The sequence below is a fragment of the Sphingomonadaceae bacterium OTU29LAMAA1 genome (assembly GCA_024072375.1).
Lineage (GTDB): Bacteria > Pseudomonadota > Alphaproteobacteria > Sphingomonadales > Sphingomonadaceae > Sphingomonas.
In genome coordinates, this window is record CP099617.1 from 1,620,890 (window position 1) to 2,082,262 (window position 461,373).

General features: G+C 67.1%; 405 protein-coding genes, 3 tRNA genes, 1 other RNA gene and 1 pseudogene (2 of these 410 only partly in view). 194 read left to right on the forward strand and 216 right to left on the reverse strand.

Annotated features, from left to right (window positions below):
• The 4 genes from NF699_08075 to NF699_08090 all read left to right on the forward strand — a co-directional run.
• Positions 1-545, forward strand: partial view of a hypothetical protein gene (locus NF699_08075; protein USU06601.1) — the 3' portion only. It extends 7 nt beyond the left edge of the window; the window shows 545 of its 552 coding nt (coding positions 8-552); the start codon falls outside the window, past its left edge; its stop codon occupies positions 543-545.
• 3 nt (positions 546-548) lie between these two features.
• Positions 549-1,661, forward strand: a complete 1,113-nt coding sequence (locus NF699_08080) for a hypothetical protein (protein ID USU06602.1) — start codon at positions 549-551, stop codon at positions 1,659-1,661.
• A 198-nt stretch (positions 1,662-1,859) separates the two neighbouring features.
• On the forward strand, positions 1,860-3,317 hold the full coding sequence (locus tag NF699_08085; GenBank protein ID USU06603.1) for an alpha/beta hydrolase: 1,458 nt from the start codon (positions 1,860-1,862) through the stop codon (positions 3,315-3,317).
• A 41-nt stretch (positions 3,318-3,358) separates the two neighbouring features.
• Entirely contained in the window at positions 3,359-4,651 is a 1,293-nt protein-coding gene (locus tag NF699_08090; GenBank protein USU06604.1) for a hypothetical protein, read from the forward strand.
• Here NF699_08090 and NF699_08095 read toward each other — a convergent pair.
• The 8 genes from NF699_08095 to NF699_08130 form a co-directional block, all read right to left on the reverse strand.
• A complete protein-coding gene (locus NF699_08095) occupies positions 4,648-5,454 on the reverse strand; it encodes a site-specific integrase (GenBank protein ID USU06605.1) in 807 nt (268 codons plus the stop codon). The two genes, NF699_08090 and NF699_08095, sit on opposite strands and share 4 nt — an antisense overlap.
• 420 nt (positions 5,455-5,874) lie before the next feature.
• Complete coding sequence (locus NF699_08100) at positions 5,875-7,923, reverse strand: TonB-dependent receptor (GenBank protein ID USU06606.1); 2,049 nt, start codon at positions 7,921-7,923, stop codon at positions 5,875-5,877.
• Between the two features lie 55 nt (positions 7,924-7,978).
• Positions 7,979-9,022, reverse strand: coding sequence for a HoxN/HupN/NixA family nickel/cobalt transporter (locus NF699_08105; GenBank protein ID USU06607.1), 1,044 nt, complete (start codon positions 9,020-9,022; stop codon positions 7,979-7,981).
• Positions 9,019-9,411 (reverse strand): DUF302 domain-containing protein, encoded by a 393-nt coding sequence (locus tag NF699_08110; GenBank protein ID USU06608.1) that lies wholly within the window; start codon positions 9,409-9,411, stop codon positions 9,019-9,021. The genes NF699_08105 and NF699_08110 overlap by 4 nt, the downstream gene beginning before the upstream one ends.
• Complete coding sequence (locus NF699_08115) at positions 9,408-10,115, reverse strand: aquaporin (protein USU06609.1); 708 nt, start codon at positions 10,113-10,115, stop codon at positions 9,408-9,410. Before NF699_08115 ends, NF699_08110 begins: the two co-directional genes overlap by 4 nt.
• On the reverse strand, positions 10,115-10,450 hold the full coding sequence (locus NF699_08120; GenBank protein ID USU06610.1) for a nitrile hydratase subunit beta: 336 nt from the start codon (positions 10,448-10,450) through the stop codon (positions 10,115-10,117). Before NF699_08120 ends, NF699_08115 begins: the two co-directional genes overlap by 1 nt.
• Positions 10,450-11,124, reverse strand: a complete 675-nt coding sequence (locus NF699_08125) for a nitrile hydratase subunit alpha (protein ID USU06611.1) — start codon at positions 11,122-11,124, stop codon at positions 10,450-10,452. Before NF699_08125 ends, NF699_08120 begins: the two co-directional genes overlap by 1 nt.
• Positions 11,124-11,453 (reverse strand): nitrile hydratase subunit beta, encoded by a 330-nt coding sequence (locus NF699_08130; GenBank protein ID USU06612.1) that lies wholly within the window; start codon positions 11,451-11,453, stop codon positions 11,124-11,126. The genes NF699_08125 and NF699_08130 overlap by 1 nt, the downstream gene beginning before the upstream one ends.
• 304 nt (positions 11,454-11,757) lie before the next feature.
• Here NF699_08130 and NF699_08135 point away from each other — a divergent pair, with 304 nt between their 5' ends.
• Positions 11,758-12,777 (forward strand): MBL fold metallo-hydrolase, encoded by a 1,020-nt coding sequence (locus NF699_08135; GenBank protein ID USU06613.1) that lies wholly within the window; start codon positions 11,758-11,760, stop codon positions 12,775-12,777.
• An 89-nt stretch (positions 12,778-12,866) separates the two neighbouring features.
• Here the strand turns inward: NF699_08135 and NF699_08140 are convergent, their stop codons facing one another.
• Genes NF699_08140 through NF699_08155 form a run of 4 tightly spaced genes read right to left on the reverse strand, consistent with a single transcriptional unit; the run spans position 12,867 to position 15,886 of the window.
• Entirely contained in the window at positions 12,867-14,036 is a 1,170-nt protein-coding gene (locus tag NF699_08140; protein ID USU06614.1) for a ThiF family adenylyltransferase, read from the reverse strand.
• Entirely contained in the window at positions 14,011-14,316 is a 306-nt protein-coding gene (locus NF699_08145; protein ID USU06615.1) for a hypothetical protein, read from the reverse strand. The genes NF699_08140 and NF699_08145 overlap by 26 nt, the downstream gene beginning before the upstream one ends.
• A 50-nt stretch (positions 14,317-14,366) precedes the next feature.
• Positions 14,367-15,200 (reverse strand): hypothetical protein, encoded by an 834-nt coding sequence (locus tag NF699_08150; GenBank protein USU06616.1) that lies wholly within the window; start codon positions 15,198-15,200, stop codon positions 14,367-14,369.
• Positions 15,201-15,256: 56 nt separating this feature from the next.
• Entirely contained in the window at positions 15,257-15,886 is a 630-nt protein-coding gene (locus NF699_08155; GenBank protein USU06617.1) for a hypothetical protein, read from the reverse strand.
• Between the two features lie 392 nt (positions 15,887-16,278).
• Between NF699_08155 and NF699_08160 the strand changes: the two genes are divergently transcribed.
• Entirely contained in the window at positions 16,279-17,085 is an 807-nt protein-coding gene (locus NF699_08160) for a hypothetical protein (GenBank protein USU06618.1), read from the forward strand.
• 306 nt (positions 17,086-17,391) lie between these two features.
• Here the strand turns inward: NF699_08160 and NF699_08165 are convergent, their stop codons facing one another.
• From NF699_08165 to NF699_08180, 4 genes are all read right to left on the reverse strand, one after another.
• Positions 17,392-18,042 carry a CHC2 zinc finger domain-containing protein gene (locus tag NF699_08165; protein USU06619.1) on the reverse strand — a complete coding sequence of 217 codons (651 nt, stop codon included), beginning with the start codon at positions 18,040-18,042 and terminating at the stop codon, positions 17,392-17,394.
• A gap of 121 nt (positions 18,043-18,163) precedes the next feature.
• Complete coding sequence (locus NF699_08170) at positions 18,164-18,832, reverse strand: hypothetical protein (protein USU06620.1); 669 nt, start codon at positions 18,830-18,832, stop codon at positions 18,164-18,166.
• A 457-nt stretch (positions 18,833-19,289) separates the two neighbouring features.
• Complete coding sequence (locus tag NF699_08175) at positions 19,290-20,342, reverse strand: hypothetical protein (protein ID USU06621.1); 1,053 nt, start codon at positions 20,340-20,342, stop codon at positions 19,290-19,292.
• 268 nt (positions 20,343-20,610) lie between these two features.
• Complete coding sequence (locus tag NF699_08180) at positions 20,611-21,822, reverse strand: hypothetical protein (protein ID USU06622.1); 1,212 nt, start codon at positions 21,820-21,822, stop codon at positions 20,611-20,613.
• 223 nt (positions 21,823-22,045) lie between these two features.
• On the opposite strand from NF699_08180, the gene NF699_08185 reads away from it, so the two are divergent.
• The 14 genes from NF699_08185 (at position 22,046) to NF699_08250 (ending at position 43,046) form a co-directional block, all read left to right on the forward strand.
• Positions 22,046-22,429 carry a hypothetical protein gene (locus NF699_08185; protein ID USU06623.1) on the forward strand — a complete coding sequence of 128 codons (384 nt, stop codon included), beginning with the start codon at positions 22,046-22,048 and terminating at the stop codon, positions 22,427-22,429.
• 47 nt (positions 22,430-22,476) lie between these two features.
• Positions 22,477-22,818, forward strand: a complete 342-nt coding sequence (locus NF699_08190) for a hypothetical protein (protein ID USU06624.1) — start codon at positions 22,477-22,479, stop codon at positions 22,816-22,818.
• Positions 22,819-23,007: 189 nt separating this feature from the next.
• The gene (locus tag NF699_08195) at positions 23,008-23,760 is read left to right on the forward strand and encodes a hypothetical protein (protein ID USU06625.1); all 753 of its coding nucleotides are present in this window, start codon (positions 23,008-23,010) and stop codon (positions 23,758-23,760) included.
• A gap of 538 nt (positions 23,761-24,298) precedes the next feature.
• Positions 24,299-26,515: a transposase family protein gene (locus NF699_08200; protein USU06626.1), complete on the forward strand. Its 2,217-nt coding sequence runs from the start codon at positions 24,299-24,301 to the stop codon at positions 26,513-26,515.
• Positions 26,516-26,682: 167 nt separating this feature from the next.
• On the forward strand, positions 26,683-27,510 hold the full coding sequence (locus NF699_08205) for a TniB family NTP-binding protein (GenBank protein ID USU06627.1): 828 nt from the start codon (positions 26,683-26,685) through the stop codon (positions 27,508-27,510).
• Positions 27,503-29,416, forward strand: coding sequence for a hypothetical protein (locus NF699_08210; protein USU06628.1), 1,914 nt, complete (start codon positions 27,503-27,505; stop codon positions 29,414-29,416). The genes NF699_08205 and NF699_08210 overlap by 8 nt, the downstream gene beginning before the upstream one ends.
• An 831-nt stretch (positions 29,417-30,247) precedes the next feature.
• Positions 30,248-33,826 (forward strand): hydantoinase B/oxoprolinase family protein, encoded by a 3,579-nt coding sequence (locus NF699_08215; GenBank protein ID USU06629.1) that lies wholly within the window; start codon positions 30,248-30,250, stop codon positions 33,824-33,826.
• Positions 33,826-34,479, forward strand: coding sequence for a DUF969 domain-containing protein (locus NF699_08220; GenBank protein USU06630.1), 654 nt, complete (start codon positions 33,826-33,828; stop codon positions 34,477-34,479). Before NF699_08215 ends, NF699_08220 begins: the two co-directional genes overlap by 1 nt.
• Complete coding sequence (locus tag NF699_08225; protein USU07033.1) at positions 34,476-35,375, forward strand: DUF979 domain-containing protein; 900 nt, start codon at positions 34,476-34,478, stop codon at positions 35,373-35,375. Before NF699_08220 ends, NF699_08225 begins: the two co-directional genes overlap by 4 nt.
• The gene (locus NF699_08230) at positions 35,372-36,376 is read left to right on the forward strand and encodes a DUF2891 domain-containing protein (protein ID USU06631.1); all 1,005 of its coding nucleotides are present in this window, start codon (positions 35,372-35,374) and stop codon (positions 36,374-36,376) included. The genes NF699_08225 and NF699_08230 overlap by 4 nt, the downstream gene beginning before the upstream one ends.
• Positions 36,377-36,670: 294 nt before the next feature.
• Entirely contained in the window at positions 36,671-37,099 is a 429-nt protein-coding gene (locus NF699_08235; GenBank protein USU06632.1) for a hypothetical protein, read from the forward strand.
• Complete coding sequence (locus NF699_08240; protein USU06633.1) at positions 37,096-38,352, forward strand: efflux RND transporter periplasmic adaptor subunit; 1,257 nt, start codon at positions 37,096-37,098, stop codon at positions 38,350-38,352. Before NF699_08235 ends, NF699_08240 begins: the two co-directional genes overlap by 4 nt.
• Positions 38,353-38,438: 86 nt before the next feature.
• Positions 38,439-41,627, forward strand: coding sequence for a multidrug efflux RND transporter permease subunit (locus NF699_08245; GenBank protein USU06634.1), 3,189 nt, complete (start codon positions 38,439-38,441; stop codon positions 41,625-41,627).
• Positions 41,628-41,639: 12 nt separating this feature from the next.
• Complete coding sequence (locus NF699_08250) at positions 41,640-43,046, forward strand: TolC family protein (GenBank protein USU06635.1); 1,407 nt, start codon at positions 41,640-41,642, stop codon at positions 43,044-43,046.
• Between the two features lie 3 nt (positions 43,047-43,049).
• Here the strand turns inward: NF699_08250 and bla are convergent, their stop codons facing one another.
• From bla to NF699_08280, 6 genes are all read right to left on the reverse strand, one after another.
• Positions 43,050-43,916, reverse strand: coding sequence for a subclass B3 metallo-beta-lactamase (bla, locus tag NF699_08255; GenBank protein ID USU06636.1), 867 nt, complete (start codon positions 43,914-43,916; stop codon positions 43,050-43,052).
• 86 nt (positions 43,917-44,002) lie between these two features.
• On the reverse strand, positions 44,003-44,419 hold the full coding sequence (locus NF699_08260; GenBank protein USU06637.1) for a MarR family transcriptional regulator: 417 nt from the start codon (positions 44,417-44,419) through the stop codon (positions 44,003-44,005).
• Positions 44,416-45,603, reverse strand: a complete 1,188-nt coding sequence (locus NF699_08265) for an HlyD family type I secretion periplasmic adaptor subunit (GenBank protein ID USU06638.1) — start codon at positions 45,601-45,603, stop codon at positions 44,416-44,418. The genes NF699_08260 and NF699_08265 overlap by 4 nt, the downstream gene beginning before the upstream one ends.
• On the reverse strand, positions 45,600-47,738 hold the full coding sequence (locus NF699_08270) for a type I secretion system permease/ATPase (protein USU06639.1): 2,139 nt from the start codon (positions 47,736-47,738) through the stop codon (positions 45,600-45,602). Before NF699_08270 ends, NF699_08265 begins: the two co-directional genes overlap by 4 nt.
• Entirely contained in the window at positions 47,735-49,042 is a 1,308-nt protein-coding gene (locus NF699_08275) for a TolC family protein (GenBank protein USU06640.1), read from the reverse strand. Before NF699_08275 ends, NF699_08270 begins: the two co-directional genes overlap by 4 nt.
• A 114-nt stretch (positions 49,043-49,156) precedes the next feature.
• Entirely contained in the window at positions 49,157-58,639 is a 9,483-nt protein-coding gene (locus NF699_08280) for an Ig-like domain-containing protein (protein USU06641.1), read from the reverse strand.
• 237 nt (positions 58,640-58,876) lie between these two features.
• On the opposite strand from NF699_08280, the gene NF699_08285 reads away from it, so the two are divergent.
• The 3 genes from NF699_08285 (at position 58,877) to NF699_08295 (ending at position 59,754) form a co-directional block, all read left to right on the forward strand.
• The gene (locus NF699_08285) at positions 58,877-59,125 is read left to right on the forward strand and encodes a hypothetical protein (GenBank protein USU06642.1); all 249 of its coding nucleotides are present in this window, start codon (positions 58,877-58,879) and stop codon (positions 59,123-59,125) included.
• A 125-nt stretch (positions 59,126-59,250) separates the two neighbouring features.
• Complete coding sequence (locus NF699_08290) at positions 59,251-59,430, forward strand: hypothetical protein (protein ID USU06643.1); 180 nt, start codon at positions 59,251-59,253, stop codon at positions 59,428-59,430.
• Between the two features lie 51 nt (positions 59,431-59,481).
• Entirely contained in the window at positions 59,482-59,754 is a 273-nt protein-coding gene (locus NF699_08295; protein USU06644.1) for a hypothetical protein, read from the forward strand.
• 135 nt (positions 59,755-59,889) lie between these two features.
• On the opposite strand, the gene NF699_08300 is transcribed toward NF699_08295, so the two are convergent.
• Positions 59,890-61,728, reverse strand: a complete 1,839-nt coding sequence (locus NF699_08300; GenBank protein ID USU06645.1) for a YihY family inner membrane protein — start codon at positions 61,726-61,728, stop codon at positions 59,890-59,892.
• A gap of 204 nt (positions 61,729-61,932) precedes the next feature.
• Between NF699_08300 and NF699_08305 the strand changes: the two genes are divergently transcribed.
• The gene (locus tag NF699_08305) at positions 61,933-63,252 is read left to right on the forward strand and encodes a DUF418 domain-containing protein (GenBank protein USU06646.1); all 1,320 of its coding nucleotides are present in this window, start codon (positions 61,933-61,935) and stop codon (positions 63,250-63,252) included.
• Between the two features lie 21 nt (positions 63,253-63,273).
• Here NF699_08305 and NF699_08310 read toward each other — a convergent pair whose 3' ends face one another.
• Positions 63,274-65,154: a rhamnogalacturonan lyase gene (locus NF699_08310; GenBank protein USU07034.1), complete on the reverse strand. Its 1,881-nt coding sequence runs from the start codon at positions 65,152-65,154 to the stop codon at positions 63,274-63,276.
• A 428-nt stretch (positions 65,155-65,582) separates the two neighbouring features.
• On the opposite strand from NF699_08310, the gene NF699_08315 reads away from it, so the two are divergent.
• The 9 genes from NF699_08315 to NF699_08355 all read left to right on the forward strand — a co-directional run bounded on the left by NF699_08315 (position 65,583) and on the right by NF699_08355 (position 79,579).
• Positions 65,583-68,840: a TonB-dependent receptor gene (locus NF699_08315; protein USU06647.1), complete on the forward strand. Its 3,258-nt coding sequence runs from the start codon at positions 65,583-65,585 to the stop codon at positions 68,838-68,840.
• Between the two features lie 107 nt (positions 68,841-68,947).
• Positions 68,948-69,742 carry an IclR family transcriptional regulator gene (locus NF699_08320; GenBank protein USU07035.1) on the forward strand — a complete coding sequence of 265 codons (795 nt, stop codon included), beginning with the start codon at positions 68,948-68,950 and terminating at the stop codon, positions 69,740-69,742.
• 18 nt (positions 69,743-69,760) lie between these two features.
• Positions 69,761-70,522, forward strand: a complete 762-nt coding sequence (locus tag NF699_08325) for a glucose 1-dehydrogenase (GenBank protein ID USU06648.1) — start codon at positions 69,761-69,763, stop codon at positions 70,520-70,522.
• Positions 70,523-70,736: 214 nt separating this feature from the next.
• A complete protein-coding gene (locus tag NF699_08330) occupies positions 70,737-72,194 on the forward strand; it encodes a glycoside hydrolase family 28 protein (GenBank protein ID USU07036.1) in 1,458 nt (485 codons plus the stop codon).
• 52 nt (positions 72,195-72,246) lie between these two features.
• A complete protein-coding gene (rhaM, locus tag NF699_08335; protein ID USU06649.1) occupies positions 72,247-72,561 on the forward strand; it encodes an L-rhamnose mutarotase in 315 nt (104 codons plus the stop codon).
• Positions 72,554-75,538: a beta-galactosidase gene (locus NF699_08340; protein USU06650.1), complete on the forward strand. Its 2,985-nt coding sequence runs from the start codon at positions 72,554-72,556 to the stop codon at positions 75,536-75,538. The genes rhaM and NF699_08340 overlap by 8 nt, the downstream gene beginning before the upstream one ends.
• The gene (locus NF699_08345; protein ID USU06651.1) at positions 75,535-76,746 is read left to right on the forward strand and encodes an arabinogalactan endo-1,4-beta-galactosidase; all 1,212 of its coding nucleotides are present in this window, start codon (positions 75,535-75,537) and stop codon (positions 76,744-76,746) included. Before NF699_08340 ends, NF699_08345 begins: the two co-directional genes overlap by 4 nt.
• Positions 76,747-77,862: a glycoside hydrolase family 88 protein gene (locus NF699_08350; GenBank protein USU06652.1), complete on the forward strand. Its 1,116-nt coding sequence runs from the start codon at positions 76,747-76,749 to the stop codon at positions 77,860-77,862. It begins immediately after the preceding gene.
• 163 nt (positions 77,863-78,025) lie between these two features.
• Entirely contained in the window at positions 78,026-79,579 is a 1,554-nt protein-coding gene (locus NF699_08355) for an MFS transporter (GenBank protein ID USU06653.1), read from the forward strand.
• Positions 79,580-79,947: 368 nt separating this feature from the next.
• Here the strand turns inward: NF699_08355 and ssrA are convergent.
• Positions 79,948-80,327, reverse strand: a transfer-messenger RNA (tmRNA) gene (gene ssrA / locus NF699_08360).
• A 42-nt stretch (positions 80,328-80,369) separates the two neighbouring features.
• Between ssrA and NF699_08365 the strand changes: the two genes are divergently transcribed.
• The gene (locus tag NF699_08365) at positions 80,370-80,801 is read left to right on the forward strand and encodes an Rrf2 family transcriptional regulator (protein USU06654.1); all 432 of its coding nucleotides are present in this window, start codon (positions 80,370-80,372) and stop codon (positions 80,799-80,801) included.
• 41 nt (positions 80,802-80,842) lie between these two features.
• Here the strand turns inward: NF699_08365 and mscL are convergent, their stop codons facing one another.
• A complete protein-coding gene (gene mscL / locus NF699_08370; protein USU06655.1) occupies positions 80,843-81,286 on the reverse strand; it encodes a large conductance mechanosensitive channel protein MscL in 444 nt (147 codons plus the stop codon).
• Positions 81,287-81,395: 109 nt separating this feature from the next.
• Between mscL and NF699_08375 the strand changes: the two genes are divergently transcribed.
• From NF699_08375 to NF699_08390, 4 genes are read left to right on the forward strand one after another with little or no spacing between them, the layout of a single operon-like run.
• Entirely contained in the window at positions 81,396-82,001 is a 606-nt protein-coding gene (locus NF699_08375) for a LemA family protein (GenBank protein USU06656.1), read from the forward strand.
• Between the two features lie 5 nt (positions 82,002-82,006).
• Entirely contained in the window at positions 82,007-82,915 is a 909-nt protein-coding gene (locus NF699_08380; GenBank protein ID USU06657.1) for a TPM domain-containing protein, read from the forward strand.
• 1 nt (position 82,916) lies between these two features.
• Positions 82,917-83,588, forward strand: a complete 672-nt coding sequence (locus NF699_08385) for a hypothetical protein (GenBank protein ID USU06658.1) — start codon at positions 82,917-82,919, stop codon at positions 83,586-83,588.
• Positions 83,585-84,112 (forward strand): NUDIX hydrolase, encoded by a 528-nt coding sequence (locus tag NF699_08390; protein USU06659.1) that lies wholly within the window; start codon positions 83,585-83,587, stop codon positions 84,110-84,112. Before NF699_08385 ends, NF699_08390 begins: the two co-directional genes overlap by 4 nt.
• A 27-nt stretch (positions 84,113-84,139) precedes the next feature.
• Here the strand turns inward: NF699_08390 and NF699_08395 are convergent, their stop codons facing one another.
• Positions 84,140-84,421, reverse strand: coding sequence for an ETC complex I subunit (locus NF699_08395; protein USU06660.1), 282 nt, complete (start codon positions 84,419-84,421; stop codon positions 84,140-84,142).
• An 11-nt stretch (positions 84,422-84,432) separates the two neighbouring features.
• On the reverse strand, positions 84,433-86,892 hold the full coding sequence (hrpB, locus tag NF699_08400; GenBank protein USU06661.1) for an ATP-dependent helicase HrpB: 2,460 nt from the start codon (positions 86,890-86,892) through the stop codon (positions 84,433-84,435).
• 87 nt (positions 86,893-86,979) lie between these two features.
• On the opposite strand from hrpB, the gene NF699_08405 reads away from it, so the two are divergent.
• Entirely contained in the window at positions 86,980-87,309 is a 330-nt protein-coding gene (locus NF699_08405; GenBank protein USU06662.1) for a hypothetical protein, read from the forward strand.
• 139 nt (positions 87,310-87,448) lie between these two features.
• Entirely contained in the window at positions 87,449-88,375 is a 927-nt protein-coding gene (locus NF699_08410; GenBank protein ID USU06663.1) for a cation diffusion facilitator family transporter, read from the forward strand.
• A gap of 47 nt (positions 88,376-88,422) precedes the next feature.
• Here NF699_08410 and NF699_08415 read toward each other — a convergent pair whose 3' ends face one another.
• Positions 88,423-89,433 (reverse strand): polyprenyl synthetase family protein, encoded by a 1,011-nt coding sequence (locus NF699_08415; GenBank protein USU06664.1) that lies wholly within the window; start codon positions 89,431-89,433, stop codon positions 88,423-88,425.
• Positions 89,434-89,534: 101 nt separating this feature from the next.
• Here NF699_08415 and NF699_08420 point away from each other — a divergent pair, with 101 nt between their 5' ends.
• From NF699_08420 to tmk, 3 genes are read left to right on the forward strand one after another with little or no spacing between them, the layout of a single operon-like run.
• The gene (locus tag NF699_08420) at positions 89,535-89,813 is read left to right on the forward strand and encodes a chorismate mutase (GenBank protein USU06665.1); all 279 of its coding nucleotides are present in this window, start codon (positions 89,535-89,537) and stop codon (positions 89,811-89,813) included.
• Between the two features lie 22 nt (positions 89,814-89,835).
• Positions 89,836-90,225 carry a DUF2147 domain-containing protein gene (locus NF699_08425; protein USU06666.1) on the forward strand — a complete coding sequence of 130 codons (390 nt, stop codon included), beginning with the start codon at positions 89,836-89,838 and terminating at the stop codon, positions 90,223-90,225.
• On the forward strand, positions 90,225-90,863 hold the full coding sequence (gene tmk, locus NF699_08430; GenBank protein ID USU06667.1) for a dTMP kinase: 639 nt from the start codon (positions 90,225-90,227) through the stop codon (positions 90,861-90,863). Before NF699_08425 ends, tmk begins: the two co-directional genes overlap by 1 nt.
• A 53-nt stretch (positions 90,864-90,916) precedes the next feature.
• On the opposite strand, the gene NF699_08435 is transcribed toward tmk, so the two are convergent.
• Both NF699_08435 and NF699_08440 read right to left on the reverse strand, forming a co-directional pair.
• Positions 90,917-91,693 (reverse strand): enoyl-CoA hydratase, encoded by a 777-nt coding sequence (locus tag NF699_08435; protein USU06668.1) that lies wholly within the window; start codon positions 91,691-91,693, stop codon positions 90,917-90,919.
• 11 nt (positions 91,694-91,704) lie between these two features.
• Positions 91,705-92,748 (reverse strand): enoyl-CoA hydratase/isomerase family protein, encoded by a 1,044-nt coding sequence (locus NF699_08440; protein ID USU06669.1) that lies wholly within the window; start codon positions 92,746-92,748, stop codon positions 91,705-91,707.
• 104 nt (positions 92,749-92,852) lie between these two features.
• Here NF699_08440 and NF699_08445 point away from each other — a divergent pair, with 104 nt between their 5' ends.
• Complete coding sequence (locus tag NF699_08445) at positions 92,853-95,849, forward strand: PAS domain-containing protein (protein USU06670.1); 2,997 nt, start codon at positions 92,853-92,855, stop codon at positions 95,847-95,849.
• 127 nt (positions 95,850-95,976) lie between these two features.
• Here the strand turns inward: NF699_08445 and NF699_08450 are convergent, their stop codons facing one another.
• The 4 genes from NF699_08450 to NF699_08465 all read right to left on the reverse strand — a co-directional run bounded on the left by NF699_08450 (position 95,977) and on the right by NF699_08465 (position 101,270).
• Positions 95,977-97,593, reverse strand: coding sequence for an NAD-dependent malic enzyme (locus tag NF699_08450; GenBank protein ID USU06671.1), 1,617 nt, complete (start codon positions 97,591-97,593; stop codon positions 95,977-95,979).
• A gap of 12 nt (positions 97,594-97,605) precedes the next feature.
• Positions 97,606-99,096, reverse strand: a complete 1,491-nt coding sequence (locus tag NF699_08455; protein USU06672.1) for an alginate export family protein — start codon at positions 99,094-99,096, stop codon at positions 97,606-97,608.
• A 131-nt stretch (positions 99,097-99,227) separates the two neighbouring features.
• Positions 99,228-100,565, reverse strand: a complete 1,338-nt coding sequence (locus tag NF699_08460) for a dicarboxylate/amino acid:cation symporter (GenBank protein ID USU06673.1) — start codon at positions 100,563-100,565, stop codon at positions 99,228-99,230.
• A gap of 207 nt (positions 100,566-100,772) precedes the next feature.
• Entirely contained in the window at positions 100,773-101,270 is a 498-nt protein-coding gene (locus NF699_08465) for a methylated-DNA--[protein]-cysteine S-methyltransferase (protein ID USU06674.1), read from the reverse strand.
• Between the two features lie 276 nt (positions 101,271-101,546).
• Between NF699_08465 and NF699_08470 the strand changes: the two genes are divergently transcribed.
• The 4 genes from NF699_08470 (at position 101,547) to NF699_08485 (ending at position 107,814) form a co-directional block, all read left to right on the forward strand.
• Positions 101,547-102,311, forward strand: a complete 765-nt coding sequence (locus NF699_08470; GenBank protein USU06675.1) for a histidine phosphatase family protein — start codon at positions 101,547-101,549, stop codon at positions 102,309-102,311.
• On the forward strand, positions 102,308-103,171 hold the full coding sequence (locus NF699_08475) for an NAD(P)H-hydrate dehydratase (GenBank protein ID USU06676.1): 864 nt from the start codon (positions 102,308-102,310) through the stop codon (positions 103,169-103,171). Before NF699_08470 ends, NF699_08475 begins: the two co-directional genes overlap by 4 nt.
• 170 nt (positions 103,172-103,341) lie before the next feature.
• Complete coding sequence (locus NF699_08480; GenBank protein USU06677.1) at positions 103,342-104,952, forward strand: DUF5597 domain-containing protein; 1,611 nt, start codon at positions 103,342-103,344, stop codon at positions 104,950-104,952.
• A gap of 9 nt (positions 104,953-104,961) precedes the next feature.
• Positions 104,962-107,814 (forward strand): DUF5110 domain-containing protein, encoded by a 2,853-nt coding sequence (locus NF699_08485; GenBank protein ID USU06678.1) that lies wholly within the window; start codon positions 104,962-104,964, stop codon positions 107,812-107,814.
• Positions 107,815-108,002: 188 nt separating this feature from the next.
• On the opposite strand, the gene NF699_08490 is transcribed toward NF699_08485, so the two are convergent.
• The 3 genes from NF699_08490 to NF699_08500 are packed head-to-tail and all read right to left on the reverse strand — an operon-like array spanning position 108,003 to position 112,952.
• Entirely contained in the window at positions 108,003-109,589 is a 1,587-nt protein-coding gene (locus NF699_08490) for an alpha-L-fucosidase (GenBank protein ID USU06679.1), read from the reverse strand.
• On the reverse strand, positions 109,586-110,575 hold the full coding sequence (locus NF699_08495; GenBank protein USU06680.1) for an alpha/beta hydrolase: 990 nt from the start codon (positions 110,573-110,575) through the stop codon (positions 109,586-109,588). The genes NF699_08490 and NF699_08495 overlap by 4 nt, the downstream gene beginning before the upstream one ends.
• Before the next feature lie 43 nt (positions 110,576-110,618).
• On the reverse strand, positions 110,619-112,952 hold the full coding sequence (locus NF699_08500) for an exo 1,3/1,4-beta-D-glucan glucohydrolase (protein USU07037.1): 2,334 nt from the start codon (positions 112,950-112,952) through the stop codon (positions 110,619-110,621).
• 293 nt (positions 112,953-113,245) lie between these two features.
• Here NF699_08500 and NF699_08505 point away from each other — a divergent pair, with 293 nt between their 5' ends.
• Genes NF699_08505 through NF699_08515 form a run of 3 tightly spaced genes read left to right on the forward strand, consistent with a single transcriptional unit; the run spans position 113,246 to position 117,517 of the window.
• Positions 113,246-115,270 (forward strand): glycoside hydrolase family 97 protein, encoded by a 2,025-nt coding sequence (locus NF699_08505; GenBank protein USU06681.1) that lies wholly within the window; start codon positions 113,246-113,248, stop codon positions 115,268-115,270.
• Between the two features lie 16 nt (positions 115,271-115,286).
• A complete protein-coding gene (locus tag NF699_08510; GenBank protein ID USU06682.1) occupies positions 115,287-116,048 on the forward strand; it encodes an SGNH/GDSL hydrolase family protein in 762 nt (253 codons plus the stop codon).
• Entirely contained in the window at positions 116,048-117,517 is a 1,470-nt protein-coding gene (locus tag NF699_08515) for a carboxylesterase family protein (protein ID USU06683.1), read from the forward strand. The genes NF699_08510 and NF699_08515 overlap by 1 nt, the downstream gene beginning before the upstream one ends.
• Before the next feature lie 33 nt (positions 117,518-117,550).
• Here NF699_08515 and NF699_08520 read toward each other — a convergent pair whose 3' ends face one another.
• The gene (locus tag NF699_08520; protein ID USU06684.1) at positions 117,551-118,456 is read right to left on the reverse strand and encodes an ROK family protein; all 906 of its coding nucleotides are present in this window, start codon (positions 118,454-118,456) and stop codon (positions 117,551-117,553) included.
• 190 nt (positions 118,457-118,646) lie between these two features.
• Here NF699_08520 and NF699_08525 point away from each other — a divergent pair, with 190 nt between their 5' ends.
• Both NF699_08525 and NF699_08530 read left to right on the forward strand, forming a co-directional pair.
• On the forward strand, positions 118,647-119,888 hold the full coding sequence (locus NF699_08525) for an ROK family protein (GenBank protein USU06685.1): 1,242 nt from the start codon (positions 118,647-118,649) through the stop codon (positions 119,886-119,888).
• Positions 119,885-121,732 (forward strand): glycoside hydrolase family 9 protein, encoded by a 1,848-nt coding sequence (locus NF699_08530; protein USU06686.1) that lies wholly within the window; start codon positions 119,885-119,887, stop codon positions 121,730-121,732. The genes NF699_08525 and NF699_08530 overlap by 4 nt, the downstream gene beginning before the upstream one ends.
• Here the strand turns inward: NF699_08530 and NF699_08535 are convergent.
• Both NF699_08535 and NF699_08540 read right to left on the reverse strand, forming a co-directional pair.
• Positions 121,707-122,729, reverse strand: coding sequence for a cupin-like domain-containing protein (locus NF699_08535; protein ID USU06687.1), 1,023 nt, complete (start codon positions 122,727-122,729; stop codon positions 121,707-121,709). The two genes, NF699_08530 and NF699_08535, sit on opposite strands and share 26 nt — an antisense overlap.
• 113 nt (positions 122,730-122,842) lie before the next feature.
• Complete coding sequence (locus NF699_08540; GenBank protein USU06688.1) at positions 122,843-126,187, reverse strand: TonB-dependent receptor; 3,345 nt, start codon at positions 126,185-126,187, stop codon at positions 122,843-122,845.
• Positions 126,188-126,467: 280 nt separating this feature from the next.
• Between NF699_08540 and NF699_08545 the strand changes: the two genes are divergently transcribed.
• From NF699_08545 to NF699_08560, 4 genes are all read left to right on the forward strand, one after another.
• Positions 126,468-127,907: a tryptophan 7-halogenase gene (locus NF699_08545; protein USU06689.1), complete on the forward strand. Its 1,440-nt coding sequence runs from the start codon at positions 126,468-126,470 to the stop codon at positions 127,905-127,907.
• The gene (locus NF699_08550) at positions 127,904-129,346 is read left to right on the forward strand and encodes a tryptophan 7-halogenase (protein USU06690.1); all 1,443 of its coding nucleotides are present in this window, start codon (positions 127,904-127,906) and stop codon (positions 129,344-129,346) included. Before NF699_08545 ends, NF699_08550 begins: the two co-directional genes overlap by 4 nt.
• The gene (locus NF699_08555) at positions 129,343-130,815 is read left to right on the forward strand and encodes a tryptophan 7-halogenase (GenBank protein ID USU06691.1); all 1,473 of its coding nucleotides are present in this window, start codon (positions 129,343-129,345) and stop codon (positions 130,813-130,815) included. The genes NF699_08550 and NF699_08555 overlap by 4 nt, the downstream gene beginning before the upstream one ends.
• A gap of 67 nt (positions 130,816-130,882) precedes the next feature.
• Positions 130,883-133,489: an EAL domain-containing protein gene (locus NF699_08560; protein USU06692.1), complete on the forward strand. Its 2,607-nt coding sequence runs from the start codon at positions 130,883-130,885 to the stop codon at positions 133,487-133,489.
• Here NF699_08560 and NF699_08565 read toward each other — a convergent pair.
• The 9 genes from NF699_08565 to NF699_08605 all read right to left on the reverse strand — a co-directional run bounded on the left by NF699_08565 (position 133,486) and on the right by NF699_08605 (position 144,686).
• Positions 133,486-135,210: a carboxypeptidase regulatory-like domain-containing protein gene (locus NF699_08565; protein ID USU06693.1), complete on the reverse strand. Its 1,725-nt coding sequence runs from the start codon at positions 135,208-135,210 to the stop codon at positions 133,486-133,488. The two genes, NF699_08560 and NF699_08565, sit on opposite strands and share 4 nt — an antisense overlap.
• Positions 135,207-137,327, reverse strand: a complete 2,121-nt coding sequence (locus NF699_08570; protein USU06694.1) for a DUF4175 domain-containing protein — start codon at positions 137,325-137,327, stop codon at positions 135,207-135,209. The genes NF699_08565 and NF699_08570 overlap by 4 nt, the downstream gene beginning before the upstream one ends.
• Positions 137,324-138,433: a BatA domain-containing protein gene (locus NF699_08575; protein ID USU06695.1), complete on the reverse strand. Its 1,110-nt coding sequence runs from the start codon at positions 138,431-138,433 to the stop codon at positions 137,324-137,326. Before NF699_08575 ends, NF699_08570 begins: the two co-directional genes overlap by 4 nt.
• Positions 138,430-139,302 carry a DUF58 domain-containing protein gene (locus NF699_08580; protein USU06696.1) on the reverse strand — a complete coding sequence of 291 codons (873 nt, stop codon included), beginning with the start codon at positions 139,300-139,302 and terminating at the stop codon, positions 138,430-138,432. The genes NF699_08575 and NF699_08580 overlap by 4 nt, the downstream gene beginning before the upstream one ends.
• Positions 139,295-140,281, reverse strand: a complete 987-nt coding sequence (locus NF699_08585; protein ID USU06697.1) for a MoxR family ATPase — start codon at positions 140,279-140,281, stop codon at positions 139,295-139,297. Before NF699_08585 ends, NF699_08580 begins: the two co-directional genes overlap by 8 nt.
• Positions 140,282-140,288: 7 nt before the next feature.
• A complete protein-coding gene (locus NF699_08590; GenBank protein USU06698.1) occupies positions 140,289-140,984 on the reverse strand; it encodes a DUF4159 domain-containing protein in 696 nt (231 codons plus the stop codon).
• A 95-nt stretch (positions 140,985-141,079) separates the two neighbouring features.
• On the reverse strand, positions 141,080-142,414 hold the full coding sequence (locus NF699_08595; GenBank protein USU06699.1) for a TldD/PmbA family protein: 1,335 nt from the start codon (positions 142,412-142,414) through the stop codon (positions 141,080-141,082).
• 12 nt (positions 142,415-142,426) lie between these two features.
• Positions 142,427-144,061, reverse strand: coding sequence for a TldD/PmbA family protein (locus NF699_08600; GenBank protein ID USU06700.1), 1,635 nt, complete (start codon positions 144,059-144,061; stop codon positions 142,427-142,429).
• Between the two features lie 214 nt (positions 144,062-144,275).
• The gene (locus NF699_08605) at positions 144,276-144,686 is read right to left on the reverse strand and encodes a DUF3597 domain-containing protein (GenBank protein ID USU06701.1); all 411 of its coding nucleotides are present in this window, start codon (positions 144,684-144,686) and stop codon (positions 144,276-144,278) included.
• 122 nt (positions 144,687-144,808) lie between these two features.
• Here NF699_08605 and NF699_08610 point away from each other — a divergent pair, with 122 nt between their 5' ends.
• Positions 144,809-145,405 carry a DUF4142 domain-containing protein gene (locus tag NF699_08610; GenBank protein USU06702.1) on the forward strand — a complete coding sequence of 199 codons (597 nt, stop codon included), beginning with the start codon at positions 144,809-144,811 and terminating at the stop codon, positions 145,403-145,405.
• 123 nt (positions 145,406-145,528) lie between these two features.
• Here NF699_08610 and NF699_08615 read toward each other — a convergent pair whose 3' ends face one another.
• From NF699_08615 to NF699_08625, 3 genes are all read right to left on the reverse strand, one after another.
• Positions 145,529-145,822, reverse strand: coding sequence for a CsbD family protein (locus NF699_08615; GenBank protein USU06703.1), 294 nt, complete (start codon positions 145,820-145,822; stop codon positions 145,529-145,531).
• Between the two features lie 71 nt (positions 145,823-145,893).
• Positions 145,894-146,277, reverse strand: coding sequence for a reverse transcriptase-like protein (locus tag NF699_08620; protein ID USU06704.1), 384 nt, complete (start codon positions 146,275-146,277; stop codon positions 145,894-145,896).
• Positions 146,274-147,140: a type 1 glutamine amidotransferase gene (locus NF699_08625; protein ID USU06705.1), complete on the reverse strand. Its 867-nt coding sequence runs from the start codon at positions 147,138-147,140 to the stop codon at positions 146,274-146,276. Before NF699_08625 ends, NF699_08620 begins: the two co-directional genes overlap by 4 nt.
• 161 nt (positions 147,141-147,301) lie before the next feature.
• On the opposite strand from NF699_08625, the gene NF699_08630 reads away from it, so the two are divergent.
• Genes NF699_08630 through NF699_08640 form a run of 3 tightly spaced genes read left to right on the forward strand, consistent with a single transcriptional unit; the run spans position 147,302 to position 149,793 of the window.
• A complete protein-coding gene (locus NF699_08630) occupies positions 147,302-148,351 on the forward strand; it encodes an alpha/beta hydrolase (protein ID USU06706.1) in 1,050 nt (349 codons plus the stop codon).
• 39 nt (positions 148,352-148,390) lie between these two features.
• A complete protein-coding gene (locus NF699_08635) occupies positions 148,391-148,717 on the forward strand; it encodes a hypothetical protein (GenBank protein ID USU06707.1) in 327 nt (108 codons plus the stop codon).
• On the forward strand, positions 148,714-149,793 hold the full coding sequence (locus NF699_08640) for a radical SAM protein (GenBank protein USU06708.1): 1,080 nt from the start codon (positions 148,714-148,716) through the stop codon (positions 149,791-149,793). The genes NF699_08635 and NF699_08640 overlap by 4 nt, the downstream gene beginning before the upstream one ends.
• 65 nt (positions 149,794-149,858) lie before the next feature.
• Here NF699_08640 and NF699_08645 read toward each other — a convergent pair whose 3' ends face one another.
• Both NF699_08645 and NF699_08650 read right to left on the reverse strand, forming a co-directional pair.
• Positions 149,859-152,357 carry an ABC transporter permease gene (locus NF699_08645; GenBank protein ID USU06709.1) on the reverse strand — a complete coding sequence of 833 codons (2,499 nt, stop codon included), beginning with the start codon at positions 152,355-152,357 and terminating at the stop codon, positions 149,859-149,861.
• Complete coding sequence (locus NF699_08650; protein USU06710.1) at positions 152,354-153,016, reverse strand: ATP-binding cassette domain-containing protein; 663 nt, start codon at positions 153,014-153,016, stop codon at positions 152,354-152,356. Before NF699_08650 ends, NF699_08645 begins: the two co-directional genes overlap by 4 nt.
• Between NF699_08650 and NF699_08655 the strand changes: the two genes are divergently transcribed.
• Positions 153,015-153,746, forward strand: a complete 732-nt coding sequence (locus NF699_08655) for an arylesterase (GenBank protein ID USU06711.1) — start codon at positions 153,015-153,017, stop codon at positions 153,744-153,746. The genes NF699_08650 and NF699_08655 overlap by 2 nt on opposite strands.
• 70 nt (positions 153,747-153,816) lie before the next feature.
• On the forward strand, positions 153,817-154,071 hold the full coding sequence (locus tag NF699_08660) for a glutathione S-transferase N-terminal domain-containing protein (GenBank protein USU06712.1): 255 nt from the start codon (positions 153,817-153,819) through the stop codon (positions 154,069-154,071).
• 54 nt (positions 154,072-154,125) lie between these two features.
• On the opposite strand, the gene NF699_08665 is transcribed toward NF699_08660, so the two are convergent.
• Positions 154,126-156,852, reverse strand: coding sequence for a Tat pathway signal sequence domain protein (locus NF699_08665; protein ID USU06713.1), 2,727 nt, complete (start codon positions 156,850-156,852; stop codon positions 154,126-154,128).
• Positions 156,852-157,520: a DUF6250 domain-containing protein gene (locus NF699_08670; GenBank protein ID USU06714.1), complete on the reverse strand. Its 669-nt coding sequence runs from the start codon at positions 157,518-157,520 to the stop codon at positions 156,852-156,854. Before NF699_08670 ends, NF699_08665 begins: the two co-directional genes overlap by 1 nt.
• A 171-nt stretch (positions 157,521-157,691) precedes the next feature.
• Here NF699_08670 and NF699_08675 point away from each other — a divergent pair, with 171 nt between their 5' ends.
• The 8 genes from NF699_08675 to treY all read left to right on the forward strand — a co-directional run bounded on the left by NF699_08675 (position 157,692) and on the right by treY (position 169,607).
• Entirely contained in the window at positions 157,692-158,477 is a 786-nt protein-coding gene (locus NF699_08675) for a rhamnogalacturonan acetylesterase (GenBank protein USU06715.1), read from the forward strand.
• The gene (locus NF699_08680; GenBank protein ID USU06716.1) at positions 158,468-159,742 is read left to right on the forward strand and encodes a rhamnogalacturonan acetylesterase; all 1,275 of its coding nucleotides are present in this window, start codon (positions 158,468-158,470) and stop codon (positions 159,740-159,742) included. The genes NF699_08675 and NF699_08680 overlap by 10 nt, the downstream gene beginning before the upstream one ends.
• Position 159,743: 1 nt before the next feature.
• Entirely contained in the window at positions 159,744-160,691 is a 948-nt protein-coding gene (locus NF699_08685) for an alpha/beta hydrolase (protein USU06717.1), read from the forward strand.
• 49 nt (positions 160,692-160,740) lie between these two features.
• Positions 160,741-161,295, forward strand: coding sequence for a DNA-3-methyladenine glycosylase (locus NF699_08690; GenBank protein USU06718.1), 555 nt, complete (start codon positions 160,741-160,743; stop codon positions 161,293-161,295).
• Between the two features lie 69 nt (positions 161,296-161,364).
• The gene (gene glgX, locus NF699_08695; protein ID USU06719.1) at positions 161,365-163,476 is read left to right on the forward strand and encodes a glycogen debranching protein GlgX; all 2,112 of its coding nucleotides are present in this window, start codon (positions 161,365-161,367) and stop codon (positions 163,474-163,476) included.
• Positions 163,473-165,167 carry a malto-oligosyltrehalose trehalohydrolase gene (gene treZ / locus NF699_08700; GenBank protein USU06720.1) on the forward strand — a complete coding sequence of 565 codons (1,695 nt, stop codon included), beginning with the start codon at positions 163,473-163,475 and terminating at the stop codon, positions 165,165-165,167. Before glgX ends, treZ begins: the two co-directional genes overlap by 4 nt.
• A 259-nt stretch (positions 165,168-165,426) precedes the next feature.
• Positions 165,427-167,322: a 4-alpha-glucanotransferase gene (malQ, locus tag NF699_08705; protein ID USU06721.1), complete on the forward strand. Its 1,896-nt coding sequence runs from the start codon at positions 165,427-165,429 to the stop codon at positions 167,320-167,322.
• The gene (treY, locus tag NF699_08710; GenBank protein ID USU06722.1) at positions 167,319-169,607 is read left to right on the forward strand and encodes a malto-oligosyltrehalose synthase; all 2,289 of its coding nucleotides are present in this window, start codon (positions 167,319-167,321) and stop codon (positions 169,605-169,607) included. Before malQ ends, treY begins: the two co-directional genes overlap by 4 nt.
• Before the next feature lie 63 nt (positions 169,608-169,670).
• Here treY and NF699_08715 read toward each other — a convergent pair.
• Both NF699_08715 and NF699_08720 read right to left on the reverse strand, forming a co-directional pair.
• A tRNA-Val gene (locus NF699_08715) sits at positions 169,671-169,745 on the reverse strand.
• A gap of 59 nt (positions 169,746-169,804) precedes the next feature.
• Positions 169,805-170,182, reverse strand: coding sequence for a response regulator (locus tag NF699_08720; protein ID USU06723.1), 378 nt, complete (start codon positions 170,180-170,182; stop codon positions 169,805-169,807).
• A 96-nt stretch (positions 170,183-170,278) separates the two neighbouring features.
• Here NF699_08720 and NF699_08725 point away from each other — a divergent pair, with 96 nt between their 5' ends.
• Positions 170,279-171,139, forward strand: coding sequence for an N-formylglutamate amidohydrolase (locus NF699_08725; GenBank protein ID USU06724.1), 861 nt, complete (start codon positions 170,279-170,281; stop codon positions 171,137-171,139).
• 224 nt (positions 171,140-171,363) lie between these two features.
• Here the strand turns inward: NF699_08725 and NF699_08730 are convergent, their stop codons facing one another.
• From NF699_08730 to NF699_08740, 3 genes are all read right to left on the reverse strand, one after another.
• Entirely contained in the window at positions 171,364-171,909 is a 546-nt protein-coding gene (locus tag NF699_08730; GenBank protein ID USU06725.1) for a cytochrome b, read from the reverse strand.
• Between the two features lie 115 nt (positions 171,910-172,024).
• The gene (locus NF699_08735; GenBank protein ID USU06726.1) at positions 172,025-172,786 is read right to left on the reverse strand and encodes a SapC family protein; all 762 of its coding nucleotides are present in this window, start codon (positions 172,784-172,786) and stop codon (positions 172,025-172,027) included.
• 55 nt (positions 172,787-172,841) lie between these two features.
• Complete coding sequence (locus NF699_08740; protein USU06727.1) at positions 172,842-174,275, reverse strand: FAD-binding oxidoreductase; 1,434 nt, start codon at positions 174,273-174,275, stop codon at positions 172,842-172,844.
• A gap of 65 nt (positions 174,276-174,340) precedes the next feature.
• Between NF699_08740 and NF699_08745 the strand changes: the two genes are divergently transcribed.
• The 3 genes from NF699_08745 to NF699_08755 all read left to right on the forward strand — a co-directional run bounded on the left by NF699_08745 (position 174,341) and on the right by NF699_08755 (position 176,603).
• The gene (locus tag NF699_08745) at positions 174,341-174,811 is read left to right on the forward strand and encodes a hypothetical protein (GenBank protein ID USU06728.1); all 471 of its coding nucleotides are present in this window, start codon (positions 174,341-174,343) and stop codon (positions 174,809-174,811) included.
• Positions 174,812-174,915: 104 nt separating this feature from the next.
• Positions 174,916-176,376 (forward strand): DEAD/DEAH box helicase, encoded by a 1,461-nt coding sequence (locus tag NF699_08750; protein USU06729.1) that lies wholly within the window; start codon positions 174,916-174,918, stop codon positions 176,374-176,376.
• A complete protein-coding gene (locus tag NF699_08755) occupies positions 176,376-176,603 on the forward strand; it encodes a DUF1289 domain-containing protein (GenBank protein USU06730.1) in 228 nt (75 codons plus the stop codon). Before NF699_08750 ends, NF699_08755 begins: the two co-directional genes overlap by 1 nt.
• Positions 176,604-176,782: 179 nt before the next feature.
• Here NF699_08755 and NF699_08760 read toward each other — a convergent pair whose 3' ends face one another.
• From NF699_08760 to NF699_08775, 4 genes are all read right to left on the reverse strand, one after another.
• Entirely contained in the window at positions 176,783-177,406 is a 624-nt protein-coding gene (locus NF699_08760; protein ID USU06731.1) for a glutathione S-transferase family protein, read from the reverse strand.
• A 57-nt stretch (positions 177,407-177,463) separates the two neighbouring features.
• The gene (locus tag NF699_08765; protein USU06732.1) at positions 177,464-178,330 is read right to left on the reverse strand and encodes a dienelactone hydrolase family protein; all 867 of its coding nucleotides are present in this window, start codon (positions 178,328-178,330) and stop codon (positions 177,464-177,466) included.
• Between the two features lie 110 nt (positions 178,331-178,440).
• Positions 178,441-179,106, reverse strand: a complete 666-nt coding sequence (locus NF699_08770) for a DUF1013 domain-containing protein (protein ID USU07038.1) — start codon at positions 179,104-179,106, stop codon at positions 178,441-178,443.
• Positions 179,107-179,226: 120 nt separating this feature from the next.
• Positions 179,227-180,225, reverse strand: a complete 999-nt coding sequence (locus tag NF699_08775) for an NAD(P)H-quinone oxidoreductase (GenBank protein ID USU06733.1) — start codon at positions 180,223-180,225, stop codon at positions 179,227-179,229.
• A 73-nt stretch (positions 180,226-180,298) separates the two neighbouring features.
• Here NF699_08775 and NF699_08780 point away from each other — a divergent pair, with 73 nt between their 5' ends.
• The 3 genes from NF699_08780 (at position 180,299) to NF699_08790 (ending at position 183,538) form a co-directional block, all read left to right on the forward strand.
• Complete coding sequence (locus tag NF699_08780; protein ID USU06734.1) at positions 180,299-180,493, forward strand: DUF1192 domain-containing protein; 195 nt, start codon at positions 180,299-180,301, stop codon at positions 180,491-180,493.
• A gap of 146 nt (positions 180,494-180,639) precedes the next feature.
• A complete protein-coding gene (gene clpA / locus NF699_08785; protein ID USU06735.1) occupies positions 180,640-182,952 on the forward strand; it encodes an ATP-dependent Clp protease ATP-binding subunit ClpA in 2,313 nt (770 codons plus the stop codon).
• Positions 182,953-183,118: 166 nt separating this feature from the next.
• Positions 183,119-183,538 (forward strand): hypothetical protein, encoded by a 420-nt coding sequence (locus NF699_08790; GenBank protein ID USU06736.1) that lies wholly within the window; start codon positions 183,119-183,121, stop codon positions 183,536-183,538.
• 24 nt (positions 183,539-183,562) lie between these two features.
• Here the strand turns inward: NF699_08790 and NF699_08795 are convergent, their stop codons facing one another.
• Complete coding sequence (locus NF699_08795) at positions 183,563-183,838, reverse strand: NUDIX domain-containing protein (GenBank protein USU06737.1); 276 nt, start codon at positions 183,836-183,838, stop codon at positions 183,563-183,565.
• A 161-nt stretch (positions 183,839-183,999) separates the two neighbouring features.
• Between NF699_08795 and NF699_08800 the strand changes: the two genes are divergently transcribed.
• Both NF699_08800 and NF699_08805 read left to right on the forward strand, forming a co-directional pair.
• Complete coding sequence (locus NF699_08800) at positions 184,000-185,700, forward strand: GGDEF domain-containing protein (GenBank protein USU06738.1); 1,701 nt, start codon at positions 184,000-184,002, stop codon at positions 185,698-185,700.
• A 58-nt stretch (positions 185,701-185,758) separates the two neighbouring features.
• Positions 185,759-185,953 carry a hypothetical protein gene (locus NF699_08805; GenBank protein ID USU06739.1) on the forward strand — a complete coding sequence of 65 codons (195 nt, stop codon included), beginning with the start codon at positions 185,759-185,761 and terminating at the stop codon, positions 185,951-185,953.
• A gap of 4 nt (positions 185,954-185,957) precedes the next feature.
• Here NF699_08805 and NF699_08810 read toward each other — a convergent pair whose 3' ends face one another.
• On the reverse strand, positions 185,958-187,316 hold the full coding sequence (locus tag NF699_08810; protein USU07039.1) for an NAD-dependent succinate-semialdehyde dehydrogenase: 1,359 nt from the start codon (positions 187,314-187,316) through the stop codon (positions 185,958-185,960).
• A gap of 75 nt (positions 187,317-187,391) precedes the next feature.
• Between NF699_08810 and NF699_08815 the strand changes: the two genes are divergently transcribed.
• The 10 genes from NF699_08815 to NF699_08860 all read left to right on the forward strand — a co-directional run bounded on the left by NF699_08815 (position 187,392) and on the right by NF699_08860 (position 197,398).
• On the forward strand, positions 187,392-187,631 hold the full coding sequence (locus NF699_08815; GenBank protein ID USU06740.1) for an exodeoxyribonuclease VII small subunit: 240 nt from the start codon (positions 187,392-187,394) through the stop codon (positions 187,629-187,631).
• A gap of 4 nt (positions 187,632-187,635) precedes the next feature.
• Positions 187,636-188,526: a polyprenyl synthetase family protein gene (locus NF699_08820; GenBank protein ID USU06741.1), complete on the forward strand. Its 891-nt coding sequence runs from the start codon at positions 187,636-187,638 to the stop codon at positions 188,524-188,526.
• A 20-nt stretch (positions 188,527-188,546) separates the two neighbouring features.
• Complete coding sequence (gene coaD / locus NF699_08825) at positions 188,547-189,053, forward strand: pantetheine-phosphate adenylyltransferase (protein USU06742.1); 507 nt, start codon at positions 188,547-188,549, stop codon at positions 189,051-189,053.
• Positions 189,054-189,219: 166 nt separating this feature from the next.
• Positions 189,220-189,933 carry a peptidylprolyl isomerase gene (locus NF699_08830; protein USU06743.1) on the forward strand — a complete coding sequence of 238 codons (714 nt, stop codon included), beginning with the start codon at positions 189,220-189,222 and terminating at the stop codon, positions 189,931-189,933.
• The gene (gene queA / locus NF699_08835; GenBank protein USU06744.1) at positions 189,930-190,955 is read left to right on the forward strand and encodes a tRNA preQ1(34) S-adenosylmethionine ribosyltransferase-isomerase QueA; all 1,026 of its coding nucleotides are present in this window, start codon (positions 189,930-189,932) and stop codon (positions 190,953-190,955) included. Before NF699_08830 ends, queA begins: the two co-directional genes overlap by 4 nt.
• Before the next feature lie 129 nt (positions 190,956-191,084).
• Positions 191,085-192,590 (forward strand): AAA family ATPase, encoded by a 1,506-nt coding sequence (locus NF699_08840; GenBank protein ID USU06745.1) that lies wholly within the window; start codon positions 191,085-191,087, stop codon positions 192,588-192,590.
• Position 192,591: 1 nt separating this feature from the next.
• Entirely contained in the window at positions 192,592-194,571 is a 1,980-nt protein-coding gene (locus NF699_08845; GenBank protein ID USU06746.1) for a response regulator, read from the forward strand.
• Positions 194,572-194,669: 98 nt separating this feature from the next.
• A complete protein-coding gene (locus NF699_08850) occupies positions 194,670-195,659 on the forward strand; it encodes an acyltransferase (GenBank protein ID USU07040.1) in 990 nt (329 codons plus the stop codon).
• Positions 195,656-196,888, forward strand: a complete 1,233-nt coding sequence (locus NF699_08855) for an alpha/beta hydrolase (GenBank protein ID USU06747.1) — start codon at positions 195,656-195,658, stop codon at positions 196,886-196,888. Before NF699_08850 ends, NF699_08855 begins: the two co-directional genes overlap by 4 nt.
• Before the next feature lie 51 nt (positions 196,889-196,939).
• Positions 196,940-197,398 (forward strand): EF-hand domain-containing protein, encoded by a 459-nt coding sequence (locus NF699_08860; protein USU06748.1) that lies wholly within the window; start codon positions 196,940-196,942, stop codon positions 197,396-197,398.
• A 7-nt stretch (positions 197,399-197,405) separates the two neighbouring features.
• Here the strand turns inward: NF699_08860 and NF699_08865 are convergent, their stop codons facing one another.
• Positions 197,406-197,570 (reverse strand): hypothetical protein, encoded by a 165-nt coding sequence (locus NF699_08865; protein USU06749.1) that lies wholly within the window; start codon positions 197,568-197,570, stop codon positions 197,406-197,408.
• Positions 197,571-197,637: 67 nt separating this feature from the next.
• On the opposite strand from NF699_08865, the gene tgt reads away from it, so the two are divergent.
• The 4 genes from tgt (at position 197,638) to NF699_08885 (ending at position 203,315) form a co-directional block, all read left to right on the forward strand.
• Positions 197,638-198,771 (forward strand): tRNA guanosine(34) transglycosylase Tgt, encoded by a 1,134-nt coding sequence (tgt, locus tag NF699_08870; GenBank protein ID USU06750.1) that lies wholly within the window; start codon positions 197,638-197,640, stop codon positions 198,769-198,771.
• A gap of 2 nt (positions 198,772-198,773) precedes the next feature.
• A complete protein-coding gene (locus NF699_08875; GenBank protein USU06751.1) occupies positions 198,774-198,962 on the forward strand; it encodes a hypothetical protein in 189 nt (62 codons plus the stop codon).
• 333 nt (positions 198,963-199,295) lie between these two features.
• A complete protein-coding gene (locus NF699_08880) occupies positions 199,296-202,130 on the forward strand; it encodes an insulinase family protein (GenBank protein USU06752.1) in 2,835 nt (944 codons plus the stop codon).
• A gap of 141 nt (positions 202,131-202,271) precedes the next feature.
• Positions 202,272-203,315, forward strand: coding sequence for a cell wall hydrolase (locus NF699_08885; protein ID USU06753.1), 1,044 nt, complete (start codon positions 202,272-202,274; stop codon positions 203,313-203,315).
• Between the two features lie 9 nt (positions 203,316-203,324).
• On the opposite strand, the gene NF699_08890 is transcribed toward NF699_08885, so the two are convergent.
• Positions 203,325-205,220: a S9 family peptidase gene (locus tag NF699_08890; protein ID USU06754.1), complete on the reverse strand. Its 1,896-nt coding sequence runs from the start codon at positions 205,218-205,220 to the stop codon at positions 203,325-203,327.
• Between the two features lie 104 nt (positions 205,221-205,324).
• On the opposite strand from NF699_08890, the gene NF699_08895 reads away from it, so the two are divergent.
• Positions 205,325-205,486 (forward strand): hypothetical protein, encoded by a 162-nt coding sequence (locus NF699_08895; protein ID USU06755.1) that lies wholly within the window; start codon positions 205,325-205,327, stop codon positions 205,484-205,486.
• Positions 205,487-205,502: 16 nt separating this feature from the next.
• On the opposite strand, the gene NF699_08900 is transcribed toward NF699_08895, so the two are convergent.
• From NF699_08900 to uvrA, 6 genes are all read right to left on the reverse strand, one after another.
• Positions 205,503-205,904 (reverse strand): glycine zipper 2TM domain-containing protein, encoded by a 402-nt coding sequence (locus NF699_08900; GenBank protein ID USU06756.1) that lies wholly within the window; start codon positions 205,902-205,904, stop codon positions 205,503-205,505.
• Between the two features lie 65 nt (positions 205,905-205,969).
• Positions 205,970-206,425 carry a hypothetical protein gene (locus tag NF699_08905; protein ID USU06757.1) on the reverse strand — a complete coding sequence of 152 codons (456 nt, stop codon included), beginning with the start codon at positions 206,423-206,425 and terminating at the stop codon, positions 205,970-205,972.
• Positions 206,426-206,664: 239 nt separating this feature from the next.
• Positions 206,665-207,075: a hypothetical protein gene (locus NF699_08910; GenBank protein ID USU06758.1), complete on the reverse strand. Its 411-nt coding sequence runs from the start codon at positions 207,073-207,075 to the stop codon at positions 206,665-206,667.
• A 121-nt stretch (positions 207,076-207,196) separates the two neighbouring features.
• On the reverse strand, positions 207,197-207,373 hold the full coding sequence (locus NF699_08915; GenBank protein USU06759.1) for a stability determinant: 177 nt from the start codon (positions 207,371-207,373) through the stop codon (positions 207,197-207,199).
• A gap of 37 nt (positions 207,374-207,410) precedes the next feature.
• Complete coding sequence (locus tag NF699_08920; protein ID USU06760.1) at positions 207,411-208,601, reverse strand: hypothetical protein; 1,191 nt, start codon at positions 208,599-208,601, stop codon at positions 207,411-207,413.
• A gap of 56 nt (positions 208,602-208,657) precedes the next feature.
• The gene (gene uvrA, locus NF699_08925) at positions 208,658-211,549 is read right to left on the reverse strand and encodes an excinuclease ABC subunit UvrA (protein USU06761.1); all 2,892 of its coding nucleotides are present in this window, start codon (positions 211,547-211,549) and stop codon (positions 208,658-208,660) included.
• Positions 211,550-211,642: 93 nt separating this feature from the next.
• On the opposite strand from uvrA, the gene NF699_08930 reads away from it, so the two are divergent.
• Positions 211,643-212,065, forward strand: coding sequence for a hypothetical protein (locus NF699_08930; protein USU06762.1), 423 nt, complete (start codon positions 211,643-211,645; stop codon positions 212,063-212,065).
• Here the strand turns inward: NF699_08930 and NF699_08935 are convergent.
• Genes NF699_08935 through NF699_08945 form a run of 3 tightly spaced genes read right to left on the reverse strand, consistent with a single transcriptional unit; the run spans position 212,062 to position 213,813 of the window.
• Positions 212,062-212,496, reverse strand: coding sequence for a DUF488 domain-containing protein (locus tag NF699_08935; protein USU06763.1), 435 nt, complete (start codon positions 212,494-212,496; stop codon positions 212,062-212,064). The two genes, NF699_08930 and NF699_08935, sit on opposite strands and share 4 nt — an antisense overlap.
• A gap of 12 nt (positions 212,497-212,508) precedes the next feature.
• Positions 212,509-213,099: a DUF488 domain-containing protein gene (locus tag NF699_08940; GenBank protein USU06764.1), complete on the reverse strand. Its 591-nt coding sequence runs from the start codon at positions 213,097-213,099 to the stop codon at positions 212,509-212,511.
• Positions 213,100-213,108: 9 nt separating this feature from the next.
• Entirely contained in the window at positions 213,109-213,813 is a 705-nt protein-coding gene (locus NF699_08945) for a hypothetical protein (protein USU06765.1), read from the reverse strand.
• 586 nt (positions 213,814-214,399) lie between these two features.
• Here NF699_08945 and NF699_08950 point away from each other — a divergent pair.
• Both NF699_08950 and NF699_08955 read left to right on the forward strand, forming a co-directional pair.
• On the forward strand, positions 214,400-216,274 hold the full coding sequence (locus NF699_08950; protein ID USU06766.1) for a PDZ domain-containing protein: 1,875 nt from the start codon (positions 214,400-214,402) through the stop codon (positions 216,272-216,274).
• Between the two features lie 115 nt (positions 216,275-216,389).
• Complete coding sequence (locus NF699_08955) at positions 216,390-218,774, forward strand: membrane-bound PQQ-dependent dehydrogenase, glucose/quinate/shikimate family (protein ID USU06767.1); 2,385 nt, start codon at positions 216,390-216,392, stop codon at positions 218,772-218,774.
• 214 nt (positions 218,775-218,988) lie between these two features.
• Here the strand turns inward: NF699_08955 and NF699_08960 are convergent, their stop codons facing one another.
• On the reverse strand, positions 218,989-220,686 hold the full coding sequence (locus tag NF699_08960; GenBank protein ID USU06768.1) for a cation acetate symporter: 1,698 nt from the start codon (positions 220,684-220,686) through the stop codon (positions 218,989-218,991).
• Positions 220,683-220,994, reverse strand: coding sequence for a DUF485 domain-containing protein (locus tag NF699_08965; protein USU06769.1), 312 nt, complete (start codon positions 220,992-220,994; stop codon positions 220,683-220,685). The genes NF699_08960 and NF699_08965 overlap by 4 nt, the downstream gene beginning before the upstream one ends.
• A gap of 271 nt (positions 220,995-221,265) precedes the next feature.
• Between NF699_08965 and NF699_08970 the strand changes: the two genes are divergently transcribed.
• On the forward strand, positions 221,266-222,120 hold the full coding sequence (locus tag NF699_08970; protein USU06770.1) for a CoA ester lyase: 855 nt from the start codon (positions 221,266-221,268) through the stop codon (positions 222,118-222,120).
• A gap of 108 nt (positions 222,121-222,228) precedes the next feature.
• Here NF699_08970 and NF699_08975 read toward each other — a convergent pair whose 3' ends face one another.
• The 16 genes from NF699_08975 to NF699_09050 all read right to left on the reverse strand — a co-directional run bounded on the left by NF699_08975 (position 222,229) and on the right by NF699_09050 (position 243,116).
• Entirely contained in the window at positions 222,229-224,319 is a 2,091-nt protein-coding gene (locus NF699_08975) for a PAS domain-containing protein (protein ID USU06771.1), read from the reverse strand.
• Between the two features lie 27 nt (positions 224,320-224,346).
• Entirely contained in the window at positions 224,347-224,589 is a 243-nt protein-coding gene (locus NF699_08980) for a hypothetical protein (protein USU06772.1), read from the reverse strand.
• 72 nt (positions 224,590-224,661) lie between these two features.
• Positions 224,662-226,029, reverse strand: a complete 1,368-nt coding sequence (locus NF699_08985; protein ID USU07041.1) for an efflux transporter outer membrane subunit — start codon at positions 226,027-226,029, stop codon at positions 224,662-224,664.
• A 530-nt stretch (positions 226,030-226,559) separates the two neighbouring features.
• The gene (locus tag NF699_08990) at positions 226,560-227,714 is read right to left on the reverse strand and encodes an HlyD family secretion protein (protein USU06773.1); all 1,155 of its coding nucleotides are present in this window, start codon (positions 227,712-227,714) and stop codon (positions 226,560-226,562) included.
• Positions 227,711-229,369, reverse strand: a complete 1,659-nt coding sequence (locus NF699_08995) for an MFS transporter (protein USU06774.1) — start codon at positions 229,367-229,369, stop codon at positions 227,711-227,713. The genes NF699_08990 and NF699_08995 overlap by 4 nt, the downstream gene beginning before the upstream one ends.
• 32 nt (positions 229,370-229,401) lie before the next feature.
• Positions 229,402-230,409: a glycosyltransferase family 4 protein gene (locus tag NF699_09000; GenBank protein ID USU06775.1), complete on the reverse strand. Its 1,008-nt coding sequence runs from the start codon at positions 230,407-230,409 to the stop codon at positions 229,402-229,404.
• 10 nt (positions 230,410-230,419) lie between these two features.
• A complete protein-coding gene (locus tag NF699_09005; protein ID USU06776.1) occupies positions 230,420-231,982 on the reverse strand; it encodes an alpha-amylase family glycosyl hydrolase in 1,563 nt (520 codons plus the stop codon).
• The gene (locus tag NF699_09010; GenBank protein USU06777.1) at positions 231,979-233,091 is read right to left on the reverse strand and encodes a glycosidase; all 1,113 of its coding nucleotides are present in this window, start codon (positions 233,089-233,091) and stop codon (positions 231,979-231,981) included. The genes NF699_09005 and NF699_09010 overlap by 4 nt, the downstream gene beginning before the upstream one ends.
• Positions 233,092-233,457: 366 nt before the next feature.
• The gene (locus tag NF699_09015; protein USU06778.1) at positions 233,458-234,306 is read right to left on the reverse strand and encodes a TorF family putative porin; all 849 of its coding nucleotides are present in this window, start codon (positions 234,304-234,306) and stop codon (positions 233,458-233,460) included.
• A 159-nt stretch (positions 234,307-234,465) separates the two neighbouring features.
• Complete coding sequence (locus tag NF699_09020) at positions 234,466-235,980, reverse strand: SulP family inorganic anion transporter (GenBank protein ID USU06779.1); 1,515 nt, start codon at positions 235,978-235,980, stop codon at positions 234,466-234,468.
• A 246-nt stretch (positions 235,981-236,226) separates the two neighbouring features.
• Complete coding sequence (locus NF699_09025) at positions 236,227-237,537, reverse strand: ATP-binding protein (protein ID USU06780.1); 1,311 nt, start codon at positions 237,535-237,537, stop codon at positions 236,227-236,229.
• Between the two features lie 28 nt (positions 237,538-237,565).
• On the reverse strand, positions 237,566-238,276 hold the full coding sequence (locus tag NF699_09030; GenBank protein ID USU06781.1) for a response regulator transcription factor: 711 nt from the start codon (positions 238,274-238,276) through the stop codon (positions 237,566-237,568).
• A gap of 152 nt (positions 238,277-238,428) precedes the next feature.
• Positions 238,429-239,961 carry a DHA2 family efflux MFS transporter permease subunit gene (locus NF699_09035; protein USU06782.1) on the reverse strand — a complete coding sequence of 511 codons (1,533 nt, stop codon included), beginning with the start codon at positions 239,959-239,961 and terminating at the stop codon, positions 238,429-238,431.
• A 124-nt stretch (positions 239,962-240,085) separates the two neighbouring features.
• Positions 240,086-241,249: an efflux RND transporter periplasmic adaptor subunit gene (locus NF699_09040; GenBank protein USU06783.1), complete on the reverse strand. Its 1,164-nt coding sequence runs from the start codon at positions 241,247-241,249 to the stop codon at positions 240,086-240,088.
• Positions 241,246-242,649: an efflux transporter outer membrane subunit gene (locus NF699_09045; GenBank protein ID USU06784.1), complete on the reverse strand. Its 1,404-nt coding sequence runs from the start codon at positions 242,647-242,649 to the stop codon at positions 241,246-241,248. The genes NF699_09040 and NF699_09045 overlap by 4 nt, the downstream gene beginning before the upstream one ends.
• Complete coding sequence (locus NF699_09050; GenBank protein ID USU06785.1) at positions 242,646-243,116, reverse strand: MarR family transcriptional regulator; 471 nt, start codon at positions 243,114-243,116, stop codon at positions 242,646-242,648. The genes NF699_09045 and NF699_09050 overlap by 4 nt, the downstream gene beginning before the upstream one ends.
• Before the next feature lie 261 nt (positions 243,117-243,377).
• On the opposite strand from NF699_09050, the gene NF699_09055 reads away from it, so the two are divergent.
• Both NF699_09055 and NF699_09060 read left to right on the forward strand, forming a co-directional pair.
• Positions 243,378-245,888, forward strand: coding sequence for a DegT/DnrJ/EryC1/StrS family aminotransferase (locus NF699_09055; GenBank protein ID USU06786.1), 2,511 nt, complete (start codon positions 243,378-243,380; stop codon positions 245,886-245,888).
• Positions 245,885-246,958, forward strand: a complete 1,074-nt coding sequence (locus NF699_09060) for a glycosyltransferase (GenBank protein USU06787.1) — start codon at positions 245,885-245,887, stop codon at positions 246,956-246,958. The genes NF699_09055 and NF699_09060 overlap by 4 nt, the downstream gene beginning before the upstream one ends.
• 59 nt (positions 246,959-247,017) lie before the next feature.
• On the opposite strand, the gene NF699_09065 is transcribed toward NF699_09060, so the two are convergent.
• Positions 247,018-247,524: an EF-hand domain-containing protein gene (locus NF699_09065; GenBank protein USU06788.1), complete on the reverse strand. Its 507-nt coding sequence runs from the start codon at positions 247,522-247,524 to the stop codon at positions 247,018-247,020.
• 214 nt (positions 247,525-247,738) lie between these two features.
• Here NF699_09065 and purB point away from each other — a divergent pair, with 214 nt between their 5' ends.
• The 8 genes from purB to NF699_09105 all read left to right on the forward strand — a co-directional run bounded on the left by purB (position 247,739) and on the right by NF699_09105 (position 256,220).
• Complete coding sequence (gene purB, locus NF699_09070) at positions 247,739-249,049, forward strand: adenylosuccinate lyase (GenBank protein USU06789.1); 1,311 nt, start codon at positions 247,739-247,741, stop codon at positions 249,047-249,049.
• 171 nt (positions 249,050-249,220) lie between these two features.
• A complete protein-coding gene (gene coxB, locus NF699_09075) occupies positions 249,221-250,186 on the forward strand; it encodes a cytochrome c oxidase subunit II (protein USU06790.1) in 966 nt (321 codons plus the stop codon).
• Positions 250,183-252,693: a cytochrome c oxidase subunit I gene (gene ctaD / locus NF699_09080; protein USU06791.1), complete on the forward strand. Its 2,511-nt coding sequence runs from the start codon at positions 250,183-250,185 to the stop codon at positions 252,691-252,693. The genes coxB and ctaD overlap by 4 nt, the downstream gene beginning before the upstream one ends.
• The gene (locus tag NF699_09085; GenBank protein ID USU06792.1) at positions 252,690-253,067 is read left to right on the forward strand and encodes a hypothetical protein; all 378 of its coding nucleotides are present in this window, start codon (positions 252,690-252,692) and stop codon (positions 253,065-253,067) included. Before ctaD ends, NF699_09085 begins: the two co-directional genes overlap by 4 nt.
• Before the next feature lie 101 nt (positions 253,068-253,168).
• The gene (locus NF699_09090; protein ID USU06793.1) at positions 253,169-253,735 is read left to right on the forward strand and encodes a cytochrome c oxidase assembly protein; all 567 of its coding nucleotides are present in this window, start codon (positions 253,169-253,171) and stop codon (positions 253,733-253,735) included.
• Positions 253,732-254,766, forward strand: a complete 1,035-nt coding sequence (locus NF699_09095; protein ID USU06794.1) for a c-type cytochrome — start codon at positions 253,732-253,734, stop codon at positions 254,764-254,766. Before NF699_09090 ends, NF699_09095 begins: the two co-directional genes overlap by 4 nt.
• A 57-nt stretch (positions 254,767-254,823) precedes the next feature.
• Positions 254,824-255,240, forward strand: a complete 417-nt coding sequence (locus tag NF699_09100; protein ID USU06795.1) for a cupin domain-containing protein — start codon at positions 254,824-254,826, stop codon at positions 255,238-255,240.
• A complete protein-coding gene (locus tag NF699_09105; GenBank protein ID USU06796.1) occupies positions 255,237-256,220 on the forward strand; it encodes an SDR family oxidoreductase in 984 nt (327 codons plus the stop codon). Before NF699_09100 ends, NF699_09105 begins: the two co-directional genes overlap by 4 nt.
• Position 256,221: 1 nt before the next feature.
• Here NF699_09105 and NF699_09110 read toward each other — a convergent pair whose 3' ends face one another.
• The 5 genes from NF699_09110 to NF699_09130 form a co-directional block, all read right to left on the reverse strand.
• Complete coding sequence (locus tag NF699_09110) at positions 256,222-258,834, reverse strand: glycoside hydrolase family 3 C-terminal domain-containing protein (GenBank protein USU06797.1); 2,613 nt, start codon at positions 258,832-258,834, stop codon at positions 256,222-256,224.
• Positions 258,834-260,450, reverse strand: coding sequence for a family 43 glycosylhydrolase (locus NF699_09115; GenBank protein USU06798.1), 1,617 nt, complete (start codon positions 260,448-260,450; stop codon positions 258,834-258,836). The genes NF699_09110 and NF699_09115 overlap by 1 nt, the downstream gene beginning before the upstream one ends.
• Entirely contained in the window at positions 260,447-261,700 is a 1,254-nt protein-coding gene (locus tag NF699_09120; GenBank protein ID USU06799.1) for a family 43 glycosylhydrolase, read from the reverse strand. The genes NF699_09115 and NF699_09120 overlap by 4 nt, the downstream gene beginning before the upstream one ends.
• A 104-nt stretch (positions 261,701-261,804) precedes the next feature.
• Complete coding sequence (locus NF699_09125) at positions 261,805-265,368, reverse strand: TonB-dependent receptor (protein ID USU06800.1); 3,564 nt, start codon at positions 265,366-265,368, stop codon at positions 261,805-261,807.
• A gap of 29 nt (positions 265,369-265,397) precedes the next feature.
• Positions 265,398-266,468 (reverse strand): pectinesterase family protein, encoded by a 1,071-nt coding sequence (locus NF699_09130; protein ID USU06801.1) that lies wholly within the window; start codon positions 266,466-266,468, stop codon positions 265,398-265,400.
• Positions 266,469-266,612: 144 nt separating this feature from the next.
• Here NF699_09130 and pelA (NF699_09135) point away from each other — a divergent pair, with 144 nt between their 5' ends.
• Positions 266,613-267,896 (forward strand): pectate lyase, encoded by a 1,284-nt coding sequence (gene pelA / locus NF699_09135; GenBank protein USU06802.1) that lies wholly within the window; start codon positions 266,613-266,615, stop codon positions 267,894-267,896.
• Complete coding sequence (locus tag NF699_09140; GenBank protein ID USU06803.1) at positions 267,886-269,529, forward strand: hypothetical protein; 1,644 nt, start codon at positions 267,886-267,888, stop codon at positions 269,527-269,529. Before pelA (NF699_09135) ends, NF699_09140 begins: the two co-directional genes overlap by 11 nt.
• 31 nt (positions 269,530-269,560) lie before the next feature.
• Here NF699_09140 and NF699_09145 read toward each other — a convergent pair whose 3' ends face one another.
• Both NF699_09145 and NF699_09150 read right to left on the reverse strand, forming a co-directional pair.
• Entirely contained in the window at positions 269,561-272,002 is a 2,442-nt protein-coding gene (locus NF699_09145; protein ID USU06804.1) for a glycoside hydrolase family 95 protein, read from the reverse strand.
• A 39-nt stretch (positions 272,003-272,041) separates the two neighbouring features.
• On the reverse strand, positions 272,042-273,007 hold the full coding sequence (locus NF699_09150) for a prolyl oligopeptidase family serine peptidase (protein ID USU06805.1): 966 nt from the start codon (positions 273,005-273,007) through the stop codon (positions 272,042-272,044).
• 122 nt (positions 273,008-273,129) lie between these two features.
• Between NF699_09150 and NF699_09155 the strand changes: the two genes are divergently transcribed.
• Positions 273,130-273,206 (forward strand) — tRNA-Arg (locus tag NF699_09155).
• Between the two features lie 68 nt (positions 273,207-273,274).
• A complete protein-coding gene (locus NF699_09160) occupies positions 273,275-273,721 on the forward strand; it encodes a hypothetical protein (GenBank protein USU06806.1) in 447 nt (148 codons plus the stop codon).
• Between the two features lie 15 nt (positions 273,722-273,736).
• On the opposite strand, the gene NF699_09165 is transcribed toward NF699_09160, so the two are convergent.
• The 7 genes from NF699_09165 to NF699_09195 form a co-directional block, all read right to left on the reverse strand.
• A complete protein-coding gene (locus tag NF699_09165; GenBank protein USU06807.1) occupies positions 273,737-274,021 on the reverse strand; it encodes a hypothetical protein in 285 nt (94 codons plus the stop codon).
• 52 nt (positions 274,022-274,073) lie between these two features.
• Positions 274,074-274,448: a hypothetical protein gene (locus NF699_09170; GenBank protein USU06808.1), complete on the reverse strand. Its 375-nt coding sequence runs from the start codon at positions 274,446-274,448 to the stop codon at positions 274,074-274,076.
• 11 nt (positions 274,449-274,459) lie between these two features.
• A complete protein-coding gene (locus tag NF699_09175) occupies positions 274,460-275,788 on the reverse strand; it encodes an HlyD family type I secretion periplasmic adaptor subunit (protein ID USU06809.1) in 1,329 nt (442 codons plus the stop codon).
• On the reverse strand, positions 275,785-277,614 hold the full coding sequence (locus NF699_09180) for a type I secretion system permease/ATPase (protein ID USU06810.1): 1,830 nt from the start codon (positions 277,612-277,614) through the stop codon (positions 275,785-275,787). Before NF699_09180 ends, NF699_09175 begins: the two co-directional genes overlap by 4 nt.
• 4 nt (positions 277,615-277,618) lie before the next feature.
• A complete protein-coding gene (locus NF699_09185) occupies positions 277,619-278,998 on the reverse strand; it encodes a hypothetical protein (GenBank protein ID USU06811.1) in 1,380 nt (459 codons plus the stop codon).
• Positions 278,999-279,055: 57 nt separating this feature from the next.
• The gene (locus tag NF699_09190; GenBank protein USU06812.1) at positions 279,056-279,316 is read right to left on the reverse strand and encodes a hypothetical protein; all 261 of its coding nucleotides are present in this window, start codon (positions 279,314-279,316) and stop codon (positions 279,056-279,058) included.
• A 234-nt stretch (positions 279,317-279,550) separates the two neighbouring features.
• Positions 279,551-280,543 (reverse strand): AraC family transcriptional regulator, encoded by a 993-nt coding sequence (locus tag NF699_09195; GenBank protein ID USU06813.1) that lies wholly within the window; start codon positions 280,541-280,543, stop codon positions 279,551-279,553.
• A 350-nt stretch (positions 280,544-280,893) separates the two neighbouring features.
• Here NF699_09195 and NF699_09200 point away from each other — a divergent pair, with 350 nt between their 5' ends.
• The 6 genes from NF699_09200 (at position 280,894) to NF699_09225 (ending at position 287,824) form a co-directional block, all read left to right on the forward strand.
• Positions 280,894-283,950 carry a DUF4982 domain-containing protein gene (locus NF699_09200; protein ID USU06814.1) on the forward strand — a complete coding sequence of 1,019 codons (3,057 nt, stop codon included), beginning with the start codon at positions 280,894-280,896 and terminating at the stop codon, positions 283,948-283,950.
• Positions 283,947-284,756 carry a sialate O-acetylesterase gene (locus NF699_09205; protein ID USU06815.1) on the forward strand — a complete coding sequence of 270 codons (810 nt, stop codon included), beginning with the start codon at positions 283,947-283,949 and terminating at the stop codon, positions 284,754-284,756. Before NF699_09200 ends, NF699_09205 begins: the two co-directional genes overlap by 4 nt.
• A 100-nt stretch (positions 284,757-284,856) precedes the next feature.
• A complete protein-coding gene (locus tag NF699_09210; GenBank protein ID USU06816.1) occupies positions 284,857-285,063 on the forward strand; it encodes a hypothetical protein in 207 nt (68 codons plus the stop codon).
• A 140-nt stretch (positions 285,064-285,203) separates the two neighbouring features.
• Positions 285,204-285,635: a hypothetical protein gene (locus NF699_09215; protein ID USU06817.1), complete on the forward strand. Its 432-nt coding sequence runs from the start codon at positions 285,204-285,206 to the stop codon at positions 285,633-285,635.
• A complete protein-coding gene (locus NF699_09220) occupies positions 285,632-286,948 on the forward strand; it encodes a sorbosone dehydrogenase family protein (GenBank protein USU06818.1) in 1,317 nt (438 codons plus the stop codon). The genes NF699_09215 and NF699_09220 overlap by 4 nt, the downstream gene beginning before the upstream one ends.
• A gap of 15 nt (positions 286,949-286,963) precedes the next feature.
• Positions 286,964-287,824 carry a hypothetical protein gene (locus NF699_09225; protein ID USU06819.1) on the forward strand — a complete coding sequence of 287 codons (861 nt, stop codon included), beginning with the start codon at positions 286,964-286,966 and terminating at the stop codon, positions 287,822-287,824.
• Between the two features lie 3 nt (positions 287,825-287,827).
• Here NF699_09225 and NF699_09230 read toward each other — a convergent pair whose 3' ends face one another.
• Positions 287,828-288,091, reverse strand: a complete 264-nt coding sequence (locus NF699_09230) for a hypothetical protein (GenBank protein USU06820.1) — start codon at positions 288,089-288,091, stop codon at positions 287,828-287,830.
• Positions 288,092-288,217: 126 nt separating this feature from the next.
• Here NF699_09230 and NF699_09235 point away from each other — a divergent pair, with 126 nt between their 5' ends.
• Both NF699_09235 and NF699_09240 read left to right on the forward strand, forming a co-directional pair.
• Complete coding sequence (locus NF699_09235) at positions 288,218-289,984, forward strand: copper resistance system multicopper oxidase (GenBank protein USU06821.1); 1,767 nt, start codon at positions 288,218-288,220, stop codon at positions 289,982-289,984.
• A complete protein-coding gene (locus NF699_09240) occupies positions 289,981-290,961 on the forward strand; it encodes a copper resistance protein B (protein ID USU06822.1) in 981 nt (326 codons plus the stop codon). The genes NF699_09235 and NF699_09240 overlap by 4 nt, the downstream gene beginning before the upstream one ends.
• A 19-nt stretch (positions 290,962-290,980) precedes the next feature.
• Here NF699_09240 and NF699_09245 read toward each other — a convergent pair whose 3' ends face one another.
• A complete protein-coding gene (locus NF699_09245; GenBank protein USU06823.1) occupies positions 290,981-291,739 on the reverse strand; it encodes an SDR family oxidoreductase in 759 nt (252 codons plus the stop codon).
• Between the two features lie 147 nt (positions 291,740-291,886).
• Between NF699_09245 and NF699_09250 the strand changes: the two genes are divergently transcribed.
• The 7 genes from NF699_09250 to NF699_09280 all read left to right on the forward strand — a co-directional run bounded on the left by NF699_09250 (position 291,887) and on the right by NF699_09280 (position 295,737).
• Positions 291,887-292,090: a hypothetical protein gene (locus NF699_09250; GenBank protein ID USU06824.1), complete on the forward strand. Its 204-nt coding sequence runs from the start codon at positions 291,887-291,889 to the stop codon at positions 292,088-292,090.
• Positions 292,091-292,180: 90 nt separating this feature from the next.
• Positions 292,181-292,501 carry a hypothetical protein gene (locus tag NF699_09255; GenBank protein USU06825.1) on the forward strand — a complete coding sequence of 107 codons (321 nt, stop codon included), beginning with the start codon at positions 292,181-292,183 and terminating at the stop codon, positions 292,499-292,501.
• Positions 292,502-292,537: 36 nt separating this feature from the next.
• Entirely contained in the window at positions 292,538-292,903 is a 366-nt protein-coding gene (locus NF699_09260) for a CsbD family protein (GenBank protein USU06826.1), read from the forward strand.
• 8 nt (positions 292,904-292,911) lie between these two features.
• Positions 292,912-294,432, forward strand: coding sequence for a PAS domain S-box protein (locus NF699_09265; protein ID USU06827.1), 1,521 nt, complete (start codon positions 292,912-292,914; stop codon positions 294,430-294,432).
• A complete protein-coding gene (locus NF699_09270; protein USU06828.1) occupies positions 294,429-294,635 on the forward strand; it encodes a CsbD family protein in 207 nt (68 codons plus the stop codon). The genes NF699_09265 and NF699_09270 overlap by 4 nt, the downstream gene beginning before the upstream one ends.
• Positions 294,636-294,651: 16 nt before the next feature.
• On the forward strand, positions 294,652-295,533 hold the full coding sequence (locus tag NF699_09275; GenBank protein USU06829.1) for a hypothetical protein: 882 nt from the start codon (positions 294,652-294,654) through the stop codon (positions 295,531-295,533).
• A gap of 63 nt (positions 295,534-295,596) precedes the next feature.
• A complete protein-coding gene (locus tag NF699_09280; protein ID USU06830.1) occupies positions 295,597-295,737 on the forward strand; it encodes an entericidin A/B family lipoprotein in 141 nt (46 codons plus the stop codon).
• A gap of 70 nt (positions 295,738-295,807) precedes the next feature.
• Here the strand turns inward: NF699_09280 and NF699_09285 are convergent, their stop codons facing one another.
• From NF699_09285 to NF699_09300, 4 genes are all read right to left on the reverse strand, one after another.
• A complete protein-coding gene (locus tag NF699_09285) occupies positions 295,808-296,521 on the reverse strand; it encodes a FadR family transcriptional regulator (GenBank protein USU06831.1) in 714 nt (237 codons plus the stop codon).
• 29 nt (positions 296,522-296,550) lie between these two features.
• The gene (gene pelA / locus NF699_09290; GenBank protein USU06832.1) at positions 296,551-297,870 is read right to left on the reverse strand and encodes a pectate lyase; all 1,320 of its coding nucleotides are present in this window, start codon (positions 297,868-297,870) and stop codon (positions 296,551-296,553) included.
• An 18-nt stretch (positions 297,871-297,888) separates the two neighbouring features.
• Positions 297,889-300,117, reverse strand: coding sequence for a glycoside hydrolase family 88 protein (locus NF699_09295; GenBank protein ID USU06833.1), 2,229 nt, complete (start codon positions 300,115-300,117; stop codon positions 297,889-297,891).
• 174 nt (positions 300,118-300,291) lie between these two features.
• Entirely contained in the window at positions 300,292-303,102 is a 2,811-nt protein-coding gene (locus NF699_09300; protein ID USU06834.1) for a TonB-dependent receptor, read from the reverse strand.
• A gap of 171 nt (positions 303,103-303,273) precedes the next feature.
• Here NF699_09300 and NF699_09305 point away from each other — a divergent pair, with 171 nt between their 5' ends.
• From NF699_09305 to NF699_09320, 4 genes are all read left to right on the forward strand, one after another.
• Positions 303,274-305,565, forward strand: a complete 2,292-nt coding sequence (locus NF699_09305) for a hypothetical protein (protein USU06835.1) — start codon at positions 303,274-303,276, stop codon at positions 305,563-305,565.
• A gap of 13 nt (positions 305,566-305,578) precedes the next feature.
• Positions 305,579-306,892: an oligogalacturonate lyase family protein gene (locus NF699_09310; protein USU06836.1), complete on the forward strand. Its 1,314-nt coding sequence runs from the start codon at positions 305,579-305,581 to the stop codon at positions 306,890-306,892.
• A gap of 95 nt (positions 306,893-306,987) precedes the next feature.
• Positions 306,988-308,547, forward strand: a complete 1,560-nt coding sequence (locus NF699_09315; protein USU06837.1) for a hypothetical protein — start codon at positions 306,988-306,990, stop codon at positions 308,545-308,547.
• The gene (locus NF699_09320) at positions 308,544-309,821 is read left to right on the forward strand and encodes a mannosyltransferase (protein ID USU06838.1); all 1,278 of its coding nucleotides are present in this window, start codon (positions 308,544-308,546) and stop codon (positions 309,819-309,821) included. Before NF699_09315 ends, NF699_09320 begins: the two co-directional genes overlap by 4 nt.
• Positions 309,822-309,833: 12 nt before the next feature.
• Here the strand turns inward: NF699_09320 and NF699_09325 are convergent, their stop codons facing one another.
• The gene (locus NF699_09325) at positions 309,834-311,966 is read right to left on the reverse strand and encodes a tetratricopeptide repeat protein (protein ID USU06839.1); all 2,133 of its coding nucleotides are present in this window, start codon (positions 311,964-311,966) and stop codon (positions 309,834-309,836) included.
• Positions 311,967-312,142: 176 nt separating this feature from the next.
• On the opposite strand from NF699_09325, the gene NF699_09330 reads away from it, so the two are divergent.
• From NF699_09330 to NF699_09355, 6 genes are all read left to right on the forward strand, one after another.
• Positions 312,143-314,326: a penicillin acylase family protein gene (locus NF699_09330; GenBank protein ID USU06840.1), complete on the forward strand. Its 2,184-nt coding sequence runs from the start codon at positions 312,143-312,145 to the stop codon at positions 314,324-314,326.
• A 356-nt stretch (positions 314,327-314,682) separates the two neighbouring features.
• On the forward strand, positions 314,683-315,162 hold the full coding sequence (locus NF699_09335; protein ID USU06841.1) for a DUF4142 domain-containing protein: 480 nt from the start codon (positions 314,683-314,685) through the stop codon (positions 315,160-315,162).
• 204 nt (positions 315,163-315,366) lie between these two features.
• Positions 315,367-317,496 carry a TonB-dependent siderophore receptor gene (locus NF699_09340; protein USU06842.1) on the forward strand — a complete coding sequence of 710 codons (2,130 nt, stop codon included), beginning with the start codon at positions 315,367-315,369 and terminating at the stop codon, positions 317,494-317,496.
• Positions 317,497-317,506: 10 nt separating this feature from the next.
• Positions 317,507-318,049, forward strand: coding sequence for a hypothetical protein (locus NF699_09345; protein USU06843.1), 543 nt, complete (start codon positions 317,507-317,509; stop codon positions 318,047-318,049).
• The gene (locus NF699_09350; protein ID USU06844.1) at positions 318,046-319,533 is read left to right on the forward strand and encodes a PepSY domain-containing protein; all 1,488 of its coding nucleotides are present in this window, start codon (positions 318,046-318,048) and stop codon (positions 319,531-319,533) included. The genes NF699_09345 and NF699_09350 overlap by 4 nt, the downstream gene beginning before the upstream one ends.
• Positions 319,534-319,723: 190 nt before the next feature.
• A complete protein-coding gene (locus NF699_09355) occupies positions 319,724-320,227 on the forward strand; it encodes a MucR family transcriptional regulator (protein USU06845.1) in 504 nt (167 codons plus the stop codon).
• A 108-nt stretch (positions 320,228-320,335) separates the two neighbouring features.
• Here the strand turns inward: NF699_09355 and NF699_09360 are convergent, their stop codons facing one another.
• The 13 genes from NF699_09360 to flgB all read right to left on the reverse strand — a co-directional run bounded on the left by NF699_09360 (position 320,336) and on the right by flgB (position 331,129).
• Complete coding sequence (locus NF699_09360; protein USU06846.1) at positions 320,336-321,241, reverse strand: OmpA family protein; 906 nt, start codon at positions 321,239-321,241, stop codon at positions 320,336-320,338.
• 1 nt (position 321,242) lies between these two features.
• Positions 321,243-322,106 carry a flagellar motor stator protein MotA gene (gene motA / locus NF699_09365; protein ID USU06847.1) on the reverse strand — a complete coding sequence of 288 codons (864 nt, stop codon included), beginning with the start codon at positions 322,104-322,106 and terminating at the stop codon, positions 321,243-321,245.
• A gap of 203 nt (positions 322,107-322,309) precedes the next feature.
• On the reverse strand, positions 322,310-323,212 hold the full coding sequence (gene flgL / locus NF699_09370; GenBank protein ID USU06848.1) for a flagellar hook-associated protein FlgL: 903 nt from the start codon (positions 323,210-323,212) through the stop codon (positions 322,310-322,312).
• A gap of 7 nt (positions 323,213-323,219) precedes the next feature.
• Positions 323,220-324,563: a flagellar hook-associated protein FlgK gene (gene flgK / locus NF699_09375; protein ID USU06849.1), complete on the reverse strand. Its 1,344-nt coding sequence runs from the start codon at positions 324,561-324,563 to the stop codon at positions 323,220-323,222.
• Complete coding sequence (locus NF699_09380) at positions 324,560-324,874, reverse strand: rod-binding protein (GenBank protein USU07042.1); 315 nt, start codon at positions 324,872-324,874, stop codon at positions 324,560-324,562. Before NF699_09380 ends, flgK begins: the two co-directional genes overlap by 4 nt.
• A 2-nt stretch (positions 324,875-324,876) precedes the next feature.
• The gene (locus NF699_09385; GenBank protein USU06850.1) at positions 324,877-325,974 is read right to left on the reverse strand and encodes a flagellar basal body P-ring protein FlgI; all 1,098 of its coding nucleotides are present in this window, start codon (positions 325,972-325,974) and stop codon (positions 324,877-324,879) included.
• A gap of 36 nt (positions 325,975-326,010) precedes the next feature.
• A complete protein-coding gene (locus NF699_09390; GenBank protein USU06851.1) occupies positions 326,011-326,748 on the reverse strand; it encodes a flagellar basal body L-ring protein FlgH in 738 nt (245 codons plus the stop codon).
• Positions 326,748-327,536, reverse strand: coding sequence for a flagellar basal-body rod protein FlgG (gene flgG / locus NF699_09395; GenBank protein ID USU06852.1), 789 nt, complete (start codon positions 327,534-327,536; stop codon positions 326,748-326,750). The genes NF699_09390 and flgG overlap by 1 nt, the downstream gene beginning before the upstream one ends.
• A gap of 12 nt (positions 327,537-327,548) precedes the next feature.
• Positions 327,549-328,301: a flagellar basal body rod protein FlgF gene (gene flgF / locus NF699_09400; protein USU06853.1), complete on the reverse strand. Its 753-nt coding sequence runs from the start codon at positions 328,299-328,301 to the stop codon at positions 327,549-327,551.
• Positions 328,302-328,326: 25 nt separating this feature from the next.
• Positions 328,327-329,610 carry a flagellar hook protein FlgE gene (locus NF699_09405; GenBank protein USU06854.1) on the reverse strand — a complete coding sequence of 428 codons (1,284 nt, stop codon included), beginning with the start codon at positions 329,608-329,610 and terminating at the stop codon, positions 328,327-328,329.
• 41 nt (positions 329,611-329,651) lie between these two features.
• Entirely contained in the window at positions 329,652-330,365 is a 714-nt protein-coding gene (locus NF699_09410; GenBank protein USU06855.1) for a flagellar hook assembly protein FlgD, read from the reverse strand.
• A 4-nt stretch (positions 330,366-330,369) separates the two neighbouring features.
• Entirely contained in the window at positions 330,370-330,777 is a 408-nt protein-coding gene (gene flgC / locus NF699_09415; GenBank protein ID USU06856.1) for a flagellar basal body rod protein FlgC, read from the reverse strand.
• 4 nt (positions 330,778-330,781) lie between these two features.
• The gene (flgB, locus tag NF699_09420; protein ID USU06857.1) at positions 330,782-331,129 is read right to left on the reverse strand and encodes a flagellar basal body rod protein FlgB; all 348 of its coding nucleotides are present in this window, start codon (positions 331,127-331,129) and stop codon (positions 330,782-330,784) included.
• Positions 331,130-331,447: 318 nt separating this feature from the next.
• Between flgB and NF699_09425 the strand changes: the two genes are divergently transcribed.
• The 8 genes from NF699_09425 (at position 331,448) to fliA (ending at position 337,786) form a co-directional block, all read left to right on the forward strand.
• Entirely contained in the window at positions 331,448-332,095 is a 648-nt protein-coding gene (locus NF699_09425; protein USU06858.1) for a MotA/TolQ/ExbB proton channel family protein, read from the forward strand.
• The gene (locus NF699_09430; GenBank protein ID USU06859.1) at positions 332,092-332,619 is read left to right on the forward strand and encodes a flagellar motor protein MotB; all 528 of its coding nucleotides are present in this window, start codon (positions 332,092-332,094) and stop codon (positions 332,617-332,619) included. The genes NF699_09425 and NF699_09430 overlap by 4 nt, the downstream gene beginning before the upstream one ends.
• Positions 332,616-333,137: a flagella basal body P-ring formation protein FlgA gene (locus NF699_09435; protein USU06860.1), complete on the forward strand. Its 522-nt coding sequence runs from the start codon at positions 332,616-332,618 to the stop codon at positions 333,135-333,137. Before NF699_09430 ends, NF699_09435 begins: the two co-directional genes overlap by 4 nt.
• Positions 333,138-333,224: 87 nt before the next feature.
• Positions 333,225-333,533, forward strand: coding sequence for a flagellar biosynthesis anti-sigma factor FlgM (gene flgM, locus NF699_09440; protein ID USU06861.1), 309 nt, complete (start codon positions 333,225-333,227; stop codon positions 333,531-333,533).
• Positions 333,520-333,834 carry a flagellar protein FlgN gene (locus NF699_09445; GenBank protein USU06862.1) on the forward strand — a complete coding sequence of 105 codons (315 nt, stop codon included), beginning with the start codon at positions 333,520-333,522 and terminating at the stop codon, positions 333,832-333,834. Before flgM ends, NF699_09445 begins: the two co-directional genes overlap by 14 nt.
• Before the next feature lie 241 nt (positions 333,835-334,075).
• Positions 334,076-334,930 (forward strand): lytic transglycosylase domain-containing protein, encoded by an 855-nt coding sequence (locus NF699_09450; GenBank protein ID USU06863.1) that lies wholly within the window; start codon positions 334,076-334,078, stop codon positions 334,928-334,930.
• Between the two features lies 1 nt (position 334,931).
• Positions 334,932-337,010, forward strand: coding sequence for a flagellar biosynthesis protein FlhA (gene flhA / locus NF699_09455; GenBank protein USU06864.1), 2,079 nt, complete (start codon positions 334,932-334,934; stop codon positions 337,008-337,010).
• On the forward strand, positions 337,007-337,786 hold the full coding sequence (gene fliA, locus NF699_09460) for an RNA polymerase sigma factor FliA (protein USU06865.1): 780 nt from the start codon (positions 337,007-337,009) through the stop codon (positions 337,784-337,786). Before flhA ends, fliA begins: the two co-directional genes overlap by 4 nt.
• A 39-nt stretch (positions 337,787-337,825) precedes the next feature.
• On the opposite strand, the gene msrA is transcribed toward fliA, so the two are convergent.
• Entirely contained in the window at positions 337,826-338,365 is a 540-nt protein-coding gene (gene msrA / locus NF699_09465; GenBank protein USU06866.1) for a peptide-methionine (S)-S-oxide reductase MsrA, read from the reverse strand.
• A gap of 86 nt (positions 338,366-338,451) precedes the next feature.
• On the opposite strand from msrA, the gene galE reads away from it, so the two are divergent.
• Positions 338,452-339,429, forward strand: a complete 978-nt coding sequence (galE, locus tag NF699_09470; protein USU07043.1) for a UDP-glucose 4-epimerase GalE — start codon at positions 338,452-338,454, stop codon at positions 339,427-339,429.
• A gap of 184 nt (positions 339,430-339,613) precedes the next feature.
• Here galE and NF699_09475 read toward each other — a convergent pair whose 3' ends face one another.
• The 3 genes from NF699_09475 to NF699_09485 all read right to left on the reverse strand — a co-directional run bounded on the left by NF699_09475 (position 339,614) and on the right by NF699_09485 (position 341,454).
• A complete protein-coding gene (locus NF699_09475; protein ID USU06867.1) occupies positions 339,614-340,294 on the reverse strand; it encodes a phosphatase PAP2 family protein in 681 nt (226 codons plus the stop codon).
• A gap of 283 nt (positions 340,295-340,577) precedes the next feature.
• Positions 340,578-340,784 (reverse strand): hypothetical protein, encoded by a 207-nt coding sequence (locus NF699_09480; GenBank protein USU06868.1) that lies wholly within the window; start codon positions 340,782-340,784, stop codon positions 340,578-340,580.
• Between the two features lie 469 nt (positions 340,785-341,253).
• Positions 341,254-341,454, reverse strand: coding sequence for a hypothetical protein (locus NF699_09485; protein USU06869.1), 201 nt, complete (start codon positions 341,452-341,454; stop codon positions 341,254-341,256).
• Positions 341,455-341,500: 46 nt separating this feature from the next.
• Between NF699_09485 and NF699_09490 the strand changes: the two genes are divergently transcribed.
• The 4 genes from NF699_09490 to NF699_09505 all read left to right on the forward strand — a co-directional run bounded on the left by NF699_09490 (position 341,501) and on the right by NF699_09505 (position 342,772).
• A complete protein-coding gene (locus NF699_09490; protein ID USU06870.1) occupies positions 341,501-341,722 on the forward strand; it encodes a hypothetical protein in 222 nt (73 codons plus the stop codon).
• Positions 341,719-341,919 (forward strand): hypothetical protein, encoded by a 201-nt coding sequence (locus tag NF699_09495; protein USU06871.1) that lies wholly within the window; start codon positions 341,719-341,721, stop codon positions 341,917-341,919. Before NF699_09490 ends, NF699_09495 begins: the two co-directional genes overlap by 4 nt.
• A gap of 103 nt (positions 341,920-342,022) precedes the next feature.
• The gene (locus NF699_09500) at positions 342,023-342,436 is read left to right on the forward strand and encodes a hypothetical protein (protein USU06872.1); all 414 of its coding nucleotides are present in this window, start codon (positions 342,023-342,025) and stop codon (positions 342,434-342,436) included.
• 93 nt (positions 342,437-342,529) lie between these two features.
• Positions 342,530-342,772, forward strand: coding sequence for a hypothetical protein (locus tag NF699_09505; GenBank protein ID USU07044.1), 243 nt, complete (start codon positions 342,530-342,532; stop codon positions 342,770-342,772).
• Between the two features lie 103 nt (positions 342,773-342,875).
• Here NF699_09505 and NF699_09510 read toward each other — a convergent pair whose 3' ends face one another.
• The 26 genes from NF699_09510 to NF699_09635 form a co-directional block, all read right to left on the reverse strand.
• Positions 342,876-343,190 carry a hypothetical protein gene (locus tag NF699_09510; GenBank protein ID USU06873.1) on the reverse strand — a complete coding sequence of 105 codons (315 nt, stop codon included), beginning with the start codon at positions 343,188-343,190 and terminating at the stop codon, positions 342,876-342,878.
• A gap of 486 nt (positions 343,191-343,676) precedes the next feature.
• Positions 343,677-344,204: a lysozyme gene (locus NF699_09515; GenBank protein ID USU06874.1), complete on the reverse strand. Its 528-nt coding sequence runs from the start codon at positions 344,202-344,204 to the stop codon at positions 343,677-343,679.
• Between the two features lie 124 nt (positions 344,205-344,328).
• A complete protein-coding gene (locus NF699_09520) occupies positions 344,329-344,712 on the reverse strand; it encodes a hypothetical protein (protein USU06875.1) in 384 nt (127 codons plus the stop codon).
• A 20-nt stretch (positions 344,713-344,732) separates the two neighbouring features.
• A complete protein-coding gene (locus NF699_09525) occupies positions 344,733-345,266 on the reverse strand; it encodes a hypothetical protein (protein ID USU06876.1) in 534 nt (177 codons plus the stop codon).
• 36 nt (positions 345,267-345,302) lie between these two features.
• Positions 345,303-345,548 (reverse strand): hypothetical protein, encoded by a 246-nt coding sequence (locus NF699_09530; GenBank protein USU06877.1) that lies wholly within the window; start codon positions 345,546-345,548, stop codon positions 345,303-345,305.
• Positions 345,549-345,554: 6 nt separating this feature from the next.
• Positions 345,555-347,636, reverse strand: coding sequence for a hypothetical protein (locus tag NF699_09535; GenBank protein ID USU06878.1), 2,082 nt, complete (start codon positions 347,634-347,636; stop codon positions 345,555-345,557).
• Between the two features lie 66 nt (positions 347,637-347,702).
• Complete coding sequence (locus NF699_09540; protein USU06879.1) at positions 347,703-348,464, reverse strand: hypothetical protein; 762 nt, start codon at positions 348,462-348,464, stop codon at positions 347,703-347,705.
• Positions 348,461-350,707, reverse strand: a complete 2,247-nt coding sequence (locus NF699_09545) for a hypothetical protein (GenBank protein ID USU06880.1) — start codon at positions 350,705-350,707, stop codon at positions 348,461-348,463. Before NF699_09545 ends, NF699_09540 begins: the two co-directional genes overlap by 4 nt.
• 3 nt (positions 350,708-350,710) lie before the next feature.
• Positions 350,711-351,121 carry a hypothetical protein gene (locus NF699_09550; protein USU06881.1) on the reverse strand — a complete coding sequence of 137 codons (411 nt, stop codon included), beginning with the start codon at positions 351,119-351,121 and terminating at the stop codon, positions 350,711-350,713.
• Positions 351,122-351,126: 5 nt separating this feature from the next.
• The gene (locus NF699_09555) at positions 351,127-351,756 is read right to left on the reverse strand and encodes a hypothetical protein (GenBank protein USU06882.1); all 630 of its coding nucleotides are present in this window, start codon (positions 351,754-351,756) and stop codon (positions 351,127-351,129) included.
• A complete protein-coding gene (locus tag NF699_09560) occupies positions 351,753-352,235 on the reverse strand; it encodes a hypothetical protein (GenBank protein USU06883.1) in 483 nt (160 codons plus the stop codon). The genes NF699_09555 and NF699_09560 overlap by 4 nt, the downstream gene beginning before the upstream one ends.
• A 108-nt stretch (positions 352,236-352,343) precedes the next feature.
• The gene (locus NF699_09565; protein USU06884.1) at positions 352,344-355,037 is read right to left on the reverse strand and encodes a phage tail length tape measure family protein; all 2,694 of its coding nucleotides are present in this window, start codon (positions 355,035-355,037) and stop codon (positions 352,344-352,346) included.
• Entirely contained in the window at positions 355,037-355,189 is a 153-nt protein-coding gene (locus NF699_09570; protein ID USU06885.1) for a hypothetical protein, read from the reverse strand. The genes NF699_09565 and NF699_09570 overlap by 1 nt, the downstream gene beginning before the upstream one ends.
• 32 nt (positions 355,190-355,221) lie before the next feature.
• On the reverse strand, positions 355,222-355,788 hold the full coding sequence (locus NF699_09575) for a hypothetical protein (protein USU06886.1): 567 nt from the start codon (positions 355,786-355,788) through the stop codon (positions 355,222-355,224).
• Positions 355,788-356,744: a phage tail tube protein gene (locus tag NF699_09580; protein USU06887.1), complete on the reverse strand. Its 957-nt coding sequence runs from the start codon at positions 356,742-356,744 to the stop codon at positions 355,788-355,790. Before NF699_09580 ends, NF699_09575 begins: the two co-directional genes overlap by 1 nt.
• A 14-nt stretch (positions 356,745-356,758) precedes the next feature.
• Positions 356,759-357,199: a hypothetical protein gene (locus tag NF699_09585; protein USU06888.1), complete on the reverse strand. Its 441-nt coding sequence runs from the start codon at positions 357,197-357,199 to the stop codon at positions 356,759-356,761.
• The gene (locus NF699_09590) at positions 357,199-357,822 is read right to left on the reverse strand and encodes a DUF6441 family protein (protein ID USU06889.1); all 624 of its coding nucleotides are present in this window, start codon (positions 357,820-357,822) and stop codon (positions 357,199-357,201) included. Before NF699_09590 ends, NF699_09585 begins: the two co-directional genes overlap by 1 nt.
• Before the next feature lie 40 nt (positions 357,823-357,862).
• Complete coding sequence (locus NF699_09595; protein ID USU06890.1) at positions 357,863-358,072, reverse strand: hypothetical protein; 210 nt, start codon at positions 358,070-358,072, stop codon at positions 357,863-357,865.
• Between the two features lie 16 nt (positions 358,073-358,088).
• Positions 358,089-358,433 (reverse strand): hypothetical protein, encoded by a 345-nt coding sequence (locus tag NF699_09600; protein ID USU06891.1) that lies wholly within the window; start codon positions 358,431-358,433, stop codon positions 358,089-358,091.
• A gap of 1 nt (position 358,434) precedes the next feature.
• Positions 358,435-358,773, reverse strand: a complete 339-nt coding sequence (locus NF699_09605; GenBank protein ID USU06892.1) for a DUF2190 family protein — start codon at positions 358,771-358,773, stop codon at positions 358,435-358,437.
• Positions 358,774-358,779: 6 nt separating this feature from the next.
• Positions 358,780-359,073, reverse strand: coding sequence for a hypothetical protein (locus tag NF699_09610; protein ID USU06893.1), 294 nt, complete (start codon positions 359,071-359,073; stop codon positions 358,780-358,782).
• Between the two features lie 62 nt (positions 359,074-359,135).
• Positions 359,136-361,298, reverse strand: a complete 2,163-nt coding sequence (locus tag NF699_09615; protein USU06894.1) for a Clp protease ClpP — start codon at positions 361,296-361,298, stop codon at positions 359,136-359,138.
• Positions 361,295-362,833, reverse strand: coding sequence for a phage portal protein (locus tag NF699_09620; GenBank protein ID USU06895.1), 1,539 nt, complete (start codon positions 362,831-362,833; stop codon positions 361,295-361,297). Before NF699_09620 ends, NF699_09615 begins: the two co-directional genes overlap by 4 nt.
• A gap of 3 nt (positions 362,834-362,836) precedes the next feature.
• Complete coding sequence (locus NF699_09625) at positions 362,837-363,061, reverse strand: hypothetical protein (GenBank protein USU06896.1); 225 nt, start codon at positions 363,059-363,061, stop codon at positions 362,837-362,839.
• Between the two features lie 2 nt (positions 363,062-363,063).
• Positions 363,064-365,232 carry a phage terminase large subunit family protein gene (locus NF699_09630; GenBank protein ID USU06897.1) on the reverse strand — a complete coding sequence of 723 codons (2,169 nt, stop codon included), beginning with the start codon at positions 365,230-365,232 and terminating at the stop codon, positions 363,064-363,066.
• Positions 365,165-365,827, reverse strand: a complete 663-nt coding sequence (locus NF699_09635; GenBank protein ID USU06898.1) for a hypothetical protein — start codon at positions 365,825-365,827, stop codon at positions 365,165-365,167. Before NF699_09635 ends, NF699_09630 begins: the two co-directional genes overlap by 68 nt.
• Positions 365,828-365,951: 124 nt before the next feature.
• Here NF699_09635 and NF699_09640 point away from each other — a divergent pair, with 124 nt between their 5' ends.
• A complete protein-coding gene (locus tag NF699_09640; GenBank protein ID USU06899.1) occupies positions 365,952-366,662 on the forward strand; it encodes a hypothetical protein in 711 nt (236 codons plus the stop codon).
• A 117-nt stretch (positions 366,663-366,779) separates the two neighbouring features.
• Here the strand turns inward: NF699_09640 and NF699_09645 are convergent, their stop codons facing one another.
• Positions 366,780-367,481 (reverse strand): hypothetical protein, encoded by a 702-nt coding sequence (locus NF699_09645; protein ID USU06900.1) that lies wholly within the window; start codon positions 367,479-367,481, stop codon positions 366,780-366,782.
• Between the two features lie 190 nt (positions 367,482-367,671).
• On the opposite strand from NF699_09645, the gene NF699_09650 reads away from it, so the two are divergent.
• The 3 genes from NF699_09650 to NF699_09660 all read left to right on the forward strand — a co-directional run bounded on the left by NF699_09650 (position 367,672) and on the right by NF699_09660 (position 368,778).
• The gene (locus NF699_09650; GenBank protein ID USU06901.1) at positions 367,672-367,941 is read left to right on the forward strand and encodes a hypothetical protein; all 270 of its coding nucleotides are present in this window, start codon (positions 367,672-367,674) and stop codon (positions 367,939-367,941) included.
• A gap of 156 nt (positions 367,942-368,097) precedes the next feature.
• Positions 368,098-368,451, forward strand: coding sequence for an STAS/SEC14 domain-containing protein (locus tag NF699_09655; GenBank protein ID USU06902.1), 354 nt, complete (start codon positions 368,098-368,100; stop codon positions 368,449-368,451).
• 84 nt (positions 368,452-368,535) lie between these two features.
• Complete coding sequence (locus NF699_09660; GenBank protein USU06903.1) at positions 368,536-368,778, forward strand: hypothetical protein; 243 nt, start codon at positions 368,536-368,538, stop codon at positions 368,776-368,778.
• A 131-nt stretch (positions 368,779-368,909) separates the two neighbouring features.
• Here NF699_09660 and NF699_09665 read toward each other — a convergent pair whose 3' ends face one another.
• The 5 genes from NF699_09665 to NF699_09685 all read right to left on the reverse strand — a co-directional run bounded on the left by NF699_09665 (position 368,910) and on the right by NF699_09685 (position 373,604).
• Positions 368,910-369,341 (reverse strand): hypothetical protein, encoded by a 432-nt coding sequence (locus tag NF699_09665; GenBank protein USU06904.1) that lies wholly within the window; start codon positions 369,339-369,341, stop codon positions 368,910-368,912.
• A 399-nt stretch (positions 369,342-369,740) separates the two neighbouring features.
• Positions 369,741-370,694: a YdaU family protein gene (locus NF699_09670; GenBank protein USU06905.1), complete on the reverse strand. Its 954-nt coding sequence runs from the start codon at positions 370,692-370,694 to the stop codon at positions 369,741-369,743.
• Complete coding sequence (locus NF699_09675) at positions 370,691-372,133, reverse strand: AAA family ATPase (GenBank protein USU06906.1); 1,443 nt, start codon at positions 372,131-372,133, stop codon at positions 370,691-370,693. The genes NF699_09670 and NF699_09675 overlap by 4 nt, the downstream gene beginning before the upstream one ends.
• Complete coding sequence (locus tag NF699_09680; GenBank protein USU06907.1) at positions 372,130-373,137, reverse strand: CHC2 zinc finger domain-containing protein; 1,008 nt, start codon at positions 373,135-373,137, stop codon at positions 372,130-372,132. Before NF699_09680 ends, NF699_09675 begins: the two co-directional genes overlap by 4 nt.
• On the reverse strand, positions 373,134-373,604 hold the full coding sequence (locus tag NF699_09685) for a hypothetical protein (protein ID USU06908.1): 471 nt from the start codon (positions 373,602-373,604) through the stop codon (positions 373,134-373,136). Before NF699_09685 ends, NF699_09680 begins: the two co-directional genes overlap by 4 nt.
• 17 nt (positions 373,605-373,621) lie before the next feature.
• Between NF699_09685 and NF699_09690 the strand changes: the two genes are divergently transcribed.
• The 4 genes from NF699_09690 to NF699_09705 all read left to right on the forward strand — a co-directional run bounded on the left by NF699_09690 (position 373,622) and on the right by NF699_09705 (position 376,827).
• The gene (locus NF699_09690) at positions 373,622-373,855 is read left to right on the forward strand and encodes a hypothetical protein (protein ID USU06909.1); all 234 of its coding nucleotides are present in this window, start codon (positions 373,622-373,624) and stop codon (positions 373,853-373,855) included.
• 282 nt (positions 373,856-374,137) lie between these two features.
• A complete protein-coding gene (locus tag NF699_09695) occupies positions 374,138-374,350 on the forward strand; it encodes a hypothetical protein (GenBank protein USU06910.1) in 213 nt (70 codons plus the stop codon).
• Between the two features lie 267 nt (positions 374,351-374,617).
• Complete coding sequence (locus tag NF699_09700) at positions 374,618-375,280, forward strand: helix-turn-helix domain-containing protein (GenBank protein ID USU06911.1); 663 nt, start codon at positions 374,618-374,620, stop codon at positions 375,278-375,280.
• Between the two features lie 146 nt (positions 375,281-375,426).
• Entirely contained in the window at positions 375,427-376,827 is a 1,401-nt protein-coding gene (locus NF699_09705; GenBank protein USU06912.1) for a hypothetical protein, read from the forward strand.
• 23 nt (positions 376,828-376,850) lie between these two features.
• Here the strand turns inward: NF699_09705 and NF699_09710 are convergent, their stop codons facing one another.
• Entirely contained in the window at positions 376,851-377,072 is a 222-nt protein-coding gene (locus tag NF699_09710; protein ID USU06913.1) for a hypothetical protein, read from the reverse strand.
• Positions 377,073-377,143: 71 nt separating this feature from the next.
• Here NF699_09710 and NF699_09715 point away from each other — a divergent pair, with 71 nt between their 5' ends.
• The 8 genes from NF699_09715 (at position 377,144) to NF699_09750 (ending at position 380,132) form a co-directional block, all read left to right on the forward strand.
• Positions 377,144-377,362, forward strand: a complete 219-nt coding sequence (locus tag NF699_09715; protein ID USU06914.1) for a hypothetical protein — start codon at positions 377,144-377,146, stop codon at positions 377,360-377,362.
• Entirely contained in the window at positions 377,359-377,859 is a 501-nt protein-coding gene (locus NF699_09720; protein ID USU06915.1) for a hypothetical protein, read from the forward strand. Before NF699_09715 ends, NF699_09720 begins: the two co-directional genes overlap by 4 nt.
• The gene (locus NF699_09725; protein ID USU06916.1) at positions 377,856-378,353 is read left to right on the forward strand and encodes a hypothetical protein; all 498 of its coding nucleotides are present in this window, start codon (positions 377,856-377,858) and stop codon (positions 378,351-378,353) included. The genes NF699_09720 and NF699_09725 overlap by 4 nt, the downstream gene beginning before the upstream one ends.
• A gap of 14 nt (positions 378,354-378,367) precedes the next feature.
• Positions 378,368-378,562 carry a hypothetical protein gene (locus tag NF699_09730; GenBank protein USU06917.1) on the forward strand — a complete coding sequence of 65 codons (195 nt, stop codon included), beginning with the start codon at positions 378,368-378,370 and terminating at the stop codon, positions 378,560-378,562.
• Between the two features lie 113 nt (positions 378,563-378,675).
• Positions 378,676-378,846: a hypothetical protein gene (locus tag NF699_09735; protein USU06918.1), complete on the forward strand. Its 171-nt coding sequence runs from the start codon at positions 378,676-378,678 to the stop codon at positions 378,844-378,846.
• Positions 378,847-379,132: 286 nt separating this feature from the next.
• Complete coding sequence (locus NF699_09740) at positions 379,133-379,519, forward strand: hypothetical protein (protein USU06919.1); 387 nt, start codon at positions 379,133-379,135, stop codon at positions 379,517-379,519.
• Entirely contained in the window at positions 379,516-379,719 is a 204-nt protein-coding gene (locus tag NF699_09745; GenBank protein USU06920.1) for an AlpA family transcriptional regulator, read from the forward strand. The genes NF699_09740 and NF699_09745 overlap by 4 nt, the downstream gene beginning before the upstream one ends.
• Before the next feature lie 116 nt (positions 379,720-379,835).
• On the forward strand, positions 379,836-380,132 hold the full coding sequence (locus tag NF699_09750) for a hypothetical protein (protein USU06921.1): 297 nt from the start codon (positions 379,836-379,838) through the stop codon (positions 380,130-380,132).
• Between the two features lie 185 nt (positions 380,133-380,317).
• On the opposite strand, the gene NF699_09755 is transcribed toward NF699_09750, so the two are convergent.
• The 7 genes from NF699_09755 to folK form a co-directional block, all read right to left on the reverse strand.
• Positions 380,318-380,887, reverse strand: coding sequence for a hypothetical protein (locus NF699_09755; GenBank protein ID USU06922.1), 570 nt, complete (start codon positions 380,885-380,887; stop codon positions 380,318-380,320).
• A gap of 158 nt (positions 380,888-381,045) precedes the next feature.
• Positions 381,046-381,423: a hypothetical protein gene (locus tag NF699_09760; protein ID USU06923.1), complete on the reverse strand. Its 378-nt coding sequence runs from the start codon at positions 381,421-381,423 to the stop codon at positions 381,046-381,048.
• Positions 381,424-381,508: 85 nt separating this feature from the next.
• Positions 381,509-382,009, reverse strand: coding sequence for a DUF4065 domain-containing protein (locus NF699_09765; protein USU06924.1), 501 nt, complete (start codon positions 382,007-382,009; stop codon positions 381,509-381,511).
• A 347-nt stretch (positions 382,010-382,356) separates the two neighbouring features.
• Positions 382,357-383,328 carry a hypothetical protein gene (locus tag NF699_09770; protein USU06925.1) on the reverse strand — a complete coding sequence of 324 codons (972 nt, stop codon included), beginning with the start codon at positions 383,326-383,328 and terminating at the stop codon, positions 382,357-382,359.
• A gap of 172 nt (positions 383,329-383,500) precedes the next feature.
• A complete protein-coding gene (locus tag NF699_09775) occupies positions 383,501-384,766 on the reverse strand; it encodes an integrase arm-type DNA-binding domain-containing protein (GenBank protein USU06926.1) in 1,266 nt (421 codons plus the stop codon).
• A 156-nt stretch (positions 384,767-384,922) separates the two neighbouring features.
• Positions 384,923-384,998: transfer RNA gene (locus tag NF699_09780), tRNA-Lys, on the reverse strand.
• A gap of 20 nt (positions 384,999-385,018) precedes the next feature.
• On the reverse strand, positions 385,019-385,495 hold the full coding sequence (gene folK, locus NF699_09785) for a 2-amino-4-hydroxy-6-hydroxymethyldihydropteridine diphosphokinase (protein ID USU06927.1): 477 nt from the start codon (positions 385,493-385,495) through the stop codon (positions 385,019-385,021).
• A 22-nt stretch (positions 385,496-385,517) separates the two neighbouring features.
• Here folK and NF699_09790 point away from each other — a divergent pair, with 22 nt between their 5' ends.
• Positions 385,518-386,180, forward strand: coding sequence for a uracil-DNA glycosylase (locus NF699_09790; GenBank protein USU06928.1), 663 nt, complete (start codon positions 385,518-385,520; stop codon positions 386,178-386,180).
• Here NF699_09790 and NF699_09795 read toward each other — a convergent pair.
• The 5 genes from NF699_09795 to rpsD form a co-directional block, all read right to left on the reverse strand.
• Positions 386,168-387,115 carry a hypothetical protein gene (locus NF699_09795; protein USU06929.1) on the reverse strand — a complete coding sequence of 316 codons (948 nt, stop codon included), beginning with the start codon at positions 387,113-387,115 and terminating at the stop codon, positions 386,168-386,170. The genes NF699_09790 and NF699_09795 overlap by 13 nt on opposite strands.
• Complete coding sequence (aguB, locus tag NF699_09800) at positions 387,090-387,950, reverse strand: N-carbamoylputrescine amidase (protein USU06930.1); 861 nt, start codon at positions 387,948-387,950, stop codon at positions 387,090-387,092. Before aguB ends, NF699_09795 begins: the two co-directional genes overlap by 26 nt.
• 73 nt (positions 387,951-388,023) lie before the next feature.
• Positions 388,024-388,998: an agmatine deiminase family protein gene (locus NF699_09805; GenBank protein ID USU06931.1), complete on the reverse strand. Its 975-nt coding sequence runs from the start codon at positions 388,996-388,998 to the stop codon at positions 388,024-388,026.
• A complete protein-coding gene (locus NF699_09810) occupies positions 388,995-390,638 on the reverse strand; it encodes a M28 family metallopeptidase (protein USU06932.1) in 1,644 nt (547 codons plus the stop codon). The genes NF699_09805 and NF699_09810 overlap by 4 nt, the downstream gene beginning before the upstream one ends.
• Positions 390,639-391,007: 369 nt before the next feature.
• Positions 391,008-391,622, reverse strand: a complete 615-nt coding sequence (gene rpsD / locus NF699_09815; protein USU06933.1) for a 30S ribosomal protein S4 — start codon at positions 391,620-391,622, stop codon at positions 391,008-391,010.
• A gap of 210 nt (positions 391,623-391,832) precedes the next feature.
• Here rpsD and NF699_09820 point away from each other — a divergent pair, with 210 nt between their 5' ends.
• Entirely contained in the window at positions 391,833-392,135 is a 303-nt protein-coding gene (locus NF699_09820) for a chorismate mutase (GenBank protein USU06934.1), read from the forward strand.
• Here the strand turns inward: NF699_09820 and NF699_09825 are convergent.
• From NF699_09825 to NF699_09845, 5 genes are read right to left on the reverse strand one after another with little or no spacing between them, the layout of a single operon-like run.
• Positions 392,105-392,854: an RNA methyltransferase gene (locus tag NF699_09825; protein ID USU06935.1), complete on the reverse strand. Its 750-nt coding sequence runs from the start codon at positions 392,852-392,854 to the stop codon at positions 392,105-392,107. The genes NF699_09820 and NF699_09825 overlap by 31 nt on opposite strands.
• A complete protein-coding gene (gene nrdR, locus NF699_09830; GenBank protein ID USU06936.1) occupies positions 392,851-393,327 on the reverse strand; it encodes a transcriptional regulator NrdR in 477 nt (158 codons plus the stop codon). The genes NF699_09825 and nrdR overlap by 4 nt, the downstream gene beginning before the upstream one ends.
• An 8-nt stretch (positions 393,328-393,335) precedes the next feature.
• Positions 393,336-393,509, reverse strand: coding sequence for a small multi-drug export protein (locus tag NF699_09835; protein ID USU06937.1), 174 nt, complete (start codon positions 393,507-393,509; stop codon positions 393,336-393,338).
• Positions 393,510-393,512: 3 nt separating this feature from the next.
• Positions 393,513-394,823 carry a serine hydroxymethyltransferase gene (locus NF699_09840; GenBank protein USU06938.1) on the reverse strand — a complete coding sequence of 437 codons (1,311 nt, stop codon included), beginning with the start codon at positions 394,821-394,823 and terminating at the stop codon, positions 393,513-393,515.
• Between the two features lie 4 nt (positions 394,824-394,827).
• The gene (locus NF699_09845; protein USU06939.1) at positions 394,828-395,262 is read right to left on the reverse strand and encodes an RpiB/LacA/LacB family sugar-phosphate isomerase; all 435 of its coding nucleotides are present in this window, start codon (positions 395,260-395,262) and stop codon (positions 394,828-394,830) included.
• A 197-nt stretch (positions 395,263-395,459) separates the two neighbouring features.
• On the opposite strand from NF699_09845, the gene NF699_09850 reads away from it, so the two are divergent.
• Entirely contained in the window at positions 395,460-395,942 is a 483-nt protein-coding gene (locus NF699_09850) for a DUF3429 domain-containing protein (GenBank protein ID USU06940.1), read from the forward strand.
• On the opposite strand, the gene hemA is transcribed toward NF699_09850, so the two are convergent.
• Both hemA and murI read right to left on the reverse strand, forming a co-directional pair.
• On the reverse strand, positions 395,939-397,153 hold the full coding sequence (gene hemA, locus NF699_09855) for a 5-aminolevulinate synthase (GenBank protein USU07045.1): 1,215 nt from the start codon (positions 397,151-397,153) through the stop codon (positions 395,939-395,941). The two genes, NF699_09850 and hemA, sit on opposite strands and share 4 nt — an antisense overlap.
• 151 nt (positions 397,154-397,304) lie before the next feature.
• Positions 397,305-398,099, reverse strand: coding sequence for a glutamate racemase (gene murI, locus NF699_09860; GenBank protein ID USU06941.1), 795 nt, complete (start codon positions 398,097-398,099; stop codon positions 397,305-397,307).
• 134 nt (positions 398,100-398,233) lie between these two features.
• On the opposite strand from murI, the gene plsY reads away from it, so the two are divergent.
• Both plsY and dprA read left to right on the forward strand, forming a co-directional pair.
• Positions 398,234-398,869: a glycerol-3-phosphate 1-O-acyltransferase PlsY gene (gene plsY, locus NF699_09865; protein ID USU06942.1), complete on the forward strand. Its 636-nt coding sequence runs from the start codon at positions 398,234-398,236 to the stop codon at positions 398,867-398,869.
• On the forward strand, positions 398,862-399,941 hold the full coding sequence (gene dprA / locus NF699_09870; GenBank protein ID USU06943.1) for a DNA-processing protein DprA: 1,080 nt from the start codon (positions 398,862-398,864) through the stop codon (positions 399,939-399,941). Before plsY ends, dprA begins: the two co-directional genes overlap by 8 nt.
• Here dprA and NF699_09875 read toward each other — a convergent pair whose 3' ends face one another.
• A complete protein-coding gene (locus NF699_09875) occupies positions 399,942-400,670 on the reverse strand; it encodes a TMEM175 family protein (protein ID USU06944.1) in 729 nt (242 codons plus the stop codon).
• A gap of 47 nt (positions 400,671-400,717) precedes the next feature.
• Between NF699_09875 and topA the strand changes: the two genes are divergently transcribed.
• On the forward strand, positions 400,718-403,321 hold the full coding sequence (gene topA, locus NF699_09880) for a type I DNA topoisomerase (protein USU06945.1): 2,604 nt from the start codon (positions 400,718-400,720) through the stop codon (positions 403,319-403,321).
• A gap of 260 nt (positions 403,322-403,581) precedes the next feature.
• On the opposite strand, the gene NF699_09885 is transcribed toward topA, so the two are convergent.
• Together NF699_09885 and panC are read right to left on the reverse strand one after the other, a co-directional pair.
• Positions 403,582-403,878 carry a hypothetical protein gene (locus tag NF699_09885; GenBank protein ID USU06946.1) on the reverse strand — a complete coding sequence of 99 codons (297 nt, stop codon included), beginning with the start codon at positions 403,876-403,878 and terminating at the stop codon, positions 403,582-403,584.
• A gap of 79 nt (positions 403,879-403,957) precedes the next feature.
• Positions 403,958-404,803: a pantoate--beta-alanine ligase gene (panC, locus tag NF699_09890; protein USU06947.1), complete on the reverse strand. Its 846-nt coding sequence runs from the start codon at positions 404,801-404,803 to the stop codon at positions 403,958-403,960.
• Between the two features lie 87 nt (positions 404,804-404,890).
• Between panC and NF699_09895 the strand changes: the two genes are divergently transcribed.
• From NF699_09895 to NF699_09930, 8 genes are all read left to right on the forward strand, one after another.
• Positions 404,891-405,763 (forward strand): division plane positioning ATPase MipZ, encoded by an 873-nt coding sequence (locus NF699_09895; GenBank protein USU06948.1) that lies wholly within the window; start codon positions 404,891-404,893, stop codon positions 405,761-405,763.
• Positions 405,763-406,023: a J domain-containing protein gene (locus NF699_09900; protein USU07046.1), complete on the forward strand. Its 261-nt coding sequence runs from the start codon at positions 405,763-405,765 to the stop codon at positions 406,021-406,023. Before NF699_09895 ends, NF699_09900 begins: the two co-directional genes overlap by 1 nt.
• Positions 406,024-406,033: 10 nt before the next feature.
• On the forward strand, positions 406,034-407,401 hold the full coding sequence (locus NF699_09905; protein USU06949.1) for a phosphomannomutase/phosphoglucomutase: 1,368 nt from the start codon (positions 406,034-406,036) through the stop codon (positions 407,399-407,401).
• Positions 407,402-407,432: 31 nt separating this feature from the next.
• A complete protein-coding gene (locus NF699_09910; protein ID USU03408.1) occupies positions 407,433-407,900 on the forward strand; it encodes a PH domain-containing protein in 468 nt (155 codons plus the stop codon).
• A 142-nt stretch (positions 407,901-408,042) separates the two neighbouring features.
• Positions 408,043-408,801, forward strand: a complete 759-nt coding sequence (locus NF699_09915) for an exonuclease domain-containing protein (protein USU03409.1) — start codon at positions 408,043-408,045, stop codon at positions 408,799-408,801.
• A gap of 54 nt (positions 408,802-408,855) precedes the next feature.
• Positions 408,856-410,367, forward strand: a complete 1,512-nt coding sequence (locus NF699_09920; GenBank protein USU03410.1) for a CHASE3 domain-containing protein — start codon at positions 408,856-408,858, stop codon at positions 410,365-410,367.
• The gene (locus tag NF699_09925; protein USU03411.1) at positions 410,364-410,810 is read left to right on the forward strand and encodes a response regulator; all 447 of its coding nucleotides are present in this window, start codon (positions 410,364-410,366) and stop codon (positions 410,808-410,810) included. The genes NF699_09920 and NF699_09925 overlap by 4 nt, the downstream gene beginning before the upstream one ends.
• A gap of 53 nt (positions 410,811-410,863) precedes the next feature.
• Positions 410,864-411,856, forward strand: coding sequence for a response regulator (locus tag NF699_09930; protein ID USU07047.1), 993 nt, complete (start codon positions 410,864-410,866; stop codon positions 411,854-411,856).
• Here NF699_09930 and NF699_09935 read toward each other — a convergent pair.
• Positions 411,853-412,350: a DUF1440 domain-containing protein gene (locus NF699_09935; protein ID USU03412.1), complete on the reverse strand. Its 498-nt coding sequence runs from the start codon at positions 412,348-412,350 to the stop codon at positions 411,853-411,855. The genes NF699_09930 and NF699_09935 overlap by 4 nt on opposite strands.
• Before the next feature lie 134 nt (positions 412,351-412,484).
• On the opposite strand from NF699_09935, the gene NF699_09940 reads away from it, so the two are divergent.
• From NF699_09940 to NF699_09955, 4 genes are all read left to right on the forward strand, one after another.
• Positions 412,485-413,345: an oxygenase MpaB family protein gene (locus NF699_09940; GenBank protein ID USU03413.1), complete on the forward strand. Its 861-nt coding sequence runs from the start codon at positions 412,485-412,487 to the stop codon at positions 413,343-413,345.
• Between the two features lie 118 nt (positions 413,346-413,463).
• Positions 413,464-415,032, forward strand: coding sequence for a DUF4173 domain-containing protein (locus NF699_09945; GenBank protein ID USU03414.1), 1,569 nt, complete (start codon positions 413,464-413,466; stop codon positions 415,030-415,032).
• 11 nt (positions 415,033-415,043) lie between these two features.
• Positions 415,044-415,757 carry a response regulator transcription factor gene (locus NF699_09950; protein ID USU03415.1) on the forward strand — a complete coding sequence of 238 codons (714 nt, stop codon included), beginning with the start codon at positions 415,044-415,046 and terminating at the stop codon, positions 415,755-415,757.
• Positions 415,742-417,316, forward strand: a complete 1,575-nt coding sequence (locus tag NF699_09955) for a HAMP domain-containing histidine kinase (GenBank protein ID USU03416.1) — start codon at positions 415,742-415,744, stop codon at positions 417,314-417,316. Before NF699_09950 ends, NF699_09955 begins: the two co-directional genes overlap by 16 nt.
• A gap of 57 nt (positions 417,317-417,373) precedes the next feature.
• Here the strand turns inward: NF699_09955 and NF699_09960 are convergent, their stop codons facing one another.
• From NF699_09960 to NF699_09970, 3 genes are all read right to left on the reverse strand, one after another.
• Positions 417,374-419,317, reverse strand: coding sequence for a CocE/NonD family hydrolase (locus NF699_09960; protein USU03417.1), 1,944 nt, complete (start codon positions 419,315-419,317; stop codon positions 417,374-417,376).
• Between the two features lie 116 nt (positions 419,318-419,433).
• Positions 419,434-420,714, reverse strand: coding sequence for an Hsp70 family protein (locus NF699_09965; protein USU03418.1), 1,281 nt, complete (start codon positions 420,712-420,714; stop codon positions 419,434-419,436).
• 14 nt (positions 420,715-420,728) lie between these two features.
• The gene (locus tag NF699_09970) at positions 420,729-420,872 is read right to left on the reverse strand and encodes a hypothetical protein (protein ID USU03419.1); all 144 of its coding nucleotides are present in this window, start codon (positions 420,870-420,872) and stop codon (positions 420,729-420,731) included.
• On the opposite strand from NF699_09970, the gene NF699_09975 reads away from it, so the two are divergent.
• Positions 420,871-422,244 carry an oligogalacturonate lyase family protein gene (locus tag NF699_09975; protein ID USU03420.1) on the forward strand — a complete coding sequence of 458 codons (1,374 nt, stop codon included), beginning with the start codon at positions 420,871-420,873 and terminating at the stop codon, positions 422,242-422,244. The genes NF699_09970 and NF699_09975 overlap by 2 nt on opposite strands.
• Positions 422,245-422,524: 280 nt before the next feature.
• Here the strand turns inward: NF699_09975 and NF699_09980 are convergent, their stop codons facing one another.
• The 3 genes from NF699_09980 to NF699_09990 are packed head-to-tail and all read right to left on the reverse strand — an operon-like array spanning position 422,525 to position 424,884.
• Positions 422,525-423,688: a glutathionylspermidine synthase family protein gene (locus NF699_09980; GenBank protein ID USU03421.1), complete on the reverse strand. Its 1,164-nt coding sequence runs from the start codon at positions 423,686-423,688 to the stop codon at positions 422,525-422,527.
• A gap of 7 nt (positions 423,689-423,695) precedes the next feature.
• A complete protein-coding gene (locus tag NF699_09985; GenBank protein USU03422.1) occupies positions 423,696-424,436 on the reverse strand; it encodes a PspA/IM30 family protein in 741 nt (246 codons plus the stop codon).
• Positions 424,437-424,449: 13 nt separating this feature from the next.
• Positions 424,450-424,884, reverse strand: a complete 435-nt coding sequence (locus tag NF699_09990) for a YjfI family protein (protein ID USU03423.1) — start codon at positions 424,882-424,884, stop codon at positions 424,450-424,452.
• 142 nt (positions 424,885-425,026) lie between these two features.
• Between NF699_09990 and NF699_09995 the strand changes: the two genes are divergently transcribed.
• From NF699_09995 to NF699_10020, 6 genes are all read left to right on the forward strand, one after another.
• Positions 425,027-426,010 (forward strand): potassium channel family protein, encoded by a 984-nt coding sequence (locus tag NF699_09995; GenBank protein USU03424.1) that lies wholly within the window; start codon positions 425,027-425,029, stop codon positions 426,008-426,010.
• The gene (locus NF699_10000; protein USU03425.1) at positions 426,007-426,648 is read left to right on the forward strand and encodes a YjfK family protein; all 642 of its coding nucleotides are present in this window, start codon (positions 426,007-426,009) and stop codon (positions 426,646-426,648) included. Before NF699_09995 ends, NF699_10000 begins: the two co-directional genes overlap by 4 nt.
• A 21-nt stretch (positions 426,649-426,669) precedes the next feature.
• Entirely contained in the window at positions 426,670-427,086 is a 417-nt protein-coding gene (locus NF699_10005; GenBank protein USU03426.1) for a DUF350 domain-containing protein, read from the forward strand.
• 10 nt (positions 427,087-427,096) lie between these two features.
• A complete protein-coding gene (locus NF699_10010; protein ID USU03427.1) occupies positions 427,097-427,738 on the forward strand; it encodes a DUF1190 domain-containing protein in 642 nt (213 codons plus the stop codon).
• 328 nt (positions 427,739-428,066) lie between these two features.
• The gene (locus NF699_10015; protein USU03428.1) at positions 428,067-428,432 is read left to right on the forward strand and encodes a hypothetical protein; all 366 of its coding nucleotides are present in this window, start codon (positions 428,067-428,069) and stop codon (positions 428,430-428,432) included.
• A gap of 50 nt (positions 428,433-428,482) precedes the next feature.
• A complete protein-coding gene (locus NF699_10020) occupies positions 428,483-428,821 on the forward strand; it encodes a hypothetical protein (protein USU03429.1) in 339 nt (112 codons plus the stop codon).
• Positions 428,822-428,881: 60 nt separating this feature from the next.
• On the opposite strand, the gene NF699_10025 is transcribed toward NF699_10020, so the two are convergent.
• The 6 genes and pseudogenes from NF699_10025 to tssK form a co-directional block, all read right to left on the reverse strand.
• A complete protein-coding gene (locus tag NF699_10025; protein USU03430.1) occupies positions 428,882-430,684 on the reverse strand; it encodes a serine/threonine protein kinase in 1,803 nt (600 codons plus the stop codon).
• A complete protein-coding gene (locus NF699_10030) occupies positions 430,681-431,433 on the reverse strand; it encodes a protein phosphatase 2C domain-containing protein (GenBank protein ID USU03431.1) in 753 nt (250 codons plus the stop codon). Before NF699_10030 ends, NF699_10025 begins: the two co-directional genes overlap by 4 nt.
• Complete coding sequence (gene tagF, locus NF699_10035) at positions 431,430-431,897, reverse strand: type VI secretion system-associated protein TagF (GenBank protein USU03432.1); 468 nt, start codon at positions 431,895-431,897, stop codon at positions 431,430-431,432. The genes NF699_10030 and tagF overlap by 4 nt, the downstream gene beginning before the upstream one ends.
• Positions 431,879-435,370 (reverse strand): type VI secretion system membrane subunit TssM, encoded by a 3,492-nt coding sequence (tssM, locus tag NF699_10040; protein ID USU03433.1) that lies wholly within the window; start codon positions 435,368-435,370, stop codon positions 431,879-431,881. The genes tagF and tssM overlap by 19 nt, the downstream gene beginning before the upstream one ends.
• 92 nt (positions 435,371-435,462) lie before the next feature.
• Positions 435,463-436,521 (reverse strand): annotated as a pseudogene (icmH, locus tag NF699_10045) (type IVB secretion system protein IcmH/DotU).
• A 299-nt stretch (positions 436,522-436,820) separates the two neighbouring features.
• Positions 436,821-438,125, reverse strand: coding sequence for a type VI secretion system baseplate subunit TssK (gene tssK, locus NF699_10050; GenBank protein ID USU03434.1), 1,305 nt, complete (start codon positions 438,123-438,125; stop codon positions 436,821-436,823).
• Between the two features lie 155 nt (positions 438,126-438,280).
• On the opposite strand from tssK, the gene NF699_10055 reads away from it, so the two are divergent.
• Both NF699_10055 and NF699_10060 read left to right on the forward strand, forming a co-directional pair.
• Positions 438,281-439,657 (forward strand): M23 family metallopeptidase, encoded by a 1,377-nt coding sequence (locus tag NF699_10055; GenBank protein ID USU03435.1) that lies wholly within the window; start codon positions 438,281-438,283, stop codon positions 439,655-439,657.
• Between the two features lie 80 nt (positions 439,658-439,737).
• A complete protein-coding gene (locus NF699_10060; protein USU03436.1) occupies positions 439,738-440,577 on the forward strand; it encodes a hypothetical protein in 840 nt (279 codons plus the stop codon).
• Positions 440,578-440,585: 8 nt separating this feature from the next.
• Here NF699_10060 and NF699_10065 read toward each other — a convergent pair whose 3' ends face one another.
• From NF699_10065 to tssF, 12 genes are all read right to left on the reverse strand, one after another.
• Positions 440,586-441,416 carry a CPBP family intramembrane metalloprotease gene (locus tag NF699_10065; protein ID USU03437.1) on the reverse strand — a complete coding sequence of 277 codons (831 nt, stop codon included), beginning with the start codon at positions 441,414-441,416 and terminating at the stop codon, positions 440,586-440,588.
• On the reverse strand, positions 441,413-444,544 hold the full coding sequence (locus NF699_10070; GenBank protein USU03438.1) for a CHAT domain-containing protein: 3,132 nt from the start codon (positions 444,542-444,544) through the stop codon (positions 441,413-441,415). The genes NF699_10065 and NF699_10070 overlap by 4 nt, the downstream gene beginning before the upstream one ends.
• On the reverse strand, positions 444,544-452,088 hold the full coding sequence (locus NF699_10075; GenBank protein ID USU03439.1) for a filamentous hemagglutinin N-terminal domain-containing protein: 7,545 nt from the start codon (positions 452,086-452,088) through the stop codon (positions 444,544-444,546). Before NF699_10075 ends, NF699_10070 begins: the two co-directional genes overlap by 1 nt.
• A 10-nt stretch (positions 452,089-452,098) precedes the next feature.
• On the reverse strand, positions 452,099-453,826 hold the full coding sequence (locus NF699_10080) for a hypothetical protein (GenBank protein USU03440.1): 1,728 nt from the start codon (positions 453,824-453,826) through the stop codon (positions 452,099-452,101).
• An 82-nt stretch (positions 453,827-453,908) separates the two neighbouring features.
• Complete coding sequence (locus NF699_10085) at positions 453,909-454,367, reverse strand: hypothetical protein (protein USU03441.1); 459 nt, start codon at positions 454,365-454,367, stop codon at positions 453,909-453,911.
• 11 nt (positions 454,368-454,378) lie between these two features.
• The gene (locus NF699_10090; GenBank protein USU03442.1) at positions 454,379-455,206 is read right to left on the reverse strand and encodes a TIGR02594 family protein; all 828 of its coding nucleotides are present in this window, start codon (positions 455,204-455,206) and stop codon (positions 454,379-454,381) included.
• 221 nt (positions 455,207-455,427) lie between these two features.
• The gene (locus tag NF699_10095) at positions 455,428-455,880 is read right to left on the reverse strand and encodes a hypothetical protein (protein USU03443.1); all 453 of its coding nucleotides are present in this window, start codon (positions 455,878-455,880) and stop codon (positions 455,428-455,430) included.
• The gene (locus tag NF699_10100; protein USU03444.1) at positions 455,877-456,728 is read right to left on the reverse strand and encodes a hypothetical protein; all 852 of its coding nucleotides are present in this window, start codon (positions 456,726-456,728) and stop codon (positions 455,877-455,879) included. Before NF699_10100 ends, NF699_10095 begins: the two co-directional genes overlap by 4 nt.
• Entirely contained in the window at positions 456,728-457,267 is a 540-nt protein-coding gene (locus NF699_10105; protein USU03445.1) for a hypothetical protein, read from the reverse strand. Before NF699_10105 ends, NF699_10100 begins: the two co-directional genes overlap by 1 nt.
• Positions 457,264-459,888, reverse strand: a complete 2,625-nt coding sequence (tssH, locus tag NF699_10110; GenBank protein ID USU03446.1) for a type VI secretion system ATPase TssH — start codon at positions 459,886-459,888, stop codon at positions 457,264-457,266. The genes NF699_10105 and tssH overlap by 4 nt, the downstream gene beginning before the upstream one ends.
• A complete protein-coding gene (gene tssG / locus NF699_10115) occupies positions 459,885-460,937 on the reverse strand; it encodes a type VI secretion system baseplate subunit TssG (GenBank protein ID USU03447.1) in 1,053 nt (350 codons plus the stop codon). The genes tssH and tssG overlap by 4 nt, the downstream gene beginning before the upstream one ends.
• On the reverse strand, positions 460,901-461,373 hold the end of the coding sequence (gene tssF / locus NF699_10120) for a type VI secretion system baseplate subunit TssF (GenBank protein USU03448.1). It continues 1,405 nt past the right edge of the window; the window shows 473 of its 1,878 coding nt (coding positions 1,406-1,878); its start codon lies beyond the right edge, outside the window; its stop codon occupies positions 460,901-460,903. Before tssF ends, tssG begins: the two co-directional genes overlap by 37 nt.

Here is a 461,373-nt window from a genome sequence, read left to right on the forward strand (position 1 = left end):
CGAAGGACTTCTACGAACGCATGCTCGACGGCCACGCCGCCAACGAGATCCTGCGCATCCTGGGGACGAGGACCGAGTATCGTGTCGCCTTCACCCGCAAGCTCGCGCGCAGGGCGATCGCGGAAGCGGCGCGCGGCGACTACGAGGTCCTGCACTTCTCCTCGCATGGCAACAGCGAAGGGGTGTTCCTGACCGACGAAAGGTTTCTGACCTGGGCCGAGTTTGTGGAACTGATCCGGCCCGCGGCAGGCGCGGACAAAGCGCTGGTTATGGCGACCTGCGGTGGCGGCGATAAAGCACTGACAAAGGCGCTGACTGCCGCCGGCGTCGTCTTTGGCTGGGTATTCGGGTCGACGGCGGACTCCGTCCACTTCTCGGATAGCTGCCTCGCCTGGTCGATCCTCTACAACCGCCTCTACGATTACGGTCTCAAGCGAGAAAAGCTCAAGATCACGCTCAAGGCGATCAACGCCGCCATCGTCGGCGACTTCGTCTATCGGCAATGGACCGGTAAGCGATATCGTCGCTTCCCCGCAAAGGCCTAGCACGTGCCGCTGTTCTCCCATCGGTTCACCCCCGCCTCCGCCTCCCCGCTCGGCACCTCGGTCGACCTGACGGTGCAGGAGGTCGAGGACGCGGGGCTGCGCGAGGTCCTGCAAACCCCCGGCGTGGCGCTCGGCAATTGGGGCCTGCTCAGTGCGCTGCTCCATCCCGGCAGCAGCCACTTCCTGTTCCACGCGCCGCTCGGCCAAGCCCGCGAGGTAAAAACCGCGGTCTCGGGCCTGTTCGGCCGCTTCGTCGCCCGCGCCTACGCCACCCGCTACCTGCGCTACTCCCACTTCGTGCACATCACCAAGCCGCCAATGATGCTGAGCGGCGCCATGAATGGCCTCCTGCGGCGTACGCCGCGGTTCCCGTCGGGCGACTTGCCCGACTGGGTGACGTGGGGTGCCGGCGCGGGTCTCGGCATCGTCGAGGCGAAAGGTTGCCATGACCAGGGCAGCCCCGCCGCCGCGCTGGAGCGCGCGCGAAAGCAGGCGCTGCGGGCGGAGATCACGGTCGGCGGCCGACCGGCGACGTTCAAGCGCTTCGCCATCGCCACACGCTGGGGATATGCGACGCCGACGCGCACCCAGCCGATGCTCTGGGTCCACGATCCCGTCGCCGAGGGCGGTGAAAGCCCGGAGGCTGCCGCAGCGCTCGCGCTCGGTGTTGCCCGCTACCACGCTGCGCGCCTGCTCGCGCCGCTCGGCTACCAAGAACTGGCCGATCAGCTGCTTGGCCTGGCGCGCGACCCGCTCCCCGCCAGCCGCAACCGTCGCCAGCGGCGCGGTCGCGAGGTTCTGGCCGAAGCGCCTGTGTTCGAGATGGACGACGTAGAGGGCGCGGCCGGCGAAGCGTTGCTCGGCGCAGTCGTGGTACGCGGATCGAAGCTGGCGCCGGCCGACCTGTCGCCATCCGACCGGGAAACGCTGGAGCGGCTCGACCTGAACCCGACTTTCGTCGGCATCGATCGCCAGGAGGTCAAGCGGCTGATCGAGGGCGAAACGACACCGCCCGCGCCACCCACCGACGCGCAGCGTGTTCTCGTAGGGGACGATGGCGCCGGCGGCCGCGTCGTTCGGCTCGGGAGAGACGGTGGGACTGTCCGGCTCGTCTGATCGCAACCCGGTGGCAGGGTACGACCGGACCTCTGCCGCTCCGGCACCGGTGACGCCGGGAGATTGAAAAGTGGCGGGGGTGTTCGGTTGGGATGGCGTTATGTTCGATGGCGGACCATGGACGTGGTGTAGACGCGGAGGAAAAGTGACGAGGCAGACCTTTCTCGAGCGCAACTTATGCGCGGCGGGATCATCGCAGTGATCGACGAAGGGGCCGCGCGGCTCGCGCTGTGCAACCTCATGCACCGGCTCGCTCGTCGCTACCACGAGGCGGCGCGGGCGATCACTACCGATCACCTGAAGCTGCTGTTCGAGCGCTGGAGCGAGGCGCGCGCATTGCTGGCCGCCGCAACCGGGCTCGAACCTGCCGAGGACGACGCGCTCGCGGCAGCCGAGACGGCGGACGTCGCGGCGCGAGTGGCTGCGGGACGCAACGCGCTGGTGGAGCTGATCCGGGCTGGTGAGGCGGAGCTTCGAGACACCGCCGAGGACGCACGCAGCGCCGGCATCGCGGCGGACCTGCTCGACCGGATCGACGCATCGCTGGCCGAGGTCAGCGACGACCTCTTCCGCGAACTCGGCACCCTGCGCGCCACCTGGGAGCCTGCGCCGGGGCGGTATGAGCGCTCCTTCGGGCTCGGTCGCATGACCACTGGTATCCCCGGACTGACCCAGCCGCAGTCGCGCATCTTCGACCTTTGGTACGCCACCAACCGGCGCGCGATCGTCCAGCAGGACAAGGTCGTCGGCTACGGCGCCGAGCGCGACGCGGAGACCCATCTTGGCCGCTGCGGCGTTATCATCCCTCAGGCGCACGAGATCGGCTCGACCGGCTCGCCGTGGTGGCGGCGGCTCTCGCGCGGTGACGATCGGCTGAGCATCGACAGCATCGATCCGGCAGAACCCGATGACTATTGGGCAAGCCTCGTCGATCGCGTCGGGGCCGAAGCCGGTCCGGGCGATGCCGTCGTGTTCCTGCACGGTTACAATGTCAGCTTCGATGGCGCCGCGCTCCGGGCCGCGCAGATCGGGGCCGATCTCGGTCTTACCGGTCCAATGGCGTTCTTCAGCTGGCCGTCGCGCGGCCGGATCCTGTCCTACGCGATCGACGAAGCTGCCATCGAGGCGAGCGAGGCGGCGATCACGCAGTTCCTCGTCGATGTCGCCACCAGGAGCACCGCCGCCCGGGTCCATCTCGTCGCCCACAGCATGGGCAATCGCGGGCTGCTGCGCGCGGTCAACCGCATCGCCGGGAAGGCCGCGGATCGAGCGGCAAAGCCCTTCGGTCAGATCATCCTCGCAGCTCCGGACGTCGACAGCGACCTGTTCCGCGATCTCGCCGGCGCCTACGGCGAGGTCGGCACGCGCACCACCTTGTACGTGTCCGCAGCGGACCTGGCGATCCGCTGCTCGCGCCTGTTCCACGGCGCCGCCCGCATCGGTTTCACGCCGCCGGTGGCGGTGATCGACGGGATCGACACGGTCAACGTGACCAACGTCGACCTGACGCTGCTCGGCCACGGCTATGTCGCGAGCTGTCGTCCGGTGCTCGGCGACATGCAGCAGCTGCTGGTCAACGACCTGCCGCCGCCCCAGCGCGCCTTTCTTAGAGAGATCGCCGGCGGCGGCACGCGGCACTGGGAGATCGCCGGCTGACACCCCATGTTGGCGGCCCGCCTTCTTCTTGATCGTCGATCATGCCCATTCGTTCGTCCATCCTGTTCCCGAACACCTCCGCTCGCGCGGCCTACTCGCCGCGCGAGATCATTGTCCACATCGAGGAGGAGTTCGATCCCGCGCGCGCCGACGAGGCCTATCGGCGCGACTGGTTTGAGGCGCACCTCCCCGTCCTCGTCCACGAGTTCCAGCACGGTCTCGACCATGTCGGCACGGTCGCCGGGCGCGAGCTGCTGACCTGCCTCTCGGACGCCCATTTCGGACTGGAGAGCAAGCTGGCTGGCGACAGCAGTCAGCTATGGCGGATGGCGGCCCTTCGCGACGCCGAGCGGCGGTTCGACCGAGGCGCCTATTTCCACGAATATGACCCCGACTATCGCTGGCTGACGCCGCGGCTGCCGCGATGGCGCTGGGAATCGTCGGTCGGGCTGGCGTTCGATCACGCCGGGCGCTCCGACGCGGCTGAGCCCATCTACTTCCTGCGGTTCACTGACGTCGACCAGAACCGCTTCGTCTCACGCCAGCCGATCACGGCCGCGGCCCTGTTCGAGACCAGGGCGATGTTCGTCGAGCTGGAGCACGCGGCGCTGATCGCCTTCCGGGAGGCGCAGGGCGATGAGGAGCGTCTGAGCGCGTTCGGCCGCGATCAGGCCCGGACCTTCTACGATCCTTCGCTGACTCTCTATTCCGCGCCGGCCCATCTCGCCGCGAGCCGGTGCGGCGACGGCGATCCGCTGACGGCGTACCGCATCGCCGCGCATGCTGCCGGCGTCGTCCTCAACCTCGCGCCCGACCTCGATCTCGACGTGAGGATTCCGGACGTCTTGCGCGACGAGCGCGGTATGGAGCGCCTGCAGCAGCTTGTCGCCCGGCGAGACCCTGGCTTCCTGTTCGTCGTCCTGATCTCGGCCGCTCCGCGCTACGACGGCGACACCGATCGCTGGCTGCGCGATGCCCTGGCGGCGGCAAACTTCCCGCCACTGGACGCGATCTACGAGGCGGCGCTCGGGCACCTCGCCTATCCGAGCGTCCGCCACGGCACGCAGTTCGACATGATCTACTTCGAGGGTTGCGCCGCCGGCCACACCAACGCCGCGCGCACCCGCCCCACCCGCGGGCTCCTGGACGTTCCGACCATGAGCAGGCTGAACACCATAGAGGGACCCTTTGCCCTGCCCAACTACTTCGCTGGCGACCGAGCGCTGTCGCCCCCGTGCGCCTCGATCCTTGAGGCCGATCGCCAGCGCGAGGCGGTGGAAGGTGCCGCGGTACTGAGCAGCCAAATGGCGGAGTTCCTGGCGGCGTGCCGTTAGCCGGCTGCCAGCGCCCGCGCGTGTGCTAGTCCGCGCCCGATGCGTTGCTCGCTGACCCGCGATGAGGTTGCCGCCCTGGTCCGGCGCGATGTCGGACGGATCGGCGGAGGGGCCCTGAGAGCAATCCGCGCCGCGGTCGCGGAAGTCGCGGCGGCCGACGCCGGCGCCCGACACGTCGAGCGAAAGCTCGCAGCTGCTGCGCTCGATCGCAACGAGGTTGTCGCCGCTGGTCGAGGAGACGGCCGCCACCCGATTGCAGGAAGTGCCGTTGCTCGCGGCCGTCGGCGCCATGGCGTTGCGATACCGCCCTTGCCGCGCTCGACCCGGAGCAGCATGCGCTCGCTGTCGATGTCACGGACCTTGAGGGCGGCGACCTCGGCCGCGCGCAGTCCCGCACCATAGGCGACGGACAGCGCCGCCTGATGCTTGAGGCACGTGGTCGCGTCGAGCAGCCGCGCTACCTCGTCCCGGCTCAGCACCACCGGCAGCTTGCGCTCATGCCGCATCCGGACCAGCTTGCGCGCCAGGTCCGGCCGGTCGAGCGTCTGCGTGAAGAAGAACCGCAGCGTTGACACGATAGCGTTCATGGTCGACGCCGGGACATCCAGCTCGCCTTGCTCGATCTGGAAGCGCCGGACGTCCTCCGCCGTTGCGGTGTCCGGTGAGCGCCCCAGGAACGTCGCGAACCGGCCGACATCGCGGATGTAGTTGCGTTGCGTCTCGCGGCCGAAGCGCCGTATCTCCATCTCGTCGATGAGACGCTGGCGTAGCGGGCTGACGGCAACAGGAATGAGGGTGGTCATGGCAGGACTCCTTCTGGTGGAGTCCCGATGCTCTGCCTGCCTCCTGCCGCGCTCAACCGGCGCGCAACGCTCGTTACATTACCTCAACCGTGCCCCGCACGCCCCTCCCGCGCAGCGGGTTCGTGCTTCCACCAGCGGTAGGCGTTCGAGCCCCCTGCCCTCACTGCTGAACGAACGGCAGCTTACCCCGGTGGGTCGCCCGAAACCGGACAGGCCGCTCTCCACCATGCGCGGGCGTTCGAGCCCCCTTCGCCGCCGCATGAACGAATGTCCGGTTTCTCGCGATCAACGTCCGAAAGCGGACAGGCCGCAATCCACCAAACCCTGATTAAAATGAACTTTTATCTCACAAGCGCCTGCGTGGCGAAGCAGAACTTGGGCGCAAGCCAAAGCACTTTTTTCCTTAAATCGACTGGCTCTCTATAAATAAATCTTTATTCCAATTCTAACCGTTCGCGGCTCAACTATTCGACTGATCCTACCTTCGACCGGCCCCCGGGTGTCGACTTTAGGGAGGTAAGACTCGTAGAGATAGGCAATGTCCTTGTCGCGGCTAGCGAGCATGTTCAGCACCTCGCCGTACAGTTCCACCCTGCCGCGCTTCCAAGCGACCCGCGTGTTCACGACCGTACTGCCACGGTCGCGAACGCTGTCATCCTCGATCAGCGGATACGGCCCGAGATGTCGCAGCCGCAGACTTCCTTCCCATGATCCGGCTGTAACCGCGGCGCCGATCGAGGCCGCGTTCTCGAACGCGTTCGGGATTCGGTCTCCATTGTCGTACCGAGCATGGCTAGCGGTATAGATGGCGTCCAAGGCCAGCCAGGACGTGGGTCGCCAAAAGCCGACGAGCTCGTAGCCACGCCGCCGGCTCGCTCCCGTCGGCTCGACCGAGTTGGCGTCCCCGACGAACCGGAGTTCGCTGTCCACGTCGAGCCACCAGTAGGTCGCGGTCAGGCTCACCTTTCCTCTCTGCACCCTCGCGCCCACCTCTCGACCGTCGCCGCGCACGAGCGGCGCCACCGCAGCTTCCCGGTTCACCGCTCCGCGAACGTCGTTCGAATGGAAGCCTCGCCCCCAGTTGCCGTAGAACTCGATCCAGGTCGCAGGCGCGTATGCGACCGACATCTTAGGCGAGACCTGCACCGCGTCACCCGTGCCGGTGCCGAGCGCTTCTGCCGCAGCGTCGCGCGCGCGCACGGCGAACGCATAATAGTCACCGCGAAGGCCGCCGACGAGGCGCAGACCAGGAGCCGGATTCCAGCGCACCTCCCCGTACAGCCCCGCCGAGCTCTCCTGCACACGGTAGCGGCCGAGGGAACCCAGAAGTCGTCGGGACGCGGTGCGATACACGCCGACATCGCCGACGTGGTCGTGGCGAACCTCGCCTCCGAGCATCATCTCCAATCTAGGCAGAATGCTCCAGTTCCGCTGCCCTCGGCCGCCTATGATCCACCTGCGGTCGAACTGCTCGATCTGCGCGTTCGTGCCGTCCGGGTCGGCATAGGTCGGGTTCGAGAACATCCTCCAGTCGTAGAACTGCCCGAAGACATTCGCCTTCCAGTCGTCGCCTTCGGCCGCGACGTTGCCGATCAGGCGCGTGGTCCTGCCACGCGCGCTGGGATCCGGGGAGCAGAAGACATCCGGACAGACCTCGGAGCCGATGGCGCGCTCGGGTATCTGCTCGGTCGGGCGCCAGGTCGCGTGATAGGCGTGGAGCGTGACCGCAAGATCGACTGCCCCGACCTGCCTGCGGTATTTCCCGAACCCGGCCAGATGCCGAAGTCTCTCCGGCTGCTGCCAAGGTCCGTCATAGGCCTTGCCCTCGCCGACCAGCGTCAGCGTCCCGGAACCGACGTTCTCGAGGGTCCCGCCCGCCGCGATGCGGCGCCAGCCGTAGGACCCCAGCTCGGCTGACGCCCAAGGACGATCATAGCTATCTATAGTCCTGAAGTAGGCCGCGCCCGCGAGTGCGAAGTCGCCGCCGTCCGCCCTGTACGGTCCCTTTCGGAAGTCCTCGCTGGCGACGATCTCAGGAATGAGGCCGTTCAGATCGAGATAGCCCTGACCGTGTCCGTGACTTCGAAGGTTCATCTGGACCCCGTCGACATAGGCCGTGAAGTCGGAGCCGTGATCCAGATTGAAGCCGCGCAGGAAGTACTGGTTCGCCTTGCCGCTGCCGGAGTGCTGCGCGGCGATCATCCCGGGCACTGCTTCGACCAGCTCAGCGACGCGCAGGAGCGGACGGACGAGCAGATCCGCTCCGCTCACCGTGCCCTCGCTGGCTGCCGCCGCAACCCCGATCTTTGCCTCCCCCCGACCGAAGACGACGATATCGTCCGGCTCCGGTCCGTTCCTCTCGGTCGAAGCAATGGGCGGATCGTCATCTCGGGTAGGTTCGGCAGCGGCTTGGCCACAGCTGACGAACGCTACCGCTCCGAGAGCTGCCAGGAGCGTCCCGTGACACATCAGGACTTGCCCCGTCGACTGGACGGGACCTGCATGCCTGTCGCCTCCGGTGTCATCAGGCGACCTGCGGCCGGCGCTCGATGAAGCGGAAGATCAGGAACGACGTGCCCCAGGCCGCGGCGAACACGCCGATGATGGCGAACCCCAGCGCGTTGAAGTTCTCGTTCAGCGCCATGGCTCCGCGGGCGATCGGTCCTTCCAGACCTAACCTGCGCACTGCAAGCGCGGCGATCTCCACGCCGCCGATGAACAGTGCGACCGCGATCGACATCAGCGTGATCGTCATGTTGTAGTAGAGCTTGCGCAGCGGGCGGACGAACGCCCAGCGGTAGGCACCCACCATCAGCACGCCGTCGGTGGTGTCGAGCAGCGACATCCCGGCGGCGAAGAGCACCGGATAGACGAGCGCCGCCTCGATCGGGACGCCCCGCCCCGCCTGGGTCGCGGAGAGGCCGAACAGGGTCACTTCGGTCGCGGTGTCGAAGCCGAGCCCGAACAGGAACCCCAGTGGGGCCATGTGCCAGGAGCGGCCGATCAGCCGGAACAGCGGCCGGAACAGGCGCGAGAGCGGCCCGCGAGCGGCGAACATGAGATCGAATGCACCGTTGTCGATCCGCTCGCCCGACCGCACGCGCCCGATCGTCCGCAGGATCGTGACGAGGATCATCAGGTTCATTGCAGCGACGACGAGAAGGAATAGCCCCGAGATACAGGTGCTCAGCGTGCCGCCCACTTCTCTGAAAGTCTTGAACGCCTCGAGATTGCTGGCTGCCGCAATCACGACGGCGGTGACCAGAATGACGACCGCGGAGTGGCCGATGGCGAACCAGAAGCCGACGGCGACCGGCTGCTGACGCTCCTGCATCAGCTTGCGCGTCACGTTGTCGATCGCCGCGATGTGGTCGGCGTCGACGGCGTGACGCAGGCCCAGGCCGTAGACTAGGACGGCCACGCCGAGCATCGCCGGCCTGTCGTGGAAGAGCAGCAGCGCCCATGCCCAGCCGCCGAGGTTCAGCACGGCAAGCGCGGCGTAGACGATCGCGAGATTGCGTCGAAACGCCTTATCGGCCGGCAGCAGCGCGGCGAGGCGCGCGATCATGCCGCTGCTTCCTGCGCGAGCGCCTCGAGCAGGTCGCGCATCGCGGATAGGATCGGCGAGCCGACATCCCCGCCATGCCGCTCGACCAGCCATGCGGGGTCGTTGTAGCCGACATGCACGCCGTCGGCGTCCTCCCAGACGATCAGCTTGAGAGGCAGATCGATGCCCAGCGTCGGACGGGCCTGCATGAGCCCGGTTCCGGCGCGCGGATTGCCGAACACGAACAGAATGAGCGGATGCAGCGCCAGCCCCGCATCTTCTGCCGCTGCGGCATGATCGATACGGGCCATCGGTACCATGCCGCGGGTCCCGAACGCTGCCTCGAGACGGGCTAAAACCTGAGCGTACCCGCCCTCGGCAGGTCGCGTGACGAGGCCGGGGACGCTCATGTCGCCGCTCCCGTCCTGTGAATGAACAGCGTCACTGCAGCGAGCGCGAGCAGCCCGCCGGCAGCTTCGCCAAGAAGGTACGGAGCCGCTGATGCACCCCCGAGTGCTAGAGGCCCTGCCGTGACCAGCGCCCCGAGCACCACGGCCGGGTTGGCGTAGGAGGTCGTGGGCGTGGCGATCACGCCGGCTACCAGCCAGGCGCCTACGGCGAATGGTCCGGTGGTCGCGCGGCCGCTGCGCGCACAGCCGAATACGACGAGCATCAGTCCTGCGCTCGCGACGAGCTCGCTCACGGCGCCATTCCAGCCCAGGCCGCCCGCTCCGGTGGCCGCGACGTGCCACACCTGACCTGCCAGCCAGCCGCCAAGGACGCCACCGCCCAGCTGCGCTGAGACGTAGGCTGCCGTGCAGATGCCGCCGCGTTCTCGGGCGAGCCACTGCATTACCGTGATCAGCGGATTGAAGTGACCGCCCGATACGGCGCCGAGCGCGACGATCAGCGACACGAGCGCGCCTGCGAGGACCAGCGCCACGACCGGCAGCACGAAGCCCGGCGCGGCGGCGAACAGCCGGCTCGCCGCGATGCCGCCGCCGCTCGCCGCCAGCACAAGCAGCAGGGTCCCGAGCGCTTCGACTCCTGACCGCCTCCAGAGCGACAGCGCCGGATCGGCCTCGTGGAAGCAGGTGAGCTGGGCGGGCCTCATCACGCCGCGTCCTGCTCCGCGAAGCGCGCGTCTATCTCGGCCATCTTCTCGGCCAGCTCGGTCGGCGTGAAGAAGCCCTTGGTGAACCCGATGTTCGCGAAGGCGACGATCCAGCGCTCGTAATAGGGCAGCTTGCCGATCAGCATCTCGCCGAGCGCCTCGACGCCCTTGCGCTTCTCCTCGGTGTTGATGAGCTTCCTGAAGTCGAGCACGTCGGCAAGCGCGTGGCAGCGCTTCTCCCAGGGCTCGAGCACATGCTCCACACGCATCACCGATCCGGCCTCGAAGCCGCCGATGTCGTTAGGCAGTCGGCTGACGAAGTCCTCGGTCGCCATCACGCGGCCTCCTTGTCCAGAGTAACGGGGATGACGCCGATCATCGCGTCACGAGTGACGAGAGCGGCGAGCCGTTCCTCCGACCAGCCCTCGGTGCCCTCGGGCCGACGCGGAAGGACCAGGTAGCGGACGACCGCAGTGGAGTCGCTCACGCGGATCTCGACGTCGTCCGGGATGAAGGTGCCGAATTCGGCGAGCACCTTGCGGGGTTCGATCACCGCGCGGGCCCGGTAGGGCTTCAGCTTGTACCAGTCGGGCGGAAGCCCAAGGACTGGCCGCGGATAGCAGGAGCACAGGGTGCACACGATCAGGTTGTGCACTTCGGCCGTGTTCTCGAGCACGATCAGCTGAGTGTCGTCGTAGAAGCTGATGCCCAGCTCCTCGCAGCCCTTTCGGCCGTCCGCGAGCAGGCGCTCCTTAAAGGCGGAGTCGGTCCACGCATGAGCCACGACGGCGGCGCCCAGCGCGGGCGTGCGGCTGTCGAGCACCTCGATCTGGTGCCGGATGTCGCTGGCGGTGATGAACCCCTTCCCGGTCAGGAGTTCCCGCACGGCGGTTTCCATGACCTCGTAGTACCCCGGCTTCGAGTCGGCGGTTATGGGGACGTGATCGTCGTGATCGTGGTCGTGGTCGTGATCATGACCATGATCGTGTGTATGCGGTCCGCCAGCCATCATGCGCGCTCCAGCCAGGTCTCGTAGATCTCGATGTGCAGCTCGTCGCGTGGGGAGCCGTCATACTTCTCCCAGAGCGTGGGCATCGGGATGGAGACGCGGTAGTAGTGCCGCCTGCTGCCGGCGTTCCGGCCGTATCCCTCCTCCTCGTTGTCCACGAGCGCCGGCTCGATTACGCGCTCTACGGTGCCTACGCTGCCGCGCAGGTAGATCGGCACACGGTAGTGACCGATCGGCGCGCGCATAGCGACGCGAACTCGCTCTCCTACGTCGAAGACCGGCATCTCGTTCAGGGCCGGCAGTACCTGCTGTAGTATCGAAGCGGTCATGGTTCGCTCCCTGTTGATCCATGACCAGGAAGTTGCAGAACAGCGATCCGGCCCGCCATTCTACCGTGTCAGGCATGACCCCATACGTGAGTACATGTCGGCACTCACATCTGCGAAGCGGAGGACAGGAAACGCCCCCATTCGTTCCTTATAGCGAAGTTCCGACCTGGCACAGAGAACCCGCTTGCCGTCCAGGTGCGGTGGACTCCGATACCGTCGTATGAATGTATTCGACCACCCGGTCGTGCAAGAAATCTAATGCGGCGCTCGACAGAACTCCGTCATATCTCTCCACGGCACCCACATGACGACGCAGCCAGCCCCGATCGAACCGGGCCGCACCCTGCATCGCTCCTGCGTTGACCTTGGACGATCACAGGGAAAGGTACGTAAAGTGATCACGCGACTGATGCAGTTCTTCCTCTTCGGCGCAGCCGTCGGAAGCACCCTTTCAGGTGCTTCGGCTTCTGCTCAGCAGACGCCCTACGCGACCATCAACGCGGCCGCCGAGGCATCGGCCATTACCGTCCAGCCGCTTCGCGGGGGCGTGTCGATGCTTCAGGGTTCCGGCGGCAACATGGCCGCATACGCAGGCCCGGACGGCATGTTCCTCGTCGACGACGGCATTGCGCTGTCGAAGGACAAGATCGAGGCGGCGCTTCGCGGCATTTCTCCGGTGCCGATCAGATATGCGGTGAACACGCACTGGCACTGGGACCATGCCGACGGAAACGGGTGGACGCATCGCGCCGGCGCAGTCCTGATCGCCCACGCGAACACCGCCAGGCACCTGGACCAGACCATCCGCGTCGAGGAGTGGGGGCATACCTTCACGCCCGTGTCGCAGGATGCACGGGTCGCGCAGCTGGTGCGGGGCGAGAGGTCGATGCCGTTCGGCGGCGAGACCATACGGCTACGCCCCTACGTTCCGTCGCACACCGACGGAGATCTGTCGGCCTACTTCATCAAGGCCGACGTGCTGCTGACCGGGGACACGTGGTGGAACGGCCTTTATCCGTTCATCGACTACGTTGCGGGCGGAGGCATCGACGGAATGATCCAGGCTGCCGAAGCAAATGTTGCCATGGCGGGCCCCGGTACGATCGTCGTTCCCGGGCACGGCCCTGTCGGCGGGAGAAAGGACCTCGTTGAATATCGTGACATGCTGGTTGCGATCCGAAACAAGGTCGCCACGCTGAAGAGGCAGGGTAAGTCGCTTGAGGAGACGATCATGGCGAAGCCAACTACCGAGTTCGACGACCGTTGGGGACAGATGATCATCAGCCCCGCCCTTTTCACGACTCTCGTGTATCGCGGGGTATAGTTTGTATCGGGATCTGGCGGGGTGGACGCAGGACGGCTTCGGACCGCGTGACTGGGCTGCTGATCGTGGAAACCCGTGACGACGAACTGTCATTCGGAGGCGGTGTGGATGCGTCCGCTCTCGACGTCGAAGACGCTCAGGTGCTCCTCGCCCGCGTTTCTGTAGAAGCCGGACAGGCGCTTCCACCTGATGACGGCGAGCGCCGCAGCAAGCGCGTTGAGGTCCGCGACCTGCACGTTCGACCGGTACGTGTCGTCCAGGCCTCCTAGACCGCCGGGTATGGTGTTAAGGGCGGCCTTCCGGGTACCGTCGGTGCTGGTGGTCACCCGCAGCAGGCCGAACACGCCGTCGGCGCCCCCCTCGACCCCGATGCCGGTGTCGACAAAGGGGACGCGGGCCCTCTCCAGGCGACGGCAGATCGCGCGCTTGGGCTCGATCTCGTCGATGCAGAGGAACACGAAGTCCATGGCGTCCAGCGCGCCCAGTCTCCCACGCTCCATCCGCTCCGCACGAGGTACGATGCCGCGATGCATGCGCGAGTAGATCGCCGCCAGATGGTCGACCTTGGTACGGCGAAGCAGAAGGTCGTCGAGCGAGGCGGCACCCGGCGCGCGAAACGCGTTGTGCTGATCGAAAGTGTCGTCGTCGAAGAGGTGGATAGCGGCCACCGGCGTCTTCGCGACGAGGTCGAGAACGTACGATCCAGTGCCTCCGAGACCTACGATCGCGACCGTCTGCCCCTCCAGCCTGCGGGAGAGCAGTTCGATGCCGGCTCTGCCGGAGGCCGTATCGATGTAGTTGAAGGGCGACGCCGCGTTGTGCTCCCTCGCGATCCCGCCGCCGGACCGGGCCGTGCAGGCGGGGTCGATCAGGACGGCCTGGGCTCCCATGACGTTGACGTAGGCGGTCACGAGCTCGTGGAAGTCCCGGAAGTCACGACCGACGGTGACCTGACAGAGTACCCTCAGCCTCCGGCCGCCGAAGTTGCAATCATGACCCACTCGCATCCCGGGCAGCGGAGCGCCTGTGGCGGTGTGCGGCGCGTCGCCGTCCCACCGGACGGTATGACCGTCCGGCGAGAGGGTTCGGTCGCCCGCCATGCGCATCGGGACCCACAGCGTGCCGTATCCGATCGCTAGCTGCCGGGTGACATAGGGAATGCCGCGGACGACGAGCAGACCGTCGACGAGGGCTATGTCGTAGCCCTCGTCCCGGAGCCGATCGAGATCCGCGCTACGACGCGACGGTGCGGCTGACAACGAAGGCCTCCCCCTGCGCGATCGGCGTGCGCTGATGCGTGGTGAGCAGGCCCTCCGCGGCATGGAGAGGACCGCCCCTGTACGTCACCGTCAGAGCGTTGGCCTCGGCCGCGTGGATGTCCGGAAACGCCAGGCGAACGAGCTCGGCGTGGTCGATGCTGCCTCCTTCGATCACGTGCATTCTCCCGTTCACGCTGATCTCGCGGGCATGTTCCGTACGGCGTGCGGGTTCGAGGGGGTTGCCCCTCGACGGCACGAGGCCGCGTCCGGTATCGTTCATCTACGTTCTCCTTGCAGTGTTGACTTGTCTTCCGCGCGGCGCCTGACGCTTTAGAATCTCGGCGCGTGCACCGCGCGGAGCAGCTTGCGCGCCACTTCCTCGTGCAGGGCGCCGGCGGAGCAGCTCGACATGGCGCTCCAGACGCCGTCGGGATCGTCGAAGATCGTCGCCAGGACGTCGGCGACCTCCTCGATCTCGAGATCATGATCGGCCATCACCTCCTCCGCCATCGCGATGACGCGGAGCATCCGCACGGTTTCGTCGACCGGCACGTCAATCGGGGTCGGAACCAGCCGGGTGAAGAGGCAGGTCGGGAGGGCGTGCTCGTGCGTCGTCGCAATCATCCAGCCGATGCCACCGAGGTCCAGAACGGCGTCCATGGAGCGGCAGAGCCAGCGGCGGCCCGTCTGGGCGTCCAGCATCGCCGCCAGGCCTTCGACGACGCCCGACGGGGCGCTTTCGGCGCCGAGCACGAGCACGAGGGGGTTCGCACATCCGGACGACGCCATCGCGAAAACCGGTTCCGGCGGAACGACGAGTTCGGGACCCAGGACGCCGGAACGGAGCAGAGCGTCAGGCTGCAGGGCTTGCGCGTTCATGACGAGCAGCGGCAGCCCGGCGCTGCGGGCGATGCGGCGGGCGACGAAACGGGCCTCGTCCACCGTCGCGCCGCAGAGTGCGAGCGGCGGAAGACGGAACCAGTAGGCATCGGCCGCCCGCTGACGGCGACACGCCTCGTCGACGATGGCGGAAAGGTCAGGTGCCCAGTCCATGAGGGGGCGACCCGCGGCGCCTTCCGGCACGAGGCCGTTGCCGCCGAGCAGCCGAAGCGGGCGGTCCAGCCCGAACGTCGCCCCTTTCCCCGCGCTCTGCATGACGGTCATCGTCGGCGCATCGGGCCGACCGGGCTGTGCCGCGACGAGTTCGTTCCTCGCGAGCATCATTCGTCTCCCCGCCAGAACCGCAGGGGCCGACGGCCTCCGGCCGACAGTCCGGCGAGCTTCACCCGCTTTTCGGTCTCCTGCATCTCACGGAGCAGCCGGCGCTCGAGCGCCGGCGCTCCGTGCTCGTCCAGGAAAGCGGCGAACTCCGCGAAGCGATGCGCCTGAGGCCGCCACCAGTCACGGAACCGCTCGCGCTCCCAGCTCTGCCGGAAGAAGATTGCGAAGAAGCCGTTTTCGTGACCGGCCCTGCGCAGATCGACGCCGAATTCGCCGCCCTTCTCCACGAGATAGGAGTTGATCGAGCGCGACCTCTTCCCCGCCTTCCGCGCCTGGGCGCGGCTGCGAAGCAGCTTCCGCGCCGCCTCGCTCCGCTCGTCGGCGACCTGTGCGACCGCCATGGTCAGGAGCCGCTCGGGACCGACCAGCTCGCTCAGGCGTCCCCATAGCAGCCACCGTTCCGGTTGACTGGTCATCCAGCCGAGAATCGCCTCGGCGTGACGCCGATGCGCGTAGGTCCGGCTCCACACGGGGATTTCCTCGACGCGTGCTTCGCCGCGCTGGACGATCCGGAACAGTTCCAGCCGAGCGGAATGCGCATCGTATCTGGGCTCGTATCCAAGGGTCATGCGATCGGAGGCGTCGCTGGTCCGACCGTCGCGATCTTGAATGGCTGTGTCTAGCATGTCCGCGATGTGGTTGCTTACCCCCCAAGTCTGCCAGCAATTCAGAGGCCCACCGAAGTGACAACGCGGCCCACGACATGTTCAACGCCCTTGTCCGTCGGGGACGCCACGCCTTGGCTAACGACCCGTTCCTGGCCTGCGGATCTGGCGTGGAACGTCGAGCCTGCGATGATCAAGACCATGTTCGCGCTGCGTCCGGCGCTCAGCAGACGGGCGATCGTTCCTATCCGCCTGCCTGCGTCGGCGCTCGCGGACGAAGGTAGCCCACGTGGATGGACGGCATATAATGCGACAGGCGGATAACGCTCTGGCGCCTCGAAGGAACTGGAACTTGCATGACCGACCAACGATCGCTGACGCCTCGATACGCTGCAGAGCTCGTTATCGTCTTCGACTATCGCCGCGAGCTGCTGGCGGCTGATCTCGGGAGTCTGCTGACGGCGCTAGCGAAGGATTACGCGCGTGCATACCGAGGGCGGACGCTGGTGGTCAGCAGGATCGAGAAGGGTTCGCTTCTCATTGCGATACACGACGCCGTGTCCGCGGCGTCGCCCTTCATCAAGGATGGCGTCGAGATCGCCAGGGGCATCAAGAGCATCACGGATTTCGCCGCATCGATACGCAAGCTCGTCTCGCGGAAGAAGGACGAGACCGATGGAGTGGAGGCGCCGGCGCCGAAGACGCGCGTCGACAGAAGCGTGCAGGAGATCGTTCGGATAGCGGCGGTCTCCGGCAGCGAGGTGACCATTCGGCAGGTGGAGGCGGACGGACGGATAACGGAGATCAGCCTCGCATCTCGTGAGGCGATCGAGATACGCGAGCGGGAGACGACGCGGCGAAGCGAAGCCGCTCCCGCAGGTCGCCGGGTTGCGCCGCCGACCTTCCCGCCCCCCCTGCCCGCGAGCTTTCAGCCTCTCGCGCTAGCGGACCAGTTCGAGAAGCTAGGTCAAGCCGGATCGCCCGGACGCGAAGCCGTCGTCAGCGCCATCTCCTCCGTCGCGGCCGTGGTTCGGGACACCGGCCATGGTCAGCTTCTGGAACCGCTTGCCCTGGAACTGGAGTCGAGAGGATTGCACGATCTGGCGGCTGCGGTTCGAGCCGAGGACGGAGGAACGGAAGAGCAGACTTTCACGACGGCGTGAGGGCCGTGGGGTCAGCCGGATCGAGGGAGTGCAAGCCATGGCCTGGCAGGGAGCCCCTCACGCCACCTGATCTTCGACGACATTGAAGCCGACGCGCCTGCAGCGACGTTCACGGACGCCCCCCAGTCTATTGCGCTCGACCATCCTGAAGTCACGTCCTGGAGGCGATGGAGCGCATCTTCCGAAGTTGCTCTGTCGAGGACGTGCACCGGGATCGTGGCCGCCAGCGGTGGTTCTATATGCTCTGATCAACGACAGCACAGTTGCTGGACGATGCACTGGGTTCTGGGGCCGGACGGAACGTCCCTACGTCCTGGATCTCAGTATGCTCGCAGCCTGCGAAGCCGAAAGTCCATGGCGGCGGACGAGCCAGTCGAGCTCGTCCCCTCCCCCGCCGCACGAGAAGCAGTGATAGCGGCTGCCGCCCCGATAGACGTAGAGGTCACGCTCTCGACCCGCGTGGAAGGCGCATCGGATCCGGATCGCGTTCACGTCCGGACTGACGGCGGCGTCCGATCTCAGCGCGTCGGCGAGCAGAGCGAAGGCCAGATGACAAGAGTCGCCCGGTTCGGATGCCAGTGCATCTGCGAGCGCGTCGTACCGCCTGGCATCCTTCGGGTGCCGTCGCCTCGCCTCTGCGTCGTCTTCCGACATGATGTAGCCGCGGCCGATGCGATCGCCGCGTCCGGACAGTCCCAGGGCGGCCGCGGCCGTGAAGACCGGCTCGCCACCATCCGCCGCGCCATGCAGTGCCATCGGGAACACGTAGGGTTGCGAGACCAGGCTGCTGCCGCGCGGAAGAAGACCCATCTCGATCCCGATGCGATCGAGATGGGATCTGCCCGGAGCGAGCGCCTGCAGCCGGGCGCCCTCGTCGACGACGCAGACGCCGCGGAAGGTGCCGTCGCGCATGGGGAGCTCCAGATAGCTCTCGAGGTCCGTGGTCAGGTACGGCATGGAACCTCTTCGGTCAGTCGGTCGGAGGATTCCGTCCCGGGGCACGGCACGCCGCGCGCCTGGGACGGGGTGGTCTGGATCGGAACGGCGCGAGGCGATGCCTCCCGACCTGTCCTTCGCCTCATCGTCGGCCCACGGCGCCTCGGCGAAGACCGATGCAGTCGCGGCGAAATGTGACGTAGCTGAAGGGCTTCAGCGGCAGATCGGGCTTCTCGTAGAACCGGTGTGCGCCATCGTTCACGGTCCGAAGGTCAGCGATGGCCTTCCGGTAGCCCTCCCTCATGCCGGTTCCGGACGCGTTCGTCCGGATCGCATGGTGTAGCCTCAGGCCGCGCACGACGCGGTTCGGACCCACGTCGCGCCTGCGCGGCGGGGGGCAGCGTCGACCGTCGCGACCGCGGCGACTCCGCTCGGTGCGCCAGCGCTTGACCGTGGACGGACTGGCTGGCTCCCCAAACCGGGCTCGGTGACCGCAGGACCAGTGCGCGTGAAGTGCGATGGATATGGCCTTGATGCCGTTCGGGACGTTCAGAGCGTCTAGGAGATTGCAGTGCGCCGCGATACGGTCGGCCTGCGCGGACCGAGCTTCATCGACGCCGAGGCGCAGGGGCCGAAACGTCATTTTTAGTACTTCGCCGTCGGTCGCGACATCCTCCGGGGATGAAAGCGAACCGTGCAGCTCGAAATCTACCTCCAGCAACCTGCGGAGCCGTTCTAAGACTAGTTCGATCGGCATCGTCTCGTCGTCACAGACGATCCTCAGGTCTACCTGCTTCTTCCGTTGAGCCACTTACGCCTCCTATACTGCCCAGACGCTTCGATTTGCTCGACGACATAGTTTCGGCGATGGCCGGCTCAACCGATCCTGCCAGATAAACGTTTACGCACTCGCTTGCTCGCAATGGCTAGATATGGCGCGCTATTCATTCTTCGCCCGCAACCGGATTATCTCGACCACACGCAGCGGCATCGACTAGACGGTTCTGAGGTTCGCCGAGGTCGGTGCGCAGGCGTCGGATACGCCGGCCAGGGCGCGGCCCAGGTAGGAGAACGCAGGCATCGGCCGGCTTCGCCCAATATCTTTGCGTGTTTCAGGTCGAGCGGGCTGACGCCGACCCAACCCGGGCGCCGGCTCGCCGACCGACCGGGGCGTCCGGCTTCCACTGCTGACCCGAGGGGTGCGCATGAACGAGGCGGGTCCCGTCGCATCGGCGGCGGCCTCGCGCGCGGTCAGGTCCCCGCATGGTTCACCGCGAACCGCGAACCGCCTGCTCACTGGCCTCGGCCGGACGCCTGGCCGCATCGACCAGCAGCCTCCGTAGACTGGCGGAGAGCCGGGCGCGCATATCAGGATCGGCGACGAGGGCCCGGCGTGGGCCGGGAAAGGCGAGCCGTAGGCGTCCGCGGACGATGTCCTCGGCGTCCTCCAGGCCGAGCGGACTTCCGCCCTTCGGAATGCGGGCGCGACGCTCCGCCGGCGGCCGACCGGCTAAGTCCGGCTTCAGCAGGAGGCCTGCGGGACGGTCCCCGAGGATGCGGGTGGCCTCGCGCCAGCGGCGGCTTCGCGGAGGAAGGACTTCGAGCTTCGTGCCCATCCCTGCGCTCTCGAGCGCGACGGCCAGCCGACCCCAGTCCCCGCCGACCTCGCCCATGAGCAGAGCGGACCATGGTGCGGCGGCAGCCTGAAGGTCGAAGCTCGTCAGCGCGTCGAGCAGCGCGGAGGCGGCGGCCGCCGGCGACGGCGTCTCTGTGGTCAGTGCCATTCCGAGAACGACAGGGCCATCGCGGACGTCGAGGACCAGTGCGGCGACGGGTGCCACGCTGCCCCCCTCGCAGGCGACAGGGACGTCGACCCCGCAGAACGTCAGCACCAGGGAGCGGTCCTGCACCTGCAACGGCGGTCGGGCGCGCTGCCTTCCCGTGGCCACCGCATCCGTTTCCCCGGAAACGGTCCGATCGACGCCGCCGTCGCTTGTCGGCTGTCCGGTTCGGGCGCGCGTCCTGCTCTGCGACGCGGACGGCTTCTCCCGCCTCGCCGGCTTCGGCGACGAACTCCGTTCGCCAGGCGACGTCGCCGCAGCCTTCAGACGCCCCGACCCCAGGAGCGCTTCCGGTCGACCCGTAGCTCTCCAAATCTTGGCGAGAAGGAAGAAGGTGGAACGTGCGATCTGCAGCTGCTCCATCGCCTCTGCGCTTGCGATCTCTCCCCTGATGTACCGATCGAGTATGTCGATCCGACGGTTCGTCTCCGCCAGTCGGTGAGGCGCGACACGAGTGATGTCGCGAGTAGTTTTGTTCATGTTTTGTTCCTTGGTTTGGCTGGTTTTGCTGGGCACGCCCGTTGCGCTTGACCCCGGATGTCGGCGGGGCGGCGTCGACCGTCGGTCTTCCGGAAATGCTCCGTCGCCTGTTCACGGGGCGCTGGCGGCGTCCCGCGCGAGCTGCGCGAGCTGCGCGAGGTAGCATGTGGCTATGGGATAAGCCCGGAAACCCTGCAGGGCCTCGATTTGCCCTCCATGGGCCTCACTGCTGCTGGGCGGCCTTGCCTCCAGTCGCGAGGCAGGTGCGTCAGGCGATGATCTTCTCGCCCTTTCCGGGCCGGGGGACGGTGATCGCCGCCTGGAGAGCCGCCTTCATCGGGGATCGGTGTCCCGGTAGTCTCTTGCTGACCGCTCCGGCGTCTCTGAGGCGTTTCAGCACCGGTCGGTTGTGCTCATCCACTGACAGCTGGACCAGATCGCTGGCGGTGGCCAAGTCGGTCACGCTGCGGCCGAGGGTTCGAACGGCGGCGGCCGTGGCCTTTCCCGTCGACGTCGACTGAGGTATGATCTTCACGCGCCCAAGCGACGGGCCGATCGTCTCCATCGTCAGGCGTGCGAAGCGCCGGGCACCGTGGCGGACTGCGCGGTTAGGTCCCAGATTCGAGACGAGAAGATATGCGAGCGCCTCGTCGCTCCGGGACGAGGCAAGTCCGATGACGGCCCTGACGTCGGTCGCCTCGGCCGCGACGGGCTCGAGCTTCTCCGCGGAGATCAGGCGGATCGCCTGCTGAACGGAGCTGAGCTGAGCCTCGACGCTCTCGTTCAGGAAGGTGGGTTCCGCCGCAAGGATCAAACCACTCCACTCCTCGATGACGAGGGCCAGCCCGAGCAGCTGGGGCTCGGATCCTTCCTCGCGACGCGCGACCAGCGAGACGGCGCTTATGTCGATGAGGATGCGCCGGCCGTAGTTATCGATCAGCCTCCGAGGCTCGTTCCGAACGTCCTGACGGATCTCACGAGCGATATTCTCCAGCGACGCGACCGATATGCGCTCCTTCATCTTGGACCGGACGTGCTCGACGATGGCTCCGACCGTCATGTCCGCGATGTCGCGGTCGGCAGCGAGCTTCGTCGCCAGCCTACGGGCCCGCTTCTGCGCCGGCCCGAAACCCGGACCGCGCACCCGACGGCCGGCGACGCCGGCCAGTTCCCGAAGATCCGGCTTCTCGGACCAGCTCTTCTTCAGTCGGAAGAAGTTCGAACGTCCCATCCCCGACATCGCGGCGGCGCCGGATGGTGCAAGTCCCTCCTTGAAGGCCACAAGTGCCCGGAGACGGCGCAGTAGCAGCTGGTTCTGCTCCGCGGTTAGGACCCGAAGAAAGCGCCGTTGTTCGCCGGAGGCGATGAAGCCCAGCCGCTCGAACAGCTGCTCATGCCCGCCGGGAAGGTCCGCATCCAGGCGATCGAGCCCCTGACCGGCGGCATTCTCCTCGTCCAACGTATGCGCATCCAGGGCCATGAGCCCCGGAATACATTCGCCAGCCAGGAGAGCGCAAGAACGGCCTCGACGGCTTTCCAACATGGCGTCGCACAGGACGTGAGTCCATTATTTTATGGTCCTGTGTTGACGGCCTGATGATCATACTTATCTTGGGCTCAGTCCACGGTCTAATCATCCTAAGGGTGACGGTGGATTCATCATCATCCTGACCTCAGGTCAGGAGCAGAAAGGGGACTGAAGCATGGATGCGAACGTCGAATATCCGGACGCACTCTCGTCGTCGAACACCGGCCAGTACGAAGCAGCGATGGCTTCCATCATTCGCGAGTGCGGCCTCCTCGTCGACGATAGCGAGCTCCTCTACACTATGCATCGCATCGGCACCCACGAGCCGTTCCTGCTGTTTGGCCAATGGCTGATGGCGACTGCGCAGCGCCCCGACGGAACGTACATCGCGATCTCGGTCGATCGGTCGGGGGACCGGGTCGACCTCAGGAGGTGGGAGCTCCCGGTTGAATTCATCTACGCGGTGCTCTGCGAAGACGGATTCCAGTTCCCGTGGCGTCCCGGTGCGCCGCCGTCGAATGGCCATGTCCCCGCGATGCTCAGGCCGATGGCTGCCTGACGCCGCTCCACGGACGGGCTTCCTTCATCTTCAGAAAGGAATTTTCAATGATCACCCTCACCCATCGCCTCTTCAAGCGCATCGTCTCGAGAACGAAGCGGATCATTCGCGAGGAGATCGACGGCGACTTCACGCAGCACGTTGTCGAAAGGGGCGTCGTGGCCGGCTTCGAGTTCGACAACTTCCACGAGATGATGTGCTCGGTTCCCTGCGACGCGCGCTGGAACGGCGACGCCTGCGCGAAGCTCTTCCACGAGGCCGGCTATCTTTCGCAGGAGGACGCCGAACAGGTCGTTGCCTGGCTCGACGAGGATCTCGGCTTCCTGCTGAAGGAAGACGTGGACCGCTCGCCGGTCTGGGACGACGGCGGGCAGGCGGAAGCCGCCTGACCGAAGCCCCGCGGGCGCAGGATCCCGCCATGTCCGCGGCGTGACGTGAACCCGCGACCGGATCCGCACATCCGCGATTCATCGACCCGTCCGGAACCGGCGGACCTGCCGCAGCCGCGTGGATGCGCTCGGCTTCATCGTCGAGGACCGGCCCCGGGAGTCCGGCCGGCCTCCAGCTAGGATAATAGGATGGCAACCGTGCTCGACCAGGTGGACGACGAGTTCACCGACATCTTCAGGCATACCGAGGTGCGACGCATCGTGTTCGACGCACGAGGCAATCAGCTCCGGCAGGCGCTCAGCGGTACCAGGACCCACGAGACCTGGAGCTTTCCGTCCAAGCGCTGGCGTAGGGCGCTGACGGGCGAGACGGCCCTCGAGCTCGTGATCGCGAAGCGTTTCGAGGCGGAGGCCGGAGTTCTGGACTTCAACCCTCAGCCCTGCCGCATCGAGGGCGAGGTTCGCGGCACGCCGACCATGGCGCTACCCGACTTCGCGGCCGTCGAGATCGGCTGCGTGCCCGTCCTGGGCGAGGCGAAACGCGACTGGCGGCAGTTCGATAAGACGGCCGCGCTTCGCCAGAAGGCGCTGACGATGAAGGGCGCGGAGCGGCTCGGCTGGGACTATCGGCAGGTCACGGCGGACTCGGTCGGGACGCTCGCCTACCGCGAGAACCTGGACGAGGTGACGGCCCATCGCTTCGCACACGTTCCCATCCGACAGGAGCAGGCGGCTGTCGCATCGCTTGCGCGCCATGGATCGATGACCGTGGCGGATCTCGCCGACGAAATTGGGGAGACCGCCTCTCGGGGCCAAGCGCTGATCTGCGCGCTGATGGTGCGCCGTCTGGCCGACATCGACCTGCGCGTTCCACTCGGTAGTCGGAGCGTCGTCAGGAAGCCCCCCCGGATGCCGTTCGCATTCCCCCGCATTCGGCTTTGAACCCACGCGCCGTACTCCGGCGCCCTCCCTTCTTCCTCATTCCACATTTTGCCGCACGGCGCCGAGCGACGCCGACCGCGGACTCACGCCTCGCGTCTGGAGCACGACCACATGGACTTCATCGATCCCGCCTTTCTTCTCGCCGACGCTTGCCGACGCTCGCCGGGACACCCCAAAGCACCGATCGAGCGTCAGCTTCGCCGGATGGCATCGCCGAGCAGTCCGCTGGTCGCTACGGGCGGCGGAGCGGACCGGCTCCATACGCCCCCCGCGGCCGATGACGGGAGCGACATAGCCTCGCCGGACCAGTGTCGTCAGGCTCTGGCGAAATGCCTCGACGGGTATCACCGGGAGCCCCCCCGTCCGCCGCGTGAGCGACTGTCACTACGTTGGCCGACGGGCTCGAAGACCCTCTGACATCGAGCCCTCTTTGAAGGCTCACTGACCACACGAACCAGGTCGTCTCGGACGACAATTGCCGTCCGGCGCCGCGCGACGCCGTACCGCGGATCCATTCCTCGCGCCCGGAGCACATCGAATGGACATTCATAGACAGCAGCCCCCGCTCAACATCGTCGGCCTCACCCCCGGCGCCATCGTCTCCGTCGACGGCAAGAAGCTCGTCTTCCGCGGAGAGCTCGGCGACGGCGACCTCAACGTTCAGGACTACGAGACGGGCGAGCTCTACCGGCCGCTCGACGCCTCGACCGGCACGCGGCAGATCGCCACCGTTCACTGGCTGCAGGACGCGCTCGCAAAAGGCGCGTTCCGCGTGCTGGTGCTCGCCGACGGAAGCAGACCGGATCCGGAGCGCGCGCCCGTTTCCGAGATGGATCGCGACGAGCTGCTCAAGTACGATCGGCAGGCAGAGGCACGGCAGACGCTGCTTCTCGACCTCGCCGCAATGGGCATGGACCGCAGCGATCCGAGGCTCGCCGAGGCGGTGGACAGGATCTGGACCGAGCGGCTCCTGTCCTTCGGCAAGTGCCCCGCGACGTCGACCGTACGCGAGTGGATGAGCTGGACCGACCCGAACCTCCCGGTGCTTTCCCAGCTCGTCTCGAACAGCGGAAGGGTACCGCGCGCGAGACGGCTCGATCCCCTCGTGATCGAGATCATCGATCGGTGGAAGGACTGGTACTGGGATCTGCGCGGCCGTCAGATCAAGGACATCGAAGCCGCCGGCAGCCGGGACCTCGTAAAGATCAACGCCGAGAGGCGCTCGCAGGGACTGCCTCCGCTGAAGCAGCCGTCGCGCGAAGCGTATCGACGTGCGGTAAGAGCGTCGGAAAGTCCCGAGAACTTCGAGCGAAAGTATGGAAAGGTCGCGGCGAAGCGCTACTGGCGTCCCTCCCGCGAGGGGCAGCGGGCCAAGCATGCGCTCGAGCTGGTGCTGATGGACGACACCGTTCTCGACGCGGTCGCCTGCATCGCGACCGTAAATGGCCGCCGGTATCCGGCGGGGCGCCCATATATTTGCGTGGCGATCGATGTCGCGACAAGATGCGTGCTCGGATTCGTCCTCAGCTTCAAGCCGCCGACGACGCATACCGCGGCGGAATGTCTGAAGCGGGTGGGCCTCGAAAAGACCGGTGTCTCCGCCGACTGGAAGCGCAGGTATCCCGTCCTGACGACGATGGCCGGAAAGCCGGTGGCGATCGGAAGCGACAACGGCTCGAACTACATATCTCCGAGTTTCCAGGAGGCCGCCGCCGAAGCGGGCATCACCATCCGCTACGCTCCGATCGGCGAGCCGAAGTGGAAGGCGATCATCGAGCGATTTTTCAGGAGTTTGAACACGTGGCTCCTGCAAAAATTGCCCGGGCATACTCTCGAACCGAAGACGCTCCGCGAACTTGACTATGATCCCTCAATAAAGGCGGTCCTCCTAAGAGAGGAACTCGAACAGCTCATCTCCGAGTTTCTGAACGTCTATCACGTGTCGCTTCATTCCACGCTGAACGAGCAGCCCGCGGCCGCCTGGCTGCGGTCTATCGAGACCCGCCCGCGCGCCATCCTCGACCAGGATGCGCTGAATAGGATGCTGCTCATCACGGTGCCGGGCCGGCGGCTCACGATCAACGGCGTGCGTTGGAAGAGCAGGACCTACCGGGTCGGCGACGTCGAGCGTCTGCTTCGCGCGAACGTTCCGAACAGCGCCATGGGCGACAGGATCAAGCCGAACGCCGCCTGCACGATGAAGATCAAGACCGACCCGAACAACGTTGGACACATCTTCGTCGAGGACCTCGAGACGCGGACCTACGTCGAGCTGCGGGCAACGGACTGCCAGTATTCCTGGGGCCTCAGCCTGGATCAGCACGAACAGGCGATTGTCTGGGCCAAGAAGCACAACCTGGCCTTCAACACCGAGGAGGAGCGACTGGCCGTACTGGACAATCTCAACACGTTCATCGAGGAGATGATTCCCTCCCTGCCCGCACGGGAACGTCGAGCGATCGCCCGCTTCACGGATCCCGTGGAGGAACGCGGGATCGATGACGACGTCGAAATCGTCCATGCGAACGCGTCGCATGACGGCCTCGGAGAGATCATCGAGCACGATCCGGCCGGGCCGGAGCGGCTGGATTACGACGTGGTGCAGGACCGTCCTTCGACTGGCAAGGTCGCGGACGGCGGCAGCCACGATTCCGATCCCCGCGAGGATCCGGACATTCCTGCAGTCGATCCCATTACAGGGCTCTTCCTGTCTCCCGACGACGAGGACGAACGCTTCGAGGAGGACTATTCGTGAGCGCGCGGCGACGGCGCGCCATCGTCCATCCGACGTTCTCCGCAGAGCAGCTGCGCCCCTCGACCGGCCTGCCGGTCGAGAACAACAGTCGGGAACGATCGATCGCAGCGGCGGAGGCCGTCGCGTCCTCCAAGGCGATCTATCTTCAGCATCCCGCTCATCGCGCCATGTTCGCGGCGTTCGACTACATTCGCGCCGTCGACAGGCTTTGCTCGGGACCCAAGTCCGCGATGCGCGTGATCGGAGCGAGCTCTTCCGGCAAGTCGACGGGGTTCGATCAGTACATCGAGATCGACCGCAGGCGCTCGGAACCACCGTCAGGCCATCTGCCGATCTTCCGCGTCAAGCTCGATCGGGCCTGCACGACCAAGCGGCTCGTGACCTCCATGCTCGACTGCTACGGCGACGAGTACTCAGACTCCAGCGTCGAGAGCACGCTGCGCAAGCGCCTGTACCGCTGCGTCGAGGTCTTCAGGACGGAACTCGTCTTCGTCGACGAGGTACAGCATCTCGGCTTCCGCTCATCGGAGCGGTCAGATCCCACGGATACGCTGAAGCGGATGCTCGACGATGGAGTCGTGTCGTTGGTTTTCGGCGGAGACGAGAGTGCCCTGCCCCTCATGAATCGCAACATACAGCTCGCAAACCGGATGATCGCTCCGGGCGACATCAACGCCTTGCGGATCGAGGTGCCGGAGGACCGCATGACATTCCGCACCTTCGTATCTAAGCTCGACGCGGAGCTGGTCGCTCGCGGGATCATGCAGAAACCGTCCGACCTGGCGGACGAGACGACGCTGCGATGCCTGTTCGTGGTATCCAGCGGATACCTTGGACGCGTCGTCAATCTCGTCAGGCAGGCCATCGCGATCGCAGTGCGCCGCTCCGCACCGCGCATCGAGCCGCACGACCTGTGGCTTGCGACCGATCGATGGGCGATCCAGCAAAAGATCGTCTCCTACAATCCTTTCAGCCAGGGGACGATCGATGACTGACCACGCTCGATGGACGAGGCCCGAGCGCGGCTCGGGACGCGTGCTGTTCCCACCCGCGGCCGATCCGCTGGAGTACCTGATGGGGCTCGTGCTCAAGGCGGCATCCGACAACATTCACATGAACGTCGGCGCCATCCTCGCGGCCGCCGGCTATCCTCACGCGAGATCGTTCGACCTGGCCCTTAGCCGCCTCGATTCGCTCGATCGACTGGCCGAGGTGCTGGGCATCGATCACGCCATGCTGAAGGGGCTGGCCTTCACGACCGTCCACTCCACGAAGGCGCTGACGACGGTGTCCTTCCTCGGCGGCAAGGCGTCATCGTTCGACATCGTCACGCGACGGCGGCGCCTGTCGGGCGAGACCTTGCTGCGTCAGCCTTTCCATAGAGCGGTCTGGACGCACGGTCTGCTTCCCTACTGCCCATCGTCGCTCGAACTGCTGGTCGATCGGTGTCCCGGATGTGGTGATCCACTGGACTGGTACCGGGCAACCCTTGCAGGTGAGCCGGAACGGCGCCCTGTCGACGTCAATGCCATTTTCCGGTGCGCCGAGCCTGATTGTGGCCTCGACCTGCGCAGGCTTCCCTCGCCGAAGCTGCCCGAATCCGTCGCCAAGTCGTATCGCAGGATGGCGGCGCTTGCCGCACCCGCGGACCGGCACGACGACCGATGGGACCTTCATCCCACACTTCGCGCGCTCCCCGCCGGCGCATGCTTCGAACTGGGCTGGTGCCTGGCAAGGGCATTTGCCGAGGATGCGGTACCCCGCGCGCGCTGCAAGCAGCTGCCTGCTGAAACGATAGCGCAGACCCTTCAACTGGCTGAAGGTCTTCTCTCTGGCTGGCCCGACCGCCTGCTGGAATTGCTTGCCGCCGACGCGCGTGCCGTGACTGTCGAGCAGATGACCCGCCGCCTGCGGTCGTGCAGGGCGCTGGCCGGATCGAAAGCGACCTGGCCGGGGCTCGCGGACCTCTTCAGAAGTACCTATCCCGAACTGATGAGGCGCGACCGCGAAGCCCTCAGGTTGCTGAACCCGGCCGTGGTGACCCGGACGGAAGCGGTCGAGATCGCCGGGATGCACACGGCCACATTCGCCAAGGCGGCCATGTCGAGCGGACTGGATGCACGGTCCTCGTCGGGCACAAGGCGAGTGTTCCAGGATTTCGACATCGGCGAGATCGAGCGACTACGCGATGCGAAGGACGGCAGCACTCCCATCGACGCGGTCGTGGAGCGCCTTGGTATCAGCTATCACGGCGTTGAGCAGCTCGTCGTCTTGGGACTGCTCGAGGTAGAAGGTCATGCCGCGCTCCCCTCCGTCTATCGGCTTTCGAGAATCACCCTGCAGTCGCTGGATGACCTGATCGCCGGGCTCCTCGCCGCTTCTAGTCTCGAGGACATCGAAGGACAGGTGCCTCTTCGCATCGCGGTTAAGTCCATCAGGGGGGAGAAGCCCTGGGGCGCGATAGCCGGAGCTCTCCTGAACGGCGCCTTGCCATTCAGGCTGCACGTGGACGTTCGACGGATCTTCCGCGGCATCGTGGTGGCGCCTGCAAGCGTCGATCTGCTCAGATCTTTTTCTTTCGAACGAGCCAATCACCCTGATTTCCGCTTCGAGCGGGACATGAGCAGGCGGGACGTGGAGGAGGCTCTGAACTTGGTCCCCGGCACTTTGAAGGCAGCTCTCGACCAGGAGCTCGGCCCTGACCGAAGCCGTGGCCGCATCCCTGTCGCAGACGTGGAAGCCATTGCGAGTCGCATGATCTCCGCAGCGGAGATCAGCGCACGCACCTGGCCGGGCACGCGACGCCTGCCGCGCGCCGTGACGCGATCAAGGCATCGAAGGCTCGGCGCAGCCGGGTGGCTTCGGAGCGATGTCGAACCTCTCCTCGGCACAGGACGCTGAGAGATAAAATCACGAGGAAATCTAGCATGTTCGATAACATCAAAGTCTACGCTGCCCGGCAACAATTCCACGGAACGATCTACCAGGTTTCTCATATAGAACGTTTAGCTCGAGGACTACATCATATACTACTTGAAGATCTTGGCCGTCAATTAAACATGAGGTATTGCATAGCAACTGTCGTGAAGGCATGCGCAATCTCCAAATACACGACGGGCGGCAGCGTAATCTATCTTGGCAGGCCTTGGTGTACGGCGGAAGCGTTGAAATACCTTGCGGGTATGGGGCATGTCTTCTCTCCTCGAGATGCACGCCGAGCTCTAACCCTGCTGGAGGACGCCTTCATAATCGACCGGCGGCGGCTGGAATGGCGCCGTAACAATGCCGACGGGCGGCCTCGTGCCCGCCGACCGCTCCCGTCTCTTCGCCGAGCTGACGGGCGGAAACGTTCCAAGGATCGTCTCCCGCAATCCAACCCGTTCGTGATGGGAGTCGGAAAATACCCGCTGGGCGACCAGCGTTCGAGCTAGCAAGGTCTACGCTGATGCTCGGATAGTAGCAAAATACATTACGCCGCACACAGGCCGACCTGAAATAGGTCGGCCTTTTTTTACTTTTTGAGAGGCTTCTAGTTTCTAAGCGTTTTACGCTTTCATCCTTGCGTCTGTAAGCGTGCCCCGCTTAGCGTGTATCAGGGTGGCCCCCTGTAGAGATATTGGCCCGTTAGCGTGCGGGATTAATGATCGATACTTGGGCTAACCGCCATGCGGCATGGCGTTCGCCCGACCGCGCGACATCGACAAGCGTCGACACCGCTGCGATAGGTGCAATATGAACCCTTCTGCCGACGTACCCGCTCCCCTGCGCCGTATCGCGATTGACCGGGGGGGCACGTTCACCGACGTCGTGGCGGAGCGCGCGGACGGGAGCATCGCGGTCGCCAAGCTGCTGTCGGTCGATCCCGGCCGGTACGACGATGCCGCGGTCGAGGCGGTGCGCCGGCTCAGCGGTGTCGGTGATGGGGCGCTGCCGGTCATCGAGGTGCGGATCGGCACCACCGTCGCGACGAATGCGCTGCTCGAACGCCGGGGCGAACCGACCGTGCTGGCGATCACGCGCGGCTTCGGCGACGCGCTGACGATCGGCTATCAGGACCGTCCCGACATCTTTGCGCGCGCGATCCGCAAACCGCCGCCGCTGCCGGACCGCGTGATCGAGATCGACGAGCGTATCCACGTCGACGGGCAGACGATCACGCCGCTCGATCCGGACACGGCAGAGGCGGCACTGCGCGCGGCCTTCGACGATGGGCTGCGCAGTATCGCCATCGTCCTCATGCATGGCTGGCGGCATGTCGCGCATGAGGAGGCGCTTGCGGCGATCGCCACGCGCATCGGCTTCACCCAGGTGTCGGTCAGCCACCGCCTGTCACCGCTCGTCCGGCTGATCGCACGTGGCGATACCACCACGGCGGATGCCTATCTGTCGCCGATCCTGCGCCGCTATGTCGATGGCCTGACGACCGCGCTCGGCGGCGCGCCGCTGTTCATGCAATCGTCCGGTGGGCTGGCGGAAGCGCATGCCGTCAGCGGCAAGGACGCGCTGCTGTCCGGCCCCGCCGGCGGTATCGTCGGCATGGCCGCTGCGGCAGGAGCGGCAGGGGTCGCCCGCGTCATCGGGTTCGATATGGGTGGCACCTCGACCGACGTGTCGCTGTGGGCGGGCAGCTTCGAACGGCGGCAGGAAGCAGTGATCGGCGGCATCCGCGTGTCGGCGCCGATGCTGCGGATCGACACGGTCGCGGCGGGGGGCGGATCGATCTGCCGCTTCGATGGCGGCCGCTTCCTCGTCGGGCCGGAGTCCGCCGGTGCCGATCCCGGCCCCGCCTCCTATCGACGCGGCGGCCCGCTGACCGTCACCGATTGCAACCTGATCCTCGGCAAGATCGTGCCCGCGCATTTTCCGGCGGTGTTCGGGCCGGATCGCGATGCACCGCTCGATCGGGCTGCCGCGCAGGCGCAACTCGATACGCTGCTCGACGCGGTGGAGGCGGCGACCGGTGCGCGTCCCGATCCGCACGCGGCTGCGCAGGGCCTGGTCGATATCGCCGTCGCCAGCATGGCGAACGCGATCAAGGCGGTGTCTGTGGCACGGGGCCACGATCCGTCCACCTATGCGTTGATGAGCTTCGGCGGCGCCGGCGGGCAGCATGCCTGCCTCGTCGCCGATGCGCTCGGCATGACCGAAGTGCTCGTCCATCCCCTTGCCGGCGTGCTCTCGGCGTGGGGGATCGCGCTCGCCGACCGGCGGGTGATGCGACAGCGGACGATCGGCCTGCCGCTGTCGGACGATGGTTGGCGCAGTGTCCTCGTCGAACTGGCCGCCGACGCGGTAGCGCAGCTCGGCAAGGATGCGGTCGTCGAGGCGGTCGCCACCTTGCGTTTCGCGCGCACCGATCAGGGGATCGACGTTCCGGTCGGCGATACCACCACGATGGCCGCAGACTTCGCGACCGCACATCGCGACCGCTTCGGCTTCGACGGCGACGATGCACTGGTCGTCGAGCGGCTGCAGGTCGAGGCGGTGCTGGCGACCGCACGACCGGCTGCGATCGGCGTAGGCGGCGGCACCGGCCCGGTCGAACACGTCGATGTGACGATGGCGGGTGACCGGCACCGCGCGCCGCTGCATCGCCGCGACACGCTGGGTGCGGGTGCCCGTATCGACGGGCCGGCACTGATCGTCGACGACACCTCGACCATCGCGGTGGAATCCGGCTGGACGGCATCGGTCCTGGTCGACGGCACGCTTCGCATCGTCCGGACCGCGCCGCGCGGCATCGCCCAAAGCGGCGCCGGCGATGCATCCGTCGACCCCGTTCGGCTCGCGATCTTCGCGGGGTTGTTCATGGGATTGGCGGAGGAGATGGGCTCCGCGCTCCAGCGCAGTGCGGCATCGGTCAACATCCGCGAGCGGCTCGACTTCTCCTGCGCGATATTCGACGCCGCCGGTCATCTGGTCGCCAACGCGCCGCACATCCCGGTGCATCTCGGCTCGATGGGCGATTGCGTCCGCCATCTCATCGCCAGTCGTGCCGCCGATGGACGCGGCATGCGACCGGGTGACGCCTATGCGGTCAACGATCCGTACCGCGGCGGCACCCACCTGCCCGACATCACCGTCGTCCAGCCGATCTTCGCCGGGCAGGACACCGCCCCCGCCTTTTTCGTCGCGGCACGCGGCCATCACGCCGACGTCGGCGGCACCAGCCCCGGATCGATGCCCGCCGACAGCCGCAGCATCCACGAAGAAGGCATCGTCTTCGACGACGTGCTGGTCGTCGCAGAAGGGCGGCTGCGCGATGCCGAGTTGCGCGCGCTGTTCGCCGGCGGCGCGCACCCGGCGCGCAACATCGACCAGAACATGGCCGACCTCGCCGCCCAGCTTGCCGCCTGCGCGCGCGGTGCGGCCGGCCTCGGCCGCCTCGTCACCGAACAGGGGCTGGCGGTGGTCGCGGCGTACATGGAGCATGTGCAGGCGCATGCCGAAATGCTCGCGCGCCGTGTCGTCCGCGACCTCGCCGACGGCAGCTTCGCCTACGCGACCGACGATGGCGCGTTCGTCCGCGTCGCCGTGCGGATCGATCGCGATGCGGGTGCGATCACGGTCGACTTCACCGGCACCAGCGAACAGCGTCCGGGCAACACCAACGCGCCGCTGGCGGTGACGCGCGCGGCCGTCCTCTACGTCCTGCGTACCCTGGTCTCCACCGACACCCCGCTCAACGACGGGTTCCTGCGCCCGGTCACCTTGATCGTGCCGGAGGGATCGATGCTCAATCCGCGCTTCCCCGCCGCCGTAGTCGCGGGCAACGTCGAGACGAGCCAGGTCGTCACGGATGCGCTGATGGGAGCGCTTGGAGCGATGGCGGCGAGCCAGGGCACGATGAACAACTTCACCTTCGGCGACGAAACGCGCCAATATTATGAAACGATCGCCGGCGGTGCCGGTGCCGGACCGGGGTTCGCCGGCGCGCACGCGGTACAGACGCACATGACCAACAGCCGCCTGACCGATCCCGAGGTGCTGGAAACCCGTTTCCCCGTTGTGCTAGAATCCTTCGCGATCCGCCGCGGTTCCGGCGGCGCAGGCGCATGGCCCGGCGGCGACGGTGCGACGAGGCGGCTGCGCTTCTGTCAGCCGATGCGCGCAAACATCCTGTCGAATCACCGCCGCATTCCTCCCTTCGGCATGGCGGGCGGTGACGAAGGTGCGGTCGGCGCGAACCGGATCGAGCGCGCCGATGGCCGCATCGAACCGCTGGCCGCCGTCGCCTCGGCGGACATGATGCCGGGCGACGTCTTCGTCATCGAAACGCCCGGCGGCGGCGGTTACGGGAGCGCGGGCTGATGCTGGTCCTTTCGGGTGTCGTCGTGATCGCGCTCGGCTTCCTGCTGCGCTTCAATCCGCTGCTTGTGATCGCCGCCGCTGCCCTTGTCACCGGCCTTGCCGCCGGGCTCGATCCGATGGCCGTGCTGGCCCGGTTCGGACACGCCTTCAACGAAACCCGCTACGTCACCGCCATCTACATGGTGCTGCCGGTGATCGGCCTGCTCGAACGCGCCGGCTTGCAGGCGCGGGCACGAGCCCTCGTCGCCGGGCTGCGCGGCCTTACCGCAGGTCGGCTGCTCGCCGGTTACCTGCTGTTCCGCCAGCTGTCCGCCGCGCTCGGACTCACCGCCATCGCCGGCCACGCGCAGACCGTACGGCCATTGGTCGCGCCGATGGCAGAGGCCGCGGCAGACCGTCAGGGCGGCGCCGACCCGGAACGGATCCGCGCGATCGCCGCCGCGACCGACAATATCGGCCTGTTCTTCGGCGAGGATATCTTCATCGCCATTGGATCGATCCTGCTGATGAAGGGCGTGCTCGACGGCTATGGCTATCATGTCGAACCGTTCCACCTCTCGATCTGGGCGATCCCCGCCGCCATCGCCGCATTCCTGATTCATGGCGCGCGCCTGTGGCTGCTCGACCGCAGGCTGGCGCGGCAGGCCCGATGATCGGTCTGAACCTCGTCTATCTGGTCGCAGGCGCGTTCTTCGCGGCCTGCGCCTTGCTGGGGCTGATCGACCGGCGCTGGGCCAACGCGCTGTTTCATGCGCTGCTCGCCACCTCGTTCTTCGCCGGCGACCGGATCGGCGATATCGGCAACGGCGTGCTCGTCCTCGCGCTGATCGCGACCGCCACGTCGGGGCGTATGCGGCGGGGCGAGCCGGTCGAACATCGTGCGCCGCATGGCCCGCTGCTCGTCCTCGCGCTCGCCATCCCCGCATTGACGCTCGTGGGAACCCTGCTGTTCAAGCAGGTGCCGACATGGATCGATCCCAGACAGGCGACGATGGTGGCGCTCGTCTGCGCCGTCCTCGTCGCGTTCGCCCTGTGCCACATCATCTTGCGGCCACCACCGCTCGCCGGCGTGCGGGCGGGACGGCGGTTGCTGGACGAAATCGGCTGGGCCGCGCTGATGCCGCAATTGCTCGCCAGCCTCGGCGCGGTCTTCGCGGTCGCGGGCGTCGGCAACGTGGTCGGCGGGCTGATCGGGCTGGCGATACCGGGGGGCAGCGTGTTCGGTGCCGTGGTCGCTTACGGCCTGGGCATGGCGTTGTTCACGATCATCATGGGCAACGCCTTCGCGGCGTTTCCGGTGATGGCGGCGGCGGTCGGCATCCCCTTGCTCGTCCACCGGTTCGGCGGCGATCCCGCGCCGGTCGCCGCGATCGGCATGCTCGCGGGCTTTTGCGGCACCTTGCTCACCCCGATGGCGGCGAACTTCAACATCGTGCCCGCCGCGCTCCTCGACCTGCGCGACCGCTATGGCGTGATCCGTGCGCAGGTCGCGACCGCGCTGCCGCTCCTGCTGTTCAATATTCTGCTGCTATGGTGGGTGATACGATGACGACACCGGACACCGGCCCGACCATCGGCCTCGACGCCGCGATGGCCAGCCGCTTCGCGCGGATCACGCTGGCGCATATCGGCCTGCAATATCCCTACAAGCTCGACCTCGTCCTTACCGGCCCGCAGGATGCCGTGCCGCCCGCAACGCTGCACCCGATCTTCCACGGCAGCTTCGACTGGCACAGCTGCGTCCACGGCTGGTGGCAGCTGCTGACGCTGCGGCGCCTGTTCCCCGACCTGCCGGAGGCCGCGGCGATCGTCGAACGCGCCGATGCGATGCTGACGCCCGCACTGGTCGCCGGTGAACTCGCCTATCTCGACCGCCCGATGAGCGGCGGGTTCGAACGCCCCTATGGCTGGGCATGGCTGCTCGCGCTGCATGCCGAGGCCGAGCGGCACGACGCACCATGGGCGGCGGCGCTGGCGCCGCTCGCCGCCGCCTTCGCCGCGCGTTTCTCCGCCTATCTGCCGAAACTCACCTACCCGATCCGGGTCGGCACTCACTTCAACACGGCCTTCGCACTGGTGCTCGCCCGCGACTGGGCGACCGGGCGGGACACGCCCCTTGCGGCGCTGATCGATGCGCGGGCGCGTGACTGGTTCGGCGACGATCGGGGCTGTCAGGCGTGGGAGCCATCGGGCGATGACTTCCTCTCCCCTGCCCTGACGGAGGCGCTGCTGATGAGCCGCGTCCTGCCGCCTGCCGAATTTGCCGCGTGGTTTGCGGCATTCCTCCCCGATCTCGCATCGGGCCAGCCAAAAACGCTGTTTCGCCCGGCGCACGTGTCCGACCGAACCGATGGCAAGATCGCCCACCTCGACGGCCTTAATCTCAGCCGCGCATGGTGCTGGCGCGCGATCGCGGATGCGCATTCCGGCACGGTTCCGCTCGAAGCCGTTGCGAACGACCATCTCCAGACAAGCCTGCCCCACCTCGACGAAGACTATATGGGCGCTCACTGGCTGCCGACCTTCGCCCTGCTCGCATTGATCCGCTGAGCCGCATCGGTTAAAACGTACCTGCCGGTACAGAAAGCTGTTGACGCAGCAGCGACCGGGTTTATATACCACTCAGTATAGAACGTGGCGCTTGCGAAGCGACAGCCACGCGCCACCCGATGCGTCGCCGTCCGAGTAAGGGACGGCAAACTGGATATTCAGCCGGAGCGATCCGACGGCGCACAGCCTGTGCGCCGATCGTAGCCGTTCGCCAACATCGACCATCAGCCTCGGACCGGGCGTCCGCGGGCAACGACCCGCCGTGTCCGCACGACATGATCAAGGGAGATCATCATGGCCTATCTTTCCTTTACCGAACTCGGCCCCGACGGCATCGTCGCAGTATCCGGCCCGGTCGCAGACCTCGTGCCGCGCATTGCGGCTGCGTCGCGTACCGGAGAACGGGCAACTGCCGCACGGCTCAGCGCACTCGAATGGTCGGTGGTCGCACTCGCCGCCAAGGACCCGCTGTCGTCGCTGCGCACGCCCGGCCGGATGGCGGTCGCCATGGCCGCCGTGTTCGGTGATCGCCGGCGCTCCGCGTTGGCAGACCCGCGACTGGAGGCGCTGCGCCGGATCGCAGTGCTCAGCCGCCATCAGGGTTACACCGTCGCCCCCACCGAAATTCGCGCGTTCGTCGCCGCCGGCTTCAGCGAGGATCACTACGAACTGATCGTCGACAGCCTTCGTGCCGCAACCCGCAGCGCTGGAGCCCGCGCATGAACATGCATGTTCCCATCGAAACCTCTGCAGCGGATACACCCGCCGCGGCACCGCATCGGCGTTGGCGCAAGGGTGCGCTCGTGCTCGTCCCGCTCGTGATCGCCGGGCTGGGCTATGGGCTGATCGACCATGATGCCCCCGCCGTCGCCGCGCCGCCGCCGCCCACCGTCACGGTATCGCAGCCGCTGGTGCGCGAGGTGAACGAGTGGGACGATTATGTCGGCCGGTTCGAGGCGAGCCGCAGCGTCGAGGTGCGCCCACGCGTGTCGGGCGCGGTCACCGCGATCCACTTCACCGACGGCGCAATCGTGCGGAAGGGCCAGTTGCTCTTCACGATCGATTCCCGCCCCTTCGCCGCCTCGCTCGCCGAAGCGCGCGCCGGTCTGGCGAGCGCACAGAGCGACGTCGCCCTTGCCCGCGCCAATCTCGACCGCGCCAACCGGCTCGTCGCCGATGACGCGGTGTCGAAGAGCGACGTCGACCAGCTCAACGCCCGCCTGCGTGCCGCCACCGCCAGCCTCGCCGCCGCGCAGGCCCGCGTCCGCTCGCGCGCGCTCGACGTGGAATTCACGCAGGTCCGCGCACCGATCGCCGGCCGCATCTCCGATCGCCGGATCGACGCCGGCAACCTCGTCGCCGCGGGCGATTCGAACGGTACGCTGCTGACCACGATCAACGCGCTCGATCCGATCTACTTCACCTTCGACGGGTCGGAGGCGCTGTTCCTCAAGACCAGACGCGCCGCCGCCTCGGGTGCCGACGTGACCCCGGTCGAGGTGAAGTTGCAGGACGAGGGCGACTATCGCTGGAAGGGTCGCCTCGATTTCACCGACAACGGACTCGACCCGAAATCGGGGACGATCCGGGGCCGCGCGGTGCTCGCCAACCCCGGCCTGTTCCTGACGCCGGGCCTGTTCGGCAACATGCGCCTCGGCAGCGGCGGCACCACGCGCGCGCTGCTGGTCCCCGATTCGGCGGTGCAGACCGACCAGGCGCGCAAGACGCTGCTGACCGTAGCGCAGGACGGCTCGGTCGCCGCCAGGCCGGTGCAGCTCGGCCCCGTGCTGGGCGGGCTGCGCGTGATCCGCGCCGGCCTGTCGCCCACCGACCGCGTCGTCATCAGCGGCACGCAGATGGCGATGCCCGGCACCAAGGTCACCGCCAGGCCCGGCCGCATCGCGCCGGCGTCCGAAGCCGCACCGCCCGGCGGTGGCGGGGCTCCGCTCGCGGGCGAAGTCACCTTCGCCCGGTAACCCCCACTCACCCTCATCAGGCGCACCGCCGGTGAGGGTGAGACCGATATGCCTGTCGAATTCCATCCTCTTCCGGGGAGCCTGCCATGCGCTTTTCGCGCTTCTTCATCACGCGCCCGATCTTCGCCGCGGTCATCGCGGTCATCATCACGATCGTCGGCGCGATCGCCTATTGGGGCCTGCCGGTCTCCCAATATCCCGACATCGTGCCGCCGACGGTGACGGTCACCGCTACCTATCCCGGCGCGTCGGCGGAAACCGTCGCGGAGACGGTCGCCGCGCCGATCGAGCAGGAGATCAACGGCGTCGACAACATGCTCTACCAGAGCAGCCAGTCGACCGGCGACGGCACGGTCACGATCACCGTCACGTTCAAGCTCGGCACCGACCTCGACGCCGCGCAGGTGCTGGTCCAGAACCGCGTCGCCGTCGCCGTGCCCCGCCTGCCGGAAGAGGTGCAGCGGCTGGGCGTCGTTACGCGCAAGACCTCGCCCGACTTCCTGATGGTCGTGAACCTCGTGTCGCCCGACCACAGCCTCGATCGCGGCTACATCTCCAACTACGCGCTGACGCAGGTCCGCGACCGGCTGGCGCGCATCGACGGCGTCGGCGACGTGCGGCTGTTCGGCGCGCGCGACTATGCGATGCGCGTGTGGATCGATCCCGGCCGCGCCGCCGCGCTCAACCTGACCGCGGGCGACATCGTCCAGGCATTGCGCGCGCAGAACGTGCAGGTCGCCGCCGGCACGCTCGGCCAGCCGCCCTATGCGAACGGCAGCGCGTTCCAGCTCAACGTCGAAACGCAGGGTCGCCTCGTCGATCCGGCGCAGTTCGGGCAGGTCGTGATCCGCACCGATGCGGACGGCCGCCAGGTCCGCGTCGCCGATGTCGCGCGCGTCGAACTGGGCGCGGCCGATTACGGCTCCAACACCTATTTGTCGGGCGAACCCACCGTCATCGCCGCCGTCTTCCAGCGCCCCGGATCGAACGCCCTCGCCGCCGCCGAAGCCGTCAGCGCGGAGATGAACGCGATGGCGAAGGACTTCCCCAAGGGGCTGGAATACCGCGTCATCTACAACCCGACCGAGTTCATCGCCCAGTCGATCGACGCGGTGAAGCATACTTTGGTCGAGGCGATGATCCTCGTCGTCCTCGTTATCCTCGTCTTCCTGCAGAAATGGCGCGCGGCGATCATCCCGATCGTGGCCATTCCCGTGTCGCTGATCGGCACCTTCGCGGTGCTGGCGGCGCTGGGATACAGCCTCAACAACCTGTCGCTGTTCGGGCTGGTGCTGGCGATCGGCATCGTCGTCGACGACGCCATCGTCGTGGTCGAGAACGTCGAGCGCAACCTGGAGCGCGGGCTCACCCCGCTGGAAGCGGCGCGTACGTCGATGGACGAGGTGTCGGGCGCGCTGGTGGCGATCGTGCTGGTGCTGTGCGCGGTGTTCGTGCCGACGCTGTTCCTTACCGGCCTGTCGGGCGCGTTCTACCAGCAGTTCGCGGTGACGATCTCGACCGCGACGATCATCTCGCTGCTGCTGTCGCTAACGCTGTCGCCGGCGCTCGCCGCGATGCTGCTCAAGGCGCATGTCCATGCGGAGCACGGCAACCGCCTGACCCGCACCGTGCACCGCGCCGGCGATGCGTTCAACCGCGGGTTCGAACGGATGAGCGCCCGCTACGCCGCGCTCACCGCCGCGCTGGTCGCCCGGCCGAAGCGGATGATGACGGTCTATGTCGGCCTGATCGCCGCCACCGGCGCGCTGTTCTGGGCGACGCCATCGGGCTTCATCCCGGCGCAGGATCAGGGCTACTTCCTGACCGTCGTCCAGCTTCCCTCCGGCGCGTCGGTCGAACGCACCGACGCTGTCGTGCAAAAGGTCGCCAAGCGCATCCTGCCGCTGGCCGGGGTAAAAGGCGCGGTGATGCTCGCGGGCTTCGACGGCCCGTCGCAGACGCTCGCCCCCAATGCCGCCGCCGCCTACATCCCGCTGAAATCGTTCGAGGAACGCGGCGAGCTCGGCGTCACCCTCGCCAGCATCATGGACGAGGCGCGCAAGGCAACCGCGGATATCGACGAGGCCCGCATCCTCGTCATCCCGCCGCCGCTCATCCAGGGGATCGGTTCGGCCGGCGGCTATCGCCTGATCGTGCAGGACAAGAACGGCGGCAGCTACCAGAAGCTGGGCGAGGAGACGGGCAAGCTGCTCGCCAAGGCGAACCAGACCGAGGGGCTGGCGCAGGTCTTCACCTTCTTCGATTCCGCCACGCCGCGCATCTTCGCCGACATCGACCGCGCCAAGGCGGACATGCTCGGCGTCCCCCCGGAACGCGTATTCGAAGCGTTGCAGGTCTATCTCGGCTCGGCGTTCGTGAACGACTTCAACCTGCTGGGCCGCACCTACCGCGTCACCGCGCAGGCCGACGCGCCGTTCCGCGCGACCACGGCGGACATCGCCAACCTCAAGACGCGGTCGAACAGCGGCGCGATGGTGCCGATCGGATCGGTGTCGACCTTCCGCGACAAGACCGGGCCGTACCGCGTCACCCGCTACAACCTCTTCCCCGCAGTCGAGGTCGATGGCGACACCGCGCCCGGCTATTCCTCCGGTCGCTCGCTGGTGACGATGGAAAAGGTCGCGGCCGAAACGCTGCCGGCGGGCTACGGCACCGAATGGACCGGCATCGCCTTCCAGCAGAAGGCGGCGGGCAGCACGGCGGCGATCGTCTTCGCGCTGGCGGTGGTGTTCGTCTTCCTCGTGCTGGCGGCGCAATATGAAAGCCTCGTGCTGCCGCTGTCGATCATCCTGATCGTGCCGATGTGCCTGCTCGCGGCGATGATCGGCGTGAACCTGCGGGGGATGGACAACAACGTCCTCACCCAGATCGGCCTCGTCGTGCTGATTGCGCTCGCCGCGAAGAACGCGATTCTCGTCGTCGAGTTCGCCAAACAGGCGGAGGAACAGGACGGCCTGTCCCCGGTCGAGGCGGCGGTGCGGGCGGCGCAGGACCGGTTGCGGCCGATCCTGATGACCAGCTTCGCGTTCATCCTGGGCGCGGTGCCGCTGCTGATCGCGAAGGGTGCCGGTGCCGAGCTGCGGCAGGCGCTGGGGACCGCGGTGTTCTTCGGGATGATCGGCGTCACCGGCTTCGGCCTGTTGTTCACCCCCACCTTCTACGTCGTGTGCCGCGCGCTGGGCGATCGTCTCGCCCGCCGCCGGCGCGCCCCCGCCCCAGACCAGACCGCGCCTCACGCGCTGCCGGCGGAATAAGGAGCCAAAACCATGCGTGCCATCCTCGCCACCGTCTCCGCACTGGCCACAGCACTGGCCCTCGCCGCCTGCGCGACCGGCCCAGACTATGTCGCCCCGCAGACGCCCGCCGCCGCGGCGGGGCCGTTCCTGTCGACCAGCACCGCGATCGACCCGACCGCCCCTGCCAGCGACCGCTGGTGGCAACTCTACGACGATCCCGTCCTCGACGGCCTCGTCACCGACGCGCTCACCGCGAACACCGACCTGCGCGTTGCCGCCGCCCGCCTCGCCCGTGCCCGCGCGTCGCTGCGCGAGGTTCGGGGCGACCGCCAGCCGCAGGGCAATGTCAGCGCCAGCGGCAATTACGGCCGCGTGTCCGAAATCCAGACGATCCCCGGCGTCGATCGAGAGGGCTGGCGCGTCGATGGCGGCCTCAACGTCTCCTACGAAGTCGACCTGTTCGGCCGCATCAGCCGCAACGTCGAGGCGGCGCGGGGCGACGTTGGCGCGGCGCAGGCGGACCTCGACGCGGTCCGCGTGTCGATCGCCGCCGAGACCGCCCGCGCCTATGCCGACGCCGCCTCCGCCGCCGAACGCATCGCCGTGGCGGAGCGGATCGTCGCGCTGATCGACCGCTCGCTCGGCGTCACCTCGAACCGGGCCAAGGTCGGCCTGACCACCGGCCTCGACACCGCGCGCATCGCCGCATTGCGCGATCAGCGCCTCGCCGACATCCCCGCGATCCGGGCGCAGCGTCAGGCGGCGCTGTTCCGGCTCGCGACGCTGACCGGACGTGCGCCCGCCGACCTGCCGCCGATCGCCGCCGCCCGCACGACGACGCTGCGCCTCGATCGCCCGATCCCCATCGGCGACGGAGCGCAGTTGCTCGCCCGCCGTCCGGACGTGCGCGCCGCCGAACGCCGCCTCGCCGCCGCCACCGCGCGGATCGGCGTCGCCACCGCCGATCTATACCCGAAGATCAGCCTGGGCGGATCGATCGGCCAGACCAGCACCGGCCTCGGCGACCTGTTCGGCGGCGGCCCCCTGCGTTGGCTGCTCGGCCCGCTCATCAACTGGAACGTCAACCCGACGAAAGCCCGCGCGCGCATCGCCGGTGCGGAGGCCGATACGCAGGCGGCGCTCGCGACCTTCGACGGAACCGTGTTGCAGGCGCTCGAGGAGAGCGAAACCGCGCTGTCCACCTATGCAAACGCGCTGCAACGCCGCACCGCGCTGCAATCGGCGCGCGATGCTGCCGCCGCCGCCGCACGCATCACCCGCGCCCAGCAACGCGAGGGCCAGATCGACAGCCTCGTCGCGCTCGACGCCGAACGCACGCTCGCGGATACGGAGGCGACGCTCGCGCTCGCCGATGCACAGATCGCCACCGCGCAGGTGGACGTGTTCAGGGCGCTCGGCGGCGGCTGGGCCGCCTGAGTGCTACCGGCTCCGCTCCTCGCGCAGTCGCATCGCCAGCGCCTGCCCGGAAGCGGCGGCATAGGCCTGGCACGCGCCGGCCTCCGTCCGGAACCGGTCCGTGCGTCCGCCCTGATCCGCATGCGCGGTGATCAGGATATCGCACGGGATACGGCGCATCCGGGCGTGGCTGCGGGCGAACGCCGCGACGATCGGCCGGCCAGCCGCCACGGTGTAGCGATATCCGTCCGCCGACACGGGGTTGAGGCTGGAGGCGAAGACGATCGCGCGGCACTGCGCGCGGGCGCACGAACGCCAGCTCCAGCTCATGCTGCCCATCGTATGGCCCGGTGTCGCCTCCGCGCGGATCGCCACGCTGCCCAGGCGCAGCACCTCGCCGTCGCGCATCACCTTTACCGTGCCGACCGCGGGAAAGCGGCTGTCGTATCCCCGCTGCGGGTCATCCGCCGCAAGCCTCCCCGAGCGCAACCCCTCGGCCCCGCGCACGCTGGCGACCACCGTCGCACCCGTATCGCGAGCCAGTGCTGCAATCCCCCCGGCGTGGTCGAAATGTGGCTCGGTGCTCAGAATGTAGCGGATGTCGCGCGGTCGAAAGCCCAGTTTCGCGACATTGGCGAGGATCGCGGGCGCGGCCTGCGGCAACGCCCCGTCGATCAGGATCAGGCCTTTACCGGTGTCGATCAGCGCCACGTTCAATCCGCCGAACCCGACCAGATAACTATTGCCGAAAACCCGTACCGGCGGCCGGGGCGCGAGCCATTCCGCGGTATGATCGCCGACGATCGGCCGGGTCAGCGGATCGGCCCGACGTTGTGCGTCGGCCGATCCCATCGGCGTCATGGCAAGAAGTACGGCTATGGCGGCGCGCATGGATCATCCCGTCGATCGGTGGAGCGCACCTTGAACCATGCGCAGCGCCGATACGCCAGTGCCGGGGTTCCAGCCTCGATCGCCGGCTACCCGCGCGTCGCTCCGGGCTGAAACGACTTCGGCGTGGCCGGCGCCTCTCCATCCTCGCCGCGGTGATCGAACAGGTGCGCCAGCATCGCCGCCATCGCGGTCTGGCCCGCTTCGGTCAAACCGACGTGGACGCGGCGGTGATCGGCGGGATCGGCCTGCCGTTCGATCAGGCCCGCGTGTTGCAGCCGGTCGATCCGCCGCATCGCGCTCGCCGGACTTTCGCCCGACAGCAGGATCAGGTCCTTCACGCACAATCGCTCGGCGGTGCATCTGGCGATGAACAGGTCGATCATCATGTCCCACGCCGGATCGACCAGCAGGTCGCGCGGCAGAAAGGCACTCATCGTCGCGCGCAATTGCCGCGCCTGACGGGCGCAGGCGAGCAGCGCGGGGGAATGCGCGATATCGGTCATCGTTCGCGCAGGGCCTCCTTTGCCCGGTTGAGCGGCTTCAGCAGATATTGCAGCACGGTCTTGCTGCCGGTGTGGATGTCGACCGTCGCGACCATGCCGGGCGTGATCGCGAACCGCTTTCCGGCCTTGTTGACCAGGCTGTCCGCCTTCGTCCGGACGAACACGCGATAGTACAACACGTCGGGTTTCACCTCGTCGCGGATCGTATCGGGCGAGATGCTGGCGACGGTGCCGTCGAGGCCGCCGTAGATTGAATAGTCGTAAGCGGTCACCTTGACGCTCGCCGACTGGCCCGGACGGATGAAGGCGATGTCGCGCGGCTGGATGCGCGCCTCGATCAGCAGGCGTTCGTCGAGCGGCACGATCTCCATCAGCTTGCCGTTGGGCGGCACGACGCCGCCGATCGTCGACACCTCGATATTCTTGACGACACCGCGCACTGGCGAGCGCAGCGTGAGGCGCGACAGCGTGTCGGACCGGCCGCGGACGACGGGAGCGAGGCTGTCGACCTCTTCGGTGACCTTGGCGAGGTCCTGCCGCGCCTCGACCATATATTGCGAGCGGAGGTCCGCCTTCTTGAGTTCAAGATCGGCCCGCTGGCGTTGCAGGCGCAGCACCTCGACGCTGCTCGCCGCACCGACCGCGATCAGGCGCTGGCCGATCGTCACCTCTCGCCCGATCAGCGCAAGGCTCTGGTCGATCAGCCCGATCGAGGATTGCAGGCTGCTTCGACGCGCCGCGTAGAGGCGACTTTCCGCCGCTTTCAGATCGGGAAAGCGGTCGAGTTCGGCGGGAAAGGACAGCGGTGTGCCGTTCGCCTCCGCCCGCAGGCGCGCTGCACTGGCGAGGGCGGCGCGATATTTGGCGGCGCTTTCCTCAACCGTCGATCCCGCCTGCGTCGGGTCGAGCTGGGCGAGCAACTGTCCGGGCGTGACGATGTCGTCCTGCCGCACGGTCAATTTGGTGAGGATGCCGCCCTCCAGCGACTGGATCACCTGCTCGCGGCTGGTCGGGACCACGCGCGCCTCTCCGGTCGCCACCTCGTCCAGGTCCGCGAACCAGGCCCACAGAAGCGCGGCGGCGAACAGCGCGGCCAGGATCCAGACCAACCGCGTCGCATGGACGAGGCGAGCCTCCCCCTCTCCGCCGAACAGATGGTCGTCGTCGATCGCGATGCCGGTCATGCCGCCGCACTCCGCGTGCCGCGCATTTGCGCGAGGATCTGATCCTTGGGTCCGTCGAGGACGACGCCGCCGTTGTCGATGACGATGATGCGATCGACGATCTCCAGCATCCGCATGCGGTGGGTGGCGACCACCAGCGTTCGCGTCCGGCTCCATCCGCCAAGCTGTTGAATGAAGTGACGTTCGGCCCCCTCGTCCATCGCCGCGGTCGGTTCGTCGAGCAGCGCGACCGTCGGCTGGCGGAGCAGCAGACGCGCGAGCAGCAGCGTCTGGATCTGTCCGCCCGACAGGCCGATGCCGCCCTCCTGCACGATATGACCGAGCCCCTCGCGCAGGCGGCGGACCATCGTATCGGCGCCGACCATTGCCAGCACCCGTCCGATCTCCGCGTCCGACGCGGCAGGCGCGCCCAGCGTCAGGTTCTCACGCAGCGTGCCGTGGAACAGGCGGCTGTTCTGGGTAAGCAGGCCGATGTCGCGGCGAACGTCGGCGGGATCGACCTGATGCAGCGCCAGACCATCGACCAACACCTCGCCCGCGACCGGCTGGAGCATGCCGGACAGCCCCTGCAGCAGCGTCGATTTGCCCGCGCCGTTCCGCCCCAGCAGCGCGATCCGCTCGCCCGCCCCGATATCGAGGCTGGCGACCGTGAGCGCGGGCGGGGCGTTGGGATCGCCATAGGTGAAGACCGCCGATCGCAGCGCGAAGTCGCCTGCTACCGCAGGCAGCGGGATACGGTGATCGGCATCCGCGCTGTCGACCGGCAACGCCATGATCTGGTTGAGGCTGCCCATCGCCACCTTGGCATGCTGCAACCGGCCGAGCAGCTGCGTCACCTGCGCCATCGGCGCCATCATCCGCGACCCCAGGATCGACGTGGCGACGAGGACGCCGGTGGTGATGGTCCCGGCGATGACCATCGGTGCGCCGACGAAGATGATCGCGGCATAGACACCGTTCTGCACGCTCTGCGTCCACACGGACAGGCCGTTGGTGAGGCCGCGCAGGCGCAGCTGTGCCTCGCCGGCGACGGCATTGTAGTGGTTCCACTGGTGGTGGAAGCGCTCCTCCGCCTGCAACGCCTTGATGTCCTCGATCCCCTGCACCGCCTCGACCAGCATCGCGTTGCGCAGCGAGGATTCGCGCATCGATTCGGTCGCGAGGATGCGCAACCGGCGCTGGGCAAGAAGGCCCGGTAACAATAGCAGGACAAGCGCCCCGACCGGCACCAGCGCCAGCCCGCCACCGATGTACCAGAGCAACCCCAGGAACATCAGGAAGAACGGCATGTCCGCGACCGTCGCGACAGTGGTCGAGGTGAGCATGTCGCGGACCTGATCTAGGTCGCGGAGCTGCGCGATGAAGGTGCCCGTTGACGCTGGCCGTGCCCGGTTACGCACACGCAGCGCGTGGCCGAAGACCCTGTCGGATATGCGCAGGTCCGCGCGCTTGCCCAGCACGTCCACGATATTCGTCCGCAACCGGCGCAGCAGGAAGTCGAATCCGATCGCGATCAGCACGCCGACGAACAGGATGGTCAGCGTCGGGATCGACCCGGCCGGTACGACCCGGTCGTACACCTGCATCGAGAAGAGCACGCCGGCGAGCCCCAGCACGTTGGTGACGACCGATGCCACCATGACGTGGCCGTAGGATCGCGCGTCCGCCATCAGGATGTCGCGCAGCCAATGGTCCTGAAACGGACGGATATAGGTGTCGATGCGCGCATCGGGCGTCGAACGCGAGGGACGTGGAATGACGAACCCCGTCGCGGCGTCGGTCAATTGCGTCAGCGGCAGACGGGTCTGGCCACCGCGATCGCCGGGCAGGATCATACGGGCATGGCCGTCGGCGTCGATACCCTCGATCAGTGCGATCTCGCCATCCGCCAGCCGGGCAATCACCGGCAGTCTCCAGCTGGTCACGCGCATGCCGTCCGCGGGCGCGAACTGCACGCTCAGCCCGGTGGCCCTCGCGAGCGTACGGATACGTGCCTCGTCGTCGCTGCCAAGGTCCCATTGCGCCGCCAAGCGCGCGCGCTGTTGCGATACCGGCAGCCGGTAATGCCCTGCAACGCGGCCGAACAGGTCGAGCCAGCCGTCGATCGACGGCACCGCAGTCAGATGCGCGGTCACAACGTCACCCCACGCACCGACGTGCCGGACAGGTGGAAGGCATCGCGCATCCGCCCCGACAGGAACAGGCAGTCGACCTGCAACCGACGCAAATTCTGCGTGATGTCGACCGCCTGAAAACGGACCTGCTGCAATTCCTGTTCGGCGTTGAGCAAATCGACCAGCGTCCGCGTACCCATCTCCAGATACTGGATGCGATACAGGCGCCCGGTCTCGCGCATGTTGCCCTCGCGCGACGCCAGCGTGGCGACGAGTTGCGACAGGCTGTCGATCTGCTGCTGCGCCTCAGCGAGGCGTTGGCTGGTCTCGTTGCGGACGCGCCGCTTCGCCGCTTCCGCCGCTTCCAGCTCGTAGGATGCGCTGCGCACCCTTGCTTTGGTGATGCCGCCACCGAAGATGTTGCCGCTGACGCGCAGCCCGAAATTGTAGATGCTTCGGTTGCCGAACGGCGACCCGATATCGGTGGACGCATCACCACCCACCGACAGCGTCGGATAGCGGTCGGCGCGGTTGCGCCGCAACGCGGCGGCGGCACGTTCCGCCTGTGCGTCGGCGACCATGACGGCGGGTACCATGTCCCACGTGGGCGCAGGTCCGGCGCAGCTGCGCATCAGCCAGTCCGGCACGTCCGCCGACACCGTCGCCGGCGGCGCGTCGCGGCCGAGCAGATAGGCAAGATTGCTCGCCCAGCGCCGCTCCTCCGCCTCCACCGATGCGAGATTGGCGATGGCGGCCTCGACCCGCGCCTGCGCCTGAAGCGCGTCCGAACGGGTCGCCGCGCCCAGCGCCGACCGTTTGCCGACCAGATCGCTGATCTCGCGGATACGGTTGGCCTGTTCGCGGGCGATCACATGCTGCGCCGATGCGCGCTGATATTCGACGACGGCATAGGCGGTGTCGCGGATCAGCCCATCGATCGCGAGCAGCATCTCGGCACGCCCGATACGGGTGCCGGCGCGCGCGCCCGCGACCTCGCTCGACACCTTGCCGAAGTCGTAGAGCATCTGCGACGCGCCGACCTGCGGCCGTGGTCGCCACGTCCCTGACACGCGGCTGTCATAGCCGCTGCCGACGCCCGCGCTGACCGTCGGCAGATAGCCGGCACGCGCCGCCTTCACGTCTTCCGCCCGTGCGGCCAGCGCACCGGCCGCCTCGATCACCGACGGATGCCATGCCACCGCTTCCCGGGCGGCGGCTTCCAGCGTGATCGCGGCAGTCGGACCCGCGGCGGCGCCACTGGTTCCGATGGTCAGCAGGATGCCCGCACCAAGCAGCCTGATACGGTCAGATATTGGATAGATCATGGTATCCCGGTCCTCTCCCGCGATCAGGAAAGGCCCGGGGGATTTAACAAACAGTGTAGAAGAACTGACCTTTATCCACTTGAAATCATTCGTAATAACACCCGGAATGAGCCCTTATACAACATGATTGGAGGCAGTTTCGTCGCGGTACTGTTCCGGTGTCGTAACCAGGTAGTCGAGCGGGTCGGCAACGGCAGGCATCGGCGCATCGAACGCCATCACTGGTCGCACCGTTTCGGCTGGATCGGTGGTTTCGACGCGGCCTTGGGTACCGAGATAATGCGACAGGACATCCTCGACCTCACCCCTGCCTTCGAACAGATCGTAGGTGGCGGCGACCGTCGCTCCCGCATCCGGCGTGCCGGGATGAGCCTCGACCGCAACGGGCGTCAACGCGTCCAGCGGGATCACGTCCGCCTCCACCGCCAGCGCATCGGCGGGGATGGTCGATGACGATGCCGACGATACGATAGCGGCACCATCCGCCGGCACGTCGATCGTCACGCTCAGCGTCGCCGTGGCGAGTACCCCGTTCGGCTGCACCAGCTGATAGGTGAACGTGTCGAGGAAGTCGGTCGCCGAATAGCCCAGCGTCGCGCTCGGCTGATAGACGTACCCGCCGGTCTCGTCGACGGTCAGCGTGCCATGCTGCCCGACCAGCGCGACGGGCGTATCGCCGACTTCGGTGAAGCCACCGCCGGCGTTAACGCGAATGGCGGCGAACGGCGTGTTGGCGACATCGTTGTCGAACAGATTGCCCGTCGCCGTCTCCCGCGTGGCGAGGGTGTAATCGTCGAGGAACGTGGTGGTCGATCCCAGCGACACGGCCGTCGTGAAGGTGCCGAGCGCCGCGCTGCTGCCGACCGTATAGGTGTAGCTGCCGCTCGGCAGATCGTCGATCGTGAAGGTTGCCCCGGTGCCGATCGGCAATCCCGCCAGCGACGGTATCGTCTGCCGCAGGACCAGTCCGCCCGCGCCGTCGAACACGCTCAGCGTATAGCTTGGCAACAGCGAGATCGACAGATTGGGCTGCCGCACGGCGGTGATCGTGATGTCCGCCAAGGCATCGGGCGCGACGACGAAACTCCCCGTACCAAGCCCCGTCGACGGTTGCAGCAGGCCGCCCGGCTGCGAGGTGAACGTGAACGCCTGCGTTACCGGAGCGGTCGTCACGACGTTGGCGAAGGTCACGTCGACCGCGGCGACATCGGCATTGGCGACCGGCGACCCCGTCACATCGGGGCTACCGATGGTGATCGACAGGTTCGCGCTCTCCACCTCCCCGTCGCTGGGATCCAGCAAGGTATAGGTGAACACGTCGGTCTGGCCGATCGCGGCCGCGCTCGCATCCGGCGTGTAGCTGTAGCTGCCGTCCGGATTGATCGTCAGCGTGCCCCACGCGCCATCGACCACGCTGCCGCCCGCCGAGACCGTGCTGGTCACGCCGTTGACCGTGACGCTGGTGACGCGCGTACCCGGCGACACCACGTCGACCTCGCCGTTCGGACCGGCATCGACGATGACGTTGCCGACTGTGGCGGCGGGCGTCGCACTGGCGATATCGGTGAAGTCGGAATCGACACCGGTCACGGTAAGATTGCCCAGCAACCCGATGCCGGCCGCGCCCTGGTAGGTCAGGAACGCGCGATATTGGCCCGGCCCCAGCGTCTCGGTCGCGCTGAGATTGCCGTTCAGCAGACCGATATCGAGCAGCGATGCGGGGCCGTTACCGCTGACCGCGACCCATTGCGTCCCTTCCAGCCGCTGGACCACGACGGCGTAATTGCTGGCGACGCCGATGTCAGCCAGCGCGTCATAGGTGAATCTGGCGTCGAGGGTGTGCCCTTCGGCCACGCTGAAGCGGACGTTGTCGACGGCGAGCACCTGCGCCTGCAGGTTGACCAGCCCGAGCGAGACGAGCGCGACATAATCGGCCCTGCCCAGATTGACCGGTGTCGTGACCGGCACGAGGTCGATCAAGGCGGTGTCGGTATTGTCGAACGCCCGGATATCGAACGGGGCGGCAATGTTGGCCGGTCCCGAGACATTGCCCGCGCCATCCGCCTGCGTCACCGACAGCGTGCCGCCAGCAGCCTGCGCCGGCGCCAATGTGACCGTGAACCCGCCATCGGCAGTGACGGTGCCGCTGCCGAGCAGGACGCTGTTCGCGCCCCTGACCTCGACGCGCGCACCCGGTTCACCGGTGCCGGTCAGCGTCGTGCCGTCGCCGGTCACCGCCAGAGCGGTGGGTGGCGGTGGCGCGGTAAGATCGGGCGCCACCGCGATCGTCCCGCCGGACGCATTGCCGGCGGGGTCCCGCTGCGTCGCGACGACGGATTCGCCGTTCCGCTGCAGGACATCCAGAACCACCTGATAACCGCCGCCACTGGCGACCACGCCCGTGCCGAGGACGGCACCCGCCGCGGTGGTGATGGTGACGGTCGCGCCGGGTTCGCCGATGCCGGTCACCACCCCGCCCGTCCCGTCGACCACCGCGGTCGGCGCCGCCGGGGCGGTCAGATCCGGTGCGATCGCCGGGATCGGGGGCGAGACGTTGCCCGCGGCATCCGACTGGACGACGGTCAGCACTTCGCCATTGCGCTGCGGGACGTCCAGCGTCGCGCTATACGTCCCGCCCGCACCGACGATGGCGGTGCCCAGCACGGTACCACCGGTGCCGGTTACGGTGATCGTCGCCCCGGTTACGCCCGCGCCGACCACGGCGCCACCATCTGCGGTAACGGCCGCGGTAGGCGCGAGCGGCGCAGTCGTATCGGGAGCGACCGGATTGGCCGGGGGCGATACGTTGCCGGCGCGGTCAGCCTGCGTGACGGTCAACGTCTGGCCGTCGAGCTGCGCCTGCGACAAGGGCACCGCATAATTGCCCGACGCATCGACCACCGCGTTACCGAGCGACGCCCCGTTCCCGCCGCTGACCGTAACTGTCGCACCCGGTTCGCCCCGGCCCGTGACTAGCCCGCCATCGGCCGAGACGCTTGCGGTCGGCGCAAGCGGCGCGGTCGTATCGGGAGCGACCGGATTGGCCGGGGGCGAGACGTTGCCGGCACGATCGGCCTGCGTGACGGTCAACGTCTGGCCGTCGCGCTGCGCCTGCGACAAGGGCACCGCATAATTGCCCGACGCATCGACCACCGCGTTACCGAGCGACGCCCCGGTCGGGCCACTGACCGTAACCGTTGCACCGGGTTCGCCTCTGCCAGTGACGAGCCCGCCGTCGGCCGAGATGCTTGCGATCGGCGCAAGCGGCGCGGTCGTATCGGGAGCGACCGGATTGGCCGGGGGCGATACGTTGCCGGCACGGTCGGCCTGAGTGACGGTCAACGTCTGGCCGTCGAGCTGCGCCTGCGACAGGGGCACCGCATAATTGCCCGACGCATCGACCACCGCGTTACCGAGCGACGCCCCGGTCGGGCCACTGACCGTAACCGTCGCACCGGGTTCGCCCCTGCCAGTGACGAGCCCGCCGTCGGCCGAGACGCTTGCGGTCGGCGCAAGTGGCGCGGTCGTATCGGGAGCGGCGATCGGCGCGATACCGGAGGCGTTGCCGGTCGGATCGCGTTGGCTTGCCCCCAGCTGTTCGCCATTGGTCTGCGGCGGCGTCAGCGGCACGACGAACGTACCGTCGGGGGCGACGATCGCCGAACCGATCGATACGCCGCCCGCGCCGGTGATCGTCACCGTCGCGCCCGGTTCGCCGGTGCCGGTGACACTCGTGCCATCGGCGGCTACGACCGCGTTCGGCAAACCCGGAGCGGTGAAGTCGGGCGCGACGAGCGGCGTGGCTGGCGAGGTATTGCCGGAGGAATCGCTCTGGCTGACCAGCAGCGACTCCCCGTTGCCCTGCGCCGTCGCGAGCGTGACGGCGTAGCTGCCATCCGCCGCGACGATCGCGCTGCCGAGCGGCGCGCCACCCGGACCGGTCACGGTGACGGTGGCACCCGCTTCGCCGACGCCCGTCACGGTCGCGCCATCGACACCGATCGCGGCAGTCGGCGCGGCTGGCGCTGTCGTGTCGAGCGCCGCGTCGAAGGTCGGTGGCGACACGTTGCCGGCGGCATCCGACTGGGTCGCCGACAATGTTTCGCCGTTGAGCCGCGGTGGTGCGAGCGCGATGGTGAAGCTGCCGTCGGCGCCGACCGGTACGGTGCCGATGATGCCGCCATCCGGATTGCGCAACGTGACGGTGGCGCCGGGTTCGCCGGTCCCGCTCGCCGACGCGCCATCCGCGGCGATCGACAGCGTCGGTGCGACCGGCGCGGTGAGGTCCGGCGCGACCGCCTCGACCGGTGGCGAGACGTTGCCACCACCATCGGTCTGCGTCGCGTTCAGCCGTTCGCCATTACGCTGTGCCGGATCGAGCGATGCGACGTAGCGGCCATCCGCGGCCACGACGGCGAGCCCGACGACCGCACCCGCGGCGTCGGTGATGACGATCCTGGCGTTTGGTTCGCCATTGCCGGTGACGCTCGTCCCGTCTGCGGCGACGCTGGCCGTGGGGGCTGCGGGCGCCGTAAAATCCGGCGCGACCAGCGCGATCGGGGGGGAAACGTTGCCGGCCGCATCCGCCTGCGTGACAGCCAGCGCCTCGCCGTTGGTCTGTGCCGGGGTCAGCACCGCCGCATAGGCGCCGTTGGCCGCGACAGTCGCGGTGCCGAGCGCGATGCCGCCGACGCCGCGTACGGTGATCGTCGCGCCGGGCTCACCGGTGCCCGTCACCACGCCGCCGGTGCCGTCCAGCGCCGCGGTTGGCGCAGCGGGCGCGGTGAGATCGGGCGCGACGGCGGTGGCCGGCGGCGAAACATCGCCGTCCGCCTCGGTCTGCGTGACCCGCACGACCTCCCCGTCGACACGCGCGGGGGCCAGTACGACGCTGTAATTGCCGTTCGCGTCGGCGATGCCGGTGGCGATCACCACCCCCGTCGCGTCATAGACGGTGATCGTCGCTCCTGCGATTCCGGCGCCGTTCACCGATGCGCCATCGGCACCGACGACAGCGGTGGGCGCGTCCGGATCGCTGTCCGCGACCAGATCGGGCGCGACTGTGCTGGTCGTCGGGGAAACGTTACCCGCCGCATCGGCCTGCCGCACCGACAACACTTCGCCGTCGGTCTGCGGCGGGGTCAGAGGTGCGACATAGCTGCCGTCGGCGGCGACGGTCGCGCTGCCGATCACGACACCCAGCGGATTGCGGATCGTCACGGTGGCGCCGGGCTCTCCCGCGCCGCTGACGGTCGTGCCGTCCGCCCCGACGATCGCCGCGGGCGCGGCGGGGGCGGTCAGATCGGGGGCCACCAAATTGGCTGCCGGCGACGCATTGCCTGCCGCGTCCGTCTGCACGACCGCCAGCGTCTGCCGATCGACCTGCGGCGTCGCCAGCGTGATGGTATAGCCACCCTGTGCGGTGACGATGGCGCTGCCCAGCGCGTTGCCGGTCGTATCGGTGACGGTGACGCGGGCGCCCGGTTCGCCGGTGCCGCTCACGATCGCCCCGGTCGCGTCGAGGGTCGCGACCGGCGCCGGCGGCGCAGTGATGTCCGGCGCGACCAACGAGAGCGGGGCCGAGGCATTGCCGGCCGCATCCGTCTGCACGACGGCGAGCGTCTCGCCGTTTGCCTGTGCCGGTGACAGGGGTGCGGTATAGCGGCCGTCCGATGCGACGTCCGCCGTGCCGATCACCGTTCCGGCTGCGTTCGTCACCACGATGCGGGCGCCGGGTTCGCCCGTTCCGCCGACGCTCACGCCATCGGCGGCGATCGTCGCGGTCGGCTGCGCCGGTGCGGTGAGATCCGGCGCGACTGTGCTCGCGGCGCCGGAGACGTTGCCCGCCGAATCTGCCTGCCTTGCCTCCAGCCGTTCGCCGTCGACCTGCGCCGGGTTCAGCGTCGCACTGTAGCGGCCATCCGCCGCCACCGTCGCGCTGCCGATACGCGTGCCGTCCGGATCGGTAATGGTCACGCGGGCACCGGGTTCACCGGTCCCGGTCACGACGGTGCCATTGGCATTGACGCTTACCGTAGGCGCTGCCGGCGCGGTGATGTCGGGGGCGGTCAGCGCGATCGTCGGCGATACGTTGCCCGCCGCGTCGGCCTGCGACGCCGTCAACGCCTCACCATTCGCCCGCGCGGGTGTCAGCGCAACCGTATAGCTGCCATCGGATGCGACGACCGCCGTCCCGATCACCCCGCCGCCGGCATCCGCGACGGTGACGGTGGCGCCCGCCTCGCCGATGCCGCTGACGGCGCTGCCGTTCGCGCTGACGATCGCGGTCGGTGCAGCCGGCGCAGTGATGTCGGGTGCCGCCGCAGCGGTGGCCGGCGAGACGTTGCCTGCCGCGTCGGTCTGGGTGACCGCGACCGTGCCTCCGTTCGCCTGCGCCGGTGCCACCGGAACGGCGAAGCTTCCGTCCGCGCCGACCACGCCGCTGCCGATCGTCGTGCCGGACCCATCGCGAACGGTGACGGTCGCGCCCGGCTCGCCAGTACCGGTCACGACGCTGCCGTCCGCGCCGACGTTCGCCACCGGCGCGGACGGCGCCGTGATATCTGGCGCGGCGACACTGGTCGGGGCGGACACGTTGCCGGCGGCATCGCTTTGGGTCACCGCGATCGTTCCGCCGTTTGCCTGTACCGGGTTCAGGATAACGGCGTAATCGCCCTGCGGATTGACGGTGGCTGTTCCGATCGCGGTGCCATCGGCGGTGCGCACGATCACCGTGGCGCCGGCTTCTGCGGTGCCGGTGACCACCACGCCCCCGGCGTCGACGGTTGCGGACGGCGCTGGAGGGGCCGTCAGGTCCGGTGCGATCGCGACCGTCGGCGGCGATATGTCGCCATCTGCGTCGGTCTGCGTGACGCGGATCGTCTCGCCGTCGATCCGTGGCGGGATCAGCGCGACGCTGTAACTGCCATCCGCGCCCGCGACGCCCGTGCCGACCACGATCCCGTCGCCATTATAGAGCGTGACCCTGGCGCCCGCGTCGGCGGTGCCGGTCACCGCGCCGCCATCGGCAGCCACCGCAGCCGTCGGTGCATCGGGTGCGGTGTCGACGATCAGGTCCGGTGCGGCGACGGTGACGACCGGCGACGCATTGCCGGCCGCATCGACCTGCCGAACGGACAATAGCTCGCCATCCGTCCGGGCGGTCGACAAGGTCACGACATACGTGCCTTCCGCGCCGACCACGGCCGTACCGATCACCGCGGCCAGCGGATCGCGGACGGTGACGGTGGCTCCCGCCTCGCCCGTGCCGGACACGCTGGTGCCGTCGGCGGATACGGTGGCGATCGGTGCGGGTGGCGCGGTGAGATCGGGTGCGGTGAGCGGCGTCGCCGCCGAGACGTTGCCGGCGGCGTCGGCCTGGGTCACGCCCAGCGTCTGACTATTCACCTGCGGCGTCGCGAGCGGGATCGTATAGCTCCCCTGCGGTCCGACGGTCGCGCTGCCGATATCCGCACCGCCCGCGTCGCGAACCACGACCCGCGCCCCTGGTTCCCCCAAGCCGCTGACGATGGCCCCAGTCGCATCCAGCGTCGCTACGGGAGCGCCGGGCGCGGTGACATCCGGCGCGGCGATCGTGATGCCGGGCGAATCGTTACCCGCGGGATCAGTCTGGCCGATCGTCAGCGTACCACCATTCGCCTGTGGCGGGCTCAACGCCACGACATAGCCACCCTCCGCCGTTACCACCGCGCTGCCGACCACCACGCCCGACGCATCGCGGATCGTCACCGTCGCGCCCGCCTCGCCACGCCCGGTGACGGTCGTACCCGTGACGTCGATCGCCGCGCTCGGTGCGGCCGGTGCCGTAATGTCCGGAGCCGCCAGCGTGACTGCGGGCGATACGTTGCCGGCGGTGTCGGCCTGCACGACCGACAGCGAACCGCCATTCGCCTGCGTAGGGGAAAGCGTCGCAGTGTATGTCCCATCGACTGCCACCACAGCCGTGCCGATCACCGCCCCCGATCCGTCGCGGATCGTCACCGTAGCGCCTGCTTCGCCGCGGCCGGTGACCGCAACACCCGTGGCGTCGATCGCTACGCTCGGTGCGACCGGTGCTGTGATGTCCGGAGCCGCCAGCGTCACCGCGGGCGATACGTTGCCGGCGGCGTCCGCCTGCACGACCGATAGCGAACCGCCATTCGCTTGGGCGGGGGAAAGCGTCGCGGTGTACGTGCCATCGGCTGCCACCACGGCCGTGCCGATCACCGCTCCCGATCCGTCGCGGATCGTGACGGTTGCTCCAGCCTCGCCGCGCCCGGTGACCGCCACACCCGCAGCGTCGATCGCCGCGCTCGGTGCGACCGGTGCTGTCACGTCCGGAGCCGCCAGCGTCACCGCGGGCGATACGTTGCCGGCGGCGTCCGCCTGCACCACCGACAGCGAACCGCCATTCGCTTGGGCGGGGGAAAGCGTCGCGGTGTACGTGCCATCGGCTGCCACCACGGCCGTGCCGATCACCGCTCCCGACCCATCGCGGATCGTGACGGTTGCTCCAGCCTCGCCGCGCCCGGTGACCGCCACACCCGCAGCGTCGATCGCCGCGCTCGGTGCGGCCGGTGCCGTAATGTCCGGAGCGGCAAGCGTCGCCGCGGGCGATACGTTGCCGGCGGCGTCCGCCTGCACCACCGACAGCGAGCCGCCATTCGCCTGCGTAGGGGAAAGCGTCGCGGTGTATGTCCCATCTGCTGCCACCACGGCCGTGCCAATCACCGCTCCCGACCCATCGCGGATCGTTACCGTAGCGCCCGCCTCGCCGCGCCCGGTGACGGTCGCACCCGTGGGATCGATCGCCGCGCCCGGCGTGTCGGGCGCAGTGATGTCCGGGGCGATCGCCGACGTGCCGGCGGACACGTTGCCCGCAGCGTCGGTCAGGGTGACGACCAGCGGTTCGCCGTTCGTCTGGGGTGGTTCGAGCGTCACGGCGTACGTGCCGTCCGGACCGACCACGCCGCTGCCGACGACGATGCCCGCGCCATTACGCACGTCGACCGACGTGCCGGGTTCGCCGCGCCCGCTCACCTGCACGCCATCGCCGCGCACCGCTGCCGTCGGCGCCGCGGGGGCATCGCGGTCGGGGGCGGTGTTGCCCGATCCGTTGCCCGGATCGGGCGGGCCACCGACGTCATCATCGTCATCGCCCCGGTCGTCGTCACCACCGCCGCCGCCCGCCACGGCGGCGACGGCGCCGGCCGCGGCCAACCCGCCGAGTAGCATCGCCGGCACTGCCAGCGACGATCCGCCGCCATCCCCGCCCGCCGCGAGCAGATCGTCGAGATCGGCCAATGTCGTGAAGCGTGGCGCACCCGTCCCGATGCGGGCATGCCATAACGTGCCGTCACTTTCGCGCAGCACGAGGTCGTTCGGTGCCGCCGCGCCCCCGTCCGGATAGAAATCGGCGATGCGAACCTGTTCGCCGGTGACCAGTCGGATGACGAGATCCTGCCCCTGCCGCTCGAACCCGGCGACCTCGGCACGCGCCAGATCCAGCCGGACGATGCTCGGCGCGTCCAGATCGATCGCATCCGCAGCCACCTGCACCACGGCACCCGTCGCCTTCGAGATCACTTCGACGTTCATCACTCGCTCCCTTTCGATCCAGCCCCGACGGGGTCGCCGCGCGACCCCGCTCGTCCGCCGCCCCCATTCGGGTGACGGCGGACGACACAGCTGATTTCTCTGAAGCAAAAACCGCGATGTCATGGCGCGGCTGCGTTCATTCCGATTTCGGAATCAATTCGGGTTGTGGCGCATCATCGCACCTTTACGCTGAGGGAACTTGGCCAATGCGATACGTCAGCGAAAGGATCAGATTGGATGTTGAACGACAACGATGATGGTTCGATTATCATCATGGCCGGCGACATCGAATACTATCGAAGGCGTGAATTGCATGAGCGCCGCATGGCGCGCCGCACGCGTTGCAAGCATGCCCGGCGCATCCATGCCAATCTCGCCGGTTTCTACGCCAGCCGCCGTGCAGCCATCGCGCCGGGGCCGCCGGCCGGCCCGTCATTCTGGCAAACCGTGCTCGACTGGTTCGCCGGCCTGCGGCCGCGCGTCTAGCGCGTCACCCCGACGCGACCGTCTTGTCGATCACCCGCAACCGGATGCGACGAATCGATCCATTTTGGTAGTTAACGGCAGGAACGGTGATTCGTCGGGCGGGTTGTGTGCCCATGAGTCATCCTTTGCCCCATCTGTTCGCGTTCGAGGAAGCAGACCATCTCACCCGCGTTCACCTCAAACTTGCACTTGAGGATATCGGTTTCGCCGTGGACGAACGGGAACGCACCATCGCGATACTCGGCCACGGCGGAACGGCGCAACCTGTCGCCAAGCCTCTGGATACCCCGCATAAAACGAGATAGGCTCACCATCGATCAACAGGCGGCGGCAACAGGTCGTCATCAGGAGGCGGTATGAAGACGGTGTCCTATATCTGCGCGGCGATATTGCTGGCGTCCGGTCCTGCCGCGGTCGCGCAACAGACGACCGCCACCCCCACCGTACCGGCGGACGCAACCGCGGCCGCAGCAGCGCCGACGCTAACCGAGGCGGAGCAGGCGACGATGAAGAAGTGCGCGAAAATGGCACCGGCGCAGCAGGCGCAGAGCTCGAAATGTTCGGCAGTCATGACAAAGGCCGGCAAGGACGATCCCGCCAAATCGCGTGGCCCCGGACCGAGCCGATAGGGCGAACTGCAGGGGAATTAGCGCCCCGCCTTGGGTGCTGTCCGTAGGACGGGGCGCCGGTCTCCGTAGTGACCAGTCGTATGCTTGTGCGCTAATCCGCGCCGCGACAAGTGAAATCGCGGCGCGTGTGCGTCATCAATGCGCGATTGGCGATGCATCGAACCCCGTCAGCAGCATCGCGATATCGTCGTAATGCGCGATGGCGCCCCCGAGCGCCCCATCGTCGAAGCCGCCCGATCGCACCGCGATCGCGGCGATCCCGCAGCGTTTTGCCGCCTCGATGTCATAAGGCGTATCGCCGATTACGATGGCACGTTCTGGGCGCGACCCAACCTTGGCCAATGCAGCGGCGAAGATGTCGCCAGCCGGCTTGGTCGTCGAGACATCGTCTTTGGACGTCGTCGCATCGACCAGGTCGCCGGCGGCCAGCAGGCGGACGTAATGATCCAGTTCCTCGCCGTTCGCCGACGAGGCCAGCACGACCTTGCGGCCGCTCTCCTTCGTCCGGCGGAGCATGTCGGTTGCGCCGGGGAACGGCCGGACGAGATCGAGATAGCGCGCCTTGAAGATCTCGCCATGACGCCGCGTGAGCGTCTCGCGCTCGGCTTGCGACACGCCCGGCAGCAACGCGGGTACGAGCAGGTCGCCGCCCTTGCCGATCTGGCCATGGATCGTACCGCGGTCGAAGACGTGACCGCTCTCGCGGAACGCCCGTTCCCAGGCGTCGACGTGAAAGTCGTTGCTGTCGACCAGCGTCCCGTCGAGATCGAACAGGACGGTCTCGATCCGGGCACGCTCGCGCATCAGCCATGCCGCCAGTGCACCCGCGCCCAGCAACGCCGCGCCGGCACGCGCGCGCCCTCGCTTGCGCATCAGGCGCAGGCCCACCGTCGCCACGGCACTGGTCGCCCAGCCGGCCTTGCCGATCCCCGCGGCGTGTCCTGCATGCGCGACCATCCGGCTGGCGGCGAATTCGGCCGTTACGCCTTGCCGGCGCCGGTGGCTTTCGGCGGGGACGGCACGCTCCACCCGGTCTCCTGCGACGTGATCCGCAACCCACGATCCACGCTCGCCGAGCGGTCGTGACGCGCCCGTGGTCGTATCCTGCGCGGTCTGATGTTCCAGTTCGGCGTTCAGCTCGGCGCCGAACACGAGGATGTAGCTCGACAGGTACAGCCACGTCATCATCACCACGACGGCGCTCAGCGAACCGTAGGTCGCGTTGTAATTGCCGAAGTTGGCGACGTAGAGGCCGAAGCCGATGCTGAGCAGCAGCCAGCCGACCGCGGCGAATGCCGATCCGGGCGTCAGCCACAGCCAGCGCGCCTGCGATCGCGATGGCCCGAAGCGGTACAGGGTCGCCGCCGCCCCGGCGCCAGCGGCGAGCAGCAGGGCATAGGTCGCGAGCTTGCCGATCACGACGACGACGCCCGGTGCACCCGGCAGCAATGCCTGCAACTGCCCCAGCGCGGCGATCGCCACCGCCGCGACCAGCGCGACGACGACGGCCGCCAGCGTGATGCCCAGCGCCAGCAGGTTGACCTTGATGAAGCCCCGCTTCTCCTCTTCCTCATAGGCGACGTTGAGCGACGTGATCACCGCGCCTGCGCCGTTGCGGGCGCCGAACAGCGCGAGGCCAAGGGCCAGCAACAGCCCGAACCCCTTCTTGCCATCTGACGACTGGACGACGTTCATCAACTGTTCGCCGACCAGCTTGGCCGCATCGGTCGGCATCACCGCGGTCAGCTGGTTGACGTTTGCGATCACCGTCTGCGGATCGGCGATCAAACCGTAACTCAGCACCACCGCACCCAGCAGCGGCACCAGCGCGAGGAATCCGTAGAAGGCGACGCCCGCGGCGATCAGCCCGACGTTGTCGCTGCTGGTCTCCGCCCAGGTTCGCCGTAGCACGGCCTTCCAGCCGCCCGCCGGCAGCGCCCATGGGCTAGTTGCCTGATGCCCTTGATCGTCCACGTTAGCTCGCCCCTTTTTACGTCACGTGGCAAGCGAACCGGCAGCGGCGAACAGTGTTCCGATGTCCGGTGCAAAGGTGGCAATTCCCGTTTCGGCACGGCGGTGGCTGCCGTTAATGGCTGGTGCCCCGCCGGCGGTGTGCGGCAAGGGCGGAGATGCCGGGGGGCACGTTTTTTAACGCGAATCGAAATATTTGGCATCGTGATGTTGCATCCCCCCGCCCCCTGCGATCCGACCACGTCGGCCGAGCGTATCCATACGCTCGACGTCCTGCGCGGAATAGCGATCTGCGGCATCCTGCTGATGAACATCCACGGCATGGGCGATGTCGCCGATTATCCGCTGACCCATTTTCCGGCCGCATGGAACCTCGAATGGGTAAGCTGGGGTATCCAGACGCTGTTCGTGCAGGGCGCGATGCGCGGCCTGTTCACGCTGCTGTTCGGGGCAAGCATGGTCATCATGCTACGCCGGGCGGAGGGCACCGGCGCTTCGGCACGCCCGCTGGACGTCTGGGCGCGGCGGTGCATCGCGCTGATGGGGTTCGGCGTGGTGCAATGGCTGGTCTTCCTGTGGCCGGGCGAGATCCTGTGGAATTACGGGATCAGCGGCCTGTTCCTGCTGGCGTTCCGCTCCGCACGCCCGCGAACGCTGCTGATCGCGGCGGCGCTGCTGACCGCCGGCCTTGCCGCCAACGGCGCATTCTGGACGCATCAGCAGGTCGTACAGCTGGAACAGGGCGACGCCGCCGCCACGCGGCTGCAAGCGGGTCAGCCGGTGACGAGCGACGATCGTGACGCGATCGCTGCCGAACGCGCTCACCGCAGCAGCATCCGCTTGACCGCCGTCGAGCGTGCCGAGCGCATCCGGCAGCGCACGCATCTGTTGTCGCTGCTCCACTGGAGCGGTGGCTATTGGATGCGCGAGAACCTGACCATCACCGGCTGGGTCGATATCGGCGAGAGCATCAGCTTCATGCTGATCGGCATGGCGCTGTTCCGGCTCGGCATCCTGACCGGCGCGGCATCCACCGGGACCTATCGGCGATTGCTGCTCTATGGCTATGCGGGCGGGCTGCTGCTGCGCGGCCTGCACGTCGCCCTGATGGCGCGCACCGGCTTCGACATGGGATCGCCGCTCGCGCCCGGCTGGGAATGGGTCTTGGCGGAGGCATCGTTCGAACCCGCACGCCTGCTCGTGACGCTGGGCCATGTCGGCCTGGCCGTGCTGCTGTTCCGCGGCGGGTTGTTCGGGCAAGCCGTCACGCTGCGGGCATTGGGGCGGATGACGCTGTCGGTCTATTGCCTGCAATCCATCCTCGGCGCGGCGATCTTCTACGTCGGCGGCTATGTCGGAATGCTGTCGCTGCCGCAGCTATGGCTGGTCGCGGCAGCGATCTGGGCGATCTCGGCCCTGGTGTGTCGCTGGTGGCTCGCCACGCACGCGATGGGACCGGCGGAGACGCTGCTGCGCACCATCGCTTACGGCAGCCCCGACGCCAGGGTCCATCCCGTACCCCTGTAAAGGCGCGGGATGGACCCCGGATCACTCGGCGGTGTCGCCGGGCGTCCGGCTACCCGGAAAATAGCCCAGATGCGGCGGCTGGTTGTAGGCGGTGTTCTGCCACGCCACGCCCATGCGATAGATGGGATCGTGCATCAGCGTCACCAGCCGGTGCGTCGTCGGATAGGGAGTGACATAGATCCGCAATTCGCGATTGTCCGCGGATCGCCACATCACCTCCTCGCGCCAGTCCCCCAGAATGTCCGCCTGCAACGCCGGGTTCGACTTGGTGCCGTTGTTCGATGCGACATCGTCGGGATGCAGCAACGGTATCGCGCTGCCGGTCCGCCAGTCCCATTTGCTGACGGTCGTGCCGTCGAGCAATTCCTGCAACAAATCGCCGTCCCAATAGAGCGCGAAGTTGGTCTGGCGTGGCGCCGGTCCGATCGCATTGCCCTTGACGTCGAACAGCTCGCGGCTGTTCGATCCCCAGAATTCCGCACCGACGTAGCGCGGATCGAGGTCGGCGGCGACGCCGCGGCCGGTGTCCTTCTCGGCGGGCTTGCTCCACAACACCTGACCCGTCCGCGCATCGAGCAGGGCCGATCCGATCTGGCCGTTGCGACGGATCTCCTCGTGCACGCCCCATTTCTCCAGACCCGGCCGCCCGGGATCGAGGTCGGCGACGTGCATCGCGTCGCCATGATACAGCGGCTGCGTCCACAGCCCCTTGCCATTGTCGTCGATCGCCATCGATCCGTAGATCACCTCGTCGCGACCATCCGCATCGACGTCGGCGATGCTGAGTTCGTGGTTGCCGCGGCTCGCATAATCGGCGTTTCCCGGCGCCGCGCTGTCGAACGTCCAGCGCCTGGTCAGCTTGCCGCCACGATAGTCGTACGCCGCGACCACCGTTCGCGCGTAATAACCGCGGCCGAAGATCATGCTCGGCAGCGTGCCGTCGAGATAGGCGACGCCCGCGAGGAAACGGTCCGACCGGTTGCCGTAACCGTCCCCCCAGGTGTCGCGCAGCTGTTCGAACGTCGGATTGCCGCCCGGAAACCGCGGCGGATCATAGGGTGCGCTCGCCAGGGCGCGGCCGGTCCTCCCCTCGAACACCGTCAGATATTCCGGGCCTTTCAGGATGCGGCCCTGCAGGCGCGCAACCTTCGTGCCGTCGGGGAGCAGCGTGGCCCCGGTGCGATCGGGTTGTGGCACCTCGCCGACATGACCGCGCCAGTCGGCCTTCGCATCGCCGATGGCCCTGCCCGTCCCGTCGACGGTGCCGTCGGCGGTCTTCACCGCGATCTCCGCCCGGCCGTCGCCATCGAAGTCGAAGACCTGGTACTGGGTATAATGCGCCCCAGCCCGAATATTGCGGCCGAGGTCGATCCGCCACAACCGCTTGCCCGCCAGCGTATACGCGTCGAGCAGCACGTTGCCCGTATAGCCCGCCTGACTGTTGTCATGGCTGTTGGTCGGGTCCCATTTCAGCACCACCTCGTACCGGCCGTCACCGTCGAGGTCGCCGACCGACGCGTCGTTGGCGGTGTAGGTATAGGCCTGTCCGTCCGGCGTGGTGCCCCCCGACGGCGGCGTCAGCGGGATCGACAGATAGCCGCGCGGCAGCATCAGGGCCGGCTTGCTCGTCGCAGCCGCGCCGCGCACACCGATCGCCTTGATCGTATAGCGGCTGGTGGCACTGCCCTGCGCATCGACGAACGATGTCGCGCCGCTCACCGCAGCCGGGTTGATCTTGCGACCGTCGCGGTAGACGTCGAACCCGAGCCCTTTCGGGTCGGTAGCAAGCAGCCGCCAGCTGATCAGCCAGCCGCCATCCTTGGCGGGTGCCGCGACGACACCGCGATCCAGCGTCTCCAGTACGCGTCCGGGCGCCGCGGCGGCGATCGCGCCACCGGGCATCGACAGCGATCCGGCCAGCAGGGCCGCCAGCATGCCATTGCGATTGATGACCTTCATGATCTTCTCCCATAACCGTTTCGTCGGTGCATCACGATCCGGCGAATCCGCATTGTCTCAATAATCATGATTGCATTTCAAATTTTGGCAACATAGGAACGGAACTCTGGCCCAGTATATGGACACGGGCAGGACGGCATGAAACGCCGCCGATGACGGTAACAGCCGCATCGTACTGGAGGGGACGCATGATGACATTGCCATTGCCGCGAACCGATCGATCCGCGCCGCACGCCAGCGTGCCCGCCGCCGGACCGCATCCCGCCGGGTAACGCCCGTATCTGGAACACGTCACACCACATCAGCATGGGGCGATTGCGACACGCAACGCCCACAGGCCGCTCCACGCGGCATCCAAGGGGAGATACGATATGACCATCAGCCGAGGCACCCGCCGCACGCTCGCGACCACCTCCGCGCTCGCCATCGCGCTGGGCTGCGCGATCGCACCCGCCGGCGCCCAGACGACCAACGGTCAGGCGCCCGCGCCGGGCGCGCGCCCGGAAACGGCCCCGCCGGAAGACCGCAACATCGCGCCGTCGTCTGCGGCCGTCGAGCCGAAGGCAGCAGCGGAAACCCCGGCCGCCAATCCCCCGGTGCAGGACGCCGCACAGGCCGCTCCCGCCGCACAGGATGCAGCACAGGCCAGCCCCGAAGCCTCGCCCGAAGACATCCTGGTCGTCGGCACCCGCGCCTCGCTGCAATCGGCCATCGCCCGCAAGCGCAACGCCGGCACCGTCGTCGACTCGATCGTCGCCGACGACATCGCCAGCTTCCCCGACAAGAACATTGGCGATTCGCTGTCGCGCGTCACCGGCGTGCAGCTGAGCCGCGATTTTGGTGAAGGCACGCAGGTATCGATCCGCGGCGTCGAACCGGACCTCAACCGCGTCGAGATCAACGGCGTCAGCCAGGTGTCCGCAACGGGCACCCGCGCCGGCGACTTCCGCGAGCTCGCGACCGAGCTGGTCAAGTCGATCGACGTCTACAAAGGTTATTCGGTCGACCTGACCGAGGGCGGCATCGGCGGCACTGTGTCGGTCGAAACGCGCAAGCCGCTGGAACTGAAGAAGCCCCTCGGGACGCTCGTCTTCTCCGAACAGCATCTCGACACCACGCAGGACTGGCGTCCGCGTGGCACGCTGGTGCTGGGCACCCCGAGCCTGTTCACCGACCGCCTCGGCGTCCTGCTGAACGTAACCTATGACGACAAGACGACGCGTCAGGATTATATCAGCAACACCAACTTCAACCGCTTTGCCGATTTCGATCGTACGGATCAGAAGACGGTAGCGAACTCGACGTATTCGGCATTCAACACCTATGGCAGCTGCGCGGGCGTCACGGGCACCACCGCGGCATCCGCGACGGCCAATCGCCTCGCCTGCGAAACCCAGTTCTTCGACTGGATCCCGTCGACGGTCCGTTATCGTAATCTTGTCCGCCGCGACAAGCGCATCTCGGCCGACTTTACGGCGCAGTATGAATTCACCAACAACTTCCGCGTGTTCGGCGAAGCACAGGTAAACAACCGCAACCAGCGACTGTCGGACACCAACTATGCCATCGATACGTCGCGGTTCGAACGCTTCCAGACCGACGCGCCACTCGCCGCCAATGCGTCCGGCGGCACCTCGCGTCCGCAGATCACGCGCGGCACCGCTACGGTGGACGAGAATCACGTCGTCACCAGCTGGACCAACGCGCTCAACTCGGTGAACATCGGCACCGCGGCGGCCCCCAATTTCAACGGGTCGAGCAACATCCTCAGCGTTCAGCGCCGCGATTTCGACTATGATCAGAAGTCCAAGTATTTCCTCGGCGGCTTCGACTGGAATGTCGATCGCATGCAGATGAAGGGCCTGATTTCCAAGGCGACGGCACGCACGATCAACAACACCAATCTGGTGTCCTATTCGACTGGCGTAGGCGGCATTGCGGTTGATCGCCGCAATGATCTCGGCCTGCCGGTCTTCATCTATCCGAGCGCGATCAACCCCGCCGATCCCAGCATCTATGCCGACTTCAATCGTCCCGGTAATGCGGGGCAGGCGGGACCGACGGTTCAGTACCGGCCGCAGGATTTCAACAACTCCGAATTCCAGTTGAAGCTCGATGTCGACTATGAAGTCGAAGCTGGTCCGCTGAAGAGCATTGAATACGGCGGTCAATACCGCGAGCAGAAGTTCCTGAACTACACCAACGGCGGCTTCCGCCTTCTGTCCGCGCCGGGCGTTACGCCACTGGTCTATCAGACGGACAACAACCAGTCGTTCACCACCACGATCGACCGCGTAAATGCGCAGGTGCCGGTGCGACGGAACGGCAACAACTTCAACATTACACAGGCCGAATATCAGCAGCTGATCGCCGGCAACAGCGGTATCAGCGGCGGTGCACCGCTGTTCACCGGTCTCAGCGTCGTTCCCGAAAGTGCCCCCAGCCGGATTGCGGTGCCTCTGTTCAATCAGGCGGTACTGGAGCGATATTACGACTTGTCGCGTTTCAATCAGGACACCGTGCGCTTCGCCGATGGCTTGCCGCAGATCCCGAACATCAAGATCGATGAGAACATCACCGCCGCCTATCTGAAGTTCAATCTCGATAGCGAAGTGCTCGGCATGCACCTGACCGGCAACGGCGGTATCCGCTATCTCAAGACGACGGATACCGGCACCGGCACCAACGTCAGCCGCATCACCCGGCGGAACGCGGCGAACACGGCCAACGAAACCGTCGTGCTGGCGGCACAGCAGTTGTCGCTGAAGAACAGCTACACCGACTGGCTGCCGGCGTTCAATCTCGCGCTGGAGATCACGCCGAACCTCGTCGCGCGCGCGAACTGGGCCAAGAACCTCGCACGCCCAAGGCCGACCGATCTGGTGCCGAACATCAACTGCCTCGACGACGTTACGATCGCGGCGGCGGACGACACCTGCACCGCGGGCAATCCGAACCTCGTCCCCTATCGCGCCGACCAGTGGGAAGTGAACCTCGCCTGGTATCCCAACCGCGATACGTTGCTGAGCCTCGGCTATTACAAGAAATACGAGAAGAGCTTCGTGGTGCCGAACGTCACCCGTTCGGGTGTCGACCTGTTCGGCGATGGCCTGCTCTACACCGTGCGCCAGCCGGTCAACGGCTTCGGCGCCCTCCTCGACGGTATCGAGGCGAGCGCGCAGACCGCCTTCACCTTCCTGCCCAAGCCGTTCGACGGGTTCGGCGCGTCGGGCAACGTCACGTGGGCGCGCGCGATCCGCACCAACCTGACCAATTCGGCGACCGGTTTGCCGCTCGACGAATATCCCGGCCTTTCGAAGTGGACGTATAACGCCAGCATCTTCTACGATAAGGGCTTCCTGAATGCCCGCATGAGCTACAACTACCGTTCCGACTGGCTGGTCACTGTCGCTGACGCGAACAACGGCAACCTGCCGATTTATCGTCAGGCCGAAGGCTATCTGGACGGCAAGGTGACCTTCCGCTTCCCGGAATGGCATTACAGCATCTTCATGGAGATGCAGAATATCGGGAAGGAATATTCCCGTTCGTATGTCAAAGGCATCGGGACGCAGGAAGTCTACTATCCCGGCCAGCGGTTCTTTGCCGGTTTCCAGCTTAAGTTCTGACCCGTTCCTCCCCCTCGGCCGGTCGTCGCTGCTGCGGCGGCCGGTCGCTTGTTACATTGCCAGGATGTAAGAAGGAGTCCTAAGGAGTGGACATGAGCACTACGGCAATGATCGACAAACCCGACGCCCCCAATCTGGCTGGCGGTTCGGTTGGCGCGGGCAGCCAGACGCTGATGCGCGGGCTCGACCTGATCGAGGCTGTCAGTCACGAAGTGCTGACGTTGAGCGAACTCGCGACGAGGCTCGACCTCACCAAGAGCACGACCCACCGGCTGCTGTCCGCGCTGGTCGATCGCGGCTACCTCGCCTTCACCCCGCGTGCCGGTTACCGGCTGGGGCCGAAGCTGCTGCTGCTCGGCACGCTGGCGCAGGCCCAGGCCGATCTGGTGCAAGTCGCGCGCCCGCATCTCGAGGAACTCGCCGCCTCGACCGAGGATACCGTGCACCTCGGCGTGTTCGACGGCGATTTCGCGCTCTACCTCGACAAGGTGCCGGGCCGGCGCCGCATCACCATCTCCAGCCGTGTCGGCGATCGCCAGCCGCTCAGTTCGACCGGACTCGGCAAGGCGCTGATGATCGACTCGCCTCCCGCCTATTGGGACGAGCGCTTCGCCGCGGATCAGGCGGCGGGATCGATGAAAGCGGACGCCGCGGTCTGGCGGGAGCGGATGGAAGGCTATGCCGCCTGCGGCCGCGCCTTCGACCTCGAGGAGAACGAGGACCAGATCCGCTGCGTCGCCGCACCGATTCGCGATGCCGCCCGCAAGATCGTCGGCGCCATCAGCGTGTCCACCGCCGCGCAATATATGAGCGACGATCGCATGACCGCGCTGTCCGACGAAGTCCGCGCCACCGCAGACGCGATCAGCCACGAACTCGGCTTCGAGCCGTCCACCGACTGAAGACCCAAGGAGAATAGGATGTTGCTCGAAGGCAAGACCGTGCTGGTCACCGGCGCGTCGGCCGGCATCGGCCGCGCCGTGGCGATCGGCTGCGCGAAGCACGGTGCGAACGTCGCGCTGAACTTCAGCCGCGACGTCGACGGCGCCAACGCCGCCGTCGCCGAGATCGAGGCGCTGGGCCGCAAGGGCATCGCGGTGCAGGGCGACGTGTCCGATCCTGCCACCGCGACCGATTTCGTCGGCAGGGCGGTGGCGGCGCTGGGCCGCGTCGACGTGTTCGTCAACAATGCCGGCATCTGCCCCTTCCACGCCTTTCTCGACATGCCGGTCGAGACGTTCGAGCGGACGATGAAGGTCAATCTGCACGGCGCCTATTTCATGGTTCAGGCGGCGGCGAACCAGATGGTGAAACAGGGCGACGGCGGCTCGATCATCGCAATGTCGTCGATCTCGGCGCTGGTCGGCGGCGAATACCAGACGCATTACACCCCGACCAAGGCGGGCCTGCATTCGCTGATGCAGTCCGTCGCGATCGCACTCGGCAAGCACGGCATCCGCTGCAACTCGCTGTTCCCCGGCACGATCCTGACCGACATCAACAAGGACGATCTCGCCGATCAGGGGAAGCGTTCGTACATGGAAGGGCGCATCCCGCTCGGTCGCCTGGGACAGCCGGAGGACCTCGTCGGGCCGACCGTCTTCCTCGCGTCGGACCTGTCGCAATATGTCACCGGCGCTTCGCTGCTGGTCGACGGCGGCGCCTACGTGAACCTGCAATAGGCAACATGGTGGTGCCGGCGCTCACCAAATCCCAGCCGTCACCCCGGACTCGTTCCGGGGTCCACCGTACCGCGAGGGAATCCCTCGCGGACGAGTGGATGCCGGAACAAGTCCGGCATGACGAGTGTGCGTGGTGACGATGCCGGTGACACGCAGGGACGTGGGGATCGCACTCGCCACCATCCTCCTCCCCTTTCCCGCTCACGCCGCGACGATGATCGACATCCGCGACCACGGCGCGAAGGGCGACGGCAAGGCGCTCGACTCCCCCGCGATCAACGCCGCCATCTCCGCCGCGGCATCGCGCCCGCAAGGCGGCACCGTCACCATCCCCGCCGGCCGCTACCGCTGCTACTCGATCCGCCTGCGCAGCCGCGTCACCATCGTGCTGGCCAAGGGCGCGGTGATCGAGGCCGCGACCGGCACGGGTTACGACCTGCCGGAAGACAACGGCGAGCAACTCTACCAGGACTTCGGCCACAGCCATTGGCGCAACAGCCTGATCTGGGGCGAGGATGTCGAGGACGTCGCGATCACCGGCCCCGGCCTGATTTACGGCCTCGGCCTCACCCGCGACGGCCCCGGCGCACGCTGGAAGGCACAGACCGGCGAACGCCCGCTGTCGATGCGCCAGATGACCGCAGCGGAGATCGCGAAACTCGAACCCGACGCCACCCGCATGAACGGCCTCGGCAACAAGGCCATCGCGCTGAAGAACGGGCGTAACATCCGCCTGTCCGGCTTCACGATGCACCAATGCGGCCACTTCGCCATCCTCGCGACCGGCACGCGGGGCCTGCACATCCACGACCTGTCGATCGATACCGATCGCGACGGCATCGACCTCGATTGCGTCGCCGACACGATTGTCGAACGCTGCCGGGTCAACACGCCCAATGACGACGCGATCGTTATCAAGAGCAGCTTCGCCCTCGGCCGCGCCATCCCGGCGGAAAATGTCGTCGTGCGTCACTGCGCGGTCAGCGGCTACGACCTCGGCACGATGCTCGACGGCACCGGCCGCACGACGCAAATCCTCGCCCCCGATCGCGACCGCCCCACCGGGCGCATCAAGCTCGGCACCGAGAGCAACGGCGGCTATCGCAACATCCTTATCGAGGATTGCACCTTCCACCATTGCCGCGGCCTCGCGCTGGAGACGGTCGATGGCGGCGTCATGGAGAACGTCGTCGCGCGCCGGCTGACGATGCGCGACATCACCACCGCGCCCCTGTTCCTGCGCATCGGCGACCGCCGCCGCGGCCCCGCCGGCACCGGTGTTGGGGCGATCCGGGGCGTGCTGATCGAACAGGTCGACGCCAGCGGCATCGATCATCGCTTCGCCGCCATCATCGCCGGCCTGCCCGATCGCCCCGTCGAGAACGTCCGCCTCAAGGACATAAGCCTCACCTACGCCGGCGGCGGCACCGCCGCGGACGCCGCCCGCCGGCCGGAGGAACTCGCCACGGCATACCCTGAACCGAGCATGTTCGGCGTCACCCCGGCGTGGGGCCTGTGGGTCCGTCACGCGCGCGGACTGGTGATCGTCGGCCTGACGCTCGACACCGCCACGCCCGACGCCCGCCCGCCATTCCGGGTCGAGGATGCGACCGACCTGCGTGTCACGAACACACCACTCTGGCGCGCTTACCGTTTGACGGCGACCGGATAACGGCTTACCAAATCCTACATACCAATTCCATATAATGGTCTGGAGGGGTTTCGTGTCGATCCACGCATTCAAGATGCAGCTGAAGCCCGGCGTCATCGACGAATATCGCCGCCGCCACGACGAAATCTGGCCCGAACTGTCGACGCTGCTCACCGACAGCGGCATCCATGACTATTCGATCTTCCTCGACGAAGTCACGCTGTCGCTGTTCGCGGTGCTCAAGCTGGCCGAGGACAACGACCGCGACGCGCTGCCCGACCATCCGGTGATGAAGCGCTGGTGGGATTACATGGCCCCGCTGATGGAGGTCGAGCCGGACAACCGCCCGGTCGAAACCCCGTTGCCGATGATCTTCCACCATGATTAAGCGCACTGCGGGCGGGATGCTCGCCTTCCTGCTCGCCACCACCGCGCACGCGCAGGTCGCCAAACCCACCGAAAACCTCGCCGCGCCGGTGAAAACCTTCGGCCGCGTTAGCTACGACGCGCGCTCGCTGATGATCGATGGGAAGCGCCAGGTGATCTGGTCCGCCGAATTCCATCCCTTTCGCCTACCCAGCCCCGACCTGTGGCGCGACGTCCTGCAAAAGCTGAAGGCGAGCGGCTTCAACACCGTCGCGATCTACTTCGACTGGGGCTATCACAGCCCGAAACAGGGTGTGTACGACTTCACCGGCATCCGCGACATGGACCGCGTCCTGCGCGAGGCGGCGGAAGAGGGCCTGTACGTCATTACCCGCGCCGGCCCGTACGTGAACGCGGAGCTGTCGCGCGGCGGCTTCCCCGGATGGCTGGTCAACCAGCGCGGCCGCGCCCGCACCGACGATCCCGCCTATATGGCGGCGGCCGACGAATGGCTGACCCGGATCGACGCGATCATCGCCCGCCACCAGATCAACAATGGTGGGACGGTCATCCTCCACCAGATCGAGAACGAGCTGGCCCTCACCACCCCGGCGCAGCGCCGTTACATGGACCACCTTTACGCCAAGGCGCGCGGCGACGGCATCACCGTGCCGCTGTTCCACAACGATCAGGGCCGCAACGGCTATTGGGTGCCAGAGAGCAGCAAGGTCGAGAACGTCGTCCACGGCCCCAACGACCTCTACGCCTTCGACGGCTATCCCGGCGGCACCTGCACCGTGGCTGGCAAGCCGACGCGCGGATCGGCCGCACCCGACTGGGGTTATTACGGCCCCGGCGGCGCCAAGGGCGGCGCCTCGGCCTCGCCGGACACGCCCGCATTCCTCGCCGAATTCGGCGGCGGCTGGTTCGATTACTGGGGATCGAACGGCGGCTACGAATGCAACGCGATCCAGCGCGGCAAGCGTTTCCAGCGCGTATTCTACGGCACCAATCTCGCCAACGGCATCGACATCCAGAGCGTCTACATGGGATATGGCGGCACCAGCTGGGGCTGGCTCCCGGCCCCGGTGGTGTTCACCAGCTACGATTACGGCTCCGCGATCTCGGAACCGCGTGAGCTGCGCGCGAAGGCGGAGGAGATGAAGCAACTGGGCGGCCTGATCGCCACCGTCCCCGACCTCGCCGGCATGGTCCCGGCGGGCGAGCCGGTCGTGTCGTCGCCCAACGTACAGGTCTATCACGATAAAAGCCCGGAGACCGACGCGCGCTTCCTGATGGTGACGCACAAGCCGTCGAACGGCAGCACCGACGATCGCTTCACGATCACCGCCGACCTGCCCGACGGCCGCTACACCTTCCCTGCCGCCGAGCCGATGCGCCTCAACGGCTTCGACGCCAAGTGGCTGGTCGCGGGTGTGAATGTCGGCAAGCAGCGGCTGGTCTATTCGACGTCCGAGCTACAGGCGGCGCTGTCCGCCGACGGCAACGACCTGATGCTGCTCTACGGCCGCGCCGGCGAAAACGGCGAGACGGTGCTGCGCTACGCCTCCGCTCCACAGGTCCGCGTGCTCGAAGGACAGGCGACCAGCCAGTTCGACGCAGCGAAGGGCGACCTGCGCCTCAACTACCCGCACCAGGGCCGCGCCGTCGTGCGGATCGAGGGCGGCGGCCGTCCGCCGCTGACGCTGATCCTCGCCGACGAGGCTGAGGCAGTCCGCTACTGGCGACAAGGTCCCGCCCTCGTCCGCGGCCCGGCGCTCGTCCGTAGCGTGACGGCGAAGGGCGGCACGTTGACGCTCACCGGCGACACGCGCGAAAACACCCCGCTCGAGCTCTGGGCACCGGCAGCGATCAGGTCGGTCCGCTGGAACGGCACCGCCGTCGTCACCAGAACCACGCCGATCGGCAGCCGTATCTCCACCCGCCCGCTTGCCGGCCCCGCCGCCGTCACGTTGCCATCGCTGACGTGGCGTGCCGCCTACGGCTCGCCCGAGACGCAGCCCGGCTTCGACGACAGCACATGGCAAGCGGCCGAGGGCAAGCCCTACGCCAGCATCACCGCGCGTCCCGATGGCCAGCCCAATCTGTCGATGGACGCCTACGGCTTCCACGACGGCGACGTCTGGTATCGCGGCCGCTTCACCGGCACGCCCGACGCGAAGCAGATCGCGCTCTACTACGGCGCAGGCGGCTCCGGTATGGTGCAGGTATGGGTTGATGGCCAGTTCGTCGGCCAGCACGAGCTGCCCGGCGGCCTCCCCCGCCCGATCACCACCGGCACCGCCCGCTTCGACCTGCCCGCCAGCGTCCAGGGTGGCGGCGAGCATGTCGTCAGCATCATGGTCCGCAACAACGGCCACAACTGGGATCTCGACAGCGACGACGCGCACAAGGAAGCGCGCGGGCTGATCTCCGCGTCGATCGAAGCCCCCGGCGGCCGCAGCTTCGCCGTGCCTATTGCATGGAAGATTCAGGGCAAGCAGGGCGGCGAGGATCTGCCCGATCCTGCCCGCGGCGTCGCCAACAACGGCGGCCAGTTCGGCGAACGCAATGGCTGGCACCTGCCCGGCTTCGACGACGCCAAGTGGCAGGCCGCACCTGCCAGCGTGCAGCCGGGGACGACATGGTATCGCACCCGCTTCGACCTCGCGCTGCCCAAGGGTCAGGACACGACGGTCGCCGTCGCGTTCGGCGATACGACGACACCGCGTTCCGTCGCCAGATACCGCGCATTGCTGTTCGTCAACGGCTGGAACATGGGCCAGTTCATCGCCCATGTCGGTCCGCAGCGCGTCTTCCCGATCCCGGAAGGCATCCTCAACCACCATGGCGCGAACACCATCGCGCTGGCGGTCACCTCCGACGGCGCACCCGGCGACGTACTGGAGCCGGTCAGGCTGGTCGAGATGCGCTCGGTCAAGGGCGGCCTGCCGGTGACGATGGTCGCCGCGCCGCAAAGCCCGGCGCCGCCGAAATGACCGCGATCACGCGCCGCACGCTCGGGCTCGGGGTCGCCGCCGCCGGTGTCGCTGGCCTTGCCCCCGCACGCGCCGCCGCGACCCGCCCGTGGCCCTATCTGCTCGGCGCGGACGTATCGTGGCTGCCCGAGGACGAGGCCGCCGGCGCGACCTATTTCGCCGATGGCAAACAGCGCGATCCGCTCACGATCCTGCGCGATGCCGGCTTCAACGCGATCAAGCTGCGCCTGTTCGTCGATCCGGCCAACGGCTATTCGAAGGGCAAGCCCGGCGGCCCGTGGTGCGACATCGCACAGACGGTCGCGTTCGGTCGCCGCATCAAGCAGGCCGGCTTCCACTTCTCGCTGACGCTGCACTATTCCGACACCTGGGCCGATCCGCAGCATCAGGACAAGCCCGCCGCCTGGGCGACGCTGCCCTTCGCGAAGCTGGTCGATGCCGTCCACCGCCACACCGTCGACGCGCTCACCGCGCTGAAGCGGGGCAACGCCTACCCCGACCTCGTCGTGATCGGCAACGAGACGACGTTCGGCATGCTGTGGCCCGACGGTCGCGTGCCGCTGACCATCCCGACCGGCAATCCACAAACCGATGCGGTGCACATGAACGTACCCGGCGCGGGCGGCTACGACCGATTCGCGGCGCTGCTGAAGGCCGGGATCGCCGGCGCGCGGGAGAGCACGCCCGACGCGAAGGTCGCGGTCCACAACCATCTCGGCCGGCACTGGCCGATCGTCCGCCACTGGATGGACCAGTTGATCGAGCGTGGCGTCCGCTTCGACGCGACCGGCTTCTCCTGCTACCAGCAGGCGGCACAGGGCGATTGGCAGCGAACGTTCGACGGCTTCACCAAAGCCTATCCGGACCACGGCTTCCTCGCGCTCGAATATTCGTCGCGCAAGCGCTACGTCAACGACCTCGTCCATGCCCAGCCGAACGGCTGGGGCAGCTTCATCTGGGAACCGACGCGGCATCAGGAGGCGATCTTTACCCGCGGCGGCATCAACGCCGGCGAAGGGCCGAAGCCCGACCTGCTCTCGCAAGGCATCAATGCGGCGGAAGCACCGGGCGCAGCACCCGCGCCCGCCGGCCCGAAGCCCCCGGAACACCACGGCGGCCGCTACGACGCCGATCCCGCCTTCCTCGACCTCTACCGACAGATGGGGCGCGATTATGCCGCCACCCCGTTCAAGCCCAGGAGACACTAATTGGCCGCCCTCACCCACGACATTCCCCGGCAGGAGGTCACCGCCGCCATCGCCAAGCTGATGGACAACCTCGTCAACATCAAGGACGAGACCGGCGAGTTCCTGCTCCATCTGGAGGATGGCCGCATCATCGACACCAAGGGCTGGGCCGGCTGGGAATGGACCCACGGCGTCGGCCTGTTCGGCATGTGGCGCTATTACGAACAGACCGGCGACACGGCCGCGCTGGCGATCATCAAGCAATGGTTCGAGGATCGCTTCGCCGAGGGCACGCCGACCAAGAACATCAACACCGTCGCGCCGTTCATCACGCTCGCCTACCTCTACGAACACGAGCCGGACCCGCGCTACATCCCCTATCTCGACACCTGGGCCGAATGGCTGATGGCGCCGGACGGCCTGCCCAAGACCGAAGAGGGCGGGTTCCAGCACATCGTCTACAACGACGAGAATCCGGGCGAGATGTGGGACGACACGCTGATGATGTCGGTGCTGCCGCTCGCCAAGATCGGCCTGCTGCTGAACCGCCCGCAGTACATCGAGGAGGCGAAGCGCCAGTTCCTCGTCCACATCAAGTATTTGTTCGACAAGAAGACCGGCCTGTGGTTCCACGGCTGGGACTTCAACGGCCGACACAATTTCGCCGAGGCGCTGTGGGCGCGCGGCAATTGCTGGGTGACGATCGCGATCCCCGAGATCATCGAGATCCTCGACCTGCCGCAGGGCGATGCGCTGCGCATGTTCCTGATCGACACGCTCGAGGCGCAGGTGAAGACCCTCGCCGAGACGCAGGATGCGGACACGGGCCTGTGGCACACGCTGATCATGGACCCGTCGAGCTACCTCGAAGCCTCGGCCACCGCCGGCTTCGCCTATGGCATCCTGAAGGGCGTGCGTAAGGGCTATCTGCCGCGCCATTACGAGGCGGTCGGCATCAAGGCGGTCCGCGGCGTCCTCGCCAACATCGACGAGGCGGGCGAACTGAAACAGGTCAGCTTCGGCACCGCGATGGGTGACACGCAGCAATTCTACAAGGACATCGCCCTCACCTCGATGCCCTACGGCCAGAGCCTCGCGATGGTCGCCCTCGGCGAATTCCTGCGCACGTACATCTGACACGAACATAAGCCCCTCCCCTTCAGGGGAGGGCACCTCAATTTCTCCCCTCCCCTTCAGGGGAGGGGCTGGGGGTGGGGGATGTCTCACCGAGACCGACGCCCGCGGACAGGCCCCACCCCAACCCCTCCCCTGAAGAGGAGGGGCTAACAGGACACAGCACATGGCCACCGACCCCCCAAAGACCTTTGGCGCCGCCGCACCCGTTCTGCCAACCGCACCATCACGCCCGGTGCATTGGTACAACCTCCTCGCCTATGGCTCGAACGACGTCCTCGGCGCCGGCTCGATGGCGGTCATCTCGACGTGGATCCTGATCTTCTACACCAGCTTCTGCGGCCTTTCCGCGGTGCAGGCGACGATCATCTTCGGCGTGGCGCGGGTGCTCGATGCGTTCACCAGCCCGCTGATCGGCCATGTCTCTGACAATATCGGCCGGACGTGGCTGGGGCGGAAGTTCGGTCGCCGCCGCTTCTTCATCCTCGCCGCGATCCCCTTGCTGCCCTCGTTCGCGATCATGTGGGTCGCCGGGCAGAGCTTCTGGTATTACCTCGTCACCTACGTGTTGTTCGAGATGGTCTACGCCATGGAGATCATCCCGTACGAAACGCTCGCGTCGGAAATGGCGACCGATTACAAGACCAAGGCGAAGTTCGCCGGCGCGCGCATCCTGTGCGGCCAGTGTTCCGCGATCGCCGCGGCGTTCCTGCCGGCATGGCTGATCGCGTATCTCGGACCGGATTCACCCGACACCTACCTCTATATGGGCATCATCTTCTCCGCCCTGTTCATGGGTGCGGCGGGGCTGCTCTATACCTTCAGCTGGGAACGCCAGCGCCCGCCGGAACTCGCCGAGGCCGAAGTCCACGACAAGCCGACGCTGGGCGCGGCGTTCGCGGCACTGTACCGCAACCTGTTCTCGACCTTGCGTATCCGTGCGTTCCGGTTGCACCTCGGCATGTATCTGGGCGGCTATATCAGCCAAGACATCTATAACGCCGCCTTCACCTATTTCGTGATCTTCGCGCTTGCCGGTTCGACCGCGATCGTCGGGCAACTGGTCGGCGTCACCTATATCGTCCAGCTCGTCGCCGTCGTCCTCGCGATCAACTTCGCGCTGCGCCTGTCGCCGGCCGCCGCCTACCGCTTCGCCGCACTCAGCTTCGCGATCGGTGTGGTGATCTTCCTCGCCATGTACGCCGCCGGCTATACCGCGACATCGGCCTTGTTCTGGCTCCCGGTCGTGTTCGCCGGCCTCGGCCGCGGCGCGCTCAACTACATCCCGTGGGCAACCTACAATTATATGGCGGATGTCGACGAAATCGTCACCGGTCGCCGCCGCGAAGGCGCATTTGCCGGCGTCATGACCTTCGTCCGTAAAATGAGTCAGGCACTGGCCGTAATCCTCGTCGGGCAGGTGATGGGCGCGTCCGGCTTCGTGTCGAAGGCGACCACGCAAAGCCCGACCGCCATCGCCGCCATCGTCGGGGTGCTCGGCGCAGGTACATTGGCGATGCTGATCTTCGGATCGCTGGTATCGACCCGCTTCCGCCTCGACCCGCGCACCCACGCGATCCTGCTCGACGAGATCGAGCGCTTCCGCAGCGGCGAACGCCAGCCCGCCGATCCGGAACATGCCGCGGTGGTCGAGGATTTGTCCGGCTGGTCCTATGACCGCCTGTGGGGCAACAACCCGGTGGCCGGGGCGCAGCGGTAGGGACAACCGCTAGCGATTCGTCCGATACCTGATTCCGTCATCCCGGCGAACGCCGGGACCCATGGAGGCGCTGGGCTGGTGATAGGATGGAACCGCAGCGATCTGGCAGCCATGGGTCCCGGCGTTCGCCGGGATGACGGAGGGGATAGGGCAAGACGGACGGCCTTCACACCACTCGTCATCCCCGCGCAGGCGGGGATCCATAGTCGCGACCGTAGCGACGGAGCCGTGAGGCCAGCCAATATGGATCCCCGCCTACGCGGAGATGACGAAATGAAGGTATGGATTCCGCCGGTGCGGGATAGCGGACCTACGGCATGATCCTCGCCTGCGCAGAGACGACCTAATGGTCCCGCCATATCGAAGAAGGTGGGGAGCTTCTGTTGCCCGGTGCTCCCCGTACCGCTGGAATCCCTTCTGTTGCCCGGTGGGTCCAACCGCGTAATCTTGGTATAACGTCAGGCCGTTAGGCCATCAGTTACGCCGCAATCGCGAGTGCTTCGTTATCGTTGGCACTTGTGTAATGGGCCGTTGCGGTGGTCCCATTCCGAGCGAAAGACAGCGCATTTCAACACACGTCGATCCTAGTTCGGCCCCGTCATCGCATCTGATCGCTCAGCTGCGGTGGTGGAGCCGCCGGGTACTGCCCCCGGGTCCGCTGCGTCTATGCAACGCCGCCGTTTATCGCCATAGCCGGCTGGAAGCCGGCCCGTCCTATATAGGCGAGACGACAAGCGTCTGCAATCCGCGCCTTTCACTCGCCACATTATGCGCTCATACGGCGGCCATCATGTTGACCCAGCGTTCCCGCTACGCGCTGCGCGCGATGCTGTTCCTCGCCGAAGCACCCGCCGCCACCCCGCCCATCCCGATGGGCCGGATCGCGATCGCCGCGAACGTGCCGCGCAAGTTCCTCGAACTCATCCTCGCCGATCTGCGTGACGCCGGCCTGCTGGCTAGCACCCGCGGCAAGATGGGCGGCTACGTCCTCACCCGCCCCGCGCATCTGATTTCTCTGGGCGAGGTGATCCGCGTGATCGAAGGCCCGCTGGCGCTCGTTCCCTGCGTCAGCCGCACCGCCTATCGTCCCTGCAACGACTGCAAGAGCGAAGCCGATTGCGCCATCCGCCACGCGATGATGCGGGTTCGCGATGAGACGGCACGCATTCTCGATGGCACCAGCCTCGCCGATGCGACGGCGGAGCACCTCGTCGCTGCATAAGATACTCCTCCCCCGCCGGCACGGGGGAGAATCACAGGACATCAAACCCGCGGGCGCGCCTTCAGTTCGTCCCGGATTTCACGCAACAGCGTCACGTCCGCTGGCTCTACCGGCGCCGCAGCTGCCGGCACTTCCGGCTTCGGCATCAACCGGTTCACCGCTCGCACGATCATGAAGATGATGAAGGCGACGATCACGAAATTCGCCGCCTGCGTGATGAACTCGCCATAGCCCAGCAACGGCACTCCTGCCTTCTTCAGCGCAGCGTAATCCGAAAGCGAACCGCCGTAATTCGCGGGCACCGGTCCCATGCGCAGGAAATAGCCGGAAAAATCCAGTCCGCCGAAGATCTTGCCGATCACCGGCATGATCACGTCCTCGGTCAGCGACGTCACGATCTTGCCGAACGCCGCACCGATGATCACCGCCACGGCGAGGTCGAGCACGTTACCGCGCGCGATGAAGATCTTGAATTCCTTGAACATGATCGCCCGTCCCTCGTTACATGCCTGACGAACCGAGGTTAGGCGGCGAATAGCCCTTCGCCAAGCCCGATCACTGTCCTATATGAATAGGACAGAGCCGTTCAGGAGGATGTCCATGTCGTCGCTTCGCCCCATTGCCGCCTTTGCCCTCGCCGCCACCGCATCGGTGTCGCTGGCCGGCTGTGGCATCAATTCCGTGCCGACTGCGGAAGAGAACGCGAAGGCGCGCTGGGCGGATGTGCAGAACCAGTATCAGCGCCGCGCCGACCTGATCCCCAACCTCGTATCGACCGTGAAGGCGGCGGGCGCGCAGGAAAAGGACATCCTTGTTCAGGTTACACAGGCCCGCGCCGGCGCCAATCAGGTCAAGCTGAGCGGCGATCAGTTGACCGACCCCGCCAAGATGCAGGCATTCGAGCGCGCGCAAGGTGCGGTGACGCTGTCCTTGCAACGTTTGCAGGAAGCGTACCCCGAGCTCAAAAGCCAGGGCAATTACACCACGCTGATGAGCCAGCTGGAAGGCACCGAGAACCGCATCACCATCGCGCGTACCGACTACAACACCGCGGTACAGGCTTATAACACCCGCATCCGCACCTTCCCCGACGCCGTCGGTGCCCGCATCTTCTACGGCGCCAAACCGCTGACGCCGTTCGCGGCGACCACACCGGGCGCCGAACAGGCACCGACCGTCAACTTCGGGAATGCGAGCTGACGGGGATGATACGCGGCGTCCGGCTACTGGGGACCGTACGGGCGGCGATGCTGCTGGTGCTGGCGTGGCTGATCGTCGCGCCGGCGGCGGCGCAGACCTTTCCGAAATTCACCGGTCTCGTCGTCGATGCCGCCAATGTCCTGCCCCCGGAAACGGAGGCGGCGCTGACGGCGAAGCTGGAGGCTTTGCAGAAAGATACCCGGCGCCAGCTGGTGGTCGCGACGATCCCGGACCTGCAAGGCTATTCCAACGAGGAATATGGTTACAAGCTCGGTCGCGACTGGGGCGTGGGGTTGCGCGATGTTAACAACGGCGTGGTATTGTTCATCGCCCCCAATGCACCGGCCGGTCAGCGCGGTGCGCGGATCGAGGTCGGTCGCGGCCTCGAGCCGATCCTGACCGATGCCCTGTCTGGCGTCATCATCAACACCGACATGCTGCCGCGGCTGAAGGCGGGTGACATTCCCGGTGGGGTCACTGCCGGCGTCGATGCCATCGCGACGCAACTCCGCGCCTCGCCTGAGGAAGCGCAGGCGCGGCTGGACGCGGCGACGAAGCAATTCGATCAGGTCCACCGCCGCTCCGCCTCGAACGACAGCGGTGGCGGTGTGCCGTTCGGACTCGTCATCTGGGGAATCATCCTGCTGTTCGTGCTGATCCCGCTACTACGCGGGCGAAAGCGGGCGGGACCATGGGGCAAGCGCTATCGCAGCGATGGCGACGGCGGCACGCTGCCGATCGTATTGTGGAGCATCGCCAACGAGATCGGCCGTTCGCGCGGCAGCAGTTGGACTGGCGGGGGTTGGAGTGGCGGCGGCTCCGGTGGCGGCAGTGACGGCAGTTGGGGCGGCGGCGGCTTCACCGGTGGCGGTGGTGGCGATTTCGGAGGCGGTGGCGCCTCGGGGAGTTGGTGACATGCGCCTGACCGAAGCCGATCGCAACCGCGTCGCCGAGGCCGTGACCGCAGCGGAACGCGACACCGCGGGCGAAATCGTTACGATCGTTGCCCGGCGATCGGACAAATATCACGACGTGGCGCTGCACTGGACGGTGCTCGCGATGCTCCTGATGCTCGCGTTCCTGGCGTTCCGTCCCGGTGTGGCGATCTGGCTGCACGGCCTCGTCGCCGATCCCTGGGATGGCGCGCCCTCGCCCGGCGGCCTGTTCACCGTCGCGCTGGTGTTGCTGGTGGTCACCTTTCTCGTCGTACGGCTGGTCCTGGCGTGGATGCCGCTACGCCTCGCGTTGACACCGGGCGGCACCGAAGCGCGCCGCGTCCATGCCCGCGCGCTCGCACTCTTTCGGGCAAGTGCCGAGACGCGCACGCGCAATGCCACCGGCGTGCTGCTCTACCTGTCGCTCGACGAACACCGTGCCGAGATCATCGCCGACGCGACGATCCACGCTCGCGTGGAACCGGATGTCTGGGGCGAAGCGATGGCCGCGTTGCTCGAAGCGACGCGCGACGGCCGGCCCGGCGACGGCATGGTCGCGGCGATCCGACGGATCGGCATCGTCCTTGCCGAACACGTCCCGCCCGCAGCGCACGACATCAACGAACTTCCGGACCGATTGATCGAACTATGACCATTGATACCGTGTGGCAGGGCAAATACCTTTCCGTTCGCAAGGCCGGCAGCTGGGAATATGCCGAGCGAGTCGGTTCGATCACCGCTGCGGTAATCGTCGCGATCGATGGCGAGGGCCAGTTGCTGCTTGTCGAACAGCATCGCGTGCCGCTTGGCCGCACCTGTCTCGAACTTCCCGCCGGACTGGTCGGTGACGAAAACGCCGGCGAAGACGTCGCCGATGCGGCACGCCGCGAACTGGAAGAGGAAACCGGCTATCTCGCGACGATCGTCGAGGAACGCGGCGAATTCTACTCCTCGCCGGGCATGACCTCGGAAAGCTTCACTCTCGTCGTCGCGACCGGCCTCACCCGCACCGGCGATGGCGGCGGCGATGCGCAGGAGAACATCACCGTCCACCGCGTCGCACCGGAAGCGGTTGCCGGCTTCGTTGCCGAAAAGCGCCGCGCCGGCGTTGCGATCGACGCCAAGATGCTGTTGCTGCTCGGCAGCGGATTGCTCGCCGAAATCGCAGGGCAATAACGCGTCTACACGCGAAAAATCTTGGCCTTACCGGAAATTATCGGCGTAAGCCTGCAGCTTCAACTTGCGCTCCGGCGCCGCGATCAGTTCGTAATCGAAGCCTTGCGCCTCGCAATACGCCACCGCAGCCTCTTGCGAGGGGAAGCTCAACTTCACCTGGTCGCGCGTGTCGCCACTGCCGGCCCAGCCGGTCAGCGGATCGGGCTGCTTCGCTTCGGCGGGTTCGAATTCGAGGGCCCAGGTGTGCGTCCGGGCCTTGCCGGACTGCATCGCGTTCTTGGGGCGCTGAAATATACGGGCGGTAGGCATAGATTGTTCCTTTAGCGTGTCGTGGAGGCACGCGCATCAGCCTTTTTGGTGCGGAGCGTCGCCGACGCCGCGGCTGGATCGTCTGGCCACGGATGTTTGGGGTAACGCCCCCGCATCTCCTTCGCCACCGCAGTCCAGCTGCCAGCCCAGAACCCGGGCAGATCGCGCGTCGTCTGGATCGGTCGTCCCGCGGGTGAGGTCAGGCTCAGTACCAGCGGCACCCGCTCCGATCCGATCGACGGATGCTCGCCGAGCCCGAACAGCGCCTGCACCCGCAGCTCTACCCGCGGTCCGCCCTCGGCCGCATAGTCGATGGCGTGCGTGCTCCCCGCCGGGCTAGTGAAGTCCGCCGGCGCCAGGCGGTCGACCTGCCGCATCGCATCCCAGCCGACCAGTCCACGAATCGCATCGGTCAACGCACCCGCCGGGATCGCGTCCAGCCGCCGCCGTCCCTCCAGCAACGGCGGCAACCATTCCTCAAGCCGTTCGGCCATCAAAGCCTCGATCGCAACGCCGGCATAGGCAGCCCGCGCCCGCAACGCCTGCGCCCCCGCGCTCCAAGGCAGCAGCGCAAGACCGTGCGCCCGCACTCCATCCAGCAACGCCGCCACGACCGCCGCAGGATCGGCCTGCGGATCGGGGCCGGACGACAGGCGCAACGCCCCCAGCCGCCGCTCGCGCAACGTCGTCACCCCGCCGCCGACCGGATCGAACTCCACCGTTCGCCGTGTCTCGATCTGCTGCCCGAACAGCCGCTCGATCGTCGCCAGTGTGATCGGCGCGGCGGCAAGAATGCGCGCAGCCGAAGCTGCGCCCTGCGTTTCGGCCACCGCCAGCCACTCCGCCCGTGCCAGCGCCGTCGTCGGATCAAGCCTGAATCCGCGGCCCCCGACCGAGGCCCAATATTCACCGCTCGCATCCCGTCGTCGCGCGATCCGATCGGGAAATGCGAGCGCGATCGGCACCTCCACACCCTCCCCGAACTCCCCGTCGCCACCACCTACGCCGCCGGCGCTTCCCGCAAAACCCGCCCAGCGCTCCGCCAGCCGACGCGCCGCCACCGCCTTGGTGCCGCGTTCGGTCCGCCAGCGCCGCAGCCGCGTGTCGAGATCGGGGTCGTCTCCACCCAACCCACGTTCCGACAGCAGCACCGCGACCGCCGCCGCGATCCGCCCCTGCCCGATGTCTCCTGCGCGCAGCAGCATGTGCGCGAGACGCGGGGACATCGGTATGCCCGCGATCCGGCGCCCGTGCGCGGTCGGCCGTCCGTCGCCATCGATCGCCTGCAGCGTCGCCAGCCGCTCGCGCGCTTCCGCCACCGCTGCGGCCGGCGGCGGGTCGATCCACGCCAGATCGCGCGGATCGCCGACGCCCCACAGGGCACTCGCCAGCACCAGCCCCGACAGATCGGCTTCCAGTATCTCGGGCGGATCGAAGCGCGGCAGGCCGCCGGTGGCCGCTTCTTCCCACAGCCGATACGCCACGCCGGGTCCCAGTCGTGCGGCCCGGCCCGCGCGTTGCGTCACCGCCGCCTGACTCGCCCGCTCGGTCACCAGCCGCGTCATGCCCGCCGCACGATCGTACCGAGGGCGGCGGGCGAGACCCGAATCGACGACGATGCCGATGCCATCCAGCGTTAGGCTCGTCTCGGCGATCGACGTCGCCAGCACCAGCTTGCGTCGCCCGTCCGGCTCCGGCCGGATCGCCGCGCGCTGCGCCGCGGGATCGAGGCTGCCGTGCAAGGCGTGAATGACGATATCCTCGGGCAGGTTGCCGAGCCGCTCCGCGGTCCGTTCGATCTCGGCGACCCCCGGCAGGAATGCCAGCACGCCACCCTCCGCCTCGCGCAACGCCTGCCGGATCGCGGCCGTCATCGCATCCTCGATCCGCACCTCGCTTGCCCGTCCGAGATGCCGCAACGCCAGCGGATAGCTCCGCCCCTCGCTTTCCACGACCGGCGCATCGCCCATCAACGCGGCGAACCGCACGCCGTCCAGTGTCGCCGACATAGCCACCAGCCGCAGGTCCGGTCGTAGCGCGCCCTGCGCATCAAGCGCCATCGCCAGCCCGAAATCACCGTCCAGGCTGCGTTCGTGTACTTCGTCGAACAGCACGGCCGACACGCCGGTCAGTTCGGGATCGGACTGGATCCGTGCAACGAAGATGCCTTCGGTCACCACCGTCACCCGCGTCGCCGCCGACCGCCGGCTGTCCATCCGCGTCGCATAGCCGAACGTATTGCCGATCGGCTCGCCCGCCAGCGTCGCCATCCGCTCCGCCGCCGCGCGCGCCGGCAGCCGCCGCGGCGACAGCACCAGCACTTCGCCGTCGCACCATGACTCGGCAAGCAGTGCCGGGGCGACCGCCGTCGTCTTGCCCGCCCCCGGCGGCGCGACCAGCACCGCATTGCTCCCCACGCACAGCGCGGCGAGCAGATCGGGCAAGACGGCAAGGATCGGCAGATCGGTCACGACGCGGCGCCCTTGCCACGGATCGCCACGCGACGCGACAGGGTGTGGCTGCTATGACTGTTCCCGCAATCATCAAGGAGACGCGCGATGGGCCTGTTGGACGGCATCCTCGGCCAGGTGGCCGGCAATCCCGAGATCGCCAATCTCGCAGCAAAGATAGGCCTGTCCCCCGAACAGGTTACCGCCGCCATCTCTGCCCTCGGTGCCGCGCACGTCCAGCCGGGGGACACCGTTAGCGGCGCGGCCGACTCGACCGGCCTGTCGCCCGACGTGCTGCAACAGATCCTCGCTCACCTCGGCGGCGAAGGTGCGTTGGGCAACCTGGGCGCGCTGCTCGGCGGTACGGGTGGAGCCGGTGGAGCCGGTGGGCTGGGCGGCATGCTGGGCGGCCTTGGCGGCATGTTCGGTAAGTCGTGATCCATCCTCTCGTCGCCCCGGACGTGTTCCCGGGTCACGGCAGGACGGGAGGCCGACGTTCGGACCTCGCCATCGCGTCCTGGCATTTGCTGCCCCCGCTCTGGTAGCGACAAGCGTACATCACGATCGGGCTGGACCATTGGGCGGACATCATCACCACGGGCATGGCCCCGGACACCATCACGGCCATGATCATGGTCACGGCCACGCCCCTGCGTCGTTCGATCGCGCCTTCGCGATCGGCATCGCGCTCAACATCGCCTACGTCCTCGCCGAAGCGGGCGCGGGAATGTGGACCGGCTCGGTGGCCCTGCTCGCCGATGCGGGCCACAATCTTTCGGACGTCCTCGGCCTCGCCGTCGCATGGGGCGGGGCCGCGCTCGCGCGCAGTGCACCCACCAAGCGCTTCACCTACGGGCTAAAAGGCTCGACGATCCTCGCCGCGCTCGCCAACGCGTTGTTCCTGCTCGTGGCGCTGGGCGCAATCGTGATGGAGGCGGTGCAGCGGTTCGACGATCCTCCCGTCGTTGCGGGCTTGACCGTCTCGATCGTCGCCAGCATCGGCATCGCGATCAACGCGCTGACGGCATGGCTGTTCGCGCGGGGGCGCAAGGGCGACATCAACATCCGCGGCGCCTATCTGCACATGGTCAGCGACGCAGCGGTGTCGGCGGGCGTCGTCTTTGCCGGCATCGTCATCTGGTTCACCGGAATCGGCTGGATCGACCCGCTGGTCAGTCTGGTGATCGCCGCACTGATCCTGTGGCAGACCTGGGGTTTGCTACGCGAAACCGTGGAGATGTCGCTCGCCGCCGTGCCGCGCGCGATCGATTACGACGCCGTCACCACCGCCCTGATCGCCTTGCCCGGCGTGACGAAGGTCCACGATCTGCACATCTGGCCGATGTCCACTACCGAACCCGTGCTGACCGCGCATCTGGTCATCCCCGGCGGCTCTCCGGGCGACGGCTTCCTCGCCGCCGCACGCACGATGCTGCACGACCGGTTCGCGATCGGCCATGCGACGCTACAGGTGGAAACCGGCGATCAGTGCGACGGCTGTTGAAAGGCATTCAGGCGCAGGGGCAGACGGCGTAGCCGTACCTGCGTCCGTCAGTACGCCCGCGCGACCGCGAACTCGACCGCTTCGATCATCGCATCCTTGGCCTTGCCGTTGGCGAAGCCACCGATCGCGTCGATTGCGCGTTGGCCGTAATGCCGCGCGCGCGCCAACGTGTCGTCCACCGAGCGTGTCCGCCGTACCAGGTCGATCGCGTGCGCGAAATCCTCGTCCGCCGCACGCCGCCCCTCGATCGCATCCTTCCAGAACTTGCGATCGTCGGCGTCGCCCCGCGCATAGGCCAGGATCACCGGCAGCGTCATCTTGCCTTCGCGGAAGTCGTCGCCCGCATCCTTGCCCATCGTTCCCGCGTCCGACACGTAATCGATCGCGTCGTCGACCAGCTGGAAGGCGATGCCCAGATTGCGGCCATAGGCGTCCAGCGCCGCCTCCTCGCCCTCGCTTCGCTCCGCCACGACAGCGGAAATGCGACACGCGGCAGCGAACAGCGCCGCCGTCTTCGCGTTGATGATATCGAGGTAGCGATCCTCGCCCAGATCGATGCGCCGTGCCGCGGTCAGCTGGTTGACCTCGCCCTCCGCGATCACCGCGGAGGCGTTCGACAGGATCTTCAGCACCTTCAGGCTGCCGTCCTCGACCATCAGCTCGAAACTGCGGCTGAACAGGAAATCGCCGACCAGCACGCTCGCCGGATTGCCCCAGATGATGTTGGCGGTGCGCTTGCCGCGGCGCAGGTCGCTGCCGTCGACGACGTCGTCGTGCAGCAAGGTCGCGGTGTGGATGAACTCGACCGACGCCGCCAGCCGGTGGTGGCGCGTGCCGGTGTAGCCGATCAGCCGCGCGCTCGCGAGCGTCAGCATCGGCCGCATCCGCTTGCCGCCCCCGGCGATCAGATGGCCGGCAAGCTCCGGAATCAGCGGGATCTGCGACTGCATGCGGTCGAGGATCACCTGATTGACGGCGTTCATGTCGCCCGCGACCAACTGGAGCATCGGCTCCAGCGAGGGCTCGCGGTTGTCGAGGCGGTGGATGGTAGCGGACATCTCGCCCCGCGCTCTGGCCCCTCGCCCGCGCGAACGCAAGTCTTGCTCGCAGCCGCAACACACCCCATGGGACAGGAAATCGGGCGGCAAAGGGCCACGACATGAGCGACGACGTGCTGCAGGGCTACCGCAAGAGCATCGACAATATCGATGCGGCGCTCGTCCACCTGCTCGCCGAACGCTTCAAGGTGACGCAGGCGGTGGGCCGGCACAAGGCGACATCGGGCCTGCCAGCCGCCGATCCGGGCCGCGAGGAACGCCAGATCGCCCGCCTGCGCCAGATGGCCGAAGAGGCGGAGCTGGACCCAGAATTCAGCGAGAAGTTCCTCCGCTTCATCATCGACGAGGTGATCCGCCACCACGAGAAGTTGCGCGGGTGAGCCGCGTCACCACGTGTCCGGCGTGATCGCCGCCCTGCTCCTCGCCGCCGTGGCACCGGCCGCCGTCGCCGATCCGCACGCGGCGATCCTAGGTATATGGCACAATCCCAAGAACAGCGTGGCGGTGCGCACCGGCCGCTGCGGTGACAAGCTCTGCGGCTGGGTGATCCGCGCGACTGAAAAGGCGAAGACCGACGTCGCCAGCAAGGGGTATCCGCCGCTGCTCGGCACCGCGCTGCTGCGTGAATATAGAAGGAACGGCAAGAATCGCTGGTCCGGGCAGATATACGTGCCCGATATGGGCCGGGCATTCGGATCGACCGTGACGATGATCGACGCCGACACGCTGAACGTGAAGGGCTGCCTGATCGGCGGCATGCTCTGCAAATCGCAAATCTGGCGCCGCGACTGATGGCCGGTGCGTTCATCGCGATCGAGGGCGTCGACGGGTCGGGCAAGAGCGGCGTCGTCCGCCACCTGATCGCCAGCTTGCGGGCCCAGGGGCACGACGTGCTCGGCACCCGCGAACCCGGCGGTACGCCGCAGGGGGAGGCGTTGCGTGGCCTGCTACTTGCGGGCGAAGACGAAGCCTGGGATCCGCGCGCCGAATTGCTGCTGATGACCGCCGCGCGCGTTCAGCATGTCGCCCGCATCGTGTTGCCGGCGGTGGCGGCGGGGCGTGTGGTGGTGTCCGATCGCTACGCCGGATCGACGCTCGCCTATCAGGGCGCAGGCCGTGGAATGGCCGAGCGGTTGATCCGGGATCTGCATGCTGCCGTGGTGGACGACGTGTGGCCCGACCTGACGCTGGTGCTCGACCTCGACCCGGCGGTGGGACTGGCACGCAGCCGCAAGCGGCTGGCGGTCGATGCGGTGGACGAGGGCCGGTTCGAAAGTCTCGACCTCGCCTTCCACCAGCGCATTCGCGCCGCCTTCCTCGCTCAGGCGGCGGCGGCACCGGAACGACACGTCGTGGTGGACGCCGGCGGCACGCCCGACGAGGTGCAGGCCGCGGCGCTTGCTACGTTGGTGCGGTTTCTGGAACGGTAGGTCACCCTCACCCCGCGCGAAAGGGTGAGGACGACAATCAGAGGTAACGCCGGTTACTTCCCCGTCCACGCCCCCGGACGTTTCTCGACGAACGCCGCCATGCCCTCCTTCTGGTCGGCGGTGCCGAACAGCCCGTGGAACAGCCGCCGCTCGAACTGCACGCCCTGCGACAGCGTCGTCTCGAACGCCGCGTTGACCATTTCCTTGTTCGCCAGCACCGCCAGCGGTGCCATGCCGGCGATCGTCGCGGCGGTCTTCACCGCCTCATCGACCAGATCGGCGGCGGGGATCACCCGGCTGACCAGCCCGGCGCGCTCCGCCTCGGCGGCGTCCATCATCCGACCGGTCAGGCACATCTCCATCGCCTTCGCCTTGCCGACCGCGCGCGCCAGCCGCTGCGAACCACCCATGCCGGGACTGACCGCCAGCTTCACCTCGGGCTGGCCGAACTTCGCGCTGTCGGCGGCCAGGATGAAGTCGCACATCATCGCCAGCTCGCATCCTCCGCCCAGCGCGTAGCCCGCCACTGCGGCGATGATCGGCTTGCGCGTCGCGGTCAGCCTTTCGTAGCCGCTGAAGTGGTTGCGGCCGTACATCGCGGCGAAGTCCATCGCCTGCATTTCCTTGATGTCCGCCCCCGCCGCGAACGCCTTGGCGCTGCCGGTCAATACCGCGCAGCCCTGCGAGTCGTCGGCATCGAACGCCGCGAGCGCCGCCAGCAGGTCGTCCAGCACCTGTGCGTTGAGGGCATTCAGCGCCTCCGGCCGGTTGAGCGTGATGAGCGTCACACGATCGCGCCGCTCGACGAGGATGGTCTGGTATTCGGCCACGGAAACTCTCCTTATGCGGGCGTCCACGCGTCCGCTTCCGGCAGCGGCGCGAAGATCTGGTCGATGACGTGATCGGTAACGCCGGCGGGCGTGGCGGGCTGCCAGCGCGGCGCATTGTCCTTGTCGACGATCACCGCACGCACACCTTCCAGAAAATCGTGGCGCTGCACGACGCGGCTGGCGACGGCATATTCCTGTGCCATCTCGTCGGCGAAGCTCTGCATCAGCCCGCCGTCGTATAGCAGCCGCAGCGACACCTTCATCGCCTGCGGACTTTTGGTCCGCAGCACCGCAAGTTGTGCCTGCGCGAACGCGCCATCGTCCGCCTCCAGCGCGGCGAACACCTCCTCCAGCGTGTCCGCAGCGAACAGCCGGTCGATGTCGGCGCGATGCGCCACCAGCTTCGGCTCGGGTGGCGCGATGCTCACTCGATCGAGGATCGCCTCGATCCCCTGCGGGTCGGCGACGATCCCCACCTTCGCCCCTTCCAGCGCCGTAGCCGGCAGATAATGCGTCGCCAGTCCCAGTGCGTGCGCTTCCGCACCATCCAGGCGGTGCCCGGTCAATGCCAGAAACTGGCCGATCCGCCCCGGCAGCCGCGACAGGAACCAGCCGCCGCCCACGTCGGGGAACAGGCCGATCCCGGTTTCCGGCATGGCGAAGCGCGTGTTTTCGGTCGCGATGCGATAGCGGCAGGGCAAGGCGATGCCGACGCCGCCGCCCATCGTCACGCCGTCCATGAAGGCCACCGTCGGCTTGGCATAGGCGAACAGCCGATGATTGAGGCGGTATTCGGTGTGGAAGAACGCCCGCGCTGCCAAACCATCGGCCGCGCCGCTCTCGCTCAGCATGCGGATGTCGCCACCGGCGCAGAAGCCGCGACCTTCGGCATGGTCCAGCATGACCGCCGCGACGTTAGCATCGGCGCGCCATGCCTCCAGCGCCGCCAGCATCCCCTCACACATCGAAAGGTTCAGCGCGTTCAGCGCCTTGGGTCGGTTCAGGCGAAGCCGTCCGACGGCGCCTTCGGTCGTGGTCAGCAGATCGTCGCTCATACCGGCAGCCTTTGACCCGCGGCACGCCCCACGTCCATACCGGACAGACGAAAACCTGCTCCAGGTGTTTGACACATATCGGGCAAGCGCTCATTTCACCGCCCATGTCCTCCATCCCCTCTGCGCCGACGCCCGCCCCTGCTGCCTGGCCGGTCGGCGGCGGCGAATGCGGCGCGCTGATTCGCGCATTCGACTGGAGCCGCACGCCGCTCGGTCCGGTCCACGACTGGTCGCCCGCGCTACGGACGACGGTGAGCAACATCGTCAATTCGCCGGTGCCCAAGGTGCTGATGTGGGGCGCTGGCCACATCATGATCTATAACGACGGTTACGCCCGCGTTGCCGGTGGTCGCCATCCGCAGGCGCTCGGTGCGGACGTCGGGTCGGTGTGGCCCGACCTGTGGGAGTGGAATCGCGATATCCTGATGCGCGGGTTCGCCGGAGAGGTCGTCGCCTTCCACGATCAGCCGATGATGCTCGCCCGTGACGACGGCGCGGCGCAACGTTTCTTCCTCGACCTGTTCTACACCCCAGTCCATCTCGACGACGGCAGCGTCGGCGGCGTCATGTGTACGGTCATCGACAACACCGCCCGGATCGGCGCGGAGGTCGCCGTCGCCGCCAGCGCGAAGGAATTGCGCGCGATCACCGATGCGTTGCCGGTGCTGATCTCCTATGTCGGCGCGGACCACGTCTATCGCTTCGCCAACAGCTACTACCTCGACTGGTTCGGCCTGACGCCGGACCAGGTGACCGGACGACACTTGCGCGACGTACTCGGCGCGGAGATCTACGCCGAGCGCCTGCCGCTGATCGAGCGTGCGCTTGCCGGCGAATCGATCCGGTCCGAAGGGCGCATGTCGCACCGCGACGGCAGCTTCCGCCGTGCCGACATCCGGTACCTGCCCCGCGCCGACGCTGACGGAACCATCCTCGGCTTTCACGTCCTCGTCACCGATGTCGAGGAACGGGCGCAGCGCGAGGCGGCGGTGCGGGTCAGCAACGATCGCTTCCGCGCGGCGATGGAGGCGGTGCACGGTGTGTTGTGGACCAACACCGCCGATGGCCGGATGCTGGGCGAACAGCCGGGCTGGAGCGCGCTGACCGGACAGGATGCCGAAGCCTACAGCGGTTATGGCTGGGCGAACGCCGTCCATCCCGACGATGCCGACGCGACCGTAGCGGCATGGAACGCCGCGGTCGCTGCCCGATCGATCTTCATCTTCGAACATCGCGTCCGCCGCCATGATGGCGCATGGCGCAACTGCCTGATCCGTGCGCTGCCGATCAAGGATGCCGCGGGCGAGATCGTCGAATGGGTCGGCGTCCACACGGACATCACCGAACAGCGCGCCGCCGAACAGACGCTGCGCGATCAGGCGGACCATCTGCAACGGCAGGTCCGCCATCGCGAGCGTGCCGAGGAACAACTGCGTCAGCTCAATGAAAACCTAGAAGCCCGCGTCATCGCCGAAATCGGCGAACGCCGCGCAGCCGAAGCGGCACTGGCACAGAGCCAGAAGATGGAGACGATCGGCAAGCTGACCGGCGGCGTCGCGCACGATTTCAACAATCTGCTCCAGGTCGTTTCCGGCAACCTCCAGTTGCTGTCGAAGGACATCGCGGGCAACGATCGCGCCGAACGCCGGGTATCGAATGCGATGGCCGGCGTCTCGCGCGGGTCGAAGCTCGCGGCGCAACTGCTCGCCTTCGGACGGCGTCAGGCGCTTGAGCCCAAGGTCGTCAACGTCACCCGCTTCGTACAGGGCATGGACGACATGCTGCGCCGTGCGATCGGCGAGGGGATCGAGGTCGAGACGGTTTTCGGCGGCGGCCTGTGGAACTGCTTCATTGATCCTGCGCAGATCGAGAATGCCTTGCTCAACCTCGCGATCAACGCGCGCGACGCGATGAACGGCACCGGCAAGCTGACGATCGAACTCGCCAACGCCCACCTCGACGACGCGTATGCGCTCCGTCACGAAGAGGTCGACGCGGGCCAGTACGTCATGCTCGCGGTCAGCGACACCGGCAGCGGCATGGCGCCCGATATCGTCGCCAAGGTATTCGAACCGTTCTTCTCGACCAAGTCGGAAGGCAAGGGATCCGGGCTTGGCCTGTCGATGGTCTATGGCTTCGTCAAACAGTCCGGCGGCCACGTGAAGATCTATTCGGAGGTCGGCGAAGGCACCACGATCAAGCTGTACCTGCCGCGCAGTCGCGAGGCGGAGGATGTCGAGGTTCAGGTCGACACCGGTGTGATCGAGGGCGGCACCGAAACGGTGCTGGTGGTGGAGGACGACGACGAGGTGCGCGCGACGGTGGTCGAGATGCTCGGCGACCTCGGCTATCGCGTGCTGAAGGCGGTCGATGCGCAAAGCGCGCTCAACGTCATCGAAAGCGGCATACCGATCGATATGCTGTTCACCGACGTGGTGATGCCCGGCACGCTCAAAAGCCCGGAACTCGCGCGCAAGGCGAAGGAGCGCCTGCCGGACCTCTCTGTGCTGTTCACCAGCGGCTATACCGAAAATTCGATCGTTCACGGCGGGCGGCTCGATGCCGGCGTAGAGCTGCTGTCCAAGCCCTATACCCGCGAGGCGCTGGCGCGGAAATTCCGCCACGTCCTTGCCAACCAGCGTCAGCGCAGCGCCGGGCTGGCCGCGCGAGAGCTGACCAGCGCCCCCGTCGCGTTACGTCCGCCGGCAGGCGCGAAGGGCCAGATCACCGTCCTGCTCGTCGAGGATGACGCAGTTATCCGGGCGACCACCGCCGAGCTGCTACAGGCCAGCGGCTATGTCGTGGTCGATGCGGCGAGCGCGGAGGATGCGATGACCGCGCTGCAAACCGTGCCGATCGATGCGCTGGTGACCGACGTCAACCTGCCCGGCGCCTCCGGCCCGGAATTCGCCATCACCGCTCGCGAGCTACGGCCAGGCGTCGGGATCGTCTTCGCGACGGGTGACACCGCCGCAGTACCGAGTGGCACCGGTGCGGTGCTGCTGGCCAAGCCCTACGGCATGGAGGCGCTTCAGGCTGCAATCGCAGCAGCCCTGCCTAATGGCGCGGCAAAGCCCCGGCAACTGGAAAAGGAAATATGATTCTCCCCGCGATGAGGGTCATGAAGCCGTGACGGAGGGGGAGGCAAGCTGCGCATTAGGCGAAGAACAGAGAAGCCTCCGCCATCGGTCGCATGTCCTCGTCCGCTAAAGCGCCGGTTGCGCCGGGTCAGCCATACGCAGCCTCCCACATCAGCGCCGTGATCTGCTCCTCGCCAACCGCGCTCATCGTCGTCACTCCATCCGCGATTGCCGCCTGCGCCACGACCATCGCGATCCGCAATGCCACATCCCGCAAGTTCTCGATCGGCGGCAGCAGCGTCTCCCCCTCTCCGCCCATTTCACCGAGCGCCCGCGCCGCCGCCATGAACATGCCGTCGGTCACCCGCGTCGCGCCCACCGCCAGTGCACCCAGTCCGACGCCGGGGAAGATGTAGACGTTGTTCACCTGCGTCACCCCCGCCACCCCGAACGGGCTGCCGGTGCCGACGATCGCACGGCCATCGGTCCATGCCAGCACGTCCGCGGGATGCGCCTCGGCCCGCGATACCGGATTGGAGAGCGGAAAGATCACCGGTCGGTCGCAGCCCGCAGCCATTGCCCGAACGACGGCTTCGGTGAAGCTGCCCGCCTGACCCGATGCGCCGATCAACACGGTCGGGCGCACCGCCTGCACCACTTCGAGCAATCCGAGATCGCCCTGCGCATCGCGTGCCCAACCCGCAACTTCGGCAGGATCGCGGGCCAGCAGCACCTGCGGCGGCGTCAGCTTCGCCATGTCCGACAGCACCAGCCCGTCGCGATCGACCGCCCATATCCGCGCCCGTGCGCCCGCCTCGTCCAGCCCCTCCGCGCGCAAGGCCTGCACCAGCAACTCGGCGACGCCGCTGCCTGCAGCCCCTGCGCCGAACAGCACGATCCGCTGCTCCGTCAGCGCCGCGCCGGTGCGACGGATCGCAGACAGCAGCGTCCCCACCGCAGTCGCTGCGGTGCCCTGGATATCGTCGTTGAAGCTCAGCAACCGGTCACGATAGCGCGCCAGCAGGTCGTAGGCGTTGTGTCCGGCGAAATCCTCCCATTGCAGCAGCACGTTCGGCCAGCGCGCCGCCACCGCCTCGACGAAGGTATCGACGAACGCCGCATAGTCCTCACCCCGGATGCGCGGGTTGCGCCAGCCGACGTAGAGCGGATCGTCGCGCAAGCCCGCATTGTCGGTGCCGACGTCGAGCAGGATCGGCAGCACCTCTGCCGGATGAATGCCCGCGCAGGCGGTGTATAGCGCCAGCTTGCCGATCGGAATGCCCATGCCGCCCGCACCCTGATCGCCCAGCCCAAGGATACGCTCGCCGTCGCTGACGACGATCACCTTCACCCGGTCTAGCGCGGGATCGGCGAGAATATCCGCGATCCGTTCGCGGTTGGGATAGCTCAGGAACAGCCCGCGCGGCTTGCGCCAGATCTCGCTGAACCGCTCGCACCCCGCGCCCACGGTCGGCGTGTAGACCAGCGGCAACATGCGCGGCAGGTCGGCCTGCACCAGCGCATGGAACAGCACCTCGTTCGAATCCTGCAATTCGCGCAGGAAGGCATAGCGATGGAAATCGTCCGCCATCCCGTCCAGCACCCGCCGCCGCCGCACGATCTGGCTTTCCAGCGTCCCCACATGCGGCGGCAGCAGGCCGTGCAGGCCGAGCCGGTCGCGCTCGGCTTCGGTAAACGCCGTCCCCTTGTTGGTCAGCGGATCGGACAACAGCGCGCGGGCGGCGGCATGGAATGCGGGGGACATGATCGATACCCTTCAGAAGCGAAAGCTGAGCCAGCCGGCGAGGAAATCGGAGCTCTTGAATCCCGCCTTCGTCAGCGACGGGCCGGCGGCGAGGTGTTCGTAGCGGCCGGTAAAGGACAGCCGCGGCGTGATCGACCAGATCGCCTGCAACCGGGCGACGTCGCCGATCTTGGCGTCGCCGATCCGCTGCGTCCCGGCGAAGGGCTGCCCGTTGGCGCGATAGACCGCGTCGGTGGTGCTGTCGCGCCAGGTCAGCTGGTATTCCGCGGTCAGCCGGACGTTCCTGATCGGCTGGAAGGTGACGTTTGGCGCCACCGCGATCAGGTTCGACGGGGTCAGGAAAAGGCCGTAGCTGTAATAGATATTGTTGCCGAACGGCGCATAGGCATCGCGCAGCTTGCCATTGCCATAACCGCCACCGCCACTCGCATAGTCGAAATGGACACCGACCCGCGGTGCGGTCTTCGCCTTGCCGATCCGGTACGTCTGCGCGAACAGCAATTGCCAGGCGTCGATGTCCTGATTGATGTAGTGGCCATATTGATGGTTGATCGTCCAGTCGATCGTCACCGGTCCGGCATCTCCCCAGATATGGGTGCCGATATAATAGCGCGTCGCCGGCCCGATCCGCCCGCCCCACGCGCCCACCGTGTTGCGCCGCCGCCAGAAAAAGGGGTCGATATACAGCTTCGATCCGCCCAGCCACGTCGTCGGTGCCGCAAAGCCCAGCGTCACGCCGGAAAACCGCCGCGCCGGATCGCTGACGTCGTCATCGGTGCCCAGATCGCCATATTGCGTCGGCTTCAGGTCGAACAGATCGGCTCGCACGCGGCTGCCCCGCGCCCATGCCCGGATGCCGTTCAGCGTATAGCGGATCGTATTGTTGTCGCGCTGCGACACGAGCAGGTTCGGCCCGTCGGTAAACTCCTGCCGGCCATAACGCGCGCCGATCGCCACGCCGGCGACCTCCGCATTGCCCTCGACGAAGGCCTGTTGCAGCACCAGATCGTTGCGCAACGTCGCCGCGGGGGCGCCGAGTTCGACGCCGGCGATGCCGCCGTGCGCGACCTCGGCGAAGGCGCGGAAATGCGGGCCGACGTGCAGATCGGCGCCCCCGACGATGCGGTTGATATCCTGCCGCTGGGCTCGCGCGTCCCGCAGGTTCGGGTTGGTGGTGTGATTGACCCGCAAGCGCAGCTCGCCCGACAGTGTCAGATAGACATCGCCATCGCCATCGAGCGGCAGGAACTTCAGCCGGTCGAGAATGTCGTCGCGCTTCTTGGGATCGCGCATCACCCGCCAATCCTCTGCCCAGCGCGACAGGTTGAAGCCGTTCGTCGTCGCACCGTCGCCCACGGCGGCGGAGGGATAGGATGTGACGATCGGCGTCGCGGGGTTGCGCGTCTGCCCGCTCTCGGTGGGTGCGACACTGGTTTGTGCATGGGCGGCAGTCGCGAGGGTGAGCAAGACGGTGGCGCCCAGGGCGCTGGTACGATGGAACATGGACGTGATCCTTTCTGGGGCGACCCGCGCCCTTACCCTTCCGCCGCCTTGCCGCTCTCTCCCTAATTCCGGCGGGAGAGGAGACGGACGCCAAAGGCGACGATGGATGAGGGTAAGCGGGGCGCGCTCCGTTATTCCGCGGGGACAGCGTCGGCGGGCATCTGGTCGACGCGCAGGGCCCGTCCCCGAAGCGCCGCATCCAGCTGCTCGCTGTCCAGCGCGCCTTCCCAGCGCGACACCACCACCGTCGCCACCGCATTGCCGATGAAGTTGGTCAGGCTGCGGCATTCGCTCATGAACCGGTCGACGCCCAGGATCAGCGCCATGCCCGCCACCGGTACGCTCGGCACGATCGACAGCGTCGCGGCCAGCGTGATGAAGCCCGCGCCGGTCACGCCCGCCGCCCCCTTCGACGACAGCATAGCGACCGACAGCAGCAGCAATTGCTGCCCCAGCGTCAGGTCGACGTTGCACGCCTGCGCGATGAACAGCGCCGCCAGCGTCATATAGATATTGGTGCCGTCGAGGTTGAACGAATAGCCGGTCGGCACGACGAGTCCGACGATCGACTTGGGGCAACCCGCCCGCTCCATCTTCTCGATCAGCGCGGGCAACGCACTTTCCGACGACGAGGTGCCGAGCACCAGCAGCAGTTCGGCCTTCAGGTACGAAATCAACCGCAGGATCGAGAAACCGCACAGCCAGCTGACGGTGCCGAGCACGACGAGGACGAACAGCAGCGACGTCAGGTAGAAGGTGCCGACCAGCATCGCGAGATTGGCGAGCGTGCCGACGCCGTACTTGCCGATGGTGAACGCCATCGCGCCGAACGCGCCGACCGGCGCCGCCTTCATGACGATCGCGACGACCTTGAAGAAGGCGAGCGATACGTCCTCGAGTACGTTCAGAACCTTCGCACCGCGGTCGCCGATCAGCGCCAGCGCGATGCCGAACAGGATCGATACGAACAGCACCTGCAGGATGTTGCCCTGCGTCAGCGACGACAGGAACGTGTCGGGGATGATCCCGGTCAGGAACCCGGTGATCGTGCTGTCATGCGCCTTTTCGGCGAACTCGGCGACCTTGCTGGTGTCCAGCGTGGCAGGATCGATGTTCAACCCTGCGCCAGGCCGTACCACATTCGCAACGATCAGCCCGACGATCAGCGCCAGCGTCGAAAAGAACAGGAAATAGAGGAAGGCCTTGCCCGCGACGCGGCCGACCGCGCCCAGGTCGCGCATGCCGGCGATGCCGGTGACGATGGTCAGGAAGATGACCGGCGCGATCACCATCTTCACCAGCTTGATGAACGCATCGCCCAGCGGCTTCAGCGCCTCGCCGGTCGCTGGCGCGAAATGGCCGAGCAGCACGCCCGCGACGATCGCGATCAGCACCTGGAAATAGAGTTGCGCATACCACGGCTTCGCGGCCGGCGGCGTAACGGGTGCTTGCGCGATGCTGATGGTCATGGGCAGCCTTTCATCCTCTGTGACGACGCGACCGGACTCTTGATGGCCCTGAGCGTCGACGGAGCATGCCGCGATAGAAGACGCCGCGGCAACGGCTGGACGAGATTTAGTTATCCTTGTTCATCAATAACTTAGCGTTATGGGACAGGGTCGATTACCGTTCGGGTCATGGCGTTGCCATGAAAGTGTGCCGAAAATTGCACACTGTCACAGCGGCAATTCTCCGGCGCGCCGCTCCAGCGCGAGCAGCGCCGCTTTCGCCTCCAGTCCTCCCGCGAAACCGGTCAGATGCCCGCCGGTGCCGACGACGCGATGGCAGGGCGCGACGATCGACAGCGGATTGCGTCCATTCGCCGCCCCGACCGCGCGGCTGGCACCGGGCCGCCCGATCTCGCGCGCGATCGCGCCATAGCTGCGCGTCTCGCCATAGGGGATCGCCAGCAGCGCCGCCCATACGCTCTTCTGGAAATCCGTACCCCGCATGTCGAGCGGCAGGTCGAACGTCGTGACCTCGCCGGCGAAATAGCCGCGGAGTTGACGCATGGTTTCCATCAGAACCGGATGGGCATCGTCCGGTGCAAGCGGCCCGAGCCGAACGCGTAAGGGGTCGTCGTCTTCCCAAAGCACCGCGACGAGCCCGACATCGCTCGCAACGAGCGTCAGCAGTCCGACGGGCGATTCGATCGTGGCGGAGGACAGGGTCATATCGCGAGATTACAGCACCCACGTCTCCGCGCCATGTCCGTCGTCCCGGACGTGGTCCGCGGCTACCCTCTTCGAACATGGACCTCGCCTGCAAAGCCCGGAGCCCGGCTTCGACTGCACGGCTATGGCGCGAAGCGCGTCGCGGAGGCTCGGTCGCAGAACGGGCGAGAGGTCCCTGTTCGAAAGGCACAAGCGCCGATGTGTTCCGGGATGACGGAGCGTGCGGGACCTGAGAACGCCGCGGGAACGCCCTTCCCCCACCCTCGTTCACCGCGCATGACCCAACGCTGGCCCGACACGCTCTGGATCGTCCGTCACGGCGAAAGCGCCGGCAACGTCGCGCGTGCGGCCGCCATCGCCGCGAGCGCGGACCGCATCCTGCTCACCGCGCGCGATGTCGATGTCGCGCTCTCCCCCCTCGGCGAGGATCAGGCGCGGGCACTCGGCCGCTGGTTCGCACGCGGCGAGGCGCATGGCCGACCCGACGTGTTGCTGTCCTCTCCCTATATCCGCGCCCGTGACACCGCGCGGCTGTTTCGCGACGCGGGCGGCTGCGACGCGGATGAGCCGATCTGCCTCGACGAACGGCTGCGTGAGAAGGAGTTCGGCATCGTCGACGGACTGACCACCAGCGGCATCGCGGCATTGCAGCCAGAACAGGCGGCGTTGCGGACATTGCTCGGCAAATTCTACCATCGTCCGCCCGGCGGCGAGAGCTGGTGCGACGTCATCTTTCGCCTCCGCGCGGTGATGGACACGATCGCGCTCCACTATCGCGGGCGCCGCGTGATGATCGTGGCGCATCAGGTCGTGGTGCTGTGCCTGCGCTACGTGATCGAGAATCTGACCGAGGACGAAGTGCTGGCGATCGACCGCGCCGGCAACGTCGCCAATTGCTCGGTCACCGAATACCGCTTCGATCCCGGCGCCGGCAAGGACGGCGGGTTGCGGCTGGTCCGCTACAACGCCACGGCACCGGTCGACGAAAGTCCTGTCGCGGTGACCACAGCCGACGACCCGATCGTGGGCGCACGCGGATGATCCCGTTGGACACGGCATGGCGCGCGGCGCATCCGCTACCGATGCCGTCGGGCGAGACGGACAAGAACAGCCGCGGGCAGGTGCTGGTCATCGGCGGCGCACGGCGGGTACCGGGTGCCGTGACGCTGACCGCCGAAGCTGCATTGCGGGTCGGCGCCGGCAAGGTGCGCGTCGCGACGATCGCCGCGGCCGCGATCCCGATCGGCCTTGCCATGCCGGAAATCGGCGTGCTCGCCCTGCCCGAGGATGACGATGGCAATATCGCGGTGAGCGAGGATGCGGCTCTGATCGCCACCCTCGACCATGTCGATGCGATCGCCATCGGACCCGGGATGGGCAGCCCCGCCGCTGCCGCTGCGATCGTCCGCTGGATGGCACCGCGCGTGAAGCGGAATAGCATCCTGTTGCTCGACGGCGCCGCGGTCGCCGGGGCCGGGACGCTCGATGACGTGCTCTTGCCACTGGCTGGCCGGCTGATCCTGACTCCGCATCCTGGCGAGATGGCGTCGCTGATGGGCTGCCCGTCCGATGCGGTCGGGCCTGCCATCGCACAGGACGCCGCCCGACGCTTCGGCGCCATCGTAGCGCTGAAAGGTGGCCAGACCGTCATCGCCGCTCCGGACGCCGAACCGCTGTGCTACGCAGGCGGTGGCATCGGGCTGGCGACCGGAGGCTCGGGCGATGTCCTTGCCGGGGCCATCGCCGGCCTTGCCACCCGCGGCACGTCGCCCTGCAATGCCGTTGCATGGGGCGTGTGGCTGCACGGCGAAGCGGGACGGGCGCTGGCGCGGGACCTCGGGCCGATCGGCTTTCTCGCACGCGAATTGCCGCCATTACTGACGACGCTGCTACCGCGCTGAGTCGTAGCACGGGCGCTGCGTTATTCCGAGTTCGCCGGGGTGACGGATGGGAGCGGCTCGCCCGACCATCCTCGCATTAACGAATTTCATCTTACTTAATCGCTGCGTCGCTGGTAGCGTCACCATCAACGTCGGCATCGCAAAGCCGGCGAGGGGGAGAGCGTCGCATCATGGCCGTCATACCACGTCACCTGACCGCGTTGCTCGCCCTCCTTGCCGCGACGCCCGCCGCCGCCCAGACCCAGCTGCCCCGCATGGTCAACCAGAACGGCCGCCATGCGCTGCTCGTCGACGGCGCGCCGTTCCTGATGCTCGGCATACAGGCGAACAACAGCAGCAACTACCCTGCGATGCTGCCCAAGGTGTGGCCGATGGTGGAGCGCATCCACGCGAATACGCTGGAGATTCCGGTCGCGTGGGAACAGATCGAGCCGGTCGAGGGGCGGTTCGATTTCAGCTATGTCGATGCTTTGCTCGCCGGCGCGCGGGAGCATGATACGCGGCTGGTGCTGCTGTGGTTCGGGACGTGGAAGAACACCAGTGCCGGCTATGTGCCGCAATGGGTGAAGACCGACGGCAAGCGCTTCCCCCGCATGCGCAAGGCGGACGGCACCGCGCATTACGCGCTGACGCCCCATGCCCGCACAACGCTGGAGGCGGACAAACGCGCCTTCATCGCGCTGATGCAGCATCTGAAGGCCGCCGATCCCGATCATCGCGTGATCATGGTTCAGGTCGAGAACGAGAGCGGCGTCTATGGCCAGAACCGCGACCTGTCGCCCGCGGCGCAGGCGCTGTTCCGGCAGCCGGTGCCGGCGGCGCTGAAGAAGCGCGGCGACTGGACTACCGCGTACGGCAAGCTTGCCGAAGCGGCGTTCAACAGCTGGTACGTCGGCCGCTATATCGACGAGATCGCCGCAGCGGGACAGGCGGTGCTCGACCTGCCGATGTATACCAATGCCGCGGTCGGCAGCCCGTTCGCGACGCCGGGCGAGGATGGCGGCGCGAGCGGCGGGCCGAACTGGCCGGTGATCGACGTGTGGAAGGTCGCGGCCCCGCATCTGGATGCGGTCGCGCCCGATATCTACAACCGCGATCCCAAGGCCTATGCCGCCTATTTGAAGCTGTACAACCGGCCCGACAATCCGCTGATGGTGCCGGAAACGGGCAATGCCGCGGATTATGCGCGCTTCCTGTGGAGCGTGCTGGGGCGCGGCGGCATCGGCTTTGCGCCGTTCGGGTTCGACGACACCGGCTACGTCAATTACCCGCTCGGCACCAAGGTTGTCGACGAGGCAACGGTGGCGGCGTTCGGCGACAAATATGCCCTGCTCGCACCGATCGCGCGGGCATGGGCGAAGCTCGCCTACGAACACCCGACCTGGGGCAGCGCCAAGCCCGCCGATGGCAGCGACGAAACCGCGACGCTCGGCCGGTGGAAGGTCGCCGCGCAATATGGCCTGTGGCAGTTCGGCGAAAAGGATTCGCCCTGGCTGAAGACCGATCCGCACCCGACCAGCGACCAGCCGGTCGGCGGGGCCGCGGTGATCCAGATCGCGCCCGACGAGTTCGTCGTCGCCGGTTCCGACGTGCGCATCCGCTTCGACCTCGCCACACCCGCGAAGGGCGAAAACACGCAGTTGCTGCGCGTCGAGGAAGGCAGCTTCGATGCCGCCGGCACGTGGCGCGCCTCGCACGGCTGGAACGGCGACCAGACGGACTATGGCCTCAATCTCACCCGACCCACGCTGATCCGCGTGACGCTCGGCACGTACCGCTAGGACCCGACGATGACCCGCACCCTCGCCCGCCTGACCGCCGCGCTCGCACTCTCCACCTCCGGCATCGCCATCGCCTCCGACGTCCAGCGCGTCGATCAGGGCGTCGTCGTCACCCCCGACAGCGGCCCCGCCAAGCGCGTCCGCGTCGTCGCTTACGGTGACGCCAGCTTCCGCGTCACCGCCGTCCCCGGCACCGACATTGCCGTCCCCGACAGCCTGATGGTCATCGCCAAACCGCACGGCGCGCCGCAGATCACCCGGACCGCGGCGATGGTCACGCTGAAGCTCGCCAAGGCCACCGCCGAAATCCGCCTGGCCGACGGCCACGTCCAGTTTCGCGACGCCGCCGGCAAGCTCATGCTCGACGAAGCGATCCGCGCCTATGCTCCCAGCGTCGAGGGCAAGGCCTATCTCGCCACCAGCCAGCAGTTCAACCGCGCCACCGACGAAGGCTTCTACGGCCTCGGCCAGCACCAGAACCGGCAGATGAATTACAATGGCGAGGACGTCGAACTCGCCCAGCACAACATGGACATCGCGATCCCGTTCGTCGTCTCGCCGCGCAATTACGGGCTGCTGTGGGACAACAATTCCATCACCCGCTTCGGCAATCCCAAGCCCTATGCGCTGGTGGGCGACGACATGAAGGTCAGCAGCGGCAGCAAGGCGGGATGGAAAGCCGATTATTACCTCGGCGACAAGCTGGCGGTCAGCCGGCAGGAACCGACGATCGCCTACCAGTTCATCCGCGATCAGGCACGCTGGCCGGCGGAGGCGAAGGCGCAGACCGTCGCCTCGGCGGACAGCGGCCAGAACACCGCGGGCAAGGTCGTCGGCAAGCAGCGCGTCGTCTGGACCGGCACCGTCCAGCCGACCGCGACCGGCACGCACAAGTTCCGCGTCTACGGATCGAGCTATTTCAAGGTCTACGCCGACGGCAAGCTCGTGATGGACCGCTGGCGGCAGAACTGGAACCCGTGGTTCCACAACATCGATCTGCCGATGACCGAGGGCAAGCCGGTCGCGATCCGGATCGAATGGGAGCCGAACGCCGGGTACATGGCGTTCTTCCACAACGATCCCCTGCCCGAACCCGACCGCCATTCGCTGTGGCTATCGTCGGAGGCGGGCAAGGCGGTCGATTATTATTTCGTCGCCGGACGCGACATGGACGATGTCGTCGCCGGCTATCGCGGGTTAACCGGCAGGGCGCCGATGATGCCGCAATGGGCCTACGGCTTCTGGCAGAGCCGCCAGCGTTACGAGACGCAGGAGCAATTGCTCGGCGTGGTGCGCGAATATCGCAAGCGTCAGATCCCGCTGGATAATATCGTGGAGGACTGGTTCTACTGGCCGCAGGACCAATGGGGCAGCCATCAGTTCGACAAGACGCGCTTCCCCGATCCGAAGGCGATGGTCGACGAGGTTCATGCGCTCAATGCGCAACTGATGATTTCGGTCTGGCCGAAATTCTATCCGAACACCGCCAATGCCAGGGAGCTGGCGGCTAAGGGGTTCCTGTATCAGGGCAATCTGACGGCGGGCAACAAGGATTGGGTCGGGCCGGGGTATCTCAACACCGATTACGATCCTTATTACCCCGAGGCGCGCAAGATCTACTTCCGGCAGGTGCGCGACAATCTGGTCAAGCTGGGCATCGACGCATGGTGGATGGATGCGACCGAGCCGGATATCCATTCCAACCTGTCGATCGACGAGCGCAAGGCGGTGATGGGACCCAATGCGCTCGGGCCGGGTGGCGCGTATTTCAACAGCTTCCCGCTGGTCCATGCGGCGGGGTTTGCCGACGGGTTGCGGGCGGCGACGCCGGACAAGCGGCCGTTCATCCTGACGCGGTCGGGGTTCGGCGGGGTGCAGCGGGCGAGTTCGGCCTTGTGGTCGGGCGATGTCGCGGCACGCTGGGACGATCTGCGCGACCAGATTTCGGCGGGCGTCAACCTGTCGATGTCCGGCGTCCCCAACTGGACCCACGACATCGGCGGCTTCGCCGTCGAGGATCGCTACACCAACGCCGAACCGGCGGCACAGCCCGAATGGCGCGAGCTCAACCTGCGCTGGTTCCAGTTCGGCGCCTTCAGCCCGCTGTTCCGTAGCCATGGCGAAAAGCCCAAGCGCGAGATCTACGAACTGGGCGCCGACGACCCTGCGATGGCGGCGTCGATGCTCTGGTACGACCAGCTCCGCTATCGGCTGATGCCCTATATCTACACCGTCGGGGCGGACACGTTCCACAAGGACGGCAGCATCATGCGCGGGCTGGTGATGGACTATCCCGCCGATCGCCGAACGTGGAACGTCGACGACGAATATCTGTTCGGCCGCGATCTGCTCGTCGCGCCGGTGACCACGTTCAAGGCGCGGTCGCGGTCGGTCTATCTGCCGGCGGGGGCGGATTGGTACGACTTCGCCAGCGGGGCGTTCCACAAGGGCGGGCAGAGCATAATCGCCGCTGCGCCGTATGAGCGGATGCCGCTGTTCGTGCGGGCCGGCGCGATCCTGCCGACCGGGCCGGCGGTGCAATATGCGCGCGAGCAGCCGGATGGGCCGATCGTGCTGCATGTGTTCACCGGGCGGGATGGTGCGTTCTCGCTGTACGAGGACGACGGCGTGTCGCCGGGGTATGAGAAGGGGCAGTTCGCGCGGGTGCCTCTGGCGTGGAACGAGGCGGCAGGCACGCTGACGATCGGCGCGCGCGAGGGGGGCTATCCGGGGATGCCGGCGAAGCGGGCCGTGTCGGTGCGGTTCCATACGCCGGGCAAGGCGGAGGCGGTGGACTTCGCCGAGAATGGCGCGACGGGGGTGGTGTATGAGGGTAAGGCGGTGACCGTGCGGATGCGGTGAGGGCAAGGCCGGGGTTGGGTGGCGATTGCCCTAAACTCCGGACGTGTTCGCTCCCCTCCCGGCAAGGGAGGGGTCGGGGGTGGGTAGAGGCCTGGCGCTACGGCTGGCCAAGACATGCGGTCCATCCGTATCGCCCGGACGCCACCCACCCCCAGCCCCTCCCTTGCAGGGAGGGGAGTCCGGCTGTCCTATACCAGCCCCGGTCCTTCGAGCATCACGACTGGCACCATCTCGCCCTCTCCCGCGCGTGGTAGCGTGAAGACATGGCCCCGCACCGCCACCGGTCCGCCGCCGACCAGCGTCGCACGGGTGATCCGTGCGTCCTTCAGCAGCGGCACCGCCACCGGCGCGTCGGGCCATTTCAGCAGCGTCATGAACAGCTTGCCGGCTTTGGTGGTAAAGCGCACGTCCTCCGCCCCGAAGGCGCGGGTCTTGCCTTCGCTCATCACGCCGGTGTCGACGTTGGTCGGGCCGCCGCCGTAGACGCGCCATGGCCGCGAGCCGTAGATCGCCTCCTCACCGTTGCGGGCCATCCAGCGGGTGATGCCGGCGAGGATTGTTTCCTCCTCGGCGTCGATCGTGCCGTCGCCGCGCATCGGGATCGACAGCAGCAGGTTGCCGTTCTTGGACACCACGTCGCAGAGGCGCTGGATCACCTGTTCGGCGGGGACGTAGGAGCGGTCGGTGAAGCGGGCGCGATTGTAATGCCAGTCGCCGATGCAGGTGCAGGTCTGCCACGGGTCGGGACGAAGGTGGTCGCTGAACCCGCGCTCGATATCCTCGGTCATCGCAGCCCGTTGATAGGGGGTGAGCAGCTTGGCGGTCAGCACGCCCTCGACGCGGCCGTGTCGGGCGATGCTGTGTTGATAGTAATGCGCGAGCGCCTCGACACCGATCGATCCGAAGGGCAGCGCGGTGTCGTCGAGGTAGACGAGATCGGGGCTGTATTTTTCGACGAGGTCCTTCTGGCGGAGCAGCCATTGCGCCGGGAAGGCCGGGTTGGCGGCGGGGGCGTATTCCATCCAGCGGCCGTCGTGCACCTCGTGCCATGCGTCCATCGCGGCGGTTGAGCGGATGCCGTCGGGGGCGGCGAAACTGGGGCCGGTGTAGAGCTCCTGCGGGTCGAGGCCTTCCCACCAGGTGCCCTTGCCGTCCGCCTTGCGCAGCCGGAACGCGTCATAGCGTTCGCCGGCGCGCGGACCTTCCGGGTCATAGGCATAAGCGGTCTGCCACCAATGCCACGCATGCGAGATGTGGTTGCTGACGCCGAAGCGCAGGCCGGCGGCGCGGGCGTGGCGTTCCCAGGTGCCGACGATATCGCGCTTGGGGCCGACGCGCAGCGTGTTCCAGGCGTGGTGTTTACTGTCGAACGTGTCGAGATTGTCGTGGTGGCCGGCGAGCGCAACGAAATAGCGGGCACCGGCGCGCTTGTAGAGGTCGATCAGTCCGGCGGGGTCCCACGCCTCCGCCTTCCAGCGATTCTCGATCTCCATGAAGCCGGTGTCGGCGGGGTGGCCGTAGGTCTTCAGGTGATGGTCGTAGAAGCGGTTGCCCTGCTGGTACATCTGGCGGCCGTACCAGTCGCCGTATTCGGGCACGCATTGCGCGCTCCAATGCGCCCAAATGCCGAATTTGGCGTCGCGGAACCAGTCGGGGTGGCGGAACACCTCGCGGATGCGCGACCAGTTCGGATCGAGCGGTGCGGCGGCGCGGGTGGCCGCGGCACTGGCGAGGCCGGCCGCCCCGGCGAGGACGCCGCGGCGGCCGATCCTCATGCCGGGAAGATGCCCTTGCGCGCCGCATAGGTCGCGAACAGCGTCGGCCATGCGGCGGCCGGCGTCGTCTTGGGCAGGCGCACGCCGAAACCGTGGCCGCCTTCGTCGAACAGATGCATCTCTGCCGGACGCTGCGCCGTCAGCATCGCCGTGTAGATGGACAGACTGTTGGCGACCGGCACCGTGCGATCGTCGCTCGCGTGCGCCAGAAAGACCGGCGGCGTCGCCGCGGTCACGCGCCCGTCGACCGATGCGGCTGCGACCTCCGCGGCGGTCGGCGTGGGGCCGAGCAGGTTGTCGCGCGATCCCTTGTGCGTGATCGCGGCATCCATGCTGACCACCGGATAGATCAGCCCGGCAAGATCGGGCCGCGCCGACAACCGGTCGGCGGCGTCGACCGGTGCATAGACCGTTTCGCCATGGCGCGTCGCCAGCGATCCGGCGAGGTGTCCGCCCGCGGAAAAGCCGATGATCGCCACCCGCGCCGGGTCGACTCCAAATCCGGAGGCGCCATGACGGATCACCCGCATCGCGCGCTGTGCATCCTGCAACGGCACCAGCCGCCGGTCGCCCCACCCCTCGCCCGGCAGGCGATACAGCAGGATGAAACAGGTGACGCCGAGTGCGTTTAGCCACCGCGCCTGCTCCGTCCCCTCGTTGTCATAGGCAAGGAAGCCATAGCCGCCGCCCGGCATCAGCAGCACGGCCGCGCCGTTCGGTCTTGCAGGCCGCTTAACCACCAGCGCCGGCGTATCGATGCCCGTCATCCAGCGATCGTTGAAGCCCGGCGTCTTCGACCGTTCGTTGACCTTGCGGGCGATCCGCGATCCCTGCCGCCCGGGTATCGCGCCGGGCCACAGCGGCACCATCTCGTCACCCGGATCGACGGGCGCGATAGTCTGCTGCCCGGTTTGCGCGACGGCCCTGCCCGCCAGCATCAGGGCGGCAGCCCCGCCGATCACCGTCCGCCGCGTCAGGTCCTGCATTCCATGTCACTCCACCTGTTTCACGCAGCCTGTTCTACGCCGCCTATTTCACGCCACACGTCACCGGTCCCGCCGGCGCACTCCCGACGCGAACGCCGGACACATCCACGCCCAGCGACCCTGTGCTGGCGAGCACGAACGGCTGCGTCACCTTGCCCATCGCGATCCCCTGATCCGCGAAACAGCGTAGCGGCACCGCGGCGGTCGTCCAGTCTCCCGGTGTCATCGCCCCGGTCAGCGGCACCGTTGCGGTCTTGCTGCCGTCGGCGATCCCCAGCGTCACCTGTCCCGCCGGCTTCGCGGTGACGCGATAGTCCACGATCAGGCTCAGCTGCCCGTTCGATTCCCGCGTCAGATCGATCGGCATTGCCTGCTCGATCGATACCGCCCCCTGTCCCTTCCACGTCAGGCGCAGGCTGTCCTCCTGCGCGGCGCGGTCGGTCCGTGTCTGGACCACGGCGCCGGCGGTGTTGATGCGCGCACCGCCCGCGACCCGGCCGCGCACGAACAGTGCGTTCTGATCGCCCGTCGTCACCTTCGGCCGGGTTTCGTCCAGCCGGCCGAGCGTGGCTCCGGCGGCATAGGTCAGGCCATAGCCCAGCGGGAACAGCGGGTCGTAGCCGGCATCGCGCCGGTTGAGCACGTTCTGGTCGATCCGCCTCGGCCAGCTGAAGCTCAGCTTGCCGCGGAAGTCGTTGGCAGACCGGCCGTCCTTGCCCGCGATCAGCACGTCGGCGACGCCGCCGCCCTCCGTTCCCGGCAGGAACGCCGCGACGAAGGCATCGGCGGCGTTCAGCTCCGGGTTCACCCACAGCGGCCGCCCCGACAGGAACACCGCGACCGTCGGCACGCCCGCCGCCTTCAGCGTCCTGAGCAGCGCCAGATCGCTCTTGTCGTCGGGGCTGTATTCCAGGCTGGGGCGATCGCCGGTGAATTCGGCGTAGGGCGTTTCGCCGAACACGACGATCGCGACATCGGGCTTGGTGGTGAAGGCACCGTCCGCCGCCAGCGTCGCCTTGCCGCCGCCGGCGCGTGCCGCCTGCTCGATCCCCGACCAGATCGACTGGCCGTTCGGAAAGTCCGCGTTGGTGACGTCGGTCCCCTGCCAGGTGATCGACCAGCCGCCGGATTGCACCCCGATATCGTCGGCATGGCGGCCGGCGACGAGGATGTTCGCGCCCGCCTTCACCGGCAGAACGCTGCCGTTGTTCTTCAGCAGCACCAGCGATTCGCGTACCGCCTGCCGGGCGATCGCGCGATGCTCCGGCGCCCCGAGCAGCGCGAACTTGCCCGACATCGGCCGCGACGACGGGCGGCCCGCCTCGAACGTGCCGGCGATCACCTTGACGCGCAGGATGCGGCGGACGGCATCGTCCAGACGCGCGGCGGGGATGATCCCGGCCTTCGCCGCGCGCAGCGTGTTGGCGTACAGTTCCTTCCACTTCGGGCCGGAATACATGAACATGTCGAGCCCGGCATTGATCGCGGGCGCGCAATCCTCGTTGGTGCAGCCCGTCACCTGACCATGCGCGTTCCAGTCGCCGACGGTGAAGCCCTGAAAGCCCCAGCGCTCCTTCAGCACGCCGGTCAGCAGGCTGGCGTTGCCCGTCATCTTCTCGCCGTTCCAGCTCGAAAAGCTCGGCATCACCGTCAGCGCGCCGGCGGGCAGCGCGCTCATATAGCCCGCCGCATGCACGTCGCGCAGCACGCTCTCGGGCACCCGCGCGTCGCCCTGATCGTGGCCGCCGGTGCCGCCGTCGCCCAGGAAATGCTTCACCGAAGCGATGACGTGACCCGGCGCCATGAAGTCCCGCCCGATCGTCCCCTGAATCCCCTCGACCATCGCGCCGGCATAGGAGGCGACGATCGCCGGATCCTCGGAATAGCTCTCGTAGGTGCGGCCCCAGCGGTCGTCCTGCACCACCGCCACCGTCGGCGCGAAGCTCCAGTCGATGCCGGTCGCCGCCGTCTCGGCCGCGGTTGCCGCGCCGATCCGCTTGATCAGCGCCGGATCGCGCATCGCGCCGAGGCCGATGTTGTGCGGGAACAGCGTCGCGCCGACGATATTGTTCGCGCCGTGCACCGCATCGGTGCCCCATATCACGGGCACGACCGGGCGACCGTCGCTGCGCTTCACCGAAGCGTCGTAAAAGGCGTCGAACAGCTTCAGCCATTCCCGCGCCGGCGCACGCTCGTCGTTGTTCGGCGCGCTGTTGCCGCCGTTGAGGATCGACCCGAGCTTGTACGTCTCGAGGTCCGCGGGGCTGATGCTGGCGATGTCGACCTGCAGCAGCTGGCCGACCTTGTCCTCGACCGACATCTTCGCCAGCATCGCTGAGACCCGCGCCTCGACCTTCGCATCGCGCTTCAACTGCATCGGCAGGAGCGGCCATTGCCCGGGATGCGCCTGCGCGGAGGAAACCCCCTGCTGCTGCGCGATGACCGGTGTCGCGCCCGTCGCCAACGCGATCGCCGCACAGGCGGTGCCGAACCTCAAAGCCATCACTCTCTCCTCACCAGCCGTACCGTATCGTTCGTTCGTGCCAGCAGCACCAACCCCGTCGCGCGACAGCTGTCAACAATACATATTTCAATTTGGCTTTTCCGGCCGGCTGTGCTTCGTGATCGGGAAGGACGCCGTTCGACACGCGCGGCGGCGGGAGGATGACGATGGCGGCATATGGCACGGCGATCACGTCGATCCGGGCCGGGACGGCACGGGCCGCCCTGCTGGACGTAGCACTGGGTACGGCACTGGTAGCGGCACTGGGCTCAGCCCTGCTCGCGGCACCTGCCGCCGGGCAGACGGTCGCCTCGCCCGACGGTCGGGTGGCCGTGACGCTCGGCACCAGCAGCGACGACCAGCCGACCTATGCCGTCAGCGTCGGCGGGCGCCCGATCGTCACCCCATCCCCGCTCGGACTGGAATTCGAACGTTACGCCAAGCTGTCGAACGGCCTGCGCGTCGCATCGACCGACGCCGGCCGTGGCGAGGATCGCTATGCGCTGCCGGCGGGCAAGGTGTCGTCGGTGGCCGAACGCTACAACCAGATCGTCGTCCATATGGCCGAAAAGGACGGCCGGCGCCGCCGTCTTGACCTGATCGTCCGCGCCTACGACACCGGCATCGCGCTGCGCTACGCGGTCCCGCGACAGCCGAACCTCGCCACCCTGCGCATCGCCAACGAGCTGACGCAATTCGCCTTCGCCGCCGATTACGCCTGCACCGGGCTCAACCTCGGCAGCTTCGGCACCAGCCACGAAGGCGAATACGATCCGGTCGCGGCATCGGCCATCCGCGCGCACAATCTCTACGAACTGCCCTTCGTCTGCCAGACCGGCAGCGGCGGCCCGGCGATCGCCATCGCCGAAGCGGCGGTAGAGAACTGGCCGGCGATGTACCTGACCGGCACCGAAACCGGCGCGCTCGGCGTCGCGGCGAAACTGACCCGCCGCCCCGACGATCCCGCCATCGCGGTAAAGCTGGACGTCGCCGACGGCGTGGTCTCGCCGTGGCGCGTGGTGATGATCGCACCCGATGCCGGCACGCTGATCGAGAACACGCTGCTCACCAGCCTCAACCCGCCGGCCAAGGGCGACTTCGGCTGGGTGAAGCCCGGCAAGACCGCATGGGACTGGTGGTCCGGCCCGCTGCTCGCCTGGGCGCCGCGGGCGGGATCGAACGCCGCCACCGAACGCGCCTTCGTCGATTTCGCAGCCTCGCTCGGCCTGCCGTACATGATGGTCGACGATGGCTGGTACGCCAACAGCGGCACCGGCCCGCTGGTGCTGCCGGGTGCGGATCCGACCCGTCCGCTTCCGGAAATCGATCTTCCCGGCCTCGTCGCCTACGGCAAGGCTCGCGGCGTCGGCCTGATCCTGTGGATCAACTGGGAATTGCTCGATCGCGACATGGAGCGCATCCTCGGTTCCGTCGCGGATAGCGGTGCCAGGGGGATCAAGGTCGATTTCATGAACCGCGACGATCAGGACATGATCGGCTTTTACCACCGTCTCGCCGAGGCGACCGCGCGCCACCACCTGCTGCTCGACCTGCACGGCGCGACGCATCCGTGGGGCATGACCCGCACATGGCCGAACTTCCTGACGCAGGAGGGCGTGCTGGGCGCGGAATACAACAAGTGGACCCGGCGGATCACCGCGCGGCACAACATCACCCTCGCCTATACGCGGATGCTGGCGGGGCCGCTGGACTATACCCCCGGCGGCTATCGCAACGCGACGCCCGCGACCTTCGCCATCGCCGCGACCGGTCCGCAGACGCAGACGACGCGCGCCGCCGAACTGGCGAAATACGTGGTGTTCGAAAGCCCGCTGCAATCGGTCGCCGACACGCCGGATGCCTATCGCGGACAACCCGGCCTCGACTTCCTCGCCGCAGTACCGGCGACATGGGACGAAACCCGCTTTCTGTCCGGCACGATGGGGGAATCGATCGCGATCGCCCGGCGCAAGGATCGGACATGGTATGTCGGCGCGATGACCGACGCCGCCCGCAGCGTGACCGTGCCGCTCTCGTTCCTCGGCAAGGGCAGCTATACCGCCCGACTGTGGAGCGACGGCGCGACGGCGACCGATCTCGCCACCACCAGCCGGCGGGTCGACGCGGCGGCGACGCTGACGCTCGACCTGCACGCCGCGGGCGGCGCCGCCGCCATCCTCGCCCCACGCTGATCCGGAAGACCGTCGCATGAAACTCGCCATCGCCCTGCTGCTCGCCGTCCCGACCGGCCCCGCTCTCGCACAGTCGTTGCCGACCGCCGAACAGAAGGCGCAATGGGAACGCGAGGGCGAAGAGCGGCTGCACAAGGATTTCGGCTGGCTCGGTCGTTATCAGGAGGCGAATGCGAAGGTGACCGCACCGGCGAAGGTCGTCTTCATGGGCGATTCGATCACGCAGGGCTGGTTCGACATGATGCCCGCCTTTTTCACACCCGGCCGCTACGGTCGCGGGATCGGCGGACAGACGACGCCGCAGATGCTGCTCCGCTTTCGTCAGGACGTGATCGACCTGCATCCGCAGGTGGTGCAGATCATGGCCGGTACCAACGATATCGCCGGCAATACCGGGCCGATGACCGCGGCGCAGACGAAAGCCAATCTGATGTCGATGGCGGAGCTGGCGCGCGCGCATGGCATTCGTGTCATCCTCGCCTCGATCCCGCCGGCGGATCATTTCCCGTGGCGACCGGGCCTCGACACGGCGACGCCGATCGCCGCGATGAATGCATGGATGAAGGATTACGCCGCGCGCACCGGCGCGACCTACGCCGATTACTGGACCGCGCTGCACGACGGCGACGCGCTGAAGGCCAGCCTGACCTATGACGGGGTGCACCCGAACAAGGCGGGCTATGCGGTAATGGCGCCGGTGGCGGAGGCGGCGATTCGCCGAGCGATGGCGAAACCCGCGCCCGTCCACACCCCTGCCCCCGCCCCGATCGCCCGGTGATGATCGCACTGGCGCTCGCACTCGCGGCGGCGGGACCGGTGATCCGTACCGACCACGGCCCCGTCCGCGGCGAGGCGCTGGCGAGCGGCGGTGCGGTGTTCCGCGGCATCCCCTTCGCCGCGCCGCCGGTGGGCGCCTTGCGCTGGCGCGCGCCCCGGCCACCGAAGCGCTGGACGCGAACTCGCGCTGCGATGGCCGAACACGCCGCCTGCCCGCAGGTCGTCTATGGCGACTGGAACCGGACCGCCGCCAACGCGAGCAGCGAGGATTGCCTGTTCGTCGACGTGCGCACCCCGTCACTGAACGGCGCGGCGAAGCTGCCGGTGCTGGTCTGGATCCACGGCGGCAGCAACCGGGCGGGGGCCGGCGGCGGCACGGTGGAATCGCGGATCACCGACAAGGGCATCGTGCTGGTCAGCGTCCAGTATCGCCTCGGCGCCTTCGGCTTCCTGTCGCACCCTGCGCTCAGCCGCGAACAGGGCGGGCGCAGCGGCAATTACGGCCTGATGGATCAGCAGGCGGCGCTTCGCTGGGTCCGGCGCAATATCGCCCGCTTCGGCGGCGATCCGGCGCGGGTGACGATCGCGGGCGAATCCGCCGGAGCGATGGACGTCGGCCTGCACATGCTCAGCCCCGGATCGCGCGGCTTGTTCGCTCAGGCGATCGCGGAGAGCGGCACGGCGGGCTTCGGCACCGCCCCGCGCACGCTCCAGGCCAATGAAGTCGTGGGTACGCTCATCGCAAGGGGGGGCGGCCTGCCTGCGGACGCGACGGCGGCGCAGCTCCGCAGGTTGCCGATGGCGGCGGTGCTGAAGGCGGACGCGCAGGTCGATGCACCCGGCCTCGACGACGACAGCTTCGTGTGGTTGCAGGCGGTGGTGGACGGCGCGGTGTTGCCCGACACGCCCGCGCACCTGTTCGCCAGCGGCCGGATCAATCCCGCGCCTCTGGTGATCGGCATCAATGCCCGGGAATTGACGCTCCACGGCGGTTTGCCTGCCGCCGCCGCGACGGTACGCCGCGAATTCGGCCGCTACGCCGATCGCGCGCTGCGCTTCTACGGGTTGCAGCCGGGCGGCACGCCGGTGTCGGACGCGCGTCTGGGCGACGTGACGCTGCAACTGGCGAACGACATCACCTTCCGCTGTCCCGCGATCGCCGTGTCGAATGCGCTTACCCGGCATGGCGGCACGGTGTGGCAATATCAGTTCGACTACGCCCCGCCCGGCGGCACGGTCAGTCATGCCAGCGAACTCGGCTATCTGTTCAACCCGCCGCAGCCCGGCCAGCCGCCGTTGCAGGCCTATTGGGTGAACTTCGTGAAGACGGGCGAGCCGAACGGCGCGGGGCTGGTACGCTGGCCGGCGTACGATCGGAAGACCCGCGATTACATGGCATTCGATCAGGACGGGCCGGTCGCCAGGCGCGACTTGCGGCGCGATATCTGCGACCTGCGCGATACGCCCTGATCGCCATTCCGCGCCTTCGTCGCTGCTGGCTTGTCAGTTGCCCCACAGCCGGGCCGCACCGCGCACACCCGAACTGTCGCCCCATTGCGCCGCGACGATGCGCCCCTCCCAATCTCCGCCGAAGCTGTAGCGGTCGATCACCGCCGGCAGCGCATCGTATATCTCCGATACGTTGCTCATCCCGCCGCCGATGACGAAGACGTCGGGGTCGACGATGTTGGCGATCATCGCCATCGCCCGTCCCAGCCGGTCGACATACGCGTCGAGCGCCGCCTTCGCATGGGGCGTTCCGGCACGCGCCGCGGCGACGATGGCAGGCCCCGAATGCGTCTCGCCGCTGCGCGCCGCCATATCCTTTTGCAAACCGGTTCCCGACACCAGCATGTCGAGGCATCCATGTTGTCCGCACCAACAGGCGGGACCGGGATATTCCGCGGCGGTCATCCACGGCAACGGCACATGGCCCCATTCGCCGCCCATGCCGTTCGCGCCCTCGACGATCCGGCCATCGACCACCAGTCCGCCGCCGACGCCGGTGCCGACGATCACCGCGAACGCCGATCGCGCGCCCGTCGCGGCGCCGTCGACCGCCTCGGACAAGGCGAGGCAATTGGCATCGTTGGCCATCCGCACCTCACGGCCCAACGCCGCCTCCAGATCCTCGCGAAAGGTCCGGCCGTTCAGGAACGTCGCGTTCGAATTGCGCATGCGCCCGTCGCGGGGGTTGATCGATCCCGGGGTGCCGATGCCGATCGTGCCGGCACTGCCCGCGTCTGCCTCTGCACGACCGATCAGATCGCGGACATCCCGGATCGCCTGATCGTAGTCGCCGGGGTTGGGCGTGCGGACCCGTGCCAGAAACGCACCATGGCGATCGAGCGCCGCGGCCTCGATCTTGGTGCCTCCGAAATCGATGCCGATCTGGATCACGTTCGTCATGCTCCTGCGCCGCTACTGCCGGCGACGGGTCGCCTCGGTCTGGATTGGTATTACATCGGCATAACAATAAGGCAAATTGAGATAATTCTGCTGGCATGCGGGCCGGATTACCGTACCCAAACGGGGTGACGAATTCAGCGAGTGGGGATAGGCGTTCCTGACCCTGATAAAGCATGGAGCCACACTCGATATGCCGATCAGCTTCGGTTCCAAACCCGGCCGCCGTATCGATGCACAGACCTCGGACGGCCGCGACGCGCGTTTGTCGCGCAGCTTGTCGGGCACCAATCTGGAACGTGCCGGGGACTATAACCTGCGGACCGTGCTGCAGGCCGTCCGGCTCAATCGCGATACGACGCGGGTCGCCATCGCGCAGCAGACCGGACTGACCGCGCCGACCATCGCCAACATCACGGGTCGGCTGATCGACATGGGCCTCGTCCGCAACGCCGGCAGGATGCAGGGCGGCCGGGGCCAGCCGGCGCTGCGCTTGCAGATCAATCCCGAAGGCGCTTTCGGCATCGGCCTCAATATCGATCGCGACCATCTGACGCTGGTTTCGCTCGATCTGGCGGGACAGGTCCGCAGCCGGGTGACGCGCGAGGTCGCGTTCGCGATGCCGGACGACGTCTCCGCCTTCGTTCGTGACGTCCTGGACGATGTGATCGCGCAGGGCGGCGTGGATCGCGACCGGGTGCTCGGCGTCGGCGTGGCGATCCCCGACGATCTCGGACGCATCCGCCTGCCGCACCAGCCCGCCGGTTACGACAAATGGAACGAGGTCGATCTGGCCGCGCTCCTAAAAATAGTCCCCTGGCCCATCCACCACGACAATGATGCCGCCGCCGCGGCTGTGGGCGAGGCAGAATATGGGACTGCGTTCGACAATCCCAGCTTCTTCTATCTGCTGATCAGCGCCGGACTGGGCGGCGGGCCGGTGATCGATCGCTCCTATCATCGCGGCGCGAACGCCCGCAGCGGCGAGATCGGCCTGATGCCCGACATTACCGGCCGGCCCGGCGCGACGGTACAGGATACCGTATCGCTCTCTGCCTTGCTCGCACGAATGGAAGCGGAAGGTTTCGCCGATCCGACCGTCGCCGATCTCGCAGGCGACGACGCAGGACTGGAGGATGTGGTGGCGGGCTGGCTGGCGGATGCGGTGCGCGCGCTCACCGCACCGCTGGTGGCGATCAATTGCCTGCTCGACCCCGACGCGATCCTGATCGGCGGGCGCCTGCCGATGCCATTGATCGACCGTCTCGCGGCCGGGCTGACCGCCGCGCTAGATGCCGTTCCGCAGCCCTCACGCGCCAAGATCATGCCCGCGGTGATGGCGCAGGATGCACCGGCGATCGGCGCCGCGATCCTGCCCTTCCTGGCGCATATCCTCCCGTCCGACGCGATCCTGATCCAGAGCGGCCGGCAATGACGACATGGCGGGTGCTGCTGCTCCTGATTGGGGCGGCACCCGTCGCAGCGGTCCCGGCCGAACCTTCGCCCGGCACGATCCGCATCGACCAGCTGGGTTACGAAACGACGGGCCCGAAGCATGCAATCGTCGCGACACCGGACCTGACGCCCCTGCCCTGGACGCTGGTCGACAGCACGGGCGAGCCGGTCGCGACTGGCACGACGCGGCCCTTCGGCCACGACCCCGCATCCGACGAGACGATCCAGCGGGTCGACTTCACCGGTTTCATGATGACGGGCGAAGGCTATCGCCTCACCATCGGACGGCTTGGCAGCCAGTTATTCAGCATCGCCGACCGCCCGTTCGCCGCAGCCGCGACGGCGGCGATGAGCTTCTTCTATCAGCAGCGTAGCGGTGTGCCGATCGAGGCGCGCTACGTCCAGCGCCCGGACCTCGCGCGCGCCGCCGGCCACGCGCGCGAGATCGTCACCTGTTTCCACGGGCGTGATCAGCGCAGCGTACGCTGGCCCGGATGCGACTACCGCCTCGACGCCACCGGCGGCTGGTACGACGCCGGCGATCACGGCAAATATGTGGTCAACGGCGGCGTGTCCGCCTGGACGTTGCTCGACCTGCACGAGCGGCTTGCGGCCCTGGGCGATGCCGATGCATTCGCCGATGGCCGGCTGGCGCTGCCCGAGCGTGGCAACGGCCGCGACGATCTGCTGGACGAGGCGCGGGTCGAGGTAGCGTTCCTGCTGGCGATGCAGGTGCCGCAAGGGCGACGGGTGACGGTGGCGTTCAGCACCGACACCGGCGCTCCGGCCAAGGATTTCCGGACGATAGATGCGGGTGGTCTGGTCCACACCAAGGTGGCGGACGAAGCGTGGACGGGCTTGCCGATGGCGCCGGCCGCCGATCCGATGCGCCGCTTTCTCTACCCGCCATCAACGGCTGCAACATTCAACATGGTCGCTGTCGCCGCACAGGCGGCGCGCATCTGGCGGCAGAGCGATCCTGCCTTTGCAGACCGGGCGCTGGCGGCGGCGCGCAGGGGATGGGAGGCCGCGGAGCGCATCCCCGGTCTTCACGCCAGTTCGGATTTCACCGGTAGCGGCGGCTATGGCGACCGTCAGATTGCCGACGAACGTTTCTGGGCGGCGGCACAGCTGTTCGTCACCACCGGCGAGGCACCGTTCCGCGCGGTCGTGACCGCGGCACCCTTCCTCCGCGACGGCAGCGTCGATCTTGGCTGGGGCAGCACCGCACTCGCCGGTGTGTTGACGCTTGCCACCGTGCCGAACGGATTGCCGCCCGACCTGCATGCCGTTATCCGGGACGAAATCGTCGCACGAGCCGACATGCTGCTCGCCGAGCGAGATCATAGCGGCTATCGGCTGCCCTTCTCCGGCGCGTATTATGGCTGGGGTTCGAATTCGACGCTGCTCAACCGCGCAATCGTGCTCGGTGTCGCCTATCAGATCACCCGCAACGCGGCCTATCGCGACGCCGTCGTCGATGTCGCCGACTACGTCTTCGGCCGCAATGCCCTCGATCGTTCGTTCGTCACCGGCTTTGGCGCGCGCACGACGCATCAGCCCCATCACCGTTTTTGGGCGCAGGCAGCAGATGCCCGCTATCCGGCGCCGCCGCCGGGTGTCCTTTCGGGCGGTCCGAACGACAGTGCCCGCTTGGACGATGGCGATCCCCTTAAGGGCCGCTGCGTCGGGCAGACGTGCTGGCGCGACGACTGGCGCGCCTTCACGATGAACGAGGTCGCGATCAACTGGAACGCGCCGCTGGTATGGGTGACGGCGTTCCTTGATGCTACGCGGATCAGGAGCGCCCGAGCGCCCGGATAAGATAGTCACGGATCCGCTCGGCCCGATCGGGTGACGCACGCCCAAGCACGCCGCGCGCCGGTTCCGGCAGGTGATCGGCGGCGCGTGACGCATCGGCGCCGAAAACATAGTGATCGAACCAGCCGCGAACCGCGTCGCGTTCGCCCTGCGGCAGGTCGCGCACGGCCACCAACGCGTGGATCAACGCCGCGAACGGCGACGCCATGGCCTGTTGCCCCCACCAATAATTCACCAGCACATTGAGCGGACCGATCGCCTTCACATCGTGCCACCAGAGCGAGGGGACATATATCGCATCGCCGGGTTCCAGCTCCGCGACCTGCATCTGCCCCATCGCTTCGGCGAAGCGGGGATAACGGTCGAGGTCGGGTGATTCGAGATCGACCATGCTGGTCGGCTGGCCGGCGATCGTCCGATCCAGCGGACCGACGTACAGATTGCTCCCCTGCTCCGGCGGGAACAGGACGAAGCGTCGGCGGCCGGCGACGACCGCGGCGATGTTGCTCGATATGTCGTAATGGGTCGACACGCGGCTGGCGTTACCGATCCAAAGGCGCGGCACGGCGTCGGGTGTGGCCAGCGGCAATGGGTTGGCCTCGACCCAGCCGGGAAACGTATCCGCGGCAGTGGCGGCGCCGGCATACAGAGCAGGTACGTCGGGATCGTCGGCCTGCGCGACGAGCTGGTCGAGCAGTACCGGCAGCAGCACCTGCGCCCGCTGGAAATTGAACCCCACCATATCGGGCGTGTAGAAGAACCGCCCGCGTTCCTCCGGCGCGGCAACCATGACATGCGCCGGACGGCCGCCGTTGAAACGCCGTATATAGGCGGCCATCGCGGCAGTTCCCCGCTGCCCTGCCTGCACAGCCGGCCAGTGTCGAACCAGTCCGCGCAGCACCGCGGGTTGATATGTCGGCACGACCTCTTCGGCGAAGCGCTGCGGCGTCATGTCACCGAATTCGCGGACGCGTGGGGCAAGATCGATGGCGCCTGTCATGTCTTGTCCTGTGAACGACCGGACGATTCCGTAGCCGCTTCCCGCCCCGATACAAAGAAGGGTGGAGCACCGCGAAGGTGCTCCACCCTTTCAGGGGGAGGAAAGTGAAAGGGTCAGAACGTCAGACGCGTCGTGATCGACAGCTGACGATCGCTCTTGAAGAAGGAGCGTGGGGCGGTGAGGCCTTGCGGGTTGAGCAGAAACACCGTCTTCGTCGTCGTATCGAGCAAGTTCTGCGCTTCGATGCCGATCTTGAAGTTTTTGTTCACCGTGAGGAATACCGATCCGTCAAGCTGACCGTTGCCGAGCGCATAGACCGGCAGGAACGGGAAGCAGCAGTCGCGGTTGGTCAGCAGGAACTTCGACCGCCAGCTATACGCGAAGCGGGTGTAGATCCCGCCCTTGTCATAGAAGGCGGCAACGTTGAAGTTGTACTTCGACAGACCGGCGAGCGGCAGGTTGTTGTAGATGCCGGTCACGTCGAGTGGTGGGCGCGATCCATCCGCCGAGCCATTGGTAGGCACGCCGTTCGGGATGTTGCTGGGATCGACGAAGGTAAAGGTCGCCTGCGTACCCAAGCCCGACAGCAATCCAGGCAGAAAGTCGTAGGTCTGCTGATAGCTTAGTTCTACGCCCTTGATCTTGCCATGGCCCGGCGCGTTCGCCGGACCGTTGACGGTCACGTCGAAGGTTTGGCCATTGTTGGTGTAGGGCCGCTGGAACCCGTAATTGTCCAGGATGATATTAGTGAGGTCTTTGTAGAAGAAGGCCGCCGTCAGCGAACCTACCTTGGCGAAATACCATTCGGCGGTCAGATCGAACTGCTTTGCCTCGATCGGACGGAGGTACGGGTTGCGGGCCGAAGCCTGGAAGCCATAGCTGCCCCTGGCGTTCGCGCCCGATGGCGAAACGAGGACGAAGTTGCGTAGATCGCCGAAGTTCGGCCGCGAGATCGCCTTGGACGCCGCAAAGCGGAACAGCAGCTTGTCGGTGGCTTGCAGCTTGACGTTCAGGCTGGGAAGCCAGTTGCTGAACTTTTGTGCCGCAATTTCGGCGCGGTTGCCGTTGGTTGTACCGGGCACGTAGTTTGAAAACGCCTGAATGGCGGACTGCTGTGCCGCTGTGAGTGTACAGATGACCGGGATGGTCCCTTGCTGCGTGGGGTTCGCGATCGAATAGGTGCAATAGTTTTGCAGGTTGGTGTAGCGGGGCGGGTTCTGCGTGTCCGGCGTGAACACGTCGTTTGCCGACGGGAACGTCAATCGTCCGAACGACTCATCCTTGGTGTGGACGTAGCGAACGCCGATGTTGCCCGACAGGCTCATGCCGTTGCCGAAATCCTCGACCCCGAAGTCGGCGCGGGCGTAGGCGCTCCACGTCGTTTCGGTGTTGCGATACTCGGGCAACGCGCCGCGGTCCTCGAGCGGCGTGTAGTTGCCGCCTCCGGCCTTGGTGACCGTGCGCAGCAGCGCGGTCAGGGCGTCATGATCGCGCATGATGCTGTCAGGGATGTAAAAGGCGTTGGGCGGCTGCACCGCCTGATTGCGATAGAAATTGTCGTACGCGAACAGCGATGCCTGATTGGCGGGCAGCGCGTTGAAGCCGACGGGGCCGCCACCGGTCCACGTGTCCGACACCGCGCCCCAATTGTTGTAGTCGTTGGTCCGCACGGTCTGATCGCGCTTGGCATAACGCCCGCCGGCCCGCACCTTGCGCAGGAAGCTGTCCTCGCTGACGTCGTAGCTCACGTCGCCGCGGAAGGCATATTCGTCGCCATCGTTGTCGGCGAGGTTGTTGAAGGCGTCGCGGAAATAGGTAGACGCCTTGCTGCCGAAATAGTCTGCGGTGTTACGACCGTCGGGACGCAGGTTGACCTGCGGCACTTTACCGCGCAGGTCAATGTCGACACCCGAATAGGTCGCCATGTCGACGATGTCGTCACGATTGACCGACTTCGACTTCACATATTGACCGTCGAGGTTGATGTGCAGACGATCGGTCGGGTCGATCTTGGCGTTGAGCGAAAAATCCTGTGTCGTCGCTTTCTGGTAGAATGCGCGATTCGAGAAGGTCGTGAAGATGCCATTGGGCGCGAACTGCGTCAGTTCGCCATAGCTGCCGTCGGCACGATTGCCGAACACCGCGCCCGAATTCTTGACGATCGATCCGCTGGTGAAAACGCCGTTCGCGTCATAGGTGTTGGTGGTACCGGGGCGCGGGAAAGTCGTGGTGACGTCGCCGTAATAGACGTTCGGCTCGATCGTCTTTTCCAGCCAGTTCTGCTGCCCTTCTGTGCGCAGATATTGCGCGGTCAGCAGGAACGTCTTGGCCGCATTCTCGAACTGCGCCGCTGCCGACACGCCGATTCGCTTGCGATCAAAGGACTGGGTGCGTGAACCGCCGCCGACCGGGGTATAGACCGGGCCGACGCCGCCATTGGGCACCGGGAACGTATCGAACAGCGTCGACGAGAACGGCGTACCCGCGTTGATCGTGCGACCTTCGCCGGCATCCTGGACACCGTTGCGGTTGCGATCGTCGTTGTAGCGCGGCAGCATCGACGACAGGAACACTGAGTCCGAGCGGCTGTACTGCTGCGAATAGCTGGCGCTGGCGAGGATGCCGAAGCGGCTGCCGCCGGCGGTGTCCCACTGTTGGCTGTAGAGGCCGACGACGGATGGCGCGCCGCGCTGCTCCATATCGCCCCAGTTCATGCTGCCCGACAGGTAGATCAGGCGCTGGTCCTGATCGAACGGCTTGCGGGTGTTGATGTTGACGGTGCCGGAGATACCGCCTTCGATCAGGTCGGCGGTCAGGTTCTTGAACACCTCGACAGAACCGATCAGTTCGCTCGGTACGTCGTTGAAGCCGATCTCGCGACCGCCCGACACCGCAAAGGTATCGCGGCCGTTGAATTCGCCACGCACATAGCTGAGGCCGCGGATGACGACGCCCGAGCCCTCGACCGAGAAGTGCTGCGAATCATTGGGCGCTGCGAAGCGACTGATCGCGACGCCGGGGACGCGCTGGAGCGCCTCGTTGACCGAGCGATCGGGCAGCGCACCGATATCCTGCGCTGTGATCGCGTCGACGACGGTGTCACTGTTCTTCTTGATGTTCTGCGCGGTGGCGAGGCTCTGGCGGACGCCGGTGACGACGATCTCGTCCCGCTCGGTCTCGGGCGGTGTGACCGCACCGTCCTGCGAACTGCCCGACGTGCCGGTGGTTGCGCCCGCCTGGTCGGTCGCGGTGGCGCCGGTGCCGGTATCGACGCCGGTGGTACCAGACGTGGTGCCCTGCGACCCGCCGGTCACCGGCTTGGTCGGTGTCGCGCTATCCTGCGGGACCGTCCAGGCAAGTGCGGGTTGCGCCGCGCACAGCATGGCAAGGGCGGATACACCGATGCTGAGGTCGCGCAATTTGGTGCGGCCCTCCCGACGCGTGTCACGAACGATCATGTCTACCCCTTTCAGTCCTCATCCCGAGACCGTCCTCCGGTACAAGCCGGAAGATCTGTCGCCGTATGCTCACGAGCTTGAGTGCCCGCCCTGTATGATCGCGTCGTATCCCGACCCAAATCTTGTCACAAGCAGAAATATCGCAACTTGATATAAGTATTCGATGAGGTAGGCTTTCCTGCAACAGGTACGGCCGCTCCGGCCCGGCCGCGGGGGAGTGGATGTGGAGGCAAACCATCGCATCAGGGTCGTCGTGGTGGGTGGCGGCACAGCGGGATGGATGACGGCAGCCGCCCTCGCCACGCTGATTCCGGGCGCGGCCCGGGTCCATCTGGTCGAGTCGGCGGAGATCGGCATCGTCGGCGTCGGCGAGGCGACGCTGCCGCATCTGCGTGCTTTCGTAACCCGGCTGGGGATCGACGAGGCCGCGTTCATGGCCGCGACCAACGCGACGTTCAAGCTCGGCATCGAATTCCGCGATTTCGGTGCGATCGGCGAACGCTACATCCATCCGTTCGGCACCTATGGGCGGCCGCTCGCCGGCGTCGGCTTCCACCATTATTGGTTGCGGCGCGACCGAGAGGCCACCATTCCTCCGATCGGCGCCTTTTCGCTGGGCGTTGCCGCGGCTGCGGATCACCGTTTCGCCAGACCCGGCGACGATCCGGACGATCTCGCGAACAGTTATGGCTATGCCTATCAATTCGACGCGACGCGGTTCGCGCCGTTCCTGCGCGCGCATGCCGAGGCCAGGGGGGCGGTGCGGACCGAGGGTACGGTGGCGACGGTCGAACGGCATCCGGAAAACGGCGACGTTACCGCCATAGTGCTTACCGACGGGAGCCGGATCGAAGGCGACCTTTTCATCGATTGTTCGGGCTTTCGCGCCCTGTTGATCGGCGGCACGATGGACGAGGCATGGGAGGACTGGTCGCACTGGCTGCCCTGCGACCGCGCGGTTGCCGCGCCGTGCGCATCACCGGAGGGCGGCATCGAGCCGTACACCCGCGCCACCGCGATGCCGGCCGGATGGCGTTGGCGTATCCCCCTCACCCACCGGGTCGGCAATGGATACGTCTATGCCAGCGCCTTTCTGTCCGACACCGACGCCATGGACACGCTGGTCGGGTCGATGGAAGGACGACCGCTCGCGGACCCGCGACTGTTGCGCTTTCGCGCCGGGCGGCGGCGGCGCAGCTGGGTCGGCAACGTATTGGCCGTGGGGCTCGCGTCCGGGTTCCTCGAACCGCTCGAATCGACCAGCATCTATCTGGTGCAGATGGCGATTACGCAGTTGATCGAGCATTTCCCGAACATCCGGGTGACGAACACGGATCGCGACGGGTTCAACGCTCTGGTCGATGGCGAATACGACCGGATCCGCGATTTCCTGATCCTGCACTATCACGCGACCCGGCGTGACGATTCGCCATTCTGGAATCATGTGCGGACGATGGCGATCCCCGCCAGCCTCGCCGAAAAGATGGCGCTGTGGCGGCAGACGGCACAGGTATCGCAATATCGGCACGGACTGTTCCTCGAGCCGAGCTGGATCGCGGTCTATCTGGGTCAAGGCGTAGTGCCCGAAGGTTGGGACCCGCGCGCCGACCTTCCCGACGCGGCGGCGCTGGATCGGGCGATGACGGCCCTGCACGACGGTATCGCCGCCACGGTGTCGGGCATGCCCGACCACGCAGCCTATCTGGCTGCCGCCGCGTGAATCGGCGCGAAGCCCTGCGCCGGATCGTCGTGATCGGCGGCGGCCCGACCGGCTGGTGCGCAGCGATCGGCTTCGCACGCGCTTTGCCGGGTGCCGAAGTGACGTTGCTCCCCCTGCCCCCGCCCCCTGATGCGTTGGCCGATCGATTGCCCGCGATCGGGCCGGACGCGATTGCGATGCTCGCCCAGATGGGCGTGGACGAGACGGCGCTGATCGCATCCGGTGCCGCGACGCATCGCGTGGGCGAACGCTTCGCATGGGGCGGCGACCCGTTCGCGATTGGCGATGGCGAGGGTGTGCCATCGCTTGCCGGAGCGGCGCTGCACCAGCTCTGGCTGACCCATGGCGAAGGGGCGTTCGGCGCATTGGTGCCTGGTGCCGTGCTCGCCGAGGCGGAGCGGTTCGTCCATCCGGTCGACGATCCCCGATCTCTGCTGTCCTGCATCGACTATCATCTGCGACTGGACGGCGCGAAGGCGACTCAGGTGTTCGCGCAGATCGCTGCCGCGGCGCGGATCCGCGTCGCTCCCGTCGTCTCCATCGCCGTTGAGCGGGCCGGCGATACGATCGCCGCGATCGAGGCCGGCGGCACGCGCTGGACCGCCGACCTGTTCGTCGACGCAAGCGGCCCCGCCGCGCTGCTCGCACCGCCGGACACGCGATGGATCGACTGGAGCGACAGCCTGTCGGTTGACCGGTTGTTGCTGAAGGTCGAGGGTGCACGCCCCTCACCGGTCGATCGGTACGAGGTAACGGGCAGGGGGTGGGCCGCACGCTGGCCATCGGGCACGCAGACGCTGGCGGCATTCGCGTATTCCAGCGCGACGACGACCGACGCGCGGGCCCGGCGACAGTTCGGCGATGGTGAACGGATCGTGGTGCGGGCGCGTCGCCGGGCGCAGCCGTACGCGGGCAACGTGCTGGCGCTGGGCGATGCAGCAGTAGCGACAGGGCCGCTCGGCTGGTGGGGGCTACCGCTCGCGCTGTCGAACCTGTCACTGGCGCTGGAACTCATGCCGGCGCGGACAAGCGAACCGCTGCTGATCGCCGAATACAATCGTCGGGCCACGCTGCGGGCGGACAGGATTCACGCCTATATCGCAGCCTTTTATCTGGCGGGCACCCGCCGTAGCGGCGATTTCTGGCATGCGATGCGGACCCGGGCGGCACCGGACGAGCTTGCCACCGCGCTGGCGCAATTCGGTCAGCGCGGCACGCTGCCGCCGCTGGAAGAGGAGATGGTACCGCGCGTACAATGGCGACAGGCGCTGATCGGCCTTGGTCTGCGACCGGTGCGGCACGATCCAGTGGCGCTGTCCATTCCGCGCGCAAGCGCCACGGCGTCTCTTGCCCAATTGCGCGCCGCGGTCGCATCGCTGCCCGGCCAACTGCCCCCCTATCCCGCGTATCTGGCGGCGATGATGCGAGAAACACGATGAGCGGCGAACCGATCGGACGGGTGGTGATCGTAGGCGGCGGCACTGCCGGATGGATGGCGGCAGCCGCGGCGGCGCGGTTCCTCGACGACGGACGGCGGACGATCACGCTCATCGAATCGGATGCGATCGGCACGGTTGGCGTTGGCGAGGCGACCATCCCGCCGATCCGCGGTTTCAATGCACGATTGGGAATCGACGAGGCGGAGTTCCTGCGCGCGACTGGCGGCACGCCGAAGCTGGGCATCGAGTTCGTCGGCTGGACCGACGGGCGCGACCGCTACATCCACCCGTTCGGCACCCACGGCCGCGATATCGAAGGGCTGAATTTCCATCAGTTATGGTTGAAGCTGCGCCATGAGGCAGGGATCGGCAGCATCGAGGATTATGCGATGTCGGCGGTGGCGGCGCGCGCGCATCGCTTCGCCCCGCCCTCGCCCGATCCACGTTCGCCCTTGTCCGGGCTGGAATATGCCTATCATTTCGATGCGGGTCTCTATGCCGGTTTCCTGCGCAGCCGTGCCGAAGCGCAGGGCGCGGTTCGTGTCGAAGGGCGGATCGTCGGGGTCGAGCAGGACGAGCACGGTCACGTCACCGCCGTCCGGCTGGAGGGTGACCGCCGGGTCGAGGGCGACCTGTTCATCGATTGCTCGGGCTTTCGCAGCATGCTGCTCGGCGAGACGATGGGCGTGTCGTTCGAGGACTGGTCGCATTGGCTGCCGTGCGACCGCGCGTTGGCGGTGCCGACCGAACGCAGCGCGCCGCTGCTTCCGTATACGCGCGCGACCGCACATGGTGCGGGCTGGCAATGGCGGATCCCGTTGCAGCATCGCACCGGCAACGGCCACGTCTATGCGAGCGCCTTTACCGACGATGCGGAAGCCGAGCGGGTGCTCATGGCGCATCTCGACTCCCGACCGACCGCGCCGGCGCGCCAGCTGCGGTTCAAGGCCGGACGGCGGGCGCAGATGTGGAAGGGGAACGTCGTCGCGCTCGGACTGGCGGGCGGATTTCTCGAACCGCTCGAATCGACGAGCATCCATCTGATCCAGACCGGCCTCTCGAAGCTGTTCGGGCTCTTCCCCGACATGCGGTTCACCGACATCGAGCGCGACGAATACAATCGCCTGATGAGCGACCAATATGTCGCCATCCGCGACTTCATCATCCTGCATTATGCCGCGACGATGCGCGACGATACGCCATTCTGGCGATACGTCCGCACCATGCCGCTGCCGGACACGCTCACCCGCAAGATCGCGCTGTTTCGCGAAAAGGGCCGCATCTTCCGCTACGACGACGAGCTGTTCGCCATCCCGAGCTGGGTCGCGGTGATGCTGGGTCAGGGTATCATCCCCGATGGCTACGACCCCGTGGTCGATGCGCTCGATACCGAACGCGTCGCAGGAGCGCTGCGGCGGATGCGCGGGGACTATGCCGCCATGGCGCAGCAGATGCCGATGGCGGGTTAACACGGCCTCCAAACACCCGAATTGGTTTTGTTACACATATTTAAGCCGCTCCACCCAAACCCGCGCCATGGAATTCGACCTGAAAGGGGTGGGGGTGGATCGATTGGGAGAGCGTGGTTTCGAACGGGACGATACGTTCGGGCCCGGCTATTCCGATGCCGCCGATGACGATACGGTGATGCGTGCGCTGACTGCGATCGCAGCGTTCGAAGACCGTACCCCTCCGCTGGGCGGCGTGCTCAGCCAGGCGCGGATCGGGCTGCTCCACCGCGACCGGCAGCGACGGGTGCTGTCGGTCAACGACCGTTTTTGCCAGCTGGCCGGCCGCAACGCGGCACAGCTTTCCGGTCTGCCGATCGAGGAACTGATCCACCCCGACGACCTCGCGCGCGTGCAGCGTTTGCATGCCGAGCACATGGCACGGTCGATGCCCTTCGCGATCGAGACCCGGATCGTGCATCCCGACGGCACCGTCATCTGGTGCGGGATCAACGTGTCGTTCGTCTGCGATGCGAACGGCACCGCCACATCGACGATCACCATCGCGCAGGACATCACCGCAAGGCGCTTTGCGGAGGCGGAATTGCGCGAGAGCGAGGAGCATTATCGCTACACGGTAGAACTCAATCCGCAGATCAGCTGGACCGCACGCGCCAACGGGCAGATCGATGCGGTGAGCTCACGCTGGACGGAAGTTACCGGCAACGATCCACGGCATGCGATGGGAGAGCAATGGCTCGCTGCCCTCCATCCCGACGATGCCGCGCGGACCGCAGCTGCCTGGAGCGACGCGATCGCGAGCGGGGAAGCAGTCGATCTGGAATATCGCCTGCGGACGCCCGCCGGCGAGTACCGGTGGTTCCGCTCCCGGGCCACGGCCAGGCTGGATGATACCGGAGCCGCCGTCCGGTGGTACGGTACGCTGGAGGATATCCACGACCGCAAGCTGGCCGAGCGGGCGCTGCGCGAAAGCGAAGAACGCTTCCGGCTCGCCGCGCATGCCGCAGGACTGGGCATCTGGGACTATGACGCGTTGGGTAATCGTCGCGAATGGTCCGACGAATTCAAGGCGATGCTGGGCCTGCCGCTCGAAACCCCGGCTACCGTCGCCACCGCGCTGGCGCTGGTGATCCCCGAGGATCGGCACCGGTTGCAGGCGCTGGTGTCAGCGGTGGAGGCCGGCGACGGCAACCACCGGTTCGAGACGATGCTGCGCATCCACCGCGCCGACACCGGCGAGGAACGCTGGATCAAGACCGGTGGCTGGCGGATCGAGGCGCCATCGGGACGGCTCAGCCGCGTGCTGGTCACCACCCGCGACGTCACCGAAGAGCGGACCGCGGAGGACCGCATCCGCTTCGCCGCGCTTCACGATACGCTGACCGGCTTGCCCAATCGTGCCGCATTCGGCGACCGGCTCGAATCCGCGATCGTGCGGGCGACGGCCACCGGCGACAGCCTGGCGCTGGTGCTGTTCGACGTCGATCATCTGAAAGAGACGAACGATACCGTCGGCCACGATGCCGGCGACGTCGTGCTGAGGACGTTCGGCGACCGTCTGCGCGGGGCGCTGGGAAACGACTGTACGCTCGCACGGCTGGGCGGCGACGAATTCGCGGCGGTCATCGCCGGCAGCGACGATCCGGCGGTGGTGCTCGACCGCGTCAAGGCAGCGTTGCGCCGGGTGCGCGAACCCCTGGCGCACGATGGCCGTATCCTCGACTGTCAGGCCACCGCGGGCGGGTCGCTGTTCCCGGCGGATGGTGCCACCGCCGCCGAATTGCTCAAATCCGCCGACATCGCGCTCTACGCCGCCAAGGACCAGCAGCGTGGCGGGCTGATGACGTTCCAGCCCTATATGCGGGCGGACCTGCAACGCCGGTCGTCGATGCTCAGCATCGCCCGTGATGCGGTGCGCGACGACCGGATAATGCCCTTCTATCAGCCGAAGGTCGCACTGGGCACCGGCAAGGTCTGTGGGTTCGAAGCGTTGCTACGCTGGCAGCATCCCTTGCTCGGCCCGCAGGTTCCGGCGATGATCGCCGCGGCGTTCGAGGATCTGGAACTCGCCGTCGGCCTCAGCGAGCGGATGCTGGCGGGGATCGTCGGCGATATGCGGCGCTGGCTGGACGAGGGCATCGAATTCGGCCGGATCGCGTTCAACCTGTCTCCGGCCGAGTTCCGCCGCGAGGATCTGGCGGACCGCATCCTCGGTCGGCTCGTGCGGGCCGGGCTGCCGCCCGAGCGGCTGGAGCTGGAAGTGACCGAGACCGTATTCGTCGGACGTGGCGCCGAATGCGTTGCGAGCACGCTGGAAACGTTCAACCGCGCCGGCGTGCATATTGCGCTGGACGATTTCGGCACGGGCTATGCCTCGCTGACGCACCTGAAGGCGTTCCCGGTCCACACGATCAAGATCGACAAGAGCTTCGTCAGCCATCTCGACCGGGATGCGGGCGACGCGGCGATCATCGATGCGGTCGTCGCGCTCGGGCACCGTCTGGGTATGACGGTGGTGGCCGAAGGAGTGGAAACCGTCCCGCAGGCTCGACACCTGCTGGCGCAGGGGTGCGATATGGCGCAGGGCTATCTCTTCGGGCGCAGCGTGCCGGGTGCGGCGGTTCCCGCGGCGCTGCACCAGGCCTACCGGATCGCGCAAGGCGACTGGCGCTAGGCGCGTCGGCGTTCGAACCACCACAATGCGCCCGCTGTGATCAGGAACGCGATGAACCATCGCCAGGAGGGCCGACGTTCCTGTTCCGGCGACGCCAACTCGCTGGGCCGGCGATCTCCTGCCAGCGCGAGCGTTGCCTCGCGACGGCTCGCGGCGCGCAAGGCCGGCAAGGCACCGGCCGGATGGACGTAGAAGGGCGTGACGCCGGCGCGATGCCAGCCGGCATGGACGGGCCAATATGCGGCGCAGCCTGCGGCAGCGGGGTCCGGCACCGGCACGGTGCGAGTGCCGTCCGGCGCGACGACACCGACAGGTCCGCCGGTTGCACAGATCGCGACGCGCTCCCCCGCCCACGCTAGCGGGTCGATCCGGATGTCCGCAGCAGGCGTGCCCCGGCCGACGGTCGAGGCGATCGCATTCCAGATGTCGGCATGCGCGTCGCCGTTGCCGCTGGTCGCGAGGGCGAAGCTGTCGAGAAGCGTGACGAGCGCGACCCGGCCGCGACCGACGTTTCGCCAGCCGGCGAACGGCGTGCCGCGCACGTCGCGGAGCAGCGGAACGCCGCTGATCGATGTGGCGAGCCGGGTGAGTTCGGGCACCTCGCCCAGCGGTGCGGCGATCGAGGCGGGCGCGTCGCGCGTACCCGGACCGCGGCGGGCCGCCAGCGCGGCCTTGCCGGGCGCCGCCGGCGGCAGGCGCAGCGGCACGACGGCGGAACCGCCGCCGGTGGCGAGACCCAGCACCTGCCACCCCTTCGCCACGGGTCCGGTGACCCGGACGACCAGTCCCATGCCGCCGCGCACCGCCTGCGCTAGCGCCGCGCGCGCGCCGTATCCGAGCCCCGCCCACATGCGATCGTCGAGGATGGCGATATCATAGCCCGCATAGCTCGCCGGCGGCTCGCCCAGCGTCAGCCCGCCGCCGACGGCGACCTGCGTCTGCGCCGCGACACCCGCATCAGCGGCCCAGCGGCGCAGAAACTTCACCTCGGGCCCCGGGGCCCCGGCAAGGATCAGCGCGCGGGCGGGCGCCACCGGACCCGTGACGAGCGGCACGGCGGCGCTCGTCTCGTCGGACAGGCGTAACGCGAACAATGCCTCGCCTGCGACGCGCGCAGTGCCGTGCAGGACGACGCTGCCGTCCGCCGCAGGCCGGGCGGTATCGACTACGCGCCCGGCCGGGTCGAGCAACGTCGCCGCGGCCCCGCCCTCCACCCGGGCGGCCACGGCGAAGCGCTGACCGGGGGCAACCGGCGGCGGCGGAACGAGCGCGACGAGGCCGCGGCGCTGCGGTGGCGCTACGTAGCGCAGCGTGACCGCCGCGGCGGCGACCCGGTCGCGGGCGACCAAGCCGCTGCCGACGACGCGGATCGCCGTCGCACCCGGATGGCGTCGCAGCGCGGTGCCCAGATCGGGTTGCCGGATCGCGCCGGCTACGTTCCCCGCCTCCGGCAGCGCCACCAGCGTCTCGCCAGCGCGCGTCGATACGAAACGCGGCGCGCCTTCCGTCGCGACGACCAGCGTCTTTGTCGTGTTCGCTGCGGTCGACCCGAACAGGGTGAGGTACAGCAAACCCGCCACCGCGATCTGCATCAGTCCCAGCACTGCCAATCGCCACGCCGGACCTTGAACCGTCGCGCGCCGCCGCCACAGCCACAATCGCACCCAAGCGATGGCGACGGCGAGCGACAGCAGAGTAGCGGCAATCCGGTCCGGCGTCATGGCAGGGCATCCAGATAGCGGCGCGCGACCGCGTCGCCGGCGTTGCGGCGGGCAAGGCCGGGTGCCGGACGCGGCAACGCCTGCCACAAGGCGCTGCGCAGGGCGTCGCGGCAGCGTGTGCAGTCCGGCTGGCGACGAAGCGTATCGATCGCGCCCGCCAGCACGAGCGGATCGGGAATACGGCTGCCCCCGGTGCGCATCCATCGGGTCAGGGCGTCGAGCGCAGCGTCCCGCCGCGGCCCGTCGAGCGCGCGCCAGATCGCGGCAGGAGTGGGGTCTATCGGATCGGCGGCGGCGGTCGGCAACATACGGTTACCCATCGCGCCGCGATCGCCGGTCATCCGCCGCGCCATGTCTATCGCAGGCAGGTCGGAGCCGGTCCGCGCCAGAAAGATGCGCGTCGCCTGCTGCACCTGCTTGATGAAGCGCAGCGCCTTATAGGCATAGGGCAACGCCGCCTTTGGGTCCCCCTGACGCAATGCGCGTTCGGATTGCCACATGTTGTCCAGCGCCTGACGCAGCGTCGCGCGCGTGCCGGGGTCGAGCAGCGTCGCGGCCTCCGATTCATCGTGGGTGTGGCCGTATTCGGCGGTGACATCCTCCGCCGCGCCGAACCCTGCCGCCGGTGCAGGCTCGGCATGATCATGCCCATCGGTCGGCGCGGCAGCGGTAGCATGCGCCGCGCCCTCCTCCTCGTCGTTGGTCGGCATGACGTTGGTCGCGCCGCCGCCCGTCTCCTCCCCCATGAACTGGCCGTAGCGCATGCGGAGCAGGCGCTGGTCTGCGCCGATCGCATCGGATCGCGATAGGAAGCGGTCGGCCGGCGGGCGCGGTCGTTCGTTGAGCAGCGCCTCGGTATCGATGATGATCTGCCGCTGGCTGCGGAAATAGGCGGGCATGACGCGGCGGGTCATCGCTTCGAGCCCGCCGCCTTGCGCCGCCACGGCGGGCTGGCGACGCAGGATGATGCTGGGGCCGCGCACCTCCTGCGGCGAGGGAGTGCGAGTGTCGCTGACGATCAGCTGCGCGACGATATCGCCGGGTTCTACGAAGCCCAATGCGGCAAAATTCAATTGCGCAGTGAAACGCCGCTCGCGGGGTGCGCCACTGCCACTGACGGTCAGCATCCGTTCGGAGAAGCGGACGTTCTCCCCCTCCCCCTGAGCGACGACGATGCGCAGCCGGGCGGTGGCGCTGACCGCGTAATCGTCGGTAGCGACGAACGCGATCGGGGCGCTGAGCTGACCGGGCATCAGCAGGGTCAGCGGCGTGCGCGGCATCGCGACTCGAACCTGCGGCAGGCGATCGGCGATCGTGTCGATCCGGTGGAGCGGAGGAACACCCGCCCGCTCGGCACCCATGGCGGTGACGCGGTAGAGCAAGGGCGTGTCGGCGCGATGGCTCGCGACCCAGTCGCCGCGGTCACGGACCAGCGGTATCGCCGGGCGACCGACCGTCGCCAGCACCGCACCGCGCGGCTCGGGCATGAACCGCAGCGTCCAGCTCACGCGCGAGCCCGCCGGGATGCGTGCATCCAGCATCCCGAGCAGGCGTGGCGGCAAGCCGGTATAGGCTGGCGGCGCGACCTCGATCGCCAGGGCGGTGAGACGGGGAACGCCGGGCAAGACCGGCAGTCCCTCTCGCGCCGGCACAAGCGAGGCGCCGGGGTGCTGCGGCCACAGCAGGATCGCGGCCGTCGCGGTCAGGCTGGCGCACACGATCGCGGCGATCGGCCACAGGCCGCGCGGCGCATCCAGCGCCGGGATGGAAGCGGCGTCGACGCGGGCGGCGATACGGCCGCGCTGGACACGCTGAAGCGGGGTGAGCGTGGCAGGATCGGCGAACAGGAGGTCGCTGCTGTCCTCCAGATCGCGGCGCGTCGCGTCGAGCGCGGCGATCAGCCAGCGGCGGTCGAAGCGCCGCGCCCGAAGGTGCGCTACCGTTGCCAGTGCGACGAGGCCAACGATCAGCAGCGTGACGGCGGTGGCGGGACCGGACAGTCGCCAGCCGATCGCCGCAAGCAGGATGACGAGCGGCACGCCGGTCGCGGCGTCCCGGCGCCATGCCCGCAGGCGGGTCGGGCGCGTCCAGGGCGCGATGCGGGGATCTGCGCTCATGGTGCGGGGGCCCGTCCGGCGCGCGTGGCGAGCCAGCGTTCGATGACGAACAGCGCTGCAACGGTGACGGCGAGCCATGGCGAGAGCGGCCGGGCGGGAGGGGTCGGCGCCAGCCCTCCGGCTTGTGGGGCATAGGCTTTCGCCGCGACGCGCGCCGGCTCCGGCGGACGGACGAACAGCGCGACGAGCCGGCGGGGAAAGTCGGGATCGAGCAGCTGCGGCATCGCGGCAGGGGAGAGCGCACGGGTGAAACGAAGGAGGCGCCCCTTGCCAAGGGGCTGCATGTCGACGAGCGGCGCACTCATGGTATCACGCCAGACGGGGACGGTGGCGCCGGCCGGAACGATCGCGTCGGGTGAGACGAGGATGGTTTCATCGGCCTCGATATGCTCGATGATGCTGCGGGGTATCGGGCCGGCACCCAGCCAGATGAGAGCGCGGCCCGCCGCTCCCCCCTGCACCGCCACGGATCGGTAGCCGATGTCCGTTCCGCCTAGCGCGCGGATCGCGGCGGCAAGGTAGCGGGCGCCGGGATGGGCCGGATCGTATCGCAACGCCGGGGGGGCAGCAGGCACGGCCGCGGCACTGCCCCTGCCGTCACCCGCGATCCGCCACGTCACGGTTCGCGACAGCGTCGGCCGCTCGGCGTCGGCACCGTCGAACAGGCGCGGTACGACGATCGTCAGCCGCGTCTTCGGCGGCAGTTCGGCATCGAGCTGACGGATCAGGCTGGCGATCGGCTGCCGACCGGTGGGCGGCGGGGTATCCACGGCGGGAAAGCCGGGCGCGAGCCAGATGCGGCGTGCTGCCGACGGCGGGGGGATGTCCGCACCGGGCGCGACAGCGATCACCGGCATCGCGGCATCGACGTCGGAGAGAACCGGTTGCGCCAGCACCAGCGCAACGGCCACGAGAAGCAGCAATCGCGTCGCCAGCAGCAGCCGCTCGTCGAACCGTGGTCGATGACGCGGTCGTGGCTTCTGGCTGAGCCAGCGCAGCGCCGCAAAGTCGGTCGGGCGCTGTTCGGTACGGCGGGCGAGATGAATCAGCAGCGGCAGCAACACGCTCGCGAGCGCCGCGAGGCCGAGGGGAAGGAGCAGGGTCACCGTTGGCTCCGTCCGAACAGTGTCTGCAACGGCGTGTCGAGCGGCTGGTCGAGGACCAGTGTAGCGTAGCGGATGCCCGCGGTAACGAGTGCGGCGGCGAGGTCGGCCTGTGCCGCGCCGAAGCGGGCGAGATACTCCGCACGCAACGCCGCGGCATCGCCGAGCAATTCCTCACCGGTTTCGGGATCGCGAAAGCGGTAACCGCCATCCAGCGCGAAATCGCGTTCGGTGACGGTGAGGATCTGGATCGCCAGCACCTCCCGGCCCGCGGCGGCCAGCTTGCGCGCGAGATCGAGGCAGGCCGGGTCGAACCAGTCGGACAGGATCGCAACCATGTCGCGCGCGCCGATCCGGTCCCAGATCGGTGCCAGCAACGTGTCGGCGGGGAAGCGTCCGCTGGCGTCGATCCCATGCAGCGCCAGATGAGCCCGGTCGCGCTGGCGGGCGCCACCGGCTGCGGGGATCAGGTCCAGTCCCGTTGCGCGCAGCGTCGCTAGCGCGAACCGGTCGCCCTGCGCCAGCGCCAGCTCGACGAGCGCGGCGGCGATGCCCTTGGCGGCATCCATTCGGCGGCCGGTCGCGTCCGCCTGATTCATCGATGCGCTGGCGTCGAGCAGGATCCACAGAGCGACCGGGCTTTCGCGCTCCGCTTCCCGCACGAAGAACTTGTCCGATCGGCCGTAGAGCTTCCAGTCGATCTGGCGCGGCTCGTCACCCTGTTCGTAGGGACGATATTGCGCAAATTCGAGGCCCGACCCGCGCGCGCGACTGGTATGCAAGCCCAGCCCGCGGTCGCCGATCGCGCGGCGGGCGACGATGGTCAGTCCCTTCAATCGGTGGCGGACGTCCGCCGGCAACAGGTCAGGCACCGGGTCCCCGGACGGCGGCGAGCAGGCGGTCGACGACGGCATCGGGGCTGACGCCATCGGCTTCGGCGGCGAACGCGAGGATCAGGCGGTGGCGCAACACCGGCGCGGCGAGCGCAGCGACATCCTCGCGCGTCGCCGCAAGCCGGCCTTGCAGCAGCGCGCGTGCCTTGGCGGCAAGGACCAGCGACTGGCTGGCGCGCGGGCCGGCACCCCAGCGGACGTAGCTGCGCAGCGTCTCGGGCATCGACGCACCCGGACGCGTGGCGCGCACCAGCCGCGTGATCCAGTCGACCAGGTCGGAACTGAGGTGGACGTCGCGCACCAGCGCTTGGATGGCCAGCACATCCTCGCCGTCCATCACCCGCGGCACCTGTGCAAAGCCGCTGCCGGTGGTCGCCGCAAGAATGTCGCGCTCCTCGGCTTCCGACGGATAATCGAGCCGCACGTGTAGCAGGAAGCGGTCGAGCTGCGCCTCGGGCAGCGGATAGGTGCCGGCCTGCTCGATCGGATTCTGCGTCGCGAGGACGAAGAACGGCTTCGGCAGCGTATAGGTCGTGCCGCCATAGCTGACGGTGCGTTCCTGCATCGCCTCCAGCAGCGCTGCCTGCGTCTTGGGCGGCGTGCGATTGAGTTCGTCCGCCAGCAGCAGGTTGGTGAAGACCGGCCCCTGTTGGAAGCGGAAGTGGCGCTTGCCGGTGCCGTGATCCTCTTCCAGCAATTCCGTGCCGAGGATGTCGCTCGGCATCAGATCGGGCGTGAACTGCACACGGCGGAAATCGAGGTGGAGCGCCTCGCCGAGCGAGCGCACCAGCAGTGTCTTGCCGAGCCCCGGCACGCCCTCCAGCAGGCAATGGCCGCCGGCGATCAGGCCGATCAGCAACTGCTCGACCACCGCCGCCTGCCCGACGATCGCCTGCCCGATCGCGGCGCGCAGATCGGTGAGCTTGGACAGCTGGGCCTCGATGTCTGCTTCGGTCATGCGGTCCTCACGAATTGAGCGCGTACATCACGATGTTGACGCCGAACTTCGTATTGTCCTGCGCGAGGAAGCGTTTGTTGCGCCAGTCGTAGTCCCATTCGCACCCGTAATCCTTGTTACTGTACAGCAAGCCGAGGCGGCCATCGATCGTGATGCCCTTCAGGTAATCGTGGACGAGGTCGTCGCCCCAGCCGTTCAATTCGAAGCCGGTGTTGGGCGGCCCGTCGAACTTGAAGAAGCTGGTGTAGATCGGGTGCTTCGGCGGCAGCTTCGCGAGCGCCTTCGGCCCGAAGATGGCGCGCATCTGCCGTTCGAAACTCTGCGCGAACAGGCCGTCGATATCGTGGTTGCAATCGTCGACCAGCACGAAGCCGCCGCTTCGGACGTAGCGTTCGAAATTGCGGCGTTCGGCTGCGTTGAACTCCACCAGGCGATGCCCCGCCATGTAGCAGAAGGGCGCGGTCAGCATCTTGGGGTCTGACAGCGCGACGACGCGTTCCTTCGGGTCGATGCGCAGATTGGTGTAATCGACCAGCGACGTCAGCAGGTTGCTCGGCATGCGCTGGTCGACGTCCCAGTCGCCACTGTCGTAGCGCAGCCGCGTGAACCAGAAGTCGTAGGCTCCTGCCGCAGCGGCGGCGCGGGGAATGAATGTAGCAGCAAGCGTAGCGATGCTCGCGCGCAGAAACTCCTGCCGGTTCACCCTCACCCTTCCGCGGCTACGCCGCTCCCTCCCTCTCCCGCCGGGAGAGGGAGAAGACGCCGAAGGCGGCGCAGGGTGAGGGTGAGCGCCACCAACTACACCGCGTCCGACAGCGACGTGAACGTGAAGTCCCGCAGCCGCATCGGCGGCAGCATCATCAACGTGTCGCCCTCGTCGCCCTTAACCCGCACCGGCTTGCCCAGTTCATCGATGTTGTTCAGCATGATCACCGGGCTTTCGTTGAAACGGAAGTTCTTCAACGGATATCTGATCTCGCCGTTCTCGATATAGAAGGTCCCGTCGCGGGTCAGGCCGGTGAGCAGGACGGTCTGCGGATCGACCATGCGGATGTACCACGTCCGCGTGACCAGAATGCCCTTCTGCGTGCCGCGCACCAGGTCGGCGGTCGACTTGGTGCCGCCCTCCATGATGATATTGCCCGGTTCCGGCGTCGCAGGCTTGCCCTGCTTCTGCGCCCAGTAGCGCGAGTAATCGAGGTTCGCGATCTTCCCGTTCTGGACGATCTGCATGCGCGTACGCGGCAGGCCGTTGCTGTCCCATGGCAATGCCGGCACGTCCGGGTGATTGGGATCGGCGTAGATGTTGACGCGCGGATCGAAGACCTGCTCGCCGATCTTGTTGCCGCCGCCCTTCTTCGACAGGAAGCTGCGGCCTTCATCGGCCTCGCGCGCACCGAAGAAGTTGAACATGAAGCCGATAAGCCCGGCTGCGGCGGCGGGTTCGAGGATGACGGTATACTTGCCCGGCTCCAGCGCGCGGGCGTCGACCGACCCCGCCGCCTTGCGCGCCGCGGTACGAACATCGGTGCCAGCCGAGAAGGTGTTCACGTCCTGCACGTTGCGGCCGACCCAGCCCGACCCACGGCCATCCTCGCTACGCACGGTGCAGGTGTAGTCGACACCGGACGCCCGCTGGTAGCCGAAATTGCCCTTGGAATTGGCGAAGGCGACGAAGCTCTGGCCGTCCTGTAGGAAACCCGCGGCGATCAGCTTCTGCGCCTTGCACGCGGCGATCGAATCGCCCGCCACCTTGGCGCGATACTCCGGCGTGATGTCCGCCGTCGTCTGGCTGAACGTCGGCGTCGCCTTGTACGCCTGCTTGCCGACTGCGGGGACGAACTCAGGGTTCTCGGGCGCAAGGCGGGCGAGCTCCTCCGCCCGGCGGACGACGCGCTCCAGTGACGCATCGTCGAACGCGTTGATCGTCGCGGTGCCGACGCGCTTGCCGAACGCGACCTGCACCGCGAGATCGGTGTTCGACACGATGCCGCTGGTCGAGATGTTGTTCAGCGCGAAACGGATGTTGCCGTCGACCGAACCGGTCAGTTCGGCGATACATTCGTCTGCCTTCGACAGCGCGACGCACTTGGTCAGAATGGCGCGTGCCTGTTCTTCGGTGAAGATTGCCATGATCCTGTCTCCTCAGCCGAGCGAACGGGCGGTGTTGATGACGTTGATGCCGTTGAAGCGCGCGGTCGAGGACCCGTGGCTCACCGTCGACACCTGCGACGGCTGGCCCTTGCCGTCGAAGAAACTGCCCCCCATCCGGTAATCGCTGGCATCGCAGACGCCGACGCAGGCATTCCAGAATTCCGGCGTGCGGATCTGGTAGGCGACGTCCTCGATCTGCTGCGTGATCTTGCCGTTTTTGATTTCGTAGAACAGCTGCCCGCCGAACTGCGCGTTGTAACGCTGCTGGTCGATCGAGAAGCTGCCGTCGCCGACGATATAGATGCCGTTCTCGACACCGCCGATCATGTCGGCGACGCTCTGCTTCTTCTTGCCGGGTTCGAGGCTGACGTTGGGCATGCGCTGGAACTGCACGCTCGACCAGCTGTCGGCATAGCAACAGCCGTCGGACGCGGTTTTGCCGAGCAGCTTCGCCTGGTCGCGGATCGCCTCCAGATCGACGAGCTTGCCATCGCGGATCAGGTCCCATTTCTTGGTCTTCACGCCCTCGTCGTCGTAACCGACCGCGCCCAGGCTGCCGGGTTGCAGCTTGTCGGCGACGATGTTGACGTTGGCGCTGCCGTACTGGAACCGCTCCTTGACCTTGTCGAGCGTGACGAAGCTGGTGCCGGCATAATTGGCCTCGTAGCCGAGCACGCGGTCGAGCTCGAGCGGATGGCCGACGCTTTCGTGGATCGTCAGCCAGGTGTGCGAGGGGTCGAGGACGAGATCGTATTTGCCCGGCTTGACCGATGGTGCCTTCAGCTTTGCGACCGCCTGTTTGGCGGCCGCGATCGCGTCCTCCTTCATGTCGTAGGACAGGCCGTAGTTGACGACGCCGTTGGGCGAGACGAACTTGTCCTTGGCATTGCCGTCGAGATACTCGAAGCCCATCCCCATCGGTGCCGACAGCCCTTCGCGGGTGCGGAACTTGCCGGTGGTCTTGTCAATCGCGGTCGCGGTCATCGGCGCCCAGATGCGGTGGACGTCCTGATCGATGTACGATCCGTCGGTGCTGGCGAAATACTTCTGTTCGTTGACTACGAACAGCATCGAATTGACGAAGTTCGCGCCCGCACCCTGCGCGGCGGCGTTGACGCCGAGCAGCAGGTCGACCTTGTCCTTGATCGGCACCGCCATCGCGTTCTTGACGATCGGCGTCTTCCAGCTGACTTCGCCGACGCCGGGCGTGGGGGCGAGCTGGACAGGCGCGGTCTGCGTCTTGGCGTTCGCCTTGGCGATGGCGACCGCCAGCTGCGCCGCCTTGGCAACCGCTTCGGGCGTCATGTCGTTGGTCGCGGAGAAGCCCCACGCCCCGTCGGCGATGACGCGGACGCCGGTGCCGAGCGATTCCGTGTTGACGACGTTCTGCACGTTCGCTTCGCGGGTGATGACGAACTGGCGCATGTAGCGGCCGACGCGGACATCGCAGTACGTCGCGCCCGCCGATTTGGCGGCGTTGAGCGCAGCATCCGCGAGCCGTTTCTTGACGGCAACGTCGATGGTCGATTGCAGTTCTTCCGCCGCGATCGCGCGACCGAGGAAGGACGGCACCACGCCGCCTCCGAGCGCCAGGCCGGTTGCGGCCAGGAAATCGCGTCTATGCAAGGCTGTCGTCCCCCCGGATGGACGCTGGCCGGCATGTTTGCCGTGAGCGCCAAGATGATGCGAGGCGAGCGACTTGCCCGCCTCATACACCGATCATTGCTTGGACCGGGGGATCGGTCAAGGTGCCTTTGCGTCCGACTGACGCCGCTGGGCCGGTCCCAATCGCTCCATCATCCCGGCGAACGCCGGGATGATGGAGTGAAGAGAGAAATGATCAGTTGCGCAGGCTGTCCGGCACGATGCCGCCATTCTCCGCGAGCTTCGCCATTACCGCCTTGTGGAGGGCGATATTCTGTTCTGCGCTGCCGTCGTCACCGGCGTGGACGCCGAGTTCCTGACCCAGTTCCTTGCGCGCGGCGAGGCTGGAATCCAGGTCGAGCAGCTTCAGCAAGTCGACGATCGACGATTGATAATTGCCGCCGCCGTTCTTCATCGCAGCCATTTCGGACAGCACTGCGCCGACGTCCACCGATTGGGTGGGCGCTGCCGCAGGGGTTGGGGCTGGCGCAGGCGTGGGTGCCGGGGCCGGTGCGGCTTGCGTGGTCTGCGGCGGCTGCTGCGGCGCGGCAGGCGCGTCCTTCTTATGGCCGAAGATCTTGCCCATGATATTGCCGAAAATACTCAACGTCGTTCTCCTGTCGAACCGAACCATGCGCCAACGTCGGGCGCGCCGGAACGCTCCCGTTGCGACGGCGGAACGGGTGGCGGGGCCGATACGTTGAGGACGCCGCAGCTAGGGAGACGAAAATGTTGAATAAAACCATGGTGATCCTGTCGGCGTCGGCACTGGCGCTCGCCGCCTGCGGGCAGAAGACGGACACCGCCGGCACCACCGATACGACCCTCGCGACCAATGACGGCGCGGCGTTCGACGCGGGCAACGTGGGTGCGGCCGATGCCAACATGACGGCGCCGGCCACCGGCGGTCAGGTCTTCGCCAACACGGCCGCCGCCAGCGACGCCTTCGAGATCGCCACATCGAAGCTGGCGCTCGACAACAGCAATTCCGCCGCGGTGAAGAAGTACGCCAACCAGATGATCGCCGCGCATACGACGTCGACCGACAAGCTGAAGGCGACCACGGCGGGCCTGACGCCGGCGATCACGCCCGATCCGGCGCTGAACGCAGAGCAACAGGCGACGGTCGATGCGCTGAAGGCCAAGAAGGGCGCCGACTTCGACACGGCGTATATCGCCGCGCAGCAGTCCGGCCATCAGCAGACGCTCGACGCACTGAAGGCCTATGGCGCGACCGGCGATGTGCCCGCGCTGAAGACCTTCGCCAGCGGGCTTGCGCCGACGGTGGCGGCACATCTGAACATGGCGAAGGGACTGAAGTCCTAAGCGCCCGATCCAATAACGATCGCCCTTACCCTTCCGCCGCGACGTGAGGGTAAGGGCCGAAGACGAAAAAGGGGGCGCCGGTCGAAACCGACGCCCCCATTTTTTTGTATCGGCTGCGAACGGTTACGCCGACTTCTTGCCGCGCAACGTGTTGAGGATCGCCAGCCCGACGACACCGGCAAGCGCGGCGGCGGTCCAGGGGCGGTCGTTCGCGAACTTGCGGGCCTTGTCCGCGAGCGGAGCAGCGGCGGCGGCGACGGTTTCCTTGGTATCGCCGATCGTCTTCTGCACCTTGCCGCTCAGCTGGTCGGCCACGCCGGCGTTCTGCGTTTCCGTATCGCCGAACGCATTGCCGATCGTTTCCTTGACCTTGCCGGTGAGGTCCGTGGCCGTGCCCTCGATCTGATCCTGGTTCATAACGTTTCTCCTGTGAAATGACTGCGCCGGTCAACGCACCGAAGGCCCACAGTTTCCGCAGGTGCGAACAATCAGCGCGGATGGCGCCGCGCCAGCGCGTGGCCGGCGAGGTTCTTGGACCGACCGACATGCTTCACATGAACGCGCGGAATGACCGCCACCGCTTCGCGATAGGCGGCAAGATGCGGCTTCAGCTGCGGGTTGCGACAGACCCAGCGCCCCAGCGCCTGTTCGACGATGGTCCGCGCATCGCCGACGAACAATACGTCCTGTGCTCCGGCCGCCAGCGCGATTTCGGCGGCATAGCGCAGCGCCAGCCATTCCGCCGTGCAATTGTCCCCCTCCCCCGCATCATCGCGGATGTAGCTGCGGCCGCCGGTTACGACCGCGATCTCCATCCGCCCGGGGTTGGGCCGGGCGCCGCCGTCGAAATACAGCGTCATCCGCGCCGTCATGCCGCCTGGCGACGCGGTGCGACGAGCGTATCGACGAAATTGCTCAGCTCGGTGCGGCGCTGCGCCTCATCGGCGAACTGCCGGTCGAGGCCCAGCTCCCACAGCAATGCGCGATCCTCGGGCGCATCGTGCAGCGCGTCGAGCAAGGCGGCGCGGCGTTCGACGCGGGCCTCGTCATGCGCCAGTCCGGCCGCGATCAGATCGGAGGCCTGTCGGCGCAGCGCGACAGCAATCTCTCCCGGACTGAGTTCGGGATGATATTGCACGCCCCAGAAGATGCCGCCGCCGTGACGGATTTCCGCGGCCTGCACCCGGGTGACGGCATTGCCCGCGAGCAGGGTCGCGCCCGCCGGCAGTTCCTCCACCTCGTCGCCGTGAATCGCGGGCGCATCCCACGCCGGCGCACGCCCGGCGAGCAACGGATGGTGACGCCCGGCCTCGGTCGGGGTGATCCGCCGCGCGATACCCGCCTCCATCCGCTGCGGCATCTTGCGGACCCGTCCTCCCGCCGCGGCGACGGCGAGTTGCAGGCCGGCGCACGATCCGAACGACGGGGTTCCGCTGGCGAACACCGTCCGCATGAAGGCGAGCTGACGGCGAACCTCCGGCGTGTCGTCATAGACGTGGAGCGGCGATCCGGTGATGAACACCGCGTCGAACCCACCGACCCGCTTCGGATCGAGCGGTTCGGCATCCTCGTCGGCGGGGGCGACGAGGGTGATCGTCGCGCCGGGATACATCTGTTCGAGGGTCGCGCCATAGCTTTCGCCCGAGCTGCGGCCGGCGTGTTTCCGCCGGGCCTCCCGCTCTTCGGGCGTTTCGCTCTCGGCGACGAGGAAATGGTACACGTGATGGACTTTCATGCGATGGGCCTCCCCTAACGCGCGAGCGGCGGCGACGGATCGGGCAGACATCAAATGTCATTCCGTCCCATGTCGCCGGTGTTCCGCTGACGGTCGGCGCGATATGGTCTTTGCCACGCGGCACCGGTACCCATGGGCCGGGACGCAAGGGAGAGATCGGGATGTTCAGCCGGCGCGAGATATTGATCGGTGGCGCTGCGGCGGCATTGCCGATTCCCGGCAGCCGGTCCGCCCGGGCGGCACAGGCGATACCATCCGATGCGCGCTTCGCCGCGGTCGATCCGCAGATGATCGACGACCTGAAGCTACTACGGCCGATGGACGTGTCGGCGGATAACCTCGCCGCGTTCCGCTCGCGCCCCGCGACGCGTCAGGCTCATCCGCTGCCCCCATCGCCGGTGTCGCGACTGCCGCTGAAGACCGTGACGATCCCGGGGCTGGCCGGGCAGCCGCCGGTCGGCACCGTGCAGTTCGATCCCGGGCCGCGGAAGGCGGGCCGCGGTGCCGTCGTCTGGATGCACGGCGGTGGCTATGTCGCCGGTGCGGCGGGCATTCCGGTGGCGCTGCGCGAGGCGGCGCTGGCGCATGGCTGGCTGGTCGTATCGGTCGACTATCGGCTCGCACCCGAGGCACGACTGACGGCATCGCTCGCGGACAATTACGCGGCGCTGCGCTGGGTGCACGGGCAGGCGGATGTGCTGGGTGTCGATCGCGCCCGGATCGCCGTCGGTGGCGCGAGCGCGGGCGGCGGTCATGCCGCGATGCTGGCCCTCGCCGCGCGCGATCGCGGCGAGGTGCCGCTCGCCTGTCAGGTGCTGATCTACCCGATGCTCGACGATCGCACCGGCAGCAGCCGGCCGGCGCGGCCGGGTACGGGCGAGTTCGTCTGGACGGCGGCGTCGAACCGGTTCGGCTGGTCGTCGCTACTGGATGTCCCCGCCGGCAGCGCAGGGGTATTGCGGGGCGTCGTGCCGGGCCGCCGCAACGATCTGGCCGGCCTGCCGCCGGCGTTTATCGGTGTCGGGACGCTCGACCTCTTCCTCGATGAGGATATCGCCTATGCCGGCGCCCTGGCGGCGGCAGGCGTCGCAATCGATCTCGCGGTCGTACCGGGGGCGTTCCACGCCTTCGACGGGATCGCACCGACCGCGCGGGCGTCGCGCGCCTTCACCGCGCGCTGGGTCGCCGGGCTGACGGCGGCGCTGACCTGACAGCGTGCACCCGATGCGGAGGTCGCGCGTTGCGCTCGCATGACCGATGCCATTCCCCTCACCACCCCGGACGGCCGTTATCTGGTCGTACGGGGCCGGTTGTGGCGCACCGCCGATCCGTCCCTGCCGCCGGACCGCCGCGAAGCGCTGGTGCACGACCTGATGCAGGCGCGACGCGATGTCGGAGCCGCCTTGCGCACCAGCGATGCGGCAGCGGAACGCGACGCGCGCCATCGCGTCGATGCCGCGAAACGCGCGCTGGGCGAGCGTGGCCCGGTGTGGTGGTGCGATGGCGCGCCCGACCTCAACCGCCACATGGCCGCCAATACGCCCTATGCCGACTGGTTCGCGGCGGCCGGTTCGTGAGCGACGACGTGCCACGTCGACTGAAGCTGTGGCTGCCGAAGCGCGTGATCGTCACCCGATCCGCGCAGGCGCAGGAGCATGGCCGCGCCATCGCCGCCCGCGCCGCCGCGCTCGGCGTCCCGGTGGACATCCTGTCGTCGGACCGGCTGGGACTGGCCCTGCCCGACGATCCCCGACAGGCCTATGCGGAGGCGAAGCGGACGCTGGCGGTGACGGTCGCGCCACCATCCAGGCTGCGCCTGCAACCGATTGCGCCCTCGGCGGACTGGCGGGTCGATCTGGCCGAAGGATGCCCCGCGCATTGCAGCTACTGCTATCTGGCCGGTTCGTTGAAGGGGCCGCCGATCACGCGCGTCTATGCCAATCTGGCGGAGATCGTCGGCATCCTGCCCGGCTATCTCGGCACCGGCACCGTGACCTCGCGCTCGAAAGCGCGGGCGAATGAGGGAACGACGTTCGAAGCGAGCTGCTACACCGATCCGCTGGCGCTGGAGCATCTGACCGGCTCGCTATCGGCGTTGATCGAGGCGTTCGGGCGGTGGCAGGCGCCGGTGCAATTGCGCTTCACCACCAAGTTCGCCGCGGTCGAACCGCTGCTGGCGCTGGAACATGGTGGCCGCACGCGGATGCGCGCATCGATCAATCCAGCCGCCTATGCGCCGTTCGAAGGGGGGACGGATCCGGTCGCGGCGCGGCTCGCCGCTCTCGCCCGGATGGCGCGTGAAGGCTATCCTATCGGGCTGACGATCGCACCGATCATCGCCGCGGACGGCTGGCAACGCGCCTATGCCGGGCTGATCGCACAGGCCGGCACGGCGCTGGCCGACGTGCCCGATGTCGACTGTACGATCGAACTCATCACGCATCGCTACACGCCGGGATCGAAGACGGTGCTGGACAGCTGGTATCCGGGATCGAAGCTGGACATGAGCGATGCCAACCGCGCCGAGAAGCGGACAAAATTCGGCTCGGTCAAGCACGTGTACGACGCCTCGACGATGAAGGAACTACGCAGTTTTTTCGAGGCGGAGCTGGCGAGCACATTGCCGTTCGCCCGGGTGTTGTACTGGACATGACACCCACGACCGCGCCTTCGCTGCGGCGCCTCGTGCAGGGCTAAAGGAAGGGAGGCGTTCGCGCCTCACACCTGTCGCAACGCCCGCGCCGGGCGGATGCTCAGGATCGGCCATGCGCCGACCAGACCGATCGTCAGCGTGATCCCCAGCCCTGCCAGCAGCGTCACCCCCACCGCCACCGCATCCGGTGCCCAGGCGAAGTCGAACATTCGCGCCACGACATACCATGCGCCGCCGAGGCCCAGCGCCAGCGCGACCAGCGTCACCACCGCGCCCAGCAGCAGATATTCCAGCGCCTGCATCGCGAGCAACTGCAACCGCGTCGCCCCCAGCGTGCGAAGGATCACCGCGTCGTAGGTCCTTGCCTCCCGCGCCGCCGCGATGGCGCCGACCAGCACCGCGATACCCGCTGCGACCGCGACGCCCGCCGCGGCGGCGATGGCGGCGGCGACCTGTCCGACGAGGTCGCGAACCTGCGCCAGCACACCGCGCACCTCGATCACCGACACCGATGGGAAGGGTGCCAGTAGTGCGCGCGTCACCCGTCCCTCTGCCCCGGTCGGCAGGTCGATCGTCGCGGCAAGGTTGTGCGGTGCATCGGCCAGCGTATTCGGTGAAAAGACCAGCACGAAGTTGAAGCCCAGCGTATCCCATTCGATCTTGCGAAACGATGCGACCCGCGCGGTGCGCTCGACCCCCAGCAGGCTGACGGTCAGCGGATCGCCGATCCGCAGCGTCAGCGCCTGCGCCAGCCGCTCGTCGACCGATACCAGCGGCGGGCCGGTGTAATCGCGTGGCCACCAGCGGCCCGCGGTGAGTGTACTCCCGTCGGGCAGGGTGGCGGCGTAGGTCAGGCCACGCTCGCCGCGCAACGCCCATGCCCCTTCGGGCAGCGTCTTGAGGTCGGCCACGCGGACGTCCTTGTACGCGGTGATCGTGCCGCGCAGGATCGGCACCGTCTTCACCGTTGCGGCAGGAGCGGCGGCGGAGACGATGCGGCGGAACTCCGCCTCGCGCGGACGCGGCACGTCGAGCGCGAACAGCGCCGGGGCACGGGCGGGAACGGTAGTGGCGATGTTCGCGTCGATGCTGGTGCGGATCGCGGCGAGCAGCACGAACAATGTCAGGCCGAGGCCGAGCGCCACGACCAGCGCCTCGGTGCGCGCGCCGGGCCGATGCAGCGCGGCGATGGCGAGGCGGAGCAGCGGCCGTCGCGATGCGGGCAATCGCCGTGCGGCGCTGCGCACCAGCCGTCCCAGGCCGGCGAGCAGCAGCAACGCCCCCGCCACCGCGGCGAGGAAGATCGCCGCCATCCCCGGTTGCGCCGACGTGGCGACGGCGAGCGCCACCGCGGTGCCCCCTGCTACCAGTGCGACAATACGCCCGCGCCACGAACTCGCCCGCATCGGCGCCAGCGCACCGCGCAGCAGGCCGGCGGCCGGCGTCGCCCCTGCGGCGGCGAGCGGGGGCGCGGCGAAGGCGGCGGCGATCAGCAGGCCATAGGCGGCGGCGCGGACGAGGGGCCATGCCTCCAGCGTGAGTTCGGGAACGACCGGCAATGCGCCCGCCAGTGCCTTGCCCAGCAGCGGCACCGAGAGGATACCGATGGCCAGCCCGCCGGCGACGCCTGCCGATGCCGCCGCACCGATCTCGATCGCATAGACGCGGGCGACGTCGGCGGTGGTGGCGCCGAGAACCTTGAGTGTGGCGATTCCACCGCGCCGGGCAGCGAGGAACGACGCGACGCCGTTGCCGACACCGATGCCGGCGATGGCGAGCGCGGCGAGGCCGACCAGCGTCAGGAACTCCCCCATCCGGTCGACGAAGCGCGACGCACCGGGCGAGGCGCGATTGCGCGTCTTCGCTTCCCAGCCGCCGGCCGGATAGGCGTCGCGGAACCGTTCGGATACCGCCGCAGGGTCCCGTCCCGCGGGCAGGCGAAGGCGGTAGCGGGTATCGTACAGGCTGCCGGGCTGGATCAATCGCGTGACGGGAAGCGTCTGCATCGCCACGATCGCGACCGGGCCGAGCGTGAATCCCTCCCCCAGCCGGTCCGGCTCGTCGGCGATGACGCCGGCGACGGTCAGCGTCGCCGCGCCCACCTTGAACGACGCGCCACGCTTCAGGCCAAGCCGCTCGGCCAGCGCCGGGACGATCCAGGCCTGTCCCGGCAACGGTCCGGCGACCCTGCGACCGTCCGTCAGCGTGATACGGCCATACAGCGGATAGGCGCCGTCGACGGCCTTCAGCTGGATCGGCGCCGCCACGCCGCCGGCAACGGCGTTCGCCTGCATCCGGATCGTCTCCGACACCGCACCCGCGCGCTGCATCGCCGCCAGTTCCGCACGCACCGCACGACGTTGCGACACCGCGAATTCGACGTCGCCACCCAGGATCACCGCACCGCGCGAGGCGAGTTCGCGGCCGACGGCATCGGCAAGCCCTCCGATCGCCGCCAATGCGCCGACGCCAAGCAGCAGGCACACGACCAGCAGCCGCAGCCCGCGAAACCGCCAGTCCAGCTCGCGCCGCGCCAGCGTCCAGGCGAAACCCCAGCGGCTCACACGATCCGCCCGTCGGCCAGCGTCACGACCCGGTCGCACCGCCCGGCAAGGCTGCGATCGTGCGTGATCACGACGAGCGTCGCACCGATCGCGGCGCGGCGGGCGAACAGCAGGTCCATGATCGCGGCACCCGTCGCCGTATCGAGATTGCCGGTCGGTTCGTCGGCGAACACCAGCGGCGGGCGTGGACCCAGCGCGCGGGCGATGGCGACGCGCTGCTGCTCGCCGCCCGACAATTGCGAGGGATAATGGTCGAGGCGGTGGCCAAGGCCGACGGCGGCCAGTTCCTCGGCCGCGCGGTCCCACGCATCGTCGGCACCGGCCAGCTCCATCGGCACCGCGACATTCTCGCGCGCGGTCATGGTGGGTAGCAGGTGAAAGGCTTGCAGGACGATGCCGATCCGTCCGCGGCGGGCACGGGCCAGCGCGTCTTCGTCGAGTACGCCGAAATCGAGCCCGTCGACGCGGACGCTGCCGCCGCTCGCCCGCTCCAGCCCGGCCAGCACCGCCATCAGCGACGACTTGCCCGACCCCGATGCACCGAGCAGCGCAACGCTTTCTCCGGGGGCGACGGACAGGTCGATACCGCGCAGGATCGTGGTTTCGCCCAGCGTCAGCGTGACATCGCGGGCAGCGATCACCATAGCGGATTGGGTCATGACGGAAGGAACAGCCTTGCAAGGGATGAAGCGCTATGCGGCAGGCGCCGCGATCGTCCAAGCCCTGTTGCCGGGTCTGTTGCTGGCGGGCTGCGATCGCACCGCGCCCTCCCCCGCCCCGACCGCGACACCGACCGAAGCCGCAGTGACGCGCCCGGCCGGACCGGAGCGACTGGTGCTGGCGTTCGGCGACAGCCTGTACGCCGGATACGGGCTGGACCGTGGGCAAAGCCTTCCCGACGCGATCCAGACGCGGCTGCGGCGCGACGGCATCAATGCGACGATCGTCAACGCCGGCGTATCGGGCGACACCAGTGCGGCCGGACGGCAGCGGCTGGGGTTCGTGCTCGACAATCTGCCGCGCAAGCCCGACCTTGTGCTGCTCGGCCTCGGCGGCAACGACGTCCTGCGGCAGATCCCGGCGGCGGAGACGCGGGCGAACATGACCGCGATGCTGGACGAACTGCGCAAGCGGGGCGTGCCGGTGATGCTCACCGGTATGAAGGCGCCACCCAATCTGGGTGCGGACTATGTCGCGGCGTTCGACGGCATCTGGCCCGATCTGGCGAAACGGGATCGGGCCGGACTGTACCCGTTCATCCTCGACGGCGTTATCGGCAATCCCGGGCTGATGCAGGCCGACCGGGTGCATCCGAACGCCGCGGGCGTGAACCGCATCGCCGACCGCGTGACGCCGCTGGTTGCGGAACGGCTGACGGCGGCGGAGTGACGGCGGCGGGGTGACGGAACGTCGCGGTTCGCGCTTCGCTTAACCCCCCGAACCCTCGAAAGGATTATCCATGGCCGAAAGCCGCAAAGCCACCCTGTACCGCATGGTGCTGCCCGATCACACCTGCCCCTTCGGCGTACGCGCCAAGCAGATCCTGCAGGCGGAGGGGTTCGAGGTCGACGACCGGATCCTGCGTTCGCGCGAGGAGGTCGAGGCGTTCAAGGCGGAACACGGCGTGGCGACGACGCCGCTGGTGTTCATCGACGGCGAACAGATCGGCGGCAGCGACGATCTGGAGCGCTATCTGGCGAGCGAAGACATCTGAGCCTTACGTCCCCGGCAGCGACCGGGGACGTGGGAAGGGGGACGCGCCGGCTTCCTAATCCCGCCCATTGTCCTTTGCACGCTTGCGCCCCGGCGCATCGGGCGCGACGATCGGTATCCGGTCCAGCGCCTCCGGCACCAGCGCGAGCGTCTGGATCGCCGCCAGTCCCCATTGCGACGCCGCGTTGGTCGATACGCCGGGCCATTCCAGCACCCCGGCGACCTCCCGCCGCGGATCGGCCGGCCACGTCCCCAGCCCCGCATCGCCCGACAGGAATTCCCCCGCCGCGCGCATCGCGAGCGCGGAATCCTTGTCCTCGAACGCGGCATAGGCGGTCAGCCGCGAATGCCCCTCGCGCAGGTTGCGCGGCCCGAACGGCGCACCGAACTTGGCGAGATAGTCGGCCTGTGGCGCATTGTACCAGCGACAATAGTCCAGCCACGCCGCGCGATATCGCGGCACGTCGAGCAACCGGATCAATTCGCTGTTGACCTCCACCGCGCCGAACACCGCATTCAGGTGCGACAGCCCGATCTTGCGGTTCTGGTCGATAAATCGCCCGGACGCCATGTCGAAAGGCGCGCTGCCGGTCAGCCAGCCGTGCGGCAGGCGGCCGATCGTGTCGAGCCCGGCGAGGATGCGGTCGCGCCAGCGGGTGTCGCCGGTCCGCTCCCACTCCGTCAGCCACGCCGCCGCCAGCGGGGACCACGTCGTGCCGAACGTCATCTCGATCGTCCCGGCGGGCAGGACGGGACGCTTCGCTCCGGGCACCTTGCGGCCGATCTCCACCCGCGTCAGCGCCTGATCCGAGGTGACGAGGTCGCGCAGCAGATCGCCGACGCGCTCGTCCGCGGTCAGATAGTAGAATATCCGGCGATAGCTGGCGTTGCTGACGCGCGGCTGTTTGGAGCTGTCACTCCAATGCTGGACCCCGTGCCGCGTGCCGAGCCCGCGGAAGCGGCCCGTGTGATAGACGTCGACCTCTCCCGTGTGCCGCGTCATCGCCTCGGCGAGGCGGAATGCCTGCGCGTCGCCGGTCCGCAACACCTGCGTCCACAGCCACAGGTCGGGAGACAATTCGCTGTTCGCCCAGGCGAAGCCGCCGATGTCGTAGCGCCACTGGTGCCGGTCGGCGTCATAGGTGTGCATGACGTCGCCGTGGTTCCAGAACCCGTACCACGACCGCCGGTCGACCTCGCCCGCATAGAAGTCGATCAGGTCGACCAGCTGGTCCTCGATCGCCGTGCGGTTCGGCGTCGTACGATCGGGCAGGTTCCAGTCGCCGAACACCCGTGCGGCGTGCAGATGCGCCGGCGCCGCCATCAGCTGCGGCGGCTGCGCCTGCATCGTCGCCAGCGCCGCGAGCGTCCCGGTCGGCGGCGTCGCGGGGAAGGCCCACACCATCAGCTCGCTGGTGCGCGCCACACCCGAAGCATCGTCCCAACCCGGCTCGTAATCCTCGTAGGTGACCGACAGCCCTTCGTTCTGCGCGTCATAGCCGCCCATGCCCATGACGCCGTGATACGGCCGCAGGTCCATCGCCGGAGCGTCCGGCGACCACAGCCAGGCGGTCAGCCGGGCGGTATCGGCGGCCGCGCCGTCGATGTGCAGCGCGGTCGGGTGGCGCTGCCAGAAATAGCGCACGCCGATGGCCGCGCCCCCGCTCGGCCCGCCGACATAGGCGAGGCCGGGCGCGCGGCTGCCCTCCGTGCTATCGACCCAGCCCTGCCCGGGCCCGGTGCGCTTGGTGATGGCAAAGCCGTTGGCGTTGGGCTGTTCGAGGCGAAAGTCGCCCCAGGCGGGGATACGTTCCAGCGTATCGCGCACAGCAGGCGCCATCTCGCCGAGCGGCGGAACGGCACGGCCGGCGATCTGCGCGTCGCGGAACGCCTTGCCGGGATCGCGACGCAGGCCGGTAAGCGGACGGACGCCCTCGGCGAACGTCTGGCGATCGGTGGCGATGCGGACGTGGCGGTCGTGCAGCGCGCCGGTCATCGGCACCGCCGCCTGAACACCGAGCGCCGACAGGAAATCCTTCGACACGTCGCCGTCGAAGATCACGCTGTGGACGATGCGCAATCCGGCCGAGCCCGCATAGGCGTAGAGCCGCACCGTGAACGGCATCCAGCGCCGTGTGCCGGCGGCATGATGCCCCTCGATCTTCACCACCGCGCGTACCGGCCCGCGCTGTTCGATCGTGACGCGGTCGATGCTGCCGCCGAAGGGGACGGGATCGCCATGCAACGGGTCGCTGCGCACCGCACCGACCAGCGACACCGGGCCGAGGACCGGCCTGCCGCCCTGGCTGGCGGAACGGATCAGCGCATCGCCCGATTTCGCGATGTCCCAGCGCAGATCCCCAGTCTGGATAACGATCGCGTCGGCCGTTTCGGACACGCGCACCGGTTGCTTCGGCGCGGTTTCCCGCCCGCGAGTGACCGTGAGGTCGGCCGCGGAGACGTCGGCGGGAATCGCATGCGCGGTCCATTTGACCGACCCGTCCGGCCATGTCGCGCTGATCCAGCTTTGCGCCGGCACCGCAACGCCGGCCGCCTGTACCGCAAGGCGGGTGTTGCGCTTCAGCACGCCGCGTGGCCACGCCACCCCGAACGTTTGTCCCGCATGCATCGCCGGTGCGGCGCCATCGATCCAGCGGACCGGGGCCGGGGCGAACGCTGAAACGGCGGCGGCGTCGGCTCCGGCCGGCAACCACATCGCGGCCCCGCCGAACAGCCCGGCCCTGATCGTGTCGCGTCGGTTGAGGTGCATGCGTCTCTCCATCAGCGCTGCGTCACCGACACGCGGCGGATACGCAGGTGGCTCCAGGTGGTGCGCAGCCCCCAGTGGCCACGCGAATAGGGTCGGTCGTCAGCCAGCGTGAACAGCCGCTTTCCGTCGCGCTCGACCGCCACGATACGTCCGTCGGCGATCAGCCGGATGCGCGTCCACACATTGGGCCGCAGCATGGCGGCCGGGATGCCGAGGTCGTGTTCGGGCAACAGCGGCCGGTTGCCCGGCTGGCCGATGTAGCGTCGGAAGCGCGTGGTCGTGTTCCGGTTACCGCCGATGCCGACATAATAGGTGCGAAGGTCGTCATATGCGGCAAAGGCGCCGCTGCGGGGATGCGCCAGAACCGATCCGCCATCCGCATCGGTCGCCATCCAGAACGCGTTGAGGTCGCTGACTGCGTCGTTCGGCCCGCCGGCGGACACCGCCATCGCCTCGAAACCGATCGTCACCGGCACGGTGATCGCCTGCCGCCACCACAGCGTCAGCCCCTTGGGCGTGTCGATATCGATGATGCCGCCGCGGACGTTGACGCGCGCATCCGGGGATTCCGCCTCGACACGCCAGTCGGACAGGCGCGGAGAGGCGGACACCGCAGCCGGTGTCGCCGCCATGATCGCCATGATCGCCAGGATCGCCAGGATCGCCAGTCGTCTGAGCAAGGCTCCATCTCCTTCGCAGCGCTCTGTCGGCGCAATACGATGCTTAGAACTCCCGATCGGGCATGCCAAGTCTATCCCGAATAATCGTTTTATGTTCCACATATTGACAGTTGCGCATCGTCGTGGCCGGACGCATGATGCGGGACAAAGACGTATGATGTGGAGAGTGGCATGAGGATGCGGTGGCTCGGCGCGGCGGCGATGATCGTGCTTACGGGAGCAGCGGACCCCGTCCCGCGGCGAATATTCATCGCCAGCGATTCGACGGCGCAGGACTACAAGCCGGAAAAATACCCGCAGTCCGGCTGGGGCACGATGTTGCGTTGCGCTGCGCCCGGCGTGACGATCGAGAATCGCGCGATCGGCGGCCGCAGCACCAACAGCTTCATCCGCGAGGGCCGGCTCGACAAGATCGCCGCCGATCTGCGCAAGGGCGATACGCTGCTGATCCAGTTCGGCCACAACGATGCCAGCGTCGACAAGCCGGAACGCTACACGACCATCGACCAATATAAGGCGAACCTCCGCCGTATGCTCGACGTCGCGAAGACGGCGGGCGCCAGGGCGGTGATCCTGACGCCGGTCGCGCGCCGCGATTTCCGGTCGGGTGTCGAACAGCCCAGCTTCCCGACCTATGCCGATGCCGCACGCGAAGTGGCGAAGGCCACGCACACGCCGCTGCTCGACCTCGGCAAGGCATCGCAGGCGATGGTGCAGGCGGCGGGGCCGGACGCGTCCAGGGCCTATTATTTGCATTACGACGGGGCGGCGGGTGCGCCCGGCTATCCGAACGGCGTGTCCGACGACACGCATTTCAGCGAACTGGGCGCGCGCAAGATCGCCGATCTGGTCGCCGTCGGCCTCAAGGCGACACGCCTGCCGGTCGCCAGGCGGATCACGCCGCACGTCCCCGCGCTGACGCGCACGACCCCGGCGGGCGGCCCGTCATGCGGGTAATGCTGGCCGGCGCCTTGCTGCTTCTCGCGTCACCGGCCGAAGCCGCAGCCCGGTCGAACGACGTCGCACCCTCCAGCACGAAGGCGGCGGTCCGCAGCTTCACCTTTGGCGACGCAGCGAAGAACCGCGGCGGCGCAGCGAGGAACGACCGCATCGCCGTGCCGGCAGGCCGCCCCTACGCGGATGGCTACGGCTACGAACCCGGCTCTGCCGCGCTGTTCTCCGTCGCAGCGGCACCCGGCAATTATCGCGTCACCGTGACGCTCGGCCGCCGCGGTGCGGCCTCCACCTCGACGATCAAGGCGGAATCCCGCCGGCTGATGCTCGACGCCGTTTCCGTTCCGGCCGGCCGCAGCATGACGCGAAGCTTCATCGTCAACGTCCGCGACGCGGCACTGACGCCGCCCCCCGCGAATGCCCCCGGCGGCACCAGGGTTCTGCTGAAGCCGCGCGAGCGCAACTCGCTCAACTGGGACGACCGGCTGACGCTGGAAATTCTCGGCGATCGGCCATCCGCGATCCGGATCGAACCGGTCGCCGTTCCCACGATCTTTCTGCTCGGCGATTCCACGGTCACCGACCAGCCGGCCGAACCCGCGGCCAGCTGGGGCCAGATGCTCCCCATCTTCCTCAAACCCGATATCGCGGTGGCCAACCATGCGGAATCGGGCGAGACGCTGAAATCGTTCATGGCCGAGCTGCGCTTCGCCAAGGTGCTGGAATCGGTGAAGCCCGGCGATATCGCGCTGATCCAGTTCGGCCACAACGACCAGAAGGTGCAATGGCCGCAGACCTATGCGGCGGCAGAGACGACGTATCGCGACTATCTGCGCGCATGGATCGCCGAATTCCGGCGGCGCGGCGTCACTCCGATCCTCGTCACCTCGCCCGAGCGGCGGGCGTGGACCGGCGACCGGATCAAGCCGACGCTGGGCGACTATGCGGCAGCGGTAAAGGCGGTCGGCGCGACGGAACGCGTACCGGTCATCGATCTCAACGCCGCAAGCATCGCCTTTTACGAAGCGCTGGGTCCGGCGCGGGCGCCGCTGGCGTTCAACGACGGCGGCAAGGATGCCACGCACCACGACAATTATGGCGCGTGGGTCCTCGCCCGCATCATCGCACAGGGACTGGCGGGGCAGCCCGCGGCGACGCACCTGCGCGACGATATCGGCCGGTTCGATCCCACGCATCCGCCCGATCCCGCGACCTTCCGGGTCGCCGCCAGCGTGACGCGCGATGCCACTCGACCCGACGGGAATTGAGATGACCGACCGACGCACCCTGATCGCCGGCGGCCTCGCCGCGCTGCTGCCGCTCCGCGTGTCGGCGCAGGCGACGGCCGACCGCTTCCCGCTCTGGCCGAAGGCGGCACCGGGCGGCGAAGGTCGCGCCATCGCCGACCAATGGGTCAAGCGCTCGCCCACCGGCGGCGCGGACGATATCGCCTGGCCGCACGTCGCGACGCCGATGCTTACCGTGGTACGTCCCACGAAACCGAACGGCGCGGCGGTATTGATCTGCCCCGGCGGCGGCTATGCCCGGGTCGCGGTGGGCCGCACCGGCGGCGGCATCGCGCGCGACTTCGCGAACCGGGGATTCACGGCGTTCGAGATGCTCTATCGCCTGCCGCACGATGGCTGGGCTGCTGGGCCGGACGTCGCGTTGCAAGACGCGCAGCGGGCGATGCGGGTGATCCGTGCCGGTGCGCAGCGGTTCGGAATCGATCCCGCGAAGGTTGCGGTCACCGGCTTTTCCGCTGGCGGCCATGTCGCGGCACGATTGGCCGCACGCGCGAGCGTGCGGGTCTACGATCCCGTCGACGCGGCGGATACGCTGTCGGCGCGGCCTGACGTGGCCGGGCTGTTCTTCCCGGTCATCACGATGCTCGACGACGGCGTCCATGCCCAGTCGCGTCGCGAACTGCTCGGCACGCACGCCGCCGGGGCCGACTGGCAGCGACGCTATTCCGCGCAGATCGACCTGCCCGCGGACATGCCGCCGACCTTCGTCGCGGCGAACGCCGACGATCCGGTGGTGCCGGCGCGCAATGCCGTGCTGATGTACGAAGCGTTGAAGGCGGCGAAGACGCCCGCCGAATTGATGATCTTCGAACGCGGCGGCCACGGTCCGCCCGCACCCTATCGCAACGGCAAGGCAGTGCCGTGGATGGACCTGTTCGTCGATTGGGCAGGCGATCACGGCTGGGCGTGACCGCGGCACCGACGTTGCACCTGCCTCGCGACCGCTTACCTGCGACACGATGCCGTTGCCCCGCGCCTTTTTCGACCGGGCGGTCGACCACGTCGCGCGCGACCTGATCGGCGCGACGCTGCTGGTCGATGGCGTCGGCGGGATCGTCGTCGAAACCGAAGCCTATGACGCCGACGACCCCGCCTCGCACAGCGCACGCGGTCCGACGCCGCGCAACGCCGCGATGTTCGGCCCGGCAGGCCATGCCTACGTCTATCGCAGCTACGGCATCCACTGGTGTTTCAACATCGTCTGCCGTCCGGGCAGCGCCGTCCTGATCCGGGCGATCGAACCGACCCACGGCCTCGATACGATGATTGCCCGCCGCCGTCTCGGCGACCCGCGCCTGCTGTGCGCCGGGCCGGGCAGGCTGTGTCAGGCGCTCGGCATCGACAAGACGCTGGATCATGCCCCGCTCGACGGCCCGCCCTTCACCCTCGAACCCGCACCCGCCCCGTCGTCGATCCACATCGGCCCTCGCATCGGCATTACCCTCGCCACCGATACGCCATGGCGCTTCTGCCGCACCGGATCGCGATTTCTCAGCAAACCACCACGCTCCTGAAACCGATACGGGACCTTCCATGCTGCACCTGCGTTCTCGGCCAGCAAAACCATCACGGGGGTTCCAGACTTGCACGCATTGCCCGACCGGCTCGATCCGGGCTCGCCCTACCCTCTCGGCGCCACATTCGACGGGCTCGGCGTTAACTTCGCGGTCTTTTCGGCCAACGCCGACGCCATCGAACTGTGCCTGTTCGATCCCTCCGGCAGGCGCGAACTGCAACGTATCCGCCTGCCCGAATGCACCGACGAGGTTTGGCATGGCTATCTGCCCGATGCCGCCCCAGGCCTGCTCTACGGCTATCGCGCGCATGGCCGCTACGAGCCGGAGAACGGCCACCGCTTCAATTCCAACAAGCTGCTGCTCGACCCCTATGCTCGCAAGCTGCACGGCCAGATCAAATGGACCGATGCGCTGCACGGCTACAAGGTCGGCCATGCCAAGGAAGACCTGAGCTTCGACAAGCGCGACAGCGCGCCGGCGATGCCCAAGGCGGTGGTGGTCGACGATCATTGGGACTGGTCGCGTGATACGAAACCGAACACCAAGTGGTCGGAAACGGTCATCTACGAGGCGCACGTCAAGGGGCTGACGAAGCTGATGGAGCTGGTGCCGCCGCGCGAACGCGGCACCTATGCGGCGTTGGGACATCCCGCGGTCATCAAGCATTTGAAGCATATCGGCGTCACCGCCCTCGAACTGCTGCCGATCCAGACGTTCACACAGGACCGTTTCCTCCAGGAAAAGGGCCTGAAGAACTATTGGGGCTATAACACGCTCGGCTTCTTCGCGCCCGAACAGGCGTATATGTCGACCGAGAGCCAGGACGAGCTACGCCGCGCCGTCCATCGACTGCACAAGGCGGGGATCGAGGTGATCCTCGACGTCGTCTACAACCACACCTGCGAAGGGTCGGAGAAGGGGCCGACGCTGTCATGGCGCGGACTCGACAATGCGAGCTACTACCGGCTGGTCAAGGATCAGCCGCGCTATTCGATCAACGACACCGGCACCGGCAACACGCTGAACCTTAGCAAGGCGCGCGTCATCCAGATGGTGACGGACTCGCTGCGGTACTGGGCAACGAGCTTCGGCATCGACGGATTCCGCTTCGATCTCGGCCTGACGCTGGGGCGTGAGGATCATGGCTTCGATCCCGGCGCGGCGTTTTTCGACGTGGTGCGGCAAGACCCGGTGCTCGGCCGGTTGAAGTTGATGGCGGAGCCGTGGGACGTCGGCCCCGGCGGTTACCAGCTCGGCAACTTCCCCCCCGGTTTCGCCGAGTGGAACGACAAGTATCGCGATACCGTCCGCCAGTTCTGGCGCGGCGAGCCCGGCCAGCGCGGCGACCTCGCCGCACGGCTGTCGGGATCGGGCGACCTGTTCGACCGTCGTTCGCGCCGGCCGTGGGCGAGCATCAACCTGATCTCCGCGCACGATGGCTTCACCCTCGCCGACACGGTGATGTACGAGGAGCGCCACAACGAGGCGAATGGCGAGGACAATCGCGACGGCCACGACAACAACCATTCGCGCAACTGGGGGGTCGAGGGGCCGACCGACGATCCCGCGATCAACGATGCGCGCGGGCGCGTGCAGCGGTCGATGCTGACGACGCTGCTCGCCTCGCTCGGCACGCCGATGCTGGTCGCGGGCGACGAATTCGGCCGCACGCAGCAGGGCAACAACAACGCCTATTGTCAGGACAACGAGATCAGCTGGCTCGACTGGAACGCCGCCGCGACGCCGGAAGGGCAGACCCAGATCGATTTCGTCGCCCGCCTCGCCGATCTGCGCCGCCGTTACCCCGTGCTCCGCGCCGCGACCTTCCTGTACGGTCAGGATTCGCCCGGCCACGGCATCGACGACATCGAATGGTGGGACGAGCGCGGCCAGCAACTATCGGCGGAGGACTGGCAGAACCCCGAAGGCCGCGCACTCATGATGCGCCGCGCAAGCTGCAACGACGTCGGCGAGATCGAGGCGGTGTCGCTGCTGGTCAACGGGTCGGAAGACCCGGTGACGTTCCATCTGCCCCCGCCGCACAGCCAGCGCACCGTATTGATCGACAGTGCCAGACCCGATCAGGGCGAACTCGCGATCGAGGACAGCTACGAAGTGTCGCCGCAGGGTGCGGTATTGCTGACCTGGACCGGCAGTTTCGAGGAGCCGTCGGCGTGAGCCGGCGCTGGGGCGCGGAGCTCCGCGACGACGGCACCACCCGCTTCGCGCTCTGGGCGCCCGATCGCGACGCGGTGATGCTGGAGATCGATGGGGCCACGACGCTGGCGATGAGCGCGGACGGCGACGGCTGGTTCACGGCCACCGTCGCTGCCCCGGCCGGCACGCGATATCGGTTTCGCTGCGGCGACCTGATCGTACCCGATCCGGCGTCCCGGGCGCAGTCGGGCGGCGTCCACGGCTGGAGCCTCGTGATCGATCCCGCCTACCCCTGGTCCGTCGCCGACTGGCGCGGCCGTCCGTGGGAAGAGACGGTGCTGATCGAGCTGCACGCCGGCGTGCTCGGCGGCTTCCGCGGGGTGATGGACCAGATACCGACGCTTGCCGCGCTGGGTTTCACCGCCATCGAACTGATGCCGGTCGGCGCGTTCGGGGGCACGCGCAACTGGGGCTATGATGGGGTCCTGCCCTATGCGCCCGCCGAGGCGTATGGCGCGCCCGCCGACCTCAAGGCGCTGGTCGACGAGGCGCATGCGCTCGGCGTGTCGGTGTTCCTCGACGTCGTCTACAATCACTTCGGGCCGGACGGGAATTACCTCAACGCCTATGCGGCGGACTTCTTCGACGCCGGGGTGGATACGCCATGGGGCGGCGCGGTCGCGGTCGCACGCGCGCCGGTGCACCGCTTCTTCGTCGACAACGCCTTGATGTGGCTCGGAGAATATCGCATCGACGGCCTCCGCTTCGACGCGGTGCACGCGATCGCCGATCCCGCCTTCCTCGACGCGATGGCGACGGAGGTGCGCGCAGCCTTCCCCGATCGCCACATTCACCTCGTCCTAGAAAACGAGGAAAACGACGCGGATCGCCTCGATCATGGCGGTTACGACGCACAGTGGAACGACGATTTCCACAACGTCATGCACGTGCTGCTGACCGGCGAGACCAGCGCCTATTACGGCGACTTCGCCGACAGACCCGCCGAACGCCTCGCCCGCTGCCTGTCCGAAGGCTTCATCTATCAGGGCGAGGGGTCGCCCAACCACGACGGCAAACCCCGGGGCAAGGCCAGCGCGCATCTGCCGCCGACGCACTTCGTGTCCTTCCTCCAGAACCACGATCAGGTCGGCAACCGCGCTTTGGGAGAACGGCTGACCGTCCTCACCGACACCGCACGCCTGCGCGCCGCCACCGCGCTGCTGCTGCTCGGCCCGCAGATCCCGCTGTTCTTCATGGGCGACGAACAGGGCAGCGAGAGCCCCTTCCTGTTCTTCACCGATTTCCACGACGAACTGGCGGACGCGGTGCGCGAAGGCCGGCGCAAGGAATTCGCCAAGTTCGACGCATTCGCCGACCCCGCCGCGCGCGAACGCATCCCCGATCCCAACGCACTGGCCACCTTCGACCGCTCGCGTCCGCAGCCGGGACCCGATGCGACCGGCTGGCGCGACCTGATCCGCGACCTCATCGCGTTGCGCCAGTCCGCGATCGTTCCGCACCTTTCCGGCGCGAAGGCATTGGGCGCGGAGGCCACCGGCGACGCCGCCGTCACCGCCCGCTGGCAGCTGGGCGACGGCAGCATCCTGACGATTGCCATCGACCTCGCCTACGATCCCGATCCGTTGCCACAGGGCGACGGCGAACTCCTCCACGCCGAAGGCGAACGCTTCGCCGCGTGGATCGCGCGATGATGTTCGCGCGGAGGCGCGGAGGGCGCAGAGAGGGTGCGGGCGGGGCCGGCGGCAGCCTTTCAAGAAGGTTGATCCACGCGGAGACGCGGAGACGCGGAGAGAAGAAGAGGAATGCCGGGGCCACGTTTCTCCTCCGCGTCTCCGCGTCTCCGCGTGAATCAAACGTCTTCGCTGCGCGGCTGAAGATCGCACCGCCGGCCCAGCAGACCAAACTCCTCTGCGCCTCTGCGCGAACCCAAGTATCCGAGGCGCAGACCCGATGACGAACCTCGCCGAAGACGCCGCAGCAGCCGGTCTCCAGATCGAATGGGAGGACGCCGACGGCCAGCAGCATAGGGTCGCCGACGGCACGATCCGCGCGATCCTCGACACGCTCGACACCCGTACGGACGGCATCCCCTTCGTCACTGCCGACGTCGGCAAGCCTGTCCCCATCGCCGCCAGACCCGGTCTCGCCACGCTGATCCTCGACGACGGCACCCGCACGACCGTCACCGTAGCGGCCGACGGCACGATCCCGCCGATCGCCGCTCCCGGCTACCACCGCCTGGAAACCGACGACGGCGCGATCACCGTTGCCGTCGCGCCGGACCGATGCGTCCCCCCGCCCCACGGCCATAGCTGGGGCCCGGCCGTGCAAATCCCGGCGCTGCGCGGCCGTGTCCCGACGCCTTATGGCGATCTCGGCACGCTCGTGGACGCTGCCCGGGCCTTTGCGAAGGCCGGCGCGGATGCGATCGCGATCAGCCCGACGCATGCCTTGTTCCCGACCGACGCCGGCCGGTTCAGTCCCTATGCGCCGTCGAGCCGCCTGTTCCACCACGCGCTGCTCGCCGATCCGACGCTGGCGGGCGTGTCGCCTGCGGCCGATGACGGCGGCGCGCTGATCGATTGGCGAAGCGCCCTTCCCGACCGCCTCACGCAGCTTCGCCGCGCCTTCGACACGGCGCCTGCCGATTTGCTCGCCCGCTTCGAAGCCGACCGCGCCTTGCGACAGGATTGGAACGAGCACGCACACTACGACGCGCTCCACGCGCATTTCGGCACCCGCGGCTGGCAGGACTGGCCGACCGAATATCACGACCCCGCCAGCGTCGCGGTCGAACGCTTCGCCGGAACCCACGCACAGGACGTGAGCTTCTACGCCTTCCTGCAATGGCTGGCCGAATGCAGCCTCGCCAACGCGCAGTCCGCCGCACGCGATGCCGGCATGCGGATCGGCCTGATCGCCGACCTCGCCGTCGGCATGGACGCGGGCGGCAGCCACGCTTGGAGCCGGCGCGGCGACCTGCTCACCGGCCTCTCGATCGGCGCGCCGCCCGATCCGCTCGGGCCGCAGGGGCAGAACTGGGGCATCACCGCGCTGTCGCCCTTCGCGCTGCGCCGCACCGGCTTCGACGCGTTCATTCGCACCGTCCGCGCCGCGCTGTGCCACGCCGGCGGCCTGCGCATCGATCATGCGCTCGGCCTCAAGCGGCTGTGGGTGATGCCCGATGGTGGCAGGGCGAGCGACGGCGCCTATCTGGCGATGCCGTTCGACGACCTGCTCCGTATCCTCGCGCTGGAATCGCACCGCGCCGATGCGATTGTCATCGGCGAAGACCTCGGCACCGTGCCACCCGGCTTCCGCGACACGATGGCGGCGAGAGGCATGCTCGGCATGCGCGTGCTGCCGTTCGAGCGCGACGCCAAGTGCTTCACGCCCTCGACCGATTGGGACGAACAGGCGGTGGCGATGACCGGCACGCACGACACCGCGACGCTGGCGGGCTGGTGGACCGGTCGCGACATCACCTGGAACCACAAATTGAAGCGCAGCGACGGAGACGAACCTTCCGACCGCCTGCGCCGTGTCGGCGAGAAGAAGGCGCTGTGGACCGCCTGCACGACCGCCGGCGTCGCCTCCGGGCCGGTGCCGCACGACGCAGCACCCGCAGTCGACGCGGCGATCGCCTTCACCACGCAGGCGCCCTGCCCGCTGACGATCGTGCCGCTGGAAGACCTGATCGGGATCGAGGAACAGCCCAACCTGCCCGGCACCACCGACGAACATCCCAACTGGCGTCGCCGCATGCCCGATACGACCGACGCGCTGCTCGCCCGTCGCGACGTCGCCCGCCGCACCGCGCTCCTCTCAGCAAAGACACCCCGATGACGCTTCCCCGCGCGACCTATCGCATCCAGTTCCACAAGGGCTTCACCTTTGCCGATGCGGAGGCGCTGGTCCCCTATCTCGATCGGCTCGGCATCAGCCACCTCTACGCCTCCCCCATCACGGTCGCCGCGGCGGGATCGACCCACGGTTACGACGTGATCGATCCGACGCGGATCAATCCCGAACTGGGCGGCGAAGACGCCTTCCGCAGCCTGGTCGCCGCGCTGCACGCGCGCGACATGGGCGTCGTCATCGACATCGTCCCCAACCACATGGGCGTGGCGGGCGGCGGCAATGCATGGTGGAACGACGTGCTGGCGAAGGGGCAGGACAGCGAATACGCGCGGTTCTTCGATATCGACTGGTCGCGCCGCCTCGTCCTGCCGGTGCTCGGCGATACGTTGGCCACGACGGTGGCGAACGGTGACATCGCCGTCGAGGGCGACCGGATCGTCGCTTATGGCGAACATCGCTTCCCGATCCGCGCAGGCTCCGACACGAGCGACCTCGCCGCACTGCTCGACCAGCAGCATTACCGTCTGGCCAGCTGGCGTGTCGCCAACGACGAACTCAACTGGCGCCGATTCTTCACGGTCAACGACCTCGCTGGCATCCGCATCGAGGACCCGGCGGTGTTCGACGCGACGCACGCGCTCTACTTCCGCCTGTACGACGAGGGACTGATCGAGGGCGTCCGCATCGACCATGTCGACGGCCTCACCGACCCGATCGGCTATTGCCGCAAGCTTCGCGACCGCCTCGGCCCCGACGCGTGGATCGTCATCGAGAAGATCCTCGGCGCGGGCGAAGGTCAGCCGGTCGGCTGGGGTATCGACGGCACCAGCGGCTACGACTTCATGGAACAGGTGGCGCTGCTGATCCACGATCCGCTTGGCGCGCTTCCGCTCGAGGAGCTGTGGCAGGATGTCAGCGGCCGTTATCAGGAGTTCGAAGCGGAGGAATTCGAGGCGCGGCAGGATCTGTTGTCGTGGCAATTCTCCGGCCAGCTCGACGCCTGCGTCGCCGCCTTCGCCGCACTCGACACCGACGAGGCCGTCACCACCGCCATGCTCCGCCGTGCGATCGAGCGGCTGTTGTGGGTATTCCCGGTCTATCGCACCTATGGCACCGGCGACGACGCCCCCGCCAGCGACGCGCGCATCCGCGGCATCGTCAGGGAACGCCTGTCATGGCTGATCCCGCCCGGCGAGGCGCATGTGGTCGACCGCATCCTCGCGTGGCTCGCCGGTGACGGGCCGGGTGACGCGGCAGAGGCCGTCCGCCGCTTCCAGCAGCTATCCGCACCGATCGCGGCGAAGTCGGTCGAGGACACGGCCTTCTACCGTTCCGGCCGCCTGCTCTCCCGCAACGATGTCGGCTTCGACGCCAACATTCTCGGTATCGGCCTGGACGAATTCCACACGCTGATGGTCGACCGCGCCCGCGACGTACCGCGTGCGATGCTGACCACCGCCACGCACGACCACAAACGGGGCGAGGACGTCCGCGCCCGGCTTGCGGTGCTCAGCACGATACCCGACGTCTGGCGCACCCGCGTCGAGGGGTGGGAGGCGATGTCCTTCGCGTGGAATCACGACGTCGATGGCGGCGACCGCTATATGCTGCTCCAGACCATCGTCGGCGCGTGGCCGGCTGAGGGGGCGTCGGGAGACTTCGCCGATCGTCTCAAGGCATGGCAGCAGAAGGCGTTGCGCGAGGGCAAATTGCGCTCGTCATGGGAAGCCCCCGACGAAGCCTACGAAGCCGCCGCCGCCGCGCTCGTCGACAGCTATCTGTCCGACGATCGCTTCGTTGCGGAGGTGACCGCCTTCGTCGCCGACATCGCGGCCGCCGCGGACGCGAACACGCTCGTCCAGACCCTGCTCCGCTACACCGTGCCCGGTGTGCCGGACCTGTATCAGGGCACCGAGCTGGCGGACCTCAGCCTCGTCGATCCCGACAACCGCCGCCCGGTCGATTACGCCGCCCGTGCCGCGTTGCTGGGGCGCGACGATGCTCCGGCCAAATTCCGCCTGATCGCCGATCTGCTGGCGTTGCGGCGCGCGCATCCCGGGCTGTTCGCCGCTGGCGATTACCGACCGGTGGCGGTCGAGGGCAGCGACCGCATCCTCGCCTTCACCCGCACCGCCGGTGGAAAGACGCTGAAGGTCGCGGCACTCGTTCGCGGCACCGCGATACCCGATGCGACCATCGCCTTCGACGACAAGCCCGTGTCTGCCCGCGACGCGTTCGGCGAGCGCGTCATCTGGTACGCCGTCACCTGATCGTCCGCGGCTCCCCAAAACAAAAGGGCCCCGAAAACCCGCAGGTTTTCGAGGCCCTTTCGATGGTGGGCGTGGCAAGGATTGAACTTGCGACCCCTGCGATGTCAACACAGTGCTCTACCACTGAGCTACACGCCCGCCGGAGGTGGGCCATTAGCCGGGGCTGGCCCGGCTGGCAAGCGGTCAATTCGGTAAAATTAGCTCAACCCACTAACACTACCCACCTCAAACACGCGGTCGACCTCGGCGACGAGATCGCGCAGGTGGAACGGCTTCGACAGGACCCGCGCATTTGGCATCTCCCGCCCGGCCTTCAGCGTCACCGCTGCAAAGCCGGTGATGAACATCACGCGCAGGCCCGGCACCATTTCGGCGGCGCGGCGCGCCAGTTCGATGCCGTCCATCTCGGGCATCACGATATCGGTCAGTAGCAGGTCGAACGTCTCGGTTTCGAGCAACGGGATCGCCGCCGTACCGCGATCCACGGGCGAAACGGCATAACCCGCGCGTTCCAGCGCCCGCGTCAGATATTCGCGCATGATCTGGTCGTCTTCGGCCAGCAGGATTCTGATCATCGCTTCGTCGGTCCCCATTCGCGGCCGCATCTATGACGATGAGGTGTGAAGATTTCCAGAGCGCCGAACGCGCGAAACCGCTAAGCCGTGCCACAGATGGACGCTTCGTTCGAACGGATCGGCGGTCAGGAGCCGGATGGCACACCGCTGAGCCCTGTAGTGCTGTCGGTGCCGCACGCCGGCCGTGATTATCCGCTGGCGTTGCGCACCGCGCTACGCGTGCCCGAAGCCGCATTGGTGGTGCTGGAGGATCGCTACGTCGATCACGTCGCGCAGGGCGCTCGATCGGTCGAGACGATGCTGGTGCAACATCGCGCCCGTGCGTGGATCGATCTCAACCGCAGCGAGGCCGAGCGGGATGCCCGCGTCGACGAGGGCGCGCGATCGCATAGTCAGCCCACCGCGTCGACCAAGTTGCGCAGCGGTCTGGGGCTCGTCCCCCGTCGCGCCGGGGCGGCCGGCGACCTGTGGCGACGCCGCTTCACCGGGGCGGAGGTCGCGGCCCGTATCGTCGAGGATTATCGCCCGTATCACGAAGCGCTTGCCATGACGCTGGCCGCAGCGCGGGACAGGTTCGGGATCGCGGTGCTGCTCGACATACATTCGATGCCAGCGGTCGGTCCGCATGCCCGGATCGTGTTGGGCGACCGGTTTGGCCAGGCATCCGCCGGTCGCTTCGTCACGCGACTGGAGGCGGCAGCGGCGCAAACCGGCGTACGCACCGCGCTCAACACCCCCTACGCCGGCGGTCACATCCTGGAGCGGCAGGGCGCGCCGTCGCGGAATATCCACGCGATCCAGATCGAGATCGACCGGACTCTGTATCTCGACCCTATGCTCGACCGGCCCGGCACCGGTATGGCGCAGACCATCGCGATGCTGCGCACGATGATCGACGCTGTCACGGATGAGGCACTGGCAGGGCAAGCAGGCGCCACCGCGCTGGCAGCCGAATGAACGACATAAAAAAACCACCCCGTGCTGTTCGCACGAGGTGGCCAAGGTTCAGGGAGGAGGCACACTGAAAGTGTGCCATACGGCGTCGCGAAAGGGGGGACACGAGCGCCGTACAGAAGTAAAATAGGTGAACCGTGGATTGGTTCAACCCCGACGTACCCGCCCGATGATTATTTTTGCGAATGCCCTGTTCCGCGAGCCGATGCCGTAATCTGCCGCCGGACCTATCGACGCAACGCAGGCGCCATGCGGGTAAGCACGGTGTCGCGCAGGATCAGGTGATGCCGCAAGGCCGCTGCGATATGGAGCACCACCAACGCCGCCATGAGCCAGCCGATCGGCCCGTGCGCATCATGGCCAAGATCGGCCAGCCCCTTGCCGACCGGCAGCGTCGGAACATCGAACAGGCCGAACCACAGCAGCGGTCGGTGCGGACCGGGCCCCGACACCATCAGCCAACCGGTCAGCGGCATCGCGATCATCAGCAGGTACAAGGTCCAGTGCGTCGCGTGGGCGACGCCTTTTTCCCATACAGGCGTGCCGGCGGGCAAGGCGGGCGGTCGATGGGCAAGGCGCCAGGCGACGCGCCCGGCGGTCAGCAACAGCACGGTGATGCCGATCGCTTTATGCGCGCCCATCAGGGATCGCAGCACCGGAATGGCGTCGTGGCCGATCCCGATAACCAGATTGACGATGACCAGCACCGCGATCGACCAGTGAAAGGCGATCGCGACACCGGAATAATATTCGCCGCGGGAAAATCCTGCCATGTCGAGTCCCTTGCCGTAAGGATCCGACAGTCCCCCGCGCGCATGGCAGGGTCAAGCGCGGACGATAGTCACCGGCGGCCGGTCGGGAGAGCCGCAGGCGCCCCCCCGCCGCGCATCAGCCGATCTGCGGCTGCGGCGTCTTGCCCAGCGTGACCTGGCGCGCGAAGATTTCGCGCATCAGCGACAGCGAGAACAGGTGCGCGTACAACAGCGGCAGCATGCCCGACTGCGACATCTTGCGCAGCTGGTCGCCGCGCAGGCCTGCAAGCTTTTCCTCGTTGATCATCTGGAAGCCGCGATAGACGAACGGCTGCTGGTTCTGATCGGCCTGGATCGTCACCTCGCCCTCCATCAGCAGCTCCTGCTCGCGCAGCTCGTTCATGAAAGCCTGCGTACGCGCACCGGCCTGTTCGAACTGCTCGGCGAAGTCGAGAATCGCCTTTGTCGTCTGGCTCGGCTGGCCGTTCTCGAACAGCACGTCGCCCTCGTCGAACGCGCCGAGCGCTTCGGACGTCGGATCGAAGCAGAGCGACAGCTCGTCTGAGTCGGGGCGCAGGCGGGCGAGCATATACGGATAGCGTCGCACATAGGCCGGCACGTAGAAGTTCGTCTCGGTCAGCTTGCCGTCGTCGCCCATGAAGACGTTGACGCCTTCGTTAAGGCCCATCAGCGCCAGCGGAATGGCATCTTCGCCAACCGAGAATACGATCGGCATGTGACGCTGCACCATCGGGAATTCGTCCGTGGTGATCGGCACCGCATGCTGCCCGACCAGGAACGGTGCACTGTCCTGCTGCCGCACGCGCCAGGTCGCGTGGGTCTCGCTCGAAAGCGGCTCGAGGCCATTGTAGAACAGGGGAAGCGGCGCGCTGGCCATCGGAACTCTCCACGTCGTAATGTGTTTGCGGCGCAGCCGCGGTTGGCGCGTTGCTCTATTGGGCCGCAGCCTCAGGCGCAAGCGCGACGAGCTTGCCCGGATTGAGGATGTAGAGCGGGTCCATCGCCGTTTTGATCGCGCGGAGCGTCGCCAGCCGCGCCGGTGACGATAGCCGCTCCAGCTCGCCGCGCTTCATCTGGCCGATGCCATGCTCCGCGGCGATCGACCCGCCCGCGGCAATGACCAGATCGTCGACGAATCGCGTCACCTCCGGCACGTTCTCGGCATACCAGACGTCCGGGTCGGTACCCGGAGCAGCCCGGACGTGGAAGTGGATGTTGCCATCGCCCAGATGGCCGAAACCGCTGGCGTGCGTCCCGGGAAAGCGCGCCTCGCACGCCGCCGCCGCCTCGATCATGAACCGCGGCATGGTCTCCACCGGCACCGACAGATCGTGCTGCGATGCCGGTCCCAACGCCCGTTCCGAGTCGGAGATCGACTCGCGGATGCGCCAGAACGCTGCCGCCTGTGCCTCGCTGGCGGCGATCGTTGCATCGGCGACCAGATTGTCCCCCAGCGCATCGGCTAGCAGGCGCTCCATCAGCGCAGCTCCCATGGCATCGGTATGCTCGATCAGGACATGCCACGCATGATCGCCAACAACCGGCGCCCGCGCGCCGGGAACGTAGGCGAGCACCGCGGCCAGCGATTCGCGTGGCAGGATTTCGAAACTTTCCAGCGCCTCGGTCGCCTGCTGGAAGCGGCGGAGCAGAATAAGGGCAGCCTTTGGGTCGGCGACCGTCACCCAGGCCGTCGCACGAATCTCAGGCACAGGCACCAGCCGGAGCGTTGCGGCGGTGACGACGCCCAGCGTCCCCTCCGCCCCGACCAGCAATTGTGTCAGGTCGTATCCGCGATTGTCCTTCTTCAGCGCCGCCAGACCGTCGTGGATGCTGCCATCCGCCAGCACCACTTCGAGCCCCGCGACCAGGCCGCGCATCGATCCGAAGCGCAGCACCTGCGTTCCCCCGGCATTGGTAGACACGAGTCCGCCGATGGTCGCGCTGCCCTTTGCGCCCAGCGTAAGTGGGAAACGACGCTCCACCGCCGATGCCGCGTCGTGCAGGTCGGACAGGATTACTCCCGCCTCCGCCACCGCCAGCCCGGCTTCTGCATCGACCGACCGGATGCGATTCATTCGCCGCAACGACAGGATCAGCGCCGAACCGTCCGCAGGCGGGGTCGCTCCGCCCACCATCGAGCTGTTGCCGCCCTGTGGCACCAGCGGAACCCGATGTCGCACCGCCGCCGCGACGATCGCCGAAACCTCCGCGGTCGAAGCCGGCGCCAGTAAGGCCGGGGACCGACCGTGGAAGCGCCGGCGCCAGTCGGTTTCCCATGGTGCGATATCGGCAGGATCGGTGATGATGCCGTTCGGTCCCAAATCGGGACGGAGCGCATCGAGCATGGCGGATTGCGCGGGCGTCATGCCGCGGTGCGCTAGGCCAAGTTCATCGCGTGTTCAACGACGGTGGCTAGGAACCGGAGCCTGCCATGCTGCATCCCGCCTTCCCCGTATCCCTCCTCGCCCTCGCTGCACCCGCCGTCGCGTTTGTCGGCGATGCGCTGGCGCAACTCGACGGGGTGCAATGGGCGCAGGCGACGATCCACGAACGCGTCGTGATTCGCGTTCCCCGTATGAGCATGAGCCGATCGGTCGGGCGCGTCGCAATTCCGGCACCGATCGTCCGCTACAAGGAAAAGAAGGGGCCGAAGTGCGTCGCCGTCGCCGATCTTGGCGGCGCGTTGATCACCGAAGCTGGTGCGGTCGATCTCGTGATGGCAGGCGGCAAGCGTCTGCGTGCGAAACTGGACGACGATTGCGGACCGATGGACTTCTATAGCGGCTTCTACCTGCGCCCCGCCGCCGACGGAAAGGTGTGCGCCGATCGGGACGTCATCCGGATGCGTTCGGGAGCCAGTTGCGGAATCAGCACGTTCAAGACGCTTCAGGTCTCTCGCTGACCGCCTTTTCTTGACTTTTGCTGGCAAATCCGCAAGCGCCCGGTTAGCGTTGCTGCGCGCGTGTGCGGCCGTTCTTTTCCGGACCTTTGCATGAGCCTTTTGGCATGAGCTTCGCCGACCTCGGCCTTTCCGACGAACTCCTGACGGCGGTCACCGACGCCGGCTATACGGAGCCGACCCCGATCCAGGCGCAGGCGATCCCGTCGGTACTGATGATGCGCGACCTGATTGGCATCGCCCAGACGGGAACGGGCAAGACTGCCGCGTTCGTACTGCCGATGATCGACATCCTGTCGCACGGCCGCAGCCGCGCCCGCATGCCGCGCTCGCTGATTCTGGAGCCGACGCGCGAACTCGCTGCGCAGGTTGCCGAGAATTTCGAGAAATACGGCGCGGGCACCAAGCTGTCGATGGCGCTGCTGATCGGCGGCGTGTCGATGGGCGACCAGATCAAGGCGCTGGAAAAAGGCGTCGACGTGCTGATCGCGACGCCCGGTCGCCTGATGGATCTGTTCGGGCGCGGCAACATTCTGCTCACCGGCTGCTCGATGCTGGTCATCGATGAAGCGGACCGGATGCTCGACATGGGGTTCATCCCCGATATCGAGGAAATCTGCACCAAACTGCCCAAGACGCGCCAGACTCTCCTGTTCTCGGCGACGATGCCTGCCCCGATCAAGCGGCTTGCTGACAAGTTCCTCGACAACCCCAAGACGATCGAGGTGTCGCGGCCGGCATCGACCAACCTCAGCATCAAGCAATATCTGGTGCCGGTGTCGGGCGTGGCGGCGAAGAAGCGCGACGCGCTGCGCCAGCTGCTGAACACCGACGAGGTGCGCAACGCGATCATTTTCTGCAATCGCAAGACCACCGTGCGCGAGCTCAACAAGAGCCTGAAGCAGCACGGCTTCAAATCCGGCGAGATCCATGGCGACATGGAACAGGCGCAGCGGATTGCCGAGCTGGACCTGTTCAAGGACGGCAAGATCAACATCCTGGTGGCGTCCGACGTCGCTGCACGCGGGCTTGACATCAAGGGTGTCAGTCACGTGTTCAACTTCGATGCGCCGTGGCATCCCGACGATTACGTCCACCGTATCGGCCGCACCGGCCGCGGTGGCGCGACCGGCATCGCGTTCACGCTGGTGACGTCGGAAGATGCCGAGAACATCCAGAATATCGAGAAGCTGACCGGGCAGAAGATCGATCGGCTCGAGATCGGCGCCGCTCCCAAGGCGGAAGCTCCGGCCACGGAAGAACCGCGTCGTGCCCGCCGCGAGCGTGCGCCGCGTGGTGAGGGCCGGCGCGAGCGCGCACCGCGTGCCGAAGTCGAGGAAGCGCCGCAGGTCGAGCGCGAGGCGGAGGTCGAGGCAGCTCCGCAGCAGACCGAACGTCCGCAACGCGCGCCGCGCGCCGGGCCGACGTTCACGCCGCCGCCGCGGCGCGACGTGCGCCGCGATGACCGCAATGATCGTCGTCCGCGTCGCGACGAGCGCGACGATGGTCCGGACGAAGGCTGGAACGGTCCGATCCCGGACTTCCTCAACGCGGTGATCGCGCTCTGATGCCGGGCGGCGGTCGCCCCCGCCGCCCGTCCGATGCCGTGATCCAGCCGGTGCCGCCGGTGGTGATCGTCAGTCCCTGCACCGGCGTATGCGCCATCGACGCCGGGGACCTGTGCCGCGGCTGCGGTCGCACGCTGGACGAAATCGCCGCGTGGAGCGTGATGACGCCGGCAGAGCGCGATGCGATCATGGTGGCATTGCCGACGCGACGCAGGGCGCCGCGATAACGGCGGTCACACCGTCGGCTTCGTGTCGATCGGCGTCAGGCCCTTGTCGTCACCTCGGGATGTTCCCCGACTGCTGTCCTCCGTGACCGGGAGAGGTGCAGACAACCCGTAGCCGTAGCAAGCGCCTTATCAAGACGCGCCGGGGCCTTCGGTTCGCTCGCACTGACCACAGTGACAGCTCAGGTGGCAGCCATCGCGGCCATTGCCGCGTCGTCCAGCGCCGCGGCCCGCTCATACGCCTCCCGCGCCGTCAGCCGCGCGATATAAGCATCGAACGCGTCGCGCTTCGGTAGCGAACCGAACTGCGCGCCCCAGATCACCTGCGACCCGACGTAGACGTCCGCTGCCGTAAACCGATCGCCGGCGATATATTCATGCGCCGCCACCGCCTGTTCCAGTACATCGACCATGCGGTCGTAGGTGCCATAACCAGCCATCCGCTGTTGCTGATCGGTCGGCGCGACACCGAGCGAGCGGTTGGTGATCGCGGCCTCGACCGGCCCGGCCGCGAAGAACAGCCAGCGATAATAGTCCGCCCGTTCGTCTTCGCGTGGGGCGAGGCCGGCACCGGGAAACGCCTCGGCAAGATAGGCGCAGATCGCGGCACATTCCGTCACCGTCTTGCCTCCGTGAATGATCGCCGGCACCTTCGCCATCGGGTTGACCGACAGGAACGGCTGCTCCTTCATCGTCGAGGCATAGTCGAGCAACACGGCATCGTAGTCGACGCCGGCCTCCTCCAGCATCCAGCGCGCAATCCGACCGCGCGACATCGGGTTCGTGTAAAGAATCAGGTCGGCCATTTGCAATTCTCTCATCAGACTCGCCGGAACAAAGATCGAACGATCCTGTCTCCAGTGTCAAGCGTGGCGATCGAGGTTGTTCGCGAACAGATCGAGCATCTTTCCCCACGCGCGCTCGGCCTGTGGCTGATTGTAGACCTTGCTGTCGATCACGCACCAGCCGTGCATCGCACCGTCATAGACCTCGATCTCGGCAGGGCGCTTCGCGGTCGTGAATGCCTCCCGCAGCGCGACCTTGTCGTTCGGGTTGCGTGCATCGTCGTTGGTGGCGATCGCGATCAGATAACCGCCGCGCAACTGCGGGACCAGCTTGTGCGGGCTGTCAGGGGCATCGTTGACCAGCCCTGCGCCGTGGAACGAGGCACCAGCCTTGATCCGTGATGAGGCTGCCGCGGTGCGGATCACCATCGGCCCACCCATGCAATAGCCGGCGCTGCCGATACCGCGTTTCGTATCCACTTCCTTCTGCGTGTCGAGGAAGGCGACGAAGGTCTTGCCGTCGCTGGTTACCGCCGCGGGCGTCAGGACCGCCCGCCATGGCGTGATCCGTTCGCGAACCGCCGGCTGGTCGAACGACTCGCCCGGCTGGACGATCGGCGACTTGGCCGAGCGGTAGAACTGGTTGACGACCAGCACTGCGTAGCCAGACTGGGCGAGCCGGTCCGCCATCGTGCGGAACGCGGGACGCAGGCCCATGATGTCGGGCCATATCAGCACCGCCGGATGCTTGCCGGCCGTCGGTGCGGTAAAATAGGCGTCGCACTGGCCATCGGGCGTGGTGATGACCACGTCGCGGCCCTTGATCGGCTTCGCGTTCGCCGGAGCGGGCAGCAGCACCGCCGCGCCGATCGCGCCCGCGGCGGCACCCAGTTGACGCCGGGACAGATGACGGTCGGTATCGGCGGCGGTCAATTCGTCGCACATGCGCGCTCTCCCAAGTATTCGGGGGAGGCTAGCCGAGACTCACCGCCGGTGCCAACGCATTACGTGTTCCTGCTCTCGCAGGATCGGAGACACAGTTCGGCCGGACCGCGTCAGCGCTTGAACGGATCGTTGAACAGTGCCGCCGCCGCCGCCGCGGGATCGTTATGATCGACATCGACACCGCGCGCCGCTGCGTCACGCTCAGCCCGCAACGATGCGATCAGCGCCTCGCGGTCGCCTTCAAGGCGCGTATCGGTCGGTGCGGCCTCGTTGCCCGATGCCTTCGACGCCTTGGCGACCGCGGCATCCAGTTCACGCTGCGTCGTCAGACCGAGCGTCACCGGATCCTTCGGCGTGATGTTGCCGATGTTCCAGTGGCTGCGATCGCGGATCGCGGCGATCGTGGTGCGGGTGGTGCCGATCAGGTTGCTGATCGCGCCGTCCGTGATCTCGGGATGGTTGCGGATGATCCAGGCGATGCCGTCGGGCTTGTCCTGACGCTTCGACACCGGGGTGTAGCGCGGCCCCTTGGTACGGCGGACCTGCTCGGGGCCCTTGATCATCTTCAGGCGATAGGCCGGATCGGCCTGGCCCTTGTCGACCTCTTCCTGCGTCACCTCGTGCGCACGGATCGGGTCGCGCCCGGTCAGCTTGGTCGCGGCGGTGTCGTCGGCGATCGCCTGCACTTCCAGGATGTGGAGACCGCAGAAGTCCGCGATCTGGTCGAAAGACAGCGACGTGTTGTCGACCATCCAGGAAGCGGTCGCATGAGGCATGAGCGGCTGGGCCACGGGAAAACTCCGTCGGAAATAAATAGGGCCGCCCCTTATCGGAGCGGCCGTGTCATAACCTGCGATGTACTGCGCACTGCTCGGAAGGGCAAGGTGCGACGGCAGCTATAGCGTCAGCACGATCTTGCCGACATGATCGCCCTCTTCCATCCGGGCGTGCGCGGCCGCGGCCTCGCCAAGCGGAAATACCTGATCGATCACCGGGCGCAGCCGGCCGGACTCGACATGCGGCCACACCGTACGGGCGATCTCGTCTGCCACCAGCGTCTTGAAGGCGGTGTCGCGCGGGCGCAGCGTCGATCCGGTCAACGTCAGGCGGCGGCGCATGATCTCGAACAGCGGGATCGTCGCCTGTGGCCCGCCCTGCACCGCGATCGAAACGTGGCGACCGTCGTCGGCGAGGCATTGAAGGTTGCGCGGCACGTAATCGCCGCCGACCATATCGATGACTGCGGTGACGCCCTTGCCGTCGGTGATCGCCTTCACCTGTTCGACGAAATCGTGCGTCTTGTAGTTGATCGCGTGATCCGCGCCCAGTTCCAGCGCCCGCGCGCACTTCGCGTCCGATCCCGCGGTGACGATGATCGTCAGGCCGAAGATGTTGGACAACGCGATCGCCATCGTTCCGATGCCGCTGGTACCGCCGTGTAGCAGCACGCTGTCGCCCTCGGTTGCGAAGGCGCGTTCGAACAGATTGGTCCAGACGGTGAACAGCGTCTCGGGTATCGCCGCCGCCTCGATCATCTCCAACCCCTCGGGGATCGGCAGACACTGACCGGCGGGCGCAACGGCGTATTCAGCATAGCCGCCCCCGGCGAGCAGCGCGCAGACCGGCTGACCCAATTGCGTGTCCTCCACTCCCTCGCCCACCGCGACGATCGTACCGGCGATTTCCAGACCGGGGATCGAGGAAGCGCCCGGTGGCGGCGCATAGCCGCCCTTGCGCTGAAGCACGTCGGGACGGTTGACACCGGCGGCGGCGACGCGGATCAGCACTTCGCCCGCACCCGGCTGCGGCACCGGTCGCTCGACCAGCCGAAGCACCTCCGGTCCGCCCGGCGCCTCCGGGTCGATCGCCTGCATCATCTGGGGCAGTTCGCTCATCCCGTCGCATCCTTCGCGTCCGATCCGCGCGCCTTATTGACATCACCGGGGCAAGGGTCAACGTTGATAGACGATGGATCTGGACGACGCCCCTTCGCGTCCCAACGACGCATTGACCGAGCTGCTGCGGCAGGACCTCGATCCGTTGTCTGTCGACGAGCTGGATTCGCGCATTGCCGCGCTGGAAGGTGAGATCGCTCGCACCCGCGCCGCGCGCGATCGATCGGTTAACCACCGCGCAAGCGCCGACGCGTTATTCAGGCGATGAGCCGTTGCCGCACCGGATGGGCACAGAGCCCTTCGCTCCGGTCGCGGTGTCAAGAGCTTGATGGACGCGCCCCCGATACCGACATTGGTGGAAAGGACGCGGCGACGCACCCCCGGCGCCTCCATAGTCCGACTGGAGTAATCTGAATGCCATCCTTCGCCCCCGCGCTCGAGACTACGCTCCACAAGGCGCTCGAAGCCGCGTCCTCGCGTCGGCACGAATATGCGACGCTCGAACATCTGCTGCTCGCGTTGATCGGCGACGAACATGCCTCCAAGGTCATGGAAGCCTGCCACGTCGACCTGGGCGAGCTCAAGACCACCGTCGCGCACTACCTCGACACCGAACTCGACGCACTGAAGGTCGATGCCTCGACCGACCCGTCGCCGACCAGCGGCTTCCAGCGGGTCGTGCAGCGCGCGATCCTGCACGTGCAATCGTCGGGCCGTGACGAGGTGACCGGCGCCAATGTGCTCGTCGCGCTGTTCAGCGAGCGGGAGAGCTATGCCGTCTACTTCCTGCAGCAGCAGGACATGAGCCGCCTCGATGCCGTGAGCTTCATCAGCCACGGCGTCGGCAAGGGCGGCACCGCCGACGCCACGCCGCCGAAAGGCGCCGAGGAGGACAAGCCCGCCAAGGGACAGGAGAAGGGCAAGACGGAAAGCGCACTCAAGCAATTCACCGTCGACCTCAACGAAAAGGCCAAGATCGGCAAGGTCGATCCGCTGATCGGGCGCGGGCCGGAGGTGGATCGCACGATCCAGATCCTGTGCCGCCGGTCGAAGAACAATCCGCTGTACGTGGGCGATCCCGGCGTCGGCAAGACCGCCATCGCGGAAGGGCTCGCACGCAAGATCGTCGAGGGCGAGGTTCCCGACGTGCTCAAGGAAGCGGTCATCTACAGCCTCGACATGGGGTCGTTGCTGGCCGGCACCCGCTATCGCGGCGATTTCGAGGAGCGGCTGAAGGCGGTCGTCAACGAACTCGAGAAGCTGCCGCATGCGGTGCTGTTCATCGACGAGATCCACACCGTGATCGGTGCGGGCGCAACGTCTGGTGGCGCGATGGACGCGTCCAACCTGCTCAAGCCCGCACTGTCGGGCGGCACGATCCGTTGCATCGGTTCCACCACCTACAAGGAATTCCGCAACCATTTCGAAAAGGATCGTGCGCTGCTGCGCCGGTTCCAGAAGATCGACGTCAACGAACCGACGATCGAGGATACGATCAAGATCCTCGCCGGCCTGCGCTCGGCGTTCGAGGATCACCATAACGTCAAATATACGCCCGATGCGATCAAGTCGGCGGTGGAGCTGTCGGCGCGTTACATCAATGACCGCAAGCTGCCCGACAAGGCGATCGACGTGATCGACGAGGTCGGCGCGATGCAGATGCTGGTGCCGGCGAACAAGCGGAAGAAGACGATCACCGCCAAGGAGATCGAACAGGTGATCGCGACGATGGCGCGCATCCCGCCGAAGTCGGTCTCGACCGACGACAAGGCGGCGCTGGAAAGTCTCGAGACCGATCTCAAGCGCGTCGTGTTCGGCCAGAACAGCGCGATCGAGAAGCTGGCGTCGGCGATCAAGCTCGCCCGCGCGGGCCTGCGCGAGCCGGAGAAGCCGATCGGCAACTATCTGTTCACCGGCCCCACCGGCGTCGGCAAGACGGAGGTCGCCAAGCAGCTGTCGTCGATCCTCGGCATCCCGCTCCAGCGGTTCGACATGTCCGAATATATGGAGCGGCATTCGGTCAGCCGGCTGATCGGTGCGCCTCCCGGCTATGTCGGGTTCGATCAGGGCGGGTTGCTCACGGATGCGGTCGACCAGAACCCGCATTGCGTGCTGCTGCTCGACGAGATCGAGAAGGCGCATCCCGATTTGTTCAACATCCTGTTGCAGGTGATGGATAACGGGCGCCTGACCGATCAGCACGGCAAGTCGGTGGATTTCCGCAACGTCATCCTCATCATGACCACCAATGCCGGTGCCTCGGACATGGCGCGCGAGACGGTCGGCTTCGGCAATCTGACGCGCGAGGGCGAGGACGAGCAGGCGGTGCAGAAGATGTTCACGCCGGAATTCCGCAACCGGCTCGATGCGATCGTGCCGTTCGGGTATCTGCCGACCGAGGTGGTCGCGCGGGTGGTGGACAAGTTCATCCTCCAGCTCGAACTCCAGCTTGCCGACCGCAACGTCCACATCAATCTGGACGATGCCGCGAAGAGCTGGCTGACCGAGAAGGGCTATGACAAGCTGTACGGCGCGCGTCCGATGGGTCGCCTGATCCAGGAAAAGATCAAGCAGCCGTTGGCCGAGGAATTGCTGTTCGGCAAGCTGGTCCATGGCGGCGAGGTGACGGTGCGGATGAAGGATGGCGCGCTGTCCTTCGCGATCGAAGCCGCGGCGCCCAAGAAGCCGCGCAAGAAAGGCAAGGCCGAGCCGGTCGATGCCAAGTAAGCGTTAGAACAACCTCCGAAACGGACCGGACTTTAGCCAGTTCGGTCCGCATCGGTGATAATGCTTTCGGGTGCCGACATTCGACGCCCCTACCCAACTGCTCCCCGACCCAGACGTTCGCGCCTCCAGCGATGCAAAGGCGCTGGCAGACGCGGCGGCCGGGCGGATGATCGACAGCAAGACGGTGGCCCGCTGGCTGGGTGGATGGCATCTTGCCCGGACCAGCTTCGACGACCTTTGCCACGTATCTCCCTTGCATCGTGATCGGCCTGCATCGCCCGATTCCGGCAGTGGGTTCCGCATCCGGTCGAACGACGCCGTCGGCGCTTTTCCCCTCATGTGGACCCAAACCGCGATAGACGAATGCAGTCGCATGCGACGGATATTCACTGTTATCAGCGACGAAGCGGAACCCCGTTTCGCCGCGGCCCTGGTTACGGTGATGGTGCGCCTGATCGTCGATGGCCCCGGTTGGGATAGCGGCATCGCGGACGTTCCGCTGCTGCCGCCATTCGCGCTACGTGTCATGATCGAGGACACCGGCCTGACGGTACTGGGCCCGCGACAGCCCCACATGCTGGTTTGAACGGTCGCACGCCGCCGGGCGGGTCTAGCGAAACGGCGGTTCCAGTGACTCCGTCCGCAGCGCGGTCATCGCAGCTTTCGTCGGGGTGGTCAGCGCATCGGGCATGGCATCCAGCGGAAACCATTCAGGTCCGTGGTGCTTCGCCGGCTCCATATTGCGCGGAGTTCCAGTGAAGGCATCGGCGCGATAGATCGGTGCGACCCAATGCGTCCCCCGCGCCACGTCGATCTGGTCGACGAAGCACAGCAAGCGTGCGGCGACCACGACGATGCCCAACTCCTCGACGATCTCCCGTCGCATTGCAGCCTAGGCTGATTCGGTCTGCACGTCCGGTGCAACGAACGCGTTCACCGGGATATCTGCCATTGGTATCGCCTGTCCTCGCCCGTTCCAGGCCAATCCTTCGTATCCCTGACATGCCGTTTACCAAAGCTTTGGAAACGATGACTTACTAGGGGTGCATGCCGAAGTGGCCTCCGATCCGGTGCATCGTTGCCACCCTGCTGCTGCTGCTGGCAAGCATCGTCGCTGCGCCGGCGGTCGCGGCTACCGGTACGCCGCTGCGGACCTGCATCTTGCCCGCAACATTGTTGTCCGGGATCGCTGGCGACGCGTTGCCAGGGGCGCTGTTCGCGCATCCCGACCGGTTCGATTGTACGACCAGAGCGACCGATTTCGGCGCGGGCGATTTCTGGGTCCTGTCGCAACCGCTGCCACAGGCTGCAGTGGGCGGCCCCGTCACCCAGGTCCGGCAGGCGAGCCTGTGGCAGAACCGGGTCACCCTCTACGTCCTGTATGCCGATGGCGCGATCCGGCATATCGGCTTCACCAGCGCCACCGCCGGTGAGCATCTGATGCTGGGCGCCGTGGTGCAGCTGGCATTGCCACGCCATCACGTCCACCCGACGCGGCTGCTCTGGCATATCGAGGGATCGCTCAATCGTCGTGGCGTACTGGTAGGACCGGCGCTGGTCGATCACCGCACCGCTGCCAATACCGAAATTACGATGGCGGCGCTCTATGCGGCCTTCGCCGGCATGTGCCTGGCATTGCTCGTCTACAATCTGGCGCTTTGGGCAGCACTGCGGCAGGCGTTCCAGCCGGCTTATTGCCTGATGGTGTTGTGCCTGCTGGCCTATGCCTTCACCTCATCGGGGCTGCTCGGCCAGTTGACCGGTATCGACAACAACGATCGGCAGCGGCTGAGCTATGTGCTGCTCGGCTGGTCCGCCGCGACCGCGATGGTGTTCGCCCGCGCATTTCTGGAACAGCGCGTCTTCGACGGCTGGCTGCGGCCGTACAGCAACCTCGTCATCGCGTTCCTGCTGATCGCCACCGGCAGCTACGCCATTCTGTCACCGCGCTTTGCGGACATTACCGATCCGCTGAGCACCTTCGCGTATCTGCTGGTGATCACCTGGCTGGTGCCGGTGCTTGTCCGCGCCTGGCGGCGGCGCAGCAACTATCTCTGGATCTTCGCCCTCGCCTGGGGCGCGCCGGTTGCGCTGGCCGGCGTCCGTGTCCTCGCCGCGTTCAACCTGATCGGCTGGCAGATGTGGATCGACAATTCGACGCTGCTGGCGATGGCGCTGGAGGCGGCGCTGTCGTCGCTCGGCGTCGCCTATCGCATTCGCCTGCTCAGCGTCGAGCGGGACGAGGCACGCGAGCAGGAGATCGCCGCCCGCCTGCTCGCCGCGACCGATCCGCTGACCGGCCTGCTCAACCGCCGCGCTTTTCTGGACAATGCGATCGGGCGGACGGAAGACCACCAGCTGATCCTGATCGACATCGACCATTTCAAGAGCATCAACGAGACGATCGGCCATGACGGCGGCGACGAGGTGCTGCGCGTGATCGCAAGGGCCTTGCGCGCCTCCGCGACGCCCGAGGCGCTGGTAGCGCGCGTCGGCGGCGAGGAATTCGCGATGATCGCTCCGGCCGAGGCGCCACTCGACGCGCGTGGCGTGCTCGACAGGCTGCGCATGGAGCGGATGCCGTTCGACCTGACCGTCACTGCCAGCATCGGCACCTGCATCGGCCCGCTGACCCGCGAGACTGACTGGAAGGCGATGTATCGCTGCGCCGATCGCGCCTTGTTCGAGGCGAAGGCGGCAGGCCGCGACCGCGTGCGTAACGGCGCGACGCTTGCCGACGCCGCCTGACGGGCCGCTGGCAGCCGCCTCGACTTTCTGCTACGCATCGTCGGGGAGGACATGCTGGATGACGGACCGTCGTAAATTGGCAATCGCCGCACTGGCGGTCGTGACGATCGTAGCGGTGCGCCACCCGACTCCGAACATCCGCCTGTTGACCCATGACGTTGGTGATACACAACCCCATCGCGTGCAGGCGGCGATCGACCTGGGGCTGATGGGCTTCTCCGTCCTTTATACCTGGACCGCGCGCCGTACCTGATTGATCAGCCGATCACGGTCTTCAGGTTCATGAATTCGTGCAGCCCGTATGGACCGAGCTCCCGCCCGTAACCCGACCGCTTGATACCGCCGAACGGGGCCTCCGGACTGGAGGCCAGCATCGCGTTCACCGCGATCATGCCAGCCTCGATATCCCGCTCGAACCGGTCGCGCTCGGCCGGGTCGCGTGTCCAGACCGACGATCCGAGGCCGAACGGCACGTCGTTCGCCAGCGCGATCGCGGCGTCGATATCGGCGGCGCGGAACACCATCGCGACAGGACCGAACAATTCCTCCTGCGCCGCCGGATGATCGATCGGCACGTCGACCAATATTCCGGCCGACATATAAGCGCCCCTGCCTGGCAACGCCTCGCCGCCGAACAACAGCTTGCCGCCGGCGCGCCGGATCGCCTCGAGCTGGCCGAGCGTGGTGGCGCGCTGCTCTTCGCTCGACAGCGGTCCCATGTCGGTGTCGCCGTCCATCGGATCGCCGGCCTTGACTGCGCGCATCGCCGTCGAGAACCGCTCCAGGAAAGCATCATAGACGTCGGTATGGACGATCATCCGTTTGGCGCAGATGCACGACTGGCCGGTGTTCTGCACCCGCGCCTTCACCGCCTGCTGGACCGCAGCGTCTAGATCGGCCGAGGGCATGACGATAAACGGATCCGACCCACCCAGTTCCAGCACCGCTTTCTTCAGGTGACGCCCCGCCGCCTCGGCGACCTTGATCCCCGCGCTCTCGCTGCCGGTCAGCGTCACCGCAACGATGCGCGAATCTGCGATCAGGGCATCAACCTTGTCGCTCTTGATCGCAAGGTTCTGAAACAAGCCGGCGGGCGCACCCGCCGCGACGATCATCCGTTCGATCGCCGCGCCGCACCCTTGCGTCAGCGAAGCATGCTTCAGCAACCCGACATTGCCCGCCATGATCGTCGGCGCGGCAAAGCGAACGACCTGCCAGTACGGGAAATTCCACGGCATGACGGCCAGTACCGGTCCCAGCGGCAGCCAGCGCGCGGTGGCGGGACCGTTTGGCGTCTGGAACGTTGCCGGCGCGAGCATCGCCGGTCCCTCCTGGGCATAGTGACGAAACGCCGCGGCGCATTTCTGCACCTCGGCGATGGCCGATGACAGGGTCTTGCCCATCTCGCGCGTCGCGATCTCCGCCAGTTCGCGCACATTGGCCTCGAACTGTTCCGCGATACGTTCCAGCAAGGCGGTCCGCTCGTCGTACGTCGTCGTCCGCCATCGCACATACGCGGCAGCGGCGCGGGCGATCTTGTCCTCCAGTTCGGCGGCGGTGAGCTCGGCAATGCTGGCGCCGGCGATGCCGGTAGCGGGATCGATACTTGTGAACATCAACGGCCAACGCGCCGCAATCGCGAGCGATCCCGCTTCTTGCACCCGCCCCGCCCGTGCCGCATAGCGACACGCATGGATACGCCGATCGAAACCCTGTCGTTCGAGGACGCCCTCAAGGAACTGGAACGCATCGTCGGCCGGTTGGAAAGCGGAGAGGCGACGCTGGACGAGTCGATCCAGCTTTACGAGCGGGGCGACCGCCTGCGCCAGCGCTGCGCGGAACGGCTCGACGCCGCGCAGGCCCGGATCGAGGCAATCCGTCTGGATGCCGACGGCAAGGCCGCCGGTACCCGCCCCTTTGCCGCGGGCTGAGGCGATGCAGCCTGCGTTAGCGGACGCCATGGCGACCGTGTCGGCCGACATCGACGCGCGGTTCGACCGATTGCTTGCGGTGCCGGACGATCCCCGGTCGAGCCTGTATGAAGCGATGCGCCATGCCGCGATCGGCGGCGGCAAGCGGCTGCGACCGCTGCTGCTGTGCGCCACCGCCGACCTGTTTGGCGTGTCGCGCGACTGTTCGGGCGAGGTCGCGACGGCTGTGGAAGCGATCCACGTCTATTCGCTGATCCACGACGACCTGCCGGCGATGGACGACGACGATCTGCGCCGCGGCAAGCCGACCGTGCACAAGGCGTATGACGAGGCGACGGCCATCCTCGCGGGCGATTGCCTGCACGCACTGGCATTCGAGATTCTCGCCGATCCCGATACGCATCCGGACCCGTTCGTGCGCGCCGATCTGGTGATGGAACTCGCTCGCGCGTCCGGCCCTTCGGGCATGGCGGGCGGGCAGATGATGGATCTGGTCGCCGAACGATCACGGTTCGACCTGCCGACCGTCACCCGGTTGCAGCAGATGAAGACCGGTGCGTTGATTTCTGTATCGGTCGAAATGGGCGCGATTCTGGGCCGGGTGCCGCCGGAGGGTCGCACCGGCCTGCGCGGCTATGCCCACGACCTCGGCCTCGCCTTCCAGATCGCCGACGATCTGCTCGATGCCGAGGGCGACGAGGCGATCGCCGGCAAGAAGCTGCGCAAGGACGAGGGCGCGGGCAAGGAGACGTTCCTGTCGCTGCTCGGCATCGACCGTGCGCGCGAACAATGCCGCATGCTGGTGGATCAGGCGGTGCAGCATCTGCATGGCCATGGGCCAGAGGCGGATGTGTTGCGCGACGTTGCGCGCTACGTGGTCGAACGGGACCATTGAGGCCATTCGGGGGCAACGAAATGAGTGAACGGATCGGCGTCTATCCCGGCACTTTCGACCCCGTGACGCTGGGGCATATGGACATCATTCGCCGCGGTGCGAAGCTGGTCGACAGACTGGTGATCGGGGTGACGACCAATCCATCCAAATCGCCGATGTTCACGATCGAGGAACGGATGGCGATCGTGCGCCGAGAGGTGGCAGATGTCGGGGGTGCGATCGACGTCGTCGCGTTCGATTCACTGCTGATGGATTTCGCCGAGCGCGAGGGTGCGAAGGTCATCATCCGCGGTCTGCGTGCGGTAGCCGACTTCGAGTACGAATATCAGATGGCGGGGATGAACCAGCAGATCAACCCGCGGGTCGAGACGGTATTCCTGATGGCAGACGTCGCGCTGCAACCGATCGCCAGTCGATTGGTCAAGGAAATCGCGCTGTTCGGCGGACCGATCGGGAAGTTCGTGACACCCGCCGTTTGCGAGGAGGTCGTTGCGCGAGTCGAGGTGCTGGGCCGCAAGGGCAGCTGATCCCCCCTTATCGTCGCTCAGGCTACATTGTTGTCAGAGCTCTTCCGACTGCCGGTTCCTTTCCCCGCCACCAGCAAGTCTCCGCCCCATTCCGGCCACGATGTTCAGTTTGGTGCAATCAGTGATTTGGTTTAAGCCGCCCGGCATCACCAGAGTTGGAAATTTCATGCGTCCGTTCGCCCGTTTGTTCGCGTTCCTCCTGTGCCTGTTCGCGGTGCCTGCATTCGCGCAGACGCTGCCGGTAGAGGTCGCCGGCCGCGCTACCCCGCCGCTGACCACCGACAAGGAAAATCTGTGGCTCCTCGACCTTTCCGACGGTGGACGGGTAACGATCTGGCTGCGTCCTGACGTGGCGCCGAAGATGGTCGAGCGGGTGAAGCTGCTGACCCGCCAGGGCTTCTACAACGGTCTTGCATTTCATCGCGTGATCGACGGCTTCATGGCGCAGGGCGGCGATCCCAAGGGCGACGGCACCGGCGGGTCGACGCTCCCCAATGTCGCCGCGGAGTTCAACTACCTCCCCCACGTCCGCGGCGTCGTGTCCGCGGCACGTGCCGATGACGAGAACAGCGCCAACAGCCAGTTCTTCATCGTCTTCCAGCCGCGCCTCAACCTGGACAAAAAGTACACCGTTTTCGGCCGTGTGATCGAGGGCATGCAATATGTCGACGCGATCGAACGCGGTGAGCCGCCGACGGACCCCACCAAGGTCATCCGCGCCTATATCGCCGCCGACAACCCTCCCCCCTACACGCCTGCCGCCGCGCCTGCGCCGGTAACGCTCGGCGCGCCCGTGACTCTGCCCGGCAGCAGCAGTCCGGCGGGCAAGGCCGTACCGAAGCGCGCGTCCGCCACCAGGGCACCCGCTGCCGCAAAGTGAAAGTCGACCTCTTCGATTTCGTGCTGCCGCCGGAACGCATCGCGCTGCGGCCGGCGGTGCCGCGCGACACTGCCCGGCTGCTGGTGCTTGATGGCAATGCGACGCGCGATCTGACGGTGGGCGATCTGCCCGACCAGTTGCGCGCTGGCGATTGCCTCGTCTTCAACGACACCCGCGTCATTCCCGCCCGGCTCGACGGCCGGCGTGGAGACGCGAAGATCGGCGCGACGCTGCACAAGCGCGAAGGGGCGCGACGCTGGCGCGCCTTCATCCGCAACGCCAAGCGACTGCGTGACGGCGACGCGATCGACTTCGGTAATGGTGTCACCGCTACCGCATCGGACCGTGCCGAGGACGGCAGCTTCGCGCTCGATTTCGCCGGTGACGAACCGGTCGAACTGCTGCTCGAGCGCGCCGGCCGGATGCCTTTGCCGCCCTATATCGCGGCCAAGCGGCCGACGGACGCACAGGACGCCGACGATTACCAGACGATGTTCGCCGCCGAGCCCGGCGCCGTCGCCGCGCCGACCGCCGCGCTGCACTTCACGCCGGACTTGATCGCCGCGCTCGATAAGGCAGGCGTCTCGCACGAGATGCTGACACTGCATGTCGGTGCCGGCACCTTCCTGCCCGTCAAGGCCGACGATACCGCCGATCACCGCATGCATGCCGAATGGGGCCGGATCGACGCCGCGACCGCCGACCGCCTGAACGCCGTCCGCGCCCGCGGGGGTCGCGTCATCGCCATCGGCACCACCTCGCTCCGCCTGATCGAGAGCGCGACGGGTGAGGATGGCGTCATCCGACCGCTCGCGGGCGATACATCGATCTTCATCACGCCCGGCTACGTGTTCAGGGGTATCGACGGACTGCTGACGAACTTCCATCTGCCCAAATCGACACTGTTCATGCTGGTATCGGCGCTGATGGGGCGGGAGCGGATGCAGGCAGCCTATGCGCATGCGATCGATCGGGGGTATCGCTTCTATTCCTACGGCGACGCTTCGCTGCTGATCCCTTGAGCGGGATCGCATGCCGGGAATGGCTATCGTCGTGCGGCGAAGCCGACTAAGCACATGCTACGATCGCAATTTCCTTTTGCGGACCCGGATTAGGCGCAGGAACCGTCAGTGTCGCAACAACAAGGATCAGTGTTCGCGTCCACCGGCATCGACGGGCTGGATGACATCCTCAACGGGGGTTTGACGCCCGAGCGGCTTTATCTGGTCGAGGGAACGCCCGGCACCGGCAAGACCACGCTGGGTCTCGGTTTCCTGTTGACCGGGGCCGCTGCCGGTCAGACCGGCCTGTATATCACGCTCGCCGAGACCGAAGTGGAACTGCGGGCGGTCGCCGACACGCATGGCTGGACGCTCGATCCGATCACGATCTTCGAGATGGTACCTGCGGACGGGCTGGGTGGCGATCACGAACAGACGCTGCTGCACCCCAGCGAGGTCGAACTCGGCGAAACGGTACGGGCGATCATGGCCAGGGTGGACGAGATCCGGCCGGCCCGCGTCGTCATCGACAGTCTGTCCGAGTTGCGGCTGCTGGCGCAAAGTCCGGTGCGTTATCGCCGGCAGATCCTGGCGCTGAAGCATTATTTCTCGACCCGCCAGTGCACCGTGCTGGTCCTCGACGACAAGAGCGCCTCGGGTGGCGACTTGCAATTGCACAGCATCGCGCATGGCGTCATCTCGCTGGAACAGACGCTGTCGGGTTTTGGGGCGCAGCGTCGCCGCATGCATGTGGTCAAGATGCGCGGCGTGCGCTTCCGCGGCGGTTATCACGATTTCGAGATCGAACGCGGCGGCCTGTGCGTCTATCCGCGGCTGGTGGCGTCGGAACATCACGATGATGGCGAGATGCCGTTCGTGTCTACGGGTTCACCGGCGTTCGATGCGCTGCTGGGCGGCGGCCTCGTCACCGGCACCGCGACGCTGCTGACCGGTCCGGCGGGCGTCGGTAAAACTACTGCAACGGTCCAATGCATGGTCGCCGCCCTGAAACGCGGCGATCCGGCGTCCTATTTCCTGTTCGACGAACGGGCGGCGACATTAAAGGCGCGATCGAAGGCGCTTGGCATGGATTTGCAGCCATTCATCGATTCGAGACAATTGACGCTGCGGGCGATCGATCCTGCGGAGCTGTCGCCAGGCGAATTCGCCGCGACCGTGCGCGCTGCGGTGGAGCAGGACGGCGCGCGAATGATCGTGGTCGACAGCCTCAATGCGTACCTGCAGTCGATGCCGAGCGAGCAGTTCCTAATCCTTCAGATGCACGAGTTACTGACCTATCTGGGCCAGCGCGGCGTGGTGTCGATGCTGATCTTGGGAATGCACGGCATCATGGGCGACGTGCGCGCCGACGTCGATCTCAGCTATCTCGCAGACACTGCGGTCCAGTTGCGCTATTTCGAGGCGTTCGGTGAGGTACGCCAGGCGATATCGGTCATTAAGACACGAACCGCGCGTCATGAACGGATGATCCGCGAATTCCGGATTGAGGAGGCGGGCCTGACGTTTGGCGAACCGCTGAAGGAGTTCCGTGGCGTGCTGACCGGCGTGCCGACGTTCCAGGGCGAAGGCGTTGCACTGCTGGCGTCGCACGATGCCATACCCGTGGGCGATCGTGGCGACGATATCGTCACCTGAGATGGACGGGGCCGTCCTGATCCTAGCTCCCCGCGGACGCGATGCGGCGGTGGCGGCCGACCTGCTACGGCGTGGCGGCATTCGGGCGGACGTCGTCGCCGATCTGCCCGCCCTGATGGCGGCATTGTCGAACGACGTCGCAGCCGTGCTCATCACCGAAGAAGCGCTCGCGGCAGAGGATCGGTCACCGTTGATCGCCTGGGTGGCGGCGCAACCCACCTGGTCGGACCTGCCGTTCGTTGTGCTCGCCAATGGTGCGCGTGGCCCCCGATCCGCAGCGGCATCGGAACGGGTCGGCGACCTTGGCAACGTCGTGCTGCTGGAACGCCCGCTGCATGCCGAGGCGATGCTCGGTGCGATCCGGTCGGCGATCAAGGCGCGAACGCGGCAATACGAAGTCCGCTGGGCAGCCTCGATGCTGGAAGCAGCGGTGAAGCAGCGGACCGCGGAGCTGGAGGCGGCGCGCGGCAGTCTGGAATTTGCGCTCGATGCCGCTGGCATGGGCAGTTGGGACCTCGACCTCGCCAGCGGCACAATACAGCGCAGCCTTCGCCACGACGAGATCTTCGGCTATGCCGAGCCGCAGCCGGAATGGTCGATCGAGCGGATGCTGTCGCATGTCGACCCCCGCCAGCGCGATGCGATCGCCGCCGCATTCGAAAACGCTCTCGTTATCGGCACGCTCGATATCGAATGCCCGATCCGTGGGGCGGATGGCAGCCAGCGGTGGATCACCAAAAAAGGCCGCATCCGCTTCGACTCGGCAGACCAACCGGTTCGTATGACGGGCGTCGTGACCGACATCACCACCCGCAAAGAGGCCGATGTCCAGCTGGCGCAGGCACAGAAGATGGACGCGATCGGCCAACTCACCGGCGGGGTCGCGCATGATTTCAATAATTTGCTCACGCCGATCGTCGGCAGTCTCGACATGGTCCGCCGCCGTCATCTGGATGACGAGCGCACGCAGCGGATGGTTGGCGGCGCGCTACAGGCGGCGGAGCGCGCGGCGACTTTGACCCAGCGACTGCTAGCATTCGCCCGGCGACAGGCGCTTCAACCCAAAGCGGTTGATATCGGTGCACTGATCGACGGTATGGTCGACCTGATTCGTCGTTCGCTCGGCCCGACGATCAAGGTGGTACTCGAGGTTCCGCCGAGCCTGCCGCCCGCCCGCGTCGATCCCAATCAGCTCGAACTGGCGTTGCTCAACCTCGCGATCAACGCACGCGATGCCATGCCCGGCGGCGGCCAATTGACCATTACGGTCGCCGACGCGTCGCTCACCCGACGCAACGCCATTGGCCTGGATGCCGGGCGTTATGTGCGGATCCTCGCGGGTGACACAGGCGTCGGTATGGATCAGGCGACGCTGGCTCGCGCGACCGAGCCGTTCTTTTCGACCAAGGGCGTCGGCAAGGGCACAGGGCTCGGCCTTTCGATGATTCACGGTCTGGCCGCGCAATCGGGCGGCACATTGACGCTGGCGAGCGAACCCGGTCAGGGCACCAGCGTGGAACTGTGGTTACCCGCGACGCAGGATGAGCCGACAGTCATTGCCGATCGGCGCAGTGAACCGATGCAGGCGCGGCGAGCCGCCCGGATATTGCTCGTCGACGATGAGGACATCGTCCGTTTGGCGACCGCCGACATGCTGCGCGATATCGGCTATCAGGTGGTCGAGGTATCATCGGGCAGTCAGGCGCTGACGGTGATCCGTAGCGGCGCCGAGGTCGATCTGCTGGTCACCGATTATTTGATGCCAGGTATGACCGGGGCGGCGCTGATCGGCGAGTTGCGCGGCCGCGGCCATGCCTTGCCGATGCTGTTGATCACCGGCTATGCGGCGACCGGAACGGACGTGCCCTCCGACGTACCGCGTCTTGCCAAACCGTTCCGTCAAGTCGATCTTGCGGCACAGGTCGACGACTTGCTGCACGTTGCGACGGACAGGAGCAAGGGACTGCGTATCGTCCGTTGAGCGACCGTGTCCATCCGGGCCTATCTCTCCTTAACCGTTTGCTTGCTAAGGCAGGCGAATACAGGGGCGATCTCGGGGCGGAGCGGGCGGTGGCATTGATGGGTTCGGCCGATCCAGGCCGCCGCAATACGGCGATCGACAGCGTCCGCGGGTTGCTCGTACTGGCCGTCATCCTGGGTCATTACGGAGAACTCGCCGATCGTACGAGCCTCTTGACCTGGCTCGGGACCGGGTTTCGCATGCCGCTGTTCATCGGTCTGTCGGGCTATCTGTTTAGCCTCGAACGCGCACGCGCGACGCCTCTGCCGCGATTGCTACGACGCTACAATGCGCGCCTGATCATGCCGTGGGTCGCTGCGTTGATCGTCTATCTAATTATCACCCAGCAGGTTGCGCTGCTGACGCCCTACACGATGCTGGTTCGTCCGCCGTATCACTTCTGGTTCGTGCCCGTACTGATGGCGTTCATCGTTGTGGCCGCGAGCAGCCGGCTGAGCCCGGTCGCGATGCTGGGGATTGCGATTCCCTTGAGTATTGGCGCGATGTACGTGTTTGGCGTAGGCCATGTCACGCAGGCGGCGCATGCGTCGCTGTTGGATCGTCGGTTTTTTATTTATCCGATCTATTTTTACTACGGCCTGTGGATTGCACGACGGGCGCCCGATCGCTGGCGTACTATCGCGGCAATTATGCTGGTCCCGATCGGTGTGGTCTGGTGGTGCAAGCTGTACGGTGAGCCGAACCTTGCGGGCGAGGTCGCCGCGAGCCTGCTGTCGTCGCTGGCGCTGATCTATCTGCTGCCACGCATCCGCACGATCCCGTACACCATTCCGGTGGTCGCGGAGATCGGACGCAACAGCCTGTTCTTCTATCTGTGGCACCCGATGTTGTTCGGCCTGTGGACGAACGCCGGGATGGTCGGCCTGCCGATGCTGGCGACGACGATCCTGAGCCTGATCGCCTTGCAGATGGGGCTGGCGCGTCATGCCGGGATCGCCGGCGTGCTGGGCATGATCCCGCGTCGGCCGGCGACGGCGGACGCGGCCACGCCGATACCGCTCGCCGCCGTATCGGGATCGACGACATGAACGCGGCGACGCGCTTGTTGCGGACCGGCACGATGACGGTCACGGGGCTGTTCGTCGCGGGCAGCCTGATCCTGCTATGGTCGGCGCTGGTGCCGGTGATCCCGATGCTGCGCCTGTATGCGATCGAGGTGGTACCCAATGCCGCGCCCTGGTTGCTGCTGGGCGGTATCGCCGCGCTGATCGTCGCGATCCTGTTCGACCTGCGCCGATCGACGCGTGCGACCCTTGGATTGCGGACGGCCGCCACGCTGATGGTGCTGACTGCGGGCGGGATCATCGGCCATTTCCTCGTCATCGCCTATCGCAACGACGTGCCGATCAGGATCGGCAAGACGTTGTCGTTGCGGCATTTCAGCGAAACGGGCGCGCCGGACGAAAGCCGCATCTATGCCGCGCCCGCCGGCGAACCGCTGTGGCTTGATATCTATCGACCGCCCGCCGCGCTGCGGCTGGAGCGCACACCGGTGATGATGATCGTCCACGGCGGCGGATTCGTCGGCGGCGATCGACGGGTCGGCGCGGCGAACATGCGGCATTACGCGCGGCGGGGCTGGACCGTCGTCAGCATCGACTATCGCCTGGCGCGGCCCGGACGGCCGACCTGGAATCTGGCGCTGGAAGACGTCCGGTGCGCGCTGGGCTGGATTGCCGGCAATGCGGATGCACTGGGCGTCGACGTCCGCCGGCTGACGCTGAGCGGCGTATCCGCAGGCGCGCATCTGGCGATGGCGGCAGCCTATTCCGCCGGCCCCGGTCGTGGCGCCACCGCATGCGGCGCGCAGGTGCCACGGCCCGCGGCGGTGTGGGTGCGGGCGCCCCTGATCGACCCGCGCAATTCCTGGCTGCATGACGGCGAGATGCAGGCGGTACAGCGCCATTACATGACGCTGTACCTCGGTGGATCGCCGGAGCGTTACCCGGAGCGCTATGCCGCGCTGGACCTGCGTCGCTATGCCGACCGCCGAAATCCGCCGACGCTCATCATGGCCGGACGCGAAGATCCGCTGTTGCCGGTTGCCGACGTACAGGAATTCGCGCGACGTTCGCAGGCCGCGGGCGCGACCGTGCGCCTGATCCTGTTCCCGTATTCGGGGCACGATTTCAACACGACCTATGGCGGCATTGCGAACCAGATCGTCAGGGGGGTCATACAGCAATTCAGCCGGGAGCATGGCGGCGGGCCGATGGAACGCAAGGCCACCGTCACGACGCAGGCCGGCCGCCGTTGACGGCATAATCGATCGCTGGCGATCCGGCGGCGATGCTGGCATCACGGTGGCATGCTGTTCGCCCTGCTGCTTCAAGCCGTAACGCCACCCCCGCCGGTCCTCCCGCCCGCCGGCCCCGGTCAGCCGCCGGCGACCTTCGTGGTCGAGCCGGTCGGCATGGCCCTGGCGGGGTTCGATGCCGATGGCGACGGGCGCACCACCCGCGCGGAGATGGAAGCGGGCGTGCGGCGCAGCTACGCCGCGATCGATACCGGTAATAGCGGATCGATCGGCTATATCGCCTTCGCCGACTGGGCGGAGCGCTGGCTGGGCGACCGCAACGCGCTGCCCAGCCCGTTCGAGGTGGACGGCGATGGCGACAACCGGATCACGCCTGCGGAATTGCAGGCGGCATTCCGCAAGGTGTTCGCAAGGCTCGACGCGGACAAGGACGGCAGCCTCAGCCGCAAGGAACTGCTGACGATCCGCGCCATGGCCGGACGGACGATGGGACCGCCCCGCAAGCGCTGAACCGCCGTCAGCCGCCGCCGATCCCCTCGATCACCACGCCGCTGCCGTCGCAGGCCGGACAGGCCGCATCGTCGATCCGGCCGCTGCCGTTGCAGCGCGGGCAGACATTCTCGCCCGTGCCGGGAGTGCCGGCGGGGGCCTGATCGCCCGGAGCCAAGGGTTGGTCGGTCATGTCCGTATCTCCTTCTGCCTCACCAACGCTCGACACCGCCCGCGGGCTTCGCCAAAGCGCGAGCGTCATGTCCCGTTTCGCCTTTTCCATCGCCGCCATGGATGGCCGCGCCCGTACCGGCACCATCAGCATGCAGCGCGGTGCGATCCGCACGCCCGCGTTCATGCCCGTCGGCACCGCCGCGACGGTCAAGGCGATGAAGCCCGCCGATGTCGCCGCGTCGGGCGCGGACATCATCCTCGGCAACACCTATCACCTCATGCTGCGACCGGGTGCCGAACGCGTCGCACGCCTTGGCGGGTTGCACGATTTCATGGGATGGGAGCGGCCCATCCTGACCGATTCGGGCGGATATCAGGTGATGAGCCTAGCCGACCTGACCAAGCGATCCGAAGAGGGCGTGTCGTTCAAGTCGCACCTCGATGGTACGCGGCATCTGCTCAGCCCGGAACGCTCGATCGAGATCCAGCGGCTGCTCGGGTCCAACATCGTCATGGCGTTCGACGAGCTGGTCCCGACCACCTCGACGCGGGAAGTGCAGGCAGCGGCGATGGAGCGGTCGATGCGCTGGGCGCAGCGATCACGCGACGCCTTCGACGGCGGCGGCGCGCATGCGGAGAACAACGCGATCTTCGGCATCCAGCAGGGCGCACTGGACGAAGGATTGCGCAAGGCATCGGCGGATGCGCTCATCCATATCGGCTTCGATGGCTATGCGGTCGGCGGCCTCGCGGTCGGCGAGGGGCAGGAGGCGATGTTCGGCTGCCTCGATTTCGCGCCGGGACAGCTGCCTGCCGACAAGCCGCGATATCTGATGGGCGTCGGCAAGCCCGACGATATCGTCGGCGCGGTGGAGCGCGGCATCGACATGTTCGATTGCGTGATGCCGACCCGGTCGGGGCGGACCGGACAGGCGTTTACGCGCACCGGACCGATCAACCTGCGCAACGCGAAGTTCGGCGAGGATCAGGCACCGCTCGATCCGGAATGCGCCTGCCCGGTGTGTTCGACCTGGAGCCGGGCCTATATCCATCATCTGGTCCGCGCCGGCGAAATCCTGGGTGCGATGCTGATGACCGAACATAATATCTGGTTCTACGAGGCCTTGATGGCGGACCTGCGGAGCGCCATTGCGGCCGGAGAGTTGACCCCGTTCGCGAACGCGTTCCGTGCGCGTTACCAGAGGGCCAAGGGAGAGTAAGCATGTCGGATCAGCCCAACGAGATCCTGGAAGCCGCCGCCGCCGCCAAGGCGCAGCAGGACGCCGCAGCGAAGTCGCGCGGCAAGGTGGACAAGAACCATTGGCCGATGCGCATCATCGGCGTGGGGATCGGATCGGCTGCGGTGGCGGCGGCTGTGTTGTTCGCTAATTCCGGGAAGAAGAAGGACTGATTTTCTCGCGAAGACGCGAAGACGCCAAGGCGCGAAGAAGGTTTTTTCGCGCGGAGGCGCGGAGACGCGGAGAAGAAGAGGGTGGCGTGGCGCCGCAGGCTTTACTCATGCTGGTCAGCGCGCGCGGCGCGCCGCGGTTTGTAAGCGGCTGCGCCGAGGGCATTGTGCCAATCTTCCTGTCTTCTTCTCCGCGTCTCCGCGCCTCCGCGCGAACCAATCTTCTTCTTCGCGGCCTCGCGGCTTCGCATGAATCACAGATACCCCGCATTGACACCACCCGCACAACCCGGTTGAACCGGCGGCATCGTCCCGCCTGAGCCGGAGCCTTTTTCCATGCGCCTCGTTCGTGCCGCCCTGTTGCTGGGGGCCGCGCTGCTGCCCATCGCCGCCACTGCCCAGACCAAGCCGCAGGCGAACACCGCTGCGGTGAAGCCGATCGCCTATACCGAGCGGACGCTGCCGAACGGGCTGCGCGTCTATGCGTTGCGCGACACGACGACGCCCAACGTCGCGGTGCAGGTGTGGTACGATGTCGGGTCGAAGGACGATCCGCAGGGCCGATCCGGCTTCGCGCACATGTTCGAACATCTGATGTTCAAGGCGACGCGCAATCTCGTGTCCGAACAGATGGATCGGCTGACCGAGGATGTCGGCGGCTACAACAACGCCTCGACCAACGACGATTATACGAATTACTACGAGGTCGTACCCGCCAATCACCTGCAACGGCTGTTGTTCGCCGAGGCGGACCGGATGGCCAGTCTGGTGGTCGAGCCGAAGAGCTTCGCGTCCGAGCGCGACGTGGTGAAGGAGGAGCTGCGCCAGAGCACGCTCGCGCGGCCCTATGGCAAGCTGTTCTCCACCTATCTGTCGGCCGCCGCCTACACCACGCATCCCTATGCGCGATCGACGATCGGCAGCATCGAGAATCTGGAAGCGGCGTCGATCGACGACGTTCGCGGGTTCCACGCGACCTATTATCGACCCGACAACGCGATCCTCGTCGTATCGGGGAACTACGATCCCCGGCAGCTCGACGCGTGGATCGACCAGTATTTCGCCGGAATCGCCAGACCGTCGACGGCGATCCCGCGCGTGACGGTGCAGGAGCCGCCGCGGACCAAGGCCGTGAGCTATACGGTGTACGAGCCGAACACGCCTTTGCCTGCGGTGCTGATGAGCTGGCACGTACCCGCAGACCGCGACGCGGACATTCCGGCGCTGACGGTGCTCCAGACGATCCTGTCCACCGGCGAGAGCAGCCGGATGTACGAAAGCCTCGTCTATCGCGACCAGCTGGCGCAGGATGCCTCGTCGTTTCTCGACAGCAAACAGGGCACCGGCAATCTGATCGCCTATGCGATCCTGGCGGGCGGCAAGACCGTCGATCAGGGCGAAACGGCGCTGAAGCGCGAGATCGCGCGATTCCGCGATGCGCCGGTGACGGCAGCCGAGCTGGCGGAAGCGAAGAACGAGATCCTGACGTCGGCCATCAAGAGCCGCGAAACGGCGGAAGGCAAGGCGCGCATCCTCGCCTCCTCGGTCATCGTCGACGGCGATGCCAGGGCGGCGGACCGGCAGCTCGCCGCGATCGCGCAGGTGACGGCAGCCGACGTGCAGCGCGTGGCCCGCCGGTATCTGGGCGACAACCAGTCGGCGACGATCCGCTATCTGCCCGATACGGCCAAGCCCGCCGGACAGAGCGGTGACACCATAGCCGTCGCATCGTCGGTGCAGACCGCGCCGCTGAAGGCACCGGCGAACATCGCCATCGTCACGCCGGCCCCCGAGGGCCAGCGGATCCAGCCGCCCGCCCCTGCCACGCCGATCAAGGCCAACCTGCCGCAGCCAGTGGAGACGCGGCTTGCCAACGGGCTGCGGGTCATCACCGTCGAACGCCACGACCTGCCGATCGCCACCGCCTATCTGGTCGCGACGGGCGGACAGGCGCTCGATCCCGCAACCCGGTCCGGCGTCAGCAGCCTTGCCGCCAGCCTGATGACCAAGGGGACGGCGACGCGATCGGCGACCGAGATCGCGCGCCAGATCGAAAGCCTCGGCGGGTCGATCGGAGCCGACGCGGCGAGCGAGGGCGGCACCGTCGCGGTGACGGTGAAGTCGGATCAACTCGCCCCGGCAATGGCGATCCTCGCCGATGTCGCCACGCACCCGACCTTCGCCGCGGAGGAACTCGAGCGGGCACGGGCGCAGCAGGTCGATGCCGTGACGGTCGCGTTCAAGAACCCGGCACAGCTGGCCGCGATGGTCGCCGATCGCGCGGCGTTCGGTGCCTCGCCGTTCGGCGCGCCGGGCAGCGGCACGCCCGCGTCGCTGAAGGCGATCACGCGGACCGACGTGACCGCGGCCTATGCCCGCACCTGGCGCCCCGATCAGGCGGCGCTGGTATTGGTCGGCGATGTCACGCCGGCGCAGGCCCGGGCGCTGGCCGAAGCGCAATTGGGCGGGTGGCGCGCGCCCGCGGCTGCGGCCGCGGCGTTGCCGACCGCGACGAGCTTCCCTGCCCCCCGCACGATCGTCATCGATATGCCCGGTGCGGGTCAGGCCGGGGTGGTGGTCGAGCGACCGGCGATCCCGCGGGCGGACGCGCGCTACTATCCCTTTGCGGTCGCCAACACCGTATTGGGCGGCGGCTTTTCGTCGCGGCTGAACCAGGAGGTGCGGATCAAGCGCGGCCTCGCCTATGGCGCGGGCAGCGGCGTCGATGCGGCACGGTCGGTCGGCAGCATCGCCGCGCGGACCCAGACGAAGAACGCGACCGCGGCGGAGGTGGTGACGCTGATGACGGCCGAGATGGCGCGGATGGGGGCGGCACCGGTGCCGGAAGCCGAACTCGCCACCCGCAAGGCGGTGCTGGTGGGCGGCTTCGGACGCGCGGTGGAGACGACCGACGGCATCGCCGGCATGATCGGCGAATATGTGCTGGACGGCGTGCCGCTGACCGAATTGCAGACCTATACCGCGAAGGTCGAGGCGGTGACCCCGGCGGCGGTGCAGTCGGCTTCGGCGGCGCTGCTCGACCCGAGGGCGGCCAGCGTTGCGATCGTCGGCGATGCCAAACAGTTCATCGCCCCGTTGAAAGCGGCACGGCCGGACGCCGAAACGCTGACGGAGGCGCAGCTCAATCTGGATAGCGCGACGCTGAAGTAAGGCCCATCGCCGGCGGCCCGTCGGTTCCTACCGGCGTTCGCATCCGTCCCACGACGGGACGGGTGCGAATCCGGGGCGGACGCTACACCGGATGTAAGCTATTCGCGGCGCATGCGAGTGGCGATGCGGACGGTTCGGACGATGACGCGGGTGTGGGCGGCGCTGGTAGCGCTGGGCCTCGCGCTGACCATCGCGCTGTCGGCGCAGGCCGCGTGGCGGGCGATCTCGGCGCATAGCGAGGTGGTGCCCCCTCCCCTGCCGGCGCCGGCCGGTTACGAGGCCGAGGATCATTTTCCGGGTGCGGCCCTGCTCTACACGGATGTAGTGGCGGCGGATCCGGCCGTTGCCGACTCCGCCGCACCGGCGAAGGGTGTGACCGGCACCACCGCCTTGCCTGCGCTGCCCGTTTCCACAGAGGTCGCGACGGCGGCGCTGCGGGCGGATGCCGGGATCACCGCGGCTCTGCCGTTTTCGCTGAAGGCAGCGACCGGCCTGGATCGTTCCCGTGCGCTGGAGTGCCTGACGACGGCGATCTATTACGAGGCCGCGTCGGAACCCGATGCCGGCCAGTCCGCGGTGGCGCAGGTGATCCTCAACCGGGCGCGGCACCCCGCCTTTCCGGCGACGGTCTGCGGCGTGGTGTATCAGGGATCGGAGCGGTCGGGGTGCCAGTTCAGCTTCGCCTGCGACGGCGCGATGGCGCGGGTGCCGGCGCGAACCGCGTGGGTGCGGGCGGCCCGCAACGCCGCGATGGCGCTGGCGGGCTATGTCTATGCGCCGGTCGGGCTGGCGACGCACTACCACACCTACGCCGTGACGCCGGTGTGGAACCGCAGTCTGGTGATGACCGACGTGGTGGGCGCCCACCTGTTCCACCGGTGGAAAGGGTTCTGGGGCACGCGGACCGCATTTCGGCAGGTCTATCGCGGCGGCGAGCCGGTGCCGGGACCGCACCGGCCGCTGGTCCTGCCGCCGGTCGCGGTGACGCCGGCGGTCATCGCCGCGGCGGCACCGCTGCCGGTCGCGCCGGTGACGAACGCGGCGCAGGTCCGCCCGGCCTATGCCGAGAGCGGCAGTTACGTGACGCCGGCACCGGCACCGGCGGTGACGAAGGCGGGCGACACCCTGCCGCCCGCATCCATCGTGCTCGACAAATGGAAGGATTCGGGCAAGCCGCTGTTCTGACGCCGGGCGTTACTTCGCGCCCTTCACATAGCGGTCGAACCACGCGATCGCCCGCCGCCGAACGTCGGCGGACTGGTCCGGGGCAGGCACGCAATGGCCGGCGTCGGGATAGATCACGAGGCTGACCGGGACGTTCCGGTCCTTCAATGCATGCCACCATTCGATCGACTGCGTCGGCGGCACTTCGATATCGCGTTCACCGACGTAGATGAAGGTCGGCGTCCTCGCCTTGCCGGCCTGATAGATCGCCGACACGTCCTCATAGGCCTTCATGTCGTCGTACATCGACTTGCCGAAGAACGGCAGCATCCACTGGTCGATGCCGTTGGTGCCGTAATAGCTGACCCAGTTGGACAGGCCCGCGCCGGCGACGATACCCTTGAAGCGGTTCGTCTGCGTATTCGCCCACATCGCCATGAAGCCGCCATAGCTGCATCCGCCGAGGCCGAGGCGATCGTCGTCCACCGGAGCGACGCGTTCGACCGCGTCGATGCCGGCAAGGATGTCGCGCAGATCGCCGCCGCCGAAATCGCGCCTGTTGGCGGCGGTGAACGCCTCGCCCTGACCATAGCTGCCGCGCGGATTCGGCAGGAAGACGTAATAGCCGGCCTGTAGCAACGCGGCGTTGAGCGAGGTCGGATAGAGGTAGTTGGGCATCGATGCCGAGGACGGTCCACCATGGACGATGGTGATCATCGGCGCCTTGCCAGCGGGAGCGGTGCGGGGTGCGAGTAGCCAGCCCTGAACGTCATACCCTTCGTTTTTCCAGCTGATGCTGCGGGCAGTGGCAACCGCGGGCGCCGCGTCGTTGTCGTGGGTGATCTGGCGAAGCGCGGCGATCGGGCCGGCATAGATGGCGGGGGCGTGTTCGTAATCCTGCACCACGGCGGCGGCGATGCGGCCATCGGCGGAGAAGACGGCGCGACCGTCGCCGGCGCCGACGCTGGCCGGCTTGGCGAAGCCGGCGACGACGGGACGGCCGGGAGTGAGCGTGCCGAGCTGGACCGAATCGCCGGCGAGCGTGACGGTGCGCAGCCCGGCGGCGGTCCAGTCGATCGTGGTGACGGTGGATCTGGCGCCGGCGGTGATGTTGCGCGGGGTGCCGCCGGTCAGCGGGACGGTGAAGACGTCGCCGCCGATCGAGCCGAAATCGCTCATCAGACCACCGACATAGGCGACGGTGCGACCATCCGGGGACACTCTGGGCTGGTTCAGCTGGGTCGTGGGTCTGGCGATGGAGCGAACCGCGCCCGTCGTCGCGTCGATGGCGTCGAGCGTCGCGACCCACCAATTGTTGTCGCCGTTGCCCAGCGCCGTGGTCGCGACGAAACCGCGACTGTCGGGAGTCCAGTCGTATTCGTAGACATAGCGGCCCGATGGCGACAGCGGAGTGACCTGTGCCGCCGGACGGGCGATGTCGAAGACCGCGAGGCGCTGTTCGTCGTTCCGCTCTCCAATCTCGCCGATCATCCTGACGCCGGCCTGGGTCGCGCCGGATTCCTTGGCGGCGCCGAGGGTCACCAGCAGGGCGATGCGCTTGCCGTCCGGCGAAACGCGCGGGGTCTGCGCGATGCCGGGGATGGTGGCGACGGTACGGGTCGAGCGGGCATCGGCATAGGTCAGGCGGACGGCGGCGGTGTCGCGGACCAGGAAGACGAGGTCGCCGTTGGGGGCGAAGGTGAGGCCGGAATAGCTACAGGTCTTGCAGGGATCGATCGTGCGGAGGATGCGGCCGTCGGCGACGGCCCGGATGGTCACCACACCGTGGCCGGCCGCGGCCTCTACCGTGGCGATGCGGTCGCCGGCCGGGGAGAGCGCGAGATTGCCGTATTGGTGGATCGTCTGCGCCGTTGCCGGAGCAGCGGTGGCGAGCAGGAGGGCGGCGGTGGTGAGGGTCAGGCGCATCGGGGCTCCGGGAACAATGTCCCGCCGATGCTAGCGGTTGCGGGGCAGGCCGCAAGCGGAACGGTGGCGGAGGGCCGGCCGTTGGAGCGGCAGAGGAGACGATCATGAAAGACGACATCAAGCCGACCACCGAAACCGACGCCCCCAATCTGTCGACCGAGCATCAGCGCCCCGGGGATGCTCGCCGGCCGAGCGAGACGCTGGACAAGGGACAGCCGCAGGGCGAGACGATCCCGCGCAAATCGTCGCTGCTGGGCAACGACTGACGCGGGACCATGCCGTTTACCGGCAGCGTACGTTGTTGCGGTCGACCGAGCGTCCGACCGCAGCACCGGCGGCACCGCCGAGCAGGGTGCCGAGGAGATCCGAACCGCCCGGCGCGATGATGTTGCCGAGCACGCCGCCGGCGATGCCGCCGACGATCAGACCGGTCGTGCCGTCGTTGCGGCGGCAGTAGTATTGGCCGTTTTCGCCGCGGTAGACGCGGTCGCGGGCAGACAGGCGGCGTTCGCGGTAGCGCGGGCCATCGGCGTAATAGCGGTCGGCGTAATAGCCGCCATAGGCCGGGTCGGCACGGTTGTAGTCATAGGCCGAATAGCCGCGATAGCGGGTATCGGTGCCATAGCTGGTACAGCCGGCCAGAGCGGTCGCTGCGGCCATCGCCGCGATCAGGGGTGCGCGCATTCGAACAAATCCTCCCATGATTGATGGATGTTAAGTCGAATGCGCGGCGTGCCGGAATGGTTGCGTCAGGCGGCCCCTGCCCCTTCGCTGAAACCGCTGCCGCGGTCGGCGACCAGCGTCGGCGCGGGGCCGGTGGCGGGGCGCAGCGCTTCGCGTTCCTGTTCGGTCGGGACCGCCGTCGGATCGGGGCGGAAGGCGTCGACGGCGCGGGTGTCGTTGCCGGGGTGGGTGTCGCCCATCAGGTCGGTGGGAACGTGTTCGGCGGCGGGGTTGCCGGGGCGTTCCTGAAAATGCTTTTCGGTTTCGGCCATGCCGACCGGGGCGGCGGCCATCGTCGCCGGACGCGGGGCGATCGGCGAGGTGGTGCTGTCGCCCGGCACCGCGCCTGCGCCGGTGTCGTCGTCGTTCGATGCGGGGCGGCGCGAACCGGGCTGCGGGCCGAAGGCCGCCGCTGCTGCGGTCCATGCCACCGCACCCGCCGCAAAGGCGCCGAGTCCGAAGCCGATCTTCTTGTAATCCATGCCGTTTTCCTTTGCCGATGGGGGCATCATGGCGCGGTCAACGGGCGGGCGGCGGGGGTGTTCCGGGTTTGCGGGGCGGTGGATCGATGAGGGCGGAATCGGCGGGGGCCGGCACGGCGTGGGCGGCGGGGCGGACGGCGCGTTCGCTGGCGCGATCCGGATTGCGGAAGATCATGGACAGCGGGGGACGTGGCGGATGGCGAGCATCCCGCAATGCGATCGGGACGATGCTCGTGAGATCAAGGGTGCTTGTAATCCACCGTCAACGCGCGGCGGGCGATCGCGATTGCGGCACGGACGGTGGCGGCGTGCGTGATCTCGCCGCAGGTCATCACCGGGAGCGGCACGGTCGGGGCTTGCGGACCATCCCCCTGCCCCTGCGGGATGCCGGCACGTTTCAGTTCTGCCGCGACCGCATCGGCGACCGGGCTCCATTGTTCCGGACTGCCGTGTCCGCGCTGGATCACCGCTCCGGCCCATCGCTCGCCCTGCTCTTTCAGGTAAGGCTGCGGCAGGGCGGCGAAGCAACTGGCGACGGCATAGGCCGCAAGATCGCGATCGAGCGCGGACGGCACGGTCGACGGCGGCACCGGCGCCGCGGCGCTGCATGCCGCGAGCGGCAGAACGGCAAGGATGACGGCGCGGATCATGCCAGCTCCCGGAGTTCGCCACACGATGTGCGGGCGTTGCCGTTGACGTAGCGTACGGCGATATAGTCGAGAATATCCAGCAAATCGGCCGTGGCTTCGTCCGTCCAGACCAGTGCGAGCGTCACTTTGGCCGATGTCGATCGATCACTGCGCGCGCCATCGCCATCACTTCGTCATGCGGGATGCGCGGGGCTTTGGATGCCATCACCCGCTCGACCTTGGCGCGGAACCACGCGTCATAGGCTGCGGCGCCCTCGCTGGTCGCGACCTCCGATTCAATCGGGGTGAACTCAAACATGGTAAATTACAAATTATGGCGGAATCACTATGACTGATCATTGCTCCACCTCATCAGCTGTGCTCGTTTCAAAGTAGTTTATACTGTTTTCTACTGACTCCCTTAAGCTGTCAAAAATTAGCAGTAGCTTCTTACGAGGCTTGGATAGCCGTTTTTTTGCTTTATTAACATCTGTAGACAGTCGCGGCAGAGTGTCTGTTGTATGTATAAGGCTTTGCAGTTCACCATATGCTGAGTTGATACCCCCTATTAACTGTTTAGCCGCATCAATATTTCCAGATCCGGATTCCATAGGATCGTCAAAATCAAGCCTGATGCGCAAATCTTTGTCAATCAAATCAGCCATTAGGCTTGCATCGCTCTCGACGGCATCAAGTAATGCCTCATACCTCGCAGCCAGTTCATTCATGCCGTCGGCAGCCTTGCGCATTATTGCTTTTATACCAGCGGCATCCGGCTGCCCAAACTTGAGTGCATCGCTTATTAATTGCGTACACTCATTGATTATAGCAGAATTGTCACTCTCATACTCGACTAAGCGCTGAAGTTTTTCGCTAAACTCTTCAACCAATCGCGTGAACGACTCTCCTAGCTCGATAAGGCCTTCCTCATCCTCATCATCCTGATCCTCTATCAACGAGATGGCTGGCAGGTTCACCGCTTCACCTCTACCCGTATCGCTCAAAAAAAAACTTGAGTATTTATCCTTATCTTTGGCAATCTGCTCGAATAAAAGATTTAAGATCGATCTTAAGGAGTTATCATCACTAAATTCACGATAAAAAGCACCTAAATCAGCGACTCTTTTCTTAAATTCCTGCACTTTAACTAACTGCACAGCATCTATCGTAGTTGGATCAATCTCGCCTTTCTTGAACATTGTTGCAATCCGCAATACCTGTCCACTTTGGCTTCTCTCCAGTGCCGCGTTAAATTCTTCTTCTGTTCCAGAGTCCGCGATGCCTGTCGGTGTACCAAACTTGGTCCACATCATACCTAAATAGACATCATAATTATTCCCGACTTGATCAATAACGGCATCTTGCGCTCTACCACTTAGAGCAGGAGCAACAAGATTTTCCCACGTCAGAACTGATAGAAAGCATCCCGTGCTTCTACTTCTTAATCTGTTCCATTCGTTAGCATATTGAACCACAAACTCTCGCTCCGGATTTACATCCGCGGGACTCGATAGAAATATCTCGATGACTACAGCTTGGTAACTCATCACCTACCCCGCCAAATTTGAAGCATAACAGCCTGATGTATGTCAATAAACCTCGGCTACTGAGAATTCGTACGCTTCAACAACGGCGCCAAATACTTCCCCGTAAAGCTGCGCGGTTCTTTCACCACCTCTTCGGGGGTGCCGACGGCGACGATTTCGCCGCCCTTGACGCCGCCTTCGGGGCCGAGGTCCACGATCCAGTCGGCGGTCTTGATGACGTCGAGGTTGTGTTCGATCACCACGACGGTGTTGCCCTGTTCGACCAGCGCGTGGAGGACTTCGAGGAGTTTGCGGACGTCTTCGAAGTGGAGGCCCGTCGTGGGTTCGTCGAGGATGTAGAGCGTGTTGCCGGTGGCGCGGCGGGCGAGTTCCTTGGCGAGCTTGACGCGCTGCGCCTCGCCGCCGGACAGGGTGGTCGCCTGTTGCCCGACCTTGACGTAGCCGAGGCCGACCTCGACCAGCATCTCCATCTTGTCGCGGATGGGCGGCACAGCCTTGAAGAATTCCGCGGCATCCTCGACCGTCATGTCGAGGACGTCGGCGATGCTCTTGCCCTTGAACTTCACCTCCAGCGTCTCGCGGTTGTAGCGGGCGCCGTGGCAGACGTCGCAGGTGACGTAGACGTCGGGGAGGAAGTGCATCTCGATCTTGAGCACGCCGTCGCCCTGGCACGCCTCGCACCGGCCGCCCTTGACGTTGAAGCTGAAGCGACCGGGCTTATAGCCGCGCGCGAGGCTTTCGGGCAGGCCGGCGAACCAGTCGCGGATCTGGGTGAAGCTGCCGGTGTAGGTCGCCGGGTTCGATCGCGGCGTGCGGCCGATCGGCGACTGGTCGATGTCGATGACCTTGTCGAGGTGCTGGAGGCCGGTGACCTTGTCGTGCTTGCCGGCGAGGATGCGTGCGCCGTTGAGGGCGCGGGCGGCGGCGGCGTAGAGCGTGTCGATGGTGAAGCTCGACTTGCCCGAGCCGCTGACCCCGGTGATGCAGGTGAAGGTGCCGAGCGGGATCGACGCGGTGACGCCGGTGAGGTTGTTGGCGCGCGCATTGTGGACGGTGAGCTGCTTGCCGTTGCCCTTGCGGCGTTGCGCGGGGACGGGGACTTCGCGGGTGCCGTTGAGGTAATCGGCGGTGATGCTGGTCCTGGATTTCAGGATCTGCTTGAGCGTCCCCTGCGCGACGATCTGGCCGCCGTGGACGCCGGCGCCCGGCCCCATGTCGATGACGTAGTCGGCGGTGCGGATCGCGTCCTCGTCATGCTCGACGACGAGCACGGTGTTGCCGAGGTCGCGCAGGCGGCGCAGCGTGGCGAGCAGCATGTCGTTGTCGCGCTGGTGCAGGCCGATCGAGGGTTCGTCGAGGACGTAGAGGACGCCGCTGAGGCCGCTGCCGATTTGCGATGCGAGGCGGATGCGCTGGCTCTCGCCGCCCGACAGCGTGCCGCTGGTGCGGTCGAGGTTGAGATAGTCGAGGCCGACATTGTTGAGGAAGCCGAGGCGCTCGACGATTTCCTTGAGGATGCGTTCGGCGATCGCGCGCTGCTGGTCGCCGAGGTGGTTGGGCATGTCGGTGAAGAAGGCGAGTGCGTCGACCACGGAGAGGTGGGTGGCGTAGGCAATGTCCTTCATCGCGATCTTGACCGCGAGCGCTTCGGGTTTGAGGCGGGCGCCGTGGCAGACCTCGCAGGGGCGCGAGGACTGGTACTTCGACAGCTCCTCGCGCATCCACGCGCTCTCGGTCTGGAGAAGGCGGCGGTTGAGGTTGCCGATGACGCCCTCGAACGGTTTCTTGACGTCGTACTTCTTCTTGCCGTCGACGAAGGTGAGCGTGACGGGCTTGCCCTTGCTGCCGTGGAGGATCGTCGCGTGGACCGACTCAGGCAGGTCGGACCAGGGCGTGTCGAGGCTGAAGTCGAATTCGCGCGCGAGGCTGCCGAGGACCTGCATGTAATAGGGGCTGGGCGGGTTGGATTTCGCCCAGGGGACGACCGCGCCCTTCTTGATGCTGAGCGCGTGGTTGGGGACGACGAGGTCTTCGTCGAACAGCAGCTTCTCGCCGAGGCCGTCGCAGGCGGGGCATGCGCCTTGCGGGGCGTTGAAGGAGAACAGGCGCGGTTCGATCTCGGCGATGGTGAAGCCGCTGATCGGGCAGGCGAACTTTTCGGAGAAGACGATGCGGCCGGCGGGGGCATTGTCGCCGAGAATTTCGGATTTGGGGGTGTGCGGTTCGACCGGGTCTACGGGGTCGATGTAGGCGAGGCCTTCGGCCAGCTTGAGCGCGGTTTCGAACGATTCCGCCAGGCGCGTGCCGATGTCGCCCTTCACGACGAGGCGGTCGACGACGACCTCGATGTCGTGCTTGAACTTCTTGTCGAGCGCGGGGGCTTCGTCGATCTCGTGGATTTCGCCGTCGATGCGGACGCGGGTGAAGCCGGCCTTCTGCCACTCCGCCAGCTCCTTGCGATATTCGCCCTTGCGGCCGCGGACGACGGGGGCGAGCAGATAGGCGCGGGTGCCTTCGGGCAGCGCGAGGACGCGGTCGACCATCTGGCTGACGGTCTGCGCGGCGATCGGTTCGCCGGTGGCGGGGCTGTACGGCACGCCGACGCGCGCCCAGAGCAGGCGCATGTAATCGTAGATTTCGGTGACCGTCGCGACCGTCGAGCGCGGGTTGCGGCTCGTCGTCTTCTGCTCGATCGAGATGGCGGGGGACAGGCCCTCGATATGGTCGACGTCGGGCTTCTGCATCAGTTCGAGGAACTGGCGGGCGTAGGCGCTGAGCGATTCGACGTAGCGGCGCTGGCCCTCGGCATAAATGGTGTCGAACGCGAGGCTGGACTTGCCGGAGCCGGACAGGCCGGTGATCACCGTCAGCGTATCGCGGGGGATGTCGACGTCGACGTCCTTGAGGTTGTGTTCACGCGCGCCGCGTACGGAGATCTTGGTCAGCATGTGGCTGGTTCTACTTCTGTTCTATGACCTAGGCTAGTCTGCGCAGGTAGGAACGCGCGGGGTGCATTGAAAGCACCCAAGAGGTGTCTTACGTTGGCGACACACAGTGATGAGGCAGGCGGCATGGGCAAGAAGAAGAAGGCGAAGCTCCCCAAGGAAGTGATGGGCGTGAAGCTGCCGAAGGAGGTGCGCGAGATCGGCGGGGCGCTGCTGGAGAAGGCGCAGAGCCCGCAGGGGCGCGAGATGCTGGCGGCGGGGCTGACGATGGCGGCTGCCGCCGCGACCGCGGCGGTGGCGAAGGGGCGCGCGAAACGCGAGGCGGCGGCGGCGCCCGTGCCCCCTGCCACGCCCGAAGCGCCGGTGCCACCGGTCCCGCCGGTGCCGCCCGTACCCCCTGTTCCCCCGGTATCGCCGCAGGGTACGCAGATGCAGCCCGATCCGCAGGCGATCGCGGAAGCGGTCGGCAAGGCGGCGGAGGCGATGCTGGGGCGGCTGTTCGGGGGGAAGAAGGCTTAAAGGTGGACGATGTCCAGGCCGCTGACCGCCTGCGCGAGGTAGTCGGAGGCAAGGCGGCGGTGGCAGTGATCGGGCTTCGCTTCGCTGCATAACAGGCAGGTGCGGTCGAGATCGTGCAGCGCGATGCGGTGTTCGACCTTGCGCGCGGCGAGCAGGTCGAGGTAGCGGCGGGCATATTCGTCCCAGCCGATCTCCTTCCTCCGATAGGCGTCGAGGATGTCGGCGGTGGGGGCGAGCAGCGCCTCGACCTGGTAACCGATGCCGCCGATCCGTTCTAGGAAGAAGGACAGGTCGTCCTGCTTGGCGAAACCGGCGAGTTGCGACACGCGGTTGAGGCGGGTGTCGTGGACGCGAGTGACGCCGGCGTGTTCGAGCCGGCCGAAGAAGTGTGCGGCCTTGCTCTTGGTGAAGCCGATCGTGAAGAGTTTCATGCCGGGGTCCCTTCAGCCGCGTTCGCGATACGCGATGGCGTCGGCCTGTTTCTCGTAGGCGAGCGCCAGTGCGCGTTCGTCGTCACCGGGCGCGCTGAGCAGCGGTGGCGGGGTCAGGCCATGGAGCGCGACCAGCCGGGCGTCGAACGTCGATTGGGGCTCCACCTGCCCATCCGTGTGGATGTGCGCGATCGTGTTGCGCAGGTCCTCCAACCGGTGCGCGACGAGGATCGCCCGATGGCATTCGACCGGGTCGCGTTCGGAGCAGACGAGCGCGAGCGTGGTCTTCGCGACGCCGTTGCGGACCCGGTCCATGCCGAGCCGGAACGGTTCGGTCGCGGCGATCCGGTCGTAGCGCGCCTGCCCGTCGACGTAGCAGGAGCGATCATCGGGGCGCGCGCCGAGCTCGCGGCCGAGGAAGACGTATTTGATGCCCGCGGCGTTGAGATGCGCGCGGAACGGCCCACGGGTGAAGTCGGGTTTGAACTTCGAGAACGGCGTCGAACGCACGTCGCACACGACCGCGATCCCGTTCTGCACGAGCCGGTCGATGAAGCCGGGCATGTCGAGCCCGGAATAGCCGATGGTGAACAGCCGTCCCATGTCACGCGCCTACGCCGGCACGATCACTCCGTTCAACTGCATGTAGCAGCGACGGGGATCATAATCGCCGTTCCGCCCTCGCCATGCCCGCGCCAGACCGATCCGGAGCGCCACGCGGTCATGACCGACAAGCCGATCGCGCAGTGCATGGAGCGCGTCATCGTCCTGTCCGTCGAAGGTGAGTTCGGTGACGCTGAGGTGATGGCGGACCCCATCCGGATCGTTGAACGAAACCCGGATCTTGTCGAACGGCTTGCTGACCGAAACGCTGTCGCCATCGACGATCAGACAGCCGAGTGAGCGGCAGTCGGCACGCTCCTCGACATATTTGTCATCGATCAGATTGTCGCCGACGATATCGGTAAGATCGTCGTCCGCCGTTTCCACACAGGCGTCGAACAGTTGCACCGCAGTCGCCGCGCCGATCCCGGTGACCCGGGCGACCCGCACATCTTCCGTACCGTGTGGCTTGTCCGATGCGGCCCCCGCGGCGAGCGACAGCGACAGGAGCTTGCCGACGCGAATGTGGCCGGCGTCGACCCATTTGTCCTCGGGCCAATTTCTGCCATCGGGTTGCAGTGGCCGGATCATCGCACCGGACGCTACGTCGATGCCGGCGACGCAGACCATGCCGTCGCCCATCCGCGTGACCTCCGTCACCAGCATCTGGCGGTGGCCGGCGGGTATCGCCTGTTTGAGATCCTGCAACGCCATCGCCCGTCCCTTTGACCCGGAGTGGCGACGTCATTGGCGGCATCGGCATGCGGACTGCAAAGCCAGACGCATCGGTTTCGGTGATCCGAAACGGATGCGCCTGAACGATCGCAATGCCGGCATCCGTGTCGGCCTGCTACGGCGGCAGCACGATGCCGGGGCGGCTGTTCCGGGGAAAAGCCGGCATGGCGCTTGCCTGACAGCTTGCGCGGCGTGTCGCGGGTTGAATGCCGAGGAGCAGGCAAGGTGCGCTGGCTGCGGTCCGACTATCAAATCGCCAAGGGGAGGCTGACCAAGCTGCCAACCGTGAAAACAGCCAAGCCTGAACAGTTCGAGGCGCTGTTACGGGACGCGACGGCACGCAAGCCGGGCTTTCCCCGGGATGCAACCGATCACACCGCGGCGGGTGCAGGCGACGCTGGAGGCGCTGGAGCGGCTGGGTCATGTCGCGGGCACCGATGGCGGCTATCTGTTGCGGCGCGCGGCCTGAGGTCAGGTCGCTGATTTGACGGCGTTCGTTCGCCGGCTACACAGACGGATCGGATCGATCGAAGGGGCGTGTCGCGTGCGGATGATGTCGGGATGTTTGGCGGGTTCCATTCTGCTGCTGGGAATGCTGGCAGGGAGCGGTGCGCAAGGGCAGACGGCGCAAGGTCTGGCCGCGAAGGCGATCGCCGCGCAGCAGGCGCAGGACCCCGGCACCGCCGCACCGGTGCAGTACGACATCGCCTTTGCCAATGCGGTGCATCACGAGGCGCAGGTGACGGCGACGTTCCGGCAGGTGCCGGCCGGGCCGCTGCGGGTGCAGATGGCGCGATCGTCGCCGGGGCGCTATGCGGTGCACGAGTTCGCCAAGAACGTCTATTCGGTGTCGGCGAAGGATGGCGCGGGGCGTGCACTGGCGGTGTCGCGCACCGATCCCTACGGCTGGAGCGTCGCCGGGCATGACGGGACCGTAGTGGTCACCTACACGCTGTTCGGCGACTGGGGCGACGGCACCTATGCGCAGATCGACGCGAGCCATGCGCATCTGAACATGCCGGCGACGTTCCTGTGGTCGCCGGGCTATGCCGACAAGGCGATCCGGGTGCGCTTCCGGCCCTTCGACCCCAAGTGGAAGGTGGCGACGCAATTGCCGGCGGCGCGCGGGACCGACACCTATTGGGCGCCGAACCTGCAATATTTCATGGATAGTCCGACCGAGCTGAGCGACTTCGCGCTGCGGGAGTGGCCGGTGACGGATGCGAAGGGGCGGACGCAGCTGGTGCGGCTGGCGGTGCATCATGCCGGGACCGACGCCGATCTGGATACCTATACCGCCAGGGTAAAGCGGGTGATAGCGCAGCATTACGCGCTGTTCGGGCAGGCGCCACGCTACGATTACGGCAGCTATACCTTCATCGCGGATTACCTGCCGCAGATTGCCGGCGACGGGATGGAACATCGCAATTCGACGATCATCACCGACAAGCGGGGGCTGCGCGAAGCGAATTTCGGCCAGCTCAACACGCTGAGCCACGAGTTCGTGCACAGCTGGAACGTCGAGCGGTTGCGGCCGGTGGAACTGGAGCCGTTCGACTTCACGCGCGCCAACCCGACGCCGAGCCTGTGGTTCGCGGAGGGCTTCACGCAATATTACGGGCCGCTGATGATCCGCCGCGCGGGGGAGATGAGCGTCGACGACTTCCTGAACGGGTTGGGGCGGACGGTGAGCGGCGTCGTCAACGGCGGCGGGCGGCGGTATGGCGGTCCCGAGGAGATGAGCCTGCGCGCGCCGTTCGTCGATGCGGCGAAGGCGATCGATCAGGTCAATCCGAACATCTTCATCTCTTACTATCCGTATGGCGCGGTGGTGGCGCTGGCGCTGGATATGCAGTTGCGGCAGCGGTATCGCGGCGTGTCGCTGGACACATACATGCGGCATCTGTGGACGACGATCGGCGATAGCGAGCGTGCCTATACGCCCGCCGATCTGGAGCGTGGCCTCGCCGAGGTGACGCGCGATCCTGCGTTCGCCAAGGCGTTCTTCGACGGCAGCGTGCATGCGAGCGGGTTGCCGGACTTCGCGCCGCTGCTCGCCCAGGCGGGGCTGACGGTGCGTCCGGTGGATGCGGCGCGCGGCTGGGCGGGGCTGACCGCGGTGGCGGGGGATGGCGGCGTGGTGGTGGGGGAAGCCCCCTCGCCTGCCGCACCGGCCTATGCGGTGGGGCTGGAGCGGGGCGACGTCATCCTGACGCTGGAGGGGGCAGCCGTGAGCGATCTGGCGGCGGTCAAGACGACGCTGGAAGGGCACAAGCCGGGCGACCGGGTCGCGGTGCGGTTCCGCCAGCGCGGTGTCGAGCGGGACGCCGTGTTGCGGTTGGCAGTGAACCCGGCGTTCGAGGTGGTGCGGAGCGAAACGGCGGGTGTGGCGGTGACGCCGGCGCAGATGGCGTTCCGGAAGGGCTGGATGGGCGAGTGAGCCCGGTGATCCTGCAGAGGCAGGGCCACCCGGGCAATCGCGCCCTCATGGATTAGTGTAACGGAACATTGCTGCGGCGCAGCGGTATACCCGGGGTAGAACCCGGAGTTGCCGCATGAACCACGTCCGCCATCCTGCCCGATGGCCCCATATCCTCGCCGTGGTGATCGGCGCGGTCGGGGCGATCAACCTTGGCGGCGGCGTGTGGCTGGCGACTCTGGGGGGCAGCCTGTTCTATGCCGCCGCGGGGCTGGCGATGCTGGCGACCGCGGTGCTGCTGTGGCGCCGGCGGGCGGTGGCGCTGCACGTGTTCGCGGCGTTGGTGCTGGGAACCGTCGTGTGGGCGTGGGCGGAGATCGGGGCGGACTGGTGGCCGCTGGTGCCGCGGGGCGACCTGATCTTCATCTTCGGTGCGTTGCTGGTGCTGCCGTGGACGGTCAGGCGGCTGGTGCCGGGCCCCGGCTGGCGGCGTGCGGCGGGGCCGTTGGCGGGCGCGCTGGGGTTGGCGGCGGTGTTCGGGATCGTGTCGCTGACGCGGGACGTGCACAATCTGGAGGGCACGCTGCCGGGGCCGCGCGAGGCGCTGGTGGCGAATGCTGGCGGGGTGCCGGACGACGATTGGTCGGCCTATGCGCGGAGTTGGCGGGGGGACAAGTTCTCGCCGTTGACGCAGCTGACGCCCGCAAATGTCGGCAATCTGAAGGTCGCGTGGCAGTTGCAGACCGGCGACGTGAAGCGCGAAGGCGATCCCGGCGAGACGACGTATGAGATGACGCCGATCAAGGTCGGCGACACGGTGTATCTGTGCACGCCGCATAATTGGGTGATCGCGGTCGATGCGGAGACGGGCAAGGAGCGCTGGCGCTTCGATCCGAAGATCGCGACCTCTTCGAAGAACATGCAGCATCTGACGTGTCGCGGCGTATCCTATTGGGATGGCGCGCGGGCGGGGGCCAGCGTCGGCGATTGCCCGCAGCGCATCTTCCTGGCGACCAACGACAGCCGGCTGATCGCGCTCGACCCGCGGACGGGGGCGCTGTGCCGCAGCTTCGGCCAGGGCGGGACGGTGAGCCTGCTGCCGGGGCAGCCGCACTACAACCAGGGCTGGTATCAGGTGACGTCGGCGCCGCTGGTCGCGCGCGGGTTGGTGATCACCGGGGGCGCGGTGTTCGACAATATCGCGACCAAGGTGCCGTCGGGGGTGATCCGCGGCTATGACGCCGTGACGGGCCGGCTGGTGTGGAACTTCGATCCGGGCAATCCGAACGACACCGCGCCGCTGGGTGCGGGTAAGCAGTATACGCCGTCGTCGCCGAACAGCTGGAGCACGCCGGCGACGGACGAGGCGCTGGGGCTGGTGTATCTGCCGATGGGGATGGGCGCGGTCGACCAATGGGGCGGCAACCGGCCGGCGACGACCGAGCGGTTCGCGACGTCGGTGCTGGCACTCGACATCGCCACCGGACGGCCGCGCTGGGTGTACCAGACGGTGCACCACGATCTGTGGGACATGGACGTGCCGGCGCAACCCGCGCTGGTCGACCTGAACCTGCCGGGGCGCGGGCGGGTGCCGGCGCTGATCCAATCGACCAAGACGGGCAATCTGTTCGTGCTCGACCGGCGGACGGGACGGCCGGTGTTCCCGGTCACCGAAAAGCCGGTGCCGACCGGCGCCGCGCCGGGCGACCGGACGGCGCCGACGCAGCCGTTCTCGTCGATCTCGCTGCTGCCGGCACCGGCGCGCGAGAAGGACATGTGGGGGGCGACGATGATCGACCAATTGTGGTGTCGCATCCGCTTCAGGTCGCTGGATTACAAGGGGCCGTTCACGCCGCCGTCGTTGCGTGGGTCGCTGGTGTTTCCGGGGAATTTCGGGGTGATGGACTGGGGCGGGATCTCGATCGATCCGGTGCGGCAGGTGCTGTTCGCGCATCCCAATTATATCGCCTTCGTCGACCGGCTGGTGCCGCAGGCGGGCGGCGAGCGTCAGAACGAACGTGGGCCGGCGGGCGGGTCCGACCGGCGCGGATCGGACGAGACCGGGTACAATCCCAATATTGGCGCGCCGTTCGCGGTCGACATGAACCCGTTCCTGTCGTTCGCCGGCCTGCCCTGCCAACAGCCGCCCTGGGGCTATGTCGCGGGGATCGACCTGACGACGGGCAAGAAGGTGTGGGAGCACAAGAACGGCACGATCCGCGACGAGACGATCCTGCCGCTGCCGTTCAAGCTGGGCGTGCCGTCGCTGGGCGGGCCGATCACGACCGCGGGTGGCGTCGCGTTCATGGCGGCGGCGATCGACAATTACGTGCGCGCGTACGACACGCGGACCGGCAAGGTGCTGTGGCGCGCGCGGCTGCCCGCCGGCGGGCAGGCGACGCCGATGTCGTACCGGTCGGCGGCGAGCGGGCGGCAGTTCGTGGTGGTGGTGGCCGGCGGGCATGGCTCGCTGGGAACGAAGCTGGGCGATCATGTGATCGCTTATGCCTTGCCGAAGTGATGGGCTGACCCGTTCCGCGCTTCGTCATCCCCGCGCAGGCGGGGATGACGGGGTGTGGGATGATCGCTCTCCCCTACCCGTCATCCCGGCGAACGCCGGGACCCATGGAGGCGCGCGGCTGGTGGTCGCGCGCGTCGCTGGCGAGGGGCTTCCATGGGTCCCGACTTTCGTCGGGATGACGGAGTGGGGGGGGCGGTAGGGACGATGGCGAGGTTCAGTGCGCCGAGGCTCCTTCCGCGCCGATGCCGGTTTCGGCGCGGATGCGTTGGGCGGGGTAGCCGGCGTGGTCGACCGCTGCCCTGGGGCTGCGGTCCAGTATGGACACCAGCCAGATCGTCAGGAAGGCCAGCGGCATGGAGACGATCGCGGGCGACGAATAGGGGAAGATCGCAGCCGAATGGCCGAGGATCGTGACCCAGACCGCGGGCGACAGGATCGTCAGCACGACCGCCAGCACCAGCCCCAACGTACCGCCCGCCACCACGCCTCGGGTCGTGCACCCCTTCCACAGCAGCGACAGGATCAGCACCGGGAAATTGCCCGACGCGGCGATCGCGAAGGCGAGGCTGACCATGAAGGCGACGTTCTGCTTCTCGAACACGATGCCGAGCAGGATCGCCGCCGCCGCGAGTACCAGCACGGTGCGGCGCGAGACGCGCAGTTCGGCGGTGCTGTCCGCCTGCCCCTTGCGGAACACGGTGGCGTAGAGGTCGTGGCTGACCGCCGACGCTCCCGACAATGTCAGGCCGGCGACGACCGCGAGGATGGTGGCGAAGGCGACGGCGGAGATGAAGCCGAGGAACAGGTTGCCGCCGACCGCATGGGCCAGATGGATCGCAGCCATGTTGCCGCCGCCGATCAACCCGCCGGCACCGTCCGCATAGCTGCTGTCGGTGGCGACTAGCACGATAGCGCCGAAACCGATGATGAAGGTGAGGAGGTAGAAATAGCCGATCCACCCCGTCGCCCACAGGACGGAGGTGCGCGCAGCCTTGGCGTCCGGCACGGTGAAGAAGCGCATCAGGATATGCGGCAGGCCGGCGGTGCCGAACATCAGTGCCATGCCGAACGAGATCGCCGACACCGGGTCCTTGATGAAATTGCCCGGCCCCATGATCGATGCGCCGCGCGTGGCGGCTTCGGATGGGGACAGGCCGGTCGCGGCGGCGAGGCCGGTCTTCACCTGCACCGCGCGGGCGAACAGCGCCTCGGGCGAGAAGCCGAACTGCGCGAGCACCATCAGCGCCATGAAGGTGGCGCTGCCGAGCAGCAGCACCGCCTTGATGATCTGGACCCAGGTGGTCGCGGTCATGCCGCCGAACAGGACGTACAATGTCATCAGCACGCCGACGATGCCGACGGCATATTCGTAGCGGAGGCCGAACAGCAGCTTGATGAGCTGTCCCGCGCCGACCATCTGCGCGATCAGGTAGAACAGGACGACAACGAGCGTGCTGATCGCGGCGAAGGTTCGGACCGGCGTCTGCGCGAAGCGGAACGAGGCGACGTCGACGAAGGTGAACTTGCCGAGGTTGCGCAGGCGTTCGGCCATCAGGAACAGGATGATCGGCCAGCCGACGAGGAAGCCGATCGAATAGATCAGGCCGTCGTAGCCGTCGTTGAAAATCTGTGCCGAGATGCCGAGGAAGCTGGCGGCGGACATATAGTCGCCGGCGATGGCGAGGCCGTTCTGGAAGCCGGTGATGCCGCCGCCCGCGGTGTAGAAGTCGGATACGGTACGCGTGCGCCGCGCCGCCCAGCGGGTAATGCCGAGCGTCAGCAGCGCGAACGCCGCGAACATGGCGATCGCAGTCCAGTTGGTCGGTTGTTGCTGCATCTGGCCCACCACCGCGTCTGCAAGGGCGGGCGTGGCGATCAGGGCAAGCGGTGCGGCGAGCAGCCAGCGCCTCACGGGCGGTAATCCGCGACAAGGGCGGCGAGCGCGGCGTCGTAATCGCGGTTGGCGCGCGCGACGTAGAGGCCGGTCAGCAGGATCGCGAGCAGGATGATCGCGAAGCCGATCAGGATGCCGAGCGAGGTGACGCCGCCGGCGACGATCGGCTGCGCGAGGAACGCCTTGTCGAAGGCGATGAGCAGGACGAAGCCGAAATAGGCGGCGAGCATGATGCCAGACAGCAGCCAACCGAAGCGGCTGCGCGTGCCGGTCAGCGCGATATAGCGCGGATCGTCGGCGATCCGGGTCAGTTGCTCTTCGGTCATGGTCCCCCTCCACCGATCCTATGATCGGGTCGATAGCGGCATCATGACGGATGACGGCCGCGGCGCAACCGGAAACCTGTCGGTATATGGTCGGTGGGCAACTCGGGTTGGAGGAACCGTGAGCCGTCATGGCGCCCTTACCCGGACGGTCGAAAGTTTACTGCGTCTTTCCCCTCCCTGCGAGGGAGGGGAGCCAGAAGCGTCACCGCCGATCCCGCGGGGCGATCAGGTAATGGAAGCCATCGATGGCGATCCGCGTTAGTGTTGCGGGATGAATGATGAGAACCAGCCCCGCCGGCGCCGCAGCGTGCTGTTCATGCCGGCCTCCAACCCGCGCGCGATGGCAAAAGCGCGGGAGCTGGCGTGCGATGCGGTGATCCTCGATCTGGAGGATGCGGTGGCGCCGGACGCGAAGGATGCAGCGCGCGGCTCGGCGCTGGCGGCAGCGGCGGAGGGGTTTGGCGCGCGGGACTGCGCGGTGCGGATCAATGCGCTGGACACGCCGTGGGGGCGGGCAGATGCGGCCGCAGTGGCGACCGTGCGCGGCGTGGCGGCGGTGGTGGTGCCGAAGGTGGGGCGTGCGGACGACCTGCATGATGTGCGGGCGCTGCTGGGCGCGGACGGGCCGCCGATCTGGGCGATGATCGAAACGTGCGGGGCGATCTTGCGGCTGGCGGAGATCGTTGCGGCGGCGGGCGAGACGCGGACCGAACTGCTGATCGCCGGGACCAACGATCTGGCGAAGGACATGCGCTGTCGGCCGGGCGTGGCGCGGGAGCCGCTGGTCCCCGCGCTGGTGCAGCTGGTGATCGCGGGGCGGTCCGCGGGGCTGATCGTGCTGGATGGCGTATGCAACGCGATCCGCGAGCCGGAGCGGTTCTCGGCGGAATGCGCGCAGGGGGCAATGCTGGGTTTCGACGGAAAGACGCTGATCCATCCGGGGCAGATCGAGGGGGCGAATGCGGCGTTCGGGCCATCGGCGGAGGAGCTGGCCCGGGCGCGCGCGGTGGTGGCCGCGTTCGCTGCGCCGGGCGCGGCCGGGCTGGGAGCGATCCAGCTGGATGGCGAGATGGTGGAGCGGCTGCACCTTGCCGAGGCGGAGCGGGTGCTGGGGTTGGCCGACTAAGCCCCTCCTCTTTGGAGGGGTTCGGGTGGAGGAGGCTGGGAGGGCTGATCTCGGTGAGACTTCCCCACCCCAACCCCTCCCCTGAAGGGGAGGGGATTATCTTGCGCTCTACCCTTCCAGCATCGCGGTGATACGGTCGGTGATGAGGTCCATCGCGAAGGGCTTCGTGACCAGCGCCATATTGGGATCGAGCGGGCCGCTGCCGATTACCGCATTTTCCGCATAGCCGGTGATGAACAGCACCTTCAGCGCCGGCAGCAGCGCCATCGCGGCGTCGGCGACCTGACGGCCGTTCATCTGGCCGGGCAGGCCGACGTCGGTGACGAGCAGGTCGACATGGGCGCCAGTGGCGAGCAGGCGGAGCGCGGCGGCGCCGTCGCCGGCCTCCAGCACGGTGTGGCCGAGTTCTTCCAGTATCTCGACGACGAGCATGCGGATCGTCGGTTCGTCGTCGACGACCATGACGGTGTGGCGGCCCTCACCCGGTATCGCGACCGCCGCGGGCATGGGTGCGCGCTCCTCCACCGTGTCGCCGTAATGACGCGGCAGGTAGATGCACATGGTCGTCCCCTGCCCCAGTTCCGAATAGATGCGGACCTGCCCGCCCGACTGGCGCGCGAAGCCGTAGATCATCGACAGGCCGAGCCCCGTCCCCTCGCCCATCGGCTTGGTGGTGTAGAAGGGGTCGAAGGCGCGCGCCTGAACCTCGGGAGTCATACCGGTGCCGGTGTCGGTGACGCAGACCGACAGATACTGGCCCGGTTCGAGGTCGCGCTCCTTCGCGGTGCGCTGATCGAGCCAGCGGTTCGCGGTTTCGATCGTGATGCTGCCGCCGTCGGGCATCGCGTCGCGCGCGTTGATGCACAGGTTGAGCAACGCGTTTTCGAGCTGGTTGGGATCGACCATCGCCGGCCATAGCCCGCCGGCGCCGACCACCTCGATGGTGATGCCGGGGCCGACGGTGCGCTGGATGAGGTCGCGCAGGCTGTCGATCAGCCGGTTGATGTCGGTCGGCTTGGGATCGAGCGTCTGGCGGCGGGAAAAGGCGAGCAGGCGGTGGGTCAGCGCCGCCGCGCGCCGGGCGGCGCCGTGCGCGGCATTGGCGTAGCGTTCGAGCTCGCCGATCCGGCCCTGACTGATGCGGACCTGCATCATCTCGATCGCGCCGGAGATGCCGGTGAGCATGTTGTTGAAATCGTGTGCCAGCCCGCCGGTGAGCTGGCCCACCGCCTCCATCTTTTGCGCCTGACGCAAATGCGCTTCGGCGACCATCAGTTCGCGGGTGCGCGCCTCGACCTGCTGTTCGAGGCTGGCGGTAAGCGCGGCGAGTTCCTGTTCGACCCGGCGTCGTTCGACGGCGTCGCGGACGCGTTCGGCGATGTCGCGGACGAAGGCGACCTCTTCGGGCAGCCACGGCCGGGGCACGGCGTTGTTGAGGTAGAGCAAAGCGACGAAGCCGCCCTGTTCGGTGACGGGCATGTTGATGAAGGAGAGTGCGGCGAGCCCTTTCAGCCCCTCTGCCGTATCGCGCGTGCGCGGGTCGTTATAGGCGTTGTCGATCGCCACCGTCTCGCCACGCTTCAGGTCCTCGATATACGAACCGTAATCGCGGAAGTGGAGGACGGAGGGCAGCGGTTCGATGCCGGGCGCGCACCACGGGCTTTCGGTGACGATCGTCTCCGCCTCGCGATCGATCGTGCCGTAGCCGCAGCGGCTGACGTCGAGCATGCGGCCGAGGATTTCGACCGCGGCATGCGCGATGTGGGCCGGATCGCCGGGTTCGCGAAGGGCGTCGTTGAGCTGGACCAGCGCCTGCAGCCGCAGTTCGGCGGATTTGCGCGCGTCGATGTCGAAGCTGATACCGGGGAAGCGGATCGCGTGACCGTTCGCGTCGAACTGCGCACGGCCGCGGGCCGCAACCCAGCGGGCGCGGCCGTCGGGCTGGCACAGGCGATAGTCGCTTTCGAAGGGCCGTCCGCTCGCGAGCGCTTCGGCGATTTCCGCGCGCACGCGCGGCGCGTCGTGAGGATGCATCGCAGCAAAGAAGCTGTCAAGTGCCGCACCCTCTCGCGCCGCCGCCGGATCGACGCCATAGAGGCGCGCGAACGCGGGATTGGCGGTGACGCGATCGGCGACCACGTCCCAGTCCCAGCTGCCGACGCTGATCGCACCGGCGGTTTGCAGGTCTTCGTCTGCCATTGGCGGCAACAGTCTCTCGTGTCGGGATCAGGAGGGATCGGTGGTCCGGGTGCGGGCTTCGCCGGCCGGTTCTTCCCCGGCAAGGCCGGTGTCGATCGGCGCGTTGGGCGCAGTGCCGTGCGGCACGGCGCCGGTGCTGGCGGAACGCGGGCCCAGGCCGCCGCCGCCCGGCTGCGTGTCCAGTGCCTCGTCGTTCAGGACGCCGGCCGCGGTGTCGGGGTCGCGGGGGGTCGGTCGATCGGGTGCGTTGTTCGGCTGTTCGGTCGGCATGGAGCTTCTCCTATGTTGGTCCGCCAACGATCCGGACAGCGGAGCGATCCTGCCCTTCCGACGAAGCGAGTGTCAGCGGCGCATGGCGTCGACATCCGTGCGCGACCAGCCGCCGCCCATCGCCTGATACAGCGCGACATAGGCGTTGAGCCGGTCGGCGCGCGCCTGCACCAGCGCGAGTTCGGCGGTCAGCAGGCCGCGCTGGGCGTCGAGCTGTTCGATGTACGAGGTGTAGCCGGCGCGATAGCGGTTGCTGGCGTTGCGGAGTGCGCCGGCGAGGGCGTCGACCTGAAGCCCGAGTGCGGTCGCCTGTTCGCCCGAACGGCGGACGCCGTCGAGCGCGTTGTCGACCTCCTGGAACGCGACGAGCGCGGTGCGGCGGTAGGCGAACGCGGCCTGATCGCGGCGGGCGGTGGCGACATCAGTCTGGGCGCGCAGGCGGCCACCGTCGAAGATCGGCGAGAGGATGCTGGCGCCGACCGAGAAGACGCCGATCGGGTTGGACAGCGCGGTCGAGAGGGCGACGCCGGCCGATCCGGTAAGCGCGAGGTTGGGCAGCATCGCCGCGCGCGCGCTGTCGAGCGTGCGGTCGGCGGCGACGAGACTCTGTTCGGCCTGGAAGATGTCGGGGCGGCGGCGGAGCAGGTCGGCGGGCAGGCCCTCGGGGATCGCGGGCGCGAGCAGGCGGTCGAGCGGCGCACCGCGTGGGATCGGGCCGGGACTGGTGCCGAGCAGCAGGCTGAGCGCATTCTCCTGCCGGCTGATCGCGAGCTGTGCGGCGGGGACGAGTTGCTGGGTGGCGCGATATTCCGCCTCCGCCTGCCGCAGTTCGAGGTTTGAGGTGTAGCCGGCCTCGGCGCGGCGACGGGCGATGCGGAGCGCTTCGGTGCGGGCGGCGAGCGTTTCCTGTGCGACCGACAAACGCAGGTCGAGCGCGCGCAGGGTGACGTAGCCGGAGGCGACGCCGCTGGCGATCGCGAGGCGGACGGTGTCGCGGGCGCCTTCGCTGGCGAGAAGCTGTGCCTGCGCGGCGCGGGTCGCCTGACGGAGGCGGCCGAACAGGTCGAGGTCGTAGCTCGCGGTGATCGCCGGCTGCGCGCCGGTCGCGTCGCTGGGGGTGCCGAGCGGACTGACCGTCTGGCCGGTGGTGGTCGGCAGGGTGCCGCCGAGCGTCGGCGTCTGCTGAGCGCGGGCGAGGCGGGCGGCGACGCGGGCCTCGTCGATGCGGGATGCGGCGGCGGCGAGGTCGACGTTGTCGGCGAGCGCCCGGTCGATCAGGCGGGTGAGGACGGGATCGCCGAACGCGCTCCACCAGTCGGCGCGGATCGGCTGGCCGTTGCCGAGGATGGTGCGCCATTGTGGTGGCGGGATGACGGCGCTGGCGGCGGGGGGCGCCGGGCGGGGTCCGATGCAGCCGGTGAGCGCGGTGCACAGGAGGATAGTGCCAGCAACGGTGCGGAGCGGCGAGCTGCTGAAGTCCTCCCCCGCAAGGCGGAGGTGGCGCGGCCGAGCCGTGGCAGAGTGGGAGGTGAGCGGCGAAGTTCGTTGCTTGCGGAAGCGCCCCCTGCACCATTCGGCTGCGCCGAACGGTCCCCCTCCCCCGCTAAAGCGAGGGAGGACTGAGAGGGGGGGGCCGGGTCGTCCCAATTCCTCCCCCGCAAGGGGGAGGTGGCGCGGCGGAGCCGTGACGGAGGGGGAGGTGAGCGACGGAGTTCGTTGCTTGTGGAAGCGCGCCCTCCACCATTCGGCTGCGCCGAACGGTCCTCCTCCCCCGCTGAAGCGAGGGAGGAATGAGAAGCGGGTTCCGGGGCGTCCCAATTCCTCCCCCGCGAGGGGGAGGTGGCGCCGCGTAGCGGTGACGGAGGGGGAGGTAGGCGACGCATCTGGTCGCTTGCGGAAACGTCCCCTCCACCAGCTTCGCTGGTCCCCCTCCCCCGCTGCGCGAGGAAGGAATACGAAAAACAGCCGCATCACTGCACCACCGGGCCGTCGCTGGTGTCCACCCTCGCCTGCACAGACATGCCGGGGCGGAGGCGCTGGATCAGGGCCTGGCCGGGGTCGATGCGGATGCGGACCGCTATGCGCTGCGGGACCTTGGTGAAGTTGCCGGTGGCGTTGTCGGCCTTCAGTACCGCGAACTCCGATCCGGCGGCGGGTGAGATGCGCTCGATGCGGCCGCGGAGCGTCGCGTTGGCGAGGCCATCGACGGTGAAGCTGGCGGGTTGGCCGACCGTCATGCGCGCGGTCTGGGCTTCCTTGAAATTGGCGATGACCCAGGTTTCGGGGGGAACGAGGAACATCAATTGCGAGCCGGCGGTGACGTACTGGCCGACGCGGACGCCGACTTCGCTGAGGCGGCCGCTTTCGGGTGCGCGGATGACGGTGTTGGCGAGGTCGATCTGAGCGAGGCGGCGCGCGGCTTCGGCACCAGAGACGCCGGCACGCTGACCGCCACGGCCGACCTGTACGGTGCGGATATCCTGTTGCGCGATCTGGCGGGCGGCGTTCGCCTGCTGCACCGCGGCCTGCGCCTGACGGAGCGCGGCGAGCGTCTGGTCGCGCTCGCGCTGGCTGACCGAGCCGTCGGTGACGAGGTCGTTGACGCGGTTCATGTCGGCCTGCGCGCGCATCAGCTGCGCCTCGGCGTTGGCGACGGCGGCGGTCTGCGCGGCGAGGCTGGCGGTGCGGCTGCGTTCGGATTGCTGCGCGTTGGCGAGCGTCGCCTGCTGCGCGTCGACCTGCGCGGTCGCCTGATCGACGCGCTGGCGGTAGATGCGGTCGTCGATCTGGACGAGCGGCTGGCCTGCCGTCACGTCGGCGAAATCGCGGACGTAGACCTGCGTGACGTAGCCGGACACCTGCGGCGCGATCACCGTGGTACGGCCGCGGACATAGGCGTTGTCGGTCGATTGATAGGCGTTGGCGAAGGGCGGCAGACGCCACGCCGCGAGCACCGCGAGCACGCCGCCGATCGCCAGCGCGACGATGACGAACAGCGCGGTGCGGCTGGGCGGCTGCGGTCGCCAGCCGGAACCCGCGGGGGCGCTGGGCGGGGTGACGGGCGCGGCGGCTTGCGCTTCTTCGGTGGCGGGCGTCGGATCGACGGGGCTGCGGGTGTCGGTCATGCTGGGGTCCCGGCGAGGGCGGCGCGACGTTCCCGGCGCGCACGGCGGATCATGAGGAAGACGAGATAGCAGAAGGTCAGCGCGGCGAGGACGGCGACCAGCCGGAACACGTCGTCGTAGGCGAGGACGTTGGCTTCGCGGGTGGCGGTCTGCGACAGGATCGCGCCGCCCTCCGCGCTGCGCAGCGCCGGATCGCCGACGACGCGCGACACCGCCGCGCCGCCGGCTTGCAGGCGTTGCGCGACGATCGGGTCGGTGGGGTCGATCGCCTGCACCAGCGCGGCGCTGTTCGCCTTCTCGCGGATCACCTGATAGCTGCCGAGCAGGGCGGTGCCGGCGAGGCCGCCGATCGAATTGATCATGCCGAACAGCGCGATGAAGCTGATGATGTGGCCGGAGCCTTGCTGGAGCGCCCTCGTCATACCGAATAGCAATGCCGGGCCGAGGAAATAGGTTGCGGCGAAGGCGATCATCGCCTGCGTGACGTAGAGCTGCGGCGCGCGGGTGAGGCTGGTCGACTGGCTGTCGACGAAGGCCGCGATGGCGACCAGGCCGATCGCGAGCATGATCGGGTGGGTCAGGCGGGTGACGTCGAGCGTGACCGCACTGAGCACGACGCCGGCCACCGAGGCGAGGAAGATGATCGTAAAGAACGGCACCAGCTGGTCGTTGTTCTGGCCCAGCACGGTGAGCAGGCCGACGGCGGCATAAGTCTGTTCGGACAGGACGATGCGCGCCATGATCGTGACGATCGTGAAGCGGACGATGTCGGCGCTGCCCAGCCAGCGGGTGTTGAGCAGCGGATTGACGCGGTGATGCTCGATATACAGCGCCGCGCCGAGCATCGGGATCGCGGCGATCAGCGCCCAGCCGATCCAGGCGACGTTGGTCCACCAGACGATGCGGCCGAGGCCGAGCACGGCGGCGAACAGCGCCATCGATCCGGCGAACAGGACGAAGGTGACAAAGTCGAGCCGCTCGAACGCCTTGGCCCGCGTCGTCGGCGGCAGGCGGAGGAAGGCGACGGCGGCGAGGCTGAGCAGTGCCAGCCCCAGTTCGAACAGGTACAGCGTCCGCCATTGCGACATCGCGAGCAGGTCGGGTGAGAACAGCCGGGCGAGCGGGGTCGCGCATTGCGGGATGCCGATGCCGACGACCACCGCCTTCAGCCGCCATTTCAGCGGTAGCGCCTGCATCATGTAATAGAGGCACAGGCTGCTGACCGCCGCCCCCGCCATGCCGCTGGCGGCGCGGACGAGGATGGCGGTGTCAAAACCGCGCACGAACAGGTGGCCGAAGGTCAGCGCGGCATAAATGCTGAGGAAGATCATCGCGAAGGGCCTGAGGCCGTATTGCGCGCGAAACTTGATGAGCAGCAGGTTGATGCTGACATTGGTCATCACATAGACCGTCGGCAGCCACGCGATCTCGGCCGGGTCGAGGCCCAGCGCGCCTTGCAGCGTATAGGTGTTCGCCGAGATCAGCGCGTTGCCGAAGCCGCCGGTCAGGCCGAGCAGCACCGCGATCACGCCATAGGCGATACGGTGGCGCGTCTGATGCTCCACCGACCCCGGCGAACCGGGGATCGCCGGGATCTCGTGGGGCAGGAAGTCCCAATGTTCTTCGGAGAGGAAACGGCGCAGCCGGGCGAGCATGGCTGTCCTATAAGCCCAAATATCGCGGCCGGTCAGCCGCCTATGATGGTTTCGTAGAGCGCGATGTAGCGATCGGCCATGCGTTCGACGCTGAAGCGTTCGGCGACGGCGGCGCGACAGGCGGCGCGGTCGATCTCCGGCAGGCGGGCGACGGCGGCAATGGCTTCGTCGACGCTGTTCACCAGGAAGCCGGTGACGCTGTGCTCGATCAATTCGGGCATCGAGCCGCGGTCGATCGCGATCACCGGCGTGCCGCAGGCCATCGCCTCGATGACGGACAGGCCGAAAGGTTCGTCGAAGTTGATGAGGTGGAGGAGCGCCGCGGCGCTGCCGAGGGCGCGGGTGCGGTCCTCGCCGCCGACCGCGCCGGGATGGGTGATGCGGTCGTTCAGCGCCGGAACGACGCTGCGCTCGTAATAGCCCTGATCCTGCACGATGCCGTACATGGCGAGGCTACGGCCGGTGGCGTTGGCGACGGTTATGGCTTCCGCGGCACCCTTGTCGGGGTGCATGCGGCCGAAGAAGAGGAGGTTTTCGCTGCCGGTGGCGTCGAAGGGGAAATCGTCGAGGACGATGCCGTGGTGGATGGTCGCGGCGTAGTTCAGCTTCGGCGAGCGGTCGGCATCGCTGATCGCGACGTAATGCACGCGGTCCTGATAGGGCTGGTACATCGGCAGGATGCGGTCGGACGAGAAGCCGTGGATGGTGGTGACCATCGGCGTATCGACGAGGTGTGAAAAGGCGTGGGCGGGGAAATCGGCCTGGTTGTGGATCAGATCGAATTCTCCGGCGCGTTCGAAGACATGGGCGAGGTGGCGGAATTCCCAGACCTTGGCGTCGATGCTGGGGTCTTCCGAATACGGCGCGGGGACGACGCCGGCGAGCGTGCCGGCGGTCTGGCTGTCCTGTGTGGCGAACAGGGTGACGTCGACGCCGCGCCGCACCAGCGCCTCGGTCAGCAGGCTGGTGACGAGTTCCCACGGGCCGTAGTGGCGCGGCGGGGTGCGCCACGAAATGGGGGCGAGCATCGCGATCTTCATGGGCGTGGGCTTAGCGGGTTGCGAGCAGGATGACAGCCGCGTTCGGCGCGAGCGTGTTGGGATCGGCCGCCGGGGCGGCGGTGAGGAGGATGGCGCCGGGCGGCAGGGCGAAGCGCTGCGGCGTATCGCCGAGGTTGAGCGCGATCACGATACGTTCGTCGTCGTGCCGGCGTTCGTAGGCGAGGACATCGCCCTCCGCCTCGATCAGCCGGAAGTCGCCGACCGCGAGCGCGGCGTGCTTGCGGCGGAGGGCGAGCAGGTCGCGGTGGAGCGCGAGCATCGATCCGGGGTCGGCCGCCTGCGCGGCGACGTTGCGGGTCGGCCAGTCGGGGTTGAGCGGCAGCCACGGTTCGGCGGTGGAGAAGCCGGCGTTGTCGCTGGCGTTCCAGGGCATCGGCGTGCGGACCGGGTCTCGACCAAGGCCGAGGCCGGGTTCGCGCAGTTCGCGGGGGTCCTGCACCTTGTCCGGCGGGATCGCTACGTCGGTCAGGGCGAGTTCGTCGCCGTAGTAGATCGTCGGCGTGCCGCGGAGGGTGAGCAGCAGGACGGCGGCGACGCGCGCCTGCGCTTCGCCGACGCGGGTGGCGATGCGGGGGCGGTCGTGATTGCCGAGGACCCAGTTGGGCCAGCCGCCGGGGGGCAGTGCGGCTTCGTAATCGGCGATCAGTTGCGCGAGTTGGCGGGCGTGCCACGGCGCGTCGATCAGCTGGAAATTGAAGGGCAGATGCACTTCGGGGGCGTCGAGGCCGTAATACTGCATCAGGCGTTCGACGGGCAGGTAGATTTCGCCGATTAGGACGCGGTCGCCGTCGTAACCATCGGCGATGGCACGCATCTCGGCGGCGATGGCGTGGACTTCGGGCTGGTCGGTCGAGTGGAGCTGGAGGACGCTGTGCATTGCGCCCATGTCCGGCAGATAGGCCGGGTTGGCCGGATTGTCGGGGAAGTCGGCGTGCTTGACCATGTGCCAGAGCACGTCGATGCGGAAGCCGTCGACGCCGCGGTCGAACCAGAAGCGGAGCGCGTCCATCATCGCGTGCCGCAGGTCCGGGTTGCGCCAGTTGAGGTCGGCCTGTTCCTTCAGGAAGGCGTGGTAGTAATATTGGTCGGTGGTGGCGTCGTATTCCCAGGCCGAGCCGCCGAAGTCGCTGATCCAGTTGTTGGGCGGGCTGCCTGCGGGTGAGGGATCGCGCCAGATGTACCAGTCGCGTTTCGGGTTGTCGCGCGATGAGCGGCTTTCCTGAAACCACCGGTGGTCGGTGGAGCTGTGGTTGGGGACGAAATCGAGCAGCAGCTTGAGGCCGCGGGCGTGGGCGGCGGCGAGCAGGTCGTCGAAGTCCGCGAGCGTGCCGAAGCGCGGATCGATGCCGCAATAATCGGCGACGTCATAGCCGAAGTCGCGCATCGGAGAGGGGAAGATCGGCGATATCCAGACCGCGTCGACGCCCAATGCCACCAGATGGTCGAGCCGTGCCTCGATCCCCTTGAGATCGCCGACACCATCGCCGTCGCTGTCCTGAAACGAGCGGGGATAGATCTGGTAGATCGTGCCCGGCTTCCACCATTCGGTCATGCGAACAGGCCCTTGGACAGGCGGGTCATGCGGCAGGCGAGATCGGCTTCGCCGCTGGCGACCAGGTAATCGTCGCCGGTGTCGACCAGCCCGGTCGAGAAGACCACCGGCGTCGGCAGGTACATCTGATGCGCGATCGGGGCGGTGAGCGCGGGGTTCGCCTCCATCAGCGGCACGTCGTCCTCGATGCGCAGGATGTGCGACGGATCGTCGCGGTCGAGCAGCGCCCAGAAGCTGCGGTAGATGCCGACGCTCTCGCGCGCCTCTACCCCGTGATAGATCATCAGCCAGCCGTCGCGGGTCAGAATCGGCTGGGTGCCGCCGCCGATCTTCATCGCCGATCGCGACGCCTTCCGCGCGCGCAGGCCGGGGGTGTCGAGCGGCTTCCAGTGGAGCGCGTCGGGGCTTTGCGCGAAGTTGATCGAGGGTCCGCCGACATAGGGGCTGTCGGGGGGATAGGCGAAATACACTTCGCCGAGCGGGCGGGTGAGCGCCATGAATTTGTCGGCCACCATGCCTTCGAACAGGATCATGTCCTTGTTCTGATGATCGAGGATAATCCCCTCCAGCCGGTAGTGCAGGCCGTCGCGCGAGGTGTGGAGCGTGGTGCAATGGCGTTCGGCGCCGACCGAGCAGGTCGTCATGTACCAGGTGTCGCCGATGCGGGTGATGCGGGCATCCTCGACGCCGTAATCCTGATAGGCGGCGGCGGGTTCGATCGCGGCGTCATAGTGGACCGCGACGATCGTCTCGCCGGCGGGGTCGAGTTCGACCGGGAGCAGCCAGGACAGCGAGGTCAGCGCGAGGATGCGGTGGCGGCTGCCCTTCAGCTCGAACTGGCGGGGGTCGGTCATGTCGACGCTGGCCAGCGGCCATGCGTCGAGGACGTAGCCCGCGGGGGTCCAGCGGATCGCGTGGACGTGGCCGTCGCGGACCGGCTCGGACAGCGCCTCCGCGATGCGAACCATCAGCAGGAGGTTGCCGTTCGGCAGGCGGGTGAAGCCGGGATTGAAAGCGCCAAGGACGTAGGTTGGCTCGGATATGCCGCGGCGGAGCGGCGAGCGGGTCAGGTCGACGTGGTCGGGGGTGAAGATCAGCGCGTCTTGCATGAGGGGCCTAGCGCTGCGGGGCGGTGGTGGTTCCCGACTTTTCGTTTGGTGAGAGGGCGTCTGTGCTGCCGACGACGGAGGGGAGGTGAGCGACCTTCGTCATTATGCAGTTTAATGCTTACCTCCCCCTCCGTCACCGCTGCGCGGCGCCACCTCCCCCCTGGCGGGGGAGGAATGTTGGCGCTTGATGTGGTTCGGTGAAATTCCAGCGCCGATCGACGCTGTGCGCCGTCTTTCCGATCCTCACCCGCGAGGGGAGATAAGACCATTCCTCTCAAATGGTGACGGGGGAGGAAGCGGCGACCGGCGTCAGGCCGTTCGCCGCCAACGTTCCCCACTGTCACCGCTACGCGGCGGCACTGGCGATCAGAATGCGGCGGTCAGGGTCGCCAGCACGGTGGCATCCGCAATCGATCCGACGCCGTCCTGGCCCTTGCTGAAGCTTGGCTGGAGATAGGCGGCTTCGCGCTTGCTGATGTCGGTGTCGACATACGCGACGCCGACCGTCAGCGGCGTCCCGGCGATCGTATAATCGGCGCCGATCAGCCAGTCGGCATATTCGCCGGTCGGTGCGACGCTGGTCGCGAACGGGCCCAGGCCGTCGTTGCCCTTCGAATAGCCGAGGTGCCCCTTCACGGTCAGCCCGGTGTTCGGCACGGCGGTGCTGATGTCGCCCCAGACGTAAAGGTTGTCGTTCTTGTCGCCCGGATCGGTGTAGACGCCGTTCGCGGCGGCCGTGCCGTTGCGGTACCATGCGCCGAGTGCTTCCTGCTTGGGAGCATAGGCGACGCCCGCGGTCAGGCTGGCCGGGCCGAGCGTGCCCGACAGCTTGGCATAGGGTTCGATGAAATCGGTGTTATCGAAGCCGCCCGGATACATATACCAGGTCGCGCCGACATCCAGCGTACCGCCGCCGACCGGCAGTTTGTAGCCGGCGATCAGGTCGAGTTCCATATTCGCGCCGCCGAAGGTACCCCAGCCGGCGAGGTTGGAACCCCAGGTGCCGACGTAGAAACCGCTTTCGTGCGCGATGGTGAAGCCGCCCTGCACGGCAAGTTGCTCGTCGCTCTGCGATACGCCGCGAAAGCGATAGTCGGAAACCAGGCCGACACTGCCGGTGACGGTGACCGGCTTGGGCGGTGCGGTCTCCTGCGCGGCGGCAGGGAGGGCGACGAAGGCTGCGAGCGATGCCGCGGCCAGGCTGAGATACTTCATGGGACCCCTTTCAAACGGTGGAGGGTCCCTCCTGCGTCCGGGCCGCCGGCGCGCTCACTCCCGAAGGAGGGGCACCGATCATTCCCGAACGCCTATTCGCTATCGCAGCATAATCGTCGGTTCAATGCCTTTTTGTCCGAATGCGCGCCGCGCGCACGATCAGTGCGCAAGTGCGGCAGTCTTGCCACGGGCGCCGAACAGCTCGACCGAATCGCCGGCGGCCCGACGACGCTGGAACCAGTCCTTGATCAGTTCCGCACAGGTGTGATCGACGGTGGACAGGTTGGTGACGTCGAGGCGGACCGGCTGGCCGGCGGGCGCGCGCTCCAGCGTGTCCGACAGCTTGGGCAGCGACACGAACGTTGCAGAGCCGGACAGGTTGATGGCATGCGCGCCGCCCTCCTGCCCTTCGGAAACGTTGAGGCCGAGGCGCTTGAGGTGCGGCACCAGTTCCAGCATCGACAGGCCGATGCCGACGAGCACGCCGGTCAACAGATCCTCGGCGACGACGGTGACGAGCGTCGCGAGCCAGATGAACGCGGGCAGCGGACCGTAGTGCGACAGCAGGTGACGTGCATGGCTGAGGCTGACGAGGCGCCAGCCGGTGACGACCAGGATCGCACCCAGTGCCGCCATCGGGATTTCACGCAGCACCCACGGCAGCAAGGCGACGAAGCCAAGGATCCAGATACCGTGGAAGATGGTCGACAGGCGCGTGGTGGCACCAGCCTGCACGTTGGCGGACGAACGGACGATCACGCCCGTCATCGGCAGCGCGCCGGCGAGGCCGCAAAGGAAATTGCCGATCCCCTGGGCCCGCAATTCCTTGTTGTAGTTGGTGCGAACGCCGTCGTGCATGCGATCGACCGCGGCGGCGGACAGCAATGTCTCGGCACTCGCGATGAAGGCGATGGCGAGCGCGGCGGTGATGATCGACGGGTTCATCCACTTGGCGAACAATTCGGTACCGGGCAGCGTGATCGCCGACGCGATCGACTGCGGCACGTTGACGCGCGACACGTCGAGACCGAACGCCATCGCCGCGAACGTGCCGGCGAGCACGCCGACAAGCGCACCGGGGACCAGCTTCAGCGACGCGGGCCGCAGCTTTTCCCAGCCGAGCATCGCGATGATCGTCAGCATACCGATACCGAAGGCCAGTTCCGCCGCTTCGATCGTGTCGACCGACAGGCCGAGGATGCGGCCGGGTGCCGCCGCCAGATTCTGGAGGCCGCTGGGCAACGGCTTGGCGTCGAACAGGACGTGGAACTGGCCGACGACGATCAGCACGCCGATGCCGGCAAGCATGCCGTGGACGACCGCCGGGCTGATCGCACGGAACCAGCCGCCGAGGCGGGCGATGCCGGCGACGACCTGGATCAGGCCCGCGAGGATCAGGATCGGACCAAGGGCCGAGAGCCCCTGGTCGCGGACGAGTTCGAACACGACCACGGCGAGGCCGGCGGCCGGGCCGCTGACCTGCAACGGCGAACCGGCGAGGCTGCCGACGACGATACCGCCGATGATACCGGTGATCAGGCCCTTTTCGGCCGGGACTCCGGAGGCGACGGCGATGCCCATGCACAACGGCATGGCGACGAGGAACACGACGATCGACGCGGTGAGATCACGCGTAATGACCGGCATCGATGGCAGTTTGAGAGCGCCGAGCATGATGGTTACTCCACCCCGCGCGCGATGGCGCGGATCAGGACGGGCGCTTGCGACGTCGGGGCGTGCGTGAACCGATCGTTGTCCGGCAATGTGCCGGGGCGGATGACAGGTTCGGACGATGGGTTCACGGCGCGATACTCCCGGACGGCAAGAGCCGCATTGGATATGCCGTCTATGCCGCCCACCTTGCTGAGTCGGCGCGCGAACGTTTTAATTTGTTTCCGGCGTCCGGGCGCGAGTCCGAAATCAGCGCGGCAGGACGATCGTCGCGCGCAATCCGCCCTCTGCCCGGTTGGCGAGGGTCAACGTGCCACCCTCCGTCTCGACGATTCGCGCGACGATCGGCAGACCAAGACCGAAGCCGACGGTGTCGCGGGGCCGCGCATTGTCGAGCCGGACGAAGGGTTCGAGGACACGGCGGAGCTGATCCTCCGGAATACCGGAGCCATCGTCCTCGACGGTCAGCGTCACACCGTCGGGCGCGCTGTCGAGGCGCAGCACGACGTTGCCGGCATAATGCAGCGCATTCTCCACGAGGTTGGCGAGCGCGCGCTTGAGTGCGACGGGGCGGACGGTAACCTCGCAATGCGCCGGGCCGTCGTAGACGCCCGGCAGGTCTCGGTCCTCGACATCGTCGATCAGCGTCGCGCAGAGCACGGCGATATCGGTCAGCACCGGCGTTTCGGGATCGCTGTCACCGCCGAGGAACGCAAGCAGCGAGGTGACCATCGCCTCCATCTCGCCGATGTCGCGCTGGATCGCATCGCGCGTGGCAATGTCGTCGACGCCATCCGCGCGGAGGCGCAGGCGGGCGAGCGGCGTGCGCAGATCATGGCCGACCGCCGCGAGCGCCTGAGTCCGGTCGGCGATCAGGCGCTGGATGCGCGCGGCCATGCGGTTGAAGGCGACGACGACGTGCCGCACCTCGCGCGGGCCGGTTTCCGAGATGGGATCATGCTCGGTATCGCCGAAACTGTCGGCGGCGGCGGCGAGCTGGCGCATCGGACGCAGGGAGCGGCGGATCAGCAGGCCACCGAGGATCATCAATCCCAGCGCGGGGATCAGCGCGAGCAGGATACGCTCCGCCGCGAGGTTCAGATTGTGCAGCGGTTCGAGCGTGCGGAAATACAGCCAGCTGCCGTCGGGCAGTTGCAGCCCGCCGGTGACGACCGAACTGCGCCCCGGCGACGTCAGCTTCAGGCGCAGGTCGGTGGTGGCCAGCGTCGGTTCCCATTCCACCACCTGATGCCGCATGCTGTCGAGCGCGGGCGCGATCGGCGGCGGCGCGGGCAGGTTCTGCTGCCAGTGCAGCGCATAGCGTTCGGTGGTCAGGTCCTCGGCCATGTCGTCGCGGCGCGACACCGGTTGTTCGGCGATCAGGCGGCGGGCGATGACGAGATGTTCGGCAAGGCGTCGGGCCTCGTCGTCGCGCACCGCGAACTGGCTCGCACGTTCGTAAAGCAACGTGCTGACGCCGAATTCGATGACCATCGTCAGGAGGAGGATGGCGACGATCTGGCCGATGATGCCGATCGAGGGGCGCAGGAAGCGTTTCATGCCGAATATGCGGGGTTGCGATCGCCGATCAACGGCGCGTCACCTCGGTATTCAGCATGTAGCCGACGCCGCGGACGGTGATGATCGGCGCATCCTTGCCCGCGCTCGACAATTTGCGGCGCAGGCGGCTGATCAGCACGTCGATGCTGCGGTCCGAGCTGTCGCCCAGCCGCGTGCGCGACAGTTCGATCAGCCGTTCGCGCGCGATGACGCGGCCGGCATGTTCGGCGAGGCTGACGAGCAGGTCGAACTCCGCTCCGGTCAGGTCGACGATCGCGCCGGTGGGGGAGGTCAGCTCGCGGCGCGGCAAGGTCACCTGCCATCCGTCGAAGGTCAGCACGCCCTCTTCGCGCTCGCCGGGATTGCGCTCCAGCGAACCGCGGCGCAGCACCGCGCGGATGCGGGCGATCAGCTCGCGCGTGCCGAACGGCTTGGCGATATAATCGTCGGCGCCGAGTTCGAGGCCGACGACCCGATCGGTCTCGCTGCCCTTGGCGCTGATGAAGATGATCGGGACTTCGCTCTTCTGGCGCAGCGCGCGGCACAGGTCGATGCCGCTGGTGCCGGGGAGCATGATGTCGAGCAGGATGAGGTCGACCGGGCCGGCTTCCAGCGCCAGCCACATTTCAGGCGCGGCGGAGGCGGGGCGGACGAGATAGCCGTTTTCCTGCAACGCGCGGGTGGTCAGGGTACGAAGGGCGGGATCGTCCTCTACCAGGAGGATCGTGGGGGCGGTCATGGGCCGAGAGGTAGGCAAGGACGGTGCCGGGGTCAACCGACCCGCATTGCGCACCGGTCCGCTTCGGGAACATCCGCAACCCTCCGCGCGTCCCTTCCGCCAAGGCGGGAGCCCCTTTGCTCCTTTGACCGGAAAAGGGGGCTCCCGCTGACTCAGTCGGCGGCTACGGGTCCGTGACCACCCTTGGGCCGGCGGGTAAACCAGACGATGACGATCAGCGCGGCGCACAGCCAGGCCGAGACGCGGAACAGATCGGTCGAGGCGAGCAGATAGGCCTGCCCGACCATCTGCCGGGTGATCGCGGCCGCCGCCTGCGTCGAGGTCGCGCCCATCCTCTGGAGGGCTTCGCTCGCCATCTGGAGCGGCATGCCCTGCCCCACCGCTTCCGACAGACGGCTCTGATGCAGCGCCTCGCGCCGGTCCCACGCGGTGGTGATGATCGATGCGGCGAACGATCCGGCGACGATGCGCGCGAAGTTCGAGATGCCGGTCGCCGAGGGCAGCCGCTGCGGCGGGATGCCGTCGAGCGAGATGGTGAGCATTGACAGGAAGAACACGCTCATCGCGACACCCTGCACCAGCAACGGCAGCATGAAATCCCACGAACTCGCCGTCGTCGTGTAGCCCGAGCGCATGTAATAAGACAGCGCGAAGGCCATGAAGGCGATCGTCGCGAGGATGCGCGCGTCGATCTTGCCCGACATGCGAGCGGCGAACGGCGACAGGACGACCGCGACGATGCCGCTGGGTGCTGCGATCAAGCCCGCCCAGGTCGCGGTATAGCCGACCTGCGTCTGGAGCCACAGCGGCAGGATCAGAATGTTGGCGAAAAATACCGCATAGCCGAGGCAGAAGGCGATATTGCCGATCGCGAAGTTGCGGCTCTTGAACAGGGTCAGGTCGACCGCCGGATTGGCGTCCGTCAGTTCCCAGATCACCCAGGCGACGAAGCCGATCGCGGCGACCACCGCCATCACGCAGATCGTCGTATCGGCGAACCAGTCGGCGTTCTTGCCGAGATCGAGCATGATCTGGAGCGCACCGACCCAGACGACGAGCAGCCCGAGCCCGACGGTGTCGATCGGCAGCTTGCGCGTCGGCGTCTCGCGCGTCTTCAGCCCGCGCCAGCAGACCAAGGCGGTGAAGATGCCGAAGGGGACGTTGATGAGAAAAATCCAGCTCCAGTGATAATTGTCACTGATATAGCCACCGAGGATCGGTCCCATCACTGGGCCGACCAAGGTCGTCATCGACCAGACGCCGAGCGCGGTGCTGCGCTTGTTGGCGGGGAAGACGGAGATCAGCAGCGCCTGACTACCGGGCATCATCGGGCCGGACACCGCGCCCTGGATGATGCGGAACACGATCAGCGATTGCAGGCTCCACGCGATGCCGCACAGGAACGAGGCCAGCGTGAACAGCGCGACCGCGGTGCAGAAGGTGCGGACGACGCCGAACCGGCCCATCAGCCAGCCGGTCAGCGGCACCGCGACGCCGTTGGCGACGGCGAAGGCGGTGATGATCCACGTCGAATTGTCGCTCGATACGCCGAGGTTGCCGGCGATCGTCGTCAGCGACACGTTGGCAATCGTGGTGTCCAGCACCATCATGAACGTGCCGAGCGCGAGCGCGAAGGCGATCAGCGCGAGCTTGCCGCCGGTGAGCGGGGCGGGTTGGGCGGGCATCAGCGTTTATCCCAACGGTGCTGGCTGCCCTCGCCCCTCCGGCGCTGCGCGCCTCCCTCCCTCTCCCGACGGGAGAGGGAAAAGACGGCGTAGCCGGCGAAGGGTGAGGACAGGCGCGGAGTCATCAGCGATTGGCGGCGATGATCTGGCGGATGCGCGCCTCGACGGCGGGGTCGCTGCCGTCGGTGGGCTTGCGTCCATACGCCTGCGTCGCGGCGCGGCCGAGGCGTTGGCCGCCGAGGTTCGCGGTATCCACCGTCGCATTGACCGACAGCCCGACGCGCAGCGGATTGCGGTTCAGTTCGCGCGGGTCGAGGCCGATGCGTACCGGCACGCGCTGGACGATCTTGATCCAGTTGCCCGATGCGTTCTGCGGCGGCAGCAGCGCGAAGGCGTTGCCCGAACCGGCACCGACGCCGATGACATGGCCGTGGAAGACCACGTCGTCGCCGTACATGTCGGCGGTGATCGTCGCCGGCTGGCCGATGCGCAGGTCCTTCAACTGGGTTTCGCGGAAATTGGCGTCCACCCATACCTTGTCGAGCGGCACCACCGCCATCAACGGCGTGCCGGGCGCGACCTGCTGGCCGAGCTGCACCGTGCGCTGCGCGACGACGCCGTCGATCGGCGCGACGATGTGCATGTGGCTGCGGGTGATCGCGGCGCGGCGATAGGCTGCGGCGGCAGCGAGCACGGCGGGATTGGTGCTGGTGTCGGTCCCCTGCACCGCCGAGCGCGACTGCATCTGCTGGCTCAGCGCGAGGTTGAGGTTGGCACGCGCGACCTTCACCGCATCGGCGGCGTGTGCGAGTTCCTCGCCCGAAATCGCACCCTGCGCTGCCGCACCCTGTCGGCGAGCATAATCGGCAGTCGCCGCACTCAATTGCGCGCGGGCCTGCACGACCGAAGCGCCGCTTTCCGACACCTTCGAGATGTCGGCGCGGGTCGCGCGGACGGCGCGGGCGAGTTCCGCCTCCGCCGAGGCCAGCGCGACGTCGGCGGTGGCGGGGTCGAGGTCGAGCAGCGGCGCGCCGGCCTTCACCGTCTGGGTATTGTCGGCGTGGATCGCGGTGATCTGGCCCGGATCGCGCGCAGTGATCGCGACGACATCGCCGGCGACATAGGCGTCGTCGGTTTCCTGTTCCGGCTTGGCGAGCAGGAAGTGGAACACCGCCCAGACGATGGCCGCAATCAAGACGATCGCGCCGAGGATCAGGAAGCCACGGCGCCGCGCGCGGGGCTTGCCGTTTTCGACGGGTTCGGGAGCAGGCGCTTGCGTATCGGTCATCGGCTGGATTCCTGGGCGGAGAAGCCGCCGCCGAGCGCCAGCACCAGCGCGACGCGCTGACGGGCTGCTTCGGCAGCGAGGTTTGCTTGGGCGAGCTGCGCATCGAGCAGCCGGACGTCGTTGTCGACGAGGTCGAGCTTGCTATCGAGGCCGCTCGAGACGCGGATCGCATTGAGGCGGTTGGTGTCGCCGAAGCCGCGGACGACCTCTGCGGTGCGCGCGCGTTGCTGCGTCAAATTGGCGACCAGAGCGATCGCGTCCGCCGCCTCCTTCACTGCGCCGACGACGCGATCGTTGTAATCGGCGGTGGCGAGATCGAGCGCAGCGGTGGCGCCGGCGAGGTCCGCCTTCAGCCTGCCGTTGTCGAACAGTGGCAGGTGGATCGCCGGGCCTGCCCCCGCCGTACCGGCATCGAGGCTGAACAGGTTGCCGAGGCCGACCGCCTGAAACCCCGCCAGCGCGGCGAGATTGACGTTGGGGTAGAAGGCACGGCGGGCGACCTGACGCCCGGCAGCGGCGGCATCGATCCGGGCGAGACCGGCGGCGATATCGGGCCGCCGGGCGAGCAGGTCGGCTGGCACCTGCGCCGGCAGCGGCAGCGCGGCATCGAAGTTCAACATCGCGGGACGGATGGTCGTGGCATAGTCCGGACCGCGCCCGGCGAGTGCGGCAAGCGCGTTGGTCGCCAGCGCGCGGCTACCCTCGGCGCGGACCAGCGCGCCTCGCGCCTGCGCCAGCAGGGTTTGGGCCGCGACCGCCTGAAGATTGCTCGCGAGGCGGTTGCGGATGCGGATGTTGACCAGCCGCAGCGATTCCTGCCGCGTCGCGATGGTCCGGCGGGCGATGCCGGCTTCGGCTTCGGCACGGGCGAGATCGATATAGGTCTGCACCACCGATCCGGCGATCGCGAGGCGTGCGGCGGCGAGGTCGAGCGCGGCGGCCTGCGTCGAGGCGCGGGCGCTTTCGATCGCCGCCTTTTGCCGGCCGAACAGGTCGAGGTTCCAGTTGAGGTTCGCCTGCGCCTGCCCGACGAAGCGCACCGATCCGGCGAAGGGCGGCGGAATGGTGTAGCGGCCCGAAAGGCGCGCGACCTGCGCCGATCCGTCGAGCGTCACGTCGGGGCCATTGGCCGCATCGCGGCCGGCGAGCACCGCCTGCGCCTGCGCCACGCGGGCAACTGCGGCGTCGAGCGTGGGATTGCCGGCGGTCGCATCGGTGACGAGGCGATCGAGTTGCGCGTCACCGAAGCCGGTCCACCAGCGATCGGCGATCGCGGGTGCGACGGGACCGGTCAGGCCGAGCGATGCAGGCGCAACGGGAGCGACTGCGGGTGGGCTGTGCGGGACGGCGCAGGCACCGAGCAGCAGCGCCGCGATCGGGGACAGGTTGGCGATCTTCATGCCGAGACGCCGTCGTCCGAGGCCTGTTGCAGGGTGTTGCGGAGTTGGCAAAGGAGACGGGTCAACTCTGAGACATCCTTTTCATTCCAGTCTTTCAGCCAGTCGTTCCACAGCGCGATCACCACGTCGCGGACCGTCGCGGCGATTGCCTCGCCCGCCGGCGTCAGCGCGACGCGGACCAGCCGGCGATCCTCTTCCCCGCGCGCGCGCGTCACCCAGCCACGCTCTTCCAGCGTATCCACCAGCCGCGTCGTCGCGCCCTTGTCGTGACCGAGGTCGCGGGCGATTTCGGCGCAGGTGGAGGCGCGATCGAAATGCAGCGCCACCAGCGCACTCCACTGCGTCTTGGTGATGTCATGCGCGGCGAACACCGGTTCTAGCGCGGACGTGCCGAGCTGTTCCGACCGACGGATCAGGTAGCCGATCGAGTTTTCGGGATGGAAATTCGAGTCGCTGTAGAACGCCATGCGGTTGCCATGGCAATGGTTGCCGAGGCAGTCAATAGTGTTGCATAATGTTGCTATCGCCTCCCACTTGTCCCCCGCGCGGGGGAAGTGGCGCCGCGTTAGCGGTGACGGAGCGGGAGGTGGGCCATGAAACCATGGGTTCGCAGCGACGCCCCATTGACCGTCGGAGCGAGAGAGGAATCGAGCACCTCTCCATCGCTAACCGCTTCTTAGGGCCGGGGCGCTAGGCCATCGCCTTGGACTTCGCAGGACCACCGACCCATGGAATTTCCGCTGATCGCGCCCAATCCGCCGCGACTGAGTGAGCTGACCGACGGCTTGCGCCGGATCGAGGCGTCGGGCGTATTCAGTAACAATGGTCCCGAAGTGAGGGCGTTCGAGGCGGAGATCACCGACCGGATGTTCGGCGGTACCGGAGCGAGCCTCGCGGTCGGCAATGCGACGCTGGGGCTGATGGTCGCGATGCGGCAGGCGGCGGGGATGCATCCGCGGCCGGGCACGCTGGCGCTGATGCCGGCGCTGACCTTCGCTGCCACGGCGCAGGCGGCGGTCTGGTCGGGGCTGACGCCGCTGATCTGCGATATCGAAGCTGCGACATGGGCGGCCGATCCGACGCAGGAAGAGGCGTTGCTGGCGCGATACGGCGAGCGGATCGGCTTGATCGTGCCCTATGCGACGTTCGGCACGGCGATCGACCTCGATCGCTATGCATGGCTGGCGAAACATTATCAGGTGGGTGTGGTGATCGACGCCGCCGCGTCGCTCGGCACGCTGGATGGCGAAGGCCGCGGGTTCGGCACCGGCGCGCCGTTCACCATCGTCTATTCGATGCACGCGACCAAGACCTTTTCGGTCGCGGAGGGCGGGCTGATCCATAGCGGCGACCGTGCCCTGATCGACCAGTTGCGGAGCATGATCAACTTCGGGTTCGAGGGCGGGCGCAGTGCCACCCTGCCCGGCATCAACGCCAAATTGCCCGAGGTGATCGGACTGATGGCCCGTGCCAAGCTGACCGACATCGACGCGATCTGCGATCATCGCGCCGCGATCGACACGGCCTATCGCGACGCCCTGCCCGCCTTTGCGACGCAGCGGCGGCAGGGCCGGCGACAGGCGACGCAATTCATGCCGGTGCTGCTGCCCGAAGCGCTGGCACCGCACCGGGCCGCGATCGTTGCCGCGCTGGCGCAAGACGGTGTGGGCGTCGGCCAGTATTTCAGCCCGCATATCGGCGAACAGCCGCTGTTCCGCGACATCGCGCTGGTCGAGCCGACGCCGGTCGCCGACGATATCGGCGCGCGGATGCTGAGCCTGCCGATCACCGATGCGATGACTCCGGCGGATGCGCCGGTGATCGCCGGGCGGCTGATGATGGCGATCGAACGGATCGCGGATACCGCGGTCGCGCGGGTGGGAGAGATGATGGACGCTACGGATCTGGCGACGGTGGTGATCGGCGGCGGCCCTGCCGGAACTGCTATGCTGACGTCGGCGAGCAAGCAGAACAAGCTGGTGCCGCTCGTCGAGGCGGGCTTTGCCATCGTCGAACGGCGGACGCGGATGGGATCGGGCGAGCTGGGCAATTACGCGATCCGGTCGGACACCACGGCGGAAACGTTCCTGTCGGCGGTGAAGAACAACCCGCATCCCGAACTCGCGTCGCTGGAGCACCATCCCGCCGGGCAGCTGATGCAGCGCTACGTCGCCGAACTGGGCGCGCCGCTGACCGATACCGCGCCGTTGCTGTCGGTGACCGCGGACCGGCTGAAGGGCATCGTCGCCGCGCACGGCGGCGAGGTGCTGACCGGCCATGACGCGACCAGCGTGCAGCGCACCGGCGATGGCCGCTGGCGCACGTCGGTAAAGGACGCATGCGGGGCAACGCGCACGCTGGTGTCGCGCAACGTCGTGGTGGCGACCGGGGGCTACCAGACCGACGAACAGGTCGCCGCAAAGCGCGTCGCTGGCGTGGCGCTGGGGAAGCTCGCCGGCAAGCGGCTGATGCGATCCGACACGCTGCTGCGGCTCGGCGGGGTCGAACAGGTGCATGAGCGGCTGCGCGGGCGAGCGTCGCCACGGGTCGCGATCATCGGCGCGTCGACCAGCGCGATCGCCGCGGCCGTGCTGCTGCTGAAGAACCAGCCGGGCTTCGCATTCGGTGCCGGCGCGGTGACGATCCTGCATCGCCAGCCGCTCAAACCCTTCTATCCGACCATTGCGGCGGCACATGCCGAGGGCTTCCGCGATTTCGACGAGAACGATATCTGCCCGGTAAGCGGCTTCGTGTTGCGGCTGGCCGGCCTGCGCCTCGAATCACGCGAATTGGTGCTGCGGATGCTCGCACTGGGCGGTCGCACGCCCGATCCCCGCGTCGCGTCGCACCGGATCGGTGGCGACGAGGATGCCGAGGCGCGAAGGATCATCGCCGACGCCGATCTGGTGGTGGGCGCGCTCGGCTATCGCCCGCGCGCGGTGCCGCTGCTGGGAATGGACGGGCAACCACTGGCGCTCGCGCATCACGACGGTCGCCCGATGGTCGACCGGCACTGCCGTATCCTCGATGCGCAGGACCTGCCGGTGCCGGGCGCCTATGGCATCGGCTTGTCGGCAGGCTTCGTGCCGTGGGGTAAACTGGGTGGCGAGGCGAGCTTCCGCGGCCAGGCGAACGGCCTGTGGTTGTGGCAGAACGACGTCGGCCAGATGATCGTCGACCAGTTGCTGGGACTGGAGCAGCCCGGCGCGGTACTGGCGGACGCGCGGGCGGCGGCGTGACGGATCCGGTCGTCTCGGTCGTCATGCCGAGCTACAATGGCGTGGCCTTTATCGGCGAGACGCTGGAATCGCTCGCGCGACAGACCTTGCGCGATTGGGAAGCGATCGTGATCGACGATTGTTCGACAGACGACACCCGTGCGCTGGTCAAGGCCTGGCCGGATTCCCGTGTCCGGCTGATCGAGCGTAGCGAGAACGGCGGACCGGTCCTCGCCCGCAATTCGGGAATCGCGGCGGTGCGGGGCCGCTACATCGCGGGGCTGGATCAGGACGACCTGTGCCTGCCCGACCGGCTGGCGCGGCAGGTCGCGTATCTGGAGGCGCATGCCGACGTGGTGCTGGTCGGCGCCCAGGCCGAGCAGTTGCGCGAGGGCAAGGTGTCCGCGATGCAATATGCGCCGCATTCCACGCCGGACCTGATCGCCTGGCTGACCTGGATCGAGAACCCGATCGTCTGGTCGACCGTGATGATGCGAACCGGCGCGGCACGGGCGCTCGATCCGTTCAGCCGTCCCGCGCTGGTCTATGCCGAGGATTTCGACCTGTACCATCGCATCGCCCGCTTCGGCAGGGTCGCGCGGCTGGACGAGCCCCTGGTCCTGTACCGTCAGCATGCCGGCGGCGTGTCGAAACGCTTCATCTCGACGATGCAGGCGAGCGCGACGCAGGTGCTGGCGCAGGCCCATGCCGCGCTGCTCGGCGAAGACGAGGCAGCGGCACTGGCCACGTTGCTCGTACGGCATAACATGGGGGGCGAACCGGTGCCGGATCGGGCGACACTGATGCGGCTCGGAAACGGTATCGCGACGTTGCAGGCCGCATTCATCGCGCAGGCGAGCCCGGATGCGGAGAGCAGCAAGCTGATCCGCTGGGAAACCGCACGCCGCTGGGCGCGGATCGGACGGGCGGGGCTGCGATCCGGCGCGGTTTCGCTGGGCGATGTGATAGCCGCCCGCCCACCACATCTGGGCCTCGGCTATGCCGGGATCGAAACATTGCTGTGGTGCGGCGCGATCGGCGCCGTGCGGCGGTGGCAGGCCCGTGACCCGTCTGCCAGCGTCACTGGCTGACCGGATGTGAAAGGCCGCCGGATAGCTCCGGCGGCCTCGCGCTGGTCATGCCTGATGGATCAGGACTGACCCTGGCTCAGGAATCCGATCAGCTCGGGCTGGGTGAGCGACTGGTTCTTGTCCTTGTCTGCCTGTGCGAACGCGGCATTGACCCAGGATTTCGTTTCGGCGCTCGTCGCAGACGCCTTCGGATCGGTTGCCTGCTTCAGCTTGACCATCCAGCTGGCAAATTCGGTCTTTTCGAGCTTGCCGTCCTTGTTCGCGTCATAGGCCGGGAACTCGGTCTGGACGACAGTCGCGACCTGATCGGCACCCGCTGCCGGCTCGGCCGCCGCACTCTGCGCCGCATCCGCTGCAGGAGCGGCCGCGGTCGAGTCCATCGGCGCGGAAGGCTGCGCCTGCGGGTCTGCGGCCGGAGCAGCTTGCGGCGTCGTCGCCGGGTCCACCTGACCGGATGCGGCCTGCGGTGCCGACTGCGTCGAGGTCGGGGCAGTATTGGCCTGCGTCTGCGCGATAGCTGGCGCAGCAATCGTCATCACGCCGGCGAGAAGAGCATATTTCAGCATTGCTTGTCTCCCATCGTTGTTCATGAAACTTGTAGCGGCTCGATTACGCCGGCCGCCACGCTTACTTGAAGTGGGAAATGATCTATTGATTGCAATGGTTCCGCATCGGCAGGTTTGTGGCCGAACGCCCACACTGCTACTGCCCCGCGGAAATCCGCGATTCGTACCGTTTTCGACACGACGAGCCGTGCGCCCATCAGGACGAAGGAACATCATGGTCCCCCGCTATTCCCGCCCCGAGATGACCGCGATCTGGACGCCTGAGAACCGTTTCCGCATCTGGTTCGAGATCGAGGCACACGCCACCGACGCGCTCGCCGAGCTGGGCGTCGTGCCGAATGAAGCCGCACAGGCGCTGTGGGCATGGTGGAACACCAACCCCGCGATCGACGTCGCCGCGATCGACGCGATCGAGGCGGTCACCAAGCACGACGTCATCGCCTTCCTGACCTGGGTCGCGGACAATGTCGGCGATCAGGCGCGCTTCATGCATCAGGGCATGACCTCGTCCGACGTGCTCGACACCGCACTGGCGGTGCAGCTGGCGCAGGCGTCCGACATCCTGCTCGCCGACCTCGACCGGTTGCTGGAGGTGCTCAAGCGCCGTGCGATCGAACACAGGATGACGCCGACGATCGGTCGTAGCCACGGCATCCACGCCGAACCGGTGACGTTCGGGCTGAAGCTGGCGCAGGCCTATGCCGAATTCGACCGCTGCAAGACGCGGCTGATCGCGGCGCGGGCGGACATCGCCACCTGCGCGATCTCCGGCGCGGTCGGCACCTTCGCCAACATCGACCCGTCGGTCGAGGAGCATGTCGCCGCCAAGCTCGGCCTGTCGGTCGAACCCGTCTCGACGCAGGTCATCCCGCGCGACCGGCATGCGATGTACTTTGCGACGCTGGGCGTGATCGCGTCGTCGATCGAGCGGCTGGCGACGGAGGTCCGCCACCTCCAGCGTACCGAAGTACTGGAAGCCGAAGAGTATTTCTCGCCCGGCCAGAAGGGCTCGTCGGCGATGCCGCACAAGCGCAACCCGGTGCTGACCGAGAACCTGACCGGCCTCGCCCGGATGGTGCGCGGCTATGTCACGCCGGCGCTGGAGAATGTGGCGCTGTGGCATGAACGCGACATCTCGCATTCGTCGGTGGAGCGGTACATCGGCCCGGACGCGACGATCACGCTCGACTTCGCGCTGGCGCGGCTGACCGGCGTGATCGACAAGCTGCTCGTCTATCCCGAACGGATGGAAAAGAACCTCAACAAGATGGGCGGCCTCGTCCATTCGCAGCGCGTGCTGCTGGCGCTGACGCAGGCGGGGGTGAGCCGCGAGGATTCGTACCGGCTGGTGCAGCGCAATGCGATGAAGGTGTGGGAATCGGACGGCGCGCTATCGCTGCTCGACCTGCTGAAGGCCGATCCGGAGGTGACCGCGGCGTTGCCGGCGGAGCAGATCGAGGAGAAGTTCGACCTCGGCTATCATCTCAAACACGTCGATACGATTTTCGCGCGCGTATTCGGCTGACGCGGGATTTCGCCCGGTCGGGCAAGGTGGGCGGGTCGCCAGCCGAACGGGAGGGCCGGCTCGCCGATGCCGCCCTCCCCGTGCGCAAGCGAGCGCCGCCCGGCAACGTTTCGTAACAGGAAACGTGCGCATGCCACCGAACCGTTTCGGACCCGATGCGTTACGGGGTTGATGCGGGGGCGAATATTCACGTTGGTCGGTGTGACGGCTGTGTTGCTGTCCGCCTGCAACACGCATCAATCGACGCTGGCGCCGTTCGGTGCGGATGCCGTCGACATTCGCCACCTGTTCCTCATCATGCTGGCCGGCGCCGTGGTCATCGCGACCGGCGTCGCCCTGCTGATGCGACATGCGGTGCGCGCGCCGGAGGGCGAGCTGACGCACGACAAGGGCATGCGGCTGGTGCTGTGGCTCGGCGGTATCAGCCCGACGGTCGTGCTGCTCGGGCTGCTGGTCTGGTCGTTGCCTTACATGAAGCCCCGCCCTGTCGGACCCGCCGATCTCAACATCGCGGTAGAGGGCGAGCAATTCTGGTGGCGCGTCGTCTATCGCCCTGCCGGGGCCGCGCCGGTCGAGAGTGCCAACGAAGTCCGGATCCCCGTCGGCCGCACCGTCGCATTTCGCCTGACCGCCGCAGACGTTCTCCACAGCTTCTGGATACCCGGCCTCGCCGGCAAGATGGACATGATCCCGGGTCGCACCAACACGTTGGTCGTTCGCGCCGAAAAGGCCGGACGATATCGTGGTCAATGCGCCGAATTCTGTGGGTTGAGCCACGCGCTGATGGCGATGGACGTGGTGGCGATGGAGCCTGCCGCGTTCGACACATGGCTGGCCGACCAGCGCCGACCGGCGACAGCGCGCGGTGACGGCGCAAGGCTGTTCGCCGCCAACGGCTGCAACGCCTGCCACGCGATCCGCGGCACGCAAGCGAACGGACGGATCGGCCCCGACCTGACGCATTTCGGCGCGCGACCGACGCTGGCGGCGGGTATCCTGCCGATGACCACCGCCAATGTCGCGGGCTTCATCCGCCATCCGCAGACCACCAAGCCGGGCGTGCGCATGCCCGCCTTCCCCCATCTCTCGCAAGGTGAGGCCGTCGCCATCGCCCGCTATCTGCAGGGCCTGCAATGAGCCTCCACACACAGGACGATCCGGAACTCCGCAAGGCGCAGGAAGAGCGGCTGCGCGAAGTGTGGAAGCCGCCGTCGGGCTGGTTCTTCCGCTGGACCGACGTCAACAACAACCGGATCGGCGTCTGGTACACGCTGACCGCGTTCGGCTTCATGCTGTTCGCGGGCGTATTGGCGCTCATCATGCGCACGCAATTGGCGGTGCCGGAGAACGACCTCGTCAGCGCGAACACCTTCAACCAGCTGTTCACGCTGCACGGCTCGATGATGATGTTCCTGTTCGCCGTGCCGATGTTCGAAGCGGTGTCGATCATCCTGCTGCCGCAGTTGCTGGGCGCGCGCGACCTCCCCTTCCCGCGCCTCTCCGCGTTCGGTTACTGGAGCTTCCTGCTCGGCGGCGTGTTCGTCGGCGGGTCGATCTTCTTCAACGCCGCGCCCGATGGCGGCTGGTTCATGTACCCGCCGCTGACGACGCGCACCGACCTGTCGGGGCTCGGTGCCGACATCTGGATGCTGGGGCTCAGCTTCATCGAGGTGTCGTCGGTCGCCGCCGCGGTCGAACTGATCGTCGGCGTGCTGAAATGCCGGCCGCCCGGCATGCGGCTCAACCTGATGCCGCTCTACGCCTGGTACATCTTGGTCGTCGCGGTGATGATCCTGTTCGCCTTCCCGCCACTGATCGCGGGCGACCTGCTGTTCGAGATGGAGCGGCTGCTCGGCTGGCCGTTCTTCGACGCGGCCAAGGGCGGCGATCCGCTGCTGTGGCAGCATCTGTTCTGGATTTTCGGCCATCCGGAAGTCTACATCGTCTTCCTGCCGTCGATCGCGCTGTTCGCGATGCTGATCCCGACGTTCGCGCAACGGCATCTGCTCGGCTATCCGTGGATCGTGCTGGCGGCGGTCGGCACCGCATTCCTGTCGTTCGGGCTGTGGGTCCACCACATGTTCGCGACCGGGCTGCCGAAGATCAGTCTCGCCTTCTTCTCCGCCGCGTCCGAAGCCGTCGCGATCCCGACCGGCGTGCAGATATTCGCGTTCATCGCGACCCTGTGGGCGGGCAAGGTGAAATGGTCGACGCCGTTGCTCTACGCCAGCGGCAGCCTCGCGGTGTTCGTCATCGGCGGCCTCACCGGCGTGATGGTCGCGATCGCGCCGTTCGACTGGCAGGCGCACGACACCTATTTCGTCGTCGCGCACCTGCATTACGTGCTGATCGGCGGGACGTTGCTGCCGCTGTTCGGGGGGCTGTATTATTATTGGCCGCTGATCACCGGCAAGAAACTGAGCGACCGGCTGGGGCGGATCGCGTTCTGGATCATGTTCGTCGGCGTCAACCTCACCTTCTTCCCGATGCATCTGTCGGGGCTGGAGGGGATGCCGCGGCGGGTGTTCACCTATCCGGCCGATCTCAATATCGGCTGGCTCAACCTCGCCTCGACGTTGGGATCGTATCTGTTCGCGACCGGCGTCGCCGTGCTGGTCGTCGATCTCGCACTGTCGCCGACGCGCAAGAAGGCGGCGCGCAATCCGTGGAACGCCGGCACGCTCGAATGGCTGGCGCTGCCCGAGGACGAGGATTGGGGCATCCGATCGGTGCCGCTGATCGAGAGCCGCTATCCGATCTGGGACCAGCCGGGCTTCGTCGCCAAGGTCGACGAAGGCCGCTTCTTCCTGCCCGATGCGGAGGAAGGGCGACGTGAGACGATCATCACCTCGGTCCTCGACGCCAAGCCGGTGTCGGTGATCCGGCTGGGTACGCCGAGCGTCAAGCCGATGATGACCGCCGTCGCGCTGGGCGCGGTGTTCATCCTGACGACCTATCATCTGTACCTTCTCGCGGCGCTGAGCGGCGTGGCGACGCTGGCGTGCGTCTTGTGGTGGCTGTGGGATACCGCCGAGATCCCGGAGAAGCCGGAGAAGGGGATCGGCCATGGCATCGACCTGCCGCTGTATATCTCCGGTCCCGCCGCGCCGGGCTGGTGGGCGATGTTCATCACGATGATGGCGGATGCGACGGCGTTTTCGGGGCTGGTGTTCGGCTATTATTTCTACTGGACGATCCATCCCGATTTCGGCGCCGGGTTCGACAGGCCGGGCGTGTACTGGCCGATGGTCGCGCTGGCGCTTTCGCTGGCGAGCTGGGCGACGACGGTGGCGGCGCGCGAACTGAATGCGCGGGCGCAGGTCTTGCCGGCAAGGATGCTGCTGATCGCTGGTGCGGTGCTGGCAGGAATCAGCATCTTTGCCGGTCTGCGGGGGCTGTCCGGCCTCGATCCCAAGGCGAACGTCTATCCGGCGATCGTCTATGTGCTGGTGATCTGGACCGTCGCGCATGCCGCGGTCGGCGTGGTGATGCAGCTCTACACGCTGGCCCGCAGCTTCGCCGGACGGATGACGCCGACGCACGATGCCGATCTGCGCAACATCACCGTCTACCAGCATTTCTTCGCACTTACGGCATTGGTGGCCTACCTGACGATCGGGCTGTTCCCGGAGGCGGGGCTGTGAGGCGGCTGGTCAAGCGCGCGCGCAGCCTGCGCGTCACGCTGTGGACGCTGATCGTACCGCCGACGACATGGGCGGTGCATTTCCTGTTCTCGTATTTGTGGGCGGCGGTGTCGTGCGCCAAGCTGGGCGAATGGGCGCGGTTTCCGACCGCTTTCGCGATCGGGACGGTCATAGCGTTGCTGGTCATCGTCGCCGCAGGGCTGATCGCATGGCAGCAGGCGCGCACGCCGGGCGAGCCTGCACCGCATGACAGCGGGACGGATGTCGATCGCTTGCGCTTCATCGCTTATTCGACGCTGCTGCTGTCGGGGCTGAGCTTCATCGCGGTGGTGTTTACCGCCGCGCCGGTCATCGTACTGAGCGATTGCCGGTGAGCGGTGTGCCGCCCCGTGCTCCTGCGAACGCAGGAGCCCAGAGTGACCGGGGGCAACGCTTGCGGTCCTGGGCTCCTGCGTTCGCAGGAGCACGGGGGGCGTTGGTGATAGGTCTGGCGCTGCTGCCCATCGGCTGGGTGCTGAGCGGCTACGGCATGACCGGTCATATGGCGGCGCACATGATCGCGGTCGCCGTCGCCGCACCGTTGATTGCGGTCGGAGTGCAGGGAGGGCGGTTCGATCCCGCGACCCGCTGGCCGCGGCTCGCCTCTCCCTTGCCCGCAGCGATGATCGAGGCGGTGGTGGTGTGGGGCTGGCACGTGCCTGCCCTGCGCAGCCTCGCCGCGCATCATCCGGTTGCACTCGTCGTCGAACAGGCGAGCTTCCTCGCCGCCGGCCTGCTGCTGTGGTCCGCCGTCCTCGCGCCACGACACGGCGCGGCCGGCGTCGGTGCGTTGCTGGTCACGTCTATGCACATGACGCTGCTGGGCGCGCTGATCGGCCTCGCACCCCGTCCGCTCTACATGCATCACGGCGCCGACGCGCTGGCCGACCAGCAACTCGCCGGTGTGGTCATGCTGCTGGTCGGCGGCATCGCCTATCTGCTCGGCGGGCTCGCGATGCTCGGTCGATTGCTCCAGACCCGCCCGGAGGCACGCGCCGTATGACCATCCGCATCACCTGGGCGCGCGCGGTCGCGACATTGGTCGGGCTGGCCGCGGCGGGGATGCTGTTCGCCTGGTCCGGGCTGTTCAACATTGCGGCATCGAGCGGACATTGGCCGATCACCGACTGGTTCCTGCACTGGACGATGCGCAATTCGGTACGGACCTACGCGGCCGTGACCAGCCCCGACGATCCCGCCGACCACAGCGGCATGGTCAGCGCCGCCGGGCATTTCGCCAACGCCTGTTCGATCTGTCACGGCGCGCCGGGCGTCAGGCCCGCGCCGGTGATGCAGGCAGCGACGCCCCCCGCCCCCGACCTCGCGGTCAATGCGAAGGAATGGAGCGACAAGCAGCTGTTCTGGATCCTGCAGCACGGCGTCAAATATACCGGCATGCCGGCGTGGGCGGTGCAGGACCGGCCCGACGAGGTGCGCCGCATGGTCGCCTTCGTCCGTCGCCTGCCGGGTATGACCGCCGCGCAATATGATGCGCTCGTCGCCGAGGCGGATCCGGGCGCGGATCTGGCCACCTGCACCGGTTGTCACGGCGCCGACGGCAAGGGGCGGGGTGCGCGCGACATTCCCTTGCTCGGTGGGCAAAAGCCTGCATACCTGCTCGCCGCGTTGCAGGGCTATGCGAGCGGCAAGCGGTCAAGCGCGGTGATGCAGCAGGTTGCGATGCGGATGGATCCGGCCGAGATGGACGACGCCGCGCGCCGCTTCGCCGCGATGCCCGGCCTCGGCGCATCCCCGACGGGCAACGATGCCGCCGCGGCGAGGATCGTCGAACAGGGACTGCCGAAGCTTCAGCTGCCCGCCTGCGCCAGCTGCCACACCGCGGGCAAGGACTATCCGGTGCTCGCCGGCCAGCGCGCCGGGTATATCGCGCAACGGCTGCGGCACTGGCGCGGCGAGGAGACGGTCGTGGATGCGCGCAAGAGCCACGCGACGATGCCGGTGATCGCGCGCCGCATCCCCGACGCGATGATCGATCCGCTCGCCCGTTACCTCGCCGGTCGATCCACGCGCTGACGGAACGCGCCGCCGCCTCGTTCGTCCCTGTCCCGAACAGGATAAGGACATCACATCATGGCGATCTTCAACAAGGACATGGTCGATCTCGCGGGCCGCAACACGCTCTGGCAGAAAGAGGTGTATCGCGACGCCAAGGTGCAGATCGTGCTGATGAACATCCCCGTCGGCGAAGAGATCGGCACCGAGACGCATCCCGCCGACCAGACGACCTATATCGTCGAGGGCGAGGCGCAGGTGACGATCGACGGGCATTCGACCAAGGCGACGCCGAACCACCTCGTCGTCGTGCCCAAGGGCGCCGAGCACAACATCGTCAACAAGGGATCGGGCCCGCTCAAGCTGTTTTCGGTCTACGCGCCGCCCGCCGAACCCGAAGGCGCGGCGTTCAAGACCAAGGCCGAGGCGGAAGAGGCCGAGAAGGGACTGTTGTCGAAAGTCGCCGATGCCGTGAAGGACGCGGTCGGCCGGTGAGCGCTCCCGCTCCCCGCCCCGCCCCGCGCGTCGTCATTACCGGCGCATCGAGCGGGATCGGCGCCGCGACCGCCATCGCTTTCGCCAGACAGGGCGCCAGCCTGTTCCTCGGCGCGCGCGGGGCGGCAGGCCTCGACGATATCGCCCGGCGCTGCCGCGATGCGGGTGGCACGGCGGAAGTGCAGGTGGTCGACACCACCGATGCCGCCGCCGTCGCCGCCGTCGCGACGGCCGCGAGGGATCGGCTGGGCGGCATCGACCTGTGGTTCAGCTGCGTCGGCGTCGGCGTCGTCGGCCGCTATCAGGACGTGCCGATCGCCGATCACACCCGCGTGGTCGAGGCCAATCTGCTGAGCCACATGAACGATGCGCATGCCGTGCTGCCGATCTTCCTCGCGCAGGGCCACGGCACCTGGGTCAACATGATCTCGGTCGGCGGTTTCCTGGCGACGCCCTATGCCGCCGCTTATTCCGCCAGCAAATTCGGCCTGCGCGGATTCAGCGAGGCGTTGCGCGGCGAGGTGTCGAAAAAGCCGCGCATCCACATCTGCGACGTCTACCCGACGTTCGTCGACACGCCCGGCATCGACCATGCGGGCAATTACACCGGTGCGCGGTTGTCGCTGCCGCCCGGTGCGCTGGCACCCGAGACGGTCGCGAAGGCGGTCGTCCGGCTTGCGCGGTATCCCCGCAACACCACGGTCGTCGGTGCGCCCGGACTGGCGCTGAAGCTGGGCCAGTTCGCCGCCCCCAATCTGGGCGCGGCGATCATGAACGGCTTCATGGACGTCTGGTCGACCAGGGCGGATCGCGGCGAGGACACGCCGGGCGCGGTATTCGATCCTCCCGCAGCGCCCAGCGGTCCCGACGGCGGTCGCCGGCATCCCGAGCGGCGGCGCAAGGCAGCCGCGGCGGCGAGTGCCGGCGCAGCGGTTGGGCTCGCTGCCATCGGCGGGTGGCTGTGGCGACGGCGGCGCTGAATCAGTCGAGGCGCTTGCTGCCGGTCACGGTCAGCCGGACCATGCCGCCGGGGACGCGAGGCCGCTGCGCCTCCGTCGCCGGCTGACCACCACCGACCCACAGGTCGATCGGGCCGGGAACGACGGCGCGTCGTCCCGCCGTGTCGACGTGGCTCATCCCGCGTGGATCGACGACGAAGCGAACCTCGCGGCTTTCACCCGGCTTAAGATGGATCCGCTGGAAGCCGACGAGCGCGCGGATCGGCGCGCCGGCCAGCGCGCGCGACGCGTACAGCTGCACGACCTCGTCGCCGGCGCGGGCACCGGTGTTGGTGACACGCGTCGTTACGACAGCACTCGCGCCTGCACGCAGGTGCGTCTTGTCGAGCGTCGGCGCAGCATAGGCGAAGCGGGTGTAGCTGAGGCCGTGGCCGAACGGGTACAGCGGATCGCCCGCGAAGTAGCGGTAGGTGCGCCCCGTCATCGCGTAATCCTTGAACGGCGGCAATTGGCCGACGTTGCGGTAGAAGGTCACCGGCAGGCGTCCCGCCGGGCTGAAGTCGCCCGCGATCAGCCCGGCGACGGCGCGACCGCCCTCCCCGCCCGGATACCAGGCCTCGACGATCGCCGGCACGTGCTTGTCCGCCCATTCGACCCCTAGGGCGCTGCCGTTCATCAGCACGAGCACCAGCGGTTTACCTGTCGCCTGCAGGCGTTCGAGCAGCGCCTGCTGCGGCGCGGGCAGGTCGAGGCTGGTGCGGTCGCCGCCGGCGAAACCGGGCGCGCGGACCCTCATCTCCTCGCCCTCCAGCTTCGCGGTCAGCCCGCCGACGAACACGACGAGATCGGCGTCGCGTGCGGCGGCCACGGCGGCATCGTCGCGCGCGCCGACATTGCTCCACTCGAGGCTCTGGTCGCCGCGCGCGCCGGTCTGGATCGCCTCGACGACGATCTGGTAGCGTTTGCCTGCGATCAGCGCGATCTCGCCATCGGCGATCGAGGCGGGATCGGCGGCGTCCCAGGCATCGACTACGGTCTTTCCAGCGACGCGGATGCGGTAGCCGCCGTCGCCGTTGAGGCGGAAGCGATAGGGTCCCGTCTCCGCGGCGGCGAGATACCCGGTCCAGCGGATCGAAGTCGCGCGCTCGCGCCGTTCGGGACGCCCCCAGCCGAACCGTACGCTCTGCCCGGTCGCGGCGCGGACCGGCTGGCCGGTGAGCGCAATGTTGCCGAATTCCTCGACCTTCACACCGGGTGCGGCACATGCCGGGTCAAGGCATAGTGCGGTCGCCGGCACAGGTTTCAGCGGTGGGCCGATCAGGCCGGTGCCTTCGACGAAATCGATCGTGGCGGCAGGATAGCGTTGTCGCAGTCCCGCCAGCACCGTCACCGGATCGGATGGCGTGCCGTTGTAATTGCCGACCAGCGCATCGACCGAATCCGCATTGGGTCCGATGACCGCAATCCGGCGCGGATCGCCTTTGATCGGCAGCAGGCCGTCGTTCTTGAGCAGCACCATCGATTTGCGCGCGACATCGAGCGCCTCTGCCCGGTGCGCGGGCGTGTCGAAGTCGGCCTTGCCGATACCGCCGAACGTCCCGCCGTCGAGCAGCCCCAGGCGAAAGCGCGCCTCGAACAACCGCGTTACCGCGCGGTCGAGCGTCTCCGGTGTTAGCAGCCCCTGCCGTACCGCATCGACGACGATACCCGGGTCGGCACTTTTGTCGCGCCCGAATTCGGCGCAGATCAGGTCGGTGCCGGCGTTCACCGCCGCAGCGACCGCGCGTTCGGGCGTCGCCACGTAATGGTGCGATGTCGGCAGGAACAGATCGGCGATCGCCGCGCAATCGGACACGATATGGCCGGCGAACCCCCATTGCGTCCGCACGCGACGCTGGAGCAGCGGACTGGCGCAGGCGGGCACGCCGTCGACGGCGTTATAGGCGCACATCAGCCCCTGTACCTTCGCCTCGGTCACCGCGGCGCGGAAAGCGGGCAAGTAGGTATCCTCCAGGTCGTGCGCGGACGGGTGCACGTCGTCCTTGTGCCGATCCGCCTCCGGCCCGCTGTGGACGGCGAAATGCTTGACGACGGCGAGCGTCTTGGGATGGGCGGGATCGGGTCCCTGCAGGCCGGTGATGAACGCGACGCCGAGCCGCGAGGTCAGATAGGGATCCTCGCCGAACGTCTCCTGCCCGCGCCCCCAGCGCGGATCGCGGAAGATGTTGACGTTGGGCGACCAGACGGTGAGTCCGCGATAGCGATCCGAACTGCCGTCGGGATGGCGCGAGGCGAGGTATTTCGCCCGAAATTCCGTGGCGATCACGTCCGCCGTGCGATGCACCAGCGCCGCGTCCCACGTCGCGGCCAGCCCGATCGCCTGCGGAAACACGGTGGCATTGCCCGCGCGCGCGACGCCGTGCAGCCCCTCGCTCCACCACGCATAGGCGGGAATGCCGAGCCGCGGGATCGCCGGCGCGCTGTCCTTCAGCTGCGCCGCTTTTTCCGCCAGCGTCATCCGGGCGACCAGATCGGCGGCCCGCCGTTCCGCCGATAGCGCCGGATCGCGGAACGGCATGTCCTGCGCCGCCGCGGCGCTCGCCGTGCCGAGCAGCAGCGCAGCGGCGAGCCGCATCACAGCGTGCGGAACCGGAAGTTGCGGAATCGCGCCTCGCCAGTGCCTGCCGAATAGAGGCCGGGCCGCAGCATCAGGAAGCCGCCGCGGACGTTGTGGTGATAGCCCGACACCTCCATACCGCGGTCGAAGCGCTGCCACGTCTTGCCGCCATCGCCGGAGGTATGGATCGCGACGATATGCCGCTTGTTGGCGATCCGCAGCATCATGCGGCGACCATGCGGATTGGTGGGCCGGCCGCGTTCGATCCCGTATTGGTGCGTGACGAAGCGCTTCTCGTCGAACCCGAGGCCGCAATAGAGCTGGTCGTCGTAGAACAGGACGAGCCCCGCGGTACCGCCGGGCGCGATCTCGACATCGCATTCGAACTCATACGCCTGATCCCCGGCGATCAGCATCAGCGGCGAGGAATCGCTGGGCGCCTTGCCCGTCGCCTTCAGCACCAATGCGCCTTTCTCGATCCGGATACGGTCGCGTTCGTTCGGGCCGGGGCGGAAGAAATTCCACTTCGCGCCAAGCTTGAGCGGCGCCGAAAAGTCGTCCGACAGCGGCTGCCCGTGCGCGCCAGCCTGCCCGCCCTTGGGCTTCGGCAACGGTTTCGACAAATCGCCGCCGGTCATCCGGAACCAGCCATCGGCTGTCCAGCGAACGGGGTCGAGCAGCACCTGCCGTCCGAGCGTCCAGAAGCCGTTCTCGAACCCGTGATAGACCGACCACCAGCTGCCGTCGGGCGCCTGAACGAGGCTTGCATGGCCGCGCGACCACCATTTCTCGTCGTTCGACACCGTCCGGACGATCGGATTGCCTGGGTCGTTGACCCACGGGCCGTGGATCGACCGCGACCGCGCGACGATCACCATATGTCCGGTGGGTGGTCCGGCCGTGCCGCCGACCGCCGTGATCATGTAGAACCAGCCGTTGTGGCGGTGGATCTTGGGTCCTTCGGGGCTGAAACCCTCCACATCCCAATCGTCGGGATAGCGCCACGGGTCATAGACATGCTCGACCTTGCCGACCGTCGACAGCCCGTCGTCGGACAGGCGGATGCGGTCGCCGCCGGACAGGAACAGCCAGCGCGACCCGTCCTCGCCGACCGCGTGGCAGGGATCGATATGGCTATGCAGCCCCAGGCTCACCGGGTCGGACCACGGCCCGTCGATAGTCTCGGCGGTGATGACGTAGATGTCGTTCGGGCTTGCCTTGGTCGGGATGTACAGGAAGTAGCGGCCGTTGTGCTTTTCGAGGCTGACCGCCCAGACCGAGCCGATGTTTCGCGTCAGCGCGGCGGTGCGCGGGCGCCAGTTGACGAGGTCGCGGCTGTGCCAGATCGTCAGCCCCGGATAGCTGTCGAAGCTGGAGAAGGTCATGTAATAATCCGCGCCATCCTTCAGGATGGCGGGATCGGGCCGGTCGCCGCCGATCAGCGGGTTGAGGAAGCGGCCATCGCCCAGATCGGCGATCCGCTGCCCGTCGAACCCGCGACGCCAGCTGGCGTCGAACGGGCGGATGCAATCGGGTGCCGCCCTTTCGGCCGCTGCTGCCGGCGCGCCGGGGATCAGCGCCGCGCCGCCGGCGAGCGCGAGCCCGAATGCGTCGCGCCTGTTGAATTCGGTCATGCTGGCTCCTGGATCAGAAAAGGCTGGTCGCGATGCACGACGACATGGCCGCGTGCGTCGAAATCGATCCGGACGATACCGGGTTTCTCGCGGAAATGGCTCGCCTCGTCGTTACCGAAGAACGTTTGCCACCAGCGCCCCTGCCGGTCGCGAAAGATGTTGCCGCCGCCGCAGCACGGCGCGCCTTCGTGCGGTTCGCGCCACGGACCGGTAGGCGTGTCGCTCATCCAGATGCGGAAGGAATAGCGCCCCTCGTACCGGTCGACGACGCCGAGATAGAAGACGCCGTCGCGTTGGAACATCGTCGCGCCCTCATAGCCGAACTTGCGGCAACCTTCGGGGGCACACGGGCTGCGGTGATGGCGGGGATCGTTGTCCCATTCGGTCGCCGTCATCTTCTGCCAGTCGCCGGCGAGGCCGGACAGATCGTCCTTCAGCCGGACGATCTCTTCCGCCGACCCATAGGTCAGCCACACCGACTTGCCGTCGTCGAACAGCGTCGCATCGATGCTGCGGCGGATCGGCGCGTCGGGCGAAAAGGCGTGGACGTACGGCCCCTCCGCCTTGCCCGTTGTGCTCTTCAGCACCGCAAGACCGGCGCGGCTCATCGAATGGCAGATGTAGTAATTGCCACGGATGAAGTGGATCTCGGGCGCCCAGAGCGCGCGGAACGGCACGCCGGCGCGCATCCGCCAGTTCTTTTCCCATACGCCGTCGCGCTCGATCGACCAGACGAGGCCGCGATATTCCCAGCTGTCCAGATCCTTCGAACGCCACAGCTCGACGCCGTCGTTGACCGCCCAGATGTTGTCGCCGGTCGATCCGGTCATGTAATAATAGCCGTCGCCGCCGGGGCAGACGATCGTGTCGCGGATGTGGGCGTCGTGCAGCGGACGGATACGGGGCAGCAGCCCGGCCTTCACCGCGGTGCCGGCATCGGAGTCGTTCCATGGTGCCACCGGGTAGCGTGGGCGACCCGGCCCCTTGTAGCGGACGTCGGGCATGCCGCTGGTCCAGCCGCCGCTGGCGCTCGCCGCGGTGGCGCGTCTTCCGGCCCCGCTGACGCCGCTGAACGGCCAGTAATTCCTTGGCGGAGCCGGGATGATCCGCCCGCTGTCGTCGGCATCCGCCGCCCGCTTCGTACCGGGCAGAGGCGCCGGACCGTAGGGCACTGCCGTCTGGAGCAGCGGCCGGGCCGCGGCGCTGCCTGCAAGCGCCAGTCCGCCGATCAGCACGTCGCGTCGTTTCATGCCCGTCGTCTCCCTGAAAAAAAAGGGGCCCCGCCCGTCGTTGCCGGTCGGCGGGGCCAGAGGAACTCCCCCCGGGGAGGTAGGGAGGTACGGTAAAGCGAAGATCAGAAGCTGAACCGCGCACCGACGCGATAGACGCGACCGGAGCTGCCGTATTGGGACACGGCCTCCTGCCCGTCATAGGCGAAGCGGTTGCTGGTCTGGTTGGTTAGGTTGAGCCCTTCGGCGGAGATCGACAGGCCCTTCATCAGGTTGATGTTGATCGACGCATCGACGTTGGTGGTCGAACGGCTGAAGCCGAAGTCGTTGATCAGCGGGCTGTCGCAGCCGACGGTCTCGGTGACCACGCCGTTGACGACGCCACCGCCGACAGTAGTCAGCCCCGGGCTGCACGATCCCGCCGCCAGCGGATACGTCGTGCTGTACCCCGCACGCTGCGCCACCGACACGCGAGCACGAAACACCTTCGTCTCGTAAAATAAGGTCGCATTGATAGCATCCGGCGACACCCCGAGGAACGGCCCCTGCCCCAGCACCTGCGGCCGGGTTTGCACGCCCGCCGCGCTGACCGCACCTGGATCAAGTATGTAGTTCAGTTCCGACTTGATGTGCGTATAATTGAACAGCACGCCGAGGTTGCGGAACGCCCACGGCAGGAACGTCAAATTCTGCTGAAAGTTGAATTCGATGCCCTTGATGTAACCACCCGGCGCATCGCGATACTGGCGCGCGACGAATGGAAAGTTGGCATCCAGATACGCCAGCTGGTTGACGTTGGTATATTGCGCGCGGATCGCCGCCCGCGTTGCATCGTCGACGAATTGCGACAGCGGCGCGGCGAACAACACCGTCTGCGGGAAGTTCGAGATGTCCTTCTGGAACGCCGCGACCGAGATCAGGCTGCTGCGAGTGAAATACCATTCGGCGCTAAGATCGAGGTTGCTCGACCGGAACGGCGCGAGCTTCGGATTACCGATGGTGAACGAGGCACCTTGGTTGTCGCCGTTGTTCGGGATCGAAATCGAGGTGATCGTCGGCGACAGATTGCCGAGCAATGGGCGCGCCATTACCTTCGATGCACCGAAACGCAGGATCAGGTCGGGCACGATTTCGTAATTAAGATTCAACGACGGCAGCCAGTCGGTATAGTCGTTGGTTCCGATGATCGGACGCCCCGCCTGTGACGTGCCGTTTGACGTCACGCTGGTGAAGGCGACGCGGGTGCCTGCATTACCTCGCAGCGACCGGCCGAAGACTTCGGTATTGAAGTCGAACTGCAGATACAGGCCCTTGTCGTATTCATCGACGCCGAAGGTGGCCGAGCCGCCGTTGCGCTTGGTGGTCAGGCGCCAGTCGCCGTATTTGTTGATGCAGTCGCACTGGAAACCGAGCAGGTCGTTGAATTTGGCGAGGTCGGGGACGAGGAAGCTCGTCACCGTGCCGGCGGGGGTTTGCAGGCCCTGGCCGAAAGGCACGACCTTGCTGTTCTCCGCGGTGGTCGAACCGGCTTCGAGCAGGGTCGGGTTGAGCGTGTCGGTGTTGCGTTCGCCCTGCGACGTGAAGAAGCCGAAGCGGCGCAGCGTCCCGCCGAAGCCGACGTTGAACTGGTCGTTGACCCGCCAGTCGAAATCGGCGCGGATCGATTCATAGGTGTTCTTGACGTAGCGCTGATAGTGGCGGATCGCCGAGAAGCCCTTCACCGTCTGCCAATTGGCGGGATCGGCGACGTCGAAGCCGAAGTCCATCACCGGCATGTTGCCGCCGGCGCGATCGTCGAAAGTGAAGGTCTGCGGCGAATCCATCCGATTGAATTCGACCAGCAACCCGGTCGAGGCATTGGTCGATTTCGACCGGCCATAGATTGCAGCCATTTTGAAATTGTCGGTGAATTCGTGATCGAGGCGGAACGTGCCCTGCCAGAATTTGGTGGTGTATTCTGAGTAATCGACCGCCGAGCGCATGTCGACGTTACGCAGCTTGAGATAGTCCGCGAGGCCGTTGGTGACGTTGGCGTCGAGCACGTCCACCCCCGGACGGCCGATCAGCTGGCCGCGATAGGCAAGGCCGTTGCTCGACGGGATGTACCCCACCGAATTCGGGTTGTTGTAATAATCGTACGGATCGAGGTTGAACGGGTTGGTCGAGAAGATGTTGGCGTTGGTCGGATTGACGCCGCCCGGCACGACGGCCGCACTGCCCAGCACCGACGCCACGCGCTGCCCCTGCGCGTTGAGCGCGGTGGCAAACGCAGGCGTCGTCCCGTACAGCGACTGGCCGCAATCCTGCGACACCGCGATGTCGCTGCCCGCGGCGGGCGTGCACAGGCCGGGATAGGCCGCACGTGCGGCGATCGGCGTCAGCCGGCCGTTCGCCGTGTTGTAGGCGGCATTGGTGTTGTTGCGGTTGAGGCCGACCGGCGACAGCTGGTTGTTCTCGCTCTCGTTGTGGAAGCGCGAATACAGGCCGTCGATCGAGACGCGGGTCTTGTCGGTGACGTCCCACTGGTACGCGCCGGTGAGGCCCAGCCGCTGATTGCGAACGACCTGATGCGTCAGCGCCGGCAGTGCCGGGATGCGCACGGTGGAATCGTCGAAGCGGCCGGGGGTGTTGTAGGGTGCGCCCGGATAGAGCTTGGCATACGCGGCGGAATCGGAACCGGTCTGAAACGCGGTCGCATCGGGATTGGCGTAGTTGAGCGTGCCGACCGGTGCCGAGAAACCGGCGCGCTGGGTGGCGCCCTCGCCGACGAACTGGCTGCTGCGGTAGAGGTAATCCGACGCACCGACACCGCGGTTATACTGGTCGATGACGTTGATCGTCCGGTTGTAGGCGCCCGAGAACAACAGGCCCATGCGCTTGTCCGCACCGAAGCGGAACGAGGCGAGACCGGCAAGGCGCGGGTTCGTCTTCTTGCTGTTCTCGTTGTAGCTGGCGGTGGCCGATCCGCCGATCCGCGTGCCCTTGAAATCGAACGGCCGCCCGGTTTCCAAATCGATCGTCGCGCCGAGCGAGCCTTCGTCGGTTTCCGCCATTGGCGTCTTCTGCACCTTCAGCGAGCTGAACAATTCCGAGGCGAAGGTCGAATAGTCGAACGAGCGGCTGCGGTTCGGGCTGGTGCCCGAATCGTTCGATCCGGCGGTCGACAGCGCCTCGATGCCGTTGAGGCGGGTGCGGTTGAAGTCGCCGCCGAGACCGCGGACGGTGATGCCGCGCCCTTCGCCATTGTCGCGATCGATCGAGACGCCGGGCAGGCGCTGCAACGATTCGGCGAGGTTGGCGTCGGGGAAGTCGGCGATATCCTGCGCGTTGATCGCGTCGATCTGCACGTCCGAATAGCGCTTGTCGTTCAGCGAACTCTGGATCGAAGCGCGAAAACCGGTGACGACGATGTCCTGCGACGTGTCGCCGGCATCCGTTTGCGCGGCGGTCGACGCGGTCTGTGTCGTGTCCGTGCCGGTATCGAGCGCGCGCGAGGGACCGTCGGGCGCGGGCGTCAGCGTCGGATTGCCGCTGGTATCGACGGCGGGATCGGACCCGGTCGGGCGCGCCGGGCTGGCCTGCAGCGCCGCCTGATCCTGCGCGTAAGCGGCGGGTGCGAACAGGTTCGCCAATGCGAGGGCGCCGAGCGACGTTCCCAGTCGTGCCAATGCGGTCGTCGTATAGGTCATCATTGTCTCCCGTGGATTGGCCGGTGCGCTCACGGCGCCCAGCCTTGTAGAATTGCGGCCGGCGTGAAGGCGGCGGCCTCCGCGTCGGTCAATCGTCGCCGGCTCGCCCCGGCGGGCGCAGCGCCCGGTCCGGTGGATCGCCATTCGAACAATCGCGCCTGCTGCGGCTCCAGCATCCGGCGCACCCCGGCGGGATCGGTGAAGCCCATCGCGGTCCAGCCGTCGGTCTTGATATGGGCATCGAGGCGACAGCGCAGGAACACCGCGGTGCCGATGATCGCCATGTTGCCGCCAGCGCGCCACGGCCGGCCGAGCCAGGCCGACCGGTCCGGCACCCCCGCCTCGCGCGTCACATGGCAGCGGTCGAACACCAGCCCGAACCGTTGGTTGGCAAGCGTGCTCGGCGCCGCGATATAACCCGATTGCAACGCGTTGGGCACGAAGCGGGTGACGATCGCGCAATTCTGGAACAGCGCCGGGGCGCCGCCGAAGATGAAATCGACGCCGCCGACGATCCGGCAGCGGCGGAACAGCGACCGCGCGTTGACGTACAGCGTGTCCTGATAGCTCTCGATCACGCAGCGATCGACGAACACGCGATCAGCACTGCGCGCCAGCGATAGCGCTACCGCCTGCGCGCCGCCGCTGGCGTGGCTGACGGTATCGGCGATGAAATCGAAATCGTTGCGGATGGTGAGGCCGCGCAGAGTCACGCCGGCGGCCTCGACGATCATCGTGCCCGTGCGGCCGGTGCCCCACGGCTTGCCGTCAGGCGCGATATGGCCTGCCGCGGCGCCATAGACGATGACGACGCCGGGGCCGGCGGCGGTGAGGACTACGTCGGGAACGGAGACGGTCAGCTTTTCGCGATAGGTGCCCGGCGCGATCACGATCTCGACCGGACCGGCGATCGTCACCGCCTGGCGAAGCGCCTCTGAAATGGTGTTGATACCGGTATCATTTCGACCGACCCGCAACGTGGTCGCTGCCCTGGCGGCGAGAGCGGGTATTGTCGTCAGTATCCCGCCGACCGTCGCGATCGTCGCCGCAGCCTGGCGCCGCGAGCAGCTAAGCCGCGGAATATGGACCGGTAATGCCAACACGTCCTCTCCCTCCCTCACCGGTTCTGCCGAACTCTATGGTAGCGCTAAATTTACGCGATTCATTGCAACTGGCAAGCAGATATTGCTACCGGTGTCACGACAGCGCAACGACGCTGACGAAATCGAGGGAAGGATGCGCTGATGACACGGAAGATGGGGCTTCTCATAGGCTTGACCGCGATGGCATCGCCGCTGGCCGCGGCGGTCGTCGGGCACATGACGCCGCCCCCGTCGCTCGGCGCGGCGCAGCTGTCCGCCCTGCCCGCAGATGCGCGCGCGGCGTGGCAGGCATATCTGGCGCGATCGACCGCGGCGATGGCGCGCGACAAGGCCGCGCTGGCCGCCGAGCGCGCGGGCCTGACCACGATCCCGACGCCGCCGCCCGAATCGAAGGCGGAGACGATGCCGCTCGATTCCGATGCCGGCTGGTATGCAACCGCGCCGGCGCAGGCTGTCGCCGACAATATCGTCAGTTATCAGACGCCGACCGGCGGCTGGGGCAAGAACCAGGACCGCACCGCACCACCGCGGACGCGCGGGCAGATGTACCTGCCCTTCGACAGCAAGGCGGGCATCTATGCCGCGGCGGACGGGGCCGGCGGGTGGAGCTTCATCGGTACGCTCGACAATGACGCGACCACCACCGAATTGTCGTTCCTGGCGCGCGTACAGGCGGGCCGGCCGGGTGCGGCGGGGGAACGCTATCGGGCGACGTTCCTGAGGGGCATTCGCTATCTGCTGACCGCGGAATTCCCCGGCGGCGGCTGGCCTCAGGTGTTTCCGTTGCAGGGCGGCTATCACGATGCGCTGACGCTGAATGACGATACGATGGTGAAGGCGACGGCGCTGTTGCAGCGGACCGCGGCGGGCACGGGCGACTATGCCTTCGTGCCGGCGGACGTGCGAACCGGGGCGCGCGACGCGGCGGCGCGGTCGATCGCGACGATGCTGGCGACGCAGATCACGTCCGAAGGGCGCAAGGCGATCTGGGCGCAGCAATATGATCCGCTGACCCGGAAGCCGGTCGGTGCGCGCAATTTCGAACCCATCGCGCTGGCGACCGCGGAAAGCGCGGCGCTGCTCCGCTTTCTAATGGCGCAGCCCGATCCGTCGCCGGCGATGCGGCAGGCGATCACGGACGGCGCGGCGTGGTTCGCGTCGCATGCGGTGCGCGACACGGCGTGGGCGAAATCGTCGGGTCCGGAGGGGCGGCGGCTGGTCGCGCAAGCGGGGGCCGAGCCGCTATGGGCGCGCTTCTACGATCCGGCGACGGGCAAGCCGGTCTTCGGCGATCGCGACCGTTCGATCCACGACGACGTCAACGAGATCAGCCTGGAACGGCGCAACGGCTATTCCTGGTTCGGCACCGCCGGGACCGGCGTCGCCGCGGCCTATGCCAAGTGGCAGCAGCGTCATGGCGCCTGAGCCGAAGGCCGCGATCACGCGGTCGATCACGCGGCGAGGATTGCTCGCCGGCAGCGCGGCGGTGGCGCTGGCCGGCGCCGCCGCAGCGGTGTGCGCCGCCGATGTCGCGCCGGACCGCGCGGCGATCACCGCCGCGATGCTGCGTGCGGCGCGGCACATGGTCGAACGGGTGAGCCACCAGGGTGGCTATGTCTGGCAGATCGCCCTCGACGGTGGGCGGCAATGGGGCGAGCTTGAGGCCTATCCGACCAGCGTCTGGATCCAGAATCCCGGTACGCCGCTGATGGGGCAGCTATTCCTCGATGCGTATCGCGCGACCGGGGACGCCTATTTTTACGGGGCGGCGGCGGCGGCGGCGGATGTGCTGGTTCGCGGGCAGCATGAGAGCGGCGGCTGGAACTATCATTTCGACCTTGCGGGCGACGCATCGACCCGGCGCTGGTACGACACGATCGGCAGGAATGCGTGGCGGCTGGAGGAATTCCAGCATTATTACGGCAACGCCACGTTCGACGACGGCTGCACCGCGGATTGCGCCAAGTTCCTGCTGCGCATGTACCTGGAAAAGCGCGACGCCCGGTTCCGCCCCGCACTCGACAAGGCGATCGGCTTCATGCTGGCGAGCCAGTATCCGGTCGGCGGCTGGCCGCAGCGTTTCCCGCTGCGCGACGAGTTCCACCACCACGGCCTGCCCGATTATACGTCCTGCATCACCTTCAACGACGATGTCGCGGCAGAGAATATCGCGTTCCTGCTGATGGTCTGGCAGACGCTGGGCGACCGGCGCGTGCTGGACCCGATCGCGCGCGGCATGCAGTGCTTCATCGCCGCGCAACAGCCGATGCCGCAGCCGGCATGGGGCCTTCAGCATAGCGTCGCCGACCTGAAGCCGGCGGGCGCACGGACGTACGAGCCGAAGGCGCTGGTGTCGCATGCCACCGCGGCGAACGTCGCGCTGATGATGGATTTCTACGAGCTGACGGGCGACGCGGCATTCCTGCGCCGCCTGCCGGAAGCGATCAACTGGCTGGAGTCGATCCGCCTGCCCGCCGCGATCGATCCGAAGCGGCGCTGCCCGACCTTCGTCGCGATCGGCAGCAACCAGCCGATGTACATCCATCGCCGCGGATCCAACGTCGTCAACGGCGCCTATTATCACAACGACGACCCGGTCGGCACGATCGCGCATTACAGCTCGTTCCGCGCGATCGACGTCGACCGGTTGCGCGCGCGGCACAGCCGGCTGGCGGCATTGCCGGTGGCGGAGGCGACGGCGGGATCGCCGCTGAAGGCCGGGCGGCGCGCGTTGCCGAAATACGTGACGCTGGCGCCGATCGGCTTTGCCGAGTTGAAGGCCGATACGCCGCCGACGGCGCCATCGGCGGCCGAGGTGGCGGCCGTGCTGGCCGATCTGGATGCCGAGGGCCGCTGGGTGACGCCCCTGCGCAACACCAGCCACCGCTACACGCGCAATGGCGACCCGCGGCCCACGCCCGGCAATTATGCGCAGACCTATGTCGGCGACGCGACCGACACCTCGCCCTATCCGGACCCCGAGCCGCAGCGCGGGATCAGCACGGAGGCGTTCGTGCGCAACATGGGGGTGCTGATCCGAGCGATCGCGGCGCGCTGACCGTGACGCGCGGGCCGTCCCGCGCTGGCCGTCACGCGATCCGCAGGTCCGGCCCGACCAGCCGGACCGGCCGCCCCGGCGTCAGCGTCACCACGCGCGTCGTATCGCCGCAGCGCAGCGTGCGCTGTCCGGCGACCGTGGACGTGATCGTCGCCGAGGCGAGCCGGCCGGACTGCCACGCAAGGTCGACCGAACAGGCGCCCCGCGCGCGGAGGCCGCGGATCGAACCGGTCGGCCAGGCACGCGGCAAAGCCGGCAGCAGCGCGATGTCGTCGCCGGTGCTGCTCATCAGCATCTCGGCGATCGCCGCCGCGCCGCCGAAATTGCCGTCGATCTGGAACGGCGGATGCGCGTCGAACATATTGGGATAGGTGCGCTTGGGCCCGATCAGGAACCGCAGGATGTGGTGCGCACGCTCGCCATCGCCCAGCCGCGCCCACAAGGCGATCCGCCACGCCGTCGCCCAGCCGGTCGCCTCGTCACCGCGGATGTCGAGCGATCGCCGCGCCGCCGCCGCGAGCGCGGGCGTGCTGCGGACGCCGATCTGCCCGCCGGGGTAGACGCCATACAGGTGACTGACGTGGCGATGGTGCGGGTCTTTGGCATCGGCATCCCAGTCCGCCTGCCATTCCTGCAACTGCCCGCCCCGCCCGACCTTGAACGGCGCCAGCCGCGCGCGCGTCGCGTCGAACGTCCGGGCGAGATCGGCATCGCGGCCGAGAATGGCCGCCGCCTGCGACGCCTGCGCGAACAGGTCGCGCAGGATCGCCATGTCCATCGTCGGGCCGGCGCAGACCGATCCGCCGTGCCCATGATTGTTCTCTGGCGACAGCGATGGATTGGTTACCAGAAATCCGGTGCCCGGATCGGTCTGCAACGTGTCGACGAAGAACAGGGCGGCATCGCGGATCAGCGGATAGACCGAGGCGAGATAGCGCCGGTCGCGGCCGTAATCGTAATGGTCCCACAGATGCGTGCACAACCATGCGCCGCCGGTCGGCCACATGCCGTACGCGGGCCCGTCGATCGGCGCGGTCGCGCGCCACAGGTCGGTGTTGTGGTGGCACACCCAGCCGCGCGCGCCGTACATGACCTTCGCCGTGCGGGCGCCGGTCACCGCCAGATCGCGGACCATCGCAACCAGCGGCGCGACGCATTCCGGCAGGTTGGTCGCCTCCGCAGGCCAATAGTTCATCTGCGTGTTGATGTTGATCGTGTACTTGCCGCCCCATGGCGGGCTGACGCTGTCGTTCCACAGTCCCTGCAGATTGGCCGGCTGGCTGCCCGGCCGCGAACAGGCGATCAGCATGTAGCGGGCATAGTTGAAATAAAGCGTCGCCAGCGCCGGATCGCCGCCACTCTCGCCATCGCGGATACGGCGATCGGTCGGCCTGTCCGCGCCGGCGCCGCGCCCAAGATCGAGCGAGACGCGGCGGAACAGCGCGCGATGCGCCGCCACCGCCTCGCGCGCGATCCGCGCATGGCCGTGCGCCGTCGCGCGATCGATCTGTCCGCGGGTGATCGCCGCCGGATCGCCGCCGACGTCGTCGAACCGTCGGTAGCTGGTCGCCATCGCGATCAGCACGACCAGCTCGCGCGCGCCGCGCACCGCCAGCGTATCGCCGTTGCGCGTCAGCGTTCCGCCGGTCGGGATCGCCCGCACGCGCGCATCGAACGTCAGCGCACCGGCGACGCCGTTCGCCATGTCGTTGCGGCCTGCCAGCACCATCTCCGCGTCGCGTCCCGGTTCGATCCGGCCCTGCTTCAGCGGCGTCGTGAACGACAGGTCGACGTCGATGCCGGCGGGCGCATCGGCGGTCAGGCGGATGGCGATCACCTGATCGACCGGAGAAGCGATCACCTCGCGCCGGTACGTGACGCCGCCGGCGGACCAGCGCGTGGTCGCGGTCGCCGTGTCGAGGTCGAGTTCGCGCCGATAGCCGGCGACCGGTGCGGGTGCATCGGCGGGGGTGACGATGCTGGTCAGCCCGCGCGACGCCGGCGTCGGCGGGGGCGTTGCGGGTGCATCCGGTCTGGCGATCACCAGCGTGCCGATCGTGCCATAGGGCATCTGCCGCACCGGCCGCGCCATCACCTTGTCGCCGATCAGCGCCTGCGCATCGGCGTGGCGGCCGGCGAAGATCAGCGCGCGCACCGTCGGCAGCGCGGCGAGGGCATCGGGGCTGGCGGGATCGTAGGGGCCGCCAGCCCACATCGTATCCTCGTTCAGCTGGATGTATTCGCGATCCGTCCCGCCATGCACCATCGCGCCGATCCGCCCGTTGCCGACCGGCAGCGCCTCGACCCAGCTCGCGGCAGGCTGTGCATACCAGAGCATCGTCGTATCCGGCGACGCGACCGACGGGGTTCGCCCGGCCCCTGCCGCAGCGGCGGCCGGGACGGCCAGATTGGCGCCGGCGGCAAGCAACGCCACGGCATCACGCCGGTTGATCGGGCCCATATGATCGGACATGCCATCTCTCCTGCTTTTGATTGCAGTATGATAGCGGTATCATTGTGTGACAAGCGAGGAATGACGCGATCGGATTATCCTGCCGCTTCGGTCGGCGCGGACGTGGCGCGAGAGCAGATTCCACAGCGCATCGTTGTCGACGACCCAGGCGTGACCGCCACCGACGGTGATACGGGCAACGACTTCCGTCCCGCTGCGGCAATTCCCGTAGCGCTCCTCGTAGACCGTCGGCGATATCCGCCGCGTGACCGGCGCGGCGGTGCATCCGTTGATCTGCGCCCAACGCTGTTCGGCCGCGTGCATGGTGTAACGCCAGTAGCCGGCGCCGCCGCCGGCGATCGGATTGGTGGTATCATTGTCGCCGGCAAAGGCGATCACGGACACCGGCGTCCGCGGGCGACAGGATTGCGGATCGGGCCGGTCGGGATCGGCAGGCAGCGGATTGCCCGCGCGCAGGCCCACGACCGGGGCGATCGCCGCGAACCGCTCCGGCGCGACGCAGCCCAGCCACGAGGTCATCCGTCCGCCGCCGGACAGGCCGGTGACATAGACCCGCTGCGGATCGGCGCATCCCTCTGCGACGAGCCGGTCGACCAGCGCCGTCAGATAGGCGACGTCGTCACGCGCGCGAGGGCCGGGAATCGTGCCCTCGACGGTGGGGACACCCGGAATGTTCCAGACGAAGCCGGTCCTCACCGGGATACCGCCATCGGGATAGGCGACGAGGAAGCCGTTCGTGTCGGCGGTGTCCGCAAGCCGCGAATCGCGGAGCATCTGCGCACCGGTCGCGGTACTGCCGTGCAGCAGGATCACCAGCGGCAGCGGCCCGCCGGTCCAGCCGGCCGGCACGTGCAGCGCGGCGGGCTTGCCGCCATCCGGTGCGACGCTGCCGGCACCCGCCCGCAACGGGCAGCGCGCCTCCGCCGCCGCGGTCCCGCTTCCCCAGAGCGCGCCGACGGCGAGGATGCACAGGACGACGAGGGACGACAGCAGGGACCGGATCATGATCCGATCGTGCGATCATGCTCCGTCACCGTCAACCATCCCGTCCGTCGACAATTATCCACAACCTTTCGCGACGAACGCTTGCCCCGGCGCGCGCTTCGCTCTAGGCGCGCTCTTCCCAAGCGCCCGTAGCTCAGCTGGATAGAGCATCAGACTACGAATCTGAGGGTCGGACGTTCGAATCGTTCCGGGCGCACCACATACCGAACCATATGCCGCATCGCGCCCCTTGCGCGATCGCATCGCTGTGATCGCACGAGGTGGACGTTGGTAGACAAAAGCTGGGGAACCGGATCCACCGGGTTCCGGATCAGGACGAACGACACGGCGGCTGCGCGCGCGACCCAGCGCGCACAGGCGCGCGATGCGCGCGCGCAGGATCGCGCCGCCGCCATTACCCGGCGACTGGAGACGCGTGCGACGGACCGCGATGCGGAGGCGCAGGCGCGGGAGCGGGCGCGCGAGGAACGGCGCGCGGCCGAGATGCCATCGGCCAGCGGCGATCCCCATGCCGCCGCTGCCCAGCGGCGCCGCGGGTCGGGCCGCAAGGACGTGGTGCGGGAACAGCGCGATACCCGCGGTTATGCGACGGTGATGGACGTCGCCCGCATGCGCGAACTGGCGAAGCGCGGCGCGTCGACCGCCGGGCTTGCCGGTGCCTTCGGCATCAGCATCGCGGAGGTCGAGGCCGCGCTCGCCGACGCGGACGACTGAACGGCGCGTCCCGCGCTACATCGCCATATCGTCGCCGAATTGCGCTTCGTTGAGCCCGGGCGTCGGTTCGCCGATGAAGACCGGCATGGCCGCATCCGGAATGCCGAGTTCGTCACTACCCTCGCCACCGGCGACACGGGCCGCCGGATCGAACGACGCCGTGTCGAAGCCGGCGGGTTCGCCGTCGATTCCCGATCCGTCGCCGTCGGTCTGCGGTGCCTGATCCAGCGAGGATACGGGCACGATCTCGTTCGCCGATTCCGCACCGCCCCCGAACATATCAGTCAACAGGCCTGCCATGATCATTCTCCCTCATTGATGGATGTGGATGTCGCGCACCGGACCGGTCGGGTCATCCGTCCGCGGTGAATTCCTGGGTGATGGTGCCGACGAGGTTCGCGGTGGCCTCCAGATCGACGCTGAGCGTCACGTCGTCGGTGCGCGACCAGGTCGTCTCCGACCCGTCCAGACCGTAATAGGTGCCGCCCATCTCGCTGTGCAGCGTGATCGTCGGATCGACGTCCAGCGTCAGGCCGCCATCGACGCTGCCGCTCTGGCTGTCGGCGCTCTGGCTGCCTGCACTCTGGCTGCCGGCGCTCTGGTCGGTGCCGCCCGCGCCCTGATCCGCATCCTGATTGTGCGCCTGATCCTGCGCCAGGGTGCCCAGCGTACCGTCCGAGGCCTGCGCCTCGTCCGAATCGAATATGCGGGTGAGAAAACCTGCCATGTCTCGTCTCCTTATTCCTCGCGGAAGCTGCGGCTCATGGCGTCGGTGAACGGCGCGAAGAGGTAGTCGAACAGCGTCCGCTCTTTTGTCTTGATGTTGATCGTCGCCGGGATGCCGGGTTGCAGCGTCAGCCCTTCGCGGCGCGCCGCCTGTGGCTCGTCGAGCACGATCTGCGCCTTGTAGAAGGCGGTGCCGTTCTGTTCGATGCGCGCCGGCGACAGGGTGACGACGCGTCCCTTGAACGCGGTCTGGCCATGCGGGTTGACGCTGGAGAAGCGGATCGTCGCTTCCTGTCCCAGCCGCACGTCGTCGATGTCCTGCGGCTTGACCCGCGCCTCGACGATCAGCGCGCGGCCGGTGGGTACGATCTCCATGATCGTCCGGCCGCTGCCCATCACCATGCCCGGCCCCATCGGCACGACGCCGGAGACACGACCGGCGGCGGGCGCGCGGACCATGTCCTGATCGGCGAGATATTTCGACACGTCGAGCTGCGACCCGACCTGCACCAGCTGCTGCTGGACCTGGTTGAGCTGGCTGACGGTGTCCAGCGTCTGCGTGTCGCGCAGCCGCTGTCGCGCGATCTCCGCCTGACGCACCGCGGCCATGCCGGTGCCGACCTCCGCCTCCAGCTGCGCCCGGTTGCGTTCGAGCGAACGGATCGTCGTCAGCCGAGCGAAACCGCGCTTGTAGAGCATCTGGTAGTCGGCGAGTTCGTCGTTGATCAGCGCCAGCTGCCGCCGCGCCGCGTCCTGCTTGACGCGCGAGGCGGACAGGTCCTGCTCGCTGCTGCTGCGGTCCGCCTGTTGCACCGAGCGATGCCGGGCGAAGATCATGCGTTGCGATGCCATCGCCGCTGCGACCTCGGGCTCGCCGGCGCGGCGGGTCAGGTCGGCGGGGAACACCAGTGCGGCCTTGCCGTCGCGCTCGGCGATCAGCCGCGCCTCGAGTGCCTGCAGCCCGTCGCGCTGCGCCTGTGCCTGCCGCAGCTGCGCGCCGGAGCGCACGCCGTTCAGGCGCACCAGCGGCTGGCCCGCGCGCACCGCCTGCCCTTCGCGGACCAGCACCTGCGTGACGATACCCGGTGCGGCGGGCTGGATCGCGATCTGGTCGCCGCTGACGGTGACCTCGCCCGATGCGATCGCCGCGCCCGAGATCGGCGCGAGCAGCGCGAAGGCCGCGATCAGCGCGATGAACAGGCCGAGCGCGATGAGCCCCGCGCGGATCGTGCCGCCGGCATGGTCGAGCGGGCGGATGTCGAGCTGGCGCATCCGGCGGGCCACCAGCCGGCGCGGCAACGGGGCACCGGCGCCGCCGGCCGCGAGGAAGTCCAGCTTCATACCGCCTCCACCGGTTCGCGGGCGATCGATCGCACCATCTCGGTCCTGACCTTGCGGAACACCCTGGCGCGCGGACCGTCGAGTTGCAGGCCGCCCTTGTTGAGCACCAGCACGCGATCGACGTGCGCGATCGGGTTGAGGCGATGCGCGATCAGCACGATCGTCGACCCCTCGCTGCGCAGGGTTGCGAGGGCCGCGGCCAGCGCCTCCTCGCCATCGGTGTCGAGGTGGGCGTTGGGTTCGTCAAGCACCAGCAGCCGCGGCGATCCGAACATCGCCCGGGCAAGGCCGATGCGCTGACGCTGGCCGCCGGAGAGACCTGCGCCGCCTTCGTCCAGCTGCGTCTCGTAGCCGTCGGGCAGCGCCATGATCATGTCATGGACGTTGGCGCGCGTCGCGGCGGTGATGACCTCTTCATCGCTCGCCTTGGTGAAGCGCGCGATATTCTCGCGGATCGTGCCGGGGAACAGCCCGACCGTCTGCGGCAGGTAGCCGACGTAGCGGGAGAGGTATTCCGGGGTCCAGTTGCGCCCCTCGATCCCGCCGATCGTGACCTTGCCGCTGTTGGGGCTGGTGATCGCGACCAGCATCCGGGCAAGGCAGCTCTTGCCGGCGCCACTGGGCCCGACGACGCCCACCACCTCGCCCGCCCCGATCGTCAGGCTGATGCTGCGCAACGCGGGCTGGCGTGCGCCGGGCGGGATATAGCTCGCATTGTCGACGACGATGTCGACGTCGCGGTCGGGCAGGTCGATGCGACCCGGCGGCGGCGGCGCCTGCAACAGCGACGTCTGCACCCGCCGGCCGGCGGATATCGCCTGACCGATCGATCGCCATCCGGTCACCGCGATCTCCAGCGGCGCGAGCGCGCGGCCAAGCAGCACATTGGCGGCGAAGATGCTGGCCGGCAGCATCCGGCCCTCGACCACCAGCCAGCCGCCGATGCCGATCATCGCGCTCTGCATGACCAGCCGGACGAACTTGAACAGCGACGACATGCCGGCGCCGCGATCGCTGCCCTCCGCCTGCCGCCGCATCATCGTCTCTCGATCGATATGCCAGTGCACCGACAGCGCGTCTTCCATCCCCATCGCCCGCACCGGTCCCGCGAACCGCGCCACCGCATCGGTAAAGCGATAGCTGCGCGTCGCCGCGGCCTGCGCCAGTTCCGATCCTTCACGCGTCACCCGATTGTTGACGATGGCGAGGGTCAGCAGCAGCAGCGCACCGCCGGTGGCGACCCCGCCGAGGATCGGGCTGATCAGGAACAGGACGATCAGGAACAGCGGCATCCACGGCACGTCGAAGAAGAATTGTGCGCCCGGACCGGCCAGCGCGCTGCGAAACTGGTCGAGGTCGCGCAGCATCTGCGCATTGCGCGACACGGCGCCGTTGCGCGGGGCGAGCTGGACGATCGCCTGGAACACGCGATGCGCCAGAATACGGTCGAGCCGCGCCGCCGCACGGATCAGGATGCGCGCGCGAATGGCGTCGCAGAATCCCATCGTGGCGAGCGCGATCAGCAATCCGATGCTGAGCGACACCAACGTCGGGATGCTGCCGCTGGGGATCACCCGGTTGTAGACTTCGGTCAGGTAGATCGGCGAGGCGAGGAACAGCAGGTTGACCGCACCGCTGAATCCGGCGGCGGTCCAGATCAGCCGCTTGCACTGGCGCAGCGCGGAGGCGAATTCATCACCCGAATCCAGTTCGCTGGCGCGGACCGCGCTGTCGAGCGCGATCACCTGCGCACTGGCGAGCGCAGCCTGATCCTGCGCGTCGCGCAGCTCGTTCGAATTCAGATCGGCAGACGTGGTCGCGGTCATGCGTCTATCCCAATCCTCCCAGAGGGCCGTGGTGCAGGTCGAGCAGATCGGCCGCATGCCCCGCGGCATCGTCACCGCCGAGCAGCGCGCCATCCTCCGCGGTATCGGACGCGAGCGCGTCGACGATCGAACCGACCGCACCGACGGTGGCGGCCGGTGCATCGACATGGCCGAGATCGAACGTGTCCGCGGCCTGGACCATCCCCACCAATGTCTGGATGCCCCCCGCGGGATCGCTGCCGGTGAACAGGTCGGTGACGGTCGGCGCGGGTGCAGCAGGCCCAGCCACGGGAGCAGCATCGGTTGCCGCACCGATCGTCATGTCCACGGCGGTGGCTGCGATATCGCCGACCACCCCCGTCGCGGCGACGGCAGTCGTCGCAACGGTGTCGGTGACCGGAGCAGCCACCTGTGCGGTTTCCGTCGCCAGCGTATCGACCAGATCGGCCGCCGCCGCGACGACCGGGGGCACTGCTCCGGTCACGGTTTCCACCGCCTGCGCGCCTGTCGTCGCGACATCCGCTATGGGGTCGGTCGCCAGCGCGGTCACCGGCTGAACGATATCGGTGACGATGGGGGCCACCACAGGGGAGACGATATCGGACACGACCGGAATGTCGGCGACCGCCGCGTCGGCCGCGCCGACGACCTGCGTGACGACATCCTGCACCGCCGTCGTCCGATCGGCCGTGGCGGTCAGCGCGTCGGCAGCGACATTGCCGACGGCGACCACGGCATCGGTCGCAAGGTCGCCGACATCGTCCGTTGCGGCGTCTATCGTGGCCGCCGCCGCATCGACGGCAGGTGCAACCACCGCGTCGATGCTGCCGATCGTCGCACCGGCGATGGTCCCGACCGTATCCAGCAACGGCGCGGATATTGACGACCCTACGCCGCCGGCGGACAGGTCGGCGACGACGGAAGGCGGCGAGACGCCGTCGATCGGCATGACGGACGCCGGTGTATCGCCGGTCGCGGGCGGCAAGGCATCGTCCGACAGGATCGTCGGCGGTGTGAAAACGGATGACGAGCCGATCGCCGCGGGCAGCGGCAATGGTTCGGGTGCGGACGCGGGCTCACCCTGGGCGGTCGCAGCCTGAAGAATAAGAGGAACGGCAGGCGGGGCCTGCGAGATATCGCCAGCGACCGGCTCGACCGGTGCCGCGGCAGCGGGAGCGTCGCCGGCGGGCGCAACACGATCAGGCGCCGGGCCACCAGCGCTTGCGGTCGTCGCCGCCTCGTCGATCGGGTCGACGTCGGCAGGTCGCTGGCCGGCCCTGCCGATATTCACGTTCAGAGCCGGTTGTCCGCCGAACAGGCTGAAGTCGGTGATCGACCCGCCCAGATTGCGATTGCCCGGTTGGAACAGGGGAGGCGTCAGCATAGGCCGCTCACGACAACAGGAGGGCCGCGACGCGACCCTCCCTTGCCGTCCAGTCGATTACGACGTCGATTCGTCGTTCGAGTTGAAGGTGTCGCTGACCGACGACAGCAACCCGTCCGTGCTCGTGTCGAGACCGAAGCTGTTGTCGCTCTGCTGGGCCGAGATGTTGCCATCCTCGTCCTGATCATAGCTCGACTGCGACGAATCGGCATCGAGTCCCAACGTGCTGTTGATGTCCAGAACGTTGTCGAGGCTGTTGGATTCGGTGCTGCTGCTGTCGCTGTTGTCGCTACCGAAGATGTTCGAAAGACCGGGCATTTCTACCTCCTAAGTCATTGATCGATTTACATTCACGATCCTCGTGGGTCGCATGGTTAAAACCTTCGGAGAACAATTCCCGTTCCGGCCGACGCCGGCTGCATACGCACCGGCAACTGCGCTGCGGCAGTGATGACGACGACGTAACGAGGCAGGACCAAGCTGCCCTTCGTCCGGGTCGAGCGATGCTGGCGACGATGATCGCGGCATCACGGTTCGACACGATCAGGCACGTCAATGCGTCGGTGGGGCACCCTTATCGACGAAATCGGCGTCGTTTTTCCAGTTTGGGTTTTCCCGGTCGGGGCTTTCCCGGTCGGGAACGTGCCGCCGGGCGCTCGTGACGCGATAGGCGCTCGGATCGATGCCGTAATTCGCGCGAAACATGCGCGAGAAATGGCTGCGGCTGCGGAACCCCATCGCCGCCGCAACGGCTTTCACCGGTGCCTCGGTCGAGCGGAGCATGATCGACGCCTGTTCCAGCCGAACCCGCTGGATATATTCCATCGGGCTGGTGTGCGCGAAGCGTGCGAGTTGCCGGATGAACGTCGACCGGCTCATCCCCGCCGCCCGGGCCAGCGTGTCGGTCGTGTGCGCCTGCCCCGGATCGACATGGAGCAGGCGGAGTGCGCGCTCCAGCGAGGGACTGCGCGCCGGCTGATCCGCCGCCGGCGCCGGATCGTCGCCCGACGAGGTTTTCAGCGCCTGCACGATGCACGCGCCGACCAGCGACAGCGCCAGCGCAGGTGCTCCCGCATCGGTGCAGTCGAACTGCTGGTGCAGCAGCGCGAACAGGCGGGCGCCATCCTCGTCAGCGGTCAGCGATACCCGCTGCGCGCCGGACAACCATTGCGCGCGGGTGCCATCGATCTTCACCATAGCCACACGCAACGTGCACCGCGCCCCGCGCGTGGCATCGGACACGAGCCAGCTGCCCCGCTTCACCAGATGGTCGCGGCAGTCGAGCGCCCGTCCCTTCGCCCGGGTCGATGCCGATATGACGATCCGTTCGCGTGCCGGGATCATCGCCATCTCGCCGGCGCGAAAGACCTGCCGCTCGCCGCCGCGATCGAGATACATCGTCCCGTCGATCACCAGCAGGGCAGCCACGCTGTCGGGCAGCAGGGCGGACACCCGCACGTCCGCCGCCACGTCGCAGACCGTCAGTGCCAGCGATGCGGCATCCAGGGTGTTCAGCACCGTCTTGAACAGCGATGGAGCACCCATGCCTGCCGATGCCATCCTCTTGCGCCTGTGCGCCCCAATCGCCCCCCTGCCGGCGACGATGGACGCGTGTTCGATGGACGATGTTGTGCAGGACCTTGAAAAGGTTCGCCTTTAACTCGGTCAAGGTCTGGTAAATCGCTCGTTAACCACATTCGTTGCAGCGATATCCGCCGGCCGGTCCTGCTATGGCGTCCCGGTAATCCGGGCCATTCGCTGCCGATCGGGATACGCGGACTGGCCCGATTGCGCGGACTGGCCCGATTGCGCGGACTGGCCCAATTGCGCGGACTGGCATACGGTATCGCATGTCTGCAGGACCGAACCCACGACATCGACATCGGGAATTTGTGATGCGCGTTCACGCCCTTACGACCGTAGCGGCGATCGCCATCGCGGCGGCCGCCGCGCCCGCCGCGGCGCACGACGCATCGTCGGTGGTCGCCTCGCCGCGCCGCACGTTCAACCTCAATCCCGGATGGCGGACGATCGTCGGGGACATGCGCGGCGCCGAGCGGCCGGACTTCGACGATCGCGGGTGGCAGACCGCCACCCTTCCCAACGCCTTCAATGAGAAGGAGGCGTTCGCGCGCGATATCAAGGACCTGTCGACCGGCATCATCTGGTATCGCAAGACGATCACGCTGCCGAAGGACGCAGGCACGGCCAAGGCGTTCCTCGAGTTCGAGGGCGTGCGGCAGGCGGCCGAAGTGTGGGTCAACGGCCAGTCGGTGGTGCTGTCGGAACGCGGCGCGATGGCGTTCGGTGCGGACATCACGGCAGCGCTGAAGCCCGGCGGCAACGTGATCGCGGTGCGCGTCGACAACGACTGGGGCTACAAGGAGCGCGCGACCGGCAGCGCCTTTCAGTGGAACGACCGCAACTTCAACGTCAATTACGGCGGCATCACCAGGAACGTCCGGCTGCACCTGACCGCGCGTACCTATCAGACGCTGCCTCTGGTCTCCGATCTCGGCACCACGGGTTCGTACGTCTGGGCGGATGCGTTCGATCACGTCGGGAACGCCGCGACGATCCACGCCGAAACGCAGGTCCGCAACGAGGACGCGCGGGCGAGGACGGTGGCGTACCGTGCCGAGATCCGCGATCGCGACGGCCGCGTCGTCGGGCGGCTGGACGGCGGCAGCGCAACGCTGGCGCCGGGCGAGACGCGCACGCTGACCGCGCAGGGCCGGCTGTCGGGCCTGCATTTCTGGAGCTGGGGCTATGGCTATCTCTATCGGGTGACGACCAGCCTGATCGCCGACGGCCGGCCGATCGACGCGGTCGATACGCTGACCGGATTCCGCTCGACTCACTTCGCCGACGGCATGATCCGGCTGAACGGCCGCGTGATGCAGGTGCACGGCTATGCCCAGCGCACGTCGAACGAATGGCCCGCCGTCGGCGTGTCGATCCCGCCGTGGATCAGCGATTTCTCCAACGCGCTGATGGTCGGGAGCGGCGGCAACATGGTGCGCTGGATGCACATCACGCCGTCGAAGCAGGACGTGGAATCCGCCGATCGCGTCGGCTTGCCGCAGGCGATGCCGGCGGGCGATGCCGAACGCGACGTCGAGGGTCGCCGCTGGGACCAGCGCAAGGAGCAGATGCGCGACGCGATCGTCTACAACCGGAACAACCCCTCGATCCTGTTCTACGAAAGCGGGAACGAGAGCATCAGCGAAGCGCATATGGCCGAGATGAAGGCGATCCGCGATCGCTACGATCCGCACGGCGGTCGCGCGATCGGATCGCGCGAGATGCTCGACAGCAAGGTCGCGGAATATGGCGGCGAGATGCTGTATATCAACAAGAGCGCGCACATCCCGATGTGGGCGATGGAATACAGCCGCGACGAGGGCGCCCGGCTGTATCAGGACGAACAGACGCCGCCGTTCCAAAAGGATGCACCGGACTATAACCGCAACCAGGACAGCCACGGAATCGAGGACGTGCGGCGCTGGTACGATTATTACCGCATCCGCCCCGGCACCGGGCGGCGCGTCAGTTCGGGCGGGGTGAACATCATCTGGTCCGACAGCAACACGCATTATCGCGGCGACAACAACTATCGCCGGTCGGGCGAGGTCGACGCGGTGCGGCTGCCCAAGGAGGGTTATCATGCGCACCGGGTGATGTGGAACGGCTGGGTCGATCCGGAGACGCCGGCGACGCACATCATCGGCCACTGGACCTACCCGCCCGGCACCGCGAAGCCCGTCAGCGTCGTATCGAACGGCGACGCCGTCGAGCTGTTCCTCAACGGCCGGTCGCTGGGTCGCGGGCAGCGATCGAGCGGCTTCCTGTTCACCTGGCCGGACGTGTCATGGCAGGCAGGCACGTTGCGCGCGGTCGCGACGCATGCGGACGGGCGCACGTCGGCGGACAGCGTAGAGACGACCGGCGCGCCGGTGGCGCTGCGGCTGGTGCCGCACGTCTCGCCGCGCGGCTTCGTGATGGACGGCGCCGATATCGCGCTGGTCGACGTCGAGGTGGTCGATGCCCGCGGCCGACGGGTGCCGACCGCGAACGACCGGATCGCCTTCACGCTCGACGGACCCGCCGAATGGCGCGGCGGCATCGCGCAGGGCGACAGCAGCGGCACACCGCGCAGCGCTGTCGCGGTTCAGGCGGAAGCGGTGCCCGGCACCACGCCGACCGCGGGTACGGCGCGGACCGAGGACAATTACATCCTGTCGCGCACGCTGCCGGTCGAGGCGGGGATCAACCGCGTCCTGCTGCGCGCGGGAATGACGCGCGGCACGGTGCGGGTGACCGCGACGGCGCGGGGTCTGAAGCCGGCGACGCTGACGATCCCCACCGTCGCCGCCGCGCCGACATCGGGCGGTCTGTCGCGCGACTTCGCGGAGGCGGCGCAGCCGGGCCTGCTCACCCGCGGTCCGACGCCGGCCGGCCCATCCTATCGCGTCACGCGCAGCACCGTGCGGCCGACCCGGATCGTCGCCGGATCGGCGCAGGCCGATGCCGACAGGACGGTCGACGACAACGAGCTGTCGCGCTGGGCGAGCGACGGCAAGCCGGACACCGCATGGATCGAATATCGGTTCGACACGCCGGTGACGCTGAACGCGATCGAGCTGAAGCTGGTCGGCTGGCGTCAGCGTGGCTATCCGCTGCGGATCACGCTGGATGGCCGCCCGGTATGGCAGGGGACGACGGAGCGGCAGCTGGGCTATGCCGCGATCGATTTCGCCGCTGCCACCGGGCGCGTGCTGCGGATCACCCAGACCGCGCCGACACAGGACCGCGACGCCTTCGGCAAGATCGTCGAGGTGAGCAATGCGCGACAGGCCGGCGACACCGGCGCCGATGCGGTCGCCGCGGGGTGGCGGCTGGGCATCGTCGAAGCGGATTTCCACGGCCCCGTCGCGACGACGCGGCCGTGATCGTCCGCCACGTCGCGATCGCCGGCTTCGTCGCCATCGGGGCTCCCGCCACGGGTCCGGCAGCGTCGCGGGTCGAGGCGGAGGTCTATATCCTCGCCGGCCAGTCCAATATGTCGGGACGCGGCGCGCTGTCCGAGCTGTCGACCACGGATCGCGTCGCCGACGAGCGGATCACGGTATACGGCAACGACGGCACGCTGCGTGTCGCGCTCGATCCGCTTGACGACGCCTCGGGTCAGGTCGACGCGGTATCGGCGGACCGGCAGGCTGCGGTCGGCCCCGGCCTACCCTTCGCCCGCGCGATGCTGCGACGCCATGGTCGGGCCATCGTGCTGGTGCCCTGCGCGAAAGGAGGCTCGTCGATGGCGCAATGGGCGCCGGGCGGCGATCGGTCGACGCTGTACGGATCGTGCATCGCGCGGGCGCGCGAGGCCGGAGGCCGCATCGCCGGCATGCTCTGGTATCAGGGAGAGTCCGACGCGCGCGACGTGGCGACGGCGGCACGCTGGAGCGCCGCCTTCGCCGATCTCGTGACGGCATTCCGGCGCGATCTGCGAATGCCGCAGCTGGCCGTATCCGCCGTCAGTCTGTCCGACCGCCCGGTACGCGACGCAGACCGCTATCCCGGCTGGACCGACATCCAGCGCCAGCAAACGCACCTGAAAATTGCCTGCACCGACGGCGTCTCTGCCGCCGGCCTGCCGCACAATGCCGACGACCTGCACCTCGCCACCCGCGCACAACAGCGGCTGGGCACAATGCTGGCAGGGTCGATGACACGGCTGCGACGCGAGGGATGCCGCTGACCTCGCCCCCGTCATCGACCAGTCGCGGCAAATGCCGGACGAACGTGCGGCACCGGTCGACCGCACGGGCGTTGAAGAACCATAACGAGGAGACAGACGCATGGCCGACGACCAGAACGAACAGCCCGTCCTTTACATGCCCGATACGCCCAACGTCGGCGCAGCCGATCCCGACGGGAATCCCGACGATCCGAAGCGCGCCGCGAAGGATCAGGCGCGCGCCGACGATCTAGCGGCGAAGGTCGCGGTCGGCGATGAGCTGTCCGGCTACGAAACCGTCGCAGGCCGGGGCATCGCACGCGACTGAGGCCGACCGGATCGCGCGCGTCGGGCCATCGTCGGACGGCACCGGCGCGTAGCCTTCGATCGGGTCGTTGAAACCATAAGGGTCGTTCGGGACTTACGCTTTCGCATTCCGGCCGACGATGGGCGCGGATGGAGAAGCCGATGCCCCCCAGTCCGACGTCCCGAACCCTGTTGCATCCACTGCACGCCCTGTTGCTGGCGTTTCCGATCGCCCTGTTCAGCACGGCGGTGGCGACCGACATCACCTATCTCAACAGCGCCGAGATGCAGTGGTCGAACTTTTCGGCGTGGGCGATCACCGGCGCGCTGATCATGGGAGCGCCGGTGGTGCTGTGGGCGATCGTGATCGCGGCACTGCGGTTCCGTTCGGCATCGCGACCGGCGCTGACCTATCTCGCGCTGGTCGCGGCGATGTGGCTGATCGGGCTGGTCAACGCCTTCCAGCATAGCCGCGACGCGTGGAGCTCGGTTGGCGCCTTCGGACTGATCCTGTCGATCATGTCGGCGCTCTGCGCGCTGGCGGCCGGCTGGATCGGCTTTTCGTCACGCGACATCGGGAGGGCGACACGATGACGCGCCGGTTCAAAACGATCGCGCTCGCTGCGGCGACGGCCACGCTTGCGCTTTCCGCCTGCGGCAGCAAGCCCGCCGATCTGGATCAGACCGGCGCCTCCCCGACGCTGCCGGCGCAGAACGAGACGCTGGTGCCGCCGATGAAGATCGCCCGACCGGCCGGATGGGACGGCGCGTTGCCGACGGTGCCGGCGGGATACCGCATCACCGCGCTGGCGACGGACCTGAAGATTCCGCGGCAAATGCTGGTCCTGCCCAACGGCGATATTCTGGTGGCCGAGGGCAAGGGCGGACATGCCCCCAAGCTGCGGCCAAAAGACGTCATCGCCGGCTATATCAAGGGGTTGGGCAACACCGGCGTGAAGGGCGGCGACCGCATCACGCTGTTGCGCGACGCGGACGGCGATGGTCGCGCAGAGGTGCGGACGGTGCTGATCGACGGGCTGGATGCACCCTACGGTCTCGCGCTGGTCGGCAGCGACCTGTACGTCGCGAATCAGGGCGCGCTGTTGCGTTTCCCGTATCGCGACGGCGTCACCGGGATCGCGACGCCGGGACAGGAGGTCACCAGGCTTCCCTCGCGCATCAATCATCACTGGACCAAATCGCTGGCGGCCAGCGCGGACGGCAGCAAATTGTACGTCGGCATCGGTTCGAACAGCAACGTCGGCGAACGCGGCATGGAGGTCGAGGAAGACCGCGCCGTGATCTGGGAAATCGACCGGATCAGCGGCGCACATCGCGTGCTTGCCTCCGGCATCCGCAATCCGACCGCGCTGGCGATCGAACCGCGTACCAATGCGCTCTGGAGCGTCGTCAACGAACGCGACGAACTGGGACCGCGCCTCGTCCCCGATTACCTGACGTCGGTACGGCCGGGCGGCTTCTATGGCTGGCCGTACAGCTATTGGGGCCGCAACGCCGATCCGCGTGTCCATCCGCAGCGGCCGGACATGATCGCGAAGGCGATGGTGCCCGATTACGGTCTGGGATCGCACGTGGCGGCCTTGGGCCTCAGTTTCACCACCGGTGCCGGCATGGGCGGTGCGTTTACCGAAGGTGCCTTCATCGGCGAACACGGCAGCTGGAACCGGAAGGATCTGGCGGGTTACAAAGTCGTCTGGGTGCCCTTTTCGGCTGGTCGTCCCAACGGCAAGCCGCGCGACTTCGTGACCGGATTCATCGGTCCGGACGGGCATGCCCGCGGCCGCCCGGTCGGCGTCGCCTTCGATGCCCGGACGGGGACATTGCTGATCGCCGACGACCTGTCCAACACGGTTTGGCGGGTCGCGCCCGCGGCCGCGACGCGCTAATCCATGCCAAGGGCCATGCGTTGGCTGCCGTTGTTGCTGGCGACGCCGGTGGGTGGCGTCGCCGCGCAAACGATACCGACGATCGATACGGAGGATGCCGGACTGGGAACCCTCGACGCAGGAGGCGGGCGCCTGCATCCGACGTTCGGTATCGATCTGCGCAACGGCGATTTTGCCCGCGGCGGGTATGACGACGATGCCGCCGATCTCGATCGGCTGCCAGTGCACGTCCAGCTGGGCTTCGCATTCGACCTGCACCGCAGTGCGGGCGGCGATGCCGATCTATGGCTGGTCGGCACCTCCTCCAACGGGGTCCATGCGCCCGTTGCCGGCGAACGACGCTCGCCCCGCGCTTGGTACGAAAGCAACAACCTGATCGGCATCGTCGCCAGCCCCATGGCGGGGCTGACCGTCGGCACCGCCTATACGATCAAGACCAGTCCGAACGGCATTTCGGGCACGACGCACGAGGCCAGTCTTACCGCCGCGATCGACGGGTCGTCCGGCTGGAAGGCGTTACACCCCGGTGCCGCCGCGACGATCCGGCCGAAAGGCGGTGGCGGCGTCTACACGCAGATTGGCATCGCGCCGGAGCTACCGCTGGGCACCGGCGACGACGGCCCGACGCTCGCCGTTCCGGTCGTGCTGGGCGCAGGCTGGGGCGGGTTCTACGAGGCGGAGTCCGGGACCGGGGGCTTCGGCAGCATCGGGCTGGCCTATAGCCATCCTTTCACAGTCGGCGCGATGCGGTGGCGGTTGCGCGCCGATGCCGTGGGCATCGTCCGCGACGATACGCTGCGCCGGATCGGCGGCGACGATGCGGAGAGTGCGACGCTGGTGCCGCTTGTCACACTGGCGCTGACGACGACGTTCTGACCGTCAGTCTTCCGGCGTCATCCGCTCGGACAGGTCCATCAGATTTCGCGCCGCGTCCCGATCGGCGGCATCCTCGAACGCCACGTCCAGCGCCGGGGCGGCATCGAGCATGTACAGGAGGGTCCACAACGCGAAACGCCGCGACCGGTCGCGTTCGAGGCCGAGATCGACCCGCATATGCTCGATACCGGCGGCCAGCGCCTCCGCGGGAACGGCGGACATATCGGTGGTGCCGAAATAGCGGCGCATCTGGTCGTCGAGGTTCATCGGGCGTCTGTATCCGATCGATACCGCACCACAAGCCGACCGGCGCAGGCGAAGCGCACTCTTCGGCCCTATATTGCCGACGACGCACGAACGCCCTAACGCCGCCACCGTCGCCCAAGGACCTGCATGACCCGCTTCACCCGCCGCCGCTTCCTGCGCAACGCCACGCTCGGCGGTGGCGCGCTGGCGATTCCATGGCTCCCGGCCTGGGCGCAGCCGGTGTCGGCCGGACTGCCCAGGGCATCGTCGACGCTGTCCGGTACCGACATCGCGTTGACGGTCGCGCATCAGATGATGACGATCGATGGGCGGCAATCTCATGCGATCGGCATCAACGGCACCGTCCCCGCCCCGCTGATCCGGTTACGGCAGGGTACGAACGTGCGCCTCGCCGTCACCAACACGCTGGACGAGGACACGTCGATCCACTGGCATGGCCTGCTGGTGCCGTTCCAGATGGATGGCGTGCCCGGCATCAGCTTTCCCGGCATTCCCGCCCGCACCACCTTCACCTATGAATTTCCGGTGATCCAGTCGGGCACCTACTGGTATCACAGCCATTCGAGGTTGCAGGAACAGATGGGGCATTACGGCCCGATCGTGATCGATCCCGAAGGCGCCGATCCGGTTGCGTCGGACCGCGAACACGTCATCGTCCTGTCCGACCACAGCCCGCTGCATCCGCATGCGATCTTTCGCCGGCTGAAGCTGCAGGGCGGCTATTTCAACTACCAGAAGCAGACGCTGGCCGGTCTGATCGCAGGGCGGGATCAGCCCGCGGGCGAACGGCGCATGTGGGGCGGGATGCGAATGGATCCCACCGACGTGTCGGACGTCACCGGCGCGACCTACACCTATCTGGTCAACGGACACGGCCCGGCGGACAACTGGACCGGGCTGTTCGCTCCCGGCGAACGCGTCCGGCTGCGCATCATCAACGCCTCGGCCATGACGATCTTCAATATCCGCATACCGGGATTGCGGCTGACCGTGGTGCAGGCCGATGGGCAGAACGTCCGGCCCGTACCGGTCGACGAGTTCCAGATCGCCGTCGCCGAAACCTATGACGTCATCGTCGAACCGGTCGATCGTCGCGCCTATACCCTGGTCGCCGAAGCGTGGGACCGTTCGGGCATGGCCCGCGCGACGCTGGCCCCGGCGATCGGCATGACCGCCCCGGTCCCCGCCCTGCGCCCGCGTCCGCTGGCGACGATGAAGGATATGGGGATGGGCGGCATGGCCGGCATGCACCACGATGCCGCGGCGGCCTGCCCGCCGAACCATGCGGCGATGGGGCATTGCAAGCCCGGCGCCACGCCGGCGATGCGTCACGGCATGCGCGATTTCGCCAACGCGCCCCAACTTCCGCGAACCCCGGTGGTGCAGACCGTCGCGCCGATGCCGGTGGACCGCACCGGCGAACCGCCGCAGGGGCTTGCCGAGGTGGGCCACACGGTACTGGTCTATCGCGATCTGATCGCGCTCGATCGCAATCCGGACGTTCGTGCGCCGTCGCGGCAATTGCGCATCCACCTCACCGGCAACATGGAACGCTATATGTGGGCGTTCGACGGGGTGAAGCTGAACGCCGTTACCGCACCGATCCCGTTCCGCCGGGACGAGCGTGTGCGCGTGACGCTGGTCAACGACACGATGATGGCGCACCCCATCCACCTGCATGGGCATTTCTTCGAACTGGTGACGGGGCATGGCGATCACGCGCCGCGCAAGCACACCATCAACGTCGCTCCGGGCGGCACCGCCACCTTCGACGTGACGACCGATGCGGTCGGCGACTGGGCATTCCACTGCCACCTGCTCTACCACATGCATGCGGGCATGATGCAGGTCGTCACCATCCGGCCGGATGACGACGCCGGGAGCCCGGGATGAAGCTGCTCGTCCCGAAACTGGCGCCGGGCCTGTTGCTGGCGCTGTCGTGTCCGACCGCCGCGCAGACGCACGACATGGGCGGCATGACGATGCCCGCACCGCAGCGTCCTGCACCTGCGACCGCGGCGCCCGCCGATCCCTGTCCGCCAGACCATGCGGCGATGGGCCATTGCACGCCAACCTTGCCACCGGCCGCGCAGCCCTCACCGGGCGACGGGCCGGTCGGCACCGATCGGCCTGCGGGCGACGCCGCCCCCCCTGCCCCGCCGACGACGCTCGCCGCGAGCCGCTACTACGATCCCGACGCGATGCAGCGGGCGGACCGGATGATGCGCGACGAACACGGCGGCATGCGGTTCGGCCAGATCGTCCTCAACCTCGCCGAGGCGCAGATGCGCAGCGGGCGCGACGGCTATCGCTGGGACGGCGAGGGCTGGTTCGGTGGCGACATCCACCGGCTCGTCGTCAAGAGCGAGGGCGAGGCGACGTTCGGCGATCGGATCGACGAGGCGGACGTGCAGGTCCTGTATGCCAAGGCGATCGACCCGTACTGGAACCTGCAAGCCGGTCTGCGGCAGGACCTGGGCCGCGGCACACGAACGTACGCCACGGTCGGGATCGAAGGCCTGGCGCCCTATTGGTTCGATGTTGAGGGTGCGGTGTTCCTGTCGGACAAGGGCGATATCCTCGCGCGGGCGGAGGCGTGGTACGACCAGCGGATCACCCAGCGCCTCGTCCTCCAGCCGCGCGTCGAGGTGAATCTCGCCGCGCAGGACGTGCCTGCCAGCCGGATCGGTGCCGGCCTGTCGACGGCCGAGGCCGGCGCACGGCTGCGCTACGAGGTCACGCGCGAATTCGCACCCTATGTCGGGCTATCGTGGGAACGCCGCTACGGAGCGACCGTGCGCTATGCGCGTGCCGATGGCGACGGCACCGGTGGCGTCTCACTCGCGCTGGGTATCCGCGCCTGGTTCTGACCGGGCGCGGGGTCAGGGTTCACTCCTGATCCTGCATCCGGGGCGCGATCGTCAGTTGCTGGACGACGGCGCGGCGCGGCTGGGTCAGCAGATAGTGCACGCCCACCGCGATATCCTCGGCCCGCAGCATCGTCTCTTCCGCGATCATCGCCCGCTGTTTGTCCGCTGGAATATCAGGATATTGGAAGTCGGCACCGGTCTTGCCCGGTTCGACCAGCGCGACCTTGATACCCTTGGGTCCGAGTTCCTTGCGCAGCGCTTCGGCAAAGCCGGCGATGCCAGCCTTCATCCCGGCGTAAACGGTCGATCCGGGCCCGAGCACATGCGCGCTCATCGATCCGATCAACACGATGTCGCCACCCTCTCCCAATGCGTCCGACGCGGCCTTCGCACTGAGCACGTACGCGGTGAAATCCGTCGCAATGGCATAGCGGATCGCGTCCGCGTCCATGTCGGTCAGGCCCTGCGCCGGTACGGCAGCGTTGATGACGACGATGTCGATCCCGCCCAGCGACCGGGCGGCTGCCGCGAAGACCCTGTCGACGCCATCCGGTTCGGCGAGGTCGATCGCCAGCCCGTCGCCTTCACCGACGTCACGGATGCGACGGAGCGCATCGTCGAGGTGTTCGGGCGTCCGGCCGCACACGAACACCTTCGCACCCGACGCCGCGAGCAGCACCGCCGTCGCCCGGCCGATCCCGGTCGTGCCGCCGGTGACGAGAACCCGGCGCCCGGCCAGCGAGGAATGGGCGGTATGGGCATCGCGGTCGTCGGTCATCGCAAACTCTCCAGTGGCTGCGGCCATGACGCGCGTACCGACAAGCGGGTTCCCGACCGGTCATGCCATTGCGAAGGGGCAATTTGTACCAGCTGACGGGTAGTTCGGGAGGATATGTCCCGACCGATACCGGCGTTACGACGAGGTATGAACGATGATAGCGATTCCTCGCCAAGTCCTGCCGACCGCTCCGGCCCGTCGGAACGAACCTATTGGTCGATGCGCGCCGATGTTCATCGGCAACGCGCTGAAGACGCACAGGAAAAAGACACGCGGTCGATCCACCTCAAGCTTGCCGAACTCTACGACGAACATGCGGCAACGGTCGGTATAGTGCATCCGGATCAGTAGGATACGCAAAGATACCAGGAACGGGCCGCCGCACGGACGGTTGATGCGCTGAACCGATCGCCTGCCGCGATCGGGCGATGGGGCGGTTCCATGAAAGTCTTCCTGGCCACTATGCTTGGTGCGACGACTCTCGCCGGTTGTGCGGCACCTGCGACCCGGGTGTCGACGGGACTGCAGCGCTATGGGCTGGACGCCGGTCGCGCCGATTGTGTCGGCACACGATTGCAGGGCGATCTTTCTATCGGTCAGCTTCAGCAGCTGGGCCGCGCTGCAGCCGCGTATCGATCGGGCGACACCACCCCCGGCACGCTGACCGCGTCCGACCTGCTGCGGGTGGCCGGCGAGTTGAAGGACCCGGCCATCCCCGTCGCGGTCGGCAAGGCCGCTGCGGGTTGCGGCGTCCTTTTCTAGGATCGCCGCGTATCTCATTTCGCCAAAGGAACGATCATGAACGAAGACGAATTCAAGGGCGGCGCCCGCTACATCGGCGGCAAGGTCGAAAAGGCTGTCGGCGATGCGGTCGAAAGCCGGTCGTGGCAGGTCGATGGCGTGGTGGATCAGGTCGCGGGCGGCATCCAGCACGGTTATGGTCGCGCTCGATCGATCCTCGACGATGCCATCGAGAGCGCGCCCGAACTGGCGGAGGAAGCCCGCGATCGGCTGAAGGTCGCCGGCGAGCGCGCGGCGGATACGGCACAGAAGAGCGGCAGGATCGCGGCCGAGACGGTTCGCGACACGCCCGTGCTGTGGGCGGTCGCCGCCGCCATGGGCGCCTATGCACTGGCGTGGTTCGTCCACGGCCGTCGCGCCTGAGGCCGACGGTGACGACGGCATCGTTCAAGTCGCTGCGCGAAACCGCGGATCTGCGCCACTTGCGCCAGATCATCGTCGGCCTCGACGAAGGCGTGATCCTGATCGATCCCGACCAGAGCCTGCTTTGGGCGAACGATGCCGCATTGGCCATGCACGGCGTCGACAGCCTCGCCGCGCTGGGCACCGACGTCGACGAATATCGCGCCCGCTTCCAGTTGCGCTACCGCAACAATCACCGGGTCGAGGCGGACGATTACCCGATCGAGCGCGTCGTCGCCGGCGATTCCTTTTCCGAAGTGGTGGTCGAGGTCACGGTGGCGGGTGAGGATGAGCCGCGCTGGGTGCATCAGGTGCGCAGTCTGGTGCTGAACGACGCCGACGATGCCGAACCTGCCTGTCTGGTTCTGATCATTCAGGACGTATCCGCGCGCTATCAGGCGGAGGACCGGTTCGAACAGTCGTTCAACGCCAATCCTGCCCCTGCGGTGATCTGTCGCCTGAACGACCTGCGCTTCGTCAAGGTCAACCAAGGGTTCCTCGACATGACCGGCCACCAGCGCGATCAGGTTTTGTGTCGGACGGTCTACGACATCGACGTGCTGCGCGCGGCCGACCGCCGCGATCTCGCCAAGGAACGGCTCGCAGAGGGGCGGACCATCCCGCAGATGGAGGCGGAGCTGGAACTGCCCGACGGCGGCACCAAGCTCGTCATCGTCGCGGGCCAGCCGATCGACATCGGCGACCAGCCCTGCATGCTGTTCACGTTCGCGGATCTGGAACCACGGCGTAAAGCCGAGGGCGCCTTGAGGCATAGCGAGGAGCGCTTCACGCGCACGTTCCAGATGGCGCCCGTACCGATGGCGATCGGCGCGCGTGACGGGCATTTGCTGTGCGAGGTGAACGCCAGTTTCACGCAGATGACCGGGTATGACGGGATCGAGATCATCGGCCGGCCGCTCGGCGATGTGCAATTGTGGGACAGCGACGGTGCACGCCGCGAGATCGAGGCATCGATCGACGGCGGCCGCGACCTGCGTGGGCACGAGGCACGGATCCACGCGAAGGATGGCGCGACGATCGACTGCCTGGTCTCGACCGAGGCGATCCGGCTGGGCGACGACGCCTGCGTCCTCTGGGCGTTCCAGGACATCACCCAGCGCAAGGCCACCGAGATCGAGCTGGTCGAGGCGATCGAGGCGGTGATGAAGGATACCAGCTGGTTCAGCCGGTCGATCATGGACAAGCTGGCGCGGTTGCGCGCGCCGCAGGCCGATATCGACGGGCCGGGCCTCGACGATCTGACCGCGCGCGAACGCGACGTGCTGGCGCTGATCTGCCGCGGGTATGATGACAAGACGATCGCACGGACGCTGGACGTCGCTGGCAACACCGTCCGCAATCACGTCGCACGCATCTATGCGAAGATCGGCGTCAATCGCCGCATCGCCGCAGTGGCGTGGGCCCGCGCCCGCGGATTCGACGGCGAAGGCGTACGGATCGAGAAGCTGGATCAGGAGACCATGGCATGACCGTCCGGCCTGGCGACGGCGATCCGGCCCCCGATGACCACGAACCCGAAACGGCGGCGACACGCGAGGCCCGGGGTTCGGTGCACGAGGCGATCGGCAAGCTGATCGGCGACGATACCGCGCGCGAACACGGGACCGCCGAACGGCGCGCCGGCGCGGCCCAATCCACGGCGGCGCGCAAGCCGCCGCGATCACGACCCTAATCCAACAGGAGTAAACATGGCTACCAATGTGACCAACGGCGCTTTGCCGATCGATGACGTGCGTCCGGGCAAGAGCGCGACCCGCCTGTCATGGGGCGCCGTCTTCGCCGGCGTCGTGCTCGCCATCGCGGTGCAGCTGGTGCTCGGCATCCTCGGTGCCGGCATCGGGCTGACGCTGGTCGATCCCGTCGAAGGCACGACGCCGGGCGCATCCGGCTTCGGCATCGGCGCGGGCATCTACTGGCTGATCACCACCGTCGTCGCGCTTGGTGCCGGCGGCTATGCCGCCGCGCGCGTCGCCGGCGTGCACGAGCGGTTCGATGCGCTCGTCCACGGCCTCGTCGTATGGGGCGTGACCCTGATCCTGACGCTCTATCTGCTGACGTCGGCGGTCGGCGGCATCATCGGTGGCGCGTTCCGGACCGTCGGCACCGTTGCCGGTGCGGCCGGTTCAAGCGTCGGCGCTGCCGCACCCAAGGTAGCATCGATCGCGGGCATCGACGAGAACGACGTACGGGCCGAAGCGGCGGAATATCTGTCCGACGCCCCCGCCGATCCGGCGCAGATGACGCCGGAACAGGCGCAGAAGGCGATCGCCGGCGAACTGCCCGCACTCGCCCGAGGCGGCGTCGACGGTCGTGAGGCCGAAACGCGCATCGTCGATATCGTCGCTGCGCAACGAAAGATCAGCCGTCCCGAGGCGCAGGCTCAGGTGACGCGCGCCAAGCGCCAGTTCGTGCGGACCAAGAACGAGACGATCGCGACCGCCAAGTCAGCGACCGACACGGCCGCGGGGGCCGCCGCCGGCACCTCGTTCGTGCTCGTCCTCGCACTGCTGGTCGGCGCACTCGCTTCCGGTTTCGGCGCAACCGCGGCCACCCGCCGCCGGCTGCGCTGAGTGTACGCGGCGGACCGGCGTATCGGGTCCGCCGCACCCGTTTCATCGAAGAAGGACGACGTCATGAACAAGACCATCGGTTTCGCCGTCATGTTGACCGGCATGATCTCGCTGACCGCGTGCCATACGGTGAATGGCGCCGGCAAGGACCTGAAGTCGGCCGGCTCAGCCGTGTCGGACGCATCGGGCGAGACCAAGAAGTAAGCATCGCGAAGGGCGCTGGCGGCGGTTCCGCCGGCGCCTCTTCAGCAAAGCCCAGGCGACGGAAACCGCGTCAGCCGGCGGCCTCGCGCTTCAGCGCGCTGTAGCGTTCGTAGCTCTTCTGCATGTGACGGCGGGCCGCGAGGCTGGCCTTGGTCATGTTCTGCGCTGCGATGGCGTCGTAGATCGCCTTGTGATCCTTGTTGATCGTCCGCGCATAAGCGGCATGCGAGCGCGGACTGTCGCTGCGCAGGTACAGCCGCCGCGACGGCACCAGCCGGATGCCGAGGAAATCGGTGAAGCGCAGGAAATACGGATTGCCGGTCGCCCGCGCGATCGCGGCATGGAAGGCACTGTCGGCCTCTACCGAGGCGTCCATATCGGTGCTGCGCGCCATGCGCTCCATACACGCCTTCATCGTATCGAGATCGTCCTGCGTACGCCGTTGCGCGGCGATCGAGGCCATCTCCGCCTCGAACCCCGTCCGCATCTCGAGCAGGCGGAGCACGTCGTCGATCTCGCCCAGTTCGGCCGCGGTCACCTGAAACGCCTGATAGCGTGCGCCCTCAGCGACATAGGCACCCGAACCCCGCCGCGATTCCAGCAGTCCGCGCGCGGCCAGTCGTGCGAACGCCTCTCGCACCACCGTCCGGCTGACCCCGAAATCGGTCGTGATCGTCATTTCGGTAGGAAAGCGCTCGCCGGGCTTCAGCATGCCGGACAGGATCTTCTCCTCGAACCGGAGCACCAGATCGTCGGCGAGGGATGCGGCCTTGGTGATCTTCATCGTCCGCTCACATCCCTCTTGCACGACGCTCAAGTGTCGGCCGTGCGCGCCACGCCGTTCCTGCTCGCCCATGCACCATAAGCATCGATCGCGCGCTGGGGAACGGTGACCCACCAATTATACCCGTTGCGGCGGCCGACCGAAATGAAGTTGACGTCGTCGTGGATCGACTTGTCCTTGTCGCCGAAGATCGGTCGCTGCGTCGCGACGTCGTAATTGCGCGACCACAATGCGCCGCCGCCCTTGCGGGGGAAGAACTTGCGGCCTTCGTCGCCGACCTTTTCCCAGGCGTGATCGTAGACCGCCCGCGCCTTCAGCCAGGCGATGCCACTGCTCACCGCGGTCTTGATCGCGGGGCCGGGGTTGGGCTGTTGCATCAGGAACATCAGCACGTCGGTCGTTTCGCCGCTGGCAATCGAGCGCGGTTCGTAGTTGCGCGCCGATATCGGGGCGAGCGTCAGCGGATCGACCTGCTGCGGCCAGCCGGTCGGCGTGCCGTTCACCCGCACCTGCGCACGCAGGATCAGGTCGACGCCGCGCTTCACCGCCGCCGCGGACTTGCTGCGCAGATCCGCAGGCACGAAGCGGTAGCGTGGTTCGGTGGCGACCGCCTGCAACAGCATCGCCGCTTCGGCCATCGCATTGTCGTTGAAAGTGATCCCGTCGTGGAAGCCGCCCTCCAGCGGATAGATCTGCGGCCAGCCGCCGTTGGGGTATTGCGCGGCGAGCAGATAGCGGACGCCCTTCACGAAGCTGGCGCGATAGCGGTCGCCCCCGCGGCCCGTAAGCGTCGCGGCGACCTTCTCGAGAAAGCGCATCTCCATCCACGTCGCATCATTGTCGAGCGTGCCGACGAAGGTCCAGTAGCGGTCCTCCGGCGCGTCGAAGTTCGAGCGGTCCGGGTCCATCGTCTCGGCGTCGTTGGCGTAGCGTTGCCCGGGCAGACGCGGCGGGCCGGCGCGGTTCTGGTTCTTGCTCCATCCGCCCGCCGGGGTCTGGAAACTTACGATCGTGTCGGCGACGCTGCGGGCCGCGGGGGTGGCATACCACGCCGCGTCGCGGTCGAGCGGCATGTTGTACTGGCCACCGCCGACCGCCTTCGGTGGCGGCGGCGGGGTCTGGCCCGGCTTCAGTTCCGCAGGCAGGCTGGCGCGATCGGCGGCACGCTGGCGCTGCGAGCGGGCGAGATAGTCCGCCCACGCCGCACGCTGCGCCTTGGGCAGCGCGGCGATGCGATCCGCGGTCAGCGATTGTGCGGGATAGTTCTGGCCGATCACGCGGGCGGGCGCCGGCGCGGCGAGCAGCACGACGGAGGCTGCGGCCAGCGCGAGCCACGACAGACGGGACATCTTCTCTCCTGTTCTTCTCTAGCGTTTGGCGTCGAAGTCGAATTGCGTCTTCGCGACCAGCGCATCCCAGTCGGCGGCGCTGCGGACGTCGAGGCCGCGATCCCAGCCGTAACCGGTGTAATAGGCGAAGGGCGTACCGGGCTGGACCCGCACCAGCATCAGGTAATTGTCGGCATCCTGCGCAAAGCCGACGACCATCGCGGGATCGGCGGCGACGGTGATCGACACCGCGCCATGACCGGGGTCGGACGGTTCGTGGAAGGTCAGTCGACCGTTCGCCTGGTCGCGGACGATGCGGCCGGTGCCGGCCCCGTTCTTGCGTTTGCCGATACCGATGCCGACGATCAGCGGGTCCCTGGTATCGGACTGGAGCGTCGAGACCATGCGCGTGAAGTGCGATCCCATCGGCAAGGCGAAGCTGCGCGTTTCCCAGACTCGGCGGACGACGTCGACTGGCCAGGGTTTGTACGTCACCTCGAACCGGGCGACCTGACCGCCGGTGTCGAGCACGCGATGGGTGGCCCAGTTGCGCGAATTCCACAGCTTGTTGCCCTGCCAGATGCCGAGCGCCCCTGCCCCGCGGCCGCCACCGACGTCGTAGAAGTCGAGGCCCTCGCCGCGATCGACGTGGTAATTGGGGAACTTCAGCTGGCGCTGCATGAACGGCCAGCGGACGCGCTTGCCCCAGACGTCGATGCCGGAGCCCGACGGTGGCTCCTTCGCCTCGAGCGCGGGGCCATAGATGCGCAACGCGACCTTGTCGTTTTCCCACAGGATGTCGTCGAGCCGTTCGGGCGCATAGTGCACGATCGCGCGCGGACGCGTGTCGTCACCGGTGGGCGGCGTCAGCGGTTCGATCGTCGCCGGGCGCTTCAGCACGGCGGGGTCGTAGGTCAGAGCCGCCGTAGCCCGCATCTCTTCCGCGCGGCGCGTGCGTTCCGCATCGCCGACGACGGTGCGCGGCGCCGGCGGTTGCGGCGTGGTGGTGACGATGGCCCGTTCGCCGTCACGCTGCGGCTGCGGCACGGGCAATGCCGTCGCAGGGCGGGCGAGATCGGCGACTTCGAGCGCGGTCAGTAGATAGGCGCCGGTCCCGTACAGACCGACGTCGTTCGCCGCCGTCGTGACCGGCTGGTCTCCGGTCTTTTGTACCGCACCCAGCAGCCCCGACGGCAGTACATGCCGGTTGAGTGCCGCCCAGCCGCGCGTCACCACCGGCGCGTAGCGGTCCCGCGGCAACACCCCGTGGTTGACGCCCCAGGCGAGGCCGTACAGCAGCAGGCCCGATCCGGACGTCTCGGCTTCCGGAAATGCGGCGCGGTCGAGCAGGCTGGCGCTCCAAAGGCCATCCTTGCCCTGCAATTCGGCGGCACGGCCAGCGAGCTGGCGGAACAGGTCGAGGTAGAAGTCGCGGCCGGCGAAATCGACCGGCATCGCCTCGATCGTCCGGGCGAGGCCGGCGAGCACCCAGCCATTGCCGCGCGACCAGAATATCGGCGCGCCGTTCGCCGACTTGCGGTCGAGGAAGCGCGCGTCGCGGTAGAACAGCCGCTGCTGCGGATCCCACAACAGCTTGGCCGTGCGGCGCCATTCCTTGTCCATCGCGACGAGATATTTGGGGTCGCCGGTGATCGCCGACATGCGCGCCAGCACCGGCGGTGCCATGAACAGCGCATCGCACCACCACCAGACCAGCGACGGCGTCTCCTCCGCGCGGTTGAGATGCGGGATCATATAATCGAGCCGCTGCTGGAGCGGCATCAGCACGCCCTCCTGCCGCCGCCGGGCGTAAAGTTCCTGATAGAGGTCGCCGATCGCGACATCGTCCGCGTTGAGCATCGTCTTGCCGGACCGCGCACCGCGCATCGCATAATTATAATGTTCGGCGACGGCGGTGAGAAAGCGCAGCGTCTCTGGCCGGGGCGAGACGCGGGCGAGGCGCGCGGCCCCGATATAGAAGGTCGCGGCAACCCAGTTGGACGCCGCCGCATCGGTGGCACCGCCGGTCGACAGCGGCAGCGGGTGGCGCGCCATGTCGGCGATCTGCGCCGCCGCGACATAGTCCGCCGCGCGCAGCACCGCGGCCGCATCGGGAACGCGATCGGCAGCGAACGCGAGGTTGGGGCGGGCGGGCAGGACCTGCCATTCCGGTTGCATGCCGAACGACTGCGTGCCTTGCGCCAGCGCAGCGGACGGTAGCGTCAATGCCAAGGCTGCCGTCATTGTCAGCCGCGTGATCGATCGCATGGTTTCCCCCTCCTCATGCTGGTATCCGCGGCATCGTTTCTAGGCCGCGTGGTGAAGTTGTGCAACAACTCGGGTGGCGCACGAACGGCGGTCCACCGGTGTCACGTATGTGCGACAAAAGGGGTGCGGAGCGCACGACACGCTCCGCACCAGAACGGCGCCGACCGGGGGAGGTCAGTAGCGCCAACGCAGACCGAACAGGATCTCGCGGCCGAAGTGACGGTAGTTGGACACACGGTCCGTCACGTCGGCGTACCTGTCGGAATAGGTATCGGTCAGGTTCACGCCCTCCAGCGTCAGGCTGAACTTGGGCGTCAGATCGTAGCGGATCGCCGCGTCGATGTTGGTCGCGCCCTTCACCCCTTCCTCGGTGTTGCCGTTGCCGCCGGGGAACGCCACCAGATAGGCGTCGCGATAGGCGGCGGACACTCGGGCGCTGAATCCCTTCACCTCGTAATAGAGCGTGGCGTTGAACAGGTTCTTCGACTGGCCGGTCAGGCGGTTCAGCAGCGGGTTCGCTGCGGTCCGATAATTCACCTCGCTGTCGACGTAGGTGTAGTTGCCGATGAAGCCGAGATTGTCGAACGGCGCCGGCAGGAATTTGAACGGCTGTTGATACTGGAACTCGACGCCTTGCAGGGTCCCGCCCGTTCCGTTGATATTGCGCGTCACCTGGAACAGCTGGTCGGGGGACGAGGGCGTGCCGACGAGCAGTGAGTCCGGAAGGCCCAGCTCGCGATACGGCAAGAACGAGATGTCGCTGGCGATGAACGAGTCGATCTTCTTGTAGAACACCGCGACGGCCAGCAGCGATTCCGGCGCGAAATACCATTCCGCCGCCAGATCGACGTTCTTGGCGCGGAACGGCGCGAGCAACGGGTTGCCGTACGAGATCGTCTGGCCGGAGGTGTTGAGCGATCCACCCGGCGTCAGGCTGTTCAACGTCGGCCGCGACATCACCTTGGCGACGCCGAGGCGGAAGACGAGCCTGTCGGTCGCATCCAGCGCGAGATTGGCGGACGGCAGCCAATCCTCGTACTTGTTGTCGACCGTGACATAGGTCGTGTTGAGGAAGCCCGACGACGCCGTCTCGGTCCGCGCGTAGCGCAAGCCGATGTTGCCGCGCAGCGTCGTGTTACCGTACGGCTGCGCGAAATCGAGCTGCGCATAGGCGCCGGTGTCCGTCTCCGACACCTCGCGGAAGCCGTTATAGGTCGGGACCAGCGGGAAATTCTGGTAAAGGCCGATCGCCTCGGTCGTCTTCCAGATGTCGGGCGTGATGTAGCTGAGATCGGCACCGTTGGGGATCGCGAGCTTGCCGTCGAGGCTGGCGAGCTTGCCGATATTGCCGACACCGACGATCTGTTCGGCTGCGGTCAGAACGCGATTGCGCTGGCGCCCGAAGCTGTTGAAGCCATAGCCGCGCCGCTCGCCGCCCAGCTTCAGTTCGAACACCTCGTCGAACTTGTACGCGACCGCCGCCGATGCAGATGCGAGATCGTAGACCGCACCGCCTTCGCTCGCGCGCACCTCGGTCAGCGTGAACTTCGACGGATCGGTGACGTCGAAGCCGTAGCGGATCAGCGGCAGGCGATCGTTCTGGCGGAAATCGTAGGTGTATCCGTTCACGTTGTTGACATCGAACTGATACGAGATCGACGTCGGCGTCAGCGCCTTCGCCTTCGACTTGCCGATCTTGAGCTGTCCGCGAAACTTGTCGCTGAATTGGTGACGCGCATTGAGCGAGACCTGCGTGAAACGGCTTTCGTTGCGATCGAAGCCGTTTTCCGACCGCACGTCGACGCGGTCGAACACGCCGTAGGAGATGACGTTCTTGTCGGGATCGATCGCGTAATCGCGCACGATCGTCTCACGCACGCCGGTCGCGGTCGATCGGCTGAACGAGATCGCCTCGATATTCGGACTCTCGAATTCCTGGTTGAAGCGCGAATGCAGTGCGTCGACCGAGACTTCGGTGCGGTCGCTCGGCTTCCATTGCAGCGATGCGGTGATGCCGAGCCGGTCTTCGGAGAACTGGCCGAACGTGTAGCGCGGGATGCGCGGGTAATAGGCGTTCAGCACCTCGGCGCGCTGCGCGGGGGTGGCGCAGACCGTGCAGCCCGCGAAATTCTGGTTGGTGCCGTACGCCTGCGCGGCGTTGCCGGCCTGCCAGCGCGTGGTGTTGAAGCTTTCCGAGGTGGGTTTACGCTCGGAATAGGCGAGTGAGACGAGCCCGCCCCACGTCTGGTCGTCGTTGGTCCAGCTGACCAGCCCGGCGATGCGGGGCAGCACCTTCTTCGACAGATCGTTGTACGACCCTTGCGTCGACAGCGCGGCATCGAAGCCCGCCTTGAAATCGAGCGGGCGTCCGGTCTGCAGGTCGACCGTCGCGCCGAGCGACCCTTCCTCGATCTCCGCCGACTGCGTCTTGCGGACGGTGACGCTGTTGAACAGCTCGGAGGCGAAGATCGAGAAGTCGAAGCCGCGGCTGCGATTGCCGCCCGCCGCCGCCTGCGCCTCGAGCCCGTTGATGCGGACGCGGGTGAAATCGGCGCTGAGGCCGCGAACGCTGATCGTGCGCCCCTGTCCGGCATCGCGCTCGATCGTCACGCCCGGCAGACGCTGGATAGATTCCGCGAGGTTGAGATCGGGGAAATCGGCCATGTCCTCGGCGAGGATCGCATCGACCGCGCCGGCCTCGGTCTTCTTGACGTTCAGCGCCTTTTGCAGGCTCGACCGGAAGCCGGTGACGACGATGTCCTGCCCGGTCTCGCCATCGGTCGCATCGCCGGTTTCGGAGGTCGCGTCGGCGGGTGCCGGCTGCTCCTGCGACGGCGAGGTCGAGGGCGGCGCAATCTGCGACGTCGGCGGCGATACGGCCTCCGGCGGCGTGGTCGTCTGGGCCGCCGTGGCGGTCGCGATCACGAGCGTCGAGGCCGAAACCGTGGCGCGGAGCGATGCGCGCACTCCGTCTCGAATCGTCATAATGCCCTCTCCAAACATGATTTTGATACCGGTGTCAGAGCGGCCCCTGCCCCAAGATCATATTGAGTTGCAATACAATTTCGACCAACCGAGGAATTTTCAGGTAGCTGTCGTTGACCGGAGTTGCCTGACAAGTTACCCGCCTCTTCATCCAGCCGGGAGGGGCGTGCCGTGCCGATCGATCAGACCCGACCTGCAAGGGACCGTGGCCGGAAACGCGATGCCTGGAATCGCAGGTGCCGTGCCGCGCTGGTACCGCTCGCCGCCTTGCTGGTCGCCGCGGCGCCGCCGATCGATCGGGAAGCGCTGGTGCGGCGGCACGCGGTGACTTTTACGAAGGCCGATCCCCATGCACCGATCATGCTTGGCAACGGCGATCTGGGTTTCACCGCCGACATCACCGGGTTGCAGACGTTTCCCCGTTTGTATTCCGAACTGACGCCGTTGCTGACGATCGCACAATGGGGATGGCACAGCTTTCCCAATCCAGCAGGCTATACCGAGCGCGACGGACTGACGATGGTCCCGGTGCCGGGGCGTGGGGACCAGCCCTATCCGTGGATGCGGGCATGGAGCGACGCGGACAAGAACCCGGCATTCACCTGGCTGCGCGCCAACCCGCATCGCATCTCGCTGGGCCGGATCGCGCTGACGATCGGCGGCAAGCCCGCTGATTTCGCTCGCGTGTCCGACACGCGGCAGGTGCTGGACATGTGGACGGGAACGCTGACCAGCCGCTTCCGCTACGATGGCCAGCCGGTCGAGGTGCGGACGCGGGTGTTGCCCGGCGTGGATGCCGTCGCCGTGGAGGTGACGTCGCCGCTGGTGGCGCGCGGATCGCTGGGCGTGTCCGTGGCGTGGCCCGGCGTCGCGCCGGCGATCAATCCCGATCCGTCAGGCTGGACGCCGCGCGCGGGCGAGACGACGCGGGTGCTGACGCAAGGGCAACGCGAATGGCGCGTCGAGCGGCAGCTGGATGCAACCCGATACTGGTCCACGGTGCGATCGGACGGCACGATCGCACGGGATGGCGACGCCCGGTTGAACGTGCGCGGTCGCACACCGACGCTGCGCATCGCCGTCGCCTTTCATCGGAAGGCTGAGGCTCCCCGCCTGCCGACGTTCGCGACGATGCCCGAAACCGTAGCGGCACATTGGCGACGGTTCTGGACCGGCGGCGCGGCGGTCGATTTCACCGGCAGCAGCGATCCCCGTGCACCCGAACTGGAACGCCGCGTGGTGCTGTCGCAATATCTCTCCGCGATCAACGGCGCGGGCACGCTGCCGCCGCAGGAGGAAGGGCTGTTCTCGAACAGCTGGTTCGGCAAGTTCCACCTCGAGATGCACCCGTGGCACAGCGCGTGGCAGGCGACATGGGGCCATGCCGACATGCTCGAACGCAGCATGGGCTGGTATCTCGGCAACCTGCCATCGGCGCGGGCGGAAGCGGCGCGGCATCGGGTGAAGGGCGCGTGGTGGCCCAAGATGGTCGGGCCGGAGGGGCGCAACAGTCCCAGCCTGATCTCGCCGTTCATCATGTGGCAGCAGCCGCATCCGATCCTGCTGTCCGAACTGATCCGGCGCGCCGGCAACGGCAAGGCGGTGCTCGATCGGTACGCGCCGCTGGTCGAGGCGACGGCGGAGGTGCTGGCAAGCTGGCCGACCTGTGACGCGAGCGCCTGCCACCTCGGCCCGCCGCTGATCCCCGCGCAGGAGAATTACGACCCGCTGACCACGCGCGACCCGGCGTTCGAGCTGGAGTATTTTCACTGGGCGCTGGGCGTCGCGCAAGACTGGCGGACACGGCGCGGGCTTGGCCGGCGTGCGGACTGGGATAGCGTGATCGCGAAGCTCGCAGCCCCGCCGGAACGGGACGGACTGTACCTGCCGGTCGCCTCCGTCCCCGATTTCTGGCGCGTCGCCGCGTCGGACCGCTGCCGTGGCCGGGCCGAGGCGGAGGGGTGCCGGAACAAGGATCACCCGTCGTTCCTGATGGCCTATGGCTTCGTCCCCGGTGCGCGGATCGATCGTACGACGATGACGCGGACGTTGCGGGCGGTCGAGGCGAACTGGGACATGCGCCAGACCTGGGGCTGGGACTATCCGATGATCGCGATGACCGCGGCGCGGCTGGGCCAGCCGGAAAAGGCGGTCGACTGGCTGTTCGCCACCGGCAAGAACAATCAATGGGGTGCGACCGGCATGACCCCGCGCGTCCATCTGGATGCGCATGCCGAGGGGCTGGTGCCCCAGTCGGGCGGTGCCGGCGGTGTCGCAATGGCGGTCAATCCGGACGGGCCGGGCTACAAGCGTGCGGCGGAAACCTATTTTCCCTCGAACGGCGCGCTGCTGATGGCGGTGGGCCTGATGGCGGGCGGCTGGGACGGTGCGGACCGCCCTGCCCCCGGTTTCCCGCGGCGCGGCTGGCGGGTGCGGGCGGAGGGCTTCACGCCCCTTCCCTGACAATGGAGCGATGATGAGCGGATCGACACGACGCGAATTTCTGGGTGCGGCAGCGGCGGTCGGCGGCACGGCGGCGATCGGGCAGGTGCCGGCAGGCGCACCGCCCCGCGAATGGACCGATGCGAAGACCGGCCATCGTGTCGTCCGCCTGTCCGGCGATGAGGGCGGCAACAAGCTCTACTTCTATCGCAACAGCTTCACGCCGCAGGGCGACCTGATGGTGATGTCGAGCCCGCGCGGGATCGTACTGGTCGATCTGAAGACGCATGCGCGGCGCGTATTGGTGGCGGACCCGCGCGCCGACCTGATGTTCACCGCGCGGACGTCGCGCACGGTGTTCTACAGCGTGTCCGATCCGGGCGACGGCCAGCCGACCGACCGGCCGCGCACCGTCTTCGCAGTCGATGTCGACAGCGGCCGCAGCAGGCGGATCGCACGGATCGAGGCGGGGCAGGTGGGATCGGTCAACGCCGACGACACCCTGTTCGTCGGCACCGTCGCCTATGGCGACGCGCCGTTGCAGCCCGATGTGCCGGACCCGCGCCATCGCCGCTTCGGTCAGGCGGAATATGCCGCGGTCGGACCGGATGGTCGCCCGCTCAACTTCGCCAGGGCGAAGGGCGTCCGGATGCTGCAACGCTGGGCGGCGCGGGTGCCGATGGAATTGTTCGTCATCGACCTGAAGACCGGGCAGCGCCGCGTCATCCACAAGGCGAACGACTGGCTCAACCATCCGCAATTCTCGCCGACCGATCCGGGCCAGATCATCTTTTCGCACGAAGGGCCATGGCATCGCGTCACGCGCATGTGGCGCATCCGCACCGATGGCAGCGGGCTGGCGGCGACGCACACGCGAACGATGAACATGGAGATCTGGGGCCATGAATTCTTCGGCCCCGACGGCAAGTGGCTGTGGTACGATCTGCAGACCCCGCGCGGGCAGGTGTTCTGGGTCGCCGGGCTGGAGCTGGCGACCGGACGGCGGCTGTGGCGGCGGGTCGAGCGGAATGACTGGTCGGTGCATTTCAACGTTTCGCCCGACGGCACGCGGTTCGCTGGCGACGGCGGCGATGCCGAGATGGTCGCGCATGCGCCGGACGGGAAGTGGATCGTGCTGCTGACGCCCGAGACGATCGTCGATGGCGAAACCCAGGCGTACGACCCCGGGCTGGTGACGCCCGAATATATGCGATCGACACGTCTGGTCGACATGAGCGCGCACGATTACCGGCTTGAACCGAACCTCACCTTCACGCCCGATGGCCGGAGCATCGTCTTCGGGTCGAACATGCACGGCGCCAATCATGTCTACCGGGTCATGCTGTGACGTCTCTACGCGTTGTTAACCACTGTCCTTCATAAGACGTTGTCATCCGCGCGGCGGCCCGTCGCCACGCGCCACGCAACGCAGGGCTTCAGCGCATGAGCACGACCTTTCATCGCATCTGGTTCGGCGACGCCGCGATCCCCGATCAGTATGAACAATACTGGCATGCGTGGCAGCGCCAGTTTCCGGAGTGCCGGTTCGTCACCTGGACCGATGCCGACATCGACCGGCTGACGCTGACTGCCACACGACTGCGCCAATTGAGCCGCCACGTCTCGCGCGCCGACCTCGCCCGCTACGAAATCCTGTATACCGAGGGCGGCGTATATCTCGATTGCGACATCATGCCGTACCAGCATTTCGACGTCGCTGACCTGACTTGCCAGCTGACCGTTTGCAACGAGACCGAGTCCACCGATTACTGCTCGATCGGCTTCATCGCCGCGCCGCCGGGGCATCCGGTCTTCGCCGAACTGATTGACCATATCATTACCAGCCCGATCGACGAGACGCGGCCGAACATCTCCACCGGCCCATGGCTGTTCGGCACGTTCATCAAGCGGCATCGCCACGTCCGTCTGCCGACCGCCGCCTTCTATCCCTACCTATACGACGAGCCGCTGTCGGCGGTGCGGACCCGCGACCTGGAATCGACGTACGGCATCCATGTGTGGGGCGGATCGTGGCTCGCCCCCGACCTGAAGCAGACCAAGACGATGCAGCTGCTCGGCCGCGGCGACCTGATCGAACCGGCGGCGATGCTGGCCGGATCGGAGGACCAATGGTCGCAGGACGTCGGCCTGATGATCGACACGATCCGCGACATCCGTGAAAAGAGCATCCAGATCGCGCCGGTGCTCACGCCTGCGATGGGGATCGCGCCGCACGACCGCATCGCGTTCGAATTCGGCAAGGTGCTCGACTGGCTGCTGGCGCGCGACGCGGATCGCATGGTGTGGCAGATCGGCGCGGCCGACGGCACGCTGGTCGATCCGCTGCGTCCGGCGATGATCAACTACGATCCGCCGGCGATGCTGATGGAACCCAATCCGCACCTGTTCACGATGCTGGAGCGTGCCTATGCCGGCAATCGCAACGCCCGGCTGCTGCCGTTGGCCTATGGCACCACGGCCGGCGAGCTGGTGCTGAACGCGATCGATCCCGCGCGCGCGGCGGCGCTGGCACTGCCGCGCTGGGTGCACGGCATTTCGTCCATGTACATGGATCGCAATGCGCTGGGCGGCATGTCGATCGATCCCCACACGACCGAACTGATCCATCGGTGCGTCGACCGGATCACGGTGCCCGTCATCGATCATGCGATGCTGCTCGCCATGGCGGACGGCCGCGGGCCGGACGTGCTGGTCGTCGACGCGGAAGGCATGGACAGAGAGATCATCGAGGACATCCTGGCGCATGGTCACCGGCCAGCGATCATCCATTTCGAGATCCAGTGCCTGGAACGCGCGGAACAGCAGGCGCTGCTCGCCGCAATGGGCGACGATTATGCGGTGCTGCAATTCGGCAACGACATGACCGCCTATCGTCAGGACGTGGTGATGGACTATGCCCGCTCGCTCTACGTCGACTACGGCATTCCGACGATCTTCGCGGCAGGCCTCGGCTCGCTCAATGGCCTTGCGCTGGCAGCATGATCCCGAAGATCCTCCATCTCATATGGGTCGGCGACGATAGTCGGCGCCCCGACAATTGCATCCGGACGTGGCGCGACCATCATCCCGACTGGAACGTCCGGCTGTGGGGAAATACGGAGCTGGACGGGATCGACTGGATCAACCGGCGGCATATGGACGCGATGCGCACGCGCGAATGGAACGGCGTCGCCGATCTGATGCGGTGGGAGATCCTGCTGACGCACGGCGGCATCGTGGTGGATGCCGACAGCGTCTGCGTCCGCCCGCTCGACGATGCCATGCTCGATTGCCCCGCCTTCGCCTGCTGGGAGAACGAGATCGTCCGCCCCGGACTGATCGCCGCAGGCTATTTCGGTGCGGAACCCGACAATCCGCTGGTCGCGCGGATCGTCGCCGATATCGCTGGCGAAGACAGCGTCGTTCACGAGCTGGCGTGGCAGACCGTCGGCCCGCAGCGCCTGACCGATACCTATCGCGCCGCCCGCTATTCACCGCTGCGGATCTTGCCCAGCCACTATTTCATTCCGCAGCATTTCACCGGCGTCACCTACGAAGGCAACGATCCGGTCTATGCCTATCAGCTGTGGGGCTCGACGCGTGGCGCGTACGACCAACTGCACCGGCAGACGTTCGTATTGGGTACGCCCGCCGCTCCGGCTCCTGCTCCTGCGCCAGCGCCAGCGCCAGCACGCCTGGACGGCCCGAACGTTCAGCATGTTGCGGTGGACGACGATCTCGTCGGGATCGCGCCGCTGGACGTCTTTCGCCAGCTGTGCGCCGGCAAGCGCGTGCTGCATGTCGGCTGCGCGTCGGACACCGGACGCAAGCTTCACCTGGAGCTGGAATCCATCTGCGCCCGGCTCGACGGGCTGGACACGGATGCCGATGCGCTGGAACGCCTGACGCCGCTGACCCGCAGTCGCCTGTTCACCGATTTCGCGCAGGTCACCGACGCCTACGATATCGTGCTGGTGCCCGATATGCTGGAGCGGGTCGCCGATGCCGCCGCGTTCCTGACCCGGATCGAGGGCGTGCACGCGTCATGCTGGTTCGTGGCCGTTCGCGATGCATGCCGCGCCCGCAGCGAATATCATGCCGAAAGCGGGACCTTCGCCGAAGCGGTGCATGCCGACAGCCACGTACGCTACACGCCCTATACTCTTGGGCGCACCCTCGGGACGCATAGCGGGTTCGCGGTCGAGAAGATGTGGTTCTTCGACGACGATGCCCTGCTGACATTGCTGTCGAAGCCGGCGGTAGCCCTCGCCGCCTGACCGGCGAAGGGCTTATCCGATCGTGATCGGCGCCGGCGGGAGTCCGTCGATCGCGCGGCGATGTACCGCCTCGAAGGCCGCCTCCAGATGCCGCGTATAGCCGGCGCTGTCGAACAGCGGCCGGGTGAGGCGGTTGGCGGCCAGCCGCGCGCGCACCGCGCCGATCGCCGTGGGCGAGCTGGCGAGCGATACGGCGAGCGCTTCATATTCCGCTTCGGTCGTGGTGACGAGATCGGGCAGGCCGACCGCGGTCAGCACGCTGGCGGCGACCCGCGCGGCGAATTGCCGGCCGGCGAGCGTCACCACCGGCAACCCGGCCCACAGGGCGTCGCTGGCGGTCGTGTGCGCGTTGACGGCGAAGGTGTCGAGGAAAAGGTCGGCATGCACCTGCCGTGCGAGATGTTCGGCATGCGGGCGGTTCGCCGCGAACACCAGTCGCGCCGGATCGACGCCGCGCGCGGTCGCATGCGCGCGCAGGTTCGCACTCGCCTCCACCCCGCAGTCGAGCAGCCACAGCACACTGCCGGGAACGGCGGCGAGCAACCGCATCCAGACGTCGAATTCCCGCGGCCCGATCTTGTAGGCGTGGTTGAAGGAACAGAAGACGAAGCCGTCGTCCGGCAAGCCATGATCGCGGCGTGTATCCGCGACAGACGCGATCGCGCGGCGATCGTCGTTCGGCTGATAGCTGTGTGGCAGGCGGATCAGCGTCTCGTCGTAGAACGGCTCGTTGCCGACCGGAACGACGACGGGATCGGCGACCAGATAGTCGATGAACGCCGCGCCCATCGAACCGGGATAGCCGAGGTAGGCGATCTGCACCGGTGCCATCCGCGCCGCGAACAGCCCGGCACGATAGCCCCTGGTATACCCCTTCAGATCCACCGCGATGTCGAGCGCGTCGCCGCGCGCCATATCGATCACGTCGGCGTCGGTCATGCCGCGCAGGTCGATCAGCGCGTCGACGTGGTCGGCGACCAGCGCACGCTGTGCGGGATCGCGGGGCGGGCTGAAATCATAGGCGCGAATCTCGAACCGGGTGCGATCGTGTTCGCGCAACAACCCCGCTATCAGCAGCAAGGTCGCGTGATTGTAGAAGTCGGCGGAGAAATAGCCGATGCGGATGCGCCCGTCGGCAGCGCGCGGACGCGGTGCGAACGGCGCGTGCGTCGATCGCATGGTGCTGGCGGCGAACACGCGCGACCGCTGCAACTGGCGTTCCGGATCATCCTCGAACGCGAGCGCGGTAAACGGGCCGATCGCGTGTCCGCCGACGTTCACGACGATCGGCAGCCCGGCGAAATCATCGCGACGACGCCAGTCGGCGAGGCGCGCCTCCAGATACAGGCGCTGCGCCTCGATCCCGTAATTGCCGGGTTGCAGCGCTACGGTGCGGGCGAACGCGTCGATGGCCTCGCTCACCCGGCCGCATCCCGCCAGCAGATTGCCCATCTGGCAATGCGCGTCGGCGTTGGCGGGATCCACACGCGCCGCGAGCCGATAGCTGTCGATCGCCGGATCGACATGCCCTGCCGCCGCGAGCGCGCTGCCGAGATGGTATAGCGCCATCGGATGTTCGGGGGCGAGATCGAGCACGATCGTCAGCTGTTCGATCGCACGCTGCGGACGACAGGCCTCGACATGGAGCTTACCCAGTTCGACGTGCGCATCGACGTAGCCCGGATCGATCCGCACCGCCTGTTCGAAGGCAGCCTGTGCGGCGTCGTGCCTGCCCTGCCCGGACAATGCGAGACCCAGATTGTAGCGGTGATCGGCGGTATCGGGATCGAGCCGGATCGCGGTGCGGAACGCCGCCTCCGCGCCGGCGGGATCGCCCAGCGCCAGATGGGCGGCGCCCAGCAGCATCGGCACGGCACGCATCGACGGATGCTGCACCGCCAGCGCGTGCGCCAGCCGGATCGTCTCGCGATGGTCGCCGCGCTGATGCGATGCGGCGAGCGCATCCAGCGTCGGCGGCGTGCCGTCGGCGTCGAACGTCGCCAGCCGGGCGATCCCGGTGCGGGCCGCGACGTTGTCGGGGTAGCTGTCCAGCACCCCCTGCAACAGTCGACGTGCGGCCTCCGCATCGCCCTTCTTCTCGGCACTGCGTGCCTTGCGAAAGATCTGGTCCAGTCCGGCAGCCATCGATAATCCCGCGCACGCCGATCGTGCATGCGGGCGACAGTGCCGCCGATATGGATAATGCCGGGTTAACGCCCGCTGCCGCGCGCAACGAACGATGACGATACCGTGGTCCCGTCACCCGTCACGGTCGCCCGCCATGCATGGCGTTTCGCCGGCCGCCGCCCTACGCTGCGCACATGACGACGATCGTTCGACGCCTGCGCCACCCGATGATCCTGCTGGCATTGCTCGGCACCGCGCCCAGCACCCCGCGCAGCGAGGCGACGCGATGGCAGGCGCACGTCGCGCGGGTCACGATCTCACGCGACGATCACGGCATTCCGCATATCCACGGCCGATCGGATGCCGATGCGGTGTTCGGGCTGATCTACGCACAGGCCGAGGACGACTTCCCGCGGATCGAGGCCAATTACCTGACCGCGCTCGGCCGCACCGCCGAGGCGGAGGGCGGGGATGCGATGTGGGCCGACCTGCGCCAGCGGCTGTTCGTCGATCCGGAGACGCTGAAGGCGGATTATGCGGCCAGCCCCGGGTGGCTGCGCACCCTGATGCAGGCATGGGCGGACGGGCTGAACTTCTACCTGGCGACGCATCCGCAGGTTCGTCCCAGGGTGCTGACCCGGTTCGAGCCATGGATGGCGCTGAGCTTTACCGAGGGCAGCATCGGCGGCGACGTGGAACGCATTTCGCTGAGCGAGCTCAAGACCTTCTACGGCCAGCCAACGCCGCCGACACCGGAAGAGCTGGGCATGGTGCCGCGCGAACCGTCAGGATCGAACGGCATCGCCATCGCCCCGAGGCTGACCGCAAACGGACATGCGCTGCTGCTGATCAATCCGCATACCAGCTTCTATTTCCGGTCGGAGGCGCAGATGACCAGCGACGAGGGGCTGGATGCGTATGGCGCGAGCACCTGGGGTCAGTTCTTCATCTATCAGGGCTTCAACGCCAAGGCGGGCTGGATGCACACCAGCGCAACCGTCGACAACGTCGATGCCTTTGCCGAGCGGATCGTGCGGCGGGGCGCAGCCTATGCCTATCGTTACGGCAAGCAGCTGAGGCCGGTGACGACGCGCACGGTGCCGTTGCGCTATCGCCGGACCGACGGTTCGATGGCGGAGCGGCGTTTCACCACCTATCGCACGCATCACGGTCCGATCGTCGCGTCGAGCGCCGGCCGGTGGATCGCGACGGCGCTGATGTGGAAGCCGGTGCCGGCGCTGGAGCAAAGCTATCTGCGCACCAAGGCGACCGATCTCGCCAGCTACATGAGGGTCGCCGGGCGCAAGGCCAATTCCTCGAACGACACGCTGTTCGCCGACAACAAGGGTGCGATCGCGTTCCTGATGCCGCAGTTCATGCCGATCCGCAGCGACCGGTTCGATTACACCCGTCCGGTGGACGGCAGCGATCCCGCGACCGACTGGCAGGGGCTGCACACGTTGTCCAGCCTGCCCAGCGTCGCCAGCCCGCGCGTCGGCTGGCTCCATAATACCAACGACTGGCCGTGGAGCGCGGCGGGACCCGACAGCCGGAAAGCGGCGGACTATCCCCGCTACATGGATCAGGTCGGCGGTAATGCGCGCGGCGTGCATGCCGACCTGTTGCTGACCGGCAAGCGTGGCTGGACGCCGGACGCACTGCGCGCCGCGGCGTTCGATCCCTACCTTCCCGCTTTCGCGCAATCTTTGCCCGGGCTGGTCGCGGCGTGGGATGCGCTGCCCGCCGCCGATCCGCAGCGGCGCACGCTCGCCGCGCCGATCGCGATGCTGAAGGCGTGGGATCATCGCTGGGGCGCCGATTCGGTCGCGACCAGCCTTGCGGTGTTCTGGGGCGATCACCTGTGGCGCGACGTCGGCGGCGTCGCACAGGCGGAACGTATCAACGTCCCCGACTATATCGCCACCCGCGTATCGCCGCAGGCGAAGCTCGCCGCGCTGGCGGCGGCGGTGACCCGGCTGACCGGGGATTTCGGGAGCTGGCGGACACCGTGGGGCAAGATCAACCGGTTTCAGCGGCTGGACGGCGCCATTACCCCGCATTTCGACGACGCAGTGGCGTCGTTCCCCGTACCCTTCACGTCGGCGCAATGGGGCAGTCTCGCATCGTTCGGCGCAAAACGCTGGCCGGGCACGAAGCGCTATTACGGCACCAGCGGCAACAGCTTCGTCGCAGTGGTGGAGTTCGGCCCGCGGGTAAAGGCGATGGCGGTCATGGCGGGCGGGCAGAGCGGCGACCCGGCATCGCGTCATTTCGCCGACCAGATCGCGGATTACGCGCGAGGCTGCCTGCGTCCGGTCTACTTCTATCCCGACGAACTGCAGGGCCATGTCGAACGCCGCTATCGCCCGGGCGGGTGATCGCACCGATCACTGCGTCCAGCACCACTGCTAGCCGCGGCGCATACAGCCGGTGATGTGACAGTTCGTACATGCTTGTGGCAGTGCCGCCGCTAATATTCCGCAGATGTGGCGATTCCCGTCCTTGATAAATCTGGATCAATGACTTCGATCACAGTTGTGAGGGACCATCGAAATTATCGCCTCGTAACTGGTAGAGCACGAAACATCTTACATTCTCGTGGCTTTAACATGAACCTTAAGAGGGGGAATGTTTGGCGCTCCCAATTCGGCCGCGTGACGACGGCCTTCGCCACGTCATCGAGGTACCGGCCGGCAGATGCGCGCTGCGGTGCCTTTTTTCAGGAGTAGAGATCGTGAAGACAGTCTTGTTCGCCGTTCCCGCACTGATGATCGCCGTTCCGGCCGCGGCGCAAGTGATGGCCCCCACCGAATATGTCGCCGCCGCCGGCGCCAGCGACCTGTACGAAATCACGTCGAGCCAGGTCGTGCTGGAAAGCACCGCCGATCCCAAGATTCGCCGGTTCGCGCAGATGATGATCACGCATCACACCAAGAGCACGGCTGACGTGAAGGCCGCCGCGGCCAAGGACCGCGTCACCGCCCCACCGCCAGCGCTGAACCCGCTGCAGACCCGACTCGTCACGGAACTACGCGCCGAGCAGGGTCCGGCCCGCGATGCGGCCTATGTCACGCAGCAGAAGACCGCGCATGATCAGGCACTCAGCTTGCACAAGGCCTATGCGATGCAGGGTAGTGCCCGGGCGCTGAAGTCCGCTGCCGGCAAGATCGTACCGGTCGTGCAGAGCCATATTACGATGCTGAACAAGATGTGAGGATGCGCGGCGTGCTCGTGCTCGAGCGCGAGCACGCCGCCGGCCGCGGAACATTGGGCAGCATAGGGGCGGCGGTTCTGTACGCGTATCCCGCTGGGATCGAAGGTATTCCATCCCGACGACGCGTCGATACGCTAACGAGAATGACTTGCATTAGACGGAGTGATTGGTAAAGGCGCGTCAGCTTAAGGAGTTGACCCGACCATGACCGCCCTCTTCGCGCTGCTGGCCGCCACCACGGCTGCCCCTATGGCAGCGATCCCGGTATCCGATCCCGTCGTGGAGCCGCAGCGCTCCGATGAGATTGTCGTTACCGGTCAACGGACCGAGGGGAGCGACGATTACGGCGTGCGGACGCAGCGGACCGCGACCCGCCTGCCGCTGAGCCAGCGCGAGACACCCCAGTCGGTCAGCGTCGTCACCCGCGCGCAGATCGATGATTTTCAGCTCAACGACGTCAACGCGCTGCTGGCGACCGTGCCCGGGGTCAACGTGCTCGCGGGCGAGACCGATCGCTTTTACTATTCCGCGCGCGGATTCGATATCCAGACGTTCCAGATCGACGGCGTCGGCCTGCCCTTCTCGTTCGGCATCCAGACCGGGTCGATCGATACCGCGATGTACGACCGGATCGAGGTGGTGCGCGGTGCCCCCGGCCTGCTGTCGCCGACCGGCAATCCGTCGGCGGTCATCAACTTCATCCGCAAGCGCCCGTATCGCGAGCTCCGCACGTCGGCGAGCGCGCAATACGGATCGTTCGACAATCTGCGCCTCGACGCCGACGTCAGCGTACCGCTGACCGCGGACGGCAGCGTCCGGGCGCGGGCGGTGGGTGCGTATCTCGACACCGACAGCCATCTCGATCGCTACGGCCTGCGTCGCTGGACCGGCTATGGCATCGTCGAGGCGGATCTGGGTGCTAACACCGTGATCAGCGCGGGCTACGGTCATCAGGATCACAAAAGCCGTGGCGCGATGTGGGGCGCCAATCCGCTTTATTATACCGACGGGACGCGGATCGACCTCGACCGTTCCGCCAATTACGCGCCCGACTGGTCAAGCTGGGGTATCGTCGACCGGCAGATCTTCGGCGACGTGACGCACGATCTCGGGAACGGCTGGACCGCGAAGTTCACTGCATTGCGCAAGGCGACGGACGAGGACGACCGGCTGTTCTACGTCACCGGCAATCCCGATCGTACGACGGGACTGGGCATCGGCAGCTATCCTGGCGCGTTCAAGGGAGAGACCCGCAACCTGACGCTCGATGGCTATGTCGGCGGCCCGGTGTCCGTCGGCGGCCGCGCGCACGACGTCATGTTCGGCGTGACCCGCGGTGCCGAGAAGTATCTGCAATATTCCAGCTACGACAATGCCGCGATCGGCGTGTCGCTGCCGCTCGGCAGCTTCTTTCAGGGCAATTTTCCGGAGCCGACCTTCCCGACGCCTTATACCCTCAGCCTCGACACGCACACGCGACGCGAGACGGTTTACGGCCTCGTCCGCCTGAACCTCGCCGATCCGCTCAAGCTGATGCTGGGCGGCAACGCGACGCGGGCGCAGAGCGAGGGCGCATCCTACGGCACGCCGACCGATTACAACCGTTCCAAATTCCTGCCTTTCGTCGGCGCGACCTACGACCTGACGGCGAACGTCAGCGCCTATGCGAGCTTCACGACGATCTTCAATCCGCAGAGCCAGTTCGACGTGAACAACCGGCTGCTCGATCCGATCGAGGGCGACAATCTGGAAGCGGGGCTGAAGGGCGAATGGTTCGGCGGGCGTTTCAACGCCAGCGCCGCGGTGTTCCAGGCACGGCAGAAGAACACCGCCGAGGCCGCGGGCTTCGACACGGCGCTGGGCCGCACCCTCTATCGCGGAGTCGACGCCAAGTCGCAGGGGATCGAGGTGGAGATCGCCGGACAGCCGGCGACCGGCATGCAGGTCACCGGCGGTTTCACCGTGATGCGCGTGCGCGGCGAGAACGACCAGCCGGTCCGCACCTTCGTACCGCGCAACACCGGCCGCCTCAACGTCACCTATTCGCCGCCTGCCCTGCCGGCGGTGAAGGTCGGTACGTCGATCCAGTATCAGGGCAGCTTCTACCTCGAACCCGGCACGGTGTCGTCCACCACCGGTCAGGCCGTCCGCCTGACGCAGGGCGACGTCGCGGTGGTCGACCTGCTCGCCCGCTACGAACTGACCGACCATGTCGCGCTCAGCGCCAACCTGCGGAACGTCACCAATGCCAAGTACCTGACCGCGTTGACGTTCGATCAGGGCCAATATGCCGCGCCGCGGACGATCCTCGGCACCATCAGCGTGCGGTATTGAGGGCCTTGTGGTGATTGCGGCAGCGCTGATCGCGATCGCGGTCGCCATCGGGCTTGTCCGGATCGGCTGGAACGGCCGGCAGCCCTTGGCGATCGCGGGCTGGACGCTCGCGACGACGGCGCTGCTCGGACTGGCGTGGCGCGAGGGGGCCTGGGGTATCGCCGTCGGCACGGTGGCGGGGATCGCCACGGCACTCACGCTGGTACTGCATGCCGGCTGGATGTCGCCCGTGAGGGTCACGCGGCCCGCACGCGAGGCGCCCGCGATCACGCTGCCGCGACGCTGGAGCGATCTGGGCCGGCGCTGCGCGGTGTTCGTGCTGGTCGTGCCCGTCGCCTTCGCCGCGACGCAATGGCTGGCCTATGGCGCGCAGGCGATCGCGCGCCGTTCGGGAGCGGGGGACGCCGATGCGATCGTCCTGACGTTGTTCCTGCAACCGATATTATGGGGTATCGTCATGTCCTGGCAGATGACGCGGTCTGGCCTTGCGCAGATGGTCGTGCCGCCGGCGGGCGCCGCATTGATCGGCACCGTGTTGTGGTCCGCGTCGTGAGCCGGGCCACCATGCCCGAGGCGACGCTCGTCCGGCGCGCGCTCGGCGGCCATGCCGCGATCGGCCTGCTCGTCTCCGCCCTGCTGTACGTCATCGCGTTGACCGGATCGATCATCGTCGTCCACGATCGCTGGCAGCGCTGGGAACAGCCGGACATCGCGGAGACCGCGATCCTGTCGCCGCAGGCAGCACAGACGGCGATGCTGTCGGGACTGGCGCAGGATCGCGGCAAGCCGCGCACGACGCACCTGTATATCCGCATGCCGACGGGCGACCTGCCCCGCGCCGTCGTCACCACGGATCACAGCGCATGGTATGTCGACGGCGAGGGCCGCGTCGTCGGGAAGGAAGCGCATGCCTGGACCGAATTCGTCATCGGGCTGCACGAATATCTGCACCTGCCCGCGACCTGGGGGCTGATCCTCGTCGGCGGCCTCGGTGTCGCGCTCGCCGCACTGGCCGTCACCGGCGTGCTGGCGCATCCCCGCATCGTCCGCGATGCGTTCCGGCTGCGCACCCGCCACGATGGCCAGATCGCGCACGCCGACTGGCACAACCGGCTGGGCGTCTGGACGCTGCCGTTCGTGCTGGCGGTCACGATGACCGGCGCGTTCATCGGCCTCGGCAGCGTCGGCATCAGCGTCCTCGCACGCGGCTACACCGGCGGCGCGCTCGAAAAGGTCTATGCACCGGTCTTCGGCAACGAACCCGCGCCCGATGCCGCCGCCGCGCCGCTGCCGGATATCGCGACCGCCCTTGCGACGCTGCGCGCGCGCGTACCCGACGCGATCCCGACCTATGTCATCGTTCACGACCCCGGCACGCGCGGCCAGCATGTGCAGGTCATCGCCGAACACCCCCGCCGCCTGATCTACGGCGAAACCTATGCGTTCGATTCCCGTGGCGGCTGGCGCGGCCCCGTCGGCCTCGCCGATGGCGCGATCGGACAACAGGCTGCCGCGTCCGCCTATAACCTCCACTTCGGCAATTACGGCGGGCTGCCGGTCGAGCTCGCCTATATCGGACTCGGGCTCGCACTGTGCGTCGTCACCGCCACCGGCACGTCGCTGTGGTTGCAGAAACGCCGTCGTCGCGGACACGGCGGACACCGCCTGACGGCATGCTGGAACGCGGTCATCTGGGGTACGCCGGCCACGATCGTCGCCATGCTCTGGCTACGTGCGCTGGCCGGCCCGGAGGCACCGCTCGCCAGCGGCTTCTGGGCATTGCTGGCCGCGGGGATCGCACTTGCCGCCGTGTGGCCGCACCGGGCGACGGGTATCCGCCTTCGCACCCTGTTGGCGATCATGCTGGGCGTCACCGGCCTGCTTCATGTGATCGTCCTGCGTCCTGCATCCCCCGATGTGCTGGCGATCGATGTCGTGATTGCCGGCATCGCGGCGCTGCTCCTGATCCTCGATCACCGACCTGTTCGCGGCATTACCCCGATGGCAAACGGAAGGATCACACCCGAAGTCATCTGAAATCTGCATTCGCGCCGATCAATACAGATCGCAACGCACACAAACACTTCGGAGCGGAGAAAAGGGCCGGTTCAAGGCACATTTCCCAAAAAACGACGTCATCATTGCCTGAATTCATTGCTTCCACCCGTCGCAGGGTTGACGCGATGGATCGCGGGCGTACGGCTGTCATCGGTCAAAGGAGCAAACGATGACTGATGAAACGTCCGATCTGAATGCTGTCGAACTAGCAACCGAATTGACGATTGCTTGGCTCGGCAACCCGAATACCCGTACGTCCGCCGATGAGGTTCCGGCCTTTCTCGGCAAGATGCACGACACGGTGTCCGCACTGCTTGGCGCGACCGGTACGATTACCGAAGCCCAGCCGGCCACCGAGTATACGCCTGCGGTGTCGGCGCGTAAGTCGCTGGCTTCGAAGGATCACATCATCTCGATGATCGACGGCAAGCCGTACAAGACCTTGCGCCGCCATCTGGCGACTCATGGCATGACGCCTGCGGAGTATCGCGAACGTTATGGCCTGAAGCCGGATTACCCGATGGTCGCCGAAAACTATTCGGAAAGCCGTCGTGCGATGGCCAAGAAGATCGGTCTGGGTCGCAAGCCCGGCGCACGCAAGGGTGATGGCGGCGGCGCTGCCGCGGCTCAGGCCCGTCGCGGCCGCAAGCCGGCGGACACCGCCGAGGATTGATGCCGGACGCATGACGGTCCACCGCCCCCACGGGTGACCGGTACGGTAACGAAAAACGCGCGGTCGAGCCTGTCTCGATCGCGCGTTTTCGTGACCGTCACGTGGGCATCACTCCCCGAACGTGCCCTTGCGATACAGTAGCGTGATCGCGACCCGCCGGTTGCGCGGGTCGCCCGGCGCATCGGTGATGATCGGTTCGCGGTCCGCCACGCCCTCGATCCGTTCGTATCGCGTTTCGGGGACTCCGCCCAGCGCCAGCCGCCGGCGTGTCGCCTCGGCCCGCCCGGACGACAGCATCCAGTTGTTCATCGCGCGCGGATCGCCATAGGGCACGCTGTCGGTATGGCCGCGGATCATGATCGTGTTCGGCGTGCCGGTGATGGTGCTCGCGATCATGCCGATCAGCTCGGATGCCTTGGGATCGAGCGCGGTCGTCCCGAGCCCGAACATCGAATAATCGGCGGAATCGACCAGATCGATGCGCAGGCCGTCCTCGGTGGGTACGAAGCGGATGTGGCTGGCGAGCTTGGCCAGCCGCGACGACCCCTTGATCTTCTTTTCCAGTTCGTCCTTGATCGCCTGGAACGCCTGCCGGTCCAGTTGCACCGCGACCGGATTGCGCAGCGACCCCTTGTCGCCCGTGCCGCTTTTCTGCCCACCCGACTGGTTCATCGGAATACCGATCGAGGCGATTGGCGCGGACGCCGCTTTCGGACCGAGCTTGTTGTTGCTGAGGATCGATTCACCGCCCAGCACGCCGTTGCCACCCAGACCGGTGACCTTCTTGTCGAGCAAGGTCGGCGCGAAATAGTCGGCGATGCCCTTGCGCTGTTTCTCGGTGGTCGCACCCAGCAGCCACAGCAGCAGGAAGAACGCCATCATCGCGGTCACGAAATCGGCATAGGCGACCTTCCACGCGCCGCCGTGATGGCCGCCGTGGCCGCCATCGATGATCTTCTTGACGATGACGATCTTGGGCGGCTGGTTGTTGCCGTGGGGAGCGGCTCTGGCCACGTTACTTGCCCCTCAGCCCGTCGAACACCTCGGCGAAGCCGGGCTGGTTCTTGTGCGCGATGCCGGACCGCGCCGCCTCGATCACCAGCGGCTGCGGATGGCCGTGCAGCGAGGCGATGATGATCTGCTTGACGACATCGTAGATCGCGCCGTCGGCATCGATCACCTGCTTCAGGCGGCCGGCGAGCGGCGAGACGACGCCATAGGCCAGCAGCACGCCCATGAACGTGCCGACCAGGGCCGACCCGATCATGCCGCCCAGCACCGACGGTGGTTTGTCGATCGAGCCCATCGTCTTCACGATGCCGAGCACCGCGGCGACGATGCCAAGTGCAGGGAGCGAATCGGCCAGGCTGGTGAGCGTGGTGTGCGGCCCCTCGACCTCGTGATGATGCGTCTTGATCGAATGATCCATCACCTCCTCGACCGCGTGCACGTCGAGCGTGCCGGACGAGACGACGACGAGCCGCAGCGTATCGGCGATCAGATTGACGAGCGTATGATCGGCCAGCAGGCGGGGATATTCGGCGAAGACGGCGGAGGACTTGGGGTCCTCGACATGCGGCTCCAGCGCGATCGGGCCATCCATGCGCAGCATCTTCATCAGCTTGCTGACGAGGAAGATGACATCGAGATAGTCCTGCTTCTTGTACTTCGGCCCCTTGAACACCTTGGCGAGGCCGCCGCCCATCGCCTTCAGCTCGGTGGCCGAATTGCCGATGATCAGCGCACCGGCAGCCGCGCCGCCGATGATCAGCATCTCGTGCGGGATGGCGTGCATCACCGGGCCGAGCGCGCCGCCGGTGATGGCGAAACCGCCGAACACCATGGCGATCAGGACGACGATACCGATTGCAGGAAACACTGTGGGATACCCCCGTTTGCGCCGGCCACCCCGGCCATTCGATCACACCGGATTAACCGGATTTCCTAGACAAGTGGTTACCAAGCGCGCGGGTTTGTCGAAGTTGTCGCATCGATACGTCGCGCTCACGGACGCGGCGATGCGATCCGGGGCGCCGCGTGGCACTCCGGATCGCTGCAGTGCGCCGACGACGATGACGAATGTTATTTGAGGTAGTCGAACAGCGACAGGCTCGACAGCTTGCTGAAGCTCGCTTGCGAGGCCGACAGCGCGGTCATCATCTGCTGCAGCTGCACCACCGCCTCGGTGATATCGACCTGCTCCAGCTTGCCGCGCAGTTCGGCGCGGTCGGTGTTCGCCGTGGTCAGCAATTGCTGTTGCAGATCCACTCGCGCGCCGCGCGCACCGACCGATGCCTGCACGTCGGAGACCTTGTCGGTCGCCTTGCCGAGCGCGTCGAGCGAGCTGGCCGTGACGGCGGATACGTCGCCGCCCGTGGACAGCGCCTCGGCGAGCCGGCTCAGCATCGCCAGCGTGTTGTCGTTGCCGCCGATGTCGAAGATGCGCCCGGCGTTTTCGGTCGCCTGGACCGACTGGCCTTCCGAGATCGGGACTTCGGATACGGCCGGCGTCGCGGCTGCGAAGGTGAAGGTGCCGTTGCCGTTGTCGGTGACGGCCTTGCCGCCGCTCGCCGTGCCGAACAGCGGCTGACCGCGGACGTTCTTGGTGTTGGCGAGGCTGACCAGAGATTCGACGATCGACTTCAATTCGGTGCCGATGACCTTGCGTGAGGTGTCGGTCTGCGTCCCGGTCGCGGCCTGCGTCGCCAGCTCGGTCGCGCGGGTCAATTGCGTGCCGATCTGCTTCAGGACGCTGCTGGCCTGATCGAGCAGCGATTCGGCCAGCGTCATGTTGGCGCCATAGACCACCGCATCTGAATCGCGACGGTCGAGCTCGGCGATCTGTTGCGACGCGGCGGGATCGTCGGATGGCTTCAGGATCTTCTTGCCGGTCGAGATCTGCGTCATCAGTTCGGACGCGCGGTCGTTCATCTTCGACATGCGCGATGACGCGTTGCTGTAGAACAGGCTGGTGGAGATCTGCATGACGCGCCTACCGGATGTCGAGGATGGTCTGCATGGTCTCGCGCGCGATCTGGATCACCCGGCTGGACGCTGCATAGGCCTGTTGAAAGCGGATCAGATCCACCGCTTCGGAATCGAGATTGACGCCCGTCGCGGCGGACAAGGCGGTCGCCGCCCCGTCGCGGATCGCGGTCTGGGCGTCGGCGATCGTGTTCTTCTGCTTGTACGCCGTGGCATTGCCGATCAGCAGCGTGGTCAGCGACGTTTCATAACCCTTGCTGGTACGTATCGTTTCCAGCGCACCAAGGTTGGACGCATCGCGCACGCCGCCGCCACGGCCCGCAGCGATCTGGCTTCCGGCGGTGAACAGCGATGACACGGAAATATCGGTGGGGGAGTCGCCGACCGAGAACATCGCGATACCGGTCGCTCCGGTCTGGTCCTTGCCCGCCGTCTGATTGCCGTTGATCCCCACGACGAATTCGCCGGCGATCGCATTCAATTCCTGGCGGATCGCATCGACGCGCTCGGCCCCGTCCATGATGCCGGCCAGCGTCCCGCCGTTCGGCGTGATCTGCGTGGTGGTGTTGCGCAGGGTGACGGAAAAGGCGACCTTACCGTTGTCATCGCGGGCATAGGACACGGTCCCGGTCATCGCACCCGCGACGAAGGCCGGACCCGACGATCCACCGATGCTGACGCTTGCGCGACCGATCGAATCCATCTTGGTATCGATGTCGACGAGTTCGCTCATCTGCGACAGGATCGTATCGCGCTGGTCCATCAGCTGCGCCGCGGCGGTACTGCCCGGTTGCGAGCGGCTGATCCCTTCGTTGATCTTGGTCAGCGAACCGGCGAGCGAGGTCAGGCTCTGCGCCGCCTGATTGCCCGCGGTATCGAGATCGGCATCGACCTGATCGAACGCCTGTCCGGTCGCCTTGAAGGCGATCGCCGCCGAAGATGCGGCGCTGAGCATACCGGTGCGCAAGGCCGTCGAATCGGGTTCGGCCGCCAGTGCCTGTGCGGAACCGAAGAACGACGTCACACGCGTGGTGAGCTGGTTGCCGGTAAGCGCGCCCTGAATGCGGTCGAGCCATTCCGCGCCCTTGGTGGTGCGGGTCAGATCGCTGGTCGTCGCGCGCAATGCGGTCGCGGAATAGGCATCGGTCGAGCGGTTGACGCCCGACAGGTACACGCCGTTGCCGGCGCCGTAGCCGTTGATCGATCCGCTGCCACCGGCGACCTCGTTCAGCGTCACAGCACGGCGCGCGTAGCCGACCGTGCTCACGTTGGCGATGTTCTCGCCCACGGTCGCTAGCGCGGTCTGGTACGCGCGGACGCCTGACGCGCCGATCGACAGCATGTCGCTCATTTGGGCGGGTCTGCCGTAGAGTCGTTAAGATCGGATTGCGACTTGGCCAGAAAGTCGGTCATCGCCTTGCCGATGCCGAGCGGCGTCGTCTCCGACATCGCCTGCGCGACGCGGGCATCCTGCATTTCGGTGAAGGTATCGAGCGCCTTCGAATCGAAAAGGGGGTCGGCGAGCTTCGCCTGCCGCATGCTCTTCAGCATCATGCCGGTGAACACCGCCTCGAATTGCTGGCCGGCTTTTTTAAGGTTGTCGGCGCTCTTGAGGCGCGACGTATCGGTCGAGATGCCACCGACGTTCGAGACCGGCGCGATACTCACAGCACGATCAGTTCTGCACGGAGCGCACCAGCTTCCTTAAGCGCCTCGAGGATCGCGACGAGGTCGGCGGGAGATGCACCGATGGCGTTCACGGCCTTCACCACATCCGCCAGCTTGGGGCCGGGATTGAGCAGGAACATCGGTTTCTTCTCCTCCTCGACCGACACGTTGGACTTGTTCTCCAACGCGGTCTGGCCCTGGCTGAACGGTGCCGGCTGGCTGATCCGCTGGTTCTCGTCGATGCGCACGGTCAGCTTGCCGTGCGTCACCGCGGCAGGACCCACCCTGACCGCAGAGTTGATAACGACCGTTCCGGTGCGCGCATTTACAATTACTTTTGCAGATGGCTCGGCAGAGGTGACTTCGAGGTTCTCGATGGTCGACATCAGCGTCGCGCGAACGTCGGCGCCCTGCGGCGCGCGCACTGCGACGGACACACCGTCGACCGCCTGCGCGGTACCGAAGCCGAGCTTGGCATTGATCGCCTGCGCGACGCTTTGCGCGGTGGTGAAATCGGAGCGGGCGAGGTTGAAGGTCAGCATCGGCGCGGAGTCGAAGCCGGTGGCGACGGCACGTTCGACCGTGGCGCCTTCGGGAATGCGGCCGGTCGACGGCACGTTGACGACGATGCGCGATCCGTCCGCACCCTCCGCGCCGAGGCCGCCGACGGCGAGGTTGCCCTGCGCCATCGCGTAGATCTGGTTGTCGGCCCCCAGCAGCGGGGTGAGCACCAGGCTGCCGCCGCGCAGCGACTTGGCCTTGCCCATCGAGGCGACGGTGATGTCGAGGCGCTGGCCGGGCTTGGCGAAGGGCGGCAGTTCGGCGGTGATGAGGACCACCGCGGCGTTCTTCATGCCGGGGTTTGCGCCGGGCGGCAGTTGCAGGCCGAAGCGCGAGGCGACGGCTTTCAGCGACTGCACGGTATATTCGAGGTTGTCGTCGCCGGTGCCGGGCAGGCCGACCACGACGCCATAGCCGGTGAGCTGGTTCGAGCGGATGCCCTGGAACCCGCCGAGGTCCTTGATGCGGTCCGCCGATGCGGGCGCGGCGAGGCACAGGGTCGCGATCAGCGAAGCGAGGAGACAGCGGAACATGACGGACAGCCTGCGCATCAGATGGTTAACGAAGCGTCAAAACGGCGAGATGACGGAGAAGAAGCGACTGAGCCAGCCCTGCCGCCCGGCGCGGGCGACGTCGCCCTTGCCGGTGTAGGCGATCTGCGCATCGGCGACGCGGGTCGACAGCACGCGATTGTCGGCGCTGACGTCGGCGGTGCGGACGATGCCCTTGATCCGGACGAATTCATCGCCGCGGTTGAGCGTGACGCGCTTCTGGCCCTGCACCAGCATCGTGCCGTTGGGATAGACCTCGGCGACGGTGACCGAGACTTCGCCCGACAGCGAGTTGGCCTGATCCGCCTGCCCCTGCCCGTTGAAGCCGCGGCCGCCGCTGAGCGTCGCATCGGTGGTGTTGAACAGGTTGAGCGGACCGGTGGTCGGCAGCGTGATGCTGCCCTGCCCCTTCGAATCGAGCTTGGAGCTCGACGATTTGGAGGCGGCGGTGCGCTCGACCAGCACGATCGTCAGCGGATCGCCGACGCGGCGGGCGCGCCAGCCTTCGTACAGGGGTGCATAGCCGTCGCTCGCCTGAAAGATCGAGCCGTTGGCGGGAGCCGGCGCGGGTGCCACGGGCGCGCGGACGACGGTGAAGTCCTCCGCCGGCTTCTTCTTGCCGAAGATGCTGGCGTCGGCCTGACCGGGCACGAGCGCGGCGAGGACCAGCAGGCCGGATGCCGCGGCGAGCGCGATCTCGGCCCAGTGGCCGGCGACGAACGCGCCGGGGCGGAAAGGATTCGGTGCGGAGGCCATCAGAGGTTCTGGTTCACGTATTTGAGCATTTCGTCGGAGGACGAGATCATCTTGGAATTGACCTCATAGGCGCGCTGCGTCTCGATCATGTCGACGAGTTCCTCGACGACGTTGACGTTGGAGGCTTCGAGATTGCCCTGCCGCACGCGGCCGCGGCCGTCTTCACCGGCGATGCCGAGGTTGGCGGCGCCGGACGAGGCGGTTTCCTTCAGGTAATTGTCGCCGGTCGACTGCAATCCGGTGGGATTGGCGAAGCTGGCGACCTGGATCTGGCCGATGTTGGTGCCTTCGGTCTGGCCGGGCACCTGTGCGGTGACGGTGCCGTCGGTGCCGATCGTCACCTGCGTCGCGTTGGTCGGCACGGTGATGCCGGGCATCACCTGATAGCCTTCCGACGTGACCAGCAAGCCTTCGGGCGAGCGGTTGAAGTTGCCGGCGCGGGTGTAGCCGAGTTCGCCGCCGGGCAGCTGCACCTGGAAATAGCCGTCACCGTCGAGTGCCATGTCGAAGCTGTTGCCGGTCTGCGTCAGCGACCCTTGCGTGTCGATGCGGGCGGTGCCCTGCACCTTCACGCCGGTGCCGAGGTTGAGGCCGGTGGCGTATTTGGTCTCGGCGGTCGACTGCGCGCCGGGCGCGGTGATCGTCTGGTAGGCCAAGGTCTCGAACGCGGCGCGATCGCGCTTGAACCCCGTCGTGTTGACGTTCGCGAGGTTGTTCGAGATGACCCGCATGCGCGTATCCTGGGCGTCGAGCCCGGTGCGCGCGATGTGCATGGCGGAGGAGGACATCGTGTCTGTTCCTTAGCTCGGGAGACGCATCACGGAGGTGCTGCTCTCGTCCATATCCTTGGCCGACTTCATCAGATTGGCCTGAACTTCGTAGCTGCGCTGGTTCTCGATCATGTCGACGAGGGCCTGCGTCATGTTGACGTTGGAGCCCTCCAGCGCGGCGCTCTGCACCTTGGCGTCCATGTTGGCGGGCAGCGTGCCGCCGCCCTTGACGCGCAGCAGATTGTCCATGCCCTTCAGCGTCACCGACCCCTTGGTATCGACCAGCTTGAGCCGGTCGAGCACCTGCGGGTTGCGGACGTCGCCACCCTGCGGCACGATGGCGATCGTGCCATCGGCCGCGATCGACAGGCTGTCGTGCGGCGGGATCGTGATCGGGCCGCTCTGGCCCTGCACGATGAAGCCGTCGCCGGTCTGGAGCACACCCGAGGGCGCGATCTCCAGATCGCCGCGGCGGGTATAGGCTTCGCTGCCGTCGCCCGCCTGCACCGCCAGCCAATCGGTGTTGCCGGTGATCGCGACGTCGAGCGCGCGGCCGGTCGACTGGATCGCACCGGGGGCACGATCGGCGTCGGTCACCTCTTCGCTGGTCGGCGCGCGCGCTTCGAGTTGCGCGCCGCCGCCCTTCAGCTCGATCCGGTCGAAGACGACGCGGTCGGCGCGGAAGCCCGTGGTGGACACGTTCGCCATGTTGTTGGCGATCGCCGCCTGCGCCTGCATGTGCGCACGCAGGCCGGTCGCCGCCGTGTAGACCAACTTGTCCATTTACGCGCCTCCGCTCCGCTGTCGCTTAGTTGCGGATCTGGATGATGGTCTGCGAGACCTGGTTCGCAGTATCGAGCGCCTTCGAATTCGCCTGGAAGTTGCGCTGTGCCGCGATCAGGTTGACCAGTTCCTCGGTGATGTCGACGTTCGACCCTTCGATCTGGCCCGACATCAGCGAACCGAAGCCGTCCGCGCTCGCCGACCCCATCGACGCCGAACCCGACAGACCGGTTGCCGACCAATAGCTGTTGCCGATCTGGCGCAGGCCGGTGGGCGTCGAGAACTTCGCCAATGCGACCTTACCGAGCGGCACGATGTCGCCGTTCGAGAAGCTGGCCGAGATCAGACCTTCGGAGTTGACGGTCACGCCCGACAGCTGGCCGACCGCGACGCCGTCCTGCGTCTTGCTGTTGACGGCAAAAGCCGACGACAGCTGCGTCGAATTGGCGAGGTCGAGCGTCACCGTCTGCGCGGCTGCGCCGGACAACGGGATGAACTGCTTGAACTTGATCGGCGCGAGCGGGTTCGCGACGGTTCCCTCCGACGTCGATGCGATGGCGCCGGTGGAACTGAACTTGATGACTGCCGGGTTGGTGCCGCTTTCGGGAACCATCTTGTCGTCACCGATATAGGTGTGGACCACCCACTTGCTCAGGCCGTCCGCGTCCGGCGCTGCCCGAACGTAATAATTGGTCATCGTCATCGGGTTGCCGTTGGCATCGTAGATGCGCGTCGCGACCGAGTTGTTGTAGGTCGTCGTATCGGTACGGTCGAACGCCTTCTGGTTGACGGTCGACGTCGCCGACAGGTTGATGCCCGTGGCGACCTGCTTTGTCGCTTCCGGCGTACCGCTGGTCTGCTGCAGCTGCAGGTTGGTCAGGCCATCCTCGCCCGTCGCGGTGACGTTGCCGTCGCCATCGACCGGATAGACCAGCAGCAGGCTGCCCTGGCTATCGACCACGTTGCGCGTCGAATCGACCGAGAAGGACCCGTTGCGGGTATAGGCGATCGCATCGCTCGCGCCCGACGTGCGAACCGTGAAGAAACCTTCGCCCATGACGGCGAGGTCGAGCGCGTTGGTCGTGCCCTGAAGGTTGCCGTTCTTGAACTGCTGCTGCGTCGCCTTCACGATCACGCCCGAACCGACCATCTTGCGCGGATCGGTCGAGACGCTCGATGCGATGACGTCCGAAAACTCGACACGGCTCTTCTTGAAGCCGGTGGTCGAGACGTTCGCGAGGTTGTGCGAGATCGTGTTCATGTCGGTCTGCGAAGCCTGGAGACCGGAGAGCGAGGTATAGAAGGACATCGGGTTACTCCTTGGAAGCGTAGATCAGTGTAAGGACGGGATCAGGTGGCGGAACGGACGTCGGACGGGTCGACGTCGCCGACCCCCACGACCTTGAGCTTGGGTGCGCCGCTGGAAGGCAGCGATACGGATTCGACCGGCGCCCAGACGAGCGTGCGGCTGGTGACCGTCTTGTCGCCGTTGGTGGCGAAGGCGGTGATGGTGAAGGGACCGGCGCCGACGTCGTTGCCCGAACCGTCCTTGCCATCCCATTCGAAGGTTGCGGTGCCCTTGGCGTGCTTGCCGATCTGCATCGAGCGAAGCGTACCGCCCTGGGCGTCGGCGATGGAGATGGTCACCTGCGACGCGTCGCTGTCGAGTTCGACCGCGCCATCGAGACCGCCGGTCGAACGCGGGTAAGCGGTCGACCCCTCGGTCAGCACGGTCTTGCCGACATAGCTCATCGCATCGCTGGCGCTGGTCGAGCCGAGTTTGGTCGCGACGCCGCTGAGCGTCTTGTTCATCTCGCTGATGCCGGCGACGGACGAGAATTGTGCCATCTGGGCGACCATCTGGGTGTTGTCCATCGGCTCGAACGGATCCTGGTTCTTGAGCTGCGTGGTGAGCAGCGTCAGGAAATCGGACTGGTCGAGCGTCGTCTTGGTCTTGCCGGTCGCGGTCGAGGCGCCGGTCGCGGTCGTCCCCGCGGCCGGCTTGGCGCGGGTGATGCCGAGATTCTGGAGCGTGCTGTCGAACGCGGTGGATGTCGTTGCCATGGTCCTAGCGTCCCAGCTTGAGGGTATCGATGGTGAGCTGCTTGGCAGTGTTCATCACCTCGACGTTGTTCTGGTAGGAGCGCGCGGTCTCCATCATGTCGACGAGCTCGCGGCTTTCATCGACGGCGGCCTGGAAGATGTTGCCGTCCTTGTCCGCCAACGGATTGTTGGGGTCATAGACCTTGGTCGGTGCTTCGCCCGCGGTGACGATCTTTTCGACGTCGACGGTCGCGAGACCGCTCGCCGCGTCGAAGCTGGTGCGGAACACCGGCTTCATCGTCTTGTACGCGGTCTCCGCGGAACCCGTCGTCCCGCCGGCATTCGCCAGGTTGGACGCGGTGGTGTTCATGCGGATCAGCTGCGCGCTCATCGCGCGGCCGGCCACCTGGAACACGCTCATCGGATCGGCCATCGGCTTATTCCCCCTTCAGCGCGCGGGTGATCTGGCCGATCCGCCCGTTCAGGAACGACAGCGTCGTCTGATACTGGACGGCGTTTTCGGCGAAGGCGGTCTGTTCCTGGTTCAGCTCGACCGTGTTGCCGTCCATCGAGGTCTGCAACGGGACGCGATATTTGGTCGCGGCGTCTATCCCCTTCTGGCCGACATCGCTCTCCATCGACGAAAGCGCCGACTTGAAGTCGATGTCGCGAGCCTTGAAACCCGGCGTCGAGGAATTGGCGATGTTCGACGCGAGCACACCCATGCGTTGCGAACGCACTTCCAGGGCAGCCCCGTGAACTCCGAACAGACTGTCTGCGGCCATCGGCCCAAATCTCCGGCGCACCATTGCGCTGCCGAGGACTAAGCAACCGCCGTGCCAGTTTTCGTTTTTGTGGTGCGGGAACGTCTTTTTTGTTGCTTTGCCGGGCTACCCAGGTGGAGCGGCAAGCGGAACGGCAAGCGGTTGCCGGACCTTGCCGGAGAGCGGCAATGGCTGCCGGTCGGCAACGTGAATGGTTAGCGACGCGTTCGTCTCGACCGTATCATCTCGTTCGCCGTCCATACTCCCCGGACTCGCTCTAGCCATGCGGGATGCAGCACGCCCGGAATAAACTGGCCCGCCGCTTGCAAAGCCCCGCGTATGTTGATCGCCCAGCTCTTCGATCCGATCGCGCTCGCCATCGTCGGCGGCGGTACCGCCCTCGCCACCGTCTTGCGTGCACCGGCACGCGACGCGGCCCGCGCGATATCCGCCCTGCGTATCCTCGTCCGCCGACGGTTCGCCGCCGATGCACTGCTGGAACAGGTCGCCGCACAGGCGCGGATCGCCAAACGCCACGGCATCATCGCGCTCGACAAGTCGGTGATCGCCGATCCCGATGTCGCCGCCGCCGTCGCCGCGATCGTCGACGGCGCGATCCCGCGTGAGGTCGAGGCGTTGTTGCGCTATCGTCGGCAGGCGCGGATCGAACGGCATGTCGCCGCCGCCGACATCTGGTCCGCCGCGGCCGAAGCCGCACCGGCCATGGGTATGGTCGGTACGCTGATCGGCCTCGCCGGCATGTTCGCCAACATGACCGACCCCCGGGCGATCGGCGGCGCGATGGCGATCGCGCTGCTCGCCACACTGTATGGCGCATTGCTGGCCAATCTCGTATTCATGCCGATCTGTCATCGCCTGCGCGCCGCAGGCCGTATCGAAGCATTCGAACGCGCGCGGATCGAAGCACCCTTGGTCGCGCTCGCGTTGCGCGAGACGCCGCGACACCATTTGCAGAGCGTCGCATGACCGGCGCCGCGACCTATCCCGAAACACCCGCGTCGAAGCCGCTCTGGCTGGTGACGCTCGCCGATCTGGCGCTGTTGCTCGTCGGCTTCTTCGTCCTGATGCAGGCCAGCGAGAAGCCGCGCGCGGTCACCGACGCATTGCGCACGAGCTTCGGCGGCTCGCCCGTCGCCGCGTCGGTCCCGTTGCCGGTGATGGCCGCGGGCCTGCTCGACTTCGTACCCGGATCGGCAACCTTGCCCGAGAGCCCCGCCGCCGTGATCGCCTGGGCGCGCGAAGGCGTCCGCGATCCACGCGTCGCCCTGACGGTCACCGGGTCGACCGACGGCAGCACCGCCGATGTCGATCCCGCTACCGGAAGCGCCGCGATCCTCGCGGCAGACCGCGCCCGTACTCTTGCCGCGGCCCTGGCGCCGATCAGTCGCCGTATCACCGTCACCACTGTTCCTCGTCCCGGCCGCCGTGCCGCGATCGTCACCCTCGCCTTCGTGGGCGAACAGCCTTCCACAGCGGACCGTCAACCATGATCCTTCCCCTGCTTCTCGCCGCAGCCCCGATCGGGGGTGCCGTCGTCTTTCAGGATACCGCCGGCCTCGATCGCGCCGTGGCTGCCTTCACAAGCCGCCCGATCGGGGCGGAGGGAGGCGCGCGCACCGCGATCGATACGCGGCTGCGATTGGCGCAATGTTCGACCGTGGCGCTCGCATGGCGGACCGAAGCGCATGACGCCGTCGTCGTTTCGTGCAACGGACCTGACTGGCGCATCTTCGTGCCGGTGATCCGACCGGCCGCTGCTACGCCGGCGCCGGCCGCGGTCCGCCCGACCGTCATCGCCGCCACCAAGGCCGAACCCGTCATCCGGCGCGGCGACCCTGTTATGATCGCCGCCGGATCGGATGGATTCTCCATCACGCGGGAAGGCGTGGCGATGGGCGACGCCCCGCCGGGCGGCCGTTTCATGGTCAAGGTCGAGGATTCGAAAAGCCCGGTCCAGGCGATCGCACTGGAAGCGGGACGCGCCACCTTGCCGGGCTGGGGCGAATAGCCGCGTCAGGTATCGGAATCTTTTTGTTAAAGTAGCGTCGAAGGCGGTCGTTTAATCCCATGTCAGGCAACACAGATAGGTGCAGACATGGTAGAATCGATCGGCTCAATGCCGCTAAGTGGAAGTGGGAGCGTAGCACGCGTCGCCGCACCCGCGGCTGCGCCGTCGGTGCAACCGGCTCTGCAGCAGGCATCGCAACAGGCGCCGGCTCCGGGCGTCAGCACGCAACTGAGTGGGCTCGCGAAATCTCTTGCCTCCTCGCCTCCGGTCGACAGCGACCGGGTGGGCGTGATCAGGAAGGCGATCGAGAATGGCTCGTTCCCGATTTTGCCGACGACGATCGCCGACCGGCTGCTCGCACTCAAGCTGAACTGGGACGGCCATGAAGCGGCGTGAAGCCCTGATCCGCGTAATCGACGCGTTGCATGCCGAGATTGCAGCGCTGAAGACGAACGACGTGGCCGCACTGGAACGTGCGACGCAGGACAAGCTCGCCGGGATCGAACAGGTCGCCGCGCTCGGAACCGGCCCCGCTGGCGACGAGATCCGCGAATTGGCGGACGAGGCGAACCGGCTGAACGAGACCTGCCGGATCTACGTCAACCTGATGGCGGCAAATGTTCGCCGCCGCCTGCAAATCCTGACCGGCGATGCCGGCCACGGCTTCCGCCCGACATTGGTGTCGGCTTACGCTTGAGCTGATTTATCGGCTGGCGGTCTAGTGGCCCCTCCACACCCCCGCCCCTACCCTCGCCGCCCTCACCTTCCCGTCATCCCGGCGAACGCTAGGATCCAGGGATGGGCTGGATGAGCGGAAGCGAACCACCAGCAGCCGCGTGCGTCCATGGGTTCCGGCGTTCGCCGGGATGACGAATGACTTAGAACTGGCACAGCTCTTGCTTAAACATCCCTGACAACAGGGGCATGTTCTTTCCGCAATGACCGTCAATCCGATTTCTGCCGGACGCATCCAATCCGCGATCGCGCTTGCGAGCAGCAAGACGGGCGTGGATTTCGACTATCTGCTCGGCCAGGCCAAGATCGAGAGCGGCCTCAACGCCAATGCGCGTGCCGGCACCTCGTCGGCGTCGGGCCTGTACCAGTTCGTCGAACAGAGCTGGCTTGCTGTCGTCAAGAAGCACGGCGCGGAGCACGGCCTCGGCTGGGCGGCGAACAGCATCGGCCAGACCGCGGGCGGCCGCTACACCGTCGGTGACGGCGCGACCCGCTCCGCCATTCTCAATCTGCGCAACGACCCCACCGCCGCCTCCCTGATGGCGGCCGAACATGCGTCCGACAACAAGGACGTGTTGGAAGGCTCGCTGGGCCGTTCGGCCAACGGCACCGACCTCTATATGGCGCATTTCCTGGGGATCGGCGGCGCGAAGAAATTCCTGTCGGCGATGCAGACCAATCCGCAGGCGACCGCCGCGTCGATGTTTCCGCAGGCTGCCGGCGCCAATCGCTCGATCTTCTACGGTTCGAACGGCCAGCCGCGCTCGCTGTCGGCGATCTACGACCGCTTCGCCACCAAGCTCGGCACCGCAGCCGACAGCGTCAGCGAGACGCGCAACGCCAACCTCGCCTTCGCCGCGCAGGCGCTCGCGCTGGGCGACGATTCGACCGTCGTCACCGGCGGCAACCAGAGCGCCGAGGACGCGCTCGCCTGGGCGACGCAGGCGATGAACCGCTTCGGCAACAAGGCTGCGGCCGGCGCCGACAGCCTGCTGCGCCCGTCCCCGAACAACGCGAGGCTCGCCTATATGATGCTCGCCAGCATGGGAGGCCGCTGACGTGAACAAGCTGCTCGCCACCGGCCGCGGCGCGGCGCTGCCGCTCGCCATCCTGCTGCTCGTCGTCGTGATGGTCGTGCCGATCCCGGCGTTCCTGCTCGACATCTTCTTCGTCGCCAATATCGCGATCAGCCTTGCGGTGCTGATGGTGTCGCTCAACGCGCAGAAGCCGCTCGATTTCTCGTCTTTCCCGACCGTGCTGCTGTTCGCGACGCTGTTCCGCCTGGGCCTCAACGTCGCCTCGACCCGCATCGTGCTGGTCCATGGCCATGAGGGCGAGAGCGCGGCGGGCCACGTCATTGAGGCGTTCGGCACCTTCCTGATCGGCGGCGATTACGTCGTCGGCATCTTCGTCTTCGCGATCCTGATGATCATCAACCTGATCGTCGTCACCAAGGGCGCAGGCCGCGTGTCGGAAGTGTCCGCGCGCTTCACCCTCGACGCCCTCCCCGGCAAGCAGATGGCGATCGACGCCGATCTCAACGCCGGCCTGATCACGCCGGAAGACGCCAAGAAGCGCCGCGTCGAAGTCGCGACCGAAGCCGATTTCTACGGTTCGATGGACGGTTCGTCGAAGTTCGTGAAGGGCGATGCGGTCGCCGCGATGCTGATCCTGGCCGCCAACGTCATCGGCGGGCTGATCCTCGGCCCGGTCAGCCACGGCATGACCATCGCCGCCGCGGCCAAGGCCTATATCCTGCTCGCGATCGGCGACGCGCTGGTCGCGCAGCTGCCGTCGCTGATGCTGTCGATCGCCGCCGCCGCCATCGTCACCCGCGTGTCGTCGGACAAGGATCTCGCCGGCCAGATCGGCGGCCAGTTCGGCAGCCCGCGGACCTGGACGCCGGTCGCGATCATCCTCGGTCTGCTCGGCCTGCTGCCCGGCATGCCGCACATGATCATCCTCTCCACCGCCGCGCTCGCCGGGTTCGCCGCATGGAAGCTGCGCCAGATCGAGCGTCGCCCCGTCGCCGCCACGCTGCCTGCCGTCGTCGAGGAACCCGCCGACCCGTCGAAGATCGACTGGGACGAGGTGACCGAGGGGATGCAGGTCAATTTCGACATCGGCTACGGCCTGGTGCCGCTGGTCGATCCGCGCCGCGGTGCGCCGCTGATGGGCCGGATCACCGGCGTCCGCCGGCAATTGTCGCGCGACCTCGGCTTCGTCGTGCCGCAATGCCGGGTTCGCGACGACATCAACCTTGCGCCCTACACCTATCGCATCGTCGTCAACGGCGTCGTGCTGGGCGAGGATCAGGTGTCGCCCGACGAGATGCTCGCGCTCGACACCGGTCAGGCCTATGGCGACCTGCACGGCAAGAAGGCCAAGGACCCGACCTTCGGGCTCGATGCGACCTGGATCCCCGCCGGCGATGCCGATGCGGCGACCGGCGCGGGCTTCCTCGTCGTCGACGCCGGCACCGTGATGGCGACGCACCTCAACCATGTGCTCGGCCAGAATGCCACCGACCTGCTGGGGCCGGACGAGGTCCAGTCGCTGCTCGACGGCCTAAAGGAACGCGCGGCGCAGCTCGTCGCGTCGCTGACGCCCAATCCGCTGCCGCTCACCACCCTCACCCAGGTGCTGAAGGGCCTGCTTGCGGAGAACATTCCGTTGAAGGAATTCCGTCGCATCGCGCAGGCGATCTCGGTCGCCGCCACGCGGAGCGCCGATGCCGAGGAGATCATCGAACTGATCCGTCCGGAGCTAGGCCCGCTGATCATCCAGAAGCTGTGCGGCGTGCGCGAGCCGCTGCGGGTGATGACGCTGGAGGGACAACTCGAAGGGCTGCTCGGCCAGGCCGCGCGCGCCGACCAGTCGCGCCGCCATGTCATCGAGCCGGACCTCGGCCGCCGCATCGTCGATGCGCTGCAACAGGCGGCGCAACCGCTGATCGCCGACGCCAAGCCCTTCGCGCTCGTCGTCCAGCCGGCGATCCGCATCGCGATCCGCAAGCTGGTGAAGACCGTCCTGCCCGACACGCCGGTGCTGTCGTTCTTCGAGGTGCCTGAAGAAAAGGCGGTCGAGGTCGTCGCGGTGATCGGCGGATCGCAGCAGCATCAGGCGCTGGCGGCATGAGCGCCGAACCGATGAAGCTGGCGTTCACCGACGCCCAGCCAGCCCCGGCCGCGCTGATCCCGGTCCAGCCGCTCACCTATTCGCGCGTCTCGCGGCCCGGCGGCGATCAGGAGACGATGATCCGGCAATATCTGCCGCTCGTCCGCCGCATCGCCTGGCACGTCCATGGCTCGATGAGCACAATCGTCGATGTCGAGGATCTGGTGCAGATCGGCCTCGTCGCGCTGGTCGAGGCCGTGGGGCAAGCCGCCGAGCAAGGCGCGCAATTCCGTGCCTATCTGCAAACGCGGCTGCGTGGCGCGATGATCGATGAATTGCGGCGACAGGCGACGACGACGCGCGGCGCCATGCGGCGACGCCGGCAATATCACGCCGCCATCGCCACGGTGACGGCAAGGACCGGCCGTGCGCCGGACGAAGCGGCACTCGCGACGGAACTCGGCGTATCGGTGGAGAAATTGCGTGCGGACTATGAAACGGCGGACGCGGTGAGGTTCGAATCGATGGACGAGGTCTATGCCGACGACCTGCCGTGGTTCGCCGACGACACACCCGACGCATTCGAACAGCTGGCGGAGAGTGACCTGCGCGACACGCTGATCGCCGCGATCACGTCACTGCCCGAACGAGAGGCGCAGGTGATCCAACTGTATTACGTCGAGGAATTGAACCTTGAGGAGATTGGGCAGGTGCTGGGCGTCGGATCGGCGAGAGTGTGCCAGATCAAGGCCGCCGCGCATGCGAAGTTGAAAAAAGCGCTGTCGAGGAAGGTGTAGCCAAAGTCCTCCCCCGCAAGGGGGAGGACTATATCAGACCTATGCCACCACGGCCTTCGACCGTGCGGCGAAGCTTTTGCGCAGCTTTTGCAACTTGGGCGGGATCACCGCCATGCAATACGGGTTCGAGCGGCCCGAAGTTTCCCAATAATCCTGGTGGTAATCCTCGGCCGGATACCATTCCGTCATCGGCTCGACAGTCGTTACGATCGGCTTGGCGGACTCCGCCTGCGCGCGATCGATCGCGGTGCGCATCTCGGCCTCCTGCGCATCGTCCGCCGGGAACACCGCCGAGCGATATTGTGTGCCGACGTCGTTGCCCTGCCGGTTGAGCTGCGTCGGATCGTGCGTCGCGAAGAAGATGTCGAGCAGGTCGCCCAGCTGCAGCTGTTCGGGATCAAAGCCGATGCGGATCGCCTCGGCATGGCCGGTGTCGCCACCACATACCTGCTTGTACGTCGGGTTAGGCACCGAACCGCCGATGTAGCCGCTCTCGACGCTCTCGACGCCGATCACATCCTTGAATACCGCCTCGGTACACCAGAAGCAGCCGCCGGCCACCGTCACATAATCCGTCATCACGCGTCTCCTTTGCTCCCCATGTAGGAACGGGCTAGAGCGCGCAAAAGGCGGGAGCAGATCAAGTGACGTTGAACGGCAAGGTAATGGTGACCGGCGGCGCCGGCTACATCGGCAGCCACGCGGTGCTCGCGCTGCTCGATGCGGGCCATGACGTGGTCGTGGTCGACAATCTCGTCACCGGCTTCGACTGGGCGGTCGATTCCCGCGCGACGCTGGTGCAGGCGAATATCGAGGACGATGCGGCGGTGCGTGGCGCCATCCGCGACCATAATGTGCGGGCGATCATGCATTTCGCCGGATCGGTGGTGGTGCCGGAATCGGTCAGCGATCCGCTCAAATATTACCGCAACAACACCGCGGCGACGCGTGCGCTGCTCGAAAGCGCGGTCGTCGAGGGCGTACCGCACTTCATCTTCTCGTCCACCGCCGCGACGTACGGCACGCCGGTGAAGGTGCCGGTGCAGGAAGGCGACCCGACCGTCCCGATCAATCCCTATGGCATGTCCAAGCTGATGACCGAGGCGATGCTGCGCGACGTCGCGGCGGCGCATCCGATCAACTATTGCGCGCTGCGCTATTTCAACGTCGCCGGTGCCGATCCCGAAGGCCGATCGGGTCAGTCAACAGTGGGCGCGACGCATCTGATCAAGATCGCGGTCGAGGCGGCGACCGGCAAGCGCGACGCGGTGTCGGTGTTCGGCACCGACTTCGACACTCCCGACGGCACCGGCGTGCGCGATTACATCCATGTCAGCGACCTTGCCGCCGCGCATGTCGCCGCACTGGAATTGCTGGCCGCCGAACCGACGCGCAGCCACACGCTCAACGCCGGCTACAATCGCGGCTGCTCGGTCAACGAAGTGCTCGATGCGGTCGATCGCGTCACCAACCTGACGATCCAGCGCCGCTACGAAGGACGTCGTGCCGGCGACCCCGCCGCATTGGTCGCAGACAATAGCGCGATCCTTGCCACCCTGCCCTGGCGTCCGCAGCGCGACGACCTCGACACGATCGTCAAGGATGCGCTTGCCTGGGAACGCAAGCTCGCCGAGCGCGGCTAGAGCGTTACCGGATCAGGTTGAACCACCGTCATCGCCCTGCGGGCGACCGCTGCGCGGCGGGGCGCTTTTGCCGTGATGCTGCGTTGTTCGTCAGTCACGATGCTCCGGCATCGCTCCCTTCTCACGCCTTGCAACACGCCAAAATCACCTCCGTGCCTGTGATCCAACCTGATCCGGTAACGCTCTAGCGTTCGCCGCCGATCGCCTGCCGTGCGCCGGCGGTCGCGGTCCACCAGCCGAAGGCCCATAGCGTGCCGAAGCTCCACCCGGCCAGCACGTCGCTGGGCCAGTGGACGCCGAGGTACACGCGGCTGCACCCGATCGCGCCGACCAGCAGCACCGCGACCGCCAGCAGGTAGCGCCGCGCCGCGCGGCTCGGCGTCACCTGCCCCGCCAGCGTGGCGAGCGTCAGATAGATCACCGCACTCGACGTCGCATGGCCGCTGGGAAAGCTGTAGCCGCTGACGTCGACCAGATGCGGCACCAGATCGGGGCGTGCCCGCACCACCAGCCCCTTGATCACATCGACCGCCCAGCCGCCGGTCAGGCACGCCATCGCCGTCGCCAATGCGGTCAGCCACAGCCGCTGCATCAGCAGGAAGCCGACGACGATCGTAGCGAACAGCGTCAGCACGACGCCGCCGCCGAGGGCGGTGATATCGGTCGCGACCTTGGGCAGCCACACCGGCCCGCCCCATTGGCGCAGGCCGACGATGATCCCGCGATCGAAAGCAAACGGATACCGGCTGGTCGCGAACGCCCCGGCGAGCAGCACGGCCAGCCCCGCGGCGATCAGGGCAAGGCCGACGAGCAAGGGGGGTATGCGCCGCTTGCCGGGCACGGTCGACATATCGGGTTCGGTCATCACGGCTCCCAACGCGTCGACGCCGCTCCGGTGCCGGTCGGTACGTCGTCGGCATGGGAAACGTCGATGGTGGGTCCGCCGCCTACCACACCAAGAGCTGCAACGCTCGATATCTCGCCACTCAACGTTCTTATTTCGTTATTAATGCCCCCTACGATGCCCCTGCCCTCTTCTTCTTGCATGACGAGTAAGTCCGCCGAACTTAGTGGTGCAGTTGAGCGAAAGCGCGGCAATCATCCGCAATGAAGTGCAGTCCGCTATGTCACCGCCATGTTTTTCGCCGTTAGCTGAAAATGCCGATCAGCGCGCCGATGCTGATCGCTATGACAAGGCTGAGGATCATCGGAACACCCAAGGCCCGGGATGCGCGACGTCGGTGCCAAGGCAAGGGCGTAAACTCGTCCAGTGATCGGAGGCGCTTCTGCTGCGGCATTGGCCCAGCGTGCCGCGGGAAGGTTGATTTTCCCTTGTCGCCTCGATTGGTCGCCATCAGCGCAGCTCGCGGCACATCGCGAGGTCCGTCCGGCACAGCCGGATTAACCTTATCCCGATCAGCATCAGCTATCGCAATCGATTGGGGACCAGTTGATATGCCGAATAGCCAGTGGACGAGAGAGAAGGACCAGGCGCTTGCGGGCATGTACGCCGCAGGCGAGTTCGTGTCGTCGATCGCCGCGCAGATGGGATGCAGTGAGCAAGCTGTCCGTAACCGAGCATCGACGCTGGGCCTCCTCCGGCGACGGACGAAATCGCGGGGCGCGGGATCCGGGAACGCTGCCTGGATCCTTGGCAACTCACTGGCTGCCGTGATGCACATTCCTCAGGATGGTGAATTTGACGATCTTATCCGACGTCTCTCGACGATTGATGCATAGCTGGCCGGGTTCCGCGAAGCAGACGCTTCGGCAGCGCATCAAGAGGTGGCGGAGGGTAATCCGGAACGGGTTCTGACCGGGGGTTTAGCGGTGACGACGCGCGGTCAGATATCGTGATATCCGGTCGTACCGTTCGATCTGGTTGGAATCGTCCGCGCGAATTGCCGCTTGCAGGCGGTCCGCCATCCACTGCGGCAACGATGATCCATGAATCGCTTCAAGCCTCAGGGCCTCCGCTTCTTCGTCAAGGCTCAGCCCGAATGGATCGTTGGCGGGTTTGCTCATCGGCGAAGGTACGACATCAGGGCGCCGGTAGACGCATGTGGCGCGCTTGTGCGGAAGACCCAACCGGGCGTACGCTTCCCCGATAACTGAAGACGATACGACACACCGGCTGGGCGAAGCGCTCAACCACCTTCACGCCTTTGCCGCGACCTTCAATCCTGGGGAATACGTCGACGAGGAAAGCGCGCTGACCTCGGACGATCTGAATGTGCTGCTGGAACAAGGCGAGGCGTTCCACGCGATGGCGAAGGCTGCGCCGAAACTTTGAAGGCACCAATCAAGCTGTTCGTCGACGAGTTGGAGGCGATCAATAAGGCACAGCACGACGGGGAGGGCTGGGTGCTGCCGGACGGCGTGCCAGCTAATCTTCGGGAGCGGCTCACGATGAAGCGCATGGTCCGATATTGGGCGAACCGTTGGCAACTCACGCCGGCTGGTTTCGCACGGAGCAAGATGTTTCGGTAGCCGACCGGCGCTACGCTGAGGTGTCGGACCAAGCACCGGACTTGCGCAGCTGGCGAATGATGCCGTTGAAGGATGCGGTCACTGATTGCGACCGGCCGATGTCATGGCCACCCCTGCCGCCCTCCCAGAACTGTACCAGCGGCCAGCGCTCAGGGCAGTGACGCCACAGACACCGCAACGCCAACCGGAACGGCGCATCCGCTTCGTCGAGCTGCTTGCCCGCGGTCATAGCGGACCGCAGGATCTGAACAGAAAGCTCCATCGTGATTCGATCCTGCCGGCGCATCGGTCTACGGAACGAAACAGAAACAACAACGCAAGCGATTCGACCATGGCCCGCTGCCGCCTATGTACCAGCAACGACGATGACGCGGTGATCGAACACCTCGCTGAGAAGCTATGGGACAGCCGGATTGAGCGACTTGAAGGGCCGTGGGCATGGGCTGATGCGGGCGCGACCTGGCAGGCCGCGTTCCGCGAGATGGCTGTGGCAGCACGGCAGGCGCTGACGGACTGAGACTCGTTCCTTCACGAAGCGTGTGGTAAACGGCGGATGGACAAGGATGTTAATATGCACCATTGGCGCGCTTCACTTTGGAAGGGCCTTTCCATGATTCGTAAGTATCTCGCGGCCGTCGCTGCCACTGCTCTCGTCGCTGCGCCGGTCGCAGCGGCTCCTGCCAATTCGGCTGCTAGCCTCTCGGTGGCGAAGTCGGTCCGCACTGGTTCGACGTCGGCAAAGAAGAACGAGCTCGCTGGTGGCGGCATCATCATCGCCATCCTGGCTGCCGTTGCTGTTGGCGCGGGCATCTGGGCCGTTGCTGATAGCGATGACAAGGCAGACAGCAACTAAGGTTTAGCCGCTTCGCCTCCCCGTTCCCAAGACGCGGGTGGAGCAGTTGAATGAACGCTTTGCGTTCCAAAGGGGGCTTCGGCCCCCTTTGTTGTGTCTGGGTTCAGCTTCCTGCGGTGCTCTCGATCGCCGCGGTTGCCGCTTCCGCCTGCTTCAGCGCCGCCAGCTGCTCTGCGGTCGTGCTCAACAGACGCGCGGCGAGCAGGGCGCGCTCCGCCAGCGACATAGCCAGGCGCAGCCGAGCCGCACGCGCCGACGAGAGATACGGCAGCACGAGGTCAGCGGCGCCGCCGATCCGGTCGTAGGCCGCTTGGGCGCGATCAATCTGCGGCGCGACCTGCGCGGCCGTTGGCATGGTGGCGCAGCTGGCGAGCGCCATCGACGCCGCGGCGAGCGCGGCGATCAGCATCCTGTTCATCATTCTCTCCTGAGATGCCGCGGTCGAAACTGACACACGGTCAATAGTTGCTGAAACCGCCGCAATAGGTTCGGCCATGGGAGCTTAACGGGAAGGCTGGCATCACCCCGAAATGGTTCTTTCAGTTACGTTTCTCGTTGCCGTCGTCGTCGTAGGTGCGGCTGGTGTATTCATGATGCGCCGTAAGGCCGAGCAGCGCCGCCGGCTTGAGGCGCGACGTCTGCGGCAGGAGAGAGACCAGATTGCCTGGGAGGCAATGCGGAGCAGGTGAACAGCGGGTGTCGATCCGGTTCAGCGCAGCCTCTGGGTGCGCAGCCTATGGCGGCCGGCATGAAGCGCCTGGTCGTCTGGATGGTGGATGTGTGGGCCCGGCTCAGGTTTGCGGCGAGGGCGGCGTCGGCACCCTCGATCAAGCGCCGTCGGCGAGGGCGGCGGGAGCCGCCGAGACGGCCTGCTCGATCCAACCAGCGTGACCGGCGCCGGTGATTAGCGGACGTCGCCCATAGTCAGGCGCGCCACCTCCGACATGTTGCCCCGGTACAGCGCGGCTTCCGCAGCCCGCCTGCGGACCAACCCGTTTGACACTTTCCCGGCTGCCCGCGTCCACGATCCGAACGCGAGTGCTGCGGCGTCGTGCTTACCCGCACGGTGCGACTTCAGCACCTGCGACTGACGGAAGCCCTGCTTCATGCCTGGCAGCCAGATGCGCGGCCCGGTGCCTATATTGTACGCGAGGGCGACCATCGCGCCGAACTGGGCCGGCGTCGTAGCCGCGGTGCCGATCGCGGCATCCACGACGGCAGCGAAGTCGCGCGCGAGCAGCTGGGCGAACATCTCGTCCGCCTGAACCTGCGTGATCCGATCACCCATCCGGACGGGACGGCCGTCGGGATAGTAAGTCATCCCCCAGCCGATCGTCGGCTTGTCGGCAGGGCAGCGGTACGCGACCAGGCGGCATTCCTCGAAATGGTGCATGAGGGCGAGCGCCTTCGGCCCCACCTTGCGGTTGGTCATGGTCGATCCTCTCTATAATTTTGACCCGGCGTTAACCGGCGCAGCCGTATCGTTCGGGCGGGCGTCGATAGACCCCGAACAGGATGCTCCCGGCCCGTCCCCCGACCACCGGGGGCATCTTGCTTCAGCCGTTCGGCTTGTCCTCAGCGCCGGGTATGCGCGACTGCACGAAGTTCATCGCCAGCGTGATCAGGCTGACCCCCATCGCGCCGATGCCGGTGCCGTAGATCAGCGCCAGCGCAGGATCGGGCCTCAGCCGCATGACGGCTCCCGCGGTGATCATCAGCGCCAGCGCCGAGACCGGCAGATCGATGTTCCAGCGATGCTCGGCACGATCCTTCTGCGACACGTACAGGCGCACTGCGATGCACGCGCAAATCCCGGCGATCATGCTGCCCGCTTCGAAAGGATTGCCGAGAAAGTGCCAGACGGTCGGGCCGTCCGGTCGAACGGTGCCGTCCCCGCCCTTGGCGAGAGCGGCAGCGGCAAGTGGTATTAATGCCCCCATGGTGGCCCCCGCTTTCCAGATCATCGAGTGGACACCACGCCGAGCGCGGCAATCAGGCTGAGCAGCGCTATGCCTGCGGGGCGCTTCAGCATTGGAAGCGATGCCCATAGCTGGATAGGCAGTGGGCGACGGCGCAACTGCGGTACCATGCCGCGCGACGTCAGGTAGAGGATACCGAGACCGGCCACGCCGAAGCACATCGCCGGAAGGTCGAGGAAACGCTGTAGCGTAAGGAACCAGCCAGTTCCCGCGGGATTGCGCGGGTCCCAGTTCCACAGCGCCATTGCCGATCCGCCCCGCGTGATCGCGATTCCGAGCGCGAAGCACAGGCCCGCCCAGCGCCAGATCGTCACGGGATGGTTCCGAAGATCCTTCCCCCAGTTGCGCGCAATCCCGCGCACCGCATCAACGGCGAACATGATCGCGATCACCGTGGCGAACGTCGCCACTGCGAGATTGAGGACGACGAGCCAACCATGGCCGTCGAAGGAGGGCGGCGCGGCTGTCATCGGCCCTCCCGCGACCGCCTGGGCCGCGAAGCTGCTGTTGTTCATGGTGCGCTCCAGATTGCGACGACGTCGCTCAGTTCGTTAAGCGGCCGGTTGATCCGCAGCAGGCTCGGGCGGGACAATAAACGGCCGGTCCCCGACCCTCACGGAAAGCTCCCCAGCGGCGATCTTGTCGGCGCGCGCAGCGTACCATCGCGGGTAAGCTGCCATCCACGCGCGTTGGTCATAAGGCTCGATCACTCGCCAGCTTTTCCGTTTGTTCGGGGTCACCGCATTGAACCAGCGAACGTAATCCGCGTGAGCCTGTATTTGCTCGATTGTCAGCATGATCCGTTATCCTAAGAGAATGGGCTTCACGGTACCGTCCGCCGCCTTCCAGGCTGGATTGCCCGTCGCTACGTCGATGTAGAATGAACTTGGCGGCACGTTGCCGGCGAAGATCGGATGCATGCGCGCGAAGTCGGCGATCGACATGCCAGCGCGACCGGATCTTTCTCCGTTAGCGATGTCGCGAATGACGTTGGTGATGGTGGCGTCATTGACGTTGGTTAGAGGCTGCTCACCTGTGTCGCTGTCCATTTCGAGAAAGATACCGTTCAGACGCGAGAATTCGTAGCCGCTCTGGATGATCGGGTACCAAGCGGGATTGCGTTCCAATTCCAGCTTCAGATGATCGACCGACGTGTAGACGGCTGGCAACTGGATCGGCGGGTTGTTGTTCGGTACGCCCGACATCGCAATTCGGGTGTTTTTCGCGCCGTCGAGGAACAGGAGCGTGTCGAACCCCTCGCGATGACCGCGGATGTCAATACCGCGGGTTCCAACCGCCCGGATGGCATTCGCGCCCGTTCCGGTGACATAGAGGTTTTCCGCCGTGATCGCGAAGGCGTTCCGCATGTCGAGGCCGATGCCCAGCGGCCCCAGCCCGACAAGGTTGCACTTGCCCCTGAAATTCACCATCGACATGCTCGAGAAGTCGCTGAATTCCTTATTGGAATAGAGCCATGCAGGTTTCCCCGACGTGAGCATCACCGGGTTCGTAGCAAGCACGTAGATGCTGTCGTAGTCGGCAATTTCCGACGCGACATTGACGATGCCGACCGTGCCGTAACCGCCATTGGCGGCGGGATTGTGCGGCAGGTTGATCAGGATGTTCCGCAGCGTGTGTTCCTGCGCGTACTGGTATTCAGCAGAGCGGCCGAACAGGATGCCTTGATGCGATGGGTTCGGTGGATTGAACACGCCCCCATCGATGACGAAGTCGGAGAAGCACAGGAACTGCGAACCGAGCGTATCGATGACGGCGCGGCCGCCGGTGTTGGCGATCAGCACCGCTCCGATTCCGCTGTATTGATGGCCCCAGGCGCATCGGCCGCGTATCGACAGCCCCCCGGCGAACAGGTTCTGCGCGAGAAGCGTGTTGTCGATACGATACAGGCCGTCGAGGAACACCGTTTTGCGATACTTGATGGCATCATCCATCGCCGCCTGAACGCCGAGTTCGGCATTCGGCTGTTCAGGATCCCCGACGATGCCGAAATAATCGTTCGGACTGATGTCGTTGTAGAATTTAGCGAGCAGTGGCGTGACGACCGCACCGGCGCCGCGTTGCTTTGCCGCAACCAAGCCGGCGCCGGTCGCCGCGGCCAGTCCGGCAGGTGTCACCGCGCGCCCGATCTCGTACGATCCGCCCGCGGTTTTCTCGTAGTAGATGACGTTCCCGGCACCGTCGCCGCTGGAAAACAGCTGGCCGAGGTTCGATCCAGCTTCGCCCTCCGCCCGCGTCTTGAACCAGCGCCCCGCCGCGATCGCAACCTGCGCAGACATCTCAGCCGCCTGCGCATCCTGTTCGGCGCTGGCTGCCGCCGCCGCCGCACGATCAACCTGCCCGGTAACAAGATCGGCGCCGTCGATGACGAGCGTCGAACCGCCATCCTGCGAGATCGTCAGCGTGGCTCCAGATGCAGGCACACTGGCGCTGGCTGCACTGAAACCATAACCGGTCAGGCGGCTAGTCGGCGCGCCATCGCTGTCCATAACGTGGGCGAGGATACGCGCCGAGCCTTGAATACGCGTGCGGCCGTCGATCTGAAGGCCCCAGGCAAGCACAGCTGCATCGCCGAGTTCACCCATGTAGGGCATGGACTGGCGGGTCGACTTGTTGATCCGGATACGGAGGTCGTTGATGTAGCGCCCATCTTGCAGAACCGCGCCGGCAAGACGCACGCCTTCGGCGTTGCTGTTCGTTACCGTCTCCAGAGCCGCAATGGCAGGGCCGGAGGTATCCGCAGCAAGGCGAAACTGGGCACGCAGCGATACACCGGTCAGATTAGGCCCAATGATACGCAGAGGGTACTCATAGACGGCATCGTTGCGCCAGATCGAGAGATCCAGCGCGGCAGTGGTTCGATTCATGATGATCGCTCCCGAAGAGGAGCGGTCGTCGAGCGAGCCTCACGCGCACAGCTCGCACGCGAGCCGCTATGTGTTGAGGCGGAACAGCTTGCACGGGATCGCGAAGCTGGCGTTGAGCGCCAAAAGCGGAGCCGTGACTCCGATATTCAGCGAGGTCGGGGAAACCGCGACGATGTCGTGTAGGGCGTATCCCGCCAGCGCCGCCGTCGGCGCTAGGTACAGGCTGTCACCCGCCACGACGCCGAGGCTCGTCGGGATCGTGAGCACCAATCGGCGCACACCGGCCGCGATCGCGACCGTTGCTGTCTGCCCTACGGAGACCGTGCCAAGGTACGTGCTCGCCGGTGCGCCCTTGAGGCTCGCCAGCCACTGCGCCTGCGTGCCGATGAAGCCGGCCGCCTTGCCAACATCATAGGCTGACATTCCGGCAGCGCCCGCGAGGGACGCGATCCACTGCGTCTTTGTCCCGCCATAGCCGAGTTCGCGAGCGATATCGTAGGCGGACAGACCGGCCGCGCCGACCAGCGACGCCAGCCAAGCCGCCTGCGTACCGCCATAGCCGCCATCACGCGCCAGCTGGTAGGCGGATGCGCCGTCGACACCATCCTTGCCCGGAAGGCCGCGGAGGTCTGGATTGCCCGCTGGGTTGCTCACCACGTCGATCGTGATGTCGGCGCCGAGCGGCAAGACACCGCGCGACAGCAGCACGGCTGCTGGCTCGCCATACGAAGGTGGCGTTGCCGATAGGCGCATGCGCACCATGCCACCCGTCATCGGCTGGATGACGAGATAGATGCGCCGATTGTTCGGGACCGTCTCGGGCTTCACTGGTCGGGCCCAACCGGCTTGAGGTTGTGCGATAGGACCCAGTCGCAGCCAGCGGCACGCGCCATATAGCTCTGCGCTTCGGCAACGGTAACGCGCAGCACCCACGCGTTGCTGTCCGGACGGCCGATGTCGCCGGCATGCCGCCAGCCGGTTCCATAGGCGAAGCGGTGCCGCGCCGTCGCGCGCGGGCAGCCGTCGACGGCGAATACCGGCTCGAGGTGGCGGCTGACATGCGTCACCTGCGCCGCCATCCACTCGCGGGTGTCCGCGTGCTGCGTCCACAGCCATGCCCCAGGTGCGAGGTCGGAACCGGCGATCGTGGCACCCGGACCGGATCGGTCGTCGTTCGCGAGCAGGTATTCTGACGCCTCGTCAAGGCAGTTGCCGCCAGAGCCGTTGCCGCCCCAACCGCCAGGCGGGGTGGGCGTCTCGGGATAGGTGCCGTCCGCGTTCGCGGTGGTGATGTTGCCGAGGTAGACGAGGTCGGGATCGGCTGCCTCGGTCAGCGCCGGGTCGAGCGCGATCAGATAGGCGGACGTGCTCAGCCGCCAATACAGGACGTATGCCGTCCCTGCGGTCATGCCGGACAGATCTGCAGCCGGGAAGCTGATCTGCCGGCCATCGTCGATCACGCCGTCGAATGCGGCGACCAGCACGCTGTCCGCATCCGATGTCACCGGATAGGGCAGCGACTGCCGGATGAGGACATGCGCCCCGCGAGCGGTCTCCACGGGATAGCTGATCGGCACTGAGAGGTCGGGCGTGGGCGGAGCGTTGCCGGTCCTGCCAAGGCAGAACGGGTGCTTCGCGAACGTCTCCGACCGACAGGTGAGGGTCACCGCCATGGTGCTGCCCTCGATCTCCCGCTGGCGCACAACGACGTCGCGCGCGAGCGCGGCCTCGGGGATGTCGACGGTCAGGCAGTCTCCGGGCCGATAGCCGATCGCATAGATCTTGCTCGGCAAAACGATGCCGTCGAGCTCGCGACCGTTCCACAGGGCGTACAGCCCCAGCTGAGCACCCTGGTCGACCTGCTGGACGAGCGGGAACGTGATCTCGGTCGGGCGGCTGCCGCCATCGAATGCGACATAATCCGATATTGCGATCGCATCGAGCGGCACCTCCTCCCAACCGTGCGATTCGAGCCGCACGCGCGGGATGACGGTGTTGCGGCGGGCGCGACGCGACGCCGTGCCGGGCACATCGACATCGCCCATGATGTCGTTGCTGGTGATCGTGCCGATCGACACCCGCGGCGCATTGAAACTGCACGACAGCTGCGCGCCAACCGGGAACACCTCACCCCCGCCTGCCTGGGCGATCATCTTGAGGATGTCCCAGCTGTTGTCGCTGGACGTGTAGACGATCCCGCCCGCCTTCCAGTCGTTCGCCTCGCAAACGTTCGCCCAGTCGACGAACGGAGCCATGTCGATGCCATCGGCATCAAGACCGCCGCCGGCGATGAGTACGCCATTCTGATAGCGACCGAACGCCCAGGTGACGGCGTGCAGTGCCGGATTTTCCGACCAGACATAGGTGGCCTCCTGACCAAGGCGGCACGCGCCGGATCCGCCCGGATAGGTGCTATCGAGCCGCGGATCGTAGACGTAGACGCCCTCAACAATGCGACCGCGCTGCGGCACGCCGTTTGGGTAGATCTTCATCTTCTCGTCGAACTTCAGCGTCCACAGATCCGCCGCGAGACCCGACAGCTTCGCGTTGCCGCTCCAGCCGGGGAATGTCCCCTGCGGTCCCGCCAGCGCGCGCGTCTCAGGGCATGCGCCCAGCTGCTGATCCAGCCACATCCAGCCAGCATAGCTGCCGCCGACCGAGGTGCCGTTGAGGCTGACGGCGACCTTGTTGATCAGAAGTGGACCCAGACTGCGCACCGGGCCGATGCTGTGCACCGTCACCCAGGTTTCGAGGCTGTTCTTCGAGCCGTAATACTGGCGGTGCACGACGTTGCCGCCGCTATAGGTTCGGCCGAGCGCGACCGGCAGGCCCGCATCCTTGTCGATCTTGAACTGGGTGGCGCTGCCGCCAACGCTACCTTTGGGTGTCGCCGCAGATGCCGCGAGCGACAGCGCGGCACCAGCTGCACTGGCGACAACGGCTACGGTCGCAATTGCCGCCGTCGTCGCTGACGCCGCGATCAGGCCAGCCGATACTGCGACACCTACACCAGTCGCAGCGAGTGCGACTGCTCCGACCACAAAGGCAGCGGTGCGTAATGCCTTCGCCATCGTCTAGACCCGCCAGGCCGCGATGAATTCAACAGGCTGAAGGATCTCCGCTGTTCCAGTGTCTTCGTGGAATCCGAGAACGCGGCCGTTCCCGACGGTAATCGTCAGCGCGCCATCCAGAGGGGCTTCGCCGGGGATCATTACGATGTCGGCGATTCTCGCCGCCGCCGGGGCGATGCGCTCCAGTCCAAGCGCATCCAGCGCCTCGGACAAGGTGTTGAACCCGGCACGCTGCAACGCGCGCAGTGCTGCCGGACCAGTGGTGTATGTGCCGGCCTTGCCTAGCTGAGGGCGGTGACCCATCTTGCGCAGCACGAAGGCGGCCAACCGAACGCAATCGTTCTTGCCCAGCTGCCATGGCTCCCCCTTGAACCGTGCAACCGCCGCCTGCGCCGCCTGCTGTCGCTGGATCATCTCGATCACAGGAACGATGCCCGCGTGCTGCCGGTGATCACCGACACGGCCGATGGCGGCTTCTCCACGCCCCAATATGATGTCCGCTCGATGCCGGTCATGTTCGCCAGCCCTTCTTCGTCCGGCCAGACCAGCCGATGCCAAGCGTCCGACAGGCGAGCGCCGATCTCCTGATCGTGGAACGGTTCCAGCGCCGAGGTGCAGCGCCACTCTACCGACCGCGTCCCCTTGCCGACCCGCAGGCGCGGCACGTCGAGCTCGCCTGCGAACAGTTGGAGCGGATCTGGGATGATCTGGCCAGTTTCGCGATCCACTACGGCGAGCCAGCCTCGAACCTTTCCGCCCTGCGCGGTCGCCGAGGCCAGCGCAGCCGCAGCGATGGCGCTGGGCGGAACGAAGGTAAGATCCCAATCTGGCGCCTCGTCGCCGACGCCATCCTTGAGCGTTCCCGCCGCGACCAGTGTGCCGAACATGGCATCGCTACCGGTGAAGACGTCATCGCCCCATGCCACCTCCCCAGCGCCGACGAGGTGCCGCATGGTATGCCCCGGCAGCACCACCTCTACCAGCGGGGCAAGCGGGTGAAGGCCTGAACGCAGTGCCGCCGATGCCTGCGGCGTCAGACGGAAGCTCATTTCCGCTCCTGCACGGTGAAGGTGAGTGGCTTCGTCCGGTTGCGCTCGAACCCGGCACCCTTGTCGAAGCCGATCAGCTGACCTTCGATCATCGGCTGGTCGAAGTGACAGACGTCACCGTCTACCGTCAGGAAACGCAGCATCGGCCAGATCGGCAGCGCGACGCGACCGTCGCCTCCGGCGACCGCGCGCCCACGCACCATGTGGACGCGGTGCACGCCATCGTGGACGATGCTGAAGAAGCGACCATGGACGAACTCGGTCTGCCGGAACGCCCCGCGCAGATTAAGCACGGTGCCTGCCTGATTGGCACCGTCAGCGACAATCCCGCTGCCGATGGGTTTGGGACGGTTCGGCAGGCGAAGCTCAATCAGCGCATCCGCAGTCGTCGCCTCCATGAGGAGGGCGATGAACTCACGGCTCTGCGCATCCTGCCGCAACTGGGTCGTCAGAACATCGACGGCCAGCCGGTCGCCCATGCGGGGCGTTTGCAGGTCTTCACCTCCGAGCACACCCTCCTGGTTGCCGGAGAACAGGCGGGGGCGGATCGTCAGGTCGGCGATGCGGGTCCCAGGGGATGAAGACGCTCACCGGAAGCGACCCAGCCGCCGCGCACCCGCCCGTTGCGCCTCAGCCTGGCCGATCTGAGCGCCACCCGCCGCGCCCTGCATCGCGGCCTGGGCATCGCCCTGCTGGATCATCGCCCAGAACTCCGGCGTCATCAGGTTGCCGCTGAAGTGGTTGTGGGTCACCGCTGCGGGGCGGTTGTCGTTGCCGGCCAGCATCCGACGGGTTTCCGCCGCAGGAGAGACGCGGGCGCCGCGCCCGATCGACACGAGTTCCGGACCGGTCTCTCCGACCAGCGACATGCCGCCCGACCAGTATTCGGTGCCAGCAGCGTTAGCGCCTGGCTTGAACAGCTTACCGACGTTGGCGATCGCCGAGGACAGGGTCGGCAGGGCCTTGTCGCCATTGATGAGGTTCTTCAGCGGGTTGAGCAGCGCGAGCGTGATGAACTCGTTCTTCAGGCTGCCGAGGATCGTCTTGCCGGCGTTGCCCCAACTGGACCAGGTATCCTCGCTGAGAACGGTGCTGACGAAGTCGGCACCATAGCCCCGGAGTTCGTCGAGGGCGGTGGTGACGACGCGGACCTTCGCGGCATCTTCATCGGCCATCTGCTCGACACGCTCGCTGATGCCGCGACGCGCGCCCTCAATCGCGTCTGCCATCGGGTCGTCGGTGCCGAACAGCTTTTTGAACGTCTCGAAGCCCGCGTCCGCCATCCGCTTCTGCTCGGCGTGATAGGCGGCCATGCGGATGCCCGCTGCCGCGTCGATTGTCAGCTTGCCGCCTTTCACCAGCGCATCGATCTTCGCCAGCGTTGCCGCATATTCATCGGCCGCCGCGCGCGCCGGGTCGTACGCGGCCACGACGGAGCGAAGGTCGCTCTCTAGTTCGCGCTCCGCTGCGGCAGCATCGCGCACCTTCTTCGCGGCTTCCTGGCGCTCTTCCGTCGCCGCTCGTGCGGCGTCACCAGTTTTCCTGAACGCGATATGATAGTGGCTGCCCTCGTCGAGAGCTTCCGACAGCTTCACGCCAGCCTGACGATAGGCGGCAATGATCTTCGCAAGGGTCACCCCGCCGGATTTCGCGATATCAAGCGCCTGGCCAGTCTCGTGATTGCTCGTGCCCGGCTTCGCCGCCAGCGCCGCCCACGGCCCACCGTTCTTGTACGCGACGTACTTGTCGTAAAGGCGCTGCTGCTCGGCACGCGACCGTACGTCGCTGGTCACCTTGCCGCCGATACCCTCGGCGATGCTGCGTGCTTCCGTGAGGCTGACGTTGCGACCGATCTGGTTCGCCGTCTGTCCGGCTGCTCGCTGCTCGGCTTGGTAGCGCTCGACAGCTGCCGTTTTCTGCTTCTCAAGTTCCGTGATTCGAGCGGCGCTGTCGGCTCGAGCATGGTTCCCGGCTGCGATCAGCGCCTGATCCGCTTCACGAATAATGGCGATACGATCCGCATAGCGCTTGTTGATCGCCTGAACGGGGTCAGCCATTCGCTGGGCCGTTTCGATATCGACGTTGAAGCGAGTACCTTCGACGAGCCTCCGCGCCTCCGCGACCGCTGCGACGGCTTCCTTCGCGATGCGAGCTGCCTCGGCTGCCTCGCGGCTATAGAGGACCTGCGCCTGTGCTGCACCGGCGCCGCCCGCTGCGCCGAACGTCGTCTGATTGGCAGCCGACGCCTCGCGGGCGGCCTGCTCCGCCATGGCAGCGGTTGCCACGCGGACGGCAAGCGCTTTCTGCAATTGCGCCTTTGCGGCCTCGTACGACCGTTCGGCTGCCGTCTTATCGGCGTCCGCCAGATCGTTCAGCGCCTTCTTCTGGTCTCGGATCGCTTCGGTCACCCCGGCGAGCGTGTTGCCGAAAGCATACTTCGCGCGATCCGCGAGGCCGGTCTCCTGGGCATCCTTCCGGAGCTTGTCGACAGCCTCGTCGAGGGCATTGTTGCCCTCGTACAACTTCGCCACGAACGGCGACAGGACGAGCAGCGCCACCTGAGCGGCGACGCCCCACGGCCCCATCAGGATGTTGGCAAACGCCTGCGCCTTGCCGCCGGCATATTGCAGCTGACCGGCAAGCTGTCCGCCCTGTACGACAAGAGCATTGAGTGGGTTGCCGCCCATGCTGATCTGAACGAACAGATCCTGGATCTGCGGGGCGGCTGCCGCAAATGCATTGCCCGACTTCTTGGCGGTCCCGCCTACCGCGTCCAGAGCATCCTGCTCCATGCGCAGCTTCGCGACGTACTGGTCGAGCGAGATCGCGCCGGCGCTGACCAAGGCACGAGCCTCGCCGATCTCTCGGTTGAAGCGGTGCTGCGCCGCGAAAGCGGGATCGATCGCCGCAACGAGTGCGCGGGCGCGAGCCTCGACTTTCTGCTGCGCCGCCTCCAGTTCGAGGAACGCGGTTGCCGACTGACGGGCGCTGCCTTCATACTGGCCGAAGCCGGTCCCGTTCGTATCGTTGATCCGCATCTGCGTCGCGGTCTGCGGCATGATTGCTGCGATCTTCGCCGCCGCGCTCTGCTGGCGCTGAATGGCGGCCTCAACATCCCGCGTCGCATTGTCATAGGATCGCGACCAGCGCTTGGCCTGGGCATCTCCGACATCGCCGATGCGCTGGAAGGACGTCGTGCCGCTCTCCGCGATCTCGACGAAGTCGGCCTTCACCTGTGCCTTGCCGGTGGTGCCAAGACGGATCGACGCGGGGTTCGGCATCAGTCGCTCCCTTCCTCGGACATCTCGGCGATGCGGTTGATGATTGCCGCCTCAGCGGCCGGCAGGACTTCGGCGAGCAGCGCCAGATCGACGTTAAGCGCGCCGCCCATTTGCATGACGGTACCGAAGTCGAGCGCGAACGGCTGGCCCATGCCGCCGACGCGCAGCTGGCGGTCGCAGGCGCTCAGGACGCCCCAGACTGCCTCTTCCGCCTCGGACTGCGCTTCGTGGAGGACGTACGGGCATTCGGAGCAGCCGCCGCTCTCGCCTTTGCAGGAGAGAGAGCAGTACCGGTCGCCTCCTTCTCCTTCACCGAAGTGCCATTCGGCGAGAGCGGCGAGCCTTTTCCCGGCGCGGCGCGCTCCCGTTCGCGGGTCACGAAGGGGATGACGTAAGCCGCGTCGAATGCTTCGAAGACGAGCGGGTCGGCCAGCAGCTGCGCCTTTGCCTCTTCCGTGCACGCCAGCGGAACGCCAGCGCTGGTGTCGTCATCGTCGGCCATGGCGCAAACGTCGCGCCAGTCGAGGATGCCGGCCATGAGGAGGGCCAGGCTGAGCGCGTCGCCAAGCTCGGCGAACTGCTCATCGATGGCCGCCTGATCATCCGTCGCAGCTGTCGTTCCGCCGAGCGCTTCGCCGGCTGCCCGTCGCGCGCGGCGCAGCATCGGCCGGTCGATCGGCGCGAACAGCACCTGAGCACCCATCACTGAGATCCATTCCGGCTCTGCCGGCTTGGCTGGCGCGATCAGCATCAGGCGTAGCTCGCCACGTCATTGCGCAGGTATGCCGACAGCATCGGTTGGCCTGCGGCCGTCGACGCGATCGCGTTCACCGACACCTGGATGCCGGCCGGGCCGGTGATCGGCCGCTTCGAGCGCGGAAGGAACACCCGGTTGAGTTCGAGGCGCAGCATGCGGTTGGCGCCGGGGATCGTCCAGCCCAGCACGATCTTCACCGGCGTGCCGGAGGTCGCCTTGAGGAACATGGCGCGGTCGGCAAACTTCATGGTGAGGCTGAGCGACGCGGTCGGCATGCCGGGGTCCGAATCCTCTATCTCGCCGCTGGGGCGGATCGTCTCGACCTTCTCCAGCACGTTCGAGAAGCTGATTGTGGCCGACATGACGCCGCCAATCTGCACATCATCCATCAGCACCTGGCCGGACGGTTGGGTGAAGCGGCGATTGGTTGCGGCATCGAACGGCGTCGGCACGCCAGCCGAGGACGTGGCCGCCAGCACCGTCTCGCCCTGGCCGATCAGGCCCAGCGTTGCGTTGAGCCAGCCGGACCGTCCCATCTGGATCTGGAACGTGTTGGCGCGCAGGCCATAATTGGTGCTGTAGGCCGGCACGTCGGGGTGACCGATCTCCGCCGACAGAGATGGGATCGTCGGCGCGCCCGACTTGAAGGTGTGGGCGTAGCCGTCGCCATCCGCAGCGGTCGTGGGAGGGCCGAACAGCAGCCTCAGCCACCAGCCGAACGCCTGCGCATCGACCGGCACGACGACGTCGCCATCGTTCACGACGACATCGAGCATCGGGTCGGACGGTGCGCGGCCTTGGCCGAGCAGGTCCGATTCCATCAGCGCCTGCTCTGCGCCGAGGGCGGAGGTGATGAACGGCACCTGTTTGTAACCGCCTGCGGGCGGGGTGCCATATGCCGTCTCGAACGCGATGTTCATCAGCGCGTTCGCGCCGCGTGCACGACCCATAGGGGTTCTCCTGGTTAGCCGAGGGGGTTGGGCGTCGAATAGGACGCCATGATCATGAAGCTGCCGCCGCGAGCCGGTCGGTTGATGAGGGTGCCGCGCTCGTCGTAAGAGGCGATGTCTTCGGTTCCGGCCGCGGTGACGTCGAGCCAGTCGCAGAGGCCGCCGAGCGTGCGATCGGCTTCCACGGCAGTGCCGATCGCGCTCAACAGCGCGTCAACGGTCGGTTCGTCGGCAGCCAATACCTCGATCGGGATGCCATGATCGTAAAAATAGGTGAGCGGGCTCAGCGTGATGTCGGCGTCGCCGAGGTCGCCCGCCCCAACAATGATCCTGCCGCCCGCCGAGATGCGCTGCGCGGCAGCGTCAGCCCCGTCGAGGCCGATTACGTCAGCATCCGGACAGGCTTCCGCGATCAACACCTTGGCTGCGGTGAGTACGGCGAGCCGCTTCGACATCAGCCAGCCAGCCGGCGCGAGAACTCGGCTGCGAACCGCTCTTCCCAGAGCTGCGCCGGGCCTTGTAGGTCGAGCAGCTTGGGTAGCTGAACGGTTTTGCGCAGAACGAACATCAGCACCGGCTTGGCCGTGCGGCCCTGCGCGGCGCGACCCTTCGTTGCACGCCGGAACGTCTTCATATTCAGCGAGCGCACGACGTCGATGAACGCCAGCAGCGTTCCTGCGCGACCCTTGCGGATCTGGAGGTCGGTGTTGAACATGCTTTCCACCTCCGCCGGCGACATCGCGCCGCCCTTGATGTTCTTGCCCCGGATGCTGACCCGGCCACGCGCCCGCGGCACGTTCTTGGTCGGGATCCAGAGGTATTTGGCGCCACCGTGCGGGCGGATGGTCGCACCGCGAGTGAAGCTCTCGACGATGTCCGGCGCGTTCGACCAGATATAGCCTGTCGGCGTCATGCTCTTGCGCTTCTCGGGGTACGTCCGGTCGCGCCAAGTGTTCGCGAGACGCTGGCCAAGGCCGTTGTCTGTCACCTGCCGGCGAAGTTCGAGCAGGGTCTTATACCCGCTGCCGCGCATCGCCTCGGTCGCGGCCGTCGCCACATCGCCTTCGATGTCGCGCATGATGTCAGCGAAGTTCGGGCCTGAAACCCGCAACTCCATGTCAGCCGACCTTCACGTCCGCGATCTGCGGCTCGGGTTCGACCGGATCGTCGCCGTCTGCATCGGCCGGCTCGCCCGCGAGGACGCCCGCCGCCTTGAGGCGCTCGGCTTCCTTGTTCGTGACGGTCAACGCACCCTCATAGGGGCGGCGCAGGTCGGTACTGCCGGCCACCGTGACGCTGGTCGGGCCGATGAGGGTGATCGTCTTCATGGATATAATCCTCGGCTCAGGAGAGGGGCGTCTCGGCGCCGCATGTCCACGTCAGGCCCTCTACGTCCTTCATCGGGTCGCCGAGGATCTCGAAGGCCTCGCCGCCGACGATCGCGCCATCGATCAGGGCGGCGCCGACGATGATGCGGTCGCCCGGCGTGGGGGCGGGAACGTCGCTGATCCGCATGTCAAAGGCGTTCGCCTGCTGGATCACTCGGGTCTGCTGATAATTTGCGCTCGTGTCCGGCTGGCTCCGGATCACGCGAATAGGAACGGGGGCGCCCCCCTGGGGGACATAGACCGCCGCCGCGGAGCCAGGCGCGATGAAGTGCGCGTCCAGCGCCGCGGCGAACGGGTCCATGTTACGCGGCGATCTGACCGGTCAGCAGTACGCGGCCGATCACCGCAGCCGATGCTTGGGCCTGCGTAGCAGCGCCGATCAGGGCATTGGACCCGGCGGTCGTGGTTGCGACGTTGGCCGTGGCATCCCAGTAGACCTTCTGACCGGCGGTCCACGCCTGACCGTTTGCTTTGGCGACGTCGAATACGCCGACACGGCGGCCCTCGACGGGCGCGCCCTGGGCTGCCGCAGCGAGTGCGACCGCCATGATCGCGCCGACCATGAAGCCGTCGCCGCTGGCGAGCGCACGGGGCGCAGGGAGGGTGATGGTCTCACCCGGCTGGAAGAAATTGCGGGCCATGCTGGCTTACTCCTTCTCGGTCGCGGGCTTGCGGCCGGTGTGCTTGGCGGGGGCGGGCGGGGCATCCGCCTGATGGGGGTTCGCCGGCGGGTCGGCGGGGATCGTGCCGCTAGCTGCCGAGATGGGCTCGGGCGTCGCGGCCTCGATCTGCTCGGCGGTGAAGCCGTCAGTCACGTCCTCGGCGGCCTTGTCGTCGACGAGGCGCTTGGCCTCATCATCGGAAACGGGGATCGCGCCCTCGTGCGGGTGGCGAAGAACGCCGCCGACATAGGCGGCGGTCAGAAGTACAAGGAACTTCATGGGATCATCTCCAAAAGAGACGGAGCCGCGCCAGCCGCCCCGTCTGCGAGGGGTGGCTGCGCTCAGGCGCCCGGCTGCTTGTACGCCGAGCGGTAATTGACCGCGCCGGTGCCGTAGTCGTGGCGGACCTTCCACTCGACACCGTCGACACGCCAGCCGTCCTGGCTGTCGGTGAACGGCTCGGTGACGCCGTTGAGGAACACGACCTCGAGCGCCGGGGCAGTGCTCGGATCGGCGAACCCATAATAGGCCGGACCTGTCAGGCGCTGCGTGGCGATGATGTCGCTGAGCAGGCCCTTCACGATGTTGGGCTTCTGGAGCTTACCGACGGCATCGGGGTCATATTCGCTGCCGTTAATCGTGATCGCGGCGCCGCGCAGGCTGCGCGGCACGAGCAGGCGATCGAGGCCGATCTCCAGATACTCGTTGCCGCTGATGTCCTTCTGCGCGCCCATCGCCGCATCCATGTCGTCGAACGCCTGCACCGACGGCGCGGCGCCGGTCTGGGCGAGGTTGCCGTGCCGGGCGTCGAACAGCGGGATGCCGTCGTTCATGACGGGGTTGCTGTTCAGCAGCGCGTAGACGTCGACTTCGATCGTCAGCTTGGCGGCGCGGCCGAGATCGACAGCGAGGCCGGAGAAGACGTCCATGTCGTCGTTCACGATCGCCTGGCGACTGAGGTTGATCATGTTGCCGACCGTCTTGGCGATGATCATCTCACGGGCGAGGTCGGGGATCGGCTTGTTCTTGAACTCGCCGGCCTCGTTCACCTGGTCGAGCGCACCGAAGCTGCCGCGCAGGTAGCGCGTGTGCGGACGGAAGTCGGTGACGGTGCCCGTGCCGCAGAAGCGGGTCCAGGTGTCCGGCGTGGTGGCGTAGGCCGCCTGCAAGATCCGGTGGATCGCGTTCTCGAACAGGACCGGGAAGTCGCTGGTCGTCTGGGTGATCACGGCACCCTGCGAGGTCATCGCATGGCGGACGATCAGGTCGGGATCACGCATGCCGCGGGTGTTGGTGCCGCCGTTCTCCAGCGATTCTCGCGCCAGATCGACGTTGCGCATACCGCGGAACTCGCCGGGATCGACCTTGACGGTCTCGCCCTTCATCGCCGCGGCCTTTTCGACGAGGTGCGCGACGCCCGCCTTGACGAGCAGCCAGTTGGTCGCGCCTTCGCGAAACTTGTCGCGCTGGTCGAGGGTCACGCGCGCCGGACTGTTGTGGCCGACGTTCGCCGCGTCACCATTCTCGGCGAGCTTGTCGAGGATCTTCTCGCGAGCGGTCGCCAGCGGCGTGCCGTCATTGACGAGGCCGTCGATGAACTCGCCGGGCAGGTTGTGCTTCGTGCCAAGCGAACGGATCGTGCTGACGCGCGTACGCTCTGCGGCCACGGCCGTATCGGCACGGGCCTGAGCGTCCGCCGGCGTGACGGAGGCGGGAGCCATCGCCAGCGCACCCGTCTTCGGCAGCGCGTCCTGCGCGTCGAGGGCGACGGCCGATGCCGTGATCTTGTCGATCTCGGCCTGGGTGCCGCCATCCTTTTGGAACTTGTCGATCGCGGCAACCAGCGCCGCGCGTGTCGTATAGAGGTTCATGCTCGTCTCCAATGGACGTTGCGGGGCGGCGCCTTGCGCCTTGGGCTTGCCGATCATCGCCATGGCGGAGATGCGCGGGGTCTCCGGGGCCTTGCGGAACCCGAATGCGGTGACGTCGCACGCCGCGGCGCTGGACGCCTCGGTCACGGACGTGATGAACTGCTGCTCGAGCGCCTGCTCGCTGGTCAGCCACGTCTCGGCGTCCAGCATCGGCACGAGTTCGTCGGCGGTGAGGCCGGTCTGACCGGAGTAGATGCGGACCAGCTGGTCGCGGATGACGTCGAGCTTGTCGGCTGCGGCGCGAAGCTCGCGGGCGTCGCCGATCGCGACATCCCATGGATTGTGAATCATCATCAGGGCATTGTCGGCCATGATGATCTCGTCGCCGGCCATGGCGATGACGGACGCCATCGAAGCGGCGAGACCGTCGATATAGATGGTGACCTTGCGGCCCGCTGCCTTCGCGCCGATCAGCGCGTTGAAGATCGCGAGACCCTCCATGACGTAGCCGCCGGGCGAGTTGATACGGACGGCGAGGTCGTCATCGCCGCCCGCGATCAGGCCGAAGAGAGTCTTGGCGTCGAGGCCATCCCACTCGTCGCCCACGATGCCGTAGATGAGGATGTCGGTCATGCATTCGCCTTTCGGGTTGCGTCGGCGATCGCGTCCGCCGTCTGCTCCGCGGGGTTGCCGACTGCCGTGACGCGGCGCGGGTCGCTGTCGAAGATGAGGCCGAGGGCATCGAGCTTTTCGAAGTCGGCCTTCGCCTCGGCGAGGAAGGTATCGGGATCCTCGCCGCGCTCGCGCGCCCACTGCGAGATCGTCTTGCCGCCGGCACGGATGGCGTCCCGGCTGGATTTGACCTCGTCGGACGGGTTGATCATCTCACGGCCGGGCGGGGTCCAACGGACGGTGACGCCGGTGACGTCCTCGCCGGTGAACTCCAGCGCCTCGATCATCCACGTGGCGACGGCGCCGCAGAATTGCGGGATGAACATCGACCACTGCCAGGTGGCGAGCGACCGCTGGTATTCGAGCCAGCCCATGCGACCAGACGAGAAGTTGACGTTCGACAGGTCACCGGTGAGCGCTTCGTAGGGGACGCCGAGGCCGGCTGCGACGGCGCGCAGCGAGACCTTCGTGTAGTCAGCGTATCCCTCCGTCGCGGGCGGGTTGGAGAAGGTCACTTCCTCGCCCGGCCGTGCATACTGGAACGTGCCGGGTTCGATGTAATCGAGCGGCTCGCGGTCAACCGCGGCCTCACCATCCTCCGTCTGGATGCCGGGAATGGCGGCGCCATCGTCCTCACCGGTGACGACGCCGACGAATGCGTTGGCGAGCTTCTGCCGCGTCAGCGTCGCATCTTCGAAGTCGCCGAAGTCCTTCATGCGCAGCACGATCGGTGCCAGCCAGGTCGCGCCGTGCTCCATCTCCGGCCGGTCGGCGCGGAAGACGTGAGCGACGTCGGCTGCCGGGATCAGGGTCGAGCCAAGCGACGACGTGCGGCCCGCGCCGGGATGACCATTGTAGAGCCAGTACCCCTCGCGCGCGCCGATCGGGCTGAACTGAACGCCGTTGACGACGAATCCGCCAGTGACGCCCGGCGCGCTGGCGAGCGGGCCATGCTTCGACGGGTCGATATAGTCCGGCTCGAGCACCTGAAGCTGCACCGGTAGGGGCAGCCCGTCCGAAGATCGGCGCCAGCGCCGGCGCATTACGACCGCGCCGCTCTCCACGATGGTGCGGGCGGCCTGTAGCTGAAGCCCGTAAAGGTCGTGCCGCCCGCCGCTGTCGCACGCCTTCGTATCAAAGTGCGCGCGGACCTTCTTGTTCAGCGCGTCGTCGATCTTGCCATCGCGGTAGACCTGAAACGTGATGCCGGTGCCGACCATGTTGTTGGCGATCGTGGCCACGCCGCGGGCCGCAAATGGATTGTTGCGGACCAGGTCGCGCGCGATCCCGCGCAGCGCGGCCATCACCGCAGGGGTGAGTTCGCCGTTCGCATCCCGCTGCGTCCGCCGCCAACCGGCAGCACGCCGCCCGAAGGTGGCGCCATCGTATTCGGCGCGTGGGCCACCGCGCGCGATCCGCTGCCGCACCGGTGCAGACTGGCGCGGCGCTGCGCCCGGCCGCCCGAGCAGCCGGTCGAGGAAGGTGCGTTCGGCCACGTTTTACAGGCCGCTGCGATAGTAGGGGACGCGATGCCGGACGATGCCGCCGAGCGCGCGCGTCTGCATCTTCATCTGCGCATCCACGACCTTGATGGCAGCGGAAACAGCATCGACCGATTGGAACGTGGTCTCGCGACCATCGGCGAACCGGACCTTCTGCGGTCCGACCGCGACAGCTAGGAGGGTGGCGTGTAGCTGGTCGAGGTCGGTCTGCTGATATGCCATGCCTACCTCCTTCGATTGCTGGTGAACGGGTTGACCTTTGCGCGTTTCGCGCGGGGCTTTTCGTCGGCAACCTTGTCTGCCGTCGTTGCCAGCCATTCCGGCTTTGCCTTCGCTGCGCGCTCGTCGGCCTTCTGCTTGGCCATGGCGCGAGCAATGTCGGGATTTGTTGATGCGGCATCGACGACCATGTTCAGCTTCATCCCCAGCTGGATGAGACCTGCGAGCGCGGCCATGGCGTTCACTCGGCAGTCGGTCGCTTCGTTGGCCTTGCCCTTAGGGCAGTCCCAGACCTGAAAGACGCGGCCGCTGGCGACCTTCGGGATCAGGCGCTCTGCCGTCAGCTGTTCGTACCAGGCGAGTTCCCGCTTGCTGCTGAAGTGCATGTAGCCGGGGCCGGAGTCAGTGAATGACAGGCGGGCGCGCAGTGTGTCCTTCGCCGAATTGACGCCGATGATGATCGGCTTGAACGTTGCCCGGTTGCGATTGCTCGGCCGCGTAGTAGGCCACAGGGGTGAGCGTTTGCCGGTTCGATCCGAAGCGCCCTTCGTCGCCCAGACCTTGCGACCGAGGCGAGCCTTGGAAAAATCATAGACTTCCTGCGCCCGGTGACCGCCGGAATCGATGCACGCGGCTTCGACCGCAAACTGGCGACCATCGGCGCGGCTGAATGTGCGAAGCAGCTGTCGGTCGACCTCGTCCCACGTCGCCTTCTTCGACGTGTCGCCTTCGACGATGACGTAAAGGAGGGACCAGCTTTCTTCGTTCCTGCCCCAGCCTACGAACTCGAGTTCGACCCGGTCATCCTGTGTGTCGCCGCCTACGGTGATCACGCCGACGCCGTCGGGCACCTCCGCCGCCCAGATCTCCGCGCGAGCCGCGAGTATCTCCGCGACCACTTCTTTCGAATTCGACCGCTTGTGCGGCTTACCCAACTGGGTGTTGTCAAACTTCACCCGCTTGTCGGGATCGTTCTTGCTCGACAGCCACTTCGCCGCGATCTTGGGCGGCGCATCGCGTGGCCAAGGGCTGAACACCTTGCCGGCCGTGAAGCTGGCGTGCTCGTTGGACACCGGCCAGGTTCCACAGTCCGGGCAGCGCGCCCGGTAAACCGCGTGACGTGGGCCTTCCCACCAGTCCCATATCGCCGCGACCGCGGCCGCGCCGCCTTCGGCTTTCCAAGCTGTGGCGTATGCAGTCAGCGGGTCATGATGCTTGTCGCAGCACCGGAACCGCTTAGTCTGGTGCCACCGGATCGTTCCAAGCGCGGTGAGACGCTGGCCCTCGTTCCAGCCGACGCCGCACCCTTCACAATAGACCTGCGCGGTGCGCGGATGATGCGCGATGACGTTGCCGCCCTCGTCCAGATCCTTCTTCCACTCGACGTGCCGGAAGAAATCGAGGAATTGCCTGTGACTACATTCCGGACAGGCAACCGACGCCTGCCGTTGATCGCCCTCCAGGTAGCTGCTCTCGATCAGGCTTTCGCCCTCGATGGTCGGTGAACAAGCCCGCACCGACAGCGCGCCGACATATGTCGCCATGCGCTCGTCGGCGAGGCCGATGGGATCACCCTCGCGAGTAATCGGATACTTGTCCGTTTCGTCGCAGAACACGCGCTTGACGGGCCGTCGTGCCAGATTGTCCGGACTGCCCGCCCCGGCGAGCGCGAGGAATCCGCCGGGAAAAGCCTTGTAGAGGAGCGTCTCTTCGACGCTGCGGGTCTTCTTCGTACCGATAAGCCGCCGCAGCACTGGCGTTGCGCGGATGAGCGGGGTGATACGCTCCTTCGAAAACTGCTCGGCAGCCGCCTCTTTCGGCTGCACGATGAGCATCGGCGCCGGGTCGAGGTGGACGAAGAAGCCAACCGCGTTCTCAATCAGCGCCGTCTTCATCAGCTGGGTGCACACCATCGCGGTGATGGTCTCGACGCCGAGCTCCGTCACCGCGAGCATCGGCCCGCGGGCAATCTCAACGGTCCTCGTCGACCAATCGCCCGAGGTTGAACCTGCCTCGGGTGCCAGCTTACGATATCGGTCAGCCCACTCCGGTACGCTGATGCGCGGCGGTGGGGTCAGCCCCCGTTGCCACGCACGCTCTAGCCGTTCATCCTTGCTCTGCGCCGGCGAAGTCGGCTTCGGGCTCGCCAAGGGAGGCGAGGTGCTGCTGGACATGATCGTTGAGCGCCTCCAGCAACGGCTCGACTGCAATGCTCAGCGATGCGGCGATCAGCGGCGCGACGCGCGAGGGCCAATTCAGCCAGGCGTCACGCAGCGATCGGGCGAGGTTGAACAGCAGCGTGTCGGCAACCTCGAGATCGACGACATCGCCCGCCTCCCGTCGGGCCGCCAACAAGGCCCGCACGGCCAGTCCGTTTTCCTTGACCCGTTCGGCGTCACCGGTGAGCACGAAGCGACCGGCGAGCACTTCGGCGATGAAGTCCTCATCGGCGAGGTCCGCCGGATCGATCGGCGCCGCTGCGCCTGCCTGGCCACGCCGCCGGGGTGCTTCCGCCTGGGCGGGTCGGGTGGAAACCTTTCGCGTAGACGGGGTGGAAACAGGCGGGGTGTTTCCACTCCGGGTTTCCACCTCTGACGCTTCGCGATTGCGCTTGCGCCAGCCGCTGCCGGCGAGACTCGAATCGATCAGGCCAGCCTCAGAAACTGGCAGCTTTCCTTGCTTTACGGCCTTGGCGACCAGCGTGTGACTGCATCCGTCCAGCTTCGCGAACTGGCGAACCGACACCGGCCCGGCATGGGGTGGCGGCATAAGTGGCAACCCCTTTCACGATCTATAGCTGGGGAAGCTAAACGCCTTTGCCCCCCGTACTGCTCGGACACCCCGGAAGGACCCAAAGGGTGCAAGCGCGTCTTATCTCAGATAAGATCAGCCGATGCTTGCTGATTCTCTGATTGATGCCGATGTCTGGGACGATCTACCCGACGACCCGGAAGAGGCCTTCGTGTTCTTCGCTGACCGCGCTCGCGAGAATTTGGAGAAGATCCTTAACGGAGATCAAGCCGCGGCCGGGCGTCATCACCCGAACATTTGGCGACGGCAATTCGTCCACGAGGTTGGTTCGGCGGCTGAGGAATTCGGGATCAGCGGTCTGCTCCCAGCGGACAAGGCGGAGCAATCGGAGGCCACTCTCGACATCTTCAACGCGCAGCTAGCGAGAGTAATGACTCGGCTGAGGCTCAAGGTTCGTGGCAAGACTCGGCTGGACACCGCGCAGTTAACCTTCGAGACGAAAACCACAATCCGATCATCGCTCGACGACGTTCGCGACAGGATCAATCGGTCCAACTTGTCAGAGGACGCGAAGGCCGCCCTTCACCGCAGGGTGGATGCCGTCGATCAGGAGCTTGACCGAAACCGCAGCAGCCTTCGACCTCTGTGGATACTCGCGGGCGCCTTAGCCGCGGCGTCTCCGACCGCGATTGGGGCAGCAGCAGATCTTCCGGGCGCGGTCCAAACAGTTCAGTCAGCTATGCAGCTTGCCCATGCGGACCGCGCGGCGGAAATAATGCGGACTGCAAAGTTCGCGCCGCCTCGGCTTGGTAGGCCTCAAGAGACGAAGTTGATCACGGACCGAACCGAGTAATCGCAAACATCATAGTAACCAAAAGCCATACCGTAGGACAGTCGCCCGAGGCATCCGCCTCTGCATTTGGGACGAGGGCGGCTCGGTGGCCAGTCCTATTAGCTCGTCGCGGGCTGCTCATGCAGCGGCACCCATCAGGGCATGTTCTCCCTTTACCCCAACTGGTTCGAGTAGCCAAGCCTCAATCGTTACGGTGATCGATCCTCCCAGGTTGACCACTGCCGCCTTGCCCGCTCCGCGTTCCACCACGCCCGTCATGCCCGCGAAAGCAGGCTGCATGACTGCGACGCGGTCGCCTGCCTCATAGGTTCGAGCGCTCGCGCGCAGCATGGCGCGCTCACGATGGCGCTGCGAACGCTCGGCGATGAGTCGCTCGCGCTCCAGTAGCGCTGAGCGCTTGGCCTGCTCGATGGCCTCCTCCTGCCTCAGCGATCGCATCTGCGCCTCGCCGATCAACGGCACACGCCCAGCGTAGGTGAATAGCCGGAAGGCGGGCAGGGGCGATGTCGGCCTCGCCATGAGGCGATAGAGGTCACCGAGCAGGTCTGATCGCAGAAACACGAACGTAGGCAGGATCGGTGCGTCAATCTCGATCGTCTGCTTGCTGCGCGGCCGGCGCCGACGGATCGTCAGCTGCGGCGCCCAAGCGTCATATCCCAACGAAGTCAGCGCCCTACACAGCGGCAGCGTCCGGGGTCCCGCCGTTCGCAGGATACACCAGCGCTGCGCGATGCCGCTCTGATCCTGCTCCTCAATTCCCGCCATTTCTCTGAACCCCGCTCGGACTGTGAACACCAGACAATCTACCAGCGCTGCCAAGCGCTGGGCGCTCTTGGTTGGCGCGTATCCCCATCTTGCTCCGCCAACTTCCGGCACTAGGCGCCGGTGGCGGCTGACGACCCGAACCCGAAGTGCCGGATCTCCGGTGTATTATAGAAGTGGCACACTTATCGCATGAGCAGACCCGAAGCGCATGGCCGGTTCGGCTCGACGCAAGAGGGAGAATGACATGCATCGATCCGTACTGATCATTGCCGCAGGAGCTGCCATTGTCGTGGGCGCTGGTTCCGCCGATGCCCGACGGGCAGCCGAGGACCGGCAATACACTGCGACCTACAACGCTGAACGCCGCGTCTATTGCATCCGGTTCTTCTCGGACACGCTTAACGACCCTCGTCCAAACACTGCGGCATCGACGTGCATGACCCGTGCTCGTTGGGCTCAACGAAGCATCTTCATCGAGCATCGTCGGTCGAACGCCGAGATCGCTGCCCGCTGAACTATCCGGTCGGGAGAGGCGGCATCCCCTGTGGCGGGATGTCGCCCATGCCGGCACGCACGTAAGAGCTGTCGTCAGTTTGGCTCGTAAACCGTATCTCAAGGTCTGTCCGGCCATTAAGCCTCTATGTGCGCTACCTTTTCGATCACCGTAGACGTGCCGCTGAGCCTCGTGCGCATGACGCTGACTGGCTTCTTTTCGCCAGCAGACGTTGCTCGCTTCGTAGAGGCGCGCGACGCGGCACACCGCCAGCTGCGTAGCCTGCCCAACCAGCATGTCACCTTGGTCGACATCCGCAGCATGCAGATCCAATCCCAGGAAGCAGTTCAGGAATTTCAGCTCGTCATGTCCTCGCCCGAGACGGCATCGAGGCGCATTGCGTTCGTGGTGTCCAAGTCGCTCGCGCGCATACAGGCTCAGCGCGCGGCCGTGCACCGGCCGGCCAACTACTTCGCGAATGTGGAAGACGCCGAGGAATGGCTTGTCGCCGAAGAGGCAGCGGTCAACTGATCGACGAGACAGCGATGATTTTGCTTGCACCCGACCTCGTCCGGGCGCGTGTGTTGAATGCCGATCGTAAGAAACGGACAACAGATGGCTCAGCGCGTTCCAACCACTGACGAAGTTCGTGGCGTCCTCGCATCCGTTCTTGCGGGTGCGACCGACGGGAAGGTATCCGGCTGGCATGCGAAGGTCGGGCCCGTGGTTCGCCTGCCCTGCGACCCGCTGGCGCTCTTCAACTGGGACGTCATGCCCGTCTGTGACGAGGTCGAGAAACTCGCGGTTGCAGAGGCGGTGAAGCTCGTGCGGGCAAAGCATCCCTTCGTCGCCGAGTGACACGGCTGCGTAAGCGCCGATCATCCCTGCTGGTCGTTCAACCCCTGTGGCGGGAGAACGCGTCGGCGGCCGACGACCACACAAGATCAGGTGACGGCTTAAAGCCGACGAATTAGGTGACATCGATACCCTCATCCCGGCAGGCATCGACAAACGACGGTGCCCGATGGCCAACGACACAGGTCATCGAAGCGCGCGAAGAGGCCAAGCTGATCGATATCGCCTGAGCTGCGTCGCCCTTGAACATGATAGGTCAGGAACGATGTCGTGATGACAGCGTAATGACCCCTGCGGCCCAGTAGCTGGCCGTCAAAGGACACTGCATGAAAATCACCACGATCTTCGCCGCCATCGGTATGATGGCCGCTACCGTCGGCGCAGCGAGCAGCGCCGATGCACAGCGCCGTGATGACAACCGTGGTCGCTATGAGCAGCGCGACCATCGCGGAGATCGCTACGACCGGCGTGATCGTCACGATAGGGGCCGCCACTACGGCCGTAATGACCGCGGCAACCACTACGGTCGTGACCGCAATCAGCGCTGCCGCACCGTGATCCGCCATCAGCGCCGCGTTCGCGTTTGCCGCTAAACTCCTTGCGGGGGGCCGGGGCAATGCTCCGCTCCCCGCTTCGATTGCGCCCTTCCAAGGCAAACGCGGCCGGCGCCCGCTGCGCCATGATGCCGCCACCGTCCGCCTGCAGCCGGCTACTCCGCCAGGTGCGCCAATCGCCTCACCGCAAGCACTGCTCATCGCAGGATCACGGCTGATCCCAACGATGCTCATGCAGCGTCAACTTTTGCGGGTCCAACGATCCACCCATCGCCAGCAGCCGCGCCGGCGAAGGGAGAAGTTCGATGGCATTCTACGTCGCTATGTCCGGTTTCATCGCAGCCAATCTGACCGTGATCGGTGCAGAACTGCGCAACGTTCGACGTACTGGCGGGCAGCGGTAGAGCGAGGTCAGCCACCGATCGCCTCCGGTTGCCTGGCAGCAGCCGGCGGTCCCGGGATGGCCATGCGTCGATAGCGCTCGGCAGTCGCCCGGCTGACGGCACGGGCCTCGTCCTCAATGCTGGCAGCCGACGCGATCCTCGCCTCGATCCACGACACGGGCTCGGCCCTGCCCTCGGCGCTCACCAGCGCCTCCCGGACCCAGGGCTCGCCCCTCGCCTTCCGCCACTTGGCGATCAACCCCCTCGCCTGCTTCTCGCTGGACCCAGCCTTCACCAGCAGAGCCACCCCGGCGTCGAACAGGACCTTGCTCGGATCTTCCAAATTCGGCGGCGTAGCGCCCGTAGCGTTAGCTACGGAACTTCTTCTTTCTTCTTCTTTCCCGTCCCGTCCCGTCTTAGCCGTGACAGTCACTGTGACAGGTGGCGTGACATCGCCGTGACTGGTGCGTGACTGGTCGTGACAATGCGCCGTGACCAGACTGCGCAGGTCCGCGGTTTTGATGTTCCATGCCGGCGTGACGCCGACCGCCTCGAGTTTGGCGAACATGTCGCTGCGCGCTGCCCGCTCACGAGCCTTGCGCTCCGCTTCGCCGGTGCGGGATGTGCGATCTGACTTCCGCTTACTCCATGCGACTAGAGCCTGCTCCGCCAGCGTCGGATGGTAGAGGCGGCCATCGCTACACTTCACAAAGCCGTGGAGCGCGCGCTCCTTCAGCTTCTTCCAGTGCTTCAGATCACGTCCCAGATCCGCAAGCCGGCACAGCGCCACGTCGTCGTCTGGCAGCGATCCGGCTGGACATTGCGTCCATGCGGCCCACCAGAGCGTCAGCCCTGCCCGCCACTCGCTGTCGTTGGCCATTGCATCGAATTCGCTGCCGAAAAGGCGCTGGCCGAGCAGCGGCATGTATTCCAGCCCGCGCAGATCGCAGTCGGACGGTGTCATTGGCTCGGGTAGCGTCACCGGGTTGCTCCGCCGTCATGAGAGGAATGCTGGTAAAATTCGCTGCCACGCACGGCAGAGTTGGCGCCGAAGAACCAGCCGACAGCCTTGCCGGTCGGACCGCTGCGACGCTTAGGAACGAGAAATTCGATCTTGTTGCGGACGGCTTCCATGTCGGTTCGCCACGCTTCGTATTTGCCGCCGAACTGGTCTTCCGGCTCATTGCGGCGCAGGTATTCCTCCTCGCGGTAGACGAAGAGGATGACGTCAGCGTCCTGCTCGATCTGGCCACTGTCGCGCAGGTCGGACGGCATCGGCCGCTTGTCGGGACGCTTCTCCACGTCGCGGCTGAGCTGCGCTACCGCCATCACCGTGAGTCCTTCCGCCTTGGCGAACTGCTTCAGGCCGGTGCTGACCTCACTGGCATGCTCATAAGGCGACATGCCCTTGCGGCTGTGTGCCATCAGCTGGAGGTAATCGACCACCACCAGCTCCAGCTTCTCACCTTTGGCAGCAAGGCGGCGCTTGTGGGTACGCGCCTGGCGGATCAGCTTCGACAGCGTCAGGCCGGACGTCTCGTTGATTTCGAGCGGCAGAGCGTCAAACCGCTGCTTGGCCTCGATCACCGCCGGCATATCATTGTTGCGAACGGTGCCGTCGCGAATGTCTTCGTAAGCCACGCCTCCGCCTGTGGTGAATGTCATATCTGCGAGCATGCGGCGGGTCAGTTCGTCGGCGCTCATCTCGAGGGAGAAGATCAGCACGCCGTGACCGCGCGCCGCTGCACCGATGGAATAGGATGTGACGAGGCTGGTCTTGCCCATGCCTGGACGGCCACCGACGACGATGAGGTTCGACGGCCGCAGCACACCGATCGTGCTGTCCAGAGAGGCGATCATGCCGCAGCGGACGCCGATCACCGGCTGTCCGAAGCTGTCGATCACCGCCTGAGCGTAGGTGCCGACCGGCGCCTGCGCAGTGACGACCTGATCGGCCAGCTCGGCGACGGCCTCGTCCGCATTGGCGAGCAGCTCCTCACGCGTGACGCTGAGGTCGCGGGCTGAGTGAACAACGTCTTGAAGCCCGGCGACCATGCGCCGTCGGCTGGACAGCATTACCAGCTGATCGAAATACGCCTTGGTCCGTGCTCGCGGACCAGCGTTGAGTGATGCAGCTGACAGCACGGAGAACACGCGCGGCCATTCGGGATCGTCACGGAAATGCGGCGTCAGCGTGACGGCGTCGACATTCGCACCAGCCGCAGTCTGATCCAGCATCTGGTCGAACACGCGCCCGTGCAGCGGCACAGAGAAGTCACGGCCACGCAGGCGATCGGCGACCTGGTCGATCAGGCGGTTGTCGTTGATAAGGTCGCCGAGCAGGCCGATCTCCGCCTCGACGTTCTGAAGCGCCGGCCCCTGCTCGGCAGCAGCGAACTGCTCCTGAAACGAGCCGCTCATGCGCGGATGCCCCGCAGCTGGTCGTTCCAGTCCTTGTACCCGTCGGCGGGCCACATCGTGCGGGTGGCGAACCCGCGCTCGGCAAGATCATCCTCGGCCTGCTCGACAGCCGCACGACCGGCAGCATCGTTCTGCCCAGCGATGACGATCGAGACGATGCGGGGCGGATAGTCGATGAAGGGCATCATCGCCGTACCGAGCGTGACCCACACCTCTGCGCCAAGCTCCTGCGCCAGGCTGAGGCCGTCTTCCGGGCCTTCGGTAAGGATCAGCTCGTGACCGTAGCTGTCGGCATCCGAGTTGATGCGGAGCGCCCCGCCCTTCACACGGCCGAGGCTGCGCTTTGGCTTCTCCATGCGCGCTTTGCTCTTGCCGCCGTTGGCTAGGAACACGCGCTGCAATCCGATCAGCTGATCATCGCCATCAACGACCGCGCCCACCAGCGCCGGTAAGTCGGGTCCGCACTGGCCGGTATCGTCGTCGTACCAGGCAGGCGTCAGGGCAAAGCGGAAGGTATGCGGGACTGGCATGATGATGCCGCGGCTGCGGAGGTAGACCTCGGCTGGCGTGCTCGTCGCCGGCCGCGCACGATCCCACACATCACGGGCACGATCGATCGCGCGCTGCTGGTCAGCATCGTCTTCCGCCGCCGCCTTGGCGCGTTGGGCAGGATCCACCCCGGGTAGGCTGGCAGCACCGAGCCACCGCAGCGCATCCATGAAGCCGATGCCCTCGGTCTTCATGACATAGCTTACGATGTCGCCGGACGCGCCGCAGCCGAAGCAGTGGTACGTGCCCTTGGCGTCGTTCAGCTGCATCGAGGGCGTGCGCTCACTGTGGAAGGCACACAGCGCTCGCTTCTCGTTCTTGCCAGCGCGGGTCACCTTGCGGGTGCGCGCGACGACATCACTGATGTTGTAGCGCTGCTTCGCCTCGTCGACGGCACGGCGGAAAGCAGCGTCTCGTTCGGCGCGAGCAACGCGATCGATGGGGCGGCGGCTCACTGCCCCCTGCCCTTCTCCGCTGCGATCATCTCCAGCCAGACGCAGGTCAGCGCGTTGACGCGGCGGATCAGCGCCTCATGCGGGATCAACTCCTGAGGTTCGGTCAGGTGGTCGGCCTCGATGGCGATCACGGCCGGCAGCAGGTTCGCCAGCGTCAACGCTGCGCTCTCGTCGCCAGTGCAGTACGCACCTGCCTCCGCCCAGCGCCCGCCGACCAGCGCCAGTAGCGGGTCGGCGAACCGCCCTCCCCACTCGCGGCAGCCTGCGAGGAACGTCGGCATGTCGAGCGGCGACGCGGTGTTCGCATATGCCGCGGCGCGATCGTCGGACTTGCCGAGCACCCGGCCCATGTCCGCCCATGTCGCGCCGTCGTCGGTCTTGATGCTGGTGAGCACGGCATTCTGCGCATCGACCGCGGCAGACGCGGAGAACGTACGACGGCGTCCGTGGATGTACGGTGCGTTCATGCGGCAATTGCTCCAGCATGCCGAAGGACAAGAAAGCTCGAGACGAGGCGCGGATCACCGTGATCGCCCTCGCCAACATGACAGCGGCGATCGTCGATGCGCTGCGCGATGCGGAGGTGCCGAACCACGTGGTGCACACCTTTCTCGACTGCTTCGACAACCTGAACAGCTTCGCGCTGCATGGAGCGCCTGCCATCATTCTGGGAGATATCGTGGAGATCGTCCGTGCGACCGTGGCGCACAATGACTAAGGTCGGGGTGACCGCGAGCGCTTTGGGAAAAATCGCGGCCACCCCTACACCCGCCCCACGGAGGGGATTGCGGACGAGTCTCAGCACCGGGGAGATGCGAGCTGGCGGGTGCAGAACCGTGCTTGCGCCCGTTTCGGACAAACTGCCAACGCGGAAAGCAGCACAGTCTGATCGGGTCGTGCGATCAGCGTTGTGGCCCCTCGCTGCACAAGCCGGGGTAGGCTCATGCCGATCGCGGCTGCTAGAGACGTCGGATCGCCGCGAACTGAATAGAGGCACAAGATGCTCGACCCCGACATGCCCCTGCGCGCCGCCGCCGGCACCGACACAGCCGTTGCATTCGCGCTGTTCGAGCACATTGCGGCGCGCGATCCTGATGCCGTCGCCAGGAAGGACGACGCCATCGCGGTCTTCCGCGAGTGCATGGAAGCCGTCGGACATCGGGCGGAGGGCGTCAGTCATGAGCCGCGGCCGATCCGGTTGGGTGCGGAGTGAGCGGCATTTCACTGCATGCTTCTGCATGTGGCGCGGGCAGATCGAAGAAGTCGTTAGGCGTCACCTCACCCCTGGTGGCTTGCACAATCGCCGCCATCATTACGGCATTTGGTCTCTGATGCCCCTTGGCATACCGTTCGACGGTACGCGCATGGGAGCTTCCGATTCGACGTGCGAACTCGGCGTAGGTTAGAGCATGTGCGCTCATGTAGCCCGATAGCTTCATGAGGACGCAATTAGCTGATACGGCTAAAAGAGGCAAGATAATTGGCTGAAGACGCTAACCAAGACGATCAGGGCGACCATCTTGATCCTTTTGCTGACACCGTAATTGGTCGCCGCATGCGGGCGGAGCGTAAACGCCAGGGTATTTCCCTTCGAGAGGTCGCCGAGCGGGTAGGTGACGGCGTACATCTAACAACAATCGCCAAGCTTGAGAGCGGGCGCATGCGGGTAACGTACGACTGGGCTAGAAGGATAGCTGCCGCCCTAGGTACTCCGGCGCTAGAGTTTTTTATACCTGAAGAATCACTAAACCAAGCTAAAGCCGTTCCGGTCTACACCGGTCTAACTTGGCACGCTGGCAGCTTATTTGAAGATGCCGTGAGTCATTATACAGCAATATACAACAGTCGGGATGATCTAGTCGGTGTGGTACTGGGCCCGGTCCAGCCTGATATTGAGTCAGAATACCCGCTAGTCACTGTAATTATCGATCCTGAGGATACCCAACTCAGGCACGGCGGAGCATTTCTCTTCTTTCATCCAGAGTTAGGGTATCACGCAGCAGGTGTTTTCAAGTCAGATCCTGATCGCTTAGTCCCATGGATCAGCGCTTTCGCTGGGCTTCTATTTTTACCGGCAGAAGGAGTGATCGTAGCTGGTCGGATTGTCGAAACCCAGCGCGGCCTTGTTAGCCGAAACAGCTAAATTCTCATTGCGGCATTTAGCTGTTTCGGCTAAATACCCTGCATCAGCCGATCGCCCCCGGGCCGTGAAACTGATCGCAGGCCGGTAAAGCACGCTCTCTTCGGAAGCCTCTGTCGCACTCCTGCGCCACCCGTGGGAGACAGCACATGGCCAGTCAGCCGACCTTTGCCCCGTACACGCCGCTGCGACATGCAGCGCCGAAGCCGAACATCCGCATCGCCTACATCGCTGGCGATGCTGCTACCGCCATCCACCGCGGCATGGCGTCCATCCCCGCCGCCGTCCGGGAGAGCACGCTGGAAGAGCTGGCGATCGCCGGCCTCACCGACGAGCTGATCGCCGCCGGCCGGGAGCTTCTCTCGCCTGCCATGTACGCTGCGTTTCTTCGCTGGGGTGAGACGGCATCCCACTTCGTCACGAGGTATGAGACTGATGAAGTGGGCGATGCGCGCTGTGAGGCAGCTGGCGAGGCAGGCGCTAGGCTAGCCTCGATCCCAGCCGAGAACATTCACGACATGCTGCTGAAGACGCGCATGCTTAACTCCATCGAGGCCGACTGCTCGGACTTCGGATCCATGCAGCGCACGCAGCGCCTGGACCCTACCGTCAGCAAGCTGGCGCTCGCGATCGGCAGCGACCTTGAACAGATGTCGCCGGTCACCGCTCTGATCGAGCAGATTGCGACCCTTGCCTGGGAAAACTCCCCGCCGGAACTGATGGCACTGGCTCCAGATATCGGCGGCATCATTACCAGCGCTTTCGCCGCTGCCCGCGAGAATTTGGGCGTCGATATCCCTGCTCGCCCCAAGCTGCCGAAGACGCTGGAGGGCTACAGCCCATTCATGCGTGGGCCGCTGGTAGCGTGGCAGAGACAATACGACCGTTATCTAGCCGCGGACGACGCACTGACGAGCTACGATCGCAATGTGCATACCCCGTTCTTCAAGCAGGCGGAAGTCGACGACACCGAAGCACGCCTCGTCCAAGAGGGATATGATGAGCTGCTGGAAGACACCTACGGTGCCCTCGCCACCCTGCTCCAGCTGCCAGCACCATCGGCGGCTGAGCTTGCCATTAAGTTGACGCTATATCTGCAACACGCGGCATGGGACTTGGGCTGCGCGAAGGAGATCGCCCAGCGCATGACGGCTGACGCTCGTCGGTTCGCTCGGCACGGCGCTTTCATTCAGGCGGATGGCAACCTTCTCGCCGCGTTCGGCGGCTGTCGTCGTGAAATGCAAAATGCCTACGGCACGGACGCAATGTCGCGCGACGAAGAGGATGCCCACTTCGCGCGTCTCGACGCTTACGAGACAAGGCTGCACGACCAGCCTGCGTCAACGATCGAGGGCGCAATCGCCAAGCTTCGTATCGCCTTCAGCCGGATGAACCCTGATGCCTGGTCCAACCACGCCATCATGGACCCTAATAGCCGGGACTTCCGCGAAGGTTTGCGGATGGGAGGGATGTTCGAGCGCATTGCCTGGGGCGCCATCGAGGACCTTGCCCGCATCAGCGGCATCAATCTCACGGAGCAGGGCGCATGATCGCCGTGCGCCGATCCGGCCGGTCAGCCGGGTATGATCCAGTTCAACTCGTCGGCTGCAGCCTCGGCAGTTTTGGCCAAATGCCGAACGTAGTCCTGGAAGATCGGCACGGTGAACGTGACGATCACCGGGTCACCGTCGGGCTCTTTGAACGTGAGGACGACGAACCGGGTGCCCGTCTCGTCGATCATGAGCCCGGCTTCCATCGCGCCGGGTCCGCTGGGGCTGATTACGATCTCGGCCATGTCGTTGGGCTCCTGCGGGTCACTGATCGGGTTGAACGCCGGTCGCTTACACCAACCGCGCGGAGTTTCACATGAGCCTGGGGCGCATCATCAAAGCGGTAGAGCCTTGGTACAACTGGGGAATGATTACCGTCGAACGCATGGATGAACTCCAGCGCGACGACAACGGCCGGCTATCCACCGGCGGTGAAGGTGAGGTCGGGTTCTTCGACCTTCAGTGGTTCGGCATTCATATCGGCGTTCACATCGGGCGGACGCCAAAGCGCGCACGCGGAAAGGGCGCAGCATGATCGGCATGTTTGATCTGGACTGGCGCACGTCGCTACCGTTGTCGAAGATCGAGAAGATTACCGAGGCCGGCGCCGGTAAGCACGGGCAGCCGAACTATCGCATCCACATGGATGGCGGCGGAAGTGAAGAACTGAGCGGTCACGCCTATACTCGCATCGCCTCGACGCCGCTGCAGCTAATCCCGGCCACCGCCGGCATAGAGGCGCTAGCTGTCGGAATCGATGATGGCGAGCATTGGGTAAACCGGGCACCCGTGATCGGCTGGGCCCGCTGCTTTGACGGCTCAATCCGGATTGTCACTCCGGCCGGTGTCGATGACGGACACATGTGGAAGGAAGGCCAAGGCTACGTCCTGATGCCCGACGGCTCAGTACACTCCGTCGGTGAGTACCTCGACGTCTGCCGGTTCGACAGCTTGGATGCCTACGTCGCCTATGAGGTCGATCAACATCGACAGCGCACAGAGGACCGCTCGCTCGCGGAGGCGCAGTCATGACCGGCGTTTTCGAAGCTGCCGAAGAGGTGGGTGGCTATGCCACGCGCCACTTTCCGTTGGCCGAGATTGAATCGATCGGCCCCTGTGCCCCACGCAATGGTGTGACGGGCGAATGGTGGGCGGTACGGCGCCGGAGCAAGGACACCCTCTATCTTTCTGAGAAGATGTTGCATGGGCTATTGCGTCGGCCGGTGCAGATCATGCCCGTTGGCCTGGCCTTCACCTTAGTTCGCTTCGGCTGCGACGCTGACGGCCCGTATAGTTTCAGCGATCCAATCCTCGCGTGGGCGCTTTGCTATGATGGCGAGATGCGCCCGGTCACGCGCGATGGCGTCGATGGCGGCATCCCAATCGATGAACCTGTCTACGTCCGAATGCCGGACGGCACGATGGAGGCGGGGCCGAACTGCGATCGGATCGACAGCCTGGAAGAAGGGCTCAAGTCAGCACAGCGCGACTGGGAAGCCAGCAAAGCACGAGGAGCAACGGCATGACCTGTGCTCGCTGCATGCATTTCAGCGCCAAGGCCGCGTCCGACGCAACGATCGAACCGGTGCGTCAGGACCTCGGCCACGTTGGAGTCTGCCGTCGCTACCCACCGCAGATGACGAAGCGCGGTGACGCGTTCCTCACCTCGATCTTCCCCAACGTACACCGCGAGAACGCCTGCGGTGAGTTCCAGGATCGGATGCCGCTATGCTGATGGGCTGTGTAGGCCGTAACTGTGGCTCGTGCGCCTGGTGGGAGCGGCAAGGTCCGCAGCTTTCGAAGGCAACGCGCGATCCCTCCGCCGCCGCCGACACTGGAACGTGCCAGGTGCATGCCCCCGTCGTCGTGCAGGGCAACAGCCCCTTCCCCGTGTCCATGTTCCCGGTGACGCATGAGACGCGTAGCTGCGGCGAGTGGCAGGGGATCGGCAGTGACGGACCTGATGGTGGCGAGACGGTAATACCGTTCCCGACCCCATCGACGAGGATCGCGGCGTGACGGCGTCCCGAGCTGTTGCACCGGCGATACGGTCAGAAGTGCTTACGCATCCGGCGGCATCCTTTCATCGCATCGTCGTTGAAACAGACCGACTGGTCGCGCCATGCGTTATGCCTCTATGGCCCAGCACAGCTACCCAATCCGGATTTCAGATCTCCCCCGCGAGCAGCGTCTCCGCGCGCTCTATCAGCGTTCCGCGCAAGCACGTGCGCAGTGGCAAGCCGGACGGGTTCGGCAGCAATCGTTCTGGTCGCGTCTGTTCGGGTAACCGTCAGGCGGCGGTCGCATGACGCCCCTGCCCCCATTCACCTGCGAGGTCGTGAAGGTTCACGACGGCGACGGGCCTCTCTGGTGCCGATCGGGTCAGAAGGTCCGCATCGCTGGCGTCCAAGCGCCTGACTTCGAAAGTGCAGAGCCATGCCGTCGCCCCGCCGGACGTCGATCAAACTACACCTGCGATGATGCTGCGGCCGAACACAGCCAGCGGATCGTCAGCAGGCTGACGCTGAATAAGCGGCTGGTCTGTCAGCCGACCGGCAAGAGCTACAAGCGGGTGGTCGCGCGATGCACGCTGCCAGACGGTCGCAGCCTGTCCTGCGCCACGATCGCGGCCGGCGCCGCCATTCGCTGGCAGAGCTACTGGCGCCAATACAATATGGGAGAATGTCGATGACCGGGGAGCAACGCAATCGGCTAGTCCGGCTGCCAGAGGTGAAGGATCGCACCGGCCTGTCGCGGACGTCGATCTACCGCAAGATGGATGCGGGCGAGTTTCCTCACGCGATCAAGCTCAGCACCAACGCTGTGGCTTGGCGCGAGACGGAGCTGGAGAGGTGGATCGCCGCACCCACAGAATGGCAGGCGGCGGCTTAGCTACAGCACGTGGCTCCGGTCTCCAGTAGGTGCTTCCCCTCGATCGTGGCTTTCGGCGTCTTGTAGATCATGCCGATCAAGAGCAGGCTACGGCAGGACGACGGGGAGAGACAGCGGTGGCGACGGCAGCAGCAGCGATCATGGCGAAAGCCCAGCAGGATATGATCGGGCACTTCATGACGAGCAACGCGGTGTCACCCGACAGTGCCGTGACATACGAGCCGTCTCGCCGGATCGAGCGCCGGATGTTCGAGCGGATGCAGCGTGATGGTGTGATCGTCGCTGCGGGCAACGACCAGTGGTTCATCGACATACCGCGCTACCACGAACGCTTGAAGACCCGTCGCAAGCGGGTGCTTGGCGTACTTGGAGCCGCGATTGTCGCTGCTGCGGGTTTGGCGCTGCTTGGCTAGTCGCGTCACGACGCAGGAAGATCGGGAACGTCAGATGCGGCACCAATGGAGTGGGAGGTGCGCCGTAATGCAATCTCGCGGCAGTAAGCCTGCAATTAACCCGGCGGATACAATTTCAGACACTATGCTGGAAGCCGGCCTAGCCGCCTACATGGGCAATGCGTCGCACGACGAGATGAGCTTCGTTACGCCCCGCCAGCTAATTCATCTAATCCTTCGGGCGGCCATATCGATTGATACAGTTCAGTCAGATCGTCATCGAGCCTAATCAAATCACGTAGCGTGGTGCTTACGGTATCAGCGAACACCCGGACGTCGGCTACCGAGGTGAATTCCTTAGCTGTGCTGTATTGAACCTCAAGCATGCGCGACTGCGGCCGAACGACACGAACGCCGTGTTTGGTCCGGACGATTTTGCCGTCTCGCTCCCGCCAATTGTCGTGAACGAACCGGTTGCGCTCGTTGCGCAGATCGTTGTCGATGTAGTTCAGTAGCTTCTCTGTGGTTGCATACAGGTCGGGGTCAAGCCCGCCAGCGGCGAGCGCCTTAGCGGCCGCGACACGTTGCCGGACATCCATGACCGACAGGACGGTGTGCATGACTCCCGCTGCCTCTGCCTGTTCAAACTGACGATCGTGAAACTTCGCAAGATTGACGCAGAGATCGTGTAGTACAAACTCGATATCACCCCATCGGATGCTCGCCTCGCCAATGGCGTGAGCTACGTCCCGCATCGGAGGCTCAGAGAAGGTCATGGAAGCTACCGGCCAGAATCAAGAGGACCAAGTGCTTCGCCGCATGCTCAGCACGCCGACAAAGCCGCACGACAAGCCGACAGAGTCAAGCGAGCCGCGTCGGCGCGGGAGGCCGATAGGTGGCGGCGGGTTCAGCGAAGGGGTCGAAACCGTCCTGATTAACCGCTCTTAACGCCGCCCATTATCTCGTGAATAAGTTTAAGTTGGGGCGGGATGAACTCATCAGCTTGCCGCTCAGCGCCCGAACGATAAACGGATTTGACGAGGCTTTGAAGGATAAGCACTCCCGCCGCTAGCATGCCCAGAAGAAGCGCTGCTCGCGGATACTGCGGCAAGCTAGTGAACCACTTGTACTCTGTTGCGCATATAATTATTGGAGCAACAAAGAGGAATAAGCACGCAACTACGGCAACGGATCCGAAAACGACGCGGGCTTTCTTTATGAATGTTGCCTCTGCCCTAAGCTCTTTAACGTAATCAGATAACTCGACCCTAAACTGGTTTTCTTGGCCAAGCTCTTCTACGAGGTATTCCATCCGGCTCTCTAAATCAGACAGCCGGTTTGCGTCCTTGTCCCGAAGCGAGGCGACTTCGCCCGCATGATCTGCGATCGGAAACAGGCTAGGAGCGAGCAACCCCCCGTTCGTCTCGGAGCCCTGCGAAGTGCTTCGCGATAAGCTCCAAGGGAATTTCAGCATAGGCCCCGCTATTGTTAAATGTCTCAGTCCAAGGCGTTCCCGGCTTGTGCATGATCTCCGAAAGCCGGAAAGCATGCAGCGCCCCGTAAGACTCGACTACTTGACGCAGAAGCGCCACCTCATCCTCTGAGAAGTCCTCAGATACGGCAACGCCGCTACGAGGATCAGCCGCAAACTCAGTGATCGGCCGGGAACCAAACTTTTTGAAAGCCTTGTAGACCGTGGGGAAAACCGGCCCATACTGCCACGCCTGAGGCGAATGCTTAGACAAAGGAACGCCGCGGAGAGCAAGCGACCAACCGTCAGCAAGATAGACGAGCTTGATAATCTGCATAAGCGTGACGGTCCGTCCGTCCGATTGCATCAGCTCATAAATCTTATTCGCGACCGCCCGAGGGTCGTGGGCGTGATCACGTGTCATCATTCGCCCTCCTCTGTAACGAGTTTCATATAAGAGTCGGGTTCACCAGCGTCTATAGGCCATGTCAGGGCTTATGCTTATGTCCGTAGAAGCCGCCCTTGTGCTTGCGCTTCCTCCCCATCGGGGGCTGCTTAGGCAGCGAGGCCACCGGCCCGCCGATAGGTGAGGCGCTTGCCAGCGCCACTAAGCTCGACATCCTCGTCAAGTTAATGGCTTTCAGAGAACAATAAATTCGCCCATTCCTGCGCGATCTCCCGCCGTCGGGGCATCTACGCAGCCCAGATCGCAAAATTTTGTAGATCGCCCGACATCGTGTCCCGCAGAAGTCTTCCGGCTAGGCGGCCATCGAGCTACTTCATCGGCAGAAGGACGTTGTGGCGTGTGTTGATGGCCTTGTACGTCGGGCTGCCTAGCACCCCCGAGATACCGGCGTGATCCTCCTGACGAGAGTCGATCTGGCCTAACTTCTTGCCATAGAACGCAGCGAGCTTCTCGCACATCTCGGTCCAGACGGGCTTCAACATCTGAGCGTCCCCGCCCATCCCATATTCGGTGGCGTACTGGAAAACGCGCATCGAGTACCGCTCGACAGCAGCCGTTTCGAACACCCAAAGGTCGTTGGTGATAGCTCCCGGCGTGAGGCCGGCCTTCCTGATCTCTGCATCGCTCAGCTTGAGCCCCTGAGCCGTACTCATCCTGAAGGCGCGTCGACCCGCGAGGAAATGGTGCTGGTTGATATTGACCGCGAGATCGCCAAGCGCCTTAAGCCCATCACCGGTTTGATCCTCCAGCCACCTGAGTTGATCGACGGCTTCCAGGACGCTGCGTCGCCCGATGCCGAATGGATCGACCAGCGGGAGGCCTGGTAGCGGGCGGGCGACACCATCTCTGACGTTCTTCAGAAGCTTCTTCAGGCCGCTTTCAAGGTTCTGTCCGACCATGCCCCGGATCGTCCGGTCGTCGGCTGTCTCGTAATTCCGCTTCAGGGTCTGAACAGTGAAGGAGTGTTTCCCCGGTATCTGAACTACACCGACGCTGTCGGTGTGTACTTGCGGCGTCAGCCAAGTGCGGGCGCTCTCCGGGACGCCATACCTTTCGAGTGATTTCGGCAGAGGCACCGGGAGCGGCAGAGCACCCGGCGCCAGCACGGTGAATGGACGGATCCGGGCCACGCCGCGAAACAACAATGTCGGCTCGTGCCTCCACGGGTGGGCGCCATCGATCGACACTTTCGCGGTGTGCTCGTTCATGACCTTCGGCATCAGATCAATCAGATCGCAGCCGCTTGGAAATGGTTTCCGCTTGATGGGCCAGATGAACACGCGGAAGTAGTTAACGTGCCAGTCCCCGTTTCCTCCGCGGACTGGTAGCTCGCTAAATGCAGGCATTGCCTTCTCCCGCTCGTGCCAGTTCAGGGCGCGTGCGGCGGCATGTCTCCCTATTTAGGGCCTGCCTGTCGAATCTTTCTTGGTTCTCGGAGCGAAAACATCGTCATTACGCTGACTTGCCATCCGGCAGCAGCAGATCAGCCCAATCCTGCGCAATCTCTCGCCGCCGGGGCATATACGCAGCTCGGTTGTATGCCATCTCCGAACCCGACTCCCCTTTTGCCCGGTGCGCCAGCATGGCGTCGATGATGGCGCGATCATCCGGCCGACGCTGCTCGACAGCTCGCTCGTTCATGATCGTGGAGAAGGTCGATCGCCAGCCATGCGGCACATGCCGGCCGCTGTAGCCATTGCGCGAATACATATAGCCGAGCGTGTTCTCGCTCATTGGCTGGTGCGTCGATCGGACGCTGTGGAAGACATAGGGGAAGCGTCCGGTCAGCCGGCGCGCCTCGTGCAGCACGTTCACCGCCTGTCGGGCTAGTGGAACGACGTGCTCGAACGCCTCGTCAGCCTTGTTCTCCAGCGCCAGCTTCATCCGCTCGGCCGGGATACGCCATAATGCCCCCGGCGCGGGGGCATCGGGATCGGTCCAGTCGATCCCTTCGAACTCCTTCCACGGCACGGCGCGCAGGATGCCAGGCCGCACCGCGGTCAGTGCCAGCAGCTTGGACGCCAGCTTTGTCATCGGACCCGACGACGAAGCCTCCATGTCGGCAAGTAGCTTCCGAGCTGCGTCCAGATCCTTCAGCGCCGGCTGCTTGCCTCCCGTCGGCGTCGGCTTCAGCGCCTTCTTGATCCCGACGGCTGGGTCACCTGGTACCAGCCCCTCCGCCATTCCGAACTGGAAGACGCCGGAGACGTGCTGCCGCAGCCGCTTGGCGGTGTCGATTGCACCGCGTGCCTCCACCTTGCGAAGCATGCGCAGGATCATCGGCCCGTCGACGTCTAAAAGCGGCAGAGAGCCGATCTCAGGGTAGATGTCCCTCTCCAGCGCCTGGATGACCTTCTTGCACTGTACCGGCGACCAGCGGGGGCATTGCGCCTCATACCAGCGCTGCGCGACGACCTTGAACGTAGTGCCGGCATCGGCTTGGGACCGCATCGCCCGCTTCCGATCCTCCATGCCCGGATCCTTGTGGTCGCGCAGTTCTGCACGAGCGCGATCGCGACGCTCCCTCGCCTCTTTCAGCGAAACCTCGGGGTATGGACCGAAGGTAAGGCGCTTCTCTTTATTGCCAAACCGGTACTTATAGCGCCACGATTTGAAGCCCTTGGTTGTGACGAACAGGTACAAACCGTTCGAATCAGCGAGTTTGTAGTCCTTCTCGGCCGCCACTGCCTTGCGCGCCTGCACATCGCTCAGTGCCACGATGCCCCCACTTCCCGTTTTCAGTGCCCCCGGGATGCCCCCAGTTGCCGAATGATTGGAGAATACCCGACGGGACGCTCCGCGACAAGGAAATGGCGGTTTTCTGCCGTTTTTGGGATGTTTTGGGACCGGGTGGATTCCCCCGGAAAGCGTCGATGGTGGGTCCGCCGGGGCTCGAACCCGGGACCTCTCGATTAAAAGTCGCTTGCTCTACCAACTGAGCTACGGACCCCCGCCATCGATCCGGGGCAACTAGGGGCGGGCGCGCGGTCGGTCAACCGCATGTGCCAATTGACGCATGGTTCTGCCACTCACCGGGTCGCGCCAAGCGGGTGCGATGGTCGCCAGCGGCGTCAGTACGAAACTTCGGGTGCGCAGACCGGCATGCGGCACCGTCAGACGGTCGTCGCGCCACACGCCACCGGACCACAACAGGATATCGAGATCGATGACGCGCGCACCCCAGCGCTGGCCACGACGGCGACCGAACGCGACCTCGATCGCCTTCAGCCGGTCGAGCAATGCGAGCGGGGATTCCATGGTCTCGATCAGCACGACCGCATTGGCGAAGCGTCGGATCGATGGGCCCAGGGGTGCGGACGTGATCACCGGCGATCGGGCGATGACGGTCCCCAACGTGGCGATAGCCGCCCTTACCTCGGCAACGGGACTGCCGTGACGGCCCCGCCGGTTCGACCCGATACCGATCGCATAGATTGCCGCCGTCATCGCCGCGCTTTAGGCGGAAACGATGACCTTAGCACCCAGCCTGTCCGATCCCGTCGAGCCGTCGCGCGATTGCCCCCGATGCCCTCGCCTCGTCGCAGCGCGCGACGCCCTGCGCGAACAGAACCCGACATGGTGGAATGCGCCCGTCCCTGCGTTCGGCGATCCCGATGCATGGCTTGCGATCATCGGTCTGGCGCCGGGTCTGCACGGGGCCAACCGCACGGGGCGACCGTTCACCGGCGATCATTCCGGCACCCTGCTGTTCGCGACGCTGGGGCGGTTCGGACTGGCGACCGGCACCTTCGCCAATCGGGCCAATGACGATGTCGCGCTGACCGGTGCGATGATCCTCAACGCCGTCAAATGCCTGCCGCCCGCCAACAAGCCGACGCCGGAGGAAATCCGCACGTGCCGGGCGTTTCTGGACGGAGAGATCGCTGCACTCGCCAACGTCCGCGTCGTCGTGGCGCTGGGGCAGATCGCGCATCAATCGGCGGTAAAGGTTATGGGCGGGCGCCTGCCCAAGGCCAATTTCGCGCATCTTGCCGAACATCGCATGCCCGACGGACGCATGCTGATCGATAGCTACCATCCTTCGCGCTACAATCAGAACACCGGGCGCCTCGACGAAGCGATGTTCGATGCCGTGTTCGCCCGCGCGCTGGAACTCCGTCAGCCTCTCTGATCGGGAATCAGCGAATCGACGCCCTTGGCAGCCACGGCCCAGCGGTACACCGCATCGGCGATATAGATGCGGAACTGCGTCGGATCGACGCGCACGTTCCGGGCGCCGCCGACGCAGACGCGTGCCCGGTCGATCAGGGCCGCCTGTGTATCGCTGATCCGCGCCGCACCTTCGCTGGTAGCCAGCCGTACCGCAAGCTTCGGCTCGACCCGCACCATGCAGACCGCCACCTCGAAATACCGGAAATCGGTTGGCAGGCGGTGGCGGTTGCGCGGCATTTCGCGCAGATTGAAGCGCGACTGTACCGCGGGATCCTGCGTCTGGGCCCGCGTCAGCCGAAGTTCGGGGGCGAACCGGCGTAACGCCTCGATGGTGAATGCGCCGCGATCGTAGATCGACCATCCTAGCGGTGCGATGTCGTTCGCACCCGACAGGCCTCTGCTGTCGCCCGAGTCGCCGAAGACCTGGGTATTCGCCGCCATCCGTTCCAAGGTCGACGCGCCGACCGTCGTGAAGCTCAACAGCGTCGGACTTTCCGAACAGGTGATATAGGTCCGCTTCAGTCGGTCCTGCGCGACCGCATGCGTGGTCGTGTTGAACTCGCCGTCGACCACCGCCTTCAGGCGCGCCGTGCTGCCGATCTTGTTACGTGCAGCGCATTTGGCGATCCGTTCGGAATATTCGAACGCCTGACGGTTTTTGACTGCCGACGTCATGGTCGGATTGGAAACGCTGGTCTGGATATCCGGCCTGTCGCGATACCCTTCGACGAGGATGTCGTCCGGCTCCGAATCGGCGCCCCGGTTCGGGACGGTGCTGGGGGGCGCCGCCGTTTGTGGCGACCGGCCATCCTGCGCCTGCAATGGCGATGTGATCGCAAGCGTTGCAGCAATCGTCGCCGGGATGACGCTATTCGTCGCGAACCAGACGTTCATACAGATCAGGCCTCCGATCACGGAAGAATCCGAAGGCAGCACGATGGCGTTGAATTCGCTCCAGATCAAGCGTCGCAACGATCACGCCTTCCTCCTCCCGGTCGAGTTCGGCAATGATGTCGCCGCGTTCGTCCGTGATGAAGCTGGTGCCGTAGAAGGTCTGGCCATGTTCGACGCCAATGCGGTTGGCGGCAATGACGGGGACGACGTTGGATACCGCATGGCCGACCATCGCACGCCGCCACAGGCGAGCGGTGTCGAGCGACGTATCGTGCGGTTCGCTGCCGATCGCGGTCGGGTAGAACAGCAGTTCGGCACCCATCAGCATCATCGCCCGCGCCGTTTCAGGATACCATTGGTCCCAGCAGACGCCGACGCCGAGCTTCCAGCCCGGCGCGGTCGGCGGCGCGGGCCAGACCTTGAAACCGGTGTTGCCGGGGCGGAAGTAGAATTTCTCCTCGTACCCGGGGCCGTCGGGAATGTGGCTCTTGCGGTAGACGCCCTGAACTTCCCCATCGGGACCGATCATCGCGAGGCTGTTGTAATAATGCGGGCCGTCGGCTTCGAAGAAGCTGGTCGGGATGGTGACCTTCAGCGCCTCAGCCAAGGCCTGCATCGCCAGCACCGCCTTGTGTTCGCCGACCGGAGCGGCGTTGGCGAACAGCCCTTCGTCCTCGACCCGGCAGAAGTACTCGCCCTCGAACAATTCGGGGGGCAGGATGACCTGAGCCCCCTGCCCCGCCGCCTCTCGCACCAGCCGCGAGACGTTGGTGATGTTGGCGTCGATGTCGTTCGAGAAGCCGAGTTGCAGGGCGGCGACGGTGATCTGGGTCATGGCGTGCATGTAGTGACGGCGGGGCGGGTCGTCACCCCTGCCGTGTGCTCCTGCGGAGGCAGGTGCACGGGGGCTAGACCTGCGCCGGGATCTGCTGGCTGATGCAGTGGAAGCTGCCGCCGCCGGTCAGGATGTGGTCGGCGCGCAGGCCCACTGTTTCGCGATCGGGGAACAGCGCCTGGATCGCCGCCACGGCCGCATCGTCGTTCTCGGTGCCGTAGACGGGCACGACCACCGCGGCGTTGCCGATGTAGAAGTTCATGTAGCTTGCCGGCACGACCTCTTCATCGCGCAGGACGCGGCCGGGGGATGGGATCGGCACGACGTCCAGCCCCGCCGCCTGTGCATCGCGGACGGCGTGCTGGTAGACCTGCCAGTTCGGGTCGTTCTCCGCGGCTTGCGGGATCGCCAATCGGCCCGGGGCGACGAAGCGGGCGAGGTTGTCGACATGGCCGTCGGTATGGTCGTTGAGCAGGCCGTCGCCCAGCCACACCACCTTGGTGAAACCGAGGTCCTCATGCAGCCGCGCCTCGATCTGCGCCTTGCCCAGCGTCGGGTTGCGGTTGGGGTTGAGCAGGCATTGTTCGGTCGTGACGACGACACCAGTGCCGTCACCGTCGATCGCGCCGCCCTCGAGCACCCAGTTGCAATAGCCGACCGGCTTGCCGCGCTGCTTGGCCAGTCGCAGGCCGATCGTGTCGTCGCCAGGCAGGTCGTATTTGCCGCCCCAGCCATTGAAGGCGAAGTCGCGCGCCTCGCCGGTGCCGAGCACGATCGGGCCGGTGTCGCGCAGCCAGATGTCGCCGAACGGTTCGACGACGATCTCGGCGAAGGGGGCCATGACGGTCGCGGCGCTGCCCGCCTCGGCATCGGCGCAGACCAGGATCACGGTCTCGCCGCGGCCATCGGCGTGGACGGCGCTGGCGAAGGCGACGACCTCGTCGCGGGCGGGATCGAGGTCGTCCTGCCACAGCTCGGGATGGCTGGGGAAGCCGATCCACACCGCCTTGTGCGGTGCCCATTCGGCGGGCGGCGGTGCGACCGTCACTTGGCGGCTCCAGTCACCGTGGCCCGGCTCTTGTCGCGGATCGCGCGGAATTCGTCGCCGGGCATCCAGTTCGGCCAGTCGCGGCTTTCGGCGAGCGCACGGCTGAGCGAATAATAGAGCGCGACATCCTGCTGCACGCCGCTCCAGTCCCAGTTGGGGTCATATTCGTCGGAGGGCGCGTGGTAGCGATGCTCCTCGTAATCCTTCGCCGCGGCCTGTCCGGCGGCGAGGCCACCCTTCACGAGGTTCTGGCCGGTTTCGAAATAGACCATCGGCACGCCATGCTTGGCGAGGCTGAAATGGTCGGAGCGGTAATAGAAGCCCTTTTCCGGGGTGGGCTCCGGCGTTGCGGTGCGGCCCTGCGCCTTCAGCGCGGCGTTGAGATAGGTATCGAGTTGCGACTTGCCGGGGCCGATGACGATCACGTCCTTCGACGGGCCGTACATGGCGAGCGCGTCCATGTTGGCGCCGCCTACCGTCTTCGCGAGCGGATAGACCGGGTTCTCGCCATAATAAGCCGAGCCGAGCAGGCCCGATTCCTCTGCGGTCAGCGCAACGAACACCATCGAGCGGCGGGGTGCGCCGGCCTTCACGTTCGCCTCCGCCAAGGCGACCAGCGCCGCGGTGCCGTCGGCATTGTCAACCGCGCCGTTGCAGATGTCGTCGCCGTTCACCGGCGTGCAGCGGCCGAGGTGATCCCAATGCGCCGACAGCAGGACATATTCGTCGGGAGCTTCGCGGCCGGGCAGGATGCCGACGACATTGTGCGAGACCTGTTTCTTGATCTGGTTGTCGAAGCTGACCGAGGCCTTCACGCCCAGGGACACAGGCTTGAACCCCTTCACCTTGGCGGCGGCGGCGAGTTGGTCGAAGTCCTTGCCGGCGCTGGCGAACAAGGCGCGGGCCTTGTCGAGCTGCATCCAGCCGTGGGCGGCGGTGTCGTCCATATGGCCGTTGGCGGCATCGGCGACGTGCGCCGCGCCGGTGTTGCTCGACTGGACGACGTTCCAGCCATAAGCGGCGGGTTCGGTCTGGTGGACGATCAGGACCGCCGCCGCGCCTTGCCGCGCCGCTTCCTCATATTTGTAGGTCCAGCGCCCGTAATAGGTCATCGCGCGGCCATTGAACGGGCCGGTCAGCCCCTGCGTCTGCCAGTCGGGATCGTTGATGAGGACGACGACGGTCTTTCCCTTCACGTCGAGTCCGGCATAGTCGTTCCAGCCCTTTTCGGGGGCGACGATACCGTAACCCGCGAAGACCATTTCGCTGTCCTTCACATCGATATGCGGCGTGACGCGATAGGTGCCGACGACCATGTCGGGGCCGTAGGCGAGGGCGAGCGGGGACTTGCCGCCGGTGATCGTCAGCGGGGTGACGTTCTGCGCGGTGATCTCGACCAGCGGCACGTCCTGAAGCCACTGGCCCTTGTTGCCTGGCTTGAGGCCGGCCTTCTGGAACTGCTGTTGCAGGTAGGCGAGGGTCTTTTCCTCGCCGGCGCTGCCGGGGGCGCGGCCTTCGAACGCGTCTGAGGAGAGGGTTTTCGTGACCTTCTTCAAAGTATCGACGGAGATCTGCGGGGCGGTCTGGGCGGCGACCATCGCCGGCGTGGCGAGCAGGGCGGCGAGGATGAGGCGACGCATGGAGAACTCCGCGGGATAGGACAGGCTATGCGGCCTTGTGACGCGGGCGCGGGCGGTTGTCCACGGGCGCGGTACGGGGATGAAGTTGAGGAAGTTGAGAGACTGTACCGGCATTCTCAACTTCGCTTCCCTACCATGGTCCGCGCGGCCGTACCCGACGCCGAACGTGCGGGGTGGAGGCTATCGTGGCGGCGGCGTGTAGGACAGCGCTATTCGGTGGCGGGGAGCAAGTGGTTGACGGAGAAAGAAAAAGGGCGGCCCAGCGGACCGCCCTTCTCCTTGCCTGGTCCCGGCAGCGTCATCGCGAAGCGATGACGTCGGACAGAGCCGTAGCCCCGCCGGCCGGTCGAGGAATTTACTCTGCGCTTATCAACGCGAGTAGAATTCGACGACGAGGTTCGGTTCCATCTTCACCGGGTAAGGCACCTCGTCGAGCGTCGGAACGCGGACGAAGGTGATCTTGGCATTGCCGTCCGGTGCGACGTAATCGGGGATCTCGCGCTCGGCGAGGTTCTGCGCCTCGAGCACCAGCGCCATTTCCTTGGCCTTCGTGCCCAGCGTGATCTCGTCACCGACGAAGCAGCGACGCGATGCGATGTTGCACTTCACGCCGTTGACGCGGATGTGGCCGTGGCTGACGATCTGGCGCGCGGCGAAGATCGTCGGCGCGAACTTGGCGCGGTAGACGATCATGTCGAGGCGCTGTTCGAGCAGGCCGATCAGGTTCTGGCTGGTATCGCCCTTCATGCGCGCGGCTTCGTGGTAGCAGGCGCGGAACTGCTTCTCGGTCACGTCGCCGTAATAGCCCTTGAGCTTCTGCTTGGCGCGCAGCTGGATGCCGAAGTCCGACACCTTGCCCTTGCGGCGCTGGCCGTGCTGGCCGGGGCCGTATTCACGCTTGTTGACCGGCGACTTGGGCCGGCCCCAGATGTTCTCGCCGAGACGACGGTCGAGCTTGTGCTTGGCGCTATGGCGCTTCGACATATTCTAATCCTTGGCAACTGTAACGACGTGGTCCCACCCCATGGCGAACCATGCGGCGGGGTTGATCCCGGTCTCGCTCTGCTGATCCCGAAAGAGGCAGGCCCATCGCTTCACCGGGGTGCGTGGGCTGTTGCGAAGGCGGGCGCCTAGCCGGAGCCTGTGGCCAAGTCAAGCTGGACAGGCACGGCGCGGGCCGTCACACGGCGGCCCATGACGACTGTTCTTCCAGGCCCCGACTGCACCACCATGAAGGAGGTTCGCGCCGGCGTCGACGCGCTCGATCGCGAACTGGTCGCGCTGCTGGCGCAGCGCTTCGCCTATATGGACGCCGCTGCGCGCATCAAGCCGGAGCGTGGGCACGTCCGCGACGAAGCGCGCAAGGCGGCGGTGATCGCCAATGCGCGCGCCGAGGCGGAGCGGCTGGGGCTGCCCGGTGGCGCGATCGCCGACCTGTGGGAACAGCTGGTGGAAGTGTCGATCGCCTATGAACTTTCTGCATTCGACGCACGCTGAGCCTCCACCCGACGTTCCTTCGCGCCGTTGAGCGCGGACAGAACGCCGCGCATCGTCCGCACCTCCTGCGAGGACCAGGCGGGTTTGGTCAGCAACGTGCGCAACGTGCGTTTCGAGGTCGCGACGCGATCGGGTGGGAAGAAGAAGTTTGCGCGCTCCAGCATGTCGTCGAGCTGGCCGATCATGCCCTCCAGCTCCTCCTGCGGCGCAGGCGGGTCGATCGGCGTCAGTGATGGCTGCGCCAGCGCCTGCCCCTTCGACCATTCGTAGGCGACGAGGATCACCGCCTGCGCGAGGTTGAGGCTGCCGAATTCGGGGTTGATCGGCACGGTCAGGATCGTGCGGGCAAGTGCGACATCCTCTGTTTCCAAACCAGAGCGTTCCGGCCCGAACAGGAAGGCCGAGCGTTCGGGAGCGGCATGGACCTCTCTCGCTGCAACTTCGGGAGTGACCACCGGCTTGGTGACGCCGCGCTTGCGGACGGTGGTGGCGTAGACGTGGGCGCAATCCGCCACCGCGTCGGCGACGCTGTCGAACACCTGCGCCCGTTCGAGCACGATGTCCGCGCCGCTCGCAGCAGGGCCGGCGTTGGGATTGGGCCAGCCGTCGCGCGGCGACACCAGCCGCATCTCGGTCAGCCCGAAATTGAGCATCGCGCGTGCGGCCTTGCCGATATTCTCGCCCAGTTGCGGGCGGACGAGTACGATGACGGGGTTCATTCGATACGCCCCGCCTGTTCGACGGTGCCGGCGAATTCCTCGAAATCGCGGGCTTCGCTGAAATCGCGATAGACGCTGGCGAAGCGGATGTAGGCGACGGAATCGAGACCCTTCAGCCCATCCATCACCATCTCGCCGATCCGCTTCGACGACACTTCGCTCTCCCCCTGCGTTTCGAGTTGGCGCTGGATGCCACTGACCAGCTTTTCGATGCGTAGCGGCTCGATCGGGCGCTTGCGCGTGGCGATCGAGACGGAGCGGAGCAGCTTCTCGCGATCGAACGCCTCGCGCCGGACGCCGCCCGACGCGTTGCTTTTGAGCACCCACAAGTCGCGGAGCTGAATGCGTTCGAAGGTGGTGAAGCGCGCCGCACAGCCTTCGCACTGGCGGCGGCGCCGGATCGCCGCCCCGTCTTCGGTGGGGCGGCTGTCCTTTACCTGGCTGTCGTCATGGCCGCAGAAGGGGCATCGCATTCAGGTATTTAGTCCTTGCGCTTGGCATAGGCCACGCCGGCGCCGACCAGTGCACCGAGCACGGGGCCGACGAACGGAATCGGGATCGCCACGACGGCGCCGATCGCGCCGTATTTGGCCATCTTCTTGCCGAGGCCGGGGGTGTTCTTGACAGTGGCCTGAACCTCTTCGATCTTCGACATGGCTTATCCTTGATAGATGGGGAAGCGGGCGCACAAAGCGCGCACACGGGTCCGAACGTTCGCCTCGACCTCCGGGTCCCCGTGTTCGCCCTTCTTGGCGAGACCGTCGAGCACGTCAGCGACCATGTGGCCGATCTCGCGGAATTCGGCGGGGCCGAAGCCGCGGGTGGTGCCAGCGGGCGAGCCGACGCGGATACCGCTGGTCTTGACCGGCGGCAGCGGATCGTTGGGGATGCCGTTCTTGTTGCAGGTGATGCCGGCGCGCTCCAGCGCCTCGTCCGCATCGCGGCCCGTGATGCCGAGCGGCGTGAGGTCGATCAGCGCGAGGTGGGTGTCGGTGCCGCCGGAGACGACATCGCTGCCCCGTTCCTTGAGCGTTGCGGCGAGAACCTTGGCGTTCTCGACGACGGCGGCGATATAGCTCTTGTAGCCGGGCTGCAGCGCCTCGCCGAACGCGACCGCCTTGGCGGCGATGACGTGCATCAGGGGGCCGCCCTGCAAGCCGGGGAAGACCGCCGAGTTGAACTTCTTGGCGAGCGCCTCGTCGTTGGTCAGGATCATGCCGCCGCGGGGGCCGCGTAACGTCTTGTGCGTCGTGGTGGTGACGACGTGCGCATGACCGAACGGCGTGGGGTGCAGGCCGGCGGCGACGATGCCGGCGAAATGCGCCATGTCGACCATGAAATAGGCGCCGACCTTGTCCGCGATCTCGCGGAACTTGGCGAAGTTGATGACACGGGGGTAGGCGGAACCGCCCGCGATGATGAGCTTGGGCTGATGCTCGACCGCGAGCCGCTCGACCTCGTCATAGTCGATCAGATGCGTGACCGGATCGACGCCGTACTGGATCGCGTTGAACCACTTGCCCGACATCGCGGCGCGCGCGCCATGGGTCAGGTGGCCGCCGGCGTCGAGGCTCATGCCAAGGATCGTCTCGCCCGGCTTGACCAGCGCCAGCATCACCGCGCCGTTCGCCTGTGCACCCGAGTGGGGCTGGACGTTGACAAAGCCGCAGCCGAAGATCTGCTTGGCGCGTTCAATCGCCAGCGTCTCGACCTCGTCGGATGGCGCGCAGCCCTGGTAATAGCGCTTGCCGGGATAGCCCTCGGCATATTTGTTGGTGAAGACCGACCCTTGCGCCTCGAGCACTGCTTTCGACACGATGTTTTCCGACGCGATCAGCTCGATCTGCGTCTGTTCGCGCTCCAGTTCGTGGGCGATGCCAGCGGCGATCGCGGGATCGGCATCGGCCAGGCTCTGCGAGAAGAAGCCGTCGTGGCGGATATCACTGAAATCGGTGGGCCGGGTGCTCATGGGTTCAGTCCTTTCGCGACAGTTTGTCGACGCGGTTCTGGTGACGGCCGCCTTCGAACGGGGCAGCGAGGAAAGCTTCGAGGCAGGCCTTGGCGAGGTCGGGTCCGATCAGGCGCGCACCCATGGCCACGACATTGGCGTCGTTGTGGTGCCGCGCAAGAGTGGCGGACAACGGTTCGGAAACGAGCGCGCAGCGACATGCCGGATCGCGGTTTACCGCGATCGAGATGCCGATGCCCGATCCGCACAGCGCGACACCGAAGTCCGCCCCGCCCGACGCGATCGCCTCGGCGAGTGCGTAGCCGAAATCAGGATAATCGACGCGGGCATCGGTATCCGGCCCCAGATCGATCGTGTCATGGCCCAATGCCGCGGCGTGCTCGACCAGCAGCGCCTTCAGCGCGACGGCAGCGTGATCGGAAGCGAAGGCGATGCGCAAATGGACGTCCTGTGGCGAGACGGATCGGATGCAGCGCGCCTTAGCGATGGATCGCCGCAATTGCCAGAGTCGGGGCGGAACGCAGTGGGTCGTTCGCGCGCTTTGCCCGACAGCCGACTAAATCTGGGATAAGAACATGACGCATTACCATCGCTCCAGGACCGGCCATCGGCGTCGCTCCGCTACGGTCGGCGACGATGTCTGAGCGTCCCGCCGGGCGGAGTGCGACCGCTGTCGGCGAATCACCGCTGATCCTGGGCTATGCGGGGCTGTTGCCGCAGATCGCTGCGGCGGCGACGTGCTTCTTCGGTGGCGCCAGCGACATCGGACCGATGTTCGCCTTCGGCTATGCCACTTTGATCCTGAGCTTCCTGGGCGGAATCTGGTGGGGTTTCGCGATGATGACGGCGGATGGTCAGGGGCGGATCGCCTGCTGGGCGGTGGCGCCGTCGCTATTCGGTGCCGCGCTGATCCTGCTGTCGATCGCCCATGTGCTGACGCTGAACTGGGCGCTGGTGCTGCTGGGATCGGCGGTGATGATGACCCTGCTGATCGACCGCCGTCTGGTCGAGGCGCATATCGCGCCGGAGGGCTGGCTGGCGATGCGCGTCCCGCTATCGATCGGCCTCGGCGCGCTGACGATCCTGTGCGGGATCATCTGCGGCGTATCGATGCCCTAGGCGGCCTTGCGCAGCTCCAGCCGGCTCCAGATCTCGACCAGCGCGTCGGTGAGTTCCCGCATCATTACCGGCGTATGGCTGGGGCCGGGCGTGAAGCGCAGGCGTTCGCTGCCGCGCGGCACCGTCGGGTAATTGATCGGCTGGACGTAGACGCCGTATTCGGCGAGCAGGATGTCGCTGATCCGCTTCGCCTTCACCGGATCGCCGACCATGATCGGCACGATATGGGTATCGCCCATCATCACCGGCAGACCGGCGTCGTCGAGCATCGTCTTGAGCAGCGTCGCCGAGGCCTGCTGCCCCTCGCGCTCGACGCTGGACGATTTCAGATGGCGGACGCTCGCCAGCACGCCCGCGACGAGAACCGGCGACAGGCTGGTGGTGAAGATGAAGCCGGGCGCATAGCTGCGGATGACATCGACGATCGTCTGGTCCGCGGCGATATAGCCGCCCATCACGCCGAACGCCTTGCCGAGCGTGCCTTCGATGATCGTCAGCCGATCGGCGACGCCTTCCTGTTCGGAAATGCCGCCGCCGCGCGCGCCGTACATGCCGACGGCATGGACTTCGTCGAGGTAGGTCAGCGCGTTATATCTATCGGCGAGGTCGCAGATCGCAGCGATCGGCGCGATGTCCGCTTCCATCGAATACACGCTTTCGAACGCGATCAGCTTCGGCACCGACGGGTCTTCGGCAGCAAGCAATTCCTCGAGATGCGCGAGGTCGTTGTGGCGGAAGATGCGCTTTTCGCAGCCCGAATTGCGGATGCCTGCGATCATCGAGGCGTGATTGAGTTCGTCCGAGAAGATCACGCAGCCGGGCAGTATCTTGGCAAGCGTCGACAGCGTCGCCTCGTTGGAAACGTAGCCGCTGGTGAACAGCAGCGCCGATTCCTTGCCGTGAAGGTCGGCGAGTTCGTGTTCCAGATCGATATGGTAATGCGTGTTGCCGCCGATGTTGCGGGTGCCGCCCGATCCCGCGCCGACGTCGTGCAGCGCTTCTTCCATCGCCTCGATCACCTTGGGATGCTGACCCATCGCGAGATAATCGTTGGAACACCAGACGGTGATCGGCTTCGGCCCATTGTGGCCGGCAAAGCAGCGCGCGTTGGGGAACATCCCCTTGTTGCGGAGGATGTCGATGAAGACCCGGTACCGGCCCTCGGCATGTAGGCGATCGATCGCCTGGGTGAAGACGCGCGTATAATCCACGCGCACGTCCGTGCCGTCGCTGCTCATGGGAAAGCCATGTAACCGCGCGAAGGGCGGGTTGCCAGTGGATAAAAGCGGTGGGCGTGATCGGGCGGGTGGGCATATAGTCCCACCCTGCCCCCGTTTGCCGTCACCCGGACGGCGGGATGGTCTACAGCGCTTCCATCTGTACGATACCATAGCCTGCCAGCGCCGGGGCCAGCGCGCGTTCGGCATCGTCGAGGCGGGTGAACACCGCGCGGTGGTGCGGCGTGCCGACGGGCCAGTCTTGCCCTTGCGTCAGAAAGGCGATTCGCCGGGCGATTCCCGGACCGCCGTCGACGAAGTGCATCCCCGGCGGTGCCGCCGCCGCCAGTTCCGCCGCGACCAGCGGGAAGTGCGTGCAGGCGTTGACGATCACGTCGATCCGCTTGCCGTCGGGCTGATCGAACAGGCCCGAGAGCACGGCGCGATACCGCCCGGGATCGGTTGCGCGGCCGGCAAGCTTCGCCTCGGCCAGCCGGACGAGTTCGGCCGAGCCGTGGCGCAGCACGATGCAATCGGCTGCGAACCGCGCGGCGAGATCGTCGACATAGGCTTGGCGCACCGTCGCCTCGGTTCCCAACACGCCGATGACGCGGCTGCGACTCGCTTCGGCTGCGGGCTTGATCGCCGGCACCGTGCCGACCACGGGCACGTCGAGCGCGGCGCGGACGACCGGCAGGGCAATCGTCGAAGCGGTGTTGCAGGCGATCACCACCAGCCGCGGCCGATACCGTTCGACCAGTCGCCCGAGCAACGCCGGCACGCGCGCCGCAATCTCCGCCTCGCTCTTGACGCCGTAGGGAAAGCCCGCAGAATCCGCCGCATAGACGATCGGCGCGTGCGGCAGCAGCGCTCGTGTCGGTGCGACCACGGACAGGCCACCGACGCCGGAATCGAAGAAGAGGATCGGGCCGCCGCTCATGCGATCTGCCCTTAGAGCGGTCTCCGGCGACCGCAAGCACGTGGTCGCCAACGGGCTTGAGCGAAGTTGGTGCACCGCCATTGGCGCAACCGCACCGAACCGGCTATGATCGTCCTCGATACGAAGGGGCAGGCTTGCACACCGAGATACTCTGGGTCGCACCGACATGCGCACTGTTGCTCGGCTATCTGCTGGGCTCCATCCCCTTTGGCGTGCTGCTGACGCGGTTCGCGGGCGCGGGCGACCTGCGCAGCATCGGCTCCGGCAACATTGGCGCGACCAACGTGCTTAGGACGGGGCGCAAGGGACTGGCGGCGGCGACGTTGCTGCTCGACCTGCTGAAGGGCGCGGCGGCGGTGTGGCTGGCGGACTGGCTGTTCCCAGGCGACGGTGTAGTTGCCGCGGCGGCGGCGTTCATCGGTCACTGCTATCCGGTCTGGCTGCGCTTCAGGGGTGGCAAGGGCGTGGCGACGATGATGGGGATCGTGCTCGCGCTGCACTGGCCGATGGGGCTGGTCTATGCGCTCGTCTGGCTCGGTCTGCTCGCGACCGTCCGCATCTCGTCGGTCGCCGGCATGGCCGCGGCGGTCAGCGCACCGGTCAGCGGAGCGCTGTTCGGGCGGTTCGACATCGTGATGCTGGTGCTCGCGCTGGCGGCGATCGTGTTGTGGAAGCATGCCGAGAATATCGAGCGGCTGATCGCCGGCACCGAACCGCGGATCGGACGCAAGGACGCGATCGACGAGGCTGGTGCGCTTTCCGATGGCTGAGCGCGATGTCGCGCGCCTCCGACTGATCCGTACGCCGGGGATCGGTCCGGTCACCTATCGTCAGTTGATCGCGCGCTTCGGCACCGCCGCAGCGGCGCTGGAAATGCTGCCGACGCTCGCGCGTCGCGGCGGCGGGGCGGCGCCGACGATAGCCGATGCGGGGATGATCGCGCGCGAGATGGCGGCGACGGCGCGGCTCGGTGCGCACTACCTGTTCCTCGACGATCCCGACTATCCGGCGCTGCTGGCCGAGATCGATACCGCGCCGCCAGCGCTGATCGTGCGGGGCGACCTGGCGCTGACGCGGCAGATGTGCGTCGCGATCGTCGGCGCGCGCAATGCGTCGGCCGCGGCGTGTCGCTTCGCGCGGACGCTCGGCTACGAACTGGCGGCAGAGGGGGTGACCGTCGTCAGCGGGCTGGCGCGCGGGATCGACACTGCGGCGCATGTCGGCGCTATGCCGCGGACGATCGGCGTCATCGCCAGCGGCGTCGACGTGGTCTTCCCGCCGGAAAATGCCGGCCTGCAGGAACAAGTGGCGTCCGGGGGCCTGCTGATCGCCGAACAACCGCCCGGGACGCAGCCGCTTGCGCGCCATTTCCCGTCACGCAACCGGATCATCGCCGGGCTGGCGCTCGGCACGGTGGTGGTCGAGGCGGCGCTCCGCTCCGGATCGCTGATCACCGCGCGTCTGGCGAACGAGGCCGGGCGCGAGGTGATGGCGGTTCCCGGCAGCCCGCTCGATCCACGCGCGCAGGGCTGCAACCTCCTGATCCGCGAAGGCGCGACGCTGATCCAGACCGCCGCCGACGTGCTGGAACAGCTGCGCCCGATCGACCCACGCGGCGTCCGCATGCCTACGTCCAACTATGGCGGCCCGCCGCCGGCGGATGCGAGCGACGCCGATCGTGCGCGGATCGCCGGTTTGCTGGGGCCGGTGCCGGTTACGGTCGACGAGTTGATCCGCCAGAGCCACGTCGCCCCGGCGATCGTACAGACCGTGCTGCTGGAACTGGAGCTTGCCGGCCGGCTGGAACGCCAAGCCGGCGGACGCGTCAGCCTGGTGTTGTGATCACCCTGCCGCTACGTCCTTGCGCGCCGCATAGCGCCCGATCAGCAGCGTGATGACCGGGCTGCCGAGTGTCAGCACCACCAGCGCGGCGACCCACGTCACCATCCCGGCGGCGAACGCGCAGACGCCGATCGCGATCGCGATCCAGCTGCGCCGCAAAAAAGGCCGCATGTCCGCCACCGTCAGCCCGTCGTCGAGCAGCTCGGGCGAGGCGGCGATGCTGCGGATCAACTGGCGGTTGACCAGCCCCAGCACGATCAGCCAGCCGGTGTAGAAACCGATCCCGACTCGCAGCTGGACGTATTCGCTGATCACCGCCGTCGGGAATGGCATGAAGGCGACCGCCAGCAACAGCAGCAGGTTGACCGTCGTCAGCCGCCGGTTACTCGCACGCAGCAATCCCATCACCTCGTGGTGCGTCAGCCAGAACCGGCCGAGCACCAGAAAGCTGACCAGAAAGCCGATGTAGTTCGGAATGAGGACGAGCAGCGCATTGCCGAGTTCGGGGCCGGTGGCGTGGTGCAGGTGCGGCAACTTCACCTCGACCACCAGCAGCGTCATTGCGATGGCGAACACCGCGTCGGAAAAGAAGGTCAGTCGTTCCAGCTGCTTACGGTCGCGATCGGCGCCATGCGTGGCGTCGATCATGCTGCCCCGCTCCGGTACGGCTTGCGCTTCCGGTTCGTCGAACCCCACATCATACCCCAATCCCGTTGACAGCCGCCCCATCGGCTTTCCACCCTCGCGCGTACACGTAAGGACGCTATTCCACCACCATGCAGCTCGTCATCGTCGAATCGCCCGCCAAGGCGAAAACCATCGAAAAGTACCTCGGTTCGGACTTCCGGGTCCTCGCCTCCTATGGTCACGTCCGGGACCTGCCGGCGCGCGACGGTTCGGTGAATCCGGACGACAACTTCGCGATGGAGTGGGAGAACTATGCGGACAAGTCCAAGCAGCTGAAGGCGATCGCCGATCTGTCGAAGATCGCGGACCGCCTGATCCTGGCGACCGATCCGGATCGCGAGGGCGAGGCGATCAGCTGGCACGTGCAGGAGGTGCTGCGCAACCGCAAGGCGCTGCCCAAGGACGTGCAGCGGGTGACGTTCAACGCGATCACCAAGGCGGCGGTGACGACGGCGATGCAGAACCCGCGCGAGCTGGATACCGACCTGATCGACGCATACCGCGCGCGGCGGGCGCTGGATTATCTGGTCGGGTTCACGCTGTCGCCGGTGCTGTGGCGCAAGCTGCCAGGGGCCAAGTCGGCGGGGCGCGTCCAGTCGGTGGCGCTGCGGCTGATCGTCCAGCGCGAGCGCGAGATCGACGTGTTCAAACCGCAGGAATATTGGTCGGTTACCGCCGCGATGGAGCAGGACGGCACGCCCTTCGTCGCGCGACTGGTGCAATGGGAGGGCAGGAAGCTCGACCGGCTGTCGATCGGCAATGAAGGCGACGCGCTGAAGGCGAAGACCTCGGTCGAGGAAGGCCGCTTCTCGGTCCAGACCGTCGAGACCAAGCCCGCAACGCGCAACCCGCCGCCGCCGTTCACGACGTCGACGTTGCAGCAGGAGGCGGCGCGCAAGCTCGGCTTCTCGGCGGATCATACGATGCGGATCGCGCAAGGACTCTACGAAGACGGCGCGATCACGTACATGCGGACCGACGGCGTGCAGATGGACGGCAGCGCGATCTCGGCGGCGCGGCTGGCGGTCGCGAACCGGTATGACGCGAGCTACGTCCCCGATTCGCCACGCCAGTACCAGACCAAGGCGAAGAACGCGCAGGAGGCGCACGAGGCGATCCGGCCGACCGATTTCGGCAAGGATCGCGCGGGTTCGGGCGATCACGGCCGGTTGTACGAGCTGATCTGGAAGCGCGCGCTCGCCAGCCAGATGGCCTCGGCGCGGATGGAGCGCACGACGATCGAGATGGCGGACGGCACCGGCCGCAACGCGCTGCGTGCGACGGGTCAGGTCGTGCTCTTCCCCGGCTTCCTCGCCTTGTACGAGGAAGGCAGCGACGACACGCAGGACGAGGAGGCGCGCCGCCTGCCCCGCCTGCCCCGCCTGCGCGAAGGCGATGCGCCCGCGAAGAAGAGCGTCGATGCCGAACAGCATTTTACCCAGCCGCCGCCGCGCTTTTCGGAAGCGTCGCTGGTCAAGCGGATGGAGGAACTGGGGATCGGTCGCCCGTCGACCTATGCCTCGATCATCAAGACGCTGAAGGACCGCAATTACGTTCGCGTCGAAAAGAACCGGTTCTTTGCCGAGGAATCGGGGCGGTTGGTGACGGCATTCCTAGAGCGCTTTTTCGAGAAATACGTCGGGTTCGATTATACCGCCGAGCTGGAGGAAGAGCTGGACGATGTGTCCGGTGGCCGCGCGCAATGGCAGGCGGTGCTCGATGCGTTCTGGCGCGACTTCAAGCCGCGCACCAGCGAGGTGATGGAGCAGCAGCCGTCGGCGATCACTGCCGAACTGGACACGTTCCTCGCGCCCTATCTGTTCCCCGACAAGGGCGACGGCACCGATCCGCGGCTATGCCCGAAGTGCGAGGCGGGCAAGCTCGCGCTGCGTGGCGGCAAGTTCGGCGCGTTCATCGCCTGCTCGAATTACCCGGAGTGCAAATACACCCGCCGCTTTGCGCAGCCCGGCGGCGAGGAGGGTGAGGACAGTGGCCCCGAGGGGCTTGGCAAGGACCCCGCGACGGGGCTGGAGGTCGAACGCAAATCGGGGCGGTTCGGGCCGTACATCCAGCTGGGCGAGGGCAAGGAGGCGAAGCGCGCCTCGATCCCCAAGGACCTGCCCGGCGACCTCGATCTGGAATGGGCGCTGAAGCTTTTGAGCCTGCCGCGGACGATCGGTGCGCATCCGGAGACGGGGGAGCCGATCACTGCGTCGATCGGGCGCTATGGGCCGTATCTGGCGCATGCAGGCAAATATGCGCGGCTGCAATCGACTGCGGATGTGTTCGAGACGGGGATGAACGCCGCGGTGGTGAAGCTGGCCGAAGCGGCGGCGGGTGGCGGTCGCCCGGCGCGCGGGGCTGCGCGTGCGCCGTTGAAGGAACTGGGCAAGCATCCGCGGACGGAGCTGGAGATCAAGCTGATGGAGGGGCGCTATGGCCCCTACGTCACCGATGGCGAGACGAATGCGACCTTGCCCAAGTCGATCACGCCCGACGCGCTGACGCTGGAAGAGGCGGCGCAGTTGATCGACGATCGTGCTGCCGCCGCGCCGGCGAAGGGGAAGAAGAAGGCCCCGGCTAAAAAGGCTGCGGCGAAGAAGCCTGCTGGGAAGGCGGCGGGGGCGAAGGCTGCGCCTGCGAAGAAACCGGCGGCGAAGAAGGCACCGGCGAAGAAGAAGGCCGCAGAGTAACCACTCTCCTCGTCATCCCCGCGCAGGCGGGGATCCATAACGCTGACCGTTCGGCCCCATCATCGACGGATCGACTATGGATCTCCGCCTGCGCGGGGATGACGAAGATTTGATGAGGTGGACTGGCGCACGCCCCGTCATCCCGGCGAACGCCGGGACCCATGGATGCGGGACGATGGTGATACGCGTGACGGTAGCGTCACCCCTCCATGGATCCCGGCTTTCGACGGGATGACGGAGATAGTGAGCGACCGCCGAAATTACGCAGCGCGGCGTTGCGTCATGCCGAGCCAGGCGCGGGCCTGGCGTTGGGCTTCGGCGATTTCACGGGCGGTCATGTCTTCGGCGACTTCGGCGCGAGCATCGACGGCTTCGGCCAGACCCGCAACCGCGGCCAGATTGAACCATTTATGCGCTTCGATCAGATCGATACCCGCCCCCGCGGTCCCGGTCTGATAGCAGACACCCAGATCGAACAATGCATCGGGTCGGCCCCGCATCGCATCCTCGATCCGACTGTCTAAAAGAAACTGCGCACTCTTGAAACTCTGGCCCATCGGTAACCCCCTATTTTCATGAGGGCACCTTGCGGTGATTCGTACTACGAAATGGTTAACGTAAATAAAACCAGATCGATCAACAATTTGCCTCGATAGCCACATTGTCGATCAGCCGTGTCGTACCCATTCGCGCCGCCGCCAGCAGCCTGCGGGGACGATTCGGCGCCGGATTTGCCGCCAGCGTTTCGGCATCAGCGAGTGCAATATAATCGACCTCGAACCCCGCTGCGACCAGCATCGCCCTCGCCTCCGCCAGCGCCGCATCGTTGTCGTCGCCGCGTCCGATCGCCCGCGCCGCCACGCCGAGCGCACGCGGCAACGCCACGGCCTTCGCTCGCTGTTCGTCATCGAGGTAGATGTTGCGCGATGACAGGGCGAGACCGTCGTCGTCGCGCTGCGTCGGGACGCCGACGATCTCGATCGGCATGTCGAGGTCGGCGACGAAGCGACGAACCACGGCGAGCTGCTGGTAATCCTTCTCGCCAAAATAGGCGATGTCGGCACCGGTCTGGTTGAACAGCTTGGTAACGACTGTTGCGACGCCGTCGAAATGCCCCGGCCGCGCCGCGCCGTCGAAGCCTTCACTGACACCGCCGACGCTGATGTTGGTCGCGAAGTCCGCCGGATACATGGCCTCGACCGACGGCAGCCACAGCAGGTCGCAGCCGTGCTCGGCAAGCAGCCGCGCGTCCGCCGCCTCGCGCCGGGGATAGCGCGACAGATCCTCGTTCGGGCCGAATTGCTTCGGGTTGACGAAGATCGATGCGATCACCTTCGTTCCCGGTCGGCGCGCCGCCTCGACCAGTGCCATGTGGCCGGCGTGCAGCGCGCCCATCGTCGGGACCAGCGCGATATCCGCGCCCTCCGCGCGGAACGCAGCCACGGCATCGCGCAGGGCCTTCAACTCTCGAACCTGCTGCACCGTTTAACCCCTCGAACATTGAGCGCGCGGCTTCTATGAAGAGGGAAGACAGCGGGCAACCCGCCACCATTCGATAAGGAACGAACCGTGCCCGAAGGGCCACACGTCCCCCGGTCCGCAGGACCTCATGTGATCGTCTTCGCCAACGAAAAGGGCGGCACCGGCAAATCGACGACGGCGGTTCACGTCGCGATCGCGCTCGCCGCCAAGGGATCGAAGGTCGCGTGCTTCGACCTGGATCATCGCCAGCGCACCGTCGGGCGTTATCTCGACAATCGCGCCGCCACCATCAAGCGGACCGGCAGCAACCTGCCGATGCCCGTCCACGACACGCATGACGGCGCGACCGAGAGCGTGTTCGAGGAGAAATGGGCGCGGTTGAGCGATGGCGCGGACTTCCTGATCGTCGACACCCCCGGCCGCGACGATTATTTCGCGCGCACTGCGGCGGCGCTGTCGAACACGCTGGTGACGCCGATGAACGACAGCTTCGTCGATTTCGACCTGATCGGACAGGTCGATCCGGAAACGTTCAACGTCACCCGACCCAGCTTCTATTCGGAACTGATCTGGGACGCGCGCAAGCAGCGCGCACGCGCCGACGGGACGCAGATCGACTGGGTCGTGCTACGCAATCGCCTGCAACATATCGAGGCGCGCAACATGCGCCGCGTATCGGATGCGCTGGGGCAATTGGCCAAGCGCGTCGGATTCCGTATCATTCCGGGACTCGGCGAGCGCGTGATCTATCGCGAACTGTTCCCCGCCGGGCTGACGATGATCGACGCGAAGGAATTTGGCGCGATGGGCCTCGGCCATGTCGCCTCGCGGCAGGAATTGCGCGAGATGATGAGTGCGTTGCAGCTGCCCGAACCCGCTGCCCCCGAATCGGCGGCACCCGGATCCGCTGCTCCTGCGCCCACCGCCCCTGAATCCGTCTCGCCCGAAGTCGCCGCATGATGAAATGGCTGCTCGCCATCGGACTGATCTGGCTCGCCTGGCGTTATCTGCGACCTAAGCCGAAGCGCGTGACGCTGACCGATCGCCAGCAGGCGCGACAGGTGCTCGGCGTCGGCGCGTCGGCGGACGAGGGCGAGATTCGTGCCGCGCATCGCCGCTTGCTGGCCGATGTTCACCCCGACCGGGGCGGATCGGCAGAGCGCAGCACCGAGATCAATGCGGCACGCGACCTGCTGATCGGCGCACTGCGTCAGGGATGACGGCGCGTTGATGGCGCACGTGCTGGCCCCCGCAATCCTGCGGGAATACGACATCCGCGGTACGGTCGGGCGCAACCTGGGCGTCGCCGACGCCGTCGCCATCGGCCGCAGCTTCGCCACCCGCGTGCGGCAGGCCGGCGGCACTCGCGTTGCGGTGGGACGCGACGGGCGGTTGTCGTCGCCCGAACTGGAGGCGGCGTTGGTCGAGGGATTGACCGCCGGCGGCGTCGACGTGGTGCGGATCGGCGTCGGACCGACGCCGATGCTCTATTATGCGGAGGCGACGCTGGAGGTGGACGCCGGCGTGCACGTCACCGGCAGCCACAATCCACGCGACGACAATGGCTTCAAGATGGTGCTCGGCCATCGCTCCTTTTACGGTGCCGATGTCGTCGATCTCGCCCGCATCGCCGCCGCGGGCGCGTGGAGCGAGGGCACGGGCACGGCTGTCGATCTCGAGGTGTGCGAGGCCTATGTCGGACGCCTGATGGCGGGCTATGCCGGTGGCAGCTACCGCATCGGCTGGGACTGCGGCAACGGCGCTGCCGGCCCTGCGGTGGAGCGGCTGGTGGCGCAACTGCCGGGGGAGCATCACTTGCTGTACCCTGATGTCGACGGTCGTTTTCCCAACCACCATCCCGACCCGACCGTGGAAGCGAACCTCGGCGACCTGAAGTCGCTGGTTCGCGAGCGGGGGCTCGATTTCGGCATCGCCTTCGACGGCGACGGCGATCGCATCGGTGCTGTCGATGGCGAGGGACGCGTGCTGTGGGGCGACCAGCTGCTCGGCATCCTGATCGAGCCGGTCCTCGCCGAGTTGCGCGGCGCAACTGTCGTCGCCGACGTCAAATCGTCGCGCTACGTGTTCGACCGGATCGAAGCACTCGGCGGCAAGGCGGTGATGGGCGCGACCGGCCACAGCCTGATGAAGGAAGCGATGCTGGCGCACCATGCCCCGATCGCGGGCGAACTGAGCGGCCACATCTTCTTTGCACACGGCTGGTACGGGTTCGACGATGCGTTGTACGCCGCGATCCAGCTGATCCGTGCGGTGCACCTGTCGGGCCAGTCGCTCACCGAACTGCGATCGGCCATGCCGCCGCTGGTCAACACGCCCGATCTGCGCTTTCCGGTCGATCCGGTGCGCAAGTTCGCGGTAATAGACGAGGTCCGCGCACGGCTGGAGGCGCGCGGCGTAACGGTCGTCGGGATCGACGGCGTCCGCGTCACCACGCCCGAGGGCTGGTGGCTGCTGCGCGCGTCGAACACGCAGGACGTGCTGACCGCGCGTGCGGAGGCGGAAAACCAGGCGGGGCTTGATGTCCTGCTCGCGCAGATCGACGCCGAACTCGCGGCATCCGGCGTCGCACGTGATTGACAGGCATCATACACCCGATAGGATTTCGCCCATGTCGGGGACCTATGTCGCAGAACGTCCGGTGGACAGCTTTCGCTCGAGCACCAATCGCTGGCTGCTCGGCAGCTTCGCCGGCTGGCTGACGATCCTGTCCTGCGTCATCGGGATCGGGCTGGTGATCATCGCCTGGCGCTGGTTGCAGAACATGGCATCGGCATATGAGATCACGGACCAGCGGCTGATCGTGCGCCGCGGGCTGATCATGAAGTCGATCGACGAGATCGAGCTGTACCGGGTGAAGGACGTGCGGGTCCGCTTCTCGCTGATCAACCAGCTTGCCGATATCGGTACGATCACCATCACCTCGTCCGATCGCACCACCGGCAATCAGGAGTTCGTTCTCCGTGACGTCCCCGCCGCGCGCGAACGGCGCGAAGGCATCCGCAAGCTGGTCGACCGCGCGCGCCAGCGTCGCGGCGTGCGCGAGCTGGATGTGGATGCCGAGGATGGCTTCCGCTAAGTCTAGCGTGCTTTCCGCACGGGCGGGCGCGAGCTTAAGGGCAAATGTAAGACCGATCATCATGCCTTCTCCGCGACGGGAGCAACGAAGACGCCGCATGCACCGCTGGCATAATCCGCGCCTATGCCCCATTTAGAGGGCAATGCGCCCCGTCCCCCAGATCATCCGCGTCATCGACCTCGAAACCACCGGCAGCGCGCCGCCCGCGCATGGCGTATGCGAGATCGGCTGGCAGGATGTCGCGCTGAAGGCCGACGGGCGCTGGGAGCTGGAGGGCGAAGGCGGATCGATCCTGGTCAATCCGGGACGCGCGATCCCGCCGATCACGCAGGCGATCCACCATATCCTCGACGAGGATGTCACAGAGGCGCCGTGGTGGCACGATGTCGCCCGCCGTGTGCTCGATCCCTATCCCCGGCGCGTCGCGCTCGCGGCCCATCGCGCGGATTTCGAACAGCAATTCTGCACGTCCAACCTGACCCACGGTGCCGAGTGGATCTGCACGTGGAAATGCGCGCTGCGGCTGTGGCCGGACTCCCCCAGCTTCTCCAATCAGGTGCTGCGCTACTGGCGGAAGCCGGACGGGCTGGACCAGCAGCGCGGCCTGCCCGTCCACCGCGCCTTTCCCGACGCCTATGTCACCGCGCACCATCTGCGTGACCAGTTGAACGAGGCTGGCGTCGCACAGCTGCTCGACTGGTCGCGCACGCCCGGCCTGATCCCGCGGGTCCGCTACGGCCCGCACCGCGGCAAGGCGTGGAACGAGCTGGACCACGACAGCCTGATGGCCTTCCTGACCGACCGCGATCCCGATATTCGCTTCACCGCCAATGCCGAGGCAGACCGGCGCAGCGGCGGCGGCGCGGTCGGCCGCAGCAATCCGCAGGAATTGTTGCTCTAACGGATTGCGGCAGCGTCGCTGGCGTAACGATTTGCATTCCAGTAAGGCGAGGCGGTGCCCGGTCCTATCCGCAACCCCTTCGTCGTATCGGAAGGCCGCTTCGGCCGCGTGCTCGTCGCGTTCATGGCGCTGGGCTTCCTCGCACTGGTCGCCGCGGGGGTGGCCGCGGGCTGGGCGACGGGGCAGAACGAAGAGCATACCCGCTCGGTCAACCACACCTATGAGGTCGAACTGGCGGTCAGCAATGCCCGTCGCCTGATCGAGCAGGGCGAGGCGTCGCGGCGCGGCTATCTGCTCACCGGCAACACCGAATATCGCGACGCCTACCGCCGCTGGGCGGCCTCGCTGCCGGGCGCCCTGGTCCGGCTGCAAGCGCTGACGCGCGACAATCCCCGACAGGTCGATGCGGTCAAGGTGCTGCGGGCGGAAATCGCCGCCCTGCTTTATCAACGCGCCCGGACCATCGCGTTGATCGACGCCGGTCGGATCGGCGCTGCGACCACGCTGTTTCGCACCGAAGCCAGCGTCCGGCGGCTGGCCACGATTCGCACCGCGTTCGAGCGGATGGCCGCGGAGGAGCGTCGCCTGCTCGCCCGGCGCGATGCCGCGCAGCAGGCGAGCGTCCGCGTCTTCTATGCGATCCTCGCCGTCGCCGCGGTATTGCTGGTACTGGTCGCGCTCGCCTCGTTGTTGACGGTGATGCGCTACACCCGCGACCTGTCGCGCTCACGCGACAACCTGCGCGATTTCAACGAGCGGCTGGAAGAGACCGTGGGAGAGCGCACCGCCGACCTCAGCCGCGCCAACGAAGAAATCCAGCGCTTCGCCTATATCGTCAGTCACGACCTGCGTTCGCCGCTGGTCAATGTGATGGGTTTCACCGCCGAGCTCTCCGCCGCGATCACGCCGCTCGCCGATCTGCTCGACAAGGCGGAGGCGGAATGCCCGCAGATCGTCAGCGAGGACGCACGCCTCGCGGTGCGCGAGGATCTGCCGGAGGCGATCGGCTTCATCCGCACCTCGACGCAGAAGATGGACCGGCTGATCAACGCCATCCTCAAGCTGTCGCGCGAGGGCCGGCGTGTCATCGCCCCCGAACCGATCGACCCGGCGATGCTGACCGAGACGATCGCGGGATCGATCCAGCACCTGCTCGACGATCGCGGCGTGACGCTGTCGGTCGCGCGGCCGGTGCCGGGTGTCGTCACCGATCGCGTCGCGCTGGAACAGATCTTGTCGAACCTGATCGAAAACGCGACCAAATACCTCCAGCCCGGCCGCCCCGGCGAAATTCGGGTTTCGGGTGAAGAGCGACGCGGGCGCGTGATCCTGTCGGTCACCGACAATGGCCGGGGCATCGATCCGCGCGATCACCAGCGCATCTTCGACCTGTTCCGCCGGTCGGGGCAACAGGACCAGCCCGGCGAAGGCATCGGACTGGCGCACGTCCGGGCGCTCGCCTATCGTCTCGGTGGCACGATCGACGTCGACAGCGAGCTTGGCCGCGGTTCGACGTTCCGCATCAACCTACCCAAGATCTACGAAGTGCAGGAAGCTACGCCATGAACGCCCATCAATCCGTCGGCATCGTCATGATCGAGGACGACGAAGGCCATGCGCGCCTGATCGAAAAGAACATTCGTCGTGCGGGCATCCTCAACGACATCAAGCATTTCACCGACGGCACGCAGGCGCTGCACCATCTGTTCGATGCGCCCGACGGCCCTGCCAAGAACGGGCCGGCGCTGGTGCTGCTCGATCTCAACCTGCCCGACATGAGTGGCACCGACATCCTGCAAAGGATCAAGGCGGAGAACAGCCCGCTGAAGCGGACGCCCGTCGTCGTGCTGACCACCACCGACGACAAGATCGAAATTCAGCGCTGCTACGATCTCGGCTGCAACGTCTACATCACCAAGCCGGTGAATTACGAAAGCTTCGCGCAGGCGATCCGCCAGCTGGGCCTGTTCCTGTCGGTGATCCAGGTCCCCGAGGTCGAGGAACACTGATCCTGTCCGACGTCCCCTCCCCCAGCGTCCTCTATATCGACGACGACGCCGGTATCCGGCGGCTGGCGGCGCGCGCGCTCGCCCGGCGCGGCTATCGCGTGACGATGGCCGAGGGTGGCGCAGAAGGCGTGGTGCTGGCGGCGTCGCAGGAGTTCGATCTGGTCGCGGTCGACCATTACATGCCGGGCATGGACGGGCTCGAGACGCTGGAACGGCTTGGCGCACTGCCGGCCCCGCCGCCGGTGGTCTATGTCACCGGATCGGACGAGGGCCGTATCGCCGTCGCCGCATTGAAGGCCGGGGCGGCGGATTACGTCGTGAAGACGGTGGGAGAGGATTTCTTCGACCTGCTCGCCGCGAGCTTCCGTCAGGTGCTCGACCGCAGCCGGCTCGCGCGGGAAAAGACGCGCGCCGAGGAAGATCTTCGTGCCAGCAATGCCCGGCTTGAGGCGCTGCTCGGCGAGGTGAACCACCGCGTCGCCAATTCGCTGCAGCTGGTTTCCGCCATGGTACGGTTACAGGCCAGCGCGCTGATTGATCCGACCGCCCGCGCGGCGCTGGACGATACGCAGCGGCGCATCGGTGCGATCGCGCAGGTCCACCGTCGTCTCTATTCCGCGAACGACGTCGAGAGCGTCGACATGCGCGACTATCTCGGCTCTCTCATCGAGGAGCTGACGGAAACCTTGTCGTGCGATAGCGCACCGCATGCCATGCGCCTCGTTGCCGAGCCGATCCGCCTGCCGACCGACAAGGCGGTATCGCTTGGCGTGATCGTCACCGAACTGGTCACCAACGCCTGCAAATACGCCTATCCCACCGGCGCCGGTGGCGAGATCCGGGTGATGTTGCGGCGTGAGGGCGACGACGTCTTCCTGCTCGCGGTAGAAGACGACGGCTGCGGCATGCCGGCCGAAGCGGCTCCGAAGGGCACCGGGCTCGGCACCAAGCTGATCCGTGCGATGGCGCAAAGCCTGCAGGCCGTCGTGGAGTACGAACCCCGCGATCCCGGCGTCCGGGCAACCTTGCGGGCGTCGCTGAGCTAGTCACGGCGTCCGTCCGCTGGCTCCTGAACAGCGATCATCCCGCGACGCGTCCGCTCCAGCACCAGTCCGAACACCGCGTGGCTCGCCAGCCCGTACGCATGCGTGGATGCAGGTGTATCGGTCGGCGCCGGTCCCCAGCCCAATGCCGGCACCGCCGCGTCGTCGAGCAGCGTCGCGACACCGATGCCATAGGCCAGACCGAAGCCAGCCGTCGTCTCCGGCCAGCGCCGCGCCGCCAGCGCATAGCCGGCGCCCAGCGCCGCGCCGGTGACGTAATGCACCACCCCGCCCGCGGTTTCGCGATGCTTCTGCGTGACGGGATCGCCGGTGACCAGCCGCTTGGCACTGTCCGCCGCCTTCACCGTGGCGGGATCGTCGTTGCTGCCGCTTTGCCCGAAGGCGGACGCCGCCAGGCGCTGGAAGACATCCATCGCGGCGCTGGCGACAAGGCCACCGACGATACCGGAAGCGAGGGTTCTGGTGAGTGATGGCACTGGCATTCTCCCGATCGTGATCCGGGTAACGCACCGATGTGGCGAGGGGTTCTTATGAAGGGCGGACACCGCGATCGGCGACGCTGATGCTGTCCCGTCATTGGTTTGCCAGCAGGCCGCACTAGATTGGTAAGATGGGCGATATTCGCGAGACGATACAGGGGCAGGTTCATCGACTGGTCGGGTTTGGTGACGGTGCGGTCGACCTGACCCGCCCACCGGGCGACGACGGATTGTTCGGCCCCGGTTCGGCAGCCTGGGTCGTCCACGGCGACTTTACCGCGATGATGGCGGGTGGCGTCGCGGCGCTGTTGCTCCAGATGCTCCATCCGGGCGCGCTCGCGGGTGTGTGGGACCATTCGAATTTCCGGCGCGATATGCTCGGACGGCTGCGGCGGACGGCGCAGTTCATTTCGGGCACCACATATGGCGCCACCGCGACGGCGGAGGCCCTGATCGCGAAGGTGCGCACCATCCACGACCGGGTCGCGGGCACGCTGCCCGACGGTACGCCCTACAGCGCCAACGATCCCGACCTGCTGACCTGGGTTCATGTCGCCGAGGTCGGGAGTTTCCTCGCCGCGCATCGCCGTTACCGCGATCCGGCATTCCCGGATGCGGAACAGGATCGCTATCTGGCCGAATATGCGATCGTGGCGGAAAAGCTGGGCGCGACCGGCGTACCGCGAACCCGCAACCAGATCGATGCCTATATGGCGAGGATACGCCCGCAGCTTCGTGCCGACCATCGCACCCGCGAAGTCGCTCGCGCCTTGCTGCAACAGCAGCCCGCCAGTCTGGCGATGGCGCCGGCGCAGAAGCTGCTGATGGAGGGCGGTATCGATCTGCTGCCCGACTGGGCCGCCCGGATGCACGGATTGGAACGCCCGCTCGTCGGCAGGCCCGCCGTTCGCGCCGGCATGGCCGGGATCGGGTCCGTCCTCCGCTGGGCACTGCGCGACGGGTCAGCCAGACGCGCGACGGAGCAGGCGTAGCCGTAACGGCCGCCTGCACGGAAACTGCACCGAAGAACGATCGCTTGCGCGCGGGCACCGCCATCGCCGCTCGATCCCCGTCCGTGATCTTGCACGCTGATCATGGAGGATTGGCGCGATGGATAGTATTCGGGGCAAACGGCCGGTCGCCCTTTGGGTAAAGCTTGCCGCAGCGGGGATCGTGGTCGCGATCGCCCAGACGATCGTCCATCAGGATAGCGAGATCGGCGGTGTGCTCGGCCTGCTGGCGCTGGCTCTGCTGGCGGCGCTGGTCGTCGCCCGACCGGTCGTCCGGCGGCATGGACCGTCCCGGATCGCGCTGGCGGCGGCCGCCTTTTACGCGCTGGTGCTGATCGACGATCCCAATCCGTTGGCACTGCTCCTGTTCATGACCGCCGTGTCGCTGGCGACATTGCTGCCGCAACGGCGGTTCGGCCATGCGCTGCTGTGGCTGCCGCGCCTGGCATGGCATGCGCTCACCGCGGTACCGCGACCGTGGCGCGATCTCGCCTGGTCCGGTGCAGCGCGGACCCGGCGCGGTGGCGCCGGCGGCATACGGATGGCGGCGACGATGCTGGTCGTGCCGGTACTGGGTGGCGCAGTCTTCCTGACCCTGTTCGCCAACGCCAATCCGGTTATCGGCACCGCTTTCGCCCATGTCGCACTGCCCGATCTCGGCACCGTCGTCTGGCGGACCCTGTTCGCAGCGGTCGTGCTGATCGCGACATGGGCGACGTTGCGGCCGCGATTGCCGGTGACGGTGATCGGCGACCGGATGGGGGGCGGACGCGGGCGTGCCGACATCGGCATCGCGTCGCTGATCCTGTCGCTTGCGACGTTCAACGCAATCTTCGCCGTGCAGAATGTGCTCGACATCGCCTTCCTGTGGAGCGGTGCGGCACTGCCCGCCGGTGTGACGCTGGCCGAATACGCGCATCGCGGCGCCTATGCGCTGATCGTCACCGCACTTCTCGCCGCGCTGTTCGTACTTGTCGCGCTGCGGCCCGGCGGCGCGGGAGTCGCCAGTCGCCCGGTACGCGTGCTGGTGGCCGCATGGATCGGTCAGAACCTGTTGCTCGTCGCATCCAGCGCATTGCGGCTGTTCGACTATATCGACGCCTATTCGATAACGACGCTGCGACTGGCCTCGTTGTTGTGGATGGCGCTGGTCGCGACCGGGCTGGTGCTGATCCTGTGGCGGCTGCTGCGCGCGCGCTCCGCCGCATGGCTGATCAACGCCAACGCACTGGCCGGAGCCCTGGTGCTGAGCGGCGCCAGCGCAATCGATCTGGGTGCGACCGCCGCCGCATGGAACGCCCGGGTTGCCATCGAACGCGGACGCGCCGGGCCGCGGCTCGACCTGTGCTATCTCGGCCAGCTGGGTTCGTCCGGGCTGACCGCACTCGCCACGCTGGAACGCCACGCCCGAAGCGCATCGTTACGCGACCGGATCGCCTATCTGCGCGGGAACACGCAAGGGGACATGCGCACGATCCAGACCGACTGGCGCAGCTGGACCGGCCGCAACGCCCGCCGGCTTGCATCGGTCGCAGGGCAGCAAGCCGTCGCCAGACGCATCCCGGGCTGGCGCGATTGCGACGGCGTCATCCATCCGGCACCCGCACGATCGGCAGCCGCCGCCCCACCTGCGCCCACTGCCCGGTTGACGAAGGGCGCGGAACGATGATCCTGTGCCCGATGCCCCGCACCGTCCTTGTCGTCGACGACGATCCTCACATCCGCCAGCTGCTGGTGTTCGCCTTGCAGAAGGCCGGCCTCGACACGATCGAGGCTGCGGATGGCGAGGCGGGGCTGGAACTTGCCGGCGTGCACGGACCCAACCTCGTCATCCTCGACATCAACATGCCGCGGATGGACGGGCTGGAGGTGTGCCGCCGCCTGCGTGCCGCCGGCGCACCGGGCGGCGGCGACGTGCCGATCCTGTTCCTGTCGAGCCGCGACGACGAGATCGACCGTGTCCTCGGCATCGAGTTGGGTGCCGATGACTATGTCGTGAAGCCGTTCTCGCCGCGCGAGGTCGTGGCACGGGTAATGGCGATCCTGCGACGCACGTCCGCGCGCCCGCCCGCGATCGAGGACGGCCGCGATCTGGAACATGGCCGGCTGCGACTCGATCTGGACGGATGGCGCGCGTTGTGGGGCGATGCCGAAGTCACGCTGACGGTCACCGAATTTTCGATCCTGCGCCTGCTCGCGTCGATGCCGGCAAAGGTGTTCAGTCGCGATGCGATCATCGATCGGCTGCACGGTCCGGGCTTCGCCATCACCGACCGGACGATCGACAGCCATATCCGCAACTTGCGGCACAAGTTCGCCGCGATCGGCTGCGCCGATCTGATCGATACCCGCCCGGGCATCGGCTACCGGCTAGGCACGTGCACCGGCGGGTGATCGAGAGTCTGAAATCGCGGGCGAAACGCCATTGGCCGCGGCTGCGGTTGCGTACGATCCTGTTCGCCACGCTGTTTCTGGTAGCGGCGCTGCCGGGATTCGGCGCAGTCTTCCTGAGGGTGTATGAAAACACACTGGTCCGCCAGACCGAGGCGGAACTGGTCGCGCAGGGCGCGGCGCTGTCGGCCGCCGCTGCGGCGGACTGGCCCGGCGCACGCGGCGGTGCGCTGTATCCGCAGCGGATCGTCCCGCCCGGCGATGGCGTCGACCTGAGCGTGACGCCGATCCTGCCGGAACGCCCCGCACCCAAGCCGGCTAAGGACATCGCGGCGGATGCCGCAGGGGCAGCACCGGGCATCGCGCCAGTCATGCGCGCGACGCAGATGACGACGCTGGCCAGCATCCTGCTGCTTGATCGCACAGGACAGATCGTAGCCGGAAACGGCTGGCGCGGCAGCTACGCGGCGCTGCCCGAGGTCGCGGCGGCCCTGCGCGGCGCGCCGACGACGGTGCTGCGGCGCAACCGCGCCTATCGTGCCGTCTACAGCTTCGAATGGCTGTCGCGCGCCGCCGCGATCCGGGTGCATCACGCTCGCCCGATCGTCGTAAACGGCCGCGTCGTCGGCGTGCTGCTGCTGTCACGATCGGCGCGAGCGCTGTTTCGCGGATTGTACGAGGACCGCGGCAAGATCCTGTTCGGCATCGCCGCCATCTTCGCGTTGCTGGTGCTGCTCAGCGGTGTGATCTCGCGCGGGGTGACGCTGCCGATCGAGCGGCTGGGCCTTGCGACGCGGGCGGTGGCCAGCGGGCGTGGCAGCGTGCCCGATGTACCGGCGACCGCGGCGATCGAGATACAGGGACTGTACGCCGATTTCGCCATCATGACCGCAGCGATCGAGCGACGGTCACGCTACCTGCGCGACTTCGCCTATGCGGTCAGCCACGAATTCAAGACTCCGCTCGCCGGGATCCGTGGCGCGATCGAGCTGATGCAGGATCATCCGGACATGGCGGCCGCAGATCGCGACCGCTTCCTTGCCAATGCCGATGCCGATGCCGATCGGCTGGCGCTGCTCGTCACGCGCCTGCTGGAACTGGCGCGGGCCGACATGGCGGCGCCGGCGGACGACGCGGTCGATCCGGTGCCGGTGATCGCCCGGACCGCCGACGCCTATCGCACCGATACGTTGGCGATCGACATCGTCTGGGACGCACCACCGCCGTGCGTCGCGCTGCCGGCCGGGACGATCGAGAATGCGCTGGCGACGCTGTTCGACAATGCGCGGCAGGCGGGCGCGCCGACGGTACGGGTCGAGGGGCGTGTGGGGGAGCGGGTCGATCTGTACGTCACCGACGACGGACCGGGAATCGCGCCGGGCGACCGGCCGCGGCTGTTCGAGCCGTTCTTCACGACACGTCGGGCAGAAGGTGGCACCGGGCTCGGTCTGGCCATCGCGCGCTCGCTGCTGGAGGCCGGCGGCGGGACGGTCGATGTTGCCGACGGAGCGACCACGCGCTTCGTCGTGACGCTTCCGATCGCTCCGTCATCGCGCACATAGCGAAGCAACCCGGACGCCGACACGCGCTGGATTGCTTCGCGCCGCTCCCCGCGGCGTTTACTTCGCCGCGACCTGCGACTGATCGACCGGCACCACCGGCAGCAGCACTGCGCTCGACATCGCACCGCCGCGCTTCAGCGTCACGGTCGCCTTCCTGTAGTCCGCCGGCTTGGCGAAGAAGATGTTCTGCACGTACGTCTGCGGATTGCGATCGTAGAGCGGGAACAGGCTCGACTGCACCTGCACCATCACGCGATGACCGGGCTTGAAGACGTGGTTCACCGTAGGCAGGCGGAATTTGTAGTGCTGGACCTTGTTCGCGGGGATTGCGCTGGGTTGTGCGAAGCTGTCGCGGTAGCGACCGCGGAAGATGTCGAGACTGATCGGCAGCTGGTAACCGCCCATCTTGGGATCGCTGGCGTTTTCCGCGGGATAGACGTCGATCACCTTGACCACGAAATCACCGTCCGTCCCGGTCGTCGCCGCATAGAGGTCGGCGATCGGCGCACCCGAAACGCGCATCGCCTCGGTCAGCACCGGCGTCGTGTAGGTCATTACGTCGGGCCGGCCATCGGCGTGGCGCTGGTCGCTGACCAGCCAGTCGCCCCAGCGGCCATCGCCGAAGTTCACCGGGCGCGGCAGGTGCGGCACTGGCTTGGCGGGATCGGAGACGTAGCTGTCGCCGCCGGCGCCGCCCTTGGCGAAGCCCAGGCCGCCGTCCGCTTGCAGATACAGCGGCTTCAGCGGCGCAGCGCAGCCGCTTTCACAGGCGAGCGGCCAGTTCGCCAACCTGTCCCAATGGTTCTCGCCAGTGTTGTAGATCGCGGCCTGCGGCAGGTTCGCCGCGGGTCCGTCCTTCAGATACTGGTCGAATAGCGGCAGCACCATCTTCTCGCGGAATTGCGCGGCGGTATCGCCGTCCCACTGGAACGGACCGAGGCTGCGGCCGTCGCGGTTGACCTGGCTGTGCCGCCACGGCCCCATCACCAGGAAATTGTTGCCCGTCTTGCCCTTGGCCTTCAGCGCTTCCCATGCGGTGATCGCGCCGTACATGTCCTCCTGATCCCAGAGCCCCTGTTCCCAGATCGTCGGCACGTTCGACGGGTTCGCCGCGAGCAGTTTGTCGAGCGCCTGCCCGGACCAGAATCCGTCATAGGCGGCATGCTGCGACATACGCTTCCAATATGGCAGCTGATCGTACCCCGACTTCTTCGCCCAGTCGCCCGCCGAGCCGATGTCGCGGAAATTGTCGTAATCGTCCCAGCCGCCGGTCGGGGGAACGGTGCCCCCGCCCTTGTAGCCGGTCTGCCCGCCGAGCCAGGCGATGTTGGCGAGGCGGAAGGCGCCGTAATGGAACCAGTCGTCGCCCATCCAGCCGTCGATCATCGGCGATTCCGGCGCGGCGACCTTCAGCGCCGGGTGCGGGTTGAGCAGCGCCATCACGACGGTGAAGCCTTCGTAGCTCGACCCGATCATGCCGACGCGGCCATTCGACTGCGGCAGGTTCGCCTTGTTCACCAGCCAGTCGATCGTGTCGTAGGCGTCGGTGACGTGATCGACCCCAATCTGATTCCGGGGGGTCGGGTTGAGCGGGCCGATCACCGGGCGGGTGACGACATACTCCCCCTCCGATCCGTATTTGCCGCGTACGTCCTGATAGACGCGGATGTAGCCGCCCTTCACGAACATCTCGTCGGCCAGCGGCAGTGTGTTCAGCATCGAACTGCTGGTGCTACGGCTGGCGCGCCCCTTGGCGTTGTACGGCGTGCGCGTGAGGACGATCGGCGCGTTGGTCGCGGTCTTCGGAATGACGATTACCGTGTACAGCTTCGTCCCGTCGCGCATCGGGATCATCACTTCGCGCTTGATGTAATCGTTGGCGGCGTCGACGAGCGTGAACTTCGCCGGGATGTCGCCGCCCGCCGGCGCGGTCTGCTGCTGCGCATGCACCCCGACCGAGAGCAGGGCGAGAAGGGGCAGCAACAGGACGGAACGGCGCATGACGATCTCCGGCAGAAAGGATGACCTATGCTAGCGGGGATAGGCCGCGGGGCAAGGCCCCGGACGTCGGGATTGCCGCATTCTTCCTCCCCCGCAAGGGGGAGAACCGGGGGTTGTCAGCTTGCCCAGCTCGCGACGTCCTCCTCCAGCCCGATCAGCGCCAGCCCGTGCGCGATCGAGGTGAGTTCGCCGCCGGTGGCGATCCGGTCTGCGCCGAAGCGATCGTCGAACAGGCGGCGGAGGCGCGGCGTCAGCGAGGTGCCGCCGGTCAGGAACACGCGGTCGATGCCGCCCGCATCGATGCCGGACGCGGCCAGCGCCTGATCGACCGCAGCATCGATGCGCGCGATATCGGGCGCGATCCATTCCTCGAACTGCGCCCGCGTGACCTCCGCCTCGATCGACAGCCCCGCGCCTTCGAAGCGGAACAGCGCCGCCGGCTCGGCGGTCAGGGCGCGCTTCAGCCGGCCGACGGCATCGTACAGCTGATAGCCGAGCTCCTGTTCGATCACCGCGATCATGCGGCCGATCGCGGCCGGATCCGATGCGGCACGGCGCAGCTTGTCGAGCTCGGCAAGCGTGCGCCGGTTGCGCATCAACGCCAGCCGCGACCAGTCCGCGAAATCGGCGAAATAGCCGCCGGGTATCTCGAGTATCTTGTCGAACGAACGATAGGACCCGCCCTTGCCGAGCAGCGGCATCACCAGCCGGTCGACGATGCGTTGGTCGAACCGGTCGCCGGCGATGCCGACACCGGCATGTCCCAGCGGCACGCACCGTCGCGTCGCACCCGGCACGTCGACCTTCACCACCGAAAAGTCGCTGGTGCCGCCGCCGAAATCGGCGACGAGGATCGTCGCCGGCTCGCTCAGCCGCGCGGCATAGCTGAATGCGGCGCCGACGGGTTCATAGACGTAATGCACCTCGGTCCCCAGCGACGCGAATACCGCGTCGTAGCGCGTCCGGGCCAGCGCTTCGTCGGGGCGGCTTCCGGCGAAGGTGACCGGACGTCCGACGACGACGCGGCCCGCGCTGCCGTCGAGCGCACCTCTGGCGCGCGCCGCCATCTTCGCGACGAACAGTCGCCCCAGATCCTCGAACCGCATCCGCCGCTCGAACACCGTCGCATGTTCGAAGCTGGCGCTGGCGGCGACCGACTTGAACGACTGGATGAAGCGGCTGCCCTGCGGATAGTCGAGATATTCGCGGATCGCCCATGGCCCGGCCTCCGATTCGATCCGCGCATCGTCTTCCCAGAAGCACAGTGCCGATCGGAAGACGGGATCGTCGCCAGCGGGGCCGTCAAGCGTCACGAGGTCCGCGGCGCCATCCCGTGCCACCGCCGCGACCGAGTTGGTGGTGCCGAAGTCGAGGCCGAGAGAAAGATCAGCAGACATAATGATTTATGGACCTAGCTTTCAGGATATGGAATATAGCGACGATCGGTCGAAAAGAGCCGGACGAACACGGCGATGGTTTCCGCCGCGCCAATAAGATGAGAGGGTTCGAACGTGAAGCGCAGGATGTGGACAGCCACCGTCATCACCGTGGCCATGACGTTCGGACCGGCAAGCGCCGCACCACCCCAGCAGCCGCTGCCCGTCCTGATGGCCAAGCCCGGCACGCAGCCGACACCGCCGAAGGAGTGGATCGACCAGACCACCGGGCACCGCGTCGTCCGCATCTCCGACGAACCCGGCAGCAGCAGCAACTATTTCAACGTCAACAGCTACACGCCCGACGGCCGCTGGATGGCGTACAGCTCGCCGAGCGGCATCATGGCGCTGGATCTCAAGACTTTCCGGTCGAAGCTGATCGTGCCGGGACGCGTCAGCCTCCAGTTCGTCGGTCAGCGAACCGGCACGGTCTATTACCTCACCGCGCTGGAACAGACGCAGGGTCACGACGCGAATTCGGCGCACACGCCGGGGGCGAAGGTCCGGCCCGCCGTCATGCCGCGTGGTCCGCGAACGATCATGGGCTATGACATCGCCACCGGCAAAAGCCGCCGGATCGCGGCGTTGGAGGCGGGCTATTCTATCGCGACGATCAACGCGGACGAGACGCTGTTCGCCGGCGCGCGCAACACTGGGAACGGCCCCGGCGCCGGGGTAAATCCCGGCAGCGTCATGGCCAACCGCGATCCCGCGAGCGAGGTCGGGCCGAACGGCGAGAAACTGACCTATGCCGAAGGGCGCGAGGGCCAGATCAACCGACGCCTGATGCAGCGGCTTCCGATGGAGATCTTCACGATCAACATCGCGACGGGTGCGAAGAAGACGATCACCGCGTCGACCGACTGGCTGAACCACCTGCAATTCTCGCCCACCGATCCCAATGTGCTGCTCTATTGCCACGAGGGCAATTGGCACGTCGTCGACCGGCTGTGGCTGGTCCGTGTCGATCGCCCGGATACGCCGAGGCTGCTCCACACCCGCACGATGAACATGGAGATCGCGGGCCACGAATGGTGGAGCAAGGACGGCAGGACCGTCTGGTACGATCTGCAGACGCCGCGCGGCGAGGACTTCTGGGTTGCGGGTTATGACGTCGCCACCGCCAAGCGCCGTTGGTATCACCTCGATCGCAACGCCTGGGGCGTGCATTTCAATAGCTCGCCGGACGAAAAGCTGTTCGCCAGCGATGGTGGCGATCCCGAGATGGCGGCACATGCACCCGACGGCAAATACATCTACCTGCTCCGCCCGCGTGCGATCCCGGACGTCGCCGGCATCCACGCCGCGAACAGCGCCGACCTGATCACGCCGGGTGCGCTCGATCCCGAAAAGCTCGTCGATCTGCGCAACCACGACTACCGGTCGGAACCGAACGCCAGCTTCACGCCCGACGGCAAGTGGCTGGTATTCCGGTCGAACATGTGGGGTGCGGGCCACGTCTATGCGGTGGAGACGGCGAAGGCGCGGTAGGGACCCCGGTCCAAGGATGACGGTGAACGGGCTGGTCGACGTTCAGGGATTGGTCGTTCTCTTCTACTGCATCACCCCGGACGTGTTCCGGGGTTCACGGTGCCGCGAAGGAGTGACCAGAGGCTCCGGCTCTTCCCGTGGCCGCACGGTGGACCCCGTGGCACGTCCAGAGTGACGATGTCCTTGGGCAGTCCCGGCTCTGCATGCCTGAACGTCGAGCGGACCTGTGTCCGCGCCGGGACGACAGTATCGGGGGCGGGCGGCCGCAGCCTCCCCCCAATCACACGATCGCGTGCGGCACATACCTCGCGAGGTCGCGGGTGATCGGGCCGTCGTCTTCGCGGATCGACAGCGCCACGGCCTCATCGCCGACGATCCACGATCCCACCACGGCATGCTGGCCGTCGAACACCGGCAGCGGGCTGAGCGCCTGGACGATCCAGCCCTCCTCGCCATAGCCACCCTCCGGACCGCTGACCGATTCCGGGCCGTCGGTGATCGCGATATCGGCGCCCTCACGCGAGAACAGCGGCTTGCGGACGTGGCGGGCGCCGATCGCGGCGACGGCGGCGGCATCGTCGGCGAAGGCGGCGGGGAGCAGATTAGGATGCCCCTCGTGCCGCTGCCATAGCAACGGCAGGATGCCCTTGTTCGACAGGATCGCCTTCCACGCCGGTTCCAGGAACAGCGTCTTCGCGCCCGCGAGGTGCTTCGCATAAGGCTCGCGGAGCATGTCCTCCCACGGGTAGAGCTTGAACAGCGCCGCGATCAGCACGTCGTCCTCGTCGACCAATTGTCCTTCGGCGTCCGCGCCGATCCCCTCGATCCCGACGAAGCTGGGCTCCAGCCCGGCCTGCCGCGCGGCATCCTCCAGGTAGCGGACGGTCTGCCGGTCCTCGACGAAATCTGGGACGCTGGCGAAATGGAGTAGGCTGCCCGGCGTGAACAGCGCGCCGAAGCGGGCGACCAAGGCATCGTGCAGCCGGTTGTACTGGTCGGCCTCGGCGGGCAGCGTGCCGTCGGCGATGCGATCCTCCAGCCACTGCCATTGAAACAGCGCGGTTTCGTAGATGCTGGTCGGCGTGTCGGCGTTATATTCCAGCAGCTTGGCCGGACCGCTGCCGTCGAAGCTGAAATCGAACCGGCCGTAGAGCGACGGCGCGCGCGCCCGCCACGACGCCGCCACCACGTCGCGCATTGCATCGGGGATCGCCAGCCGGTGCATCAGCGCATCGCTGCCGACGACTTCCGCGACCAGATCGAGGCACATCGCGTGCAGCTCGCCGCTCGGCGCCTCGATCCCCTGCTCCACCTCGTCGAGGGTGAAGCGGTAATAGGCGCGCTCGTCCCAATAGCGCGCGCCATCCATGTGGTGGAAGGTGAAGCCCATCGCCGCAGCGGTGTCTTCCCAGCCCGGCCGCTCGCCGGTGACGACGCGCTCCACCGTCCGGTCAGTCGCGGTTGGTCGACGGGTCGCGATTGCCGTCGCCGAGGCGCAGCGGCTCGGCTTTCGGCGCGGACAGGCGCGCGAGGATGTCGTCGGCGCTCGATGCACCCGGCAGCAGACCCGCCGCCTGCAACTTGGCGTCGAGGTCGGCGCCGGTGCGGCTGTCCTCCAGCTCGGCGGCGGCGCGGAACTTCTCGCCCTGTATAGCCTGCCGCTCCTTCATCCGTTGCAGGCTCTCCGCCGCCGAACCGAGCTGCGACAGCGTGCCGCCATAGTTGCTCGCGACCGCGGCCTGCGCCTTTTGCACGCTCTCGTTGGCGCGGACGACATCCACCTCGCGGCGCAGCGCCTCGATCTTGGTGTCGCCCGACTGGATGATGCCGCGCATGCGGTCTTCGGCGGCGCGCATCTCGGCGACCTGCGGCAGCTTGGCGGAGCCGTCCTGCTCGATCGTCGACAACCGCTCGGCAACCTGGCGCGCGAGGTCCATGTCGCCGCGGGCGATCGCGGCGCGGGCCGACGCCTCGTATTTGTCGCGCTGGCTGGCGAGCGCCTCGACCTCCTTTTCCACCATCCGCCGGCGTGCGGTCAGCGTCGCGAGGTCGTCGCGCGCCTTCGCCTGCGCCGAGGCGGCGTCGCGCATCTGCTGGTCGAGGATCGTCAGCGCCTTGGCATCGACGACCGACTGGCCTGCCTCATGCGCGGTGCCGCGGACCAAAGTGACGAGTTGCTTCCACATCGACATGACTTCCTATTCCTCAGGCGGCGAATTCGGTACGCAGATCGGAGGCCGCGGACAGAGCGTTTTCGGCGAGCACGCGCAGTTCGAGCACGATCAGCCGCAGGTTCGATTCGATCGAGAGTTCGCCGATCAGCTCGTAATAGTCGCGCCCGTCGACTTCGGTAATGGCGAAGTTGGACAGCGGCACCAGCTTCTGCGCCTTCAGCAGGAACCGGTTGAAGGCATCGGCATCGGGCTGTTCGTCGACCGGCCACAGCAAGGTCGACACGACGATCTGTTCGCCGGCGCAGCTCACGAAGATGCCGAGGTCGCCGTGCTCGTGCATCGTCACCCGCAGCACCGGCTCCGCGGTCTCGATCCGCTCGACGCTCAGGCTGTCGCAATAGGCCGGATCGGACAGCGCCGTCGCGAGGCTTCCGGTGGTCCAGGCGCGTGGTGCAGGCTCGCTCACGGTCACTCTTCTCCCCTCGTCGCGCCGGTCCGGCGCGGGTTGACACTCCAAGCATAAGGCCGCAGCCTCTGGCAAGCGAGGGGCGATGCGCGAAGGGACGAAACGATCGACCGGAAGGCCGAATTTTGGCCCGAGCTTCGGGGTGTACCTACGCCGGCTGTACCTCGCCGCGAGCGAGCTGCATCCGGGCGTGCTCGCGGCGCTGCTCGCCTGCCACATGGCGCTGAGCTGGCTATTGCTCGCCTGGGCGGGCGAAGCGGACCTGCTGACGCCGTCGGCGTTCCTCTATTGGTACGGCACGACGGCCTCGACGGTCGGCTATGGCGACCTCAGCTCCAAAAGCGGCGCGGGGCGGCTGATCGTCGCCTTCTTCGTCATGCCCGGCGCGATCGCGCTGTTCACCACCGCGATTGCGCGCGGCTTCGCCGGCCTGTCGGACCGCTGGCGGCGGCGGCGCATGGGCCTGGGGGATTATAGGCGAATGAGCGGGCATATCGTCCTGGTCGGCTACGATGCCGAGCGGACGCCGCGGATGATCGACGAGATCGTCGCGGACGGGCAAGGGCAGGAGATCGTGCTGCTCGCGACGCAGCCGCTGGTCGCCACCGGGACGACGTATCGCTTCGTCCACGCCGCACAATTGACCGCGCCCGCCGACCTCACCCGTGCCGGTGTGCCGGATGCCGGGCGGGTCGTCGTCTATGGGCCGAGCGACAGCGACACGCTGGCGGCGACGCTGGCGGTGACCGCGCTCAACCGCGACGGGCATATCGTCTGCTTCCTGCGCGACCGCGACACCGCGCGGCTGCTCGCGGCGCATTGCCCGCAGGTCGAGGTAGTGATGACGCCGATGGTCGAGCTGGTCATCAAGGCGCTGAGCGATCCCGGATCGAGCCGCCTGATCGCGCAGCTCGCCAGCCACACCGACGACGGCGGCACCTTGTATGCGACGACCGCGGCGGTGCCGGAAAGCTTCGATGCCGCCGCGGTTCGATTGCGCAGGGCCGGAGCGGTGCTGGTCGCGAGTTGCGGCGCGGGGGTGGATTGCCCTATCTTTGACCCCGATGCGACGATCGCGGTGGGCGATCGCCTGTTCTATATCGCCAGGACCCGGATAGCGGCATGATCTTCAATCGGTTGTTCGGCGGTGGCGGCGGCGAGGCGCCGGCCGCAAAGGTCGCGGTGGTGCGCAACATCACGATCGGGCGGATGGTGCGGCTGGATGCGCTCGCGTGGCGGCGGCTGACCGGCAGCAACTTCGCGCTGGACCGCGACACGCTGGAGATCACCGCGCAGGGCGTGATCACGCTCGACGACGGCAGCCACGTCCACCGCTTCTACACCGATGACGAATTGATGTTGCAGGCGGTCAGCCAGTCGGCGGACGGATCGGACGCGGACGATTTCACCCTCTTCAAGCCATGGTCGTCGACCTATCCCGCCGATCGCAACGACGCCGCCGCCTTCCGCGAGCGGATGCGCGAGCCGGCATGGACCGAAGCCGGCCTGCCGCCGTTCCAGCGCTTCTGGTACGAAGGCGACGATCGCCCGCAGCCGCCGGTCGAATTGTGGGAGGCGGTCTATTATGATCGCGACGGCGCGCCTGTGCGGCAGATCCGCCAGGCCTGCATGCTGTACGCGCGCGAGGTGCCGCCGGAGGGGCAGGAGCTGCTGCTCGCCATCGCGATGCAGCCGGAGGGCGGCGACCTGACGCATGAGATCATGATCGGCCTGCCCCTGTTGCCGGCCGAATTCAGCGCGTAAGCATGTAGGGGGAGATGAGCGATGTGGTTGGACTATGACAGTTTTCTATCCGGCGCCGGCCATTTCGTGGTCGCGTTCGGCATCGCCTGCATCCTGCTCGCGATCTTCAAGCGGCTCTATCAGATCTCGACGCCCTATAACGAGCGCCAGCTGGTCGCCGATGGCAACGTCGCCGCGGCGGTGGCGCTGGGCGGCGCGATCGTCGGCTTCGCCCTGCCCCTCGCTTCGGCGCTGACGCAGACCGCGAACCCGGTCGAGTTCGCAGCCTGGGGCATCCTTGCGGGCGTGATCCAGATCGTCGCGGCGCTGGTCGTCCGGCGGTTCGTCGTCACTGACATGCGCGCGCGGATCGAGGGCGGCAACGTCGCCAGCGGCGTCTACCTGGCGGCGACATCGGTGGCGGTCGGCCTGATCAACGCCGCCAGCATGACCTATTGAGGGCAATGGCATGAGCGATACGATCATCAGGCGCCGCAAGCGTTCCGCCGCCGCCGGCCTCACCGCCGTCGGTGCGATGGCGATGCTGTCGGGCTGCGAGCCGCAGCCGGACAACGAACAGATCTCGCGCCAGCGCTATGGCGCACCGACGGAGGTCGCGGCATTCGACAGCGTCGCCGAATGCAAGGCGAGCGGCGCCTTCGCCGCGGTGACCTGCAACGAAGCGGCGGAAGCCGCGGCGAAGGAAGATCCCAAGACGGCACCCCGCTACGCCGAAAAGAACCTGTGCGAGGATCAGTTCGGCAACGGCAATTGCTTCGCGCGCAGCGATGGCGGCAGCAGCTTCTTCACGCCGCTGCTGACCGGCTTCATGATCGGACGGCTGCTCGATGGCCCCGGCTATCGCTATTCCGGCCTGTACCGCGACCGGCGCAGCAACACGATCTATACCGGCGGTGGCGCGTGGCTGTTCAACGGCGGCTATGGCGGTCGCGGCTACGGCTATCAGGTCGGCTCGCGCGCGGTTACGGCACCGGTCACGACGCAGCGCATCCAGACGCGCAGCTCGGTCGTCTCGCGCGGCGGCTTCGGCGGGCGCGTGTCGGCGCGCAGCGGCGGCTGGGGTGGCGGCGGCCGCTCGTTCGGGGGATAGGGCAGCCGGCTACGCCGATGCCCGCGCTACCCTTGCCGTAGAACCTTACGCCGCGTCGGGCTCGCCTGGACCATCGGTGTCGGACATCTCCGGCCCGGCGGCGCGCTTGGCGGCTTTGGCCTGTGCCTTTTTGGCGGATTCCGCGGCCTTGGCCTTTTCGCGCTCGCGGCGCTCGAAATCGTAATTGGGTTTGCGGGGGATGTCGTTGGCTCCGGCTTCGGAATACCGGGCCGGGCGGAACGCCCGGCCTTCGAATCCTTGGGCATGGCTACACCGATCCGCCGTCCGGCACTAGACTCGGGCGGCACGATCGGCGTTAGGGGGTGGCATGGACACATCTTCTCCAGCGCCATGGGACGGTGCGCTCGTTCGCAGATGGCTCGACAGCCGGCTTGCAGCGGCCCGGCTCGAACAGGCGGCGGCGGACCGGCGGGGGTATGAGGCGCAGGACGATTACGACAAGGCCGCCGCCGAGGAATGGGTCTGTCGCGCCTTGCAGGCCGGCGGACAGGCAGACGAGCCGACCGCGTTCGCCGCGCATCTGAAGGCGCTGCTGGCGCAGGACGACTATCGGATCACCGGTATCCACGACGATCGCCGCGTCGACCGGCACATCCGGGCCACCCTGAGAAAAATCGGAAAGATGACCAGGACGAATAGTGGGTTCGCGAACACGTTGCGCTATCAGGGCTGACGCCGCGCCGCGCTGGGCAGCGCGCGACATCAGGAAACCCAGGTAGAGGCATGGCTCGCAAGCATTCGAAACACGGTCCCTACCCGGATGCGGAACCGGAGGACGAGGCCCCGCCGGCGGTCGTCGCCTGCTGGCTGTGCGGCCGGCCGACCGGCAAGACCATCGTCTGGCACCACCCCGTTCCCAAGAGCCGCGGCGGGCGCGACGTCGTTCCCATGCACCCCATCTGCCAGCAGACGCTGATGGCCAACTTCACCAATTCCGAATTGCAGCGCTACGGGATGGATGTGGACATGCTGCTGGCCAACCCGAACGTGCGCAAGTTCGTCGACTGGGTCGCGAAGAAGGACCCCGATTTTACTGCAACCACGGCAAAGAAGCAGCGCTGAGCCACCCGCGCGATCCCGCCCGATCGCTGTTCCGTGGGATCGGGCAAGTCCGCCTTCAGGCTAATCCTTGACGTCGTCGACCGAGCGGAACCACAGCATGTCCGCCTGCCAGCCTCGCTCGGCGGCGCGCTCGACGAGTTCGCTGCGCCACGCCGCATCCCGCTGCCCCAGCGGCGGCGCGATCAACCGGGCGTCGAACGGCCCCTTGCCCGTGACCAGCAGCAGCCCCGACCAGCCCTCATGGTCCAGATCGATCACCATCCGGTAGCGATCACTGCCGAGATCGCTGATCGGCAGGCCACCGCGCGATGCCAGCAACGCCGATCGGAACGCGGCGCGATCCGGGATCACCATGTCGATCGCACCCGAAGGCTCGAGCCCGACGAGCGCGAAGTCCAACGACGGATCGTCGATCGCGATGACCACCGGCGCATTGGCCGCCAGTTTGCCCTCGTAGCTCGTTCCCGCCGCCTGCGTCCGCATCTCGAACCGGCGCTGCGTCACCGACAGGCGATTGGGTCCGGTCGCGCGAATCTGACGATAGGCGTCGAGCGCGGCGCAGCCCGATCGGTTGATCGGCGACACCTCGGCGAAGTCGATCGCGCTGGCGGTCAGCCCCTGCGCCTGCAACGTGCGGACGATCTCGGTCTGCGCCTCGCCCGGATTGCCCGCGACACCGGTCAGCGCCACTCGCGGTCCCGCAGCGCCCGGCGTCACCGATACGACGCGCAGCCAGGTGCAGCTGACCGACGGCAGGGCCGCATCGATCGCATCGCCTGCCCGCGCCACCGGATCGCCCGCCGCCGCGGTCGCGGCGCCCGGCTTGACCGCACCGTCGGGCCGCAGGGCGAACCAGCCGACGACCAGCACCAGCAACACCAGCGCCGCAGCGGCAGTCGGCCACCACCGCGGCAGACGTCCGGCCGTCGCACCCGGGACCTCCGCGGCATCCAGCGCGGCAAGCACCGCTGCCATCGATTGCAACCGGTCGGCAGGGTCGGGCCGGACCATGCCGGCGATCACCGAGCGGAGCGGCGTCGGCACGGCGGCGAGGTCCATCCCCGCCCGCCGCTTGTCGACCGCATCGACCAGCGTGCCGCCCAGCCCCAGGTCGCTGCCACGCGCGACCGCGAGGATCAGCAGCCCCAGGCTGTAGACGTCGGTCCACGGCCCCAGTGCGCGTCCGAAATCGCCGAGTTGCTCCGGTGCGACATAGCCGAGCTTGCCGGCGAATCCGTCGCCGATCACCGTCGCGGTACCGGGGTCGAGATCCTTGGCGATACCGAAATCGATCAGCTTCGCGCCCGCCAGTCGCCCGCCCGGCAGCAGGATGTTGTCGGGCGACACGTCGCGGTGGATCGCCCCCAGCGCATGCGCCGCCGCGAGCCCCGATGCCAGCCGGCGCAGCAACGCGCCCAGTTCCTCCGGGCTCGGCTGGAGCGTGCCGAGCACATCGGACAGGCTGGTGCCGTCGATATATTCGGTGACGATGTAGAGGACGCCGAGCTCGGGCTCCTGCGCCAGCACGCGATATTGCACCACCGCCTCGTGGTGCAGGCGCGTCAGCGTCTGCGCCTCGCGCCGGAACAATGTGATGACGTTGGGATCGGCCGCCATCGCAGGCAGCATCACCTTGATCGCGACCCGCTCGTCGGTGATGACGTTGGCGCCGACGAACACCTCGCCCATACCGCCGCGCGCAAGGAACCGCTTCACCGCGAACATATGGTTGAGCACGTCGCCGACCTGAATCGCCGTGCCGCCCGCGGGTGGCCGCGCTGCGGGGGCGTCGCCGCCCGCCGGATCGAACACCGTGCGATCGGGATCGAAGACGGTGCGGTCGCCCTCCCCCTCCATCGTCATGTCCGCGCCTCGATGTCGAGGCGGGTGATCTCCTGCGCCCAGACGAGGATCGCGGTGACGTTGTCGGGCGCGCCGGCGGCGAGCGCGCGGGCGATCAGCGCCTCGATCGCCACAGACTGGCCGGGCGCGGCCATGATCGTCGCCAGCCCGGCATCGGGCACCTGCCCCGACAGGCCATCGCTGCACAGCAGGAACCGGTCGCCCGCCTCCACGGTGTCGGCGACGACGTCGACCGCGATGCGCGCGCCGACGCCGATCGCCCGGGCCAGGACGTGTCCGCGGGGATGGTTTGTCGCTTCTTCGGGTGCGATCAGGCCGCGATCGACCATCTCCTGCACCTGGCTATGATCGCGGGTCAGCGGCACCAGCATCGCGTCGCGCAACAGATATGCGCGGCTGTCGCCCACCCACAAGGCGGCAAAGCGATCGCCCTGCACCAGCAAGACGACGACCGTCGATCCCATCTGCTGCCCGCGCCGCTGTGCCTCGGCCCAGATACGGCGGTTGGCGCTGTGGATGCCGTCCGCGACTGCCTGCACCGCCGCATCGAAGTCCGGCGGCACCGCGACGCTGTCCAGCGCCTGCACGACCGCATTGGCCGCCCAGTCGCCGAACGCATGCCCGCCCATGCCGTCCGCGACGACCCACAGGCCGTCGGCAGTCCGCTCGCAATGGCGATCCTCATTGACCCGGCGGACGAGGCCGGGATGCGTCGCGGCGACGCTCGCGATACGGAATGCTGCGCTCATACGCCTGCGCTCTCCAGCATGGCGGTGACGATGGTCGGTGGCTGCGCACCGTTCAGCGCACGATTGGCGTCGGGCGCGGACCAGCGGTCGATCGGCGTGGCGGGTCCGACGCCGGCGGCGGCGACCAACCGGTCGGCATCCCAGCGTTCGGCGATGGCGGCATAGACCAGATCCTCGATCTCGCCCGCCGCGGCACAGAGCAGCACGAGCGGATAGCGGCGACCGGCGGCGTCCTGCGATGCGGCGATGACACCGATGCTCCCCACGCCCTCGCCACGCCATGGCAATGCGGTGTCGAACCGCTCCGCGAAGTCGGCCCTGAAGCGGCCCTGCGCATCCGCCAGCGACGCGGTCAGCCAGCCGTCGAGGCAAGCCCGCTCCTCCGGCGAACAGCCGCGCGCGATGAAATCGCCGTGCGCGGGCAGCTTCCCGAACAGCAAGGCGGTCACAGGCTGGCCGGGCAACGGAACGACCACAGGCCGGCACGGCTGAACGGATTGGTCGTACCGGGCAGTTGGACGCTGAGCGTGGTCCGTTGCGCACCCTGTCCGAAGCTCGCGCGGATCGCCTTCGGGCCGGCATTCTGCTTGTCGGCACGATCCATCAGCCGAAACAACGCCCACGGCCCCTCCGCCTCGACGCGGGCGACCTCGACCCCTGGCGGCGCATCCGGATCGACGGGCTTCGCCGGGCCGCTGCGGTACAGCACCACCGACGCTTCCGGCAGGCTACCCGTCGCCGACCACAACAACGGCTTGGGCTGGTTGCTTTGTGGCGTGAAGCGGTAGCGGGTGCCGCCGCTGGCGACCTCGACGACCGCGACGTCGGTGCCGAAGCTCGCCACCGACACCTTGATCGGCAGACCGCCGGCGAGCAGGTCGCGCAACTGCACCGCGCGGGCCAGCGTCTCGGGCGTCGAGGGGTTGAGCGCCGCTGCAACCGGATCCCCGTCCTTCCACCGCCACACCGCGCCCGACGTATCGATCATCGGCATCAGCCGCTGCTGGACGAAGCCATCGAATACGCCGCCCATCGCGAATACGCGCAGCGCGTCAACCATCGGGGCATCGGCTGCCCCGCTGAAAAAAGGGTAATGCTCCTGGGCAACCTCCCGACATGCCGGCAGCACCGCCTGCGCATAGGCATCGCCGACCGCGCCGCTTGCCGCACCCACCTGCGCCCTGGCCCCACCGCCTGCCGCCGCATTGACGAAGCCCTGTAGTTGCGGTGGCGCGCCTGCCGCCGCCGCCTTGACCGACGCGAGCGCCGCCGCCATCTGCGCCTGCGTCGTGTCGGCGCCGCCGCCGCCACCGACCGATCGCGCCGCCATCACCGCCTGCCCCGCCGCCTTGATGCCCGCGACGAAATCGTCGATCGGCGCCGAGCCGCGACCATCGCCGACATATTCGTGGAGTGGCTGGAAATAGCTGCTGATCTCGTCGCCCGCATCGATCCCGCGCGACCGGTCGCGCCCGATCTCGTTGGCGACGCGGCCGACCCGCGACCGGTTCATGCCATAGCGGCCAGCCCGGGCCAGCCCCGCCTGCACGCCGCCGGTGAAGATCGTGTTCTTGCGCAATTCCAGCAGCACCCGCTTCAACGGCGACGGGCTCTTGGTCAGCGCGCCGAATGCTGCCGGGTCGCTGAAATAGGCGGCCGGCTTCATCGCGGCGACGACGCCTTCCCACGCGGCGATATAGTCTTTCGCATACAGCCCGGCGACGCCCGGCCGCACGTTGCTCAGCTCCTCGCCGACGCCCGCTTCCCCGGCGCCGCCGAGCACCCACAGGTCGCGCTTCAGATCCTGCTGCACCGTCGCGAGGCCGGGCAGGTACGCTTTCTCATACCCCGCCCGCGTGAAGAAATACGGGATACGCATCGACGCCAGCTGGTCGGGCGCTGCGAAGGCGAGCACGTCGCCCTGCGACAGCACGTTGGCGACTTCCCACGCCGGCCCCGCCGATCCGGCCTTCTGCCGCATCACCGCATAGGCACGATCGGCGAGGCTCAGCGTCTGCACCGCCGCCCGCGCACTGGCGACCAGTTGCGCATCCAGCGGCGGACGGCGGTTCGGCCATACCGACGCCATGTCGCGATCCTCGATCAGCGCATCGAGGTGCCGGGTCAGCGCAGTCCGTTCCGCCTGACTGTCCGCGCCCGGATACAGGTCGGTCGCCCAGTCCGCCGTCACCCAGGCGCGCACCGCCTTCGCATCCATCGGACCCTGCTGGCCGAGCATCAGATATACCTTCAGCGGTTCGTACAGCCGCATCGGATCGCGCCCGTCCGCCTTCATCACCGCTTCCAGCCGCAGCAACAGCCGCGGCAGCATCACCCGGCGCAGCGCGTCGCGGTACGTCTCCTCCGCCTGTTGGCTCAGCCCGCGCTGATACAGGCCGAACCGCATCGTCAGCCCCGGCCCGCCCTGCCGACGCTCGGCATAGCCACGCGGCAGGTTGCGCAGCGTGTCGAGCGCCGGGATCGCGGCGCGCAGGTCGGCATCGTCCTCGCGCACCTGCGTCAGGTCGACCCCCGCATCGCGCAATTGCGCCTCGGCCTGTGCGGTCTTCTGCGACAGATCGGACTGGAACGCCCGGTTGCGCGCGAAGCTGACGCCCCATGCCGCCAGCACCAGCGCCGTCGCCACCGCGATCGCCGCCAGCGCCGCACCCAATTGCCCGCGCCGCCGCACCTTCGCCTTCGCATCCGTCGTGACCAGCCCCGCTTCGGGGAACATCACCTCGGTCAGCAGCCGGTTGAGGAAATACGCCCGTCCGCGTGTGCCCACCACAGGCTCCGCCGGCTGTTCGTACACCTCGGCCATCGAGGCGAGGATGCGATCGAGCGCCGCGCCCTCCTGCACGCCGCTGGTCAGGTAAAGGCCGCGCATCGTCCCCGCCGCTTCGTCCCCGGCGACGAACGCCCCATCGGCAAAGCGCATCAGCCGCGCGCGCAGCGACCGCAATTGCGCGGGGAAGCCGATCATCATGCCACGCCGGCGCTGGTCGACCTCCTCGAACAACCGCCGCGCCTGCCGGTCGGCGATCGACTGGCTCGCGGTGTCGAACGCCTGCGCCAGCACCTCCGCGGTCGGGCGGCCATCGGCATAGGGCAGGGTCGCGCCGAGCACCGCCCGCCGCCCCTCGACATCCAGATCGTCGAAATAATCGGTGAAGCCGGCAAGCAGGTCGGCCTTGGTGACCAGCAGATACACCGGCACCGCCGTCTCCAGCGACCGCCGCAGCTCGACCAGCCGCCGCCGCACCGCCCGCGCATGCGCGTCGATCGCGGCGCAGTCGCTCGCCACCAGTGTATCCACGCCGATCGCGACCAGCACGCCGTTGATCGGCTGGCGCGGCCGGTGCCGCTTGAGCAAGCCCAGGAACGCGCCCCATCCCGCGGCATCGACCCTCGCGTCGCTGTCCTGCGTCGTATAGCGGCCGGCGGTATCCACCAGCACCGCCTCGTCGGCGAACCAGAAATCGAGGTTGCGCGTCCCGCCGACCCCGCCGACCGCCTGCTCGACGAACGGGAAGCGCAGGCCCGAATGGAGCAGCGCCGTCGTCTTGCCAGCCCCCGGCGGGCCGATGATGACATACCACGGCCGGCTGTACAGATAGTCGCGTTTGCCCCCGGCGGCCCCGCGCAGCCTGGCCAGCGCCTCGCCCATCCGGCGGCCGAGCAATTTGCCCTCCTCATCGGCGGCATTCGGCCCGGCGAGTTCGGCGGCGATCGCATCCGCTGCCCGGCGCGCGGCGCGGCGGCGCAGGAACCACCACAGCCCCCATAGCAGCGCCACCGCGACGACGGCGCCGATCCGCACCGGCATCGGCCGGAAGAAGGCGACGAACAGTGGCAACCCGAAGGCGAGCAATGCCGCCACCAGCACCGCTGCGGTGATCGTCACCGCATACCAGTTCCGGAAAAATCTCCGCATCAGTAGCGCCGCGGCACGACGATTTCGACGCGGCGGTTCTGCGACTTGCCCGCCGCATCGGCGTTGGAGGCGATCGGCACGGTGTCTCCCAGTCCCTTCGTCGACAGCCTTGCGGGGTCGGACAGATCGTCACGCACCAGCGCGCCGACCGTCTCCGCCCGCGCCTCGCTGAGCGCCATGTTGTCGGGGAAGCGCACGGTGGCGACCGGCGTATTGTCGGCATGCCCCTCGACCACGACGCTGCCGCGCTCGTCCTCGATCGCGCGACCGATGCGGTGGAACAGCGGCTCGCGGCCCGCCTCCAGCACGTCGGATCCCGATTCGAACAATTGGCCGACGGTGGTGCGGACCCGCACCGTCTGCGCATCCTCCTCCACCGTCACCAGTCCCTCGCGGATTTCCGGCTCCAGGAAACGCTTGATCTTGCTTGCCTGCGCACTCGCCGCCGCTGGCATCGCCGCAGCGGGGCGCGCCAGCGTCAGCCGCGTGTCCGGGGTCAGGGCGGCGAGCCGGGTCGAGGGCGTATCGCCGCTCGACGCCAGCATCAGCCGCAGGACGACATAGACCAGCAGCAGCAGCGCCAGCGCCCCAGCGCCGGCCAGCGCGAGCACGCTCCAGCCGACGCGGCCGACGGGTGCGGTCTCGCCGCGCCAATGCGGCACCAGCTCGACCTGCGACAGCGATCGGACATGCGGCAGCGCGCCCTGCAACCGCGTCATGATCTCGTGCAGGCGGCGGCGGCCATCCGTCATCACCCGGAACCGCCCCTCGAACCCCGCGGCGAGGCAGGCGTGGAACAGCTCGATCAGGTCCAGATTGTCCTGGGGCACGCGCAGCATGTCGTCGACCAGCTGCCAGAAGCGGTCGCCGCCGATATTTTCCTGAAAGAAGGTGACGACCATCGATCGCCGCGCCCATTCCGCGCCATCGGTGCCGATTCCAGGCAGGTTCTGCGCGATATCGTCGGCGGTCGCGCACACCGCATATTTGGCACGCTGGCGCTTTTCCTCGGGATAATGCGGCTGGATCGCCCGCTCGAACCGCGCGATCGCGGCGGAGCATTGCCGGTGCAGTTCCGGCATCGGCAACCGGACCCGCCCGGCGCGAACGGCGGCGAGCAGCGCCAGCACCGGCTCCGCCTCGGCCAGCATGATGTTGCGGATCGCCGGCGGTGTCGCGGGCAGAGGCACGTCGTCCTCCCCCAGCCGCGACGGGATCACGCCCGGCGCGACGGGTGCGGTCCCGGACCGTGATAACGGTGGTGGCGCGGCATAGCCGCCGGGGGTCGGCGGGGCGGCATAGCCGCCGGCAGGCGGCGGGGCGGCATAGCCGCCGGTGGGCGGCGGCGCAGCGGGAGCCCAGGGTGTCGGCGCCGTCGGCGCGGGCGTGTCGCCGCGCTTCAGGCCCTGCAATGGCGACGGACGAAAGACCGTCTTGTCGCCATCCTCGCTCATCGACCGCTCCGTTTCACGCACCACAGCTCCAGCTTCAGCTGCGGCCAGTCACCCGCGACATGCAGCCCCAATGCGGTCGCCTGCTGGAACTCGCGCCAGTCGGGCACGCCGCGATCCAGCTCGAAATAGACGAAGCCGGGCAGCACGCGCAGCTGCGGCGGCGGCGTCGGCGTATGGCGCAGCGGCACGCCGGGCAGCGCCGAATCGACGATCGCCCGCATCTTCTGCACCGGGCCGATCTTGGCGACCGAGGGGAACAGCCCGCGGATCTCCTCGACCGGCGACGCCGACGATACCGCGAGATAGAAATACCCCGTCTCGTACAACCCGTGATCGGTGATCCGCGAGACGTACGCACCCGGTCCCGCCTGATCGAGCGGCATCTGCAACGCCGATCGTTCGAACACCGCCGACAGCATCGACTGCAACAGGTCGAATACCGGTTCGAAACAGGTCTGCGGATGTTCGTGGTCGTAGCGCGGCAGCGGTGGCGGTTTGCGCTCGGGCCGGATCAGCGTCGCCAGCTCGCCCGCCATCGATACCAGGGCTTCGAACAGGCGCTCGGGATGGACCGTGGGCAGGAACTGGAGGTGTTCCAGCACCGGCAGCCACCGATTGAGCGCCTGCAACAGCAGGAAGCTGGCGAAGGTATCCGACCCGCCGTCGGTCGCCTCGACCGCGCGCAGCGCCAGTTCCTCGGCGCGCTGTGCGGCCCGCCCGACGATATCCGACAGCCCGCCGCGCAGTCGCGGGGCGGCGGCCGCATCCAGCGTCGGGGCGATGTAGCGGTCGTCGAACATCACCCGCTTGTTCTGTACCTCCCGCACCCGCGCGAGGCCCAGCGTCACCCGGCCATAGGTCTGGTCGCGCGTGATACCGAACCGCAGGTTGGGCCGCCCCAGCCCGATCGGCTCGCTGGTCCGGTCGTCGGAATAGGCATCCGCCACCTCCGCCTCGTCGACCAGATAGCGCGCGTCGTGGCTGCGCGCCTCCACATCGCGGAACTGCACCGCGCCGGTCTGGCTGGCGGGCAGCGTCAGATAGACGATCGCATCGCGCGCATCCCCCGGCACGTCGAGCGGTTCGGGCGGCGGCAGATCGTCGGGGATCGCGAACGGCGTACCGTCGGGCAATACGCCGACCGCCCGCGTCACCGCGAACTTGCCGAGCGCCGCCAGATCCTCGTCGACGCTCAACGCGATCAGGCCCCAGCCCCATGGCCGGATCGAATCGACGCGCGCGCCCAGTTGCGCCTCGATGAAGCGGTCCTGCGCCTGGAAATGCTGTGGCCGCAGGAACATGCCCTCGTGCCAGGCAACCCGGTTCTTCCCAGACAAACGCATTCCCCAGCCGGGCCACAGCCACGAACCGGCTGTCGGAGCGGTTATTGCCCCAGCCGGCGAACCGGGCAATAGCTATGTCGCATACGACGCGCCAAGTCGCGTGGCGGAGGCGCATGGCACATCCCTACGATCAGGAACCGTCGTTCGACCCGCGATCGTGGATCACGGCGCGTCCGGCCGATCCTCCCGCTGCGCCGCGCCCGAATGCTGCGCGACGGCCGGCGCCATCCCCGCCTGCAACGGCGCGGCCGCGCGACCGGCTAGCGATCGGCGCCGGGATCGGGATCGCAGCCATGGGGGCGGTCGCCGCCCTTCTCGCCCGCCCGTCCAATCCATCGGTGGAAGCCCCCGTCCAGCCCGTCCGCGCGACCAGAGCAAATCCCCCCGCCAGCATCGCGGAGCGGCGCACCCTGATCGTACCGACGCTCGCCGATCTCGCTCCGACCCTCCTCGCGTCGGGCATTGCGGCCACGCAGGCGCAGGCCGCCAGCGCCGCGGTCGGGCGCACCCTCGGCGCTGCGACGGGCGAGATCCGGCTGGCCTTCGCCATCACCCCCTCGGGCGCGGGAAACCGCCTGACCGAACTCGTCGCGAGGCGCGCCGATGGTTCCGGCGTGATGCTGGCGGCCGGCAGCGACGGTGCGTTCGCGGCAACCCCGATCGCCGCGAAGCTGCACCGCCAGACCCGGTTCGTCCGCGGCGAACTGGACGGCGACAGCTTCTACAGCTCGGCGGTCGCCGCCGGCGTCAGCGACGTGCTGATCGGCCCGTTCGTGAACGCCTTTCGCTACGATTTCGACATGCAACGCGAAGTCGCCCGCGGCGACGTCTTCGAGGCGGGCTTCGAACAGCGCGTCACCCCGGAGGGTGAACCGGTCGGCCAGCCCGTCCTCGTCTATGCCTCGCTCGCCACCGCCGGCAAGTCGCGCGCGCTCTATCGCTACCGCGCGCCGGGCGATGCAGAGGCGGAATGGTTCGACAGCGGCGGCAAGAGCAGTCGACGCTCGCTGATGCGTACGCCGGTCGAGGCGGCACGGATCAGTTCGGGCTTCGGCATGCGCGGCCATCCGATCCTGGGTTTCGTCAAGATGCACAAGGGCACCGACTTCGCGGCACCGACCGGAACGCCGATCTACGCCGCGGGCGATGCGACGGTCACCTTCGCCGGGCCGAAGGGGCCGAACGGCAATTTCGTGCGCCTGCATCACGCCAACGGCTGGGACACGCTGTACCTCCACATGAACCGTATCGCCGCCGGGCTGGCGCCGGGCCTGCACGTCGCACAGGGCCAGCAGATCGGCGAGGTCGGCACCACCGGCCGATCGACCGGCCCCCACCTCCACTACGAGGTACATATCGATGGGCAGCCGGTCGATCCGCTCTCGATCGCCGTCGGCGGCAGCCGCTCGCTCGCCGGTGATGCGCTGAAGCGCTTCCGCACCCTGCGGGATCGCGTCGACGGTGCGCGGGTCGCGGCCGAAAGCCAGTGAACGATCGCTTTGCGCGCCCCGCATGGCTACAGCCGGCGTCGTGCCGGCCGGTCCGATCCTTCCCGCCGCGGAGACCATGAATGGAACGCATCGCCTCTTCCAGTCTGCACATCCTGCAACGGCCCCGGATCGCCCCGCCCCAGCAGATGGGCGGGCTGATCAAATTCGGGCTGACGCATGCCATCGAGGCGAAAGGCGAAGTGGCGTTCGCCAGCCGCGGATCCCGCTCGCTCGAGGGCTGGACGCTGGGCTTCGCGCAGGTTCAGCGTCACGACACCCGCTGGACGGTCTACCGCGGGACGACGGCGGCCGATGGCAGCGTCTTCGAACAGAATGCACGCCCGCCGGCCCGCACCCAGCAGGCCTGCTTCGACGGCGATAAGCCCGGCGCGATATGGTATTTCGATCAATACCGGATGTGCTGGCTGCAAAGCCGGCCGAACGACGTCTACAAGCGGTTCGTCGTCGACCTGCCCGACGTGCCGGGCGGCGGATCGCCGTTCGAGGTGTTTCATCAGGACGTGCCGGCCGCCGGGGTGCAGGTGTTCGTTATGAACGGCAAGACCAAGGCGATGAACTACCTGGCCGCGGCGCAGACGGAGATCGCGTTCTGCACCGCGTTGATCGCGCGCGATCCCGCAGGACAGCCGCATTTCCTCCAGTCCTTCTACTGGACGATCCGATGGCAGTATCGGTTTGCCCGCCTGCCCGGCACCATGCAGTTCCGCGCGAGCGAAGTCGCCGGCGGGGTCGCGGCGACGGTAAGCAAGGTCATCAAGGGGGCACCGCCGGAGCGGCGACTGGCCGAATTGCTGAAGGGCGGCCAGCCGACGACCTGTACCATCCTCGGCAGGCGCGCACTGGCGAAACCGCACCTGACCGAAACCGCCGACTGGCGGGATTTCGACGTCCGCCGCTGATCCGACGGTCAGGCGCTTACCGGTTCGCGGTGGTGTGGACCGGACCGGGCGCGGATGACGATCGGAACGACGAGTGCGGCGAGCGCGATGGTCATCGCGACGCTCGCGTTCAGCCCCTCATCCGATCCACCCCAGCGCGCCGCTCCGATCAGGTCGAGGTCGAACAGCGATCCGAACGCACCGGTCCCGGGATTGGGGTCGAGCCCCAGGATCAGCTGCTCGCCCGCGTTCCAGCAGAGATGCGCGGCGAATGCACCCGCGATACCGCCGTCCCGCGCCGCCAGCAGGCCGAACAGGACACCACCGAGGCACAGGTTGCCGAGCGGCAACGGGCCGGTCACGCCGCCCGCCACGTGCAACCCGGCAAACACGATCGCGACCAGACCGATCGCGGCGGGCGTGCCGAGGATCGGCGCGATCGACGGTTGCAGCCATCCGCGGAACAGCACTTCCTCGCCGGCGACCTGCACCACAACCGTCAGCAGGCCCAGCATCAGCACCGGCCCGGCCGCTCCGCCCGCGCCCGGTGTCAGCACCCCGGCAACCCACGTGTAGCCGACCGCGAGCAGCAGTCCGCCACTCCCGAGCACGGCACCCCGCCACGCGGCAACCCCCGGCCGGTCGACCGCCAGCAACCGCCCGGACATCGTCAGCCGGCGACCGATGAGCCCCAACAGCACCATCGGGCCGAAGATAGCGAGCGTGAACAGGCTTTCCCCCGCCGCTGCGGGCATCCCGCCGATCCATCCCCCGACGATCGGCGGCCCGGACCGCAACAACGCCGCCACCAGCGCGACGCCCGCCAGCGCCGCTGCCAGCGGACGCGCCGCACCACTCACCGTGCGGCGACGCGCTGGCTTTGCGGCGGCGTCGTCAGCACCGTCTTGCTGCTGTCGCCGACCAGGAAATACGGCGCCCAGTAAAAGGGATGCGAATAGGCGGGCTGGGTGATCAGCGCGCGCTGCGCCTCCTGCATCGCCTCGCCCATCGTGCCGGTGCGGGCCCGCGCGTAAAAGGCGCGGATGAACTCGTCGCTCTCCTTTTCCGCCGAGACCTGCCAATAGGTCGCGAGCACCGCACGCGCGTTGGCCGCCAGGAAAGCGCGGACCAGCCCCTCCAGCGTCGCCCCCGCTTCCTCCTGCCCGGCGCTGCGGACGAGGCCCTCGTCGCGCACGCCCGCCGCCGTGTCGCAGGCGGACAGCACGACCAGATTGGCGTCGAGCCGCAGCTGCGCGATCTCGGAAAAGCTCAACAGCCCATCCGACTGCGCGTTTCCGAACGAGGTGACCAGCGCCGGCGGCGATTTGGAACAGCCCCACACGCCCTCGGTCAGGCCATGCGTGGCGAAGTGGATCACCTCATATTGGTCGAGGTCGCCGCGCGCCTCCACCCCGGTGTCGCTGAACGCCGGACCGGTGAGCAATTGCGCACCGCGCGCCTGCAAGGCATCCGCGGCGATGCCGAGCTCGCGCGCGCTGATCGGCTTCAACCCGCGCGACAGCGTCGCCAGCCGCCCGTAATCCACGGTGCATCCATAGCCCACATCGACCGGACGCGCCGCTGCCGCCGCCGCGACCAGCGCCGGAGCGCTGTGCTGACCGAGGCCGAGGAACGGCTGCGGCGCCCGCGAGGCCGGCGTGCTGCGCGCCACCAGAAAGGATCGCGGCGACAGCGCGTTGGAGATCGAGGCCGTCCGCGCCAGAAACGCGGTCCGCGACGAATCGAAGGGGTCGACCGGCGCCGGCGCCTTGGCATCGTAGCGCGTCACCAGCACGCCGAGCGGCAGTGTCGCCAGCGGTCCCGCAGGATCGACGACGATCGCCCGCGACGCCTGCAACGTCGCCGCCGCCGGACCCGCGATCAGTCGATACAGCGTGTACGCCCGCGCCTCGTCGAACGGCACCAGCTTGCCGACCGCCAGATCGCCGTCGATCGAGGCGCGCAGCTGCTGCCCCAGCGTCTCGACCGCGCGCGTCGCCGCCCCGGTATCGGCGACATGGTAGATGAAGGTGCGGTCGGCGGTGACCACCAGGCCGTAGATCCGCCGGTTGAGCCGCGTGAGCTTCAGGAACGTCTCACCCGGTTTCAGGGCCGCGCGCAATTCGGAAAGCGTCGCCGGTGCGTCGTCCAGCGTTCGATAGCGCGGATCGCTGGCGAGCTGCGCATCGACCGCCAGCAGCCGCTGCTCGGCCGCCCCGCGGGCCCGCTCCAGATCGGGCGGAGCCGCCTCGCCCGGGGTCGCGCCGGCGATCGCGTAACGCAGCCGCGTGATCTCGCGCTCCAGATCGGCGCGCTCGCGCAGCGCCACGGCGGCGGTGCCGTCCGCGGTGACCACCGATCGCAGCTGGCTCAGCTGGCGCGCGACCGCGGGTTCCCCGTTCGCCTGCACCGCACGGAAGAAGCGATCGTAGGTGTCGGGCTGCGGCTGCGCAGCCTCCGCGACCAGCAGGTCGAGATAATCCTCCATGCCGAGCGCGCTGCCGAGCGATGTGCCGCGCGAATCGATCAGCGCATCGATCGCTTCGCCGAAGGCGTTGCGGATCGCCGGGCGGGACGCGCCGGTGCGGGCATAGACCGCCGCACGATCGAGCTGTGCCTCGGCGATCGCCGGTTCGTTGCCGGTGCCCGCATTGGCGATGGCGCCCCGCCGCAGCATGTCGACCGCGTTGGTGAAACTGTCGTACGCGTCATCATAATCGCCGCGCTGCGCCTCCAGCCGCCCGCGCTGGCGCGCGATCCGTGCGCCGAGCCACAGCAGCTGCGTCTGGTCGAACCGTTCGTTGGCGAGCGGGCGATAGGTCGCCGCGGCCCGATCGATCGCCGCCTCGGCCTGCGCGCGGTCGCCTTGCGCCAGCAACGCGACGCTGCGCGCATATTGCGTCTCGATATCCAGCACGAGCTGCGACAACACGGCCGCATTGGGTACCGCGAGTGCGGTCGCCGTACCGTTCTGCTGCGGCTGGTTGAGCAGCCGCAGCGTGTTGGGATCGCGCAGCGGCTGGTCCGCCGCCACCGGTGTCGCTGCGACCCGGTCGAGCGTCGCCAGCGCCTCGGCAAACGCATGCCGGTTGATCGCGTCGAGCGCACCATAGGTGTCACGTTTGCGGGAAAGAAACGCGGTGCGCGATGCCGGCTCGTCGGTAAAGATCGTGTCGGCGGCGCGGAAATGCGCGGCGGCGGCGTCGGGGAAGCGGATGTTGGAATCCGCCAGCGCCGCCTCCAGCAGCAATTCGGCCCGCGTCGCCGCCGGCGCCGTCGGTGACAGACGGCTGAGCGCATCGTTGAGCACCCGCGACGCTTCGACGTGCAGGCCCTTGTGGTTCAGGCTGATCCCCTGCGACAGGGCCGTGGTAACGTCGAATGCCGCGGGCAATTCGACTGTTGCAACATCCGTCGCCGCCCCGCCCGGCCGCGCGGCAAGGGTCGTCACGTCGACGGTCGCAACCGGTGTGCGGGTCGCATCCACGCTCGGCCGGATGGCCCCCGATACGATGCCGAGCGCCTCTTCGAGCAGCGGAAGCAGCGCCGGCGTCCCGGCCGCGGCGTAATGCATATCGCCCCGCACCGTATCGAGCCGGATCGATTCGAGTCCGGTGACCTTGTCGAGACAGCGTCGCGCGGTACCAGGCGCCTGCCCCGGCCGGATCGCCTGTTCGGGGCCGCAGTCGAACTGCGCCTCCAGTGCCGCCTGCGCCGTCGCATCGGTCTTCACCGCTCGCACGGTGCCGAGCGGCCGGCTCGCGGCGACGCCCGAGCACGCGATCGTATAGGCGCGGGCGAAACGGTCCGGCGCGGCGGGGTCTGCCCAGTTGCGGGTGGCGACGCACGCCTCGCCCGCCGCGTTGCGGCCCAGCCCGACCGTTTCCAGCCGCGCCGGCGGGGTCACCGTCGCACAACCGGCCAGCGCCGTTCCGCCCAGCGCCGCCATCATCAGCGTATTGCGGGCACGGAGCATCGAGCGCGGCATCAGGGTTCGCCCTTTCGGTCGGCGGGGGATTGGGGTGCGAGTGCTGGCAGATCGGTCAGCAGCTCTTCGTTGTTGCCGCCGATCACCGGCGCGAACGGCACGGTGACGTCGCGGGCGATGCCGAACACCTCCTCGCTGCTCCAGTCGAACACCTGAAGCGTCGGCTGGATCACGATCGTGGTGATGCAGCCCGCGCCGGAACCTGCCAGACAGCCGTTGATCCGGCTGTTGGGCAGCAGCAGCGGATCGATGTTGATCACCGCATTGCCGAGCAGCGCCGCGCTCGCGCCGCCGATGCCGTTGATCGTGCCGAAGACCGCGACGCTCGCCTGCGCCGGATTGCCGAAGCTGCTGATCCGGAGCGCCGGCGTAATGGGTGCGACAGGCGTCCCGCCGATCTGCACGCCCGACACGCTGCCGGGGATGGCGGTGTTCTGGAACAGCGCATAATCCCCGAAGCGCACCGTCAGCGTCCGTGCCGACAGCGTCGTCGTCGCATTCAGGTCGTAGAAGCCGCCACCCAGCTGCGGATTGTACAGCGCCGAATTGCCGTCGCCGATCAGCGCCTGCGCCTGTGCCAGGCCGGCCGCGCCGGGTTGCAGCGTGTCGATGAAGCCCGGCGCCAGCCCTACCGCGATCCGGCTGCCGCGCAATTCGACGTCCGATCCGTCGAACAACAGCCGCCCGCCCGCATCGCGCGTCGCGACGACGTGGATCGCATTGGCATTGCCGCCGTCGCGCCCGCCGCCGATCCGCACCGACCGCCCGGTCCCCTGCGTCGATACGGCGCCGATCACGCGGATGTCACCCGTGCCGAGCATCTCGACCGCCCGGCCGCTGCCGGTCGCGAGCGCCAGCGTCCCCACCTCCATCGCGCCGCTGCCCGCATCGAAGCGCAGCGTGTCGGCCGTCACCTGCCGAACCTCCGCATCGGACAAACGGAAGCCATCGGTGCCGGTGCCGTCGCCGAGCCGCAACGTTGTCGTGGCCGGCGCCCGGTTGGTGAACGTCACGCTCTGCGCGCGCAACGGGCCGCCGAGCGCGACATCGTTGGCGGTGATCGCCGCCGCCGGTCCCGCGGTCAGCCCGGCGATCGTCGCCAGCCCCGCCGCGTCGAGCGTCGCGGTCCCGCCGGCGCTGCTGGTGCCGATCGACAGATCGCGGCTGCTGGTCAGCGTCAGCGCATCGCCCGCCCGCGCGCCGGCGAGCGTGATGCCCGCTCCCTTGGCGGTGATGGCGGCCCCGTCGAGCGCGCCTGCCGTAAGCGCCTGCCCCGCGGTCAGCGTCATCGTGCCGCCGGCACTGGCGTCCCGCAGCGTCAGCGCGGACCGCGCCTCCGCCAGCAGCTGCCGCGCCACCGCCAGCCGCCCGCCGACGTCGATCCGGTCGCCACGCAGCGTCGTCGCGCCGGTGCTGGTCACCGCCCCAGTCGTCAGCGCGCCGCTGCTCGACAGGTCGATCCCCGCGCCGCGTAGCTCGCCAACCGCGATCGCGCCGCCGTCGGTCCGCAGCGCGACATCGCCCGTCGCGGCGATCCGCCCGATCGTCACGTCGCCCCGCGTCGTCGTCACGCCAAGCGTCCCGACGGTCACGTCGTCCGCGACGAAGCCCGCATCGTGACTGAACGTGCCGAGGACGCCGGTGCCATCGAAGCGACCGATCCGGCTGGCCTGTACCGATCCCAGCTGGACCGCGCGCCCGCTGCCGGTCCGCAGCCCCAGTGCCGCACCGCCGCCCGATCCGCCGACCAGCCTGGTGCCGGCGAACGCGATCCCGCCCGCTGCATCCAGCACCAGTTGCTCGCCGCCCGCACCGTCCGCATCGCTGGCCAGCGTCAGCCCGCGCGCGCCGGTCACGTCACCTGCGGTCGCGGCGATCCGCACCTCGCCCGCCGCCCGCTGCACGACACCGTCGCCGCCCAGCGTCACGCTGCCCGCCGACACGCGATAGGCACCGCCCGAGGTCACCGCGCCGGCGATCCGCGCCAGCCCGGTCGCACTCAAGACGGCGTCGCCGCCCGACGTCAGCGTGGTGACGCGCAGGTCGCCCGCCGTCGCGCCCAACGTCAGCCCCGCCGCGGCGGTCGCCTGATCCAGCGTCACCGCCGTCCCGCGCAGGCCGAGCGCGCCACCCGATCGTGCAACGGTGCCGGTGATCGCTCCGCCCGACGTCGCATCGATCGATGCGCCCGCGATATCGGTGAAACCGATACCGGTGCCCCCGGACAGCGTCAGCGCGCCACTGGCGACGACCTGCGTCAGGCTGGTACGACCCGTGGCGCCCAGATTGACGGTGCCGCCGGTCGCCGTTCCGGTCAGCGTCAGGTCGCCGTTGGTCGCGCGCAGGTCCAGCGCCTGCGTGCCGGTGTCGATCCGGCCTGCGTTGATCGTGGTCGCGACGACGGTAAGCTTGCCGCCCGTCACATCGCCCAGCCGCGCCGCCGCACCGATCGTCAGCGACACGGCCCGGCCCGGCCCCGCGCCTAGCGTCACGCCGGTGCCGGGGACAAATCCCGTCAGTTCGCCGTTGGGCGCAGCGATGGTCAGGTCCCCCGTCCGGCTGACGATCGACGGCGCACGGACGTTGCCGGTCGCGGCCAGCGTGACCGATCCGGTCGCGGTCAGGCCGTTGGCCAGCAGGATGTCCCCGCCCGCACCCGTCGTCCGCAGCGCCGCGGTGCCACCCGCGACGACGCCCGTCGCCGCCAGCCGTCCACCCGCGGTGATCGCCAGATTGCCCCGCGTCGCGGTAACCGCGCCAAGGTCGACATTGCCCCGCGTCGCCTCGATCGCGATCCCGTCGCCGATCGTCACGTCGCCGGTAAGGATGCCGCCCGTGGCGGCGGTGGCGTTCAATGCCGCTCCCTCGATCCGGCCCGCACCGATCGATGCGCCGCGCAGCGTGACTGCACCGCCAGCACCGATCGCACCGACACCGATCGCACCACCCGCGGTAATCGTCGTCGCGCCGCGCGACAGGATATCGGTGCCGCGTACCGCGCCGCCGCTCGCCGTCGCCGTGAACGAACCCGCACCGACCTGCCCGAAGCCGACATCGCTCCCGGTCAGCGCCACCGCGCCACCCGCGGTGATCCGGCCGGTGCTCAGCGCGCCCGTCGCGCCCAGCGTCGCCGCGTCGCCGATGACGAGGTCGCCGACCGTCAGGGCGCCTGCGCTCGCGGTGGCGGTCAGCCCTGCGGCCTCGACGCCGCCGGCACCGATGGTCGTTCCCGTCAGCGAGGCGAGACCGGTCGCCCGGATCGCTCCGACGCCGATCGCACCGCGAGCGGTGATCGTCGTCGTGCCGCGCGACAGGATATCGGCGCCCCGTATCGCGCCGCCGCTCGCGGTCGCCGCGAACGAACCCGCACCGACCTGACCGAAGCCGACATCGCTCCCGGTCAGTGCCACTGCGCCTCCCGCAGTGATCCGGCCGGTGGTCAGCGCGCCCGTCGCGGCCAGCGTCGCCGCATCGCCGATGACGAGGTCGCCGACCGTCAGGGCGCCTGCGCTCGCGGTGGCGGTCAGCCCTGCGGCCTCGACGCCGCCGGCAACGATGCGCGTGCCTGTCAGCGAGGCGACACCGGTCGCCCGGATCGCTCCGACGCCGAGTGCGTCGCTCGCCTGCAGCGATACCGCGCCACCGACGGCGATATCGCCGCCGGTCAGGGTGCCGGCAGAAGCGGTGGCGGTCAGCGCGCTGCCGTCGACCCGGCCGAACGTCACGCTTCCCCCGGTCAACGCCACGTCGCCGCCCGACGCGATCGCGCCCGTCGCCAGCGCCCCGGCGCCTGCCGCCAGCGTCACGCCGCCGGTCTGCGTCGTGATCGCACCGGTGCTGATCCCGCCGCTCGCGCGCAGGCTCAGCGCCTCGACCAGCGACAGATTGCCGGCCCGGATGCTGGCCGCGCCGCTCGCGGTCAGTGCGCTCGCCCGCACGTCGCCGATCGCGATCGCCCCGCCATCGGTGGTCAGCGCGACCGCCGAGGTGCCGTTGCCGCCGCGCAGCGACGACGCCGGGTCGAAGGCGATGGCTCCGCCCCGCGCGTTGAGCACCAGCGCCTCGGCCCCCGCCCCGTCGCTGTCGGCGATGATCGATGTGCCCGCGCGGCCGACGATATCTCCGGCCGTGCTCGTCACCGCGTAGCGGCCGGTGGCATTCTGCGCGCCGCCCAGCGTCACCGATCGTCCGGTGAGCGCGACGTTGCCGATCGCCTGCATGCCGCCGAGCAGCGCCGCGTCGCCGTCCGCGCGTACCGTCACGGCGGCACCGGTCATCGCGCCCCCGACGCGCACGTCTCCAGTCGCGGTCAGGCCCACCGCCCCGGTCGCCAGCAGCGCCTCGCGCACGTTCACCCCGCCGCCGGTGGCGGTCGCCGTCACCGCGGCACCGTCGATCCGCCGGACCTGCACGTCGCCGGCGGTCGCCGTCAGCGCGACCGCCCCCCCGCGCACCGCGTCGATCGTCACCTGCGTGCCAGCCGCGGTCGCGCCCAGCCGGCCGGCCAGCGTCGCCAGCGCCACCACGCCGCCGCTGGTCAGCGCCGCGCGCCCGTCGCGGCTCTCGACCGTGTTGAGGCGCAGTGCGCTCCGGCTCGCCAGCGTCACGTCGCCGCTGGCGGCGACGTCGTTCTGGATGGCCAGCGTGCCGTTCGCCGCGCGCAGGCTGATCCCCTGTCCGGCGCCGGTGACCGCGATCCGCGCAACGCTCAGGTCGCCGCCGGTGCTCTCCGCGGCGAAGCTGTCGACGAGGTCCAGCGCGCCGAAGCTCAGGCTGCCGCTCGATACGATCGCGCCGCCCGGCCGCGTGGCGTCGCCGCCCGCCGCCGCCAGCGCACCCAGCGAGCGGGCGGTCACGTTGCCGAGGCTGAGCGGCGCATCCGCCGTCCCGTTGAACACGCCGACACGCAGCGCCCGGTCGGTGCCGGCGGTGATCGAACTGCCCGGCGCGAGCACGATCCCCGCCGCGCCGTTCGCCTGCAACCGCACGAAATCGGTGCTGCGGCTGCTGGTGGAGGCCAGCGACAGCGCGCCGGTGCTGGCGATCCCGCCGGTCCGCGCGAGCAGGTCGATCGCGCCGCCGCCCCGCACGGTGCCGCCGGTGAAGGCAAGCGAGGCGCCGCGCAGCGCGATGGCGTCGCCTGCCAGGACGTCGCCGCCGAGCGCCACCGCACCCGCGCCGTCGATCGTCACGCCGGCACCCGCGGCGATCCGGCCTGCGGTGATGCGGTCGCCCCCGGTCATCGACACCGCACGCGTGGCGATCACGGTGCCCGTGGTCAGCGGTCCGCCGCTCGCGTTGAGCGTCACGCTGCCGTTGCCGGAGACCAGCGCCCCGGTCTCGATCGATGCCCCCCGCGCGGACAGGTCGCCGACGATGCCGACATCGCCCAGCCGCAATGCGCCGGTGGTGGTGACACCCGTCAGGTTGCGCGCCTCGATCCGTCCGAGCGCGATCGGGCTCGCGGCATCGTTCAGGCGGATCTGCACGTCCGACTGCCGGTCGCTACCGCCCAGCACCGCGGTGTTGGTCGCAAAGGCGATACCGGTGGTCGACGGCGCGGTGACCGCGAGCGTCAGCGCATCGCCGCCCGATCCGTCGCGGTCGCTGCGCAGCGTCAATCCCTGCAGGCCGGTGATGCCGCCCGCGCCCGCGGCGATCGTCACGACGCCGTCCGCACGCTGCGTCACCGGCGTCGCGCCGCCCAGCGTCACCGCCCCGCCCGACACCAGATAGTTGCGGCCGGCGTTCACTCCGCCGGCGACGCTCACCGCGCCCGTGCCGGCATCGATCCGCACGTCGCGGGCGGCGACCAGGCCTTGCAACGACATCGCGCCGTCGCGTGTCACGACGATATCGGCGTTGCCCGAAGAGGCGGCGATATCGCCGGCGATCAGCGTCGCGCCGCTGCCGGTCAGGGCCACCGCGCCGTCCCGCGCGGTGATCGCACCCGTCGTCAACGCACCGTTCGAGGCGATGGCGACGCTGCGATCCGATACCAGCGCGCCCGTGGTGACGCCCGCGCCCTCCAGCGACAGCGCGTCGCGCACGTTGACCACCCCCAGCGTGAGCGCACCGGTCGTGGTCAGGCCGTTGCGGATCGCGCCCGTGCCGATCGCCTGCCGCAGGCCGCGTGCGGTGACATCGCCCAGCGCGACGCGATTACCGGCCGCGCGCAGCCGCAGGTCGACATAGCCCTGTCGATCGCTACCGCCGGTCAGGCTGCTCGTCGCGTCGAACAGGATGTCGCCACCGGTCGTGCCGTCGGTCGACAGGATCAGCGCCGCGCTGCCACCCGATCGCAGCGCGAGGCCGGCGGCGCCGGTGATGTCGCCATCGATCGATTCGGCCCGCACCTGACGCCCCGCGCGCTGCGTCACCGCCGCCGTGCCGCCCAGCGCGATCCCGCGACCGGCCAGAAGATAATCGCGTCCGGCGGTCACCGCACCCGCGACCGACAGGGGCCCCGCCGCCGCCAGCACGATGTCGCGCTCGCTGGTCAGCGCGCCGGCGAAGCCCGCCCCGCCGCTCGCGCCCGCCAGGATATCGCTGCCATCGCGATCGGTAGTGGTCAGCGCGCCGCCGACGACCAGTTGTGCAATGCCTCCGGTATCCGCCGGCGCGCCGGAGAAGGCGACGCCGTCGACCGGCGTCGTCGGCCGGCCTGCGGACAGCACGATTCCGCGCGTACCGGCCAGCGCCGTCGTCACGCTCGCATCGACCTGCAGCAGCGCGTCGGTGACGGTCCCCTGCGATGCCAGCGCGAACAGCGCATTGGCCCCCGCGACGCTGCCGCGCACGTACTGGCTGCGGCCCGGTACGGCCGTCCCGCGGTTGAGCGTCACCGACAGCGGACTGTTGGGATTGTAGGTCAGCGTCACGTCGGTCGCGGTGACGAAGGCGACGTCCTGTCCCACCGCCGTGAACGTGCCGTCCGCGTCGATGTTCGGCGCGACCATCACCAGCCCGCGCGTACCCCCCTCGACCTTGATCTGCGCGCCGTTGAGCACGGTGATGCCCGCCGCGCTGCCCGCCGCCGTGCTCAGCCGGTAGTTACGGCCTCCGTCCAGGAAGTCGGTGTTGTCGACGTCCAGCGTCGACAGCACCAGCGACCCGGTGTTGAACGCCGCCTTGGAACCGACGACGATGCCATTGGGGTTATACACCCACACCGCGACGCTCGGATCGCTGGTCAGCTTGCCGAGCAATTGCGAGACGTTGCCAGATACATCGCGGTTCAGCACCGCGATGTTGCCGCCCAGCGTGCCGTTCTCGAAATTCGCCGTCCGGTTTTCCGGGATGTTGAACCCGTTCCAGTCGATCACCGTGTTGCTGGCGCGCAGCTTCACGTTGAGATCGCCGTTCGGATTGGTGATCTGCGGATCGAGCCCCAGCAGATTGGTCCGGACCCGCACCGCATCGGCGGCGGCCGGGATCGCCGTCACCGTCTGCGCGAGCGCTGGCGTGCCCACGAATCCGCCCAGCGCGCTGGTCATGGCCAGCAACAGGCGGTGGTGGCGAACGGGCGACGCTTTGCGGGTCATCAGGGCCATCCTATCGGGCGGAGTCGCGGAATTGCACGGTAAGCGACACGAGTACGCGTGCCGGTGGCCGCCGGTCGTCGAGCAGCAACGCCCGGTCGAGTGGCTTGGCATAGCCGACATCGAGCACCAGCCGGTTGGGGAACGTCAGCCGCAGGCCGCCGCCGACGCTGGCGAAGTTCCGCGGCCCCTCGATCCGCGCCCGGTCGAGGTTGGCGAGATAGAGGTGGTCGTAAAAGCCATAGACCTGCGTCCCCAGCGCGCCGGTCAGCGGCACGTCCGCCCGCGCCTCGACATGCCCCCCGACCGCACGGTCGCCGCTGTTGGACCCCGGATCGTAGCCACGCCCGATCGTCAGGCTGCCGAGCGCGAACTCCTCGTAGTTCAGCAGCGGATCGTTGGTCCATTGCACTTGGCCGATCCCGGCGATGCTGAAAATCGGCCCCAGCGATATCGTCGCATCCATCACGCCGCGCACGACGAACGCCTTGGCATCGCCCTCCAGCCGCGACGTCAGCCTCCCGTTGGCGAACCCCGTCTTGCTGGCATCGAACAGCCCCAGCCCCTTGCGCAGTTCCAGCGAGGTCGCCAGCGACAGCCACGGGCGCCCGGTATCGTCCAGGAACTGGCGATCGGCATCGATCCCGACGAACAGCACGCGCAGCTTGTCGCGGGTCAGCGTCACCGCGTTATCCCCGCTGCCGACACGCGAAATCTGATCGACGAAGTCGAATCCTCCTCGCGCCCGCGCATTCGATCGCACCGACCGGAACAGCGGCCGCGTCAGGTCGAACCCGCCGATCAGCGTATTGGTCCTGAGGTCGAGCGCACCCAGATCGGGTCGCGACCAGGCATAGGTCGCCCGCCCGCCGAACGTCGAGCCGCCATCGTCCAGCTGGAAGATGTGCCCGCCCTGGACGATCACCTGTTCCTTCAGGTCGGTCGTCGTCGACGCACCCAAGTAGGTGATGTCGCCCAGCCCGGTCAGGCCATAGACCTCGCCGCGCCCATAGACCGTCTCGCGACCCAGCAGCCTTGAATTGTAGTTCTGCGCATTGGCGAACAGCGCGAACCGGCGCGAGCTGACCGTCAGGTCGCCGATCACCGTCCCCGCCTCGCCGCCCGACGGCCGCAGCGACAGCGCGACGTCAAGCCCCGGCACGTCGCCCGCGAGTAGCAGGATGCGCTCCGCTTCGCGCTCGTTCAGCGGATCGAGCGCCTGGATCGCGGCGATCCGCCGCCGCAGGAACGGCTCGTAGCGCCCGGCATCGCCCCGCACCCGCACCTCGACGATGCGCGCGGTGATGACCTGCAACCGCAGCACGCCGCCGGCGATTTCCTGCGCCGGAATCTGCACCGACGCGACCCAGCCGCCCCGTCGCAACGCCGCATTGGCGGCGTCGCGCACCGCGCACACCGCCGCGATCGATTGCTCGCCGGTGGGAAGCGCCAGATCGGCCAGCGCCGCCGCGATCTGCGGCTGAAGCGCCGATCCGTCTGGCCGGGTGAATTCGACGCGATCCAGCGTCAGCCGCAGCGCCGACGCCTCGAACGGGCAATTTGCCTCCGCCAGTGCGCCGCGCGCATCGACGCTGGCGGTGGAGTCCGACCGCGGCTGCGGCGTCGGCGGCGTCACCTCTTGCCGGGACGGCAGCGACACCTGCGCATGGGCCGGTATCGCCAAGGCTCCGGCGCCGATCCCCGCCAGCACCATCAGCCGCACGCTGTTCACTCGTCGCAAATTCTGTCCCCTGTCGTCGGCCGCTCTCCCTGCGACCCGATCGTGCCGGCTATCCGCGATTGCGGACGCCGCGACTGTCCGGTCATTCGTCCATATAGATCTCGGTCAGTCGCCAGCCGGCCTTGCCCCGCGTGAAGACGAGGTCGCCGAACCGGTAGCTGCCGGCGGGCTGCTGCGCATCGCGCTTGGGCACCGGCGTCGCTTGCAGGATGGCGCGATGCGTCCGCCCGGCGGCATCGACGCCGTCGGGTCGGCCAAGAACGGTCGCGACCGCCGCCGGCACCCGCGACGCCGGGATCCTGCCCGCGGGACCGTCGTCGAGCGTGCTGTTCTGCACGACCATCGGCGCACTGAGCGCCCGGATCGTCGCGGCGTCGCCCGCCAGTGCGGCGCGACGAAAACGGGTCCAGAACGCCTCCAGCGATGCGGCCGGCACGGGCGTCGCGGCCGCAGCCCGCCGCGGCACTGCCGCCTGGGCACCCTCGCCCGGCATCACCGCATCGCCGCATCCGGCAACCAGAAGCGCAATCGGAACGAACATGCTGTTTTCCTTCATCGATCGCCGGGCCAACGCATTGCCATGACGCGATATTGGCTCAGGGGATAGCTTGATTCGCGTACCCGATTGCCCTGATTGCCGCCCAGCAGCGTGATATGCGTCGCCGTCTGGCTGATGAAGAACGCGACGTGATTGCCCGACGACGATCCGGTGCTCGCGTCGACCCCCCGCGGCGCGCGATGCAAATGAACGATGCAGCCATAGCGCGCAGTATCGAGCTTGCGGCCCCAGCTACCGAAATCCCGCGCCCGCGCACTGTTGTTGCCGCGTACCCCGGCTTCACGCAGGCACCAGTTGACGAACGACGCGCACCACGCGACCTCGTCTTCCTTGGCTGCGAGCCCGGTCGCGGCATGATATTCGATGATTCGTCGGTTGTGCTGACTGCCCCTGATCTCGGACACGCCCTTTTCGGCGATCGCGATCCGCATCCATGGTGCGCCGATATCGGTGCCGGGCGGCTGCTCCAGCGGCGCGGTCCGCCGCGGCGCCGGTACGGGTGCAGGCGCCGGTGCCGCCGCGACCGCGGGCTGGATCGCCCTGCCGGTCGGAAGCGGCATCTGCCGGATCGACGGGATCGGCACCGCCCGCGTCGGTAACGCCCGCGTCGATACCGGCGAGGCCGGCGATCGCGCCGCCGGCGCCGCGGTGCGATCGGCACCCAATGCGGTCCAGGTATTCCGGCCCACGACGCCGTCCACCGCAAGGCTGTTCCGACCCTGATAGTCCCGCACCGCCTGTTCGGTCCGCAGCCCGAACACGCCGTCCAGGTCGAGAGGCGGCCGTGCCCGGCCGGAGGTATTCAGAAGGTGCTGCAACATCTGGACCTGTTGGCCCCGGCATCCACGATCGATTTCCATCAGGCGCACAGTGATGCTCCATCAGTTGGCCAGCAAGTCGTACCTTCTCCGGTTTAGGCTGGCAACGAGAAGTGCAAATGTAACATTTTGACCATTATCCACCGCGCCTCAGGTCTTCGGCGACCACACGATGATCTTCGTCGATCCACCGATCCATCGATCCGTCGCATCGGATTGCCGGCTCAATCCCGGTCGGGACACGCGGCCACGCTTCCAAGCACCCATATGCTGGTCAGGAAACGCGTCGCGACTGCGGGCCTGCAACCGGCATATCCTTTCGCGGGCAGCATCGCGCCCGTCCAGCCATGCAGCGCGAAGGGTGCGATCGGCACCAGCGCAAGTATGCCAAGCGCACACCCGAACAGGCGCCGCTGATTGCGCGGTGACGGCCGCAGCAACAGCATCATCGCCAACAGGATCATGGCACCCGCCGCCGGAACGACGGCGGCGCTGCCCGTGCTCACCGTCACCAGCGGCGCATGGCGCCGGATCGCCGCCGCCATGTCACCCAGATCGACGAGACCGAAATACGCGACGCCGACCGCCAGCACGCCCAATGCGACGCCAAGCAACCGCTCGTCGCGCCTCGACCTGTTCTCGTCCGCGACGACGGGCGCGACGACGCGCCGGCTCACAGCCGTGGCACCAGCCGCCATGTCAGCGGTCGGACCCGTCGCTTCACCTCGCTCACGACGTAATCGACGGCCAGGTCGACGACCGCACCCGCCATCATATCCAGCGCCTCGCTGCCCCGTCGCAGCAGCGATTGCTGCTGCGCGGCGGCGGCGGCACGCAGCTTCTCGATCCCGTCCTCGACCAGCTTCTGCAGGCGCTCGGTCAGCTTGAACCGGGAATCCAGCTTGTCGAGCAGATATCCCGCGATCAGGCCGACGCCCACCGCCACGACGAGCGGGCCCAGTGCGAACGTGCCGATCATCAGCGTCCCCGCTGCCAGCGATCCCGCCGCCGCACCGACCGCGCCACCGATCGCGGCCTTCGTGACATCGGCGGCGATACCGCCGATCAGGCCGCCCAGCGTCGCTTCATCGCGCATGACGTAATCGGCGACGTTCCACACGGTCATCAGCACGACCGTGATGATCGTGCCCCCCTTCGCCGACTTGATCGCGCCGTAACGGCCGATTCCCATGCCGACGACCTTCGCATTCCGAACCCCGTACCGAGTACCCGTAAGAATAGTACGAAGCCGCGAACTCCCCTTCAAAACGACATGCATCTTGCCGCCATAAGCTTTGAAATAGACGCGGCCGAGCGGGGTACGCATGTCGCGCGCCAGCTTGTAGATCGATGCTGCGTCGTCGGCCGCCGCGGCATAGTTCGCGACCAGCTTGGCGTTCTCCTGGTGCTTGCGCCACAGCGCGTCCGCCTGCGCCTCCGTCAGCGTATGCGCCTGCAACTTGTCGTAGAGCCAGAGCCGCATCATCGCGTCCTGATCAAGGACGATCACCTCATGGTCGGCCATCAGTGCTGCTCCCCTGTTTTGGTCAAGGTGCCGGTCCCCTCGATGCGATACGTCGCCGATCGCGATCCGTTGATCCGGAACCGTCCGTCATCCAGCCACTCGGCACGTGGCTCGGCACCCTTGATCCCGCTGATGCAGCTCTCCACCGGCATCGCCATCAATTCGCGCCGCATCGGCAGGGAAAAGACGCGGATGAAGGCCTCCGTCCCATCGGTGCAGCGGCCGCCGGTCGCGCGGCTGGCATATTCGTCGACCATGACCACGACCCCTGCCGCCGTCTCACCCAGGCGCTGGCCGGTATGGAAGGTTGCGGGCGCCACCTGCGCGATCGCCAGCGGGAACGTCACCTGCGTCGTACGGCCCTCGCGTTTCGCGGTATAGCGCCCTTTCCCGTCGGCCGTGTCGATCACATCGACCGCCAAATCCGCAGGCGTCGCCGATCCGACGGTTGCGAGTGTCGCCGCTTGTGGCGTCTCGTCGGGTTTGCCATCGCACGCGGCCACCGCCAGTGCGGCCAGAACGGCGAGACGCGGAGTCATGCTACCGTCTCCGCCGGCGGGATCGGGGCCGCGTCATCGGGCAAGGGGCCGACGAACCGGTAAGCGAACGCACCGCCGTCCACGCCGACGTAAATTGCCGTCACCTCTTCGCCGCGCATCCGCCGTTGGAGCAGTGCGACCGACATGTCGGGCAGCATCGTATTGGTCAGGATCGCGTCGATCATCCGCCCGCCCGACGCGATCTCGGTGCAGCGTTCGACGATATGCTGGACCACCGCAGCGTCGATCGTCACCGCGATGCCGTGGTTGTCGACGATCCGTCGCTCGATACGCGCCAGTTGCAGACGGACGATTCCCGCCAGCACGTCCGGCTTGAGTGGGTAATAAGGCAGCACCTGCAACCGGCCAAGCAGCGCAGGCGGGAACACCTTGAGCAATTCCGGGCGCAGCGCCGTCGCCAGCGCGTCCGGCTCCGGCGCCAATTCCTCGTCCTCGGTCAGCGATGCGATCAGGTCGGTGCCGACATTCGACGTCAGCAAGATCACCGTGTTGCGGAAATCGATATGCCGGCCCTCGGCATCGTTCATGAAGCCCTTGTCGAACACCTGGAAGAACATCTCGTGGACATCGGGATGCGCCTTCTCGACCTCGTCGAGCAGCACCACCGAATAGGGCCGCCGCCGCACCGCCTCGGTCAGCACGCCGCCCTGACCATAGCCGACATAGCCCGCCGGCGCGCCTTTGAGCGTCGAGACGGTATGCGCCTCCTGAAATTCGCTCATGTTGATAACGATCATCGATTCGTCGCCGGAGAACAGCAGTTCTGCGAGCGCATGGGCCGTTTCAGTCTTGCCGACCCCCGATGGGCCGCAGAGCATGAACACGCCGACCGGCTTGCCGGGATTGTCCAGCTTGGCGCGGCTGGTCTGGATGCGCTTGGCGATCGCGTCCATCGCGTGATCCTGACCGATCACACGGGACTTGAGCGCATCGCCGATCGCGAGGACGCTAGCGATCTCGTCCTTCACCATCCGGCCGACCGGAATGCCGGTCCAGTCTCCGACCACCGCAGCGACGGCATCGGCGTCGACCACGCCGAATACCATCGGCGCATCGCCCGCCGCGTCGCGCGCTGTCGTCAGCGCAGCGTCGAGCGCTGTCGCGTCGCCACCGTCACGCGCGGTGCGAACCGCGTCGAGCGCGTCTGTCTCGCGCGCCCATTGCGCTTCCGCGGTTTCTACGGCGTCGCGTGCCGCGGCGATGGCTTCGTCCAGCGCGGGCAAGGCCTCGTTGCTGCGATAGCGGCCTTCTACCTCGCGTTCGACGATGCCGCGTTCGACCTCCAGCAGCTCCAGCCTGCGCCGGGCGTCCTCGACGGGTGCCGGTGTCGCTGTCTGCGACACCGCGACGCGCGCGGCGGCGGTGTCGATCAGGCTTACCGCCTTGTCGGGCAATTGCCGCGCCGGAACATAGCGTTGCGACAGCGTCACTGCTGCCGCAACTGCGTCGTCGAGGATCACGACGTCGTGATGCGCCTCCATCGCCGGCACTACCGATCGCAGCATCGCGATGGCGACCGGTGCTTCCGGCTCGGCGACATCGACCGTCTGAAAGCGGCGGGTCAGCGCCGGGTCCTTCTCGAAATACTGGCGATATTCGGCGTAGGTCGTCGCCGCGATCGTCCGCAGTCGACCGCGGGCGAGCGCCGGCTTCAGCAGGTTGGCGGCATCGCCCGTGCCCGCCTGACCGCCCGCACCGATCAGCGTATGCGCCTCGTCGATGAACAGGATCACCGGCGTCGCCGCACCCTCGACCTCGTCGATCACCTGCCGCAATCGCTTCTCGAATTCGCCTTTCACGCCGGCACCCGCCTGCATCAGCGTGACGTCGAGCGACCGCACGACGACGTTGCGCAGCGCGGGCGGCACGTCGCCGTCGACAATGCGTCGGGCGAAGCCCTCAACCACCGCCGTCTTGCCGACGCCCGCCTCGCCGACGAGGATCGGGTTGTTCTGTCGACGGCGCAGCAGGACATCGACCAGCTGGCGGATCTCCGCATCGCGCCCGACGATCGCGTCGATCTCGCCCGCGCGGGCCTTGGCGGTGAGGTCGATCGAATAGCGGCCGAGCGCCTCGCCGGGGCTGGTCGCAGTGGGCGCGCCGGGGGGGGCGGCTTCGACCGGTTCGGCGGACGCACCGACAATCGTCGCGAATTCGCTGCCAAGCCGTTCAGCTTGAACCTTGCGCCATTCGCCGCTCGTCGCGAACAGCGCATTGCGCAATGTGGGCGTCCGCAGCATGCCGTAGAGCAGATGCCCGCTCCGGACCTTACCGGCGCCGAAATGGAGCGAGGCGTACAGCCATCCCTTTTCGATCGCTTCCTCGACCTGCGGCGCGAAGTCGCTGATTGCCGAGGCTCCGCGCGGCAACAGGTCGAGCGTGCCGACGATATCTCGCGCCAGACGCGCCTCATCCAGTCCGAACGCCTGCCGGATCGCGGCGACGTCACCCTGCGGGTCCTGTACCAGCAGGTGGATCCAGTGCACCAGCTCGACATACGGATTGCCGCGCATCCGGGCGAACCCGGTGGCGGACTCGATCGACGTCAGTGCCGCGGCGTCGAGCCGCCCGAATAGCGATGCACGATTGATGTCTGTCATGCTGTTTCTCCGGAAATCTCGTCCGCCGTCCTGGCGGTGAAAGTCTTCGTGCGGCGCCGCAGATGCGCATCGCCGCGCACGCCGTCGTCGCCCGTTGCGCCCAGCCAGCCGCTCCAGCCCAGCCGCGTCGTGCCATCGAGCCGCGCAGGGCGTGCATCCTTGCCGCTCACCTCCAGCGCCACGTCCCATTCGAGGTGGCTCGGCGCGAAGGCATCGAGCGCCTCGGACAGGATGCGAAAGCGCGGGCCGGACGGCAGCAGCGCCTCGTAATCCGCACGTGAGCGGGCACGGATCACGATGCGAAAGGCATCGGATGCGATCTTGGCGCGGGCACCCAACATCGCCTCCGTCCCCAGTCCACAGAAGGATCGGCCGAGCTGGGTCTGGTCGTCCGCCTCGATCGCGCGCCAGCGTGGCTGATATTCGAGCACAGTGACCGGCTGGCCGAGCAGATGCGTCATCGCATCCTCGATCCCCCCGGCACTACGCCGCGACGCGAACAGCGCCGCGTAATGCACCCGTGCCTGCGCCGGGAAGGTGCTGTTCGTGGGAACACCCTCGCTCGCCCCGGTCAGCTGCGCGACGCGCGCTGCGAAGCGATCGTCGTTGGGCCGATCCGCCTGCGCCACGGGCTGCGAATCCGCCCAGGCGCGAAAAAAGAATTGCAGCATCCGCCCCGCCAACAGGTCGAGCCAGCGGCCGAACGGGCGTTTCTTCGCATAGCGGCGCTCGAACACCGCGAACTCGGTCATGTGCGACGGCAGCGGACCCATCGGCCCGGTCAATCCAAACCAGAATCCCCCGATCTGCGCCCGACCGTCGCGGACCTCGACCTCTTCCAGCGTCGAATCCGGAAAGGCGAGCGTCGGCACCTGATGAAGGTCGGCGATACTCTGTGCCGGTCGTCGTGCCAGCCCGATCCGCGGCAGGTCGGGTGCGCGCGCCTCCGCTCCGCGCGCGATAGGGAACAATCCGAACCGCTTCCGCGACGCCTTGGCGTCGGCGAGGAAGCTTAGATGGTGTGGCGACGACCGATCCGCAGCGGCCATCGCTGGAACTCCCCTTCATTGGCGCTGGACACGTGCATTTCCGTAAACGCGTTGATGCTGGCGAATTCGGCGAGGAAGCGTTCGAGCACCGCCGAGAACAGGAACATCCGCCCCTTGTCGAACGCGGCATCGTCCAGCGTCACATGGATGCGATGCCCCCGCGCGATCGCCATTCGGTCCATCCCCGGCACCCGCCGCGCGACCCGCGTCGATCGGATCGCCGAGACGCCATCGACCTGCCGGCGCGAGGCAGCGTCGTCCTGCCGCCCGTACAGCGCCAGGTGATCGCGCAGCACTTGCGGATCGTCATGATCCTCCGGCGCCAGCGTCATGTAATTGGGCGTCAGGTGGCCGATTACCCGCCAGGCCGCATCGCCCATCCCCATCGGCGGCTGCGGCCGGGTCGGGGCGCGCAGCACGCTGACCGCGCGCGCAG

Excerpts from the sequence above, each read along its gene's own strand:
- NF699_08090 (USU06604.1), top strand. The coding sequence starts at position 3,359 with ATGCCCATTCGTTCGTCCATCCTGTTCCCGAACACCTCCGCTCGCGCG.
- NF699_08095 (USU06605.1), bottom strand. The coding sequence starts at position 5,454 with ATGACCACCCTCATTCCTGTTGCCGTCAGCCCGCTACGCCAGCGTCTC.
- NF699_08100 (USU06606.1), bottom strand. The coding sequence starts at position 7,923 with ATGTGTCACGGGACGCTCCTGGCAGCTCTCGGAGCGGTAGCGTTCGTC.
- NF699_08105 (USU06607.1), bottom strand. The coding sequence starts at position 9,022 with ATGATCGCGCGCCTCGCCGCGCTGCTGCCGGCCGATAAGGCGTTTCGA.
- NF699_08110 (USU06608.1), bottom strand. The coding sequence starts at position 9,411 with ATGAGCGTCCCCGGCCTCGTCACGCGACCTGCCGAGGGCGGGTACGCT.
- NF699_08115 (USU06609.1), bottom strand. The coding sequence starts at position 10,115 with ATGAGGCCCGCCCAGCTCACCTGCTTCCACGAGGCCGATCCGGCGCTG.
- NF699_08120 (USU06610.1), bottom strand. The coding sequence starts at position 10,450 with ATGGCGACCGAGGACTTCGTCAGCCGACTGCCTAACGACATCGGCGGC.
- NF699_08125 (USU06611.1), bottom strand. The coding sequence starts at position 11,124 with ATGGCTGGCGGACCGCATACACACGATCATGGTCATGATCACGACCAC.
- NF699_08130 (USU06612.1), bottom strand. The coding sequence starts at position 11,453 with ATGACCGCTTCGATACTACAGCAGGTACTGCCGGCCCTGAACGAGATG.
- NF699_08135 (USU06613.1), top strand. The coding sequence starts at position 11,758 with ATGACGACGCAGCCAGCCCCGATCGAACCGGGCCGCACCCTGCATCGC.
- NF699_08145 (USU06615.1), bottom strand. The coding sequence starts at position 14,316 with ATGAACGATACCGGACGCGGCCTCGTGCCGTCGAGGGGCAACCCCCTC.
- NF699_08150 (USU06616.1), bottom strand. The coding sequence starts at position 15,200 with ATGACCGTCATGCAGAGCGCGGGGAAAGGGGCGACGTTCGGGCTGGAC.
- NF699_08155 (USU06617.1), bottom strand. The coding sequence starts at position 15,886 with ATGACCCTTGGATACGAGCCCAGATACGATGCGCATTCCGCTCGGCTG.
- NF699_08160 (USU06618.1), top strand. The coding sequence starts at position 16,279 with ATGACCGACCAACGATCGCTGACGCCTCGATACGCTGCAGAGCTCGTT.
- NF699_08165 (USU06619.1), bottom strand. The coding sequence starts at position 18,042 with ATGCCGTACCTGACCACGGACCTCGAGAGCTATCTGGAGCTCCCCATG.
- NF699_08175 (USU06621.1), bottom strand. The coding sequence starts at position 20,342 with ATGAACAAAACTACTCGCGACATCACTCGTGTCGCGCCTCACCGACTG.
- NF699_08180 (USU06622.1), bottom strand. The coding sequence starts at position 21,822 with ATGGCCCTGGATGCGCATACGTTGGACGAGGAGAATGCCGCCGGTCAG.
- NF699_08185 (USU06623.1), top strand. The coding sequence starts at position 22,046 with ATGGATGCGAACGTCGAATATCCGGACGCACTCTCGTCGTCGAACACC.
- NF699_08190 (USU06624.1), top strand. The coding sequence starts at position 22,477 with ATGATCACCCTCACCCATCGCCTCTTCAAGCGCATCGTCTCGAGAACG.
- NF699_08195 (USU06625.1), top strand. The coding sequence starts at position 23,008 with ATGGCAACCGTGCTCGACCAGGTGGACGACGAGTTCACCGACATCTTC.
- NF699_08200 (USU06626.1), top strand. The coding sequence starts at position 24,299 with ATGGACATTCATAGACAGCAGCCCCCGCTCAACATCGTCGGCCTCACC.
- NF699_08205 (USU06627.1), top strand. The coding sequence starts at position 26,683 with ATGTTCGCGGCGTTCGACTACATTCGCGCCGTCGACAGGCTTTGCTCG.
- NF699_08210 (USU06628.1), top strand. The coding sequence starts at position 27,503 with ATGACTGACCACGCTCGATGGACGAGGCCCGAGCGCGGCTCGGGACGC.
- NF699_08215 (USU06629.1), top strand. The coding sequence starts at position 30,248 with ATGAACCCTTCTGCCGACGTACCCGCTCCCCTGCGCCGTATCGCGATT.
- NF699_08220 (USU06630.1), top strand. The coding sequence starts at position 33,826 with ATGCTGGTCCTTTCGGGTGTCGTCGTGATCGCGCTCGGCTTCCTGCTG.
- NF699_08225 (USU07033.1), top strand. The coding sequence starts at position 34,476 with ATGATCGGTCTGAACCTCGTCTATCTGGTCGCAGGCGCGTTCTTCGCG.
- NF699_08230 (USU06631.1), top strand. The coding sequence starts at position 35,372 with ATGACGACACCGGACACCGGCCCGACCATCGGCCTCGACGCCGCGATG.
- NF699_08235 (USU06632.1), top strand. The coding sequence starts at position 36,671 with ATGGCCTATCTTTCCTTTACCGAACTCGGCCCCGACGGCATCGTCGCA.
- NF699_08240 (USU06633.1), top strand. The coding sequence starts at position 37,096 with ATGAACATGCATGTTCCCATCGAAACCTCTGCAGCGGATACACCCGCC.
- NF699_08245 (USU06634.1), top strand. The coding sequence starts at position 38,439 with ATGCGCTTTTCGCGCTTCTTCATCACGCGCCCGATCTTCGCCGCGGTC.
- NF699_08250 (USU06635.1), top strand. The coding sequence starts at position 41,640 with ATGCGTGCCATCCTCGCCACCGTCTCCGCACTGGCCACAGCACTGGCC.
- bla (USU06636.1), bottom strand. The coding sequence starts at position 43,916 with ATGCGCGCCGCCATAGCCGTACTTCTTGCCATGACGCCGATGGGATCG.
- NF699_08260 (USU06637.1), bottom strand. The coding sequence starts at position 44,419 with ATGACCGATATCGCGCATTCCCCCGCGCTGCTCGCCTGCGCCCGTCAG.
- NF699_08265 (USU06638.1), bottom strand. The coding sequence starts at position 45,603 with ATGACCGGCATCGCGATCGACGACGACCATCTGTTCGGCGGAGAGGGG.
- NF699_08275 (USU06640.1), bottom strand. The coding sequence starts at position 49,042 with ATGATCTATCCAATATCTGACCGTATCAGGCTGCTTGGTGCGGGCATC.
- NF699_08280 (USU06641.1), bottom strand. The coding sequence starts at position 58,639 with ATGAACGTCGAAGTGATCTCGAAGGCGACGGGTGCCGTGGTGCAGGTG.
- NF699_08285 (USU06642.1), top strand. The coding sequence starts at position 58,877 with ATGTTGAACGACAACGATGATGGTTCGATTATCATCATGGCCGGCGAC.
- NF699_08295 (USU06644.1), top strand. The coding sequence starts at position 59,482 with ATGAAGACGGTGTCCTATATCTGCGCGGCGATATTGCTGGCGTCCGGT.
- NF699_08305 (USU06646.1), top strand. The coding sequence starts at position 61,933 with ATGTTGCATCCCCCCGCCCCCTGCGATCCGACCACGTCGGCCGAGCGT.
- NF699_08310 (USU07034.1), bottom strand. The coding sequence starts at position 65,154 with ATGCCCGGTGGCGCGATCGCCGCCGCGGCGCCCGGACGCGTACTGGAG.
- NF699_08315 (USU06647.1), top strand. The coding sequence starts at position 65,583 with ATGACCATCAGCCGAGGCACCCGCCGCACGCTCGCGACCACCTCCGCG.
- NF699_08320 (USU07035.1), top strand. The coding sequence starts at position 68,948 with ATGATCGACAAACCCGACGCCCCCAATCTGGCTGGCGGTTCGGTTGGC.
- NF699_08325 (USU06648.1), top strand. The coding sequence starts at position 69,761 with ATGTTGCTCGAAGGCAAGACCGTGCTGGTCACCGGCGCGTCGGCCGGC.
- NF699_08330 (USU07036.1), top strand. The coding sequence starts at position 70,737 with ATGATCGACATCCGCGACCACGGCGCGAAGGGCGACGGCAAGGCGCTC.
- NF699_08340 (USU06650.1), top strand. The coding sequence starts at position 72,554 with ATGATTAAGCGCACTGCGGGCGGGATGCTCGCCTTCCTGCTCGCCACC.
- NF699_08345 (USU06651.1), top strand. The coding sequence starts at position 75,535 with ATGACCGCGATCACGCGCCGCACGCTCGGGCTCGGGGTCGCCGCCGCC.
- NF699_08355 (USU06653.1), top strand. The coding sequence starts at position 78,026 with ATGGCCACCGACCCCCCAAAGACCTTTGGCGCCGCCGCACCCGTTCTG.
- NF699_08365 (USU06654.1), top strand. The coding sequence starts at position 80,370 with ATGTTGACCCAGCGTTCCCGCTACGCGCTGCGCGCGATGCTGTTCCTC.
- mscL (USU06655.1), bottom strand. The coding sequence starts at position 81,286 with ATGTTCAAGGAATTCAAGATCTTCATCGCGCGCGGTAACGTGCTCGAC.
- NF699_08375 (USU06656.1), top strand. The coding sequence starts at position 81,396 with ATGTCCATGTCGTCGCTTCGCCCCATTGCCGCCTTTGCCCTCGCCGCC.
- NF699_08380 (USU06657.1), top strand. The coding sequence starts at position 82,007 with ATGATACGCGGCGTCCGGCTACTGGGGACCGTACGGGCGGCGATGCTG.
- NF699_08385 (USU06658.1), top strand. The coding sequence starts at position 82,917 with ATGCGCCTGACCGAAGCCGATCGCAACCGCGTCGCCGAGGCCGTGACC.
- NF699_08390 (USU06659.1), top strand. The coding sequence starts at position 83,585 with ATGACCATTGATACCGTGTGGCAGGGCAAATACCTTTCCGTTCGCAAG.
- NF699_08395 (USU06660.1), bottom strand. The coding sequence starts at position 84,421 with ATGCCTACCGCCCGTATATTTCAGCGCCCCAAGAACGCGATGCAGTCC.
- NF699_08405 (USU06662.1), top strand. The coding sequence starts at position 86,980 with ATGGGCCTGTTGGACGGCATCCTCGGCCAGGTGGCCGGCAATCCCGAG.
- NF699_08415 (USU06664.1), bottom strand. The coding sequence starts at position 89,433 with ATGTCCGCTACCATCCACCGCCTCGACAACCGCGAGCCCTCGCTGGAG.
- NF699_08420 (USU06665.1), top strand. The coding sequence starts at position 89,535 with ATGAGCGACGACGTGCTGCAGGGCTACCGCAAGAGCATCGACAATATC.
- tmk (USU06667.1), top strand. The coding sequence starts at position 90,225 with ATGGCCGGTGCGTTCATCGCGATCGAGGGCGTCGACGGGTCGGGCAAG.
- NF699_08440 (USU06669.1), bottom strand. The coding sequence starts at position 92,748 with ATGAGCGACGATCTGCTGACCACGACCGAAGGCGCCGTCGGACGGCTT.
- NF699_08445 (USU06670.1), top strand. The coding sequence starts at position 92,853 with ATGTCCTCCATCCCCTCTGCGCCGACGCCCGCCCCTGCTGCCTGGCCG.
- NF699_08450 (USU06671.1), bottom strand. The coding sequence starts at position 97,593 with ATGTCCCCCGCATTCCATGCCGCCGCCCGCGCGCTGTTGTCCGATCCG.
- NF699_08455 (USU06672.1), bottom strand. The coding sequence starts at position 99,096 with ATGTTCCATCGTACCAGCGCCCTGGGCGCCACCGTCTTGCTCACCCTC.
- NF699_08460 (USU06673.1), bottom strand. The coding sequence starts at position 100,565 with ATGACCATCAGCATCGCGCAAGCACCCGTTACGCCGCCGGCCGCGAAG.
- NF699_08465 (USU06674.1), bottom strand. The coding sequence starts at position 101,270 with ATGACCCTGTCCTCCGCCACGATCGAATCGCCCGTCGGACTGCTGACG.
- NF699_08470 (USU06675.1), top strand. The coding sequence starts at position 101,547 with ATGACCCAACGCTGGCCCGACACGCTCTGGATCGTCCGTCACGGCGAA.
- NF699_08475 (USU06676.1), top strand. The coding sequence starts at position 102,308 with ATGATCCCGTTGGACACGGCATGGCGCGCGGCGCATCCGCTACCGATG.
- NF699_08480 (USU06677.1), top strand. The coding sequence starts at position 103,342 with ATGGCCGTCATACCACGTCACCTGACCGCGTTGCTCGCCCTCCTTGCC.
- NF699_08485 (USU06678.1), top strand. The coding sequence starts at position 104,962 with ATGACCCGCACCCTCGCCCGCCTGACCGCCGCGCTCGCACTCTCCACC.
- NF699_08490 (USU06679.1), bottom strand. The coding sequence starts at position 109,589 with ATGAGGATCGGCCGCCGCGGCGTCCTCGCCGGGGCGGCCGGCCTCGCC.
- NF699_08495 (USU06680.1), bottom strand. The coding sequence starts at position 110,575 with ATGCAGGACCTGACGCGGCGGACGGTGATCGGCGGGGCTGCCGCCCTG.
- NF699_08500 (USU07037.1), bottom strand. The coding sequence starts at position 112,952 with ATGCAGTTGAAGCGCGATGCGAAGGTCGAGGCGCGGGTCTCAGCGATG.
- NF699_08505 (USU06681.1), top strand. The coding sequence starts at position 113,246 with ATGGCGGCATATGGCACGGCGATCACGTCGATCCGGGCCGGGACGGCA.
- NF699_08510 (USU06682.1), top strand. The coding sequence starts at position 115,287 with ATGAAACTCGCCATCGCCCTGCTGCTCGCCGTCCCGACCGGCCCCGCT.
- NF699_08515 (USU06683.1), top strand. The coding sequence starts at position 116,048 with ATGATCGCACTGGCGCTCGCACTCGCGGCGGCGGGACCGGTGATCCGT.
- NF699_08520 (USU06684.1), bottom strand. The coding sequence starts at position 118,456 with ATGACGAACGTGATCCAGATCGGCATCGATTTCGGAGGCACCAAGATC.
- NF699_08525 (USU06685.1), top strand. The coding sequence starts at position 118,647 with ATGCCGATCAGCTTCGGTTCCAAACCCGGCCGCCGTATCGATGCACAG.
- NF699_08530 (USU06686.1), top strand. The coding sequence starts at position 119,885 with ATGACGACATGGCGGGTGCTGCTGCTCCTGATTGGGGCGGCACCCGTC.
- NF699_08535 (USU06687.1), bottom strand. The coding sequence starts at position 122,729 with ATGACAGGCGCCATCGATCTTGCCCCACGCGTCCGCGAATTCGGTGAC.
- NF699_08540 (USU06688.1), bottom strand. The coding sequence starts at position 126,187 with ATGATCGTTCGTGACACGCGTCGGGAGGGCCGCACCAAATTGCGCGAC.
- NF699_08545 (USU06689.1), top strand. The coding sequence starts at position 126,468 with ATGACGGCAGCCGCCCTCGCCACGCTGATTCCGGGCGCGGCCCGGGTC.
- NF699_08555 (USU06691.1), top strand. The coding sequence starts at position 129,343 with ATGAGCGGCGAACCGATCGGACGGGTGGTGATCGTAGGCGGCGGCACT.
- NF699_08560 (USU06692.1), top strand. The coding sequence starts at position 130,883 with ATGGAATTCGACCTGAAAGGGGTGGGGGTGGATCGATTGGGAGAGCGT.
- NF699_08565 (USU06693.1), bottom strand. The coding sequence starts at position 135,210 with ATGACGCCGGACCGGATTGCCGCTACTCTGCTGTCGCTCGCCGTCGCC.
- NF699_08570 (USU06694.1), bottom strand. The coding sequence starts at position 137,327 with ATGAGCGCAGATCCCCGCATCGCGCCCTGGACGCGCCCGACCCGCCTG.
- NF699_08585 (USU06697.1), bottom strand. The coding sequence starts at position 140,281 with ATGACCGAAGCAGACATCGAGGCCCAGCTGTCCAAGCTCACCGATCTG.
- NF699_08595 (USU06699.1), bottom strand. The coding sequence starts at position 142,414 with ATGGCAATCTTCACCGAAGAACAGGCACGCGCCATTCTGACCAAGTGC.
- NF699_08610 (USU06702.1), top strand. The coding sequence starts at position 144,809 with ATGTTGAATAAAACCATGGTGATCCTGTCGGCGTCGGCACTGGCGCTC.
- NF699_08615 (USU06703.1), bottom strand. The coding sequence starts at position 145,822 with ATGAACCAGGATCAGATCGAGGGCACGGCCACGGACCTCACCGGCAAG.
- NF699_08620 (USU06704.1), bottom strand. The coding sequence starts at position 146,277 with ATGACGGCGCGGATGACGCTGTATTTCGACGGCGGCGCCCGGCCCAAC.
- NF699_08625 (USU06705.1), bottom strand. The coding sequence starts at position 147,140 with ATGAAAGTCCATCACGTGTACCATTTCCTCGTCGCCGAGAGCGAAACG.
- NF699_08630 (USU06706.1), top strand. The coding sequence starts at position 147,302 with ATGTTCAGCCGGCGCGAGATATTGATCGGTGGCGCTGCGGCGGCATTG.
- NF699_08635 (USU06707.1), top strand. The coding sequence starts at position 148,391 with ATGACCGATGCCATTCCCCTCACCACCCCGGACGGCCGTTATCTGGTC.
- NF699_08655 (USU06711.1), top strand. The coding sequence starts at position 153,015 with ATGACGGAAGGAACAGCCTTGCAAGGGATGAAGCGCTATGCGGCAGGC.
- NF699_08650 (USU06710.1), bottom strand. The coding sequence starts at position 153,016 with ATGACCCAATCCGCTATGGTGATCGCTGCCCGCGATGTCACGCTGACG.
- NF699_08660 (USU06712.1), top strand. The coding sequence starts at position 153,817 with ATGGCCGAAAGCCGCAAAGCCACCCTGTACCGCATGGTGCTGCCCGAT.
- NF699_08665 (USU06713.1), bottom strand. The coding sequence starts at position 156,852 with ATGGAGAGACGCATGCACCTCAACCGACGCGACACGATCAGGGCCGGG.
- NF699_08675 (USU06715.1), top strand. The coding sequence starts at position 157,692 with ATGAGGATGCGGTGGCTCGGCGCGGCGGCGATGATCGTGCTTACGGGA.
- NF699_08680 (USU06716.1), top strand. The coding sequence starts at position 158,468 with ATGCGGGTAATGCTGGCCGGCGCCTTGCTGCTTCTCGCGTCACCGGCC.
- NF699_08685 (USU06717.1), top strand. The coding sequence starts at position 159,744 with ATGACCGACCGACGCACCCTGATCGCCGGCGGCCTCGCCGCGCTGCTG.
- NF699_08690 (USU06718.1), top strand. The coding sequence starts at position 160,741 with ATGCCGTTGCCCCGCGCCTTTTTCGACCGGGCGGTCGACCACGTCGCG.
- malQ (USU06721.1), top strand. The coding sequence starts at position 165,427 with ATGACGAACCTCGCCGAAGACGCCGCAGCAGCCGGTCTCCAGATCGAA.
- treY (USU06722.1), top strand. The coding sequence starts at position 167,319 with ATGACGCTTCCCCGCGCGACCTATCGCATCCAGTTCCACAAGGGCTTC.
- NF699_08720 (USU06723.1), bottom strand. The coding sequence starts at position 170,182 with ATGATCAGAATCCTGCTGGCCGAAGACGACCAGATCATGCGCGAATAT.
- NF699_08725 (USU06724.1), top strand. The coding sequence starts at position 170,279 with ATGGACGCTTCGTTCGAACGGATCGGCGGTCAGGAGCCGGATGGCACA.
- NF699_08730 (USU06725.1), bottom strand. The coding sequence starts at position 171,909 with ATGGCAGGATTTTCCCGCGGCGAATATTATTCCGGTGTCGCGATCGCC.
- NF699_08735 (USU06726.1), bottom strand. The coding sequence starts at position 172,786 with ATGGCCAGCGCGCCGCTTCCCCTGTTCTACAATGGCCTCGAGCCGCTT.
- NF699_08740 (USU06727.1), bottom strand. The coding sequence starts at position 174,275 with ATGACGCCCGCGCAATCCGCCATGCTCGATGCGCTCCGTCCCGATTTG.
- NF699_08745 (USU06728.1), top strand. The coding sequence starts at position 174,341 with ATGCTGCATCCCGCCTTCCCCGTATCCCTCCTCGCCCTCGCTGCACCC.
- NF699_08750 (USU06729.1), top strand. The coding sequence starts at position 174,916 with ATGAGCTTCGCCGACCTCGGCCTTTCCGACGAACTCCTGACGGCGGTC.
- NF699_08755 (USU06730.1), top strand. The coding sequence starts at position 176,376 with ATGCCGGGCGGCGGTCGCCCCCGCCGCCCGTCCGATGCCGTGATCCAG.
- NF699_08760 (USU06731.1), bottom strand. The coding sequence starts at position 177,406 with ATGGCCGACCTGATTCTTTACACGAACCCGATGTCGCGCGGTCGGATT.
- NF699_08765 (USU06732.1), bottom strand. The coding sequence starts at position 178,330 with ATGTGCGACGAATTGACCGCCGCCGATACCGACCGTCATCTGTCCCGG.
- NF699_08770 (USU07038.1), bottom strand. The coding sequence starts at position 179,106 with ATGCCTCATGCGACCGCTTCCTGGATGGTCGACAACACGTCGCTGTCT.
- NF699_08775 (USU06733.1), bottom strand. The coding sequence starts at position 180,225 with ATGAGCGAACTGCCCCAGATGATGCAGGCGATCGACCCGGAGGCGCCG.
- NF699_08780 (USU06734.1), top strand. The coding sequence starts at position 180,299 with ATGGATCTGGACGACGCCCCTTCGCGTCCCAACGACGCATTGACCGAG.
- clpA (USU06735.1), top strand. The coding sequence starts at position 180,640 with ATGCCATCCTTCGCCCCCGCGCTCGAGACTACGCTCCACAAGGCGCTC.
- NF699_08790 (USU06736.1), top strand. The coding sequence starts at position 183,119 with ATGATCGACAGCAAGACGGTGGCCCGCTGGCTGGGTGGATGGCATCTT.
- NF699_08795 (USU06737.1), bottom strand. The coding sequence starts at position 183,838 with ATGCGACGGGAGATCGTCGAGGAGTTGGGCATCGTCGTGGTCGCCGCA.
- NF699_08800 (USU06738.1), top strand. The coding sequence starts at position 184,000 with ATGCCGAAGTGGCCTCCGATCCGGTGCATCGTTGCCACCCTGCTGCTG.
- NF699_08805 (USU06739.1), top strand. The coding sequence starts at position 185,759 with ATGACGGACCGTCGTAAATTGGCAATCGCCGCACTGGCGGTCGTGACG.
- NF699_08810 (USU07039.1), bottom strand. The coding sequence starts at position 187,316 with ATGTTCACAAGTATCGATCCCGCTACCGGCATCGCCGGCGCCAGCATT.
- NF699_08815 (USU06740.1), top strand. The coding sequence starts at position 187,392 with ATGGATACGCCGATCGAAACCCTGTCGTTCGAGGACGCCCTCAAGGAA.
- NF699_08820 (USU06741.1), top strand. The coding sequence starts at position 187,636 with ATGCAGCCTGCGTTAGCGGACGCCATGGCGACCGTGTCGGCCGACATC.
- coaD (USU06742.1), top strand. The coding sequence starts at position 188,547 with ATGAGTGAACGGATCGGCGTCTATCCCGGCACTTTCGACCCCGTGACG.
- NF699_08830 (USU06743.1), top strand. The coding sequence starts at position 189,220 with ATGCGTCCGTTCGCCCGTTTGTTCGCGTTCCTCCTGTGCCTGTTCGCG.
- NF699_08845 (USU06746.1), top strand. The coding sequence starts at position 192,592 with ATGGACGGGGCCGTCCTGATCCTAGCTCCCCGCGGACGCGATGCGGCG.
- NF699_08850 (USU07040.1), top strand. The coding sequence starts at position 194,670 with ATGGGTTCGGCCGATCCAGGCCGCCGCAATACGGCGATCGACAGCGTC.
- NF699_08855 (USU06747.1), top strand. The coding sequence starts at position 195,656 with ATGAACGCGGCGACGCGCTTGTTGCGGACCGGCACGATGACGGTCACG.
- NF699_08860 (USU06748.1), top strand. The coding sequence starts at position 196,940 with ATGCTGTTCGCCCTGCTGCTTCAAGCCGTAACGCCACCCCCGCCGGTC.
- NF699_08865 (USU06749.1), bottom strand. The coding sequence starts at position 197,570 with ATGACCGACCAACCCTTGGCTCCGGGCGATCAGGCCCCCGCCGGCACT.
- tgt (USU06750.1), top strand. The coding sequence starts at position 197,638 with ATGTCCCGTTTCGCCTTTTCCATCGCCGCCATGGATGGCCGCGCCCGT.
- NF699_08875 (USU06751.1), top strand. The coding sequence starts at position 198,774 with ATGTCGGATCAGCCCAACGAGATCCTGGAAGCCGCCGCCGCCGCCAAG.
- NF699_08880 (USU06752.1), top strand. The coding sequence starts at position 199,296 with ATGCGCCTCGTTCGTGCCGCCCTGTTGCTGGGGGCCGCGCTGCTGCCC.
- NF699_08885 (USU06753.1), top strand. The coding sequence starts at position 202,272 with ATGACGCGGGTGTGGGCGGCGCTGGTAGCGCTGGGCCTCGCGCTGACC.
- NF699_08890 (USU06754.1), bottom strand. The coding sequence starts at position 205,220 with ATGCGCCTGACCCTCACCACCGCCGCCCTCCTGCTCGCCACCGCTGCT.
- NF699_08895 (USU06755.1), top strand. The coding sequence starts at position 205,325 with ATGAAAGACGACATCAAGCCGACCACCGAAACCGACGCCCCCAATCTG.
- NF699_08900 (USU06756.1), bottom strand. The coding sequence starts at position 205,904 with ATGCGCGCACCCCTGATCGCGGCGATGGCCGCAGCGACCGCTCTGGCC.
- NF699_08905 (USU06757.1), bottom strand. The coding sequence starts at position 206,425 with ATGGATTACAAGAAGATCGGCTTCGGACTCGGCGCCTTTGCGGCGGGT.
- NF699_08910 (USU06758.1), bottom strand. The coding sequence starts at position 207,075 with ATGATCCGCGCCGTCATCCTTGCCGTTCTGCCGCTCGCGGCATGCAGC.
- NF699_08915 (USU06759.1), bottom strand. The coding sequence starts at position 207,373 with ATGTTTGAGTTCACCCCGATTGAATCGGAGGTCGCGACCAGCGAGGGC.
- NF699_08920 (USU06760.1), bottom strand. The coding sequence starts at position 208,601 with ATGAGTTACCAAGCTGTAGTCATCGAGATATTTCTATCGAGTCCCGCG.
- uvrA (USU06761.1), bottom strand. The coding sequence starts at position 211,549 with ATGCTGACCAAGATCTCCGTACGCGGCGCGCGTGAACACAACCTCAAG.
- NF699_08935 (USU06763.1), bottom strand. The coding sequence starts at position 212,496 with ATGAAACTCTTCACGATCGGCTTCACCAAGAGCAAGGCCGCACACTTC.
- NF699_08940 (USU06764.1), bottom strand. The coding sequence starts at position 213,099 with ATGGGACGGCTGTTCACCATCGGCTATTCCGGGCTCGACATGCCCGGC.
- NF699_08945 (USU06765.1), bottom strand. The coding sequence starts at position 213,813 with ATGGCGTTGCAGGATCTCAAACAGGCGATACCCGCCGGCCACCGCCAG.
- NF699_08955 (USU06767.1), top strand. The coding sequence starts at position 216,390 with ATGAACCACGTCCGCCATCCTGCCCGATGGCCCCATATCCTCGCCGTG.
- NF699_08965 (USU06769.1), bottom strand. The coding sequence starts at position 220,994 with ATGACCGAAGAGCAACTGACCCGGATCGCCGACGATCCGCGCTATATC.
- NF699_08970 (USU06770.1), top strand. The coding sequence starts at position 221,266 with ATGAATGATGAGAACCAGCCCCGCCGGCGCCGCAGCGTGCTGTTCATG.
- NF699_08975 (USU06771.1), bottom strand. The coding sequence starts at position 224,319 with ATGGCAGACGAAGACCTGCAAACCGCCGGTGCGATCAGCGTCGGCAGC.
- NF699_08980 (USU06772.1), bottom strand. The coding sequence starts at position 224,589 with ATGCCGACCGAACAGCCGAACAACGCACCCGATCGACCGACCCCCCGC.
- NF699_08990 (USU06773.1), bottom strand. The coding sequence starts at position 227,714 with ATGACCGACACCCGCAGCCCCGTCGATCCGACGCCCGCCACCGAAGAA.
- NF699_08995 (USU06774.1), bottom strand. The coding sequence starts at position 229,369 with ATGCTCGCCCGGCTGCGCCGTTTCCTCTCCGAAGAACATTGGGACTTC.
- NF699_09000 (USU06775.1), bottom strand. The coding sequence starts at position 230,409 with ATGAAGATCGCGATGCTCGCCCCCATTTCGTGGCGCACCCCGCCGCGC.
- NF699_09005 (USU06776.1), bottom strand. The coding sequence starts at position 231,982 with ATGACCGAATGGTGGAAGCCGGGCACGATCTACCAGATCTATCCCCGC.
- NF699_09010 (USU06777.1), bottom strand. The coding sequence starts at position 233,091 with ATGCAAGACGCGCTGATCTTCACCCCCGACCACGTCGACCTGACCCGC.
- NF699_09015 (USU06778.1), bottom strand. The coding sequence starts at position 234,306 with ATGAAGTATCTCAGCCTGGCCGCGGCATCGCTCGCAGCCTTCGTCGCC.
- NF699_09020 (USU06779.1), bottom strand. The coding sequence starts at position 235,980 with ATGCTCGGCGCTCTCAAACTGCCATCGATGCCGGTCATTACGCGTGAT.
- NF699_09025 (USU06780.1), bottom strand. The coding sequence starts at position 237,537 with ATGAAACGCTTCCTGCGCCCCTCGATCGGCATCATCGGCCAGATCGTC.
- NF699_09030 (USU06781.1), bottom strand. The coding sequence starts at position 238,276 with ATGACCGCCCCCACGATCCTCCTGGTAGAGGACGATCCCGCCCTTCGT.
- NF699_09035 (USU06782.1), bottom strand. The coding sequence starts at position 239,961 with ATGCCCGCCCAACCCGCCCCGCTCACCGGCGGCAAGCTCGCGCTGATC.
- NF699_09040 (USU06783.1), bottom strand. The coding sequence starts at position 241,249 with ATGACCGATACGCAAGCGCCTGCTCCCGAACCCGTCGAAAACGGCAAG.
- NF699_09045 (USU06784.1), bottom strand. The coding sequence starts at position 242,649 with ATGAAGATCGCCAACCTGTCCCCGATCGCGGCGCTGCTGCTCGGTGCC.
- NF699_09050 (USU06785.1), bottom strand. The coding sequence starts at position 243,116 with ATGGCGTTCTACAGCGACTCGAATTTCCATCCCGAAAACTCGATCGGC.
- NF699_09055 (USU06786.1), top strand. The coding sequence starts at position 243,378 with ATGGAATTTCCGCTGATCGCGCCCAATCCGCCGCGACTGAGTGAGCTG.
- NF699_09065 (USU06788.1), bottom strand. The coding sequence starts at position 247,524 with ATGCTGAAATATGCTCTTCTCGCCGGCGTGATGACGATTGCTGCGCCA.
- purB (USU06789.1), top strand. The coding sequence starts at position 247,739 with ATGGTCCCCCGCTATTCCCGCCCCGAGATGACCGCGATCTGGACGCCT.
- coxB (USU06790.1), top strand. The coding sequence starts at position 249,221 with ATGCGGGGGCGAATATTCACGTTGGTCGGTGTGACGGCTGTGTTGCTG.
- ctaD (USU06791.1), top strand. The coding sequence starts at position 250,183 with ATGAGCCTCCACACACAGGACGATCCGGAACTCCGCAAGGCGCAGGAA.
- NF699_09095 (USU06794.1), top strand. The coding sequence starts at position 253,732 with ATGACCATCCGCATCACCTGGGCGCGCGCGGTCGCGACATTGGTCGGG.
- NF699_09100 (USU06795.1), top strand. The coding sequence starts at position 254,824 with ATGGCGATCTTCAACAAGGACATGGTCGATCTCGCGGGCCGCAACACG.
- NF699_09110 (USU06797.1), bottom strand. The coding sequence starts at position 258,834 with ATGCGGCTCGCCGCTGCGCTGCTGCTCGGCACGGCGAGCGCCGCGGCG.
- NF699_09115 (USU06798.1), bottom strand. The coding sequence starts at position 260,450 with ATGACCGAATTCAACAGGCGCGACGCATTCGGGCTCGCGCTCGCCGGC.
- NF699_09120 (USU06799.1), bottom strand. The coding sequence starts at position 261,700 with ATGAAACGACGCGACGTGCTGATCGGCGGACTGGCGCTTGCAGGCAGC.
- NF699_09125 (USU06800.1), bottom strand. The coding sequence starts at position 265,368 with ATGACCTATACGACGACCGCATTGGCACGACTGGGAACGTCGCTCGGC.
- pelA (USU06802.1), top strand. The coding sequence starts at position 266,613 with ATGACACGGAAGATGGGGCTTCTCATAGGCTTGACCGCGATGGCATCG.
- NF699_09140 (USU06803.1), top strand. The coding sequence starts at position 267,886 with ATGGCGCCTGAGCCGAAGGCCGCGATCACGCGGTCGATCACGCGGCGA.
- NF699_09145 (USU06804.1), bottom strand. The coding sequence starts at position 272,002 with ATGTCCGATCATATGGGCCCGATCAACCGGCGTGATGCCGTGGCGTTG.
- NF699_09150 (USU06805.1), bottom strand. The coding sequence starts at position 273,007 with ATGATCCGGTCCCTGCTGTCGTCCCTCGTCGTCCTGTGCATCCTCGCC.
- NF699_09165 (USU06807.1), bottom strand. The coding sequence starts at position 274,021 with ATGGCAGGCCTGTTGACTGATATGTTCGGGGGCGGTGCGGAATCGGCG.
- NF699_09170 (USU06808.1), bottom strand. The coding sequence starts at position 274,448 with ATGGCAGGTTTTCTCACCCGCATATTCGATTCGGACGAGGCGCAGGCC.
- NF699_09175 (USU06809.1), bottom strand. The coding sequence starts at position 275,788 with ATGAAGCTGGACTTCCTCGCGGCCGGCGGCGCCGGTGCCCCGTTGCCG.
- NF699_09180 (USU06810.1), bottom strand. The coding sequence starts at position 277,614 with ATGACCGCGACCACGTCTGCCGATCTGAATTCGAACGAGCTGCGCGAC.
- NF699_09185 (USU06811.1), bottom strand. The coding sequence starts at position 278,998 with ATGCTGACGCCTCCCCTGTTCCAACCGGGCAATCGCAATCTGGGCGGG.
- NF699_09190 (USU06812.1), bottom strand. The coding sequence starts at position 279,316 with ATGCCCGGTCTTTCGAACATCTTCGGTAGCGACAACAGCGACAGCAGC.
- NF699_09195 (USU06813.1), bottom strand. The coding sequence starts at position 280,543 with ATGGGTGCTCCATCGCTGTTCAAGACGGTGCTGAACACCCTGGATGCC.
- NF699_09200 (USU06814.1), top strand. The coding sequence starts at position 280,894 with ATGCGCGTTCACGCCCTTACGACCGTAGCGGCGATCGCCATCGCGGCG.
- NF699_09210 (USU06816.1), top strand. The coding sequence starts at position 284,857 with ATGGCCGACGACCAGAACGAACAGCCCGTCCTTTACATGCCCGATACG.
- NF699_09215 (USU06817.1), top strand. The coding sequence starts at position 285,204 with ATGCCCCCCAGTCCGACGTCCCGAACCCTGTTGCATCCACTGCACGCC.
- NF699_09220 (USU06818.1), top strand. The coding sequence starts at position 285,632 with ATGACGCGCCGGTTCAAAACGATCGCGCTCGCTGCGGCGACGGCCACG.
- NF699_09225 (USU06819.1), top strand. The coding sequence starts at position 286,964 with ATGCGTTGGCTGCCGTTGTTGCTGGCGACGCCGGTGGGTGGCGTCGCC.
- NF699_09230 (USU06820.1), bottom strand. The coding sequence starts at position 288,091 with ATGAACCTCGACGACCAGATGCGCCGCTATTTCGGCACCACCGATATG.
- NF699_09235 (USU06821.1), top strand. The coding sequence starts at position 288,218 with ATGACCCGCTTCACCCGCCGCCGCTTCCTGCGCAACGCCACGCTCGGC.
- NF699_09240 (USU06822.1), top strand. The coding sequence starts at position 289,981 with ATGAAGCTGCTCGTCCCGAAACTGGCGCCGGGCCTGTTGCTGGCGCTG.
- NF699_09245 (USU06823.1), bottom strand. The coding sequence starts at position 291,739 with ATGACCGACGACCGCGATGCCCATACCGCCCATTCCTCGCTGGCCGGG.
- NF699_09250 (USU06824.1), top strand. The coding sequence starts at position 291,887 with ATGAACGATGATAGCGATTCCTCGCCAAGTCCTGCCGACCGCTCCGGC.
- NF699_09255 (USU06825.1), top strand. The coding sequence starts at position 292,181 with ATGAAAGTCTTCCTGGCCACTATGCTTGGTGCGACGACTCTCGCCGGT.
- NF699_09260 (USU06826.1), top strand. The coding sequence starts at position 292,538 with ATGAACGAAGACGAATTCAAGGGCGGCGCCCGCTACATCGGCGGCAAG.
- NF699_09270 (USU06828.1), top strand. The coding sequence starts at position 294,429 with ATGACCGTCCGGCCTGGCGACGGCGATCCGGCCCCCGATGACCACGAA.
- NF699_09275 (USU06829.1), top strand. The coding sequence starts at position 294,652 with ATGGCTACCAATGTGACCAACGGCGCTTTGCCGATCGATGACGTGCGT.
- NF699_09280 (USU06830.1), top strand. The coding sequence starts at position 295,597 with ATGAACAAGACCATCGGTTTCGCCGTCATGTTGACCGGCATGATCTCG.
- NF699_09285 (USU06831.1), bottom strand. The coding sequence starts at position 296,521 with ATGAAGATCACCAAGGCCGCATCCCTCGCCGACGATCTGGTGCTCCGG.
- pelA (USU06832.1), bottom strand. The coding sequence starts at position 297,870 with ATGTCCCGTCTGTCGTGGCTCGCGCTGGCCGCAGCCTCCGTCGTGCTG.
- NF699_09295 (USU06833.1), bottom strand. The coding sequence starts at position 300,117 with ATGCGATCGATCACGCGGCTGACAATGACGGCAGCCTTGGCATTGACG.
- NF699_09300 (USU06834.1), bottom strand. The coding sequence starts at position 303,102 with ATGACGATTCGAGACGGAGTGCGCGCATCGCTCCGCGCCACGGTTTCG.
- NF699_09310 (USU06836.1), top strand. The coding sequence starts at position 305,579 with ATGAGCGGATCGACACGACGCGAATTTCTGGGTGCGGCAGCGGCGGTC.
- NF699_09315 (USU06837.1), top strand. The coding sequence starts at position 306,988 with ATGAGCACGACCTTTCATCGCATCTGGTTCGGCGACGCCGCGATCCCC.
- NF699_09320 (USU06838.1), top strand. The coding sequence starts at position 308,544 with ATGATCCCGAAGATCCTCCATCTCATATGGGTCGGCGACGATAGTCGG.
- NF699_09325 (USU06839.1), bottom strand. The coding sequence starts at position 311,966 with ATGGCTGCCGGACTGGACCAGATCTTTCGCAAGGCACGCAGTGCCGAG.
- NF699_09330 (USU06840.1), top strand. The coding sequence starts at position 312,143 with ATGACGACGATCGTTCGACGCCTGCGCCACCCGATGATCCTGCTGGCA.
- NF699_09340 (USU06842.1), top strand. The coding sequence starts at position 315,367 with ATGACCGCCCTCTTCGCGCTGCTGGCCGCCACCACGGCTGCCCCTATG.
- NF699_09355 (USU06845.1), top strand. The coding sequence starts at position 319,724 with ATGACTGATGAAACGTCCGATCTGAATGCTGTCGAACTAGCAACCGAA.
- flgL (USU06848.1), bottom strand. The coding sequence starts at position 323,212 with ATGCAGATCTCCACCAGCCTGTTCTACAGCAACGCGTCATCGCGCATG.
- flgK (USU06849.1), bottom strand. The coding sequence starts at position 324,563 with ATGAGCGACATGCTGTCGATCGGCGCGTCAGGCGTCCGCGCGTACCAG.
- NF699_09385 (USU06850.1), bottom strand. The coding sequence starts at position 325,974 with ATGTTCCGCTGTCTCCTCGCTTCGCTGATCGCGACCCTGTGCCTCGCC.
- NF699_09390 (USU06851.1), bottom strand. The coding sequence starts at position 326,748 with ATGGCCTCCGCACCGAATCCTTTCCGCCCCGGCGCGTTCGTCGCCGGC.
- flgG (USU06852.1), bottom strand. The coding sequence starts at position 327,536 with ATGTCCTCCTCCGCCATGCACATCGCGCGCACCGGGCTCGACGCCCAG.
- flgF (USU06853.1), bottom strand. The coding sequence starts at position 328,301 with ATGGACAAGTTGGTCTACACGGCGGCGACCGGCCTGCGTGCGCACATG.
- NF699_09405 (USU06854.1), bottom strand. The coding sequence starts at position 329,610 with ATGTCCTTCTATACCTCGCTCTCCGGTCTCCAGGCTTCGCAGACCGAC.
- NF699_09410 (USU06855.1), bottom strand. The coding sequence starts at position 330,365 with ATGGCAACGACATCCACCGCGTTCGACAGCACGCTCCAGAATCTCGGC.
- flgC (USU06856.1), bottom strand. The coding sequence starts at position 330,777 with ATGGCCGATCCGATGAGCGTGTTCCAGGTGGCCGGCCGCGCGATGAGC.
- flgB (USU06857.1), bottom strand. The coding sequence starts at position 331,129 with ATGGCCGCAGACAGTCTGTTCGGAGTTCACGGGGCTGCCCTGGAAGTG.
- NF699_09425 (USU06858.1), top strand. The coding sequence starts at position 331,448 with ATGTTGATCGCCCAGCTCTTCGATCCGATCGCGCTCGCCATCGTCGGC.
- NF699_09430 (USU06859.1), top strand. The coding sequence starts at position 332,092 with ATGACCGGCGCCGCGACCTATCCCGAAACACCCGCGTCGAAGCCGCTC.
- NF699_09435 (USU06860.1), top strand. The coding sequence starts at position 332,616 with ATGATCCTTCCCCTGCTTCTCGCCGCAGCCCCGATCGGGGGTGCCGTC.
- flgM (USU06861.1), top strand. The coding sequence starts at position 333,225 with ATGGTAGAATCGATCGGCTCAATGCCGCTAAGTGGAAGTGGGAGCGTA.
- NF699_09445 (USU06862.1), top strand. The coding sequence starts at position 333,520 with ATGAAGCGGCGTGAAGCCCTGATCCGCGTAATCGACGCGTTGCATGCC.
- NF699_09450 (USU06863.1), top strand. The coding sequence starts at position 334,076 with ATGACCGTCAATCCGATTTCTGCCGGACGCATCCAATCCGCGATCGCG.
- fliA (USU06865.1), top strand. The coding sequence starts at position 337,007 with ATGAGCGCCGAACCGATGAAGCTGGCGTTCACCGACGCCCAGCCAGCC.
- msrA (USU06866.1), bottom strand. The coding sequence starts at position 338,365 with ATGACGGATTATGTGACGGTGGCCGGCGGCTGCTTCTGGTGTACCGAG.
- galE (USU07043.1), top strand. The coding sequence starts at position 338,452 with ATGGTGACCGGCGGCGCCGGCTACATCGGCAGCCACGCGGTGCTCGCG.
- NF699_09475 (USU06867.1), bottom strand. The coding sequence starts at position 340,294 with ATGACCGAACCCGATATGTCGACCGTGCCCGGCAAGCGGCGCATACCC.
- NF699_09480 (USU06868.1), bottom strand. The coding sequence starts at position 340,784 with ATGGCGACCAATCGAGGCGACAAGGGAAAATCAACCTTCCCGCGGCAC.
- NF699_09485 (USU06869.1), bottom strand. The coding sequence starts at position 341,454 with ATGAGCAAACCCGCCAACGATCCATTCGGGCTGAGCCTTGACGAAGAA.
- NF699_09500 (USU06872.1), top strand. The coding sequence starts at position 342,023 with ATGGCCACCCCTGCCGCCCTCCCAGAACTGTACCAGCGGCCAGCGCTC.
- NF699_09505 (USU07044.1), top strand. The coding sequence starts at position 342,530 with ATGATTCGTAAGTATCTCGCGGCCGTCGCTGCCACTGCTCTCGTCGCT.
- NF699_09510 (USU06873.1), bottom strand. The coding sequence starts at position 343,190 with ATGAACAGGATGCTGATCGCCGCGCTCGCCGCGGCGTCGATGGCGCTC.
- NF699_09515 (USU06874.1), bottom strand. The coding sequence starts at position 344,204 with ATGACCAACCGCAAGGTGGGGCCGAAGGCGCTCGCCCTCATGCACCAT.
- NF699_09520 (USU06875.1), bottom strand. The coding sequence starts at position 344,712 with ATGGGGGCATTAATACCACTTGCCGCTGCCGCTCTCGCCAAGGGCGGG.
- NF699_09525 (USU06876.1), bottom strand. The coding sequence starts at position 345,266 with ATGAACAACAGCAGCTTCGCGGCCCAGGCGGTCGCGGGAGGGCCGATG.
- NF699_09530 (USU06877.1), bottom strand. The coding sequence starts at position 345,548 with ATGCTGACAATCGAGCAAATACAGGCTCACGCGGATTACGTTCGCTGG.
- NF699_09535 (USU06878.1), bottom strand. The coding sequence starts at position 347,636 with ATGAATCGAACCACTGCCGCGCTGGATCTCTCGATCTGGCGCAACGAT.
- NF699_09545 (USU06880.1), bottom strand. The coding sequence starts at position 350,707 with ATGGCGAAGGCATTACGCACCGCTGCCTTTGTGGTCGGAGCAGTCGCA.
- NF699_09550 (USU06881.1), bottom strand. The coding sequence starts at position 351,121 with ATGATCCAGCGACAGCAGGCGGCGCAGGCGGCGGTTGCACGGTTCAAG.
- NF699_09555 (USU06882.1), bottom strand. The coding sequence starts at position 351,756 with ATGAGCTTCCGTCTGACGCCGCAGGCATCGGCGGCACTGCGTTCAGGC.
- NF699_09560 (USU06883.1), bottom strand. The coding sequence starts at position 352,235 with ATGGGCGACCGGCTGGCCGTCGATGTTCTGACGACCCAGTTGCGGCAG.
- NF699_09565 (USU06884.1), bottom strand. The coding sequence starts at position 355,037 with ATGCCGAACCCCGCGTCGATCCGTCTTGGCACCACCGGCAAGGCACAG.
- NF699_09570 (USU06885.1), bottom strand. The coding sequence starts at position 355,189 with ATGGGCCAGCCGTTCGCGCTCGACTTCGGTACCGTCATGCAAATGGGC.
- NF699_09575 (USU06886.1), bottom strand. The coding sequence starts at position 355,788 with ATGCTGATCGCGCCAGCCAAGCCGGCAGAGCCGGAATGGATCTCAGTG.
- NF699_09580 (USU06887.1), bottom strand. The coding sequence starts at position 356,744 with ATGGGTCGTGCACGCGGCGCGAACGCGCTGATGAACATCGCGTTCGAG.
- NF699_09585 (USU06888.1), bottom strand. The coding sequence starts at position 357,199 with ATGTCGAAGCGGCTCGCCGTACTCACCGCAGCCAAGGTGTTGATCGCG.
- NF699_09590 (USU06889.1), bottom strand. The coding sequence starts at position 357,822 with ATGCGCGACATCGAAGGCGATGTGGCGACGGCCGCGACCGAGGCGATG.
- NF699_09595 (USU06890.1), bottom strand. The coding sequence starts at position 358,072 with ATGAAGACGATCACCCTCATCGGCCCGACCAGCGTCACGGTGGCCGGC.
- NF699_09600 (USU06891.1), bottom strand. The coding sequence starts at position 358,433 with ATGGACCCGTTCGCCGCGGCGCTGGACGCGCACTTCATCGCGCCTGGC.
- NF699_09605 (USU06892.1), bottom strand. The coding sequence starts at position 358,773 with ATGGCCCGCAATTTCTTCCAGCCGGGTGAGACCATCACCCTCCCTGCG.
- NF699_09610 (USU06893.1), bottom strand. The coding sequence starts at position 359,073 with ATGAAGTTCCTTGTACTTCTGACCGCCGCCTATGTCGGCGGCGTTCTT.
- NF699_09615 (USU06894.1), bottom strand. The coding sequence starts at position 361,298 with ATGACCGACATCCTCATCTACGGCATCGTGGGCGACGAGTGGGATGGC.
- NF699_09625 (USU06896.1), bottom strand. The coding sequence starts at position 363,061 with ATGGCATATCAGCAGACCGACCTCGACCAGCTACACGCCACCCTCCTA.
- NF699_09630 (USU06897.1), bottom strand. The coding sequence starts at position 365,232 with ATGTCCAGCAGCACCTCGCCTCCCTTGGCGAGCCCGAAGCCGACTTCG.
- NF699_09635 (USU06898.1), bottom strand. The coding sequence starts at position 365,827 with ATGCCGCCACCCCATGCCGGGCCGGTGTCGGTTCGCCAGTTCGCGAAG.
- NF699_09640 (USU06899.1), top strand. The coding sequence starts at position 365,952 with ATGCTTGCTGATTCTCTGATTGATGCCGATGTCTGGGACGATCTACCC.
- NF699_09650 (USU06901.1), top strand. The coding sequence starts at position 367,672 with ATGCATCGATCCGTACTGATCATTGCCGCAGGAGCTGCCATTGTCGTG.
- NF699_09660 (USU06903.1), top strand. The coding sequence starts at position 368,536 with ATGGCTCAGCGCGTTCCAACCACTGACGAAGTTCGTGGCGTCCTCGCA.
- NF699_09665 (USU06904.1), bottom strand. The coding sequence starts at position 369,341 with ATGGCGGATCACGGTGCGGCAGCGCTGATTGCGGTCACGACCGTAGTG.
- NF699_09675 (USU06906.1), bottom strand. The coding sequence starts at position 372,133 with ATGAGCGGCTCGTTTCAGGAGCAGTTCGCTGCTGCCGAGCAGGGGCCG.
- NF699_09685 (USU06908.1), bottom strand. The coding sequence starts at position 373,604 with ATGAACGCACCGTACATCCACGGACGCCGTCGTACGTTCTCCGCGTCT.
- NF699_09690 (USU06909.1), top strand. The coding sequence starts at position 373,622 with ATGCCGAAGGACAAGAAAGCTCGAGACGAGGCGCGGATCACCGTGATC.
- NF699_09695 (USU06910.1), top strand. The coding sequence starts at position 374,138 with ATGCTCGACCCCGACATGCCCCTGCGCGCCGCCGCCGGCACCGACACA.
- NF699_09705 (USU06912.1), top strand. The coding sequence starts at position 375,427 with ATGGCCAGTCAGCCGACCTTTGCCCCGTACACGCCGCTGCGACATGCA.
- NF699_09710 (USU06913.1), bottom strand. The coding sequence starts at position 377,072 with ATGGCCGAGATCGTAATCAGCCCCAGCGGACCCGGCGCGATGGAAGCC.
- NF699_09715 (USU06914.1), top strand. The coding sequence starts at position 377,144 with ATGAGCCTGGGGCGCATCATCAAAGCGGTAGAGCCTTGGTACAACTGG.
- NF699_09720 (USU06915.1), top strand. The coding sequence starts at position 377,359 with ATGATCGGCATGTTTGATCTGGACTGGCGCACGTCGCTACCGTTGTCG.
- NF699_09725 (USU06916.1), top strand. The coding sequence starts at position 377,856 with ATGACCGGCGTTTTCGAAGCTGCCGAAGAGGTGGGTGGCTATGCCACG.
- NF699_09730 (USU06917.1), top strand. The coding sequence starts at position 378,368 with ATGCATTTCAGCGCCAAGGCCGCGTCCGACGCAACGATCGAACCGGTG.
- NF699_09740 (USU06919.1), top strand. The coding sequence starts at position 379,133 with ATGACGCCCCTGCCCCCATTCACCTGCGAGGTCGTGAAGGTTCACGAC.
- NF699_09745 (USU06920.1), top strand. The coding sequence starts at position 379,516 with ATGACCGGGGAGCAACGCAATCGGCTAGTCCGGCTGCCAGAGGTGAAG.
- NF699_09755 (USU06922.1), bottom strand. The coding sequence starts at position 380,887 with ATGACCTTCTCTGAGCCTCCGATGCGGGACGTAGCTCACGCCATTGGC.
- NF699_09760 (USU06923.1), bottom strand. The coding sequence starts at position 381,423 with ATGGAATACCTCGTAGAAGAGCTTGGCCAAGAAAACCAGTTTAGGGTC.
- NF699_09765 (USU06924.1), bottom strand. The coding sequence starts at position 382,009 with ATGATGACACGTGATCACGCCCACGACCCTCGGGCGGTCGCGAATAAG.
- folK (USU06927.1), bottom strand. The coding sequence starts at position 385,495 with ATGACGGCGGCAATCTATGCGATCGGTATCGGGTCGAACCGGCGGGGC.
- NF699_09790 (USU06928.1), top strand. The coding sequence starts at position 385,518 with ATGACCTTAGCACCCAGCCTGTCCGATCCCGTCGAGCCGTCGCGCGAT.
- NF699_09795 (USU06929.1), bottom strand. The coding sequence starts at position 387,115 with ATGAACGTCTGGTTCGCGACGAATAGCGTCATCCCGGCGACGATTGCT.
- aguB (USU06930.1), bottom strand. The coding sequence starts at position 387,950 with ATGACCCAGATCACCGTCGCCGCCCTGCAACTCGGCTTCTCGAACGAC.
- NF699_09810 (USU06932.1), bottom strand. The coding sequence starts at position 390,638 with ATGCGTCGCCTCATCCTCGCCGCCCTGCTCGCCACGCCGGCGATGGTC.
- rpsD (USU06933.1), bottom strand. The coding sequence starts at position 391,622 with ATGTCGAAGCGCCATAGCGCCAAGCACAAGCTCGACCGTCGTCTCGGC.
- NF699_09820 (USU06934.1), top strand. The coding sequence starts at position 391,833 with ATGACGACTGTTCTTCCAGGCCCCGACTGCACCACCATGAAGGAGGTT.
- NF699_09825 (USU06935.1), bottom strand. The coding sequence starts at position 392,854 with ATGAACCCCGTCATCGTACTCGTCCGCCCGCAACTGGGCGAGAATATC.
- nrdR (USU06936.1), bottom strand. The coding sequence starts at position 393,327 with ATGCGATGCCCCTTCTGCGGCCATGACGACAGCCAGGTAAAGGACAGC.
- NF699_09835 (USU06937.1), bottom strand. The coding sequence starts at position 393,509 with ATGTCGAAGATCGAAGAGGTTCAGGCCACTGTCAAGAACACCCCCGGC.
- NF699_09840 (USU06938.1), bottom strand. The coding sequence starts at position 394,823 with ATGAGCACCCGGCCCACCGATTTCAGTGATATCCGCCACGACGGCTTC.
- NF699_09850 (USU06940.1), top strand. The coding sequence starts at position 395,460 with ATGTCTGAGCGTCCCGCCGGGCGGAGTGCGACCGCTGTCGGCGAATCA.
- murI (USU06941.1), bottom strand. The coding sequence starts at position 398,099 with ATGAGCGGCGGCCCGATCCTCTTCTTCGATTCCGGCGTCGGTGGCCTG.
- dprA (USU06943.1), top strand. The coding sequence starts at position 398,862 with ATGGCTGAGCGCGATGTCGCGCGCCTCCGACTGATCCGTACGCCGGGG.
- NF699_09875 (USU06944.1), bottom strand. The coding sequence starts at position 400,670 with ATGGGGCGGCTGTCAACGGGATTGGGGTATGATGTGGGGTTCGACGAA.
- topA (USU06945.1), top strand. The coding sequence starts at position 400,718 with ATGCAGCTCGTCATCGTCGAATCGCCCGCCAAGGCGAAAACCATCGAA.
- NF699_09885 (USU06946.1), bottom strand. The coding sequence starts at position 403,878 with ATGGGCCAGAGTTTCAAGAGTGCGCAGTTTCTTTTAGACAGTCGGATC.
- NF699_09900 (USU07046.1), top strand. The coding sequence starts at position 405,763 with ATGAAATGGCTGCTCGCCATCGGACTGATCTGGCTCGCCTGGCGTTAT.
- NF699_09905 (USU06949.1), top strand. The coding sequence starts at position 406,034 with ATGGCGCACGTGCTGGCCCCCGCAATCCTGCGGGAATACGACATCCGC.
- NF699_09910 (USU03408.1), top strand. The coding sequence starts at position 407,433 with ATGTCGGGGACCTATGTCGCAGAACGTCCGGTGGACAGCTTTCGCTCG.
- NF699_09915 (USU03409.1), top strand. The coding sequence starts at position 408,043 with ATGCGCCCCGTCCCCCAGATCATCCGCGTCATCGACCTCGAAACCACC.
- NF699_09925 (USU03411.1), top strand. The coding sequence starts at position 410,364 with ATGAACGCCCATCAATCCGTCGGCATCGTCATGATCGAGGACGACGAA.
- NF699_09940 (USU03413.1), top strand. The coding sequence starts at position 412,485 with ATGGGCGATATTCGCGAGACGATACAGGGGCAGGTTCATCGACTGGTC.
- NF699_09945 (USU03414.1), top strand. The coding sequence starts at position 413,464 with ATGGATAGTATTCGGGGCAAACGGCCGGTCGCCCTTTGGGTAAAGCTT.
- NF699_09950 (USU03415.1), top strand. The coding sequence starts at position 415,044 with ATGCCCCGCACCGTCCTTGTCGTCGACGACGATCCTCACATCCGCCAG.
- NF699_09960 (USU03417.1), bottom strand. The coding sequence starts at position 419,317 with ATGCGCCGTTCCGTCCTGTTGCTGCCCCTTCTCGCCCTGCTCTCGGTC.
- NF699_09965 (USU03418.1), bottom strand. The coding sequence starts at position 420,714 with ATGTCTGCTGATCTTTCTCTCGGCCTCGACTTCGGCACCACCAACTCG.
- NF699_09975 (USU03420.1), top strand. The coding sequence starts at position 420,871 with ATGACGTTCGGACCGGCAAGCGCCGCACCACCCCAGCAGCCGCTGCCC.
- NF699_09970 (USU03419.1), bottom strand. The coding sequence starts at position 420,872 with ATGGCCACGGTGATGACGGTGGCTGTCCACATCCTGCGCTTCACGTTC.
- NF699_09985 (USU03422.1), bottom strand. The coding sequence starts at position 424,436 with ATGTCGATGTGGAAGCAACTCGTCACTTTGGTCCGCGGCACCGCGCAT.
- NF699_10000 (USU03425.1), top strand. The coding sequence starts at position 426,007 with ATGATCTTCAATCGGTTGTTCGGCGGTGGCGGCGGCGAGGCGCCGGCC.
- NF699_10005 (USU03426.1), top strand. The coding sequence starts at position 426,670 with ATGTGGTTGGACTATGACAGTTTTCTATCCGGCGCCGGCCATTTCGTG.
- NF699_10010 (USU03427.1), top strand. The coding sequence starts at position 427,097 with ATGAGCGATACGATCATCAGGCGCCGCAAGCGTTCCGCCGCCGCCGGC.
- NF699_10015 (USU03428.1), top strand. The coding sequence starts at position 428,067 with ATGGACACATCTTCTCCAGCGCCATGGGACGGTGCGCTCGTTCGCAGA.
- NF699_10020 (USU03429.1), top strand. The coding sequence starts at position 428,483 with ATGGCTCGCAAGCATTCGAAACACGGTCCCTACCCGGATGCGGAACCG.
- NF699_10025 (USU03430.1), bottom strand. The coding sequence starts at position 430,684 with ATGACGATGGAGGGGGAGGGCGACCGCACCGTCTTCGATCCCGATCGC.
- NF699_10030 (USU03431.1), bottom strand. The coding sequence starts at position 431,433 with ATGAGCGCAGCATTCCGTATCGCGAGCGTCGCCGCGACGCATCCCGGC.
- tssM (USU03433.1), bottom strand. The coding sequence starts at position 435,370 with ATGCGGAGATTTTTCCGGAACTGGTATGCGGTGACGATCACCGCAGCG.
- tssK (USU03434.1), bottom strand. The coding sequence starts at position 438,125 with ATGTTCCTGCGGCCACAGCATTTCCAGGCGCAGGACCGCTTCATCGAG.
- NF699_10055 (USU03435.1), top strand. The coding sequence starts at position 438,281 with ATGGCACATCCCTACGATCAGGAACCGTCGTTCGACCCGCGATCGTGG.
- NF699_10060 (USU03436.1), top strand. The coding sequence starts at position 439,738 with ATGGAACGCATCGCCTCTTCCAGTCTGCACATCCTGCAACGGCCCCGG.
- NF699_10070 (USU03438.1), bottom strand. The coding sequence starts at position 444,544 with ATGCCGCGCTCGATGCTCCGTGCCCGCAATACGCTGATGATGGCGGCG.
- NF699_10075 (USU03439.1), bottom strand. The coding sequence starts at position 452,088 with ATGACCCGCAAAGCGTCGCCCGTTCGCCACCACCGCCTGTTGCTGGCC.
- NF699_10085 (USU03441.1), bottom strand. The coding sequence starts at position 454,367 with ATGTTCGTTCCGATTGCGCTTCTGGTTGCCGGATGCGGCGATGCGGTG.
- NF699_10090 (USU03442.1), bottom strand. The coding sequence starts at position 455,206 with ATGTTGCAGCACCTTCTGAATACCTCCGGCCGGGCACGGCCGCCTCTC.
- NF699_10100 (USU03444.1), bottom strand. The coding sequence starts at position 456,728 with ATGGCCGACCATGAGGTGATCGTCCTTGATCAGGACGCGATGATGCGG.
- NF699_10105 (USU03445.1), bottom strand. The coding sequence starts at position 457,267 with ATGACTCCGCGTCTCGCCGTTCTGGCCGCACTGGCGGTGGCCGCGTGC.
- tssH (USU03446.1), bottom strand. The coding sequence starts at position 459,888 with ATGACAGACATCAATCGTGCATCGCTATTCGGGCGGCTCGACGCCGCG.
- tssG (USU03447.1), bottom strand. The coding sequence starts at position 460,937 with ATGGCCGCTGCGGATCGGTCGTCGCCACACCATCTAAGCTTCCTCGCC.